The organism is Gilliamella sp. B2824, from assembly GCF_026536245.1.
Classification (GTDB): Bacteria; Pseudomonadota; Gammaproteobacteria; order Enterobacterales; family Orbaceae; genus Gilliamella.
In genome coordinates, this window is the sequence record NZ_JAFNON010000001.1 from 57,672 (window position 1) to 429,284 (window position 371,613).

The 371,613-nt window shown below is 35.5% G+C and carries 324 protein-coding genes, 7 tRNA genes, 3 other RNA genes, 5 pseudogenes and 2 riboswitches; of the genes and pseudogenes, 181 read left to right on the plus strand and 158 right to left on the minus strand.

The window, feature by feature from the left end:
- Positions 1–217: 217 nt before the first annotated feature.
- The gene (locus J3U56_RS00250; RefSeq protein ID WP_065633677.1) at positions 218–955 is read left to right on the plus strand and encodes a carbonic anhydrase; all 738 of its coding nucleotides are present in this window, start codon (positions 218–220) and stop codon (positions 953–955) included.
- 122 nt (positions 956–1,077) lie between these two features.
- On the opposite strand, the gene J3U56_RS00255 is transcribed toward J3U56_RS00250, so the two are convergent.
- The 6 genes from J3U56_RS00255 to J3U56_RS12050 all read right to left on the minus strand — a co-directional run bounded on the left by J3U56_RS00255 (position 1,078) and on the right by J3U56_RS12050 (position 9,017).
- Positions 1,078–1,623: a hypothetical protein gene (locus J3U56_RS00255; RefSeq protein WP_267366282.1), complete on the minus strand. Its 546-nt coding sequence runs from the start codon at positions 1,621–1,623 to the stop codon at positions 1,078–1,080.
- A 912-nt stretch (positions 1,624–2,535) separates the two neighbouring features.
- Positions 2,536–4,389, minus strand: a complete 1,854-nt coding sequence (locus J3U56_RS00260) for an Eco57I restriction-modification methylase domain-containing protein (RefSeq protein ID WP_267366284.1) — start codon at positions 4,387–4,389, stop codon at positions 2,536–2,538.
- 73 nt (positions 4,390–4,462) lie between these two features.
- A complete protein-coding gene (locus J3U56_RS00265) occupies positions 4,463–5,077 on the minus strand; it encodes an HNH endonuclease (protein WP_267366286.1) in 615 nt (204 codons plus the stop codon).
- Positions 5,046–5,726, minus strand: a complete 681-nt coding sequence (locus J3U56_RS00270) for a hypothetical protein (protein WP_267366288.1) — start codon at positions 5,724–5,726, stop codon at positions 5,046–5,048. Before J3U56_RS00270 ends, J3U56_RS00265 begins: the two co-directional genes overlap by 32 nt.
- A complete protein-coding gene (locus tag J3U56_RS00275) occupies positions 5,726–8,311 on the minus strand; it encodes an ATP-binding protein (protein WP_267366290.1) in 2,586 nt (861 codons plus the stop codon). The genes J3U56_RS00270 and J3U56_RS00275 overlap by 1 nt, the downstream gene beginning before the upstream one ends.
- 439 nt (positions 8,312–8,750) lie before the next feature.
- Positions 8,751–9,017 carry a helix-turn-helix domain-containing protein gene (locus J3U56_RS12050; protein WP_324101428.1) on the minus strand — a complete coding sequence of 89 codons (267 nt, stop codon included), beginning with the start codon at positions 9,015–9,017 and terminating at the stop codon, positions 8,751–8,753.
- Positions 9,018–9,191: 174 nt separating this feature from the next.
- Between J3U56_RS12050 and J3U56_RS00285 the strand changes: the two genes are divergently transcribed.
- Genes J3U56_RS00285 through J3U56_RS00300 form a run of 4 tightly spaced genes read left to right on the plus strand, consistent with a single transcriptional unit; the run spans position 9,192 to position 10,407 of the window.
- Positions 9,192–9,479: a helix-turn-helix domain-containing protein gene (locus J3U56_RS00285; RefSeq protein WP_065563680.1), complete on the plus strand. Its 288-nt coding sequence runs from the start codon at positions 9,192–9,194 to the stop codon at positions 9,477–9,479.
- Positions 9,480–9,484: 5 nt separating this feature from the next.
- Positions 9,485–9,712 (plus strand): helix-turn-helix domain-containing protein, encoded by a 228-nt coding sequence (locus J3U56_RS00290; RefSeq protein ID WP_267333778.1) that lies wholly within the window; start codon positions 9,485–9,487, stop codon positions 9,710–9,712.
- A gap of 1 nt (position 9,713) precedes the next feature.
- Positions 9,714–10,145, plus strand: coding sequence for a hypothetical protein (locus J3U56_RS00295; RefSeq protein ID WP_267366292.1), 432 nt, complete (start codon positions 9,714–9,716; stop codon positions 10,143–10,145).
- Complete coding sequence (locus J3U56_RS00300) at positions 10,111–10,407, plus strand: hypothetical protein (protein ID WP_267348394.1); 297 nt, start codon at positions 10,111–10,113, stop codon at positions 10,405–10,407. The genes J3U56_RS00295 and J3U56_RS00300 overlap by 35 nt, the downstream gene beginning before the upstream one ends.
- A gap of 171 nt (positions 10,408–10,578) precedes the next feature.
- Here J3U56_RS00300 and J3U56_RS00305 read toward each other — a convergent pair whose 3' ends face one another.
- The 4 genes and pseudogenes from J3U56_RS00305 to J3U56_RS00330 all read right to left on the minus strand — a co-directional run bounded on the left by J3U56_RS00305 (position 10,579) and on the right by J3U56_RS00330 (position 14,864).
- Positions 10,579–11,295 (minus strand): hypothetical protein, encoded by a 717-nt coding sequence (locus tag J3U56_RS00305; protein ID WP_267366294.1) that lies wholly within the window; start codon positions 11,293–11,295, stop codon positions 10,579–10,581.
- A gap of 771 nt (positions 11,296–12,066) precedes the next feature.
- Positions 12,067–13,301 (minus strand): annotated as a pseudogene (locus tag J3U56_RS12090) (integrase domain-containing protein).
- A gap of 153 nt (positions 13,302–13,454) precedes the next feature.
- Positions 13,455–13,819, minus strand: a transfer-messenger RNA (tmRNA) gene (gene ssrA / locus J3U56_RS00325).
- A 64-nt stretch (positions 13,820–13,883) separates the two neighbouring features.
- A complete protein-coding gene (locus tag J3U56_RS00330) occupies positions 13,884–14,864 on the minus strand; it encodes a 2-hydroxyacid dehydrogenase (protein ID WP_267348386.1) in 981 nt (326 codons plus the stop codon).
- Between the two features lie 857 nt (positions 14,865–15,721).
- Here J3U56_RS00330 and J3U56_RS00335 point away from each other — a divergent pair.
- Positions 15,722–16,618 carry a DMT family transporter gene (locus J3U56_RS00335; protein ID WP_267333774.1) on the plus strand — a complete coding sequence of 299 codons (897 nt, stop codon included), beginning with the start codon at positions 15,722–15,724 and terminating at the stop codon, positions 16,616–16,618.
- A gap of 51 nt (positions 16,619–16,669) precedes the next feature.
- Here J3U56_RS00335 and J3U56_RS00340 read toward each other — a convergent pair whose 3' ends face one another.
- Both J3U56_RS00340 and mprF read right to left on the minus strand, forming a co-directional pair.
- Positions 16,670–17,941, minus strand: coding sequence for a virulence factor family protein (locus J3U56_RS00340; protein ID WP_267366298.1), 1,272 nt, complete (start codon positions 17,939–17,941; stop codon positions 16,670–16,672).
- A gap of 1 nt (position 17,942) precedes the next feature.
- Complete coding sequence (mprF, locus tag J3U56_RS00345) at positions 17,943–20,591, minus strand: bifunctional lysylphosphatidylglycerol flippase/synthetase MprF (protein ID WP_416380227.1); 2,649 nt, start codon at positions 20,589–20,591, stop codon at positions 17,943–17,945.
- Between the two features lie 311 nt (positions 20,592–20,902).
- On the opposite strand from mprF, the gene J3U56_RS00350 reads away from it, so the two are divergent.
- From J3U56_RS00350 to J3U56_RS00365, 4 genes are all read left to right on the plus strand, one after another.
- The gene (locus J3U56_RS00350; protein WP_267348380.1) at positions 20,903–22,405 is read left to right on the plus strand and encodes a hypothetical protein; all 1,503 of its coding nucleotides are present in this window, start codon (positions 20,903–20,905) and stop codon (positions 22,403–22,405) included.
- A gap of 61 nt (positions 22,406–22,466) precedes the next feature.
- Entirely contained in the window at positions 22,467–23,864 is a 1,398-nt protein-coding gene (locus J3U56_RS00355; protein ID WP_267366302.1) for a hypothetical protein, read from the plus strand.
- A 22-nt stretch (positions 23,865–23,886) separates the two neighbouring features.
- On the plus strand, positions 23,887–24,558 hold the full coding sequence (locus tag J3U56_RS00360) for an HD domain-containing protein (protein WP_267366304.1): 672 nt from the start codon (positions 23,887–23,889) through the stop codon (positions 24,556–24,558).
- A 45-nt stretch (positions 24,559–24,603) separates the two neighbouring features.
- Positions 24,604–25,446, plus strand: coding sequence for an aldo/keto reductase (locus J3U56_RS00365; protein WP_267366306.1), 843 nt, complete (start codon positions 24,604–24,606; stop codon positions 25,444–25,446).
- 41 nt (positions 25,447–25,487) lie between these two features.
- Here the strand turns inward: J3U56_RS00365 and J3U56_RS00370 are convergent, their stop codons facing one another.
- The 7 genes from J3U56_RS00370 to J3U56_RS00400 form a co-directional block, all read right to left on the minus strand.
- A complete protein-coding gene (locus J3U56_RS00370; protein ID WP_065633117.1) occupies positions 25,488–26,411 on the minus strand; it encodes an AEC family transporter in 924 nt (307 codons plus the stop codon).
- 24 nt (positions 26,412–26,435) lie between these two features.
- Positions 26,436–29,090, minus strand: a complete 2,655-nt coding sequence (gene glnD / locus J3U56_RS00375) for a bifunctional uridylyltransferase/uridylyl-removing protein GlnD (protein ID WP_267366308.1) — start codon at positions 29,088–29,090, stop codon at positions 26,436–26,438.
- A 166-nt stretch (positions 29,091–29,256) separates the two neighbouring features.
- Positions 29,257–30,387 (minus strand): class Ia ribonucleoside-diphosphate reductase subunit beta, encoded by a 1,131-nt coding sequence (gene nrdB, locus J3U56_RS00380; RefSeq protein ID WP_416379594.1) that lies wholly within the window; start codon positions 30,385–30,387, stop codon positions 29,257–29,259.
- Between the two features lie 144 nt (positions 30,388–30,531).
- On the minus strand, positions 30,532–32,817 hold the full coding sequence (nrdA, locus tag J3U56_RS00385; RefSeq protein ID WP_267343665.1) for a class 1a ribonucleoside-diphosphate reductase subunit alpha: 2,286 nt from the start codon (positions 32,815–32,817) through the stop codon (positions 30,532–30,534).
- Between the two features lie 290 nt (positions 32,818–33,107).
- On the minus strand, positions 33,108–34,529 hold the full coding sequence (locus tag J3U56_RS00390; protein WP_267366310.1) for a hypothetical protein: 1,422 nt from the start codon (positions 34,527–34,529) through the stop codon (positions 33,108–33,110).
- A 356-nt stretch (positions 34,530–34,885) separates the two neighbouring features.
- Positions 34,886–36,280: a hypothetical protein gene (locus J3U56_RS00395; RefSeq protein WP_267366312.1), complete on the minus strand. Its 1,395-nt coding sequence runs from the start codon at positions 36,278–36,280 to the stop codon at positions 34,886–34,888.
- A gap of 212 nt (positions 36,281–36,492) precedes the next feature.
- Positions 36,493–37,833 (minus strand): replication-associated recombination protein A, encoded by a 1,341-nt coding sequence (locus tag J3U56_RS00400; RefSeq protein WP_267333761.1) that lies wholly within the window; start codon positions 37,831–37,833, stop codon positions 36,493–36,495.
- Between the two features lie 173 nt (positions 37,834–38,006).
- Here J3U56_RS00400 and lolA point away from each other — a divergent pair, with 173 nt between their 5' ends.
- Positions 38,007–38,600 (plus strand): outer membrane lipoprotein chaperone LolA, encoded by a 594-nt coding sequence (gene lolA, locus J3U56_RS00405; protein WP_065633124.1) that lies wholly within the window; start codon positions 38,007–38,009, stop codon positions 38,598–38,600.
- 118 nt (positions 38,601–38,718) lie between these two features.
- On the opposite strand, the gene exuR is transcribed toward lolA, so the two are convergent.
- Positions 38,719–39,498 (minus strand): transcriptional regulator ExuR, encoded by a 780-nt coding sequence (gene exuR / locus J3U56_RS00410; RefSeq protein WP_267333760.1) that lies wholly within the window; start codon positions 39,496–39,498, stop codon positions 38,719–38,721.
- A 668-nt stretch (positions 39,499–40,166) separates the two neighbouring features.
- Between exuR and uxaC (J3U56_RS00415) the strand changes: the two genes are divergently transcribed.
- From uxaC (J3U56_RS00415) to J3U56_RS00450, 8 genes are all read left to right on the plus strand, one after another.
- Entirely contained in the window at positions 40,167–41,579 is a 1,413-nt protein-coding gene (gene uxaC, locus J3U56_RS00415; RefSeq protein WP_267366314.1) for a glucuronate isomerase, read from the plus strand.
- 48 nt (positions 41,580–41,627) lie between these two features.
- Positions 41,628–43,091, plus strand: a complete 1,464-nt coding sequence (locus J3U56_RS00420) for a tagaturonate reductase (protein WP_267366316.1) — start codon at positions 41,628–41,630, stop codon at positions 43,089–43,091.
- A gap of 16 nt (positions 43,092–43,107) precedes the next feature.
- Positions 43,108–44,604 (plus strand): altronate dehydratase family protein, encoded by a 1,497-nt coding sequence (locus J3U56_RS00425; RefSeq protein WP_267343724.1) that lies wholly within the window; start codon positions 43,108–43,110, stop codon positions 44,602–44,604.
- 96 nt (positions 44,605–44,700) lie between these two features.
- Complete coding sequence (locus J3U56_RS00430; protein WP_267366318.1) at positions 44,701–46,215, plus strand: MFS transporter; 1,515 nt, start codon at positions 44,701–44,703, stop codon at positions 46,213–46,215.
- A gap of 122 nt (positions 46,216–46,337) precedes the next feature.
- Entirely contained in the window at positions 46,338–47,660 is a 1,323-nt protein-coding gene (locus J3U56_RS00435) for a glycoside hydrolase family 28 protein (RefSeq protein ID WP_267343659.1), read from the plus strand.
- 780 nt (positions 47,661–48,440) lie between these two features.
- Positions 48,441–49,676 carry an oligosaccharide MFS transporter gene (locus J3U56_RS00440; RefSeq protein ID WP_267333755.1) on the plus strand — a complete coding sequence of 412 codons (1,236 nt, stop codon included), beginning with the start codon at positions 48,441–48,443 and terminating at the stop codon, positions 49,674–49,676.
- A 75-nt stretch (positions 49,677–49,751) separates the two neighbouring features.
- Positions 49,752–50,870: a glycoside hydrolase family 172 protein gene (locus J3U56_RS00445; protein ID WP_267333754.1), complete on the plus strand. Its 1,119-nt coding sequence runs from the start codon at positions 49,752–49,754 to the stop codon at positions 50,868–50,870.
- Positions 50,871–50,888: 18 nt separating this feature from the next.
- A complete protein-coding gene (locus J3U56_RS00450) occupies positions 50,889–51,887 on the plus strand; it encodes a substrate-binding domain-containing protein (RefSeq protein ID WP_267333753.1) in 999 nt (332 codons plus the stop codon).
- 28 nt (positions 51,888–51,915) lie between these two features.
- On the opposite strand, the gene smpB is transcribed toward J3U56_RS00450, so the two are convergent.
- A complete protein-coding gene (smpB, locus tag J3U56_RS00455) occupies positions 51,916–52,398 on the minus strand; it encodes an SsrA-binding protein SmpB (protein WP_065798905.1) in 483 nt (160 codons plus the stop codon).
- Positions 52,399–52,431: 33 nt separating this feature from the next.
- Here smpB and J3U56_RS00460 point away from each other — a divergent pair, with 33 nt between their 5' ends.
- The 5 genes from J3U56_RS00460 to J3U56_RS00480 are packed head-to-tail and all read left to right on the plus strand — an operon-like array spanning position 52,432 to position 54,350.
- On the plus strand, positions 52,432–52,893 hold the full coding sequence (locus J3U56_RS00460) for a type II toxin-antitoxin system RatA family toxin (protein ID WP_267343654.1): 462 nt from the start codon (positions 52,432–52,434) through the stop codon (positions 52,891–52,893).
- 1 nt (position 52,894) lies between these two features.
- Positions 52,895–53,167, plus strand: coding sequence for an RnfH family protein (locus tag J3U56_RS00465; RefSeq protein WP_267366320.1), 273 nt, complete (start codon positions 52,895–52,897; stop codon positions 53,165–53,167).
- Between the two features lie 24 nt (positions 53,168–53,191).
- Entirely contained in the window at positions 53,192–53,626 is a 435-nt protein-coding gene (gene zur / locus J3U56_RS00470) for a zinc uptake transcriptional repressor Zur (protein ID WP_065633135.1), read from the plus strand.
- Positions 53,614–53,970: an EamA family transporter gene (locus J3U56_RS00475; RefSeq protein ID WP_267333750.1), complete on the plus strand. Its 357-nt coding sequence runs from the start codon at positions 53,614–53,616 to the stop codon at positions 53,968–53,970. The genes zur and J3U56_RS00475 overlap by 13 nt, the downstream gene beginning before the upstream one ends.
- The gene (locus J3U56_RS00480) at positions 53,970–54,350 is read left to right on the plus strand and encodes a DMT family transporter (protein ID WP_267343652.1); all 381 of its coding nucleotides are present in this window, start codon (positions 53,970–53,972) and stop codon (positions 54,348–54,350) included. Before J3U56_RS00475 ends, J3U56_RS00480 begins: the two co-directional genes overlap by 1 nt.
- Positions 54,351–54,540: 190 nt before the next feature.
- Here J3U56_RS00480 and J3U56_RS00485 read toward each other — a convergent pair whose 3' ends face one another.
- The 4 genes from J3U56_RS00485 to J3U56_RS00500 form a co-directional block, all read right to left on the minus strand.
- A complete protein-coding gene (locus J3U56_RS00485) occupies positions 54,541–54,756 on the minus strand; it encodes a DUF4177 domain-containing protein (protein WP_065633138.1) in 216 nt (71 codons plus the stop codon).
- Between the two features lie 205 nt (positions 54,757–54,961).
- Positions 54,962–55,366, minus strand: a complete 405-nt coding sequence (mutT, locus tag J3U56_RS00490) for an 8-oxo-dGTP diphosphatase MutT (protein WP_065633139.1) — start codon at positions 55,364–55,366, stop codon at positions 54,962–54,964.
- A gap of 117 nt (positions 55,367–55,483) precedes the next feature.
- A complete protein-coding gene (gene secA, locus J3U56_RS00495) occupies positions 55,484–58,207 on the minus strand; it encodes a preprotein translocase subunit SecA (RefSeq protein WP_267343651.1) in 2,724 nt (907 codons plus the stop codon).
- Positions 58,208–58,288: 81 nt separating this feature from the next.
- A complete protein-coding gene (locus J3U56_RS00500) occupies positions 58,289–58,633 on the minus strand; it encodes a hypothetical protein (RefSeq protein WP_267366322.1) in 345 nt (114 codons plus the stop codon).
- A gap of 205 nt (positions 58,634–58,838) precedes the next feature.
- Here J3U56_RS00500 and J3U56_RS00505 point away from each other — a divergent pair, with 205 nt between their 5' ends.
- The 3 genes from J3U56_RS00505 to J3U56_RS00515 are packed head-to-tail and all read left to right on the plus strand — an operon-like array spanning position 58,839 to position 59,266.
- On the plus strand, positions 58,839–58,973 hold the full coding sequence (locus tag J3U56_RS00505) for a hypothetical protein (RefSeq protein WP_267343649.1): 135 nt from the start codon (positions 58,839–58,841) through the stop codon (positions 58,971–58,973).
- 3 nt (positions 58,974–58,976) lie between these two features.
- On the plus strand, positions 58,977–59,123 hold the full coding sequence (locus J3U56_RS00510; protein ID WP_267343648.1) for a hypothetical protein: 147 nt from the start codon (positions 58,977–58,979) through the stop codon (positions 59,121–59,123).
- Positions 59,117–59,266, plus strand: a complete 150-nt coding sequence (locus J3U56_RS00515) for a hypothetical protein (RefSeq protein WP_267343647.1) — start codon at positions 59,117–59,119, stop codon at positions 59,264–59,266. The genes J3U56_RS00510 and J3U56_RS00515 overlap by 7 nt, the downstream gene beginning before the upstream one ends.
- Positions 59,267–59,458: 192 nt before the next feature.
- Here J3U56_RS00515 and J3U56_RS00520 read toward each other — a convergent pair whose 3' ends face one another.
- Both J3U56_RS00520 and J3U56_RS00525 read right to left on the minus strand, forming a co-directional pair.
- Positions 59,459–61,006: a multicopper oxidase family protein gene (locus tag J3U56_RS00520; protein ID WP_267333744.1), complete on the minus strand. Its 1,548-nt coding sequence runs from the start codon at positions 61,004–61,006 to the stop codon at positions 59,459–59,461.
- Positions 61,007–61,142: 136 nt separating this feature from the next.
- Positions 61,143–61,517: a hypothetical protein gene (locus J3U56_RS00525; protein WP_267348359.1), complete on the minus strand. Its 375-nt coding sequence runs from the start codon at positions 61,515–61,517 to the stop codon at positions 61,143–61,145.
- Between the two features lie 257 nt (positions 61,518–61,774).
- Between J3U56_RS00525 and J3U56_RS00530 the strand changes: the two genes are divergently transcribed.
- Positions 61,775–62,839 carry an MJ1255/VC2487 family glycosyltransferase gene (locus J3U56_RS00530; RefSeq protein WP_267343645.1) on the plus strand — a complete coding sequence of 355 codons (1,065 nt, stop codon included), beginning with the start codon at positions 61,775–61,777 and terminating at the stop codon, positions 62,837–62,839.
- Between the two features lie 14 nt (positions 62,840–62,853).
- Positions 62,854–63,351, plus strand: coding sequence for a type 3 dihydrofolate reductase (folA, locus tag J3U56_RS00535; RefSeq protein WP_416379588.1), 498 nt, complete (start codon positions 62,854–62,856; stop codon positions 63,349–63,351).
- Between the two features lie 50 nt (positions 63,352–63,401).
- Here folA and relA read toward each other — a convergent pair whose 3' ends face one another.
- From relA to trmB, 11 genes are all read right to left on the minus strand, one after another.
- A complete protein-coding gene (gene relA, locus J3U56_RS00540; protein WP_267333741.1) occupies positions 63,402–65,645 on the minus strand; it encodes a GTP diphosphokinase in 2,244 nt (747 codons plus the stop codon).
- Between the two features lie 10 nt (positions 65,646–65,655).
- Complete coding sequence (gene rlmD / locus J3U56_RS00545; RefSeq protein WP_267333740.1) at positions 65,656–66,984, minus strand: 23S rRNA (uracil(1939)-C(5))-methyltransferase RlmD; 1,329 nt, start codon at positions 66,982–66,984, stop codon at positions 65,656–65,658.
- Between the two features lie 15 nt (positions 66,985–66,999).
- Positions 67,000–67,488 carry a pantetheine-phosphate adenylyltransferase gene (gene coaD / locus J3U56_RS00550; protein WP_267333739.1) on the minus strand — a complete coding sequence of 163 codons (489 nt, stop codon included), beginning with the start codon at positions 67,486–67,488 and terminating at the stop codon, positions 67,000–67,002.
- 238 nt (positions 67,489–67,726) lie between these two features.
- On the minus strand, positions 67,727–68,725 hold the full coding sequence (gene galM, locus J3U56_RS00555; RefSeq protein ID WP_267333738.1) for a galactose-1-epimerase: 999 nt from the start codon (positions 68,723–68,725) through the stop codon (positions 67,727–67,729).
- On the minus strand, positions 68,716–69,873 hold the full coding sequence (gene galK / locus J3U56_RS00560) for a galactokinase (RefSeq protein ID WP_267333737.1): 1,158 nt from the start codon (positions 69,871–69,873) through the stop codon (positions 68,716–68,718). The genes galM and galK overlap by 10 nt, the downstream gene beginning before the upstream one ends.
- Positions 69,874–70,923: a galactose-1-phosphate uridylyltransferase gene (galT, locus tag J3U56_RS00565; RefSeq protein ID WP_267333736.1), complete on the minus strand. Its 1,050-nt coding sequence runs from the start codon at positions 70,921–70,923 to the stop codon at positions 69,874–69,876.
- 44 nt (positions 70,924–70,967) lie between these two features.
- A complete protein-coding gene (gene galE / locus J3U56_RS00570; RefSeq protein ID WP_267366323.1) occupies positions 70,968–71,984 on the minus strand; it encodes a UDP-glucose 4-epimerase GalE in 1,017 nt (338 codons plus the stop codon).
- Between the two features lie 9 nt (positions 71,985–71,993).
- Positions 71,994–73,301, minus strand: coding sequence for an MFS transporter (locus tag J3U56_RS00575; protein WP_267366325.1), 1,308 nt, complete (start codon positions 73,299–73,301; stop codon positions 71,994–71,996).
- Positions 73,302–74,006: 705 nt separating this feature from the next.
- Positions 74,007–75,158, minus strand: a complete 1,152-nt coding sequence (locus J3U56_RS00580; RefSeq protein WP_267366326.1) for a histidine-type phosphatase — start codon at positions 75,156–75,158, stop codon at positions 74,007–74,009.
- Entirely contained in the window at positions 75,155–75,880 is a 726-nt protein-coding gene (gene nfsA, locus J3U56_RS00585) for an oxygen-insensitive NADPH nitroreductase (protein ID WP_267343638.1), read from the minus strand. The genes J3U56_RS00580 and nfsA overlap by 4 nt, the downstream gene beginning before the upstream one ends.
- Before the next feature lie 18 nt (positions 75,881–75,898).
- Positions 75,899–76,603: a tRNA (guanosine(46)-N7)-methyltransferase TrmB gene (trmB, locus tag J3U56_RS00590; RefSeq protein WP_267346715.1), complete on the minus strand. Its 705-nt coding sequence runs from the start codon at positions 76,601–76,603 to the stop codon at positions 75,899–75,901.
- A 266-nt stretch (positions 76,604–76,869) separates the two neighbouring features.
- Here trmB and J3U56_RS00595 point away from each other — a divergent pair, with 266 nt between their 5' ends.
- Positions 76,870–77,817, plus strand: coding sequence for a ribose-phosphate pyrophosphokinase (locus J3U56_RS00595; RefSeq protein WP_065634720.1), 948 nt, complete (start codon positions 76,870–76,872; stop codon positions 77,815–77,817).
- Between the two features lie 78 nt (positions 77,818–77,895).
- Complete coding sequence (gene pth, locus J3U56_RS00600; RefSeq protein WP_065634721.1) at positions 77,896–78,480, plus strand: aminoacyl-tRNA hydrolase; 585 nt, start codon at positions 77,896–77,898, stop codon at positions 78,478–78,480.
- 89 nt (positions 78,481–78,569) lie between these two features.
- On the opposite strand, the gene J3U56_RS00605 is transcribed toward pth, so the two are convergent.
- Positions 78,570–79,001, minus strand: coding sequence for a DUF3597 domain-containing protein (locus J3U56_RS00605; protein WP_267366327.1), 432 nt, complete (start codon positions 78,999–79,001; stop codon positions 78,570–78,572).
- A gap of 426 nt (positions 79,002–79,427) precedes the next feature.
- Here J3U56_RS00605 and J3U56_RS00610 point away from each other — a divergent pair, with 426 nt between their 5' ends.
- Positions 79,428–80,699: an MFS transporter gene (locus J3U56_RS00610; protein ID WP_267333729.1), complete on the plus strand. Its 1,272-nt coding sequence runs from the start codon at positions 79,428–79,430 to the stop codon at positions 80,697–80,699.
- Between the two features lie 158 nt (positions 80,700–80,857).
- Here the strand turns inward: J3U56_RS00610 and uxuA are convergent, their stop codons facing one another.
- Both uxuA and J3U56_RS00620 read right to left on the minus strand, forming a co-directional pair.
- Entirely contained in the window at positions 80,858–82,039 is a 1,182-nt protein-coding gene (uxuA, locus tag J3U56_RS00615; RefSeq protein ID WP_267348344.1) for a mannonate dehydratase, read from the minus strand.
- Positions 82,040–82,117: 78 nt separating this feature from the next.
- Positions 82,118–82,879 carry a GntR family transcriptional regulator gene (locus J3U56_RS00620; protein WP_267333727.1) on the minus strand — a complete coding sequence of 254 codons (762 nt, stop codon included), beginning with the start codon at positions 82,877–82,879 and terminating at the stop codon, positions 82,118–82,120.
- A gap of 275 nt (positions 82,880–83,154) precedes the next feature.
- On the opposite strand from J3U56_RS00620, the gene J3U56_RS00625 reads away from it, so the two are divergent.
- From J3U56_RS00625 to rpmE, 8 genes are all read left to right on the plus strand, one after another.
- On the plus strand, positions 83,155–84,624 hold the full coding sequence (locus tag J3U56_RS00625) for a mannitol dehydrogenase family protein (RefSeq protein ID WP_267366328.1): 1,470 nt from the start codon (positions 83,155–83,157) through the stop codon (positions 84,622–84,624).
- Positions 84,625–84,640: 16 nt separating this feature from the next.
- Complete coding sequence (gene uxaC / locus J3U56_RS00630; RefSeq protein WP_267366329.1) at positions 84,641–86,059, plus strand: glucuronate isomerase; 1,419 nt, start codon at positions 84,641–84,643, stop codon at positions 86,057–86,059.
- A gap of 96 nt (positions 86,060–86,155) precedes the next feature.
- The gene (locus J3U56_RS00635) at positions 86,156–88,531 is read left to right on the plus strand and encodes a glycoside hydrolase family 31 protein (protein WP_267366331.1); all 2,376 of its coding nucleotides are present in this window, start codon (positions 86,156–86,158) and stop codon (positions 88,529–88,531) included.
- 392 nt (positions 88,532–88,923) lie between these two features.
- On the plus strand, positions 88,924–89,385 hold the full coding sequence (locus J3U56_RS00640) for a DUF721 domain-containing protein (RefSeq protein WP_267343635.1): 462 nt from the start codon (positions 88,924–88,926) through the stop codon (positions 89,383–89,385).
- A 58-nt stretch (positions 89,386–89,443) separates the two neighbouring features.
- On the plus strand, positions 89,444–89,848 hold the full coding sequence (locus tag J3U56_RS00645) for a YhcB family protein (RefSeq protein ID WP_267333722.1): 405 nt from the start codon (positions 89,444–89,446) through the stop codon (positions 89,846–89,848).
- An 80-nt stretch (positions 89,849–89,928) separates the two neighbouring features.
- On the plus strand, positions 89,929–91,305 hold the full coding sequence (locus tag J3U56_RS00650; RefSeq protein ID WP_323849430.1) for a Do family serine endopeptidase: 1,377 nt from the start codon (positions 89,929–89,931) through the stop codon (positions 91,303–91,305).
- Positions 91,306–91,419: 114 nt separating this feature from the next.
- A complete protein-coding gene (degS, locus tag J3U56_RS00655; protein ID WP_267333721.1) occupies positions 91,420–92,472 on the plus strand; it encodes an outer membrane-stress sensor serine endopeptidase DegS in 1,053 nt (350 codons plus the stop codon).
- A 137-nt stretch (positions 92,473–92,609) separates the two neighbouring features.
- Positions 92,610–92,825 carry a 50S ribosomal protein L31 gene (gene rpmE / locus J3U56_RS00660; protein WP_065634733.1) on the plus strand — a complete coding sequence of 72 codons (216 nt, stop codon included), beginning with the start codon at positions 92,610–92,612 and terminating at the stop codon, positions 92,823–92,825.
- 73 nt (positions 92,826–92,898) lie between these two features.
- Here rpmE and metJ read toward each other — a convergent pair whose 3' ends face one another.
- Positions 92,899–93,216, minus strand: coding sequence for a met regulon transcriptional regulator MetJ (metJ, locus tag J3U56_RS00665; protein ID WP_267333720.1), 318 nt, complete (start codon positions 93,214–93,216; stop codon positions 92,899–92,901).
- Between the two features lie 172 nt (positions 93,217–93,388).
- Here metJ and metB point away from each other — a divergent pair, with 172 nt between their 5' ends.
- A complete protein-coding gene (gene metB / locus J3U56_RS00670; protein WP_267348337.1) occupies positions 93,389–94,555 on the plus strand; it encodes a cystathionine gamma-synthase in 1,167 nt (388 codons plus the stop codon).
- An 84-nt stretch (positions 94,556–94,639) separates the two neighbouring features.
- On the opposite strand, the gene citX is transcribed toward metB, so the two are convergent.
- The 7 genes and pseudogenes from citX to J3U56_RS00705 form a co-directional block, all read right to left on the minus strand.
- Positions 94,640–95,194: a citrate lyase holo-[acyl-carrier protein] synthase gene (gene citX, locus J3U56_RS00675; RefSeq protein ID WP_267366333.1), complete on the minus strand. Its 555-nt coding sequence runs from the start codon at positions 95,192–95,194 to the stop codon at positions 94,640–94,642.
- A 47-nt stretch (positions 95,195–95,241) separates the two neighbouring features.
- The gene (citF, locus tag J3U56_RS00680) at positions 95,242–96,771 is read right to left on the minus strand and encodes a citrate lyase subunit alpha (protein ID WP_267348336.1); all 1,530 of its coding nucleotides are present in this window, start codon (positions 96,769–96,771) and stop codon (positions 95,242–95,244) included.
- A gap of 12 nt (positions 96,772–96,783) precedes the next feature.
- Complete coding sequence (citE, locus tag J3U56_RS00685; RefSeq protein ID WP_267343632.1) at positions 96,784–97,671, minus strand: citrate (pro-3S)-lyase subunit beta; 888 nt, start codon at positions 97,669–97,671, stop codon at positions 96,784–96,786.
- Positions 97,668–97,958, minus strand: a complete 291-nt coding sequence (gene citD, locus J3U56_RS00690) for a citrate lyase acyl carrier protein (protein WP_065634739.1) — start codon at positions 97,956–97,958, stop codon at positions 97,668–97,670. Before citD ends, citE begins: the two co-directional genes overlap by 4 nt.
- Before the next feature lie 21 nt (positions 97,959–97,979).
- Positions 97,980–99,014, minus strand: a complete 1,035-nt coding sequence (gene citC, locus J3U56_RS00695; RefSeq protein ID WP_267333715.1) for a [citrate (pro-3S)-lyase] ligase — start codon at positions 99,012–99,014, stop codon at positions 97,980–97,982.
- A 4-nt stretch (positions 99,015–99,018) separates the two neighbouring features.
- On the minus strand, positions 99,019–99,864 hold the full coding sequence (locus tag J3U56_RS00700; protein WP_267333714.1) for a fumarylacetoacetate hydrolase family protein: 846 nt from the start codon (positions 99,862–99,864) through the stop codon (positions 99,019–99,021).
- 95 nt (positions 99,865–99,959) lie between these two features.
- Positions 99,960–101,249, minus strand: a pseudogene (locus J3U56_RS00705) (2-hydroxycarboxylate transporter family protein); the annotation flags it as partial.
- Between the two features lie 282 nt (positions 101,250–101,531).
- Between J3U56_RS00705 and J3U56_RS00710 the strand changes: the two are divergent.
- The 7 genes from J3U56_RS00710 to J3U56_RS00740 all read left to right on the plus strand — a co-directional run bounded on the left by J3U56_RS00710 (position 101,532) and on the right by J3U56_RS00740 (position 107,804).
- Positions 101,532–103,124 (plus strand): ATP-binding protein, encoded by a 1,593-nt coding sequence (locus tag J3U56_RS00710; RefSeq protein ID WP_267333713.1) that lies wholly within the window; start codon positions 101,532–101,534, stop codon positions 103,122–103,124.
- A 10-nt stretch (positions 103,125–103,134) separates the two neighbouring features.
- Positions 103,135–103,836 (plus strand): response regulator, encoded by a 702-nt coding sequence (locus tag J3U56_RS00715; RefSeq protein ID WP_065634742.1) that lies wholly within the window; start codon positions 103,135–103,137, stop codon positions 103,834–103,836.
- 168 nt (positions 103,837–104,004) lie between these two features.
- Entirely contained in the window at positions 104,005–104,976 is a 972-nt protein-coding gene (locus J3U56_RS00720; protein ID WP_065634743.1) for a glutathione S-transferase family protein, read from the plus strand.
- A gap of 21 nt (positions 104,977–104,997) precedes the next feature.
- Positions 104,998–105,738, plus strand: a complete 741-nt coding sequence (locus J3U56_RS00725) for an amino acid ABC transporter permease (protein ID WP_267333712.1) — start codon at positions 104,998–105,000, stop codon at positions 105,736–105,738.
- The gene (locus J3U56_RS00730) at positions 105,735–106,493 is read left to right on the plus strand and encodes an amino acid ABC transporter ATP-binding protein (RefSeq protein WP_267333711.1); all 759 of its coding nucleotides are present in this window, start codon (positions 105,735–105,737) and stop codon (positions 106,491–106,493) included. Before J3U56_RS00725 ends, J3U56_RS00730 begins: the two co-directional genes overlap by 4 nt.
- An 18-nt stretch (positions 106,494–106,511) precedes the next feature.
- A complete protein-coding gene (locus J3U56_RS00735; RefSeq protein WP_267343629.1) occupies positions 106,512–106,937 on the plus strand; it encodes a GNAT family N-acetyltransferase in 426 nt (141 codons plus the stop codon).
- Positions 106,938–106,982: 45 nt separating this feature from the next.
- Complete coding sequence (locus tag J3U56_RS00740) at positions 106,983–107,804, plus strand: transporter substrate-binding domain-containing protein (protein WP_267366335.1); 822 nt, start codon at positions 106,983–106,985, stop codon at positions 107,802–107,804.
- Positions 107,805–107,935: 131 nt separating this feature from the next.
- Here J3U56_RS00740 and J3U56_RS00745 read toward each other — a convergent pair whose 3' ends face one another.
- Positions 107,936–108,316: an AraC family transcriptional regulator gene (locus J3U56_RS00745; protein WP_267366337.1), complete on the minus strand. Its 381-nt coding sequence runs from the start codon at positions 108,314–108,316 to the stop codon at positions 107,936–107,938.
- A gap of 306 nt (positions 108,317–108,622) precedes the next feature.
- On the opposite strand from J3U56_RS00745, the gene J3U56_RS00750 reads away from it, so the two are divergent.
- Complete coding sequence (locus J3U56_RS00750) at positions 108,623–109,480, plus strand: RNA ligase family protein (RefSeq protein ID WP_267366339.1); 858 nt, start codon at positions 108,623–108,625, stop codon at positions 109,478–109,480.
- A gap of 3 nt (positions 109,481–109,483) precedes the next feature.
- On the plus strand, positions 109,484–110,626 hold the full coding sequence (locus J3U56_RS00755) for an AAA family ATPase (RefSeq protein WP_267333706.1): 1,143 nt from the start codon (positions 109,484–109,486) through the stop codon (positions 110,624–110,626).
- A gap of 72 nt (positions 110,627–110,698) precedes the next feature.
- Here J3U56_RS00755 and J3U56_RS00760 read toward each other — a convergent pair whose 3' ends face one another.
- Both J3U56_RS00760 and J3U56_RS00765 read right to left on the minus strand, forming a co-directional pair.
- Positions 110,699–112,096, minus strand: a complete 1,398-nt coding sequence (locus J3U56_RS00760) for a glycoside hydrolase family 1 protein (RefSeq protein ID WP_267366341.1) — start codon at positions 112,094–112,096, stop codon at positions 110,699–110,701.
- Positions 112,097–112,106: 10 nt separating this feature from the next.
- Positions 112,107–113,969 carry a beta-glucoside-specific PTS transporter subunit IIABC gene (locus J3U56_RS00765; RefSeq protein WP_267333704.1) on the minus strand — a complete coding sequence of 621 codons (1,863 nt, stop codon included), beginning with the start codon at positions 113,967–113,969 and terminating at the stop codon, positions 112,107–112,109.
- A gap of 258 nt (positions 113,970–114,227) precedes the next feature.
- Between J3U56_RS00765 and J3U56_RS00770 the strand changes: the two genes are divergently transcribed.
- Positions 114,228–115,391 (plus strand): MFS transporter, encoded by a 1,164-nt coding sequence (locus J3U56_RS00770; protein WP_267366343.1) that lies wholly within the window; start codon positions 114,228–114,230, stop codon positions 115,389–115,391.
- 159 nt (positions 115,392–115,550) lie between these two features.
- Here the strand turns inward: J3U56_RS00770 and citG are convergent, their stop codons facing one another.
- From citG to J3U56_RS00855, 16 genes and pseudogenes are all read right to left on the minus strand, one after another.
- The gene (gene citG, locus J3U56_RS00775; RefSeq protein WP_267366345.1) at positions 115,551–116,438 is read right to left on the minus strand and encodes a triphosphoribosyl-dephospho-CoA synthase CitG; all 888 of its coding nucleotides are present in this window, start codon (positions 116,436–116,438) and stop codon (positions 115,551–115,553) included.
- A gap of 208 nt (positions 116,439–116,646) precedes the next feature.
- A pseudogene (locus tag J3U56_RS12095) lies at positions 116,647–119,586 on the minus strand (DNA translocase FtsK 4TM domain-containing protein); the annotation flags it as partial.
- Between the two features lie 136 nt (positions 119,587–119,722).
- Positions 119,723–120,259 (minus strand): gamma carbonic anhydrase family protein, encoded by a 537-nt coding sequence (locus J3U56_RS00790; protein ID WP_267333701.1) that lies wholly within the window; start codon positions 120,257–120,259, stop codon positions 119,723–119,725.
- A gap of 2 nt (positions 120,260–120,261) precedes the next feature.
- Positions 120,262–121,560 (minus strand): Bcr/CflA family multidrug efflux MFS transporter, encoded by a 1,299-nt coding sequence (locus tag J3U56_RS00795; RefSeq protein WP_416379725.1) that lies wholly within the window; start codon positions 121,558–121,560, stop codon positions 120,262–120,264.
- A gap of 93 nt (positions 121,561–121,653) precedes the next feature.
- On the minus strand, positions 121,654–122,343 hold the full coding sequence (gene rsuA, locus J3U56_RS00800) for a 16S rRNA pseudouridine(516) synthase RsuA (RefSeq protein WP_267366347.1): 690 nt from the start codon (positions 122,341–122,343) through the stop codon (positions 121,654–121,656).
- Between the two features lie 23 nt (positions 122,344–122,366).
- The gene (locus tag J3U56_RS00805) at positions 122,367–123,116 is read right to left on the minus strand and encodes a class I SAM-dependent methyltransferase (protein WP_416379633.1); all 750 of its coding nucleotides are present in this window, start codon (positions 123,114–123,116) and stop codon (positions 122,367–122,369) included.
- The gene (prlC, locus tag J3U56_RS00810) at positions 123,082–125,109 is read right to left on the minus strand and encodes an oligopeptidase A (RefSeq protein WP_267366349.1); all 2,028 of its coding nucleotides are present in this window, start codon (positions 125,107–125,109) and stop codon (positions 123,082–123,084) included. Before prlC ends, J3U56_RS00805 begins: the two co-directional genes overlap by 35 nt.
- Positions 125,110–125,203: 94 nt before the next feature.
- Complete coding sequence (locus J3U56_RS00815; protein WP_065634759.1) at positions 125,204–125,461, minus strand: BolA family protein; 258 nt, start codon at positions 125,459–125,461, stop codon at positions 125,204–125,206.
- An 85-nt stretch (positions 125,462–125,546) separates the two neighbouring features.
- Positions 125,547–125,822, minus strand: coding sequence for an STAS domain-containing protein (locus J3U56_RS00820; RefSeq protein ID WP_267333696.1), 276 nt, complete (start codon positions 125,820–125,822; stop codon positions 125,547–125,549).
- Positions 125,823–125,825: 3 nt separating this feature from the next.
- Entirely contained in the window at positions 125,826–126,470 is a 645-nt protein-coding gene (mlaC, locus tag J3U56_RS00825) for a phospholipid-binding protein MlaC (protein WP_267333695.1), read from the minus strand.
- A gap of 2 nt (positions 126,471–126,472) precedes the next feature.
- Positions 126,473–127,063: an outer membrane lipid asymmetry maintenance protein MlaD gene (gene mlaD, locus J3U56_RS00830; RefSeq protein ID WP_267333694.1), complete on the minus strand. Its 591-nt coding sequence runs from the start codon at positions 127,061–127,063 to the stop codon at positions 126,473–126,475.
- A gap of 11 nt (positions 127,064–127,074) precedes the next feature.
- Positions 127,075–127,854 (minus strand): lipid asymmetry maintenance ABC transporter permease subunit MlaE, encoded by a 780-nt coding sequence (gene mlaE / locus J3U56_RS00835; protein WP_267366351.1) that lies wholly within the window; start codon positions 127,852–127,854, stop codon positions 127,075–127,077.
- Entirely contained in the window at positions 127,854–128,669 is an 816-nt protein-coding gene (gene mlaF, locus J3U56_RS00840; RefSeq protein ID WP_267333692.1) for a phospholipid ABC transporter ATP-binding protein MlaF, read from the minus strand. The genes mlaE and mlaF overlap by 1 nt, the downstream gene beginning before the upstream one ends.
- Positions 128,670–128,949: 280 nt before the next feature.
- Positions 128,950–129,648 (minus strand): methionine ABC transporter permease, encoded by a 699-nt coding sequence (locus J3U56_RS00845; protein WP_267348319.1) that lies wholly within the window; start codon positions 129,646–129,648, stop codon positions 128,950–128,952.
- The gene (locus J3U56_RS00850) at positions 129,649–130,692 is read right to left on the minus strand and encodes a methionine ABC transporter ATP-binding protein (RefSeq protein ID WP_267333690.1); all 1,044 of its coding nucleotides are present in this window, start codon (positions 130,690–130,692) and stop codon (positions 129,649–129,651) included. It lies immediately after the preceding gene.
- Complete coding sequence (locus tag J3U56_RS00855) at positions 130,692–131,843, minus strand: amidohydrolase (protein WP_267366353.1); 1,152 nt, start codon at positions 131,841–131,843, stop codon at positions 130,692–130,694. Before J3U56_RS00855 ends, J3U56_RS00850 begins: the two co-directional genes overlap by 1 nt.
- A gap of 179 nt (positions 131,844–132,022) precedes the next feature.
- On the opposite strand from J3U56_RS00855, the gene J3U56_RS00860 reads away from it, so the two are divergent.
- Positions 132,023–132,865, plus strand: a complete 843-nt coding sequence (locus J3U56_RS00860; protein ID WP_267333688.1) for a MetQ/NlpA family ABC transporter substrate-binding protein — start codon at positions 132,023–132,025, stop codon at positions 132,863–132,865.
- 42 nt (positions 132,866–132,907) lie between these two features.
- Here the strand turns inward: J3U56_RS00860 and J3U56_RS00865 are convergent, their stop codons facing one another.
- The gene (locus tag J3U56_RS00865) at positions 132,908–133,237 is read right to left on the minus strand and encodes a rhodanese-like domain-containing protein (RefSeq protein ID WP_416379593.1); all 330 of its coding nucleotides are present in this window, start codon (positions 133,235–133,237) and stop codon (positions 132,908–132,910) included.
- Positions 133,238–133,360: 123 nt separating this feature from the next.
- Positions 133,361–135,994: an aminopeptidase N gene (pepN, locus tag J3U56_RS00870; RefSeq protein WP_267366355.1), complete on the minus strand. Its 2,634-nt coding sequence runs from the start codon at positions 135,992–135,994 to the stop codon at positions 133,361–133,363.
- Positions 135,995–136,152: 158 nt separating this feature from the next.
- Here pepN and pncB point away from each other — a divergent pair, with 158 nt between their 5' ends.
- The 6 genes from pncB to mdtH all read left to right on the plus strand — a co-directional run bounded on the left by pncB (position 136,153) and on the right by mdtH (position 143,641).
- Positions 136,153–137,346, plus strand: coding sequence for a nicotinate phosphoribosyltransferase (pncB, locus tag J3U56_RS00875; RefSeq protein WP_267333685.1), 1,194 nt, complete (start codon positions 136,153–136,155; stop codon positions 137,344–137,346).
- 171 nt (positions 137,347–137,517) lie between these two features.
- A complete protein-coding gene (gene asnS / locus J3U56_RS00880) occupies positions 137,518–138,918 on the plus strand; it encodes an asparagine--tRNA ligase (protein WP_416380245.1) in 1,401 nt (466 codons plus the stop codon).
- A 292-nt stretch (positions 138,919–139,210) separates the two neighbouring features.
- Complete coding sequence (locus J3U56_RS00885; protein ID WP_267366359.1) at positions 139,211–140,383, plus strand: porin; 1,173 nt, start codon at positions 139,211–139,213, stop codon at positions 140,381–140,383.
- Positions 140,384–140,691: 308 nt separating this feature from the next.
- The gene (locus J3U56_RS00890) at positions 140,692–141,837 is read left to right on the plus strand and encodes a porin (protein ID WP_267366361.1); all 1,146 of its coding nucleotides are present in this window, start codon (positions 140,692–140,694) and stop codon (positions 141,835–141,837) included.
- Between the two features lie 133 nt (positions 141,838–141,970).
- Complete coding sequence (locus tag J3U56_RS00895; protein WP_416379727.1) at positions 141,971–142,429, plus strand: methylglyoxal synthase; 459 nt, start codon at positions 141,971–141,973, stop codon at positions 142,427–142,429.
- Positions 142,430–143,641, plus strand: a complete 1,212-nt coding sequence (mdtH, locus tag J3U56_RS00900; RefSeq protein ID WP_416380233.1) for a multidrug efflux MFS transporter MdtH — start codon at positions 142,430–142,432, stop codon at positions 143,639–143,641.
- Here mdtH and J3U56_RS00905 read toward each other — a convergent pair.
- Together J3U56_RS00905 and lpcA are read right to left on the minus strand one after the other, a co-directional pair.
- Positions 143,619–144,398 (minus strand): class II glutamine amidotransferase, encoded by a 780-nt coding sequence (locus J3U56_RS00905; protein ID WP_065634773.1) that lies wholly within the window; start codon positions 144,396–144,398, stop codon positions 143,619–143,621. The two genes, mdtH and J3U56_RS00905, sit on opposite strands and share 23 nt — an antisense overlap.
- 1 nt (position 144,399) lies before the next feature.
- The gene (lpcA, locus tag J3U56_RS00910; RefSeq protein WP_267333680.1) at positions 144,400–144,975 is read right to left on the minus strand and encodes a D-sedoheptulose 7-phosphate isomerase; all 576 of its coding nucleotides are present in this window, start codon (positions 144,973–144,975) and stop codon (positions 144,400–144,402) included.
- Positions 144,976–145,344: 369 nt separating this feature from the next.
- On the opposite strand from lpcA, the gene ribE reads away from it, so the two are divergent.
- From ribE to gorA, 13 genes and pseudogenes are all read left to right on the plus strand, one after another.
- Positions 145,345–145,815: a 6,7-dimethyl-8-ribityllumazine synthase gene (gene ribE, locus J3U56_RS00915; protein ID WP_416380236.1), complete on the plus strand. Its 471-nt coding sequence runs from the start codon at positions 145,345–145,347 to the stop codon at positions 145,813–145,815.
- Between the two features lie 4 nt (positions 145,816–145,819).
- Positions 145,820–146,239 carry a transcription antitermination factor NusB gene (gene nusB, locus J3U56_RS00920; protein WP_267333679.1) on the plus strand — a complete coding sequence of 140 codons (420 nt, stop codon included), beginning with the start codon at positions 145,820–145,822 and terminating at the stop codon, positions 146,237–146,239.
- Positions 146,240–146,259: 20 nt separating this feature from the next.
- Positions 146,260–147,330: a TrmH family RNA methyltransferase gene (locus J3U56_RS00925; protein ID WP_267366365.1), complete on the plus strand. Its 1,071-nt coding sequence runs from the start codon at positions 146,260–146,262 to the stop codon at positions 147,328–147,330.
- A 148-nt stretch (positions 147,331–147,478) separates the two neighbouring features.
- Positions 147,479–148,414, plus strand: a complete 936-nt coding sequence (nadR, locus tag J3U56_RS00930) for a multifunctional transcriptional regulator/nicotinamide-nucleotide adenylyltransferase/ribosylnicotinamide kinase NadR (RefSeq protein WP_267343607.1) — start codon at positions 147,479–147,481, stop codon at positions 148,412–148,414.
- Positions 148,415–148,476: 62 nt separating this feature from the next.
- On the plus strand, positions 148,477–149,253 hold the full coding sequence (gene ubiE / locus J3U56_RS00935) for a bifunctional demethylmenaquinone methyltransferase/2-methoxy-6-polyprenyl-1,4-benzoquinol methylase UbiE (RefSeq protein ID WP_065634779.1): 777 nt from the start codon (positions 148,477–148,479) through the stop codon (positions 149,251–149,253).
- Positions 149,254–149,273: 20 nt separating this feature from the next.
- Positions 149,274–150,782 (plus strand): annotated as a pseudogene (gene ubiB / locus J3U56_RS00940) (ubiquinone biosynthesis regulatory protein kinase UbiB); the annotation flags it as partial.
- Positions 150,783–150,884: 102 nt separating this feature from the next.
- A complete protein-coding gene (gene tatA / locus J3U56_RS00945) occupies positions 150,885–151,100 on the plus strand; it encodes a twin-arginine translocase TatA/TatE family subunit (protein WP_416379585.1) in 216 nt (71 codons plus the stop codon).
- Between the two features lie 3 nt (positions 151,101–151,103).
- Positions 151,104–151,397 (plus strand): annotated as a pseudogene (gene tatB / locus J3U56_RS00950) (Sec-independent protein translocase protein TatB); the annotation flags it as partial.
- Between the two features lie 44 nt (positions 151,398–151,441).
- Positions 151,442–152,212, plus strand: coding sequence for a twin-arginine translocase subunit TatC (tatC, locus tag J3U56_RS00955; RefSeq protein ID WP_267333674.1), 771 nt, complete (start codon positions 151,442–151,444; stop codon positions 152,210–152,212).
- 46 nt (positions 152,213–152,258) lie between these two features.
- A complete protein-coding gene (gene hldE / locus J3U56_RS00960) occupies positions 152,259–153,683 on the plus strand; it encodes a bifunctional D-glycero-beta-D-manno-heptose-7-phosphate kinase/D-glycero-beta-D-manno-heptose 1-phosphate adenylyltransferase HldE (RefSeq protein WP_267333673.1) in 1,425 nt (474 codons plus the stop codon).
- A gap of 115 nt (positions 153,684–153,798) precedes the next feature.
- Complete coding sequence (locus J3U56_RS00965; RefSeq protein ID WP_267366371.1) at positions 153,799–154,290, plus strand: hypothetical protein; 492 nt, start codon at positions 153,799–153,801, stop codon at positions 154,288–154,290.
- Positions 154,280–154,765 (plus strand): hypothetical protein, encoded by a 486-nt coding sequence (locus tag J3U56_RS00970; protein ID WP_267333671.1) that lies wholly within the window; start codon positions 154,280–154,282, stop codon positions 154,763–154,765. The genes J3U56_RS00965 and J3U56_RS00970 overlap by 11 nt, the downstream gene beginning before the upstream one ends.
- A gap of 252 nt (positions 154,766–155,017) precedes the next feature.
- Entirely contained in the window at positions 155,018–156,370 is a 1,353-nt protein-coding gene (gene gorA / locus J3U56_RS00975) for a glutathione-disulfide reductase (protein WP_267333670.1), read from the plus strand.
- Positions 156,371–156,443: 73 nt separating this feature from the next.
- On the opposite strand, the gene J3U56_RS00980 is transcribed toward gorA, so the two are convergent.
- A complete protein-coding gene (locus J3U56_RS00980) occupies positions 156,444–157,793 on the minus strand; it encodes an MFS transporter (RefSeq protein WP_267366373.1) in 1,350 nt (449 codons plus the stop codon).
- A gap of 201 nt (positions 157,794–157,994) precedes the next feature.
- Here J3U56_RS00980 and J3U56_RS00985 point away from each other — a divergent pair, with 201 nt between their 5' ends.
- From J3U56_RS00985 to J3U56_RS01015, 7 genes are all read left to right on the plus strand, one after another.
- The gene (locus tag J3U56_RS00985; protein ID WP_267363940.1) at positions 157,995–158,615 is read left to right on the plus strand and encodes a DNA-3-methyladenine glycosylase I; all 621 of its coding nucleotides are present in this window, start codon (positions 157,995–157,997) and stop codon (positions 158,613–158,615) included.
- Positions 158,609–159,205 (plus strand): YdcF family protein, encoded by a 597-nt coding sequence (locus tag J3U56_RS00990; protein WP_267366375.1) that lies wholly within the window; start codon positions 158,609–158,611, stop codon positions 159,203–159,205. The genes J3U56_RS00985 and J3U56_RS00990 overlap by 7 nt, the downstream gene beginning before the upstream one ends.
- Before the next feature lie 174 nt (positions 159,206–159,379).
- Positions 159,380–160,741, plus strand: coding sequence for a tRNA uridine-5-carboxymethylaminomethyl(34) synthesis GTPase MnmE (gene mnmE / locus J3U56_RS00995; protein ID WP_065634810.1), 1,362 nt, complete (start codon positions 159,380–159,382; stop codon positions 160,739–160,741).
- 303 nt (positions 160,742–161,044) lie between these two features.
- Positions 161,045–161,371, plus strand: coding sequence for a hypothetical protein (locus J3U56_RS01000; RefSeq protein WP_267348292.1), 327 nt, complete (start codon positions 161,045–161,047; stop codon positions 161,369–161,371).
- A gap of 258 nt (positions 161,372–161,629) precedes the next feature.
- Entirely contained in the window at positions 161,630–161,833 is a 204-nt protein-coding gene (locus tag J3U56_RS01005; protein WP_267333664.1) for a heavy-metal-associated domain-containing protein, read from the plus strand.
- Positions 161,834–162,151: 318 nt separating this feature from the next.
- Positions 162,152–162,655, plus strand: a complete 504-nt coding sequence (locus tag J3U56_RS01010; protein ID WP_267333663.1) for an STY0301 family protein — start codon at positions 162,152–162,154, stop codon at positions 162,653–162,655.
- A gap of 123 nt (positions 162,656–162,778) precedes the next feature.
- Positions 162,779–163,285, plus strand: coding sequence for an STY0301 family protein (locus tag J3U56_RS01015; protein ID WP_267333662.1), 507 nt, complete (start codon positions 162,779–162,781; stop codon positions 163,283–163,285).
- A 119-nt stretch (positions 163,286–163,404) separates the two neighbouring features.
- On the opposite strand, the gene thiD is transcribed toward J3U56_RS01015, so the two are convergent.
- From thiD to J3U56_RS01080, 13 genes are all read right to left on the minus strand, one after another.
- Positions 163,405–164,199: a bifunctional hydroxymethylpyrimidine kinase/phosphomethylpyrimidine kinase gene (gene thiD / locus J3U56_RS01020; RefSeq protein ID WP_267333661.1), complete on the minus strand. Its 795-nt coding sequence runs from the start codon at positions 164,197–164,199 to the stop codon at positions 163,405–163,407.
- Positions 164,200–164,210: 11 nt separating this feature from the next.
- Positions 164,211–164,852: a thiamine phosphate synthase gene (gene thiE / locus J3U56_RS01025; protein ID WP_267333660.1), complete on the minus strand. Its 642-nt coding sequence runs from the start codon at positions 164,850–164,852 to the stop codon at positions 164,211–164,213.
- Between the two features lie 9 nt (positions 164,853–164,861).
- Positions 164,862–165,650, minus strand: a complete 789-nt coding sequence (thiM, locus tag J3U56_RS01030; protein WP_267333659.1) for a hydroxyethylthiazole kinase — start codon at positions 165,648–165,650, stop codon at positions 164,862–164,864.
- Between the two features lie 60 nt (positions 165,651–165,710).
- Positions 165,711–165,813, minus strand: a riboswitch (TPP riboswitch).
- Between the two features lie 39 nt (positions 165,814–165,852).
- Entirely contained in the window at positions 165,853–167,256 is a 1,404-nt protein-coding gene (gene trkA, locus J3U56_RS01035; RefSeq protein ID WP_255307739.1) for a Trk system potassium transporter TrkA, read from the minus strand.
- A 76-nt stretch (positions 167,257–167,332) separates the two neighbouring features.
- Positions 167,333–168,328: a tryptophan--tRNA ligase gene (trpS, locus tag J3U56_RS01040; RefSeq protein ID WP_267343597.1), complete on the minus strand. Its 996-nt coding sequence runs from the start codon at positions 168,326–168,328 to the stop codon at positions 167,333–167,335.
- A 39-nt stretch (positions 168,329–168,367) separates the two neighbouring features.
- On the minus strand, positions 168,368–169,063 hold the full coding sequence (locus tag J3U56_RS01045; RefSeq protein WP_267343596.1) for a phosphoglycolate phosphatase: 696 nt from the start codon (positions 169,061–169,063) through the stop codon (positions 168,368–168,370).
- Positions 169,056–169,733 (minus strand): ribulose-phosphate 3-epimerase, encoded by a 678-nt coding sequence (gene rpe, locus J3U56_RS01050; RefSeq protein WP_267343595.1) that lies wholly within the window; start codon positions 169,731–169,733, stop codon positions 169,056–169,058. The genes J3U56_RS01045 and rpe overlap by 8 nt, the downstream gene beginning before the upstream one ends.
- A 37-nt stretch (positions 169,734–169,770) precedes the next feature.
- A complete protein-coding gene (locus J3U56_RS01055; RefSeq protein ID WP_267366378.1) occupies positions 169,771–170,592 on the minus strand; it encodes a Dam family site-specific DNA-(adenine-N6)-methyltransferase in 822 nt (273 codons plus the stop codon).
- A 48-nt stretch (positions 170,593–170,640) separates the two neighbouring features.
- Positions 170,641–171,489 (minus strand): SPOR domain-containing protein, encoded by an 849-nt coding sequence (locus J3U56_RS01060; protein ID WP_267366380.1) that lies wholly within the window; start codon positions 171,487–171,489, stop codon positions 170,641–170,643.
- Positions 171,490–171,557: 68 nt separating this feature from the next.
- Positions 171,558–172,079 carry a shikimate kinase AroK gene (gene aroK / locus J3U56_RS01065; RefSeq protein ID WP_065634798.1) on the minus strand — a complete coding sequence of 174 codons (522 nt, stop codon included), beginning with the start codon at positions 172,077–172,079 and terminating at the stop codon, positions 171,558–171,560.
- 186 nt (positions 172,080–172,265) lie between these two features.
- Positions 172,266–173,228: an arabinose-5-phosphate isomerase GutQ gene (gutQ, locus tag J3U56_RS01070; protein WP_267333653.1), complete on the minus strand. Its 963-nt coding sequence runs from the start codon at positions 173,226–173,228 to the stop codon at positions 172,266–172,268.
- Positions 173,229–173,415: 187 nt separating this feature from the next.
- On the minus strand, positions 173,416–174,039 hold the full coding sequence (locus J3U56_RS01075) for a LysE family transporter (protein ID WP_267343593.1): 624 nt from the start codon (positions 174,037–174,039) through the stop codon (positions 173,416–173,418).
- Between the two features lie 8 nt (positions 174,040–174,047).
- The gene (locus J3U56_RS01080; RefSeq protein WP_267366382.1) at positions 174,048–175,490 is read right to left on the minus strand and encodes an LTA synthase family protein; all 1,443 of its coding nucleotides are present in this window, start codon (positions 175,488–175,490) and stop codon (positions 174,048–174,050) included.
- Positions 175,491–176,456: 966 nt separating this feature from the next.
- On the opposite strand from J3U56_RS01080, the gene J3U56_RS01085 reads away from it, so the two are divergent.
- From J3U56_RS01085 to glyA, 3 genes are all read left to right on the plus strand, one after another.
- The gene (locus J3U56_RS01085) at positions 176,457–177,809 is read left to right on the plus strand and encodes a hypothetical protein (protein ID WP_267366384.1); all 1,353 of its coding nucleotides are present in this window, start codon (positions 176,457–176,459) and stop codon (positions 177,807–177,809) included.
- A gap of 292 nt (positions 177,810–178,101) precedes the next feature.
- Positions 178,102–178,665, plus strand: a complete 564-nt coding sequence (locus tag J3U56_RS01090) for a hypothetical protein (protein WP_267366386.1) — start codon at positions 178,102–178,104, stop codon at positions 178,663–178,665.
- 442 nt (positions 178,666–179,107) lie between these two features.
- Positions 179,108–180,364: a serine hydroxymethyltransferase gene (gene glyA / locus J3U56_RS01095; RefSeq protein WP_267333259.1), complete on the plus strand. Its 1,257-nt coding sequence runs from the start codon at positions 179,108–179,110 to the stop codon at positions 180,362–180,364.
- A 69-nt stretch (positions 180,365–180,433) separates the two neighbouring features.
- Here glyA and J3U56_RS01100 read toward each other — a convergent pair whose 3' ends face one another.
- Entirely contained in the window at positions 180,434–182,602 is a 2,169-nt protein-coding gene (locus J3U56_RS01100; protein ID WP_267366388.1) for a phage holin family protein, read from the minus strand.
- Between the two features lie 198 nt (positions 182,603–182,800).
- On the opposite strand from J3U56_RS01100, the gene J3U56_RS01105 reads away from it, so the two are divergent.
- Positions 182,801–184,726, plus strand: coding sequence for an ABC transporter ATP-binding protein (locus J3U56_RS01105; RefSeq protein ID WP_267366390.1), 1,926 nt, complete (start codon positions 182,801–182,803; stop codon positions 184,724–184,726).
- Positions 184,727–184,741: 15 nt separating this feature from the next.
- Here J3U56_RS01105 and J3U56_RS01110 read toward each other — a convergent pair whose 3' ends face one another.
- Both J3U56_RS01110 and tpx read right to left on the minus strand, forming a co-directional pair.
- Positions 184,742–185,920: a sugar transporter gene (locus J3U56_RS01110; protein WP_416380246.1), complete on the minus strand. Its 1,179-nt coding sequence runs from the start codon at positions 185,918–185,920 to the stop codon at positions 184,742–184,744.
- Positions 185,921–186,060: 140 nt separating this feature from the next.
- Positions 186,061–186,576, minus strand: a complete 516-nt coding sequence (tpx, locus tag J3U56_RS01115) for a thiol peroxidase (protein WP_267333263.1) — start codon at positions 186,574–186,576, stop codon at positions 186,061–186,063.
- 264 nt (positions 186,577–186,840) lie between these two features.
- Between tpx and J3U56_RS01120 the strand changes: the two genes are divergently transcribed.
- Together J3U56_RS01120 and J3U56_RS01125 are read left to right on the plus strand one after the other, a co-directional pair.
- Positions 186,841–187,194, plus strand: a complete 354-nt coding sequence (locus J3U56_RS01120; RefSeq protein ID WP_267333264.1) for a DMT family protein — start codon at positions 186,841–186,843, stop codon at positions 187,192–187,194.
- 233 nt (positions 187,195–187,427) lie between these two features.
- On the plus strand, positions 187,428–188,174 hold the full coding sequence (locus J3U56_RS01125) for an acid phosphatase (RefSeq protein WP_267343587.1): 747 nt from the start codon (positions 187,428–187,430) through the stop codon (positions 188,172–188,174).
- An 88-nt stretch (positions 188,175–188,262) separates the two neighbouring features.
- Here the strand turns inward: J3U56_RS01125 and apbC are convergent, their stop codons facing one another.
- Positions 188,263–189,330, minus strand: coding sequence for an iron-sulfur cluster carrier protein ApbC (gene apbC / locus J3U56_RS01130; RefSeq protein ID WP_267333266.1), 1,068 nt, complete (start codon positions 189,328–189,330; stop codon positions 188,263–188,265).
- 257 nt (positions 189,331–189,587) lie between these two features.
- Here apbC and metG point away from each other — a divergent pair, with 257 nt between their 5' ends.
- On the plus strand, positions 189,588–191,615 hold the full coding sequence (gene metG, locus J3U56_RS01135; RefSeq protein ID WP_267366394.1) for a methionine--tRNA ligase: 2,028 nt from the start codon (positions 189,588–189,590) through the stop codon (positions 191,613–191,615).
- 106 nt (positions 191,616–191,721) lie between these two features.
- Here metG and J3U56_RS01140 read toward each other — a convergent pair whose 3' ends face one another.
- Together J3U56_RS01140 and J3U56_RS01145 are read right to left on the minus strand one after the other, a co-directional pair.
- Positions 191,722–192,297, minus strand: coding sequence for a YcdB/YcdC domain-containing protein (locus J3U56_RS01140; protein ID WP_267366396.1), 576 nt, complete (start codon positions 192,295–192,297; stop codon positions 191,722–191,724).
- A gap of 96 nt (positions 192,298–192,393) precedes the next feature.
- The gene (locus J3U56_RS01145) at positions 192,394–193,557 is read right to left on the minus strand and encodes an MFS transporter (protein WP_267366398.1); all 1,164 of its coding nucleotides are present in this window, start codon (positions 193,555–193,557) and stop codon (positions 192,394–192,396) included.
- A gap of 147 nt (positions 193,558–193,704) precedes the next feature.
- Here J3U56_RS01145 and J3U56_RS01150 point away from each other — a divergent pair, with 147 nt between their 5' ends.
- The gene (locus J3U56_RS01150; RefSeq protein ID WP_267333270.1) at positions 193,705–194,007 is read left to right on the plus strand and encodes a MerR family transcriptional regulator; all 303 of its coding nucleotides are present in this window, start codon (positions 193,705–193,707) and stop codon (positions 194,005–194,007) included.
- Between the two features lie 140 nt (positions 194,008–194,147).
- Here J3U56_RS01150 and J3U56_RS01155 read toward each other — a convergent pair whose 3' ends face one another.
- Positions 194,148–194,927 carry an SDR family NAD(P)-dependent oxidoreductase gene (locus tag J3U56_RS01155; RefSeq protein WP_416379571.1) on the minus strand — a complete coding sequence of 260 codons (780 nt, stop codon included), beginning with the start codon at positions 194,925–194,927 and terminating at the stop codon, positions 194,148–194,150.
- 123 nt (positions 194,928–195,050) lie between these two features.
- Entirely contained in the window at positions 195,051–195,713 is a 663-nt protein-coding gene (locus J3U56_RS01160; protein ID WP_267333272.1) for an NADPH-dependent F420 reductase, read from the minus strand.
- Positions 195,714–195,816: 103 nt separating this feature from the next.
- Between J3U56_RS01160 and J3U56_RS01165 the strand changes: the two genes are divergently transcribed.
- Positions 195,817–196,707, plus strand: a complete 891-nt coding sequence (locus tag J3U56_RS01165) for a LysR family transcriptional regulator (RefSeq protein WP_267333273.1) — start codon at positions 195,817–195,819, stop codon at positions 196,705–196,707.
- 147 nt (positions 196,708–196,854) lie between these two features.
- On the opposite strand, the gene tolC is transcribed toward J3U56_RS01165, so the two are convergent.
- Positions 196,855–198,210, minus strand: a complete 1,356-nt coding sequence (gene tolC / locus J3U56_RS01170) for an outer membrane channel protein TolC (protein WP_267333274.1) — start codon at positions 198,208–198,210, stop codon at positions 196,855–196,857.
- 139 nt (positions 198,211–198,349) lie between these two features.
- Between tolC and nudF the strand changes: the two genes are divergently transcribed.
- Both nudF and cpdA read left to right on the plus strand, forming a co-directional pair.
- Positions 198,350–198,979 carry an ADP-ribose diphosphatase gene (nudF, locus tag J3U56_RS01175; protein WP_267333275.1) on the plus strand — a complete coding sequence of 210 codons (630 nt, stop codon included), beginning with the start codon at positions 198,350–198,352 and terminating at the stop codon, positions 198,977–198,979.
- Between the two features lie 168 nt (positions 198,980–199,147).
- Positions 199,148–199,978: a 3',5'-cyclic-AMP phosphodiesterase gene (cpdA, locus tag J3U56_RS01180; RefSeq protein WP_267333276.1), complete on the plus strand. Its 831-nt coding sequence runs from the start codon at positions 199,148–199,150 to the stop codon at positions 199,976–199,978.
- A 23-nt stretch (positions 199,979–200,001) separates the two neighbouring features.
- Here cpdA and cls read toward each other — a convergent pair whose 3' ends face one another.
- The 5 genes from cls to fldA form a co-directional block, all read right to left on the minus strand.
- On the minus strand, positions 200,002–201,465 hold the full coding sequence (gene cls, locus J3U56_RS01185; RefSeq protein ID WP_267366400.1) for a cardiolipin synthase: 1,464 nt from the start codon (positions 201,463–201,465) through the stop codon (positions 200,002–200,004).
- A gap of 5 nt (positions 201,466–201,470) precedes the next feature.
- Positions 201,471–201,929 carry an acyl-CoA thioester hydrolase YciA gene (gene yciA, locus J3U56_RS01190; protein ID WP_065634304.1) on the minus strand — a complete coding sequence of 153 codons (459 nt, stop codon included), beginning with the start codon at positions 201,927–201,929 and terminating at the stop codon, positions 201,471–201,473.
- Between the two features lie 24 nt (positions 201,930–201,953).
- Complete coding sequence (locus J3U56_RS01195; protein WP_267333278.1) at positions 201,954–202,496, minus strand: inner membrane-spanning protein YciB; 543 nt, start codon at positions 202,494–202,496, stop codon at positions 201,954–201,956.
- Positions 202,497–202,568: 72 nt separating this feature from the next.
- Complete coding sequence (fur, locus tag J3U56_RS01200) at positions 202,569–203,027, minus strand: ferric iron uptake transcriptional regulator (protein ID WP_267333279.1); 459 nt, start codon at positions 203,025–203,027, stop codon at positions 202,569–202,571.
- Positions 203,028–203,105: 78 nt separating this feature from the next.
- The gene (gene fldA, locus J3U56_RS01205; RefSeq protein ID WP_267333280.1) at positions 203,106–203,618 is read right to left on the minus strand and encodes a flavodoxin FldA; all 513 of its coding nucleotides are present in this window, start codon (positions 203,616–203,618) and stop codon (positions 203,106–203,108) included.
- A gap of 178 nt (positions 203,619–203,796) precedes the next feature.
- Here fldA and sucC point away from each other — a divergent pair, with 178 nt between their 5' ends.
- The 11 genes from sucC to hslU all read left to right on the plus strand — a co-directional run bounded on the left by sucC (position 203,797) and on the right by hslU (position 213,764).
- The gene (sucC, locus tag J3U56_RS01210; RefSeq protein WP_267366402.1) at positions 203,797–204,966 is read left to right on the plus strand and encodes an ADP-forming succinate--CoA ligase subunit beta; all 1,170 of its coding nucleotides are present in this window, start codon (positions 203,797–203,799) and stop codon (positions 204,964–204,966) included.
- Positions 204,967–204,991: 25 nt separating this feature from the next.
- Positions 204,992–205,876, plus strand: a complete 885-nt coding sequence (sucD, locus tag J3U56_RS01215) for a succinate--CoA ligase subunit alpha (RefSeq protein WP_267366404.1) — start codon at positions 204,992–204,994, stop codon at positions 205,874–205,876.
- Between the two features lie 98 nt (positions 205,877–205,974).
- Positions 205,975–207,546, plus strand: a complete 1,572-nt coding sequence (locus J3U56_RS01220; protein WP_267366406.1) for a cytochrome ubiquinol oxidase subunit I — start codon at positions 205,975–205,977, stop codon at positions 207,544–207,546.
- Positions 207,547–207,565: 19 nt separating this feature from the next.
- Positions 207,566–208,702, plus strand: a complete 1,137-nt coding sequence (cydB, locus tag J3U56_RS01225; RefSeq protein ID WP_267333283.1) for a cytochrome d ubiquinol oxidase subunit II — start codon at positions 207,566–207,568, stop codon at positions 208,700–208,702.
- A gap of 9 nt (positions 208,703–208,711) precedes the next feature.
- Positions 208,712–208,822 carry a cytochrome bd oxidase small subunit, CydX/CbdX family gene (locus J3U56_RS01230; RefSeq protein WP_141671549.1) on the plus strand — a complete coding sequence of 37 codons (111 nt, stop codon included), beginning with the start codon at positions 208,712–208,714 and terminating at the stop codon, positions 208,820–208,822.
- 185 nt (positions 208,823–209,007) lie between these two features.
- Entirely contained in the window at positions 209,008–209,403 is a 396-nt protein-coding gene (gene ybgC / locus J3U56_RS01235) for a tol-pal system-associated acyl-CoA thioesterase (protein ID WP_267333285.1), read from the plus strand.
- Complete coding sequence (tolQ, locus tag J3U56_RS01240; RefSeq protein ID WP_267333286.1) at positions 209,404–210,084, plus strand: protein TolQ; 681 nt, start codon at positions 209,404–209,406, stop codon at positions 210,082–210,084.
- A 6-nt stretch (positions 210,085–210,090) separates the two neighbouring features.
- Positions 210,091–210,510: a colicin uptake protein TolR gene (tolR, locus tag J3U56_RS01245; protein ID WP_065634314.1), complete on the plus strand. Its 420-nt coding sequence runs from the start codon at positions 210,091–210,093 to the stop codon at positions 210,508–210,510.
- 32 nt (positions 210,511–210,542) lie between these two features.
- Positions 210,543–211,742, plus strand: a complete 1,200-nt coding sequence (gene tolA / locus J3U56_RS01250) for a cell envelope integrity protein TolA (RefSeq protein WP_267366408.1) — start codon at positions 210,543–210,545, stop codon at positions 211,740–211,742.
- Positions 211,743–211,881: 139 nt separating this feature from the next.
- A complete protein-coding gene (hslV, locus tag J3U56_RS01255; RefSeq protein WP_065556332.1) occupies positions 211,882–212,409 on the plus strand; it encodes an ATP-dependent protease subunit HslV in 528 nt (175 codons plus the stop codon).
- A 26-nt stretch (positions 212,410–212,435) separates the two neighbouring features.
- The gene (hslU, locus tag J3U56_RS01260) at positions 212,436–213,764 is read left to right on the plus strand and encodes an HslU--HslV peptidase ATPase subunit (RefSeq protein WP_267333288.1); all 1,329 of its coding nucleotides are present in this window, start codon (positions 212,436–212,438) and stop codon (positions 213,762–213,764) included.
- A gap of 72 nt (positions 213,765–213,836) precedes the next feature.
- On the opposite strand, the gene asmA is transcribed toward hslU, so the two are convergent.
- From asmA to mltA, 3 genes are all read right to left on the minus strand, one after another.
- Complete coding sequence (asmA, locus tag J3U56_RS01265) at positions 213,837–215,726, minus strand: outer membrane assembly protein AsmA (protein ID WP_267343578.1); 1,890 nt, start codon at positions 215,724–215,726, stop codon at positions 213,837–213,839.
- Positions 215,727–215,762: 36 nt separating this feature from the next.
- A complete protein-coding gene (dcd, locus tag J3U56_RS01270) occupies positions 215,763–216,344 on the minus strand; it encodes a dCTP deaminase (RefSeq protein ID WP_065634318.1) in 582 nt (193 codons plus the stop codon).
- A 70-nt stretch (positions 216,345–216,414) separates the two neighbouring features.
- Positions 216,415–217,503, minus strand: coding sequence for a murein transglycosylase A (mltA, locus tag J3U56_RS01275; protein ID WP_267343576.1), 1,089 nt, complete (start codon positions 217,501–217,503; stop codon positions 216,415–216,417).
- A 199-nt stretch (positions 217,504–217,702) separates the two neighbouring features.
- Between mltA and cycA the strand changes: the two genes are divergently transcribed.
- Positions 217,703–219,076, plus strand: a complete 1,374-nt coding sequence (gene cycA / locus J3U56_RS01280; protein WP_267333291.1) for a D-serine/D-alanine/glycine transporter — start codon at positions 217,703–217,705, stop codon at positions 219,074–219,076.
- A 38-nt stretch (positions 219,077–219,114) separates the two neighbouring features.
- Here cycA and J3U56_RS01285 read toward each other — a convergent pair whose 3' ends face one another.
- Positions 219,115–220,149 carry a TerC/Alx family metal homeostasis membrane protein gene (locus J3U56_RS01285; protein ID WP_267343575.1) on the minus strand — a complete coding sequence of 345 codons (1,035 nt, stop codon included), beginning with the start codon at positions 220,147–220,149 and terminating at the stop codon, positions 219,115–219,117.
- A gap of 175 nt (positions 220,150–220,324) precedes the next feature.
- On the opposite strand from J3U56_RS01285, the gene dacB reads away from it, so the two are divergent.
- The gene (gene dacB, locus J3U56_RS01290) at positions 220,325–221,758 is read left to right on the plus strand and encodes a serine-type D-Ala-D-Ala carboxypeptidase (protein ID WP_267333293.1); all 1,434 of its coding nucleotides are present in this window, start codon (positions 220,325–220,327) and stop codon (positions 221,756–221,758) included.
- Between the two features lie 60 nt (positions 221,759–221,818).
- Here the strand turns inward: dacB and J3U56_RS01295 are convergent, their stop codons facing one another.
- Positions 221,819–223,654 (minus strand): ABC transporter ATP-binding protein, encoded by a 1,836-nt coding sequence (locus tag J3U56_RS01295; RefSeq protein ID WP_267343574.1) that lies wholly within the window; start codon positions 223,652–223,654, stop codon positions 221,819–221,821.
- Positions 223,655–223,908: 254 nt separating this feature from the next.
- Complete coding sequence (locus J3U56_RS01300) at positions 223,909–224,595, minus strand: LexA family transcriptional regulator (protein WP_065634324.1); 687 nt, start codon at positions 224,593–224,595, stop codon at positions 223,909–223,911.
- A gap of 647 nt (positions 224,596–225,242) precedes the next feature.
- Between J3U56_RS01300 and J3U56_RS01305 the strand changes: the two genes are divergently transcribed.
- Positions 225,243–225,419 (plus strand): Sec-independent protein translocase subunit TatA, encoded by a 177-nt coding sequence (locus tag J3U56_RS01305; protein WP_065634325.1) that lies wholly within the window; start codon positions 225,243–225,245, stop codon positions 225,417–225,419.
- Positions 225,420–225,433: 14 nt separating this feature from the next.
- Positions 225,434–226,618, plus strand: coding sequence for an FAD-dependent oxidoreductase (locus J3U56_RS01310; RefSeq protein WP_267343573.1), 1,185 nt, complete (start codon positions 225,434–225,436; stop codon positions 226,616–226,618).
- Between the two features lie 63 nt (positions 226,619–226,681).
- On the opposite strand, the gene J3U56_RS01315 is transcribed toward J3U56_RS01310, so the two are convergent.
- The 5 genes from J3U56_RS01315 to raiA form a co-directional block, all read right to left on the minus strand.
- On the minus strand, positions 226,682–227,722 hold the full coding sequence (locus J3U56_RS01315; RefSeq protein ID WP_267343572.1) for an NADH:flavin oxidoreductase/NADH oxidase: 1,041 nt from the start codon (positions 227,720–227,722) through the stop codon (positions 226,682–226,684).
- A gap of 526 nt (positions 227,723–228,248) precedes the next feature.
- On the minus strand, positions 228,249–229,436 hold the full coding sequence (locus J3U56_RS01320; protein WP_267343571.1) for an MFS transporter: 1,188 nt from the start codon (positions 229,434–229,436) through the stop codon (positions 228,249–228,251).
- 69 nt (positions 229,437–229,505) lie between these two features.
- On the minus strand, positions 229,506–230,549 hold the full coding sequence (mutY, locus tag J3U56_RS01325) for an A/G-specific adenine glycosylase (RefSeq protein ID WP_267343570.1): 1,044 nt from the start codon (positions 230,547–230,549) through the stop codon (positions 229,506–229,508).
- A 3-nt stretch (positions 230,550–230,552) separates the two neighbouring features.
- Positions 230,553–231,704 carry a bifunctional chorismate mutase/prephenate dehydratase gene (pheA, locus tag J3U56_RS01330; protein ID WP_267348757.1) on the minus strand — a complete coding sequence of 384 codons (1,152 nt, stop codon included), beginning with the start codon at positions 231,702–231,704 and terminating at the stop codon, positions 230,553–230,555.
- 102 nt (positions 231,705–231,806) lie between these two features.
- Positions 231,807–232,136: a ribosome-associated translation inhibitor RaiA gene (gene raiA, locus J3U56_RS01335; RefSeq protein WP_267333300.1), complete on the minus strand. Its 330-nt coding sequence runs from the start codon at positions 232,134–232,136 to the stop codon at positions 231,807–231,809.
- 255 nt (positions 232,137–232,391) lie between these two features.
- On the opposite strand from raiA, the gene trmJ reads away from it, so the two are divergent.
- Positions 232,392–233,117 carry a tRNA (cytosine(32)/uridine(32)-2'-O)-methyltransferase TrmJ gene (trmJ, locus tag J3U56_RS01340; protein ID WP_416379641.1) on the plus strand — a complete coding sequence of 242 codons (726 nt, stop codon included), beginning with the start codon at positions 232,392–232,394 and terminating at the stop codon, positions 233,115–233,117.
- Between the two features lie 55 nt (positions 233,118–233,172).
- Here the strand turns inward: trmJ and cysS are convergent, their stop codons facing one another.
- The 5 genes from cysS to mog all read right to left on the minus strand — a co-directional run bounded on the left by cysS (position 233,173) and on the right by mog (position 238,354).
- Positions 233,173–234,567: a cysteine--tRNA ligase gene (gene cysS / locus J3U56_RS01345; RefSeq protein ID WP_267333302.1), complete on the minus strand. Its 1,395-nt coding sequence runs from the start codon at positions 234,565–234,567 to the stop codon at positions 233,173–233,175.
- A gap of 234 nt (positions 234,568–234,801) precedes the next feature.
- Entirely contained in the window at positions 234,802–235,044 is a 243-nt protein-coding gene (locus J3U56_RS01350) for a GlsB/YeaQ/YmgE family stress response membrane protein (RefSeq protein ID WP_065634334.1), read from the minus strand.
- A gap of 350 nt (positions 235,045–235,394) precedes the next feature.
- Entirely contained in the window at positions 235,395–236,756 is a 1,362-nt protein-coding gene (gene lysC, locus J3U56_RS01355) for a lysine-sensitive aspartokinase 3 (RefSeq protein WP_267333303.1), read from the minus strand.
- An 81-nt stretch (positions 236,757–236,837) separates the two neighbouring features.
- A riboswitch (Lysine riboswitch) is annotated at positions 236,838–237,012 on the minus strand.
- Between the two features lie 103 nt (positions 237,013–237,115).
- Positions 237,116–237,574: a transcriptional regulator ArgR gene (argR, locus tag J3U56_RS01360; protein WP_267343567.1), complete on the minus strand. Its 459-nt coding sequence runs from the start codon at positions 237,572–237,574 to the stop codon at positions 237,116–237,118.
- Positions 237,575–237,775: 201 nt separating this feature from the next.
- The gene (mog, locus tag J3U56_RS01365) at positions 237,776–238,354 is read right to left on the minus strand and encodes a molybdopterin adenylyltransferase (protein ID WP_267343566.1); all 579 of its coding nucleotides are present in this window, start codon (positions 238,352–238,354) and stop codon (positions 237,776–237,778) included.
- A 206-nt stretch (positions 238,355–238,560) separates the two neighbouring features.
- On the opposite strand from mog, the gene J3U56_RS01370 reads away from it, so the two are divergent.
- Both J3U56_RS01370 and J3U56_RS01375 read left to right on the plus strand, forming a co-directional pair.
- Positions 238,561–239,487, plus strand: a complete 927-nt coding sequence (locus tag J3U56_RS01370) for an ABC transporter ATP-binding protein (RefSeq protein WP_267333305.1) — start codon at positions 238,561–238,563, stop codon at positions 239,485–239,487.
- A gap of 11 nt (positions 239,488–239,498) precedes the next feature.
- On the plus strand, positions 239,499–240,269 hold the full coding sequence (locus J3U56_RS01375) for an ABC transporter permease (protein ID WP_267333306.1): 771 nt from the start codon (positions 239,499–239,501) through the stop codon (positions 240,267–240,269).
- A 51-nt stretch (positions 240,270–240,320) separates the two neighbouring features.
- Here J3U56_RS01375 and J3U56_RS01380 read toward each other — a convergent pair whose 3' ends face one another.
- The 3 genes from J3U56_RS01380 to accB all read right to left on the minus strand — a co-directional run bounded on the left by J3U56_RS01380 (position 240,321) and on the right by accB (position 242,869).
- Positions 240,321–240,959, minus strand: a complete 639-nt coding sequence (locus J3U56_RS01380) for a bifunctional 4-hydroxy-2-oxoglutarate aldolase/2-dehydro-3-deoxy-phosphogluconate aldolase (protein ID WP_065798822.1) — start codon at positions 240,957–240,959, stop codon at positions 240,321–240,323.
- A 69-nt stretch (positions 240,960–241,028) separates the two neighbouring features.
- The gene (accC, locus tag J3U56_RS01385; protein WP_267333308.1) at positions 241,029–242,375 is read right to left on the minus strand and encodes an acetyl-CoA carboxylase biotin carboxylase subunit; all 1,347 of its coding nucleotides are present in this window, start codon (positions 242,373–242,375) and stop codon (positions 241,029–241,031) included.
- Between the two features lie 29 nt (positions 242,376–242,404).
- On the minus strand, positions 242,405–242,869 hold the full coding sequence (gene accB / locus J3U56_RS01390) for an acetyl-CoA carboxylase biotin carboxyl carrier protein (RefSeq protein WP_267333309.1): 465 nt from the start codon (positions 242,867–242,869) through the stop codon (positions 242,405–242,407).
- A 368-nt stretch (positions 242,870–243,237) separates the two neighbouring features.
- Between accB and J3U56_RS01395 the strand changes: the two genes are divergently transcribed.
- From J3U56_RS01395 to J3U56_RS01420, 6 genes are all read left to right on the plus strand, one after another.
- Positions 243,238–244,284, plus strand: coding sequence for a rod shape-determining protein (locus J3U56_RS01395; protein ID WP_065634343.1), 1,047 nt, complete (start codon positions 243,238–243,240; stop codon positions 244,282–244,284).
- 138 nt (positions 244,285–244,422) lie between these two features.
- Complete coding sequence (gene mreC / locus J3U56_RS01400; RefSeq protein WP_267333310.1) at positions 244,423–245,265, plus strand: rod shape-determining protein MreC; 843 nt, start codon at positions 244,423–244,425, stop codon at positions 245,263–245,265.
- Positions 245,252–245,737, plus strand: a complete 486-nt coding sequence (gene mreD, locus J3U56_RS01405; protein WP_065634345.1) for a rod shape-determining protein MreD — start codon at positions 245,252–245,254, stop codon at positions 245,735–245,737. Before mreC ends, mreD begins: the two co-directional genes overlap by 14 nt.
- 14 nt (positions 245,738–245,751) lie before the next feature.
- Entirely contained in the window at positions 245,752–247,227 is a 1,476-nt protein-coding gene (gene rng, locus J3U56_RS01410) for a ribonuclease G (protein WP_267333311.1), read from the plus strand.
- Positions 247,228–247,375: 148 nt separating this feature from the next.
- The gene (gene tldD, locus J3U56_RS01415) at positions 247,376–248,830 is read left to right on the plus strand and encodes a metalloprotease TldD (protein WP_267333312.1); all 1,455 of its coding nucleotides are present in this window, start codon (positions 247,376–247,378) and stop codon (positions 248,828–248,830) included.
- Positions 248,831–248,861: 31 nt separating this feature from the next.
- The gene (locus J3U56_RS01420; protein WP_267343565.1) at positions 248,862–249,548 is read left to right on the plus strand and encodes a DedA family protein; all 687 of its coding nucleotides are present in this window, start codon (positions 248,862–248,864) and stop codon (positions 249,546–249,548) included.
- Between the two features lies 1 nt (position 249,549).
- Here J3U56_RS01420 and rnpB read toward each other — a convergent pair.
- The 3 genes from rnpB to J3U56_RS01435 all read right to left on the minus strand — a co-directional run bounded on the left by rnpB (position 249,550) and on the right by J3U56_RS01435 (position 250,989).
- Positions 249,550–249,941: RNase P RNA component class A (rnpB, locus tag J3U56_RS01425), an RNA gene on the minus strand.
- Between the two features lie 206 nt (positions 249,942–250,147).
- Entirely contained in the window at positions 250,148–250,510 is a 363-nt protein-coding gene (gene bamE / locus J3U56_RS01430) for an outer membrane protein assembly factor BamE domain-containing protein (protein ID WP_267343564.1), read from the minus strand.
- A gap of 215 nt (positions 250,511–250,725) precedes the next feature.
- Entirely contained in the window at positions 250,726–250,989 is a 264-nt protein-coding gene (locus tag J3U56_RS01435; RefSeq protein ID WP_065634350.1) for a helix-turn-helix domain-containing protein, read from the minus strand.
- Positions 250,990–251,166: 177 nt separating this feature from the next.
- Here J3U56_RS01435 and J3U56_RS01440 point away from each other — a divergent pair, with 177 nt between their 5' ends.
- The 14 genes from J3U56_RS01440 to J3U56_RS01500 all read left to right on the plus strand — a co-directional run bounded on the left by J3U56_RS01440 (position 251,167) and on the right by J3U56_RS01500 (position 266,552).
- Positions 251,167–251,523: a DNA-binding protein gene (locus tag J3U56_RS01440; RefSeq protein WP_065634351.1), complete on the plus strand. Its 357-nt coding sequence runs from the start codon at positions 251,167–251,169 to the stop codon at positions 251,521–251,523.
- A 69-nt stretch (positions 251,524–251,592) separates the two neighbouring features.
- The gene (gene proQ, locus J3U56_RS01445; protein WP_267366411.1) at positions 251,593–252,129 is read left to right on the plus strand and encodes an RNA chaperone ProQ; all 537 of its coding nucleotides are present in this window, start codon (positions 251,593–251,595) and stop codon (positions 252,127–252,129) included.
- 9 nt (positions 252,130–252,138) lie between these two features.
- Positions 252,139–254,211, plus strand: coding sequence for a carboxy terminal-processing peptidase (gene prc / locus J3U56_RS01450; protein ID WP_267333316.1), 2,073 nt, complete (start codon positions 252,139–252,141; stop codon positions 254,209–254,211).
- 34 nt (positions 254,212–254,245) lie between these two features.
- Positions 254,246–254,335: a YnhF family membrane protein gene (locus J3U56_RS12100; RefSeq protein ID WP_416379566.1), complete on the plus strand. Its 90-nt coding sequence runs from the start codon at positions 254,246–254,248 to the stop codon at positions 254,333–254,335.
- A 70-nt stretch (positions 254,336–254,405) separates the two neighbouring features.
- A tRNA-Ser gene (locus J3U56_RS01455) sits at positions 254,406–254,493 on the plus strand.
- Positions 254,494–254,647: 154 nt separating this feature from the next.
- A complete protein-coding gene (gene prmB, locus J3U56_RS01460) occupies positions 254,648–255,541 on the plus strand; it encodes a 50S ribosomal protein L3 N(5)-glutamine methyltransferase (RefSeq protein WP_267366413.1) in 894 nt (297 codons plus the stop codon).
- A 29-nt stretch (positions 255,542–255,570) separates the two neighbouring features.
- A complete protein-coding gene (gene aroC, locus J3U56_RS01465; protein WP_267366415.1) occupies positions 255,571–256,644 on the plus strand; it encodes a chorismate synthase in 1,074 nt (357 codons plus the stop codon).
- A complete protein-coding gene (locus J3U56_RS01470) occupies positions 256,641–257,393 on the plus strand; it encodes a TSUP family transporter (RefSeq protein WP_267366417.1) in 753 nt (250 codons plus the stop codon). The genes aroC and J3U56_RS01470 overlap by 4 nt, the downstream gene beginning before the upstream one ends.
- 1,367 nt (positions 257,394–258,760) lie before the next feature.
- Positions 258,761–259,498: an MBL fold metallo-hydrolase gene (locus J3U56_RS01475; RefSeq protein ID WP_267333320.1), complete on the plus strand. Its 738-nt coding sequence runs from the start codon at positions 258,761–258,763 to the stop codon at positions 259,496–259,498.
- A gap of 326 nt (positions 259,499–259,824) precedes the next feature.
- The gene (locus tag J3U56_RS01480; protein ID WP_267333321.1) at positions 259,825–260,748 is read left to right on the plus strand and encodes a LysR family transcriptional regulator; all 924 of its coding nucleotides are present in this window, start codon (positions 259,825–259,827) and stop codon (positions 260,746–260,748) included.
- Positions 260,749–260,897: 149 nt separating this feature from the next.
- Positions 260,898–261,167: a 30S ribosomal protein S15 gene (gene rpsO / locus J3U56_RS01485; RefSeq protein WP_065634359.1), complete on the plus strand. Its 270-nt coding sequence runs from the start codon at positions 260,898–260,900 to the stop codon at positions 261,165–261,167.
- A 275-nt stretch (positions 261,168–261,442) separates the two neighbouring features.
- Entirely contained in the window at positions 261,443–263,557 is a 2,115-nt protein-coding gene (gene pnp / locus J3U56_RS01490; protein WP_416379567.1) for a polyribonucleotide nucleotidyltransferase, read from the plus strand.
- A gap of 23 nt (positions 263,558–263,580) precedes the next feature.
- Positions 263,581–264,438, plus strand: coding sequence for a lipoprotein NlpI (nlpI, locus tag J3U56_RS01495; protein ID WP_267333322.1), 858 nt, complete (start codon positions 263,581–263,583; stop codon positions 264,436–264,438).
- Between the two features lie 344 nt (positions 264,439–264,782).
- Positions 264,783–266,552, plus strand: a complete 1,770-nt coding sequence (locus tag J3U56_RS01500; protein WP_267366419.1) for a DEAD/DEAH family ATP-dependent RNA helicase — start codon at positions 264,783–264,785, stop codon at positions 266,550–266,552.
- A gap of 39 nt (positions 266,553–266,591) precedes the next feature.
- On the opposite strand, the gene J3U56_RS01505 is transcribed toward J3U56_RS01500, so the two are convergent.
- A complete protein-coding gene (locus J3U56_RS01505) occupies positions 266,592–267,986 on the minus strand; it encodes an MFS transporter (RefSeq protein ID WP_267343560.1) in 1,395 nt (464 codons plus the stop codon).
- 247 nt (positions 267,987–268,233) lie between these two features.
- Between J3U56_RS01505 and J3U56_RS01510 the strand changes: the two genes are divergently transcribed.
- From J3U56_RS01510 to recB, 3 genes are read left to right on the plus strand one after another with little or no spacing between them, the layout of a single operon-like run.
- Complete coding sequence (locus tag J3U56_RS01510; protein ID WP_267333325.1) at positions 268,234–268,530, plus strand: YfcZ/YiiS family protein; 297 nt, start codon at positions 268,234–268,236, stop codon at positions 268,528–268,530.
- Between the two features lie 24 nt (positions 268,531–268,554).
- Positions 268,555–268,998 carry a phosphohistidine phosphatase SixA gene (gene sixA / locus J3U56_RS01515; protein WP_267343559.1) on the plus strand — a complete coding sequence of 148 codons (444 nt, stop codon included), beginning with the start codon at positions 268,555–268,557 and terminating at the stop codon, positions 268,996–268,998.
- Positions 268,977–272,447, plus strand: coding sequence for an exodeoxyribonuclease V subunit beta (gene recB, locus J3U56_RS01520; protein ID WP_267366421.1), 3,471 nt, complete (start codon positions 268,977–268,979; stop codon positions 272,445–272,447). Before sixA ends, recB begins: the two co-directional genes overlap by 22 nt.
- A 148-nt stretch (positions 272,448–272,595) precedes the next feature.
- Here the strand turns inward: recB and J3U56_RS01525 are convergent, their stop codons facing one another.
- Positions 272,596–275,679: a beta-galactosidase gene (locus J3U56_RS01525; protein WP_267366423.1), complete on the minus strand. Its 3,084-nt coding sequence runs from the start codon at positions 275,677–275,679 to the stop codon at positions 272,596–272,598.
- Between the two features lie 436 nt (positions 275,680–276,115).
- Here J3U56_RS01525 and J3U56_RS01530 point away from each other — a divergent pair, with 436 nt between their 5' ends.
- Positions 276,116–277,855, plus strand: a complete 1,740-nt coding sequence (locus tag J3U56_RS01530) for a carbohydrate porin (RefSeq protein ID WP_267366425.1) — start codon at positions 276,116–276,118, stop codon at positions 277,853–277,855.
- 154 nt (positions 277,856–278,009) lie between these two features.
- On the opposite strand, the gene J3U56_RS01535 is transcribed toward J3U56_RS01530, so the two are convergent.
- Positions 278,010–279,014, minus strand: a complete 1,005-nt coding sequence (locus tag J3U56_RS01535) for a substrate-binding domain-containing protein (protein ID WP_267343555.1) — start codon at positions 279,012–279,014, stop codon at positions 278,010–278,012.
- A gap of 331 nt (positions 279,015–279,345) precedes the next feature.
- The gene (locus J3U56_RS01540; RefSeq protein ID WP_267366427.1) at positions 279,346–281,463 is read right to left on the minus strand and encodes an alpha-galactosidase; all 2,118 of its coding nucleotides are present in this window, start codon (positions 281,461–281,463) and stop codon (positions 279,346–279,348) included.
- A gap of 227 nt (positions 281,464–281,690) precedes the next feature.
- On the opposite strand from J3U56_RS01540, the gene J3U56_RS01545 reads away from it, so the two are divergent.
- The 7 genes from J3U56_RS01545 (at position 281,691) to J3U56_RS01575 (ending at position 284,075) form a co-directional block, all read left to right on the plus strand.
- On the plus strand, positions 281,691–282,302 hold the full coding sequence (locus J3U56_RS01545; protein ID WP_267348741.1) for a TIGR04211 family SH3 domain-containing protein: 612 nt from the start codon (positions 281,691–281,693) through the stop codon (positions 282,300–282,302).
- Positions 282,303–283,400, plus strand: coding sequence for a multifunctional CCA tRNA nucleotidyl transferase/2'3'-cyclic phosphodiesterase/2'nucleotidase/phosphatase (locus J3U56_RS01550; protein ID WP_267366428.1), 1,098 nt, complete (start codon positions 282,303–282,305; stop codon positions 283,398–283,400).
- A gap of 117 nt (positions 283,401–283,517) precedes the next feature.
- Positions 283,518–283,594 (plus strand) — tRNA-Met (locus tag J3U56_RS01555).
- Between the two features lie 37 nt (positions 283,595–283,631).
- A tRNA-Leu gene (locus tag J3U56_RS01560) sits at positions 283,632–283,716 on the plus strand.
- 26 nt (positions 283,717–283,742) lie between these two features.
- Positions 283,743–283,817, plus strand: a tRNA-Gln gene (locus J3U56_RS01565).
- Between the two features lie 77 nt (positions 283,818–283,894).
- Positions 283,895–283,979 (plus strand) — tRNA-Leu (locus tag J3U56_RS01570).
- Positions 283,980–284,000: 21 nt separating this feature from the next.
- A tRNA-Gln gene (locus J3U56_RS01575) sits at positions 284,001–284,075 on the plus strand.
- A 430-nt stretch (positions 284,076–284,505) separates the two neighbouring features.
- Here J3U56_RS01575 and J3U56_RS01580 read toward each other — a convergent pair.
- The 3 genes from J3U56_RS01580 to J3U56_RS01590 form a co-directional block, all read right to left on the minus strand.
- On the minus strand, positions 284,506–284,697 hold the full coding sequence (locus J3U56_RS01580; protein WP_267333334.1) for a hypothetical protein: 192 nt from the start codon (positions 284,695–284,697) through the stop codon (positions 284,506–284,508).
- Between the two features lie 1,570 nt (positions 284,698–286,267).
- The gene (locus J3U56_RS01585; RefSeq protein WP_267343551.1) at positions 286,268–287,068 is read right to left on the minus strand and encodes a YdgH/BhsA/McbA-like domain containing protein; all 801 of its coding nucleotides are present in this window, start codon (positions 287,066–287,068) and stop codon (positions 286,268–286,270) included.
- Positions 287,069–287,420: 352 nt separating this feature from the next.
- Positions 287,421–287,981 carry an NUDIX hydrolase gene (locus tag J3U56_RS01590; RefSeq protein ID WP_267366430.1) on the minus strand — a complete coding sequence of 187 codons (561 nt, stop codon included), beginning with the start codon at positions 287,979–287,981 and terminating at the stop codon, positions 287,421–287,423.
- A 146-nt stretch (positions 287,982–288,127) separates the two neighbouring features.
- Here J3U56_RS01590 and J3U56_RS01595 point away from each other — a divergent pair, with 146 nt between their 5' ends.
- The 8 genes from J3U56_RS01595 (at position 288,128) to era (ending at position 297,559) form a co-directional block, all read left to right on the plus strand.
- Entirely contained in the window at positions 288,128–290,620 is a 2,493-nt protein-coding gene (locus J3U56_RS01595; RefSeq protein WP_267366432.1) for a class I adenylate cyclase, read from the plus strand.
- A gap of 207 nt (positions 290,621–290,827) precedes the next feature.
- Positions 290,828–291,403: an RNA polymerase sigma factor RpoE gene (gene rpoE, locus J3U56_RS01600; RefSeq protein WP_267343548.1), complete on the plus strand. Its 576-nt coding sequence runs from the start codon at positions 290,828–290,830 to the stop codon at positions 291,401–291,403.
- Positions 291,404–291,445: 42 nt separating this feature from the next.
- Positions 291,446–292,006 carry an RseA family anti-sigma factor gene (locus tag J3U56_RS01605; protein WP_267333340.1) on the plus strand — a complete coding sequence of 187 codons (561 nt, stop codon included), beginning with the start codon at positions 291,446–291,448 and terminating at the stop codon, positions 292,004–292,006.
- A gap of 54 nt (positions 292,007–292,060) precedes the next feature.
- Entirely contained in the window at positions 292,061–292,996 is a 936-nt protein-coding gene (locus J3U56_RS01610; RefSeq protein WP_267333341.1) for a MucB/RseB C-terminal domain-containing protein, read from the plus strand.
- A 156-nt stretch (positions 292,997–293,152) separates the two neighbouring features.
- On the plus strand, positions 293,153–294,949 hold the full coding sequence (gene lepA / locus J3U56_RS01615; protein ID WP_065633325.1) for a translation elongation factor 4: 1,797 nt from the start codon (positions 293,153–293,155) through the stop codon (positions 294,947–294,949).
- A 20-nt stretch (positions 294,950–294,969) separates the two neighbouring features.
- Positions 294,970–295,971 carry a signal peptidase I gene (gene lepB / locus J3U56_RS01620; RefSeq protein ID WP_267366434.1) on the plus strand — a complete coding sequence of 334 codons (1,002 nt, stop codon included), beginning with the start codon at positions 294,970–294,972 and terminating at the stop codon, positions 295,969–295,971.
- Positions 295,972–295,979: 8 nt separating this feature from the next.
- Positions 295,980–296,657 (plus strand): ribonuclease III, encoded by a 678-nt coding sequence (rnc, locus tag J3U56_RS01625; RefSeq protein ID WP_416379573.1) that lies wholly within the window; start codon positions 295,980–295,982, stop codon positions 296,655–296,657.
- The gene (gene era / locus J3U56_RS01630; protein WP_065633327.1) at positions 296,654–297,559 is read left to right on the plus strand and encodes a GTPase Era; all 906 of its coding nucleotides are present in this window, start codon (positions 296,654–296,656) and stop codon (positions 297,557–297,559) included. Before rnc ends, era begins: the two co-directional genes overlap by 4 nt.
- 70 nt (positions 297,560–297,629) lie before the next feature.
- Here era and idnR read toward each other — a convergent pair whose 3' ends face one another.
- From idnR to idnO, 3 genes are all read right to left on the minus strand, one after another.
- The gene (gene idnR / locus J3U56_RS01635; RefSeq protein ID WP_267366436.1) at positions 297,630–298,622 is read right to left on the minus strand and encodes a DNA-binding transcriptional regulator IdnR; all 993 of its coding nucleotides are present in this window, start codon (positions 298,620–298,622) and stop codon (positions 297,630–297,632) included.
- Between the two features lie 143 nt (positions 298,623–298,765).
- Positions 298,766–300,016 carry an MFS transporter gene (locus tag J3U56_RS01640; protein WP_267366438.1) on the minus strand — a complete coding sequence of 417 codons (1,251 nt, stop codon included), beginning with the start codon at positions 300,014–300,016 and terminating at the stop codon, positions 298,766–298,768.
- Positions 300,017–300,136: 120 nt separating this feature from the next.
- Positions 300,137–300,901, minus strand: coding sequence for a gluconate 5-dehydrogenase (gene idnO / locus J3U56_RS01645; protein ID WP_267333346.1), 765 nt, complete (start codon positions 300,899–300,901; stop codon positions 300,137–300,139).
- Between the two features lie 249 nt (positions 300,902–301,150).
- Here idnO and purH point away from each other — a divergent pair, with 249 nt between their 5' ends.
- The 5 genes from purH (at position 301,151) to J3U56_RS01670 (ending at position 308,165) form a co-directional block, all read left to right on the plus strand.
- Entirely contained in the window at positions 301,151–302,743 is a 1,593-nt protein-coding gene (purH, locus tag J3U56_RS01650) for a bifunctional phosphoribosylaminoimidazolecarboxamide formyltransferase/IMP cyclohydrolase (RefSeq protein WP_267343544.1), read from the plus strand.
- A 112-nt stretch (positions 302,744–302,855) separates the two neighbouring features.
- On the plus strand, positions 302,856–304,148 hold the full coding sequence (gene purD / locus J3U56_RS01655) for a phosphoribosylamine--glycine ligase (RefSeq protein WP_267366440.1): 1,293 nt from the start codon (positions 302,856–302,858) through the stop codon (positions 304,146–304,148).
- A gap of 242 nt (positions 304,149–304,390) precedes the next feature.
- Entirely contained in the window at positions 304,391–306,781 is a 2,391-nt protein-coding gene (gene rnr, locus J3U56_RS01660) for a ribonuclease R (RefSeq protein ID WP_267343543.1), read from the plus strand.
- Positions 306,782–307,537, plus strand: a complete 756-nt coding sequence (gene rlmB, locus J3U56_RS01665) for a 23S rRNA (guanosine(2251)-2'-O)-methyltransferase RlmB (RefSeq protein ID WP_267366442.1) — start codon at positions 306,782–306,784, stop codon at positions 307,535–307,537.
- A gap of 4 nt (positions 307,538–307,541) precedes the next feature.
- Complete coding sequence (locus J3U56_RS01670) at positions 307,542–308,165, plus strand: hypothetical protein (RefSeq protein ID WP_267366444.1); 624 nt, start codon at positions 307,542–307,544, stop codon at positions 308,163–308,165.
- A 124-nt stretch (positions 308,166–308,289) separates the two neighbouring features.
- Here J3U56_RS01670 and J3U56_RS01675 read toward each other — a convergent pair whose 3' ends face one another.
- The 14 genes from J3U56_RS01675 to J3U56_RS01740 all read right to left on the minus strand — a co-directional run bounded on the left by J3U56_RS01675 (position 308,290) and on the right by J3U56_RS01740 (position 323,775).
- Positions 308,290–309,750, minus strand: a complete 1,461-nt coding sequence (locus J3U56_RS01675; protein ID WP_267333352.1) for a catalase — start codon at positions 309,748–309,750, stop codon at positions 308,290–308,292.
- Between the two features lie 234 nt (positions 309,751–309,984).
- A complete protein-coding gene (locus J3U56_RS01680) occupies positions 309,985–310,530 on the minus strand; it encodes a 5-formyltetrahydrofolate cyclo-ligase (protein ID WP_267343541.1) in 546 nt (181 codons plus the stop codon).
- A gap of 31 nt (positions 310,531–310,561) precedes the next feature.
- Positions 310,562–310,742: non-coding RNA, 6S RNA (gene ssrS, locus J3U56_RS01685), on the minus strand.
- Positions 310,743–310,807: 65 nt separating this feature from the next.
- The gene (gene zapA, locus J3U56_RS01690) at positions 310,808–311,092 is read right to left on the minus strand and encodes a cell division protein ZapA (protein WP_267333354.1); all 285 of its coding nucleotides are present in this window, start codon (positions 311,090–311,092) and stop codon (positions 310,808–310,810) included.
- Between the two features lie 7 nt (positions 311,093–311,099).
- Entirely contained in the window at positions 311,100–312,962 is a 1,863-nt protein-coding gene (dxs, locus tag J3U56_RS01695; RefSeq protein WP_416379631.1) for a 1-deoxy-D-xylulose-5-phosphate synthase, read from the minus strand.
- 14 nt (positions 312,963–312,976) lie between these two features.
- Positions 312,977–313,849, minus strand: a complete 873-nt coding sequence (gene ispA / locus J3U56_RS01700; protein ID WP_267333356.1) for a (2E,6E)-farnesyl diphosphate synthase — start codon at positions 313,847–313,849, stop codon at positions 312,977–312,979.
- A complete protein-coding gene (gene xseB / locus J3U56_RS01705) occupies positions 313,839–314,084 on the minus strand; it encodes an exodeoxyribonuclease VII small subunit (protein ID WP_267333357.1) in 246 nt (81 codons plus the stop codon). The genes ispA and xseB overlap by 11 nt, the downstream gene beginning before the upstream one ends.
- A gap of 151 nt (positions 314,085–314,235) precedes the next feature.
- A complete protein-coding gene (rmuC, locus tag J3U56_RS01710; protein WP_416379640.1) occupies positions 314,236–315,543 on the minus strand; it encodes a DNA recombination protein RmuC in 1,308 nt (435 codons plus the stop codon).
- Between the two features lie 45 nt (positions 315,544–315,588).
- Entirely contained in the window at positions 315,589–316,563 is a 975-nt protein-coding gene (gene epmA, locus J3U56_RS01715) for an elongation factor P--(R)-beta-lysine ligase (protein ID WP_267366446.1), read from the minus strand.
- 67 nt (positions 316,564–316,630) lie between these two features.
- Positions 316,631–318,988 carry a glucans biosynthesis glucosyltransferase MdoH gene (gene mdoH / locus J3U56_RS01720; protein ID WP_267366448.1) on the minus strand — a complete coding sequence of 786 codons (2,358 nt, stop codon included), beginning with the start codon at positions 318,986–318,988 and terminating at the stop codon, positions 316,631–316,633.
- 23 nt (positions 318,989–319,011) lie between these two features.
- Complete coding sequence (locus tag J3U56_RS01725) at positions 319,012–320,523, minus strand: glucan biosynthesis protein G (protein ID WP_416380247.1); 1,512 nt, start codon at positions 320,521–320,523, stop codon at positions 319,012–319,014.
- Between the two features lie 69 nt (positions 320,524–320,592).
- Positions 320,593–321,258, minus strand: a complete 666-nt coding sequence (locus J3U56_RS01730; RefSeq protein ID WP_267366452.1) for a hypothetical protein — start codon at positions 321,256–321,258, stop codon at positions 320,593–320,595.
- A gap of 149 nt (positions 321,259–321,407) precedes the next feature.
- Positions 321,408–321,644: a YecH family metal-binding protein gene (locus tag J3U56_RS01735; RefSeq protein WP_267333363.1), complete on the minus strand. Its 237-nt coding sequence runs from the start codon at positions 321,642–321,644 to the stop codon at positions 321,408–321,410.
- A 190-nt stretch (positions 321,645–321,834) separates the two neighbouring features.
- Positions 321,835–323,775: an exoribonuclease II gene (locus J3U56_RS01740; protein WP_267366454.1), complete on the minus strand. Its 1,941-nt coding sequence runs from the start codon at positions 323,773–323,775 to the stop codon at positions 321,835–321,837.
- A 136-nt stretch (positions 323,776–323,911) separates the two neighbouring features.
- Here J3U56_RS01740 and J3U56_RS01745 point away from each other — a divergent pair, with 136 nt between their 5' ends.
- Positions 323,912–324,655, plus strand: coding sequence for an alpha/beta fold hydrolase (locus tag J3U56_RS01745; protein WP_267343534.1), 744 nt, complete (start codon positions 323,912–323,914; stop codon positions 324,653–324,655).
- 25 nt (positions 324,656–324,680) lie between these two features.
- Here J3U56_RS01745 and J3U56_RS01750 read toward each other — a convergent pair whose 3' ends face one another.
- The 4 genes from J3U56_RS01750 to J3U56_RS01765 are packed head-to-tail and all read right to left on the minus strand — an operon-like array spanning position 324,681 to position 326,460.
- Complete coding sequence (locus J3U56_RS01750; protein ID WP_267348720.1) at positions 324,681–325,016, minus strand: type IV pilus modification PilV family protein; 336 nt, start codon at positions 325,014–325,016, stop codon at positions 324,681–324,683.
- Positions 325,009–325,443 carry a DUF2509 family protein gene (locus J3U56_RS01755; protein ID WP_267366456.1) on the minus strand — a complete coding sequence of 145 codons (435 nt, stop codon included), beginning with the start codon at positions 325,441–325,443 and terminating at the stop codon, positions 325,009–325,011. Before J3U56_RS01755 ends, J3U56_RS01750 begins: the two co-directional genes overlap by 8 nt.
- Complete coding sequence (locus tag J3U56_RS01760; protein WP_267366458.1) at positions 325,412–325,990, minus strand: prepilin peptidase-dependent protein; 579 nt, start codon at positions 325,988–325,990, stop codon at positions 325,412–325,414. The genes J3U56_RS01755 and J3U56_RS01760 overlap by 32 nt, the downstream gene beginning before the upstream one ends.
- A complete protein-coding gene (locus tag J3U56_RS01765; RefSeq protein ID WP_267343530.1) occupies positions 325,984–326,460 on the minus strand; it encodes a prepilin-type N-terminal cleavage/methylation domain-containing protein in 477 nt (158 codons plus the stop codon). Before J3U56_RS01765 ends, J3U56_RS01760 begins: the two co-directional genes overlap by 7 nt.
- 223 nt (positions 326,461–326,683) lie before the next feature.
- Between J3U56_RS01765 and dapD the strand changes: the two genes are divergently transcribed.
- From dapD to yqfB, 8 genes are all read left to right on the plus strand, one after another.
- The gene (gene dapD / locus J3U56_RS01770; RefSeq protein ID WP_065563367.1) at positions 326,684–327,508 is read left to right on the plus strand and encodes a 2,3,4,5-tetrahydropyridine-2,6-dicarboxylate N-succinyltransferase; all 825 of its coding nucleotides are present in this window, start codon (positions 326,684–326,686) and stop codon (positions 327,506–327,508) included.
- 119 nt (positions 327,509–327,627) lie between these two features.
- On the plus strand, positions 327,628–328,119 hold the full coding sequence (locus tag J3U56_RS01775) for a YajQ family cyclic di-GMP-binding protein (protein WP_267333370.1): 492 nt from the start codon (positions 327,628–327,630) through the stop codon (positions 328,117–328,119).
- A 233-nt stretch (positions 328,120–328,352) separates the two neighbouring features.
- Positions 328,353–330,626 (plus strand): beta-glucosidase BglX, encoded by a 2,274-nt coding sequence (bglX, locus tag J3U56_RS01780; RefSeq protein ID WP_416380248.1) that lies wholly within the window; start codon positions 328,353–328,355, stop codon positions 330,624–330,626.
- A 55-nt stretch (positions 330,627–330,681) separates the two neighbouring features.
- Positions 330,682–332,382: a sensor histidine kinase gene (locus tag J3U56_RS01785; protein ID WP_267366462.1), complete on the plus strand. Its 1,701-nt coding sequence runs from the start codon at positions 330,682–330,684 to the stop codon at positions 332,380–332,382.
- Positions 332,376–333,095: a two-component system response regulator BtsR gene (gene btsR, locus J3U56_RS01790; protein ID WP_065798786.1), complete on the plus strand. Its 720-nt coding sequence runs from the start codon at positions 332,376–332,378 to the stop codon at positions 333,093–333,095. Before J3U56_RS01785 ends, btsR begins: the two co-directional genes overlap by 7 nt.
- A gap of 292 nt (positions 333,096–333,387) precedes the next feature.
- The gene (locus tag J3U56_RS01795; RefSeq protein ID WP_416380242.1) at positions 333,388–335,535 is read left to right on the plus strand and encodes a carbon starvation CstA family protein; all 2,148 of its coding nucleotides are present in this window, start codon (positions 333,388–333,390) and stop codon (positions 335,533–335,535) included.
- A gap of 222 nt (positions 335,536–335,757) precedes the next feature.
- Positions 335,758–337,425 carry a bifunctional metallophosphatase/5'-nucleotidase gene (locus J3U56_RS01800; protein WP_267333374.1) on the plus strand — a complete coding sequence of 556 codons (1,668 nt, stop codon included), beginning with the start codon at positions 335,758–335,760 and terminating at the stop codon, positions 337,423–337,425.
- Between the two features lie 29 nt (positions 337,426–337,454).
- Entirely contained in the window at positions 337,455–337,769 is a 315-nt protein-coding gene (gene yqfB / locus J3U56_RS01805) for a N(4)-acetylcytidine aminohydrolase (RefSeq protein WP_324101454.1), read from the plus strand.
- Between the two features lie 50 nt (positions 337,770–337,819).
- Here the strand turns inward: yqfB and J3U56_RS01810 are convergent, their stop codons facing one another.
- Entirely contained in the window at positions 337,820–338,284 is a 465-nt protein-coding gene (locus J3U56_RS01810) for an NfeD family protein (protein WP_267333376.1), read from the minus strand.
- Between the two features lie 120 nt (positions 338,285–338,404).
- The gene (locus tag J3U56_RS01815) at positions 338,405–339,313 is read right to left on the minus strand and encodes an SPFH domain-containing protein (RefSeq protein WP_267333377.1); all 909 of its coding nucleotides are present in this window, start codon (positions 339,311–339,313) and stop codon (positions 338,405–338,407) included.
- 320 nt (positions 339,314–339,633) lie between these two features.
- Here J3U56_RS01815 and J3U56_RS01820 point away from each other — a divergent pair, with 320 nt between their 5' ends.
- The 12 genes from J3U56_RS01820 to truB all read left to right on the plus strand — a co-directional run bounded on the left by J3U56_RS01820 (position 339,634) and on the right by truB (position 355,770).
- Complete coding sequence (locus J3U56_RS01820; protein WP_267366464.1) at positions 339,634–342,270, plus strand: hypothetical protein; 2,637 nt, start codon at positions 339,634–339,636, stop codon at positions 342,268–342,270.
- A 343-nt stretch (positions 342,271–342,613) separates the two neighbouring features.
- A complete protein-coding gene (locus tag J3U56_RS01825) occupies positions 342,614–344,176 on the plus strand; it encodes an anthranilate synthase component 1 (RefSeq protein ID WP_267366466.1) in 1,563 nt (520 codons plus the stop codon).
- Positions 344,176–345,807 (plus strand): bifunctional anthranilate synthase glutamate amidotransferase component TrpG/anthranilate phosphoribosyltransferase TrpD, encoded by a 1,632-nt coding sequence (gene trpD, locus J3U56_RS01830; RefSeq protein WP_267333381.1) that lies wholly within the window; start codon positions 344,176–344,178, stop codon positions 345,805–345,807. Before J3U56_RS01825 ends, trpD begins: the two co-directional genes overlap by 1 nt.
- Before the next feature lie 14 nt (positions 345,808–345,821).
- The gene (gene trpCF / locus J3U56_RS01835) at positions 345,822–347,204 is read left to right on the plus strand and encodes a bifunctional indole-3-glycerol-phosphate synthase TrpC/phosphoribosylanthranilate isomerase TrpF (RefSeq protein WP_324101456.1); all 1,383 of its coding nucleotides are present in this window, start codon (positions 345,822–345,824) and stop codon (positions 347,202–347,204) included.
- A gap of 21 nt (positions 347,205–347,225) precedes the next feature.
- Positions 347,226–348,419 (plus strand): tryptophan synthase subunit beta, encoded by a 1,194-nt coding sequence (trpB, locus tag J3U56_RS01840; RefSeq protein WP_267366468.1) that lies wholly within the window; start codon positions 347,226–347,228, stop codon positions 348,417–348,419.
- A complete protein-coding gene (gene trpA / locus J3U56_RS01845) occupies positions 348,416–349,222 on the plus strand; it encodes a tryptophan synthase subunit alpha (protein ID WP_267348702.1) in 807 nt (268 codons plus the stop codon). The genes trpB and trpA overlap by 4 nt, the downstream gene beginning before the upstream one ends.
- 207 nt (positions 349,223–349,429) lie before the next feature.
- A tRNA-Met gene (locus J3U56_RS01850) sits at positions 349,430–349,506 on the plus strand.
- Positions 349,507–349,697: 191 nt separating this feature from the next.
- A complete protein-coding gene (gene rimP / locus J3U56_RS01855) occupies positions 349,698–350,159 on the plus strand; it encodes a ribosome maturation factor RimP (RefSeq protein ID WP_065633366.1) in 462 nt (153 codons plus the stop codon).
- 16 nt (positions 350,160–350,175) lie between these two features.
- Complete coding sequence (nusA, locus tag J3U56_RS01860; RefSeq protein ID WP_065798778.1) at positions 350,176–351,651, plus strand: transcription termination factor NusA; 1,476 nt, start codon at positions 350,176–350,178, stop codon at positions 351,649–351,651.
- A 17-nt stretch (positions 351,652–351,668) separates the two neighbouring features.
- On the plus strand, positions 351,669–354,359 hold the full coding sequence (gene infB / locus J3U56_RS01865) for a translation initiation factor IF-2 (protein ID WP_267348700.1): 2,691 nt from the start codon (positions 351,669–351,671) through the stop codon (positions 354,357–354,359).
- 65 nt (positions 354,360–354,424) lie between these two features.
- Positions 354,425–354,802 (plus strand): 30S ribosome-binding factor RbfA, encoded by a 378-nt coding sequence (rbfA, locus tag J3U56_RS01870; protein WP_065798776.1) that lies wholly within the window; start codon positions 354,425–354,427, stop codon positions 354,800–354,802.
- 68 nt (positions 354,803–354,870) lie between these two features.
- On the plus strand, positions 354,871–355,770 hold the full coding sequence (gene truB, locus J3U56_RS01875; RefSeq protein ID WP_416380243.1) for a tRNA pseudouridine(55) synthase TruB: 900 nt from the start codon (positions 354,871–354,873) through the stop codon (positions 355,768–355,770).
- A 79-nt stretch (positions 355,771–355,849) separates the two neighbouring features.
- Here truB and J3U56_RS01880 read toward each other — a convergent pair whose 3' ends face one another.
- Complete coding sequence (locus tag J3U56_RS01880) at positions 355,850–356,896, minus strand: LacI family DNA-binding transcriptional regulator (RefSeq protein ID WP_267333385.1); 1,047 nt, start codon at positions 356,894–356,896, stop codon at positions 355,850–355,852.
- A 308-nt stretch (positions 356,897–357,204) separates the two neighbouring features.
- On the opposite strand from J3U56_RS01880, the gene J3U56_RS01885 reads away from it, so the two are divergent.
- From J3U56_RS01885 to dnaB, 9 genes are all read left to right on the plus strand, one after another.
- Positions 357,205–358,167: a putative type VI secretion system effector gene (locus tag J3U56_RS01885; RefSeq protein ID WP_267366472.1), complete on the plus strand. Its 963-nt coding sequence runs from the start codon at positions 357,205–357,207 to the stop codon at positions 358,165–358,167.
- A 63-nt stretch (positions 358,168–358,230) separates the two neighbouring features.
- On the plus strand, positions 358,231–359,193 hold the full coding sequence (locus tag J3U56_RS01890; RefSeq protein ID WP_267333387.1) for a putative type VI secretion system effector: 963 nt from the start codon (positions 358,231–358,233) through the stop codon (positions 359,191–359,193).
- 63 nt (positions 359,194–359,256) lie between these two features.
- Positions 359,257–360,219, plus strand: coding sequence for a putative type VI secretion system effector (locus J3U56_RS01895; RefSeq protein WP_267333388.1), 963 nt, complete (start codon positions 359,257–359,259; stop codon positions 360,217–360,219).
- Positions 360,220–360,282: 63 nt separating this feature from the next.
- On the plus strand, positions 360,283–361,245 hold the full coding sequence (locus J3U56_RS01900) for a putative type VI secretion system effector (protein WP_267366474.1): 963 nt from the start codon (positions 360,283–360,285) through the stop codon (positions 361,243–361,245).
- A gap of 63 nt (positions 361,246–361,308) precedes the next feature.
- A complete protein-coding gene (locus J3U56_RS01905; protein ID WP_267333390.1) occupies positions 361,309–362,271 on the plus strand; it encodes a putative type VI secretion system effector in 963 nt (320 codons plus the stop codon).
- A 63-nt stretch (positions 362,272–362,334) separates the two neighbouring features.
- A complete protein-coding gene (locus J3U56_RS01910) occupies positions 362,335–363,297 on the plus strand; it encodes a putative type VI secretion system effector (RefSeq protein ID WP_267366476.1) in 963 nt (320 codons plus the stop codon).
- A 429-nt stretch (positions 363,298–363,726) separates the two neighbouring features.
- Positions 363,727–364,749 (plus strand): aspartate-semialdehyde dehydrogenase, encoded by a 1,023-nt coding sequence (locus J3U56_RS01915; RefSeq protein ID WP_267366477.1) that lies wholly within the window; start codon positions 363,727–363,729, stop codon positions 364,747–364,749.
- Complete coding sequence (gene truA, locus J3U56_RS01920) at positions 364,736–365,527, plus strand: tRNA pseudouridine(38-40) synthase TruA (protein WP_267348955.1); 792 nt, start codon at positions 364,736–364,738, stop codon at positions 365,525–365,527. The genes J3U56_RS01915 and truA overlap by 14 nt, the downstream gene beginning before the upstream one ends.
- Before the next feature lie 47 nt (positions 365,528–365,574).
- Complete coding sequence (dnaB, locus tag J3U56_RS01925) at positions 365,575–366,999, plus strand: replicative DNA helicase (protein WP_267366479.1); 1,425 nt, start codon at positions 365,575–365,577, stop codon at positions 366,997–366,999.
- Positions 367,000–367,062: 63 nt separating this feature from the next.
- Here dnaB and J3U56_RS01930 read toward each other — a convergent pair whose 3' ends face one another.
- The 5 genes from J3U56_RS01930 to J3U56_RS01950 all read right to left on the minus strand — a co-directional run.
- Entirely contained in the window at positions 367,063–367,899 is an 837-nt protein-coding gene (locus J3U56_RS01930; RefSeq protein ID WP_267366481.1) for a metal ABC transporter permease, read from the minus strand.
- Positions 367,896–368,762 (minus strand): metal ABC transporter permease, encoded by an 867-nt coding sequence (locus J3U56_RS01935; protein WP_267333397.1) that lies wholly within the window; start codon positions 368,760–368,762, stop codon positions 367,896–367,898. The genes J3U56_RS01930 and J3U56_RS01935 overlap by 4 nt, the downstream gene beginning before the upstream one ends.
- Positions 368,763–369,659, minus strand: coding sequence for a manganese/iron ABC transporter ATP-binding protein (locus J3U56_RS01940; protein WP_267366483.1), 897 nt, complete (start codon positions 369,657–369,659; stop codon positions 368,763–368,765). It lies immediately after the preceding gene.
- Positions 369,659–370,582, minus strand: a complete 924-nt coding sequence (locus J3U56_RS01945) for a metal ABC transporter substrate-binding protein (RefSeq protein WP_267366485.1) — start codon at positions 370,580–370,582, stop codon at positions 369,659–369,661. The genes J3U56_RS01940 and J3U56_RS01945 overlap by 1 nt, the downstream gene beginning before the upstream one ends.
- Before the next feature lie 379 nt (positions 370,583–370,961).
- A partial coding sequence (locus J3U56_RS01950; RefSeq protein WP_267366487.1) for an autotransporter outer membrane beta-barrel domain-containing protein occupies positions 370,962–371,613 on the minus strand: 652 nt, incomplete at its 5' end.

The following is a 371,613-nucleotide window of genomic DNA, read 5'->3' on the forward strand; positions in this document are numbered from 1 at the left end:
TTTATTGATTCCCTGATAATGTTAAGTATGGCTATGATGAGCATGAACTTCATTCATGTTATGAAGATTGATGTCAAATTAACAACTTAATTTTTAAAAATGTCAAAGATTTTTTTTATAAAAAAACAAAAAAGTCTTAGTGGTATATTCTAGTAAGGCAATTTTTTGAGGCGTATAATTTGAGACCCGTTAATCAACGTTCTAGTGAAAAATCAAGATGAAACTTAACATAATCATGGCGGCTTTAATGGTAACGAGTTTATCATGTGCTGCTGCAGAACATTCTTCACATTGGGGGTATGAAGGTGAAGATAAACCTGAAAATTGGGGTAAACTATCACCAGAATTTTCAACTTGTGAAAATGGCAAAAACCAATCACCTATCAACATTGAACACGTGTTCAAAACTCATCATGATAAACTTAAACTGGTATTCAAACCAGGTAAGCAAGAAATTATCAATAATGGTCACACTATTCAAGTTAATGTTGGTGAAGGTAATACTTTACAAATCGATAACGAAGTTTTCACCCTACAACAATTCCACTTTCATGCGCCAAGTGAAAATGAAATTAAAGGCAAACAGTTCCCAATGGAAGCACATTTTGTCTATAAAAATAAGAATGGTGAGTTAGCTGTGGTTGCACTTATGTTTAATAAAGGAAAAACGAATCCAGAATTAGCAAAAGCCTGGCAACAAATACCAACCGAAGTTGAAGCGACGGCAACGCTTACTCAACCTGTTGATATAAAAGCTCTATTACCAAATAGGTTAGATTTTTATCGCTTTAGTGGTTCATTGACAACTCCTCCATGTACAGAAGGGGTAAGATGGATTGTGTTAGAACAAGAAAGCAGCGTATCGACTGAGCAAATCGAAAAATTCCACTCAATTATGCATCATGATAACAATCGACCAGTCCAACCATTAAATGGAAGGGTAATTGTTGATTAATGTCCAAATGGCTCTATCAAATGTATTTAGATAGAGCCTATTTTAACAAATTTTTTTTCGATTCTATTATAAATAAACTTGTTAATTTTTTTTCATAATCGAAATTTAAAATCAGAAATTACTTATAAATGCTTTGCAACCTCTCGGGCAACATCTAAAGCAATCTGATCCCAAGCATATTCTACCACAGAAGTCATATTTGCATCTTTTACACCACTATCATTTTGCTTGGTTGAAAACTCTTTAGTCCACGTTTTACCTGATAATTCAAATGTGAGATTTAAATATACACTAGCATTATCAATATTCGTCATGCCATAAGTGAATTTAGTTTTGGCATTATTAACAATTATTGTCAGTTTTTTCCCTCCAGAATTTATGTCAGCGTATGTACTAATTGCCTCTTCAATTCTAGTAGAAAGCCCTATACCGGTTGGGATTCGGGTACGACTACCACCACCAATAAATCCTGAAGAACCTTGTATGTCAATACGTGTAGTAAAACTATCAGGAACCCATACAATATTTAAGTTTTGTTTTTGAGGTAAATGGATTTCTGATTTTATTTGTTTTAATGATTGATAAGACAAACGATCATTAAATTGGAGATGAACACTACAACCAGATAAAATAAATCCAAGACAAGTTAATAAAATTATTTTTTTCATACCATTATCCTTAATAAAATTTTCAGTAATATTATGTAATTAGAACAATTAAATCAATAATTACTTACAATTCATAATTAGATAATTTTTCGGTTTATAAACTCGAAGGTAACAAGGATACTTCGATTTGAAATTAAACAAACCAAACATTTTAATTGTGTGAATTAATAGTCAATGATATTTAGTTAATCATTGATTATTAATAATAAAATCTAATCTAAGGCTTTATTGGATAACAATAGTGTTTTTTCTATTTAAATGTTTGAATAAGGGTAAGGTAGTATTATTCTCCAAATAAAACCATATTAATAACATAGATCTTTATCTCACAGAGGTATTTATAATGAATACTAAGCGCGTCAGCGAGTGATATATGCGGATAAATTTCTAATCCAAGAATAGTTCTTTTTCAAGAATCGGAACATTGATTCTGAATACGTTATAATTTTTATCCGAGGGTTTAATTAAAAGATTAATAATCATTATGATAGATTTATTATTTTTCATTATTAGCTTGAGTTTTCTTAATTAAGTATTTAGCAACAACGTTGCTGTTCTCCTTGAATATCTCTTTATGGCATACCTAACAATTCTTATACAAAAATACAATTTATATCAGATATGATGATTTGGTTAAACTTCTTTGGATTAATTTAGAAAAATTAGAAACAAAAAATAAATAATTCATTAATTTTTTCAATAAATTACGAACTTTAATAAGCTGGAGGGAGTTAAATTATTTTATACTAAATTGATTAATTGAATAAAAATAGTTTAATTTTTTGTAGACCAATTTAAGTGTTAGTTTGGGATGAATAAGCAAATATAAAAATATTCACTCAAGCATCTATAAAATTTATGAGTATAAATTCATTCAACATAATCCTAAAAATTATGACAACCTCTTCTCAGTCAAATTTTGATACCATATTTTTCTTCAATAAACAGATCCAATTTGTTTTGATCTTTCTCTTTTATAATAAAATCTATTTCTTGCTCAGTAAAATCATAAATACCAAAGTTGTTGATATAATTTCCATTCAATGAATAGTAATCTGAAGAATAAGGCTTACTGGTTGTTTTAATATAATACCAAAATAGTTTTGACTCAATTATACGTTTTATGAATAGTAATTCTCTTCTCGTATGACCTACTATTGCTATTCCATTATAGAATAGAAGATCTCTATCTGTTGAGATAATACCGCTTGGATTTTTATTAGACATTTTAGGTAGAAAGAGTTTATTACCTACAACATTAAGTGACTGTGTTCTACCAAATGCAAACCAATTTGCATATTTACCAACACCTTTATCTCGGAGAGCAAGAATATTTCGTTTTCCCCAAAGGTACTGGTAAGCTTCTGGATACTTTTCTTTGAATATATCTTCTTCGATTAATTTCGCACTAGAATTGGAATCTCTATTGTAGGGAAATATTACTTTCTCTTCTAAATCAGATAATGAGTATGAACTGCTTAATTTATTTGAATTAATAATGCTTTTACATATATCTTTTTCAACTTTATAGTATTTATCTTTTTTAAAATAATAATACCTTTCATCTTCCTTAACAGGCTTAAAGATATAAATATCATTCTTTAGTGTTGCTATGCCATGACTTGTTTTATATTTTTTGCCAAATGGTTGTCCAATTGCTTCAATCTTGGAGACGATATTGGTATCTTGTAAATTCCATCCTTTTTTAGAATCTAAAATAGCATATTTAATTTTGTTAAATTGTTTCTTTTTAAATAAACTATGGCTTTCGGATTTATAGTATTCCAAATATTTGGAATTTTTATTTATAATAAAACAAATACATGTATAGGTATTTCTTGAACGAAATACTTGTTCACAACCAAAGTCTATGATTTGAAAATTCAATTGTTTATTTTTGAAATAATCTCGTAAGGCTCGACCATTTAAACTCTTAAAAAAAGTATTCATAGTAATGTAACCTAATACACCGTTGGGAGATAAATTTTCGATAGCAATTTGAAAAAATGGGATATATAAATCAGAGTTTCCAGAAGCACTTACGGACCAATTTCTTAAAAATTTCTTTGTTTCTATATTTAGATTGCGAGCACAAACATAAGGAGGATTACCTAAAATAACATCAAAGCCTGAGAATTTAGGTAAAAATTTATCCCAGTTAAATAATAGAGCATCTCCTACAAATAAATTAAAATTAAACTCAGGTATATCTTCACTATTTATTAGTGCTAAAAGAGACAATAATAATTTTGTTCGTTGTATTGAGTATTCTTGTATATCTAATCCAAAAAGATTATTTTTAAAAATATCTTTATAAGATTGATTGGTCAGCGTTTTTAGCGTTTTAGCTGCATTGAATAAAAAGCCCCCACAGCCACAAGAGATATCTGCTATTTTTACAGAAGTAAAAGAGGTATCTTTCTGCTTTTTATCAATCACTTCATTAGTAATATAAGTTCGAATATTATCAGGGGTGTATACAGCTCCATTCACAATTCGGTCAGAAGGAGATATTACATATTCAAATAACTGAATTAGCTCTTCGAAATTAAAGTCATCTATTTCATTATTAATTAATTCAAGAAAGTCCTCGAGCAAGTTTTGATTTGTATCATTTTGCTCATTAATGAGGTAGGTTTGGATTAATTTATTGTGCTTGACTAATATACCATTTTTAACCATAAATGTTGAAATGATTAGTTTATCAACATCAGTTGGCTCAGTTATTTTTTTATTCTTTAAATAAGATACTATTTTCGTTTTCATAAAGCCACTATTGAAAAGAATAGATTTTATCAATGATTATTCAGGTTAGATAGATATAACAGAGATTTAATTCTTACTCTTTTAATAATCTCTGTTCAGTTTGATACTTGTCTCTCATTGATTCTAACTTTGAAATGATATCTTTGATTTCCCAAAAATATGGAGTATCACTATTGTCCATCTTGTCAAAAATAATTCTAAGTTTTTTCAAAATATCGTCAAAATACTCTACTAACCAAAAGATCTCATGACGTTTTAAGAAAAATTTCATTCTTGTATACATGTATTTTCCAACAGTAGAATCATTTGATATACATATTTTACCATAGTTATCTCTAAAAAAAGTTAGATCATAATCAGCAGAACATGGTTCAATATATCCAATTTGACCATTATTATAGATTAACGGATCATCACTACACCAATCATCATGTTTAGCACAATTACATACAGGGCAAGAATAAATCAAATTATTATATGTATATGATAATTCAGGGAATTTAGATTTTGGTGCAAAGTGATCTATATGAAACCCCTTTTGGTAACCGAAATACATGTGATGAACACCACAATACCCACAACAATTATAGAAGTCACTAGCAAGTTGTTCTTTATATTTTGTGTAATCTTTATACGTTTTTGTGGGAACCGTTCTCTTAGGTATCTTTTTTCTTATTGGGTATTTCATGATTATCTAATTTCTCAAGTAATTCCTGAACCTCATCAACTAAATTTTTTAGCTCTTGATTATGACTAATTGATTTTAATTGAGGAGGGGTTATTGTAAGTAATCCTAAATTAGCTTCAATAAACTCATCTGCCTGAATTAATAACGCTTCTTCCTTTAATGAAAGAGATGTTTTTGCACCTAATTCTTTTATTGTTTCATATGCAATAGTTTTTTGATTAATATATTTATCAATACTTGCTTTTATTATTTTAAAAAAATACTCCCAATTTTCGACAGATAACATATTTTTATCGTAAATTAAATGGACATCAGAAAAATCATCGACAGCTTCATCAGGATATGAAGTTAATAATATACATGGAAGATCTCTTTGTCTTTCTTGAATATAATTCAATAGGTTGGAGCCCAAAAAATCAACATCTGCATATTGATTTAGTCTATAGTCAACTACCAACATATTAAATTGTTTAGCTTTTATTTTCTCGTATAGGCTTTCAATAGTATCCCCTTTTTTAGGAATAAAATTCTTAAATTCTACAATTTGCCTATATTGCTTCATAAAATCGTGAAATATCTTTACATCACCAGGATTCTCATCAATATAAGCTATTTGATATTTATTATGTGAATCATCCACTCTATCCATTAATTATTATCCTTTTTCGCTGAATTAGGGAAAATCATACGAACACCAAATCCTTGTTTTTTATCCATTATGCTTATTTCTGCTTTATATTCTTCTAATGTTTTTTTTATTAACCACATTCCTAATCCGGTACCTATTTGTTTTCCATTCTTATCTCTTTTTGTAGAAAAAGCGGATTTAAAAATATCTTTTGCATCGGCAATATCCTCACTTAGTCCTGGGCCCTCATCAGAATATAGAACTACTAATCCTTCTGAGGATAAATCAACTTCAATAAGAATATTCCTACTAATATAATTTGGTCTATCAAAGGCTTCACAAGAGTTAATTATTAGGTTATTGAAAATACAATCAAAATCAATTTCAAATGCTCTAATAGAATAGCTATCTATTTTACTTATGATATTAAAATTTATATGTCTATCGTCTAATGTAAGAGACCAATTTTGTTTTAGAGCAAATAAATACTGTATCAAATCTATGGATTTACGTGTTCTTTTATCTTTTTTTATTGTTCTTAGAGTATATTGCAACCAGTTCCTCATTTTAGAATCTTCTTTTTCAATTAATTCTAAAAGATAATAAGGATTGTCAAAATCCTCATTTTCTTCAAAAGAAGTGGGGTCAATATATTGCTGTAAAATTTCCTCAATAAAACTGTACCTATTGCCCTTTAGTTTCATTTCAAGATTGCGTAGTTCATGAGCAAAAGATGCTATTGTTATACCGCTAGAAGCAAAAACTCTTAGAAGAGAATTTTCTTCTTTCATATCAGCGAGCTCTCTAATAGCATCATCTTTATCTGACTGCTCTTTTAATAAACTAAGTGATAAAAGCTCCGTTGTTGATTTATCGCTTTTCCCTGTTTCTTTTTGTTTTTCTTTAAATTCAAGGAAAATCTTATTTGCAGTATTATGAGCTCTCTGCTTTTCTTTGTTAGACAAATCTTCATCTTCTGGGAATTTTGCCATATCTTTTGAATATTTATCTAAAGCAGAATAAACAGAGCTCCTATCATCCTCAAATATTTTTATTATGGCTAAAATAATTTCTTTAAATTGATTGAAAACAATATTTTCTTGCAGCCCCTCTCGATTAGATTTATCTTCTAAAAAAGTATTGCTAATTCGCGATATATTGATAATTCCAGCTAAGTTTTTAGGGGACACTCTCCATTGACCTTTACGACTAACAGCAGCAGGGTTTAAAGCTACGCGGTTACCAAGACCTAACCAGTCCCAACTTGTACTATCTAATTCACCATAAGGCCTAACCCTAAAATAATCCCTAAATATTTTTATTCCACTATTATAATCTAGCCATTGTCCACGTTCAGCATAATCAAATTCTTTTTGAAAATACTTCTGACTATCTTTTTTAGAAGTTATCTTTTTTAGGAAATAAATGATGAATTTAAAGTCACCAATATTTGATAGTTTTATATCTTTATTTTCTGAGCTACCTGGAAGTAAACTTTCTAATTTTACTGAATATTCACTTTTCTCTTTTAGCCCTCCAGGAAAATAATTTTGAATACATTCTTGCGGAATTTTGTTTAATTGAAATTCATTACGTTCTATCTCAATCCAAACTTTTCCATTAGCTATCTCTGCCGAAAGCTTATAATCAAAGTTATCACATAATATAGGTAAAACTTGGCCATTTAATTTAGGATGAGTGAATCGGTTATTAAATAAAAAAAGTTGAAAAGAGTCATCTTCTGTTGGTGGTACAAGAGTTTCTAATCCTGTATAAATTTTCAATAAAGAAGACTCATCCCAGTCATCTCTCATGTAAGAAACTTTAATGATTGTACCATGACCAAATTCTGATTTTAATTTAAGAGGATTAGTTCGATTTGATAATACTTGCTCTAAAGCTTCAAATTGTTCTTCTGTAAAAATTTGATCTATTAAAAAAGCGAGATCAATATCTTTATGCTCAAGGGAAGCTTTTATTTCATTAATTGTTTTATTATTTTGCTCAAAAATTTCCCAATCAACAGTCCATTCTAAACCTGTTGAGTTCTTTTTCTTAGACCATAAATAACAAATTTCACCTAATCTATCTAAAGCAAATCGACCTATTCCTTTTGCTCCTGACTTTACTCTATTTTTAGAACTTAGATGGTTATGTACTTTGTCATCTGTACCAATTGTCATCCAATACTTTTTTATCGTATTAGCATTCATTCCATCGCCATTGTCGATAATGTAAACATTAGTTAATGAATTAAATAATTTATCTAAATACCGAGTTTTATCAGAAAGTTCTTTGTTTTCTAAGGACTCAATTTTTCGCTGGAAATTTTTATTATTTTCAATATAAAAATCATTTAACTCTATATTATATCTATTAAATTTTCTGTTTACTTTGATAAAATCCTTTTTGGATAGATAGTCAGGAGCGCTTTGATAAGGAATATCAAAATAAACAATACAAAAATCAGAGTCAGCATCATAGGTATTCTTAACTAACTCTATAATAGCACCTTCAGCTGAAGCAACGTTTTCTCTACCAATAAGCCTTGCTGTCCTTGCTGATACATTAAAACTCAATTCTTCTTTTTGTATTATGGTTGTCATATATTTCGCTTATTTAAATTACTAACAAGTATAAGGTTATCGGTATAAGTTACTTTATAAAAATAAAACCAATTGTCAACATTAAATATAGTCTATTTTATTATTCTTGTTCAAAGTAATAAATTAAAAACAAATGCTAATTCCTGCCTGCTAGCCATAAGCCCAGTTCAAATAGCTCCATAACATATTTTAAAATCAAAATATTGCCTACATTATTTAAACTCTTATAAAAGTTTAAATAATGATTAGTTGCTACACTATCCCAAATACACCTTTAATACCCTAATCCATTCATGTCCCAATTCCCAGCTAATAGTTTACCTTGCCCATTGATCTTTAATTTATTGCTTCAGCGTTAACGCTCCCCACGACAGCTCACCAGCTTTGGATGATCTCCAGCCTGTTAGTGTTTCATACCGTATTTTTGCATAAGCGTGCCTTAAGTCATGCATTTTATTGAACCTGACTTTTTAGTATTGTCCGTAATAGATATTAGATGGTTATATTCACATTTTTTAATTCGCAATACCCGAATTTTCTTTCTATAACGAGAGGGCCAAATTCGTTTAGCCTCTATACCTAATGCATTGGCAATAATCAGTTCGCCTTTTGTCCATGGGCGAACAAGTGCGTTAGAGAGCGTTGTTCCTTTCTTTTTCAAAGCTGCAATAATATCGGCAGAATGCCAGTCTTTTTTGCTATTCATAACACCACCTAAAATCATCAATTACATGAATTATTAATGTAAAACTTTAATTATGATTAAATTAAAATCAAAATTCAAGTTATACATGATTTATTAAAGCATTTCATTACGAAATTCAAATCGAAGAAGAGGATAATTATTAATCAAAACTATATAAGATGAGTAGCAATAATCATGATTGGTAAGCGATTAAAAATAGCTAGAATTAATGCAGATCTGACACAAACTGAACTTGGAGTGAAAGCAGGATTAGACGAAGAATCAGCAAGTTCCCGCATTAGTTCTTATGAAAATGAAGTTCATTCACCTGATTTTACTCTTGTAAAACGTCTCGCAAAAGTTCTTGATGTACCTAGCGCTTATTTTTATGCTGAAGACGATGAATTAGCCGATTTTATTATTCAATATAACAAGCTAAAAAAGCAAAAGCCTAATGCATTTGTGAGTTTAACGGCTTCATAATTGTGATGACATCAATTTATTTAGAACAATATCAGCTTGTTATTCATACACTGAAAGAAGCAAGAATTAAGCAAAACATAACCCAAGAAAAACTAGCACAAGCATTAAATCGGCCACAATCTTTTATTGCCAAGGTTGAAAGTGGAGAACGCCGTTTAGATGTTGTGGAGTTTGTGCATATTGCTCGATTACTTTCACTCAATCCTGAAGCTGTAATTAAAAAGATTAAATAAAATGGCAATTATATACGGGTACATATGCTCATCAGCCTGTGATGATGAAGCTTTAGATAACTTTAATCGCTCTGTTTTACAACATCTTCCTCTTTATGGAGCCTATATTTGTCGGGATATGTTTGCTACGTTGCCGTATAACAATAAAGCACTTAGTAAATATTCACATATTATTCTTTTTGCTGCTGAGTATAATGAGATGTACGTTATGCCAGATGATTGGCTAGAAGAGTTTGAAAACTTATTATCTCAGTTATGCTGGAGTCATGTTAATGTGATTGAAACTTATTCAAGTAACCGTTTTGTATGGCAAGCTAATAAATTTGATTTAGAACAAATAGTCGCCACAACTGAATGGCATAGAATTGTCTATGATTCTTATCATGAATTAAAGGAAATTGAGTTTCAATCAACTACCATCTATAATCGGTAGTTATTGTCAAATAAGACAAAATGCTGATATGTTAATTAAAATAGAAAGTTTTTATGGTGATTCATTGCTTTCTGGTAAAGTGTCTTCTATTGGGCAATTAAAATATCGAGTGATGACAGTAGTAGCCGATTGCGATATACAAGATTTTATATCTGTTTTTTGTGCTCGTTATAGCTATGATATTTATCCATATGATGAAAGTATTCAGGTAGATTATGTGGTGGATCTCGATATTTATAAGGTATATAAACCAATTTATTAAAATATGAGAGGTTTATATTATTTTTCTTATTGTTAGACCGAACGCCCCTAATAGATATTTGCGCCAGTTCGCTAGGGTTGCGAATGTTCGGGGATCAGCCTAGATGCAAATAATATTATAATATTCAGTTAGCTATATTATAGTACTGTGTTTATATACATAAAACTGGCTTTATATTATACTATTAAAAATTTTTAAGTGTTCTAAAACTGAATTATCTAGTTTTATATCTTCCATGATTTTTATATTTTCAATTCGATTATCCATCAAATAACTATATTCAATTAAAGCTCGTGACCTAAATATCTTATCGCTTAAACGTAATTTTTCAAATTCAACATAAGTGGAGCGTAATATATTCTCTCCTCGTTTTAAATTACCGATTTCATATTCTCCTGGTACATTATCTATCTTGATTTTTATATTTTGAGCCTCTCCTCCAATATTTTTGATACTAATATGTAACTCCACTAAACTTAACATATGTTCTTGGTCATAATGATAAGAGTAGGTCAAATCAGTTATTAGATTAGGTGAATTTAAAATATCTAGTTCTTTTTTATACAATAAAAACTGCTGTTTATTTACTTCAAGCATATGCTTATATTCTTCAACAGTATTTTTTAGTTCTTCTGCTTGAAGCTCTAAAGCTTTAGTATTTTGTTGTAATTCTTGTTTTTGGAGCATATAGCCCAGTATGAGCCAAAATAAAGCTACAGTCCCAAAACTACCCCCTAAAAAATCCCCCCAATCATTGAACTTCATTTCGTTTACATAATTAAACGCATCAGGACTATATAACCAAATACAACCTAAAATAACTGAAAACAATAAAGCGGTTATAACGATACTTACAATAATAATACTATCTTTCTCTTTTGTGTTCATTTTCTTATACTCCTATCAAGCTTCTGCATTATCGACTGTTCAACCGACATAATTAATCTAGTGTTTTGCATGCCATTAAAATAAAGATTTACCTTTTTCTTTTCTGTTTGTTTCATTCTTTTTTTATGAACTGACAAAATTTTAATTCTAATCAGTCTAGATGTAGTTATATTGATTAAAAGTATTATTTGTAAAAACACCTCATGCAATCAAAATAATTACATTGCTTCTAACGTGTCGAAAAACTCTTCAAGCCAAGTAGTGAGGGGGGTAGTAAATTTCTACAACTTTTTGTCTTCCAAACCGCATCCCCTCATTTTTATGCAAAACCGCGAATTGAAATAATTTTTTTACTATCAATGAATGTGCTGACTTTTTAGCAGATTGCAATTTTAATACCTCTAATAGTAACCATGATCAACCTTAAAATCACTTTTTTTTAACATCATGATTAATATATATTTTAATTTTAGCAAAAATAGAGGTTATAGAATTGTTTTTATATTTCAATTGGTTAATCATAGGATCAAGATTATATTTAAATGTGAACACATAAGTATATAATGTATTGATATATATTAATTAATTTTAAAAGGTGAATACCAGTGAACACTTTTAATAAAAACTTTAAAATATTGGAAGGTAAGTATAAAAAAACAGTTTAATAACTGGTATATGTTAAAGGTGATATTTGAAAAAGCACCCCTCACATCTGAGGAGTGGATCTGATTAATAATTGAAAGCGTAACCCAAATATGGAGCACGATATAGTTAATGATTAACTAACTTTAAATTGCGGTTACCTGATAGAGAGACATTTCCTTGGCTTGCTTGCTCTACAAAGTTACCCCACCAATCAAGCATAATGCGCCGTTGTTCTAGATAAGTAGCGCGGTTATAGGCTCGTCTTACGCTATTAGTATCGACGTCGGCAAGTGCCGCTCCAATAATATTAGGGTCAAAGCCTTGTTCATTTAATGCTGTACTTGCTAAAGCCCTTAATCCATGTGCGACTAACTTGTCTTTGTATCCCATTCGTTTTATTACCATGTTAGCGGTTTGGCTATTCATTGGGGTGCTATAGGTGGTTTCATACTTGGGAATATATGCTCTCTATACCCACTTATAGGCTTCATAATTGATAATATCGCCATAGCTTGTTTATTGAGCTTGATAGTATGTTCTCGTCTCATTTTCATTTTTTCAGCAGGAATAATCCATAAGCAATTATCAAAATCAATTTCCTGCCATTTAGCCCCTACTGCTTCATTTGGACGCGTCATAGTTAATAATTGCCATTCAATAACACAGCGCGTCTGTAATTCGATTCTAGCCATAGCAAGAGATTGCATAAATTCGGGTAAATCCTGTGCATTAATTGTTGGCATCTGCCCTTTTATGGCATTTTCAAAGGCATCTTTTATTTTTACTGCTGGGTTAGCATCAATTAAGCCTATATTTACTGCATAAAATATAATTTCATTAATACGCTGACAAAGTCTTTTGATTGTTTCTAACTTACCGTTAGCTCACAATGGCTCTATTGCTTTGATAAAGTCTTTTGCTTTTAATTTAAAAATGGATTTATCACCAATATAAGGAAATAAATGTAACTCTAATGAGTTCCAAGTTCCTTTTAAAGTTTTTTCACTTAGACCTTTACCACTTTTGACCTTAAACCACTCCGAAGCAATCTTCTTAAATGTACTGGTGATTTCTTCATGCTTACGCTGTTCTTCTTCTGCTTTATACTCTTGGGAATCTATGCCTTGCTTAATTAATTCTCGTGCTTGCTGTAGTGAAACTTCGGAATAACTACCAAAACTGATTAATGAACGGATTTTATTTATAGGAGGAAATAGTTAAACCGCCATATTTTAGAGCCGTTAGATTTAATTAAAAGATATAATCCGTTACCGTCAGATAAAAGAGTAATCCTTATTCTGTGGCTTGGCTGTTTTTATTTGAGTGTCCGTTAATGGAGAAGTTATACGATTTTTAGTTATATGTTATTCGTATAACTAATCATATAACTAAAAAATGTGGCTGTAAATGTATCTTACTGATGCTTACAGGGTAAGGAAATAGGCTTAAAGGCTTATTAATACTGGATTTGGTGTATTTTAGTGGGTTTAAAAGAATCTTACGAAATAGTGAATTGGTGGAGCTGGCGGGAGTTGAACCCGCGTCCGAAATCTCTACATCCTTGGTACTACATGCGTAGTTTGTCTTTAAATTTCGCCTACCTGCTGCGGACAAACACGCTACCGATAGACTAGCTTGATTAAGTTTAATGCTTCCGCCCCAAGCAAGGCTTCCACACGATCTCGTTTGGGTTTGACTCCTCTTTATCCCCGTCCTACGAGCGGAGGCTAGGGAGAGAAGGCTCTATGCAGGTTATTAAGCTGCTAGTGCGTAGTTTTCGTCGTTTGCGACTATTTTTTTGCGGTTTATTTACGAGGCCTACCGCACCTCGGCATGCACCTTGGGTTTCGCAAATCCCGTCGAATCCAGAATCAGCCCCAATTGTGAATTGTTAATGTAAACAATATCGGGGCATTATAGGTCAATTCAATAGGGAATACAAGTTAACCAACTTCGGGGTTTACCCAGTTTTCGGTTGGTTTTTCATCTTTTAATGCGGCAATAATATTATCGACTGCACATTTTGCCATTGCGTAGCGAGTTTCAACTGTTGCTGATCCTACATGTGGTGATAATAAAACATTATCAAGCTGCATGAGTGGTGAAGTTGTTGGTAGGGGTTCGACTTCAAATACATCAAGGCCAGCAGCTTTGATCGTTTTATTTTTTAATGCTTCAATTAATGCTTGCTCATCTACAATTGCTCCTCTCGCACCATTAATTAATATGGCTGATGGTTTCATTAAAGCTAATTTTTGTTTAGTAATGAGTCGTTTGGTTTGGTCGGTTAATGGCAGAATAATCACCACAAAATCTGCTTGGCTAAGCACGTCATCAAGTTCTAGGCGCTTAGCTTGATAAGCTTGTTCTACATCGGGATGGGCTGAGCGGTTATAGTAAATGACATTCATATCAAAGCCACAGTGTGCGCGTTTAGCAATCGCTTTACCAATTCGACCCATCCCTAAAATACCAATGGTTTTACCATAAATATCTGTGCCAAAATATTCAGGTGTAATGCTCTTGGTCCATTTTCCATCATGAATTAGATTGGATAACTCTACCGTTCGGCGTGCGGTCGCCATTAATAGTGTAAAAATAAGGTCAGCGGTGCTTTCGGTCAATACTTTCGGGGTATTCATTAATCGAACACCATGCTTTTTTAAAGCACTAAGATCATAGTTATCGTAACCAACCGAAATTGTTGCTGCTGCTTTTAATTTTGGCGTTTGGGTTAAAAATTCATCATCAATGCGTGTTGGCATATTAGAACCTATCATACCGTCGGCACTTGCTAATGCTTGAATAAAGGCTTTTGTATCGGTATTAGGATTACGTTCAAATAGCGTGAGATTAAAAGCTTGCTCTAATCTAGCTTGTTGATCAGCAGGAATTTTACTAAATAATACAACATTCTTTTTCATAAACTCTCCTTACGTGCTGCTTGAATTGTTTTAGCCAGTATATCGCTAGTCACTTTTATTGTGCAATTGATTGACTTAAAAAGTTAATTTGTAAAGAATTTTAATCTTAGAGATGTGTTTGAGCAAAAAATGGTTTTGCATTCACATTTTATTTTGAATAATAACCAAATGCAGCTTGATTAAAAAAAGGATGAGGTATAGTAATTATATCGAAATATTAATAAGTAACAGGCAAGCAAAGCCGTTAAATAGTTAATACAAGAATAAGTAATCGATAATCGTTCAAAAAATAGAATAAATGACATTAAGAATTTATATCACCAGCCACTATGAAAATAATCTGATTGATTTGCTACTGATCATAATAACGCTGTAAAGTTGTTGTTGATAAAAAAATAAGATTATTTGACTTATCTTTGTACTAACACAAAAAATTTTTTTAAAAAATTAAAATAATATTTATTATAAATCAATGAGATATGAATTTATTTCATAAAAAACTAAAATTATTTGAAATTAAATTGAACTTTTTGTTGTTTAGCTTGTCTATATCTACAGATTACATTTTTTCATTTTTTGCCCTCCACTCGAGTTTTCGGGTGGATTTTTTTTATCTGTTGTTTTTTGTCAAACGATCTTTTCAAATTTTAGCTTCTCATTGATTGTTACTATCAAATTACAGTAAAAAAATTGCGCTTCACTCGGTAGGAAGATAATATTCTCTATCGGCTATTGAAATGGTATTGTTTTTTCTGCTATCAAGTCCTGCCCACTAATACTTAATTATAAAGTGACCAAACTTAAGATAATCATGTACACTTTGATAGCTTTTTATTGATATAAGTAGAGAGATTTTTATGTTCGTTACCAAAAAAACACAAGGACACCTAATTGCCTTGATGACAATCTTTATTTGGGGAAGTACGTTTATTGCAACAAAAGTATTATTGGTCAATTTTAAACCCATTGAAATTTTGTTTTATCGATTTTGTCTTGGCTATGTCATGCTTTGGGTTTTAGCACCGCGTTTGTTAGTTTGGCAGGGTATTAAGCGAGAATTAATGTTTTTATGTGCTGGATTTTGCGGAGTAACATGTTACTTTCTATGTGAAAATATAGCGTTAACTTATACCAATGCCTCGAATGTTGGGGTTATCACGACCTTAGCTCCCGTATTTACAGCGTTTTTATCGATATTCTTTTTGAAAACAGAAAGGCCGCCTCGACGTTTTTATATTGGTTGTTTGTTTGCTATTTTTGGGGTTGCATTGATTAGCTTTAATGGTAAATATGTGCTTTCTCTTAATCCTTTAGGTGATATTCTTGCTGTTGCAGCTTGTTTATTTTGGGCTTGCTATTCTATTTTAACCAAAAAAAGCAGTAATTATGGTTACAATACCATTTTATTGACTAGGCGTTTTTTCTTTTATGGCTTACTACTGATGATACCGGCTTTATCTATTTTTGACTTTAAGTTTGGGTTAGAACGGTTTAGCCAAATGACTAATTTACTTAATATACTATTTTTGGGTGTTGGCGCATCAGCAATTTGTTTTGTATCTTGGAATTATGCAGTGAAATTAGTTGGCGCTGTTAAAATTAGTATTTATCTGTATTTATTGCCAATTTTGACCATTCTTGCTGCGGTTATGATTTTACATGAACCGTTTACTTTAATTGCTGCATTCGGCACCTTACTGACACTTATTGGTGTGTTATTGTCTGAAGGTAGAATAAAAATTAAAAAGCGATGACTTAACTCTATGAGTTATATTCAAAAGGGGCTATTGCCCCTTTATTGTTAATTATTGTACTCGCTTATCAATAGCATCCATAATGATTTGACCAAGATGTTCATAATTTTCATCAAAATGATGCCCACCAGGCAATTGAAATGCTTCACCTTTCATTTCAGGCTGTAGACAGCCGGTATCCTCTTTTTCTTCCTCTCCATAGATGCAAAATAGTTTATTGGCTGGAATCTGTGCAACTTCTGGTGCGGTTTTCATTTCGTCACCCGATTGCCCTAGCCATCCACTGACTTCAATTTCAAAATTAGCATCTTTTGAAAAAGCTATCATAACTAGCGCTTGGACACTTTTTTGATCTTGCGGTGATAGTCGGTTATAGAGTGCAGGTAAAATATCCCCACCAAAAGAGTAACCAGCTAAAACGAATTGAGTTGTTCCCCATTTGTCTCGATATTGTTGCATTAAATAGCTCAAATCTTTTGCGCTACGTTCAACTGAACGATGCTGCCAAAACAGTTTTAATGCATCGACGCCAACTACCGCATACCCATGCAAAGCCATATATTCAGCCGAAACTTTATCAAGATCACGCCAACCACCATCACCAGAATAATAAAGTGTAATGGTTTTAGGGTGGATCTCTTTGCTTCTGGCGGGTAATTCTATAACAGGTAATTGTTCATGCTCACCAAATAAAATAGATGATAAGTGTAAACTCAGTAGTTCAGTTGGCGAAGCTTGGTATTCACCGATTGACGTTGTAACATGAATATTTTTTTGTTCCCGAGGAAAAACAGCAACATCATCATCCGGTGGATTATTCCAAATGACTTGCCAACTACCATGGCTGGCTTGTGCCGGTAATGGTGCATCGCAATCTTTGTGATCTAAGGTAAATTCAATTGATAATGCTTTGGCGTCATCACTTTGTTGTTCTGTTAACCATCTATAAGCAAAGGCTGCACCTTCTTCCATGCCTGCGACAGCAAAATTCTTTTCTTTGAGAATTTTTTTAGCTTGTTTAAAACGTGCTTGCTGCTCACTACAACTGGCAGAGGGCTTTAATTCAAACTGGACAAGTTTAGCGCCCATTTTTTCTGACAAGTCTAACAATTGTTGTTCAGTAAAATGATTTTTGGGTGTAGCAACAATAATTGCGGCTGCTTCAGCTGAGCGTTTTGGGGCTGCTGATAGAATGGAATACTCATTATTGATTGTTACGGTCTTAACTGATGCACTTTCTTGATTTTTTATAAAATACCAGCTGAGTATAATCAGTATTAATAGCGTAATAAATAATAAAGCATAGCGTATAAATTTTTTCATATTAATTATTTTTATTCTTTTTTAAACCTGTAATACCACCAGAAATAAGCATAGTAGTATCAATTAAAGCAACTAATGGATCAAGCCCAGCGGGAACGGCCATATAACGCGGCTCCCAATGCGTTGCAAACTTTTCTTTAAAGCGACGTAAACCTTGAAAGTTATAAAAACGTCCACCTCGTCTAAACACGAGTGCACCTAGCCTTTGAATTAATGGGGCGCCGCGTCGCCTTTGCATGCCAGCCAAGGGTACCATACCTAGACTAAAGTACTTAAACCCTCTTTCTTGATAATGCAAAATTAAGCCCACCATTAAAAATTCCATCGTTAATTTGGGAATATCTTGTATGACCCGCATTAAATCGATACTGGCCGAATAGTGTTGATCGGTCTCGAGTAAATTAACAAAAGCAATGATGCGTCCTTGATATTCAATGACTGCTATCGTAAAATTATCCAGATATTGCTTAGAAAAAGACCCTAACGAAAATCTTTTTTCCTTTGAATGTTTATTTTTAAGCCAAGCATCCGAAACCGCTTTTAGTTCATCAAGCGGCGCTGTTCCTGGTGGATAAAATTTGAGTGATAGTCCATCACGTTGCCCTCGATTCCAAGTATAACGAAGATCTTTATAACCTTTTGATGTTAAATCAAAGATTTTTAAATTGACTAATGCTTCTTCACCAAGTTTTACTGTACGTAAACCAATATCCATATAAAAAGGTAAATTAGCTGCTTTGACTTGATAAAAAACAGGGCGAAGATGGTGTTCATCACACAGATCACGAAATGACCAAATTAAGTCAGCTCTATCAGCAATATCACCAATCGGGTCAAATAAGGCAACCATACTTCGGCCGCGTCTTGCATACATAATAAAGGCGGTTTGTTCTTGGTTGAACAGCAGTGATTTATCTCCACTCATCGCTAAGCCGCCTTCAGGCTGTTTTGAATTTAAAATGATTTGATAAGCTTTATTAAGTTGTTCTGTTTCTGGTTTAGTTAAAATTGGTAACGCTGGTCTGAATAACCAAATTAACATAATAGAACTTAACAAAATAAAACTGCCTAAGGCTGCACGTAATGCACGTGGTACTCGGCTATCTAATTCAAACTGCCACCATAGATCTTGGCTATAGGGGACATCTTGATAAATAAATAAAATAAGCCAAACAAAAAGCGCAATCAGACAAAAACAGATGGCAAAAGATTTGAAAGAAAAGGGGATAACACTAAGTCGGCTTTTTCGATAAAAAGCATGCCTAAAATTAATGAGTAATATTGCAATAACTAATAACGTTATGGCTTCTATCCAATGTAGGCCTCTTAACACCGAGCAGAGGCTACCAATCAAGAGTAAAACAACGGTAATTGCCCACGCTGAATAAAGACGTCGGCGTAAACCCATTGCAAGTAATAAACATAAAACGCCAATCAAACTCGCACTTAGATGAGCTATATTGATAATTTTATTCGGAATAAATTCATCAACAAAACGATGATTAAAACCAGGAATGATGCTAGAAAACATCATCACTACACCGGCAAAAAATACCGCAGCAGCCATGATAGAAGCCGCAATTCCCGTTTGCGTTTGCTTGACTTGTGATGAAGTTAAATAATGCTTTCCTTCATTGATTAACAGCAAAATCCCAGCAGGGATAAGCGGGATTAAAATATAAATAATACGATAAATGACTAATGCGACAGTTAAAGATGCTGCACCAATTTGAGATGAAAATGCAGCGAGCATAATTGCTTCAAATACGCCTACCCCTCCTGGTACATGACTTAATACACCAGCAACTAATGCTAAAATGTAAATCATAATAAAGGTAATAAAATTTGGATGAGAAGGTAATAGAAAGTAAAGAATAGCCCCTGCTAAGACAGCATCAAAGAAGGTAATAATAAATTGGCTTGAAGCCAAACGTAAGTTTGGTAAACGAATAGACCATCTTGCAATTTTAAATAAGCGAGTATCTTTATTAGGCCTGTCCGATAAACGATTGCAGTATAAGAAAATAAATAATCCAACATAAAAACAAAATAGCATGCTTGCTATCAATATCACGCCATTTTCAGATAAGTGCAAAGCAACCATAGCATTATGTGGATGAATTAATGCCGCCGCTGCTGCCAGTAATGGTAGCGTAAAGCCTAAAGAGAGTGTAACAAAAATCGACATTCTTGCCACATCAATCGTTGTTAGTCCATATTTGAAGTATAAACGACAACGAACTGCGCCTCCTGATAACGCCGATAAACCTATTGCATTACCAATAGCTGAAGCACAAATTCCACCTAAAACAATAATAGAAGGCTTTAGATTTACGCCTGCATAACGCGCGGCTGACCATTCATAGCAAATTAACATTAAATAGCTACCAATAGCTGATAAACAAGCAAATAAAATAGCTTGCGGTGAGAGTTGGTGAACGGCTAATTTTAAATCATCAAGATTAATTTCTTTTAATAGATGCCAGCAAACAATCAAAGCAATAAAAAAGATGGATAATCCAAATAATAAAGCTAGGAATTGGCGATAGCGAGTGAAGTATTCTATCAATTGCCAAGGCAAAACTTTACGCGCTGATATTTTCACGTGAGCAACTCCGATATTTGCTTTATAAATTTTTGATTTGCGCATTCTACCTTTCAAGTTTGTTGAAAACAATCATCCCAAAATAAAAAAAATATAAAAAAAACATTAATTATTACTGAGCAACTTGTTTAATTGATTATTTTTATTTAGTTGATATGAGTTTTTAACAAAAATCATTATGGGTTAATAAATATTACTTTTGGGATAATATGTATTGCTTTATAGTTAGTTTACTTTTAACCTTAGTTGCAAATTAGCTAAAGTAATTTAAGCGTTATCACTGATAGTTTATTCGTAAAAAGGCATTTAGTTGTTGTTTTGTTGTTATCAATAATTATTTAATAAGTTGTTTTATTATGAAAACAGAGATAGGTAATTTAAATAGACTTCGATCGCCAAGCTGGCAACGTTTTGCTAAAAAAAAATATTGTGGTTTGTTCATTCCTATCATTTTTTATTTATTGCGAACAATAAGGACTCGATTTTATTTAATTCGACTATCCATAGTGCTGTTTTTTTGGGGTTTATTCAGTTTTAATGTTTTTAGTGCATTACCCGTAGTTCAAGCTGTTAAGACTGTAAATACCATACAAGGTTCGGCTCCCTATCTTACTTTTGATGGTGGTAAAAGCCGTGCTTATACCACTTATGATTTATTCGTCATTACTTTACCTGACGGCAGAGAATTTAATTACTCAAATAACGTTTCCTCCACCACTAATCCGATTCAATTAACCGGTGCACCAACCAAAGTTAAAGATATTAAAACGATCATCCCTTACAATCAAACAGCAGATAGCTCAGATCAAAACAGGGATATCACTGCTCAACAAAGCATGACCGATGTGCTCAACTCTGGTCCTTATTGGTTTGATGTCGATGGTGATGGTGAAATAACGGCGACCGGTCATTTTCAATTGATTGTAAAAAATGCCAATAACCAAGTGCTTAGTTTGGATGATGAATTAAACGATTGTGAAGCGCCTTATAGCTTTAGGCTAATGCATGATGGGAGTGATGTCACCACTAAATATGGCGATCCTAACCATTTTTCATTGAACTACACTGATATGATTTACTACCTGAATCCGGCACCGGGTGCTTGCTCTTTATCGGCAAAACCCAATTTATTCGTCAGCGATACCCATAAAACTTGGTCAGGTTCGAATTATTCAGGACCGCAAGGCATGTGGGATGATGCCAAAGGATTCAGACAACAATCTTTTGATAATCCAGAATTGAACTTTCCAACTATGGCCGCTAATGGGCTATTGTTTACCATGGATTTAGCTGATTCAGCCAGTAATATGAGCTTTACTAAAATACCTGCCGATTCCGGCATTGACTTAGAGATTACCAGCAAAGGTAATCAAGCAAAAATCACTTTAACCGGTCCTGCTGACGGCGCCAGTTTGCAAGATGCAAGTAAAGCAGCAGTTGCCACCACCTTTATTCTTTATGCCGATAAGGCGAAAACCCAAAAGCTATATAGTTTTACCATTAAAAAATGGTTTATTGCTAAAAAAACTCGTCCGGAAAATTTTGATGAAGCAGCAAAACAGTATTGTCGTGATTTAGGTTATCAATTACCGACAGTATCACAATTGACCAATGCCAATTCAAAAGATTCTTCGAGTTATTGGGATGGTGGTTTGGCCGGGCAAGGCAATAATTATCAACGCCGTATTGGTGGTGGATTGTTTGCTGAGTGGGGCGAAATTCATCTAAATTCTTATCCGCAAGCTGACATTTACCCTAATGAAATTTACTTGACCAGCAATGATTTGCAAGTTTATTCAAATATGGGACAAATTCAAAAAAGGGGATATGGTAGTCTGGTTTGTATCAGTCCTAATTAACGTATTGCGTCAATTAGTGATGAAACCATATGTATTGTTTAAAATAACTCGGTTGATTGAAATGCGTGACTTAGCAGCGATAAAATCAAGTTTAGCTTTATTGATATCAAAAATGATAATAGCTTGTCTTGGCATTGTTTGTTACAGTGTGAATGCGGGTTTACCTTATGTTGAAGCGGTCGAAACAACAAATACTATACAAGGTTCGGCTCCTTATATCTCTTTCGATGGCGGCAAGACGCGCTCATTTTATACCGATAATCTTTTATCTATCACTTTACCTGATGGGCGAAAATTTACAAAAGCAACCAACACTTCATCAAAGCAAGCACCCATACAATTAAATGGGGAATCGATCAGCACCAAAGATTTTAAAACCTTAATTCCTGAAAACCAAACATCCGTTTCTTTAACTGAGGTGTTTGCGACTAACGGTTTTTGGTTTGATCAAGATGGTGATGGTGATATCACAGCAACAGGGGATCTTATGTTATCCATTCAAGATGCTAACGGTAAGTCTGTTGCTTTGGATAATGAGTTAACTGATTGTTATGCTCCTTATAGTTTTACGTTGAATCATATGAATGGCACATTATCTACTAAATATGGTCAGCCAAATACGGTTGCATTTGACGCAAATAGTACCACTTACTATTTTTCTCCGCCTAATGGTGCCTGTACTTATTCAGCGGAGCCAAATTTATCAGTCAATGACAGCAAAGGCAACAGTTGGGGCGGAACGGACTATTCAGGACCAGAAAATCAATGGGATGATGCTAAAGGTTTTAAACGGCAATCTTTAACGCATCCAGAATTAAATTTTCCAACTATGGGTGAGAATGGTTTGTTTTTTTATCTGAATTTATTTGATAGTTCAGCACCAGATATGAGCTTTGATAAAATACCCGCTGATTCAGCAATTAATTTAACCATCACTGGTAATGGTTCTAAAGCCAAAATTCAATTAACTGGACCGACAAGTAGCGCTGATGCAGCACAAGCAGCAAAAGCTGCTGTTGCTACGACCTTTATCTTATATAAAGATAAAGCTAAAACCAATAAAATTTATGCTTTCACTATACAAAAATGGTTTATTGTTCAGGCTGAAAATACCAGTATGCTTTTTGACCAAGCAAAACAATATTGTGATAATTTGAGTTATCAAATACCGACTTTACTGCAATTAACTAATGCAAATTATAATACAATTTGGACGGGGGGATTACCCGGGCTAGGTCGTCACTATCAACGCCGGATCGATGGAGGACTGTTTTCTCAATGGGGCGAGACAAACAACTATTATTATCCTGAAAGCCATTTTATTTCCGGCGCTGTTTATTGGAGCGCAAATAGCTTCCAAGAGGGCGGTAAAACTTATTATTTGCAAGTGCACTCTAACATAGGGATGATTGATTATTGGACAGATAAAGCTAAAGTTGCTTGTATTAGTCCTAATTAAGCAAAATAAAAAGGTTTAAATGATGAAAGATTCACCGCTAACTAAACATCAACAACGTGCTATGCAAGCCGTAAAAATTTTTGTAGAACAAAAGCTTGCCCATGATTTTTCAGGTCATGATATGGCACATATTGAACGCGTAGTTAAATTGGCACAAAAAATCTTACTCAATGAACCCTATGCTAATTATTTTATTGTTGTTTTAAGTGCTTATTTACATGATGTAATTGATGAAAAAGTAGTGTCTAATGTAGAATTAGCGGTTGATGAATTACGTGCTTTTTTAGCATTGCAGGATTTGACAGAACATGAAATTACCTCTATTTTTTCTATCATCGAAAATATGTCCTATCGGAAAAACCTGAGTGATAAAAAAACATTATCCCTCGAAGGTAAGATTGTACAAGATGCCGATCGACTTGATGCCATTGGCGCAATAGGAATAGGGCGTACATTCTATTATGGTGGTAATAAACATAACATCATGCATGATCCTACGATTTTGCCAAGAATGTCGATGACTGAAGAGAGTTATAAGCAGCCTAATACGGTAATTAATCATTTTTATGAGAAACTTCTTTTACTCAAAGGAATGATGAATACACAAACGGCAAAAAAGATCGCAAAGCAACGACATCAATTTTTAGTACAATTTATTAATCAGTTTGAAAAAGAGTGGAGTGGTGATGACTAACTGTACCGCTGTTTAATGTGTTAAATAGTATGGAAGGGGTTTGTGATGACAATAACTATCGATAATAAAATTACTTTAAGTAACAATATAGTAATGCCACAACTTGGTCTTGGTACTTTTAAATTAACTGAATTTGAACAAATATCTCAAGCAATTAAAACCGCTATTAAAGTAGGCTATCGTTCTTTTGATACCGCGCAACTTTACCAAAACGAAAAACAAATCGGTCAGGCGATTAAACAATGTGGTATCGATCGTAGTGAATTATTTATGACTTCAAAAGTGAGCAATGCCAATCAAGGTTACAAAAAAACGTTAGCAAGTTTTGAACAATCGCTAAAAGATTTACAACTTGATTATCTTGATCTGCTTTTAGTGCATTGGCCGCTTCATCATACTTTTTTTGAAACGTGGCGAGCAATTGAAAAGCTCTATGAAGAAAAACGTGTTCGAGCCATTGGTGTGTGTAATTTTCATATCTCACATTTAGAACTACTGGCTAGCCAAGCAAATATTCAGCCTATGATTAATCAAATAGAAATTCATCCCTACTTAACACAAATAGACTTAGTGCGCTACTTACGTAAGCAAAATATTGCAATTGAAGCATGGTCGCCACTTGCTCACAGTAAAATACTCAATGAACCGGTATTAGTTGCAATAGGCGATCGTTATAATAAGTCTTTATCACAAGTTGCCTTACGTTGGCACTTACAAAATGGTTATATTGTGATCCCAAAATCAGCGCATCCGGATCGAATTGCTGAAAATATTAATATTTTTGATTTTGAACTTACCTCTGACGAGATGAGAAAAATCAATTGCTTAAATCAAAAATTACGCACGGGACCTAATCCTGATGATGTGTATAACAATAATGGCTTTTAATTTATCCAGATATGCTCTTTTTAAAAGTAAAAAACTATTTGTTAAAAAGGTACGGGTGCGCCTACTAGCCATAATACAGTCGGTAATGTGATTAAACTTAATAATGTACTGACTAGGGTCGCACTCGAAACTAATTCAGGATGCGTATCAAACTGGACTGACATTAAAGTGGTATTAGCTGCACTTGGCATTGCGGCTAACACAATCAGTACTTGTTTATAAACCGGTGAAATAGGCATAAAGTAGACCAAACAACAAGCGACAAGTGGTGAAATAACCATACGGGTTAATAGCGAAAATGAGAGTTTAGGGTAATCGAGTTGCTTAATCCGAATTTTAGCTAATTGCATACCTAAAATTATCATAATAATCACAATTGATGAATCACCAATCATGCCAATGGATGTCATAATGGATTTTGATAAAGGAATGTGGCACAACTGGAAAATAATACCCAAAAAAGCACCATAAGCTACAGGCATGCGAATGACTTTATTGATGACATCTTTTTGACTGACAATATCGCTACGAGCACTGCCTTTTGCTGCATAGTAGATACCAACGGTACTCATCACAAATTGTTGCAATACCATCATAATAACGCCAAGATCGAAGCCTACTGTGCCAAAAAAAACCAGTAATACCGGTGTACCATAATTACCATTATTCATAAAGCAAGAACTCAGAATCATGGCGCAACGTTCTTTGACTGAATAACGCATGATCAACGACCAAATTGAGACAACACTAACTAATAAAAAACATAAGCCAAAAATATAGACAATATAAAATAGATAGTCTGTGGTTAGGGTGTGAGTATAAAACGTTTTGAATGATAAAAAAGGAGAAAGCACATAAAGCGACATTTTAGATAAATTTGCCACATCAAATTTTAGTGCTTTTTGTGCAATAAATCCTACAACAAAAATACAGAAGATTGGAAATAAAATAATAAAAAATTGCATAAACGATATCTTCAAATTGGTTAATTAATTCATCGAATCAATAGTATTTACTATCGAATTTCGTAATATATTACAAGTATTATCATCAAGAGCATTGTTGTGTTTATCTTTCAAAATAAATAAATCTTCAATATGCTCACCGATAGTTGCGATTTTTGCGCTACTTAATGATAACTCTAGTTTTGCAAATACTTCACCGACACAGGCAAGTAACCCCGGCCTATCTAATGCAATTAGCTCCATATAAGTCTGGCTTTCATTAAAGGCAGATAAAAAATTGACTTGTGTGGGCACTGAAAATGAACGCAATCGCTGCTTAGGCGGTTTTATTGTCACCCCTTTATAAACCGGTTGTTGTAAAGCTTTTTCAAGTGATTTTATAATACTGTAATGCCTGTCTGGTTGTAATGTTTGCCCATTTGGTTCTAATACAATAAATGTATCGAGGGCAAAACCTTTCTTATTGGTAATAATTAATGCATCATGAATGCTCAGGTTATGATTATTTAAAATATTGCAAACAGTGGCAAATAGGTAAGGTCTATCCGGTGAATAAATAATTATCTCGCTGCCACCGTGATACGGATCTGGGTTGATTGCTACAAATGTTTGAGTTAAATCATGCTGTAATAGCATTTGCGCATGCCAAACAATCTGTTCAGTTGTATAGCGCAGAAAATAGTCAACACGGTAATCTTGCCACAAATCTTTGATTTTTTGTTCATCGTAATGTTGTTTAAGCAAGGTTTCGAATGCTTCATGTTTGTGTTGGCGAGCAATACTTCGTTGTTCAGGGATATGATGAGCACCTGAGTCGAATGATCGTTTTGCGGTTAAATATAGTTCACGCATTAAACTTTGCTTCCAACTGTTCCAGAGTGTTTCGTTAGTTGCGCACACATCAGCAACGGTTAAACATAATAAATATTGTAAACGGCGCTCACTTTTAACAATTTGAATAAATTCATTAATAACGGCAGGATCTTGTAGATCACGACTTTGGGCTGTGACTGACATAAGTAAATGATAGCGAACTAGCCACACAATTAAGTCGGTATCTTTTGGATCAAGTTTATGTAGTTGGCAAAATTTTTCAACCAGTTTTGCCCCTATTTCAGAATGATCACCATGGTGACCTTTACCGATATCATGAAATAATCCAGTAATGACTAATAATTCAGGTTTTGATAGTTTGGCGAAAACGTTTGAACTGTTCGGGTGTTTTTCTTTACTGGCTTGAGTTTTAAAACTATCAAGTTCAAGTAGCAAGCGAATAGTATGTTCATCAACTGTATAGGCATGGAATAGATCAAATTGCATCATACCTGCAATGTGTTTCCAACCGGGAATATAGACCGTTAAAATACCATATTGATGCATCAGTAATATAGCCTTTTTAATTGCATCTGGGTGTTTAATTATTTTTAAAAATAATGATCTTGCTTTTTCATCTTCACATAGCAAAGTGGTTAACTGTCGCCGTGCTGAACGTAATTGCCTAATTGTGTTTGAGTATAGCCCTGTGATTTGGGGATTAAGCAAGATGGTGTAAAAAAGCTGTATAATCATGACAGGATCTTGTTTGAACAAATTATTGTCTTTTACATCAATCAAGTCATCTCTTGCCTGAAAATATTCATCAATACTATAGGTTTTACTTTGAGCATTAAGTTCAAGTATCGATTCATCAAACAGTTGTAATAACATTTGATTAAGTTCGGTAATATTATGTGCGACACGATAATAATCATGCATCATTTTTTCAACAGGTGTATTACCTTGACCTTGGTAGCCAAGCATATTAGCAATACTGAGCTGGCGATCAAACAGCAAGCGATTGTCATAACGATTAATCACGCTATGAAGAGCAAAACGCATACGCCAAAGGAACTTGCGACAGGTTTTAAACTCTTCAATATCTTCTGGCGTTAAATAATCAAAATCAGCTATTTTTTTTAAAAACTCACCACCAAAATGACGAATAGCAATCCATTGAATAATTTGCATATCGCGTAAACCGCCTGGGCTATTTTTTAAATCCGGTTCTAGATTATAGCTGGTACTATGATATTGCCGATGTCGTTCTTGTTGCTCTTTAACTTTAGCCTGATAGAAAGCCGCTGAAGGCCAAATTTTATGACTAAAAATCTGTTTTTGCAGCTCTTTTAATAATGAAGCGTTACCACATATTAATCTCGATTCAATTAAATTGGTCATAATGGTGATATCGTTTTTAGCTTCTTGCAAACAGGTTTTTAACGTTCTAACACTATGACCAATATCCAAATGTAAATCCCATAGCAAGCGAACTAAATCACCAATTCGTTTTTCAAGATCTTTTGTCAGTGATCTATCACTTAATATTAAAATATCGATATCCGATAAAGGATGAAGTTCCGCACGACCATATCCACCTACGGCAATTAAAGCTAGACGGTTTTGCTTAAACAGTGAAGACACTTGCTCGGGAATTTGGTAGTAATGCCAGAGTCTTTTGAGCAAATCATCAATAAATTGACTCCGTAAATGCACTAATATATCAATGTCAACATGTTGTTTAAATTGGCAAACAGACCAGTTTTGAAATTCTTCAAGTTGCTGTTTTATATAGTGAGTATTTATTTGCTCATCGTTAAAATTAAGCGGTGAGATAGGATAACAAAGATTTGCTTCAGCCATAGCGATTATATCAAATCAAAACAATGTAATGCTAATATCCTTACCCGATTTTAGATAACTGTCAAGCAACGGTTGATTGATATAATGATTGACATTGTTAATGTATAAAAAAAGGAACAAGCGCTCGTTCCTTTGGTGAATAGAAAATGCGGATTGACGCGTTTGATTATAATGAGAAATCACTTAAATCATCTTCATTAATTTCTGAGTCAATTTGTCCCACTAGGTAAGAACTCATTTCCGCTTCTTGTGGAGCAACTTGGACATTGTCAGACACTAACCAGTTATTTATCCAAGGAATCGGATTGGATTTAACTTCGTACGGTAATTTTAGGCCAACAGCTTGCATACGAATATTGGTAATATATTCAACATATTGGCATAAAATGTCTTTATTTAATCCAATCATGGATCCACCTTCAAATAGGTATTCGGCCCACTCTTTTTCTTGATTGGCAGCTTGCAAGAATAAATCATAACAATCTTGTTCGCACTCTTTAGCAATTTCTGCCATTTCGGGGTCATCTTCGCCGCTACGTAATGTATTTATCATGAATTGAGTACCGGTTAAGTGAAGCGCTTCATCACGTGCAATAAGTTTGATTATTTTTGCATTACCTTCCATCAATTCGCGTTCAGCAAAGGCAAATGAACACGCGAAGCTAACATAAAAACGAATGGCTTCAAGCGCATTAACACTCATTAAACATAAGTAGAGTCGTCTTTTGAGTTCGCGCAGATCGATGGTTATGGTTCGATCGTTAACGTTATGCTTGCCTTCACCCAATAAATTATAGTAGCTAGCATAGCTGATAAGATCATCATAATAACCAGCAATATCGCCTGCTCGTTTTTGAATTTCTTTATTGGTGACAATATCATCAAATACGACAGAGGGATCGTTAACAATATTACGAATAATGTGTGTGTATGAACGTGAATGTATCGTTTCAGAAAATGACCAAGTTTCAACCCAAGTTTCGAGTTCCGGAATAGAAATAAGAGGCAGTAAAGCAACGTTAGGGCTACGTCCTTGGATTGAATCGAGTAAAGTTTGATATTTCAAATTACTGATAAAAATATGCTTTTCGTGTTCAGGTAATGCTGCATAATCGATACGATCTTGTGAAATATCGACTTCCTCAGGACGCCAGAAGAAAGACAGTTGTTTTTCGATCAGTTTTTCAAACATTTCATATTTTTGCTGATCATAACGGGCAACGTTAACAGGTTGGCCGAGAAACATTGGCTCTTTAAGTTGGTCATTATGTACATGCGAAAAGGTACTGTAATTCATACTCATAAAAGAACTCCTAACGGGTTTTTGTTGCTTTTACCGCGACCTTTCGCGACTGCAAAAGACGAGGAAGAATTTTTAGAGAAAGGTTTAAGTTTCTCTAAAACTATTTTTTAGATATTACTGCGTAACATCGAATGTTGCTTAAATTTTGCAAGCTCCGCCTTCACAACCATCATCACTTGCTGTTAGCGCTATATCACCTTGAATATCTTCGGCACCATCACGTGTATTATGATAATAAAGTGTTTTTACCCCAAATTTATAGGCTGTCAATAAATCTGCTAATAGCTGTTTCATTGGAACTTTATCATTAGGGAATTTAGTCGGATCGTAATTAGTATTAGCTGAAATAGACTGATCAATAAATTTCTGCATGATACCAACTAAGTGTAAATAACCCGTATTATTTGGTATTTGCCAAAGTAATTCGTAAAAGTTTTTTAAGTCGTTATAATCCGGTACCACTTGCTTTAAAATGCCATCCTTTGACGCTTTAACACTAATATAGCCGCGAGGAGGTTCAATACCATTGGTGGCATTAGAAATTTGTGACGACGTTTCAGAGGGCATTAATGCTGATAATGTGGAGTTGCGTAATCCATAAGTTTTGATCGATTCTCGCAAGGATTCCCAGTCATAATGTAAGGGTTCTTTCGTAATGCTATCCAAATCTTTTTTATAGGTATCGATTGGCAAAATCCCTTGAGAATAAGTTGTTTCATTAAATAATGGGCATGCACCTTTTTCTTTGGCTAAATTATTAGATGCCTTAAGCAGATAGTATTGCATGGCTTCGAAAGTGCGATGAGTTAAATTATTGGCGCTGCCGTCGGAATATTTAACGCCATGTTTTGCTAAATAATAAGCATAATTGATGACACCAATACCTAATGTCCGACGGTTGATTGATGAATTTCGAGCGGCAGGTACAGGGTAATCTTGATAATCAAGCAGAGAATCAAGCGCGCGAACGGTAAGATCTGCTAATTCTTCAAAGTCATCGAGTGATTCTATTTTACCTAAATTAAATGCAGATAAAGTACAAAGTGCAATTTCACCCTGTTCATCATTAATATTATAAAGAGGCTTGGTTGGTAACGCGATTTCCATACATAAATTGGATTGATGCACGGGGGCAAGCTCAGGGTTAAATGGGCTGTGCGTATTACAATGATCGACATTTTGGATATAAATACGACCAGTAGATGCGCGTTCTTGCATCAAAAGTGAAAATAACTCGACAGCTTTCACGATACGTTTGCGAATATTTACATCTTGTTCATATTGCTGATAAAGAGACTCAAATTTATCTTGATCAGCAAAAAAAGCATCGTAGAGCCCAGGCACATCTGATGGGCTAAATAGTGTTATATTTTCATTTTTAATAAGGCGTTGATACATTAATTTATTAATTTGTACACCATAATCTAAATGACGAACCCGGTTTTCCTCAACTCCTCGGTTGTTACGTAATACAAGTAAACTTTCAACTTCTAGATGCCAAATTGGATAAAATACCGTAGCTGCACCGCCTCGTACGCCACCTTGGGAACAAGATTTAACCGCTGTTTGGAAATATTTATAAAATGGAATACAACCCGTATGGAATGCTTCACCACCGCGAATTGAACTACCTAATGCACGAATACGGCCCGCATTGACACCAATACCTGCTCGCTGAGAAACATATTTAACAATGGCACTTGCCGTTGCATTGATTGAATCTAAACTGTCATCACATTCAATTAAAACACAAGAACTAAATTGTCGCGTAGGAGTACGAACACCAGCCATAATTGGCGTTGGCAGTGAAATCTTGAACGTTGACACTGCATCATAAAAGCGTTTGATGTAATTTAGACGTGTATCTTTAGGGTAATTGGCAAAAAGACAAGCGGCAACTAAGATATATAAAAATTGTGCGCTTTCATATATTTCACCTGTTACACGATTTTGTACTAAGTATTTACCTTCGAGTTGTTTTACCGCTGCATAAGAAAAATTCATATCGCGCCAATGATCGATTATTTTATCCATTGCTTCGAACTCTTCTTGCGTATAATCTTCAAGTAAGTGTTTGTCGTAGCGTTTAGTGTCGACTAACTTTTTGACATGTTCATAAAGTGGCGGTGGTGTAAACTGATTATAAGCTTTCTTACGTAAATGAAAAATGGCTAAACGAGCGGCTAAATATTGATAGTCAGGGGTTTCTTGCGAAATAAGATCGGCAGCAGCCCTTATGATTGTTTCGTGAATATCGGACGTGCGAATGCCGTCATAGAATTGAATATGTGAGCGCAATTCAACTTGTGATACTGAAACATTTTCTAATCCTTCGGCTGCCCAAGTGATGACTTTGTGAATTTTATCTAGATTTATGGGTTCTTGTTTACCATTTCGTTTTGTTACGAGTATTGATTTATTCATTTTTTTATCCAGTTTATCCCGTATTTCAGTGGGAGTTATGATAATTGATATTTATCAAAATATACAATATATAGTACCTATTAATCATTTTATTACTATATGTAGTGTATTTATTAAGCGATAATTAAAATTTTTTAGTTAAAATCAACTATGATTATGTTCAAAAGGGTGGGGCAGTTAAAAAAATGAAATCAGCGAAAAAGGGAGGTGAGAGCATAAAAACATGCAATTATCGGAATGATAAGATCTACCTATGGATAAGTAGATCTAGTTTAAGGGTAAGTATACTTTTACCATTCTTGACCTGGAGGTATAGAAACACATACACCATTTTTATCTTCATTCTCGTTTGCACGGCAATGATATTTAGCATTATAAGTGTGCATATCACAAAATGTACCCGGTTGATGTGTTTGAGCATCAATGGCTTCTGGATCCCATACATACCAGCGACTAAAAATATTAGATTGATTTTTAGCCGGTCCATATGAACCCGGATATTTATCCTGACTAGGGTCGCCCCATTCACCAAATAAAGAACCAATTTCACGCGTATAGTCAGAAGAACCAGCCTTATTACCATAAGGCGCATTACTTAATTCTTTGGGTTCAGTTATGCGATAGTTACCTGGCTTATCTCTACATTCGGCAGCTACCGCTTCGGCAGTGTCTCTGACGCCAATGATATTGCCTTTGCTATCTAGAGCTTGTTTCCAAGCTTCATACCATTTTTTTATTTTGAATCCATATCTGATAGATTTATGAGTGTTTTTATTTTTCCCTTCTATGATAATTGTAAACCCATCAGAATCCATAGCTTCGACATATTGCCAAGCTTGTTTTGAATCTCTAGCTATTGGTGTATTTAAATATACCGTAACTGTATCACTATTATTGGTAATCGTTGCAAGTTCACTCCCTTGTTTTACCGACCAATCATAGTTATTAGCAAGCCCATTTTGGGCCAAAAGTAAGTCAAACTTAGCGCCATAAAATCCCGTAGTTGGAAAGTTTTTGTCTAAATCTGTATTTGATTGAATTAAAAAACCAAAATTTTTATTCCATTGGTTTTTAGCACTATTAGCGGCTGTAGATGGCGTTAGTTCTGGTTTTGCGTAACAAAATCCAGTATCTTCTAAAACAGTATACATTTTCGATGGTTGCGTAATAAAGGTCTCGTTAGGATATTCATTATCATCGGGTATACCAAATTTTGAGAAAAGAAGTAAGTCTGCTGTCAGTTTTACTTTATAAGGACTGTACATTCCTTTTTGTGATAAGGAACAAAAAGTATCTGTTGCTGTAGGTATAAATTCAACTAATTGATTTTTAGCATTGGTATAATACCAAGTCATAGTGATTTTATCTTTAGCACTTAAAAAATCGAGTTGATCCCCATCGTTATCATAATATTGGTTTTCGTTAGGTTGTTTTATTGGGGCTATTTTAAATTTATCTTTAAATGGATAACTTGTTTGCAGGGGAATAGTATCGACTTCGTTACCGTAGTAATTGAGATCATCAACAGTTAAACCGAAAAGCTCAAGATCATCGATATTATTTTCTATTTCGGTAGACAAAGATGGACGCATACCATGAATGATTTGCACTGTTTGTGACGTTAAATAAGCATAACCTATTGGTGAAAATTGTAATAACAGTAATAATTTACAAATTATTTTTGCTAGTTTTTTAACATTTAATTGATTCACTTTTATATCCCTTTCCATCACTAATTATCTTTACTTAAAATTAATTCATTGTTATTTATGATGTTATTTTTGTAATTTTATTAATAATGCTAATAAATTTTTATCATGTTCAATAAATCAGCCGGGATAATTATAATTCAAATAATAGGTTTAGTCGATCAATAAGATCTTAATGATCGTTAATTCCTTAAATTGACACGTTATTATTCAAAAATATGTTAAAAAATAGTTATATAATTAATAATTTAGTGTAATTAATAAAAAGCCCCACGACATAAAAATATGCTATTGGGGGGTATTGATATAAAAAGTTATTTGTTTAGCGGTAAAAAGAAAGGAGGGTCTTGATACGAATATCAATTTGTATCACTTTCAGCAACAGCTGTACATACCCCCGCTTTTCTATCTGTTTCAGCGGAACAGTGATATATGGCGTTGTAGGTATGTAAGTCACAATAAGCTTTTTTATTCGGGTCGTATAACCAAATTCTTTTGTATAACGTTGATTGCGTTGCCGCTGGGGCCCAAGAGTTTGGGTAAGCGGTTTGTGATGGATCGCCCCATTCACCAAGTAATGTCCCAATTTCTCGAGTAAACACGACTCTAGTACCAACGACATTAGATGTGGCATTACTGACTTCATCAGGGTAGCTGATACGATAATGTCCATTTAAAGTTTTACATGCTTTGGCTATATTCGGTGCGGTATCTATTGTCGCTTTCGGCATACCAATATTGGCTTTATTATAGCCTGAAAACCATTTAGTTAACGTAAACATATAGTTAAGGTTATAGTTTGTCGTCTTATTGTGACCTTGAATAAGCACTTTATAACCCGTACCTGATCCGATAACATATTGCCAAGCTTTACCTGTATCTTTAGCTTCATCAGTATCAAATGCAACGGTAATCTTATTTGAAGTTGGATTTACCTTCACAGTTGCAAGCTCACTACCTTGGATAATTTTCCAATCATAATTGCTGGCAAGTTCCTGTTGATTAAGTAACAAATCAAATTGAGCGCCATAAAAACCCGTTGTGGGAAAGTTTTTGTCAAATTCGCTAACGGACTGAGTCAAAAATCCATTTTTTTTATCCCATTGATTGGCAGCACTAGCGGTTGCTGCTGTAGGTAATAATACGGGTTTTGCATAACACACACCTGCTTCTTTCAATATTGAATAAGTTTTAGCAGGATGAGCAGAAATAAGTTCGTTGGGGTATTCGTTAGCATCGGGATCACCAAATTTTGAAAATAGAAGCAAATCAGCCGCTAATTTAACTTTATAGGGACCCACGATTTTACTCTGTGCTAATGAACAAAAAGTATCGGTCGTTTTGGGTGTGAATTGCACTAATTTATTTTGCGCATTGGTATAGTACCAAGTCATTGTAATATCATTAACAGCGCTTAAAAAATCTAGCTGATCACCATCTAGATCGACATATTGGTTGCTATCAGGTTGTTTAATATTTGCAACTTTAAATTTATTGATAAATGGGTAACTTGGCACCAGGGGTATGTTATCGACTTCTTCATTGCCATAATAATCTAATCCCTCAAAGTTTAAGCCAAATAGTGCTAAATCATCGATATGTTGTTCGATGTCTGAAGATAAAGATGGATGACTGCCATGAATGGTTTTAACTGTTTGTGCGATTAAAAATGCATAGGTTAGTGGGGGAAAGGGTAATAAAAGAACGAAAAAGAAAATTACTTTGAACTGCTGTTTATTCATTAAACTGGTCACTGCTATATTCCTTATATTACTTTTATTATATCTATTGCTGTAAAAATATATTGGTAAATCGAAAATAACGAGCGGCGCGGATTATATCTAAAGCAATAAAATTTGTCTATTAATAAATTGAAATTAATAAATAATACCTTTTTTATGGGGTGGATTTTAGGGTGCAAGGTAAGAATAGTTTGACTAAAAATAGCGAAACTCGATTAAAAAGATTATTTTTTTTGAGTTTTATAACGTTGATTTGGGCTAGCTTGATTTTGTGCATCTAACCAGGCAAGTTTATCAGCATAATTTTTTTCAGCACCACGTTCAGTAGGATAATAGTATTTGCTATTAGCCATTTCTGGTGGAAAATAATTTTCGCCAGCAGCAAAGGCATTGGGTTCGTCATGCGCATAACGATATTGTGCACCATAACCTAACTTTTTCATTAAATTCGTTGGCGCATTGCGTAGGTGTTCAGGAACGTCATAATCGGGTTTTGATGTTGCATCTTTCATCGCTTGGTTAAATGCAGAATAAACAGCATTACTTTTTGGTGCGCAAGCAAGGTAAACAATAGCTTGTGCAATTGCGCGTTCTCCTTCTGCCGGACCAACTCGCGTAAAACAATCCCACGCGGCGAGTGCCACTTGCATGGCTCTTGGATCGGCATTACCAACATCTTCCGAGGCAATAGCTAATAATCGACGAGCAACATAAAGCGGATCGCCACCGGCGGTAATAATTCTTGCATACCAATAAAGCGCTGCATCGGGTGATGAGCCTCGAATCGATTTATGCACGGCCGAAATAAGATCATAATAGCGATCACCTTGATTATCGAATCTGGCACTTCTTTCACCTATCACTTCTTTAAGTAATTCTGGCGTTAGTGCCTGACCATCAGACATATCGACTAATAATTCAAGTGTATTCAGTGCGCGCCTAGCATCGCCACCTACAAATTCGGCAATCTGTTTTTTAGTTTCGTCCGGTAAAATAATATTTCGATTACCATATCCACGCTCCGGATCGTCCATGGCTTGTTGTAAAATCAGCTCTATATCATTATTGGTCAAGGATTTTAGCAAATAAACTCTTGCTCTTGATAGTAATGCGGAATTTAATTCAAATGAAGGATTTTCTGTTGTTGCACCAATAAAAGTGACGGTGCCATTTTCCACATAAGGTAAAAAAGCATCTTGCTGGCTTTTATTAAAACGATGCACTTCATCGACAAATAAAATTGTACGAATCCCTGCTTGCTGATTAATTTTAGCGCGCTCAATCGCTTCTCGAATATCTTTAATACCTGACGTTACAGCAGATATTCTTTCAACTTTGGCATTGGCATGATGAGCAATAATTTCGGCTAATGTTGTCTTTCCCGTGCCTGGTGGACCCCACAATATCATGGAGTGTAAATTGCCTGCTTTGATAGCTTTAGGTAATGGTTTATCTTCGCCAAGTAACTGAGATTGCCCGATATACTCCGATAAATCCCGCGGGCGCATCCTAGCCGCTAACGGTTTAAATTCATCAGTGCTAAACTCAAAAGATAGGCTAGGCATAGTAAATATTTATCCAAATTTATAAAATTGGAGCTATTATATACTGCTTATTGGTTAAGTGAAAAATAAAAGAAAATATCTTTCTTAGCTAATTGAAAAACGTTAATATTTTAAAATAATTTTGATCTCACAATTAATTTAAATATTGCCAAATAAAAATAAAAGGATTAGGCATGAAAAAGATTTTAGTGTTAATAGGGTTGTTGGTTAGTGTATCGGCATGGGCAGGCGATAAAGAAGTACTGCAACAACGTTTAGACAAAATAGATGGCTTTTATGCGCGGTTTTCTCAAGATGTGAAAACCGCTGATAATCAAGTAGTACAACAAGGTAAAGGGGATTTGTGGGTAACAAGACCTTATTACTTTAATTGGACAATGAATGAACCAGATGAAACATCTATTATTTCAGATGGAAAAAATATGTGGGTCTATACGCCAGCGGTTCAGCAAGTAAGTGTGATGGATTTAAAAAAGGCTGTCGATAACCGATTAATGTTACTTATTACAGATAGCCATAATCCTATTTGGAATGCGTATAATGTCACACGAAAGCAAGACTCATTTACATTAAAACCAACAGATGGGACCAATCAAGACTTTGTTATCTCGGTGTTACCAACAGGCATGATTTCTAGTTTTACGATTATTGAAGAAGATGGACAGCGCAGTTTTTATGATTTGTCGCGTCAAACACTTGGCAAAGTTTCATTAGAAAAGTTTCAGTTTACTCCACCTGCTGGTGTCACCATTGATGACCAACGATAATTATCTAGAGTAATAAAACATAATAACAGATAACAAGCTGGCGAAAGGCACCCGCTTGTTACTATGTGTATTTGATTGAATTGACATTGATAATTATTTTGAACATTAATGAAGAAGATTATTCATAATCTTCTTCATTAATACTCACAACAGGATTATCGGAAAATAAATAGTGGTCACGTTTAGTTTCAAAATCCTCACTTGCTGCGTCAAATAGCATCTTTTTCGTGTTTTCTAAATGTTGCCACATAGCTAATTTAGCCGCTTTAGGATCGCGATTGATTAACGCTTCTAGAATTTTATCGTGCTCTTCCCACCAACTTTCAATGTCCTGTTGTTTGACATGTTCGTGAAGCTTTTTCCATAAAGGATTTAAAGTTCTTTGTTGCCATGCCTCTTGCACAATGGTTATCAGTGCCGTGTTACGCGTTATCATGGCAATTTGGGTATGGAATTTTAAATCCCAATTAGAATCACGATAATGATCTTCTTTTTTAGCATTATGCTGAATTTCTAATAAATTGACGATATCATCTTTGGTGATCTGTGTGGCAGCAAATTCTGCAATATTGCTTTCAATAAGTTGACGCGCTTGCAGTAATTCAAATGGTCCAGTTGTTGCAAAATTCAAACCAACTGGAGAGTCAATAATATTAGATTGCATACTGTTAGCTATAACATGAATACCTGACCCTTTTCGAGCATCAACAAACCCTTCAACTTCCAGCATTATAATGGCTTCTCTAACTACTGAACGGCTCACTTTTAGCTCTTCACAAATTAATCTTTCCGAAGGTAATTTGCTACCTACTGGGTAAATACCTTTAATTATGCGGTTTTTTAATTCGGTTGCGATAATTTGGTAAAGCCTTTGATATTCGTTTTGTTCTTGGGCCATGATGACTTTGATATAGCTCCTTAATTAATCATCGCCTTAAAATAACATCTAATTGCTTGGAGTTAAATAAGATTGTTTCATTTTTTTCACATAGAACACCAATCATCAATGTTGGCAGACAAATAAAAATCCTATCAGATATTTTTATGTTTAAATTATGTGATATATGTCAACTTTTTAAGTTATCAGACATGTTATTATGCCGCGCATTATTATATTGGGCGTGGTGAAAAGTATAAAACAATAACAATCTGCGTTGATATGTGATCACTTTAATAACGATAAGAATAATACTTGGTCATCTAACACGTAATTTGATAGCTGTTGGCATACCTGTTTTAAAAGCAGTGATGGATATGACAACGCAACACTATTGTTATGTTGTTGCTGTGTATTGGGCTTATTAAATCGTTATCCAACCGTGAACGGATTTACCAATATAGCAGTTTGGCTTCATGCTAGTACTATTTTTGCTTTAATTGTTGGTGAGCTAGCCAATAACATTGGCTTTATTAAGCCATTAGTTATTTTAAGTTAACTTTATTTTTTAGCCACTGTTGCAGTTTAGACAAATTTTAAAGGCATTATCAACAAATATAACGAATAAATTGATCTGATTACACACGATTTTATGTCATCAGATACTTAATTATTATTGGGAGAATAAAATGAGTTTTTTAACTGAAAATTTTTTACTAGATACCGAGTTTTCTCGTCAGCTTTATCATGACTATGCAGCTGATCAACCCATTTTTGACTATCACTGCCATTTACCACCGGAACAAATTGCAAAAGATTATCAGTTTAAAAACTTATATGACATCTGGCTTAAAGGTGATCATTACAAATGGCGCGCTATGCGTACTAATGGTGTTGCTGAAAAATTCTGTACAGGAACAGATGTCAGTGATTTCGAAAAATTCAAAGCATGGGCTGAAACTGTGCCCCATACTATTGGTAATCCTTTATATCATTGGACTCACTTAGAATTACGCCGACCATTTGGAATAGATAATATTTTATTGTCGCCATCAACGGCTGAAACTATTTGGAACAAATGCAATGTAATGCTCGAAACTAAAGCGTTTTCTGCACGTAGCATTATGAAAAAAATGAATGTCAAAATGGTAGGGACAACCGATGATCCTATTGATGATTTAATCCACCATAAAACCATTGCCCAAGATAGTTCATTTGATATTAAAGTTCTACCAAGTTGGCGCCCAGATAAAGCATTTAATATTGATTCAGAGTTTTTTGTAGCTTATATCGAAAAATTATCTGCTGTCGCTGATGTGGCTATTACTAATTTCCAACAACTTTGCCAAGCATTATCAAAACGTATGGATTATTTTGCTGCGCATGGATGCAAAGTTTCGGATCATGCATTAGATGTAGTTGTTTATGAAGAAGCGAGTGAAAAAGAGTTAGATGCCATCTTAGCTAAACGATTAACAGGTGCAATGTTAAGTGCCAAAGAAACAGCACAATTCAAAACTGCAGTCATAATCTTTTTAGGTAGTGAGTATAACAAACGTGAATGGGTGCAACAGTACCACATTGGTGCGTTACGGAATAACAACTCAAAAATGTTTAAGTTAATGGGGCCGGATGTCGGTTTTGATTCTATTAATGATTCACCTATAGCGCAACCGCTTTCTCGATTATTAGATGCGCAAGCTAAGCAAAATGCACTACCTAAAACAATACTCTATTGTTTAAACCCGTCTGATAACGAAATTGTAGGCACCATGATAGGTAATTTCCAAGGTGAAGGTGTTCGCGGCAAAATGCAATTTGGTTCAGGCTGGTGGTTCAATGATCAAAAAGACGGCATGATTCGCCAAATGACACAACTTGCTCAGCTCGGCTTATTAAGCCGTTTTGTGGGTATGTTAACCGATAGTCGTAGCTTCCTTTCGTATACTCGTCATGAATATTTTAGACGTATTTTATGCCGAATGGTGGGGCGTTGGGTAGAAGACGGTGAAGCACCACGCGACATCGAATTATTAGGTCAAATGGTTAAAAATATCAGTTTTGACAATGCGAAAAACTATTTTGGTATTGAACTAAGCTAAAAAGCATTAAGTCGTTGTAATTAGATTAATTAAAGAAGAGTTAGAGTAATGAAAACATTAAACAGAAATGATTTTCCGGGTGCAAAATATACGACACGTGTTGTTCAATTTGGCGAAGGTAATTTTTTACGTGCTTTTTTAGATTGGCAATTAGATATCTTAAATGAAAAAACAGATCTTGATGCGGGCGTAGTCATTGTTCGTCCACTAAATACTGATTTTCCACCCTCATTAAGTATTCAAGATGGCTTATACACCACATTGATTCGTGGCTTAAACGAAAAAAACGAAGCAGTAAAAGAGTTTAGAATGATTCGCTCAGTGAATAATGAGATAAATGTCTATACTCAATACGATGAATATCTTGAATTAGCAAAAGATCCCAATATCCAATTTATTTTTTCGAATACAACAGAAGCCGGCATTAGTTACGTTGAGGGGGATAAATTAACCGATCGCCCTGCGGCTAGCTATCCAGCTAAATTAACCGCTTTTTTATATGAAAGATTTACTCACTTTGCGGGCAGTAAAGCGAGGGGTTTAATTATTATTCCGTGTGAACTGATTGATTACAATGGTGATGCGCTTAAAAAACTTGTATTAAAGTATGCTAAACAATGGAACTTGTCTGACAAGTTTATTGCATGGATCGAAAATGACAATGTATTCTGTTCTACACTTGTCGATAGAATTGTACCGGGTTACCCAAAAGCACAAATTGCTGAGCTTGAAGCTGAACTAGGTTATAAAGACAATTTTATCGATTCTGCTGAATATTTCTATCTTTTTGTTATTCAAGGACCGCAATGGTTAGCTCAAAAATTATGCCTTGATAAATGCAATATGAATATCAAAATTGTGGATGATATTAAGCCGTATAAAGAGCGAAAAGTCGCTATTTTAAATGGTGCCCATACAGCTTTAGTGCCAGTTGCTTATCTATCAGGGATTGATACAGTTGGTGAAGCAATGAATGATCCGCAAATTTTAGCTTATATTAAAGAGACTATTTTTGATGAAATTATCCCTGTTTTAGATTTACCACATCAAGAATTAGTGGATTTTGCCCAGTCTGTGATTAGCCGTTTTAAAAACCCATTTATTGAACATCAATTAATGTCGATAGCTTTAAATAGCATAACTAAATTTAAAACGCGTATTCTTCCACAATTAATCGCTTATCAAAAAGACAAAGGTGTTTTACCAACCCATTTAGTTTTCGCATTTGCCGCACTTATGGCTTTTTATCGTGGGGTCAGAAACAACCAAACCTATCCATTACAAGATGATGCTACTTGGTTGGCGCGTTTTCACAACGGTTGGGCAAATGTAGCCGAAGGTAAACAAACTATAGATCAACTTGTACACACGATATTAAGCGATAAAGCCCATTGGGAACACGATTTATTAACTATTCCGCAATTAGCACAAACCATAACGCAATATTTAACGGTCATTACCCAGGATGGTATGCGTCAAGCAATTGAAAAATGCGTTGTGAGTAGCAAATAAAATGAGCGATGTAATGATTAAATTTATAAAAATAAATAATAAAGATAATGTTGCGGTGGCGTTATCTGATTTAGAAGCACATGACGAAAATGTTATTGTTGATGGTCATACCATTGATTTAAAACAACCAGTCAAACAAGGGCATAAATTTGCCCTTCAAGATATAGCACAAGGTGACAATATCATTAAATATGGTTTGCCGATAGGCCATGCAACTTGTGCAATTAAAGCCGGTGAGCATATTCATTCACACAATTTAAAAACTAATTTAAGTGATATTGATGATTATAAATATCATCCTCAGATAGCAAATAATGACTCTTTACATGCCATACCAGATAAAGAAATCAATATTTATCGTCGTAAAAATGGTGAGGTTGGTATTCGTAATGAATTATGGATTATCCCAACTGTAACTTGTATTAATGGTATTGCTCAGCAAATTGTTAAACAATTTTGTGCAGAATTAAATAATCAATTAGAAATTGATGGGATTACCGTTCTTGAACATCCTTATGGGTGTTCGCAACTCGGGCAAGACCATAAAAATACTAAAATTATTTTACAAGATTTAGTCAAACATCCTAATGCAGGTGCTGTACTGGTTATTGGATTAGGTTGTGAAAATAATCAGATTTCGGCGTTCAAAGCCGATTTGGGTGACTATGATGAGTCACGAGTACGGTTTCTTATTGCTCAGCAAGAAGAAGATGAAATCGAAGCCGCATTGGTTCATTTAAGAGAACTTTACACTGTCATGAAAAACGATAAGCGTGAAGCCGGTCGTTTGAGTGAATTAAAATTTGGGTTAGAGTGCGGTGGATCGGATGGTTTTTCAGGTATTACCGCAAACCCAATGTTAGGTCTTTTTTCTGATTATGTGATTGAACATGGTGGGACTAGTGTGCTCACTGAGGTGCCAGAAATGTTTGGTGCTGAAAATATTTTAATGTCGCATTGCATTGATGAATCGACTTTCGATAAAACAGTTCAGATGATTAATGATTTTAAACAATATTTTATTTCGAATAATCAACCTATCTACGAAAACCCTTCGCCAGGGAATAAAGCCGGTGGCATTACCACGTTAGAAGAAAAATCACTGGGTTGTACCCAAAAAGCAGGGGGCAGTAAAGTGATTGATGTGCTTAAGTATGGACAAATGTTAACTAAGCATGGTTTGAATTTACTCAGTGCTCCAGGGAACGATGCTGTTGCCACTGGGGCTTTATCCGCAGCTGGTTGTCACATGGTGTTATTTACCACTGGTCGAGGAACGCCTTATGGTGGCATTGTGCCAACCGTCAAAATTGCAACCAATACACAATTGGCAGAGAAGAAGGTGAATTGGATTGATTTTAATGCCGGAAAATTAATTCAAGGCATTTCAATGAAAACAGTGTTAACAGAATTTATTGATTACATAGTGCAGGTAGCTAATGGACAACAAACTTGTAATGAAAAAAATAATTTCAAAAATTTAGCCATCCTTAAAAGTGGCGTAACCCTCTAAGACTAAATTTTTATTCAAAAATAAATCATGTCGTTAAGTCCTTGCGGACTTAATGCTAGGGGCCCGTTTTTTTTATAAATTATATAGGTATCATTCATGACGAATAAAAAAGAGAGAAAAATCACATGGTTAGTAAGATTCTCGTATGGAAGTGGTAATTTAATTGGCAGTGGCGCTTTAGCAATTAGTGGGGCTTGGCTGCTTTATTTTTATACCACTTTTTGTGGCTTAAGTGTCGTTCAAGCAGCATTAATTTTTTCTATTGCAACTTACTTGGATGTCATTCTTAATCCATTAATGGGGTTTATTACTGACAACTTTTACCAAACAAAAATAGGACAACGTTTTGGGCGCCGCCGATTCTTTATTTTAATTGGCATACCTTTAATGCTCATCTATCCAATGTTATGGATTGATGGTATGGGGTTTTGGTATTACTTAATAACTTACATCTTATTTGAAATCATCTATACCAGCATTATGATCCCATTTAATACCTTACCAGTTGAAATGACATCTAACTTTTCACAGCGTACTTATTTGACTGGTTCAAAAGCAATGTTTGGTAAAGTAGCTAACTTTTTAGGTGCTGCCATACCTGGCATCTATTTTTACTATTATAGTAAAGATTCAGCAACGCCTTTCTTATTAACGGGGATCACTTACGCAGCGATTATGATCGTCGCGTTGATTTTACTGTATTGTAATAGTTGGGAAAAACCTAAAGAAGAAGTAAAAGATGAATCTGTACATAGCTTTTTTGAAGCTATTAAAAAGCTTATTATCGACATCTTATCAACATTTCATATTAAAACGTTTAGAACGCATTTAGGCATGTATCTATTTGGGTTTGGTGCTGAATGGTTATTTACCGCCGTATTTACCTATTTCATTGTGTTTAGTTTAGGTGAACCTCGCTCATTTGTCGCTTCAATGAACTCGTTAAGCAGTATTTGCCAGCTAGTTTCGACAGCCTTTTTTATGATGTATTGTGCTAAAAAAGGCTTTAAAAAACCGTTTATTATTGCATTACTCATTGTAATTTCATCGATGATTGGTTATGTCGGTATTTATTATCTTAACTTGCCAAATATCACTTGGATTGTTGTGGGTATTACCATTTGGTTTGGTCTAGGTACGGGGGGCGTATATTACATTCCCTGGAGTGTCTACGTATTTTTGGCTGATGTTGATGAAGTGGTAACTAATCGACGTCGTGAAGGGGTTTATGCTGGTGCAATGACTATGGCGGGTAAATTAGTTCGCGCTTCAATTGTATTTGTACTTGGTATTATTTTAAGTGCATATGGTTTTGAATCAAAATCTCATGTTCAGCCACAAAGTGCAATTGATGCTATTAATGGCATTATTTTATATGGTGTTGTTGGAATGGCACTTATTGGTGCTTTCTTCGCTTGGAGAATGAAGCTTGATCATGCAACGCATTCAATCATTATTAATGAAGTTGCTCGTATTCGCGAAGGGGGAAAAATGGCTGATGTTACGCCAGAAACTAAAAAAGTTGTTGAAGAATTATCAGGGATTGCTTATGAAAATTGCTTTGGCAATAACAACATTGGTTTTAAATCAAAAAATACCCAAGCAAAATAACATTCATTGAATAAATGGCTAGGATTAGCCAGTAATGCGAGTCCTGATTTTAGCCATATATCGTGAACTGTCCGCTACACGATTAGTGGATAGTTCACAAAGTAACACGTAAAGGATAAAAAATGACGACTGTTTCAGTTAAAGATTTTGGTGCAATTGGTGATGGTACTACAATAAATACCTTAGCTTTTGCAAAGTCGATACAACATATTGAACAACGAGGTGGAGGAACTTTAATTGTTCCAGTTGGCACCTATTTTACCGGAGCTATTAAACTTTGTAGTAATCTAACATTAGAGATTGAACAAGGTGCAACGTTATTGTTTTCCGATGATGCTAAAGATTATCCCGTGGTCAATTCACGTTGGGAAGGGGTAAAACAAGATGTATATATGCCATGTATATATGGTCATAATATTGAGAACGTAACAATCACCGGCGGTGGAAAAATCGATGGTAATGGCAAAAAATGGTGGCATACTTTTCGCAACGATCGCAGTAATCTTAAATACCCTAGACCTTATTTGATCGGATTTGATTTTTGCGAGCGTATCACGATTGAAAAACTATTTTTAACACAATCACCAAGTTGGACCGTTCACCCAATGGAGTCAAACAATGTGGTCGTTGATAATATTTCGATTCTTAATCCAGCTGATTCACCAAATACGGATGGTATCAATCCTGAATCTTGCCGTAATGTGAGAATTTCAAATTGTTATATTGATGTTGGTGATGATTGTATTGCAATTAAAGCAGGTACAGAAGAAACGGTTGATAAAAGCGCTTGTGAAAACATATTAATTACTAACTGTAATATGATTCATGGGCATGGTGCAGTGGTATTAGGGAGTGAAATGAGTGGGTGTATTCGTAATGTGACCATTACTAACTGCGTATTTCAAAAAACCGACCGTGGTGTTAGGTTTAAAACCCGTCGTGGTCGAGGTGGTACTATTTCGGATATCACCTTTAGTAATATCATTATGGACGAAGTATTATCGGCATTTGTGATGAACTATTATTACTATTGCGGCCCTAAAGGTAATGATCCCATCGTCTGGAATAAAGCAGCATTACCAGTTAATGAACAAACACCTGCATGTCATAATATTAGTTTTTCTAATATTATTGCTAAAAATGTACGTGCTTATGCTGGATTTTTATATGGTATACCTGAATCGCCAATAGCCAATATTTCGTTTGATAATATTCGAGTATCGATGCAAATTAATGCGCAAGCAGGTGAAGTTGACATGTTTAAAGATGTCAAACCCGAAGCGGGTAAGGGCTTTTTTATTGAAAATGCCGACACCATTTTATTTAACAATGTTATTGTTGATAATGTCATTAGCGAGCCACTCAGTATCAAAAACAGTACAGGTGTACATGTTAATCAATCATTTATTAAACAAGACGGTAAATTATTGCCGCTTAATGCTTAATGGTTTTTCATCAAAATAACCGCGAGAATGCGGTTATTTTTAATTATTTTTTATGTTATTACGGGTTTGAATCTGTCGATTTTATCAAACGTTTTATCACTATTTAGAGATATTATTGCTAACAATAGAACAAAAACAAATCTGGGTAATTTTATTAAAAGGCTGTTGTTTATTATCAATCTTAAATAAAAACAACATATAATGTTGATAAATATTGCAGAATGATGATGTTTATTGGCTACTCAGTCTTACCTTCAAACTAATCTTTTTTTGTGCAAACAATCAATGGCTAGGTTTAAGGTAAATATTGTACTTTTAAGGCTACTTCACTTGTCACTTGTTAGTGTTACCATTAAATAGACCTAGTCACTATTATTTATATCCATCAAAGCGAACTTTAAAGGCTGAGAATGCGTTATTTTTGTTTTAAATCCCTTACAACTATCACATCCCGAAAAAGCATGCTTAATCCTATTTTGTAAAATAGTTTTAGGTTATTTAACAATCCGTTGCAAATGACGAACTTTTATCAAAATGCGCAACGAAATCAATATACTAAAAATATGTCACGTTACTGGCTATATCGTTAGATTGTCATTGGCATAATATTTTTAGTGTTTCATTTGTCATCCTTTTAATTTTTATCTCTGATTTATTTCATTTTGTTTGTGGCAACAAAATAACTTTGATGTTGATCACATTTATCTAATAAACCTTTTAAAGCTAAATTTTTAGCTATTCATACTCAATTTCAGTTGTTCACTTTTTAAAGGATAAATTATGACAAATACCTTCTATCAAAAGCCAACTTATTGGTTCGCTTCATGTTATAGCTTTATGTACTATGCAGCAGGGAGTTTTGTTTTTTCTTTTTATGCAATATGGCTAAGTAAGGAGATTGGTTTAACGGCTAAACAAACCGGAATTATTTATTCGTTTAATTACTTTATCTCGTTAATTATTATGATTATTTATGGTGTTTATCAAGATAAATTAGTATTAAAAAAGCATTTAATTTGGTTTCAAAGCATCATTATTACTTGCGCTGCGCCCGCGTTAATTTATGTCTATGAACCGCTATTACGGCATAGTTTTTATATTGGTGTCGTTTTTGGTAGCTTCTTTTTAGGTTTTGGTTGGGTTGCTGGTATGGGGTTGATTGATTCCTATTGTGAAAAAATCAGCCGTGCTTTTGATTTTGAATTTGGACAATGCCGTACTTGGGGTTGTATTGCTTACGCTGTAGGAACATTTATTGCTGGCATCTTAATTAGTATTAATCCTCATCTTAATTTTTGGGCGGCATCAGTAGTGGGTGTTTGCTTTATGATATTAAATCTGAATTTTAAACCGGATTTAAGTAAATCATCGGCAGCAGTCTTTCAAAAGAAAGATAAGTTAAGTTTTAATGAGATTATTTCAGTGTTTGCGCTTAAAAAGTTTTGGATATTTGTGATTTATGTGCTTGGTACTTATAGCCTTTATAATATTTACGATCAACAGTTGTTTCCGGTTTACTTTACCCAGCAATTTACTGATGTGAATGATGGTTATCGGTTATACGGCATATTAAATTCATTCCAAGTATTTTTAGAAGCAGCCGTGATGTTTTGTGTGCCATTTGTGGTTAACCGTGTTGGTGCGAAAAATGCCCTTATTTTTGCCGCTTTTATTTCAGCATCTCGAATCTTTTTAACCGGTCATGTCGAGAGCATTGCCATTATTTCAGTGATTAAACTGATGCACTGTTTAGAAATTTCAACCATTTTAGTGTCAGTATTTAAATATATTGATAACAACTTTAATGCGCGCTTGTCGGCAACGGTATTTTTAATTGGTTATCAGGTCGCAGGCTCGGTTGGGGTGATATTGTTTTCTACCTATGTTGGGCAAGTTTATGATACTGCTGGCGCTGCAACCACCTTTAATAATTTAGGGCTAGTCGTGTTAGGTTTTATGATTTTTGCCATGCTTTTCTTAAGCCGTGACAAAAAGCTCAAATCATCAGAAAAGTAAGCTAGTTAAGATTCATAACACGTTTTTAATTCGGCTAAACAAATTACATTTAATAAAACATATTAAGGATTCAAAATGAATATATTCAATTCAGTTACGCAGTTTCACTTTGAACAAACCAGAACCATTTCGCCCGAAAATATGACAGGTGAAAAAGGCAAATCATGTATGAAGGCCAGTGCTTTAGGACCGAGTCGAAAAGGGCAAGGCTGTATCTCAATCCCTGCTGGTAAAAAGGTGACCATAGCCGAAATAACGGGTCCTGCTGAAATTCGTCATATGTGGTTTACTTTAACTGATAGAACACATCGCGGAAGCTTTGTACTCCGCGATGTGGTGATACGCATTTATTGGGATGATGAAGCCGTACCATCAGTTGAAAGCCCAATTGGTGACTTTTTCTGTAATGGTTTTGGTGCAAGATGTGACATCAACTCAATGCCAATTGTCGTTAATCCAACAGGTGGCTTTAATTGTTATTTTAGAATGCCATTTAATAAAAAAGCCCGCATTGAAATTGAAAATGAGCATGAGGCTGATTTGCAACATTTCTTTTTTACTGTGAACTATGCGTTAATGCCAAAACCATTTGAAGCGCCGCTTTATTTTCATGCGCAATGGCGCCGACAACGCATTACTCAATACGCCCAAGATTATGTCATTTTGGATAATGTGCAAGGACAGGGTTATTATGTAGGGACTTACTTAGCCTTAACGGCGCTAGAGCGTTATTGGTGGGGGGAAGGGGAGTTTAAATTCTATCTTGATGATGATAGCGACTATCCAACACAACATTCAACGGGTTCTGAAGACTATTTTGGTGGCGCTTGGGCATTTCATAATCGCGACAGCCAAGGACGCCCAAAAGCGAAGTGTTTTCAAACACTGTTTATGGGTTACCCTTATCAAACCAATCGTGATGCAACACGTGATTTTTTCCAGACAGGCGATGCAAACCCTGTACATGGCTTTGGCGATGATGGTTTGCCGATGCATGGTTTATATCGTTGGCATTTACCAGATCCGGTGGCATTTCACAAAAATATCAAGTTAGCCTTTCAACAGATTGGTAACGATGATATAAGATTGTATGAACGTTGTGATGATATCGCAAGTGTGGCTTATTGGTATCAAAATCCATCGGCAAATCACAATCCTGCGTTCCCTAATAAACAACAGCGAACTCCGCGCTAAAAATAAGGTAATGTGGTTATGGCGAGTAATAAATTAAAGATCAATGATATTGCTCGTTTGGCTGGCGTGTCGGCAACGACCGTCAGTCATATTTTTAATAAACGAGATAAAAAGTATCGAATTTCGCCCTTAACTCGGCAACGAGTATTAGCGATTGCTCAGCAATACAGTGATCAATCTCATATTCGTCAATATTTAGTTAAAGCGAATAGCACTAATACTATTGGTGTTATTGTGCCGGATATGTCTAATTCATTTTTTTCGATGTTTTTACATCATCTAGAAGCCTCGTTCAGACAAAAAAATATTCAACTCTTAATCACTTGTAGTCATTATAATCCCGAGGTCGAAATTAAAGTGGCGCAAAATTTGGTCGAACGCTGCGTTGATGCCATGATTGTTGTAACATCTTTAGATAGTGATGATTTTTATGTAAGCATTAACCAAAAGACTCCCGTTTTGTTTTTCGATCGTTATTTGAAAGATACCAAACTTCCTTTTATCACCAGTGAATCTGTAAAGTCAGTTGCCGATTTGATAATTCCTTATGCTAAGCAACTAAAAGAGTTTTATTTTATTGGGTGTGATATACAACTAACCTCGATTCATGCAAGACTTGAAGGATTCAAGCAAGGGCTCAAAACTGCGGGATTAAAGTTCAAACACGATTGGTTAGTCAGTGATGACTATTGTCAAAATAAAGGGTATCAGTTAATTAAAGGTGTTCATCAAAAATTAGGGCGGTTACCTAAGGCTATTTTTACGCCTTCCTGCAATTTATTGCAAGAGGTACTGAGTTATTTGGTCGAAATCAAAATAGATCCTAATCAAATTTGTTTATGCTCTTATGATTATAATATCTATCTTGACTACTGTTATTACCCAACAGATGCCATTGCACAAGATTTTCAAACCATGGCACATACTTGTGTTGAGGTAATCGATCGGCTGATTAACTTTAAAGAACTAAAACATCATGCCTTTTTTATTGAGCCGAAAATTATTCGCCACCGTTAGCCTAGCAATTTTTTTATGAACTAGACTATTAACGGTTGGCATTTTTCATAATTCGCGCTTTATCAACCTGCCATTGGCGTTCTTTAATGTCAGTACGTTTATCGTACTCTTTTTTACCTTTGGCTAAACCAATTTTTACTTTAGCCCAGGCATTTTTCCAATATAAAGATAGGGCAACAACGGTATAACCTTGACGGTTTATTTGACCGAACAGAGAGTTCAATTCACGCTGATTAAGCAGCAATTTACGTGTACGCATCGGATCGCATACTACATGCGATGATGCAACCGATAATGGCGTAATTGTTGCACCAAATAACCATGCTTCGCCATCTTTGAGTAAAACGTAACTATCACTAATGTTGGCTTTACCTGCGCGCAGGGATTTTACTTCCCAACCTTGTAGGGATAATCCCGCCTCAATTTCCTCTTCAATAAAGTACTCATGGCGTGCGCGTTTATTTAATGCAATCGTTGCCGAACCCGGCTTGTGTGATTTTTTCTTAGTCATAATGTGCGATATTATAGAGTTACGTGATACTATATGCCAATAATTTTATTTTTTTATTTTATTCTTATGGCACATGTTTTTCACGAAGTTATCGAGCCCTATTCAATTGAGCAAATGTTTGCGTTGGTTAATGATATTGCTCGTTATCCAGAATTTGTTCCTGATTGTATCGCAACTGGCATTATTAGCAAACAAGATAATAGGTTAACGGCTTTTATTGAGGTTGAAAAGTTAGGCTTCAAAAAATCTTTTACTACTGTCAATCAGATTAATGAGCCGCATTTAATTGAGATGAAGTTACTGCAAGGCCCTTTTAAACACCTGTCTGGTAAATGGCAATTTACGCCAGTGAATGATACTCACAGTAAAATTAGTTTTAGTTTAGATTTTGAGTTTAAAAATAAGCTACTTGATATTGCTTTTACCCCAGTGTTTAAAGAAGTTATGACTAACATGGTCAATGCATTTTCAACACGAGCAAGGCAGATTTATTAGTATGATAAATATTCAAGTTGTTTATGCTTTACCTAATAATGCAACCGTCATTGATTTAGACGTTGATGCACAAACTAATGTATTGCAAGCAATAACAAAATCCAATATCTTATCGCTATGTCAAATTGCATTAGATGAGCATCTAGTTGGTATTTACGGTAAGCGCTGTGATTTTGATACGTTAGTTAATGATGGTGATCGCATCGAAATTTATCGTCCATTAATTAATGATCCTAAAGAGATAAGACGAAAAAAAGCTGCACGTAATAAATAATAATCAAAAGTGAAGGGAAACCGAATGCACAATCTGCTAATTGAAAAGATTGAAATGTTATGCAAAAAACGCGGTATAAAACTGACAACACAGCGGCGTACCGTTTTACATATCATGTTAAAAGCAAATAAAGCGATGAGTGCATATGATTTGTTAGATCTGTTGAAAGTGAGTGAACCGCAAGCAAAACCACCGACAATTTATCGCGCACTTGAGTTTTTACTCGAACAAGGTTTTATTCACAAAGTTGAATCATCTAACAGTTACATAGTATGCCCGCATTTTCATGACCCCGAGCATATTTCAATTTTATTTATTTGTGATAAATGTAAACAAATTATAGAAAAGCATTCAGAAGATATTGAAACACAGCTCAAGCTATTAGCACTGCAAAGTCAGTTTTTAATAAAACATAGTGTGCTTGAAATACATGGAATTTGTCAGCCGTGTCAGCCTTAATTATTACACTTTGGTTAGTTAATCTATTTTGTGATACTGTTGGACAAATTGCATTTAAATATGCCGCCATAACGTCAAAACATCAACAAGGTTTACACTATTGGCAAAGATTGTTTGGTAATTTTTGGCTTTGGTTAGGTTTTGGTACCTATTTTGTTGGCTTTATTTTTTGGCTGGCGTTTTTAAGTGAAGTCCCTTTGTCGCAAGGTATTTTATTAGGATCGTTTAACATTATCACCGTTATGATTGCTGGACGAGTTTTATTTAAAGAGCATCTAACAGCCTTTCGTCTTATTGGTATATTTTTTATTACTTTTGGCGTTATTTTAGTAGGGCTCACCTAATGAAAAAATTTTATATCATTGGTTTTATTTTGTTATTATTTTTCGATACTTTTGGGCAAACCAGCTTTAAATTAACGGCATTAGCAGCACTCCCCTTTGAGGCTAATTTTCATTGGTTGATTCGTATTTTTAGTCATGGTTGGGCTTATTTAGTTATTTTAGGCTATACAGGTGCTTTTATGACATGGATGATATTATTAAAAAAAGCACCAGTTGGTCCGGCTTTTGCAGCTTCTCATTTACAAGTTGTAACGGTAATGCTTGTTTCGATCGTGGCTTTTAATGAGCAAATTACAACCACTCGTTTACTTGGCGCGTTATGTATTATTATTGGTATTGTTTTTTTGGCATTAGCCGAACAACGATTACAGTGTAAATAATCGATTTTGCTGTTTAATTTTAAAGGTCAAATGTAAATTATAAATAGTGAGTGATATTTTATCTTTAAATTGACCTGTAGTTTTGGACATCAACTGTCTTGAATCAAATAAAACTAAACTAACCAGTTTTAAGCTTAAGCTCAATTTCTATTGTTCATACAGTTTTTTAAACTGTATGAATATTGGTTATTTATATGCGATCTTTTTCCATCACAATTAGATAGGCTTCGCGTTTCCAAAGTAGAAATAAGCGTCTCATATCTTTTTCCATTGTCACCACACGCCAACCTTGTCTTGCATTTTGATTTAAAAAATCAGAGAATTTTTCAGCATTAGAATTCGCTGCACCAAAAAGTAAAGAGGATAAAGCACCTTCTTGGTAAATAACGACTTTATATTCTTTCATTGTATTCATTTCCTTTTTTTATATTTTAAAAATAGTGTCCTTATTGATAAGTAATATCAATAAGGACAGCAGTATATTATAAGTTATGCTTTGAAACAAAGTTAAAACAGCAATATTTGAGTTAATATTATGTTTTTTATGCGGATAGGGGAAGGTATACGCTTGAAAATCAAACGAATAAAAAGGTATTCTTAAAAAGAATATGCTAAATTTGTTTATCTAAATTTTTTAGCATTTCGATGATAGGTCGATTAGCATCGGGAAATTCATCCGCATTGAGATCTTCTTGATCAATCCAACGACTCGGTTGCCCTTCTTTGGCAAAAGGTACGCCATCCCACTCTTCAACTAAATAAGCATGGATAGTAATATCGCGATCATCGTAACTATGCTGGACTGTTTTTAAAAATTGTGCATGATGAATATGGATGTCGACTTCTTCAGCGATCTCGCGTTGTAAAGTTTGAAAAGGTGTTTCAGCAACTTCGACTTTTCCACCTGGAAACTCCCAAAAACCAGCAAGATGCGAGTCTTCACCTCGTTGAGTGATAAAGATTTGACAATCTTGTGAACGTATAATACCTACAGCAATTTCAGTATGTTTTTTCATAATCCTGTCTGTCTATCTATGAGTCAACTCGGGGAAAGTGATCCTTTCCCACTTTTTGAATGCCGAAAGTGATCGGCAATTTATTTGATAATATTTTGATGATACTAAATTTTTACCTTAGTGAACAGCACCATGACAGTGTTTATATTTTTTTCCTGAGCCACATGGACAAGGATCGTTACGCCCAACTTTCGCTTGCGCGCGGACTACTGGTTGCGTCGATGAGGTTTCAGGTTCATCTCCATCAATACTAGTAACAGATTCATGGCTCGTTTTCTGTTTTTCCATGAGCTTTTCCATTTCAGCTAAGCGTTGTCGTTCGGCTTCATCAACTTCCTCTTGTGACCGGATTTGAACACGACTCAGTACGCCAATAACATCATATTTTAACGATTCTAACATGCTTGCAAACATATTAAATGATTCACGCTTATACTCTTGTTTAGGATCTTTTTGCGCGTAACCACGTAAATGTATACCTTGGCGTAAATAATCCATTGCGGCTAAATGTTCTTTCCATAAAGTGTCAAGTGTCTGTAACATTACACTTTTTTCAAAGTGTCTAAATGCTTCAGAGCCAGCACTATTTTCTTTTTCAAGATAGGTCTCTTTTGCAATTTGTAAAATGCGTTCACGTAATGTTTCTTCATGCAGATTTGCTTCTTCATCTAACCATTTGGCAATCGGTAAATCTAAAGCAAAATCGGTTTTTAAAGCTGATTCTAGTCCAGGCACATCCCACATCTCTTCAATTGATTGAGGTGGAATATATTGATCGATTAACGCATTAAATACGTCATCACGAATAGAATCAATGGTATCTTTAATATCGCTATTATCGAGTAGTTCATTTCGTTGACGATAAATTGCTTTACGTTGATCGTTGGCAACATCATCAAATTCAAGTAGTTGTTTACGTATATCAAAGTTACGGCTTTCAACTTTCTTTTGCGCATTTGCAATAGCTTTAGTAACCCAAGGATGTTCAATGGCTTCGCCTTCTTTCATACCCAGTTTACGCATCATGTTACCAACACGCTCTGAAGCAAAAATTCGCATTAATGGGTCTTCAAGTGATAGATAAAAGCGTGAAGCACCAGGGTCACCTTGACGACCAGCACGACCTCGTAATTGGTTATCAATACGACGAGATTCGTGACGCTCTGTCCCTAAAATGTAAAGACCACCAAGTGCTATTACCTCTTCGTGCTTGGTTTGCCATGCTTGTTTAGCTTTTTCGATATCTTCAGGGGTTGGATTTTCAAGCTTAGCGACTTCATTTTGCCAGTTACCACCAAGCATAATGTCAGTACCACGGCCAGCCATATTGGTGGCAATTGTCACGGCACCTTTACTACCTGCTTCAGCTATAATCTCGGCCTCTTGTGCATGGAATTTAGCATTTAATACATTATGTTTGATACCCGCTTTTTTAAATGCTTGAGAGACAAGTTCTGATTTCTCGATGGAAGCTGTACCGACTAACACAGGCTGCCCACGTTTTACACATTCTTGTACATCAGAAACGATCGCATCGATTTTTTCTTTTTCGGTCATATAGACTAAATCGGATTGATCTTTACGGACCATTGGACGATTCGTTGGAATAACAATAGTATCGAGACCATAAATTTGATTAAATTCGAATGCTTCGGTATCCGCTGTTCCTGTCATCCCTGCTAATTTTTCATATAGTCGGAAATAGTTTTGGAAAGTGATAGATGCCAAAGTTTGGTTTTCATTTTGAATTTTAACATGTTCTTTGGCTTCTACCGCCTGATGTAATCCATCAGACCAACGGCGTCCATCCATGGTACGACCGGTATGTTCATCGACAATAATGATTTCGTTATCGCGAACAATATAATCCACATCTTTATGGAATAGGTGATGGGCTCGAAGCGCTGCATTGACATGGTGCATTAACACAATATTGCTTGGGGCATACAGTGACTCGTCACTTTTCATAATGCCTTGTTTAATTAGTAACTCTTCAACTTTAATTAAACCGCGTTCAGTAAGGTTGACTTGACGTGTTTTTTCGTCAATAGAAAAGTCACCATCACCTTGAAATTGATCAGAATCTTCTTTTTCTTGGCGAACTAAATACGGAATAATTTTATCGATACTGACATATCTATCAGAGCTGTCTTCGGCTTGTCCAGATATGATTAATGGTGTTCTTGCTTCATCAATCAAAATCGAGTCTACTTCGTCGACTAAGGCATAATGTAGTGGGCGTTGTACTCGCGATTCTTTTGTAAACACCATATTATCGCGAAGGTAATCAAAGCCATACTCGTTATTAGTGCCATAAGTGATGTCGGCGTTATAAGCATCGCGTTTCATTTGCGGTGGCATATTAGGGAGATTAATACCGACAGTTAGACCTAGAAATTCAAATAGTGGGCGATTGTTTTCAGCATCACGTTGGGCTAAGTAATCATTAACCGTGACGACATGAACCCCTTTGCCGGTTAACGCATTTAAATAGGCGGGTAAAGTTGCGGTTAAGGTTTTACCTTCACCAGTACGCATTTCAGCAATACAGCGTTCATTTAATACCATGCCCCCAATTAGCTGTACATCAAAATGACGCATTCCAAAAACGCGTTTACTCGCTTCACGAACGACCGCAAAAGCTTCTTCTAAAATATCATCTAATTTGGTGCCATCAGCAATTTTTTGTTTGAATTCTGCTGTTTTTGCTTTTAGCTCATCATCGGTTAATGCTTCCATTTGTGGTTCTAACGCATTGATTCTTTCTACGCGTTTGCGCATTGTTTTTAGTACGCGTTCATTACGGCTACCGAATACTTTGGTTAATAATTTTAATAGCATGATCTTCTCTTATTTTTTTAATAGGATTAATAAGGTTTTATATCTAAATAAGGCAACTTAATTTCAGTAAGTTATCGATTTTTAAACAGTAGCTTTAGGACCAGCTCTGATGCCGTTGTAGGGGGTTAATCGGATGACAATATTGGGACTGACATCATAATGATTTAATGAAATGGTTTGTTTATCATCATGTTGCTTTTGCACCAATAACAGTGATTGTATATGCGCTTTTATTGGCGTTTGATGATCTTGTACTATCGCTGTAATGACAATAATACCGACTTGAGAAACCGTTGGCTGAGCAGGTAATGCATTTTCTTGATATAGACCAAATCCAGCAGCAATCACACCTAATAATAAGTGCGATAAAGCAGTTTTGATAATAAAGCGTTTGTGGAGTTGTTTACAATAGCTAATCACAGTCATAGTGGCGACATTCTAGCATTTTTTCCCAAAATTAAAACAATTATTGCAGCCGTGTCATTAGCTATTCTTGATGTTAAATGAAAAATGGATAAATGTCTGCTGTCTTATTTTTACTTGGTTAGATGTTGCGGCAGTAAAATGCTTAAAATGAGTGATCGATAACATCCACTTGCCAATTTATACTAGCAAGAGGGTGGTGCAGCTTTTGAGCTTTTGTGCCGATTATGAGATTTTTACTGATTTATTGCCTATTGCTAACACGCTTATTTCATCACAAAACCAAATTGTTTTATTTGGCGGTGAACTGCGTGATAAAAGCTCATCAGTTTTTGGTGGTTGAGCCGTGTCAAAGATCAATGAAATTCAGGTAGATGCTTGTTGTTTAGATATTGATGGCTTAAGTAATTTAAGCGGTCCTTCTTGTTCATCTTCTTTTGATGCTTATGTTGATAAAGCGATCATTGCTCATTTGGATAAAAATATATGTTAAGTGATTACACTAAATTCAGTCGCAAAAGTTTATATAAAATTTGCGAATGGCAAGCGATTACCGCATTGATGACTAATGATATGGCTGATCCTTTGCTAGTTGCAAAATTAGAGAAGCAAACGCAAGTCATTTTAGGTGAGTAACCGTCAACGTTAATTAGTCTGTTATTTACTCGATATTGTCTATTTTGTTACCGTAATTGTTGAAACTATTTTTTCTATTTGAGGGGGATTATTTGCTATAGATTGTTGATTTATCTTAATCGAAATAAAATCCCCCTCTTAATCTTAAGAGTCTGTATTTAGACAATTAAGAAAAGAGGGAGAACAAATCGATTATTTCACCATCAATTGCCCCATCATACCCAATGTTTCATGTTCGATGATATGGCAATGATACATGCGTAATCCCGGCATGTTTTGTTGAATTTTCACAACAAGTGTTTCGTGCGGACGTAAATTGGTGGTATCTTTTAACGCAACAAATTCAGGTGTGGTTTTAGTACCATTTAATTCACGAGACTGCACAATAAATTGCGCACCATGTATATGGAAATTGTGATCCATATGTGAGTTGTTAACAATTGTCCACTCCTCAACATCGTGCAGTTTACTTTCTAAGTCAATTCGTGACATATCATGCCGTTTGCCATTAATTAAAAACAACATACCACCTCGAGGCTCACTTTTATCCATTACTTCGGTATATTCCAGTGATTTTTTAGCGACAGCTTCGCCTAAAGTTGGTACTTGTTTTAGATGAGTGGGTAAAACTACACTGGCCGTTTGAGTTAGCTGGAGTTGTGAAAGAATGATATTTTGCTCCGGCGGTACATTACCCATTTTGCCCCGATCGTATCCGATATTTTCCAAGTAAAGGCTGGCTGTTTTCTTCGGAACAATGACCACTTCAGCGCGTTCAGCTGGGGTAAGTAGTAGGGGGGTATTAAGTTGGTGAGGCGCAGCAATTAGGCCACCGTCAGTACCCACTAAATAAACATCACAATCGGGTACCGAAAGGTTTAAGTATCGACCTGAACACGCATTCCAGATTCTGACTCGGGTTGCACCTTCTACTTTTATATTTGGGCGGTAAGCGCCATTGATTAACACAAATTGTCCTTCTCGACCATTCATCCAGTCTGTCATCGAGTTTTCAGCAATTTCCCCTTTTTCTGTTAATTTTAAGTCGGAAAAGAACCAATGTTGCTCAGGTAGTGAAGCTAATGGATCGTTTTTACTGCGGACAATAAATGTACCGGCTAAACCACGGTAGACTTGTTCAGCAACGGTGTCGTGCCCATGGGGGTGATACCAATAGGTTCCAGCGGTGCCTTCAGGGATGGTAAATTCATAAATTCGACTACCGCCTGCTGGAATGGCATCTTGTGGATTACCGTCTTGATCTGACGGAATAAGCAAACCATGCCAGTGTACGGTTGTGGGTTGTGAAAGATCATTTTTCACTGTTATTTTGACCTGATCACCTTCAAATACTTCAATTTTTGGACCGGGAACCATGCCATTATATGCCCAAAATTCTGTCGTGATATCGGGTGTTAAAGCTATTTTTACTGGTTTTAAATGTAACGTTGCTTCAAAGACGCCAGCTTGGTTACTGGTATTTTTTAAATTGGTGAGCTCAGGTAAATTTTTACCCTGTTTCAGTGCTGAAGTCGATAACAGTTTTTGTGGCATTGTGTTATTCATATTCATATTCATGTTCATATGATCGTGCATATTCCCCTCCGTATTACAGTTATCAGAATTAACTTCACAAACGTTTTCAGACATTGATGCGTGATTCATTTTGGCGATAGCTTTAGTGGCAAACAATCCACCTAAGGCGGCGGTAAAACTGATGATAAAATTTCGACGTTTCATAATATTCCTTTAAAATATAGTTAGTTAAATAAAATAACCATTTATTCAAAACAATGTGATAAAAAGCCTCACATAAGGTGCTTTTTATTGCGTTATTGACTGTGAATTACTTACTTCTTGTGTTTGATAAATACTATTAAGCAATTTTTGGTGGTTTTAACTCAGGAATACTTTCTTTATATACAGGTATAAATGTTATTGGTCGGTACTGTTTACTTTTAATGGCATAATCAAAGGAAAAAAAATAGTTAGTAACAAGTGAGCTACATGTTGGGCAGTGGTTTAGTTGTTGATATTTGTTTGGAATTGATGAGTTGGGATTAGATTGAGTCGTATTATGGTGACGCTTGCTCTCTTTTAGGTTAAATGCCGTTTGATGTGCCAAGTTACAACGCGTAGAAGATTGGAAATAATTTTTAGACAAATGCCATGTAGAAACACTCAGCAAAAATACAAGTATTGCGGATAATGCAATAATAGTATAAGCCTTATTGTTGATTCTTAATGACATATTCTATCTCACTATTCATCTAACAAACTATTTGTTTATTCTACCGGAAAAAGGAGTAAATTTATACTTTTTTAAAATTGTTAACTTTATCTGATTTAATTCAAATTGTTTATTTAATTATTGATAAGTGACTGGTTAACGACTACTGCGTAAAATTATAGTCTAATTATTGGGTCTTTTGATATAAAATAAGAAAGATAAATGCTTACTGTTCTGTTATTATATTTACCTAACTTTAAATCGACAAATCATACGATATGAAAATTCTCTTTGGTGTTCAAGGAACAGGAAATGGCCACGTCAGTCGTTGTAGAACATTAGCCAATGCACTTAAAAAAGCAGGGGCTGATGTTGATTATATTTTCAGTGGACGTGATCCTAAAGACTATTTTGATATGCAAGTTTTTGGTAATTATAAAACCTATCGCGGTGTTTCGTTTGCGACGTTAAATGGTAAGATTAATTTTCGCAAAACCGTACAACGGATTCGCGCTTTTCGTTTAATTAAAGATGTGCGTGAACTCGATTTATCGACATATGATTGTGTTATCAGTGATTTTGAGCCAGTTAGTGCTTGGGCTGCGCATTATCAACATCGTGATTGTTTAGGGATTAGTAATCAGGCGGTGTGTCAATATCTTAAACCTAAAGAATATGGATTGATAGCCAATGTGATTATGAAGTATTATGCACCAGTGACTAAACCCATTGGGTTACATTGGTTTCATTTTGGACACAAATTGATACCGCCAATGATTGATTCATTTGAGGTTGCCTCAAGTGAAAATGGCAATATCGTTGTTTACTTACCATTTGAAGCATTAGATGAAATTACTGTGTTATTGCAGCAGTTTCCAAATTATCAATTTATCTGTTTCCATCCGGATATTAAACAAGTTGAACAGCACGGTAATATTCTTTTTCAACCACTTGGTCGAGATAGTTTTACGCATGCTTTAGTCAGTTGTTCCGGAATCATTGCAAATACTGGCTTTGCTTTAATTTCAGAAGCGTTAGTTTTGGGTAAAAAGATTTTAACTAAACCGGTATCGGGGCAATTTGAACAGATCTATAATGCTCAATGTTTACAAGCGTTAGATATGGCAACAGTGATGGAAAGTTTGAATAATATCAAACTTAAATATTGGCTTAGTTTGCCTTCTCCTAAACCAATCATCTATCCAGATGTCGCAACTGAGCTTGCTAATTGGATCGTTTCAGGGCAAAAAGAGCCATTACTTTCGTTAAGTGAACGGCTTTGGAGTCAAACGATATTTCCTGAAAATGTCAATCAGAAGATAAAATCCTTAGGATATGTGTAAGTAAAGGTATAAAAATGATTTTAAGCATTATTGTTGCTATGGCGAAAGATCGTGTCATTGGTCTTAACAATCAAATGCCGTGGCATTTACCGGCAGATTTGGCTTGGTTTAAGAAAAACACACTACATAAACCGGTTATTATGGGACGCAAGACTTATGAGTCTATTGGTCGTCCTTTACCCAATAGACATAATATTATTATCAGTCGACAAGCTCAGTTAGAACATAATTCTGATAATGTAAGTTGGGTAAAATCAATTGACGAAGCATTATCTATAGCTAAAGATCAGCTTGCCGATGAAGTCTTTATTATTGGTGGCGGTAATATTTATCAGCAAGTTTTACCTTTTATCGATCGGTTATATTTAACACATATTGATGCCTATTTAAAGGGTGATACCTATTTCCCCGATTATTTGGTTCGGCAATGGCAACAAGTTTATTGCCAAAATTGCTTTGCTGATGAAAAAAATCCTTATCATTATCAATTTGAGATTTTAGAAAAAGTTTAACTATCGCTAAATTGCCACAGCATTAATTGATGTGGCAATTAAATCAAGGGTTATCCTTGAAAGCGTTTTGCTTCAACAACATCGGGTAATTGCTTAATTTTATTTAGTACACGATTAAGTGAGTCGTGATCGAAAATTTGTAAATCCATGTCAATTGTCGCTAATTGCTGTTTAGTATCACTGCGACTTGATACACCTAATACGTTGACTTTTTCGTTAGCAACAATAGTGGTAATATCGCGTAATAAGCCACTTCTATCATTAGCTATAATTCTAACAATCATGGTATAGCTTGATTGGGTGTTTTCACTCCACGCTGCACTTGTTATGCGTTCCGGAGCATGATTTTTTAACTCTTGCAATTGTTCACAATCAGCTCGATGTATTGAAATGCCTCGACCTTGGGTGACAAAACCAACAATAGGATCACCTGGAATAGGGCGACAACAGTTAGCAATGGTATACATTAAGTTACCTACGCCTTCAATGATGATTTCACCACTTTTTGTTGTATTTTTGGTTTGAGCGGTCGATTTTTGCGAAATTTGCTTTAATACCGCTTCGTCTTCTTCTTCCGCTGTTGGCTTATTAAATTGCGCGTTAATAAAGTTCACTAGTTGGTTAATTCTGATGTCACCACTGCCAATACCCGCTAAAACTTCATCAAATGAATGGGCGTTATATTTTGCGATAAGAATTTTTTCAACGCTTTTGATACTAATATTCAGCGGTTCTAATTCGTTTTCAAGTATCTGTTGACCAGCCGCAATATTCTTATCACGATCTTGTTTTTTGAACCAAGCTTGAATTTTGGCACGTGCACGGCTACTATTGACAAAACCTGTATTAGGATTTAACCAATCACGACTTGGATTAGGTTGTTTTTGCGTAATGACTTCAACTTGATCGCCAATTTTTAACATATAAGTAAAGGGGACAATGCGCCCATTTACTTTGGCACCAATACATCTGTGGCCGACATCGCTATGAATATGATAAGCAAAATCAAGCGGTGTTGAACCCGCTGGCAAATCAACCACATCACCTTTAGGTGTAAATACATAAACCCTATCATCAAAAATTTGGCTTCTTACTGCTTCTTGGATTTCACCACTTTCTGACATCTCTTTTTGCCAAGTTAATAGTTGTCGTAACCAAGAGATGCGCTGATCATAAGCCGTCATCTTGTCAGTAGTGCCTTCTTTATACTTCCAATGTGCAGCAATACCGAGTTCAGCATCGTTATGCATTTGTTCGGTACGAATCTGAATTTCGATAGTTTTGTCTTGTGGGCCATAAACAACCGTATGAATAGATTGATAGCCATTGGGTTTGGGATTGGCTACGTAATCGTCAAATTCTTTAGCAATGTGTTTGTAATGACTATGTACAATACCCAGTGCGTTATAACAATCTTCAACGCGATCGCAAATAATTCGTACCGCTCGAATATCATACAGCTCTTCAAACTGTAAATGCTTACGCTCCATTTTTCGCCAAATGCTATAAATATGTTTTGGACGACCATAAACTTCGGCATGAATATGATCTTGATTCATTAAATCCTGTAAAGTTTTAACAAATTTATTGATATATAATTCTCGGTCTAATCGCTTTTCTTGTAGTTTGATTGCGATCATGCGGTATTGGTCAGGATATAAATACCGGAAGCAAAAATCCTCTAATTCCCATTTTAATTGCCCAATACCTAATCGGTTGGCCAGTGGGGCATAAATATTAAAGCACTCTTTAGCGGCAAGGACTTGCTCTTCTTTAGGGGCATTCATTAAATTGCGTAAGTAAGTGATACGCTCAGCGATTTTGATTACAACGCTACGAAAATCATTTACCATCGCCAGTAACATACGCCTGATACTATCGATTTGTTCTGTTGTCGCATTACCGTTACGAATTGCACGTAGTTGTCGCAAGTCTTTCATTCGGATGATGCTTGAAATAATATGGGTAATTTCGCGGTCAAAATCTTCTGGAATATCTTCACGACGGATAATCTTAGATTCTAAGAAAGGTAGCAATAACGCAGCACTTAAACTGTTAACATCCATACTTAAGGTTGATAAAATTTCAACCATTTCAATGGCACTTTTGAAACAATACAGCTGCTCAGGTGCGCCTGCACTATTTTCAAAACAGAAATCCCAGACATCTTTAAATTTTTCATAAGATTGCGGGTTAGTTAGTAACAGTTCTTGTTTGGCCCATTGTTCGACATCAAACTGAGCAAGAGAATAGTGTTCTTCGCTCTGTTGGTGGGCTCCTCTAATAGATACCATAATTATGATCCTACTTCGTTAACAGCAACATTGATTCAATGTGCTTGGTTTGTGGAAACATATCTAAAATTGCGACTTGAGCAATCTTGTATCCTTTAGCAATAAATTGTTTACAATCTCTGGCTAATGTAGCCGGATTGCACGAAATATAAACGATCTTTTTAGGTGATATTTTTACAATTTGGGCGGTAGTATTAAAAGCACCTGCTCTAGCGGGATCCAATAGAACTTTCTCAAATTGTAAATGATTCCATGTTGAAAATTGCTGCTCATCCTCTAAATTACTGGTTAAAAATTGGGTATCTGCACGTATTTCACTGCGATTTAATTTGGCATTGAATTGTGCTTTTTCAACCAGTGCTTTAACACCTTCGATGCCTGTGACCGATTTACTTAATGTTGCCATCGGCAATGAAAAATTACCCATTCCACAAAATAGATCTAAAACGTTGTCCGTCGGCTCTAATGTTAGCCACTCAAGTGCTTGGTTAATCATCTTTTGATTAATTTTACTGTTTACTTGAATAAAATCTAGAGGGCTAAAGGTTAATTTTAACTTATTGATTTGATAATAATGCTGGTTATCACCGGTAATATGAACAAGTTTATCGCCATGCAAATAGAGTGAAATGTTATGTTCTTGAGCAAATTGTCGTAATAATTTGGTATCTTGTTCATCCATCGGGCTAATATGTCTTAATACAACAATTACCCCACTATCTACCGAGATTAATTCAATATGACCTAGTGATTTTTTTTGTTTAATATTAGTTAAGCAGTGTTGTAATGGAATCAGTAAGTTATTTAACTTATCAACTAAAACAGGACAATGTTTAATATTAATTATTTGATTTGATTCTGCTTGTCTAAAACCAACAAAAAGTACACCTTTGATCAGGTTGATAGATAATCTGGCTCTTCTGCGATAAGCGTAAGGTTGATCGGCAATAATAATAGGGGCATCGTTAAGCACATTATCTAATGTTGCGCCACTCTCTTTTTTTAACAAATTAATTAATGCTTGATATTTAGCTTGTTGTTGCACGCGTGGTGATATGTGCTGTAAGTCACAGCCACCACATTTTTGATAATATTGGCATGGCGGTTTAAGGCGATCTTGGCTTTGGTTATGATATTTAATGACGGTTGCTTTGGCATAATTTTTTTTATCTTCCGTAAGTTGAATATCAACTGTTTCATTAGGTAGCGCAGATTTAACGAAAATTGTTTTGCCATTATGATTGGCTACCCCTTGACCGAAGGCATCTAACGTTGAGACTGTTACAGTCAATTTTTGCGGAATAAATTTCTTTTTAGGTGGAGTATAAAAATTAACCATATTAACTTACTTAAATTATGTCAAGCGCTTTAAAAGTTCCGTTTTAACGTGTAAAGGCACTAAGTTTGAAATATCACCACCATGAAAAGCAACATCTTTTACAATAGTTGATGAAATAAATCCCATTGCGATAGATGGCATTAAAAATATCGTATCTAAATCGGGTTTTAGTGCGCGGTTCATTTCGGCCAGTTGCCTTTCGTATTCAAAGTCATGCGTGGTTCTTACACCACGGACAACCACGGTCGCATTATGTTTTTGGGCAAAATCTGCCATTAAATTATCAAAGCCAATGACTTCAACATTAAGTAAATGCTCAATGGCGCTAGATGCTAAATTGACGCGTTCATCTAGTGTAAAAAGCGTTTTTTTATTAGGATTTTGTGCAACAGCAATAATTAAACGTGGAAATAATTGCGACGCTCGGGTAATAAGATCAATATGACCATTGGTGATCGGATCAAAAGTACCAGGAAAAATAGCGGTTAAAGTTTTACTTTTCATGTTCAGGTTATCCATTAGGACATATTAAAAATATCATACCTAATTTTATGCCAGATTGTTAGTTTAAGCTGGTAAAAACTTACTGTTTTTATTTTGGTGTATATGGTGCACCTTAATTTCTTATATTTAATGGTATACCAAAATTGGTGAAAAGAGTAAAGTTGCTTTTTCTTTAATTGGTGGGTTATGGGTAAAAATTAAGTATTACTGTCATGTACTTTAATCAAATAAGTCGTTTTTACGTTGTGATAAATTGATAGGTTATATGGTGATGATACACTTCATTGGGTTGCAAATAGCAGCTTGGTTGTGGCCATTGTGGGTGATGCGGGCTATCGGGTAAAAATTGTGCTTCTAATGCAATACCCGCAAAGTTGCTATATACATCATTATGACGATTAGGCGTATTTTGTAAAAAATTACCAGTGTAGACTTGTAATGCAGGTTTAGTGGTTTTGATATTCATTAAAACTTTTTTATCTGATGATATCAGCTGTGCAGCAATAGCTTTGCTTTTATCTAGTAAATAAGCATGATCATAACCGCCTGTCACTTGCCGTTCGGGACTTTCGAGCAGTCTATCAGACAATTGTTTTGCTTGCCGTAAATCCATGTCATATTGACCAACATCAGCTAAGTTATGATAAGGAATCCCCGCGCTATTAACCGGTAAATAGAAATTTGCATTAACTTTTAATGTATGTGCAAGGACACTGTTACTCAAATCACCATCAAGATTAAAATAAGCATGATTAGTTAAGTTTACTGGTGTTGTTTTGTTAGTTGTTGCCTGAAAATCGATAATGACTTCATTTTCATTAGTTAAATAATAGGTCACAATCACCTTCAGCTCACCGGGAAAGCCTTGATCACCATCAGCCGATATCAAGTTAAATATTACTTTTTGAGCTGATTGATATTCAATGTTCCAAATTTTTTTATCAAACCCACATTGTCCACCATGAAGTAGGTTTACCCCTTGGTTGGCGGTGAGTAAATAGTGTTGACCATTGACATCGATAGTTGCATTAGCAATGCGATTTGCATAACGTCCAATAGTCGCACCAAGATAAGCATCTTGGTGTTGATATTGGTTTAGTGATTGACAGCCCAGCAGTATTTCGCGATGCTTGCTTGCTACAGGTATTAAGCATGATAACCAAGTTGCCCCCCAATTAGAGACCTTAATGGTCATTCCTTGTTGGTTTGTTAATGTAATAATTTGTTTTATTGGCATAAAACGTGGGCTCCTTCACTAGGTTCACAAACATAAATTGTTTCTTTAATACCAAACTTTTTAGAATAATTGTCATTAACGATTGTTTTAACACTGTTTACTTTATCTTTTGCCACCAGTGCGACCACACAGCCGCCAAAGCCACCGCCAGTCATGCGAACGCCACCTTGTTCGCCAATTACATCATGAATAATTTCGACAAGATAATCGATAGCAGGAACCGTAATTTCAAAATCATCACGCATTGAATGATGACTTGCTGCCATTAATGCAGATAATAATTTATAATCTTTGGCTTCAAGTGCTTTTGACGCTTGAACAGTGCGTTCATTTTCGGTAATGACATGGCGTGCACGTTTAAATACTGTTGGATCTAAGGTGGTTTTAATTTTTTCAAGATCAGCTAACGATGCATCACGTAATGCCTTAACACCTAGTGCTTTTGCAGCCGCTTCGCATTGTTTACGACGAGTATTATATTCACTATCAACTAATCCCCGTTTAATATTAGAATTAATAATGACAACAGAAAAATCGTTGGGCATTTTCACTGCTTTGGTTGTCAGTGAACGACAATCAATTAATAGTGCATGTTGAGCTTGTCCTAGTGCCGAAATTAATTGATCCATAATGCCGCAATTACAACCGACAAATTGGTTTTCGGCTTCTTGGCCAATTAAGGCTAATTTTGTGCCATCAAAAGGTAACTGATAAAGGACTTGTAACATTTTACCGACGGCAACTTCAAGCGATGCTGACGAGCTTAAACCTGCACCTTGGGGGACATTGCCACTAATGACACAATCGACGCCATGGATAGCATTTGTATAGTTTTTAAGATGTTTTATTACACCTCGCACATAGTTAGCCCATTGGTAATCAGGATGTTTTTCAATGGACGAATCAAGAGAAAATTGGTCTTGTTGATTATCATAATCGACAGCAATAACACGTATAATATTATCTGAACGTTTGTGACAACTTATCACTGTTTGATAATTAATTGCGCAGGGTAAAACAAAACCATCATTGTAATCGGTGTGTTCACCAATTAAGTTTACGCGCCCTGGCGCTTGTATAAAGGTATCGGGTTGATAACCGAATTGGCTTTCAAATACTTGTGTAGTGCTATCAATTAATGCTTTCATTTACTTATCCTTTTGCTCTTTATAATGCACATCACTTACGTTGCGCAGTTTTTCGGCAGCTTGTTCGGGGGTTAAATCTCGTTGCACTTCGGCAAACATTTCGTAACCAACCATGAATTTTTTTACCGTCGCTGAACGCAACAAAGGTGGATAAAAATGTGCATGTAGTTGCCAATAATCATTGTTATCCCCCACAAATGGTGCGCCGTGCCAACCCATTGAATAAGGAAAAGAACAATGAAATAAATTATCGTAGCGACTTGTTAGTTTTTTGAGCGCAATAGCTAAATCTATTTGCTGGTCATTATTTAACTGAGTTAATTGCGCAATATGCGTTTTGGGTAATAATAGTGTTTCAAATGGCCACACGGCCCAAAAAGGGACAACGGCAAGCCAATGTGCTGTTTCTACCACAATTCGTTCACCCAACGTTAACTCTTTTTGCACATAATCGACTAATAAATTTTGGTGATATTTTTCAAAATAATGGTGCATATTTAGGTCTTCACGCGCAACTTCATTGGGGATAAAGCTATTGGCCCAAATTTGTCCATGTGGATGTGGGTTAGAGCAACCCATTGCCGCACCCTTGTTTTCAAATATTTGTACCCAAGGATAATGTTGGCTCAGTTCTTGTAATTGACTTATCCAAGTTTTAATCACGCCTTCAATAGCGGGTAAATTGAGTTCGGGAAGTGTTTTACTGTGATCGGGCGAAAAACAGATAACGCGGCTAGTACCTTTAGCACTTTGGATCTGGAATAACGGATCTTGGCTTTGTGGTGATTCTGGCGTATCTACCATTAATGCGGCAAAATCATTAGTAAAAACATAGGTTCCAGTATAGTTAGGATTAATATCACCCGTCACTCGCTTATTCCCAGGGCATAAAAAGCAGTTTGGATCGTAACAGGGTTTTTGTTCTTGATTTAATGTTTCTTGCTGGCCTTGCCAAGGTCGTTTGGCTCGATGTGGCGAGACAAGTACCCATTGATTAGTCAATGGGTTATAACGACGATGAGGGTGATCAACAGGATTAAAAATAGCCATTTTTGCCTCTTTTATCTTTCTTCTTATGATTGATGCTATATGGTTTAATCTGGATAGCCTTGTGGGTTATGTGATTGCCAATTCCACGAGTCTTTTACCATATCATCAAGTGTTAATTTGGTTTTCCAACCTAAAATTTGTTCTGCTTTTTTTGCGTCAGCCCAAAACGCGGGTAAATCACCTGCACGTTTAGGAGCAAAGTGCCAATTGAGTGGTTTACCAGAGGCTTTTTCAAAAGCTTTAATAACTTCTAAGACACTATAGCCAATACCTGAACCTAAATTATAAATATGTACACCTGCTTTATGTTGGTCAGCTTTAAGTGCAGCGATATGTCCATCAGCTAAATCGACCACGTGAATAAAGTCACGAACACAAGTGCCATCTTTTGTCGGGTAATTATTACCAAAAACAGCAAGTGACTCACGTTTTCCTACAGCAACTTGGGTGATATAAGGCATTAGGTTATTGGGAATACCGAGTGGATCTTCACCCATTAATCCGCTTGGATGTGCGCCAACAGGATTAAAGTAACGTAATAAAGTTAATGACCAGTCTGGTTCAGCAACAGCTAAATCCATCATACATTGTTCAACCATTAATTTACTTTTTCCATACGGGCTACTTGGTAAACCTTGTGGTAATGTCTCGACATAGGGAACTGGTGCGAGTTCACCGTATACGGTTGCTGACGAACTAAATATTAACTGTTTTACACCCGCAGCTCGCATTGCTTTCATTAACACAATACTGCCATAGACATTGTTTTCATAATATTCAAGCGGTTTGTATACCGATTCCCCCACGGCTTTTAGTCCAGCAAAATGGATAACTGCTTGAATATCAAGCTCAGCAAATATTTTTTCTAATAATTGTTGGTCACAGATATCACCATGATAAAAACTGACACTATGCCCAGTAATTTGTTTAATTCTATCTAATACCGAAGCTTTGCTGTTGAATAGGTTATCAATGACAATCGGTGTGTATCCTGATTGAATTAATTGTACACATGTATGACTTCCAATATACCCGCAACCACCTGTTACTAATATTTTCATGTTAAAACCTTAATTTAATGTTATATTTTTGTTGAGTTCTTGTTGATCTTTATTTTGTTCACTGTTTAGTCTTTTAAAGATATCCCAAGGACCGCGTCCAGATAAAGTGAATGACGAAATCAATGTAAAACTTAATGCGATTGCGCCAAGGACTAAATACGTGCCTTCGTAGCCAATTTTAACATACATTAGACCAGCAAAGGTGGACATAAACATAATAGAGAGTTGTTTTGCAAAACAAAATGCAATTAAATAAACTGTTGCTGATAATCGAATAGGAAAGTGTTTAGTAATATATTTAAATGCACCAACCAATAATAATGGCGCTTCGAACATATGTAATGTTTTTAAAATAACAACTTCAATTGCGTTAGTTGCAAATGCTGAACCGGTTATACGAATCGACATAATCGCTCCAGCTATTAATAAAGTATTTTTGCTACCGATCTTCATGACAATAATTGGTGCAAAAAACATAACAGTCGCATTTAAAAATTCCCCAAGCGTTGTGACATAACCAAACGCTTCACGGCCCACTTGTTCGCTTTTGAAAAATGAAGTGAAAAAGTTAGCAAATTGCTGATCAAACACATCATAAGTACAGGCAACACCGATAATATAAAGCATAAAATACCATGTTTTACTCATGCTAAGTAAGTTAAACGCAAGTTTTAAATTGAACGGTTCTGGTTTATTAAGTCCCATTTGTTCAACAACGTCGGTCGTTGTTGTTTTGGCTGGATCGGCTATTTTAACTAAAAACAATAAGATAATTGCAAAACCTGAACATAACCAGTAAACCGCATTGATATCTTTTGAAATCATAATACCAACAAATGAAGCACAAATTGCCCAACCAAAACAACCAAACATACGGCATCGACCAAATTCAAATCCACTTCGTCGACTGATTTTTTCAACCAAGGCTTCTATTGATGGTGAACCACAATTAAATGCCACACTCAGATAAAGTCCCCCAACTATAGCACCTAAAGTAACGTTAAATTGAAGTAGTGGTCCCAATACAAAAATAAAAAAGGGGCCAAATAGAACTAATAGTAATGTGATAATCCACAATAGATGTTTTTTTAATCCGAGTTTATCCGAGATTAACCCAAAGAAAGGTTGAAAAAGAAGCGCAAATAATGAAATAAATGAGAACACATATCCTGTTTCGGCTTGATCTAACCCATTCATTTTTAACCATACAGGAAAAAATGGCGAATAGGCCCCCATAATGAAAAAATAAAGGAAAAAGTAAAGCGTAAATACCCAGTAATTTTTATTATAAAGGGATGAGGTTATTTTTTGATTCATAATCAACTTCCTTTGCTAATCTTTCAATGAACACGTTATTTGCATATCGTTTACATTAAAAGCAAGTACAAAAAGCCATCTGTTTTTAAGGATAATATCATCTTATTTTTTCCAAAAAAGTGATCTAGATAACATTTTATGAAATCGATTACATTATTTTATAAATTAGTTACATTGCATCATTAAGTTTTTTTGAATGTTGTATTAATGCTAAATCTGAGTTTATACATGCTGTTATTTATAGAAAAATAGTGGCTATTTTCATTAAACTGAATTTTTTCAACTATGATAAAATTAGTTATGACTTAAAATTGTGCTTTTATGATATCGGTTACATTTTTAAAACAGGTTAATTAAGGTAAAGATCTTTATCAAGTCAAAAAAGGCGTTATTTTGAAAAATATAAGCCATAACGAGATCAAAATATAGATTAGTTATTGCTAGTTTTTAGGCATACCATTTTAGACATTTAATAAAAATTTTTGTTGGAAAATACAGATTATCTGTTGAGTGAGCTAATATAATATGCAATTTTCAATTAGTTTTGTTTGTGCATATATTTTTATTTTATTGCGTGATTTTATAAAGTTTATCAATAGAACAATTAACATAACTATAAACGTTAAAGTTAGCTATGGCTTGATAAAACTATTCCGCCAATTTTGTTGGCGGAATGGGCACTAAGGTTATTTATACTTTTTAGCATTAAACATGGATACGTTTTTCAAAATCGCTCCAATCATAAAACCCATCAGAGTTGAGTGATGCATTTTTGAGTTTTAGCTGAAAATGTTCAGGTGGATTATTGATATCGAGCGCTTGTCCTGTATAAAGTTGTTCAAAACTTTGATAAACATATTCAGCTTTAAAATAATGCTTGCCTGTTAGCGAGTGTTTGAAGCGTTGAAAAATTACTTTACCACCAATAGGAGTGGTTTCATATTGATGAGGTAGTTGATAATCTTCAAAATCTAAAGCGCCTAATAGTGATGCGATTGTACTATCATGGCCGACTAATAAATTGACCGTATATTGTTGCTGCATTAGATCATCAATCATATTGATCAATTTGGCTGCTGCGCGTGTAGCGAGTGTTTTGGTGTGGCAAATTAAGTTAATGTACTGATTACGAATCTGCACAATTTGTTGCCACTGCTCTAAGCTATCAATTTTACCCCATGCAATTTGATTTTTAGGGAACGCTGAATAATATTGCAATAAAAAAGAATCAACGACACTAATGCCAACAGCTAAGGCACCCAATAACGCTGGCTCTTCATTCTTTTTAAAATAGAGTTCTAATGGGATATCGGCTAATTCACACTGATATTGTTTGTATAGCTCAGATTGTTTGTAATCGAGTATATCAGACAAAATTTGATAAGCCGGCGCTAAGTTTTTAAAAATTGATTGAGCCTTATCTGCTTGCTCGATATCACGTAAAACGGCTTGCTTAAATTGTGCTGAATCTTCTTCTAAACTTGGATCGAAAATTGGATCCATTCTTTCAATAGGGTATTTATGATTGATAGTTATATCACAACCAGCGTAGGCGCCGGCTACAATGAACTGTGCTGTCGCAACGGTTCTTTGTAAGCTATTGGCATAGACAAACAAGTCATGACTATTATTGGTTATTTTGATGTTGTGTTTTTCTAACCATTGTGACAGGTAGTGACCAAAATAGACTTCTAATGCTCCTCCTCTGGTTGTTAGATAACCATAAGGATGGTCCCATTTGGGCCATTGATAGGGGGTAGCTTGATCAATAAATTCTAGGGTATTTTGTAAAGCTGTACGAATACCATGACGACTTAGTATAACAACTTTCTCCAATTGGTAATGCGAGTTACTCATTTTGTGATCCAACCTTGCTTGTGTAGATAATCTAAAATAAAACTTCGTTGCCCATTTATAATCGTTTCGGCAATTTTATCACTCCAACCACCTGTTTTTTGATGGGTACTACGGTGATTGTAATAATCATTCATTTGTGTATCGTATTGTGCCAATAGAGTTTTATCTATTGATTGATATTGATTTTCAAAAAATACCAAAGGCTTAGGAAGTCTTGGCTTTATTTCAGGGTGCTGGTCTGGATAGCCAATGCATAACCCAAAAAGAGGCAAAACATATTTAGGGATGGCTAATAATTCTGTAACGTTATCAATATTATTACGTAAGCCACCAATATAAACTATGCCTAAGCCTAAAGATTCAGCTGCAATCACTGCATTTTGTGCCATGATCGCAGTTTCAATGCAGCCAACTAAAAGTTGTTCTGCTCTTTCAAGGGGGATTGTTGGATCAATTTGAAAGTGTCGATTGAAATCAGCGCAAAATACCCAAAATTCGGGTGCTTGTTTAACATAGCACTGATCGCCTGTGTAGTGAGCAAGTTTTTCACGTTTGTCACTATCAGTAATACGAATTATCGTAGCGCATTGTAAAAAATTAGAACTTGAAGCCGATTGTGCAGCTGTAACAATTGTATCAATTTGCGCTTGAGTTAAGGGGGTGGATTTATAAGCACGAATTGAACGGTGCTGACAAATTAAATCAATTGTTTGGTTTTGCATAATGGCTCCTTTATATAACTATTTTTTTATGAATTGTAAGTCCCAAACCCCGTGCCCTAAATTTTGACCTCTTTTTTCAAACTTAGTAATTGGCCTATCTTCTGGTCTGGGAATATAATCACCCGTTGATGATAAATTCTTAAAACCTTCTGCTTGAGTTAATACTTCAAGCATATGTTCGGCATAATGTTGCCAATCGGTAGCAAGATGTAACATACCGCCAACCTTTAATTTTCTTTGTATTAATTGCACAAATTCAGGTTGAATAATTCTACGTTTATTATGTCTTGCTTTATGCCAAGGGTCGGGAAAATAAATTTGCACCTTATCAAGCGAGTGATCTGCTATCATATTATTCAAGACTTCAACGGCATCATGACACATGACTTTTAGGTTAGATAATTGGTTTTCTTCAATCGCCATCAAACAAGCACCCACTCCAGGTTTGTGCACTTCAATCCCCAGAAAATCTTTAGTCGGCGCATTTTTGGCCATTTCAACCAATGATGCCCCCATACCAAAACCAATTTCTAACACAAAGGGTTTGTTATTATTTGAACCTATAGTAACGTTTGGATTATAGTCAATACCAAATACAGGCCATAAATTCTCTAATGCTTGTTGCTGGCCTTTAGTTAAACGACCTTGTCGTAATACAAAACTTCGAATAGTTCGTTTTGATTTAATATTTTCATTGTTATTTATCATGGATTGTTCATTCATCACGTTATCTATTTTTGTGTTGCGGTTTGCCAAATTTGTTTACTCATTAAGGTTTATAATTAGAAAGTAGTTTAACTGATTTTTGATTCACTTCAAGAAAACATATTATTGATATGTTTTTCTATTTATTATTGTGATACATATAAAAATTTTTGAATAAATTTTTATAATGTGGTTGAGCATACTCTGTAAATGATTATATAATTATTACCCCGATTTAACCGATTACGTATAAGTAATCATTATAACATGCTTGAGGATTTCTCGTGCCTGATATGAAGCTTTTTGCTGGTAATGCTACACCGGAGCTGGCAAAACGTATAGCTAATCGTCTTTATACTTCTCTTGGTGATATTGTTGTTAGTCGTTTTAGCGATGGAGAAGTAAATGTACAAATTAACGAAAACGTCCGTGGTGAAGATGTTTTTATTATTCAATCAACTTGTGCGCCTACCAATGATAACCTAATGGAATTATTAGTCATGATCGATGCAATGCGTCGTGCATCTGCTGGTCGTATCACGGCGGTTATTCCTTATTTTGGTTATGCAAGGCAAGATCGTCGTGTACGTTCAGCGCGAGTGCCTATTACAGCTAAAGTTGTTGCTGACTTTTTATCAACAGTTGGTGTTGATAGGGTATTAACCGTTGATCTTCATGCAGAGCAAATTCAAGGTTTTTTTGATGTACCTGTGGATAACGTATTTGGTAGCCCGGTTATTTTAGAAGATATGTTACAACGCGAGTTTGAACGTCCGATTGTCGTATCGCCTGATATTGGTGGTGTGGTACGTGCTCGTGCGATTGCAAAACTTTTAAATGATACTGATATGGCTATTATCGACAAGCGTCGTCAACGTGCTAATGAAGCGGAAGTGATGAATATCATCGGTGATGTTGCTGATAGAGATTGTATTTTAGTTGATGATATGATTGATACAGCCGGTACACTTTGTAAAGCGGCGGATGCATTAAAAGCGCGTGGTGCTAAAAGCGTTTATGCTTATGCAACGCATCCAATCTTTTCAGGTAAAGCCGTCACCAATATTAAAAATTCTGCCATTGATGAAATAGTTGTTTGTGACACCATTCCGTTAACTGCTGAAGTAAAAGCATTAAAAAATGTACGTCAATTAACACTATCTGGAATGCTTGCTGAAGCTATTCGTCGTATTAGTAACGAAGAGTCAATTTCAGCGATGTTCCATCAATAATTTATTTTATTATTGAACGACAAGCCCCTTTATATTGGGGCTTTTTTCTAAAAAAAATCAGTAAATAATCCCAATATTATGACAACGATAAAACTTATTGTAGGACTTGCCAATCCTGGAAATGAATATGCCGCAACTCGCCATAATGCAGGTGCATGGTTTGTTGATCTTTTAGCTGAACGATATCATCAATCTTTAAAAAATGAAGCTAAATTTTTTGGCTATACAGCTAGAATAAACATTGGTGGTCATGACGTGAGATTATTAGTCCCTACTACGTTTATGAATTTAAGTGGTAAAGCGGTACAGGCACTAGCAACTTTTTATCAAATTAAACCAGAAGAAATTTTAGTCGCTCATGATGAACTGGATCTTAACCCAGGTATTGCTAAATTTAAATTTGGTGGTAGTCATGGCGGTCATAATGGTTTAAAAGATATTGCCAGCAAATTAGGTAATAATTTAAATTTTTATCGTCTCAGAATTGGTATTGGTCATCCGGGTGACAAAAATAAAGTTGTTGGTTATGTGTTAAATAAACCCTCTAAACCCGAACAAGAACTTATTGATAAGGCGATAGAAGAATCGGTACGATCGGTTGAGATTTTATTATCAGATGGTATTGAAAGTGCAATGAACCACTTACATGCTTTTAAAGGCTGAAAGAAAGGTTATTAAGCTTATTATAGTGGTAAGTCTTATTGGATGATAATCCACCTAGCATCAGGTGGATTGTGTTGAATCAAACAATCTTAAGAAAATAGATGGGTAACATCTCCCCCTTTTTCGGCGATTTTTTTCATTACTTCTTTGATTAACCACATATTCATCGATGCGGTATCATCGGTACTGCCTGGGTAGTTAAGTTCTTTTGCCAAATTTTTTCGTGCTTCTAAACTATTATCGATACCTAATAACTTCAATAAATCAACAATTGATGTTTTCCAATTAAGTTTTTCAGGATATTTGTTCGCTAAATTCTCTAAAATTGACATAACATCAGTCTGAGATACTTGTTTGGCTTGGTCTGAATTTTGTTGTGTTTCCGTTTGAATGCCAGAGGCGGCGTTTTTAGCAGCATCTGTCATACTATTTACTTTGTCTTTGACCGTATTGTTAACATTTGATGCTGCTGCTTGTGCGCTTGGAAATATTTTAGAAAAAATATTATTTAAGATACCCATATTACATCCTCCTATGTTTAAACTGCTTTAAAAAAACTGCTTAACGATATAGATGTAGATAATATCCTTTTCAGTATACCTGTTTGAAAGTAACGCTGTCAAAAAGATAAATATTTGCTGCTTTTATCTTTCAAAATTAGGCTACCAATTTTAGTCTCTATATCTATTTTTTAAAGCGATCTTTATTCAAACTTTGATGAGTTAATATATTGAATAACTTGTATAAGTTAGTTTTGTAACAAATAATTAATACTATTTTCTAAAATTATTTATTATACCAATTCTATATAAAATGTGATCACTGTCTCAATTTTGAACAAATCTGGCATACGATGTAATAAATTAGTTGTAATATTTGGTTTACCAATATGCAGTGTTACATAATTTTTTTATGTTAGAAATTTAAATTACAACTAGAGGTATATTATGAGTTCCATTTTTAAATCAGGAGGATATGTCCGTTGGGTAATGATCATTTTGTTTGCAACGGGTGTGATTCTTAATTATGTCGATCGTAACGCGCTAGGTATTATGGCTCAAGAAATTATACGTGATTTAAATATAACACCTAAAGAATACTCGTATATTACTGGCGCTTTTCAACTAGCTTATACCCTTTTTCAACCTATTGTAGGCTGGTTTATTGATGTAATTGGTTTACGAGTTGGTTTTGCGATAATGGTCATCATTTGGTCTATTATGTGTATACTTCATGCTGGTGCAGGCACTTGGTTTCAATTAGCGATTTTACGTTTTTTTATGGGCGGTGCTGAATCTGTTGTTGCACCAGCCAATGCTAAAGTTATTAGTTTATGGTTTCCTAAAAAGGAACGCGCTATTGCTAATGGTTGGAGTATGGTTGGTTTTTCATTAGGTGCCATGATTGCTCCTCCTCTTATTTATGCGATACACCAATTTGGTGGTTGGCAGTTAGCTTTCTTAATTCCAGGTTCTGTTGGGTTAATTTGGGCAGGAATATGGCTCTACTTTTTCAGCGAGCCGTCAAAAAGTCGGTCTATTAGTGAGGCGGAAAGAAAATATATCTTATCCGATCAAGATGACACAGAGAGCCAACAAAACAAAAACATCTGGCAAGCAATTAAAAAAGTGATTTTGCAAAAAAAATTCTATGGTATTGCTATTCCAGCTTTTTTAGCTGAACCAGCTTGGGCGGCAGTTAATTTTTGGGTTCCTTACTATTTATTAACTGAACGCGGTATGCAATTAAAAGAGATGGCAATGTTTGTTTGGATTCCTTTCCTTGCTGCCGATTTTGGTGGTTTATCCTCCGGTTATTTTTCGCGTATGCTCAATAAGCGTTTTAATTTGTCTCGTGTTAATGCAGCTTGTGTAACTTATCTTGGCGCTGCTTTTTTCATGTTATCCATGGCGTTTGCAAGTTTAACACAAAGCCCATATGCAGCCATTGCTTTAATTGCTATAGGTGCATGGGGACATCAGATGTTATCTGCCATGCTTACTATTCAAGTTATTGAAAACTTTGATGGTAAAGAAGTATCGACAGTAAATGGTTTGCGTGGTAGCTCGGCTTGGATTGCTAGTTTCTTATTTACAATTATTGTTGGTCAGTTTGTTGCAACAATTGGCTTTAAACCCTTTTTTATTACTATGGGCTTTTTAGATATTGTTGGGGCAATTGTTATGTGTTCACTGTTGTATCAGCGTAAGCAAAAGTAATTAAATACAGAAATCATTATATTCGTTATGCAATAAAGAAGTACATCCTAACATAAAACAAAAGGGCGGTTGACGCTCTTTTTTATTTTTTATGATTATCAATAATAATAAAAAAGCCCATTATATGGGCTTTATTTTTGATTGTGTTAACAGCGGGTCTATTCAAAAAATGCACGTTTAATCGCGTATTCTACACCGCGAATTTCGGCTAATCCTCTTAAACGACCAATGGCAGAATAACCCGGATTGGTTTTCTTTTTCAGATCATCTAACATTTGGTGTCCATGATCGGGACGAACGGGAATAGCACGTTTAATTCCTGCTTTTTTACGTCGCTGTTCTTCGCTAACCAGAGCTTTAATGACTGCGTACATGTCAACATCACCAGCAAGGTGATCTCCCTCATGGAAAGAGAGTGGATTATCTTCTCGGACTGTTGCCCGTAGATGAATAAAATGCACACGATCAGCAAATTTTTCAGCCATTTTGGCTAAATCGTTATCTTGACGAACTCCATAAGACCCAGTACAGAAACAAAAACCATTATGAATACTGTCAACTGTATCTTTAATCCATTGCATATCTTCGATAGTTGAAACAATGCGCGGTAACCCTAGAATAGGACGTGGTGGATCATCAGGATGTACGGTTAATACTACGCCGACTTCTTCAGCAACAGGTACAATGTTTTTCAGGAAATAGGCGTAATTTTCACGCAGTTTATTTTTGTCAATGCCATCATAAGTGGCAAGGTGGGCTCTAAACTGATCAAGAGAGTAACCTTCTTCTGCTCCTGGTAAACCCGCAATAATATTAGCAACAAGCTTGTCCTTATCTGCTTGTGTCATTTTTTCAAAATATGTTTTTGCGCTGTCAATATCTTCATTTGAATAATCGTTTTCTGCATTAGGTCTTTTTAAAAGATGAATATCAAATGCAGCGAAAGCAACTTGGTCAAAACGGAGTGCTTTAGAACCATCAGGTAATGTGTAAGCAAGATCGGTTCGAGTCCAGTCTAAAACAGGCATGAAGTTATAACAAACAGTATCAATACCACAGGCGGCTAAATTCCGAATTGATTGCTGATAATTGGCAATATGTTGCTCAACATTACCCGTGTGTGTTTTTATCTCTTCATGAATGGGAATACTTTCAACAACTGACCAAGTTAACCCTTTTTCTTCAATCATGTTTTTGCGTTTTTGAATCTCTTCAATCGGCCACACTTCACCATTAGGAATATGGTGCAAAGCGGTCACAATTCCTGTTGCCCCAGCTTGCCTAATGTCATCTAATGATACTGGATCGCTAGGACCAAACCAACGCATTGTTTGTTCCATCTAAATTCTCCTTAAATTTTTAGCTTATTTAATATTTCAATAGCTAAAAGATCGATAAATGACGTTGGTTTATATTGTTCATTGGTTAACAATGTTAACAGGAATAGAATCAAATAAATAACCATCAAAATTTGGATCTTCACTATCAGAAACGGTCATTAATGTTTGTTTAACATTTTCTAAATGTTGCCACATTGCATGGCGCGCAGCCATCGCATCTTTTATTTGCAAAGCTTGTAAAATTTTTTCATGGTCATCAAGCCATTTTTTTCGATAACTGTGATCAGTGATACGACTATGCAATTGATTCCACATTTTACTTGCTGAACGTCTTTGCCATAAATCCTGTAATAAACCCTCAAGAACTGAGTTTTTAGTCGCTTTGGCGATCGTGATATGAAACAATTCATCGTCACTATAATCATCAATTAACCCTTGCTCTAAAATTTGTCGTTCTCGTTCCAAGATTGATCTTAACTCAATGATATCGGATTTAACTATTTGTGACGCGGCAAAAGCGGCAATATTACTTTCAATTAGTTGTCTTGCCTGCAATAATTCAAATGGCCCAAAATCTTCTTCTTCGATTTTTTTATCTTTTTCGGATAAGATTTCATCTGGTAAACCAATTACATAAACTCCCGATCCTTTTTTAACTGTGACTAAATTTTCCAGCTCTAACATAATTAGTGCTTCACGTACTACTGTTCTACTTACACTAAATGCTTCGGCAATGTCTCGTTCAGGTGGTAGTCGGTCACCTAATTTGTAAGTTCCACTTTTTAATAATGATTTCAGCTCATTACCAATTTCTTGATATAGCCGATTAACAGTAAGCATTATCTATAAATCCCCATTCTTACTTTGATTTAGTGTAATTATACGCTAATTATTATCAGTACCAGAAGTTGTTTATAAAATAATGGGCGCTAATTTTATAATTGGAATACCAATTTTGGTGTTCATTATAAATATTTTGTTATCTTCGACTATAAAATAAACCAAAAAACGTGATTTTAATCACAAAAAATAAAAAATATAGGTGAAAAATTTATTAACAAGTGAAAATATGTTTAACCAATATTATTGGTAAACAATTATCTATGGTTGAAAAAATGTTAAATTTATTAGATGTTCCGTCATCAATTCAAAATAAACCTTCTTATAACAGAAATAACATGATCGCGCGTATTGTGCATTTAGGGTTTGGTGCTTTTCATCGCGCGCATCAAGCTTTATTTACCGATCGATTATTGAATCGAGGTAATAGTGACTGGGGGATTTGCGAAGTTAACATTGTGGGTGGTGAACAATTAATTGATGATATTCGCAAGCAAGATCATCTTTATACGGTTTTAGAAAAAGGCGCAACGACTAAAGAAGCATTTATTATTGGTAGTGTAAAAGAATCACTGTTAGCGACAAGTGATGGTATTGATACTATTTTGGAAAAAATGGCTGATCCTGTTGTTGAGATTGTATCATTAACAGTCACAGAGAAAGGCTATTGTATGTTACCCGGTGGTTCAGGTTTAGATTTGAATAACGCGCTGATTAAGGCTGATTTGGCTAATCCATCTAAGCCAATGTCGGCTCCGGGTGTGATTGTTGAAGCGCTTTATCGAAGAATGCAACGAGGATTAAGGTCATTTACAGCACTATCTTGTGACAATATTCCAGAAAATGGATTGGTATTGAAAAAAGCGATTTTAGGTTTAGCTAATGCTCGTGATACTCAGTTAGCTTTATGGATTGAAGCGAATACTACCTTTCCTTGTACAATGGTTGATCGCATTGTACCGGCTGCAACATCTGAAACGTTGATAGAAATTGAACATGCTTTAGGTGGCATGTATGATCCATGCGGTATTGCTTGTGAACCGTTTATCCAATGGGTGATTGAAGATAACTTTGTGACTAATCGACCTAATTGGGATGAAGTGGGTGCTGAATTTGTTGATGATGTCGTCCCATATGAAGAGATGAAACTCAGAATGTTAAACGGCAGCCACTCATTTTTAGCTTATTTAGGCTATTTAGCGGGTTATGAACATATTAACGATTGTATGAATGATAAAAACTATAAAAAAGCGACTTTATCATTAATGCTGCAACAGCAAGCTCCAACCTTAAATGTTCCATCAAATGTTAATTTACAACACTATGCTAATAAACTGATTGAAAGATTTAGTAATCCATCACTAAAACATAGAACATGGCAAATTGCTATGGATGGCACACAAAAACTACCACAACGTATGCTTGATTCAATTCGTTGGCATATTAGTCATCATTCTGATTTTTCATTACTGGCTTTAGGTGTAGCAGCTTGGATGCGTTATGTTGGGGGCGTCGATGATAATAATCAGGCTATTGATGTTCGCGATCCTATGTTAAATGAACTTACTCGGTTAGTTAAATCTAGTCCAGACGGCCTTGAAAGAGTTGATGCCTTGCTCAGTCTTAATGCAGTGTTTGGAACGGATTTACCGAAAAACGCACTATTTAAACAAAAAGTGAGTGAGCATTATCTTTCTTTGATGCATAAAGGTGCAAAACAAACAATCAACGATTTAATAATCTAATTTTGGATAAGACAGCATGAAAAGTTTTTTAGATGATAATTTTTTATTACAAACTGATGCAGCACAAAGGCTATATTTTGATTATGCTCAAGATCAACCTATCTATGACTATCACTGCCATCTTTCACCAAAAGAAATCGCGGAAAATAAAAATTTTCGTAATTTAGCAGAAATCTGGTTAGCTGGAGACCATTACAAATGGCGAGTACTACGCACTGCGGGTATTAATGAAAATCTAATCACAGGTAATGCTACTGATTATGATAAATATCTTACTTGGGCAAAAGTTGTGCCATTGACGCTAGGTAACCCAATTTATCATTGGACTCATTTAGAACTAAAACGCCCATTCGGTATAAAAAATATTCTTTTTAATGAAAACACAGCTGAAAAAATTTGGTTGCAAGCGAACGAACTGTTGGCGACAAAAGAATTTTCTACTCAAGGCATTTTAAAGCAAATGAAAGTCAAAGCAGTAGGCACAACTGATGATCCAATTGATTCTCTTGAGTATCATAAAAAAATTAGTTTGGATAATGCGTTTGAAACTAAAGTCCGCCCAAGTTGGCGACCTGATAAAGTGTTTAAAATTGAATTGTCTGGATTTACAGATTATATCGGTCAACTGGGTGTAGCTGCTGATATTGAAATTAATAGTTTTGAGAAACTTCTTTGTGCTTTGACAAAAAGGTTAGATCATTTTGAACAACATAATTGTCAAGCAGCTGATCATGGTATCGAAATATTGCGTTATGCCGACATTCCTCCTGAAAAACAGCTTGATCACATTCTAACAAAGCGTTTAATGAATCAATCTTTATCTGAAGTAGAAATAGCCCAATTTAGCACCGCTATTCTTGTGTGGTTAGGTAAGCAATATCATCAGCGTAACTGGGTTATGCAATTACATTTAGGCGCGTTACGAAATAATAATCAACGAATGTTTAAAATACTAGGGCCCGATGCTGGCTTTGATTCTATTGGTGATAGACCAATAGCTGAGCCTTTATCTTCGCTGCTTGGTTTATTAGATTTGACCGATCAATTACCTAAAACCATTTTGTATTGTTTAAACCCACGTGATAACGAAGTAATAGCTACTATGGTGGGCAATTTTCAAGGCTCGGATATGGCGGGTAAAATCCAATTTGGTTCGGGATGGTGGTTTAACGATCAAAAAGATGGCATGCAGCGCCAATTGATGCAGCTTTCTCAAATGGGATTATTAAGTCAATTTGTGGGAATGTTGACTGACTCTCGTAGTTTTTTATCTTTTACAAGGCATGAGTACTTTAGGCGAATTTTGTGCAATATGATCGGTAGTTGGATGGAAAATGGTGAAATCCCTGCGGATTTTAATTTGGTTGGGAATATGGTTAGGAATATCTGTTTCGATAATGCGCATCGTTATTTTCAAACTAAAATTCATCAATAATATGCCAATGTAACCCTATATGTAAAACTTTACGTGTTTGACTAACTGTGTTGTTGAATGTTTTAAATAAATTGATACCAATTAAGAGGTTGTCTGATGAAAACGTTAAAAAAATGGATATTTAAAAAAGAGCAAAGTAACTGTATTGAACTTTTAGTGGATGAAAAATACTGCTTTTGCTTATACGTGTTAGAAGAAAGAATGTTTCGTGTTCTAATTAAGCGACAGGATAGTTTATCATTAGACAAAACTTGGAGTATTGCGCCGAATGGTGATGTACCATTAGAGGGACGCGATAGGTTAAGTACTGAAGGTTTTTCACTGCCAACATATCAATTATCACATTCAGATAATCAAATAACAGTCAGCACACAACATTTACGTGTGACAATTAAGCAACCACTGTCGTTAAAGTGGGAGTTTAAGAACAAAAATCAACAATGGGAGCTTCTGGTTGAAGATAGAAGTACCAGTGCATATCTGATAAACCCGCATGGTGATGGTATTGCACATTACCAACGAAGGTATCAAGATGAACAATACTATGGTTTGGGTGATAAAGCGGGGGATCTTAATCGTGCAGGTCGTCGTTTTGAAATGCGTAATCTTGATGCCATGGGGTATAATGCTAAAAATACCGATCCGCTCTATAAGCATATTCCGTTTACCATTACGCATCGTAATCAAGTCAGTTTTGGACTGTTTTATGATAATTTAAGTAGTTGTTGGATCGATTTAGGGACAGAACATGACAATTATCATCTGCCATATCGTCGTTATCAGGCTGAAGCGGGCGACATCGATTTTTATGTCTTTTTAGGTCCTAAAATTATCGATGTGACGAAGTCTTTTATTAAACTGACAGGTAAAACTTTTTTTGGTCCTAAATGGAGTCTAGGGTATAGTGGTTCAACAATGTTTTATACCGATGCCCCTAACGCGCAAGAACAAATGCAAAACTTTATTGATTTGTGTGAAGAGCATGGTATTGCTTGTGATTCATTTCAACTCTCTTCGGGATATACATCGATTAATGGTAAACGATATGTGTTTAATTGGAACTATGATAAATTCCCCGATCCAAAAGCGTTTACGCAATCTTACCATGCTGCGGGTTTAAAAATTGCAGCCAATATTAAACCTTGTTTGTTACAAGATCATCCTAAATATAAAGAAGTGGCTGATAAAGGATTATTTATTAAAGATTCGGAAAGTGACGCACCTGAACGTTCAATGTTTTGGGATGATGAAGGCTCTCACTTAGATTTCACCAATCCACAAGCCTATAATTGGTGGAGACAAAACGTTACTGAGCAGCTTTTAGAGATGGGAATCGACTCGACATGGAATGATAATAATGAGTTTGAAGTGTGGGACGGTGAGGCTCGTTGTCATGGCTTTGGTCAGGAGATTGCGATAAAACATATTCGTCCAGTTATGCCTTTACTTATGTCTAGAGCTTCAATGGAAGCACAACAGAGCTATAACCCAACTATTCGTCCTTATTTAATTTCTCGTTCAGGTTGTGCAGGTATTCAACGCTATGTACAAACATGGTCGGGAGATAATCGTACCAGTTGGCAGACGCTTAAATACAATATACGTATGGGTTTAGGCATGAGTTTGTCTGGTCTTTATAATGTCGGGCATGATGTCGGTGGTTTTTCGGGTGATAAACCGGACGCAGAATTATTTGTACGTTGGGTACAAAACGGCATTATGCATCCGCGTTTTACCATTCATTCTTGGAATGATGATCATACAGTCAATGAACCGTGGATGTATCAAGAAGTTACGCCGATTATTCGCGATACAATTTGCCTTCGATATCAATTATTACCTTATTTTTATAATTTACTCTGGCAAGCCCATCAACATGATGAACCAATGTTAAGACCAACATTTTTAGATCATGAACATGATTTACAGACGTTTGTTGAAACTGATGATTTTATGATTGGTCAGGATTTATTAGTGGCAAGTATTGTTGAACCGGGACAACGTCAGCGAGTCGTTTATTTACCTGACAATCAAGTTGGCTGGTATTGTTACCATTCTCATCAGTGGTTTAGTGGTAAACAGTCAATCACTTTACCGGCACCATTAGAATCATTTCCATTGTTAGTTAAAGCAGGTTCGGTTATTCCTGTTTCAAAACGCCTAGCTTATGTGAATCATAAACTCGATGATTATCGAGAATTTAAAGTTTTCCCAGCGAAAGGTATTCATACCTCTCAAGGTTGTTTTTTTGAAGATGATGGTGAAAGCTATGCTTATCAAAATGGTGTTGGATTATGGATCAATTGGCAGTTAGTGTCGACTAATGATCGAATTGATCTTCGTTTGAAAGCAAATGGAAGTTATATTCCAGCTTGGCAAGAGCTGGTCATTACCTTACCAAAAGGAGAATTGCGTACACTTTATATTAACGATGAGCCAATAAATAAGGTTAATTTAAGTGCAATAAGCTAATGCACTTACTTACACTATGCTTTATAACAACACTTTTAAAGTGTATAAATAATTAACACTTAAATGTGAATTAAAACATAAATTTTCAATTTATTGGGGCTTTTATTAGGATTAATAACATTTGATTTTACTCTGTTGTATCAACGAGTTAATTTAACTGATGCAAGTGTATTATGATTCTGGAATATAAAAAATTCAGAACATAAATTTTAATCTTAATGAAAGTCACCTTATTTTGAAATTTATTTTCTATTATGTCTTAATGAAGATTTAAAAAACTGTAAATGTATTTTTATAGCAGGACATTTTTTATGAAATAAGGTAAATTATTTACTGTTGTATTTTATATACAATGTTAACGTGACATTAAGAAGCAAGGATAAACATAATAGATGCGTTATAACCAGCCACAAATATTACCGTCGATTTTGTCACAACAATCTTGGTTATCTGAGATAAAAGAAAGAACAGTTGCATTAGCTAAATTAGCGGATGTGATTAATGAGTTATTGCCTTCTCCATTACAACAGCATTATAGAATTGCGAATTATCGCCAAGGTGTGCTAATTTTAGAGGTGAGTTCAGCTAGTTGGTTAACTCGATTAAAATATGAGCAAAATCATTTGCTATCGGGTATACGTAAAAAAGTTTTACCGTCTTTATCTTCTATTCAATTTAAAATTAATCCCGACCTGTTAGTTGGGTCCTCAATAATGCGTGACAATGCATTGAAAAGTGCCAATGCAAGCCGCATATTAAGTACACAGAGTGCGACATACTTGTATAGTTTAGCGGAAAGTGCACCCGATAAATTAAAAAAACAATTGATTAAACTTGCTAACCATGCAAAATAAGTAAAACAATTGAACGATAATGTATATACTAGAACAAAATAAATACAAGGAGTGAAATATGGATAAACAGATGATGATTTATCTGGCGATTGGTGTAGTAATTGGTTTTATTATCGGGTTTATTTTAACTAATATGTTTAGTAAAAAAGGTCGTGAGTTTGCAAAAGTAAAACGTGAACTTGAACAGACACAAGAAGAGCTTAAAACACAAAAACAGACTATTGTTAAACACTTCTCACACAGTGCAGAAATATTAGATAATATGGCTAAAGAGTTCCGTCGCCTTTATCAACATATGGCTGAAAATTCAGGTAAATTCTCGTCTGATGACGATATCACAGCTATCGCTTTAGATATGAATAAAGATGCAGATATCAAAACAGAAATCACACTTGAAAAGCAACCTAAAGACTATTCTGATAACCCTTCTGGTTTATTTAAAACAGACGAAAATAAATCTTAACTAGCTCTAACTCTTTTCGCCAGTGTTATCTGGCGGAACATTAATGTAAAAAAATCAATTGTTAAAAACGAGAGTGTTTTATGATTAATAATTCTTTACCAAAACCAAAAAAATTATTTAGTGCAATTGCATTAACGTTAGGTATGGTCTTATCAGGGTTACCCAATGCCTATGCTACTCTCCCTGCCATTTCAACAGGAGATAACGCATCACAACCTAGTTTAGCGCCTATGTTAGAAACGGTATTACCTTCTGTCGTTAGTATTAAGGTAGAAGGAACAGCACAAATGCAAACTAATATTCCGGAAGAATTTAGACGATTTTTTGGTTACCCAGATAGCCAATCAAGATCCTTTACCGGTCAAGGATCGGGTGTGATTATTGATGCTGATAAAGGCTATATTGTCACCAATAATCATGTGATTGATAATGCCGATACCATTACAGTGGTATTGAATGATGGTCATGAATATAAAGCAAAATTAATAGGTAAAGATCCGCAAAGTGATATCGCGCTACTAAAGGTTGAAGATGCTAAAAAATTAACTGCCATTAAATTAGCCGATTCAGATAAAATGCGCGTAGGTGATTTTGTGGTCGCCATTGGTAACCCATTTGGAATTGGTCAAACTGTTACTTCTGGTATTATTTCAGCCTTAGCGCGTAGTGGGCTGAATATGAATGGTTTTGAAAACTTCATACAAACCGATGCTTCAATTAATCGTGGTAATTCAGGCGGTGCATTAGTGAATTTAAACGGTGAATTAGTTGGCATTAATACTGCAATTATTGCGCCTAGTGGTGGCAATGTGGGTATTGGTTTTGCAATTCCAAGTAATATGGTAAAAAACTTGACGTCTCAACTTATTGAATACGGTGAAGTTAAGCGTGGTGTACTTGGTATTAAAGGTAATGAGTTAACCTCGGATATCGCCAAAGCTTTCGATCTTGACGTGCAAAAAGGTGCCTTTGTAAGTGAAGTGATTGATGATTCCGCCGCTAAAGATGCGGGTATAAAATCGGGTGATGTCATTATATCAATGGATGGCAAACCAGTTGATAGTTTTGCCGAATTACGCGCTAAAATTGCCACTACTGGCGCTGGTCGAACCGTAAAATTAGGTTTGATTCGTGATGGTAAAGAGATGACAGTGGATGTTACACTAAAAAATAGTGATGAATCTTCAACTGAAGCGAAATCATTGCATCCTGCTCTTGAAGGTGCAACATTAAGCAATGGTGATATTAAAGGTAAAAAAGGTGTATTAATCGAAAGTATTGCTAAAAATTCGCCAGCATCACGATTAAGTTTACAAGAGGGCGACCTTATTACTGGCGTAAATAAAGAAAGAATCAATAATATTGCTGATTTACGTAAAATTATTGATAGTAAACCATCTGCTATTGCTTTAAATATTGTGCGTGGTGATAGCCAGCTTTATCTTATTTTACGCTAATTAATGCGTTAGCTACATGTCGCCGATAGCATTATCGGCGAAAACTAAAATTCTAACCTGCCATTAGATATGATAAAATCATCACTATTCATTCTTATCTAGATACCTCTGATAATGCTTAAAAAATTTTTATGGCCAATGTTGATTGGTGCGGTTTTAGCGATTGTATTATTAATTATCTTTCCATCCTTGCGCAATGGAACTCAGTCAAATTTTCCAAGATCGATTTTTAATAATGATCCCATGAGTTATTCCGATGCGGTAAAAGTTGCTGCACCAGCGGTAGTTAATATTTATAGTCGCTCTATTAATTCTCTGCCCAAACAACCTCAAGATAGTGCAATTACGCCATTGGGTTCGGGTGTGATCATGAGCGACCATGGCTATATTATTACCAATTATCATGTGGTGGATGGTGCAGAACAAATTATTGTCGCTTTACAAGATGGTCGAATATTTGAAGCTTTATCGGTTGGCACTGATAAACTTGTTGATATTGCGGTATTAAAGATTGACGCAAGTAATATTCCAACTATACCTATTAATCCTAATCGCGAGCCTAAAATAGGTGATGTGGTTCTCGCCATTGGTAATCCTTATAATATTGGGCAAACGATCACCCAAGGTATTATTAGTGCGACAGGTCGTGATGGATTAAGTCCTTATCGAAGACAAAACTTTATTCAAACCGATGCATCAATTAACCATGGTAATTCAGGGGGGGCCTTAGTTAATAGTAAAGGTGAATTAGTCGGTATTAATACCTTAACCTTTGCTAAAAATCTAGGTAATGAAGTGCCTGAAGGTATCGGTTTTGCTATTCCTACCGCTTTAGCTGTTAAAATTATGAATAAATTAATTCAAGACGGTAAAGTGATTCGGGGCTATATCGGTATTGATGGGTTAGAGTTTGCCCCGACTCAAAATCCGAGTGATCCACCGGTTGTATTAGGCATTTTGGTGACTAATGCGGAAGGGCCGTCATTACAAGCAGGTGTTCAAGCTAATGATATTTTGATTATGGTCGATAATAAACCGGTCAAATCCATTGTTGAAACAATGGATAGAATTGCAGAGTTGAAACCGGGCACAACAATCCCCATTATTGTATTACGTAATGGAGAAAGAGTTGAACTTCAAGTGACAATAGGTCAATTACCCGTTTAACTATTTTGTTACTTGATTATAGCCACTATAGGGCGTATAATTTGCGCCCTTATCATGTTTTTTTAACACTCGTATGGTGTTTAGATTTTGCTTTTAGCCATCTATATAGCGATACGAACAAACTTAAGAGGTTTATTATGAAAGAAGGTATCCATCCTCAATATACAGCCATTACAGCAACTTGTTCATGCGGTAATGTGATCAAAACACATTCAACTATTGGTCACGATATTCATCTTGACGTATGTGGTGAATGCCATCCATTCTACACTGGTAAACAACGTGATGTTGCAACTGGTGGACGTGTAGATAAATTCAAACAACGTTTTGCTATGGTTGGCGGCAAAAAATAAGATTGTAATGAATCATTATCAAAAAAGGCGCTTAATGCGCCTTTTTGTTTTTACTATGCTTTGGAATTTCATTTTATTCATCGATTAAGCTGGGATCAATGCCTAAATTACGCATTATTTTTTGAGCTTGCATTGGAATAACATCTTCACGATCTTTTTGTAAATCCTCATCACAAGGTAAAGGTTGACCAGTGTAGGCATGCAAAAAGGCTTCACATAATAATTCACTATTTGTGGCATGGCGTAAATTATTTACCTGTCGGCGAGTACGTTCATCAGTTAATATTTTTAGGACTTTTAACGGAATTGACACTGTAATTTTTTTTACTTGCTCACTTTTCTTACCATGCTCTGCATAAGGGCTTATATATTCGCCATTCCATTCCATCATTGTTCACCAGTATTACATTACAATTAATGTGGATAATTTTATCGTTTTTTTTTAATAACTGCAATCTACACATCGAGACAGTTAGACGTCTAGACATGTTGACGGCTTTATTTATTGTGCTATTCTTATACAAAAGGTATCTAATAATAAATAAACGTTTTAGGATGATATTATGGCTAGCCAATCAAGAAATTTAAGCCAAGGAACAATTGCTGTTCGTGGTGGATTAAATACTGATGATCAATATGGAAGTGTTGTTCCAGTGATTACACCTTCAACTTGTTACCGCTATCAAGAGTTCGCTACACCAAGACAATTTGATTACGCGCGTAAATCTAATCCAAGTCGGCGATTAGTAGAACAAACTGTTGCTAAGTTAGAGGGTGGGGCAGATGCAATTTTGACTAATTGTGGTATGTCAGCTATTCATTTGGTTAGTGTTGCATTATTAACCCCCAATGATTTAGTTGTGGCACCTCACGATTGTTACGGTGGCAGTTATCGTCTTTTTAATAGTTTGAGTGAGCGAGGTTATTTTAAAACTAAATTTGTCGATCAATCCGATCCTATTGCATTAAAACAAGCATTGAGTTTAGGGCCTAAATTAGTTTTAATTGAATCACCAAGTAATCCATTATTACGCGTGGTGGATATTCAAGACATTACTCGTCAAGCGCATCAAGCCGGTGCTATTGTTTTGGTTGATAATACTTTTATGACGCCTATTTTGCAAAAACCTTTAGAACTTGGTGCCGACATCGTCACCCATTCTTGTACTAAATTTTTAAATGGCCATTCTGATTTATTGGCAGGAATTTTGGTGTTTAAGGATCAACAACTTGCAACAGATGTGTTATGGTGGGCAAACAATATTGGTACCTTGACTTCATCATTTGATAGTTACCTGTTATTGCGTGGTTTACGTACTTTAGCTGCTCGAGTGAAATTACAACAAGATAATGCGCAAAAAGTAGTGGAATTCTTAGTTAATCATCCTAAAGTTGCAAAAGTTTATCATCCTTCTTTATCGAGTAACCTTGGACATGACATAGCCAAAAAACAACAAAAAGGCTTTGGTTCACTGTTAAGTTTTGAACTTGCAGGTCAAGCAGAGGTTATGCCAAAATTTTTAAAGGCACTCAATATTTTTACCTTAGCGCAATCATTAGGCGGTGTCGAAAGCTTAATTTGCCACCCTGCAACGATGACGCATTCTGGAATAAGTGCAGAAGCGCGTAAAACTGCTGGTATTTCAGACCAGTTATTGCGTATTTCAGTAGGGTTAGAAGAGGTAGATGATTTATTAGCTGATTTACAGCAAGCATTATCGGTTATTTAAACTATTTTTTAGATGATATGGGGATGATGACAAATTATTATTTTCATTATTCCCATTGCGATTAATAGCGCTAAGTTTGGTGACTTAACTCGCTAAATTAAAATAGTCATTCGTCATTTTTTCGATAGCAGCAAGCATGTCATCAACAGTATGTTTTCTGCTTCGACCACATACTTTAGCCATATCTTGACATACCAAACATTGTCTGGATTGATGTCCTAATTGCGTACGTGAAACACTTTGCTCAGTTTTCGCATCAATAACATCGATATCCCATAATCGACCTAATGGATGATTGTTTTCAATTTCGATACAAAGCTGTTTTAATTGATCACTTGAGCATTCGACTGAAATTATTGCTTCATAACCTGTTAACGCACAGAATTGCTCTTCATGTATAATTTGAAGCATATTTTTTGCTAATAAATGGTGAATAGCGGTTATCGCTTCTCTAAACAATACCTTAGTGCCAGTACTCTTTTTTATTGGACCAGGAATGACTAAACTAAGCGAAATAAGTGGAAAAGGGTAACACTTAATTGCGTTACGCTGATGCTCGACTCGTTGTTCTTTGGCCAATAACATCTGTTCAAGGTTAACTGGCGTACCATCATCGAATTTCAATAATATATTAGTCATAATTGAAAAGCATGACATCGTTAGATGTCATGCTATAAAGTGATAAATTAATCTTTAACTTGACGAACAACATCAATGACTGAACCATCACGGAAGTGAACAATACCCACAATTTTATCTTCAAATTCAATTGGTTTTGGTTCACCTGTTAATGAAACAGCACGTTGATATAGCTCTTCAATGGTCATGACCGGTAAATTTGCTGCTTTTAAACGTTCTGCTATTTCAGGACGAGCAGGATTAACCGCAATACCATGATCGGTTACAAGTACATCAACACTTTCACCTGGCGTTACAATAGTGGTGACTTTTTTAATGACTGTAGGAATACGGCTACGAATTAATGGTGCAACAATAATGGTTAAGTTTGCACCGGCTGCTGTATCACAGTGCCCACCTGATGCGCCACGCATCACGCCATCAGAACCCGTTAACACATTAACGTTGTAATCAAGGTCAATTTCTAGTGCACTCAGGATAACAATATCTAATTCATCAACACTTGCACCTTTAGATGCAGGGTTAGCATAGACATTTGTTGATACTTCAATATGATCTTTATTTCTACCTAAAGATTGACCGGCTGCGCCATCAAAGCTTTGTGTATCTAATAAACGTTTTACTAATCCTTTTTCATGCAAATCAACAATACTTGCTGTGATACCACCTAATGCAAATGATGCAGTGATATTTTTAGCACGCATACGATTTTCTAAAAAGCGCGTTGCCGCGGTTGAAGAAGCACCAGAACCGGTTTGGATAGAAAATCCATCTTTAAAATAACCTGAATACTCAATTACATCAGCTGCGTAACGTGCAATCATAAGTTCACGTGGATTGCTGGTAATACGTGCAGCCCCTACGCTAATTTTAGTTGGGTCACCAACCTCATCAACTTTCACAATATAGTCAACTTGATCTTGGCGAATAGATGCAGGATGGTTAGGATAACCAACGATGTCTTCAGTAAGTAATACCACTTTTTTAGCAAATTGGGCATCAACCATGGCATAACCTAGCGCACCACATTGTGATTTACCTGATACACCATTCGCATTGCCTTGCTCATCAGCAGTTGAAACAGCTAAAAATGCGATATCAATATTAATTTCACCACTTTGGATAAGTTTTACTCGTCCACCATGTGAATGAATATGGACAGGGTTTTGCATTAAACCATGTGAAATTGCATCAGCTAATTTACCACGTAAACCAGACGTATAAATTTTTGTGATTACGCCTGACTCGATATGTGGAATTAGTGCTGAGTTACAGCTTAACAATGAGCTTGAAGCTAAAGTTAAGTTTTTGATACCTAACTTACTAATCGTCTCGACAACTTTGTTAATAACCTTATCACCTTCACGAAATGCGTGATGGAAAGAGATGGTCATACCGTCACGTAATTCACATTTGTGTATTGCTTGTTCAATAGAATCACATAATTTTCGTGTATATTTAGACTCATCTTTTAAATAGGGAGTGGTTGTATTCGCGTCAATAAATGGCGTAATATTCTTGAGATCGGGATGCTGTTTAAGCAAATCATCAATTTTTTTGTTTATAGAAGTAGTCATTTTGTCATCCTATCAAAGTTCTTTACGTACACCGGAATATTTTGCTAACTCAATAACTTTTCTAGCGCGTTCAATAATCGGTGCATCAATCATTTTGCCATTTAGAGAAATAACGCCTAGGCCTTTTCTTTCTCCTTCTTCTGCTGCTTCAACCACTTTTTTAGCATTTTCAACATCAGCAGCTGTTGGCGCATATGCATTATGTAGTAATTCGATTTGTCTTGGATTAATCAGTGATTTACCGTTATAACCTAGTTTTTTAATTAGGCTAACTTCTTTTAAGAAACCTTCATCGTCATTAACATTGGAATAAACCACATCAAAGGCATCAATTTTTGCCACACGTGCTGCATGTAAAACTGCACAGCGAGCATAAAACAGTTCGGTACCATCACCACGCTCAGTTTGCATGTCAACTAAATAGTCAAATGCAGCTAGCGCAATACCGATTAAACGAGGAGAAGATTTAGCAATAGAAACAGCATTAACCACACCTTGTGCAGATTCGATTGCTGCCATTAACTTAGTACTACCCACTTCTCGACCACACTCTTTTTCGATTCGTTCAACGTGTGCTTCAAGTTCATGAATATCTTCTGCTGAGTTTGTCATTGGTAAACGAACCACTTCAACACCGGCACGTACCACAGCTTCAAGGTCTTTTAAACCAAATGGGGTATCTAACGCATTAATTCTTACAACCGTTTCGATACCATGTTCTTTATAAACAGGTAGTAATAATGTTTGTGCAACTAATAAGCGAGCCGAATCTTTTTCTTTAATTGAAACCGCATCTTCAAGGTCAAACATGATTGAATCTGGTTTATATACGAAAGATGTTGATAACATTGCTGCATTTGCGCCCGGAAGAAATAACATACTGCGACGTAATTTTTTCATAGTAATTTACTCCAATCTAAGTTTTCTTCTTCAGCGCCGCGTAATACTGCACATTGAATTCTTGCTTTAATCGCGCAATCTAGCGCACCTTTATCATCGATAATTATCATGCCATCGGTTACATTCAGATCACGTAATGTTTGATCGACAACTGCACGAATTTGATCGCCGAATTGTTTATTAACATCACTATTAATAACAATTTCTATCCCTGTATTTGGCATAACTTTGACTAACAAATCACTCGATTCGAGAGTCCCAGCCATGGCTTCTTTTTGTATTTTCATTTTTTTACCTTTTAAAATGTATTAAATTTTAAATTTATCCAAATTAGCTGAAAGATAGTCCCAAGTTGTTGTTGGAACTAACTGTTTTATTTGTTCATATTGCCCCGATGCTAATAATTTTCTAACTAATGATGCCGATATAATCGTATCGCCTTCGGTTTTTCGCTCAATTTCAACAACAGTAATTGGTGATGAATGGCTAACCGTATTATCCATAAGCCAATAGCGCATAGCTTCATTATAGGCTTTAGTCACTTCATCATTCGGTTCAGTTCCAACGAAGCGGTAGCTGATATTTAGCGCTGGGGCGATATAATTTCGAAAAATAAGCAGGTCGATTCCCATATAAGCGTAATTGATCTTCGCTTTATCTTTTAAAAAATAAGTAGGGAATGTTGCTCTTGAAATAATATAAGGTGAACTTGCATGGACTGTCACATTCTTGAACTGTTTGGTACCTTCTTGTACTAACTTTATTCGAGTTTCAAATGAAAATAATGAGGCATTTTCATTGACAACAAAAACATGCAACCAGTCACATTGATTTGCCGCATATTCGACAAGATATTGGTGACCTTTGGTAAAAGGGTTCGCATTCATCACAATGCTACCAATCTTTTTACCTTCTTGTTGTAGGCTACTAAGTTGTTTACAGTACTGTTGAATACCAACAGGGGTGTTTTCCATCAGCACAACAAGATTTGTTATTTCAACAATAGGATAAAAACCGCATCCCTTAAAAAAATCAATATTTTCAGGTTTTGTATATAAAAATAGATGAAAATAGCCTTGTTCGTTGGCATATTTTATAGTGTGATCCATTAAGGTTAAATTAAGCTGATTACCTCGATATTCTGGATCAATAGCAACACATTTGATGATGTCACGGTCCATACCTGCACAAGCAATAATTTTACTGTTAATTTTTGCTACTGTAAAAATGGTCACTTGAGAGTCTAAGTCAAGATCTGATAACGCGAGTAACTGTTTTATCGCTTGATAATCTTGTTCTGACTTCGAAATATCAATAACTTCATAATCAGCTAAATCATACATAATGTTACCTTTTTTCTGCAACAACAGTGTTAGTTAGACGTCCGATTTTAGTAATTTCTACTTCTATTTTATCACCATCTTGCATAAACACAGGTGGATGACGTTTTTTTCCTACCCCACCTGGTGATCCTGTTAGGATAACATCACCCGGCGATAAATGTGTAAAAGTACTGATATATGCAATTAATTCAGGTACAGTATGAACCAAATTAGAAATTGAGTCATGCTGCATTTGTTGACCATTTAGGTAAGTGGTCAGTGATAATACAGTCGGATCAGGAATTTCATCAGTGGTTGTTAAATTTGGACCAAATGCGCCAGTACTTGGCCAATTTTTACCAGCTGTAAACCAAGTATATTGCCAATCACGAATAGAACCATCCATGTAACAACTGTAACCTGCTACGTGTGATAAAGCATCTTCTTGCTTAATTCTAAAACCAAATTTACCAATAACAATGGCTAATTCACCTTCGTAATCTAACTCATTTGTAATAGCAGGTTTAATAATATTGGTTTTATGACCAGTTTGTGAATCAGGAAAACGAACAAATAATGTCGGCGCAGAACTGGTTTCATTAAATTCTGCTCGTTTTTCTGCATAATTCATTCCTACACATAGAATTTTGTTAGGATTTGGAATGACTGGTAAATACGTAATGTCTTGTTCATCAATGTCACATGGTGCGTCAAGAAAGGTTTTGGCAATAGATAATCCTTCTTTGTCTGCAAGTAATGATTTTAAGTCGACGTATTTATTGTCTAATTTTTTTCTTAAATCAATAATGCCATTTTCAGTGAGAAGACCAAAACTTGCTCGATCAGAGACAAGATAACTGACAAGCTTCATGAAAACTCCTTAAAAGCTGTTTATGTTGATTGTAAATACAAAATAAAAATGAACAACCTTAGTATAAACCAAGGTTGCTCTTAAATATGTTAAAACTATACTAAGAAATTGCCGAGAATGAGTAATGATACTGATACATTGATCGCACCACCGATACGGGTAGCAATTTGAGCAAATGGCATTAATTCCATACGTTCAGCGGCAGTTAAGATAGCAACGTCACCTGTTCCACCTTGACCGCTTTGACAACATGAGATTACTGCTGCATCAACTGGATACATGCCTAATTTTTTAGCTACAAAGAATCCAGTGGTAACTAAACTAACAACAGTACACACAATAACTGTCAAGTTTACTAATGTAAAGGCTGATACAATTTTATCCCAAGGTGTGATTGCGACACCTACAGCAAATAAGATTGGGTAGGTAACAGAGGTTTGGAAGAATTTGTAAACCACTTGTGAACCACTTAATACTTTTGGTGAAACACCTGATACTAATTTTACAAGAACTGCAGCAAATAACATACCAACTGGTGCAGGAATACCTGTTACTTTATGACCAATCATACCAACCATATAAAGAATAGCGGCTAATAATACACCTGAAGCAAAAGTTGTTACATCAATAACTGAATCAGCTTTAGTTGTTTTACTGCCAGCAATATCGTTTTCATCCGCTGGTAATAAACGACCATTACCGGTTAAATGTGGATACGCTTTACCAATACGGTTAAGAACACCACCACAAATAATACCTGTTAAACCACCTAACATAACAATTGGTAATACTCGGCCAAGCGCTTCACCTTGTTCCATACCTAAAATTGCAGCATAGCCAATTGAAAGTGGGATTGCACCTTCACCAACGCCACCTGCCATGATAGGTAATACTAAGAAGAAGAATGTTTCAAATGGTGTTAAACCAAGTAGATAACCTACACCTACACCAACAAGCATTCCGACAATTTCACCGCAAACCATTGGGCCAAAGATTTTTAAGAAACCTTGAATAAGGGTTTTCTTATCCATGTTCATGATACTACCAACGATGATACAACAAATGTATAAATAAAGAATGTGAGTATCTTTATAGAACTTCGTTGTCGCTTCAACAACCGGTTTAGGTAGAATGCCATAATAGACTAAAGCAGACGGAATAAAGGTTGCACAAATTGCCGCTGCACCCATTTTACCTACGATTGGCAAACGTTTACCAATTTCGCCACATAAAAAACCAAAAAAGGCACAAGTAACGACCATCACTACGATTTCACTTGGTAGTTTGCCTGTTACTAAAACTTCAGCGAAAATTAAGATACCCGCTATAATAAATAGCGGTAAAGGAATCACACCAATTTTATAATTATCCATAAGTTTCCACCATCCGTATGGCCAAAACTTTTGCGTGTTACATTCGCTTTGTATGTTATCTTTAACCGTTTCATTCTGCTTTTTTTCAACTGAATTGAAATCCACCATATTTTTTTTATCTCCAAAATATTTTTGCTTTGTTTGAATGGCGCATATAGTGACAAAATATTAATACTATTTTTGTGATATAAATCATAAATTGACAGTGGTTTTTATGGTTTTAAAGGCTCTATGTTTTTTAATCATGTGTTAAACTCACCATTAGCGATATTAAATAGACAATTAAGTATAAAAATGCGAAAACGTATTCATCTATCATTTACAACAAAATTATTTTTCTCTCTTTTAATTTTTTCATTAATTATTCTAGCTTTACTACAAAGCTATATATGGAATTTGACAGAAACCTCGCTGTATCGAAGTTTAGGCGAAAAAGCACAAATTCAAGCCAAGGAACTGGCTGTTATACCGAGTTTAATCAAGTATGTTGAAGAAAGAGATACTGATAAAATAGCACAATTGATTTCGGATATTTATGAACAAAGCGACGCAAGCTATATTGTAATTGGCGATGCTCAGGCCTATCGTTTATATCATACCGCAAATAGTGCATTAAATTCCCCTATGGTTGGTGGTGATAATCACGAAGTGTTAAGTGGTAATAGTAGTGTTACTATAAGCCAAGGCTCACTAGGTTTAGCCCTGCGCGGAAAAGCACCAATTATTGATAAGGGTAAAGTTATTGGTATTGTTTCGGTTGGTTATATGATTGATGACATTCATGTCTTACATGTTAATCAATTTATTCCGATTATTATTTTTTGTTCACTCCTATTTTTGGCATTGTTTATTTTTTCATTTTGCTTTTCTAAATCCATCAAAAAGCAGATGTTTAATTTAGAACCAAACGAAATTGCATTACTGGTTAAAAGTCAAAAATCGATTATGGAGTCAATTTTTGAAGGCATTATCGCAATTGATCTTAACTACAAAATAATCAATATCAATCAATCGGCAAGAAGTATGTTAAACTTTAATAATGATGATGATGATTTGCTTAATCATAATCTACGTGATTTTATTCAATCTAATGATTTTATTTATGGTAGCGATAATCAAAATCAAGATATCCATGATTATATTTGTTATTTTAACGAAACGAGTGTTATTGCTAATAGGATTAGAATTATTGTTGATGATAAAATACAAGGTTGGGTAATCACATTTCGTAACTTCAACGATATTAACGTATTAAGTATGCAATTGACCCAAGTTACCCAGTATGTTGATAATTTAAGGGCAATTAGGCATGAACACCTAAACTGGATGGCAACGTTATCTGGTTTAATTTATATGAAGCGTTATGATGAGGCACAGTCATTTATCGCTTTACATTCAGCTGATAATCAAAATAATTTAGATTTCATTACCCAGCATTTTAAAATAGCCGCTATTTGTGGATTATTAATTGGTAAATATTCAAAATCACATGAAATTGGTTTGAACTTAATATTTGACCCGGCGTGTCAATTAAATGCATTACCTGCTTCAATATCTGAAACTGAATTTATGTCTATATTGGGTAATCTGCTTGATAATGCATTTAATGCGTGTTTAAAAAACGATAATGGTGATAAATCCATTTATTTATATATAAGTGATGCTACAGACGAAATTGTCATTGAAGTAAGCGATCAAGGTTGTGGGGTAGAAGAAGAGCTTCGAGACTCTATCTTTGAACCGGGCGTTACTTCACAAGATAGTAAAGAACATGGTATTGGTTTACACCTTGTGTCAACCTACATAAAAAAGGCAAATGGTTATATTACATTTGGAGATAATCAGCCTTACGGAACAATTTTTTCCGTTTTTATACCAAAAAAATAGAGGTTAAAGTATGCAAGAAAATAAAGAAGATGCTATTAAAGTTCTCATTGTTGAAGATGAGCCTATTTTAGCTGAATTAAATGCTGATTTTATTCAGCGAGATACAAAAGTAAAAGTCGTTGGTATTGCTTCCAATTTAGAGGAAGCAAAAAAGATGGTAGAAAAGTTAAAACCCACTTTAATTTTATTAGATAACTATTTACCCGATGGTAAAGGGATTGAATTATTCGAATATATTATTAATAACAACTTAAATTGCTATGTTATTTTTATTACCGCAGCTAGCGATATGGATACTTGTAGTAAAGCCATTAGATATGGAGCATTCGATTATTTAATTAAACCGGTGTCTTATCAACGTTTAAAACACTCGTTAGCACGTTTTGAACTGTTCTTATATCGTCAAAGCTTACAAAAACATGTCAATCAGCGAAGAATTGATGAACTGTTCAACCTACAAACCAAAGATTTTGTTGATATTAATCGTCATTCAAAAGGGATAGAGGAAATTACCTTGCAAAAGGTTAAAGATCTTTTTATGCATACCGATACCCCTCAAACCGTTGATGAAATTGTTGAAAAAGCAAAAATCAGTAAAACTACAGCTAGACGCTATTTAGAGTACTGTGTTCAAACTAAAGTATTAACTGTCGAACTTAATCATGGAAAGATAGGCCGCCCTGAAAGATTGTACAAACGTTTAGGTAAATAGTTATTGTTGTTAGGTTAATTATTTGCTCAGACACCATCTTCTATATAATTGATAATTATATAAATATGCTTATTTGTTATTTTATCCATTAATTTTTTGATGTTAGATTGATTTTATCCAAGGGTTGGATTGTTTGAAATTAACGCATCAAAAAATAGGAGTAAGCATATGGCCATTGCGATAGGAAAAGTTGTTACTACCGAAAATAATGAAATTAACCAAGACGGTGCTTTTGTTCGTCAAACAAATCGTTTTGATACCCCATTTGGAAATAAACCGGGTATGTTACCGGTTGAGGCTGGTCGTTATCGTTTAATTTGGGCGGCGATTTGTCCTTGGGCACATCGGCAGATGATTGTTATCAAATTATTAGGTTTGGAAAATGTGATCAGTGTTGGCAAAGTTGCGCCAATTCGCACTGAGCATGGTTGGGAGTTTTCACTTGATCCTAATGGTGTTGACCCAGTGTTAGGCATCCGTTATTTACCAGAAATTTACGCTAAAACCGATCCTGAATATAATGGACGAGCAACAGTCCCGACCGTTGTCGATGTAAAAACCGGCAAAGTTGTCAACAACGACTATTTTAAATTAACCAACTATTGGGAAACCGCATTCAAACCTTTCCATAAAGCGGGTGCGCCTGATCTCTATCCGGAACATTTACGTACTGAAATTGATGAATTGAATGATGTGATTTTTCATGAAGTCAATAATGGTGTTTATAAAGCGGGATTTGCTCGCTCACAAAAAGCTTACGAACACGCTTATCATCTTGTTTTTAATCGATTAGATGAATTAGAAAAACGCCTAAGTAAGTCTCGATATCTTTTTGGTGATCACATTACCGATTCGGATATTCGCTTATACGTTACATTAGCGCGTTTTGATGTGGCTTATTATGCTGCTTTTAACACAAATCGTAATCGAATTATTGATTTTCCTAATTTATGGGCTTATGCCCGAGATCTTTATCAAATCCCCGCTTTTGGTGAAACAACCGATTTTGAGTCAATTAAAAAAGGGTACTTTTTAGGTAATAATGCCCACAATCCTTATGATATTTTGCCCTTAGGGCCTGATGTTAGTCATTGGCATACTCCTCATAACAGAGATAAACAATTTCGTACTCATCAATAATTGATTATTGGGATAATACGCATGCCAAATATATTAGATTTCGGATTGATATTTACTCAAATACCTACGTTACTGGCTTATTTGCCAGTCACGTTATTTATTACCTTTTTTTCAATGCTGCTTGGCGTAATGTTTGGGTTAGTGATTGCCATTGTTAAAATGAATAAAATTCCTGTTCTTTCGCAACTAGCATCGGTTTTTGTTTCATTTATTCGAGGAACGCCTTTACTTGTTCAGCTTTATTTAAGCTTTTATGGGATCCCAATTGTTCTGCGTTATATCAACTATTTTTATCATACTGATTTTAATATTAATAGTGTGCCTCCAATGCTATTTGTACTCATTGCCTTTTCTTTTAATGAAGCTGCTTATAACTCCGAGACTATACGAGCCGCGTTACAATCGGTCAGTAAAGGTCAAATTGAGGCGGCACAATCGTTAGGGATGAGTTATAGCCAATTGTTACGACGTATTGTTATTCCTGAAGCATTTATTGTGGCCTTACCAAATCTTGGTAATGCTTTTATCGGCTTGCTTAAAGGAACTTCGTTAGCCTTTGTCTGTTCAGTCACTGAAATGACAGGTCGCGGTAAAACCTTAGCAGGACACAGTTATCGTTATTTTGAGGTTTATATCTCTTTGGCACTTATTTATTGGGCTTTAACCATTATTATTGAATTAATCATTAAGTATATGGAAAACCGGTTAACGATTTCTGACAGTGTGAATACACCCAGTTATCGCCGAGGAAAATTATTATGATTAAGGTACAGAACTTAACGTTATCTTTTCAGGATAATCTTATTTTAGATCATCTTAATTTCGCCATAAAACCGCATGAAGTCGTTGCTATTATCGGCGCATCGGGAGCAGGTAAATCCACTTTACTACGCTGTTTAAATTTACTTGAAAAACCCCAGCAAGGTAACATCCAAATTGATAATTTTGGCTTGGATGTTAGCCGCATTAAACAACGTGATATTGTTCAGTTTCGCCAAAAGTCAGCTATGGTATTTCAACAATTTAATCTTTTTCATCAAAAAAATGCCTTAGAAAATGTGATGGAGGGTTTGATTATTGTAAAAAAATTGCCAAAGGAGAAAGCACGTAAAATTGCGCATGAAAAGCTTGTTCAAGTCGGACTTGAGGGGCGAATGTACCATTATCCAAAACAGCTATCTGGAGGGCAACAACAGCGAGTAGCGATTGCCAGAGCATTAGCGATGGACCCTAAAGTGTTACTGCTTGATGAACCCACTTCAGCGCTCGATCCTGAGTTAGTTGGCGAAGTATTATCGACCATCAAATTAGCCGCACAATCAGGGATTACGATGATCCTTGTTTCGCACGAAATGAGCTTTGTGCATGAAGTAGCTAGTCGAGTACTGTTTTTAGATAAAGGACAAATTATTGAAGATGGTTCACCTAAGCAGGTGTTTAATAATCCGACCCAACCACGAACCAAATCTTTTTTAGCAAGATATTTTAGTGCAATGCAAATGGATTATGAAATCTAATCAGTTTAAGAGGTATCAATGAGTATAAAGATTCAACAACATTGTGAAAATATTAATTGGCAAGATGTTGCCGATTTATTGGCTTTTTATGGACTTAGTTCGCTCGATGCAACAGCGCAAGAGCGAGTGTTTAAAAACAGTTATGGTGTGATTTTTTTGCTGGAACAAGATCGCGTTGTGGGCGTTGGTCGTACATTATCGGACGGTATTTGTCAGGCGGCAATTTATAACATTGCATTAGCTAAACACTTGCACGGGCAACAATATGGACGTTTAATTGTAGAAAAGCTCGTTGAGCAGGTACAGCATTGCAATATCATTCTTTATACTCATCCACAAACAGTAGAATTTTATAAAAACTTAGGGTTTGATTTAATGAAAACAGGTATGGCTCGATATCAGGCCGATCATCGAATTGAAATGAAAAATATGGGTTTTATTTAAGGTTAACTCAATAATGCTCATTTAAAATGAAAGGAGAATTACGGTATGAACTATAAAAAATGGTATGGTTTTGTCATCTTAGCCGCGTTGTTTTTGTCTGGTTGCGATAACCAAAATAAAGATTCACAATCCACAACAAAACAAAAAATTATTATTGGGACTTCAGGATCGCCAAACCCTTTTACAACGGTCGATGAAAAAGGGGAATTGGTGGGTTATGATATTGATGTGGTGAAAGCCATATTTAGCGAGTTACCTCAATATGAAATTAGTTTTGAAGTGACAGAATTCTCATCTGTTTTAGCTGGACTTGACTCTCAGCGTTATCAAGTTGGTGCCAATAATTATGCTATGAATGAAAAGCGCAAAGAAAAATATTTCTATTCCGATCCAATTTTTAAAAACCAGTATGTTATTGCTGTGGCTAAAAGTAACAATGACATTAATCGATTTTCTGATCTTCAAGGAAAATCAACTGAAGTCACACCAGGACTTAATTATGCGACAGCATTAGAAACCTACAATGAACAAAACCCCAATAATCCTGTTAAAATTGTTTATAGTGAAGCCGATTTACTACCTGTGTTGCAACATGTCGAGAGTGGTCAATACGACTTTCAATTAATAGATAACGTGATGCTATCGCAATATATCAATGAGCATAAACTCAATCTCAAAACGATAGAATTAAGTCAAGAAGATGGTGATCGTATTGGTTCTCCATTTAGTTATTTGTTAATTAGTAAAGGCGCAAGTGGTGAGCGATTAACTCAAGATATTAACCAAGGTATACAAAAAATTATCAATAATGGCAAACTAACGGCAATCAGCCAACACTATTTTGGTGCGGATTATTCACCTAAATAAGCTTTGTTCTGTTAGATAACCGAGTTTATTTATTACGCTAATGGCAAATACACATCGGTTATCATCTCTGATGCTGGAATAGTTAATCCTACATTTACGTAATGAAAAATCGGTGGATAACTGCCTATTTTCTATCTACTTTGTGGTAACCACTGTTCAAGTAAATAGATAATAGCTTGGTTATTATTTCGCGAACCAATATCACGAGCCTTGGCACAACGGAGCGCGGGAATAGTTTTACTGACAATGCCATAGGCATTTTTAGCAATAGGTTTGTCTATTGAAATAGCAAAATCGACGTGATGCTGTTCTAAAGGTGTGATAGCGGGATTGGTGTAATGGATACCATAACATCGGTATTTTTCGTTATCAAATAAGTTGTTCTCTTGTCGCCATTTAATGAGTTTATTGACAGTTTCATGTTCTAACAGTGGCGAACCATGATGTTCGATAACCGCTAAATTTGTTGCGGGAAATCGCACAATTTCAACATCCATAATAACCTCAGTCACGTTATCTTCGTATCCTACTTATAATCATACTGAAATTCTTCATTGTTACTAGCATTGATTATTAAATATTATAAATTGACTTGACAAGCTAGCGGCACAACCAGATAATGGCGCCGTTTTTTTAACCTAAACTTTTTATTATAGCGAGGTGGCAAAATGCCTGTAGTTAACACTTTATCTTAATGCCGGCACGGTATTTTCTATCATATTGTATTTTTGCTTTTACCTCTCAAAGCATTCTCGTTGCACTTCAATTTATAGATTTTTGCCTTGTCGGTTTTCCCTTATATTTTTGGAGAAAACATCATGACAATGGAATCTTATATTCAAAATTTAGAATTAATTAAATATCCAAGAACACCCCATTTACAGGGTTCACGCTTACAATTTGGTGATAGCACCGACGGACAGCGTGCTTATAACCAGTTACATAATTGCTATATTGTCGTTGAAGAAAAACTCGATGGCGCTAACTGTGCTATAAGCTTTTCGCAAAGTGGCGAACTGTTATTACAATCGCGCGGCCATTACTTAATGGGAGGTTCAAGAGAGCGTCAATTTAATCTATTAAAACACTGGGCTAGTGTACATGAACATTGGCTATTAGAGCGGTTAGAAGATCGTTATATCATGTATGGTGAATGGTTACATAAAAAACACACTATCTTTTATGATGCATTACCTCACTATTTTTGTGAATTTGATGTTTGGGATAGACAGCAACAATGTTTTTTATCGACCCAAAAGCGGCATCAGCTATTAGCTAATGGTCCGGTTTTATCGGTACCGGTGCTATTTGCTGGGCAAGCACCGACTAAATTAGCTGACTTATTAGCGTTAGTTAAACAGTCTTTAGCCAAAACTCAGCATTGGCAGGCTTGTTTTGAAAAAATAGTCACACGTGACAAGATTGATTTAGCCAAAGCGTGGCAGCAGTGTGACCGCTCGGATTTAATGGAAGGGCTGTATTTAAAAATCGAAAGCGAACATCACACAATCGATCGTTTAAAATGGGTGAGACAAGATTTTGTACAAGCTATTTTAGACGCTGGTCAACACCATTTAGAGCAGCCGTTTATTGCCAATCAACTTGCTGATAATGTCGATTTATACGCACCACAGTTAACCGTCAATTGGAATCAGCAAGTTGGCGTAGGGAGATAAATAATGGACTATTTACAATTACAACAGCAAGTGGCTAACAGTATTGCTAAAGATAATTTCGATGACTGGTTAACGTGTATTCCAGCATTAACTGCGCTTATTACCACACCACAAGACCCGTTGCATCATGGTGAAGGTAATGTTTGGATACATACACAAATGGTATTGCGCGCATTAATTGAACAAACTGAGTTTGCAAAAGCTACCGAGGAGCAACAATTTGTATCATTTATGACAGCGTTGTTACATGATATTGCTAAACCAGAAACCACCGTGATTGATGAGGTCACGGGTAAAATCAGTCAACCAAGACACTCCCAAAAGGGGGAAATTCGTAGCAGAGTATTGTTGTGGCAAATGGCCGTCCCTTTTGAACTACGTGAACAGATATGTCGTATTATCGCTGTTCATCAAGTTCCGTTTTTTGCGTTAAGTGATACGCATCAGCGCTATTCACCCCAATACCTTGTGCATCGTCTGTCATGGCAATTACCGGTTTGGATGCTTTGCCTGCAAGCGAAAGCGGATATGCTGGGGCGTATATGTGCTGATAAAGCTAGAACTTTGGATGAAGTGGAGTTATTTAAACAACTCGCGCTAGAAGAAGAGTGTCTGTATCAACCTCGCCAATTTGTTGATGATCATACGCGAGTACACTATTTTCGCGGCAGTAATGTCTTGCCTGATTATGCACTATATCCACAACAAGGATCAAAAGTGATATTGATGTCTGGTTTACCGGCTTCGGGCAAAAATAGTTGGGTGAGTAAGCATTATCCAACATGGCCGGTTGCTTCTTATGATGATGCGCGCAGTGAACTCAAATTAAAGCATGGCGAAAATGAAGGATTAGTGATTCAATTTGTATTAGCTAAGGTGAAACAATGGTTACGAGATAAGCAGCCTTTTATTTGGAATGCTACCCATTTGTCACAGGATATGCGGCAAAAAGCACTCGATTTACTCTATGCTTATCACGCCGAGGTTGAAATCGTTTATATAGAACAACCGGAACAAGAGTTATATCGGCGTAATTTAAAACGCGATACAAGCTTAGCGAATAAAAAAATTCAGCGCATGTTTAGTAAATGGCAAGTTCCCTTACCGACCGAAGCACATCAGGTTAGCTATGTGATAAATCAGTAATTAACACAATTTTCAGCAATAGAATGGGGCTTTATTTAGCCCCATATTTGTCAATTGATAGCTATGAAAGGGTTAAACTCCATTATCTTTAATCACTTTTTGATACCAATAGAAGCTATCTTTTTTGATACGATTTAGTGTTTTTAAGTCATGATCATCTCGATCAACATAAACAAAGCCATAACGTTTTTTAAATCCTTGATGAGAACTTAATAAATCAATGACTGACCATGGGCAATAACCAAATAACTCAACACCATCTTCAATCGCATCATGACAAGCTGAAATATGAGCTTTAATATAATCAATGCGATAATCATCATGCACTTTATTATCAGGTGTTAATTCGTCCGGTGTACCTAAGCCATTTTCAGTAATGATTAGGGGTAAGCGGTATTGTCGATAATATTCATTGAGGACTAAACGTAAACCCATTGGATCAATTTGTGCACCGTAAGTGCTTGCTGTTAAATTCGGGTTTTTTTCAATTTTAAAGTAACCATACAGATCAAAATCGATATCATTATGTTTAGTGCCAAATGGATGCTTTGCATCTTCCGGCAAATAGCTTGCGACTAATGTTCGATAGTAATTGACCGCAATAAAATCCGGTTTAGCTTGTTTTAAAATGTCGGCATCTTCCGGCTGGGTTTGTGGATAGATACCACAACGTTGTAAATAGTGTTTGTAATAACCTGGGTAATCACCGAAACAATACATTTCTAGGGCATAATTAGTTTTAAAATTATCATTCATTTTAGCTGCCCAAACATCCATTGGTTTGTTACTTGCAGGGTAGGTCATGGTGGATGATACCGCCGGTCCCACTTTGCTTCCCGCAATTAGCTCATGACAATCATTAGTTGCCATCGCATGCGCAACAAACATGTGGTAATCCATTTGTGCTCTCACTTTTTCAGTATCTGCTGGTGCGACTTTATACATGTTCATTCGTTCATTAACTCGAATCATCAAATTTTGTTCATTATTGATTTGCCAATGTTTTACCCGATCGCCAAATGCTTTATAGCAGACCTGAGCATAGCGTCTAAACGCATCGACACAACGGCGGTCTTGCCAACCATTATATTTATCAACTAATGCAAAAGGTAAATCAAAATGATAAAGGGTGATAAATGGAATGATATCGTTTTTGATTAATTCGTTTATTACTCGATTATAAAAATCGATCCCAGCTTGATTTATTTCACCATCGCCATCAGGAATAATACGTGCCCAAGATATGGAAAAACGATAAGTTTTTAAGCCCAACTCTTTAAACAACGCAATATCACTCTCTACATGGTGATAAAAATCACTGGCAACTTTGCTATCGGCTTGTACTGCTGAGCGTTGAAATGAATTATAATCAGCAACTGTCATTCCCTTGCCATCGGCATCCCATCCACCTTCAATTTGAAATGCAGAAGAGGATGCACCCCACCAAAAATCCTTAGCAAATGTTTTCATATTTTTACCTCTAAACTTGAATAAATAATAATTGGTCTTGATAACTAACGTCGATATCTTTGGTGTAATCGACATTTTTATATTGTTCTGAATTAACGACAATTATTGATGTTGTTAAATCATATTGTTGTTGTTTAATCTTATCGATGTCAAAGGATACAATTTTAGTCCCTTGTTTAATGTGTTGCCCCACTTCAACATAAGATTGAAAATAGTTGCCTTGCAGGTTTACCGTATCGATACCAATATGGATTAGTAACTCTAATCCATTATCTAATTTTAAACCTATGGCATGTAAAGTGGGATAAAGTACTGTAACTGTGCAATCTGCTGGCGCAATGACTTCACCGATTTCTGGATATATAGCGACACCTTTACCCATCGCGCCAGATGCAAACACTTCATCTTTAACTTCACTAAGTGCAATAACATGCCCTTTGATAGGCGAGGTAATAGTCTGATCGGAAAGTAATAAATCTGGGCTATGCGTTTGGTTTGATGTAGACATTTCCTCGCTTGGTAGATCTTGAAATCCAACAATCATCGTTAAAATGCATGAACCGAAAAAAGCAAAAGATATGCCAATTAAATAGCATAAAAATGCAGTTGTACCGGCTTCAGCGTAAACAGGAATGGTTAATACCCCTTGATTGGCAAAAGCAGTACCGTACGATCCTCCCCAGCCCATTAGCCCGCCAGCGATAGCGCCACAAATAACCGCACAAATCATCGGTTTTTTTAATCTTAAATTTGCACCATAAATTGCGGGTTCAGTAATCCCAAATAAAGCGGTAATGGTTGCCGATGCCGCAACTGTTTTTAAATTTTTATTTTTGGTTTTGAAAAATACACCTAATGCCGCGCCAGCTTGTGAAAAATTGGCGGCACCAGCAAAAGCGAGTAAGTTTTGCCGACCAGTTTGCGCTACGTCATTAATGCCGATTGGCACAATTGCCCGATGTGCACCAAAGATGACTAATATACACCAGATACCACCAATAAATGCCCCTAATAAAATAGGGCTAACACCCATAATGTAGTAATAGATCCAGTTTATAAATTCGCCAATGTAGATGCCAATAGGACCGAAAATTAGTAATGTAGCTGGTATCATAATCAGTAATGAAAAGGTTGGTACCATGATAATTTTCAATACTTCAGGGATGATAAATTCTAAAAATCTTTGTACGTAACTTAAAATGAATATGGCTAAAATAATTGGAATAACGCTAGAGGTGTAACTTGCTTTGGTTAATTCAATAGTAAACAGAGTGACTTCAGTTTTACTTGCCATTAAAGTGACAATTGATGGATAGCACAGCGTTGCCCCTATGATCATCGATATAAATTCGTGGGCTTTAAATACTTTTGCAGCGGTATAGCCAAGTATTATTGGCATAAAGTAGAAAACTGCATCTGATGCAGCATGTAAAATCGTATAGGTGTTGTAAGTTTTGATATCTGTTTGATAGTAATAATTACCAATCATAACAGCAATCGCTAAAATTCCTTTTAACATACCAGATGCGGCAATTGCCGGAATCACGGGCGTAAAAATAGCAGCAAAAGCGTTAAGAATTTTTACGCCAATTGATACTTTAGGTGGCGTTTGTTCGCTGGTCTCTAATTTTCCGAGTAATGGTATGATTTCTTGATAAATTTTGGTGACTTTATTTCCTAGTACCACTTGATATTGTCCACTGCTTTCTACAACCGAAATAACGCCCTCTGTTTGTAATAATTTTTCACGATTCGCTTTGTTGCTATCAACTAATTGAAATCTTAAACGAGTAAAGCAATGCGTTAAGCTAACAACATTAGCTTTACCGCCGACTAATTGTAAAATTTGTTGTGCAATACTTTGATAATCCATTATTTTCTCCATTACATTACCGAATGGTTACACACTGATAAAAACTAAAATCCGCCAAATAAGGTATAGGGAATATCGGTTATAAAAATTTATAGAAGATATTTTCTGCTAATTTGTAAAATTATTTTTATCGTTGTTTGACTTACTTCAAGCTAACATAGTTTAAAAATTTAGACAAGATGGATTTGTTTGTTGCTAAATATCTAATTTAGATATATTTTTACATAAAGTAATTATAAGAAATAAAATGTTGTTCCAATGAAAGTGGCAAAAAAAAGATCGTATTTGTTGTTGTGTATTGTGTTTTTTTTCTGGTATGCACAATATATTTATATTCCTTATCAAACCCCTTATTTAACTGCAATCCATATGACGACCAATTTTATTGGTATGGTGGTTAGCGCCTATGGTGTTTCACAGTTATTTTTACGCATACCGGTTGGGTTATTAGCCAATGTTAAAGAAAAGCATAAGATATTTATTGTATTAGGATCATTTTTAGCTGGATTTGCTTCAATTATTCGTCTTATACAGCCTACAGGTTGGGGATTTTTGATTGGTAATATTATTTCAGGATTTGCCAGCGCCATGTGGATATCATTTATGGTGTTGTTTATGGGGTTTTATCCTAAATCGAAAAAAAGTTATGCCACTAGTTTAATTATTATGGTAAATAATCTTGGTATTTTTTTAGCATTTTTATCAAGTACCTTGCTATTTGAATATTTCGGGATGCAATTTATCTGTTTACTTAGTTGTTTAAGCGGATTTATTGCTTTTATCTTAGCTATCAGACTGAAATACCCTGAAAAAATTCATCACAATTTTGAATATCATAATTTGCTTAACGTGTTTTTTGATCGCAAATTACTGTTTTTTTCTTTGTTGGCTTTGATTCAGCAGGGGATACAAATGTCGACAACCATGTCATTTACTAATCAGATATTAAGTGGATTAGGTGCAAGTTCAAGCTTAATTGGTTTATCTTCAATAATTTATATGTTGGCATCAGTCTTGTTTGGTAAAGTGGGGGCAAGTAACTTGGTTAATAAATTAAGTATATCTACTTGGATTATTCTGTCTTTTATGTTGCTGGCGTTATATTGCATTTTGATACCGCAGAGTTCATCACCTTATGCCATTTTATTACTACAAATTATTCCTGGAATGGGTACAGGAATATTATTTTCTTTTTTAACGTTTGAAGCAACATCTACTATTCCAGCTTATGCGCGATCGGCAGCGATGGGATTATTTCAAGCGATTTACGCATTGGGTATGACATTGTTTCCTGTTATTGTTGGATACGTAAGTTTACGATATTCAATGCGTATCGCTTATTTAATTTTAGCGATTATGGCTATCTTGGGGGCTGTTGTGTATGGGATTTATCATTTAAAAATAAATAAAAAACAGGATTGATGTTTTTTGTTACAGCCTTGATATATATGAATTTAAACAAAAGAGGTGAATGTTATCAGTTAAAGTAATATAACACCTGCTTGCATAGGGTTGAGTTAACCAAAGCCCATCAATGGTATTGATGTGATGAATCCATCTGATTATAGTTGTACAGATGAATTAGTACTGTGATAAGAACCAAGTAATGGCGATAAGATCAGCTGAGCCACCGGGACTTAAATTACGTTTTATCAACTCGTTATCAAGCTGATTTAATTTTTGTTGGCCATGAGTATGAATCACACCACCGTGTAAAATCAGTTTTTTAGCTTGTTGTTGGACAAAGGCTAATCCATCAAGTCCCCCTCTTGCAACCAAATTGGTATCTTGGTTAAATGCGAGCAGATATAATAAGGTTTGTAATAAGCAAGTTTCCTCATCGTAACCACTTTGCTGCATATTTTTTAAAATAGGTAATGAAATGTTTTTAACTGTTGCGTAACCTGACTCCGCTTCACCCCGTGCCCCAGGAAGATTATGCAGTTTATACAGCTTTTCGCCAATTGAATGAGATCGATTATGTTGTTTTAATTCCTTATTGACGATACCTTGGCATATTATTGATACTTGCTCGCAAATTGTTTGCATTTGACATGCTAAGCCGAGTTGTTCAAGTTTGCCTATAGCGCCAAGTAATAAACCGAAAGCAAATATACCACCTTTATGGGTATTGATTTGATTAGTTGCATTAAACATGGCTTGTTCACATTGCATGCCTAAGGGTCTAATACCGTCTAAAAAAACAGTGGGGTCTTGATGAGCCGATTGTTTACCATATTGATAAAACTGTTCAAACCAAGTTGAAATAGCTGAAATGCTTTGGATAAATGTTTGAAAATCCATATCACGGTGTGCGCCATTATTGTTCATATCAACTAGCCCAGGCTTAGGCGATAAGCAAATTTCCTTAATTAATGCCTTAATAGCTAGTTGCGCAGGTAAACTAAAGTTGTTAGGGTTGATGAGTTGCGATTCTAATAATGTCACTTGCTGTGAATATTTACTCATTATTGTCTAATACCTATCATACGGTTACTGTATTTTGGTTGTATTAACGAGATGCTTAGGGTGTGCTAAGTTGATCTCGTTTAATGTATTTTAAGTCTATTATCTAAAGCTCTGTAATAGGTGTTAACCATTTATACTCAAATCGGCGGATTGCACGCCTATTTCATCCACCTAATTATTTAGCAACTAGATGGATTTATTATCACGACTAAAAATCACCATGTGAATGTGGCACAATCACTTCTCGAGTACCATTATGACTTGGTGCACTAATAATACCTTCAATCTCCATTTGTTCAACTATCCGCGCTGCTCGGTTATAACCAATTCTAAATTTTCGTTGTACACTAGAGATAGAAGCCCTACGCGTTTCAACCACAAACTCTACAACTTGATCAAATAGCGGATCGAGATCTTCATCAATGTTGTCAGCATGACTGCTATCATTATCATCGGTTGATACCGTCACATTTTCAATATATTTTGGTTTGCCGCGAGCTTTCCAGTCTTGCACAACTGCATGAACTTCTTCATCACGTACAAAAGCGCCATGTACACGAATAGGAATCGAACTATTCGGCGCTAAATACAGCATGTCCCCCATGCCAAGTAGTGATTCGGCGCCCATTTGATCTAAAATAGTACGTGAATCAATTTTACTTGATACAGTAAAAGCAATACGGGTTGGAATATTGGCTTTAATCAATCCTGTGATAACATCAACCGATGGGCGCTGGGTGGCTAACACAAGGTGAATGCCCGCAGCTCTCGCTTTTTGAGCTAGGCGCGCAATTAATTCTTCCACTTTTTTACCAACAGCCATAATTAAATCGGCAAATTCATCGACCATAACCACAATGTAAGGCAATTTTTCCAATGTTGGCATGTTAAGATCCATGCTATCGGTAGGTTTCCACAGTGGATCAGGAATAGGTCTACCCATCTCTTGTGCTTGTTTTATTTTTTCATTATAGCCGGCAATGTTGCGGACACCTAAAGCTGACATTAATCGGTAACGTCTTTCCATTTCGTTTACACACCAATTAAGTGCGTTCGCCGCATCTTTCATGTCGGTAACCACTTGCGTTAATAAGTGCGGTATACCTTCATAGATAGAGAGTTCAAGCATTTTAGGGTCGATCATAATAAACCTGACATCTTCAGGTTGTGATTTGTATAAGATGCTTAAAATCATCGCATTAACCCCCACAGATTTACCAGAACCTGTGGTGCCTGCGACTAATAAATGGGGCATTTTAGCTAAATCTGCAACAACCGATTGCCCTGAAATATCTTTTCCTAATACGATAGTCAATGGTGATTGTGCATTGCGAAATTGTGGGCTGTCTAATACTTCTCTAAAGTAGACGGTCTGCCGGTTTTTATTAGGTAACTCGATACCGACATAAGGTTTACCCGGAATAACTTCAACAACTCGCACTGAAGGCATTGATAGTGAACGAGCAAGATCGCGATCGAGTGTTGAAATTCGCGCAGCTTTAATACCGGGAGCTAGTTCAATTTCAAAGCGGGTGATCACAGGTCCTGGCATATAATCAACAACTTTGGCTTTAACACGATAGTCGGCTAAACTTTTTTCAATCAGTTCAGACATTGCATTTAATGCAGCATGATCGACTTCAATTCGCGTTGTCGGCGGTGCAGTTAATAAATCCAATGACGGTAGTGGCGTTGTTGGTTTTGGTAGTGGTTTATCATCACGTCTTAATAATGGGTGAATTAAGCTATCGTTTTCATCATCAATGGTAATTGGGGTATTGTGACTTTGTTCAACCTCTGTATCGTCTAGATAGATGTCATCTATGACAGGATTTTCATTTTTTAACGATTCAAGATCGACATCTTCGGGGATGTGCCTTTCAATCTCGGGTGTAGGATGTTCAATCTGAGTTTCGGGTTCTTGATGTGTTACTTGCTCAACGTCTTGAGTCGATGATTCTGGCTCGTTCGATATAAATTGGTTTGAATCGATTGTATTGTTCGCTAAGGTAGATTCGTTATTATTTAACGTAAATAACGGTTTGCTAGGCGCATCTGAAATGGTGTATTTATTTTCATCAAAAGGCTGCACTTTTTCTGAGTCTGTTGTTGTTTGATTTGCTGTTGCTTGTGGATCATTGGCTAAATTTGATTGTGGCAACGTAGCATTAGTTTGATCTTGTGAGAGCGCTAACTTTCGTTCATTCATATTTTTTATAATCACTTCCATACGCGCTAAAATATCGTTTGGATCCAGATCTTTTTTAGGCTCATCATTAACTGGTGTGCGAGATAAATCAGGTTGATTGTTAGTCGTTTGCTCAAGTGACTGTAACAATTGCTCTGCGGTTTGGATTAATGCTTCATCATCCTTATTGAGTGTTATAGGATTGTTTTGTTCAAGCTGATTAGTGGCATCTACATGATTAATCACTTTTTCTTCATTGGCTGTTATAGATAAAGGTTGCTCTGTATCTAAATTGACTTTATTGCTCTCTAATGGAATAACAACAGGCTGCTCTTTTGTTTGCGTTGTTAGTGCAATGTCTTTATCCCGCTGTTTGGTAACAGTGTGAGTGCTTGCACTGGCTTTATGTGATGAAAATAACCAGGTAATCGGCGTTAAAAGCAGCATGACTAACGCCCCAAGTTTTTCCATCAGTAGTAACCATGATAATCCCGTTAATAGGGTTATACAGGCAAGGCTAACAATGAGTAATATAATCGATGCGGTAAAGCCATTCATTATAGGTAATAGGCTTTCGATAACAATTGAACCTAGGTATCCTCCAGCTTGGAATTGTTCTGCATCACGAATATTTAAGGTAAAAAAACCAGTACTGCTAAAGATAAACGCTAAAATACCAATGATTCTGAATGATAGACTAAAATAGTTAATAGGCGCATTAGCGTGACGATAAAAATAGATGACTAATTGCAAACTAAAAAATAGCGCAAAAAAAGGAACACTGTAAGCAATAAAGCCTAAAAATTGGAATAGTATATCCGATGCATATGCACCAATATAGCCGCAATAATTGCTGATAGGGGTATGCCAAGCAGTACGTGACCAGCCGGGATCTGATGCATTGTAAGAAAATAGTGATAAAAATAAGCAGGCAGATAACGCTATTATTATTAATAAAATGAATTGGCTAAATATCTGTCTTCTGGTTGTTTTTGGCTTTTTCAAGTACGTACCTAAAAACGATTGCAATTAAAATTGTTGGCATTTTATCATAAATTACTTTTGCTCACAGAGTGAATAAAATATAAAACGTAATTTATTGTGACTGTGAGCGATTAATTGCCATTAGATTTTTATTAAACCTTTGTCCATTTTTGACATAATTTTGGGCATTTTTAATATTTGCTGCAATTTCGGCTTCGGTAAGTTGCCGAATTATTTTCGCTGGTGATCCCATAATTAAGCAGCCTTCTTGATAAGGTAAACTATGAGTAACTAAAGAATTAGCACCAACCAGACAGTTTTTAGCAATTTTGGCATGATTTAAAATCGTACTTCCCATTCCGATTAAGACATTATCTTCAATTGTGCAGCTATGAAGAATCACATTATGGCCAATTGTAACATTTTCACCAACAATACACGGTATGTTAGTCTCGATATGCACAGTACAATTATCTTGAATGTTGCTGTTTTTGCCAATATGAATACTTGCAATATCACCTCGTAATACCGCGTTAAACCAGATGGATACCCCTTGCTCAAGCGTCACATTACCAATAATATCAGCCGATTTGGCAATAAAACAATCTGGGTGAATTTGTGGGCATAAATCATCTAATTGATAAATCATGGTTATTTCCTTTTAATATTTTTGACACTCAAAAATAAGCCAACCGCAAGAAAATTGCACAACACCATAGAACCAACCATTAACCACTCTGTGGTATTATCATTAATTGGTGTTACCGTTTTATGAATCGAGACTAGCATTGATAATGATATACCAATTGCTCCTGCTATGGCGAATCGAATGGTACCAGCTAGTGACGATGCTGTACCGGCAATATGCGGATAGAAGTCTAATACCACAGCCATACTATTACCACCAACTGTTGACATGCATCCAATGTAACCTGCAATACACACGACCAAATAGATAAATCCAAAATTAAATAATGTTCCAATCAAAAGTCCTATCGCCATGATAAATTGGATTAACAGCCCTAATTGCATCATTTTGATAGAACCAACAAGTTTAACAAAGCGGCTATTTAAGGTATTCATCATTACCATTACCACAATATTAAGTGCAAAATAGTAACCAAAATTGGTGGATGCAACGCCATGTAAGTTCATGTAAACAAAAGGCCCTAAACTTAAAAATGAAAATAATCCAGCACCAGCAAAAGCGCCTATTAGCATATAAGTTAAGGCTTGGCGATGTCGAAATAGTGTAATGAAATTACTTAATATTCGAATGATACTAAATTTATCACGCTTAGCTTTGGCAAGTGTTTCTGGAATATAACTTACCACCAGACCAAAGCAAATGATCGCCATTAGGCAAATGGTATAAAAGTTTGCTTGCCAATTGAACCAATATAAAATAAAACCACCAATGATTGGCGCTAATAATGGTGCTACGTTAGAGATTAACATCACAAAAGACATCATTTTTGAAAACTCATCACGGTCACGATAAATATCTTTCATTAAAGCATTAATCACTATTGTGGTTGCAGCAGCTGCAATCCCATGGAAAAAACGTGCAGTTATCAATTGATTAATATTGCCAGCAATAGCACAACCAAAGGCGGCAAAAACAAAAATAATCAGACCAATAATAAGAATATTTCGCCGGCCATAACTGTCTGTAAGTGGTCCAAATAAGAGTTGGCCAAAGGAAAACCCTAATAAATAACAGCTAATTGTAAGTTGAACGGTTGCATCAGCTACATTAAAGTCGTGAGCAATTGTTGGCATACTCGGTAAATACATATCAATGGATAAAGGCATTAACATAGATAGCAATCCAAGGATAAAGATCAGTGCTTTTTTAGAAATTTTAAATTCTACTTGAGTATTTGAGTTTTGCACGTTTGGGTTCCTATAAAGTTCTTCAACTAAAAGTGCATGATGATGTGGCAACATAATCGATAATACCGTTAATTATGACTTAACGGTATTTATTGACTTTAAGAGACAATCATTTATTCACTTTTATTGTTACGATAAAATTTGAAGCTAACTAAAAGAGTTGATTTCTTCTTCAGTAAGTGGACGGTATTCGCCCTCAGGAATATCTAGCATAATGGTGCCAATTTGTTTTCGATGTAACTGAACAACATGATTATTAACTGCGGCAAACATACGTTTAACTTGATGGTATCGACCTTCACTAATGGTTAGCTCTGCGTGATATGGGTCAATAATATTTAGTTTAGCCGGCTTTGTGAGTGACTTCTCACTTTTTAGTTGAATGCCTTTGGCAAATATATCGATGAGTTCGATGCTTAGGGGGTGTTCAACCGTGACTTGATAGACTTTTTCACAGTGATGTTTAGGTGAAGTAATACGATGTGACCACTTACCATCGTCTGTTAATAGTACTAAACCTGTTGTATCAAGATCTAATCTGCCGGCTGCGTGCAACTTTTCAGCCATTGGTTCGTCGATAAAATATAGAATTGTTGGATGATCGGGATCATCGGTTGAGCAAACATAACCTTGTGGTTTATTAAGCATAAAATAACGATGTTCGGTGACTGGCACAATTTCGACGCCATCGTACTCAACCACTTGTGCCGGTGATATTTGGTAGGCGCCTGATTTTATTATTTCGCCATCAACAGTCACTTTTTGTGCTCTAAGTTCTTTATTCACGATTGTTCTGCTTATACCTAAGTGATGAGCTAGAAATTTATCTAATCGCATAATCTGAGTAATCTTCCTCTGTTTTAAAAAGGTGTATAAATATCAAAACGGTGATTTTTAGTTTTAATTTCGGCTGTTGGTTTTTGCTCGGCTAAAAATGGCGCATAATCAGGTCGTTTAACGACTACGCGTTTTTTAGCTAATCGTCTAGCTGGCTCAAGTAAACTATCTGAATCTAAGTCACTACCCACTAACTGTTGAAAAATGCGCATCTCTTTTTTGACTAGTGCACTTTTTTGTCGATGTGGAAACATTGGATCGAGATACACCACATCGGGTTTTTCGTGCAATGACAATAGACCTGTTTGGCTTGAATTATAAAACATGTTTAACCGTTGCGGTAACCAATTGCCTATTATTGGATCTTGGTAACCTCGCTGTAAACCATCAGCTAATAATGCAGCCACAACGGGATGCCTTTCAAACATTGTGACATGACAACCGATTGCTGCTAATACGAATGCATCACGACCGAGTCCAGCTGTTGCGTCCACAACTGTTGGTAAATACTCACCTTTTACACCTACTGCTTTGGCAATGGCTTCACCACGCCCACCGCCAAATTGGCGGCGATGCGCCATTGCCCCTGATACAAAATCGACTTTTATCGCACCAAGTTTTGGCTCATCAGTTTTTTGTAATACGAGTTGATGGTTATCTGTTACTAATGCAAAGGGAATAGTTGGGTTTAAGGTTAACCACTGCTCAGCTAATAATTTTAGCTGAGCTAGGTTGGCGTTAGTGGATACCATAGTGACGAAGCAGAGCCTCAAGTTGGGGTTCACGTCCACGGAAATTTTTAAATAATGTCATGGGTTCATCACTGCCACCTTGTGACAAAATATTATCCAAAAAGGCATTACCCGTTTTAGCATTGAAAATGCCTTCTTCTTCGAAGCGTGAAAAGGCATCGGCTGATAACACTTCGGCCCATAAATAACTGTAATAACCAGCGGCATATCCGCCTGCAAAAATATGACTAAAAGCGTGAGGGAATCGTCCCCATTCAACTGTTGGTACGACAGCAACTTGTTTTCTAACCTCTGCCAGAGTGGTTAAGATATCAGGGTTTTTCTGGCTATGAAGTTTAAAATCAAATAAGCCAAACTCTAATTGACGTAAAATAAATAGAGCGGCTTGATAGTTTTTCGCATCGAGCATTTTTTCTAGCATTTCTGGTGGTAAAGGCTCACCGGTTTGATAATGTCCTGAAATGAAGGCTAATGCTTCAGGTTGCCAGCACCAGTTTTCTAAAAATTGACTCGGTAATTCAACCGCATCCCAAGCTACGCCATTAATACCTGCAACTGATGATACATCAATTTCGGTTAACATATGATGCAAGCCATGACCAAACTCATGGAATAGGGTGGTTACTTCGTCATGCGTAAATAACGCGGGTTTATCACCAATTGGTCGATTAAAGTTACAAGTTAAATAAGCAACGGGTTTTTGTATGTGACCATCGGCAAAACGCATGCGGCCGATACAATCATCCATCCATGCACCACCACGTTTATGTTCACGAGCATACAAATCAAGATAAAAACTGCCTTTTAGCTCGCCACTAGTATTATATAAATCATAAAATTTGACATCAGGGTACCATACTTCAACACCTTGTCGTTCTTTAGCGGTAATACCAAAAATACGATGGACAACTTCAAATAAGCCATTTATCACTCGTTGTTCAGGAAAATAAGGTCGGAGTTCTTCGTTATTAATGGTATAAAGGTATTGTTTTTGTTTTTCACTGTAATAGGCAATATCCCACGGTTTGATATCGCTGGCACCAAAAAATTCATAGGCATAGCGTTTCAACTCCGCTAATTCTTTTTCACCTTGTGGTTTGGCTTTATTAGCTAAATCAGTCAAGAACTCAGTAACTTGATGGACTGATTGCGCCATTTTAGTGGCTAAAGATTTGTCAGCATAAGTATCAAAGCCAAGTAATTTAGCGAGTTCATCTCTTAACGTTAAAATTTGCTCGATGATTTGTGTATTATCCCATTTACCCGCGTTCGGACCTTGATCTGAAGCCCGGGTATTATAAGCTTGATAGAGCTCAAAACGTAACTCACGGTTATCACAATAAGTCATAACAGGTTGGTAACTTGGAATATCTAAAGTAATTAGCCAGCCTTCTTGTCCTTTTGATTTGGCTTGTTCTTTTGCTGCAGCAAGCGCACTTTCAGGCATACCAGACAACTGTTTTTCATCTGTTATTAGTTTTGTCCAGCCCATCGTTGCATCTAATACGTTGTTGCTATATTGTGAGGATAATTCTGATAATTTGGCCACAATTTCACCATAACGTTTTTGTTTATCATCAGGCAAGCCTATTCCTGACAATTCAAAATCACGTAACGCGTTATCAATTACTTTTTTTTGTGCTTTGCAAAGCTTATTGTAATTGTCGCTTTGTTTTAGTTGTTTGTAAGCTTGATAGAGAGGTTTATGTTGTCCAACCCATGTGCTGTATTCTGATAATAATGGTAAACATGCTTCATAAGCTTTACGTAATTCAGGGCTATTTTTTACAGAATTAAGGTGGCTGACCGGTGACCAAACTCGCCCAAATTTTTCATCCATTTCATCAATAGGTTGAATTAAGTTGTCCCAAGTATATTCACTATTTTGTTTTAGCACTGTTTCAATTGTGTTGCGACAATTGTTTAAAGCTTGCTTTACAGCAGGTAGAACGTGCTCAGGCTTGATTTGAGAAAATAGCGGTAATGGAGCATTGGTTAATAATGGGTTGGTCATGTTTCGATACCTTTCTACAAAGATTTTATCTAATGAGTGAACATTATGTGCGGGTAAAAAAACGCAAGTCAAGTATTTTGTGTTAAGGAATAGTTTATAATCCCATTAATTTGCGTTCACGCTGCCATTCAGTTGGTGTATAGGTTTTGATAGATAATGCGTGGATACGATTGTCATTAATGAATTCGGCTAAAGGTGCATAAATCAATTGCTGTTTTTTGACTCGGCTCAAATCTGCAAATAGTTCACTGACTGCAATAACCTGAAAATGACTACCATCGTCAGTCATAACATATACATTGTCAAGGTTAAGGGAACTATTTAATTTGTCTATAATTTGTTGTTTGTCCATGATTGTAACTCAGTATGAATATTCTAACTTTATATTAAGTTGTTTAAGCTAATATTTATGTTTGGTAATAACACAACAATATGAATTAAGCCATAATAACTGGCTGTAAGTCATACAGTGCAATTAGAGTTTGTAATTGCGGATTAATGCCCATTAATTTGGTTTGATATTTAGTACAAAAATAAACTAATGTTGCTAGTCCAGAAGAGTCAACTCGAGTTAACTGAGCAACATCAATCGTTGTAACGCCATTTAAAATACTACGCTGAGTTGACCATATTTCATTAAGGGAGTGAGCATCTAGCTCACCCTTTAAATATAAGACATTGTGTTGTTTGTCTGCTTTAATTCGCGACATCATAGGCTAGCCTTTTGGTTTAGCGTTAGGATCAATATTACGATTTGAAAGATCAGTTAATTGTTTGGTTAATGCATCAATACCATCTTGACGTAATATAGTCGACCACTCATTTTGTTTAGTGGTAATCATACTCACACCTTCAGCAATTAAGTCGTATGCTTTCCATTCCCCTGTGACAGAATTTTTACGCCATTGAAAATCGATACGTAATGGTTGCTGGCTTTTATCGGGTTGGATTAATAATACACGAATTGAAACTAAAGTTTTACCCGTTAGATCTTTTGCTGCTTCGACTTGATAAGTTTGACCGTTATACATCGATAGTGCTTGGGCAAAAGCTTGAACTAAATAGTTTTCAAATGCATTGAAATAAGCGGTACGTTGCGCCTCAGAAGCACTCTTGTAGTAATTACCTAAAATTAATGCACCAGCATATTTAACTTGCACATAAGGTAATAAATCAGTTCTAACTATTTCCTTCAATTTATTGGGATTGGTTTTGATTGTAGCTGATTGAGATTTAATGGTATTAAAAATCTTATCGGCTGCAACTTGCATATCTTTGTATGGATCGTTATCAGCAAGCGCAAATGTGCTGAATGCTAATGCGAATACGAAAAAAATTACTTGTTTAAATCTGATTAACATAATTACTCCTTACTTTCATTGGTATCTGGTGTAGTTTGTTTTTTGTCCTTATCGGAAGAACCGCCAGCACTATAAAGGAATTGCCCAATTAAATCCTCTATGACCATAGCTGGTTTAGTATTGTTAATAACTAAACCTTCTTGAAAATAAGCAGGCTTATTATCTTTTGCTATTGGCGTACTACTTGCACTATCCGCATCTAATGCATCAAGTTCATGTTCCGTACTTTGATCAAGTCCAAAGTTAATATCAATAAATTGTTCGCCTAATAAACCAGAGGTTTTAATCGATAAAGAACTGGAACTTGGGATCTTGTTATATTGTGTATCAATATCCATGGTGACATAGGGTTTATACACATCGTTGTCTGATGATTGTAAGGTAATATTACTGACTCGACCAATGACAACACCCCCAATTTTTATTGGCGAGCGTACTTTTAATCCACCAATATTATCAAATACAGCATAAACACGATAAGTGTTATGACTGCTAAATGATGTGGGGTCAGTCACTCTAAAGCATAAAAATAGTACTGAAAGAATAACCAGCACCATAAATAATCCAACGGTAATTTCGACTTTACGACTCATGTTTAATGACCTCAATGACTAAACATTAATGCGGTTAGGATAAAATCTAACCCCAAAATAACTAATGATGAATAGACAACGGTGTTTGTTGTTGCCCGACTAATTCCTTCAGATGTTGGTACACAATCGTAACCATTAAATAGTGCAATCCAAGTACTGGCGATTGCAAAGGCGAAGCTTTTAATAAAACAATTGCCTAAATCATGCCACCAATCAACATTACTTTGAATGGAGGACCAAAAAAAGCCAGCGTCAATTCCTTTCCAGTCTACGCCAACTAAAACACCACCCAAAATGCCAACAGTGACAAAAATAGCCGTTAAAAAAGGCATACTAAAAAAACCCGCCCAAAAGCGTGGTGCAATGATTCGTCGTAGCGGGTCGATTGCCATCATTTCCATGCTTGATAACTGTTCTGTTGCTTTCATAAGACCTATTTCTGCTGTTAAGGCAGAACCCGCACGTCCAGCAAATAATAAGCCTGCAACGACTGGACCTAATTCTCTGAGTAGAGCAAGCGCAACCATCATTCCTAAACTTGCTTCAGCACCAAAGGTGGTTAAAATAAAGTAGCCTTGAAGAGCAAGTACCATACCAATAAACAGACCTGATACGATAATAATAGTCAGTGATTGTACACCGACAAAATAAAATTGTTTGATAAGTAAGGGGAATTGTTTACCAAATTGCGGTCGGCCAATCAGTGCGCCAAATAGCATCATTCCCGAACGCCCAACCATTGCAATGGTATTAATGGTTGCTTGTCCCAGTTTTGCCAGTAAATTCAACATTATTTTATACCTCTGCTTAGGTCTAATTTGTAATCATCAGCAGGATAATGAAATGGAACCGGACCATCAGCCAGTCCTTCCAGAAATTGTTTTACACGCAAATCATCATTGTCACGTAACTGCTGAGCAGTGCCACCTGCAATAATGTGTTGTTCTGCAACGATATAAGCATAATCAGCAATACTTAATACTTCATTCACATCGTGACTAACAACAATACAGGTTAATCCCAGTGATTGATTAATCTCAGCAATAAGTTTAACTATAACGCCCATAGATATGGGGTCTTGCCCTGCAAATGGCTCGTCAAACATAATAAGATCTGGATCAAGTGCTATTGCTCTGGCTAAAGCTGCTCGCCGTGCCATACCGCCAGATAATTCTGAAGGCATCATCTGCGCTGCACCGCGTAAACCAACGGACTGTAATTTCATTAGCACTAAATTGTGCAATATGGGTTCTGGTAGATTAAGGTGCTCACGAAGGGGGTAAGCCACATTATCAAAGACTGATAAATCAGTAAATAGTGCACCAGATTGGAATAACATACTCATGCGTTTACGGACTTCATACAGTCTGGAACGGGACATGCTGGGTATGTCTTCACCATCAAATAAAATTTTTCCCGCTTGAGGTTTGAGTTGACCACCAATTAGGCGAAGCAGTGTTGTTTTACCTATTCCAGACGGCCCCATAATGGCAGTTACTTTGCCTTTAGGCACATTTAAATTCATATTTTTGTAAATCGGCCGGCTACCTCGATAGAAAGACATATCGTGTATTTCGACCAAATTTTGTTGTAATGTGTTCGTCACATTGATTTCCTACACTACCATAATGAAAGTTGTGCTTATTTTACTTGATATTTGCGAATAATGAAATCTATTAAATAGATTAACCAATTATTGACGAATTTTAGTAGATAAGAATAACTAATTAAATTTTAATAGAAAAGTTTACACTAATTTAGTGGTTTATTGACAGGTAATCATTAAAATTCAATAGAGTAAACATTTTGTGAATAATTATAAATGAGGGCCGTAACCCTCATCTTTTGATTCTAAAGTCATTACTTGTGATAATTGGTTACGTTAGTTATTCATGCCTTGCTTTTCGTGCTAAATAATTACCAAGACTTTGTACGAGTTGCACAGTGATAATTAATATCACAACTGTAATAATGACAACAGTTGTATCAAAACGTTGATAACCATAGGATATGGCTAAATCTCCAATCCCGCCAGCCCCAACTGCACCAGCCATAGCCGTTGCGCTAATTAAGCCTATTGTTGCTGTCGTCAGGGTTAAAATTAAAGAGCTAAAAGCTTCGGGCAACATAAAGTGCCAAATAATTTGTAATGGTGTTGCTCCCATAGACTCAGCGGCTTCTATAATGCCACTATTGACTTCTAGCAGTGAGTTTTCGACTAATCGCGCAATATAAGGCGCGACGTATACTGTTAGGGGGACAATTGCTGCTGCTGTGCCGATCGAACTGCCTACAATGAGTTTAGTGAAAGGTAAGATCGCTACTAATAAAATAATAAACGGTAAAGAGCGTAGCAGATTAATTATTGGGTTGATGATTCGATATATTTTACGACTTTCTAATAATCCTGATGGTCGTGTGGTAACTAAACAGATACCAAGAGGAATCCCCAGTAACGAACCTAGTACCAAAGCAAAAAACACCATTATTAAGGTTTCGTACGACGCTTGAATAAATTGTTCAGCGGTTAGTGTAGTGGCAAAACAAGAACTTAAGTAATTGATAATATTATTTAAGGTTTCCATTTAATTCCTCTCCCATTGTTTAATCTCGGTGACTTGTACACCACACTGACGTAGATATAGTACTGATTCTTCAATATCATTGTTGTTGCCTTTTAATTGAACAAACATACTGCCGAGTACTGTTTTTTCAATTTCTGACATATGGGCAAACAAGATGTTGACGACTACTTTTTGCTTTAATATCAGCGAATTGATGACAGGCTCTGAGGCTGATCTTCCTAAAAATTCGAGTTTGAATAATTGGATATTATCTTTATCACCTTCTATTTCAATTAAGTTTTCAACAACACCAGTTGGGATCTGGTCATTAATCACAGAACTGACAAAGTTTTGAGTAGTATGATGCTTTGGATGACCAAATACGTCCAGTACATTACCATGCTCAATAATTTGGCCTTTTTCCATTACCGCGACTTTATGACAAATTTGCTCAATCACATGCATTTCATGAGTAATAAGTACTACAGTGATCTTATATTTTTCATTGATTTTTTTGATTAAATCTAAAATTGATTGTGTTGTTTGTGGATCAAGCGCTGAAGTCGCTTCATCACAAAGTAAAATATCAGGGTCATTCGCCAATGCACGGGCAATACCAATGCGCTGTTTTTGTCCACCAGAAAGTTCCTTAGGGTAGCTATTGGCTTTATCACTTAATCCCACAAATTCTAATAGCTCATAAACTTTTTGTTTTATTGTTTGCTTATCTTTTTTGATTAAAATTAATGGAATAGCGATATTTTCAAATACAGTTTTAGATTCCAGTAAATTAAAATGCTGAAAAATCATGCCAATTTTTTGTCTTACATGACGTAAGTCAGCATTTGATAGTTGATTTAGTTGTTGATCTTGGACAATAACATTTCCTGTTGTGGGTTTTTCAAGAAAGTTAATTAAGCGAACTAAGGTACTTTTTCCCGCTCCACTATAGCCAATAATGCCATAGATATCACCTTTATCAATGGTTAAATTAATATTGTGCAGCGCCTGAGTGGTGATGCCGTTTCGCTCATATTGCTTAGAGACATTTTCAAATTTAATCATTATTTAATACCTGTTAATTGGTGTTCTAATTCAATTAATGCTTGTTTAGCAAGTATATATAAATAATTTACAGCTGGCATTATCATGTCTATGTTGATTTCAAATTTTGGATGATGAAGCGCATAAGGGCTTTGTGAACCGAGATTAATAAAAGCCCCCGGTACTTGATGTAGATAGTGGGCAAAATCTTCGCCACCTAGTTGCGGTTTAAAATCGATTACTTCATAACCCATTTGCTTAGCGATTGACTGGGCAAATGCAACCCATTTGCCATCGTTAATGACAGAAGGTGGACCATCAAACCATCTTAATTCGGCTTTTGCGCCCATGGCAATCGCGATGTTTTCAATAATACTTTGTAGTTGTTGTTTTACTTTTGCCCTCACTTGTGGCGTTAAAGTTCGCACAGTGCCTTCCATTTCTACTGTTTCGGGGATGACATTCCAAGTGTTACCACCTTGAAATTTTGTGATGCTAACAATAACTGCATCAAGTCCACTTATTGTTCGGCTAGAGATTGTTTGCATGGCACTAACAATTTGTGCCCCTATCACAATGGGATCGATTCCCGATTCTGGTCTTGCTGCATGGGCTCCGACCCCTTTTATTGTGATTTCAATGCGATCAACATTGGCCGAAAAAGGGCCAGAACGTGATGCCATCTGATTGATAGTTAAATTGGGGTTATTATGGAGCCCCAATATTGCATCAACCCCTTTCAATGCACCAATATCTATAAATTGTAATGCGCCGCTAAAGTTTTCTTCTGCGGGTTGAAATAATAAGCGAATCGTACCTTTTAAGTCTTGTTCGTGTTGTTTAAGCAAGTAAGCTGCACCCATTAGAATCGACGTATGTACATCATGGCCACAAGCGTGCATGACATCGGGCGTTTGAGATTTATAATTGCAGGCTGTTTGTTCATTAATCGGTAATGCATCAATATCTGCACGTAATGCGAGCACTGGTGAGCCTGAGCCTATTTCTGCTATGACGCCTGTTTTTGCACCAAGCTCTAAAATTCGAATATGTGCCTTTTGTAAATAATACCTAATTGTTTTGGTCGTTTCATACTCTTGATTAGAAAGCTCAGGATGTTGATGTAATTTTCTAAAAAGCTGATGAATACTGTCTGCAATTGATTCACTCATGGTATATCCAACAAATAATTATAGATAGTATTAACGTAGCATAGCTTAATTTAGCAACCTAATAATCGTTTTTTATATCTTATTCCAAAAAGTTATAAGATAGAATAACTTGGAATAAATGAACTATTTTTTCTATGCTAGAGTAGGGTTAAGTTTATAGCTTATTGGGGATAGTTAATATGAAGCATCGTTTTACAAAATTGCATAAAAATATTTTGGTTTTATCGATATTAAGTTTTCTATTTTTACTAACAGCTTGTGATAATTCTTCAAAGCAAGCCAATAATCAAACTAAAAAAGAGATTAGTATGGGAGTATCACCAGGGCCTTATAATGAATTATTTAAAGACGCAGTGAAACCCATACTTGAGTCTGAAGGTTATAAGGTGAAATTAGTGAGCTTTCCACATTTACTTGAGTCAGATGTCGCTTTAAGTGAGGGCAGTATTGATTTGACCGTGGCACAGCACACCGCTTATATGAATGTGTTTAATACTCAGCGTAAGGCCAACTTGAAACCCGTTGTACATGTACCATCTGTACCCGCTGCGATATTTTCAAATAAATATAATTCGTTACAGCAAGTGTTTAAAGGCGCGAAAGTTGCTATTCCACAAGATGCATCTAATGCTGCCCGTTCGTATAATTTGCTTGAAAAAGCCGGTTGGATAAAGTTAAAACCGAATACCAATCCTATTATTGTAAGTAAAAATGATATCGAGCAAAATATTGCCGGCATTACTATTATTGAGATGGATTCGGCTAATATTCCTCGCGTGATGAATGATTTAGATTTTGCCGTTATTCCTGGTAGCATTGTTTACTCAGCGAATATTGATCCGAATAAAGCATTACTGTTAGAAACGATAATTCCAGATTTAGAAATTATGGTGGTCGTTAATGCAGGCAATGAAAATAGTCAATGGGCCCAAGATGTGAAACGTATTTATCAATCTCAACAGTTTAAAGATTATATGCAAGCGCACAACCAAAATGGTTATTGGGTGATGCCACAAGAGTAGTTTAATCGCTTATTTTAACAAGCTCAGTTTGTTACGAGCTTGTTAATATCTTGGCATGTTTTTGTCAACCATTAATGCCCAAGCATCTATACCTCCAGTCAAATTATAGAGATAATCAGTATCGAAGCCATTTTCAGCCAAATAATTTGCGACATTTAAACTTCTTACGCCATGATGACAATAAATTACAATATCAATTTCATCGGGGATTTTATCTAAATAAAGCGGGATCAGATTCATTGGAATGTGCATTGCATCCTCAATTTTGCAGAAATTGACTTCGCTAGGTTCGCGCACGTCAAGTAAAACCAGTTTGTGTTGTTGTTTTAGTTTTTGAGCAAGCTCAATAGCGGTGATGGATTTTATAGGTATCATATTAAAAACTCTAAAAAAATGTTGTGAACAAGTTTAAGCTAAATACTTTTTTTGAAAAAAACAGCGCTAATTATTACAAGTTATCATCCTATTAATGATTAATAGGATGATAATGATCATTTAAGCGGCTAATGCTTTACTGATTTTTTCATAAAGATCTTTAGATAGATGTTCTATTTTTAGTAATGCATTAAGCGCTTGTCGCATTTGCTCTTGTCGTTTTTCATCATAACGTTTTAAACGAATAAGTGGATCGATTAAACGTGCTGCAACTTGAGGATTTTTCTGATTTAATTCTGTCAAAATTTCGACTAAAAATTGATAACCACTGCCATCTTGTGCATGGAAGGCGACAGGATTGTTATTGACAAATGCACCGATTAAAGAGCGAATGCGATTTGGGTTAGTTAGCGAAAATGAACGGTGATTTAATAGTTTTTTCACCGTTGCTAGTACTTGCTTATCAGGGCTTGTGGCATTTAAAGCTAACCACTTATCCATCACGAGTCCATCTTGATGCCATTTATTATCAAAATCGATTAGTAGATCTTTTTGGCAATTAAGTTGAGCTTTAACAGCCGTTGTTAATGCAGCAAATGCATCAGTCATGTTATCTGCATGATAATATTGCTGGCTAACTAGATGTGTTACTTGTGACTTATCATCAGCGTAAGCAAGTAGTGTTAAACACGCATTTTTTAATGAGCGTTTTGCAATATCAGCATGAATAATTTGATATTGTGTTGTTTTATTATGTTGATAAACCGCCTGTAATTCATCATAAAGTTCATTTGCAAAACAGGTTAATAGAAAGTGGCGCACTTGATAAATGGCCATTGGATCAACAACAGCAAAAAGATTAGCTATTTCATTTTCTGAAGGTAAAGTTAATATTTGGGCGATAAGAGCAGGATCGGTTGATTCTGATAATAACACTGCTCTAAAAGCATCTAACACTGTTTGCGGTAAGGTTAGATCCTTTTTATGTTGGTAATTATCAACATTACTACGTATATATTTTGCTAAAAGCATCTGTGCGGCATCGTAGCGACTAAATGCATTGGTTGCATGTTGCATTAAGAAAATGAGTTCATCATTTTGATAATGATATGTTAATTTAACCGGCGCTGAAAAATCACGTAACAATGAAATAATCGGTTTTTCATCTATATGATCAAAAACAAATTGCTGTTTAGTCTGGGTAAGATTTAATACATGGTTAATCGATTTACCTTGTGATTGCAACGCAATGACATCACCATTGCGTCGATACAGTTCAATATCAACTGGGATATGTAACGCTTGTTTTTGCTGTTGATCTTGGGTTGCAGGTGTATGTTGCTCAATCGTTAAAGTATAGCGTTGACTTGTTTTATCATAACTATCAGTAACGATGAGCTCAGGGGTACCTGATTGACTATACCATAATTTAAATTGGGTTAAATCAATGCCTGAGGCATCTTGCATGGCTGCAACAAAATCATCGCAGGTAGCCGCACTGCCATCGTGACGTTTGAAATAGAGCTTCATGCCAGCTTGGAATTTTTCTTCACCTAATAGTGTATGCATCATACGAATAACTTCTGCCCCTTTTTCATAAACGGTAACAGTATAGAAATTATTCATTTCAATAACTTGTTCAGGACGAATAGGGTGAGACATAGGGCTTGCATCTTCAGCAAATTGTACTGTGCGCATAATTTTAACATCATTGATTCGCTTAACCGCTCTTGATCCCATATCAGAACTAAATTCTTGATCACGAAAAACTGTTAAACCTTCTTTCAAACTGAGTTGAAACCAATCCCGACAGGTAACACGGTTGCCTGTCCAATTATGAAAATATTCGTGACCAATAACGCCTTCAATTCCTAAGTAATCATCATCAGTGGCTGTTTCGGGTTTAGCTAGTACATATTTTGAATTGAAAATATTAAGCCCTTTGTTTTCCATTGCGCCCATGTTGAAAAAATCGACGGCAACAATCATAAAAATATCTAAGTCATATTCTAAGCCAAAACGGGTTTCGTCCCAGCGCATCGCATTTTTTAAGCTGGTCATGGCCCATTTTGCACGATCTAAATTACCTTTATCGACATAAATTTCTAGTTCAACGTTACGTTTTGATTGGGTGATAAAATGATCTTTTAAAATATCAAAATCACCTGCAACTAAGGCAAATAGATAAGCCGGTTTTGGAAACGGGTCTTGCCACTGTACCCAATGACGATCGTTGTCAAGTTCACCTTGAGCAATGCGATTACCATTAGAAAGTAAATAAGGATATTGTTTTTTATTGGCCGTAATTCGAGTTGAAAATCTGGCTAACACATCGGGTCTATCTAAATAGTAAGTAATGTGGCGAAATCCTTCAGCTTCACATTGTGTACAAAGTGCATCCCCTGAAACATATAGTCCTTCAAGCGCGGTATTATCAATTGGTCTGATTTCGTTAACAATGGTTAAAGTAAATTCAGATGGAACATTTTTAATGATTAATCCTGTTGTTGTGATTTGATAATCAGTCCAAGGTTGTTCATCAATATTTACTGAAACCAATTTAAGTTCTTCACCGTCTAAAATTAAATTGTCAGCGTGAAGATTTTTTTTGATAACATGACTACGGGCGATAACTGTGGTTATTTCTGCCGCTAAATCAAAATCAAGGTCGATGTCAGTAATTGTAAAGTCGGGTGTTTTATAATCTAAGCGATGTTTAGCTGTAGGTTGTAATTCAAGTGTTTGGCTATTCATTGTTATTAAGACCTTTTCGTATTTGCTTAATTTGTTAGCTGTATTGTTTTTATTATAGCTGATTAAAAATAATCTGACTTAGATAATTAAGCTATATCTTCATTATTATTCTGCTATAATCTTGAGAATTTGATTTAAATTATTAACAATAAGTTCACATGTTACCAGCTATAATTACATCAATTTTAGATACGGATGCTTATAAGTTGCATATGCAGCAAGCCGTTTTTCATCGTTACCCTGATGTTACTGTTGTTGCCGAGTTCCGTTGTCGAAGTGATGATTTATTAGGAAAATATGCTGATGAAATTAGGCATCAAGTTAAATTAATGGAATCGTTAGCACTTTCTGATGATGAGTTTACTTATTTGTCGGGCATCTCTTTTTTTAAAACTGATTATTTAAATTGGCTTAGAAATTGGCGTTTTGATAGCCATTTATTGACGATAAGTAATGAAGATGGGGTGTTAGTCATTCGCATTGAAGGAAAATGGTTAGATGTTATTTTGTGGGAAGTGCCGTTATTAGCTGTAATTAGTGAAATAGTACATAAAGATCGCTCACCAAATATTGGAGTACCGGAAGCATTAAACCGACTCAAGCAAAAATTGGCAAAGTTTGCAGATCAAACAGCCAATATTGATATGTCCGGTTTTAATTTAATGGATTTTGGTACCCGTCGGCGTTATTCCTTTGCTGTACAAGAAGCTGTTGTGAGTTATCTAAAATCACACTTTGATAACTTTCATAGTACTAGTAATTATTTATTGGCTTATCGTTTAGGATTAACACCGGTTGGCACTCAGGCTCATGAATGGTTTCAAGCTCATCAACGCTTAAGTTCAAACTTACAAGATTGCCAAAAAACAGCTTTGCAAGTGTGGTTAGACGAATACCCACAAGATTTAGGTGTTGCGTTAACCGATTGCATTACAATGGATGCCTTTTTACGGGATTTTGATTATTATTTTGCCTCTCATTATCAAGGACTTCGTCATGATTCTGGCGATCCCATCGAATGGGGCGAAAAAGCAATCAGCCATTATCAAGCACTAGGCATTGATCCTAAAACGAAACTATTAGTCTTTTCTGATAGTTTAAATTTTGATAAAGCGCTCAATATTTATAAACACTTTAATCATCGAGTACAACTATCGTTTGGTGTAGGTGGTTTTTTAGCGTGTGATATTCCATCAAACGATGTGAATACTAAAGCGTTAAATATTGTTCTAAAATTGACCGAATGTAATAACCAATCGGTTGCTAAGTTATCTGATAGTCCAGGTAAAACGATATCGCAAGATTTAGCTTTTATCGATGAGTTAAAGCGTACATTTAGTGTCAAACATTAATAGTAATTAATGCGTTAAATGTTATTAATATGACAAAATCAACATGAGTATTATGGATGATATTTGCTTAATATTGCTTGATTACACGATGACTGTAATTTCAAGGTAAATCATCCTGAGATACTTAAATATTATTTGATAAACTACTATAGAGATGGATAATTAAAAATGATTTCAGTTGCACCTATTGTTGATGTGTTACAAGGCAAGATAGCTGTTGGAAGCACTATTTCAGTTCAAGGTTGGGTTAGGACCCGACGTGATTCAAAAGCTGGTATTTCGTTCCTCGCTGTGTATGATGGTTCATGTTTTGACCCAATCCAAGCGGTAATTGAAAAAGATCTACCGAATTACGAACAAGATATTTTGCGTTTAACTGCGGGCTGCTCAGTCAAAGTCACAGGTACTGTTGTTGAATCTCCAGGGCAAGGTCAGCAATATGAATTGCAAGCAACACAAGTTGAAATTTATGGCTTTGTTGATGATCCAGAAACTTATCCTATGGCGGCTAAACGTCACTCAATTGAGTATTTACGTGAAGTTGCTCACTTAAGAGCTAGAACCAATATTGTTGGAGCGATTACACGCGTTCGTCATACACTTGCTCAAGCTATTCATCAGTTTTTTGATGAGCGAGGCTTTTTTTGGCTTTCTACACCAATCATTACCGCATCAGATACTGAAGGTGCGGGCGAAATGTTTCGAGTTTCGACACTGGATCTGTTAAATCTACCAAAAACTGACAAAGGTAACATTGATTTTGATAAAGATTTTTTTGGTAAAGAGGCTTTCTTAACGGTTTCAGGGCAGCTGAACGCTGAAACTTATGCTTGTGCCTTGTCTAAAGTTTACACTTTTGGTCCTACTTTTAGAGCAGAAAATTCAAATACAACCCGTCATTTAGCTGAGTTTTGGATGATGGAGCCAGAAGTTGCTTTTGCAGATCTTGATGATAACGCCAAACTTGCCGAAGATATGTTGAAGTATGTTTTCAAAACCGTACTTGAAAAACGTGCCGATGATATGCAATTTTTTGCCCAGCATATCGATAAAGATGCGATTCATCGTTTAGAAAGCTTTATCAACGCAGATTTTGCACAAGTTGACTATACTGATGCCATTACTATTTTACAAAATTGTGATGCTAAATTTGAAAATCCAGTAAGCTGGGGAATTGATTTAGCTTCTGAGCATGAACGCTATTTAGCTGAACAACACTTTAAAGCACCCGTGGTAGTTAAAAATTATCCAAAAGATATTAAAGCGTTTTATATGCGTATGAATGATGATGGTAAGACTGTTGCCGCTATGGACGTATTAGCACCTGGTATTGGTGAAATTATTGGTGGTTCACAACGTGAAGAACGCTTAGATATGTTAGATAAACGTATGGATGAAATGGGACTTAAAAAAGAAGATTATTGGTGGTATCGTGATTTGCGCCGCTATGGTACTGTGCCTCACTCAGGATTCGGTCTCGGTTTTGAGCGCTTAATTGTATATGTTACTGGTGTACAAAATGTGCGTGATGTTATTCCTTTTCCAAGAACACCACGCAATGCAAATTTTTAATATGATTAAATTGTAAACCATTCGCTTACTAGGTTTATTATAAAAACGATTTGTATAGATTTTATTGAAATAATGATTAAAAAATAATCAAACAGGTGTAATTTTAAGGTTAGACATCTTATTTACTAAAAAGTTCTCTTGATTTTAAGAAAAATTTATACATAATTTACGGTACTGTAAAAAGTAGATAAAAATAATAGAAGTACTATTGTTTTTGGATGAATGATTTTTGTACAAATGACACATGACTTAATGGATAGTGTCAATATTAAAATAACCGTGAGGGTAAAAAATGAAACGTAATCTATTAGCAATCGCAATTCCTGCACTTCTAGTTGCAGCTGGCGCAAATGCATCTATCGAAGTATGGAATAAAGATGGTAATAAAGTTGACTTTTATGGTCGTGTAAAAGCAGCTAACAATATCACTGATCGAGGTCAAAAGAATGAAGGTGATGATACTTCTGCTCGTTTAGGTATGTCTGGTCAAACTCAAATTACTGACAGCGTAACAGGTTATGGTCGTTGGGAATACCAAGCAAATGCAGGTAAAAATTCAGATAATGAAGTGCGTTATGCTTTTGCTGGTTTGAACTTTGGTGACTTTGGTTCATTCGATTATGGTCGTAATGACGGTGTGTTAAAAGCAATCACTGCTTATACTGACGTATTACCACAATTTGGTGGTGATGCTGCAAATAATAACTGGAATGTGCTTTCTAGCCGTACTAAAGCGGTTGCAACCTACCGTAACAATAATTTCTTTGGCTTAACTGATGATGTAAGTTTTGCATTACAATATGCTGATAACGGCGATAATTCTAATACATTAGATCGTTTTAAAAGTGATTTAGATAACGATGTATCAGTATCAAGAGAAGCTTATGGTGTAAACGCTCAATGGCGTATCTTTGATACTGGTTTAACTGCTGGTGCCGGTTATGCGCAATCTACTTCAAGTGATCATCGTCATAATACTTGGACTGCTGGTCTAAAATATGATAACTACAATTTATATTTAGCTGCTAACTATTTCCAAAGTAAATTAAAAAATCGTACCATCTCAGTTTTTGATGATCAAGGTGTAGAAGAAGGATCAGGTGTAAGCAATATAAAAATTAAAGGTATCGAGTTAGTTGCTCAGTATGGCTTTGATTTAGAAGTGGGTCGTTTAACACCTTCTTTAGCTTATGTACAACATAAGGGTAAAGTAGATTCATTCCATGATGAAGAAGATTATGATGTTCGTTACGGTTCAAAAAACTCACCTCTTGCTAAATATGTCTCTGTAGGCGCAACTTACGATTTAAATAAAAACTTTAGTGCGATTGTTGAATATAAATTCAACTTACTTGATCGCAAAGATATTGGTGCTGAGGAAAACACTAAAGTACAACGTGATCGTCATGCAAACAAACCAGGTACTAAAGATGTGTTAGGTGTTGGTTTAATTTACCAATTCTAATTTCTATTCTTAATATCTTATAAAAAGGCACTTAGGTGCCTTTTTTTATCATTATTGAAATTTATTTCATATCAAAACACATTTTATGCTTAAAAAATTTTATAGTAAGTATTAAAATTATCGTAAATTTTTAGAATTTATTAAATAAACATTGTTAAATATACTACGTGCATTATTTATTGGTCATTGTTGGTTAATATTAATATTGCATAAAACGTATAATTACTCTGGATTAGTAGTAATTTATGGGTCAAAAGCAAAGTATTTTGCCTTATTTAGTAATATAAAAATACCTACGAGGGTAAAAAATGAAACGTAATCTATTAGCTATTGCTATTCCTGCATTATTAGTTGCAGGTACTGCAAGCGCATCTATCGAAGTATGGAATAAAGACGGTAATAAAGTTGATTTTTATGGACGTGTTTATGCACTAAATTATATCACCGATCGTGATAATCAAACCGGTGAAGGTGATAAGACTACTGCACGTTTAGGTATGTCAGGTCAAACTCAAGTTACTGAGAACATTACCGGTTATGGTCGCTGGGAATACGAGGCGAAAACTGGTTCAAACGCTGAAAACGAAACTCGTTATGCTTATGCAGGTATGAACTTTGGTGATCTAGGTTCATTCGACTATGGTCGTAATGATGGTGTGTTAAAAACGTTAACTTCTTATACTGACGTATTACCTGAGTTTGGTGGTGATGCATCGGATAATGATCTTTATGCATTAAGTGCTCGTACTAAAGCGGTTGCAACTTATCGTAATAGTGATTTCTTTGGTTTAGTAAACGGTTTACGTTTTGCTGTTCAATATGCCGATAATGGTGATAACAGTTCAACAAGCTATTTTAATAAACATGATCGTGATGGTCACGACAGTGCCGAAGCTTGGGGTTCAGTAGTTGATTGGGATGTGTTAGATACAGGCCTATCTATTGGTGCTGGTTATGCGCAAACTGGTGGTCATAAAGATGCAAAAGCTTGGTCAGCTGGTGTGAAATATGATAATAACAACCTTTATTTGGCCGCATTATATATTCAAGGCAAACAGAAATATGGTTGGGATAATGCTTCAGCTACCCATAGTGCCGATGATTTAAAAACTAAAGGTTACGAAGTCGTCGCACAATATGGTATCGACTTTGATATTGGTCGCTTAACCCCATCTGTTGCTTACATTCAACATCGTGTACAAGATGCTTCAAGCTATTCAAGAAGTGGCGATGCAGGACTTAAAGGTAATGATTTAATTAAGTATGTTGATGTTGGTTTGACTTATGACTTCAACAAAAATCTACAAGCTATCCTTGATTATAAAATCAACTTGTTAGATAAAGATGACATTGGTGCTCGCCGTGCTTTATATGGTGATAGCCAATTTGGTGGATCACAAATTAAAGCAACGACTAAAGATACTGTAGCATTAGGTTTAATTTACCAATTCTAATTACCCGTAAATTTGGTTTTTAAAAGGCACTTAGGTGCCTTTTTTATTGTCTTAAATCTAAGCAAATAACGCTTGCACTTTAATACATACTCTGTTAAAAACTATCGAATAATCATCGATAGGGATAATAATGATGCTTTACACAACGCGTAAATTGGCTGCCAAAAAAAATATTGCTTTAGTTGCTCATGATCACTTAAAAAGTACTTTATTAAATTGGTGCAGAAAAAACCGAGCAGAACTTGCACATCATAATTTATGTGGTACCGGCACGACAGGGAATTTAATTAAAAAAGAGATAGGGTTAAATATTACTCCAATGTTAAGTGGTCCAATGGGTGGCGATCAACAAATTGGTGCATTAATTGCCGAAGGTAAAATTGATATACTCATCTTTTTTTGGGATCCACTTAATGCAGTACCGCATGACCCCGATGTTAAAGCATTATTGCGTTTATCAACGGTTTGGAATATACCAGTTGCGACGAATGAAGCAACAGCCAATGCATTGGTTCAATCAGCTATTTTTACCCAAGAGGTTGAAATTGAAATTCCTGATTACCAAAGATATTTAGCTGAAAGAGTAAAATAAGTGCCGGTGCCGTCGCAAATTCGTAAAACCGGTAAACAAATATTACTACTAGATAATTTATTTATTGTTCTAGGATTTTATGTTGTTTTTCCATTGGTTTCGACACACTTTGTTAGTCAAGTTGGTTGGAGTGCTTTGTTTGTCGGTTTTGCTTTAGGATTCAGACAATTTGTACAACAAGGATTTGGTATTATTGGTGGTGCTATTGCTGATCGCTTTGGTGCTAAACCGATGATTGTTTGTGGAATGTTTTTACGTTGCGTCGGGTTTATATCAATGGCTATTGCTAGTCAACCTTGGCTTTTATTACTATCTTGCTTACTTTCTGCTTTAGGTGGATTACTGTTTGATCCACCACGCATGGGACTGACCATCAAGTTTACCCGTCCACATGAACGCGGTAAATTTATTTCGCTGTTAATGATACAAGATAATGCTGGTGCAGTGATTGGTGCGCTTATTGGTGGTATTTTGATTGATTATGATTTTCATTTAGTTTGTTGGTGCGGCGCATTTATCTTTTTCTTATGTGGTCTTTTTAACCTCTTCTTTTTGCCTGCTTATCATATTGCTATTGGTAAAGCACCCATTGTTAATGGTATGAAAATGGTGCTTAAAGATAAAAAATTTACACGTTATGTCTTAACACTAACGGGTTATTATGTGCTTGGAGTACAAGTCATGTTGATGCTACCGCTAACTATTACCAATATTTCAGGAAGTTCAAGTTATGTGAAATGGATGTACGTGATTGAAGCAACTATCTCATTAATTCTGCTTTATCCTCTTGCCCGGTTTAGTGAAAAACATTTTAGATTAGATCAACGCCTTAAATTTGGATTACTTTTGATGTCGTTTGCCTTTATAATAATTGGATTTACATCCCAATTATCTATTTTGCTATCTCTTATAGCGCTTTTTTACCTTGGTGCAATTATTGCAGAGCCGGCTAGAGAAACTTTAGCAACCGTGTTAACTAATCCAAAAGCCAAAGGTAGTTACATGGGATTTAGCCGATTAGGGCTTGCTTTAGGCGGATTTATTGGTTATACCGGAGCAGGATGGCTTTATGAAATTGCAATCAAGATGGGTTTTCCGCATTTGCCGTGGATTATTTTAACGTTAATTGGATTATTAACGTTAGGTTATTTACAATATCTATTTAAAGATGAACTACCTTTCAATTTAGTCAAGATGAAAAAAATTGATTAATTTCACCATATTTAAATAGAATTGCTTCACCAGTGTTTAATTTATGCCAAGTTTCATTTGAAGTTAACGGCATAGTTGAAATAATAGTAACAATATCATTTGGTGTAGTATGCTTTTGAAAATCGATTTCAACATCTTCATCAATTAACTTTGCTTTGCCAAAAGGTGCTTTGCGCGTAATCCAATGTAAATTAGTTGAACAATAAGCAAAGACATATTGCCCATTAGAAAGCAGCATATTAAATATGCCAAGTTGATTCAGTTCAAGTGCACATTGTTGGATATAAGTAAAAAGCTCAATATCATCAGTCGGTTGTTTTGGATATTTTTTATGTAACTGATTAATTAAGTAACAAAAAGCATACTCACTGTCGGTTAATCCAACTGGTTGAAAAATTCCCATATCCAGCTTTTCGTAATCAGTTAATTGCCCATTGTGGGCAAAAGTCCAATTTTTACCCCACAATTCTCGGGTAAAGGGGTGTGTGTTTTCAAGCGCTACCCCCCCACGATTTGCTTGACGAATATGCGCGATAACAGCCTTAGATTTAATTGGGTATTGTTGTACCATTTTAGCGATAGGTGAATAGCTACAAGGCTCAGGATCCTTAAACGTTCGACAGCCTTTACCTTCATAAAAGGTAATACCCCAACCGTCTTTATGTGGTCCTTTATCTCCGCCACGTTTAATTAAACTCGTGAAGCTAAAACAAATATCAGTTGGCACGTTAGCGCTCATACCCAATAATTCACACATTTTAAGCCATCTCTTTTTCAATTAGCATAATTAAAATATGAATAACTTTGATATGGATTTCTTGTACACGATCAGCATAACCAAAATGTGGTACACGAATATCGACATCAGCCAGTCCGTTCATTTTACCGCCATCTTTACCGGTTAAGGTAATAATTTTCATCCCTTTTTGTTTAGCTACATCTATTGCTTTTAATACATTAGCTGAATTACCTGACGTTGAAATACCTAATAATACATCGCCTTTTTGTCCAACACCTTCAACATAACGTGAAAATATAGAATCAAATCCGAAATCATTGCCTACACAAGATATATGACTAACATCTGATATAGCTATTGCAGGATAAGCTGGACGATTATCACGGTAACGACCGGTTAACTCTTCAGCAAAATGCATAGCATCACAATGGGAACCACCATTGCCACATGATAAAACTTTACCACCTTGTTTAAATGCGTTAGCTATAAGCACAGCTGCTTGTTGGATTTTGTGAAGATTGCCATCATCCGAAACAAAATTTACCAATACATTTAGTGCTTGGTTGAGTTCATCACGAATAGCATCAATATACATCTAAATTACCTCATAAATGAAAAATCTTACTACCATTGTAGTGCGTTCAAAACTGCTTGCAAGGGATAATAAAAATAAAATGATAGATAGTGAAAAAAGTTGAAGTAAATTTAATTTATTAGCATAAAAATCAATCATAAAAAATTAACAAAATTGTTTAATTAAAATTTTTTTATATTACTCAAACTATTTAAGTTCTCATAAATAAAATCTTTGTATTTATTTTCCAATAAATTGTTAATCAAAACGAGGTTGTAGCGTTATTTGCTGATAGGATAAGCCTTCAAATCATGATATAATCAGCAAATATTTTCACCTACAATTAATCAAAGTGAAATTGCATTTATAATCGAACGATAAGGAATCACTATGCAAACAGTTAAAGGTAAAGTTGCTGCACCAAAAGCGAAAGTCGCTATAATTGTGGCACGTTTTAATCATTTTATTAATGAAAGTTTAGTAAACGGTGCTGTTGACGCGTTAACGCGTATTGGTCAAGTTGATGAAAAAAATATTACGGTTATTTGGGTACCGGGCGCCTATGAAATTCCGCTTACTACAAAAGTTGCTGCACAATCTAAAAAATATGATGCTATTGTGGCTTTGGGGACAGTAATTAGAGGAAGCACTGCACATTTTGATTTTGTTGCAGGCGAATCAAGCTCTGGCCTATTAAGTGCTAGTTTAGAATTTTCAATTCCAGTCGGTTTTGGCATTTTAACGACTGAAAGCATAGAACAAGCCGTTGAACGTGCTGGCACTAAAGCAGGTAATAAAGGTGCTGAAGCTGCATTAACTGCACTGGAAATGCTTAACGTTATCAAAACAATTAAGGAGTAATTTAGTGGCATTAGTTAATCCTCGTCGTCGAGCAAGAGAATGCGCCGTTCAAGCAATTTACTCTTGGCAAATATCTAGAAATGATCTTGCTGATGTTGAGACAAGTTTTATGACTGAACAAGATATGAAAGGTGTTGATACGAAATATTTTCGAGAGTTACTTCATGGTGTTGCTAAAAACACTACAGAGTTAGATGAAAAAATGGCACCTTATCTTACTGAGCGAACAGTAGATGAGCTTGGTCAAGTTGAGTTAGCCGTATTAAGAATTGCGCTTTATGAATTAACCAAACGTCACGATGTACCTTATAAGGTTGTTATTAATGAAGCTATCGATTTAACTAAAACTTTCGGAGCAGAAGATAGCCATAAATTTGTCAATGGTGTTTTAGATAAAATTGCGCCAACCATTCGTACACGATAACCAATTATTTTGAGATAAATATGAACGATAATACTGAAAAAAATAAACCAGCTATTTTTTACGCTACAACTAATGACCCTAAAAAGCATTCTCGAACTAATAAAGACAAAATTAGTGGGCATAAAGATAATCGCAAAGATAATTCTTTTCAGTTTAACGCTAAAAGAAGAGATAAGCGTAATAATGATCGAATTGAAACGTTCAAACCTAAAGCAGCTAAAACAGGTTTTGTCAAACAAAGTATTATTGTTGAAGTAAATAAATCTACGTACGATTTACAAGATGAAAACGAATCCCCTTGGCGCAAAAAAGTACGGGATAATGATCAAAGCCCTACATTTGGTTATGATGGCTACCGCCAACGTAAAGAAGAAACTTTAGTTTATAGTGAAAACAGTTGTAAATCGGTTTTTAAGCACCGCCGCGCGGCAATTGTAAAATTGTTCATTACGCAAGAAATGACTTATCAATTTAGGGATTTAATTAATTGGTTAGTTAAACAACGTTTAGGCTACGATATTGTTTCAAATGAGCAAATTGCCAAAATAACTCAAACTTCGCATCATGGTGGCGTTTGTTTGATCGTTAAAAAACGCGTTGCTATCACTATGTTTGACTATTTAGACAAATATCATGATAAACAGCAAGATTGTATTTTAGCGATTGATGATGTAAATAATCCCCATAATTTGGGTGGATTAATTCGTAGCGCTGCATTTTATAAAGTAAATGCTGTAATGCTACGACAAACTAATTTACTCGATAGTGGCGCAGCTATGCGGGTGGCAGAAGGTGGAATTGAAGCAGTTGAATCAATAAAAAGTGATGATTTTATTGTTTCACTTGATCAATTCAAACAGCATGGTTATCAAATTATTGTCTTATTACCTTGTCAGGTAAAATCAATTGCCTCAACAGAATTAGCAAAAGTTGAGTTTCATAAAAAAACGGTATTAGTCATATTCCAACAAATTAATATAAAATTAGTACAATGTGCTGATGTTGTGGTTCATTTGAAGGGGAATGATAACATGCCTTCACTTAATATCTCTGTTGCAACAGGTATTACTTTATCCTCAATGCAATATTAAAATATTTGATGTTATTGTTGACTATTTACTATGTTGAATAGTCAAAGTAAAAAAATGCTACAAAAACATTAAAATAGCATCAATTCATTAGACAATGTTAATATTTTCTGTACATTGTTAGCAGGATTTCAATGCGTTGGTAATAGTCATGGTATCTAAACATAAAGTTGGTTTGATTTTCGGTAAATTTTATCCTTTACATTGTGGTCATATCTATCTAATTGAAAAAGCGATGACACAAGTTGATGAACTCCATATCATGTTAGGCTGTGAGGCAAATCGTGATAAACAACTTTTTGCAAGCAGTCGCCTACCTAAACAACCACAAGTGTGTGATCGTTTTTCATGGTTACAAGAAACGTTTAAAGATCGCCATAATATTCATGTCCATATTTTAGACGAATCTAACATTGAATATTATCCAAATGGTTGGCAAGATTGGAGTGATCGGGTAAAACAGATTTTAACTGATCATAAAATAGAACCTACAGTGGTTTTTACCAGTGAACCACAAGATATTAAAAATCATGAATTATATTTTCATTGTCCAGCCGTGTTAGTCGATGCTAATCGCGATTTTATTAACATTAGTGCGACTCAAATTCGTGAAAATCCATATCAAAATTGGTCTTTTATTGCCAAAGCTGCAAAACCTTTTTTTGTCAAAAAAATAGCAATTATCGGACAGGGAAAATTCAATGAGCTCCCTTTACAATTAGCTAATATCTATAACACACAATATGTATCAAATGGGTATATTAATTACATTGAACGTGAAATATCAACCCCTTATAATCAGCGTTATTTGAGTGAAACTGATTATATCCGTATTGCAATGTTACATGTGGAGCGGTTATCAAAAGCGATCGAAACAAGTAATAAGGTGCTTTTTACTTCAATCGATTTCGAAACACTGTCCCAATACTATACGCAAATCTTTCAAAAAGAACATGAGGTTTTAAAAGGTTTGAAAGAAAGCTATCATTTTGATTTAGTTATTCATCAACAAGATCTTGATTCGTCCAACACGATGTTACAAAATTTTGAAGCTATTTCTAAAATGGTTGAGTCATTATTGATTTAGTTCATCACATTTACAGTGGCTTATGCTAAAATAAGTCAACTCGATGTGATAGGTAAATTTTTATGTCTCAATCCCCTGATAAACAAGATAATAAAGAACAAGAAAAAATTGATTTTGGTTATACACAAGTTTTAAAGCAAGAAAAAGTCAAACGAGTTGCAGAAGTATTTCATTCCGTTGCTGATAAATACGATGTAATGAATGATCTTATGTCATTTGGTATTCATCGTATCTGGAAGAAGGTTACCATTGAATATAGTAGCGTACGTAAGGGCCAAAAAGTATTGGATTTAGCAGGTGGGACAGGTGATCTAACAGCCAAATTTTCTCAACTCGTGGGGGATGATGGGCTAGTTGTATTGGCTGATATTAATGAATCCATGCTGAAAGTTGGTCGAGACAAGTTACGCGACAAAGGTTTATTCAAAAATATAGAATATGTACAAGCGAATGCAGAAGAACTGCCTTTTGCTGATAACTATTTTGATTGTATTACCATATCGTTTGGACTGCGTAATGTGACTGATAAACAAAAAGCATTGTGTTCGATGTGGCGGGTATTAAAACCAGGCGGTCGTTTACTTATTCTTGAGTTTTCTAAACCTCAATACAAAATTCTAAATAAAGCTTACGATTTGTATTCTTTCACGATGCTACCATTAATGGGTAAAGTTGTGGCAAACGATGCCGATAGTTATCGTTATCTAGCTGAATCTATTCGTATGCATCCTGACCAAAAAACATTAAAGAAAATGATGGAAGATGCCGGTTTTGTAGACGTTAAATATCACAATATGACAGGCGGCATTGTGGCTTTGCATACTGGTTTTAAATTTTAAGGCGACATGCGACAACGATTATGACATTTTTTCGACTTTATAAAATATTGGCAGTATTTCGTGCATATCGATTAGATGAATTATTGCCAAAACACCATTCAGTAAGATGGCCTAAATTTTTGTCAAAGTGTTTATTTTGGATCCGCCCCAAAGCAAAACACCAAGAAATAGGGGAAAGGCTACGTCAAGCTTTGCAAGAGTTAGGTCCAGTTTGGATTAAATTTGGACAGATGATTTCAACTAGGCGTGATGTATTACCTATACATATTGCAGATGCGCTGGCTAAATTACAAGATCAAGTCGACCCTTTTGATGGGAAAATTGCTAAACAACTAATTGAAAGCGCATTAGAACAACCTCTAGATTACTATTTTTCTAATTTTGATGAAAAACCGCTAGCATCCGCATCTATTGCTCAAGTGCATACAGCGATATTAAAGCGCAGCCAAGCTGAGATAATAATAAAAGTATTACGTCCAAATATTCTACCGGTAATTCGCTCCGATATTGACCTAATGTATTGGGCCGCTAATCAGTTGACTAAACGCGTTAAATCGGGTGAAAAATTACGCGCTTTAGAGATTGTACGCGATTACGAAAGTACCTTATTAAAAGAGTTAGATTTACAGCAAGAAGCTTATAATACAGCTAGATTACGTGATAATTTCATCAATAGTGATATTTTGTATATACCGTATGTCTACCAAGATCTATGTCGAAAAAACATATTAGTTGAAGAGCGAATTAGAGGTGTTCCAATAGCCGATATTGAACAACTCAAGCATAAAAAAGTTAATATGAAATTACTGGCTGAACGAGGTGTTCAAGCATTTTTTACCCAAGTGTTTCGTGATAATTTTTTTCATGCAGATATGCATCCCGGTAATATCTTTGTGGATATTACTGATGCACAAAATCCAAGATACATCGGCATTGATTGTGCTATTGTCGGCGTACTAAGTGAAGATGATCAACGTTATCTTGCTGAAAATTTTCTTGCTTTTTTTAATCGGGATTATCGAAAAATTGCTGAAACTTATATTGCTTCGGGTTGGGTGCCTGAAACAACTGACGCAACTGCTCTTGAAATGGCAATGCGTAATGTTTGCGAGCCTGCTTTTGCTAAACCATTGTCAGCGATCTCTTTTTCACAAATTTTACTACAATTATTTCAAGTAGCCCGTCAATTTAATATGGATATACAACCTCAATTAACTTTACTTGAAAAAACGTTATTTTACATAGAAGGATTAGGACGTCAGCTCTACCCCGAGCTTGATTTATGGCAAACCGCTAAACCATTTTTAGAAAAATGGTATGAAGATAAGTATAGCGCTAAAAAAATATTACAACAATTTTGGACAGCATTACCGCAATGGCGCTCAATTTTGCCTGACTTACCTGTAAAATTAAATGATAATGCGCGCATGACAAAGCAGTTGAACCAACAATTAATGCAAATCCAGCAACAGATAAAACAGAGTAAAAAGCGCGAATCTTATCTTTTGGGGTTCACGGTTGTTATCAGCCTATTATGTATAATGGCGCTGATCATTCATTAGCATGTTATTTTAAAATCGTATAAATTAAGTGTATAATTTGTTTACCTAAGCTTGTTGGAGAAAGTTATCATGATGCCAAGTTTACCCCAACTATTAATATTGATTGCTGTTGTTGTATTATTATTTGGAACTAAAAAATTACGTTCATTAGGATCGGATCTTGGTGCGTCTATCAAAGGCTTTAAAAAAGCGATGAATGACGATGATGACAAAAAAGATCGTAATGATTCACAACAAGTTGAAAATCTTGATTCTTCCGATAATAATACTAACAAAAAAGAGTAGCCTGTGTTTGATATTAGCTTTGGGCAATTACTATTAGTAATGATTCTTGGGCTGGTTGTATTAGGTCCCGAGCGCTTGCCTGTGGCAATTAAAACCGTTGCTAGCTGGATCCAAGTACTTCGTCGCATGTCAGCGACTGTACAATTAGAGTTAAATAAAGAACTTAAATTACAAGAGTTACAAGACAGTTTAAAAAAAGCTGAACAAAGTGGCTTAAAAACGCTCACTCCCGAGATTCAAGCTTCAATTGACGATTTAAAACGCGTTACCGAATCATTACAAAAAGAAATTGATTCAGCCGCTCACATTGATACTCAAACTCATTCTGATAAAGATAAATCATGACAGAAGACGCTACACAACCGTTAATTGGACATCTAATCGAGCTTCGGACTCGACTTTTACGCTGTATTATCTGTATTTTACTGGTATTAATTTGTTTACTCTATTTCTCAAATGATATCTATCATATTGTAGCTAATCCTTTAATTAGCCAATTACCGCAAGGCAGCAGTATGATTGCGACCGATATCGCAGCTCCTTTTTTTACCCCAATTAAACTCACCGCTATAGTCGCTATTTTTATTTCGATTCCCTATGTACTTTACCAAGTTTGGGGATTTATTGCTCCAGCCCTCTATCAGCATGAAAAACGTTTGGTTATGCCACTGATCGTATCAAGTACTGTACTTTTTTATATGGGGATCGCTTTTGCTTATTTTGTGGTGTTTCCATTAGCATTTTACTTTTTTATTCACACTGCACCAGTTGATGTTGCAATTAATACTGATATTACGAAGTATCTTGATTTTGTCATGACACTTTTTATCGTATTTGGTTTTGCTTTTGAAGTGCCTGTAGCTATTATATTGCTCTGTTGGACAGGTGTTACCACTCCAAAAAATTTAAGAAAAAAACGCCCATATATTATTGTTGGTGTATTTGCTGTCGCTATGTTTGTGACCCCACCTGATGTATTTTCACAAATTCTTTTAGCGATTCCTATCTGTTTATTGTTTGAAATTGGTACTTTTTTTGCGAGGTTTTATCGCCCAAGAACCGCAGATATTAAAGACAATGAAGATGATAGCGAATCAAATAAAACTGAATAAGTCGTTATATAAAATATAAATGATAAGTAAAGGATAATTATTGATAATGAAAACTTCATTACCTGATTTTAGTCAAGCCAATGTACTAGTTGTTGGTGATATCATGTTAGATCGCTATTGGTATGGTGGAACCAATCGTATATCGCCTGAAGCGCCTGTACCTGTGGTTAAAATTGATGCATTAGAAGAGCGGCCAGGTGGCGCTGCCAATGTAGCAATGAATATCACTTCATTAAGTGGCAATGTTCGTTTAATTGGCTTAACAGGAATTGATGAAGCTGCTAAAATTCTCGATGAAGAATTAAGCAAACATCATGTTCATTGTGATTTTGTTGCTGTTTCTACTCATCCAACCATAACTAAATTAAGAGTACTTTCGCGTAATCAACAATTAATTCGAATCGATTTTGAAGAAGGATTTGATAAAGTTGATGCTAGCCCAATTTTAGAGCGTATACAAACTGCATTAACTACACATAAAGTATTAGTTTTATCTGATTATGCAAAAGGCGCGTTATCGTCCGTACAAAAGATGATTGATCTTGCTAATCAGGCTAATGTTCCTATTTTGGTTGATCCTAAAGGAACTGACTTTGAGCGTTACCGCGGCGCAACGTTACTGACGCCAAATATGTCAGAATTTGAAGCAGTGGTAGGGCAGTGTGATAGTGAGCAAGAAATTGTCGAAAAAGGGCTTGCACTTATCAAAAAATATCAACTTAAAGCATTACTTGTTACGCGTAGTGAAAAAGGCATGACACTATTACAGTTAGATAAACCAACTTATCATTTACCGACACAAGCTAAAGAAGTCTTTGACGTTACTGGCGCGGGTGATACTGTGATAGCCACATTAGCCGCGGCTTTAGCATCAGGTCAATCACTCGAAGATAGCTGTTATTTAGCCAATGCAGCAGCGGGTGTGGTTGTAGGCAAATTAGGTACTTCTACAGTATCACAAGTTGAGCTTGAAAATGCTATTCGTGCTCGAAAAGATAATGGTTTTGGTGTCATGACGGAAGATGAGCTAAAAGAAGAAGTTAAAAAAGCGAGACAACGCGGTGAAAAAATTGTCATGACCAATGGTTGCTTTGATATTTTGCATGCTGGTCATGTTTCTTATCTAGCCAATGCTCGAAAATTGGGAGATCGATTAATTGTCGCTGTAAATAGCGATGCATCGGTAAAACAATTGAAAGGTGAATCAAGACCGATTAACCCACTTATGCAACGTATGATTGTTTTAGGTGCGCTTGATTCAGTTGATTGGGTGGTACCATTTGAAGAACAAACACCACAACGACTGATCGCTAATATATTACCTGATGTATTAGTTAAAGGTGGTGATTATAAACCGGAAGACATCGCCGGTGGCAAAGAGGTGATTGATGCTGGCGGCATTGTCAAAGTACTTAATTTTGAAGATGGTTGTTCAACGACAAATATTATTAACAAGATTAAAAGTCGTTAAATATGGTTCTTAACAATAAATTTACAAAATTAATTGTTTTATTTTACATAATCGATGTTATTGGTTATTATATGAACATGTGACTAATAAATTTAATTATACAAGAATTTATTCAATGAAAAAGAATCTCATTATTTTAACTCTATTATCAACTTCTTTAATAGGGTGTGGCTTTTCAACTAAGGGACCATCAGTAGATATAAAACCTGTTCCAAATAATATTAATTTAAATAATGTTTGTGTTTATCGAAGTGTTAATACTCTTAGTTCATATGATAAAGCAGGTCAAATTATTGCTAATAAGCTTAATGAATTGAAAATAAGTAACAAACTTACCACTAAAGATAAATTAACAGAATGTTCTTATACTTTAAGCTATGATATTAGAAGAGCAATCGAAATACCAACTTATCTATCCATCATGTACGTTCAACTTGATGATAATGAAGGATATTCGGTAGGTTCCATAAAATATAGTCATATTGTTGAGGGAGGCTTTTTAACACTTAGCTCATCAAGTTTTACTAATACAGACAAAAAAATAAATGAGTTATTAGATAGGTTTCTCAATATTCAATCAGATAAAGGGGTAGCGAATGAAAAGTAAACTAATCTTTTTATCTATTTTATTTTTGATTTCAGGCTGTAGTGTTTCAACATCAGATTACAAGTATATTGGAAAAGAAAATGATCCGAATTTAGAATTTTCGGCTGATTTCGGTGGTGGAACCATTCCACCAGTGCACTTCAGTCTAAATATTGACAATCCTGAAGATAATAAATGTAACGATTTTAATGAAATAGGATATTATTATCCAGAAAGCAGTATTTTTATTTTGGCTAAAATAAATCCTGAATTAAGCGCGAAGGTACCTGCTAATAAGTTTGTTTCCATAGCAAGCAATTATGATGTTGCAAATAGTGAATATTGTTACGCTGAAACTAAACAATTTATGGCAGAAGAAGGAAAAAACTATAAAATTAATTTCAAGATAGAAGGTGGATACTGTAATCTGGAAATTCTTGATAAAAAAACATCTCAGCCAGTTAAAGTTAAAGTTAAAGATAAATGTAGCAAATAATCAAGTTAATTAGCGACTTGATATTCAATCAAAATTAAATGAAGCGAGATATAACTATCTCCTTCATTGTTATTCCACTAAATTCATTCATATTTTCAATTTTGCCGGTTTTAATTTTATTATAACGATTAACCAACGATTAATGATTAATCGTTAATAACTATCATTAAATTTTAAATTTAATACTTTTTTTATTATCTCGTTTGTGCAAAGCTATAGCTAAATTAAGACAACGAGTATTAAGGATATTGAATGACGAAACATTATGATTATATTGCCATCGGTGGTGGTAGTGGCGGTATTGCGTCAGTTAACAGAGCGGCGTCATACGGAAAAAAATGCGCAATTATTGAAGCAAAATTATTAGGTGGTACTTGCGTTAATGTTGGTTGTGTACCTAAAAAGGTGATGTGGTATGGTGCGCAAATTGCCGAAGCAATAAAACATTATGGTCCAGATTATGGATTTGATACAACGATAAATCAATTTAATTGGGACAAATTAATCTCAAGTCGAAGCGCTTATATTGATCGTATTCATCAATCTTATGATAACGTGCTACGTAAAAATAAGGTGGATGTGATTCAAGGATATGCTAAATTTATTGATTCACATACGGTTGAAGTAAATGGTGAATGTTATAGCGCGGATCATATTTTAATTGCAGTTGGTGGTAAACCAACTATACCTAACATTCCTGGTGCGCAGTATGGTATTACTTCTGATGGCTTTTTTGCATTGAAAGCATTACCAAAGCGTGTTGCAGTTGTGGGTGCGGGTTATATAGCTTGTGAAATTGCCAGTGTATTACATTCATTAGGCGCACAAACTCATCAATTTATTCGTAAAGCGACACCATTACGTTCTTTTGATCCACTTATTGTTGAGACATTAATGGAGGTTATTAAGACAGAAGGCCAAACTTTGCATACGTTTGCTATTCCTCAGTCTGTTACTAAAAATAGTGATAATTCATTAACATTAACGTTAGAAAATGGCGAAAGTTATACTGTTGATTGTGTGATTTGGGCAATTGGTCGAGAACCAGCAACCAACGATCTAAACTTATCCGCAGCAGGGGTAAAAACTAATGATAATGGCTTTGTTATGGTCGACAAATATCAAAATACCAATGTTCCTGGTATTTATTCTGTTGGCGATGATACAGGTGCTATCGCTCTAACACCTGTTGCCGTTGCAGCTGGACGCCGCTTATCTGAACGATTATTTAATAATAAAGTGGATGAACATTTAGACTATACTAATATTCCAACAGTTGTATTTACTCATCCAGCAATAGGTACGGTTGGTTTAACTGAACCTGAAGCCATTGCACAATTTGGTGAGCAAAATGTAAAAGTATATACCTCAACTTTTACTGCAATGTATACTGCGGTTACAACGCATCGCCAACCATGTCGAATGAAGTTAGTGTGTGTTGGTAAAGACGAAAAAATTGTCGGAATTCATGGTATGGGTTATGGTATGGACGAAATGCTGCAAGGTTTTGCTGTGGCGCTTAAAATGGGTGCAACCAAAAAAGATTTTGATAATACTGTTGCTATTCATCCAACTGCGGCAGAAGAGTTTGTAACAATGCGATAATACTATTCAAATTTTAAAGTGACAACTTAAAGAAAAAGCAGATCTATTTGATCTGCTTTTTTTACTAAAATGATTACTGATCCGCTTCGTTTTGCCAGCCATTTTTAGCTAGAGGATAAAAACCAACAGCTACTGCAATTAGCGCAACAAATGAGATGTAAATTCCCGCACCTAAATAACTATATTCACCTAATAAATGGTCAGGACTTAATAAATAAATGGTCAACGTTGGTGTGATGGCACTAAATAATGCATATGCCAAATTGTAGGAAAACGATAAACCCGAATAACGAATAGCTGGTGGAAATGTTCTGGTACCAATAATTGGCGTCATGGCAATTGAACCAATAAATAGTCCAAATATCGCCCAAAGGCAGTACAGTTTTGCTAACGACATATCAGCAGTCAGTGAACTATAGAAAATGATACTGGCAATCGCAAGTCCGCCCCAGGTTATTACGACTGTTTTACTTGTTCCTAATTTATCATCAAGCCAACCAGAAATAACACAGCCTATTGTTAGTGTCAAAGCCGCAATACAGCCACCAATGCGCCAATCAAGATTGGCAAAGTGGTACATTCCACCAACAATTCGTCCTGGCGTGATTAATATTCCAACCATAATTGCAGTTGATAATGACCATGTTAACAGTGCAACAATGATACAAGCTGTTTTATGTTTTTTTAATACAGTAACAACAGGGATATTTTTTTCAATAGCTTTCCTTGCAGCTAATTCTTTAAAAATTGGTGTTTCTGAAAGAAATCGACGTAAATAAACTGAGATCACACCAAAAATACCGCCAATAATAAATGGAATTCGCCAAGCATAATCTAAAATATTTTCTTTGGTAAAATAAAGATCGATAATGATAGTGACAATAAAGCCAAGCATAATTCCACCCGTAATGCCTGATGTTAATGTGCCGACACCTAAACCATAGCGCTGTTTTGGCACATGTTCGGCAATAAACACCCATGCACCTGGCATTTCACCACCAATAGCTGCGCCTTGCAGCATACGCATCACTAATAGCAATAATGGTGCAAAAATGCCTATCATTTCATAAGTAGGTAAAACACCAATGATAAATGTCGGTAATGCCATCATTGCGACACTTAAAGTGAACATTTTTTTACGTCCTACTTTATCGCCAAAGTGCGCCATAATAATGCCACCAACAGGCCTTACCAAATAACCAGCAGCGAAGATACCCCATGCGAAAAGATCTAACGTCAATGGCGATAAAGTGTGGGGTAAAAAGAGTGGTTTGACAATGGTATCAATATATAGCGCATAGATAACAAAGTCATAAAATTCTAACGTTCCCCCTAAAGAGGATAAAACTAATGTTTTTAAATCCTTACTGTTTAATGGCCGGGCATTGGGTTGCCACTGCGCATTGATTTCAGATTGACTCATGAAAAGACCTTATAATTATTGTTAAATTAAGATAGATAATAAAAAAATATACTTTTTTTGATTAAAACTAAATATAAAGCGCTCATTTTGCCACAAAAAAATGTGTTTTTTTTTATCATAAAAAAATTTAATGGATGTTATAAAACCGACTATTTGATTTATAATTTACTATAGCTAAATTATGTATAATGTTTTTTTTAAATGAATATTAAAAAAATTCATTTATTAGGTAATAACTTGATGAAAAATAATGAAATAACACGTTGTAGTTGGGTTTCAAATGATTCGTTGTATATTGACTATCATGATAATGAGTGGGGTATTGCACAATACGATAGTCTTAAATTATTTGAAAAAATTTGTTTGGAAGGTCAGCAAGCAGGCTTATCTTGGATTACCGTACTAAAAAAACGTGATGAATATCGTCGCTGTTTTTTTAATTTTGATCCTAAAAAGATTATTCAATTAACAGCGCAAGATATCGATAAATTACTTACAAATAAGGGATTAATTCGAAATAAATTAAAACTTAATAGTATTATAAAAAATGCTAAAGCTTATCTTGCAATGCAAAATAATGGTGAAGATTTTTCACAATTTATTTGGTCATTTGTGGGTGGCAAACCAATCATTAATCATTTCAACGATATAAGCGAAGTTCCTATTACTACTGATATATCAGATAAAATGTCTAAAGCGTTAAAAAAAAGAGGCTTTAGTTTTGTTGGTTCGACGATCTGTTACGCTTTTATGCAATCGATGGGATTGGTTAATGACCATTTTCAATACTGTTATAAAAAAGGGTGTGAATCTAAATGCTAAAATTTATTAAATATGGTGTATTGGTTGTTTTAACATATTTCATTATTTGTAATATTGTTATTTATCTTTATGCACTTAAAAAACCTGAGAGTCACGCTGATGTGTTGATTGTCTTAGGCGCTCAAGTAGTTGGTAACCCAGCAGAAGCATCACCCAGTTTACAAGTTCGCTTAGATTCGGCAGTAAATTATTTAAACGATAATACCGAAACTAAAGTCATCGTTTGTGGTGGTAAAGGTCAAGATGAGTCAGCTACAGAAGCCAGTGTGATGGCTCGTTATTTGCTCAATAAAGGCATTGATTTATCAAGAATCTATATTGAAGATAAATCACTACGTACAGTGGAACAAATACATAATGTACTTAATATTTTACCACCAAGTAAAACCGTAATTGCGACTAACGATTTTCATCTATTACGCTCTATAATGTTAGCTAAACGATTTGGTATCGAAGATGTATCTGGTTTATCAAGTCATTTAAGTTATGACAACGTTGATAGATATTTAGCATTGATCCGAGAACCACTGGCATTACTTAATTCATGGCTCTTCGATCATCCCAACGCTCCAAGACAGTCACAACCATAAAAAAATGGTCATGCTGCATACTCCCAAACTAATTAATTTATCAATAATTTGTTGATGACCGAACAATGATTTTGCTAGTTTGCTAACGGTAAACACTCGACAAATACTGTATTTGCAATGTGTACATGGTATGATGAACACATTGCTTTTTAATTTTTTAGAAAAAAGAAAAATATGAAATCAGATACAATTGTTGCACAAGCAACACCGCCTGGTCGTGGTGGGGTTGGTATATTGCGTATTTCTGGCCCTAAAGCTCAAGAGGTTGCCAAAGCAGTTTTAGGCATTTTACCTAAGCCACGATATGCGCACTATCTACCTTTTTTAGCTTCTGACGGGACAACGTTAGATGAAGGCATTGCTTTATTCTTCCCCAATCCACATTCATTTACTGGTGAAGATGTACTTGAACTTCAAGGCCACGGTGGACCCGTTATTTTAGATCTACTGTTGAAACGTATTTTAGAAATTGCTGACGTGCGTATAGCAAGACCTGGTGAATTTTCCGAACGTGCTTTTATGAATGATAAATTGGATCTGGCACAAGCGGAAGCGATAGCCGATTTGATTGATGCCAGTTCTGAGCAAGCTGCAAAATCGGCAATTTCATCATTACAAGGGGTATTTTCACAAAAAGTTAATGCATTGGTTGAATCGTTAATTCATTTAAGGATTTTTACTGAAGCTGCCATCGATTTTCCCGAAGAAGAAATAGACTTTTTATCTGATGGCAAAATTGAAACTCAGCTTAATGAAGTGATTATTCGGTTAAATGAAGTCAGACAAGAGGCGAAGCAAGGTTCGTTATTACGTGATGGTATGAAAGTTGTCATAGCAGGGCGCCCCAATGCTGGTAAATCGAGCTTACTTAATGCATTAGCAGGGCGCGATGCGGCTATTGTTACTGATATCGCCGGCACTACCCGTGATGTGTTACGTGAACATATTCATATTGATGGCATGCCATTGCATATTATTGACACAGCAGGGCTACGTGAAGCCAGTGACGAAGTCGAACGTATTGGTATTGAACGGGCTTGGCAAGAAATAAACCAAGCTGATCGCGTACTATTTATGGTTGATAGTACTACAACAACCGAAACCAACCCAGAAAAATTATGGCCTGAGTTTATTGAACGTTTACCTAAGAATATACCGATGACAGTTATCCGTAATAAAGCTGATCTTACGGGTGAACAACTTGGTCTTAGTGAAGTAAATGGCTACTCACTGATTCAACTTTCTGCACGGACAGGTGAGGGTATTGAACTATTACGTGAACATCTTAAACAAGCCATGGGCTATACCAGTAGCACAGAAAGTGGATTTTTAGCCCGTCGTCGCCATTTACAGGCACTAGAAAAAGCCGCTGAACATTTAAATAACGGTAAGTACCAACTCACGACATTTCATGCAGGTGAACTATTAGCTGAAGAATTAAGGTTAGCACAAGAAGCTTTAAGTGAAATAACGGGTCAATTTACTTCGGATGATTTACTTGGACGGATATTTAGTTCGTTTTGTATTGGAAAATAACATAAATCGATAATTATTCTAATTATTGCCATAATTTTCACTGTATAAATTAAACTGGGCTGTATTTGAAATATAAGATTTAATGCTCAAAAGAGGTGAATATTATCAATATAACAAGGATAGTTTGTTGTATTAACATTAGATTCTAACTAGAAGAAACGTAATTATAATAACTTTGTATAGAATAGAAATAATCTAGTATGCGTGTAATGCGATTACTGTATAAGTTGGATGATTTATGAAAAACTATTTAGTCAAATTTTTCTTTTAATTATACTAATTTAATTAACTGGTTGTAGCCTTATGGACTATAAAAAAGTTATCCAATATGTAGAGCCAAGTGCTAATGAACCAAGGGCAAGGGTTATGCTTGTAGGGGATTATGATAGTTGGTATCATTTTAGTATTATCAATTTTGATGTAATAAAACCTAATTTTGGTTATCTATATACTGAAGGTAAAACAACAAATAGACCAAAAGTAAAAAATTTGGGAATGAACATAAAGGTGAAAGGCAAAAATAAAGCTAATCAAGTTTACTTACCTGCTGGTCAAATAATAAAAATTGGCGTTTATGGTCAACCGTCTGGTATGAACGTTACTCTTTTTGTATTCGTGGTAAAACTATGACTCTAGAGCAAAATATTGATTATGTTCTTTCCTTTGATAAAGTTACATTAAATAATAAAAAATATTGCCTTCTTTAGCTATACAAAGTTATTAATAAAACTCAGCTTGAACTTATTAAAAATTAGTTATATATAATGCTATATAGGTACAACCGAAAACAATTATTTAAAAGAATGGTTCTTTGTGTAACGTTTAAATGATGTTAATTGAATTTTTATTCAATAATAGATTTTATCAGATTGATTAGAGAGGTTTATCATGAAATTAATAGTCGATAATATGAGTTGTCAGCATTGTGTTAAAGCCATTACTAAGGCGATTAACGATATCGATCCCAAAGCTAAGGTGACGGTTGATTTAGCCAAACATGAAGTTGATATTGAGGGGGGTAGCATTTCGCAAGAAGCAGCAATTGCAGCAGTCAATGAAGCCGGTTATGAGTTTGTGGGTATTTCATATTAATTTTAATCAGTTTAATGGTAGATAACTATCCGGTGATTTTACTGTGTAGCATGTGGCAAAATATTAAGTCAAATTAAAAGGGGATTTTCGCTAAAATCCCTTTTTTGTTTTCTGCTATATTTTTGTTGACTATTCATGGTTGCAATGTATTTCACTTAAAGCAATCTCAATAAAACCCCACTCAAAATCATGATAATGATAGATGCAATTATCAATGATTAAATCTACTTGACTAAGTCGATATTTTCGCCATAATTGCCGTAAATATTCAATATTTCAAAATGTTATTTACCTGCAATGCTTAAAAGGATAATCAATATGCAAGGAAAAACGTTAAATGCGATCGTTACAATCATTGTTGGGTTTGCAATGGTTTTTACCGTCAATGCTTACCAAATTGATTGTCCAAAATCGATTGATGTTAAAGAAAAAGTTGAAAACATGTCAGACGGATGGGGGGCAGCTGATAGGGAAGAATTTTGGAATAGTGGTTTTGTGAAAAACATTTCACATAAATCTACCGGTGTAGGTGTTTTTTTGGGAGAGCCTTTAGTGGTACAAAAATCTGAGGATTATGTGCTGAATAACAAGAAAGGTTTTAAGAAATATCGCAATGAATGGGACGTAAGTTTACGACCTGAAGATACTGATCGTTATTATGCTTCATGTTTCTATTATAACAGTGAGGTTGTATTAGTAAAAAAAATTGATACATCGATGAAAAGCTGCTGGACTGACGTCTCTTTAGATGAGCTTGGTAATGAGATAAATAGTGAACACACACTTTATTGCAGTACCAATAAAAGGGGTGATAATCATTAATGTTATGTGGGATCGCTAGTCATTGCAATCCCCCTAGTTTAACACTCTATTTCATCATGATTTTCACTCAATTAGGCTAAAATAATTGATTATGTGCCTAAAAATTTTAAAAGGATGAACAATATGCAAGGAAAAACGTTAAATGCGATCGTTACAATCATTGTCGGGTTTGCAATGGTTTTTACCGTCAATGCTTACCAAATTGATTGCCCAAAATCGATCGATGTTCGAGAAAAAATGGTAAACATGCCAGAAGGTTGGGACCTGATTGGTAAGAGCAAATATGCTGATGCTTCTGATATCGATAAGACTATCCTTTCACAGGACTTTTGGGGTATTAATGTTTATCTAGACGATCCGGCGGCGATACAAAGACCCCATCAACGTTTGCTAAGTAAAAAGAATGGCGTTAAAAAATATCAGTTTATCTGGGAGGTTGAACAATTTAAACCTAATGAGAACTTTTATGTTCGTTGTGACTACTCTGGAAGTAGGGTTAAATTGGTGCAAAAAATTGACTCATCGATGAAAAGCTGTTGGATTTTTTATTCTGAGGATAAATACGGCAATAACGTATCTCATGAAAATACACTTTATTGCAGTACAAATAAAGCCGAAGATGTTAAATAATCCTATGTGGGATTGCAAAGCTTGGCAATCCCACACCCGTTCAACTCTCAAACTGTCATGATTTTCCCTAATAACGGGTAATCAAGCATCAAGTAATCCATTATTTTGCTCGCTAGCTTTTACCACCATTGATAAAAATGGTGGGTTGGACCAATTCCTTTGCCAATCGATAAATCATCGGCATGACTAATTGCACCTTGTAAGTAGTTCTTTGCTTGTTGAATGGCATCTGGCAAGCTGTGTTGCGGTAATAATGCGGTAATTGCAGCTGATAAAGTGCATCCTGTACCATGCGTATTTTTAGTTTGGATACGAGGCGATACCATTCTAATTGTTTGGTTTGGCGTAATTAAATAATCTGGGCTTTCTTGACTAAGTAAATGCCCACCTTTGATTAATACCGCTTTACAACCTAATTTTAGCAAGGCATGTCCTTGTGCCTGCATTTCGTCCTCATTTTGGGCTTCTTGACAATCGAGCAGGGCAGCCGCTTCTGGTAGATTCGGGGTGATAACGGTGGCTAATGGTAAGAGTAATTCACGGATTGCATTCACCGCATCAGATTTCAGTAGTGGATGACCGCCTTTAGCCACCATGACAGTATCAAGTACGATGTTGGCAATCGGATGTTTTTTTAAGAGATGATGAACCACTGTCACAATCTCTTTATTCATTAACATGCCCATTTTTACACTATCAATATTGATATCCTGATACAGAGTATTAAATTGGGCTTCTACAAATTCAGGCGAGACAGGTAAAACAGCATCGACGCCTTGCGTGCTTTGTGCGGTTAATGCGGTGATCACTGACATGCCATAAGCACCTAACGCCGAAAAGGTTTTCAAATCTGCTTGTATACCCGCGCCACCGCTAGGATCGGAGCCGGCAATGGTTAATGCAACTGTTGTCATTCTTTGATTTCCTATCTTGCTTGTTGAATTTTGGTCAGTAGCGATTGACTGGCATTAGCAATATCTGCTTGACCACAAATAGCGGATACTACTGCGACACCTTCAATACCAGTTTTTATGACCTCAGTGACATTGGATAAACCAATTCCGCCAATGGCAACCGCAGGACACTGTTTGAGTTTCACAAGTTCAGCTAATTGTGCAGTACCTATGGCGGAGGCCGCATCTTTTTTGGTTGAAGTTGGGAAGATTGGCCCAATACCCAAATAATCAACCAATTGCCATTCAACGGCATCAAGTTGTTGTTGATTACTAACAGAAAAGCCGAGCCATTTATTTGCACCGATTAATTGACGAGTAACGGCAACAGGTAGATCACGCTGTCCAATATGTACGCCGTCAGCGTCTATCGCTAATGCGATATCGACATGATCATTAATAAGTAGCGGTACTGGTGTGTCTTTTAAAAGGTGTTTGAGCTGCATAGCTGCATGATACCAATCTTTACCTGATAGTTCTTGTTCTGATCTTAATTGTACGGTAGTTACACCATTTTCGATGGCAATTTTGGTGGTATTAAGCATACCTTGAATACCGCCACACAATTGCGGATCGAGCACTAAATAGAGGGTTAAATCGAGTTGTTTTTTCATCTGCTTGCCCTATTTTGAACCATCAACAAAAAGTGAAAGCTGATCGATAAGCGACACAGCAAAACTGCCTAGTCCTTGCTGTTTATTGGCTCGCTCACCAGCTTTTTTCATCATATAACAAGCACTGGCTGTGGCAGCTAAACTATCAGCACCACAAGCAATAAACGCAGCAACCATCGCGGATAATGAACAACCTGTACCGGTAACAGACGTTAATGCAATATCTCCACCCGCAATGCGATAGGTGTTCTCGCCGTCAGTGATATAGTCAATATCGCCTGTCATGGCGACAATGGTTTGATAACGACGAGCCAATTGTTGAGCTGCCGTTAATGCAACCGTTGTCGAATCTTGGCTATCGGTACCTTTAGAAGAAGAATGTTCGCCATTTAGCGCTAAAATTTCAGAGGCATTACCCCGAATCGCTGTAGGTTGGTATTTTAATAATTGTTGAGCGATATCAGTGCGATAAGCTAAGGCAGGTCCAACGGCAACCGGATCAAGCACCCAGCGTGTTCGGCTTTGTTGGGCTTGTTCGGCAGCTAACAGCATACTTTCAGCAATATTGCTATGCAGTGTTCCAATATTAATTAATAAGCTATTGGCAATATCGACAAATGATTTCACTTCTTGTTTGGCAATAATCATCGCTGGCGATGCACCAATTGCCAGTAAGATATTGGCGGTAAAATTTTGCACGACCTCATTGGTGATGCAATGCACTAATGGGCGTTGCTGCTTAACAAGGTGAATAAATGGTGTGGCGTGCTCAGCCTGAAAGGTTTTTATCTCTGACATATTCTTTCCTTAACGATTAATACAACTTATAACAGGTTAGGAAGAATTTGCCAATCAGAAGGTTAACGGCTTAGACTTCCCTACGCTGGTATAATCCAGATCAGGTTCAACGGGTAAAATCTCAGTTTTTTGTATCAAACAAAAAACACCCCGAGTCAAAACAATTTGTGTATTATGAACTGAGTATCAGTTTTAAACAAGATTATTGTAATAATCTTTCAATATCGGTTATGGCTTTTCTATCAGGTAAAAAGATGATTAAGTGGTCATTATCTTCAATAGTTAAATCAGTATTAACAATAATCACATCTTCACCTCGTACTACTGCACCAATTGTTGCAGCTGAAGGTAATTTTAATCCATTGATATTTTTACCAACAAGTTTTGATGTATCACTATTGCCTTTCGCCACAACTTCAATAATTTCGGATTCCCCTTGTCTGAGTGAAACGACTTTGACGATACCCGTTTGTCTTACATGGCTTAAAAGCTCAGAGATTGTGGCATGCTGTGGTGAAATAGCAATATCAATCACACTATCATTGATCAATTCTAGGTAAGCTTGCCGTTGAATCAAAACAATCACTTTTTTAGCGCCCATTCGTTTAGCCAGCATTGATGACATAATGTTAGATTCATCATCACTGGTGACAGCGATAAAGAGATCGGTTAATTCTACCTGTTCTTGTGAGAGGAGTTCTTGGTCTGAAGATTCGCCATGTAATACGGTTGTATTGACCAACTGTTCAGCAATAAACTCAGCTCGTTGAGCATTACGTTCAATTAACTTTACTTGATAATCGTTTTCTAAGCGTTTGGCTAGAGCGACAGCAACACCGCCTCCGCCACTAATAATGATACGTTTATAGGGCTTTTCTAAGCGTTGTAATTCACTTGTTACGGCTTTTATGTTCACCGGAGGGGTAATAAAATAGACCATATCACCCGCTTCAATTAAGGTTGAACCGATTGGGCGAATAAAACGATTTTTTCGATATATCGCAACCACTCGAGCTTCTACATGCGGTAAATGCTCTTTTAGTTCAGATAATTCACTGCCCACTAATGCACCGCCATAATAAGCAGTGACTGCAACCAGACAGACACGATTATCATAAAAAGAGGCAAATTGTAAAGCGCCTGGATATTGTACTAACCGGCTGACATGATTAGTGATTAAATTTTCGGGTGCGATGATGTGGTCAATATTAATACAATCTTTGTTAAAGAAGGGATATTTTTCGTCGTTATATTCAGGTGCTCGAATACGGGCAACTTTTTGCGGTATTTTAAACATGACATGACCAATTTGACAGGCCATCATGTTAACTTCATCAGAATTGGTTACAGCAACAAGCATATCAGCGGATTCGGCACCGGCGCTTTCTAATACCTGAGGGTATGAAGATTTTCCTAAAATAACTTGTAAATCAAAGCGTTCTTGTAGTGATTGCAGTTTGTCATGATCTTCATCAACGACAGTAACATCGTTTTGTTTTTCGGTAACCAGATACTCAGCTAATGCACTGCCGGTTTGTCCTGCACCTAGAATAATAATCTTCATAACAGACCTATCATCGTTAAATGACTTTACTACGCTTGCCATCTTATGACAAGCGTACTTATGTCAATTAATATTGTTTAAGTTTACCCTTAATTCGTGCTATTTATTCGACTCGCTATTAAACAAAACCGATTACATCGTATACTTTTTTCAAGGTCGGCTCGGCTTTAGCGCGCGCTTTTTCAGCGCCTTCACGCATAATAGAAAATAGATAATTTTCATCGTTGCGATACTCATGATAACGGGCTTGTAATGTTGTTAACATATCGATCACTTGCGTTGCTACTTCCGTTTTCAAATGACCATACATCTTTCCTTCAAACTCTTTTTCAAGCTCTGCTACCGGTTTACCTGTAACGCCAGTTAAAATATCTAATAAATTAGAAACGCCGACTTTATTTTTTAAGTCATAGCGAACTACTGGTGGCTCGTCAGAATCGGTCATCGCACGTTTGATCTTTTTCTCCACATCTTTTGGATTTTCAAGTAGGCCGATCACGTTATTGCGGTTTTCATCAGATTTAGACATTTTTTTGGTTGGTTCTTGTAATGACATCACTCTTGCACCAACTTTAGCAATAAATGGCTCTGGTACAGTAAAAACATCACCATAAAGTGCATTAAATCGCATAGCAATATCACGTGTTAGCTCAAGGTGTTGTTTCTGATCATCGCCAACCGGTACTAAATTGGCTTGATATAGCAAAATATCAGCAGCCATAAGTACAGGATAATCAAATAGACCTGCGTTGATGTTTTCTGAATGACGTGATGATTTATCCTTAAATTGCGTCATGCGGCTAAGTTCACCAAAATAGGTATAGCAGTTTAACGCCCAGCCTAATTCTGCATGGGCAGGAACATGAGATTGTACAAATATAGTGCTCTTTTGTGGATCAATTCCGCATGCCAAATATAATGCCATTGTATCTAGCGTTGCTTTGCGTAATTTTTGTGGATCTTGTCTTACGGTTATCGCATGTTGATTGACAATACAGTAAATGCAGTCATATTCGTTTTGTAGCGCAACCCAATTTTTTAAAGCACCTAAATAGTTGCCAAGTGTTAGTTCTCCTGAAGGTTGTGCACCACTAAATACAATCGGTTTACTCATAATTTATTCCTAATTTATTTATGCTCTGTTTTTTGCTAATTATTTTTTTGCATCAGCTTTGGGATGAGGTAATAACGTTAATATATCTTTAAAATCATCAAATAAGAAATCGGGATCACTTGTTGCAATCGATATTCCATAATTATAACCATAGCTTAATGCTACAGTAGGGCAATGTGCATTTTTAGCTGCCATAATGTCATTTTGAGAATCACCCACAAATAATAATTGATCACTAAATAGACCAAAGGTCGCCATCACTTGATAAAGTCCAGCTGGATGAGGTTTTAATTTGATCACATCACCACCCCCTAAGACTAACGAAAAGTATTCTTTTATTCCTAAAGAAGTCAGTAAATCAGGCAAAAATTGTGCAGGTTTATTGGTGACTAAAGCAAGTGGATAGTGGTTGTCATGTAATGCTTTTAAGGTTTGTTTGACGTGTGGAAATAACTTAGTTTCTACATCCATAACCTTATCATAATGTCGATTAAAGAGTGCCTTGGCTTGTGAAAACATTTCATTGGAAGGTTGGACATTGATAGCTTTAAATATGCGTTCTAACATCACATCAATGCCATTACCTACAAAGTTTTTAACCTGTTCATTGGTTATCGTATTTAATTTTAAATCGGCAAGCATATGCTTGGCTGCAAGCGCAAGTCCAGGAACACTATCCACTAGTGTTCCATCCAGATCAAAGGCGATGGCTTGAATATCGTCGAGTTTAGGCATGATTCACTCCTGATAGCGCTTTACGCATTGCATCAATCACTGTTTTATAATCTGGTTGACTAAATATTGCTGAACCTGCAACAAACATATCTGCACCAGCTTTAGCAATTTCGGCAATGTTATCAACTTTTACACCACCATCAATTTCTAAACGAATATTTTGTTTAGATTGATTAATACGCTCTCTTACTTGTTGTAGTTTTTTCAATGTTGATGGAATAAATGATTGCCCACCAAAACCAGGATTTACGCCCATTACTAAAATAATATCGACTTTATCCATCACATAATCTAAGTAGTTTAAAGGTGTAGCAGGATTAAGCACAATACCCGCTGTGCAGCCATGATCTTTGATTAATTGTAAAGAACGATCTAAGTGGATAGTCGCTTCTGGATGAATAGAAATATTCGTTGCACCTGCTTTGGCAAATGAAATAATCAGCTCCTCAACAGGGGTAACCATTAAATGGACATCTATCGGTGCTGTTATACCAAAATCGCGCAGAGCCTTACAAAACATACTGCCCATGGTAAGATTGGGAACAAAGTGATTGTCCATTACATCAAAATGAACAACATCTGCTCCTGCATCAAGTACTTTTTGAGTATCCTCACCAAGCCGAGCAAAGTCAGCAGATAATATTGATGGGGCTATAATAAATTCTTTCATGATAAAACCTCTTGTGCTAAAAGCTCATCCCTGTCGTTTAAGATTTTTGATATAGTGCTAAAATCTCGTCAATTTTTTTTCGCCCTTCACCAGCACAGCTAATCGAACGACGCATTTCGGCCCGATAAAGATGACGTGCTTTTCTATATAAGCTTCTTGTATAAGAAGTATCATGATTAGATACAAGAACCGGAATATCATTTTGATAGGCGATATTTTCAGCAAGTTGCGATAACTTTTTATGTTCTTCAAAGCCAAAATTATTCGAATAATAGGCTGTAAAACCCGCCGAATCACCCGCTGAAAGGTAAGGAGGGTCACAATAAATTACGGAATTTTGTTTAGCTTTTTTCATTACTTCATAATAAGGAGCACAAATAAATTGGGCATTTTGAGCTTTTTTAGCAAAAAAATAGAGTTCTTTTTCTGGAAAATAGATAGTTTTGTAACGACCAAATGGTACATTAAAAAAACCACTATTATTATAACGGCATAAGCCGTTATAACCATGTCGATTTAAATAAACAAATAATAGTGAACGTATATATTGATCTTTACTATGATTAAATACATCACGCAGTTGATAAAAGGCATCAGACTGGTTGTTCTGATGAGTAAATAATAATTTAAGATCATTAATAAATTGATCTGGGCTGGATTTTAACAAGTTAAATAATGCAATCAGATCATGATTGATGTCAGCTAAAATATAGCTTTTATAATGTGTATTTAAAAATACTGATCCAGCACCAACAAAAGGTTCAATTAATTGATCGCCTTCAGGGAGATATCGCCTAATTGTGTCCACAAGCTCATATTTTCCTCCTGCCCATTTTAAAAAGGCTCGTTGCTTTTTCAACGGTTACTCCTAGTTTTTCTTTGTAGTCGGATAAATGAACGATATCCTTTAGTTGTTTGCAATTTTTTCTTTGTTAATAGCGGCTCCAGATTTAACCCATGGTTTATCTTTTTGGAGTGCTGCTGGTAAAGATTTCATCGCTTTATGAGCTTCATCTCTTGATGAATAATTGCCTTTGATTAAAATGAACCACGTACCATTTTTATGTTTAGTTTCATAAATATGATAATCAGTAATATTATTTTGTTTTACAAGTTTTCTTAGACCTTCAGCCGATTTAGAAGCACTAAGCTGAATTGTATAACGATCGTTTCCTATCTTGGCATTTTTAGCGGTATTGGATTTTTCGTCTTTTCTATTAGTTGATTTTCGATTATGACTATCTGTTTGGTGTGAAACATGGGTTCTACCGTTAATGTCATTAATTGTTGTCGTTCTATTTGTTGACGTAGTTATATCACGATTAACTGAAGGAGCAGTTGGCGTATATGTGTTCGCTAAGTCGCTACCTGTATCGCTAGGAATATCCAGTTGTTGTTGCGTATTTGTTTGATTTAACGCATTTTCAGTTGGTGTCTGGGTTGCAACACCAGCACTTTCTGTTGGCATTGCATTTGTCGCTGGACTGTTTAGTCCGTCAGTGACAGGCGTAGTATTGGCATCAGCTGAACTTACACTATTCACTTCAGGAGGCGTTACAAGCGTCGGCTCATTTTTACGTGAAGAAGATCGAAAGATAATTAAACTAAGTAATAACAGAATAATAACGATTGCCAAACCAAGAATAATTAATTTTTTTCTTGGAAAATCTTGTAAAAAACTTGGCAATGTCAACGAGGGCTTAGCGTCCTTACTAGGTTGTTCTGTTATATAACGGTCATCTCTATCTACACGCATACTTGCTCCTTAACCTATCCAAAAGGTTTAATGCTTTATGACTAACCATTATTATTTAAATAAATGGCTTAAATTTGCTCTATTTTTTCAATGATATAACCCGCAACACCTTTGGCACTTTGTTCATCTGTTTTAATAGTAATATCCGCAATTTCTTCATAAAGAGGTTCTCGTTCACCTGCTAATTCTTCATAAAGTTCTCTTGGAGTATTACCACCTTGTAATAATGGACGACGTTTGTCTTTTTGCGTCCTTGCCATTTGTTTTTCAATAGTTGTTTCTAAATAAACAACAATGCCACGTGCTGATAATCGATTACGGGTCTCTTTTGATAATACTGAACCACCGCCGGTAGCTAATACTACACCTTGTTTTTCAGTTAATTCATTAATAACTTTTTCTTCTCTGGCTCTGAATCCGTCTTCACCCTCTAAATCAAAAATCCATGCAATATCAGCACCAGTACGTTTTTCAATCTCTTGATCTGAGTCGAAAAATTCCATGCCCAACTGTTGTGCAATTTGTCGGCCTATAGTGCTTTTTCCAGCCCCCATTGGGCCAATTAGAAAGATATTTCGCTTTTCTGCCATTGTAGTTTCATCATCTATTAATTTTGGTTAAAATATACAACACAATGTTAATGTTCATGACTGATTGAATCATTTACTTCATTAACTGTGTAACTTTTCTTGGATCTCCGTCTAACGACAAAAATTTAGGTCGGTAATTATCTCAATAGATAGTACCTTTTTGCAATAAGTATTTGTAATAGTTTTCTAGCTTATTCCTGCTTGGTGTAAATCATGAATATTTAACGCACCGACTAATTCACCTTCGGTATTTACAACGGGTGCAGCTGTAATATTGTGGTCATTAAATGATTTTAAAGCCTCTACTGCTTTCCAATTTTCGGGAATTTGATATCCTGGGCTGGTCATCACGTCTGTAATGCTGTCTTGCAATGTTCCATTTTTGAGTAATAAACGGCGTAAATCCCCATCAGTAAATACGCCAACAATTTTATTATTATTTTTGCAGATTGCAACTAAACCCACGCCAGTTCGGCTTAATTCTAACATAGCATCCAATACGGTTGCCGTTTGTGGTACTTTTGGAATTGAATCGCCCTGTCGCATAACATCTTTAACATGATTAAGTAATTTAGCGCCTAAACTCCCCGCAGGATGAGAGCGTGCAAAATCTTCTTCTTTAAAACCTCGAGCACGCATAACCGCTATAGCAAGCGCATCGCCCATTAATAAGGTATTGGTCGAACTCGAAGTCGGTGCAAGTCCCATAGGGCAGGCCTCTTTTTCAATTGAAATATCAAGCACAGCCTGAGCAGATTTAGCTAATGGTGAGTCTAACCCACCTGTAATTGCAATAATAGGCACATTCATTGCTGTAAGAATAGGGATAATAAAATTAAATTCTTTTGCCCGACCAGAATAAGAAATTAAGATAACAACATCATTTTCGGTCACCATACCTAGATCACCATGTAGTGCTTCGGAAGGATGCATGAAAAAAGCTGGGCTACCAGTGCTGGCAAGTGAAGCCGCAATTTTTTTACCAATATGCCCAGATTTCCCAATACCTGACACAACAACTTTGCCTTTTGTTGTTAAAATCAGCTGACAAGCTTTAATAAAATCTTGTCCGAGTCGGTTCGGTAGTTTTTGAGCTTCGTAAAGTTCTAATTCAAGTAGCTCACGACCATATTGTAATAATTTGTCCATTTTCAACAAGCCTAACGCATTTAATATGAATAAAATGAAGTTATAATCGGTAATAACAACGTAAGATGATTATAAAAAGTCAGATTACTGATATTTTATCAATTAACGATTGAATATTCAAAAAAGAAAGGTATGACATTAAAGCATTTGTGGTATTTCAAGCCTTTAAACATCAATACATAATAATTTATAACCCAAAAGCCACTTTTATGCCCAATGTGATTAAAATTACCCCCAATAATTTATCGATAATTAATTGCATTTTAAAATAGTGTCGTTGAACTGCTTGTGTTTGAAAGATGAAAACCACAAAGGGCCACCATAATACGGCTTCTATCCAAATGATGAATGCAACTAGCAATTTGTCGGTGGTTGACGAGTTAGCATTTAATACTTGGGTAAAAATAGCTAGAAAAAATAACGTTGCTTTAGGATTAAGCAAGTTACACAACAACCCTTGTATAAACGCGGATTTAGCGGACATTTGTTTGTCAATTAATTGTTGACTGACATAAGTAGTATTGGTCTTTTTTGCAAGTAATGCTTTAATGCCAAGCCATAATAAGTAAGCGGCGCCCGCATAGCGTAATACATTATACAGTAATGGCGTAGCAGCAATCAGTACTGCCACACCGGCTACACAATAACTCATATGGATTAATATTGCAGTGATGACTCCCAAACACGTCAACAGGGCTATTTTTCGGCTATAAGTTAAGCTGTTTTTCAAAATCAAAAAAAAGTCAGGGCCAGGCGAAATCATGCCAAGACAACTGATGGTTGACACTAAAAGTACGGTATCAAGAGTCATAATTATGCCTAATTCAACAGTTGAGCAGCTTGATTTAAACTAGCAATGCCCGATTTATTTTGTTCAATATACTGTTTTTTATCTAAATTTGGTTGAGTTAAATAATCGGTTAAAAATTTAACATTGCTGTTAATTTGAGCGCCATTTAAAATGAGCCTTGGTAAATCAATCTGATAAATGGTTTGATCAGGTGTTTTTTGTAAATCAACTGTTTGTGCGTTTGTGAGTAAATAAAGCTTACGTTCTTTTTCTGAAAGATGTTTTATCGTTGGGGTTGCAGAGCCCATCATTAAATGATCGGGAAAGATATAAAACACGGTGTTTTCAAGTAGTCCTTGATCTTTTAACTGCTTAATAAACTGACCAACATTATAGTCTAACGAAGCAGCAACAAATGACATATTATCGTCTTTCGGTGCAATCACCGATCGCATTCGTTCGTCATAAAAACCATTTGGCGCATGCGTTGAAATGGTTGAAATAAATAGCGCGAAGGGTTTACCTGAGCTATGCAAACTCGTTACCTGTTTGTGGGCTATATCTAATATATCTTTATCATATAAACCAAAAGGCGCATTAGGATATTGGCCAGCATAGTTTTTCTCAGAAACGACTTGCATGCCTAACAGCTCGGCTATGTGTCCAATACCCGCAAATTCAGGGCCAGCCATAACATAGCGCGTTTCATAGCCTGCTTGTTTGAGTACGTCACCTAAGCTGACTAATTGTGTTTTATTTGCGCTGGCCAGCGGTGATGTCGAATATTCACCAATTAAAAATGGCATGCCAGTCATATAAGTATACATTGAAGCTGTTGTCCAACTGCTACCAGGGCTCATTGGCATATTCGCAAAGAAGGTATAGTCTTGCCGTAGTTGGCGTAAATGTGGCGTAATATCAGTAAAATCAAAAAAACCTTGTTCAAACGATTCTAAAGATAGAACAATAATATTTTTACCTTTTTCACTAGTGATTTGTTGCTTAGTTGGATAATTGTCCATGTTTAATGCGTGTAGTGCCTGCTCAAATGATCGTTTAGGTGCACAGGTCACTTGATAGATCTCGTATATTCGGCTAAATGGACCGTTTTGATAACTTAATGAGATAATTGCTATTACGCCAATTAATATTCGGATCGATAATCGACATTTATGTTGGCACAAATTAGCTAACTTTGTCAGCAAATATATCAATATAAAAAATACCGCAATCACAAGTACGGCTTGTAATTTAAAGATAAACAGCCCTTCAATAATATCATTAACATTTAAATTAACGTAAAACTGATAATCGATAAATCCACCACTAAAATAGATCGAGGTCAGTTCCATCACAATAAAAACGGTCATTAATACTATGATCAATAGTTGCCATTTTTTTTGTTTAAATAATGAAGCGAAAAGAATAGTTAGTAGCAAAAAAGGTAAAATAACAAGGGTAGATAAAGGCATAAAAACGTGTTACTCAGCAATTAACTTTGCCACAGTATATACGTATTCTTGAAAAAATAAAAAAGTAACCAAGGGTGGTATAACGAACATTATATTCTATTATTGTTGGCCACTCAGCATTGGCGGTTAAAGTTATTAAAAAAAATTAATAATCTCTTTTTTATTTTTTTGATATTAAATTAATAGGTTAATAAAAAAAACAACGATAATATGAAGAATTTCACTGTTTTGTTGCTATTGGTTTTTTTACTTACTTCTGTTATCAAAGATTCTGACTATTATGCGTGACCTATAAATTTGAGAAATATGTGGATGAAGATAACATTGTCTATTAGAGGTTAGATGTATCGAAAACTAAAATAACTTAACTTGTTTTTGAATAAATAAAAAAAGATTATATAAACACAGTTATCATTCTGTTATTTTCTGAAAATAAAATAAAGCTTATGAAGTGATTGCTACTGGTAAAGCATCTTTCCGATCTATACAGTTTAATTTAAGCAATAAGATCGATAACGATACGGTATGTATTCACTTTTTAAATAAACAACAAACCTACAAATTACTATCAGCCATCATTAAAGTAGACTTTACAATTATTAACTATTTTATCATTGATGAGTTTGATTGTTTTTTTTATACTCGGTCAGTCAATATTATGACTGGCATACAATATTTGTTCAAAATTTAGTATAAAAGAACAATGGATTATTTAAAAAGGATTAAAAATATGTTAAAATACAGTTGTTTACGGGCCAGCCAGCCACATATAGAATAATTCACTTTTTTAGCGCGTTCGTTAGCGTTATTATTCCAGCCATAAAATCCTCTTTATTATTTTATTTTTTCATTAATCAATTTGTTGGTCGGTTAAAATTAGCCGTTTTATCCAAATTAGACTTATTAAAATTATTTATAAAACGACGTTTATTGTTAGTGTTTTTGTTATGTCCGGTGCTGTTTAGTATGCCCGTTTATGGATTGAGTTCACAAACAGCAAAGTCGATTAATGGTAGTAGTCCGTATTTAAGTTTTGACAATGGTAAGAGTGCTTCATCGACAATACTACCGTTGTTATCAATCACCTTACCAAAAAATAAGGTGATTTCGGCATTGGAAGACAATTCAAGTGCGACAGATCCTATTATGATAGATAAGGTGTCATCGACATTTAGTGATATTGTGACAAATATGCCGTTTGCAAATTATCCATCAACGACCTTAGCCAATGTGGTCGTGACAAATAATTATTGGCACGATCCGGATGGTGATAAATTATTTACGATAACGGGTAATATGCAAATAAAGTGGGAAAATGCGGCAGGAGAAGATGTCACCAATTATGTCAAGTCAAATCCGAATAGTGAGTTAGACTCGTGTAAATCGCCTTATAAATTAACACTCAGTGCAGATGCAGGTTCGTTAGCAACAAATTATGGGATCCCTTCAATAGGAAGCTTTACGGGGGGCAGCCATAGTTATTATCTTTACCCAAGTACGCCTAAAGTATGTTATGTTAAACCAAGCCTTGCATATGGTCGTCATTTCAATGATGAGGGTCTAGGTGGAGAGATTGCCGGTCCACCTAATATTTGGAATCCAGACCATGGTTTTCTTGTTCAATCTATCACGCCCGAGTCATATGGCATTAACTTTCCGACTACGGGTGCTGACAATTTATATTTTGATCTTGATATAAGCGGGACAGGAGCATTAAATTGGCCTGTAGTAACACATGGGGGGATCACAGCCACAATGATTCCAAATAGTAGTGGTACCAGTGTGCGAGTGACACTGACTGGACCTGTTGCAAGTGAGGCTCAAAAGCAAGCACTTACCCCTGGTATTATTCCAAAACCGAACTTACCTGCAACATTTGAGTTAGTGGGTAAAGATAATCAAGGTAAAGAAGTAATAAAATATGGGTTTGTGTTAAAGCAGTGGTTTGTTAATAGGGGACAAAATAAAGTTAGGTACGATAACGCAGAAACTTGGTGTGATAGCATAGGTTATCAGCTTCCAACAGTAAAAGATCTTACTAACGCCAATTGTCCATTTCTAGATGATCCAACTTGTCAACCAGCTGTACCAACATCGGATTACTCACTTTATCAGCGTTACATTGGGGCAAGTTTTTTAGCTGAGTGGGGCAAAATGGGAAATTATCCAAATGCAGATTTTAATAATAGCGAAACACCTCTATACTGGACAAGAGATCTTGGACAAAGTGATATTTATTATCGTGTTTACTTCGACGATGGAGGTATCTTCCCTTTTGGTAAAAGTAGTTTTGTCTATTCAGTATGTGTAGCTCCTTAGCAATCATTTATGTCGAGCATGTGTTTTAGATTTTTAAAAATTTGGGTTTAAAAAAGCAATAAAATTTAGGATGATAACACCGTTTTTTTATAATGTCTGTTTAATGAACAATAGTGTTTTCATTGAAATAAGGCTTATGTTATGGCATACACATGTGCGTATTATTTAGTGAATAAATATATCAAGTAATTTTATGGATGGATGAATTTTTTACTAGCAGAATACAAAATGAGCATTACTGATTTGATTAAAATTCATAATCACTATTGATTAGATAAAGGTGAAATGTAGTATGGATATAATTGATAAATTAGAGAAAAGTAATAGTCGCACTAGTATTTATTTTTTCAAACAAGGAATATTTGCGCAGTTGTATGGCATGTCGCTTTATTTGGCTAGAATAGAGTTAAATCTTTTGGTGAAAGTATGCGGTGTTCGTCATAAAAAAAGTGGTGGCGATCTTATTCTACGAGGTGGATTACCGGTTTCAACCTTAGAAAAACATTTTGGTCGTAGATTAATTCATCATGATTATGGTTATGAAATAAAGTTAACACATGAAATAGAGGATTTAGCAGATTATAACAGTTGGTATCTAAAGCAAAAAAATTATCTACTAAAGAAAGAAGAAATCGAGCGAAATAATAAAACAGAGCTAGTAGAGGCTGAAAAAAACTTAGAAGTATCAGCTTTGAGCAGAGAGTTAGCAGCCAGCAGGCAGCTAACACTCAGCGAGCAAGAGTATTATTTTTTAATGAATTGGCGGCAGGATAAATATCCATCATCAATAGAATCGGGTTTTATCCGAGGTTTGAAGGAAAAAATTTTATCACAGGGGCGAAGCCGTCTGAGATAAAATTTTTAGTATAAAAAACATGCATTTTTATTTTTTCAAATAATCTAAAATCTCAACACACTTTTTTTGAGAGAAAGTTATTCACACAATAATGAAATAGCCGATATCAAATCGGCTAAGCATGAAAACAATCCGCTAGTTAATTAACGATTTCACTCAACCAATCACTATTTATTCACATTTTTACTTATTATTTTATCAACGAGTTAATACCTAAGCGAAACTGACCTATCAATTCCTTTAGTAAGTGAATAATTAAAACTGTAGAGCAAAATAGCAAATCTCTTTTTCAGCATTTTTCATATAAATATTACTTATAATGATTAAAAAAAGATTGAAATTGCTGGTTAATTAAGTAACGATAATCGAACACGATTTTTTTTGAACATATTAATACAACAATTAGCCGCAAGGTCAATGTGATTGACAACAAGGAGCCAACATGTTTAGTAAAGAAATGACAATTGCCGATTATGATAAGGATTTGTGGGATGCGATTAAAGGTGAAGAACAACGACAAGAAGATCATCTCGAACTTATCGCATCAGAAAATTACACCAGCCCACGTGTGATGCAGGCTCAAGGCTCTCAACTGACCAATAAATATGCGGAAGGTTATCCCGGTAAACGATATTATGGCGGTTGTGAATATGTTGATATTGTTGAGCAATTAGCCATAGATCGTGCTAAAGCATTATTTGGTGCCGATTATGCCAATGTACAGCCCCATTCTGGGTCACAAGCTAACTTTGCTGTTTATACCGCACTTTTACAGCCCGGCGATACTGTTTTAGGCATGAATTTATCTGAAGGCGGTCACTTGACGCACGGCGCACCTGTTAGTTTTTCAGGTAAACTTTATAATATTGTTGCCTACGGTGTTGATGCTACCGGTCATATCGATTATGAGCAACTAGCTAAAATCGCTAAAGAGTCGCAACCTAAAATGATTATTGGTGGTTTTTCAGCTTATTCAGGTATTGTTGATTGGAAACGTATGCGTGAAATAGCTGATAGCGTAGGGGCATACTTTTTTGTTGATATGGCCCATGTTGCAGGTTTAGTTGCCGCAGGTGTTTACCCAAATCCAGTGCCTTATGCGCACGTTGTAACAACAACGACACACAAAACGCTTGGCGGTCCACGTGGTGGATTAATTTTAGCTAAAAATGGTAGTGAAGATCTTTATAAAAAATTAAACTCATCGGTCTTTCCTGGTGCACAAGGTGGTCCTTTAATGCATGTTATTGCAGCAAAAGCAGTTGCACTGAAAGAAGCGATGGAGCCAGAATATAAAATTTATCAACAACAAGTCGTAAAAAATGCACAGGCGATGGTTGAAGTTATTTTAAAACGTGGTTACAAAGTAGTTTCTGGCGAAACTAAAAACCACCTATTTTTAATTGATTTGGTTGATAAAAATATCACAGGTAAAGAAGCGGATGCTGCTTTAGGTAGTGCAAATATTACAGTGAATAAAAATAGTGTTCCTAAAGATCCACAAAGTCCATTTGTTACCTCTGGTGTGCGTATTGGTACGCCGGCAATTACCCGACGTGGTTTTAAAGAAGCCGAATCACGGGAACTCGCGAATTGGATGTGTGATGTGCTCGATAATATTGATGATGAGCAAACAATTCAAGCAGTAAAAGAAAAAGTGTTAACTATTTGTAAGCGACTACCGGTTTATCAACATTAATTTTGAATGATATTCGCCGGCCGCTAAGTCGGCGAAATTAATCGTCATAAATATATTTTATTCATGTTTTTATTTTTCTGAAGTTGTTGTGGTATTTTTTTGAACTGAAGACTTTTCCGGTTCTAAATATTGATTGAAATACCCTTTATACCAAAGCCATCCTCCACTTATAGCTATGCCAAGTACAATGGCTAACCAAAACGCTATAGTTAATTTTTTATTTCTTCTTTTTAATGGATCGCGTAAATTTCGTTTAGCGTTTTCCGGTAGTTCTGCTTTGCTGGTAAGTAATCTTCCTAATAATAGATTGATTTTTACTTGCCCGTTAATTGCCCAGCCGGAAGCTTCAAGTAAAGGACCAAGTGTTCTACGCCTTAATTTTAACCAAGCTAAAACAACAGAAGGACCTGAAATAATTAAAAACAGACCGATAAAAACCAGTGGAAATTGCCACCAAGTAAGTGAAAAAATAGCTTGAAATAGTGTGGCTAGTGCAGTACCTATGGCACCGACAGCTAAGCCTATCGCAGCAAAAATTCCGACACTTTTACCAATATCAAATTTTGTTTCTGGCTGTTGGATGACTTTTTCACTGGATTTTTCGATATCAGCATCTTTGCTTGTTGCCCATTTGTTAATTTGTTCCGTAATTAAACGCCCTATACGTTGATAAGGTGCCCATATTGCTTGTTGAATACTAATCGGTTTAGTAATCATTTTAACTACATTAGCATCCCAGTCATTGCCATCGTTGTCGATAAATACACCATTACGCCCCTCTATTAATAGATCACCTTGGCCCGCTGTGATTGCTGCTGCAATAGTCTGTTTTTCGCCTAGTCTGGTACATTCACAATAAAGTAGACATAACTCGGAGTAATTGGCCATCGTTGAGTGTTTAGCTATATTTTCTACTGCAACACACAATGTGGCACAACGACCGTCAATATAAAGTTTTCCTAATTGAAATGCGGCTCTTTTTTCAAGTGAAAAGAAATCAGCAAATGAAGCAAAGTTAACTAATAAACGATAAAGGTGTTTTTGAAAAAGCACCAGTTTTTCTAACACTAATACATCTGATGCTGAAATTGGTGTTTTATTGTCTTGATCAATCATTTTTTCAAATTCAAGCAATAAATCATCTATCGTCGTACCATTGAAAAGTTGATTTGGTATATCCTCTATACTTTCCGTTGGGTTGGTTGTGACATTTAATTTCACCATTTCCGGTTTAGAATTAATCAATGTAGCGTAACCTTCTAAACTATGTTGTATCGCTTTCCACTCTGATTGACTGAGTTGATTTGGATTAGTCAATGAAGTTGCAACTAATGTTTTAAATCGGCTAATTTTATCTTTCCAAAGCGGATTAAGACCATTGACTAAGTCAAGCGTAAGGCTGTTATCAATTTTAGATAAAGGTAATTGAGCGAGTGCTTCATTTGATAACAGTCCATTTTGATTTGGCACAATATACTTCTCATCAACATTGAGTGATGATTGTGCTTGGGGCGCATATTGCGCCAGTTCAACACGTAAAAAATAATCATCAATTTTAGGTTTAAGTAATTGGATTAATTTCCATATTTCTGCACGATCTGCACCAAAAGGTGTTTGGGTATTACTAATATCTGTTTGCCATTGTTGCCATATCTTGATATTGCTTGCAAAAGCCTTAGCGATGTCGAGCGTTATACCATCTTGCCCACTCATATCTTTTTCTGCACCAACAGTTTTAATGGCAAATTCAATAAAAGATTGCATTTGAGTTGATAATTGAGCCGATGCAGGAAAAATCAAGTCGCCATTATAGAGTTTACTTGCATTTATTTTAAACGATTGTTGTACATCATCTTGAGTCAAAGACTCTGCTTGATTTTTGCCTAGATTGGTTAAGATACTACGAGCGGTTATTAATAATTTTTTACCTTGTTCGGTCGATGTGTTGATCTCTGATAAAGGTAAGGTTGGGCGGCTTGTTAAAATATTATCAAAAGATACTAGTTTGTCTTTTATCCAATTAATTGCATTTAGAATGTCTGGAATACGAATCCGCCCATCGTTATCATCATCTAATAAAGCAAGCGTTCTTTCGTCAAAATCTAACCCTGTTGTAGGGCAACTTAATGCCACCCATAATTTGGGATCTAATTGTGGTAAATCAATAATATCGTCAGCACTTTTAAAAACGACTTGATCTAATCCACCCACACGTTGAAATGTCCACATATGGCTCATCATAACCTCCATAATGAAATATCATTGATAGTGATAAATAGTAAAAATATCGCAGTATTTATTTTTTAAAAGAAGAGCATTGAATGCTCACCATAGTGAAGCCTTTAATTACAACTTTGAAAATTGAATTTAGTTGCCTATTACAACTTTGTGATAGAATAACGCTTTATTATTTAATATCCAAATAAAACCAAAAATATGTCATTAATTAACCTTACAAATGCTTATCTTTCATTTAGTGATGCGCCCCTGCTTGATCATATTGATCTGTCGATTGAAGCAAATGAACGAGTTTGTCTTGTTGGACGTAATGGGGCAGGTAAATCGACGTTACTTAAAGTCCTTAATAAAGAAGTGCCTTTAGATGAAGGGCAAATTATTTATGAAAATAATGTTATTGTTTCACGCCTTCAACAAGATCCTCCTCGAGATATTCAAGGTAATGTATTTGATTTTGTGGCAGAAGGATTAAAAGATCAGGCGCAATTATTACGAGATTATTATGATTTATCTCATCAAATTGAGCAAAATCCAACAGAAAGTAATTTAACTAAGTTGGCAAAAATTCAAGAGCAACTTGATCATCAAAATGGTTGGCAACTTGATAATCGTATTCGTAATGTGATTTCATCACTTTCTTTAGATGGTGATGCATTATTGTCATCATTGTCGGGCGGATGGTTACGTAAAGCCGCTTTAGCCAAAGCGTTAGTTTGTCAACCAACGGTTTTATTACTTGATGAGCCTACCAATCATTTGGATATTGAAACGATTAAATGGTTAGAAGAGTTTTTAAAAAGTTTTAATGGCAGTATTGTTTTTATTTCTCATGACCGATCTTTTATTCGACAAATGGCGACGCGTATTATTGATTTGGATCGCGGTAAGGTTGCATCATGGGGTTGTGATTATGATAGTTATTTAATTGGCAAAGAAGAAGCATTACGCGTTGAAGAACTACAAAATGCCGAATTTGATAAAAAATTAGCTCAAGAAGAGGTTTGGATTCGTCAAGGTATTAAAGCACGCCGCACACGTAACGAAGGCAGAGTACGCGCCTTAAAAGCAATGCGGCAAGAGCATCGCGAGCGTCGTCAAGTGATGGGCAGTGCTAAGATGCAAATCGAAGAAGCATTAAGATCAGGTAAAATTGTTTTTGAACTTGATGATGTCAGTTATCAAATTGAAAAGAAACAATTAATCAACGATTTTACCGTACAAGTCTTAAGAGGTGATAAGATCGCGTTAATTGGACCTAATGGAGTGGGTAAAACGACATTACTAAAATTAATGTTAGGTGATTTAGTCCCAACATCCGGTCATGTTCATTGTGGAACCAAGTTAGAAGTTGCGTACTTTGACCAGTATCGATTAGAACTCGATCCCGAAAAAACCGTAATGGATAATCTTGCTGAAGGTAAGCAAGAAGTGATGGTAAATGGGCGCTCAAGGCATGTTTTAGGTTATTTACAGGATTTTCTATTTCCACCCAAACGAGCACGTACACCAGTAAGAGCATTATCCGGTGGTGAGCGTAATCGTCTGTTATTAGCAAAACTCTTTTTAAAACCAAGTAATTTATTAGTACTTGATGAACCAACCAATGATCTTGATATTGAGACGTTAGAATTATTAGAAGAACTTGTTAATGATTATCAAGGAACGGTTTTACTTGTTAGCCACGACAGGCAATTTGTGGATAATGTTGTCACGCAATGCTGGTTTTTTGAAGATCATGGTCATATTGGTATTTATGCAGGTGGTTACAGTGATGCTTTACAACAACAGCAACAAGCCAATCCCGTTAAAGCACAAATACCCCTTAATCAGTCGAGTAAATCAACTAACAACGAAGCTAATATAGTTGTTGATAATAAAGATCAAACCACTAAAAAGAGAGTCAAACTGAGTTATAATGAGCAACGTGAATTGACCCAATTACCAATTAAGATTGAGCAACTAGAGGTGGCTATTAGTGATTTACAAACACAAATAGGTCATAGTGACTTTTTTAACCAACCTCATGACGTTACCAGCAAAATATTACAAGATTTGGCCGATAAAGAAGCTGAGTTAGAAACTGTATTTACACGCTGGGAACAACTTGAATCGTTAAGTCAATAAGCGCTTGTTTAGCGCTTATTTTGCTAATAACCAAATTCGTTTGGATAATAAGAAGAATAAAAGTAATGCAATAATAACAAAAATTGAGCCAACAAAGCCAATGTAATGGGTTGAGAGTACAACTAAAACTTGGCTACCGACAAAAGCGCCGCCACCAATTCCGATATTGTATATACCTGAATAGACCGATGTGGCAATATCTGCGGCATCAGGCGCAGCGTCAATCACTTTGCTTTGCATTACCATACCAATAATAGTTATCGAAAGCCCCCATAACATACTTTGCATAATGGCAGTATAAAGGCTTAAAGCACAAACATATAAAGACAATAAACAAATTATTAGCCCTATCATCGGTAAGACGAGAATTGCAATAGGGTATTTGTCAGCATAGCGAGCAAATAGTATGCTACCTATCATGCCTGAAAATCCAACAGCTAATAATATAATGACAATAACATGTTGACTAAAACCGCCCACTTTCATCATAAATGGTGTGATATACGTGTAAGCAGTAAAATGACCGGTGATAATTATCGCCGTCAATAAATAGATATTCAAAAGAACAGGGCGTTTTAACACTTTTGGAATGTCTTTTAGTGAAATGACATTTAAGCTCGGCACTTGAGGCAATAAGTAGAGTAATAACACCATAATTGAAAATGCAATGATACTGATGCATAAAAAGGTTGCTCGCCATCCCACGAGTTGTCCTATCATTGTACCAATTGGAATACCTAATACGGTAGCCATTGATGTACCCACAACAATAAAACTCATTGCTTGTGCCCGTTTGCCATTTGGCGCTAATCGAACTGCTAATGGCGTAGTGATAGCCCAAAAAACGGCATGCGCACAAGCAATACCAATTCTCGCCACCATTAAACTATAAAAATTCCAAGCAAAACCCGCTAAAATGTGACTACAAATAAACAAACAAAAAAGTCCTGCTAATAATTTTCGTCTTTCCATTTTTGAAGTCAATACTGTCAATGGCAAAGACAATAACGATACCGCCCAAGCATAAATGGTTAATAAAAGCCCAGCATGAGCAACATCCATCGAAAAACTTTCAGCAATGTTGGGTAGTAATCCAACGGGCACAAATTCAGTGGTGTTGAAAATGAATCCAGCAAAAGCCAGACAAAGTATCGACGACCAAATTCGAGACCGTTTATTGGCATTATTCATGATATAACTTTATTGAAGGGATAAATTGATTTTCAATAATTATAACTGAATATTGTTAGTTATTAAACGGATAGGTAGCATAAATCTTGCTTAGCTATGCCATCTATAATCTTTAGATGACATAGCTTTCATAATGGGTAAAATTAGTTTGTTAACGCTGTGACTGCGGCTAACACTTTATCGTAATTAGGTTCGTCCGACGTTTCTTTAACATATTCAACATAAGCGATTTTATCATGTTTATCAACGACAAACACAGCTCTTGTAAGTAATCGTTTTTCTTCAATAACAACACCATATTTTAAACCAAAATCCAGATCTTTGTGATCTGATGTCACTTTTACTGCATCAATTCCTTCGGCCGCGCAGTATCGATTTAATGCAAATGGCAGATCGACACTGACAGAGAATATTACGACATCTTTTAATTTTGCAGCTTCAACATTAAAACGGTGAACTTGCGCACTGCACACAGAAGTATCAATTGATGGCACTGAATTAATTATTCTAACCTTGCCTTTAAAATCGGATAATTTTATCGGCTCCATTTTACTATTTTCAACAGTAAAATCTGGTGCTGTATCACCAATTGTTATTTTTGGTCCTAGCAAAGTAACAGGCGTTCCTTTCATCGTGACTTCATTAACTCGTTTTTGCATAGCTGTCTCCTAATTTTTAGTGTCACATTAACTTAATAGTGGTAGAAATAAGATGGAAAGGTGAGGATAGAAAAACTCTCCTTACTATAAAGCTAGATTAAAAAATCATCAATAGTATGACAAGGTGAATAATGATGATTTACCCAATTAATAAAATTGCTAAAAACATTGTGATGTAAACGCAATGGTTATTTATCCATTTTGCAGCTTTATTAGGTGTAGGTATATAATGTTATTTCCCTTTCTACTACTTTATTGATTATTATGAGCCAACTTCTTATCACTGTGTGTTTACTTACTTTTAGTAATATTTTTATGACTTTTGCTTGGTATGGACATTTACGTTTTTTACATAATCAAGCTTGGATAGTTGCTGTTTTTATAAGTTGGGGTATTGCATTATTTGAATATTTATTACAAGTCCCTGCTAATCGAATTGGTTTTCAAGTCGCGACAGCGGGTCAGTTAAAAATTATTCAAGAAGTGATTAGTTTGTCTGTGTTTATTCCATTTTCAATTTACATTTTAAAAGAACCATTCAAAACGGATTATATTTGGGCCGGTTTATGTTTGCTTGGCGCTGTATTTTTTATGTTTCGAGATAAGATCTTGGCTTAATAGACTTTCACAACCTGAATCAATATGTGACACTTATCACATAATAAAAATCCGACTGTTTATTCCTAAAATAATTCAATTTAAGATTGGCTGACTGCGAAGTGGTCAATCTGATTAAATAGTGTTTTAACAACGTATTATCGAAATTTTTTATTACTTGAAGAAACTAACAAGGCAATTTGTTTCATAGACTATATTGATAGTGTAATGCCAAGTTTAGTAAGGAGATGTATATGAAACAACTTTTTGTCAAAAGTATTATTATTGGTTGTTTATTTTGTGCAAATACTTTTGCGGCAGGCGTTAAAGATGTCACTACCGATCCGCAAGATTTTTATCTTAAAGAAGATCAAGCACCTGATAGTCTATTATTGCTACCGCCTCCACCATCTTATAATAGTATTGATTTTTTGAGAGATAAAGCTCAATATGATTGGGGAAAATCTATGCGTAATACCGAGCGCGGTCATCAAGCCTATTTAGATGCCGATTCCAGTAAAGATAATGTTACTAAGCAGTTTTCGCCATCTTTTGGTCACGAAATATCAATCACAACAACTCCTGAGATTTATAAACTAATTACCACAATGAAAGAAGATGCGGGGGATCTCGCCACACGTTCAGCGAAAAACCATTATAACCGAGTCAGGCCCTTCTCTTTTTTTAACGAACCAACTTGTCGCCCTGAAGACGAAAAAACTTTATCCACTAATGGTTCATATCCGTCAGGTCACACCACAATGGGGTTTGCTATTTCGCTAGTGTTGGCTGAGATAAATCCTGAGCGTCAAAATGAAATTTTAAAACGTGGTTATGAGATTGGTGAAAGTCGGGTAATTTGTGGCTATCACTGGCAGAGTGATGTGGATGCCGCTAAAGTGATGGCAGCAGCAGTTGTCGCGCAATTACATACTAATCCTGCATTTAATCAGCAATTAGCTAAAGCTAAAACAGAATTTAGTCATTTAAAAAAACATTGATCTAAAATTTAACTTAGCGTTATTAAGTTGTGATGAATAATTCGCAATGAAATTGGCTTTTAATTATAAAAAGCCAATTAATTAACCCTTATACTGCTTTAAATGATATATCTGGCAAAATAGTTTCACCTTGCCAATAAAGTTCACTGGCAATTAAGCTGGCTATTTGACAATAAAGTTGTGTAAAGTCACTTTCAGGGTGACTAATTACAGTTGGTTTGCCAGAATCGAGATCTTGTCGTAACATTTTATGTAGGGGTATTTGGCCCAATAATTTAGTGTGATATTGCTCGGCTAAATGTTTAGCGCCACCTTCTCCAAAAATAGCTTCATGATGACCACAATTTTCACAGATGTGATAACTCATATTTTCAACAATTCCCAGCGTTGGAATGTTGACTTTATTGAACATGGTAATGCCTTTTTTAGCGTCAATTAAAGCAATATCTTGTGGCGTTGTAACAATAACCGCGGCTGTCACAGGAATACTTTGTGCAAGAGTTAATTGTATATCGCCAGTGCCTGGCGGCATATCGATAACTAAATAATCGAGTTCGGGCCAAAGTGTATCTTGTAAAATTTGTAGCAATGCTTTACTTGCCATTGGTCCTCGCCATACCATAGCACCATCAGCATCAACTAAATAACCAATAGAGTTACTCGCTAATCCATATGCCATAATAGGGCTCATATGTTTATTATCAGGGGTTAATGGTTGTTGTTTTTCTGTGCCTAACATTGTTGGAATAGAAGGACCATAGATATCAGCATCTAAAATGCCAACTTTAGCGCCTTGTGCTTGTAACGCAAGGGCAAGATTAATTGCTGTTGACGATTTACCAACTCCGCCTTTTCCTGAGCTAACAGCAATAATGTTTTTAATATTTTTAACTGCATGTTGGCTATTGGCACGTTTTAAAGTGGCTATGTTATAGTCAAGCTGCCAATTCACATGGTTAACATTATCTAACTTAAGTAACTCAGGCGTTAACTTAGCTTTTAACTCTTCAAAAGCAAGTCCCCAAGCAAATGGCATGGTTAAATGAATTGAAAGTGACTCATCAACATATTCACACCGCTTAACCGCACCAAGTGCAACTAAATTTTTTTGTAAAGTAGGATGGGTAAATGTTTCAAGAATCTGTTTTGCTTCCATGTTTTTTGACCTTAAATTTTGTGTACCAGATTTCTACTTATATTGTTTTAAATTATTAGTATTTCAAGTACGATGACAAACAGTTATCTAATCGATAAATTAAGTATTGCCATTTTATATGATTAATTATGCCTATTACACTTTGAATTCATGTTGAATTTGAGAGAAATGTTATTAAATTATGGCATAAATCTAGCGATAATCCCACGATTGATGTACTATTTCCGCCATTATGTAATAAAAGGTAATTAATCGACATGACAACAAAACGCAAAATATTGGTGACTTGTGCGCTTCCTTACGCAAATGGTTCAATTCACTTAGGGCATATGCTTGAGCATATTCAAGCTGATGTTTGGGTACGTTATCAACGTATGCGTGGTAATGAGATCTATTTTATTTGTGCTGACGATGCGCATGGTACGCCAATCATGCTTAAAGCTCAGCAATTAGGTATGACACCAGAGCAAATGATTACAGACGTTAACATCGAGCACCAACGAGATTTTGCTGGTTTTAATATTAGTTACGATAATTACCACTCAACGCATAGTCCTGAAAATCGTGAAATATCAGAGCAAATTTATAAAAAGCTAAAAGCTAATGGCTATATTAAAACTAAAGTTATTTCACAATTATTCGATCCCGAAAAACAGATGTTTTTACCTGATCGTTTTGTGAAAGGGACTTGCCCTCGTTGTAAATCACCAGACCAATATGGCGATAATTGCGAAGTTTGTGGTGCAACCTATAATCCGATTGATTTAATCAATCCGCAATCGGTGGTATCTGGTGCAACGCCGATTATGAAAGATTCTGAGCACTTCTTTTTTGACTTGCCTGCGTTTTCCGATATGTTACAAGCGTGGATTCGTTCAGGCACACTACAAGATCAAGTGGCTAATAAAATGCAGGAGTGGTTTGAAGCAGGATTACAACCATGGGACATTAGCCGTGATGCGCCTTATTTTGGCTTTGAAATTCCAGACGCACCAGGTAAATATTTTTATGTTTGGTTAGATGCGCCAATCGGTTATATGGGCTCTTTCCTCAATTACTGCAATAAACATAATAAACCGATTTTTGATGAGTTTTGGAACAAAGACTCAACAACTGAACTTTACCATTTTATCGGTAAAGATATTGTTTACTTCCATAGCTTGTTTTGGCCGGCAATGTTAGATGGTAGCGAACATCGTAAACCTTCCAATATTTTTGTGCATGGTTATGTGACAGTCGATGGCGCTAAAATGTCAAAATCACGCGGTACCTTTATCCAAGCAAGTACCTATTTAAAACATTTAGATCCTGACTGTTTGCGTTACTATTATGCCGCGAAATTATCACCACATATTGATGATATCGATTTAAACTTAGAAGATTTTGTTCAACGTGTAAATAGTGATTTAGTTAACAAAGTGGTGAATATTGCCTCGCGTTCGGCAGGCTTTATTAGTAAACGGTTTGACGGTAAATTATCTGATAATCTTGCTGAACCCGAACTTTATGCGTTATTTGTCGAAAAATCAATCGTGATTGCTGACTACTTTGAACAACGTGAATCAGGGAAAGCAATACGTGAAATCATGGCACTGGCTGATGAAGCCAATCGCTATATTGATGAAAAAGCGCCATGGGTAGTGGCTAAACAAGAGGGGCAGGAGCAAACTCTACAAGATATTTGCTCAATGGGTATTCATCTATTCCGTATTTTGATGACTTATTTAAAACCAATCGTGCCGTCATTAGCACAGCGCACCGAAGAATTTTTAGATAGCCAATTAGCGTGGGATTCGATTAATCAACCTTTAATTGGACACACTATTAACCGATTTAAAGCCCTATTTAACCGTATCGATATGGATAAAATTACTGCTATGATTGACGAAACAAAACAACAAGCTGCATTAGCGACACCAGCTAAAGAAAACGTCGCCGAACCTATTGCTGACACGATCAATTTTGATGATTTTGCCAAAGTGGATATGCGCGTTGCCTTAATTAAAAATGCAACTGTTGTTGACGGCTCTGATAAGTTATTGCAGTTAACACTTGATATTGGTGACGAAACTCGCAACGTATTTTCGGGCATTAAACAGTTCTATCCAGATCCAGCGGTTTTAGTTGGTAGATTAACCATTATGATCGCCAACTTGGCTCCACGTAAGATGCGCTTTGGTATTTCAGAAGGGATGGTACTATGTGCAAGTGGTAAAGACGATAGCGAAGGTGTTTACTTATTATCGCCAGATAGCGGAGCAAAACCGGGTATGCGAATTTCGTAACTGTTTATATTATTCACATCTTAACAAGTTAAACATTAAAGCTTGTTAAGATGTTTTTAAGTAGATATTTAAATGAAATTGCACCTCACTACGATGGTTAGTTGAATTATAAATTTTTACTTAACCAACTATCGTGCAACCATTTTTGTGTTTGGCGACCTGCACGAATAAAGTCCCATTCAACATCCCTTTCAAAAACCATTACTGTTTCGTCTGGTGCAATAATTGTCCAAAAGTAAAGACCTGTATTTAAATCACGGCATTTTACCTTCATACCTGTCAACGTCACTTTTTTTCCGTCAACAATGATTTGTTCATCATGCGTATCTATCCAATTATTGTTAAAGTTGTTTAATAAATCGGGTGCATAAGTTTCTAGAAATTTAAGTGTAATGGATAAGGCTTTATCTTTATCAACTTGCGCTTTAGATGATTGATATTTCGGCAATAATCTAACAAATCCTTCTAATTTCCCGGTATTATTATCCAATAAAAATGAGATATGCTGGTTATGAAGTTGCATGGTTTCTTGCGGTTCAAAACGATATAGTGTCACTGGTTGTTGATTGTGCATTACTTCAATAGTTAAAACTAACTTAAAATTAAGTTCATTATTATCTAATAGTTGTTGTAAATTGGGTGCAGCTTGGGTACTGATGTTTGTTAACTCTATTAAGGCCATCGTATTTTCCTTTGTTTGGTGCAATTGTTGAGCATAGCATGTTGAATAACAAAAACTTAATATTAGTATCAGTTTGATTAATCGTTCTATCATAAATCAATTCCTTATGATGAGGGTTAAATTGATGATGAGTTGGATTGCGCAGAGTAAAAGTAAAAGAGAAAGCGCGGTTATTAGTACAAAAGGGTTAATTAAAGACGGTAAAAATGCTCCAAGACTTACACCAATAAACAAAATACAAGTATATAGTGATGTTGCAATACCTCTATCTTTGATCTCTGATTGTGTTGCTACATATACAATCATAGAAGGAATAGCATAGGCAAGACCAATGATGAATATGAAATGAGAGAGATAGAGGATAATTAATGTGTTAATTTGATCATTTATAAAAAATGCCTGTATCAATAATGTTAATGCCATTACGCAAAGCGCTATTGCTAGCACATATGCGGGTTTGATCACTTTAAATAGATAACTTGCGGTTAAACTAAATAACATAGCAACAATGCCAATGCTTCTTAAAGTTGGAATATGGCTGATAAGCGAGTTACGATATAATACGGAATAAAGTGCAACAAAACCGAGTAAAACGAATAATGAGCAGAGATATACTGGAAACAATTTTTTATTGATCAGTATAGTTGGTAACTTAGACAATATTGTAATAAGCGTTGTACTTGGTACGGCCAGATTATTTTTTTCGCTTTTTAAGTGATAGACGTAAAAAATAGTGGCACCACTCGCATAAATACCGCCTAAAAACCACATTGCATAAAGCAGTGAGTTTGAAATCAATAACGACCCTAACCATTGCCCAATTGTTGCTGCAAGTAAAAATGCACAACTAATTATTGATATCGCTTTAGATTTTGAGCTGTCAGGTAGGTTAATCGAAATCCACGCTAAAGCAACAGGCGGAAACGAGGCGGCGCAAAAGCCCTGAGCTGAACGAGTAAGCAGTAGTAAATAGTAGTTTGCTAGCAGTGGTAAGATAAAACTAACGCAGGCAAGTAATAGCAGACCAATGATCAACGTGAGATCCTTGCCGATTTTGTCTGATAAACTTCCCCAGACAATCAGTCCGATAGCGTAGAAAATGCCAAAAAAGGTGGTTAATAATCCAATATTATCGGTACTTGCGTGAGTCACAAAAAGTAATAGATTGCTTGAGACAGGCATTAATATATAAAGTTGACTCACAACGGCCAGTGCAATAAGTGGAATGTAAAAGGTACCTATAATTAATTTATATTTCATGTTAAGCTCTAAATGTTCAATAATTGTAGTTAAAGTGCAATTATTGAATTATAGAGTCATTTTTATCTTAAATACAACATTATTTGTTGTTTAAAGATATTGTGCCTTATAATAAGTGCTTATTTTGATTATAAACAGGTTTTCGGCATGGGTGATAATTCATTAAAAAATACGTATGATGACTTTTTATCAACAGTGATTGTTGGTATTGGGGAAGTTTCTGAAATGACTAAAATTCCAGTGAGAAAATTACGTTATTGGGAAGAAAAAGGCATCATCAAAACAGTTGACCCACAATCTAAATCTCGCCAATTTGATTTAGCCAATATTAAAAAGATAATTCTTATTCAAGAATTGATTGATGATGGATATTCATTAGATGGCGCAGCGAAGAAAGTTGAAGAAAGGTTTGCTAAAATTGGCTCATTGATGAGTTTAATTCAGATGTAACAACAGGTTTTTTTAGACACTAGCTGTTAAGCTACCATTTATTTAAATTAGGTTTAAAAAAACTCAAAACGATAACAATGTTATGGTTTTGAGTTAGTTTTTATTCAAATATCATTCAATAGTAATATGGCATCATCTTACTATTTTTGATTTTCAGCTGGATTGCCTGAATAAGGGAATAGGCCATCTTTAAGTGAGAATGAAAAGTCTTTAGTGCTAATTTCACCAACGACTTTATCACTATCGTATAACGCTAACAAAAATTGTGCCATTTGTTCGGCTGAATGATATTTAGCAAAGCTTTTATTGTAGTCATAATCTGTGACATTGTTAGCTTTTTGTCCAAACTCTGTTTTGGTTGCCGCAGGCGCCAGCACTTTAGCTTGTAATGGCGCTTTAGCTTGTTTTAATTCGTGAGCTAAACCTTCAGTGAATGCACTAACATAAAATTTAGTTGCACAGTATGTGACCGCATTTGGTACTATTGTGTATCCGCCTCTTGATGAAAGATTAATTATTTGAGTATTTGCTTGATCTTGATATTTACGCACATACAGCGTTGATAGAATTGTTAATGCTTCGATATTTAAATGTAGCATTGATTCTATTTTATTTAAGTCCTGCTCTTTAACACTTCCATAATTGCCAAAACCTGCATTGTTAATCCAAGTCTCGATAAAATATTGATCAAGATCTTGAAAAAGTGAATGTACATTACTGGCTACTGATAAATCACATAATTTTATAATGACATCGACCGCTGGGTTGATCTCTGCAATTTTGTTTTTAAGATCAATTAATTGTTCTTCCCTTCTTGCAATAAGAATAAGGGATTTGTTGCGTTTAGCAAATTCAAGTGCTGTTGCATAACCTATACCAGAGCTCGCACCTGTTATAGCTGTGTATCTTTTATCTGTCATATTCATATTTTATTTCCATTAAAACGATTATTAAATTTAATTTGTCTAGTAATTAAATAAAACGGCTAATTGTCATTTTTTTAATATTAAAGCATTAGAGATAATTGAATTGTATTTCTTAATTTAAGATTTCCATGAATTATGTGGTAATTCATCTTCTTTGGTCGCTTTTGCTAAAGCTTCTTTTAATTGTTCACGATTAAGTGAAATGCAATAAGCTGGTTTAGCTCGTTCAAATCGCCAGCTTTCTGATAAATTGCCAACATCAATATAATCATAGCCAATTTGGTCAAGTAACTGACAAACTATCTGTTTGCTCGGCATATCATTACCAGCGACAGGCAGCGCTCTTCTGTTAACTTTATCATTTGGTTTCGCATCTTTAACGATATCTTTTGCAAGAATAGCATTGAATGCTTTGACTACTTTCGATTGATTAAGGTGTTGAGCGACAAGTTCGCTGGTTGTTATTTGATGATTATCCAATAACTCAAAATGACCATCCCTGTCAGGATAGTAGTTCATGGTATCAATAATAATTTTGTTACTTAGTAAATCTGTTGGTAACTGTTTATAGTTAGCAAATGGTATTGCAGTTACGATGATATCACTAAATTCTATGGCTTCTTGTTGACTGCCGATTTGACAACCTATCGCGCTTGCCACGCTGTAAAGTGTGTTTTTTCCTCTTGAGTTACTTAGCATAACTTGATACCCAGATTCTATAAATAATTTTGCACAAGCTTGACCAATAAAGCCAGCGCCAATAATCGATATTTTTTTCATTTTGTATTTCCATTAAATAAATAAAGTTGTTGTATTATCTTTATAAAATAATAGATAATAAATACGATAATAATTGATTTATTAACAACTAGGAGTTGATAATTTGGATTTATTAAAGTGCATGGAAGCGTTTGTTGTGACAGTAAAAACAGGATCTTTTGTTGCTACATCTGTTTCATTAAATACTTCACCTCAAATGGTCACTAAATATATTTCTTATCTAGAAAAATACATTGGTTTAAAGCTACTTAATCGAACAACACGTTCACAGCATTTAACTGAATTTGGCAAACAATATTATGAGCGGTGTTTGTTTATCCTTGATGAAGTTAAAGCAACAAAAAATCTTGCCCAGCAATTTAGTGAAGAGCCTAATGGTCGATTAAGAATCAGTGCGCCAGTCAGCTTTGGTCATTTCAATTTAATTCCAGTTATTAGCTGTTTTATGAAGCGTTATCCCAAGGTAAATATTGATCTTCAATTAAGTGATCGTTATGTTGATTTGGTTCAGGATGATTTTGATGCGGTGTTTCGTATTGGGGTATTAGATGATTCAAGCCTAATTGCTCGTAAACTCAAATCTTTTCAACTTATTTTTGCTGCTGCACCAAGTTATTTGGCTAAATATGGAATACCATCAGTGCCCAATGATATAAAAAAACACCAATGTTTGATTTATCAATATGTTAATCCAACAAGAAAAGATCATCTTTGGTCTTTTAAAGTTAATGGTCAAGTGATTAATCTTCCTATATCCGGAATGTTACAAAGTAATGATACCTTCGCCTTAGCACAAGCCGCCATTCAAGGATTGGGAGTAACGATGTTACCTGAGTCAATGCTAAGTGAAGCAATTAAACAACAAAAATTATTACCCATTCTACAGGAGTATTTACCACCACCTAGAGAAGTTCATCTACTTTATACAGCGGATAAACGCCAGCTGTTGAAATTAAAGATGTTTATTGAATTTATAGTAGATAAGATGGCTTAGCTTATTTGATGCTGTTTACTGTAAGCATATTGGTCAATATGCCTGAGTGTAAGTGAGATAATATAATAACTAGCTAAAGTATCGATAACTAAAAAGGCGACTCAGTCGCCTTTTTAGTTAATAGTTTAAATCCATTTAAACTACTATTTATTTAATTGTTACTGTTGTGCTTAACTCTTTTCCTAACATATTGTTAAGGTAAACTAAGTCATCAGCAGTTAATGTTCCAACTGCATACTTCAGCTGTAATAAACTCGTTAAATAAGTATATTTAGCATCAGATAAGTTGCGCTTAGAGCTATATAGCTGAGTTGTGGCATTTAATACATCAACAATAGTACGTGTTCCAACTTGATATCCCGATGTGGTTGCTTCTAATGAACTTTCCGCAGAGACAACCGCTTGTTGGTAAGCTTTGATTGCACTGATAGATGACGAAATATTGTTGTAAGAAGAACGAACTTGATTAATCACGCTACGATTGGTGCTTTCAAGTTTTTCACTAAAACTGACAAAGTTGTGTTGCGCTTGTTCAACTTGAGACATGGTTGCACCGCCCGAGAAGATTGGCATACTAACACTCACGCCAACATAGTTACTGCCTGAATAACTTTTACCATTACGGGCAGCAGGTGTGCCAGCAGAACTGTAATTACCATATCGGTCGGTTTTATTAAGATTTGTCGATGCATCAACACTTGCTGTTGGCATATAACCAGATTGTGCTAACTTGATTTGATCGCGTGCGATATCTTGATTTAATTTCATTGTTAATAAATTCAGATTTGATGTTTCTGATTGTTTTAACAAAGCACCGATTTGAGTTGGCATTTCAGTTTTGAACGTATTGGTATTAATACTTGCTAATTGGGAATAAAAACGACCGCTGACTTGCCGTAAATCTTCAATGGCGTTATTTAAATCATTTAATGCATTAACTTGTTGTGCAACGGTTAAATCATAATTAGCTTTGGCATTTTGTACATCTGTAATAGCCACTAAACCCACTTGATGTTGTTGCTGGGTTTGTTCTAATTGACGACCAATGGCTTTTTTCTGAGCTTCGATAAAGCTCAATGCATCAAGCGCTTTTAGCACATTAAAATAAGCAACTGAAGTATTTAAAATTAATGTTTGCCCTTGATATTGGTAAGTGATATCAGCAATACTTGCTTGTTTTTTTGTGATATCTAAATTTTTCCAATTAGCAAAATTGAATAGGCTTTGTGATAAAGTGACTTGATATAAATTACCACTTTTGCTTTTTTGTCCACTAGTATCACGACGACCATGTGTTACACCATAAGAAGCACTTAACCCAACTTGTGGTAATAAACTTGCTCGAGAGCCTGAAATTGCTGAATAAGCTTTGTCTTTATCGGCTAATGAACTTCGTAGATCTGGGTTCGTTTCTTTGGCTTGTTCATATACCTGAACCAAATTTTCAGCAAAAACTGCTTGGCTTAATGTTAAGCCGATTAGAAAAGTTAGCGTTTTTTTCATCAATTATCTCTTTAAGAAACATTAAAATATAATAGTACGTTGATTTAAGTGATTTTAACAGATAATTAGCATATAGTAAGCATAGTTTATGTAACATTCGCACTTTTTATTAAAATTTAGCTTAAAATTGAGAAACAATATGAAAATTATCAATAATCCTGTCCATTTTAACAAAAACGATGTGTTCAATCTAACCAAACGAGTTTTGTATAAAGGGTTTTTTTCATTACTTGAATATCGTTTTCAATACCGTAAATTCGATGGTTCAGTTAGTGAATTTGTCACTAGAGAAATTTTAGAACGTGGGCACGCTGTTGTGTTATTAGCTTATGATGCTAAACGTGATGAAGTGGTTTTAATTGAACAAATTCGTATCGCCGCTATTGAAACTCAAGATACTCCATGGATGTTAGAGCTGATTGCCGGCATGATGGATCATGAAAATGAATCTTGTGAAGATGTTGCAAGACGCGAAGCTATGGAAGAAGCAGGGATCAAAGTTGGTCGTTGTATGCCAATTACAAGTTATCTGGCTTCACCTGGTGGTCTAACTGAAAAATTGCATATTTTGGTTGGTGAGGTTGATTCAACGACAGCAAAAGGTGTTCATGGATTAGCTGAAGAAAACGAAGATATCAAAGTGCATGTAGTGAGCAGAGAACAAGCTTACCAATGGGTCGAAGACGGTTTAATTAATAATGCAGCTTCAATTATTGCCCTACAGTGGTTACAACTTAATCATCATCGATTAAAAAATGAGTGGATGTAATGAGTATTGCCGATCACATTTAATTATTTCTTCCATTAAAATGTGATCTATTTTACACTTTAATATAACGCTTGGATTTATAATAAAAATTATATCACTTGCTACACCCCTAGATTTTGCTATTTCCGTCATTAACTGTAATGTATTAATGAATAATTGAGGTGAATTTTGGAATCACTTTTACAGCTTCCAACACAAAATAAACAACACGCCAAAATATTACAAATTACCGATATGCATCTTTTTGCCGATGACAGCAGTGTATTACTTGGTGTAAATTCAAATGCAAGTTTTTTAGCAGTGTTAGATGAAATAAAAAGCGCCAAAAGAAAGTATGATTTAATTGTGGCAACTGGCGATTTTGTACAAGATGGATCCAAACATGCTTATCAACGTTTTGCAGAGCAAATTATAAGTTTAAAAACGCCTTGTGTGTGGTTAGCTGGCAATCATGATAACTATAGCTATATGCAGTCTGTTTTTGCCCATTATGATTTAGCTGATAATAAGGTGGTATTACTTGGCGATAAATGGATAATCATTCTTCTTAATAGCCAAGTTGAAGGGCAAGCTTACGGCTTTTTAAGCAATATAGAGCTTGAATTTTTACAACATACTTTAGCCAAATATCCAGATAAGAATGCATTAGTTTTTCTGCATCATCACCCTATATCCTCCAGTTGTCATTGGCTTGATCAACATATTTTAAAAAATAGTTGTCAATTGGAGCAAATTGTCCAAGGTCACCAACAAATAAAAGGGGTGGGATGGGGACATATTCATCAAGAGCAAGATCATTTATGGCATCACTGCTTAGCGTTTTCAACGCCATCAACTTGTGTTCAATTTAAACCAAATAGCTATGATTTTCAGTTAGCAGATAAAGATGCGCCAGGTTGGCGCGAAATTAAATTAAATGATAATGGTTCAATTGACACGTCTGTTTTTCGAATTTGTGATAATCGATTTGTACCGGATTTATCACAAAATGGCTATTAATTACTGTAATTAAATATCACCAATTACAGTAATGGAGCAAAAAAGTAAAAGAGCCGTTCAACGACGTGCTGCCAAATGGGTCGTTGTTTCCAAGTTTCGATATTAACTTCGTCTGATTGCGCTAAATATTTTTGTAAAAGGTTAGATAACGATTGGGCAAATTCAGCATCATCAATGACGGTGGTAATTTCAAAATTTAACCATAAACTGCGCATATCTAAATTTACAGTACCAACTAAGCTTAACTGGTTATCAATTAACACACTTTTTGTGTGCAATAAGTTATCATTAAACTGATATAGCTTTACACCACCATCGAGCAGTTCCGAAAAGAAAGCTCGGCTTGCCCATTTGACCATTAATGAATCATTCTTTTTAGGAACAATAATAATTACTTCAACCCCTCTTTGCGCAGCGGTACAAACTGCATGTAAAATATCATCGCTTGGTACTAAATAGGGTGTGGTGAAAATAATTTGCTCTTGTGCTGAATAAATAGCAGTGAGTAACACCTGATGGATCATGTTTTCCATATAACCAGGACCAGAAGCAATAAGTTGCATGATATGCTTTTTCTCTTCTGGTGGTTCTGCAAAGTCAGTAATTTGCGGTAAGGCTAAATCGGTACCGGTTTCTAATTCCCAATCACTAGCATAAATTGCACCCATTAAGGTGGTGACAGGTCCACGCATTCTTACCATAACATCGACCCATTCACCAACATGCTTATTTTGTTTAAAAAAGCGTGGATCGACGATATTCATACTACCTGTATATGAAATATAATTGTCAATAATAGCCACTTTACGATGTTGGCGCAGATCGAGCCGTCTAAACATAAAGCGCAATAAATTAACTTTAAGCGCTTCAACTATTATAATACCAGCTGCTCGCATTCTTTTGCTTGCGTTAGTTTTAAGAAAATGGCGACTACCTGCTGAATCAACCATTAACCGACATGTTACCCCTCTTTTGGTGGCCGAAATCAGTGCGCTTTCAACATCATCTGCTCGACCGCCTTCGTTCCAAATATAAAAAACCATTTCAATATTAGACGTGGCTTGATTAATGTCTTCAATGAGTTTATCAAATATGGTATTGGTGTCACTAAGCAGCTCGATATGGTTACCGTTTATACCATCCAGTCCGGTCTGGTGTTTACAAAGTTGGAAAATGGGTTTACTGACTTGGCTAACTTTGGTGGTAAAAATATCAGAAAATACACTAATTCGATTGATAAAATTAGCAATGATTGGCCGCATTTTTTGCGCACGTTTAACGCGTTGTTGACCTAAGTGTGCTTCACCAAGTGAAAAATAAAGAATAATCCCAACGATAGGTAAGATGTAAATGACCAACATCCAAGCAATGACATAAGTTGTTGGTCTACGCTTAAACACTATCCGTAAAGTTACTGCAACGATTATCAACCAATAAACGAAGAAGATTAATGAACTAATTAAGGCATGAAATGAAGTATATTGCATATTAGTTAACTATTGCTTAAGTTTAATTGACTAATGGGATCTTTGCTACAATCATAATGCTGAAAAATTTCAGGTAATGGCTTAGGATTGTTATGTTTATCAACTGATACATAAGTAAATACTGCGTCAGTAATACAAAAACGTTGAGGGGTGTCTGATGTGTCGAGTACTTTTTTTACCCAAACCTCAATGCCAATCGTGATTGAGGTTTTACCTGTTTTAATACAATGAGCATAACAACAGACAACATCGCCAACCATTGCCGGTTTATAAAATGTGATACTACTTGCATTGACTGTTACTACACGGTTTCTGGCGATCTCTTTTGATAAAATTCCGCCAGCTAGATCCATTTGTGACATAATCCAACCACCAAAAATATGGCCATGTGGGTTTGTGTCAGCAGGCATCGCAAGTGTTCTTAATACCAATTGTCCTTTAGGATTAGTTGTGTCTTGTTTCATGATGAAAGCCTTAGTTATAACATTTTACTCGGTACTAGCGTGTTTATTTAAATTTCGATAAATATAGATACCAGATATTAATGATAATAGTAAAGAGGCACCGGGTAAAATAAATACTTTGAAAATCCAAAAAAATTCATCAGGAGCATAATAAGTTGTGATTAAACTGATGACCCCACACGAAATGAAAAATATTATCCATAACAAATTTAGTCTGTTCCAGACAGCTAAGTTTAATTGTAACTCTTTACCAAGCATTTTCTGTAAAAGATTTTTTTTAAAAATAAATTGACTAATTAATAAAGCAGAAGCAAAGATAAAATTAATGATTGTCACTTTCCATTTAATGATATTGGGTTCACGAGTATATAATGTAAAACCACCAAAAATCATGATCATTAGGTAGGATAACAACTCTACTTTATCTATTTTTCGATAAATAACGAGAATAATAAGAAAAGCAATGGTTGCTGAGATCATGAGTGCTTGAACGCCAGCAAAAATATCATACATTGTTAAAAAGACAAAAAAGAAAATCAGTGGAATAAAATTCAAAAGTTGTTTCATGTAATTATTAACCTGATAGATGAGATACTTATTAAGAGTTAAATAAGAAAAAAAGCCTATTAATAATAGGCCTTATTTTTTGGTATGAAGTTCGGGATGTGCTTTACAATTTCCTGATTGGCAATGACCGTAAAGATACAAACTATGGAACGTTAACTTAACGCCATATTGTTCGGCAATTTCTTTTTGTCTGGTATTAATAATTTCATCACGAAATTCAAATACTTCGCCACAATCTAAACATATTAAATGATCATGGTGTTTTTGAGTTGATAGCTCAAAAACCGCTCGTCCACCTTCAAAATTATGACGTGTAACAATACCCGCATCATCAAATTGATTTAAAACACGGTAAACTGTGGCAAGTCCAATTTCTTCACCCATATCAAGTAACTTTTTATAAAGATCTTCGACTGTGATATGTTGACATGAAGGATCACGCAATAACTCTAAAATTTTTAATCTTGGTAAAGTAACTTTCAAACCTGCGCTTTTTAGTGCAGCGTTATTATCGTTATCATGATTTGTCATATTGCATTCCAGTTTAGTTAATTAATCAGTTATATTATAAGACTATGTACGGAAAATAAAATAAATCACTTTGATAGATTAAATATTCATTTCGCTTTTGACTTGATTTACCCACGTAGCGATGCGTTGTTCTGTCAATTCTGGTTGGCGATCTTCATCAATTGCTAATCCAATAAAATGGTTATCGTCAACTAAACTTTTAGATGCTTCAAAGTTGTATCCATCAGTTGACCAATGCCCAACAATTTTGGCACCTTTCGGTTCAATAATATCGCGTATAGTTCCCATTGCATCACAAAAATATTCGGCATAATCTTCTTGATCACCACAACCGAAAATAGCAACCGTTTTACCATTAAAATCAATTTGCTCTAGATTAGGAAAAAAATCATCCCAATCTGCTTGTGATTCACCATAATACCAAGTCGGAATGCCGAAAAAAAGATAATCATATTTTTCTATATGTTCTTTGGTGGTTTTAGCAATATCAAAAAGATCTGCTTGTTCACTTCCTAAAATAAGTTGGATTTGTTTAGCTACATTCTCTGTATTACCTGTATCACTACCAAAAAAAATACCGACGTTTGCCATATTTGTACCTTCACTGTTTTACAATATAAAAAATATTTTTTGAGTATATCATTGTCACCTGTTATCAGCAATAATTCTCAATTACCATCATCATACCATATTATTTGCTACACAATTGATTGATCTTGGATTAGAATTGTTGAAAATTTAATAATAACATAAGTTTTGGAATTTATTTATGAACCTGCACGAGTATCAATCAAAATATCTTTTTAAACAATATAATTTACCTGTTCCAGAAGGTTATGTTTGTAACTCAATTGATGAAGTACAAGATACCTTAGCTAAATTGGCGTCTCAAGCAGATATTCACGCTTGGGTGGCAAAGTGTCAGGTTCATGCTGGTGGTCGTGGTAAAGCAGGCGGCGTGATTTGTACACACGATTTTAATGAAATCAAACAGTTTGCAGAAAAGTGGCTGGGTAAGCATTTAGTGACTTATCAAACCACATCTAAAGGTCAACCGGTTAATCAAATTCTCATTGAAAAAGCGTCTAATATAGATAAAGAACTGTATTTAGGTGCAGTAATTGATAGAAGTTCTAAGCGCGTAGTTATTATGGCCTCTACAGAAGGTGGGGTGGATATTGAAAGTGTCGCTGAAAAATCACCCCATCTAATTCATAAAATTTCACTCGATCCTTTAACCGGACCTTGTGCGTATCAAGGTCGTGAACTTGCATTTAAATTGGGTTTATCCGGTAAACTAATTAATCAATTTGCTAAATTATTTGTCAATCTAGCTACACTTTTTTTAGAAAACGATGTGTCTTTAGCTGAAGTGAATCCTTTAGTGATTACCGATGCTCAAGAGCTGATTTGTTTAGATGCGAAAATTGTTATTGATGATAATGCGCTTTTTAGACATCCAAATTTAAATGTGCTAAGAGATACCACACAAGAAGATGAACGCGAATCAATTGCCGCCAAACAGGGAATTAGCTATGTATCTTTAGAAGGTAATATTGGCTGTATGGTTAATGGTGCTGGTCTTGCCATGGCTACGATGGATATTATCAAATTATATGGCGGTGAACCGGCTAACTTTTTAGATGTCGGTGGTGGCACGACTAAAGAGCGTGTATCTGAAGCATTCAAATTAATTTTATCTGATAAAAATGTTAAAGCAATTTTAGTCAATATCTTTGGTGGTATTGTTCGATGTGATTTAATTGCTGATGGAATTATTAGCGCAATAAAAGAAATAGGTCTTGCGGTTCCCGTTGTTGTCCGCCTTGAAGGTAATAATGCAGAGATTGCTCGAGATATATTAGCTGAAAGTCAGTTAAATATTATTACTGCAAAAAGTTTAATTGATGCTGCACAAAAAATAGTTGCTGTTGCATAATAAGAAAGAGTGGAGAACGGAAATTATGTCAATTTTAGTTAATAAAGATACCAAAGTTATTTGCCAAGGATTTACTGGCAGCCAAGGAACCTTTCATTCACAGCAAGCACTAGCCTATGGCACTAAATTAGTTGGTGGTGTAACACCAGGGAAAGGCGGAACTCAGCATTTAGGTTTACCCGTTTTTAATACCGTAAAAGAAGCAGTTGCAACTACGGGGGCGACTGCAAGTGTTATTTATGTACCAGCAGCATTTGGTAAAGATTCAATTTTAGAAGCAATTGATGCCGGCATTAAATTAATTGTCTGTATTACAGAAGGTATTCCAACCTTAGACATGTTAATAGTTAAAGAAAAACTAAAACTAAAACTAAAACAAACCGATACTGTCATGATTGGACCTAACTGCCCGGGAATTATTGTTCCTGATGAATGTAAAATAGGTATTATGCCGGGACACATTCATTTAGCCGGTAAAATAGGCATTGTTTCCCGTTCGGGTACTTTAACCTATGAAGCAGTTAAGCAAACTACCGACATAGGATTAGGTCAATCAGTTTGTGTCGGGATTGGTGGTGATCCTATTCCAGGTAGTGATTTTATTTCAATTTTAAAATTACTTGAGCAAGACCCTAAAACAGAAGCTATTGTTATGATTGGTGAGATTGGTGGTAGCGCAGAAGAGGAAGCCGCTGAGTATATTAAAAAACATGTCTCTAAACCTGTTATTGGTTATATTGCAGGGGTATCTGCACCATCAGGTAAACGTATGGGGCATGCTGGTGCAATTATTTCGGGTAATAAAGGCACTGCTGAAGAAAAAACCAGAACGCTACAAGCTGCCGGTATAACTGTTGTTAGTAGTTTGGCTGATATCGGTGATGTTGTAAAAAAACAATTTAATATGTAGTTTTTTGATATCCGTCAAATTATATTTTAAAATATTGATGTACAATATCGAACAATAACGATATTAATTTAGTGAGCATTTAGGAGTAGGGAGCAAATATGTTTGATATAGTTGAACTATCACGCCTCCAATTTGCACTTACTGCAATGTATCATTTCATCTTTGTACCATTAACGCTTGGTTTAGCGTTTTTGTTAGCAATTATGGAAACAGTATATGTTGTAAGTGGTAAGCAAGTTTGGAAAGATATGACCAAATTCTGGGGAAAACTCTTTGGTATTAATTTTGCCGTTGGTGTTGCCACAGGTTTGACAATGGAATTTCAGTTCGGCACGAACTGGTCATCTTACTCACACTATGTGGGGGATATTTTTGGTGCACCACTAGCTATTGAAGGTTTAATGGCATTTTTCCTAGAATCAACAATGGTTGGACTATTCTTTTTTGGTTGGGATAGATTAAGCCGAGGTAAGCACTTATTGGTTACTTGGTGCGTTGCTTTTGGTTCAAATCTTTCTGCATTGTGGATATTAGTGGCTAATGGTTGGATGCAATTCCCTGTTGGTTCTGAATTTAATCCTATCAATTCTAGAATGGAAATGGCGAACTTTTTTGAGTTAATTACCAATTCTGTTGCACAATATAAATTTGTTCATACTGTTGCAGCAGGTTATTTAACTGGTGCTATTTTTGTTTTAAGTATTAGTTCATACTATCTACTTAGAAAACGTGATGTTGCTTTTGCCAAACGTTCTTTTGCTGTGGCGGCAATGTTTGGTTTTATCATGTCGATTTTAGTTGCGTTTATGGGCGATGAAGCTGGTCACGAAATGACTACTGTTCAACCAACTAAACTCGCTGCGATTGAAGGTGAGTGGGAAACTCAACCTGCACCAGCATCATTTAATGTTATAGCTTTTCCTTCTCAAAAAAATAAAGAAAATTTATTCGCTATTGAGATTCCATATGTTATGGGCATTATGACAACACGTTCATTAGATACTCAAGTTATTGGTTTGAAAGACATCTTAAATACCAATGAAACTAAGATTCGTAATGGTGTTTTGGCCTATACAAACTTGGAAAAAATTCAAAAAGGTGATCAAGATCCTGCCGTATTAAAAGCTTTTGAAGATAATAAAGCTGATTTAGGTTATGGCTATTTGGTTAAACGCTTTACTGATCGTGATAATTTAACTATTCCTGAAGCAACAGAACAACATATTAAAGCTGCTGCTGAGGATTCTATTCCTACCGTTTGGCCGCTATTTTGGGCATTCCGTGGTATGGTTGGTCTAGGATTATTAATGATTCTTGGTACGGGTTTTGCTTTGTGGACCACTTATAAAAATAAAATTACAGAAAGACGCTGGTTACATCGTTTATTAATGTTGTTTTTACCATTCCCATGGCTTGCTTGTGAGTGTGGTTGGTTTGTTGCTGAATACGGTCGTCAACCTTGGGCTATTCAAGATATTTTACCAACAGGTGTAGCAAATTCGTCATTAACTCCAGGTGAAGTATTATTTACAATGATATTGATTTGTGGTCTTTATACCTTATTTTTAGTTGCTGAAATGTTTTTAATGTTTAAATTTGCACGTTTGGGACCGAGTTCTTTAGGTACAGGCAACTATCATTATGAAAAAACACAACCGGTAACAGAATAGGGCATAGGGAGTATACACAATGATTGATTACGAAATTGTACGCGTCATCTGGTGGGTGCTGATTAGCGTTGTTTTAATCGGTTTTGTTGTCACAGATGGATTCGATATGGGAGTAGGTATTTTACTACCATTTATCGGAAAAACTGATACAGAACGTCGTATTATGATAAATGCCATTGCCCCTCATTGGGATGGTAACCAAGTATGGTTAATTACTGGTGGAGCAGGTATATTTGCAGCTTGGCCAATGGCTTATGCTGCTTCATTTTCAGGTTTTTATATTGCGATGATATTAGTGTTATGTGCGCTATTTTTTAGACCAATTGGTTTTGATTATCGTAGTAAATTAGAAAATTCAAAATGGCGTAACTTATGGGATGGCGGTATCTTTGTTGGGAGTTTTGTTCCTGCATTGGTATTTGGCGTTGCATTTGGAAACTTACTAGAAGGTGTTCCGTTTAGATACGACAATACTTATCGTGTATTTTATGATGGTAACTTTTTCGGTTTGCTTAACCCATTTGCTCTATTAACAGGTGTCGTTAGTTTAATGTTAATAGTTGCTCATGGTGGAGCATGGTTGCAAATGAAAACCTCTGGTGAGCTTTATTTGCGCGCAAGGAAAGCAACTCAAGTGGCAAGTTTGATTTTAGTCATTGCTTTTGTTTTAGCTGGAGTTTGGGTAGCTTTTGGTATTCATGGATATGAAGTGACAAGTGTTATTGATCACAATGCTGCCTCTAATCCATTAGCGAAGACTGTATCGACCGATACATCATGGTTAACAAATTATATGAATTATCCAATTTTATGGTTAGTGCCTGTTTTAGGTGTCGTTTTGCCATTGTTAACTATTCTTTGTTCTGGTTTAAATAAAAACGCATTAGTTTTTATTTTATCGTCATTAACAATTGCTTGTGTATTATTTACTTATGCTATCGCAACATTCCCATTTATTATGCCATCAAGCATTATGCCAAATGCAAGTCTAACTATATGGGATGCAACATCAAGTCAATTAACACTTAATATTATGTTTGTAGTGGTATTAATCTTCTTACCAATAGTGCTTTTATATACTATCTGGTCATATATTAAAATGTTTGGACGACTTGATAAAAATCATATTGAAAATAATAAACATTCTCTTTATTAAGGAACAGATATGTATTATGTATTATGGTTTGTAGGCATTATTGCAGCTTGTATGTTATCTGCCGTTACTGGATTATGGGTAGAACATATTAGTAGTGATAAAGAGTCAAATAATCAGTAAGTTATTAGTATAGCGTTAATTAAAAAGGTGGCTTATCGTCACCTTTTTTTAATTTAAAAATTGTCACTATAATCGAATTAGTCACAAATGATAATTGTTTTCATTTAAGTAATTTTATATCATAGTGCGGCGAATTTTATATTTAGATATAATAACAACAAATTTTTTTTACGTGATATTTGAATATGAAACAATTTAATTGGAATGCAAGGGTTTATTATGAAGATACCGATGCAGGTGGAGTTGTCTATCATGCTCGGTATCTTGCTTTTTTCGAACGAGCTAGAACCGAAATGCTAAGACAACTCGATATTAGTCAACAAAAGTTATTACAAGAAGGTATTGCTTTTGTTGTAAAAAAGATGGATATTAGCTACCTCTTTCCAGCTCGTTTAGATGATATGCTGACAATTAGCAGTAGCATTGAGCAAGTTCGCAAGGCGTCTATTATCTTTAAACAGACTATTTTTAATCAAAACAAGCAAGCTATCAGTTCTGCTGATGTGATTATTGCGTGTGTAGATATGACTAAAATGAAGCCATGTGGGCTTCCTAAGTTATTAGTTTCGGAGTTTATATAAGTGGAAAATCTTAATATTATTGATTTGTTTTTACAAGCAGGTTTATTAGTACAATGTGTGATGATATTGTTACTGAGCTTTTCTGTTATGTCTTGGGCTATTATTTTTCAACGTAGTAAAATTTTAGGAAAAGCTAAAAAACAAGTTGATCAATTTGAAAATAGTTTTTGGGCATCTGATGAATTAAATGTTTTATTTGATAAAGCAAAATTCAATAAAGAAGATATCAGTGGTACAGAACATATTTTTTATTCGGGTTTTAAAGAGTTTTCTCGGCTATATCAAATTAATCCAAATATGTCAGAAGCGGCATTAGATGGTGCATCTCGCTCGATGCGATTAGCCATGAATCGTGAACTTGATAATTTAGAATTACATATTCCTTTTTTAGGAACGGTTGGTTCTATCAGTCCATATATTGGTTTATTTGGTACTGTTTGGGGAATTATGCACGCATTTATTTCATTAGGTGCAGTTAAACAAGCAACACTTCAAATGGTTGCACCTGGTATTGCAGAAGCATTGATTGCAACCGCTATAGGGCTATTTGCTGCTATTCCAGCAGTGTTGGCATATAATCGTTTATCATTAAGCGTCAGTAGAATAGAGCAAAGCTATTTAAACTTTATTGATGAATTTTCAGCTATTTTACAACGTCAAGCTGTTGCGGTTAGGAAGTAATTAATTATGAGCAGACGTTCACGTTATTCCACAAAATCTGAAATCAATATAGTTCCATTATTGGATGTACTATTGGTATTGGTATTGATTTTTATGGCAACTGCACCCATTATCAGTCAAAGTGTTGAAGTTGATTTACCTGAAGCGTCGGAATCAAAAACAGTTTCACCTTCAGATAATAAACCAATCATTATTGAAGTATCTGATGTTGGCGTTTACGCATTGATCATTGATCAAGATCGTCAATCAAATTTACCGCAAGAGCAAATTGTTGCCGAGGTTAAGCATCAAATTTCACTTAACGAAAAAGCTGTTTTTTTAGTTGGTGGTGCTAAAAATGTTCCTTACGAAGAAATTATAAAGGCGTTGAATTTATTACAATCTGCAGGCGTTAAATCTGTTGGATTGATGACTCAACCAATTTAATTAAACATAATAATACGTTAAAAATGTCAGCAATGTCTTATAAGCCAAATTCTAAATTAAGCGTACCAATTGTAATATCTATTTTATTGCATTTAATATTAATTATCATTCTTGGCTATAGAGCTATACAAGATGATAATGCTAACTATGGTAGTATTAATGGTCAATCTATCGATGCGATTATGGTTGATCCCTCGGTTATGACTGAACAATATCAAAGGCAATTACAAGCTCAAACCAGTCAACAAAAGGCGGATAAACAAAAACAACAACAATTAGAAAACCAGGCTAAAGAGTTACAAGAGAAGCAATTAGCTGAACAGCAACGGTTAAAAGATCTTGAAAAAGAGCGTTTAAAAATTGCTGAACAACAAAAACAGCAAGAGGCAGAAAAAGCCGCTGCTGAAAAGGCCGCAGCCGAGAAAGCTGCCGCTGAAAAGGCTGCAGCAGAAAAAGCCGCTGCTGATAAGGCCGCAGCCGAGAAAGCTGCCGCTGAAAAGGCTGCAGCAGAAAAAGCCGCTGCTGATAAGGCCGCAGCAGAAAAAGCTGCCGCTGAAAAGTCTGCAGCAGAAAAAGCCGCTGCAGAGAAGGCCGCCGCAGAAAAAGCTGCTGCTGAGAAGGCCGCTGCCGAGAAAGCTGCTGCTCAAAAGGCCGCCGCAGAAAAAGCTGCCGCTGAAAAGGCTGCAGCAGAAAAAGCTGCTGCTGAGAAGGCCGCAGCCGAGAAAGCCGCCGCTGAAAAGGCTGCGGCAGAGAAAGCCGCCGCTGAAAAGGCCGCAGCCGAGAAAGCTGCCGCAGAAAAAGCCGCAGCCGAGAAAGCCGCCGCCCAAAAAGCTGCGGCAGAGAAAGCTAAACAAGCTAAAAATGATAAAGCATTAAATGATCTGTTAGGTGGATTAACCTCATCAGGTGCGCCAAGTACTTCAAATGCTCAAGGAGCAACGGCTAGCCGTAAAGGTGTGTCGGATGGTGAATTAGACAAATATAAGTCATTAGTACAAAATGCAATAAGTAATAAATTTATTAATCCTCCTAATGTTTATAGTGGGCAACACTGTGTTTTGCAGATTCAAATTGCGCCCGATGGATTATTACTTAATGTCATTTCAAAAGGTGGGGATGATGCTTTATGCCGAGAAGCGCTTGCCGCTACCAAACTTGCGGTGATACCAAGACCTGCCAATAATCTGTATAATGAAGTAAAAAATATGACTCTTGAATTCCAACCAAAATAGCTTAATGTTCAAATTTTGATCTTCATAAAATAAATTTTCAACATCTTTCAGTCAAAGATGTTGAAAATGATTTAAACGTCCCAATATATTTTCTATTCATTCCAAATTTAGTTATTGTAAGTAAGAGAAGGAGCAGAATATGACAACAATAGTCAGTGTTCGCCGTGAAGGGCAAGTGGTTATTGGTGGTGATGGGCAAGTGACACTTGGTGAACGTATAATTATGAAAGGCAATGCCCGTAAAGTTCGTCGATTATATAATAACAAAGTAATTGCAGGATTTGCAGGCGGCACAGCTGATGCCTTTACGCTTTTTGAATTATTCGAACGAAAACTTGAAATGCATCAAGGTCATTTAACCAAGTCTGCAGTTGAGTTAGCGAAAGATTGGCGTACCGATAGGATGTTACGTAAATTAGAAGCATTGCTTGCTGTTGCCGATGAAAGTGCCTCATTAATTATTACTGGTACAGGTGATGTTATTCAACCAGAAGACGATTTGATTGCTATTGGTTCGGGAGGACCATATGCTCAAGCGGCAGCACGTGCGCTACTGGATAATACTTCATTATCTGCACATGATATTGTGCAAAAGTCATTATCAATAGCGGGAGATATTTGTGTATATACCAATAACTTCCAAACAATTGAAGAACTCAATTATTAATTAAACCGATTTAAGAGAAAATTATTATGTCTGAGATGACTCCTCGCGAAATAGTAAGCGAATTAAACCAACATATCATTGGTCAAGATAAAGCGAAACGTTCTGTTGCTATTGCATTGCGTAATCGTTGGCGTCGTATGCAGCTTGATGAAGCGTTACGCCATGAAGTAACACCCAAAAATATATTAATGATTGGACCAACAGGGGTAGGTAAAACCGAAATCGCCAGAAGATTAGCGAAATTAGCACGTGCTCCATTTATCAAAGTCGAAGCAACAAAATTTACAGAAGTCGGTTATGTTGGTAAAGAGGTTGACTCTATTATTCGAGATTTAACCGATTCCGCTGTCAAAATGATTCGTCAAGAAGCAATAGAAAAAAATCGCAATCGTGCACAAGAGTTAGCTGAAGAACGTATTTTAGATGTACTGGTCCCACCAGCGAAAGATGGATGGGGACAGGTTGAAAATAATAACGATTCAACAGCTAGACAAGCTTTTCGAAAAAAACTCCGTGAAGGTGCACTTGATGATAAAGAGATTGAAATTGAAGTAGCCGGCGTTAATATTGGTGTCGAAATCATGGCACCTCCGGGTATGGAAGAAATGACGAATCAATTACAATCGATGTTTCAAAATTTAGGTGGTCAAAAAACAAAACCACGTAAAATGAAAATTAAAGATGCATTTAAACAGTTAATTGAAGAAGAAGCTGCTAAACTTGTAAATCCTGAAGAACTTAAACATCAAGCCATTGAAGCTGTTGAACAAAATGGTATTGTGTTTATTGACGAAATTGATAAAGTTTGTAAGCGTGGTAATTCTTCTGGTCCTGATGTGTCTCGTGAAGGGGTGCAACGTGATTTATTACCTTTAGTTGAAGGATGCACGGTATCAACTAAGCATGGTTCAGTAAAAACTGATCATATTTTATTTATCGCTTCTGGTGCATTCCAAACAGCAAGCCCATCAGATTTAATACCGGAACTTCAAGGGCGTTTACCAATTCGAGTTGAATTACAAGCATTAACCAGTGAAGATTTTGAGCGTATTTTAACTGAGCCAAATGCATCACTCACTGTACAATATAAAGCACTTATGGCAACAGAAGGTGTGAATATTGATTTTACCACAGATGGGATACGTAAAATAGCGGAGTCTGCTTGGCAAGTAAATGAGCAAAATGAAAATATTGGTGCTCGTCGATTACATACCGTGCTTGAACGTTTAATGGAAGAAGTTTCGTTTGAAGCGAGTGAACTTAATGGGCAAACAGTTACAATTGATGCTAAGTATGTTGGTGAGCATTTAGATAAACTCGTTGCAGATGAAGATCTAAGCAAGTTTATTTTGTAGTTTTATTTTTAACTGGTAAACAAAAAAGGTGAGTATATTACTCACCTTTTTTATTATTCATTTGTCTTATTTTTATTTAGTTAGTAAACCTTCTAAAAGATCTACTGCTTTTTGTTTAGAATTTGATTTAGAGTCATCTTTTGAATTACGTCCTTCAAGTTTATTGCGTAATTTATCTAACTTGTCTTGCAACTTATCACTAAATAAATCCTTAATGACTTGTTCTAAATCAATTTGGTAATGAAGATTAGCAAATTGCCCATAAATATGTAACGGTATAGTTAGCTTTTGTAGTTTTGCAATGGTATCGTTTTTACCATTCCAGCCACCTAAAAGTTTAATGTTTAAATTCACATCTAAATCTTTTTGAGTCATACCAACTCTGCCTGAGCCAGAGGTGACATCGAGTGTTTGAGAATTGGCTCCTAACGTTGTTAGCTCTAAATTACCATTGCTTAAATAGCCATTAGCTGTGATATTAGAAAATTCAGTATAGTTTTTTTGATTTTCTGGATTAGATATATCTTTGGTATATTTTGCTGCTGCAGTTTGAATAATATTATTGATATTAATATTATTTAATCTGGCATTGGTCACATTGATTGCTACGTTACCCTTTATACTTTCTAAGAGTCGATTACCTATTAATGTATTCGCTTCTAAATCACCATTTGCATTAAATGATCCTTGCAAATCATTAGGTGTTTCTATTTGGGTAAAGAACGTATTAAGATCAACATTACTAATTTTAGGACTCAATTTAATTAGTGTATTTTTTTGCTTACCATTTGCGATACCTGTTGCCATTACATGGCCTTTAGCAAAGTCAAAATTGATATCATGAAAGGTGGCTACACCATCATTATTGACCATATTTACATTGATATTATTCAATATAATGTTATTAGCATCTAATTGTTTTAAATTGAGTTTAAGTTTAGCATTGAAGCTATTAAGAAAATTGAGTTCGTTCTCAATTTTTTCAATGTTTGATACCACAGGAGGTGTTTGTTGTATAGTGATATTGTCGTTTACTTTTTTATCATTGGTTAAAAATGTCGATAGGTTCAATTTATCCGAGCTAAGCTGCAGATCAATATCAGGTTTGTTGTCTAAATTAGCAGTAAATGCACCATTAAAATTGTTTTCATTGATTGAAAAAGATAAATTTTTACTACTTAATTGCATTGGATTCGTTTGTTGATAATTAAATAATCCATTGATATTGCCTTTTAGAGCTTTAAACGATGAGGTAATGCCTTTATAAGAATATTCAAATTTCTTCAAATCAATAATTGCGCTATTAGGATATTGGGTTAAATCTACATCAGCATTAGCAGCATAATAAAGATCTTGTTGATTACGATCAACATTGCCTTTTACATCAATTGTCATTTTTTTATCTGATTTTTGCTCGATCGCTAAGTTAATATTGCGAAAGTTAATCAAATCATCTTTGTGTTGAATGACAACAGTACTATCAGTGACTTCAAGTTTGTTTAATGTAAACGCCCAATTTGATGGTTTTGCAGCTTGTTTAGTTTGTGATATTTCACCGTTAGATGTGTTTGGCTTGTTAGCTTCTTTGTTGTCAAAAACCAATCCTTTACTTTCATCGGTAATATTAATAATAGCCGATTTTATAAATACATTTTTGACAGTCAATTTTTTAGAAAACAGTGGGAACAACTCCACATCTAAACGCATATTATCTGCTGTTAGAATGGGTTTTTTAGCATCTTGATCAGAAAGCTTAACCGAATCAGTTAATATACTGACTTGTGGCCAAATGTGCCAACGTAAATTTCCTTCGATAGTTAATTCATAGCCTGTTTTATCTTTGACGGTATCGGTTATAAATCCTCGAAAATTATTGGGGTCAACAAAAACGATTAATGAAACAATGCCGATTGAAATAATGAGGATTAAAATTAAAAGCGTAACCAATATTTTTTTGATCATATTAATGTTCCTTTAGAATATAAGCTACTAAGCGTGCTAGTCTTTATCAATACGACTGGCAACTGCACCTTGTTGATCTTTATATTTTGCATCTTTTCTGCTGTTGTAAGGTCTTGCTGCTTTCCCAGTTAATGTTTCAAAACTTAATGCGCCAATGGTCATTCCTGGTCTGAGCGCTAATGGGATTTTTCCCGAATTGTAAAATTCTAATACAATTTGTCCTTGCCAACCAGGATCGATACGGTGAGCGGTCACATGTACCATCAATCCTAATCTGGCCAGTGATGAGCGACCATCTAGCCAGCCAACTAAGTCGTCAGGAATAGTAACGGACTCTAACGTGACGGCTAAAGCTAACTCACCGGGATGAAGATAAAAAGCATCGCCTTCTGCAAGGACCATTTCTTCACTCATCACACGTTCAAGAACCGCTGATACTTGTTCTTTAGGACCACTCAAGTCTATATAAGGTGTAGTATGTTCCCGAAAGGTACGAAATTTATTACCCAATCTAACATCGACGGTTGCGCCATTGATACAATGAGTTGTTGGTTGCGGTGTAATTTTTAGTTTACCACTTTGTAAATACGCTTCGATATCTCGATCGCATAATCTCATGAGTTATCCTTAAATATACTGTTATTTGCTTATTCTAACAGGTTCTAACGATGCCGTCGATGTTGATAATTTAGGGTTTGATAACCCATGCACGACCATAATGATTATAGTATCCGGCTAATTTTCCTGGTTTATCACCGATTCCTAAATAAAGATCAAAATGTTGCCCTTTAATTGCGCCACCAACATCTAACGCTACCATCAACCGCGTTTCCCGACGACCTCGATATTGACCATCGTCATCAAGTAAGGGTACATCCACTAACACAACTGAACCAATTGGAATAAGTGATTTATCTGATGCCACCGATGCATTGGCAACCAGTGGTACCGCTGCTGCACCTTTTACCTCAGCATTAGGTTGAGGTTTAAAAAAAACAAATGAACGGTTTTGAATTAATAATGCTTTGACTTGTTTTTCACTTTTGTTTTTAGCCCAATCTTTAATGGCTTGAATTGACATTTTGTCTTTATCGATTTCGCCTTGTTCGACTAATAAGCGACCTATGCTTGAGTAACCATGACCATTTTTACCACCATAACAGAAGAAAACTAAAGGGGTACCATCTTCAAAATCAATATAAGCACTTCCTTGTACTTCCATAATAAAATTATCCATCAAGGAATTACTGTAAGCAATTTCAAGACCCTTTCCGGCTAGGGCTCCATTATAAATTTGTTCGCGATTCGGTAATCGTCCACTAGTTTTTGCAGGCATTTTATAAATAGGGTATTTGAACTCTGCATTTGGTTGGTGTCTTGCTTTGATGACAGGGGTGTAGTACCCCGTTAAATGGACATTACCATAACCATCTTGGCCTGCCATTTCATAACTATTTAGCCCCACTTTGTTAAATTCATCTGCCCCTAACGACCGGTTAATCCAGTTATCTATTGCTTTATAAATATGTTCATTTTTTCGATATAAAGATGGGGATGTAGATTTAATTTTGTTAACTTGAAGCACATAATCGGTAATATTGACTGGAATCCCCAGATCAGGATGACTAACATTGAGTGGCGAACTAAGTTTACCATCTTTGTACAGTTTTCCCTGTTTAAATTGACGTTTTGCATTACTTTGACAACCAGTTAAAACGGTTAGTACAAATAAAATGCACACAATATATATTCGATAATGGCGGTTATATTCTTTCATCTTAGTTAATCATTATAATACGTTATAAAATTATAGGTGGTTATGCTACACAATTCTATTATAAGAAACTACCACTAAATGTGATGTTGCCATAAAAAGTTTTCATAACAATTAAGCTTGCGGTTTGACGGCATAAACTTTATAGTCCTACACTACGGATAGTAGTGTGAAATTTTGAAACTTAAAGGTAATCAATGCGATGAGCGATACATCTCCAAACAGTGATCTTAAACGAAATCTTTCCAATCGACATATTCAACTAATCGCAATCAGTGGTGCTATTGGTACCGGCTTATTTATGGGGTCAGGTAAAACGATCAGTCTTGCAGGACCATCGATTATTTTTGTGTATATGATAATTGGCTTTATCTTATTTTTTGTTATGCGAGCCATGGGTGAAATCCTTTTGTCTAACTTAAAATATAAATCCTTTAGTGATTTTGCCAATGATCTGTTAGGCCCTTGGGCTGGGTTTTTTACAGGATGGACTTATTGGTTTTGCTGGGTAATCACTGGAATAGCTGATGTTGTTGCTATTGCTGGTTATGCGCAGCATTGGTTCCCTCAATTACATGCATGGATCCCAATGCTCTTGACGGTAATTGTGTTATTGACGTTGAATTTATTAACAGTGAAAATGTTTGGTGAAACCGAATTCTGGTTTTCAATGATTAAAATTGTTGCAATTTTAGCATTGATTGTTGTTGGACTTGTTTTGATTTTGACTGCTTTTCACTCAGAGCAGACCAATACTACCGCTTCTTTTGCCAATTTATGGAGTTATGGTGGGTTTTTCCCTCATGGTTCAATGGGCTTTTTTGCTGGTTTTCAAATTGCAATCTTTGCTTTTGTGGGTATTGAATTGGTGGGTACTACAGCCGCTGAAACTGTTGATCCAAATAAAAATCTACCTCGAGCAATTAATTCGGTACCCGCTCGTATTATTTTCTTTTACGTTTTTGCGTTAATTATTATTATGAGTGTCACACCTTGGATTTTAATTTCGCCAAATAAAAGCCCGTTTGTTGAGTTATTTACCTTAATTGGTTTACCCGCCGCCGCCAGTGTTATTAATTTTGTAGTTTTAACTTCAGCTGCATCTTCTGCCAATAGTGGAATTTACTCTACCAGCCGAATGTTATTTGGGTTAGCCAAAAAACAAGATGCTCCAGAACCTTTTGGGAAATTATCGCGCAGATCTGTCCCTGCCAATGGTTTACTGTTTTCATGTACCTGTTTATTTGGTGGTGTAGTTTTAATTTATTTAGTACCGGACGTAATGGCAGCTTTTACCATTGTTACTACCATTTCCGCTATTTTATTTATGTTTATTTGGTCGATGATTCTGGTTTCTTATATCGCTTATTATCGAAAAAAAGCGGATTTACATCAGCAATCTAAATTTAAAATGCCTGGTGGCGTTTTAATGTGTTATGTATGCTTGGCATTTTTTGCTTTCGTAATTGTATTATTGACGTTTGAGACAGATACCCGCCAAGCGCTTATAGCAACACCAATTTGGTTTGTTATTTTAGCGGTAAGTTATTGTGTTCGTGGTTTAAAAAGACAGTAAAATCTAATAGTTAGGCAGGTTTTTTTACCTGCCTAATATTATGAATTGCTTGCGGGTTTATTCTTTTTAGGCCAGATAAAACTGGCAATAATCCCTAAAGCTAATAGACCTAACACAATATATAAACTCATTGTTGGGGTTATGTCGATTCCGTATCCGAACAAATGGTTGCTAGCATTCAGAGCCAATTTGATAGCGATAAAAAATAATAAGCAAATAACAGCTTTACCTAAATGCACGAGATATTGTTGCATCGCTTCTAATACAAAGTACAGTGTTCTTAAACCTAAAATAGCAAATATCATTGCACTATAGACAATTAAAGGTTCTTGGCTCACCGCGATAACTGCTGGCACGGAATCAAAAGCAAACATGACATCACTCAGCTCAATAACGACAATACATAGGAAAAGCGGTGTTGCATATAACGCTTTGTGAGTATTGATATTGCTTAAATTTTTATTTTCTGGTTTAGTCAATTCATTTTGCACTTGTTTTCGTGACAAAAAAAAGTGATGACCAACCAGTTTGGGATAGGTTGGAAACAGACGGTTAGCAATTCGGTAAGCAATATGGTGTGAGTAATCTTTGATAGCTTGGTCATGATTTTGGTTTTTTAACATCATTACGCCACTGTAGGCAACGGCGACTGAGAAAACCAATTCCATCCAAGGACCTAGGGCTAATAATTCGGTACCAATGATGACAAAAATAGCCCGGAAAATAATCGCGCCTATCACGCCTAAGTAAAGTAATCGATGACGATAATTTTCAGGAATGCTGAACCACGAAAACAGTGCCATAATGACAAATAAATTATCGATTGAAAGCGCCTTTTCAAGCACATAACCTGTTAAAAATAAGCTTGCTATTTCAGCGCCGTGATGAATATATAAAAATAGCGCAAAACATAATGCAATAACAATCCAAAAAATAGACCAGGTTATAGCATTAGTTAAAGTAATAGGCTTATCATTATGATGAGCATATAAATCAATACTTATTGCTACAATTGCTAGTATAATAAAAACTAAAATTGTTTCTATAGGGAAACCTAATGAGTTGTGAATCATAGTGACATTACCTAATTTTCAGATTGATTTATGACGTAATGTAAGTATTGTTCTAAGTTATATCAAACATCTTCATAAAAATGATTGAGTATATATTGATAGCAAAACCAAAAAAAGATATATTTATCAAATTGTTTAAACTGTCTTTGTTTATTAAACTTTCGAGCAAACTTCCATGCTAAATTTTCGGCTATTTATCTTATTTATTATCGCAATTTTTTCCAGTCTACTCCAAGCACAATCTGTTGAACCTTATATTTCTACTCTACCCAAAGGCAGTGATATATCAATTTTAGTACAGACGGTTGAAAATAATCCTAAACTTTTAGCTAAATATAAAAGTGATCAATTCAAGCAACCGGCCAGTACACAAAAAGTGATTACTGCTTTAGCAGCCGAACTTGAGTTAGGCAGCGATTTTCGGTTTATTACACGAATGCAAACTAATGGCACAATAAGTAATAAACAATTAAATGGTGATTTAATTATCCAATTAAGTGGTGATCCAACGTTTTCGCGTGAAAAATTACGCAGTATGCTTATTGCTTTACGCCAAAAAGGGATTGAAAAGATTGCAGGTAATATAATTTTAGATACCTCGATTTTTACCAGTCATGATAAAGCACCAGGCTGGTCATGGAATAACTTAACGGCTTGCTATAGCGCACCTTCATCAGCCGCAACAATTGATGATAACTGTTTTTACGCAACAATTACACCGAATAAAGTTGGTGCTATTGCATCTGCATCTGTTGCCGCTAGCAATCCTGTGATAATTACCAGTGATGTTCGAACTGTTGCTGCAAACAGTAAAGATTTAAATGATAAATATTGCGAACTTGATGTGAGTTATTCAGATAAAAATCGATATTATTTGTCTGGGTGTATCTCAGCTAGTGCCGATAAAATGCCATTAAAGTTTGCTGTTGTTGATAGTATTGAATATTTTTCAACGATTTTAAAGAATGAACTAAAAGCACAAAAAATAAGTTATACCGGTGGCATAATAGAAAAAAACAAAAAAACTAACTCACAACTTACCTTGTTAACCGCAAGTCAGTCTGCTCCTTTGTCTGATTTATTAACTGTGATGTTGAAAAAGTCTAATAACTTGTATGCTGATGCTATATTTAGAACTCTGGGTGCTCACTATTTTAATATCTCAGGTACCTGGCGTAATGGAAGTGATGCGGTAAAACAAATTTTACGCAAAAAAGCAGGAATTAATTTAGAGAATCTTGTCATTGCGGATGGTTCAGGATTGTCGAGATTAAATTTAGTTAGTGCCGATAAATTAATGGAAGTATTACAATACATTGCAGCTAATAATGCACGCTTAGGAATTATTGAAAAACTGCCCATAGCTGGAATAGATGGCACTTTGCAATATCGTAAAAGTTTTAGCCAACCACCGTTTAAAGAGGCTATTATTGCGAAAACAGGTTATATACAAGGTAGTTATAATTTAGCTGGATTTATTCAAAAATCTGATGGTCATTATATTGCTTTTGTTCAGTTACTGTCAGGCTATCAAGCTGAAAGCCAAAATGAGCCTAAAAGTGCAATTATGAAATTTGAATCTGAATTTTATAAGAATTTTGTTAACTAATGTGAATTACAGGAAGATTATACGTGCGTGTATATTCTTCCTTTTTTAATCGATAATTCGCTAAAGGTTATCGCCCAAAAAGCCGCCACTTTGATGTTTCCAAAGTTGTGCATATAAGCCATTTTTATTTAATAGCTGTTGGTGTGTACCTTGCTCAATGATTTTACCTTGATCGAGCACGACTAATCTATCCATTGCTGCAATGGTCGATAAACGATGGGCTATCGCAATAACGGTTTTTCCTTCCATTAAGGTATATAAACTTTCTTGAATGGCTTGCTCTATTTCAGAATCAAGTGCACTTGTTGCCTCATCCAAAAGTAAAATAGGGGCATTTTTTAAAATGACTCTAGCAATTGCGATTCGTTGTCTTTGCCCTCCCGATAATTTTATACCTCGTTCGCCTACATAGGCGTTATAACCTGTTCTACCTTTAGCATCGACTAATGTTTGAATAAAGTCATCAGCATGGGCTTTTTTAGCCGCTATGATCATCTCTTGCTCACTGGCTTGATTATTACCATAAAGTAAATTTTCTTTTACTGAACGATGCAGTAGCGAGGTATCTTGGGTGACCATACCAATTTTGGCACGTAAACTTTCTTGGGTAACATTGGTAATATCTTGACCATCAATAATGATTTTACCACTCTGTAAATCGTAAAAACGTAACAGCAAGTTAATTAGTGTCGATTTACCAGCACCAGAACGACCGACTAATCCAATTTTTTCACCAGGATTGATGGTAAGATCTAAATTCTCGATTACCGCATTTAACCGTTTTTTATCATAATTAAAATCTATATGCTTAAATTCAATTTTACCTTGATTGACTTTAAGCTCAGTTGCATCGGGTTTATCTGTGACAGCTTGAGTGGCTGAAAATGTTTTTATTCCATCTTTAACAACACCAATGTTTTCAAATAAGGAGGCTATTTCCCACATGATCCAATGTGAAAAACCATTTAATCGTAGTGCAACTGCGGTTGTTGTGGCAATCGCACCCACTCCGACTAATTGTTGGCTCCATAGCCAGAGTGAAATCGCTGTCGTACTTAAAATCAGTGAAATAGAAAGCAAATGGTTTACAATTTCAAAACTGCTCACTAGGCGCATTTGTTTATTGACTGTAATTAAAAATTCATCCATGGACTCTTGGGCATATTTAGCTTCATTGCCAGCATGTGAAAAAAGTTTTACTGTCATAATATTGGTATAGGCATCTGTCACGCGTCCTGTCATGGTTGATCTGGCGTCTGCCTGCATACTCGCCACTTTACTTAAGCGTGGAATGAAATAGTACATAGCAATGCCAAAAAGGACACACCAGCCAAAAAAGGGTAATAAGAACCAAGGATCGAGTTGTCCAATAATTGCTGCCATGGTGATAAACGAGATAAGCACATAAACTAAAATATCTGCTACCAAAAAACAGGTATCTCGAACGGCAAGGGCTGTTTGCATGACTTTTGCTGATATTCTGCCTGCAAATTCGTCTTGAAAAAATCGCATACTTTGATTTAGGACTAAACGATGTAAATTCCAACGTATTCTCATCGGAAAATTACCAGCAAGTGACTGATGCTTAATAATGGTTTGTAAGCCAATAATCAACGTACTTGCTAAAATGATTAAGGTAAATAAAATTAAGGTACTTTTTTCTTGTTGCCAAAATTTACTTGGCTCAATGACAGCCAGCCAATCAACTACTTTACCTAAAGCCGCAAATAAGAAAGCTTCAAAAGCGCCACTTAAACCACTAAGTATAATGAGTGATAATATAAAGATGCGAATGCCTTTTGTGGATTGCCAAATAAATTTAAAAAAGTTTTTAGCGGTAGGTTGTGCGCCATCTTTAGGATAAGCTGACACCAATTTTTCAAAAAATCGATACATAATTGACCCAATAATTAGTAAGGTTAGCCATTGATTTTTTATCAATGATCAAAAGAAATATGCGGGTAATAGTTATAGATATAAATTATCTAAACACTAAATTGTTGTGTGATATTTTTAGATGAACATTATTTAGCTTTCTACCTGATGTAGGAAAATTATACCTATTAGTAAAATAACGAGGAAATTACAGGTTGTAGATTTCCTCGTGTTTAAATTATAGCCTGAACTAATTTGGATTGCTACTTATGGTATTAAAAAACATCTTTAATGATTTGTACTGCACGACCTACAATATTGTATTTTTCGAAATGAGCTTTAGGAACCTCAATAGTTGGATATTGGTTATTGTTACAAATTAAGATCCAACTGCCCAGTGTTAATCTTATTTTCCTAAGCAAGGTAAAATTTTCATATTCGATTAAATAAATGGCACCATCAATAAGTTCACTTTCTTGTGTGTTGATAATCACGCCATTATTATTTTCAATGTCTGGTGCCATTAGATCGCCTTTAGCCCAATAAATTATTAGTTTTCGGATATCGAGGCCTCGATGAGCAGCCCAACCCTCAACAATAGGATAATTCATCACTGGTGGGGTTTCACGAACATAACGCTGAGTTTGCGCTTCTTCTTTAGTGGGTAACTGTTTTTTATAAACAGGAATTCGATAAATATTTTCGTTATAAATACCATCATCTTCGTCTTTAGGATCGAAAACTTCTAATTTATAACCGGTAGCAAGCCAGTTGAAAGATACATTACATTTTTCCGCAATGACTTCTAAACGGGTAAGAGATGGATATGTTTTACCTGATAAGTAATCTCTGATAACAGTTTCTGACATATCACATTTTTTAGCAAAGGCAGAAACAGATAAACCTTGCATAGAGCTGTATAATCTATCTTTAAATGTTTTAACATTTTTATTTTTAATCATATTTATTTCTGTCTACTTTTTATTTTCATCCGTTTACTAATTATAAAACATATTTTTTTAGTTTTATATATATGATTATCAGAATAGTTTGTATTTAAAAATGTTTTTTCTTAATTTCGGTTAAATTATTCGTTTTATATTCTGATTTTTGTTTAATTTTACGTTTTAAAATTAGAGTTTTTAAAAAAATGATGATGTGTTTTTTTCTGTTTTAAAAAAGTTATTTTATACGAAAAATAAAGTATTTTTATAATTTAATATGTTTTTTTTAATAATTTTTGATTTAAGTTAAAATATTGAAAATGAAATAATTAAGTGGTTATTATATTGTATATTAATGATTTTATTTGTTTTATTTTTAATTTTGCTACCTTTCTTTAAATAAATACGAAAGCAAATAAAAACGTTGACTAAAACGAAAAAAAATGGATAATAAGCAGGGTAAGGATTTTTCATTGTTTTCTTTCCTTATATTCCTTATATTTCATGTTGGCCTGTATATTTATATACAGGTCTTTTTTTTATCCTAAAATAACTTGTTGTGAAATCCCTTAATAAAAAGCGTATAATTAAGCTAATACTTTAAGTGCTGTGTTGTTGTTTTGGATCAAGCATAGCAGTAATACTTTTTAAAAGAGGATTTTTATATGTCATTTAGCATTCCACACCTTTTAGTGTTTCTTGCTGTAGTCATTTTATTATTTGGCACAAAAAAACTACGTAATTTAGGGTCTGATTTAGGTTCAGCTTTAAAAGGGTTTAAAAAAGCGATGAATGATGATGACACTGAAGTCAAAAACGATAACAAACTTGATAATAAGTAGCGATATTTGTTGGTATGAATAAAAATTTTGATATTGCTATTGTTGGTGGTGGATTAGTTGGTTTAGCAACTGCTTGCGCACTTAGTCAACATGGTTTAAACATTGCGCTTGTCGATGCTAACATTCATCAGCATCAACAATTATTTCATAATGAGATAGGTATTCGAGCGTCTGCAATAAATAATGCTAGTCAGCGTTATTTTGCGCAAATTGGGATATGGGATGATTTATTAGCAAGTAAACGAGTACAAGATTTTTCTGAAATAGGTGTTTGGGAAAAAAATGGTCAAGCACATTTAGCTGCTCATGCCAAAGATTATGGTTATGCTAATCTTGGTTATATCATTGAAAATGATGTAATATCTCACTATCTTTATCAATACGCATTATCACGTACTAACATCACCATTTATCCTGATCAAGCAATTAATAGTGAGTTTAGCCAAGATTACGCTTGTCTAACATTATCTAATGAAACTGTATTATATGCTAAATTAGTCATTGGTGCTGATGGGGCACACTCTTGGATTCGAAAGCAAGAAAACATTTCTGTTTTTGAACGTAATTATATTCATCATGCTGTAATAACCACAGTTGAAACGCGTTACTCACATCAATCTTGTGCAAGACAGATTTTTTATCCAAATGGTATTGTCGCTTTTTTGCCGCTTTGGCAACAAAATAAAAGTTGTTTGGTTTGGTCAACCAAGCCTGATAATGCGGCAATGTTATCTTCAATGTCAGAATCAGATTTCTGCAATGAATTATTTCATTTAACGGGTGATAAAGTCGGTCAATGTCAGTTAATCAATCCAAGAATGGTTTTTCCGTTGAAAGCGCGTTTAGCAAGACAATTTATTAAACATCGTTTAGTGTTAATTGGTGATGCTGCTCATACCATTCACCCTTTAGCTGGGCAAGGTGTCAATCTTGGATTTCAAGATTCAGCATTATTGGTTACAACAATTAAAAAATTAATTGATCAACAAAAAGATTTTGGATTAGTTGATAATTTAAAATTGTTTCAATTTATGCGTCGAAAAGATACCTTAGTGATGTTAACCGCTATGCGAACCATACAAGATATGTTTAACGGTGATAGTCTTGTTAAAAAATTAATAAGAACAGTTGGTATGAATACTATCGATCATTGCTCCCCTATCAAAAAACAGTTAATTAAATATGCTATGCATATTTAAGTTAAATTTATGACTTCATTACCCTTAAGCATGGCTTGATGGATAATGAAGTATAAAACTGAGTTATTTAAACGCTGCAGCATAAGAGCTTGGTATAAATGGTGAGGATGGGATATGTAAAGCCCAATATGGATCGCGTAATAACCCTCGTCCAATGCCAATAAGATCAGCATCTTTAGTGCTTAATACATAATCAGCTACATATGGATCTTCGAGCATACCGACGGTGATAATCGGCAAATTTGTTATTTTGCGAATGCTTTGCGCTAAATAAACTTGATAGCCAGCATGAAATTCAGGGGTATGTGCTGGATCTAACTGTCCGTCCCCCCCTCCACTGACATCTAATACGTCAGCGCCAGCATCAGCAAAGCATTTGGCCAGTTTACGTCCGTACTCAACATCATAGCCGTCCTTTCCGTATTCTTGGGCTGAAAAACGCACTATTAAAGGCATATCCGATGGCATGACTGATTTGACGGCTTCGATAACTTGCTTAGCAAATAATAATTTATCTTGCCCGTATTCATCAGTTCGGTGATTACTTTTTGGTGAGCAAAATTGATGGATCAAATAGCCATGTGCCGCATGTATTTCAATCGCATCAAACCCAGCAGCAATTGCTCTTTGGGTTGATTGTTTGAATTTTTCAATGATCTCGATGATTTCATCTTTGGATAATTCCCGAGGTGTTTGGTATTGCCATTTTTCCATGGCTTCGTTAGCGCCATCATATTTAATTGGTGAGCACGACACGACATCAGATGTACCTAATGCTTTGCGTCCGGCATGGGCAATTTGGATGGCGATTTTGCCATTTTGTGCATGTACAGCATCAACAATTCGTTTGAATTGATCTTTTTGCTCATCATTCCATAAACCCAGACAATTTGGCGAGATTCGACCATTTGGCGCGATATTAGTCATTTCTACAATAATTAATCCAACACCGCCAACCGCACGCGACACATAGTGAACAAAGTGCCAATCATTAGGCACGCCATCCGTTGCTTGATATTGACACATTGGCGGCATCACAATACGATTTTTGAGTGTTAATTTTTTTACAGTAAATGGCGTATTAAGATATGAAATTTTTGCCATAAATGACTCCTTAAGTATTGAGTAATTGGACCATTAAACCGTTTTTAATTTAAAAATATTGATGGTAGCTTTATGATTATTAACTATTACTGAAAACATTTTAGCGATGATTACCACCATAATGGTTGCTTTAATTTATAGAACAACGATGTACTTATCAATATTAACTGCTATTTAGCATATTGTATTATAAATAATCTTATTCTAAGCAAGAAGAGGATTATTCCGTTTCTTCTTGTTATGTACAAGGGGTATTGTGTTAGTTTTTAGTCTATTTGATACTATCCATTTTTATTATTTTCAATTCGGATTAATTCTTGTGCCAGGAATTTTAATTAAGCTAATCTATAATAAAATCAGAAGTTAATTGTGATTATTTAATCGATCATCTTAAACAATCAACAATTCGGTTTGTTTAAGCAGAAGAAAAAATAAGATTATAAACAATGTGTTAAACTATATTAACTAAAGCTCAAATATTTTTATTAAAAAATAGGGTTGAGTTGTTTGTGATATCAATTTAAATTCAATGATTGTAATATTTTTTAGTATTGTAAATATACCAACTGACGATACCAAGTAACCCCAATAGCGTTCCGGTAATGGCTATCGATAGCCAACCATAGTGGCTAAATAAGTAGGTTGATGTAACCGAGCCCAGCATGCCTCCAATAAAATAGCAAACCATATAACCTGTGTTCATTCGACTGCGGGCATCGGGTCTAATTTGATAAATAGCACTCATATTAGAAACATGGGTAACTTGTACCGAAAAATCGAGCAATATTACGCCTAAAATTAGCGCTATGATTGAATACTGTGCTAGTGAAAGTGGTAGCCAAGATAGTAGTAATAAACATAAACCAATGGTTGTCGCTAGTGTGCCTTTACCTATATCAGATAATTTTCCGACAATCGGTGAGCCAAGAGCACCAGCCGCTCCCGCTAAACCAAACAGGCCAATAATAAAATCAGAATAATGGTAGGGCGCATCAGTCAATAAAAACGCAAGTGGCGTCCATAATAGTGAAAATAGGGCAAAAGAAATAATTGCCAGTAGCGAACGAATTCTCAATATTGGTTCTTGCTTATAGAGTGTGGCGATTGATAATAACAGTTTAAAGTAATTAATATTAATGGTATTGCGATAGGTAGGTAAACAAAAACCAAGTAACGCAGTGACAGTGACCATAATAGTTGCCGCAATCCAATAGACATAATGCCAGTCAGCATTTGACGAAATAGCCCCTGCAAAGGTTCGACCTAATAATATACCTAATAACATACCGCTCATTAATGTACCAACCACCTTTCCTCGATGCTCAGGTTTTGATAAGGTCGCAGCGAATGGAATTAATACCTGGGCGACAGTTGAAAAGAGTCCTGTCAAAGCGGTTCCTAGTATTAGCATCCATAAATTAATCGATAAAGCGCTAATAATAAGACCACATGTTGATAAGATCATTAAAATCAGTATCAATTTTTTACGTTCGAGTTTATCACCTAGCGGCGTAATAAATAATAAGCCGACAGCATAACTAAACTGTGCAGTCATAATGATCGCGCCAGAGTGTTCAACTGCAATGTTTAAATCATTGGTAATAGAGTGTAACAGAGGTTGTGCATAGTAATTACTGGCAATAGTAATACCTATTGCAAATGCCATTAAAAAGATTAACCACTTCGACAAAGCTTGATTTTGTGTATTGTTCATTAGCTATTTTAAATAAAAATAATCGGCAATTATATACAAAAAATATGGGTAGAAAAACTTGGCTTGATATTAAACGAATTGTTTTAGTAAGTTATAAATTGGTGTTGCCAAGCCAATTTTTGCATTCTCAGTTTTCAAATTATACCAATAACCATTGGTCTCATCTAAACACTTTTTATAATTAGTGATAATACACTTGATCGGTATAATATCTAAGTGAAAATGGCTAAAAGTGTGTCGAAACGAAATTAATTGTTCTGGCGGCGTGGTTTTAATTCCCCTTTGGATTAACCAATCTTCTAATGCTTGTTGATTTGCAAATTCGGGTAAGCAATATAAGCCTCCCCAAATTCCTGATGGCGGTCTTTTTTCTAACCATATTGCGTGTTGATATTCTAGTATCAAAAAATAAGCGGTTTTTTCAGGAAGCGTTGATTTAGGTTTTTTAGTTGGAAATTGTTGCCAACTTTCGGTTTTGTAAGCTATACACTCAACATTGAGTGGGCATAAGTTACACTTAGGTTTAGAACGCGTACAAACTGTCGCGCCTATATCCATCATCGCTTGATTAAATTTTGCGACATCGTGTTTTGGCGTAACTTGTTCACTCAACTGCCATAGCTTATTTTCGATAGTTTTGTTGCCTGGCCAGCCTTCTACGGCAAAATAACGAGTCAGTACTCGTTTAACATTACCATCTAAAATAGCAAAATGTTGATTTTGTGATAGTGATAAAATAGCACCGGCAGTAGAGCGTCCGACTCCTGGTAATGCAACAACATCATCAAAACGAGTCGGAAATATACCTTTAAATTTGTCATTGACAATTTGTGCGGCTTTATGCAAATTACGCGCACGAGCATAATAACCCAGTCCAGTCCAAAGGTGTAGAACATCGTCAATAGGCGCGTTGGCAAGATCAGAGATCTTAGGAAAATGCGCAATAAATCGCTTAAAGTAGGGAATAACTGTTGCAACTTGGGTTTGTTGCAACATAACTTCCGACAACCAGACATGATAAGGGCTTTTTTCTATTTGCCATGGTAGCGTCTTTCTACCAAACTGCTCATACCAGCGAATGACCGCTTGAGAAAAATGTTGCATCATTTTCATTAGTTAGACTATCGCCGCAACCGAGTCACTTGGGTAGCAACCTAATACTTTAGTATAGAGCGTTATGGATGCCAACTCTTTCAATGCTGTTTGCATTTCATCTGAATGGATGTTGCCTTGTAAATCGATGTAAAACATCTCTTCCCATGGGGTACCATGAATGGGTCGAGACTCAAGTTTAGTCATCACAATATTATGATTACGTAGCACTAACAGTGCATCAACTAACGCCCCTGCCTGTTGACCGGTTTTCATTAAAATTGTTGTTTTAGCTGGAATTTGATCTGATACGGCTATCGGTTCTCGCGCAAGTACAATAAAGCGAGTGATATTTTGCTTTTGGTTGGCAAAATTATGTTCAAGCATTTTAAGTCCATATAACTCTCCCCCATCTTTATTGCCTATTGCTGCAACATTAGGCTTATTTAATTTAGCAACGGTTTCCATTGCTGATGAGGTACTATCACAGTAAACAATTTTCCAATGCGGATAATTTTCTAGAAAATTACTACATTGTTGAAAAGGTTGTGGATGGCTGTAAATGGTATCAATTTTATCAAGCTCAGTATTTGGTATAGCAAGGATGCAGTGATCTATAGGTAATGACAGTTCTGCAATAATATGTAAATGTGTTTTTTGCAGTAGATCATAAACTTCATTTATTGATCCTGAACTCGAGTTTTCAATCGGTAGTATGCCATAATCCACCAAATTATGTTCAATTTGTTCAAAGACATCTTTAAACGTTGAGCAACTTGATTCAACCATCTGCTCTAAATTAGCACTAGCATAACGGCGAGCAGCGGAATGCGAATAGGAACCTTTGGGCCCCAAAAAAGCCACTTTTGCGCTAGTAACACAATTTTGGTTTAGATTCTCTTGTAAGATTTTTTGTTGCAGTAAAACTGAATCTTCAATAATGATTTGATATAAACGTCTGATCAGCAAGTCATCAAGGCTATGGTTTTTTCCTTGATTGATCAACGCTTTTACTAGTGATCGTTCACGCTCTAAATCACGTACAGGAATATTTGCTGCAATTTTAGTCTGAATAACTTTGGTTGAAAGTTCGCGTCGTTTAGCTATGAGTTCAAGAAGGTTTCGATCAATTTCGTTAATTTGGTCACGTAAAGGCAACAAAGGATTTACAGTCATATCTATTCATTATATAAAAAAAGTTAGTGATATTATAACAAGCAAAAAAATAAAGGCACTATCAAAGTGCCTTTTTCTTCTATTTCAATAAATAATTAATTACTATTCTTCTTCAATAACAGCGCTTTTTATACTATCAAATGCACGTCTAGATTCACTTTTGTGTTGAATTTTATTAAGTTGTTTTTCAAGTTTTTCAATCAAAGCATTGATTGCTGCATACATATCGCTATGTTTTGCCGAAGCAACTAAGGGGGAACCTTTAGTTGCAATAGTTGCATCAATTATAAATCCATCGGGTTCTTTAGATAAAATAAAATGAGGGTTGATTAACAGTGCTCTCCATTTATCTAGTTTCGAAAACTTATCTTCGAGATAGCTACGAATTGCTGGAGTAATGTCCATTTGCTTACTGGTAATACTTAAAGTCATAATTGACCTCCACTTTGTTTACTTACAAATTGAGCAAACACTACTGTGTGTTTATTTATCTACATTGGCAAATTATTTGTATTTCGTCAATAGGTTATTTGTACTCAAACAAATCTTTGTGATTATTGTCCAGAAAAATCCTATAGTTGTATTAAATCAAACCATAGTCAAACTGCATTTTGTAACATTTTTACTATATACTAATTGTTAATATGATCTAACAATAGTTTTATTTTTTACGAGGATGATGTGAACATTTTAGATAAAGTAAAAATTGTATTAGTCGAAACTTCTCATACCGGTAATATGGGATCAGCGGCTAGAGCAATGAAAACCATGGGGCTATCGAATCTTTGTTTAGTCAATCCGGTGATAAAACCCGATTCGCAATCTATTTCGTTAGCGGCTGGTGCTAGCGATATTATAAAAAACGCGCAAATTTTTACATCACTTGAGCAAGCGATAGCTGATTGCCGTTTAGTCATTGGTACGAGTGCTCGCCCACGTAGCTTGCAGTGGCCCAATTTAACGCCTAAAGAGTGTGGCGATAAAATAATTCAAGAAGCAACCGAGAATGCAGATGTGGCGTTAGTTTTCGGCCGTGAGCGTGTTGGATTGACCAATGACGAACTGCAAAAATGTCATTATCATGTTGGTATTCCTGCCAATCCCGATTACAGTTCATTAAATCTAGCAATGTCAGTGCAAGTGTTATGTTATGAGATTCGAATGTCACTATTAAATCGTCAAACAGTTTTAACCAGTCAATGTGATTCAGCTATTCAATTTCCAAAGGATGAAGATATTGAACGGTTTTATCAGCACTTAGAACAAACTTTATTACAAACAGGTTTTATTAATGCAAATCATCCTGGGCAAATCATGGGACGTTTACGGCGATTATATACGCGTGCGCGAATTGAGCAATCAGAGTTAAATATTTTGAGGGGAATTTTAACTTCCATTGATAAAAAGTTATAAGGCCTAAAGATACCTCATACGAGGATATGGGGTATCTTTAGATGAACTACATTATTTAGCTCTTTTTACGCCAAGTGGTTCCTGTGGCGCCATCTTCAAGCACAATATTCATAGCATTTAGCTTATCTCGGGCTTCGTCGGCTAAAGCCCAATTTTTAGTGGCACGAGCTTCATTACGTTGCTTAATTAACGATTCAATTAATTCAACATCTACTGCGTCTTGATTATCGCCTTGTAAAAATTTTATTGGATCTTGTTCTAACAAACCAAGAACTTTGGCTAAATAACGCAATTGAGCTGCTAATTGATTAGCTAATGTCATATCATTTTCAGCCTTAGCTTTATTAATTTCGCGAGCTAAATCAAATAAAGTTGAATAAGCTTCTGGCGTATTAAAATCATCATTCATGGCATCGCAAAATTGACGATAATATTGGCTATCTGTTGATAATGTATAAGGATAATTGCTATCAGTATCGCGTAAAGCTGTATATAATCGCTCTAAAGCCATTCTTGCTTGTTTTAAATTTTCTTCGCTATAGTTAAGCTGGCTACGATAGTGGCCAGAAAGTAGAAAATAACGTACAGTTTCAGGATCATAATGCTTTAATACATCGCGAATGGTAAAGAAGTTATTAAGTGATTTTGACATTTTTTCTTGGTCGATCATCACCATGCCTGAATGCATCCAGTAATTAACATACTGACCATTATGCGCGCAAGTTGATTGCGCAATCTCATTTTCATGGTGTGGGAACATCAAATCAGAACCGCCACCATGGATATCAAAATGATGACCTAATTGATAACTATTCATCGCTGAACATTCAATGTGCCAACCTGGGCGACCTTTACCCCAAGGTGAATCCCAACTAGGCTCGTTGGGTTTGGACATTTTCCAAAGTACAAAATCCATTGGGTTTCGTTTGACATCAACAACATCTACTCGAGCGCCAGCTTGTAATTGTTCAAGATTTTGACGTGATAAAATACCATAATTAGCATCACTTTCGACCGAGAACATAACATCACCATTATCAGCAATATAAGCATGATCTTTTTTAATCAGCTCTTGCACTAAATCGATGATTTGTGGCATATGATGAGTAGCGCGAGGTTCAACATCAGGACGTTTAATATTAAGTGCATCAAAATCGGCGTACATTTCTTTCAACATTCGTTCAGTTAGCTGATCACAGGTTTCACCATTTTCGAGTGCTCGTTTTATAATTTTATCATCAACGTCGGTAATGTTACGAACATAAGTTAAATCATAACCTAAAAAACGTAAATAACGGGTTACCACATCAAACGCGACAAAAGTACGACCATGACCAATATGGCAAAGATCATAAATGGTTACGCCGCAGACATATAATCCAACTTTATTGGCATGAATGGATTTAAAAATTTCTTTTTCACGGGTTAATGTATTGAATATTTTTAACATTATAATTTTTACGTTTAATTTAGTGAATGTTGTCAGGTAATATAACAAAAATCTAACTATCACGAAATTATTTATTACAATGTTTCTAATCAAAATAGTTCTGACTAACCGAATTACTATAGGTAGCTTTGATTACTTATGAGCACTTTATTTGTTGAGTAATGCGTTGAATGGCACTTAAAATAGCAAATCATCGGCGGGGTTAACCCGCCAATTTAGATCTAAACAGGGATATTATTTAAGTAAACGATAAATATAAATAAGTAATATTGCCCCTAATACTGAAATTAACAGACTATAGAAGTTAAAACCATTGACACTTCCTAAGCCGAAGAAAGTACTGATGTACCCGCCAACTAGCGCGCCTGCAATACCCAGAATAATTGTTTTAATGACACCCACTTTACCCAGTGGCATAAAAAACTTGGCAATCCAACCAGCAAGTAATCCTAAAATAATCCAACTTAATAGACCCATAATGATTTCCTTTGTTTGATTAAGTTTAAATGTATGATGACTATCAGCGTATAAAAAAATTAATAAATAATGTTTATAATTTAATTGATTGAACTTAACTTCTTATTAAGAATAAAAATATGTAGATAAAAGAAATAGCAAGTAGATATATTAGTAACAAATGATTAAATAAGTCGTGATATCGAAGTAAGATATTCATCTAATCATTTATGATATAGTTTACAATTATTTTTAGTTAGATACTAGGCTTTTTATACCGTTAATTTTATGAGCTAATTTATTGATGGGGTAAGTGAGAAACAGGTTAATAGAAACAGAGAAGGCTATTAACCTTCTCTTGCTAGTGGTATTTATTCAAATATTGTTTTATGTAAAATTTTTATGATGGATTCAGCATCGTGACTTCTAGCTAAAAGGCATAAATTATGTGTACTTGCACCATAACAACACAGTCTAATAATATAGTCATCTAACGCCCCAAAGACTTCTTTAGCTATCCCTTTGGTTGATGTTAATTGATTACCGATAATGGCAATAAGCGCTAGATCTTCTTCAACTTCTACATGACATAAACCAGAGAGCTCATCAAACAATTCTTTAGTTAATAAACTGCCACCGTTGGTGTTGGTGCCGGTAGTATCAATTGTTAAGGCAATACTCACTTCAGATGTTGTGACTAAATCAACCGAAATATTGTGTTTAGCCAATATAGTAAAGACATTAGCCAAAAAGCCTTGAGCATGTAACATATTTAAACTTGTTAATGTAACAAGGGTTTGTTTTCGACGCAGTGCTAATGCTCTAAAGGTCGGTACGGTTGATTGAATACTGTGAGTATTATAAACAATGGTTCCCCCATCTTGTGGCGCTTTACTTGAACCAACAAATACTGGAATATTACTTCGAACTGCTGGTACCAACGTTGCTGGGTGCAAAACTTTGGCACCAAAGGTTGCCATTTCAGCGGCTTCAGCGAATGATATTTCATCAATACGTTTAGCTGTTGGCGTAATCCGTGGATCAGTTGTATAAATGCCGGCAACATCTGTCCAAATATCAATTTGACTCGCATTTAATGCTTCACCAAGTAACGCTGCTGTATAATCACTTCCTCCTCGTCCTAATGTTGTTGTTTTACCGCTAGTTTCACTACCAATAAAACCTTGAGTGACAACCAACGCATTACCATTTAAGGATTTAAGATGAGCGCAACAAAGTTGTTTAATTTCGTCAATTTTAGGTTGAGCTTTACCAAAATTATCATCAGTGCGCATAACTTTGCGGACATCAAACCACATGGCATTTTTTTGTTTTTCTCGTAATATTTCGACAAATAATTTTGACGACATAATTTCGCCATGACTGACTAGTTCGTCGGTTAAAGCCGCTGATGTTGCAAGGCTGGCTGCTTCTGATAAAGAGGCAATATTTGCGATGATTTGATCTATTTCAGCTCTTAAGGTTTGGTTTTCGGGTAGATTTTCTAGGATGTTATATTGGATAGATTGGATTTTCGCAATGTGCTGTGCTCTAACTTCTGCATCACGGCCTTCGGCTAAAGCGACCAGTAAATTTGTAATTCCGGCTGATGCCGATAACACAACAACTTTGACGTTAGGGTTAGCAATAACAATGTTAGCGCTATTTACCATTGCTGAATAATCAGCAACACTAGTACCACCAAACTTGGCAATGACAAATGATGTTTCCATGGATTCCTCATATTAAAAATTTAATTTTTAACAGAGATAGAGCGAGGGTATGTGCTATTTACATTCTCGTTGAAAAAGTACAGACCGGGAAGCGCTCCACCTGCTTAGGTGACAACCCAAGGGATTCAGCCCTTGTAGTCGATCTGGTTAATTTCTGGAAGTTTAACCAAACCTCGGCATTACATCCCCTCAATTATTTATAACAAGTACCAGAACCTAAAATAATTTACCTGAGTAATGCGCCTCTTCTTTATATGTAACTTAAGTTACAATAGTGTCGCTATATAGAATTAACGATTCTGTCAAATCTGTCAATAGGTTAAGTACGAAATATTAATGCCGTAATGTTCAATCATTGATTATAATTCTTGTTCAAATAGTTGAATGATAGTTTGGTATAAATGTTTAACAGAACAAGATTTAGTCGGTGTACTAAAGATAGTGTCATCACCGGCTATTGATCCTAAAATGCCTTCTGACTTGCCTATGGAATCAAGCAATCTGGCAATAAGCTGAGCGGCGCCAGGGCTGGTACGAATCACAACCATCGAACTGTTATAATCAATATCTACAACTAAATTTTTTAAAGGGCTACTCGTTGTTGGAACGCTCATTTCAGCAGGTAGACAATAAACCATTTCTGATTTGGCATTACGAGTTCTAACTGCGCCAAATTTGGTTAACATTCTGGAAACTTTGGATTGGTTAATATTATCAAATCCTTGTTCTTGTAACGCTTGCACAATACTAACTTGAGAACTAAATTTTTCTTGCAGCAGCATTTCTTTAAACGTTTTAGTCAGATCGTCTTGTTTCATAATTTTCCTTAGGAATTCATTTATGACGGTTGTTCCATTGAATTAACGGTAATGTTTTTGTGCTGCTTTTATCTTAACAATATTCACATAAACTTATTGGTAAATATGTTGAAAACCGTTATATCAAAGGTTGTTTCAGCACCTCATATTCAATGAGTGTAATGCATATGGTTCATAATTATGCATAATATTTGCATAAAATCAATTATCTGATTTTATGCTGCTTTTGGGTCTAAACGATTTGACGATGTGTTCATGCGTTTCAATATAAGGCCCTTCAAGAAGATCTATACAATAAGGAACACTGGCAAAAATTCCATCAACTAGGCTATTGCCCTCACTATCTTTAACACCTTGTAGTGTTTCTTGAATAGATTTTGGTCTACCGGGCAGATTTAATATTAAACATTTTTTGCGAATAACGCCGACTTGCCTTGATAAAATCGCTGTTGGCACAAAATGCAAGCTAATTTGACGCATTTGTTCGCCAAAGCCCGGCATGATGCGATCGGCAATAGCTAACGTGGCATCCGGCGTGACATCCCTCAAAGCCGGACCGGTACCGCCAGTGGTTAAAACTAAGTGACAGTGAAAATTATCAACTAAGTCACATAATGTGCTTTCAATCAAAGGTTGTTCATCAGGAATAACGCGATTTTCGGTTTCAAACGGGGTTATCAGTGCGGTTTTGAGCCATAATAACAAAGCCGGTATTCCTTCATCTGCATAAATACCTTGCGATGCCCGATCTGATACTGAAACCAGTCCAATTTTAATCATATTTTTTATTCCTTCAAATTTAAAACTTACCTATCAAATCTTAGTATTTTAGCAACTTGCGTTAGATTTAGTGTCATTTGTTCTTTGTGATATCCTAAATAATACTAAAAAGACCTTTACAACTAAAGATTATATTGTCAATATTTCCCTTCTAATAAATGCAATAGCATAATGTAAATAATAATCTATTTATTTAGGATATTTTCATGTCATCAATACCTGCACTAGAGTTAATTGAGCTTAAAAAAATTTACAAAAATGGTGTGCAAGCGTTAAAAGGCATTAATTTGACAGTACAAGCCGGTGATTTTTATGCATTACTCGGTCCTAATGGTGCGGGTAAGTCAACCACGATAGGCATTATTAGCTCACTGGTCACTAAGACATCGGGCCAGGTTAAAATATTTGGTTATGACTTAGATAATGATATCGTTAATGCAAAAAGACAATTAGGGCTAGTCCCGCAAGAGTTTAATTTTAATCAATTTGAAGAAGTGCTACAAATAATAACTAACCAAGGTGGTTATTATGGATTGCCGCGTAAATTAGCTTTAGAGCGTGCTGAAAAATATTTACGGATTTTAGATTTGTGGGATAAACGCCATAGCCGCGCTTGTATGTTATCAGGCGGAATGAAAAGGCGGTTAATGATAGCTAGAGCATTAGTGCATGAACCTAAACTTTTAATTCTAGATGAACCCACCGCGGGCGTTGATATTGAATTAAGACGTTCAATGTGGGATTTTTTACGCGAGATTAATCGCCAAGGCATTACAATTATTTTGACTACTCACTACCTGGAAGAAGCGGAAATGCTATGTCGGCATATCGGTATTATTCAACATGGCCAATTAATTGCCAACTCTTCTATGCGTGATTTGCTCGCTAATAGTCAATCTGAAACCATTATTATTGATTATATTCCAACCAAGGAACCAATTACCTTAGAGGGTTATCAATTTTCAAATATTGAATCAGGCATGTTAGAGGTAAAAGTTAATAAACAGCTTGGTTTAAATCAATTATTTGAACAGCTTAATCAACAACAAATCAAGGTGATAAGTGTGCGAAATAAAGCAAATCGATTAGAAGAGTTATTTGTCGATCTTTTGCATCATAGTGAGCAGGGATAGGGGAACGTTAAATGAATCATTTATATTGGATTGCATTAAAAAGTATTTGGCGTAAAGAAGTCACTCGGTTTTTAAGAATATGGGTGCAAACTTTGATTCCGCCAGTTATTACAATGTCGCTTTATTTTATTATTTTTGGTAACTTAATTGGATCGCGTGTTGGTGATATGGGCGGATTTAATTATATGGCATTTATTGTGCCGGGACTTATTATGATGTCTGTCATTACTAACTCATATACTAATGTCTGCTCGTCATTTTTTAGTGCCAAATTTCAACGAAATATTGAAGAGTTATTAGTTGCCCCTGTGCCTACCCATATTTTAATTTGGGGATATGTTGGTGGGGGCGTTATGCGTGGGATTTTAACTGGTATATTAGTGACAATCGTATCGTTATTTTTTGTTCGCTATCAAGTTCATTCTTGGCTTTTTGTTGTATGTACGCTGCTGTTAACGTCAATTTTATTTTCACTTGCAGGACTATTAAATGCAGTGTACGCAAAAACCTTCGATGATATTAGTATTATCCCTACTTTTGTGTTAACTCCATTAACTTATCTTGGTGGCGTATTTTATTCAATTAGCATGCTACCTACTTTTTGGCAATGGGTATCGAAACTAAATCCTATTGTTTATATGATTAATGGTTTTCGCTATGGGTTTTTAGGGGTGACAGATGTATCATTGTGGATCACTTTTTCAATGCTAATTTTATTTGTAATAGCACTTTATATCATGGTATGGAATTTGATTGAAAAAGGAAAAGGATTACGTAGTTAGTTTGATCGTTTTTATCAATTAACCGCCGACAAATGTCGGCGTATTAGTATCTTATTGTGCACCAGCAACAGCTTGCTGTGCCATTTCAGTAATTTTAGCAAATTCACCTTTTGCTATTGCATCAGTTGGAATAAACCATGTTCCACCAACACAAAGTACATTATCAAGGGCTAAATAATCGCGGTAATTTTTTGGATTAACGCCACCGGTTGGACAAAACTTCATATATCCACAAGGGCCAGCAAAAGCTTTTAATGCCGCTACGCCGCCATTGATCTCAGCTGGGAAAAACTTCAATGCCGTTAACCCATACTCTTGAGCAGTTAGTAGTTCAGAAATGGTTGCAATACCTGGAATAACTGGAATTGGTCCCTCGACTGCGGCTTTTAAAATAGCGTCGGTAATACCGGGAGTTATGACGAACTCAACACCAGCATCAGTCACTTGTTTGAGTTGTTCAACAGTGGTCACAGTACCTGCACCAACGACCGCTTCGGGTACTTCTTTGATAATTTTCTTAATCGCATCAAGAGCACAAGCCGTTCTTAATGTAACCTCAAGCACTTTTACTCCACCTGCGATTAATGCTTTGGCTAGTGGTACCGCATCTTCTAAGCGCTCGATAACAATAACCGGTACAACCGGGCCGAGTGTTAAAATATCTTCAGCGCTTTTTTTCCAGTTTTTCATTTGCTTCACCAATTCTTTATCAATATTAAATATGACACTAATCGCTAATAACGTAGCGATTAGTGTTTACTACTCATAAATACCTAATTTTTTCTCTAAATAATGAATATTCGTACCACCTTTTAAGAAGCCTTTATCATTCATAATTTCGATATGCAAATCAATGTTGGTTTTTATCCCATCAATGACTAATTCAGCTAAGGCATTTTTCATACGTGCAATTGCAACCTCACGCGTTTCACCATAAGCAATTAATTTACCGATCATTGAGTCATAATAAGGTGGAACAGTGTAGCCAGCGTAAATATGAGACTCCCAACGAATACCAAAACCACCAGGCGCATGAAAACGGGTAATTTTACCTGGTGAAGGCATAAAGGTTTTTGGATCTTCAGCATTAATACGGCATTCAATGGCATGACCAGTAATATGAATATCACTCTGTTTTAATGATAGTGGCTGACCTGCTGCAATTGAAATTTGCTCTTTGATCAAATCTACACCCGTAACCATTTCGGTAACAGGATGTTCAACTTGAATACGGGTGTTCATTTCGATGAAATAGAATTCACCATTTTCAAATAAAAACTCAAATGTACCCGCACCACGATAACCGATTTCAATGCAGGCATTAACGCAACGTTCACCAATGAATTTACGCATTTTAGGTGTAATACCTACAGCTGGCGCTTCTTCAACAACTTTTTGATGACGTCTTTGCATTGAACAATCTCGTTCACCCAAGTAAACCGCGTTACCTTGACCATCAGATAGTACTTGTATTTCAATATGGCGTGGATTTTCAAGGAATTTTTCCATATAAACCATATCATTATTAAAAGCTGTTTTTGCTTCTAATTTTGTCATTTTAATCGATTGTTCAAGATCTTTTTCTTCTCTAACAATGCGCATACCACGACCACCGCCGCCACCTGATGCTTTAATAATGACAGGATAACCAATTTTTTTAGCAATTTGTTTATTGGTATTCATATCATTGCCTAATGGCCCATCAGACCCTGGCACACAAGGTACACCTGCTTTTTTCATGGCATGAATTGCCGACACTTTATCACCCATTAAACGAATGGTGTCAGCTTTAGGGCCTATAAAAATAAAGCCTGAACGCTCAACTTGTTCAGCAAAGTCCGCATTTTCTGACAAAAACCCATATCCAGGATGGATAGCTGCCGCACCCGTTACTTCAGCAGCAGAAATCAATGCTGGAATGTTAAGATAGCTTTTAGCAGAAGCTGCTGGACCAATGCAGACGGTTTCGTCTGCAAGTAAAACATGTTTTAAATCTTTATCTGCCGACGAGTGAACTGCAACAGTTTTAATACCAAGTTCTTTACAGGCTCTCAAGATACGTAAAGCGATTTCGCCACGATTAGCTATAAGAATTTTATCAAGCATATTCAATCTCTTAATTTTTTAAATGAATATTATTCAATGATGAATAGTGGCTGATCAAATTCAACTGGTTGACCGTTTTCAACTAAAATAGCTTTAATTGTGCCTGCTTTTTCTGATTCAATTTGGTTCATCATTTTCATCGCTTCAACAATACAAAGTACGTCACCAACATTTACAGTTTGACCCACTTCAACAAACGCTTTTGACTCTGGACTTGGTGTGCGATAAAAAGTGCCTACCATTGGCGATTTTATAGTCGTGCCAGTAGGCGTAATCGGATCAGCTTCAGTAACAACAACATCGGCTGCTGCACTAGGTGCAACGACAACTGGGGATGCTTGAGGAATTTGAATATTTTGTATTGGCGCAGAATAGTTTGTAGCTGGAACAGAACGACTAATTCGTACTGACTCTTCACCTTCAGAAATTTCAAGCTCTGAAATACCTGATTCTTCAACTAATTCAATTAATTTTTTAATTTTGCGTATATCCATGAATTACACCGTGTTTATTTGATATAAGTAACAATTATTTTAATGCATCCTTAATATCTTAAAAGAGATCTTTTAAGTCGATAATAAGGCAGTAACTCAACATTAACGCGGAAGCATACACTGTAAAACCGATTTTGTCATTATATATCTCCTTTACGATCTGTTGTTATACTATTTTCTAGGTATTATTTTATAATTGCGATACAATAGTAACACTTAATTATTATTGAAGCTGGTGGTGTTTTAAAAGCATCAAATAGTATATTATTTAGCCTAATATTGCTTTTAAAGTATATAATTTATACAATGCGTTGCTTCAAATACTCACTAACATTTAAACACGATTAATTCTAGGAAGAGTTTTCATTATGTTCAAAAAAGTTCGCGGCATGTTTTCAAATGATCTATCGATCGATTTAGGTACAGCTAATACTCTTATATATGTAAAAGGTCAAGGTATTGTACTAAACGAACCTTCAGTTGTTGCTATTCGCCAAGATCATCGTACTGGCACACCTAAAAGTGTTGCTGCTGTTGGGCATGCTGCGAAACAAATGTTAGGACGTACGCCTGGCAATATAGCAGCGATTAGACCAATGAAAGATGGCGTGATTGCAGACTTTTCTGTTACCGAAAAAATGTTACAGTATTTCATTCGCCAAGTGCATAGCCATAGTTTTTTAAGACCAAGCCCGCGTGTGCTTGTTTGTGTACCAGTTGGCGCAACGCAAGTTGAACGTCGTGCTATTCGTGAATCAGCCTTAGGCGCAGGTGCGCGTGAAGTCTATTTAATAGAAGAGCCAATGGCAGCAGCAATAGGTGCCGATTTACCGGTTTCTGCACCAACCGGTTCAATGGTGGTCGATATTGGTGGTGGTACGACTGAAGTTGCGGTTATTTCATTAAATGGTGTAGTTTATTCTGCATCTGCACGAATTGGCGGTGACCGCTTTGATGAAGCAATCATTAATTATGTTCGACGTAATTATGGTGCACTAATTGGTGAAGCAACTGCTGAACGTATTAAACATGTGATTGGTAGTGCTTATCCTGGTGATGAAGTGCTTGAAATTGAAGTTCGTGGTCGTAATCTTGCTGAAGGGGTGCCGCGTAGCTTTACATTAAATTCTAATGAGATTTTAGAAGCACTACAAGAGCCATTAAGTGGTATTGTAAGTGCGGTTAAAGTTGCCTTAGAGCAATGTCCACCAGAACTAGCGTCTGATATTTCAGAGCATGGTATGGTATTAACCGGTGGTGGTGCATTATTACGTAATATCGATAAACTATTGTCAGCTGAAACCGGTATTCATGTTGTTGTGGCTGAAGACCCACTAACATGCGTTGCGCGAGGTGGTGGCAAAGCATTAGATATGGTTGATATGCATGGTGGTGATCTATTTAGTGAAGAGTAAAAGTTCAAACAAGGTTAACTAACTCTTAATTAATGAAATGATTAGTAAATATACCTCTCATTTTTCCGCCGACATTGTCGGCGGAGTCATATCTTAAAATAATTAGATCTTGAGTCTATTACAGGTAAGTACTGAACAATGAAATTGCTTTTTTCTAAACGTTCGCCTCTTAGTGTACAATTATTTATGTCTTTGGCTATGTCGTTAGCTTTAATTGCATTAGATATAAATTATCGTCCTTTTAAAGAAGTTCGTTATTATTTAGATACGATTATTTCCCCTTTATATTACATTTCAAATGCTCCCCAAGCCACGCTTGATGGGTTTTATGAAATGTCAAAAACACGAGAAACATTAGAAACAGAAAATGCAAAACTGAATAATTTGTTGCTTGAAAAAAAAGCAGATTTATTATTACTTGATCATCTCAGACATGAAAATAATCGGTTAAGAGAATTACTGGGATCTCCGCTCAGACATGATGAACATAAAATGGCGGCACAAGTTTTATTAGCAGACACAGATCCGTATGTTTATCAAGTCGTTGTAAATAAAGGTCAAAATGATGGGGTTTATGTTGGTCAACCGGTAGTTGATGAAAAAGGGATTGTTGGGCAAATTTATCAAACCGCACAGACAACTAGCCGAGCGATTTTAGTGTGTGATTATCAACATGCCATTCCGGTACAAGTATTAAGAAACGATATATCAATGGTGGCGGTAGGGAATGGTTGTAGCAATGATCTAACGCTTGATTTTTTACCTAACAATGTTGATATTAAAGTTGGCGATGTACTTGTCACTTCAGGACTTGATGGTCGCTTTCCTGAGGGATATCCCGTGGCTGTGGTGAGTTCAGTTAAACTCGATATTAATGATTCAACGCCAATTATTTCGGCAACACCGACAGCGGATTTAAAACGATTACGTTATCTACTATTATTATGGGGAGATCAAGGAGTAAAACATGAGGGGTCATAATGGCATATTATTTATTTGGCTAACATTATTTATTGGATTATGTTTACAAATTATACCATGGCCACCAGCTTACAACATGTTCAAACCTCATTGGTTTATGTTAATTTTAGCCTATTGGTTAATTGCACAACCTTACCAAGTCGGTATTGGCACCGCTTTTTTATTTGGTCTAATGATAGATTTATGTTCGGGTACTTTTTTAGGTGTACACGCGTTTATTTATTCATTTATTGCTTATTTGCTTGTTTTTAAATATCAGTTACTTCGTAATTTAGCATTGTGGCAACAATCTTTTATAATAATTGCGGTTTCTGTTTGCTATAATGGATTAGTGTTTATATTTCAAGTTAGTATTTATCATATAATTTCGATGTCACCTTATATCTTATTATCAAGTTGTGTGGATGGCTTTTTATGGATATGGATATATCTACTCTTACGACGAATAGCACGGAACTTTGCAATTAATTAAAGGAAACGCTCTTTATGTCTGTTGAATTATTAATGAATGTGACACCGTCAGAAACTCGTGTAGCTTATATTGAAGATGGTGTTTTGCAAGAAATTCATGTCGATCGTGAATCACGTCGTGGTATTGTCGGTAATATATATAAAGGTAAAGTCATTCGAATTTTGCCAGGTATGCAAGCTGCATTTGTTGATATTGGTTTAGAAAAAGCGGCTTTTTTACACGCTTCAGATATTATGCCGCATACTGAATGCGTTTCTTATTCTGAGCAAGAACAATTTCAAGTTAAGGATATTTCTGAACTGGTTCGCCAGGGTCAAGACTTAATGGTACAAGTAGTCAAAGATCCCTTAGGTACAAAAGGGGCAAGACTCACAACTGATATTACCTTACCTTCGCGCTATTTGGTATTAATGCCGGGGCAAAATTCAGCGCATGTCGCCACTTCACAGCGTATTGAAAGTGAAACAGAGCGAGAAAGACTTAAACATATTGTAGAACAATATGTTACGCCAGAAGGTGGCTTTATTGTTCGCACAGCAGCTGAAGGTGCTAACGCACATGAACTTGAACAAGATGCTAATTTTCTAAAACGGTTGTGGAAAAAAATTCAAGAACGAATGGCTCGCCCGATTAGTAAAAATTTAGTGTATGGTGAACTTGAACTATCACAACGGGTATTGCGTGATTTTGTGGGTGATCCGATAGAGCGAATATTGGTCGATTCAAAGCAAACCTATGATCTACTTATTGAGTTCACTCAAGAATTTATGCCTGAAGTAACAAGTAAATTATCGCACTACCGTGGCAGTATTCCGATTTTCGATCTTTATGATACTGAAAACGAAATTCAACGGGCATTGGATCGCAAAGTTAAATTAAAATCGGGTGGTTATTTAATTATTGACCAAACTGAAGCCATGACAACCATTGATATCAATACAGGTGCTTTTGTTGGTCATCGTAATTTAGAAGAAACGATTTTTAATACTAATATTGAAGCAACTATTGCCATAGCTCGACAGTTACGCTTACGTAATTTAGGCGGAATTATTATCATTGATTTTATTGATATGCAAGAAGACTTGCACCGTGAGCGAGTATTGCAATCTTTACAAGATTTTTTATCGAAAGATAGGGCAAGAACAACAATTAATTCGTTTTCGGCATTGGGTTTGGTTGAGATGACACGCAAAAGGACGCGTGAAAGCATCGGTCACATTTTATGCGAGGAGTGTCCAGCATGTAAAGGCAGAGGTATGGTCAAGTCCGTTGAAACAGTTTGTAATGAAATTTTACGTGAAATTGTGCGTGTCTATAAAGCTCATCGTTCTGAATACTTTTTGGTTTATGCATCATCGGCTGTCGCGAATGCTTTAACTACAGATGAATCACATGCTCTAGCCGAAGTCGAAATATTTGTCGGTAAGCGAGTGGAAGTTAAAGTTGAACCGCTTTATATTCAAGAGCAGTATGATGTGGTATTGATGTGATAATTGCTATTTCATCACAATACTCCCGGTCATCATGCTTGTGTTTTATTATAACGATTTGAAATGTGTAATAATAACCCCATTATAAACAAAGATGAAAAACAATTAGCTAAATAACGAATGTGATAAAGTACAGATAAAGGAATTTATGATAATTACTCAAGTGAGTGAACGGTTACTCAATCCCAATAACCTAAGCCACCAAGACCTTTTGAATTTGCTTGATATATTAAGTTCAAGACAAATTGATTTTGGTGATTTATATTTTTTGTCTGGTTACTATGAAAGTTGGTCGCTTGAAGATCGAATTATTAAAAATGCTTCTTTTCATCGTGATCAGGGCGTAGGCGTTCGTGCAATCGTAGGTGAAAAAACTGGATTTGCTTATACAGATCAACTCTCTTTAAACCGTTTAGAGCAAAGTGCTTTAGCCGCTAATTCAATCACTAAACAACAAACCCCAATTGTTGTAACGCCGTTTAAACAAACAGAAGCTGTTGCTATTTACCCAGCTATTAATCCAATTAACTCTTTTTCACAAGAACAAAAAATAGCACTATTAAAGCAAATTGATGCATTAGCACGTTCAATCGATCCAAGAGTCATTGAAGTTTCCGCGAGTTTAATTGGTAGTTATGAAGATATTTTAATTGCAGCAACAGATGGATCGTTGTGCGCTGATGTTCGGCCGTTAGTGCGTTTATCTGTTTCAGTAATAGTTGAAAAAGATGGTAAACGAGAGCATGGCAGTAGTGGTGGTGGTGGGCGTTTTGGTTATGAATATTTTTTAACCACCAATCCTCAAACCGGTGAAAGTATTGCCGATAGCTATACTCGCGAAGCGGTAAGACTTGCGTTAGTATCGCTATCGGCAAAAGCTGCGCCAGCCGGCACAATGCCTGTTATTTTAGGTGCCGGTTGGCCTGGTGTGTTGCTACATGAAGCGGTAGGTCATGGTTTAGAAGGTGACTTTAATCGTAAAAATAGCTCCGTGTTTTCTGGTAAGATAGGCGAGCAGGTCACTTCAGAACTTTGTACGATTGTTGATGATGGTACCATCGAAAATCGACGTGGTTCACTTTCGATTGATGATGAAGGTACACCAACTCAAAAAACGGTTTTAATTGAGAATGGTGTTTTGAAAGGTTATATGTTTGATAAGCTAAATGCTAAGTTAATGGGATGCCATTCTACCGGTAATGGTCGCCGTGAAAATTATGCTTGCTTACCTATGCCAAGAATGACCAATACTTACATGCTAGCGGGTAATTCAACATTTGATGAAATCATTAGTAGTGTAGATTATGGGCTATACGCACCTAACTTTGCTGGCGGACAGGTTGATATTACATCCGGCAAATTTGTATTTTCTGCATCAGAAGCATACCTCATTGAAAAAGGCAAAATTACCCATCCAGTTAAAGGCGCGACATTAATAGGATCGGGCATTGAAACCATGCAACAAATTTCAATGGTAGGGAATGATTTATCACTCGATTCCGGTGTAGGTGTTTGCGGTAAAGCCGGGCAAAGCGTACCTGTCGGTGTTGGACAACCCACTTTAAAAGTGGATAATTTAACGGTTGGTGGTACTATAAATTAGTCATAACTAAATAAGTGAGATATAAAAATAGATGGAAACAATCATTACACTTTATCAAGCATTTGTTCATATGGATATTGCAACACTTTCAAATCCCAATGTGTTATGGATATTATATGGCATGCTGTTTGTCATTATCTTATTAGAAAACGGTGTGTTACCCGCGGCATTTCTACCCGGTGACAGTTTACTGTTTTTAACCGGTGTATTGATAAGTCTTGATGTTTTTCATTTTGGTCTTATAAATTTAATTTTGATTGCCGGCGCCGCTTTTGGCACATGGCTTGGTTATGCACAAGGACGTTGGTTGGGAAATACCAAAATTGTGCAAAATTGGATGGCGCATTTGCCAGAAAAATATCACCATAAATCAGAAGTACTATTCCATAAATATGGATTACAAGCTTTATTTATCGGTCGATTTATTGCTTTTGTTCGAACACTATTACCCATGATGGCTGGTTTATCAGGTTTACATAGCCGTAAATTTCACATCTACAATTGGGTTAGTGCAACATTATGGATATTTTTGATTGTCACATTAGGTTATCTATTTGGATTATCACCAATTTTTAAAACCTATGAAAAACAGATCATGTCTTTATTAATGTTAATACCGGTATTTTTATTGGTGCTAGGTTTAGTCTTTTCGATTTGGTTAGCAGTAAAACGTTGGTTAAATAATAAAAAACAAGCAAAGCAAGACGGCAAAAAATAAAAGTTGAAATTAACCGATAAGCCGGGTTCTGTCGTGGACAATCATTCCTCTAGGCTAATACTCACGCATTAGCTCAAGCAGTCTACCCGGATTCAACGCGGGCCGCGCCAATGAATCCCTATTTGACCTTGCTCCGAGTGGAGTTTACCGTGCCACAACTGTTACCAGTTGCGCGGTGTGCTCTTACCACACCCTTTCACCCTTACCTGATCTTATTTAAACAATAAGCCATCGGCGGTATACTCTCTGTTGCACTAGTCGTGAATGTTCGCTCTCGCCAACATCCCCCAGGCGTTACCTGGCACTCTGCCCTATGGAGCCCGGACTTTCCTCCCCTCTGTTTGTCTCCTTTAAAAAGGACTACAACAAAGCAGCGATTGTCTGGTTAATTTCGTCCATGAGTATAGCCTAATGCATAATTTTGTCCAGCTCTGTCTTGGACTTGATTAAATAAATGTTGAATGTTTAGGCATTTAAAAATGATTAACGAATAAACAGGCCTAATAACAAGGCGCTAATCAATAGGGGGTAGTCTGTGAACTATTTTAATTACTAGCACATCAAAAAGATGCGCTAGCTTTTGTATTAAGATAAATCAATTACCATTTTTTCTGTCTTTCATTTTCGTCGTAATTAAACCAAGTTACAACACCGTTTGAAATTAGCACATCAAGTGTTCCTTCAAGAATATTATATTGGGTTTCGCCAATGAGCATATGACTGGTAGAGCTTTTTTTAGTATATTTATACGTCCACTGGGTCTCGTTAGCATTAATGACCTTTCTACTCGTTGGTTCGCCAAATAATGAAATTATCTGTGATTCGGTGGTTGCACCTTCAACGATGTGACTGACTTTTTCTTTACTTAATGGTGTGCCTTGTTCGACAAAATTCTTTTGACTACAGCTTGAAAGGATAATAATTGAAAATAGTGCGATAATGAATTTACTTATATTTTTCATGGTATTGTTACCTGACAACTAACATAATTTTTGAAGTGTCAATAATAACACATGCTCGTCAACGTTCAAGATGAGCGCATTTTTTAATTTTGAAAAAATCAAATTATCATTAATCAAAGAAATTGGTCGATTTTATGTAAATATGGAAACTATATGTGTTTTACTGTTTCCATATTTTCCGCGTATTTGTTATTAATGTACAATAATTTTTATTTTTAGTCTTTATTTTGTCTTAGGACGCGTTTTATTGGTTGGTTTGTATTTGAATTAATATAACGACTAGGCCAGATCTCATGAGGTTGTAAATTGAGAGCTTGAGCTATAATAACTTCGCCTTTAGTCCAGGGTCTAACTAACGCATTACTCAATGTTGATGAACTCAAACCCGATTGTCGGGATAGATTTGCCAGGGTCGTTCCTTGTTTTTTTAAGGCGGCAATAATGTCTGCAGGGTGCCAATCACTAGACTTTATTTTCATTTTTTATTTCCTCTTAGTTTATAACCTTGTGCATCTATGTTATGCTTTGATGTTACTAAAACAAGTAAGTTTACAATTGAACTTTAGTTATTAATAATTATGTTTCTTAATTTATTGTATCAAAGTTTCTTTAATTTCTGTAATTTTTTCTTATTGTGCTAAAATAGGATAGTGAAAATGAAAGAATGGTTCTCGTCAAAAGAGCTATCAAGCATTGCAGGGATGCCATCAACGATACAAGGCGTCAATCGAAAAGCTAGAGCCGAAAAATGGACTTCACGAAAAAGAACGGGTGTTCGTGGTAAAGCGCTAGAGTATCATATTGCCAGTTTACCGTTAGTTGTCAAAAAAGCACTGTATGCAGAAGAAGAAAGTGCAAGCTACGTCGTATCACCTATCGAACCTTTTCAACTATGGATGATTGCATTTGAACAATTATCGGATGATGAAAAATCTATCGTTGCATCTTGGTTAATGCGTAATGGTATTAAAGATTTTATTACTTTTATTAATAAACAGAAAAAAGATAATTAGTGTTATTGTTTAAGCTGAGATATACTTTAACGCTAGTAAAATTCAATTTAGTTGCTAATGGAATTACCAATGGAAAGTCAGTTTCAATTAACAAATAGTAAAGAGATTATTGCATATTTAGTCGAACAATTTCCTAATTGTTTTACGCTTGAAGGCGAAGCTAAACCCCTCAAAATAGGGATATTTCAAGATATCCTTTCTCGTTTGAGCGAAAGTGAAGTTCTGAGTAAAACCAAACTTCGTGTTGCATTGCGTGCTTATACGATGAGTTGGCGTTATTTATATAGTATTAAAGCGGGTGCTAATCGAGTTGATTTAGATGGAAATCCTAATGATCTTATTAATGAAGAACAAGAACAATACGCCCAACAACAGTTAAAAGAAAGTAAACAAAAAGCCAAAGAAAGAGCGAAAGAAAAACGTAAAAATTCTCGCCCACCAGTCAAAAAACCGAAGGCTTTAAAAGTGGGTGACTTTGTTAAAGTATTATTAGGCAATAAACCATTAAGAGTTCAAATCATTAATATTGAAAAAGAACATATTAAGGTGAATGTCGGCTCTGGCATGGAATTAACTGTTAAACCTGAGCATATTATTACCAAATAGAGAATTTGCATGAATAAATTACTCAAAGTTGTTATCAAATTAAGCCTTGTTTTATGTATTGTTAGCCAAAGTACGCAGGCTAAGCAAGTTAATAACGAGCAAATACCTGTTCTTAAACAAGATGATATACACCAAGTTGTGGCGAGAAGAGTTACTAACTATTTTACTCAAGCACATTATCGTAATTTTGCTTTAGATGGTGCTTTTTCGGCTAAAATTTTTGATCGTTATTTCAAAATGCTTGATGGTAGCAAAGCAATATTTATTCAAAGTGATGTGGATAGTTTTCGAAATAGGCAAGATTCGCTTGGACAAGAATTATTAGATGGTAATTTGAAAACTGCATACGATATTTATAATCTCGCCTTACAAAAGCGTTATGATCGTTATAAGTATGCTCTTGAGGTTTTGAAGCGCCCAATGGACTTCACCAATAATGACGAAATTGATTTTAAACGTGAAGATATTGCTTGGCCAACTTCTGAAAAAGAACTCGATGCCTATTGGGATAAACGTGTTAAATATGACGAGCTCAGTTTGTCTTTATCTGGTAAAAATGAAGCACAAATTCGTGAAGCACTAACCAAACGATATAATCGTGTTATAAAAACCATTTTACAATCCAATAATGAAGATGCATTCAAAGTGTTTATGAATGCTTTTGCACGTGAAATTGATCCGCATACCAGTTATTTAGCACCGCGTTCAAAACGTGATTTTGATTCTGAAATGAGTTTATCGTTTGAAGGTATTGGCGCAACGCTCAGCCAACAAGATGATTATACTGTCATCATGTCTTTTGTCACTGGTGGGCCGGCTGAAAAAAGTAAGTTGCTAGCTGTTGGCGATAAAATTATCGGTGTTGGTCAAAAAAACTCAGCTATTGAAGATGTTATCGGTTGGCGTTTAGACGACATTGTCGATAAAATTCGTGGTCCAAAAGGTACAGTAGTTAGATTAGAAATTTTACCAGCAGGTAATAATAGTAAATCTAAAATTATTGAACTAACGCGAGATAAGATTCATTTTGAAGATCGTGAAGCCAAATTAAAAATTATCAATAATGAACGTGGAAAAGTGGGTGTTATTGAGATTCCAAGTTTTTATATGGGTTTAACAGATAAAGTCCACGATCTATTATTGCAAGCTAAAAATGAACAATTGCAAGGATTAGTTATTGATTTACGTGATAATGGCGGTGGTTCTTTAGCTGAAGTTATTACCCTAACGGGATTATTTATTGACAATGGACCAGTAGTACAAGTTCGCGATAATTTACAAAAAGTTGTCGTTTACGACGATAAAAATAAAGGTGCCGACTATGCAGGTCCTATTGTTGTAATGGTCAATCGATATAGCGCTTCGGCTTCTGAAATTTTCGCCGCAGCCATGCAAGATTATGGACGCGCTGTTATTGTTGGTGAAACAACTTATGGTAAAGGCACGGTACAAACTTCTCGTAATATTGCCTATCCTTCTGATTCAAGATTACATCCCAATTGGCCTGAACTTGGCGGTGTGCAATATACTGTACAAAAATTTTACCGTATAAACGGTGGCAGTACCCAACTAAAAGGGGTTGAGCCTGACATTGAAATGAGTAAAACTAAATATATGGACGAAACGGGCGAGCGGTTCTTAGATAATGCTATGCCATGGGATAAAATTCCTTCGTCTGAATATTTGACTGTTGCTAATGTTAAACCGCTTCTACCTGATTTAACGGCTAAGCATTTAACGCGAATAGCTAAAAATCCTGAATTTATCTATCTTGAACAAGATATCAGTGATTTTAATAACAAGAAGGATCGTCAGTACATTGTTTCGTTGAACAAAAAATCGCGTGAAGCAGAGCGAAAAACTTATGATGATCGTGATCTAAAAAGAATGAATGAACGCTTGGCTCGTGAAGGAAAACCAGCCATCGCTAAATTAGACGATTTACCTAAGGACTATAAAATACCCGATGCTTATTTAAATGAAGCGATTGAAATTCTATTAGATTTAGCGCCTAACTATCCAAAAATTGATGTTAGTCAACCCGTAAGTGGATTTATTTCATTAGATCAATCAATTAAATAAAGCTGGGTTCAACAAATAATTGGAGATAATAAACATGTGTACAAATTTGAAATTTGCTTTAGTAACTGTTGTCGCTATACTAGTTGTTTTAGCCGCATTTGGTACTATTGTTGTAATGAATTAAAAAGCTTGATTAATTAGCTTGTGATCATTATAGTATGCAACCTGCTTTAATTAGCGGGTTGAGAAATTTTGGTGAGGTGTCCGAGTGGTTGAAGGAGCACGCCTGGAAAGTGTGTATACGGCAACGTATCAAGGGTTCGAATCCCTTCCTCACCGCCATAAATTTTTATTATTTAGTCATTGAAGGATAAAAGCCGTCAGGTTTTAACTGTCAGGAGTGACTTTCAATGTTACTTTGACAATATGCATTCACGTTAACAAGACCGAAAGTGACGAGTAGAACCTTCCTCCTCCTAGAATATTTGGAGCCATTATGGAAAACTTACGCACTGTTCAGGACGTTATACGCTGGACAACCTCCCAATTTAGCCAGTCTGATATCTATTTAGGTCATGGAACTGATAACCCGATTGATGAAGCCAAGCAGCTTATTTTAACAACATTAGGTTTATCATTATTTATTCCGCCAGAATTTTATGCCAGCAGTCTTACTGAGTCTGAAAAACAACAGTTACTGGATCTGATTCAAAAACGCATTGAAGATCGGGTTCCAACGCCTTATTTAACCAATCAAGCTTGGTTTTGTGGTCACCAATTTTATGTTGATGAACGGGTGTTAATACCGCGTTCACCAATTGGTGAATTAATTGATAATCACTTTTCCAACTTGTTAACAACTGAGCCTAATTCAATATTAGATATGTGTACAGGTAGCGGTTGTATTGGTATTGCCTGTGCATATGCATTTCCTGATGCGCAAGTTGATATTTCTGACATATCATTAGAGGCGTTAGATGTTGCGCAAACGAATATTGAATTACATGAAATGCAATTTCAAGTAACGCCGATATTATCGGATTTATTCGATAATCTGCCGGTTAAAAAATATGATGTTATTGTCTCAAATCCTCCTTATGTTGATGACGAAGACATGCGTGATCTCCCTGATGAGTTTTTATATGAACCTAAATTGGCATTAGAAGCGGGCGTTGATGGCTTAGATCTTGTGAAAAGAATTTTACGTGATTCCGTCAATTATCTAACACCAAATGGTGTTTTAATATGTGAAGTAGGAAATAGTTGGATCAGTTTGCAAGAACAATATCCTGATATTCCATTCAATTGGATAACGTTTGAACATGGTGGACTTGGTGTATTTTCAATATCGTGTCAAACCTTAATAGAATTTCACCACTATTTTAAATAATGTGTTATTAATCATTGGAAATAAAATTTATGTCTGGAAACTCGATCGGTAAGTTATTTAAAGTCACCACTTTTGGCGAATCACATGGCATAGCATTAGGATGTGTTGTAGATGGTGTACCACCGGGACTTGCTTTAACTGAATCCGATATGCAGCACGATCTCGATCGTCGCCGTCCTGGTTCTTCTCGTTATACTACGCAGCGCCGCGAAGCAGATCAAGTTAAAATATTATCAGGTGTTTTTGATGGTGTCACAACCGGCACCAGTATCGGTTTGATGATTGAAAATACCGATCAACGTTCACAAGATTATAGCAAAATTAAAGATATCTTTCGCCCTAGTCATGCTGACTACACCTACCAAAAAAAATATGGCATACGTGATTACCGAGGTGGCGGTCGATCATCGGCGCGCGAAACAGCAATGCGTGTTGCGGCAGGCGCTATAGCTAAAAAATATTTAAACGAAAAACTCGGCATTACTATTCGTGGTTATTTAGCTCAAATGGGTGATATTGAATGTCAATTAAGAGATTGGCAACAAGTTGAACAAAATTCCTTTTTTTGTGCTGATGAAAGTAAACTTGAGCAGCTTGATGAATTATTAAGAAAATTAAAAAAAGACGGCGACTCAATTGGTGCTAAAGTCACTGTTGTCGCTGAAAATGTACCTGTTGGGCTTGGCGAACCGGTTTTTGATAAGTTAGATGCTGAATTGGCTCATGCATTAATGAGTATCAATGCAGTTAAAGGGGTCGAAATAGGTGATGGCTTTGCTGTTATTACTAAACGTGGTAGCGAAAATCGCGACGAGATTAGTCCAGAAGGTTTTTTATCCAACCACGCCGGTGGCATCTTAGGCGGTATCAGCTCAGGACAAACCATTTTAGCCAACATTGCCTTAAAACCTACACCAAGCATTGAAATTGCAGGTCGATCGATCAATGTACAAGGTGAAGCCGTTGAAGTATCGACGCATGGTCGGCATGATCCATGCGTGGGTATAAGAGCAGTTCCCATCGCTGAAGCAATGGTTGCTATTGTTTTAATGGATCACTACCTTCGTTATCGTGCTCAATGCAGTGATGTGAATCCGCTATGAATTACGAACTCCTTATTCTGCTGTTTGCCATAGCAGTTTTAGCGGGATTTATCGACTCAATTGCCGGTGGAGGAGGGTTACTTACCGTGCCGGCACTATTGGCAGTCGGTTTACCGCCGGCTAGTGCCTTAGCGACTAATAAGTTACAAAGTTGTGGTGGATCATTCTCGGCTAGTCTCTACTTTATTCGTGAGCGCATGGTCAACCTTAAAGAACAAAAAACCGCAATCATCTTTGCCTTCATCGGCTCCGCAGTTGGTACCGTTTCGGTTATGCATATCCAAGCCGATTTTCTAAGACTATTATTACCGGTATTAACGATCAGTGTTGGGTTATATTTCCTTCTCTCACCAACAATCGGAGAACAAGACCGTAAAAGCCGCCTGACCACCCTACAATTTGCTCTTATTCCAGCGTTAGCAATTGGTTTTTATGACGGCTTTTTTGGACCCGGTGCCGGTTCTTTCTATGCTCTAGCCTATATTACCCTTGCAGGGTTTAATCTGACAAAAGCAACCGCGCATACCAAAGTGCTTAACTTTACCTCAAATTTAGCGGGATTGTTATTTTTTATTATGGGCGGACAAGTGGTCTGGTCGATAGGTTTAGTCATGTTAGTTGGACAATTTATCGGCGCAAGATTAGGTGCTAAAATGGTCATTGCGAAAGGAAGAAAATTAATAAGACCAATGTTAATTATTGTTTCTACAGTTATGAGCATTAAGCTTATTTATGAGAATTTCTTCTGATGATTAGATTTTGGTTTTGATTGTTAGATAACCGTCATTGATGATAAATTTTGTTTTAATATATTTAGCTAATAAAGCGTGGAACACTAAAGATTCACAATTTTAATCGTAATAATATAGTTACATTTAAGCTAAACTAATAGAACGATTTTTACATTTTCAATACTTTTGCAGTAAACGATCTAAATATACTTAATGCACTGTTTCAATGTAATGGTAATAATATGCTGCCATGGTTATCGCCCCAAAGCTAACAAGAATATTTGACACACTTCCTTAACGTTACGATTTAAAGTATAGGTTCGTTTATCAACGATTGTTGTTACTGTTTTAAATAAAAAGTAATTGAGGTATTTTTAACATTATTAAATAAATTATCGAGCAGAGTAATTATCAATTATAATTTGATCGCATTAGATTTCAAACAGACTGTTTCAAGTCAATATCATTTAAACATTATCAATAATTACCTCACCGTTTTTACCCTTTTTTTTCGCTGAATTTAAAGATCAATAAAATCAAAGCATTACAAAACAGTTAAAAAAAAGGGTTTTTAAGTAATAAAACAATATTTACCTTTATGCCAAAGGCGATTATAGTATGCGTTGTTCTAGCTCAATACCGTGTAGGTAGTTTAGAAACTATTTCAGTACCCCTATTTTCAATACGTTGTGCTCAATACCGTATAGGTAGTTTAGAAAAGCATTGTAGATGTCGGCCGAAGTTTTCGGCGGCTCAATACCGTGTAGGTAGTTAAAGAAAGCAAAAATTTGGCGAGGTAGATTTTTACATTTTAATAGCCTAACCGCAGGAAGTCTTTAGTTAAAGCTATAAAATGCCTTAACGTATTTCATTAAAATAAATGAGTTAACTATGAAATTGTCATTATGTGCCTTTATTCCAACTTTATATCAACTATCACCAAGCTTGTTTCAGCTAATAACCACACATAAATAGATATTTTGATGTGCTTTAAGCAACACACAATTAATACATAGGCCTTTAACATTCGAGGCATATAGTCTTTTTTTGTATTCAGACAACTCAATCTTGTTAAACTCCATATAGCAAAATATCTGCTCAAAAATTCTGTTTAGACTGATTATTAAATACCTTTACCACAGCTTATTTTTACAATTTATAAAAACAAGAAAGATTAAGCTTTATTAACAATGAAGGTAAAATTTTTGTCTGTTTGTTAAGTATTGCTAAAATGTAGAAGGTATATGAATGATAAAAATCAACAGTTAATTGATTAACCATATGTTATATTGTCAGTAAGGGATAGTGATACATAGCGTGGTTCAATAATACCAATACAGGCTAATTAACTTACGGATATAAGTATCGAATAAGGTGAGCATAAAATGAAAATAATTGTACTTGCTATAAAATTTGAATATAACGGTATTGAGCAGATAATTAATCCTGTCATTATACAAGATGATAGTCATATGATCTTAATTGATGCGGGGTATCCTTGTCAGTTTGAGTTATTTGAAGCAGCAGCAAAAAAGAGTGATCTTGATTTAAATAAGTTATCTCATATTATCATTACGCATCATGATTTCGATCATATTGGTTCGTTAGCAGAATTTAAGAAAAGATTTCCTCATATTCAAATATTGTCATCAAGTATAGAAAAAGCCTATATAGAAAAGCATAAAAAACCATTGCGTTTAGAGCAAGCAGAAAAAAGATATCCTTTCTTGTCGGATAATGATAAGCAACAAGCACTGATTTTTCATAAAATATTAGAAAATATAGAAGGTGTTAAGGTAGATGATATTTTGCTCAACCATCAAGTTTTACCTATTGGTGAAGGGGTAGAGGTTATTTTTACGCCTGGGCATACCCAAGGTCACATATCGTTATATATCAAGGAAAATAAAACCCTGATAGCGGGTGATGCACTCGTTTTGGTTAATGATAAATTAGTTATACCTTTTCCAGAGTTTGCTTATGATTTGGCTCAAGCCCAAAGTTCTATAAAAAATCTGATGAATTATGATATTGATGAGATGATTTGTTATCATGGCGGCAGTTATAAAGGTAACTGGCAAGATAGACTGAATTTAGACAATGATTTAATCGAAAATCCATAAACACAAGCATAATGTTTACTATTGATACCGATATTCTTAATATAAAATACGCGGTGTTAGCTAATACTTTTTTAATTAAAAAGTGAATGATGAGTTGCAAAAGCCTGCTATGTGCATTATGTGGATGAAAAAATCAAAGGTAGGAAATTTATTGCGTGTTTTTCATTAGTTGGATAATGTTTAAAAAATGTTTTAGATAAAAATGGACTAATTATTATCTGATTTAATTTTTTTAAGTTTGTCTATCTTATAATCATTAATATCTGTTATATTCTTAATTATATCAAGGCAAATGATTTGCTGAAAAAACTTTATCAATTCACGTTATGAAATTACAACAATTACGCTATATTTTAGAAATAGCTCGATCAGGCTCCATCAATGAAGCGGCTAAAAATTTATATATTACCCAACCCAGCTTGTCGACAGCGGTTAAAGAGTTAGAGGCCGAATTTGGCATTGAAATTTTTGTACGCACTTCAAAGGGAGTATCTTTATCAACCGATGGTGTAGAGTTTTTGGGGTATGCCAAACAAGTATTGGATCAAGCTGAGTTATTAGAACAGCACTATGCTAAAAAGGCGCCCTCAAAGCAACTATGTAGCATTTCGACCCAGCACTATGCGTTTGCCGTGAATGCCTTTGTTAATTTAATCAAGAAGAATCATACTGACGAATATGAATTTACCTTACGTGAAACGCGAACTTACGACATTATTACCGATGTGGCTAATTTACGTAGTGAAGTGGGTATACTCTATTTAACTGATTTTAATCAAAAAGTCATATTGCGGTTACTTAAAGAGCATCGTTTAACATTTAATCCTTTGTTTGAAGCCGATCCACATGTGTTTATTAGTACCCATCATCCTTTAGCTGCGATGAAATCGTTAACCTTACATGATCTGGAAGATTATCCGTATTTATCATTTGAGCAAGGTGAATATAATTCGTTTTATTTTTCTGAAGAGATTTTAAGTACGGTCTATCATAAAAAAAGCATTCATGTGAGTGATAGGGCAACGTTATTTAATTTATTACATGGATTAAATGGTTACACAATTAGCACTGGGGTTTTAAGTACCGATTTGAATGGTTCTGATATTTTATCAATTCCACTGAGTGTTAATGAAAAAATATTAATCGGTTGGATTACCTCTCAAAAAGTGCAATTGAGTATGTCGGCACAAAACTATATAGAAGCACTAAAAAAACTGATACAAGAAGAATATGGTTTTAAGCTTAAGTAGCAGGCAATAATGACCATAATTCAAATTGCTATTTTAATAAATTTGAGTATAATTGCGCACAATTCATATAATGTTTATATGAATATCGAGGTATGTCTGAATTAGAGATCGGACATTCCATCATTAATATTAATTTTAAGAGGTTTATTATGTCTCTAACTGTAGAAGCGAAAGCGAAAATTGTTGCCGAATATGGTCGTGGTACTAATGACACAGGTTCAACTGAAGTTCAAGTTGCTCTTTTAACTGCACGTATTAATGACTTACAAGGTCATTTTTCAGCGCATAAAAAAGATCACCATAGCCGTCGTGGTTTATTACGTATGGTTTCTAGCCGTCGTAAATTATTAGATTATTTACGTCGTAAAGATATCGAACGTTACAACCAACTAATTCAAAAATTAGGCTTACGTCGCTAATAACTTATCTACTTGGAAAGAGGCTTAGGCCTCTTTTTCGTTGTGAAAAATTAGGACTCTGATATAATATCGAGCTCGGAAAAATAAAAGATTGTATCTCATGTTTCGCGCGACTAATGAGAGCTCTATAGTTTATAGATTTGTCATTAGTCGTGACAGTGAAATAATCTTTTGTTTGATATCCCCACACTGTTGAAGTGAGTAGCCTAATTCGTGTTATGTTACTTTTTGTTCAAATTCAAACTTCAACACACAAAATACAAGAGGAAATTGTTTTGTTTAATCCGACACATCAAAAATTTCAATATGGTCGTCATACCGTAACTTTAGAAACGGGTATAATGGCTCGACAAGCAACAGCTGCGGTAATGGTTAATATGGATGATACGGCTGTTTTTGTCACCGTTGTTGCTGATAAAAAAGTGAAAGAAGGTCAAGACTTTTTTCCTTTAACCGTAAATTATCAAGAACGTAGTTATGCAGCCGGTCGTATTCCTGGGGGCTTTTTTAAACGTGAAGGTCGTCCTAGCGAAGGCGAAACGTTAATTGCTCGTTTAATTGACCGACCACTTCGTCCACTATTTCCAGAAGGATTTGTTAACGAAATTCAAATTATCGCAACAGTTGTTTCTGTGAATCCTGACGTGAGTCCTGATTTAGTTGCGATGATTGGTGCTTCAGCTGCCCTTTGTTTATCTGGCGTACCGTTTCATGGTCCTATTGGCGCCGCTCGAGTTGGTTTTATTAATGATGAGTTTGTTCTTAATCCATCAGTTAAAGAACTAGCACATAGCCGTTTAGACTTAGTAGTAGCTGGGACAAAAAGTGCAGTATTAATGGTTGAGTCTGAGGCGGATCTGCTTTCAGAAGATCAGATGCTAGCAGCTGTGGTATTTGGCCATGATCAACAACAAGTTGTCATTGATAATATTAATGAATTTGTTGCTAAAGCAAATTGTGAAAAATGGGATTGGGTTGCGCCAGCTAAGAACGAAGCTTTATATAATGCTGTTGCCGAATTGGCTAAAGATCGTTTAGGTGAAGCTTATCGAATTACTGAAAAGCAAGCACGTTATGCACAAATTGATCTCATTAAAGACGATGTGTTAGCAACGTTAAAAGCACAAGATGAAGAACTCGATGAAAATCAAGTCATTAACATTATTGTTGAATTAGAAAGTCAAATTGTTCGCCAACGTGTTATTGCTGGTGAACCGCGCATTGATGGTCGTGAAAAAGATATGATCCGTGCGCTAGATATTCGTACTAATGTGTTACCAAGAACGCATGGTAGTGCATTGTTTACGCGTGGTGAAACGCAAGCACTGGTTACTGCAACACTAGGAACAGAGCGCGATGCACAAATTATTGATGAGCTAACAGGTGAGTATACAGAACGTTTCTTACTTCATTATAACTTCCCACCATATTCAGTTGGTGAAACAGGTATGGTCGGTTCACCAAAACGTCGTGAAATTGGTCATGGGCGCTTAGCTAAGCGTGGTGTTGCAGCTGTAATGCCAAGCAAAGAAGAGTTTCCATATACTGTGCGCGTAGTGTCTGAAATTACTGAATCTAATGGTTCATCTTCAATGGCTTCTGTGTGCGGTGCTTCACTTGCATTAATGGATGCTGGTGTGCCAATCAAATCTTCTGTTGCTGGTATTGCGATGGGACTTGTGAAAGAAGGCGATAATTTTGTTGTTCTATCTGATATTTTGGGTGATGAAGATCACCTTGGCGATATGGATTTTAAAGTAGCCGGTACACGTGAAGGTGTAAGTGCGCTGCAAATGGATATCAAAATTGAGGGTATTACTAAAGAAATTATGCAAATTGCCCTTAATCAAGCTAAAGGTGCACGTTTACATATCTTAGGTGTGATGGAGCAAGCAATTAATAAACCTCGTCAAGAGATCTCTGAATTTGCGCCTCGCATTTATACCATGAATGTCAATCCAGATAAAATTCGCGATATTATTGGTAAAGGTGGGGCAACGATTCGAGCCTTAACGGAAGAAACGGGTACTACGATTGAAATCACTGATGATGGTACAGTAAAAATTGCGGCATCTGATGGTAATAAAGCTAAAGATGCAATGAATCGTATCAATAATTTAGTTGCTGATGTTGAGTTGGGTAAAATTTATACCGGTAAAGTGACACGAATTGTTGATTTTGGTGCTTTTGTATCAATCATTGGTGGTAAAGAAGGTCTTGTGCATGTTTCTCAAATTGCTGATCATCGCGTTGAGAAAGTTTCTGATTACTTGAAAGTTGGACAAGAAGTGAATGTTAAAGTATTAGAAATAGATCGGCAGGGTAGAATTCGTTTAAGCATGAAAGATGCTGTTGAGCCTGCTGCTGATGTCGCACCAATTACTGAATAAAATGTCATTCACTAGGAGTTAAAATGAGACTATTCAACCTGAGAATTATCTGCTTTTTGCTAGCTGTTATTCTTTTATCAGGTTGTTCTAACTCTTTACCTGTACTGGCTGTTCCTGAGCAAGTTTCTTACGAGGATGAATTGAAAATTGCTCAGCTCAGTCAGCAGTTATCACAAAATGATATTGATACCATTACACGTATGCAGCTCATTTTTGAGCGAGGTATTGTCTACGATTCATTAGGTTTTAAAGCTTTTGCATACAGTGATTTTACACATTTGCTAAGCTTTAATCCTGAAATTCCAGATTTGTATAATTTTTTAGGTAATTATGCACTTCGCGATGGTGACTTCGATTCGGCTTTAGCATCGTTTAATACTACCTTAGAGCTTGATCCTGCTTATGCGTATGCCTACTTAAATCGTGCAATTACGTTGTACCGTACTGGGCATTATCAATCAGCAGATCGTGATGCGTTGCAATTTTATCAATATGATGTGAATGAACCCATTCGAATTTTGTGGCTTTATTTGATCGAAAAAGAAATCGATAATAAAGTTGCACAGCATGAGCTACAAAAACGTTATGATCTGCTTAATGATAAAACGATTTATAGTAGCGATATTGTTGCATTTTATTTAGGTAAAATTAATGAATCTAAATTGATGCAAAATCTTCAACAAGGTGTAGAAAGTAATCGGCAATTAGCTGAGCGCCTATGTGAAGCCTACTTTTACTTAGGTAAATATTATCAAAGTAAAGGTGATAATGAGCGTGCCAAAATGTTATTTAAATATGCTTTAGCTAATAATATTTATAACTTTGTTGAACATCAACAGGCACTCTACGAAATGAAGTTACTTGAAGAAAAAGAAAAGTAACAAGGGTCATGCCAGTTTAAAAGTGAAAATATTGTTATAGCGTAGTTCTGATTTGCCAATAATATACTCCTGAATTTTAATGATTTGATTATTTTGCTTTATCTATTTTATGATAAAACGCTAATCATCGTTAAATTTTGCTGAGTAATTATCGATAGTATTAATATTGGCAGTTAGTTATTGGGGTGAGTTGTAAATTTTCAATTTAGTGAGCTGGCATAAATTTATCTATTCTTGGTTTTATTAAATTAGCCATGGCACATTGCCGATATTAAGTTGTGCTTAATATTATTAACAGTGCAAATAACCTGTTTAGATATAATAAAATTTATAAGCGAGTTTACATGACAAAAGAAGTTTCTTTTATTGACCTTGGTTTATCCGAGGATATCCTTAATGCATTAAATGATCTTGGTTTTAGCAAACCATCACCGATTCAAGCTGAATGTATTCCTTTATTGTTAGCAGGTAACGATGTATTAGGAATGGCACAAACTGGCAGTGGTAAAACTGCTGCTTTTTCTATCCCATTTTTAATGAATATAGATGCTAATTTAAAAGTACCACAACTGTTGGTTTTAGCACCAACACGAGAGTTGGCTATTCAAGTTGCCGATGCATTTGCTGAATATGCAAAATATATGAAAGGCATAAAAGTTTTAGCATTATATGGTGGACAACGTTACGATGTACAATTACGCGCTTTAAAACAAGGTCCGCAAATTGTAGTCGGAACACCGGGGCGATTACTGGATCACTTAAACCGTAAAACATTAGATCTGTCTAATCTTAAAGGTTTAGTTCTTGATGAAGCTGACGAAATGTTAAGAATGGGCTTTATTGATGATGTTGAAAGTATCATGGCAACGATTCCTGAAAATCATCAAACAGCACTATTTTCAGCAACAATGCCAGCACCTATTCGTCGCATTACTAAACGGTTTATGCAAAACCCTAAAGAAGTGCAAATTAAAGGAACCAATCAAACCGCACCTGATATTGATCAGAGTTATTGGTTAGTCAGAGGTATGCGTAAAAACGAAGCAATTATTCGTTTTTTAGAAGCTGAAGATTTTGATGCTGCGATTATCTTTGTTAGAACCAAAAGCGCCACGTTAGATGTTGCCGACGTTCTTGAAAAACATGGTTATAGCTGCGCAGCATTAAATGGTGACATGACGCAGCAATTACGAGAGCAAACTCTTGATCGTTTACGTAATGGTCGATTAGATATTTTAATTGCAACCGATGTTGCAGCACGTGGTTTAGATGTTGAACGTATTAGCTTAGTCATCAACTATGATATTACACTTGATTCTGAATCTTATGTTCATCGAATAGGGCGAACCGGTCGCGCAGGTCGAGCTGGACGCGCGATTTTATTTGTCGATAGCCGTGAGCGCCGTTTGCTTAAAAACATTGAACAAACCATTAAAAAATCAATACCAGAAGTCGCATTACCTTCAAAAGAATTGATTGAAAAACGTCGTTTAGCAAAATTTACTGAGCAAGTACAAAAACAGTTAGAAAGTGCTGATCTTAATCAATATCAAGCACTCTTATCACAAATTCAAGCAAGCTGTGATACAGATTTAGAAACGATCGCTACTGCGATTTTAAAAATGGCTCAGGGCGAGCGCCCGTTAATATTACCACCAGATCCAGTGATAAAACCATCTCGTGATAGTCGCGATCGTGATAATCGCAGTGGTGAGCGCCGTTTGCGTGGTGATAATCGTGAAACACCAAAACGTCGAGAACGTCGTGATGTTGGCGATATGGACATGTATCGAATCGAGATTGGTAAAGAGAATGGTGTTGAAGTTCGACATATTGTTGGTGCCATTGCTAATGAAGCTGATATAAGTAGTCGTTATATTGGTAATATCAAACTTTACGAAACTTATTCAACTGTTGAATTACCTAAAGGTATGCCTCAAGACATTCTTAAACACTTCGAAAAGGTAAGAGTGCTTAATCAACCGATGAAAATGAGCTTAGTGAGTAATGCTTCATCTGATAATAGACGTGGTGGACGTAGAAGTAGTAAATCTGAGTCGAATGATAAAGGATTTTCGAAAAAACGAGGTCGCTCGTCAGCACCAAAATTTTAATTAATTTAACCTCTGCCTTAAGGCAGAGGCTTTTCTTCGTTATTTTATTCCTCGCACATTATCACCAGCATTTTTAGGTAGTGTAATAAAATCAATCATAGCAATGATTGTCAGCCCTGCAACCATCAATAAAGCAAATTGAAAGTCTTCAACACTTAACATTGTTTTATTATGATCATGGTAACAAGATGCAATAAATAAGAATAATGCCCCTAGTACAATGCCAAGAACATTATTAAGTTGCTGTGCTAAAGTAGATAAAATATTGGCACTTTGAACTTCACTTTTTTCGATTTCAGAAAAACCTAGTGTATTTAAGGTAGTAAATTGGATTGATCGTGCTCCTCCTGATAGAAAAAGAACGATAATCATAGTAATAATCGAGGTTTGTTCTGTAAAAAATGCACATAAAATAAAACTCGCTGATAACACTATTCCGTTAATAATCAGTATATTTCGAAAACCGAATCGTTCAATTAACGGTGTATTGATCAATTTAAAAAGAATATTACCAACAAATAGCACCAGCAATAAAGCACCTGCTGTTAATGGTGAGTATCCAAATCCAACTTGAAACATCAAAGGTAAAAGAAATGGGGCACTGCTTAAGGCGATTCGGATTAAGGATCCCCCAAAAAACATGGTTCTAAATGTACGTTTAGAAAACGCCTGTAAGCTAATCAGTGGATGTGTGCTGTGAGTTAAGTGATAACATGCCATTGTTAACATTATGCAGCCAAGTAAAACGATTGAAAGGCTTATTCCTATACTCTTTTGTGAATGTGAAATCATTTCAAGTCCATAAACAAAGAGCAATAAACCTGATCCACACAAAATAAAACCAATGCCATCAAATGCGCGTATTTGCGGTAGTTCTTTTGGTAGAAGTTTGAATGCATAAAAAAGGGCAATAAATCCAAGTGGAATATTTAAAACGAAAATCCAATGCCATGTTAGATATTGCGCGAAAAATCCACCAATCACAGGTCCCATGACCGGAGCGATTAATCCTGGCCAGACCAGTATTGATATAGTATTGACTAAATTTTGTTTTTCAGTCCGGCTAAGTACCACCGTGCGGCCAACAGGGACCATTAACGATCCTGCCAATCCTTGGCATAATCTTGCCAGCGTAAACATGGTTAGATTAGTTGAGAGTGCACAGAGTAAAGATGCTAACATAAACAAAACAATCGAGATTGAAAAAATTCGATGTGCAGTAAAACGATTAGCCAGCCAACCACTTGCAGGTAAACCTATGGTAAGGGCTAACATATAGGCACTAATTCCAACTGAGATATCTTGAGGATTAACTGAAAATGATTTTGCGATATTAGGAATAGCGGTAGTAATAACTGTCGCGTCTAAATTTTCCATAAAAAATGTTGCGGCGACTAAAATTGCCATTTTCTGGACGTTACTACGTTGTTGCATAAAAAACACCAATACAAATAAATACTGCAAATATTATATACTACAAAAAGAAAACGCTAAGACAATAATTATTTTTGAGAAATAACCGTGACTTACAAAGGTTATTTTTAAAAAACTTCTATTTTTGATTGATAAAAAACGTTTTTTTATGTCAGTTATTAGGTTGTTAAAAAAATGTTAGAACTTTGCCCTTAAGTTTGATTGAGAGTATACTATGTCAAAACCAAATGATTAATAGAGGTACAGGATGACAGATTCACTAAATAAATGTAAAGCAAATGAAACACCAGCATGTTGTTGTGTTGATGTTGGAACAATTATCGATAATGAGGATTGCACAGCAGAATACGAACACGTTTTTGCGTCAGAATCAGAAGCTCAAGCTAAATTAGTATCATTAACACAAGCTGCAAAAGATGCTGCAACTGAACCCTGTGAAATTAATAGCAGTATCGACAAAGTTGCAGATGGTTTTAAATTAACTGCTAAGTTTACTTTTTGTTGTGGCGCTGAGTGCTTAATTTTTCAATTAAAATTACGTTAATTGTCATTAATGAAAATTTGTATTATGAGACATGGTGAAGCAGGATTTTCTGCTTCATCTGATGCAAGTCGACCACTTACTGCTTATGGCATTGAACAAGCGAATCAAGCCGGTCAATGGCTTCAACAGCAACATTTTAAATTTGACTTAGGTTTAGTGAGTCCATATTTACGAGCAGAGCAAACGTTTGCTCAACTATCCTCTTATATTTCTATTTCAAAAGTAAAAACAGAAAAGCTTTTGGTTCCAGGTGGAAGTGCTGCTTCAATTGCTGATTTTTTAATGACCCTTATATCCCAAGATGTTAAGCAAGTGATTATAGTTTCACACCTTCCATTAGTCGGCTATTTAGTCAATGAGCTTTGCCCTCATATTTCGCCACCGATGTTTCCAACAGCTGCAATTGCATGTATTAACTACTCAATTGGCACCGCAGGAAATCTTGAATGGTTTCATCAAGCGGAGTAAAAAAACTTAATCTTTTTGATTTACCGTTAACCGGACGTACCTTAATTGAAGCCTCGGCCGGAACAGGTAAAACCTATTCACTTGCCTTTATCTATTTGCGATTGTTATTAGGCATAGGCAAAAACAGTTATCCCAACCCACTGAGTATTAATCAAATTTTAGTTGTCACCTTTACTAAAGCGGCAACGCAAGAGCTGCGTTCACGCATTAGAGCAACTATACAAGAACTAAGAACAGGATTACTGCAAGGTAACCATTCAGATCCGATATATCAACAATTGATTGAATTAATTGATGACCGTCAAGCTGCGATTCAAAAACTCACTGAAGCCCAACAATCAATGGATGATGCGGCTATTTATACCATCCATAGTTTTTGTCAGCGAATATTGACTAGTCATGCATTTGAATCGGGTGTACTTTTTGAACAAAAATTAATTACTGATGAGCAGCAATTACACTTACAAGTTACCCAAGATTTTTGGCGTCATTATTTTATTCCCTTAAATAAACCACTTGCTCAGATAGTTTTTGCAACTTGGCAAGATCCAGATGCCTTATTAGCAAGTATTAAACCTTATTTGAGTTTTGATTTTAGCCAAAACACAGATGACAATATCGATCTTGTGAATATTATTAATGATTTTTATCAGCGTAATTTTTACAAAATCGAAATGTTAAAACAGGCTTGGTTAGAATCAGTAAATGAATTAACCGATATCATTATTCTGTCAGGCGTCAGTAAACAATCTTATAGTAATCGTTATTTACCTAATTGGATTGCCAAAGTTTCGGCTTGGTGCCAAACACCGACAACGACGTTTAAGTTACCCGCTGAACTGGAAAAGTTTAGTCAAGCGGTATTAATTGAGAAAACCAAAACCGATAAGACGGCTCCACGACATTTAGTTTTTGAGCAAATAGCACAACTTTATACAAGCCAACTTGATTTACGCAACGAAATTTTGATGCATATTGTTAAAATTATACAAAAAGGCATTTATTATCAGAAGATTAAACGTGCCGAGATGAGTTTTAACGATCTAATTTGGCAACTTAATCGGGCCTTGCAGGCCAAAAATGGTCATCGATTAGCACAAAGTATTGCAAAAAAATATTGTGTTGCTTTAATCGATGAATTTCAAGATACCGATCCTGCACAATATCAAATATTTGATCGTATTTATAATAAGCAGCGACTAGATACAGGTTTATTGTTTATTGGTGATCCCAAACAAGCAATTTATAGCTTTCGTGGCGCTGATATATTTACGTATTTAAAAGCAAAACAGTCGGCAGGCGAAAATAATTTTACCATGTATGTTAATCACCGATCTTCTTCTGAAATGGTAAAGGCTGTAAATCAGTTATTCGCTAATCGTCAACATCCTTTTATTTTTGATCGCATTCCCTTTTTACCTATGGAGAGTGCAACAAGAAATAATCAAAAAACGTTGATAATCAATGATCAAGAGGCAAATGCTTTAACGGCTTATTTATTACCTGAAACTATAACAACTATTACAGATTATCAAGAACATATGGCGATTTGTTGTGCTAAAGAAATTGTTTCATGGTTAACGGATAGTTCAATATTCATCTGTGATAAAGATGGCAAACGCCCTGTGGCAACTAGCGATATTGCAATTTTAGTGCGCACCGGACAAGAGGCTGAAATAATTCAACAAAAACTGGCGATTTATGGGGTTAAAAGCGTTTATTTATCCAATCGAAATAGCGTCTTTTCGTCAACCGAAGCACAGGATGTGCTTTCTGTATTGCAAGCCGTACTCATGCCAGAAAATGAAGCAGCATTACGTTTAGCGCTAATGACTAGGTTATTAGGTCAAACCATGGCAGAACTTGAGCAATTGATTGATGATCAAGATCAGTGGGAAAATTTAGTAGAGGAATTTAAACAATATCAGATTATTTGGCAACACTATGGGGTATTAGTGATGTTACGTCGTTTGATGAAACGGCGACACTTAGCCGAAAATCTTTTAGCTTGCCAGAATGGCGAACGAATATTGACTAACTTCATGCATTTAGGGGAATTATTACAAGCCGCCGCGGATGAGTTAGATAGTTTACCGGCTTTAGTTCGTTGGTTGACTAAACAAATAGTCAATCCCGATTTGAATTTAGACAATCATGAACAACGTTTAGAAAGCGATGAAAATTTGGTCAAAATTATCACGATACATAAATCTAAAGGGTTAGAGTTTCCAATAGTTTGGTTGCCATTTGCGGCTAAATATCGCCCTGCTAATAGCCAATTTTATCACGATAAACATAATGATTATCAGCCAAGCTATGCGTGGTCGTTAACTGATGAAATTAAACAACAAATTGAAGATGAACATCTGGCAGAAGATTTACGATTGCTCTACGTGGCAATGACTCGCTCTGTTTATCATTGTAGTATTGGTTTAGCTTCTTTGAAAAAAAATCAATCAGCGATTAATTATCTTTTAAATGATGATTTAAAATCGATAGCCAAATTTTCAAATTTAATTGAGGTTGAATTACCTATAGTCGGTGAACAGTATATTTCACCAAAAACATCAAATAGCACCTTGTTTGCAAGTGTATTTAAGCGAAAGCTTTCGAGTTGTTGGCGTGTGACAAGTTATACTGAACTTCAAAAGCATAATGGTAGTTCAATATTGAATTATGCTATCTTCGATGATTGGGATGAATCTCAATCAGATAATCAAGCGCAACAGTTAGTGCAATTATATGATATTCATCATTTTCCAAAAGGAGCTTATGTTGGTACGCTTATGCATACAATGATGGAAAATGTTGCAGGGAATAATGTTGCTCAATTATGCGATGAAATGGTAAAAAAACTCAATTTAGACGCAATCTGGATCGATGTTGTAAGTGATTGGATGCAACAGGTGCTTAGCACAAAAATTAATCAGCAAGGGCTTACATTAGCGCAAATATTAAGTGGAAAATGTATTCACGAGCTTCAATTTTATTTACCTATTCGTCAAGCCGTGTCTAGCTTGCAATTGGACTCTTTGTGTAAACAATATGACCCTTTATCTAAACAATGCCCAGAATTAGATTTTGAAACAGTACAAGGTATGTTGAAAGGGTTTATTGATTTAGTGTTTGAATTTGAAGGTAAATATTATATTGTTGATTATAAATCGAACTGGTTAGGTGATTCTGCTGCTTATTATCAAAAGCCCGCATTAGAGCAGGTAATGTGTGAACATCGTTATGAATTACAATATCAACTCTATTGTTTAGCATTACATCGATTTTTAAAAAGTCGTTTAGTCAATTATCAATATCAAGACCATTTTGGTGGGGTGTATTATCTTTTCTTACGGGGTATGCCCGAATACGGGATTTTTTATTGCCAACCAGCAAAACAGTTCATAGAGCAACTTGATCAGTTATTTGACGGGGATAATAACTACAATATTTAATCTGTTAATCTTAGCACTTGATGGTTTGAGCTATTTTTGGGCGTTAAATTTTGCAGATTTTTTTGTTGGCATGTTGTTATCTAAACGAAATACAGAAGGTATCGACTACTACCTTCTGTATTAATTATTGGTAGGTAACCGTTTAATTTTATGAGCATTTAAAAACCAATTGATAACTGTAATACTTTTCGGTTAATAAAAATTCTTTATGGACATTAGGTGTCCAAGAATCATCGCCACCAATTCCCATATGAAATGCATCAATACTGACATAAGCGCTGTCTTGTGGTTGCAATAGATGTCGATGTGATGTTTCCATTAACTGTTTTGTACCATATTGATTAATATTAAATTTAAATTGATGACCCGTAACGGTTAATTGATTGAGTTGTAATTTTTTTACATCGCAACGTAAACCATTTTCACAAGGAAAAATATAAGGCGTGTAGAGTTGGGAAAAAGGTAAACACCAGTCACTAAAGATTGCCGATGTTTTACGATCTGGATAATTTTCGTGTGGACCTAATCCTAACCATTTTACCTGTTTTGGTACCTGTTTTAATTGAAATGTTAACCCTATACGTGCAGGTGGTGGCATATTATTCGCAATATTAACTTGTATAGATAAATTTAAATTACCTTCTTGATCGAAGTGGTGTTGCCATCTGCTTTGAATCACTTTTTGGTTGTCGACAAAATAACCATGTAAAACTTCGATGATAATTTTATTACTTGATTGGCTCACCTCAATGCCTAAGCATTGATGCGTTAAGTCGTAGTAACCAGCTGACTTCCATTTTTCAACCCAAGCATAAGGGTTATTGTCAAAACCACTACTAATACCAATATCATTATCAATTGGTGCACGAATAAATTGATCGGTAAAAGCTGAAGCTAATAACGATTTGTTTCCTTTAAACCATTGTTCTAATTGACCCGTTGTTTTATTCAATTGCCAACGTTGATTTTTATAATTTATGACATATTTATCCTGATTTTCGATTAACTTAAGCGAACTTTTATCTTGATTAAAAGTTAGCGATGGAATAAATGCGTTAGTCAATTTCCACTGTTCCCATGCGACTAGGTGCCCAGCGGCAGACCATGGCGTGGTTTTGCTTTGAATAATTTTGACTGATAAATGCAAATCTTCACAGTTAAAATCATTACCGACGTCATCACACAAAACCATTTTTATTGTGCTATTGGCTTTAATGTCCAGTTTGGTTTTGCTGTATTTTCGTTTTTTACCCTCGACTAATAACTCCCATTGTAAAACCTCATGATTGGTATGATAAAATAAATACTCGCTGGTTATCTCAATTACTAATGGTTTTTGACTTATTAGCTTAAATTGATAAGGTTGCTGTAATTTCTTAGCTTCGATTAAACTAGGATGAGCATTGCGGTCGGGGAACACTAATCCATCTAAGCAAAATTGTCTATCGTGATACGCTTCACCAAAATCCCCGCCATAGGCCCAATAACTTTCCCCCGTTTGAGTTTGACAGCGAATACCATGATCTGCCCATTCCCAAATAAATCCGCCTTGCAAACGAGGGTATTGCCTAAATGCTTGCCAATACTTATAAAATGCACCTAAACTATTACCCATGGCATGCGCATATTCACATAAAATAAGAGGCCTGTGTTCATCAGGCATTGAAATCCATTTTGTTATTGCCCATTTAGGTACTGTTGGATGCGGTTGATCTTGCTCAACACGTGCATACATTGGGCAAATGATATCGGTAGCAGCTGTATTCGCACCACCCCCTTCGTATTGTACAGGTCGCGTTGGATCATTGCTTTTAATCCAAGCATAAAGTGCATCGTGATTAGCACCATGACCAGATTCATTTCCTAATGACCAGATTATAATTGAGGGATGATTTCGATCACGTTGTACCATGCGCGTGACGCGTTCGCTATATGCTGCAAACCAACGAGGATCATCCGATAAACGGGACATAGGAAACATACCATGCGACTCAATATTGGCTTCATCCACTAAATACAGCCCATATTGGTCACAAAGTTCATACCATCTTGGATCATTAGGATAATGACTACATCTAACTGCATTAAAGTTGTGTTGTTTGATGAGTTTTATATCATGCAACATCGCTTGTTCAGTGACGGCATACCCCATATCTGGATAGAATTCATGTCGGTTTGTCCCTTTTATGAGTAGAGCTTTACCATTTAAGCAAAGCTGACCATGTTTGATTTCAACTGTCCGAAAACCGACATTGTAGGCTTCTGATTCTATCAACCCTGTTTGTTTATGGTATAAACTGATAACCACACGATAAAGATTCGGCGTTTCCGCGCTCCATAATTTGGGGCTGGTGACTGGTATATGGCAGTCTAAGCGATCGTGATATCCGCCTTTTTCGTCAACAGCATCAGTACCAATGCTTTGAGAATGCTTAGTTATTAATTTATTTTGTTGCCATAATTCAATATCAACATTGAATAAATCTTTGTTGTCATCAAGATTGACATCAATCTGTAGTGAAAGCGTGGCATTTTGATAAAGTGCATCAAGTTGGGTGTGAATTTTTATGTCTCGTAAATGTGATTTCGGTTTATTTAATAACCAGACTTGGCGAAAAATACCACTTAATCGCCACATATCTTGATCTTCAAGATAACTACCATCGCACCACTTTAATACTAATACCGCAATGCGATTTTCACCGGCCTTTAAAAAAGGTGTTAAATCAAATTCTGCCGCAATACGACTATCTTGAGAGTAGCCAACCCATTGACCATTACACCAAAGATGAAACGCTGAGCTGACACCATCGAATATAATTCTGGTATTTCCTTGCGCCAGCCATTGTTGAGTGATATTGACATAGCGAGAATAACAGCCTGTGGGATTTTGTTCCGGTACAAAAGGTGGATTATAAGGAAAAGGATAACGTATATTGGTATAAACCGGTTTATCATAACCCTGCAATTGCCAATTAGACGGAACAGGAATAGTTGTTTTGTCTAACTCTTTTTTTAACCATGATTCTGGTACTTGATTTGGGCTATTGTAATAGCTAAAAAACCAATCGCCATTTAGTGACATAATGGTGTCTGAATTCAGATTGTTTTTAGCGCTCTGTTTATCTCGCCAACTGTGAAATTTAGCATGTGTATCGAGTCTATTCATACTTAACACAGATAAGTTATTCCAATCATGGCAGTTAATTATTTCATTGAAAGAAGGGGTCATATACTCTCCATTTACTGTTCTGTTAACCACTATTTTTTATTGATCGTAGTTAATGACATGATCATTAATTGTTATAAATTATAAGTAATGCGTAATTTAAAACAGTGATCTAGATAACATTTATGTAACCGAATACATCTTTTTTCTAAATGGCTAGATTGGTTTATTTTTTTTATTTGTGATTTTCGATTACATCCCTTTTTGTATATAAATAGATAACTATTACTGTGATATAGGTCACAGCTTAGACATTTAATTTATTTATCACTATTTTTATTTGTTATATTAAAAAACGATAATTATTCTTCAAAGGATTGTTACCGCTGTGTAACGGGCAAAACCTAAAGAATAGCCATAAATAGCTATTCTTTAGGTTTTTTTTTGCCTCGAATTTACGAGGCTTCATTATGTTTTATAAAATAATGAGTAGGTAAATATGAAATATTTAACAAATAAGGTTGTAAAAGTCATAGCCAAACTAAAACAAATTGCGTTAATTACGATGTTAAGTTTATGCTATTTGCCAAATGTTATGGCTGCAACGTCAGAAGAGTTAGAAGCAAGGATAACAATTTTAGAACAGAAGTTACTAGAGATCAGTAAAGACTCAGCGGATTTAAAAAAGCAAGTTGTTGAGTCAAAAAAGCAAATTGCTCAATTAAATAATAATATTCAAAAACAACAAGTCGTTATTAACAATCGACAAAAACAATTAAAAAATCAGACAGCATCACTCACCAATTCTAAAAAATCGGCTAGTTCACCACAAATTCATGTCAATAATAGCGTAAGTGATAATCAAATTGTGTTAGTTAATGATGTTAAAACTTCTTCTGCATCAGGCGAAGATGGTTCTGCAAAAAAATCTTTTACTCTATCTGAATTTAAAGATTATATTAAAGATGAAATTGGATTTTCTTATAACGGTTATTTCCGTGGTGGATGGTCAACATCGAATAATGGTAAACCTAAAAACTATGCTGAAGGTGCGTTAGGTCGATTCGGTAATGAATATGGCGGTTGGTATGATCTTATTTTTAAACAAAAAGTTTATGATCAAGATGGGCGTAGAGTCGATGCTATTGTCATGATTGATGGGAATGTGGCAACCAATAAGGCAGCGGGTTTATTTAATACCCAAGATGATAATATTATGCAATTCTCTGATATTTATTTAGCTACTAAAGGATTTGTGCCTCGTTTCCCTGATGCAACATTATGGATTGGTAAGCACTCTTTACCTTACAACGAAATTCAGATGCTTGACTGGAAAACGCAAAAAACACCTGCTGGTGGTGGGGTAGGGATTGAAAATCTTGCCGTTGGTATTGGTGTACTTGATTTAGCTTTAGTTCGAGCTGATGTGAATGTAAAAAGTAAAAAAGCTGATGTGGTTGGTGTTGATGAAAATGGCAATCAGATTACCAGGCATAAAAAAGAGGACGTTGATCTTAATGAAATCGAATTACGTTATCATAACATTCCATTGTGGAAAGATGCGCTGTTTGGCATAAATGCACGTTATTCAGCACCGAATAAATCCAAAATTCAAGGCAATGTAGAAGTCAAAAATGCATGGCTTGGTAGTTTTGTATTACGTCAGAATGAATTTTTTGCTGGATTCAATCAGTTTACACTACAAGCAGCGACAAATTCGGTTGCTTCACAATTAGCCAACATCAATACTAATAATCCAGAGTTTGCAGCTAATGCTGATAATGATTATATTGGTGAACATACTGGTGGTAAAGCTTATCGCTTGGTTTCTGAAGGTGAAGCTTATTTAGCCGATAATGTTATTGTTGCCCATGCATTGGCACTAACTACGGGTAATGATGTTTATTCTTATGATCTCCATCGTGCTCATACCAATTTTTCTAGTTTTAAATCAGCGGTAAGACCTGCATATATATGGGATACCTATAACCAGAGTGGTGTTGAGCTTGGCTATTTTAGACAGAAAAATAAAGCTAATAATCAAACTTACGTTGAGGAAGGCTATAAAACAACGCTTTATCATTCTTTCAAAGTCGGACAAAGTATTTTATCTTCTAGACCTGATATTCGTTTTTATGTTTCATATATTGAATCATTGCAAAATGATATTAGTAAGTTTGATTTTAATGGTAAGCATCACCAAATTAGTTTTGGGGTACAAACAGAGGTTTGGTTTTAGCTAATATCTTTTAATCGAGAGGGATAATACAATACGATTATCTGAGCTAATAGTATGCATCAAAAATCATTAAGTAAGCTCAGATAAGTGGTGATTATCCTCTATTTTTGATAGTGTTGATAAACTAAGATGTTATTGGTCGTTAATAATCATGTTATTTGATCAAATTGACAGAATAACGTTTAGTTAGCGTAGGTATAAATATATTAACTAAATTAGCGGGTGGCGCTTCACCTTTAGCAAGTTTTAATGCTAATTCAGCCGCTTGTTCTGCCATCGTTTGTAATGGATAACGGATAGTTGTTAATTTAGGGTGCAAGTAGCGAGCAAGAAGTAAATCATCAAAACCTATAATAGAAATCTCGGTTGGAATTTTTATATCATTATCATATAACACTGACATTGCACCAGCGGCCATAGAGTCATTATAACAAGCTATAGCGGTAATTTGACGATTGCGTTCGAGTAATGTCATCATAGCTTGTTCGCCACCGACTTCGTTAGGTGAGGCAAAAGCTATAAGTTTTTCATCAAGCTCTATATTATATTCAGCTAAAGCATCTTTATAGCCTTGCAAACGGTCAGATGCATCTGAGATATCATGGTTTGAACATAAATAACCAATTTTAAGATGGCCATGTTGAATTAAATGCTTTACCGCTAAATAGGAACCATAACGATCGTCGAGTGCAATACACCGTTTTTCAAAGCCGCTCACTACGCGATTGATTAATACCATTCCTGGCACTTGCTGCATTAATTTTTTTAATATACTGTCGGGCAAAACCTTAGCATGAACAACTAATGATGAACAGCGATGTTCGATAAGTTGCGTTATTGCATTATATTCTTGATCATGTTGATGATAGCCATTTCCAATTAATAAAAAATTACCTGTTCGATGAGCTACTTTGTCAACGGTACTTACCATCTCACCAAAAAAAGGGTCGGAAACATCGGCAACAACAATGCCTATGGTATTTGAATTTTGTTGGGATAACGCGCGAGCATTGGCATCAGGATAGTAATTTAATTTTTCCATAGCTTTTTTTACAATTTCACGTGTATTTTCGCTAACATTGTTTGCATTATTAATAACACGAGATACTGTTGCCACTGAAACTTTGGCTAATCGTGCAACATCTTTTATTGTCGCCATAAAACTACCTTTTAATTGATTACTACTAATTATTTATATCCATATTTGATACTTTATGTTTGTCCATATAGAGTTTCGTAAGATTACCAATGATTCAAGCAAAAGGGCTCGCAGTTTGGGAGAAATCCTGTACTTAAAATCTTTAAGTGAATTCAGTATGTAATACTCTGAATATATGAGCCAACGCATTATAATACGAGAAAATTTTGCTTTTGCCAATTGCTCTCTGGTTTGTCGAATCGATTCAGTTTAAATATATTAATTAAGAGGGATTTGTGCTGTTGAAATCCCTCTTGAATTGCTAAAAAATCAAGCCTCTTTGCTAAACAATTTATACCGATGTGATCTTGATTAGCATTGCAGTTGCAGGATCTAGTACTGGTAGGGGTAAACCAATATTCATTAACCAATCGCCCGATAACGTTGTGCTTTTTACCATCCAATTAGGTAGGGCTTTCATGACATGTCCATTCACTTTAGGATCAATATTATTAGGCATGTCAAGAATCTCAATGTGATAATCTTTATCTGGTAATAAACCCGCTAAACGTAAATTACCACTCAAAGCATAAGTCGGTAAAATAAGTTGTGCAATTATAAAAGCGGCCTCGGTTTGGTCTTGGCTAACCACACCATAACTTTGCATGGCTTGATTATCATCAACATCTAACCGAATAAAATTGCCCGAATGGAGCAATGAACGTAATTGTTTATGTAATTTTATATAATTAGCAAATGATAGTTTTTCTTGTTGTGATTCTTTTACAGGATCGAGTTCTACCCCCATATGGCCAAATAGTGCAGTTAAACCACGTAAATTCATATCAATTTGCCTATATGTGGTATGACATAGCGCTCCACCAATATGGGCTCCTATTACTTCTGGTGGGAAAAAATAACTCATGCCGCGTTGAATTATTTGCCTATCTAAAGCATCGTTGGAATCCGATGCCCAAAAACGTTGAGTACGTTTTAATATTTCATAATCAATGCGACCACCGCCAGATGAGCAAGATTCAATTTCGACATTCGGGAATTTTTTTTGCAAAATATCAAGTAACCGATAAACAGCTTTAGTTTGGCCAACTATAGCCGGATGACCATTATGACCCGCTTGTACGATTTCTCTATTCATATCCCATTTTATGTAGTCTATGTCGTAACTTCCAAGTAACCAGGTTAATCTTTCGAGCAAATAGTCAAAAACATTTGGATTTTGTAAGTCTAGTACATATTGATGACGACCTTCAGGTTGTTGATAACCTTGAAGTTCTAATAGCCAGTCAGGATGGGCACGATATAGATTAGAGTTTTTGTTAATCATTTCAGGTTCAACCCAGATACCAAATTCCATACCAAGGTCTTTAACATGTTTAATGACTGGTTCTAAACCATTTGGATATTTGCGCTCATCAAGATACCAATCGCCCAAGCCTTGATAGTCATCATCGCGATGACCAAACCAGCCATCATCAATAATGAAACGTTCAACACCTATTTGAGCTGCTTGTGTTGCCATTTTCATAATATAATCGGGATTATGATCAAAAAAGATGCCTTCCCAAGTATTAAGATGAACAGGGCGTGGTTTATGAGCAGAAAACTTAATAATATTGGTTCGTAAGAATTGATGAAAGTGCTGACTCATTTTATTTAAACCTTGATCACTATAGGTTGCATATAACCATGGTGTACTTACTGTTTCTCCTTTAGCTAAAGATATTTCGCCCGCCAGGTAAAGTGCTTCGGCTTGAATAAAACGTTTTCCATTGCTTTTGACGGCTACCTGTATGCGGTGGTTTCCGCTCCAACCTAAATGGATACCCCATACTTCTCCTGTTTGTTCCTTAAAACCACTTGTACCGACAATCATGCCAGGAAAATATTCATGTGAAGTTCTTCCTCGGCGATTCTCTTGTAAGTATCCGCAATGTTCAATTTTAGTGCGATGTGGAAAAAATTCTTTAATCCAACGACCATTAAATGCCATTAATTCCTGCGCCCGTTCAGGTATAGGTAAGGATACTGACAAACGATTCACTTGATAAGGCTGCTCTGCTAAATTGGTTAGGCTATTTTGACATTGCAAAACACCACTTTCATCTAAAATGAGTTGGCTAGTTAAACGAAGCTTGGCAATATCATCTTCACTAATAATAGTAATATTGTTATTGTTTTTTTTGACTTCTTTAGTGATAAATACTGGAGACCAATCTTTGCCATTCCGATGTCCTTCAAGCCCGGGTGTACTAAAGTTACCTAACCCTTCTTCAGGACAAAGTGTGAATGGAACATCAATATCTAGGCGTGAATTAGGTATGGCAGGGTTAAGCATATCGATAGAATTGATATTTAAATTTTGTAATCGTTTTCCAAAATAACAGATTTCAGCATAAGGTTGCGTGCGTAAAATTATATCTAAGTTATTATTGCCAAGATGGTAATTCATGTTTTCTCCAAAATTGATTACTAAAACAATTCTTATACAGTAATGATAATTTAATTAGAAGGATATTATTAATTTTTTGTTTTGTGATTAAGATCTCATAAAATGTAATCGTTTTCATTTTTTGGGTTATTAACTTCATTCAAGTAAGATATATTATGAAATGATTATGCGAAAAATTCATTTTTTATGCTATTATGAACCAATGTTGGGTGAATAGATTAAATATCATGAAAAAACATAATATTATTGCTGTCGTTTCTTTTTTAAGTTGTGCTTTTAACGCTTATGGTGTAGATAAATATATCACCGATGATGTTGATGTTTACTTGCGTCGAGGTCCGGGGGCACAATATGCTTATTCAAATTCAGCAAAAGCGGGCGAAAAAGTCATTGAACTTGAAAAAAATAGCGATGGTAAATATACCAAAATTCAAGTCAATAATGGTAGTGTTGCATGGATTGAAACAAGTAAACTTAACGATCAACCGAGTTGCAAAGAGCGACTGCCTTCTCTCGAATCTGAACTTGCCCAGTACAAAAGTAAAGCTGATAATGCCGATCAGTCTCAACAAGATGTGGCTAATCAATATGTGCAAAAATTACAAGATGCAAACACTTTAATTGAGTCTTTACAAAATAAAAATACTGAGCTTGAAAACAAACTTAAGCAGCAAAATAGTCAACTTGAGTCAATGCTCAATCAAGTGGATGATAAACGCCGTGATCTGATTATCACTTGGTTCACCTATGGCGGACTCGTTGCTGGTGGAGGCTTAATTTTAGGTTTAATTTTACCATTAATTATGCCACGCCGTAGAAAAGATCGTTGGATGCGTTAAATGTCAAAGATCTATCTTGTCGGCGGCAGTGTTCGGGATAGATTATTAGGATTACCTGTAGTCGATCATGATTGGGTTGTTGTTGGTGCAACACCCGATCAGCTCCTTGCTTTAGGTTACCAACAAGTTGGTAAAGATTTTCCTGTATTTTTACATCCTACTACTAAAGAAGAATATGCACTAGCGCGTACTGAACGAAAGTCAGGTAACGGTTATACTGGTTTTATTTGTGATTTTGGGTCAAATATCACGTTAGAGCAAGATCTTATTCGTCGCGACTTAACAATTAATGCGATAGCGATGGATGAGCAAGGGCATATTGTCGATCCTTATAATGGTGTAAGTGATCTCCATAATAAAATACTACGTCATGTATCTTTGGCTTTTCGGGAAGATCCTTTAAGGATATTACGCATTGCTCGCTTTGCTGCTCGCTATCACCATTTGGGATTTAAAATAGCGCCAGAAACGTTAATTTTGATGAAAGAAATGGTTGATGCTGGCGAGGTGTTATATTTAACGCCTGAACGCATTTGGAAAGAGACAGAAAAAGCATTATCGACTCAGCATCCACACATTTATTTTCAAGTACTCAACCAATGTGGTGCGCTTGCTGTGTTATTTCCGCAATTAATATTGTCACAAAATGTTGTTGATGCGTTAGCTAGATCTGTTGAGTTAACTGCGCTATTAACGGTTCGTTTTGCAATATTATGTGCCCAGATGCCGACTAAGCGAAGTGTTGAATTGTTATGTCAAAAAATAAAATCACCTACAAGTTTTTTGAAGATAGCTGTTATGGTTCAGCAATATGGTAAAGTTGTTGAAGATATAAAGCAGTTGACGGCAGAGCAAATTATCCATTTACTAAATAGTATTGACGTTTGGCGTAATCCCCAACACCTTGAACAATTAATTATTGCAAGCCATGCTTATTGTAAACAAGAACCATTTTTGCAAGCTCAATACTTAAATGAAGCTTATAATGTTGCCAATAGTGTTAACGTGCAAAATATTATTGCAGATGGTTTTGTTGGTAAAGCTATTTATAATGAATTACAAAAAAGGCGAATTGAAGCGTTATTAAACTGGATTTGATTGCATCTTAATCAATCGTCATTTTTTTTCAAAATATCTAAAAAAAAGGGTTGACGATTTGGCTTAAGACAAGCATAATGCGCCTCGCAGTGTTGGTTATGACGTTGCGAATGAGATGGCTACGTAGCTCAGTTGGTTAGAGCACATCACTCATAATGATGGGGTCACAGGTTCGAATCCCGTCGTAGCCACCATTAAGGTTAAGTAATACTTTTACCGGAAGTATACAGTGCGGGTGTGGCGAAATTGGTAGACGCACCAGATTTAGGTTCTGGCGCCGCAAGGTGTGTGAGTTCAAGTCTCTCCACCCGCACCATTTTAATCTTAGTATCTATCCTTTATTGGGGTATAGCCAAGCGGTAAGGCAGCGGGTTTTGATCCCGCCACTCCCAGGTTCGAATCCTGGTACCCCAGCCATTCCAATCTGCATATTTTTGATATTTCACTCTTTTGTATTTTATTGTTAATCATATCGATTTCTAAATTATTCATATGCGGGTATGGCGGAATTGGTAGACGCGCTAGATTCAGGTTCTAGTTCCGAAAGGTGTGCGAGTTCAAATCTCACTACCCGTACCAGATATCATTTTCACACTATAGTGGGGTATAGCCAAGCGGTAAGGCAGCGGATTCTGATTCCGCCATTCCAAGGTTCGAATCCTTGTACCCCAGCCACTAAATTTTTATAAAACAATGAGTTAAACGTATATAATTGCATGGTTAATTATAGCAACTATAGCTTATGGCGGTAAAATGACGGTGGGCTTTCTTGGTCAGAAAAAAGACCGGAATAACCGGCCTTGTTTATTAGCTTTTAAAGAAAGTCAATTCCACACATTGAAGCCGCACGTAAAAAACGAATAATACCTTTATCGGGAATGCACGGCAATTTTCATACCATCTTTTTCCGCAACTAGCTTATGAATTGATTCATCTTTATTACAATATACCGCGATTAAAATACCGTTAAGAGCCATTCTTGAAATGTAATGTGAAAATTTAAATTTTTTTTAATTGTTTACCTTTTTACACCCCAGAATCTGCCGAGTTGTTTCTTAACTCTGGATATATAATATAATGGGGAGGTTATTAGTCAGCAATTATTTTAATTTTTTAATTTTTCTTTTAAAAGTTTTAGACCTTCAAATATTGCCGCTTTCTGGGTACCACAAATTGCCGCCAACTCTTTTAATAGTGAGCTCTCATCTTCTGTTAAATATGTACCAGCCAGTCGAGGACGCCCCGCATTCCTGTCTCTATATGCTTGCTCATTTTTGCGTTGTCTTTCTCTATTCATAATTTAACTCCGAATCTATATTGATATAGCAATCGTCCCCCACTTTTGATTGAAAGCGATATACATTAATTTTTTTACTATTACATGTCATTAGTAGCAAATGTTTATTATCAAAATCTTGATTGTATAATTGCCAAAATGCCATTTTTGCAACATCAAAATTAGTCGTATTTGTACGAGTGTGAAGGAGTATTTCACTGCCCCCTTTTCGTTGTTTTATCACATAAATTCTATATGTTTTTAAATTCTCAGGTGATGCCATCCTCTGCCCCTTAAATCATTGTATGTATCTGTTGTGCTACGATATTTGTGCCCCAGCAATACTTGTATATTAACTCCCTGATCTCGGTATAATCGTTCTGCTAGTGAGCGTATTTCAAAAAAATTGGCGGGTCATAGTCTTCCCAATATTTTGCGGGGAAAATTGTATCACATAATTTACACAAATTACGATTAAGCCGCCAGTATTGGACCGGCTTACCATTTACTTCGATAAAGCATTCATTGCCGCCACAATTCAAAATCGCATCTTCAATGCACATATTAACTACATTTAAAGTTAAATTCGGCGGTAACGCAATTTTTGCTCCGTGTTTGATCAATTTTTTTTCGCCATATGTAGTAGTCACATATTTACGCCCTTTCGTTTGATGAATAAATAAATGATTATTTCGAACAAAAAAATCTTTTTTATTATTCCCCAGCGCAAAGCGCAGTATGTGCGAATTGTCAGTTTAAGCCGAAAGTTAACTGTGTAACTTAATAAGTTGTAGTGAGCCTGGGCACCACTTTTATAAATTGGTAATAGCATCGTTAATATTGGGCTATAGAGCTTGATATTTAAATGTCTGGATTTTATTTTCTATCTTGTGTAATTCTTAAGAATGCTATTTATCGGCTAACTGTTGCAAGCTTGATTGGTTACTCGGTAAGGTTAATCAATAATAAATGGGTCATCCATTCAAGTTCATATGGTTGCCGGCAACAATTTTCTGTCGAATTAGAGTTTTTTCAAGCAAATTGCTGGAGTATCACTTGAATCAGTTACAGTGAAATTTCAATTATCAATTGTTTGTTAAGATCAGCGGTTGAATGAGGTACAAACAAAATTAACTGAGTTATTCTTTCGATTGAATTTTAATAATTGATAATATTGGTTCATTATCATAGTGTATCAAAATAAATAAAGTTTCTTTTATTATGGTTGAGTGCTGTATTGAATTAGCGTGGTTCAAGAGTGGCAAAAGTAGGGCATATCTCGTTAAATAAATGGTTTGTTTGGACATCTAAAGTTGAAGTGAAATTAAACAATACATAAATTAACTTATAAAGCGAACTGTATTGTCTTATCTTTAATTTAAAAAGCTAAATAAAGGATTGTGAAATAGGCTCAAATCAATTAAGTGTTTGGATTGTGTAATAAAGAGGGAATAAAATCTGTTAATAAAAAATAAGTTTTCGATTTGTTAGAATATAAAGATATTGATATTTTGATAGTTATTTTTATCATTAGATGTATTCCACATGCATAATTTATATAGCATGTGGAATACGTATAAACTATAACGTATTATTTATATAAGTTTACATATACAGTTTGTGAAGTGCCTTTTGTATTTGCAGATACTTCTTTCACATAATAGAAATGTGCACCATTAGCAATTGCTTGTTTTTGAGCAGCAGCACTGATTTCAGCTGTATTGTTGAATGAACCATGGAAACTAATAGTGTCATATGGTTTCATTTTTTTGAATGCATCGCTGCTGATTTCGTAAGCGTCTTCACCTTCAATTGCTTTAGTCACGATGAAATCTCTTGCTACAGCATCTTTTTTGTATAATGCAACATCAATATCTTGTGCTTGATTTTTTACATCAGCAGGTGCAATTGAATACACATAGAAAGCATATGCATTTTTTTCTGCTGCTAATTTACTTGCTGCATTCATAATATCTGAAGTGTTGTTGTAATTACCTTTAAATTTAATCACTTCAAATGGTAAGTAGTAAAGTGCTTTCGCACGAGGATAAACAACAACACCATTTTGAGTCACTTCTTCTTTTTTAACTGCAACAGGTTCTTTTGATTGATAAATATCAGCATAAACGATTGCTTGATCAGCTGAATCACTAGTTGTTGCACTTTCAATTGATTTAATATGATAATATTTAGCGCCTGCTTCATCAGCTGCACGAGAAATATCACTTGCCGCATTATCTGCTTGTAAATATTTACCTGTTACTGAGATTTCTTTAAGTGGGATTAAATTACTGCTTTCTTTAGCTGTTAGTGGTTCTGCTGCATACAAGCTTGCAACTGGTAGTGATAACAATAGTGCTAATGCAACAGATGATTTTTTAAAACGTTTCATGATAATTTCCTTCATTTTTATTTATTGAAATTAGAATTAAATTTAACGCTTTTTTTAATTTGTAAATTCATGGCATAACTTATAGAGCAAATGGAATATCACGTACTCTACGGTATAATGCCTTAATCTACTTATTACTAAATGCGTTTAGACATAAAGCTTTTTCACTGAATAATTATAAAATAGCTTTTTTCTTTCCTATATATGTATGAATTTTAAGATAATTCTCAAGATATTTATAGTGGAAAATAAAACTTCATAGCACTTTTTGCTAAAAATGCAACAAATTGCTAACAATAGTTAATTTAAAACGATACAACAACTTTTTGAATTACTTGGTTATTTTTGAAATTTAAACAACTACCTGAATTTGATGAATAAAGTTATTCAATATTTGAGCTGTTAATCCCCAAATAATATAATTATTATATTGGTAAAAGTAAACTAAATGTTCTGATCTTTTCTGCCATTTTTGAGGGCGATTAGGCAATAAATGAAAAGGAAAGTCTTTGCCAAGTTTATGGCCAACTTCAACGGTAGCTTGGCTAGGACTGTTGTTGATAAACCAATTAAGCGGTACGGTAAAAACTTCTTCAACTTCATCAGGATTAAGGATAAAGTTATCTATAGATTTGATTTCACCGACAAAAGGGTAAATAGTCATAGCAAAATTTGTGATAAATTTAGGTAATTGTCCTAAAATAGTTATTTGTGTGGGTAAAATACCTAATTCTTCGCAAGTTTCACGTTTGGCTGTATATTCTGGATTACTATCGTCTACCTCTACTCGCCCACCTGGAAAGCAAATATCACCAGGTTGCCATTTCAATGTTTTCGAGCGGACTTGAAACAGTAAATGCAATTGATTATTGACCTTAACAAGCGGTATTAAAACTGCTGCTTTTTGATTCATTTCGTTTGCTATCTTATCTGTTTTCAATAAGTTAGCTATCTGTTCTGTTGTGATCATAATATTTATTTAGTTTTGTTTTTAAATTTACGCTGTATTTACGTTATAATATGAACATGGTAGATTGAAGTTGTTTGTTAGTAGTACACGTGGTTCACCTTGATAATGTCATGCAATATTATATTAACAACATAAAAAAAGAACTTAAAGATCTTGCTTTACTAAAACATAAAAGAGCACTCGATGGTATGTCCTTAGAGTTCCAACGTGTTTTTACATTGTTGCCTGCGCTTTTTCATTTTCATCATCCGGCTTTGCCTGGCTATTTAAACGAAGATACCCCGATGGGCATTGCTTGTTATCAAGCTTCTGATGAAGTTTTTGCTCAGTTAAAAAATGAATTTAATTTTAATCTTCCACAAGCATTTAATAAGGCAGATATTTCCGCATTATATTCAATGGGCAGTACTTGCTCTATCGGCCAGTCAGTAACGTCAGATCTTGATATTTGGATTTGTATTGAAAATAATTTATCGGCAGTTAGAAAATCGTCATTACAAAAAAAATGCCGATTGATTGAACAATGGGCAAAAGAGCTTGGAATAAAATTAACATTATTTGTTGTTGATGTAGATCGTTTTATTAATCAACATCATGAATGTTTAATGGGCGAAAACTGTGGTTCTGCTCAACATATTTTATTATTGGAAGAGTTTTATCGATCAGCTAATTTACTTGCAGGCAAACTATTATTGTGGTTTGCTGTGCCCGCAAATTTAACCGTGAATAATACAACCTATCCTAGCTATGAAAAATGTATTGAAGCGTTAGTTGAACAAAAAATAATTGAACGTGATCAATGGATCGATTTTGGACCTTTAACTGGGCTATCGGCAGAAGAATATTTTGGCGCCAGCTTGTGGCAACTTTATAAAAGTATTGATTCACCTTTTAAAGCGGTATTAAAGACATTATTACTTGAAGCCTATTCGTGGATATATCCAGAAAACAAACCTATTGCTTATCAAATGCGCGATTTGATACAAACATTTAAAAGCGATGAAGGGTGTTATCTTGATTCTTACTATATGCTATTGCAACGAATCAGTAACTATCTAATTGAAATTAAAGATTTCTCGAGATTAAAATTAGTAAGAACGTGTTTTTACCTAAAAGTTAATGAAAAATTATCTATTGCAAATTCTACGCTATCGTGGCGTCGTAAAGTACTTGAAGATTTGGTAAAGCAATGGAAATGGGATAAATCATGTTTTGCTAAACTCGATACCAGCGATACTTGGAAAATAGAACAAGTTCGTGAAATACATGAAGTTTTACTGCAAACTATGATGACGGGGTATCGTAACTTACTTAATTTTGGTCGCCGTAATAATTTGGATTCTTTAATTAGTCCCCAAGACTTAGCAATATTAACACGTAAATTGTATGCTTCATTTGAAGTATTACCGGGTAAAATAACCACATTAAAGCTTAACATTTCTCATAATTTACAAGAAGAGGCGTTAACCTTTATTCATGTTAAAGAAGATAGAATAAATCGAGCTGGTTGGTATGTTTATAAACAAAAACCAATATTGGATCAAATTATTGGTCACCAATATTTAGAATATAGTAAGTATTTAGTTAAGCTGGTAAGTTGGTGTTACTTTAATCGTTTAATCTCAGACTCTACTGAATTTTATTATCACGATGGCGAGGATCGGGATAAAGCAAAAATAACCAAATTTATTGATGACCTAAAAGAATATTTTCCTATTGATGTGCCAGCAGCAACCGAAGAGCAATTGTATGGCCCATGTGAAATCCGACATTTAGCGATCATCTTGAATTTAGAAAATGATCCAACTACTCAATGTGAATTAGACCATGAAATTAATACTAATATATTAAATTATGGTAAAAAAGAGTTAAGTTTAGTGGGATCGGTTGATTTGCTTTATCGCAACTCATGGAATGAAATTCGCGTTTTGCACTTTAGTGGTACATTATGTGTCCTTGAAGCCATAAAAGCATTACTAAACCGAATGCATAAAGATGCGGATTTACCCAATTCAATGGAAATTTTTTGTTACAGTAAATATTTTAGTGTTGAAATTAAAAAACAGATTAAAAAATTAATGGATGACTGTGTCGAATTACGTTTGACTACCACTATCAATAATTCGACTCAAGTTAAACCATTAAGAATTGATGGAGCATCTTGGTATTTATTTTTTGAACGTTTAGGTGTTTCATTCCATCAATTTGAAAATGCTATCGACTTTTATGGTGCGGTATCGAATAACAAAGTTCAAGGTAGGCCTTTAAACATTTTAGATGAAACCAATGAACTCCCAAAAGAAATTGACAGTGTAGCTTATCAAGGCATCATACAATTCTTTTTTGAAGATACCCAAACAGGTTTTGATCTGTATATTTTAAATGAACATAATCAGATCGAGATCTATCGCAATTGTAATGGTAATAAAGAAAATATGGTCAAAGCAATCAACGATTTTTATGTTTTGTCTGATGATCGCTTTACTTTTACTACAAGCAGCTCTGTTAATTTTAATCTTCCGCAATTCTATCAAATTACCTACAGTGATAATGGGGATCGTGAGATCTTTTTATTAAATTAATCGATCTCAATTAAAAATTAATGTAAAAAAATTTGAGAAACACATTACGTTTTAGTATAAAAAAGAGTAAAAAAGTAATTTTAATAGGTAAATTTTTAAAATTTCTATTAAAATGTGGGAACTTTTTTTAAATTTAAGAATCTAACTGTTTGTAAGCGCAATTTTGGGCCACATAGCAGTTATTAACATAATGAGGAATGGCCTGTAATGGGGGAGAAAGTAACAGACCAAGTATTAGTTGATCGTGTATTAAACGGAGATAAAAATGCGTTCAATTTGCTTGTACTACGTTATCAAAATAAACTCGCTCATTTGGTTTCTCGCTATGTTTTAGCTTCAGAAATACCTGATGTTGTGCAAGAAACTTTTATTAAGGCTTATCGATCGTTAAGTCTATTTAAAGGTGAAAGTATATTTTATACGTGGTTGTATCGAATAGCAGTCAATACAGCAAAAAATTATTTAATTTCTCAAGGACGACGTCCTCCATCTTCAGATATCGATGCAAGTGAGGCTGAAGGATATGAAGGTGCAGATTCGTTAAGAGATTTGGACAATCCAGAAAGTTTAGTCCTGTCAAAAGAGGTTGAAAAAGTTGTATTTGACGCTATTGAAGCTTTGCCTGATGATTTAAGAACGGCTATTACTTTACGGGAAATAGACGGTTTAAGTTATGAGGAAATTGCTGAAATTATGGATACACCAGTTGGAACAGTGAGATCACGTATTTTTAGAGCGCGTGATATTATTGATGAAAAGATTAAACCATTAATAAATGGTTGAAATGAATTAATAATAAGCAGTGATAAATTTAAGGTATCTATTATGCAAATAGAACAAAAAGAGCAACTTTCATTACTCATGGATGACGAGTTAAACGACGATCACTTCATTGATGCTGTATCAAAAGATGAAAGTTTACAAGCATGTTGGCATCGTTATCACATTGTAAGATCTGCAATGCGTGGTGAATTGCACGATAGTTCATTGACGTTAGATATTTCAAATCAAGTCGCAAAAGCAATCGCTGCTGATAATTTATATTTACCTCTACCAAATCAACCTGATCAAAATAACGTTGATATTCCCAAAGCACAAAATCTTATTTGGCTTCGAATTAAAGATTGCTTAGGTAAAGTAAGTCAGGTTGGACTAGCAGCCTGTGTGACTTTAGCGATTATTGCAGGCGTTCAATATCACCAAGGGCAATCCGATGATTCCAACGGTTCGCCAGTCTTAAATACTGTACCCATTGGGGTAAATGTCGCGCCAGTTGGTGGTATACAACAGCACAATGATCAACAACTAATTGAAAAAAGACAGTATGATAAAATTCGACTGTTGGTCCAAGATTATGAATTGCAAAAAAGGCTCAATGCGTACTAATTTTATATGAATTTTTCATTTTATTTAACTAAGTGCAAAATCAAACAGAGTATAATGATTATTGTTACTCTGTTTTTTATGTTGTTTGCATTATCTGTTTTTGCTGCTGATACCGATAAAGCGGTAAATTTGTTAAATAAAATGAGCAAATCTGTCCAAACAAATAGTTATCAAATCCATTTCCTTTCACAAGATAAAGATCAGTATGTCACGACCTTTGAATATAGCCATTTAGGGGCTTTACAAAAAGAGGAGGTCAAAGCGCAATTGCTTTATCTTGAAGGTCCTGCAAAAGAGATTATTTTACACAATAATATTACCAGTTATTTTCAACCTGATAGTGCATCTTTTTCTATTACCAGCCCTCGTATAACCGAAGCCTTCCCTGATGTCATTTATAATGATTTTACTAAACTTACTGATGTATACGAATTTGTGAAGTTAGGTAAAACTAGAACGGCCAATCGCAGTGTACAGCTAATAAAAATGATAGCTAAAGATAAAGATCGCTATAGCTATATTATTTGGATAGATGACAAGAATTTTTTACCGATACGAATCGATTTACTTGATCAAGATGGTGAGATTATCAATCAATTCAAAGTAGTAGATATCGATGAAGACTTTGATCAGAAAAAAATGAAAGATTATATCGATAGCCGTACTTATCCTATCTTATTATCTATTGAAAAACAGAACAATATGTTAGATGCATGGCGATTAGCTTGGTTACCAAAAGGATTTAAAGAAGTTGCTGCTTATAATGTCAATTTTTACAATTCTGATATTGCAACCAAACTTTTTTCGGATGGCGTATTTTCGTTCACAGTAAATGTTTCTTCTGATTCATCAAATCAATCAAACCAGCTTATCCAACAAGGTGGACGTACAATTTTTTCAACAAATATTGGTAACAAAAATATTATTATTATTGGTAACTTGCCTAAAACTACCATTGAGCGAATTGCTCAAAATATTGTTGAGAAATAGCTGCAAACCTTTCGATAAGACTATGCTTAGTGGCTATTAATGTGTAGAATGTTGCTTTTCTATTTTCCGTGATTATCTAATTGCTCTATTATTTGTCAAAACCATTATTGGATAATCAACAGTATATAACTAAAATATAAACTATAATTTATTGATATGAATAAAAATATCCGCAATTTTTCAATTATTGCTCATATTGATCATGGTAAATCGACACTTTCAGATCGTATTATTCAAATTTGTGGTGGTCTTTCTGATCGCGAAATGGCAGCCCAAGTTCTGGATTCGATGGATCTTGAGCGTGAACGAGGTATCACAATTAAAGCACAAAGCGTGACATTAGATTATCATGCTAAAGATGGTCAAACCTATCAGCTTAATTTTATCGATACGCCTGGACATGTTGATTTTTCGTATGAGGTTTCTCGTTCGCTAGCCGCCTGCGAAGGTGCCTTATTGGTTGTCGATGCTGGTCAAGGGGTAGAAGCACAAACCCTTGCTAACTGTTATACCGCTTTAGACATGAACCTGGAAGTTGTCCCGGTACTGAATAAAATTGATTTGCCAGCAGCAGAACCAGAGCGCGTTGCTGCTGAAATTGAAGACATTGTTGGTATTGATGCAAGTAATGCTGTTCGATGTTCAGCCAAAACCGGAGTAGGTGTTGTTGATGTACTTGAACAATTAGTAAAAGATATTCCCCCTCCTGAAGGTGATTCTAATGCACCATTGCAAGCATTGATTATTGACTCATGGTTTGATAACTATTTAGGTGTCGTGTCGTTAATTCGGATTAAAAATGGCGAACTGCACAAAGGTGATAAAATCAAAGTAATGAGTACTGGCATGACATATAATGTCGATCGCCTTGGTATTTTTACACCAAAACAAGTTGATAAAGATTCGCTAAACTGTGGCGAGGTTGGCTGGGTTGTTTGTGCAATCAAAGATATTTTAGGTGCACCAGTTGGTGATACCTTAACCTCCGCCAGAGCTCCAGCGGATAAACCATTACCCGGGTTTAAAAAAGTAAAACCACAAGTTTATGCTGGTTTATTCCCGACAAGTTCTGACGATTACGAAGCATTTCGTGATGCACTCGGTAAATTAAGCTTAAATGATGCGTCATTATTTTATGAACCAGAAAATTCAGGAGCCTTAGGATTTGGTTTTCGTTGTGGTTTCCTTGGGTTATTACACATGGAAATCATTCAAGAACGATTAGAGCGCGAGTATAACCTTGATTTAATTACAACTGCACCAACTGTTGTTTATGAAGTTTTAACCACATCAAATGAAATTGTCTATGTTGATAGCCCAGCTAAGCTACCAGCGGTAAATAATATTCAAGAACTTCGTGAACCGATTGCTGAATGTAATATTTTAGTGCCGCAAACTTACTTAGGAAATGTTATTACCTTATGTGTAGAAAAACGTGGTGTACAAACTAATATGGTTTACCATGGTAATCAAGTTGCACTGACTTATGAAATCCCAATGACTGAAGTTGTATTAGATTTCTTTGATAAATTGAAATCAACTTCGCGTGGATATGCATCATTAGATTATAGTTTTAAACGTTTTCAGGTTGCTGATATGGTCAGACTAGATGTACTGATTAATGGTGAGCGAGTTGATGCGTTAGCTCTAATTACACATAAAGATAATGCACCTTATCGTGGGCGTGAATTAGTTGAAAAGATGAAAGATCTTATTCCTCGTCAGCAATTTGATATTGCTATTCAGGCAGCTATAGGTAATCATGTTATTGCTCGATCAACAGTCAAACAGTTACGCAAAAACGTATTAGCCAAATGTTATGGCGGTGATGTAAGCCGTAAGAAGAAACTTTTACAGAAGCAAAAAGAAGGTAAAAAACGCATGAAGCAGGTAGGTAACGTAGAACTACCGCAAGAAGCATTTTTAGCTATTTTGCATGTAGGAAAAGATTAATTAGTTGAAGAGGTAAAAAAATGGCTGGAATATTTGCCATCATATTAACGTTAGCAACATTTATAACTGGAATCTTTTGGTTTTTAGAAAAATTTAAATGGAAACCAGCAAGACAAAGAAAAGTTGAAGAAGTTCGCCAACAATGCAATGGTGAAGTTGATGGCAAAATACTTGCTGAAGTTGGAAAACCAAATGGCTGGATAGAGACGTTATCCTCATTTTTTCCAGTTTTATTTATTGTATTTGTGATTCGTTCATTTTTATTTGAACCTTTCCAAATACCGTCTGGTTCAATGATGCAAACTTTACTGGTCGGCGATTTTATTGCCGTCCAAAAGTACTCCTATGGACTTAGAGATCCCATCACAAATACAGTATTGATTCCAACTGGCCACCCAAAGCGAGGTGATGTAGCGGTATTTAAACATCCAAATGTTCCACAAATGGATTTAATTAAACGTGTTGTGGGGTTGCCTGGTGATAAAATTGTCTATTCAGTCAATGATAAAAAGATATTTATTTACCCTGCTTGTCAAATAAGTGATCTCAATTGTGTTGGACAAAAAGCTCAGCCGTTAGATTTACATTACACTGAACCCAAACCTAGTGATTGGAAAGAAGTGCACAGAGAAATGAAAGCCAACCCGAATTTTTATACGCTAGAACAATATGCAAAGCAAGATATTGTCAATTCACGATCTGTGGTATCGCTTGATATGAAAATACAACAAGAAACGTTGGGCGAGCAACCTCACGATATTTTAACCACTCAAGGTTCACAAGAAGATCCAAATTATTTTTACCATCAAGAAGGTCAACCTATTGCGACATGGGTTGTCCCACAAGGGCACTATTTTATGATGGGGGATAACCGTGATAACAGTGGTGATAGCCGTTACTTTGGTTTTGTACCCGAAGAAAACTTTGTTGGACGAGCAACCGCAATTTGGATTAGTTTTGAAAAACAACCTAATGAATGGCCTACCGGTATAAGATTCAGCCGTATTGGTGGTATACATTAATAACAATGATGATGAAAAAATTTAGTCAAATACAACAATCAATTGGTTACCAATTTAACGATTTATCTTTACTTGAATTAGCACTTACTCATCGTAGTGCTAATAAATTACATAATGAACGTTTAGAGTTTCTTGGTGATTCTATTTTAAGTTTTGTTATTGCCGATGAGCTTTATCACCGATTTATCAAACAAGACGAAGGTGATTTAAGTCAAATGCGAGCAAGCTTAGTCTGTGGTCAAACTTTAGCGGAAATTGGTAAAGACTTTAAGTTAGGTGATCATCTTATTTTAGGACAAGGTGAATTAAAAAGCGGTGGATTTCGTCGTGAATCCATCATTTCTGATGCTGTAGAAGCCATAATTGGTGCAATTTACTTAGATAGTGATATTGAAAATATACGTCAATTAATTTTAGCTTGGTACCAAACTCGCTTAACTGAAATTAAACCCGGCATTAAACAAAAAGATGCTAAAACGCGTTTGCAAGAATATTTACAAGGTATTCATCATGAAAGGCCATGTTATTTAATTCTTGAAGTGACTGGTGACAATCATGAACAAGAGTTTTTAATTCAGTGTAAAATTGAAAACGATGATAATCAATATTTAGGGCGCGGTTTAAGTCGCCGTAAGGCGGAACAATCCGCAGCACAACAAGCACTCAATCAATTAGGTATAAAATGACAGAAACGATAGCACATTGTGGTTTTGTTGCCATTGTTGGCCGACCAAATGTAGGTAAATCAACCTTATTAAATCAATTACTTGGCCAAAAAGTCTCAATTACTTCGCGTAAAGCTCAAACTACACGCCATCGAATTATTGGTATTGATACACAAGGCAATGATCAAGTTATTTACATTGATACGCCAGGACTACACATTGAAGAAAAACGCGCAATTAATCGCTTAATGAATCGCGCAGCGAGTAGCTCAATAGGTGATGTTGAACTAGTTATTTTTGTCGTTGAAGGTACGCATTGGAATGATGACGATGAGATGGTTGCTAACAAGTTGAAAGGATGTAAATGTCCGGTTTTACTTGTCATTAATAAAATTGACAATGTTATGGATAAAACGCAACTTTTACCCCATATTCAAGCAATCAGTCAAAAACTTGATTTTCTCGATGTGGTGCCTATTAGTGCTGAAAAAGGGGAAGGTATTGACATTATTAAAAGTATTGTCAAAAAACACCTACCCGAAGGTGAACACCATTTTCCTGAAGACTATATTACCGATCGTTCTCAACGATTTATGGCATCAGAAATTATTCGTGAAAAACTAATGCGATTTTTAGGTGATGAGTTACCTTACTCAGTTACTGTTGAAATTGAACAATTTAAAGTTGATGAACGCAACGGCATGTATCGTATCAATGGCTTAATTTTAGTGGAACGAGATGGCCAAAAGAAAATGGTTATTGGTAATAAGGGCGAAAAAATTAAAAAAATTGGTATTGAAGCGCGCAAAGATATGCAGTCCTTCTTTGATAACAAAGTTCATTTAGAGCTGTGGGTAAAAGTCAAAGCGGGTTGGGCTGATGATGAACGGGCTCTGCGAAGCTTAGGTTATAGTGATGATTAATTAACATCACTTCAAATTAAGTAATTAAACTATTTTTGTTGTTTGATTACTTAATTGATTTGACTGATTTTTATATTGTTTGTCCTTTTTCTATTTTATACGCTAAACACATACTGTTTTTGACTTGTTCTCCATCTAGCCTTTTTAATAAAAGCTCAATTGCAACTTTTCCAATTTCAAAACGGGGTGTGATAACCGTTGCTATTTTTTGTTGATTAGCGCGACCAATTTCTAAACCATGAAAGCCTGCAATAGCAATTTGTTCAGGTACTGCAATATTATATTTTTGGCATTCGAGTAACACGCCAATTGCCATATCATCATTAGTACAAAATATTCCATCAAGGTCGGGATATTGTTCGATAGCTTGGTTAAATAAGCTTTTACCTAAATTAATTGAGGATATTGCATCAGGAATAATCTGCTTTGCCATCAATCCTGATTGTTTCATGGCGCGTTGATAACCATTGTAGCGTTGGCTATCACGGGCACTTGCGATAGAATTAAAGTAGATAATATTTTTTTTGCCTGAAGCTAACATTTGCATTGTCATATCAAAGGCGGCTTGTTCGTTATCAAACCCAACTTGGATATCAAAAAATTGCTGAGTCACATCCATCAATTCAACAACAGGAATATTGGCCGTTTTTAAGTACTGCAAAGTTGTTTTAGTATGGTTTTTTTCCATTAATACCAAGGCATCAATATTATAGGATAGCAAATTGATAATTTTTTCTTCTTCGATTTTTTTATCATAATTATAATTGGTAATAATGGTTTGATAATGGTGCTTTGAGGTAACAGACTCAATTCCTGCTAACACTTCTAAAAATATGTGATTTTTAAATGAAGGAATAACAATACCAATACACCTACTGCGTGAGCCCAACATGATTTGCGGTGCAAGATTAGGAATGTAATTAATTTCTTTTAAAACTTTTGCTATTTTTTCTTTGTTTTTTTCAGAGACTTGTTCTGGATTTCTCAAATAGCGACTAATAGTCATTTTAGTCACGCCGGTCAAATCTGCGATATCTTGTAAACTAATGCGTTTATCTTTCATAACCCTTTATTTTTATAGGTAAACAAGCCAGTTGAATTTAGCCATTTTACCAGTAAAAATAAAAATAAAAAATAAATCCCATTATTGCTGTACTAAATAAGAAGATAATCGTTACTATTATCTTCCTATTTTTTAATGGATAACTACTGTTTAGGGGCTTTCACACTCGCCATTAATATTACTGATAAAATCAATGCAGCTCCCATAAAAACATATGAGGCTCCAGCACTGCCAGTTGCTGCGTTTATCACGCCAACAAGCCAAGCGCCAATAAATGCACCAAGTGCGCCGAAACTGTTAATTAAACCTATAGAAACCCCTGACACATTACTTGGTAATAATTCAGGGATTAATGCAAAAAAAGGACCATAAGGTGCGTACATACACCCAGCAGCAATTGATAATAATATAAAGCAGATCCAAAATTGATCACTTCCTAATATATAAGCGGTAAAAAAAGCGATCGTTGCAATTAATAATAAAGGCCAAACAAAAAGTTTTCGGTTTTGCAATTTATCTGAATAATAAGAGACAATTAACATCATTGTAATTGCAACAAGATATGGAATGGCTGAAAGCCAACCAACAGAGACAATATCGACATTACCGGCAGATTTAATAATTGATGGCATCCACATCATAAAACCGTAAACACCAATGCTCCATAGCGCGTGTACAGCACAAAGCTTAATGACATTTCCAGAACGTAAAGCCTCGCCATAATTGCGCATAGGTTTAATATTTTGTTGTTCTTTGTCCATCACCGCTTTAAAATCTGCTTTTTCTTGATCGGTTAACCAGTTTACTTGTGAAGGTTTATCTCGGACGACTATCCACCAAATTAGCGCCCAAAGGACGGCAGGAAGTCCTTCAATAATAAACATTTCACGCCAACCATAAAGATCGATTAAGTGAGCTGATACAATTGACATCCAAAGCACAGTAACCGGATTACCTAATATTAAAAACGTATTGGCTTTTGAACGCTCAGCTTTAGTAAACCAAGTACTAATGTAGATTAACATAGAAGGCATAACGGCAGCTTCAACAATACCTAAAACAAATCGGATGATCATTAAAGATGCAATATTAGTAACCATACCGGTTAATGCAGCACAACCTCCCCATAAAATTAGGCAAATAAAAATCAATTTTCGTACACTACGTTTAACTGCGTAAATTGATCCAGGGACTTGAAAGAAAAAATAACCTAAAAAAAAGAGGGCACCAATTAGTGATGAGGTACTTTTAGTAATACCAAGATCATTATTAATACCGGCGGCTGCGGCAAAACCATAATTGGCTCGATCTAAGTAAGCTAAACTATAGGTAATAAAAATAATAGGCATCAATCGCCACCAACGAGAGGGGGCTAGTTTATTAGTGATATTCATATTAGTTCTCGTGATTTAATAATAAAGAAAATTGTTCAGTCGGTAAGGAGATATCGAAACCAAATACACGCATTAAATTGATAAAAAAGTGATTTGATAACGATCTCACCGTAAAAAACATCACACCGCAGATAACATTCCGCCATCCACATAAAGAATATGTCCATTGACAAAGTTCGATGCTGCTGACGATAAAAATACCGCTGAACCAATAAGTTCTTCTGGTTTTCCCCAGCGGGCAGCAGGTGTTCGTTGACATAGCCATTTAGTGAATTCTGCATTTTCAACTAATGCTTTACACATTTCGGTATCAAAGTAGCCCGGACCAATACCATTAACTTGAATGTTGTAACGAGCAAGCTCAACACACATACCTTTAACCAGCATTTTTACCGCACCTTTCGATGCCGCATAAGGCGTAATTGTGTCGCGCCCTAATTCGCTTTGCATTGAACAAATATGAATAATTTTGCCTTGCTTGCGAGCAATCATGTGTTTGGCAACTTGCTGTGATACTAAAAACACCGCTTTTTGATTAACATTAATAATGGCGTCCCAATCCGCTTCAGGAAATTCTGTAAATGGATGACGCCGTTGAATACCCGCATTATTGATTAAGATATCGATTGGTCCGATGTTTTGTTCAATATCATCAATTGCTTGTTTAACTGAACTTGAGTTCGTCACATCAAAACCAATACCGACTGCATCAATACCTTGTTGGACTAATTGTGTTGCAGCATTTTTTGCTCTTTCATCGGTAATATCATTGATGATGATACTGGCACCATATTGTCCCAACCCTTTAGCTAATAAATTGCCAATACCTTGAGCCGAACCAGTAATTAAAGCGCGTTTGCCTTTTAAATCGAATAAAGATTGCATATTTTTCTCCCTTTCCATAATAATGTTATGCATAACAGTTACGCATAACATTATTACTAAAAATAAAAAAAATAAAGTGAGCAAAGCCGCAATTGACAGGAAAATCTCAGTTATGTGATCAAGTTCAAATATTATGGTTAAAAATTTTTGATGGCTTTTTAGAAACTTAATACTAAACATCTACCCTTGTTTTATATATAATAACCACTTCACTGACTTGGATGTAGAATATCAACTTCGGAGCCTTTCATGCAGCAGTATCGTCCTATCCGTCGCGCTTTATTAAGTGTTTCTGACAAAACCGGAATCATTGAATTTGCCAAATCATTATCAGCTAGAAAAATAGAACTCCTTTCCACTGGTGGTACCGCTAAATTGCTAATCGAAAATCAAATACCGGTAACGGAAGTATCTGACTATACGGGTTTTCCTGAAATGATGGATGGACGAGTTAAAACGTTACACCCAAAAATTCATGGCGGAATTTTAGGTCGACGTGGCATAGATGATCAAATAATGCAAAATCATCACATCGAACCTATCGATATGGTTGTGGTTAACTTATATCCTTTTGCTCAAACCGTGGCTAAAGCCGATTGTACCTTGCAAGATGCGGTTGAAAATATTGATATTGGTGGACCAACTATGGTGCGATCTGCTGCTAAAAATCACAAAGATGTGGCTATTGTTGTTGATTGTGGTGATTATGCGACAATTATTAATATGCTCGATAAACAGCAAAATTCACTGACTTTCGAATACCGGTTTAATTTGGCGATTAAAGCTTTTGAACATACCGCTAAATATGATGGCATGATTGCTAATTATTTTGGAAGACTGGTGCCACCTTATTATGGTGAAACCGATAAACCTTCTGGTGAATTTTCTCGAACACTCAATCTGCAATTTATTAAGAAACAAGACATGCGTTATGGCGAAAATGCTCATCAAAAAGCGGCTTTTTACATTGAAGAAGATATCCAAGAGTCTTCAATTGCAACCGCTAAACAACTACAAGGTAAAGCACTTTCGTATAACAATATTGCAGATACAGATGCAGCACTTGAATGTGTAAAATCATTTGCTGAACCAGCTTGTGTGATTGTAAAACACGCTAATCCTTGCGGTGTTGCGGTGAGTGATAATATTTTAACCGCGTATTTAAATGCATTTAAAACTGATCCGACGTCGGCATTTGGTGGCATTATCGCTTTTAATCGAACGTTAGATGCTAAAACAGCACAAACTATTGTTGATAAACAATTTGTTGAAGTCATTATTGCGCCATCAGTGACGCAAGAGGCGTTAGCGATTACACAAACTAAGAAAAATGTGCGTGTATTAGAATCCGGAAAATTATCAACATCATCGAAAGCCAGCTTAGATTTTAAACGAGTAAACGGTGGACTTTTGGTGCAAGAGCGTGATTTAGGCACAGTTGATGAAACTCAATTGACTGTAGTAACTAAACGAAAACCAACAGCTAAAGAACTTTCAGATGCACTATTTTGTTGGAAAGTGGCTAAATTTGTTAAATCAAATGCAATTGTTTATGCCAAGGATAATATGACAATTGGTATTGGTGCGGGGCAAATGAGTCGAGTATACTCAGCAAAAATTGCAGGAATTAAAGCGCAAGATGAAAACTTACAAGTTGCAGGTTCCGTTGTTGCCTCTGATGCTTTTTTCCCATTTCGAGATGGCGTTGATGCAGCCGCAGCGGTGGGCGTCACCTGTGTGATTCAGCCGGGTGGATCGATTCGTGACGACGAAGTCATACAGGCAGCAGATGAACATAATATTGCAATGATTTTTACCCATATGCGTCATTTTAGACACTAATAATTGAATAACAAGACAATACAATGTCACGAGAAAAGAGCGTGCTAAACTCAGTTTGCAAAAACTCAAATTTCACCTCGCTTTTTAGCTTAAAGTTTTTAAAGGATCTTTTATGAAAGTTTTAGTCATTGGTAATGGTGGGCGTGAACATGCTCTAGCTTGGAAAGTAGCACAATCACCATTAGTTTCAAAAGTCTTTGTTGCACCCGGCAATGCAGGCACTGCGCTTGAACCGAATTTAGAAAATATTAACATTAAAGCAACGGACGTTGGGGGATTGTTAAATTTTGCACAGCAAGAACACATCGATTTAACCATTGTCGGACCTGAAGCCCCATTAGTGATAGGTGTGGTAGATAGCTTTCAAAAAGCAGGTTTAAAAATTTTTGGTCCGACAAAATCTGCCGCACAATTAGAAGGATCTAAAGCATTTACTAAAGATTTTCTAGCCAGACATCATATACCTACTGCAGAGTATCAAAATTTTACCGAAGTTACTCCGGCCATTGAATATATTCGTCAAAAAGGCGCGCCAATTGTTATTAAAGCCGATGGACTTGCGGCAGGTAAAGGGGTGATTGTTGCAATGACAATAAAAGAAGCTGAAGATGCGGTGCGCGATATGCTAGCGGGAAATGCCTTTGGTGATGCCGGGCACCGAGTTGTCATTGAAGAGTTTTTAGAAGGTGAAGAGGCCAGCTTTATTGTCATGGTTGATGGTAAAAATGTTGAACCTATGGCAACGAGCCAAGATCATAAACGTGTTGGGGATGGTGATGTTGGTTTAAATACTGGTGGTATGGGCGCTTATTCGCCCGCCCCTGTTGTTACTGATGAAGTTTTCAGCCGAGTGATGGATCAAATTATTTACCCGACAATCAATGGTATGGCTGAGGAAGGTAATGTTTATGTTGGCTTTTTATATGCTGGGTTAATGATTGACAAAGAAGGCAACCCTAAAGTCATTGAATTTAATTGTCGATTTGGTGATCCTGAAACGCAACCTATTATGATGCGACTGCAATCTGATTTAGTGGAACTTTGCCTTGCAGCTGTCGAGGGTAAATTAGATACCGTCAAATCGAAATGGGATCCAAGACCAGCATTGGGGGTAGTATTAGCCGCCGGTGGTTATCCTGGTGAATATAATACCCAAGATGTCATTCTTGGTTTACCGACAGAATCAACTCAAGATTGTAAAATATTTCACGCTGGCACCAGTTTAGAAAAAGGACGAGTTTATACCAATGGTGGTCGAGTGCTTTGCGTAACAGCTTTAGGTAATACTGTGCTTGAAGCGCAGAAGCGCGCTTATGAACAAATTAAAGATATTTATTGGCATGGTTGTTTTTATCGTAAAGATATTGGTTATCGGGCAATTGAACGAGAAAAGCTTAACCAATAAATGACACTATACAATGATGGCGCTAATAACAGCGCCATATTTTTAATGTAGGCAAAATAAAAAAACATACTAAAAAAATCATAGTAATAACTTTAAAAAAATCAAATAAAATCAATAGAAACACTTCTATTTTTATTCAGTGAGGTAGGTAAAGATTATTCTTGCCTGATCAATAATGTTCATTTTAAGTTATACCACTCTATGTTATGCTAACAGCAATATTAGATCACCGGATATCCCTTATGATAAAAGATCCCTTCTTTGATCGAGAAGCAGAAAAATATGAATCTCCCATAGCGAGCCGCGAACTTATTTTAGATTATTTAACTAAAGAAGCCAAACCCGCAAGTTTAGAGAAAATTGCGCAGGCTGTTGCAATTAAAAACGAAGAGCAAAAAGTCGCGTTACATCGTCGTTTGCGCGCAATGGAGCGTGATGGACAAGTTGTCTTTACGCGCCGTAAATGCTACGCCTTGCCAGAAAAATTTGCGATGGTTAAAGGCAGTGTCATTGCGCATCGTGATGGGTTTGGTTTTTTGCGTGTAGAAGGTCAGCCTGAGGATTATTTTTTATCGCCGGATCAGATGAAAAAGGTACTGCAAGGTGATGTTATTTTAGCTCAACCTATGGGTAATCAATATCGTGGAAAAACAGAAGCGCGTGTTGTTCGTATTTTAGAACCTCGTAGTAACCAAATTGTCGGACGTTATTTTATTGAACAAGGTGTTGGGTTTGTAGTACCGGATGATAGCCGTTTAAACTTCGATATTTTAATTGCAGGCAAACCTAATCTCACTGTGCGTATGGGCGCAGTGGTGGTGGTTGAGTTGCAAAAACGCCCTGAACGCCGCCAAAAAGCAGTCGGTATTATTAAAGAGGTTCTTGGTGAAATCATGGGGACCAATCTGGCTATCGACATCGCACTACGTAATCATGAAATTCCTTATGAATTACCAAAACCTGTCGAAAAAGAAGTGAGCAAATTTAGCGATCACGTTCCTGAAAGTGCGAAAAAAGGTCGAAAAGACTTACGAGAGCTTCCTTTAGTGACTATCGATGGTGAAGATGCTCGTGATTTTGACGATGCGGTGTATTGTCAAAAAAATCGAGGTGGAGGCTATCGATTATGGGTCGCCATTGCAGATGTTAGTTACTATGTTCGTCCCGGTAAACCACTTGATAAAGAAGCGTGTTTACGTGGTACCTCGGTTTATTTTCCGTCACGTGTTGTGCCAATGTTACCTGAAGCGTTATCTAACGGACTTTGCTCACTTAATCCACAAGTTGATCGGTTATGTTTAGTTTGTGAAATGACGGTATCGAACAAAGGTCGATTAACAAGTTATCAATTTTATGAAGCGGTGATGAATTCGCATGCTCGGCTAACCTATACTAAAGTGGCTAAAATTTTAGAAGGTGATCGCGAGTTACAAGAACATTATCATGATTTAGTCCCTCATCTGGAAAATCTTTACGGGTTATATAATGTGCTCGATAATTCAAGAGTCTTACGTGGTGCGATAGGTTTTGAGTCAGAAGAGCCAAAATTTATTTTTAATGCCGATAAACGTATTGAAAGTATTGAGCTCGTGCAGCGCAATGTTGCCCATAAAATTATTGAAGAGTGCATGATTTTAGCTAATGTAGCAGCGGCCAAATTGGTTATTAAGGCAAACGTGCCTTCACTGTTTCGTGTCCATGATAAACCCGATGAAGATCGCATGAATAATTTGCGAAGTATTTTAAGCGAATTAGGCGTATCACTGGGTGGCGGAACCAATCCTAAATCTAAAGATATTGCCCAATTGATGTTAGCAATTGAAGAACGTCCTGATCATGAAATGCTACAAACGGTGATACTTCGTTCCATGAAGCAGGCTATCTATGATCCCGAAAATCGAGGTCATTTTGGCTTAGCATTAGATGAATATGCGCATTTTACTTCGCCAATTCGTCGCTATCCTGATTTATTATTGCACCGCACGATTAAATGGATTTTAGCCAATGAGCATGATAAAACCAGTAAAACTGGTGGGCACCGATATACTATGAATGAAATGCTCTATTTTGGCGAACATTGCTCCATGACTGAACGGCGAGCTGATGAAGCAGTACGCGATGTTGTTGATTGGCTTAAATGCGATTATATGCAAGATCATGTTGGTGAAGTATTTAATGGCACGATTTCAAGTGTGGTTAATTTTGGCTTTTTTGTTCGTTTAGATGATCTGTTTATTGATGGTTTGGTTCATGTATCCTCGCTAGAAAACGATTATTATATTTTTGATCCATCACGTAATCGTTTAATTGGTGAAAATACTCGTTACAGTTATCGTCTGGGCGATAAAGTTCAAGTTAAAGTCGATAATGTCAATCCAGAAGAGCGTAAAATTGATTTTTCATTGGTAGGCAGCAATAATAAACCAATGCGTCAAGGTAAAACAGCGAAGACTAAATCGAAACAAGAACAGAAAAAGCCAAAAATTGATCGACCTGTTAAGCGCAAAAGTACAAAATCCACCAGTAAAAATAGTGAAAAATCTCAAAGTAAAATTGAAAGTAAACCTAAAAATAAAAACAGTAAACGAGCAAAGTCAAAAACCAGTAATAAACGAAAAAAGAGTAGCAAATAGATGAGTGAAACAGTTTATGGCATTCATGCCATTGAAGCACTGCTTACCCGTGCGCCGGAAAGAATTATTGAAGTATTTATTATCAAAGGTCGAGAAGATAAACGCCTTATTTCACTGGTTCATCAGCTTGAACAGTTAGCTTTACCGGTGAAAATAACTAACCGTCAATGGCTTGATGAAAAATCTAAGAACGGTGTCCATCAAGGTATTTTAGCTATGGTAAAACCTTGTCGAAGTTATCAAGAAAACGATATTCCATTGTTGATGGAACAAGAATTGAATCCTGTTATATTGATTTTAGATGGTGTCACTGATCCGCATAATTTAGGCGCCTGTATACGAACGGCTGATGCTGCTGGCGTTAATTTTATTATTGTGCCTAAAGATCGCTCCGCTTCGCTAAACTCTACAGCACAAAAAGTTGCTTGTGGTGCGGCTGAAAGTGTGCCGGTGGTTAGGGTGACCAATTTAGCGCGTACAATGCGTATGTTGCAAGATGAATATCAAGTTTGGATTGTGGGTACTGCTGGTGAAGCAGATAAAACACTTTATCAAACCAATTTTTTTACTAAACCCACCTCTCTTGCTTTAGTCATGGGCGCAGAAGGAGAAGGCATGCGTCGATTGACGAAAGAACATTGTGACGAACTTGTGAGTATACCGATGGCAGGAATTGTCTCATCGCTAAATGTATCGGTCGCTACTGGCGTTTGTCTGTTCGAAATTGTTCGGCAAAAAGAACAATCACAAGGATGACAATATGTTAGGATTGTTAAAAAAACTCTTGCCCAAAAAACAGCAAAAATCGCTGTCTGAGCGGGATCTTAATGGACGTAACAGAGTTGGTTACCCAACTCTGCAAATTTCACATGAAATTGATAAGCTAGTTAAAACACAGTACCGTCGAATAAAACCGATTGTAAACATGTACAAAGATACGCTGTTTTTTAAATGGGGTCCAAGTGTTATCAATAAAGCGCTAACTGACGAGCAGATAGCAAGTTTATCGGGGCGTAATGTCCAAATGGTCTATTTGCTACTGTTTCGTGACATGCTAAGACACATTTCTGATTATGTGCAAATGAAAAATGTCGTAGAAAATTGGCCAGATATCTTCGCCCAGCAAGTCCTTGATAATTGTAAAATGCTGAGTGATGAAGATGATAATGATATTGCTAAAAAACAACAGCTATTTGCCAATACGCAGCGTTATACTATTGAGATTCCAATCGATGATAAACATTTAGACAATACCGACAAACCCGATTGGACAGTACCACTTGCCGAATTGATTATGGTTTCACCTGATATGATATATAAATGCCATCGACCATTAATGTCGATTATCTTAAAAAAATTAACTAAAAAAAATAAAGCTAAATAATTTTAATCAAGTTAATTCATTTTTTTATAGATATTTGTAACAACGTTTATTATTCAATAATGTTCATGTTATCTGAAAAATAAAAAAGCCGACGTTATTACGTCGGCTTTTCTTGTTTATGAAGTTAATCTTTGATTAAATTAACATCAATACCGAGACCTTTAGCGACACCTTGCCCATAATCGGGATGAACTTTGTAAAAATGTTTTAATTGACGAATTTGTATATTGCGATCAACATTTTTCATCGACCCAACAATATTATCAATTAATAACTGTTTTTGATCTGGTTTCATTAAATTGAATAATGCTCTTGGTTGTGAATAATAATCACCATCAACACGATGATCATGCTTATCCATTGTGCCTGCCGGGACATGCATAGGCGGGTAGGCATATTGTGGTTGCTCTTTAGGTGCACTATCAACGCTATTCGGTTCATAGTTCGGCGCATTATCTGGGCTGTGAAAACGCATTGCGCCATCACGCTGATAATTATGTACCGGACATTTTGGTGCATTTATAGGTAATTGTTGATAATTCGTACCAATTCGATAACGGTGAGCATCGGCATAAGCAAAAACTCGACCTTGTAACATTTTATCCGGAGATAAACCTATTCCTGGTACTATATTACTTGGTTCAAAAGCGGCTTGTTCGACTTCAGCAAAATAATTTTCAGGGTTTCGATTCAGTTCCATTACACCGACTTCGATTAATGGATACTGTTTTTGTGACCAAACTTTAGTCACATCAAAAGGGTTTTCTGGATGTTGATCGGCTTGTTCTTCAGTCATCACTTGCATATAAAGCCGCCATTTTGGATAGTCGCCATTTTCAATCGCCTTGAATAGATCTTCTTGAGCTGAATCAGGATTAGTTCCGTCCATTTCTGAGGCTTTTTTAGGATCAATATTTTTAATTCCTTGTTCAGTTCTGAAATGCCACTTCACCCAAGTTCTTACCCCATCTTTATTGATAAGGCTATAAGTATGACTACCATACCCATGCATATGGCGGTAACCATCAGGAATTCCTCTATCAGAAAATAAAATGGTCACTTGATGAAGTGATTCTGGTGATAAGGACCAAAAATCCCACATCATTTGCGGATCTTTTAGGTTTGTTTTGGGATCACGTTTTTGGGTATGAATAAAATCCGGGAATTTAATTGCATCACGAATAAAAAATACTGGTGTATTGTTGCCAACAATATCCCAGTTACCCTGATCTGTGTAAAATTTTACTGAAAAACCACGTGGATCGCGGGCTGTATCAGAAGAACCACGTTCACCGCCTACGGTTGAAAATCGCACAAAAACAGGTGTTTGTTTTCCAACATTAGCAAATATACTGGCAAATGAATATTTTGTTATATCATTTGTTACTGTAAAAGTACCGTGTGCTCCCGATCCTTTGGCGTGGACTCGACGCTCAGGAATATTTTCGCGATTGAATTGGGCTAGTTTTTCGATAAGTTGGTAATCATCGAGTAATACAGGGCCTCGAGGACCAGCAGTGCGAGAATTTTGATTATCGGCAATTGGTGCGCCGTTGTTGGTGGTTAATACTTTATTTTCTGACATTGCAATACTCCTTTTTAAATATTTATAACGTGCTTTCAAGAATATTTATCTCCATTTGGAATTAAATATTGGCTCAAAAGACAAAAGAATAGGGCGGTAGTGCATGATAAAAAGTTAACGCTAAATTATTATATAGCTAAATTTGGTTTTTATCATAGATAAATAAAATAAATTGATGTTTTTTTGGGTAATAATGCGAATGATTCGTATTTATCCTTTGGGCTTGGTTATCAGTTAAGCATAAATAATTTCTGGCAATCGAACATCCCAAGGTTGATTATTGATTTTTTCGACTTTTTGACAAGCAAAAGCGAGTCCAATAGGTTTAATATTGTATATTGGATAGTTTTCAAGTAGCCTATCATAATAGCCACCGCCCATTCCCATTCGGTATCCTCGTTCATCAAATGCAACCAATGGCGTAAAGATAATATCAAGTTTTTGATACGGTATGACAGTTGAAACGTTTAAAGCCGGTTGTAAAATACCAAACCGATTTTTTAATAAAGGCGTATTTGGGGTGTAGTGTAAAAACAATAAATGTGTTTTCACAAATGGATGAATAATGGGTAAATAAACAGATTTATTTTGTTGCCAGAGGTATTCGATTATTGGTAGCGTATCGATTTCTCCATCAAATGGTAGAAATATCGCTATATTTTGAGCTGAATTAACATCGGCATGATGGGTAATTTTATGATAAATATTTTGCTGGGCAACTTGGCGTTCATGGTGGGATAATTGCCGTCTTTTTTGACGGATAATCTGTCTAATGTTCATCAATTACCACTACAAAGTCAAAACAATGAAAGGCACTCCAAGATGTCGTTAGGGTCGTAACCCTTGAACCCAAGGTTCAAGGTGAACAGCATGTTCCAATTTTTAGGTTTCCTTATCAATAAGGCATACACACCAATTGAAAATCACACCGTTCTAAAGTAAAGAATATCGGCTCAGGGGACTAACCCATATCGCGAACATCTCAGAGATGGGTATAATATTACTAAAATTAACAAATGATACAAGATCGTTTTGATTAAATTTACAATTAAAACCATTAATTGTTGCCATTTAAAGCTGAATCAAGTAATTGTTGTAACATTTTTAATCTATCACTGAATTCATTACTTTTTTCTTTTTCTTTTGTTAGTTCGTAAGAAATATTCAGTGCTGCGGTCATAATGAGTTGTTCACTACTTATTTGTGATGACTTTTCACGTAAATTATTTAAGCGCGCATCTAAGTCTTTTGCGGCATTAGCGAGTGCGTCAACTTCATCAACCGGACAATTAAATTTTAAAGTACGTCCAAAAATTTGAATAGTGACAGCTTTAGTTTCCATATTTAACCTATTGTTTTATAAAATTATTAATTTTTTTGATAATATGTTCACAGTTTAAACCCAGTTCATTGCGAACCTCAGTTTGTGATCCTTGCGCAATAAACTTATCAGGTAACCCAATATTTAAAATATCACATTTTATTTTTTTCGATAATAAAAATTCACAGACGCCACTACCAGCTCCGCCTTTGATACTGTTTTCTTCAACGGTGACCAGTATATTATGTGTTTGGCTAATGTGCAAAAGGACTTTTTCATCCAATGGCTTTACAAAGCGCATATCTATGACTGTAGCATTAATTTGGTTGGCTGCCTGTAAAACTTCAGGCAGTAATGTGCCAAAATTGAGTAAAGCTATGTTTTGCCCTTCACGGCACAATTTTGACTGACCTAACGGTATTGTTTGTAACGGTTTTAATAAAGCACCAATACCTTCACCACGAGGATAACGCACAGCAGCAGGGCCATGATGTAAATAACCGGTATAGAGCATTTGCCGACATTCGTTTTCATCGCTTGGTGTCATAATAACAAAATTGGGTATACAGCGTAAAAAGCTTAGATCAAATGCACCTTGATGTGTTTCACCATCAGCGCCAACAATCCCAGCTCGATCAATAGCAAATAGTACGGGTAAATTTTGAATGGCAACATCATGAATAACTTGATCATAAGCGCGTTGTAAGAATGTTGAGTATATGGCAACTACAGGTTTAAAACCGCTAATTGCAAATCCTGTTGCCAGCGTGACAGCATGTTGTTCTGCAATGGCAACATCAAAAAACTGATCAGGGTATTGATCAGCAAATTTTGTCATGCCTGATCCTTCACCCATAGCTGGCGTTATTGCAACTAGCTGTTTATCATGCTTTGCCATTTCACATAACCAATCACCAAAGACTTGTGAATAAGTTGGGGCAACGTTGTTGGTTTTAGGCAAAGTGCCGTCAACTGGGTTAAATTTAGGGACGCCATGCCATAATGTTGGATCTTGTTCAGCTGGCGCATATCCTTTGCCTTTTTTGGTAATAATATGAAGTAGTTGTGGTCCTTTTAGTTGACGCACTTTTTGCAATGTGAGAACTAAATTTTCAACATCATGCCCATCAACGGGGCCTATATAATTAAAGCCAAGTTCTTCAAATAAAATAGCTGGCGTGACTAATCCTTTTAAATGTTCTTCCGTTTTTTTAAATAACTCTTTAAGTGGTGGAATATTGGCAAGTACTCGCTTACCACTTTCACGAAAAGAGGCATAAGCTTTACTTGATAAAATTTGGGTTAGATGTTGATTAAGCGCACCTGTATTTTCAGAAATTGACATGTCATTATCATTAACAATCACTAACATATCTGGCTTAATATGCCCGGCATGGTTCATGGCTTCAAACGCCATGCCTGCAGTTAATGCTCCATCACCAATAACTGCGGCAACTTTTTGCCCTGATTGTTTTTTTTGCTCGCTAATAGCTATTCCAAGCGCAACACTAATCGATGTAGATGAGTGACCGGTTGTTAATACGTCATATAGACTCTCCTCACGATGAGGAAATGGATGTAATCCATCTTTTTGTCGAATCGTGAGCATCTTATCACGGCGACCAGTTAAAATTTTATGTGGATAAGCTTGATGCCCAACATCCCATATAACCTTATCAAAGGGCGTATAATATACATAATGTAATGCAACAGTTAACTCAATAACACCTAATCCGGATGCAAGATGACCGCTCGATTTGCTAACGCTATCAAGTAAAAATTGTCTTAACTCGCGACAAATTTCGGGTAATTGAGACAAAGGATATCGTCTTAAATCTTCTGGCGAGTTGATGGTTTTTAGTAACGGATAATTATCCAAATTCATTGTCATCATTGAGCTATTGTTTAACTTTTACGATTAATAATAAAATCAGCCAGTTTTTGTAATGGTTGGCTATCATAAGGTATTTGGTTAAGACTATCGATAGCTTGGTCATACAACGTTTGGGTCATTTTTATTGCTGATTGTAGTCCAATTAAAGCGGGATACGTGCTCTTTTCTTGCGCGATATCTGAACCTTGAGGTTTGCCCATAATTGCTTGTTCACCGATTATATCTAAAATATCATCCTGAATTTGAAACGCTAACCCAATTGCTTGAGCATAACTGTCTAACATGGCATAGTAAGGTTTACTGTCTTCTCCACATGCCAACGCACCAAGTCGGACGGCTGCTTTGATTAGTGCACCAGTTTTATAATTGTGTATTTGTTGTAAATGCTCAAGTGTTACCGTTTGATGTTCAGCTTGTAAATCCAGTGACTGTCCAATGCACATGCCATTTAATCCGCTAGCTTTGGCTAATTCAGCAATCATTGAAATTTTAGTTTGGTCATTAATGTGTTGGCTTTCAGAGAGTATAGTGAATGCTAACGTTTGTAAGGCATCGCCGGCTAATATTGCCTGCGCTTGCCCAAATTTTATGTGACAAGTTGGTTTGCCTCGACGTAAATCATCATTATCCATAGCGGGTAAATCGTCATGGATTAACGAATAGGTATGTATTGCTTCAATGGCTGCCGCCGCATCATCAAGCTTAGCGAGTGAACAACTAAACATCTGTCCTGTTAAATAAACTAGAATAGGCCTAATTCGCTTACCCCCTGCTAACAAGCTATAACGCATTGCTTGTTGTAATTCGGAACAAGGAAACTGCGAAATGTAGGCTGCTAAAAACGAATTAATCCGTTCTTGTAATACATTAAGATTATTCATCATGATTAATTGAGAATTCAGACAACTGCGCATCACTATTTTCAGCTAATAATATCTGAATACGTTGCTCTGCTTGTTGTAATTGTTTTTGCCCCGTTCGGGCTAATTTAACCCCTTTTTCAAACTCATTTAATGCTTCATCTAATGGTAAATCACCATTTTCCAGTTGTGAAACAATCGCTTCAAGTTGCTTAAGTGTTTGTTCAAAACTTGGTTCTGTCACTGGTTTTTTTGCCATATGCGCTTCCTTTTTTGCGTAAATGAGTGTACACATAATTTCAATAAGGATAAATAAGGTTATTTTTATGCTGAAATATGTGTTTCCTCTGAAAATTTAATAACATAATAACTCATGGTATTTACAATTTAAGATTATTTGACAATAACAGTTAATCTTCGTTTTCACTATCTACTTCATCTTTCGATATTAAAGCTAGATCAGGATTGATCGGTTTTTTAACTTCGATGCCCATTTCACGAAAACGTTCAATTTGTCCAATTATATTACCACGTCCTTTGGATAGTTTATTTAACGAATTTTGATAAGTTTGCTGAGCTTTATCAAGGCAATTTCCTAAGTTTTCCATATCTTCAATAAAACCACGAACTTTATCATATAATTTACTTGCTTTGTCGGCAATTAATTCAGCATTGCGGTTTTGGTATTCATAGCGCCATAAGTTATGAATCGTACGTAAAGCAACTAATAATGTGGTTGGACTGACTATCATAATATTATTTTTTAAAGCATCGTTAATCAACGCAGGATCATGATCAATGGCCGATAAAAACGCTGGCTCAACAGGAATAAACATTAAAATATAATCTAACGAATTAATTCCATTAAGTTTATGGTAATCTTTTTGGCTTAGTTGTTTTAGGTGATTACGTACAGCGGCTAAATGTTCAGCCATTGATTTACTTTTAATCGTATCATCATCGCTATTGAAATAACGTTCATAAGCAACGAGTGTTACTTTCGAGTCAATGACCACATCTCCACCTTGTGGTAAGTGAACGATAACATCTGGTTGCAATCGCAGATTGTTTTCATTGGTCAAATTAACTTGTGTATCATATTCATAACCTTCTCTTAGCCCTGAATTATCAAGTATTTGACTTAAAATAAATTCGCCCCAATTACCTTGGGTTTTATTATTACCTTTCAAAGCGTTAGTTAGGTTGTTGGCCTCTTTTGTCATCTGCTCATTAAGTTGTTGCAAATTACGGATTTCATGCGTCAAGGTATGGCGTTCTTTTGCCTCTTGACCAAAGCTATCTTGTACCTGCTTTTTAAATCCTTCTAATTGCTCTTTTAGCGGAGAAAGTAAATAATCAAGGCTTTGCTTATTTTGTTGTTCTATTCTTTTACCACTTTGCTCAAAAATTCGATTAGCTAAATTCTCAAACTGAGTTGTTAGTCGCTGCTCACTTTGCTCAAGTATTGATTGCTTTTCATAAGCTGAGCTTTTCGTTTCTTCCAAACGGGTTTTTAGCTCAGTAATAGTTGCATTTTGTGTCACATATTGTAGACGATATTGATTGAGTTCATTTTCTAATTGTTGTAACTTTTCAGTCAAAGATTGACTTTCATGATTTTTTTGCGACAGTTGCAATTCAAATAATTGATTTATATTATTTATAGTGAGTTTAGATTTAATCACTACAATTAATAATATCAATGCTATCACAGTCATGATGATAGCAACCCATTGAGTTAAACCTAAAGTTCCGAGCATGGTTTAAGCCCTATCAAAAGTGAACGATATAACGTCATCTAAGGTCGTTGAATTGAGGGCTAACATGATTAAACGATCTAAGCCTATAGCAACACCTGCACAATCCGGTAAACCTGACTCCATGGCGGCAAGTAATTCAATATCGATATTTTGTTGAGGTAGATTTTGTTTAGAGCGATCTAAATTATTTTGCTCAAAACGTTGTTTTTGCTCTTGTGAATTAGTTAACTCTTTAAAACCATTGGCAAGCTCAACCCCTTTATAATAAAACTCGAAACGGCCAGCTACACGATGATCTTCACTACTAATTGCAGCTAATGCGGCTTGGGATGCGGGAAAGTGATACACCGCAATCGGTTTTTCAAGTCCAATATGAGGTTCTACACCAAAAGTGAATAAGCATTGTAATAGCCCATCTTTGTCATAATCATCAACATTAATACCAATATCAAGTTGGTTAATGGCTTTTACTAATGTCGCGTGATCGGCTTCTAGTGGATCAATATTTAAATGACGTTGAAACGCCTTTTGGTACGAGACTCGTTCAGCCGGTTCACAGTCTAAAATAGTTTGTAATAGGTCGTCGACTTCATTAATCATTTGCATCATATCATACTGTATACGATACCATTCGAGCATGGTAAACTCTGGATTATGAAAACGACCAACTTCTTCATGATTACGAAAGCATTTGCATATTTGAAAAATTGGACCACTACCAGCGGCAAGTAGACGTTTCATATGATATTCAGGGCTGGTGATTAAAGACATCTTTCGTCCAAGTTGTTCGTCAAATTCACCTGGTTTAAAAAATGTTGTAGAAAATGAACTTAAATGTACATCTGTAACAGCATATTGGCTCAATGTCGGCGTTTCGACTTCTAATATACAGCGATCAGCAAAAAATTGTCGTACTTGTGAAATAATTTTCGCGCGCTTAAGTAAATTATTGATAGATGAGGAAGGTTGCCAAGTCATAAAAAAATATCCATGGATTTTGATTAGTTACTAAAAAAAGAAAATAGGGCTAATGCCCTATTTTTTATTACTGGCGTTCATTTTGCCACAAAGTGAATAAATTGTCGTATTTTTCTTGCTGTTGCCAAATATGACGATGAAGTGCAGAAAGAATAATTGGGTCTTCTAAAATTGCTAATTGTTGTTCTTTATTGATTTTTGCTAAATCAACCTGTTCAAATTGTTCAATCAGTTCACTACGTTTTTGCTGATTTTTTACATTAGATAAATGGCGCGATGTGGATAATGCACAAGCTAATGCATTATACAAAGGATCAACTAATGCCATTATAAAACCATGTTCAACAATATTTGCTTCAGTTTTAACCAAATACTCACCTGTAAGTGTTACCGCTCTTGCTGGGTGCGTTTCTTCAGGGGTTAAAAACAAACCTGCTTTTTGCGCTTTGATACCAATACTTGATAAGCCCGATACCCTAATGACCAGTGGTGAAATGGTTAACGGGATAAGTATGGCGATATACCATAATGTAAATTGCGGATTTAACCAGATAATAATACATAACCAAACTATGCCTAATAATGAAAGTGGCCAACAAAAATAGAACGATTCCCCCCAAGTTAAGGTATCATCGTTTCTGGAAGGTGATTTCCATTGTACTTTACTCCCTAACCAGGCTTTTATTACAAATTTACTGTGAAAGATCATCCGTATCGGCGCTAAAATCATTGACCATATCATTTCAATAAATATAGATAGTGTCAATTTAAAGATTCCACCTACCTCTTTAGCGCCTGTTTTAGCAATAATAATGCCGTAACTGAAAAATTTTGGCGCAAATAATAATACCATAGTGGTAGATAATAGTTGGATTGCTAAATTTTCATCCCATTTGGGCCAGGTAGGATAAAATTGATTTGGCTGGAAAAAATATTGCTGATCTGACAAATTAAAAACTAATAGCAGTAATGTTGAGAAGATCAAAAATATTAACCATAACAAAGATGAGATATATGCCATACCACTGGTTAAAAACATAACACGGTGGGTTAGCGTAATACCACTTTTAAAAATTAAGCGTAAATTGATTAAATTTCCCATACACCAGCGATTATCTCGTTTAAGATCTTCAATCATATTTCCAGGTAACTCTTCATAGCTACCATTCATATTATAAGCAATCCAAACACCATAACCGGCACGGCGCATTAAGGTTGCTTCAACAAGATCATGCGATAAAATATGTATTGGTCCTTTGCGTTTTTGTAGTGGCGATAAAATACAGTGCTCAATAAATGGCTTTAAGCGAATCATCGCATTATGTCCCCAGTATTGGGCTTCACTGAGTTGCCAAAAGTGGGTTCCTGAACAGAAAATATCACTATAAATTTGATTAGCAAATTGCTGAATTCGTCCGTAAAGGGTTTTCATTCTGACTGATTTAGGCGGAGATTGTAAAATACCTGCTTTAGGCGTCATCTCCATCATTGCAATCATATTCAGTATGCAATCACCTGTCATAATGCTATCAGCATCAAGAATTAGCATATATTCATATAAATGTCCCCAACGTCGGCAAAAATCATCAATATTGCCACTTTTGCGCTTAACACGACGCTTACGATGGCGGTAAAAAACATTACAACCATTATTCTGTTTTTGGGCATTAAAATCAGCCCAAGCTTTTAGTTCATTGACATAAAGATCAGGATCATTGGTATCACTTAAAATATAGAAATCACAGCAAGCTGCGTTTCCGGTCTCCACCAATGATTGATAAGTTGCTTGTAACCCAGCAAACACACGTGCGACATCTTCATTACAAATTGGCATAACAAGGGCTGTGCGATGTTTGGCATCAATATGTGCTGCAGCATCTTTTGGGATTTCAATGGTATAACGATCTTTCCCCATAATAGCTAAAATAAGCCCCATAATACTGGTCCAAAATCCAATTGAGATCCAGGCAAATAAAATTGCAAACAGAGCGATAATAAACCATTGTATAATATAAGGAATGATACTATATATTGCCAATTCAGGATTGATTGCCCAGTTGGCCATAAAATTAATTTTTTGCCAGCTTTGATAGGGTAATAGTGTTGATAGATAGCTGGTACCAAAATAGGTTTGAACCACAATAAGCGCAAGCATGATTAATCGTCGTATAAGAGCTAAGATATTCAAGCCGGACTTCATTTTGGCGTGATAACGCTTATTCCATATTTGTGGTTGAATCGAGACCCGTTCAACTTCCGGGTAACTTGGTTGCTGCTTTCTTTCATCGATATAAGTTGAGGTATCACCAATTTGGTTTAGGCGATATTTTAAAAACTCACTATCATCTGAAGGAATATCATTGTTTTTTAAATTCTGGTGCCAGTTAGCTGCACCAGAAAGAGTTGAAAAGTAATTGTTTTTCATATTATTGGCTTATTATTATAATTTTATTGTCCAGGATATTGACCGCTCCATGTTTCAGATAAAACTTCATTCGTTTTTTCTGATGCTAATTGGATGCGGATATCCGTTGGTTTTTTATTATCTTCAACATTAAATCGAACCAGCACTCGCCAACCTTTAATAACCGGATTGTACTGGACATCACTACTGACAATAGAACCATTATTGATGCTTGATATGACTTTCACCGGAACTTGTTCTGATAGTTGAGGTCCTGCAAAATCAATAACATATGCATTAGACCCATCAAGCTTACGAATTAAGTTAGCCTGTTTAATATCACCGAGTGATAATCGCGTGCTAATTGCTCTTGCTATATTATCTGGATAACGTTGTTGTTCATCCAATGTATAATGTAGGCGATATTTAAAACTAAGACTGTCACCAGCTTTGTATTGTTTTTCTGGCACCCAATAAGAGACAATATTATCGTTGGTTTCGTCTGCGGTCGGGATTTCAACTAATTCAACTCGTCCTTTGTGCCAGTCGTCCAAAATTTCTGTCCAAACACTCGGACGTTGTTCATAGTGATCATCAAGATCTTGATAATCATCAAAACCTTTATCTCGCTGAATTAACCCAAATCCTTTAGGATTATCTAAACTATATGATGAGAAAGATAAACGTTTTGGATTATTGAGTGGTCGCCAAATCCATTCGTTATTATTTGACAAAATTGATAATCCATTTGAATCATGCATTGCAGGACGATAATTAAGTAATGGGGAAGGTTGATTTGGTCCATATAAATACATGCTGGTTAATGGTGCGACACCGAGTTTTTTCACGCCATCTCGGAAGAATACTTTAGCTTCAACGGTAATTGTTGTATCGACACTCGGTACCAAAGTAAGTTTATATGCACCAGCTACACGTGGAGAGTCAAGAAGTGCATAAATCACTAAATGTTTTTGATTAGGCAGCGGCCTTTCAATCCAAAACTCTTTGAATCGAGGAAACTCTTCACCAGACATTTCACCCGTATCGATGGCTAACCCTCTTGCTGAAAGTCCATAACGTTGATCTTTACCTACCGCTCTAAAATAACTACCACCCAGTGCAGTGAAAATTTCGTCATCTGTTTTAGTCGGATTATTAATTGGATAATGGACTTTAAATCCAGCAAAACCAAGATGTTTTGTGTCTAACTTATCGAGATTAATTTTGCTTAAATCGAAGTAACTTGGATCAAATTTAATCTCGTTAACTTGGTTATTAACAATTTCATTGATTTTTACAGGCGTATCAAAATACATACCTTCATGATAAAACTCAAGTTTAAAACGGCTTTTTCGATCACTCCAGTAAGCTTTTTGGTGATTAAATTGAATTTTCTGATAATCAGCGAATTGTAACGATGATAGTTCGTTTGGAATATTTTTAGTTGGTTGTACATAAGCTTGTTTTGATAAATTTTCAGCTTGCGTCACCACATCATTAAACGAAAAAGCCCATGAAGAAAAACTGATACAAGAAGCCGACACTACGCAAAGCATCTTGCCAGTGAATGTTTTACTAAACTGACTAATTGGTAATAAATTGTGCATAAAAAACTCGCGTTAGGATTATCTAAAAATATTTATATAATTAATAATGTTGTCTTTTGGATCGTCTAAACATTTTTCAAGAAACTCACTTTTCATTTCTTGCAAAATACTTGGATTTTCATCAATTAAGAAGTGTGAATAATTATCTTTGATGATTTTAGCATGTAATGATGACATATCTTCTTCTGACATTTTGAATAAAGGTTGGAAGTAGTTAGAAACTTTCTGATTGTCATTGGTATAAACAGCAGCAAGAAAATCTGCTGAGAGGTTACAATAATTTTTTATATTAGCAGGTGTTGCTTTTATTTTGCTCAATTCAATTTTATGTTCGGTCAGGTTTTCTTCAAGAACTTTCTTAATCTGTTGATTATATTTTAATTTGTAATATTCAGTCAGGTAAAAATTCAGCACGCAAGATGATTGATTTTCATCATTTTGGCAACTTAATATGCCGGTTTTTTTAATGTAATTATCGAAGTTTTTTGTGCCAATAAGTTGCTGTAATTGTGTTTTTGCATTAACAACATATGGATTGTTTAATTCGGTTTGTTGTTTGATTAATGTTAACTCATCTGTTTCAATCGGCTGTTCTATTTTTTTCACCGGTGCAGCCGATCTATGTACACAACTGGCGACAAGAATAGGAACAATTGCGCAGATTAAAATGTTACTAATTTTCATATTAAATTCCATGAATATATTTTAGAGTTGTAATTTGAGGGCTGGCTATTAGTCTTTGCCCGAAATTATATACTCATATTCTATTAAATACACTATACGATTAATTTAAATTTATAACAGTCTCAAAACACGTAAACATATTTTGAAACTTAATGATGACAAATCTTTGTTTCATTGACCGTAAATTCAACATCAGTAACGGGTTTAAATTTACCTTTTAATTTTAAAAAGCAGATAAGTTGTGTTGAATCCATATCAGTTTGAGAGCAAGTGTGAAATTTAGCATGTTTTCCAAACTGTTTTTCGATAGCTTCCTTTAGAGATGATTCTGTATAGCTATTGCCAGCCATCATATGTAAGACTTCATGCCCATGAATTGATAACATAGTACCCTCTGCATCTTGCCTATTTAATTATAATAATTATTTTAATGAGTGAAGAAAGATATCAGATATTATCAAGAAAAAAAAGAGGTTAAGCGTTAAAATATCATTAATTATTAGTCAGTATTCCCCTGATTGATTTCAGGGGAAAAATGAGAAATTAATACCGCTTATCATGATAAAAAAATGTGCATTAGTGACTATCCGCTAATTTCACTATAATCGATTGATTTTCTTTTTTAACTTGATGGATAACAACCGAAATAGTATCGGTTAGTTTATAGCAAATTTCGTCTTTAATTTTGATAACGCCTTCTTCCGGAAGGGAGCAAATTTGCTCACGTACAGGATGAATCATTGACAGCGGTAAAAATGCAAAAGCGCCAATATCCGTTAAGCGTACCCGAGCACCGCCGCGATTAATATCAATAATTTCAGCGGTAAAACAATGGCTAATTTTATCCGATAAATATTGTGCATAAAGATTTTCAGCCATATCACGCTCGGCGAGGCGTAATGTTTTACGCTTTTCACTCATTATTTTAAGTAGCTCTATGTTAGGTGACGTTAATGGAAGCTGGCGTAGGTAAGCTTTAATTAAACGATGGTTTATCATATCGCCATATTTTCGAATTGGCGAAGTCCATGTTGCATAAGCGTTAAATCCGAGTCCAAAATGTGGTCTTGGCTCAAGGGAAAAATCGGCAGGACTTTGAAATTTTCGCAGGCGCGAGGCTAAAAAGGTATCGTTATTGATGATACGGCGCAGCTGGATATACCCCTCAAACGATAATAAAGCATCTTTATCAAATTGCGTTAAGCCATGTTCATTTAAGATCTTTAAAATTTGCTCCATAAATTTAGGGTCAAAACCCGCATGGACGTTAAAAATACCAAAACCAATTTTGTCAGTTAAGTGCATGGTTAAAGCTTGATTGGCTATTATCATCACTTCTTCAACGATTTGGTTAGCAATACCGCGTGTTTCTTTAATAATTGATTTTACTTGTCGGTTCTCATCGAGTATAAAACGATAGTCGGTTATATCTTTAAATACCAAAGCATGACTTTGTCGCCACGCTGTTCTTAGTGTTGCTAGACTAGCTAACCAATTAAGTTGCTCCGGTATCGTTAAATTATCAGATGATAGTAAACTGCCGTTTTCTAAAAAATCAGAAACATTATGGTAACAAAGTTTTGCTTTCGATTCGATAAATGCAGGAATAAATGCAATTGCATTGTCATCAATATTACCATTAGCATCGATTTTTACTTCACATACCATAGCTGGCCTTTTTTGATTGGCTTTTAGTGAGCAAAGCTCATCAGCAAGCTCTTTTGGCAGCATTGGGATATTGAAATCAGGCAAGTACGTTGTAAAGCTTCTTTGTTTAGCGATATCATCAAGTTCACTATTTTCGCTTACATAAGCGGTAGGGTCGGCAATAGCTACTTTGAGTAAATAATTACCGTGTGCATCTTTTTCAATCGATATGGCATCATCCATATCTTCAGTATCTTCACTATCGATAGTAAAAAAATCGATATAGGTTAAATCTTGACGATCGGTTAGCTCATTTTCTGTTATTGCCAATGTGTTAGCTGTTGGCGCTTTATCATCTAAATTATAGCGGGCTAATGTTTTTAACCAAGGAAGGTATTTAGAGTTATCTTCAGCAATAAAATGGGTAACTTCGGCAAAAAAGCTGTTTTTATCTTCTTGTAGTGGATGGGCAATCAGTGTTGCAGTTACCCAATCACCTTCTTTGATTTTTTCGGTAACGTGTTTATTGACTTTACAGCGAATAACAAGATTTTCTGGCATATTTTCAGCATGGATAATCATTGCGTTATCTTGAAAACCAATTTTTCCGATGAATTTTTGTAACGCACTTTCTATTAATATTTCTGGATCAAAAGACTCTTTATCATTATTGGCGATGATGGTTCCTGATACTTTATCGCCATGACACACCGTTTTCATTTTAGCAACAGGAATAAAATAACTTGTTTTATTATCAACATCTAAAAACCCAAATCCTTTTTCGTGGGCTCTTACAACACCTTCAACGCGCGGTGTTTGTTGATGAAGTTCTTGTTTTAATTGGGCTAATAGTGGGTTATTTTGAAACATATGCCTTAACATTATTTGAAAAAATTAGTCTGGGATTTTATCATAGTTATTGCAATTTTTGTTATTGAATTAATTAATCATCTTAATGAAATTAGGCTTATAATAGTTAAGTTTTGATATGAAGGATTACGTAAAAATGAATTTACACTATAAATTACAAGGTGAAGGACAACCAATAATTTTTTTACACGGTGTGTTTGGCAGTTTGGATAATTCAAATATGTTAGCTAAGCACTTTGTATCTGATTATCAGACCATTCAAGTTGATTTGCGTAATCACGGCCAATCGCCATGGTCAAATGAGATGAATTTAAATGTTATGGCAGAAGATATTGCAGCGCTTTGTCATCATTTGCAATTAGATCAAATCATCTTAATTGGTCATTCAATGGGGGGCAAGGTTGCGTTGCGACTAACCCAAATTATTTCTGAAAAAATCAAAAAAATTGTCGCCCTTGATATTGCGCCAGTTAAATACCCGACTACGGATAATGCGCAGGTTTTAGAGTCGTTAAGTACTTGCCTTGCTGAAAATCTTACCGATAAAAAACAGATTATTGACCTTATGCAAAGTCAAGGACTATCAGATGGAACAATCCAATTTTTGCTCAAATCTTTTAAAAATGGACATTGGTTATTTAATGCTAATGTGATTGTGAGTCAATATAGTCATTTACGTGATTGGCAACCTATTTCTCCTTGGTATAAGCCAACGTTTTTCGTGCGCGGTAGCAATTCCAATTATGTAATGCAACAATATTATGAAGCAATATTGCGTCAATTTCCCAATGCTGTGATAGAAACAATTGAAGGAGCAGGGCACAATGTTCATGCAGAAAAAACTCAGCAAGTTTTGCAACTTTTAAAACAGTGGCTTTAAGATAACTTATCCATTGGCCAATACGCTACTCATTTATTATATGACAAAATAATCGTTGCTGATTAATTTGCTTGTTAGGCTTGGTTGTTATTGTGACCGATACGAGTTGGCACTGGCTTGTGTAAGGCTCACTGCGAATATTATATTGCCAATTGTTAGGTACAATGTGCCTCGCTATATTAGGGTAACTATCAAGTAATGAAAACGCAATTTGCTGTGCCTTTTGTTGATTTGAAAGATAATGATAAAAATAGGTTAATGTGTGTTGATAATTGCTAAAACTGATAATAACAATGGCAAATATCAAACAGGCTATCATCACTTCAATTATACTAAATCCTGTCATAGCATTGTTATTCACAATAAGCTCTCCTTTTTTCTGGGCAATAATCAAGCCAATGACCTTTTTGTACGATAAGTTTACCACCTTGATGATGCGCCAAACTATAAACAAATAAACCTTCTGATTCACCGCGTATCAGTACGTAGTTGTCGATTTGTAATAAAGAATTTTTGATACACACTTTCCATTGATATTTTGCTTCAAATAAGCATTGCCAATTATCTGTTGGTATTTGCCAACTTTGGGTTAGTGCCCAATTTAATGCGGAATTTGCTTGATTAAAACGGTGATAATATTGACTTTCTCTGGCGAGTGTTTTATGCCATGAGATCATTAATAAGTGAGCACTTGTTAATAATATAGCACCAATAATGGTTAAAATAATAACCATGATAATCGTACTAAAACCTTGTTCATGGTTGTTTTGATGGATAAAAATTTTCATTTCTCACTATTTTGCTTATTTGATATTTTACTTGTTGATGTTGTTTGAGTTCAGCTGCTAATACTATTTCGATACTATTAGCCTGTTGCTTCAGATGGAAGGTTGTCACTTTAATCTCAGCTGGATCGAATAATTTTTCCCACTTGGGTTCATTGCAAGCAGTCGCACCCGTTTTATATTCAATATTATTGTTGATAAAGCGATAGACAAAACTATCTGCGTTATTCATGGCTGAAGCATCATCGATCCAATCATGTCGGATTTGACTATCGTAACGAATAATAATGCAATTTTTTTCGTTAATAATGGCTAATGCAGTTTTATTTGGTTTACTCGGATCGTTAGCAATAAACCCTGCGCGCTTTATATCTTTGGCTATGCCAAATAGTGTTTGTTGAACAGTTTGTTGCAGATGAATGGCTCGATAATATTGTAAAGTTTGTGCTTGTATCTGAAAGTAATATTCTGTCACTGCAATAAAAATTAAACTTGAAAGTGTTATTGATAACAACATTTCAAGTAGTGAAAATCCTGATTGTTTTAACATGCGGGTAAACTTGGCAAATAACTGTTGATGCGACAAAATCGAATTCGCCCACGAAATGATATTAACACTCTGGTTGTACCAATTGTGTTGCTGAGTTCAAATGAGCCTGTTTGAGCCATATTCCGTCTTCCCCAAAATGTAATGATTTTTTGTTCGTTTAATAATTTAATGTCAACCGAATTGTTAGGTTTGATAAACTGTAATAGGCCAGTTTGACAACTTGTTGGCGGCTCACCGGATGTAATAGTTAAACACCAAGGGGATAAAAATAGATGAAGATTATAATTTTCATTTTCAGTATTAGCTTTAACTTGGACTTCATTTAAAAAATAGGCTAATTGGTGTGTTGTTGAGACTAATTCGTTACGGAGCTGTATCTCTTTCCATTGTTGCATGCCAATAGCGGCGCAAATTGCACTTATGCAAATAACAATCAATAATTCTAACAATGAAAATCCAAAATTTTGCATTTATCTTTTGTCTAGTAAACTTTTAATATGGATAAGTATAAAAAAGTTTGGTTTTGGTATTTTATGTGTGTGGGGTATTTGTGAACTTAATTCCAAATAAATGTTGTTTATTACTAAGAAAGCTAGTTTGATACGACAAACCGCTTAAAAAGCGTGACATATTATATTATACTGTGCATCTATTTAAATTTGCTAACGGACTTAAAGTTAAAGGAAACGAGAAATGCAACAATTACAAACTATTATTGAGGCAGCATTTGAACGTCGTGCTGAAATCACGCCTTCAAATGTTGATACAGTAACGCGTGATGCAATTAATCAATGTATCGCTCTATTAGACAGCGGTAAAATGCGTGTCGCGGAAAAGATTAATGGCGATTGGGTGACTCATCAATGGTTAAAAAAAGCAGTGTTGCTCTCTTTCCGTATTAATGAGAACCAACTTATTGATGGTGGCGCAACAAATTATTATGATAAAGTGCCATTAAAATTTGCTGATTATGATGAAGCACGCTTCCAACAAGAAGGCTTCCGTGTCGTTCCATCAGCAATTGCACGTAAAGGTGCGTATGTGGCTCGTAATACCGTATTAATGCCATCTTATGTAAATATTGGTGCTTATGTTGATGAAGGTACAATGGTTGACACTTGGGTAACTGTTGGTTCTTGTGCGCAAATTGGTAAAAATGTTCATTTATCAGGTGGTGTTGGTATCGGTGGTGTGTTAGAACCGTTGCAAGCAAATCCAACGATTATTGAAGATAACTGCTTTATTGGTGCACGTAGTGAAATCGTTGAAGGTGTGATTGTTGAAGAAGGCAGTGTGATCTCAATGGGTGTTTTCATCGGTCAAAGTACTAAAATTTATGATCGCGCAACAGGTGAAGTCCATTACGGCCGCGTGCCAGCCGGTTCAGTTGTGGTATCAGGTAACTTACCAACTAAAGATGGCAAATATAGCCTTTATTGTGCAGTAATTGTAAAAAAAGTCGATGCTAAAACGTTAGGTAAAGTAGGAATTAACGAATTACTTCGTACCATCGATTAATCGCAATCAATTACCATAAATTAATTGACTGTCTTTGCTTTTAATATAGGGACAGTCAATATATTCTCATAACATTCATCAAGTTAATTTTATTTTTAATTATTCGCAAAGGAGAATTTATGCCTTCTTTTGATATTGTTTCTGAAATTCAAATGCCAGAAGTGAAAAATGGTGTTGAAAACGCGACCCGTGAACTAACTACGCGTTGGGATTTTAAAAATGTGGAAGCCTCATTTGAGCTTAATGAAAAAAATGAAACGATCAAAGCGACCAGCCAATCTGACTTCCAAGTACAACAGCTATTGGATATTTTACGTGATAAGTTAGCCAAGCGTGGTATTGATGGTGGGGCACTCGAAATTCCGGAAGAGATGGAACATAGTGGAAAACTATACAGTATTACAGTAAAACTAAAACAAGGTATTGATAAAGAGTTAGCTAAAAAAATAGTTAAGTTGATTAAAGACAGTAAACTTAAAGTGCAAGCCCAAGTACAAGGGGAACAAGTTCGCGTTACGGGTAAATCACGTGATGATTTACAAGCAACGATGGCATTAGTTAAAAACGGAGAATTAGGGCAACCGTTTCAATTTACTAATTTTAGAGACTAATTAGTGTAATCTTCATGAACGTCGTCTGGCAATCACTCACGCTAAACGATTAGCCCGCATTTATTATGTAAAAAAGTTTGAGGTTAAATAATATTCACGTCAATTTTTTTATATAATAAATGCGATCTTGTTTTAAACATAAATGAAAACAATGTAAATAACGAGATTTTTATGCGCGAATAAGTTATGCTATCTTCATGTCTATCCTTTAAATTATAACAATATTTATCATGATGAAAAAATTAATAGTTGTTTTGGTTTTTTTTCTGTTTTCAGGCTCTTTGTTCGCACAAGATTCTAATAACGAAGAAAAAAAAGCTTTTATTGATAATTTATTATCAAAAATGACCATAAAAGAAAAAGTGGGTCAGTTAAGATTAATTAGTGTAGGTGGCGATCTCACTTTACCAAAAGTATTAGACCAAATCGAGGCTGGAGAGATTGGCGGTATTTTTAATACTGTTGTTGAGCCAGATTTGACAAATATGCAAGACCGCGCTTTAAAGTCCCCGAATAAAATTCCTCTATTTTTTGGATTTGATATTATTCATGGCCATCGTACGGTATTCCCAGTTAATTTAGGTGTTGCATCGAGTTGGGATCGTAATGTTATAGGTAAAGTTGCTGAAGTTTCTGCCGACGAAGCGACCTCAGATGGATTAAATATTACTTGGGCTCCAATGGTTGATATTACCCGAGATCCTAGATGGGGACGCGTTTCTGAAGGCTTTGGTGAAGATCCCTATTTAACATCTGAAGCAGGACGTATTTTTGTCGAAAAAATGCAAAAACAGTCTCTTGATGATAAAAAATCGTTAGTGACAACCGTTAAGCATTTTGCGCTATATGGTGCGGTCGAAGCGGGTCGCGAATATAACAGCACCGATATGAGTGAACGTAAAATGTTCCAAGAGTATCTTGTACCTTATAAAGCAGCCATTGATGCCGGTAGTCGTGCTGTAATGGTGTCTTTAGTCAGTGTTAACGGTATTCCAGCGACAGCTAATCATTGGCTACTGACTGAAGTATTACGTGACCAATGGCATTTTAATGGTGTGGTTGTAAGTGATCATGGTGCGATTCGTGAATTGATTAATCATGGTGTGGCAAGCGATGCTAAAGATGCTGTTCGCGTGGCGATAAAAGCAGGTATTGATATCAGTATGAATGATGAATATTTTCTTCAATTTTTACCTGAACTTGTTAATGAAGGTGTCCTCACAGAAGAGGATATTAACAAAGCTTGTCGACATGTATTAGAACTCAAATATGACATGGGGCTGTTTAATGACCCTCATCGTAATTTAGATCCTAAATTAGATATCGATACGATGTTTGCCGACAACCGTCTACATCGAGAAGAAGCCAGAGATGTAGCGCGTCGAAGTATTGTGTTGTTGAAAAATAAAAATAGCATTTTACCTTTAGCCAAAAACAAGAAAATAGCCGTGATTGGACCACTTGCCGATTCTAAGCGCGATATTTTAGGTAGTTGGTCAGGTGCCGGACGCGCTAATCTAGCTGTCACACCTTTAGAAGGAATCAAAAATGCAGTAAAAGATCCTAAAACAATTAGTTACGCATTTGGTGCTAATCTTTCCGATGATTCTAATTTATATAAATTTTTAAATTTATATGAAGAAACCACCAAATTTGATCCTCGTCCTGCTGATAAAATGATTGCCGAAGCAGTTGCTAAAGCTAAAAAAGCCGATGTTGTTGTGTTGTTTGTAGGGGAAGCTGAGGGAATGGCGCATGAGTCATCTAGTCGCACCGATCTTTCATTGCAAGCAAGCCAAAAACGGTTAATCAAAGCTTTAAAGGCAACAGGCAAACCTTTAGTTATAGCATTAATGAATGGTCGCCCATTAACTGTAAAAGAAGAGTATGAACAAGCTGATGCTATGCTCGAAACTTGGTTTTTAGGCACCGAAGGGGGCAATGCTATCGCTGATGTTTTATTCGGTGATTATAACCCATCGGCTAAATTACCAATGTCATTTCCTGATAATGTTGGGCAAATTCCCGTCTATTACAGTCATTTAAATACTGGTCGCCCTCATGGTACTGAAAATATGGGGAAATATACAACATCGTACTTTGATAGTCCTAATGAACCGCTATTCCCGTTTGGATTTGGTTTAAGTTATACCCATTTTACGATAGATTTTGCCTTATCAAGTACTGAGATGCCGCAAAATGGTGAAATTGTGGTGACTGCAAATGTTGAGAATATTGGCGAGAAAGAAGGTAGCCAAACGGTACAGTTTTACCTTCAAGATATCACAGCTTCGGTCAGTCGACCCGTTAAACAGTTGATAGGTTTTGAAAATATTACTTTAAAACCTCATGAAAAAGGTGAAGTGAAATTAGTAATCAAACCAGATATGCTAAAATTCTGGAATGACAAAATGCAATATGTTGCAGAACCAGGTAAATTCAATATCTACGTTGGCTCTGATTCGACAACGCAAGATAAACAGACCTTTACCTTATTAGATAAATAAATTAATTATATTAACCGTCGACATCTGTCGACGGTTTTATTTTGTGGTCAATATTATGTTTGAATTTGATCTTGTTTTACAACTTCTTCAACAAATGTGTATTTATCTAGTTATTGCTTATTTGCTAAGTAAAACACCTATTGTTATTCCATTAATGCAAGTAACTGTGCATCTACCTCATAAGTTAGTCTGTTATTGTATCTTTTCTCTATTTTGTATTATGGGCAGTTATTTTGGTTTACACATTGAAGACACAATAGCCAACACTCGAGCCATTGGTGCTATTTTAGGCGGTTTGCTTGGCGGCCCCATGGTCGGGCTATTAGTAGGGATAACTGGAGGAATTCATCGTTATACGTTAGGTGGAATTACCGCTGAAAGTTGTATGCTTTCGACTATTTTAACAGGATTGATTAGTGGTCTATTGCATTATGGCTTAATGAAAAAAGGTCGAGTTGATCTTATCTATAATCCGTTGTTAGTCGGGGTTTTAGGCTTATTAGTTGAATCGCTTGAAATGATAATGGTGTTACTAATTTCACGCCCTTTTGACGTGGTTTTACATGCAGTTAAAAGTATTGCTGTGCCAATGATCGTGGCTAATAGCATTGGCGCTGCTATGTTTATGCGAATTTTACTCGATAGGCGCGCTATTTTTGAACGATATACGTCAGCCTTTTCCGCAAAGGCACTTAAGATTGCCGCAAGTACCGAAGGTTTACTTCGTGATGGTTTTAATCAAAGTAATAGTACTAAAGTTGCACAAATTATTTATCAAGAGTTAGATATTGGTGCAGTTTCGATTACTGATAGAGAAAAGATCTTAGCATTTATTGGTGTTGGTGATGATCATCATCTACCCGGCACACCAATTACCTCTAATATTACTTTAGAAGCAATTGAACAAAATGATGTTAAATATCTTGATGGCGTTCATCAACCTTATCAATGTTCAATTAATAAATATTGCCGCTTAGGTTCAACGTTAGTTATTCCGCTGAGAGGTGAAAACAATACTGTTGTTGGTACAATTAAACTTTATGAAGCTAAAAATACATTATTTAGTTCGATCAATCGTACGCTTGGTGAAGGTATTGCCAGTTTACTGTCCGCACAAATTTTAGCTGGGCAAAATGAGCACTACAAACAATTATTATCTAAAACTGAGATTAAATTATTGCACGCTCAAGTTAATCCTCATTTTTTATTTAATGCGCTCAATACGCTATTGGCCGTTATTCGTCGAGATAAACAACAAGCATCACAATTAGTGCAGAATCTTTCGACTTTTTTTCGCAAAAATCTTAAGCGAACAGATGAAATTGTTACGCTGAAAGACGAAATTGAGCATGTTAATGCTTATTTACAAATTGAAAAAATGCGCTTTATGGAACAATTGACCGTCGAAATAGCTATTCCCCCACACTTAGAATCGGCTCAGTTACCGGCTTTTTCACTACAACCGATAGTGGAAAATGCGATTAAACATGGTACTTCGCAATTAATTGGTAAAGGAAAAGTGGCGATTTATGCCTATGAACAAAATCAAACATTAGTTTTAGAGGTTATGGATAACGCTGGTAACTACTGCGAAAATAAAAAAGACACAAAAGGATTAGGTCTAAATTTGGTTGATAAACGAATTAATATTCGTTATGGTGAGCAATACGGAATAAAAATAGAATGTGAACCTGATACTTATACTAAAGTAGTATTAACATTGCCTTTACAAAAGGAAAGCTGTATCCAATGTTAGATGTAATTATTGTAGATGATGAACTGCTTGCCCGTGAAAATTTACGTTGCTTGCTTGAAAGTGATCCTGAAATTAATATTGTTGCTGAATGTAATAATGCAATGGAAGCGATTCGTGAAATTCATCGTTTGCAACCTGATGTGGTTTTTTTAGATATTCAAATGCCGAAAATAAATGGTATTGAAATGTTATCTATGTTAGATCCTAAAACCATGCCACATATTGTGTTTTTAACTGCTTATAGTGAGTTTGCGGTCAAAGCCTTTGAAGAGCAAGCTTTTGATTACTTATTGAAACCTGTTGAATCAGAGCGCTTACATAAAACGCTAAATCGATTGCATCATCATTGTATTCCTTGTGATATTTGCCAATTAAAAGGAATCAAGCAGGATTTTGAGTATATTCCCTGTGTTGGGCATAATCGTATTTATCTGTTGAATATTGAGGATGTCTATTATGTGTCATCTAAAATTAGCGGCATTTATGTTTTTAACCAAACCAATCAAGAATACTTTACCGAATTAACCTTAAAAACTCTAGAAGATAAAACTCCATTGATCCGCTGTCATCGTCAATATTTGGTTAATTTAAAAAAGCTTAAAGAAATTCGTTTCAATGATACAAATGGCGTTGATATTATTTTAAATAATGATATTTCAGTTCCTGTTAGCCGTCGTTATTTAAAACAGCTCAAAGAGATGTTGGGATTATAGTTTTTTGTTGTAATTCGTCAAAACCACTCATCCGTTAAATTTAACCACTCATCTTTTCTATTTAACCTATAACTTAAATATCGATACCTCTGTATTCATTAAAAAATTACTATAGGCTTGGATGTAAAGGAACTTTTAGTCGTTATTTTAGGCTATAACAATACAGACAAGCTATTTTAATGAAATTAAAAATAATGGTTTTTTTAATATCAAAACATAGTAAGTCTATATCTGTTTTAAATGGTGTTAAATTTCGAACTAATTAAATTTAAAACCCATGAAGAGAGTTATTATGAATAATAAAGTCTTTAAGCATATTCCATGGCTGATCTTAGCCTTTATTGGTGCATGTTGTTTAGCCGTAATTGCATTACGGCGAGGTGAGCATGTCAGCGCACTATGGATTGTTGCTGCTGCTGTTTCAATTTATCTTGTCGCGTACCGATATTACAGTTTGTATATCGCCAAAAAGGTCATGCAATTAGACCCGACGCGTGCAACCCCTGCTGTCATTAATAATGATGGTTTAAACTTTGTACCGACTAATAAATATGTATTATTTGGTCACCATTTTGCTGCCATTGCCGGCGCAGGTCCATTGGTTGGGCCGGTACTTGCCGCTCAAGTAGGGTACTTACCAGGCACACTTTGGTTACTTGCAGGTGTCGTGTTTGCCGGTGCGGTACAAGACTTTATGGTTTTATTTTTATCTTCTAGACGTAATGGCTCATCTTTGGGCGAAATGATTAAAGAAGAGATGGGGGCGATTCCTGGCACCATAGCGCTATTTGGTTGCTTCCTTATCATGCTTATAATACTTGCGGTTTTAGCATTGATTGTGGTTAAAGCGCTAGCTGAAAGCCCTTGGGGGGTATTTACTGTTTGTTCAACAGTACCTATTGCCTTATTTATGGGTATTTATATGCGATTTTTAAGACCAGGACGGGTATTAGAAGTATCTGTTATTGGTATTGTGTTATTAGTGTTATCAATATGGTTTGGTGGCGTAATTGCGCATGATGCATATTGGGGACCAGCTTTAACTTTCAAAGCAACGACTATTACTTATGTATTAGTGGGCTATGCTTTAGTTTCAGCAATGTTACCTGTTTGGTTAATCCTAGCACCTCGTGATTATTTAGCAACATTTTTAAAAATCGGTGTAATTGTTGGTTTAGCTATTGGTATTATTATCTTAAATCCTGATTTAAAAATGCCAGATGTGACCCAATATGTTGATGGTACCGGTCCAGTTTGGAAAGGCTCACTTTTCCCATTCTTATTTATCACGATTGCTTGTGGTGCTGTTTCTGGCTTCCATGCATTAATTTCATCAGGTACAACGCCAAAATTACTTGCTAACGAAACGGATGCTCGCTTCATCGGTTATGGTGCAATGTTAATGGAGTCATTCGTTGCCATGATGGCATTAGTCGCTGCTTCAATTATTGAGCCAGGTCTTTATTTCGCTATGAATACTCCACCGGCAGCTTTAGGGATTACTATGCCTGATTTGCATAAATTAGGTACTGATCAAGCGCCAATGATAATGGAGCAACTTAAAGATGTGACAGCCCATGCTGCTGCAACGGTTAGTTCGTGGGGATTTGTCATTTCACCTGACGAAATTTTACAAACAGCCAAAGATATTGGTGAACCGTCAGTGCTTAATCGTGCCGGTGGTGCGCCAACGCTAGCGGTAGGTATTGCACACGTGTTCCATCAAATTATTCCTGGTGCCAATATGGGCTTTTGGTATCACTTTGGTATTTTATTTGAAGCGTTATTTATCTTAACTGCACTTGATGCTGGTACCCGTTCTGGTCGTTTTATGCTACAAGACCTTTTAGGTAACTTTGTCCCATTCTTGAAAAAAACCGATTCACTCATTGCCGGTTTTATTGGTACAGTGGGTTGTGTTGGTTTGTGGGGCTATTTACTCTATCAAGGCGTTGTTGATCCATTAGGTGGTGTTAAGAGCTTATGGCCATTATTCGGTATCTCAAATCAAATGTTAGCGGCTGTAGCGTTAGTGTTAGCAACGGTTGTGTTAATTAAAATGAAACGTGCTCAATATATTTGGGTGACAATTATTCCAGCAATATGGTTACTCATTTGTACAACATGGGCATTAGCATTGAAATTATTCAGTAATGATCCGCAATTAGAAGGTTTCTTCTATTTAGCCAATGAGTATAAACGTCGCATTGCTGAAGGTAGTGAATTAACCGCACAACAAATTGATAATATGCACCATATCGTTATTAACAATTATACTAATGCGGGTTTAAGTATTCTATTTTTAGTGGTTGTTTACAGTATTATTTTCTTTGGTATTAAAACTGCATTAAAAGTACGTAATAATAAACAAAGAACAGATAAAGAGACAGCTTATGTGCCAATTCCTGAAGGCGGTGTAAAAACTTCAATGTCACATTAAGTCTGTATTATTGATGACGTTACATTATCAAGTTGTCAAAAAATATTGATGGTTGTCTATCTCATACCCAATAATATTGTTATATTGTTGGGTATTTTTATATCATTTAATATTATCTTATTGCGAGTTGTGATTATAAATGAACGATGCTTTTAACGTATCAGTTATTTTATTTTCGTATAGGGAAGATCATTTGTTTGTCGAGTTTTAAAGGAGCTTAAAATGTTACTCAATAAAAGATTGTTATCATTATTCACCATTGTGGCTTTATCCAGTCCCTTGCCACTGTTGGCTAAACAGGTAAATGTCGCTATTTTAGCAACTTCCGATGTTCATGGACGAATGTTACCTTGGGATTATGGTACAGATAAGGCTGATTTATCCGGTTCTTACGCACAAATATCTACCTTTGTTAATCAGTTTCGTGAGCATCACCCTAATGTCATTTTGGTTGATGCGGGTGATATTATTCAAGATAACCAAATTGAACGTTTTCACGATGTGAAAAATCATCCAGCTATTGAGGCTCTTAATACTATGAAATATGACATTATGGTATTAGGTAATCATGAATTTAATTTTGGCATGCCAGTTGTTGATAAAATCGTTGCTGAATTTAAAGGTAAAACATTGGCAGCGAACATCTTTTATAAAGACTCAGGTAAAGCCTATTTACCCGCTACATCCATTATTGAAAAAGATGGCGTAAAAATTGGTTTTATTGGGGCAACGACACCATTTGTACCTGAATATGAAGATAAAACAGGTTATGTAAAACAAATGGAATTCACTATGCCAATTCCAGAAATACAAAAACAAGTTGAAAAGTTAAAACAACAACATGTTGATGCTATTGTTTTAGTTACCCATATGGGGGTGGATAATGAAAACAATAAACCAGGAACCGGCGTTGCTGATGTGGCTAACCAAGTGCCCGATATCGATGTGATTATAGCTGGGCACAATCATCAAAATATAAGTGAAAAAGTGATCAATAATGTTTTGATTACTGAACCACATCGTTATGGTACCGTGGTTTCGGTGGTTGATTTAACCTTTGATCTTGAAAAAAACAAAACCTCTTTAGTTAATAAAAAAGCTGAAACACAGCCAGTTAAATCGTATGCCGCCGATCCGGCAATTGAAAAAATCTATGCGCCTTATCATCAACAATTAAGGGAAATAGCCAATCAGGTTATTGGTGAAACCGATCGTGATTTGGTTCCCCAGCAAATGATTCATGGTATTCCTGCGATTTACCTTGAAGAAACAGGGCTAACTCATTTACTCAACGCTGTTCAATTATATTATAGCGGTGCGGATGTGACTTCTGTGTTGGTTGATAATAAAAAAGCAATACTAAATAAAGGCCCAATCACGCGTAAAGATATCGCCAATAATTATCAATATACCGCTGGTGAAACCAGTATATTCGAAGTCACCGGTCAAGATCTAAAAGACTATATGGAATGGTCGGCTGCTTATTTTGCACAAGTACAACCCGGCGATAAAAATTATCAATATGATCCGATTCGTGGCGCGTCAAAATATATGACTTACGATATGTTTGGTGGGGTCAAATATACTATTGATTTAACTCAACCGGTTGGTGAGCGAATTAAAAATTTAACATTGCTTAATGGTCAGGCTATCACTGCGGATATGAAGCTAAAATTAGGTATGAACGCTTATCGTTACGAAATGTTAGTCAAAAAAGGTGGGCCATTAGAAGGAAGACGTGTTGAACCAACTTGGGATTCACGAACCGCTTTTGGTGATGAACAAGGCACTATCCGTAATATGACGATAAAATATATTACAGACGTCAAAAAAGGTAAAATTACTGATGAATCTAACCATAACTGGCAAGTGATCGGCATCGAACCTTAACCGCTCGTTTAATAAAAAGGATGATCGTTGTGAAAAATGATATAACGTTTTACCAACGTTTTAAATCGGATATTTTGGCAGGTTTAAAAACTATTACTATTCGTGATAAAAGTGAATCACATTTTAAGGTTGGTGATACGTTGCGAGTGGGCGTTTTTGAAACGGATGCATATTTTTGTAGTATAAAAATTACTAATGTGACGCCTGTAACACTCAATCAATTGACTGAAGAACAGGCTAAGCAAGAAAATATGAGCCTAACTGAACTGAAAAAAGTCATTAGTGATATTTACCCTAACGAACAACAGTTTGTTATTATTGCTTTTCAACTATTATCAATCTAAAAAAAACGCGCCTTAGGCGCGTTTTTTTACTGGTAAAAAGCAAAATGTGACTAGTTTTTTATTGGTTGTACCGTTAAAACTAGACCATTAACCGCGATAACTTCAACAGCATGACCAACCGGTAAATTAATATTACATTGTGCTGGCCAAGTGCCGTCTTTGATTTTGACTCGGCCTGAGCCATTGATAATGGCGTCGGTAACAAGGGTTTTAATACCAATTAAATCTTGTTGTGGCTGATTAATTTCGTTGCTATTCGGTTTGCTTTGCCCAGACTTTTTAAGCCATAGCCACCATAAATATGCTGAAACCAAGGTAAATATAGCAAATAAAATCCATAGAACAGGCCAAGACAGAGGCAAAATCCAAGCAATAAGACCAACAACAATTGCAGCGATGCCGCTCCAAAGTGAGTAGCCACCAGTACCAAGCAATTCTGCAATTAATAATGTTCCCCCTAAAATAAAAAATACCCAATGAGGGGAATTATAAATAACGGTTAAAATATCAGTCATCGTTTAATTTACCTAATTACATAATTGAAATTGCAAAAGTATTTATTTAATTCCAAAATAACTTGTACTTAAAGTACCTTGGAAAATATATACAACCAGTTCGGAAACTACCTTGTGACATCATTTAGAGTTTTTAATGAGCTCCGCAATGCCACCAATACTGCCCATTAAACTTGATGCATCTAAAGGCATCATAATGACTTTACTGTTATCTGCCGATCCGATTTGTTGTAGCGCTTCAGTATATTTTTGTGCAACAAAGTAATTAACCGCATTAATATTACCTGCTGCAATTGCATCAGACACCATTTGTGTGGCTTTTGCTTCGGCTTCGGCCGCACGTTCACGGGCTTCGGCTTGTAAAAATGCAGCTTGTCGCTCACCTTCGGCCTTTAATATTTCGGACTGTTTTTCACCTTCTGAACGTAGTATTGCTGCCTGACGAACACCTTCAGCTTCCAGAATTTCCGCACGTTTATTACGTTCTGCTTTCATTTGTGCATTCATCGCGGCAATAAGTTCTGCCGGCGGGCGAACATCTCGAATTTCAATACGGGTGATTTTAATGCCCCAAGGGTTTGTTGCATCATCAACAATGCTAAGTAATTTTGAGTTGATATGATCACGTTGTGATAGCATTTCATCAAGTTCCATGCTGCCGAGTACCGTACGAATATTGGTCATCATTAAATTAATTACAGCACGTTCAAGTTGATTGACTTGATAAGCGGCTCTAGCTGCGTCTTGCACTTGAATAAAGCAAACGGCATCAATTTGTACGTTGGCATTATCTTTTGATATAACTTCTTGTGATGGAATATCAAGCACTTGTTCCATCATATTAATTTTACGACCAATCCCATCCATAAAAGGAATAATGATATTCAATCCCGGTTCAAGTGTGTGGGTGTATTTACCAAAACGCTCAATGGTGTATTGATAACCTTGCGGAACAATCGTAATACATTTTAAAACGGTGATTAGTGCGAGTAACACGATGATACCGATAAAAATATAAAATATAGGCATAGATTAATTTCTCTTAGTAATATGAATTTCGACGGTATAAGCATTCTAATGGCTATGAGATTTTTTGACCAGTTATTAATAAATAATCTTTATGTTATTTATTATTGATTTTATGAAGCTAATTTATTTTTAGTCATATTTTTGCTCTATCCCTTGTTAAATTTTTGGTGATTTTTTAACTTAACGCTAAACTGTGTCTATTAATTTAAACGACGCGCTAATATTAACCAACAAGAATCATTCCAGCCAAATACATACTGGCTGTCGTTTAATTGTTTACTACAATTAAATATGACAAGAAAAACAGAATAGGAATAATAATGGAAGAGCAAACAGTTGAACAAAATATTAAACAACAAACGATCGAGCAGAAAATTGCAGATTTAAAAAAAATCACCAAAAACGATGGCGATCAAGCATATTCAGAGGCTCAATTTGAGTTAGCCAAAATTTATTTTTTGGATAAAAAAAATAGTGAAGCCGCAATCAAACATTTATTAAAGGTTAAAAAGCTAGGTAATTCGACATTATATGCCGAAGCTCAGTTCAAATTAGCCCTGATATATCAAGATGAAAATAACATAGCGCAGGCAGAACACCATTATTTACAGGTACAAAGGGAGGATAATACCGATGCTTTTGCTAGGGCTCAATATTGTTTAGCACTTATTTACCAATTTAAAAAACAGGATATCGAGCGGGCAGAACACTATTATTTACAGGTAGAAAGGCAGGATAATGCCGATGTTTATGCCGAGGCACAATGTAATTTAGCGGATATTTACGAAGAAGAAAAACAGGATATCGAGCAGGCAGAATACCATTATTTACAGGTACAAAGGCAGGATAATGCCGATTCTTATGCTAGGGCACAATGTAATTTAGCGCTTATTTACGAAAAAGAAAAACAGGATATCGAGCAGGCAGAACGCCATTATTTACGGGTGAAAAGGCAGGATAATGCCGATGCTTATGCTAAGGCACAATTTAATTTAGCGCTTATTTACGAAGAAGAAAAACAGGATATCGAGCAGGCAGAATACCATTATTTACAGGTGAAAAAGCAGGATAATGCTGATGTTTATGCCGAGGCTCAATGGAATTTAGCACTTATTTACCAAGTTGAAAAACAGGATATTGAGCAGGCAGAACACTATTATTTACAGGTACAAAGGCAGGATAATGCCGATGCTTATGCTAAGGCACAATTTAATTTAGCGGGTATTTACCAAGAAGAAAAACAGGATATCGAGCAGGCAGAATACCATTATTTACAGGTGAAAAAGCAGGATAATGCTGATGTTTATGCTAAGGCACAATTTAATCTAGCGGGTATTTACCAATTTAAAAAACAGAATATCGAGCAGGCCGAACGCCATTATTTACGGGTGAAAAGGGAGGATAATGCCGAAGCTTATGCTAGGGCTCAATGGAATTTAGCCCTTATTAACCAATTTAAAAAACAGGATATCGAAAAGGCCGAACGCCATTATTTACGGGTGAAAAAGCAGGATAATGCCGATGTTTATGTTTGGGCTCAATGGAATTTAGGTCTTATCTATCAAACTGAAAAACAGCTTTATAACAAAGCCAGTCAATGTTTCTTACAATGTTATAAGAGCTCTGATCTTAAAATTTCAAATATGGCAAATATTTATTTAGGGGATAATATCTATTTTAATCAAACAAAAGGTAGTTTAAAAAAAGCAGAAGAATATTATCTGAATGTATCTTATTCCAATGATTTATTTATGCTTTATACTATTGCTCAAATCATGTTATCAGTCATTGATAATAATAATGAAGCTTCTACATTATTTGCCGATGCCAATAAACGCGAGCAATCCGTTACTCACTACATTTGTGATATCAGAACATTAGCACAAAATATTCAGAAGCAGTTACTGGTTACATTTAAATTAAATAAAAAGTTAAAAAGTCAAAACAAACAATATGAACGGCAGGTTGCGCATTATACCAGACCGGGCGTGTTATTTAGTCTTTTAAAAAATGAGACTAGCGATTTTCGTTTAAATGTGGTTGATTTTATGAACGATCCTACTGAAAATCAGATCCTGACTAATTGGCTCGATATTAAAACCGATAGGGATAGTGAAATAAAAAGCTTTTTAGCCAGTTTTTCATTTAATCATAATTCGTTAAATCAATTTCGTTTATATGGCAATGAAAACAATATTGTCGGCTCGAGTGTTAGTGTCGTATTTAATCAAAATTTTTTTGGCGACGATGTTGAACACAGCATCAATCCTGATGGTATTAATCATTTAAATAAATTCACATCAGTTAAAATACCAAAACAAGATTTTATTGATAATAAAACTGATGCTAATGAGAAGAACGAACCGTTAACACAATCCTCTTTTCATGATTTATCTTTGTTCCGTTGTTTGTATTTTGATCCAAATAATGAATATATTAGTCTTGCCAAACGTAATAAATTTTCTTTTTATCTGGAGCACCGAGAAAGTTCTGCAGCTGAGATTGAAGAAAAATGGAATGACTACCTAAAACAATTAGATGAAGAGCATAAAATTGAAACTATTAGAGAGATATTAAATCAAATAAAACAAAAAATAAAAGAATTAAAGGCGAACGAAAAGATAAAAAATCTTTCTATTCTCGATCAATTAATAACTTTAGCTGTCATGCCTATCTCGTGCTTAATTAAACATGCTGCATTTGAAGATGAAGATGAATGTCGAATGATTTATATCACAAATATTGCCGATGAAAAAATTCAAGCGCCGACAGATTATGTTCAAGCCAGCAGTTTATTTATTAATTACAAAACGGTGGAAGATTATATTGAGAAGATTTATTTAGGTCCGCAATGTGAAGCACATCATAAATTATGGATTACTAACCACTTTCGGATTTCGTCAAAACCAAGATCTAAGTTGGTTAAAGTGATTCAATCCGAAATGCCATTGCGCTAATTTTTACAAAGGATGCTTTATAACAAATAGCATCCTTTGGTTAAACTTGCTATTGATATACTAAAATAAATTTTATTTCTGCACACAAAATATTCACTTGACATTGCATCAATGAACTAGTTTAATAGTACAACATTCATTTTACATTAATAATAATCATGAAATCACAATACTGTTATTTGATTGCTTGCAAATTCGCTAATTTTGGTTGGTGGCGTATCACTTTGGGCGGGTGATTTGATAAAGCATTGTCTTTGTTTATAAAACCCGCTTAGCGCGGGTTTTTAGTTTTTCATAATTAAATGCATAGTTTAAATAAAAATTTAAAAATAGAGAGTCAACAATGAATAAGCCAACATTAACGCAGATAACCAAAACCATTGGTTATTATCAAGATCCGACTCAGGTATTTTATCAATTATGTCATGACAGGCCAGCTACATTGCTGCTTGAATCAGCCGAAATCGATAACAAGCAAGGCATAAAAAGTGTGATGATTGTGGATAGTGCGTTACGCATTTCGGCAATCGATCAGCTGGTGATATTTGAAGCCTTAACTTCAAATGGGCAAACGTTGTTACCTTTACTTGCCGATGCATTTTCAGCAAGTACTGTGAAAGTTGAAGTTGAAACGTCAAAGTTGACATTGGTGTTTCCTCAAGTTGATGCCATGCAAGATGAGGATTCTCGATTAAAATCGCTATCCGTTTTTGATGCGTTAAGAACGCTACTTAGTCTTGTGAATTATTCGAAACAAGCAAGCCATGATGCGATTTTTGTTGGCGGGTTATTTAGTTATGATTTGGTGGCTGGTTTTGAATATTTACCTAAACTCCCTACTGATATGCGCTGCCAAGATTTTTGTTTTTATTTAGCCGAAACGTTATTAGAAATTAATCATCAAAATCACGTTTCAATATTAAAAGCGACCGCTTTCACGGCTGATCCCAACGAAGTGGAACGTTTAGCCAAACGTATTGATGAGCTGCAAACTTTGTTAAACCAACCGATAAAGCCAATTCCTACTCAATCCCTTGCCAATATTACGGTTGATTGTAATAAAAGTGATGATGACTTTAATACCATAGTTAAAAAGATGCAAGATGCGATTCAACAAGGCGAAATATTTCAAGCAGTGCCATCTCGTCGTTTTACATTGCCTTGTCCTAAGCCTTTGTCTGCCTATCAACTTCTTAAAACTAATAACCCAAGCCCTTATATGTTTTATATGCAAGATAAGGATTTTGTGTTATTTGGTGCTTCACCAGAAAGCGCACTTAAATATAGTAAAGCCACCAATCAAGTTGAAATCTACCCTATTGCCGGAACGCGTCCTCGAGGCTTAACTGCTAATGGCGACATTGATTATGATTTAGATAGTCGTTTAGAGTTAGATATGCGTACCGACAAGAAAGAACTGGCAGAACATTTAATGTTAGTCGATTTAGCACGCAATGATTTAGCACGTATTTGTCAGCCGGGTACACGTTATACTAAAGATTTACTCAAAGTTGATCGCTACTCGTTTGTGATGCATTTGGTGTCTAAAGTCATTGGTCAATTACGTGAAGATTTAGATGCACTTCATGCTTATCAAGCGACCATGAATATGGGGACATTAACCGGTGCGCCCAAAATTCGTGCAATGCAATTGATTGCCGAATCAGAAAAAGTTAAACGGGGTAGCTATGGTGGGGCAGTAGGGTATTTTACTGCCAATGGTGACCTTGATACGTGTATTGTGATTCGTAGTGCTTATGTTGAAAACGGCATAGCGACTGTTCAAGCTGGCGGTGGCGTGGTTTTAGATTCTGAACCACAATTTGAATCCGACGAATCACGTAATAAAGCCCGCGCTGTGGTTAGAGCAATTATGGCAGCACATAATGTAGAAGGTGTATTCTAATGGCTAATATTTTATTTATTGATAATATTGATTCTTTTACTTATAACCTCGTCGATCAACTACGTAATAGCCAACATCATGTGACGATTTACCGTAATACGATCCCGGCTGATGTGATAGTTGAAAAACTCTCACAAATGCAAAATCCTATTTTGATGTTATCGCCAGGACCCGGCGCACCAAGTGAAGCAGGTTGTATGCCAGAATTACTTAAACGCCTAAAAGGTAAATTACCGATTATAGGTATCTGCCTTGGTCATCAGGCGATTGTTGAGTCTTATGGTGGAAGCATTGTACCGGCGGGTGATATTTTACATGGCAAAGCTTCACTTATTGAACACGATGAACAAGCCATGTTTAAAGGCTTACCTAATCCATTACCGGTCGCGCGGTATCATTCATTAAAAGGCGAAAATATTCCTAAAACTCTAACCATTAATGCCTTGTGTAACAATATTGTGATGGCGGTGCGTAATGATGAGGATCGGGTGTGTGGTTTTCAGTTTCATCCCGAATCAATTTTAACTATTCAAGGCGTAAAACTGCTTGAGCAAACCATTGAGTGGGCGCTTAATCCATCACAAAAAACAGCGCAACCAAAACAAGAAGCCATTATTGATAAGCAAGAGTATAATATTCAACCTATTCTCAATAAGTTATATTTAGGACAGGTATTAAGCCAACAAGAAAGTAAAATACTGTTCAACTTAATTATTCAAGGTAAAATCGAACCGACGGTATTGGCAACAGCAATAATTAGTATGAAAGTTCGCGGTGAAAAGCCAGATGAAATCGCAGGAGCCGCGCAAGCACTGCTTGAAAATGCCGATAGTTTTGCTATTCCAGATTATGCGTTTACCGACATTGTCGGAACAGGTGGTGATGGCACCAACAGTATTAATATTTCAACCGCCAGTGCCTTTGTGGCTGCTGCGTTAGGTTATAAGGTGGCTAAACATGGTAACCGTGGGGTGTCGAGTAAATCAGGTTCATCAGACGTGTTGTCTGCTTTAGGCATTAAATTAAATATGCCGGCCGAAGATTCGCGTAAGGCGTTGGATGAGCTTGGTGTATGTTTTTTATTTGCTCAGCAATATCATTCAGGTTTTCGTCATGCCGCGCCGGTTCGTCAGCAATTGAAGACTCGAACAATTTTTAATGTACTAGGGCCGCTCATTAATCCGTCTCGTCCTAAACGAATTTTATTAGGGGTATATCACCCAGATTTAATCAAACCGATTGCTGAAACGTTAACTATGTTAGGTTATACCCATGCCTATGTGGTACATGGTTCAGGAATGGATGAAGTTGCGATTCATGGTGAAACGCAAGTGGCTGAAGTGCATAATGGCAAAATTCGTTACTTTACGTTAACACCGCAAGATTTTGGCTTACAGCAATATACATTAAAAGATATTGAAGGTGGCACGCCAGAGATGAATCGTGATATGTTAATTGCGATTTTACAAGGACATGGCAAACCGGCTCATGAAGCAGCGATCGCCGCTAACGTTGCGATGTTAATGAGTTTGTTTGGTCAGTCCGATTTAAAACAAAATGCTAAACAAGCGATTGAAATGATGCGTAGTGGTAAAGCTTATCAACTATTACAGCAATTAGCGGCAAGATAACAGTGGAGAAAAATATGGCAATTGCAGCATTAACGGAAAATGTTGAAATGGCAACCGTATTGAAAAAAATCATCGAAGATAAACAAAGTTGGTTAGTCTCACAGCAAGCATCAAAACCGCTTGAAACATTTAAAATGGATGTGAAGCCTAGTGATCGTGATTTTTATCAATCATTGAATCAAACTAAAACAGCATTTATTTTAGAATGTAAAAAAGCCTCACCGTCAAAAGGGTTAATTCGGGATGATTTTGATCCTGCAACTATTGCCAAAGTGTATAAAGATTATGCTTCGGCTATTTCGGTGTTGACCGACGAAAAATACTTTCAAGGACGTTTTGAGTTTTTGCCTATCGTACGTAATGAGGTAACTCAGCCTGTTCTTTGCAAAGACTTTATTATTGATGAATATCAAATTTACTTAGCGCGTTATTATCAGGCCGATGCCATTTTATTAATGCTATCAGTCGTCAATGACGATGAGTATCGTCACTTAAGCCGTATCGCTCATCAACTCAATATGGGCATATTAACCGAAGCAAGCACGCAAGCCGAAGTGGAACGAGCAATTGCACTTGGTGCTAAAGTGATAGGCATTAATAATCGTAATTTGCGTGATTTGAGTGTCGATTTAAATCGCGTTAAAAATCTATCGAAAACGATTCCTGATGATCGCATTATTATCAGCGAATCGGGGATTTACACACATAATCAAGTTAAAGAATTAAGTCAGTTTGCTAAAGGTTTTTTAATTGGTAGCGCGCTGATGTCAGAACCTAATTTAACCTTAGCGATTCGTAAAGTCATGCTGGGTGAAAATAAAGTTTGTGGTTTAACTCGCGCTGAAGATGCGATAGCAGCTTACCAAGCCGGTGCGGTATATGGTGGATTAATATTTGCACCAAAATCACCTCGTTATATCTCGCCAATAAATGCCCGAATAGTCATTTCAGCTGCGCCGCTAAATTGGGTAGGTGTGTTTAAAAATGAAACGATAGATCAAATTTGTCAAATAGCTGAACAACTTTCACTTTATGCTGTTCAATTGCATGGTGATGAAGATAACCAATATATCCAATTATTACGTGAAAAATTACCTAAAAATTGTCAGATTTGGAAAGCATTAAGTATCAGCAATACCATCCCCGAACACAATAATCCGTTAGTCAGTCGTTATATATTTGATCATGGCGCCGGAGGAACGGGTAAAAGCTTTGATTGGTCACTACTAGCTGGGCAAGATTTAACTAATGTGATTTTAGCCGGCGGCATTAATCCGCAAAATATAAAAAATGCTTTAGCTACAAATGTGATTGGGGTGGATTTAAATTCTGGTGTCGAAATTTCGCCGGGTATTAAAGATAAACACAAAATTCAAGCTGTATTTGAACAAATTTAATTAATGTTAAAAGGAATAGTTATGTCAAAATTAAATCCTTATTTTGGTGAGTTTGGTGGGCAGTATGTCCCTCAAATATTGATGCCTGTGCTTGAGCAACTTGAGGATGCTTTTTTATCAGCGATTCATGATCCAAGTTTTCAAAAAGAGTTTAATGATTTATTAGTCAATTATGCCGGTCGACCTACTGCGCTTACTTTATGTAAAAACTTAACAGCAGGCACTAAAACTAAACTCTATTTAAAACGTGAAGATCTTGTACATGGCGGTGCGCACAAGACCAATCAAGTATTAGGGCAAGCGTTACTTGCCAAACGTATGGGAAAAACCGAAATTATTGCCGAAACCGGTGCAGGGCAGCATGGCGTTGCATCAGCACTGGCCTGTGCGTTACTTGGCTTAAAATGCCGTATTTATATGGGCGCAAAAGATGTTAAACGGCAAGCGCCTAATGTGTTTAGAATGCGTTTAATGGGGGCGACTGTGATTCCAGTTGAAACAGGTTCAGCTACTTTAAAAGATGCTTGTAACGAGGCACTGCGTGACTGGTCAGGAAGTTATGAAAAAGCTCACTATATGCTAGGTACCGCAGCAGGTCCACATCCTTTCCCGACTATTGTATGTGAATTTCAGCAGATGATTAGCCGCGAAGCCAAACAGCAAATATTAGAAAAAGAAGGACGTTTGCCTGATGCCGTGATTGCTTGTGTTGGCGGTGGATCTAATGCAATTGGGATGTTTGCGAATTTTATTGAAGAAAAATCAGTACGCTTAATTGGTGTTGAACCGGGTGGACACGGCATTGAAAGCGGTGAACATGGTGCATCATTAAAACATGGTAAATTGGGTATCTACTTTGGTATGAAATCGCCAATGATGCAAACTGATGAAGGGCAAATTGAAGAGTCGTATTCGATATCAGCGGGCCTTGATTTTCCATCTGTTGGACCTCAACATGCTTATTTAGATAGTATCGGCCGTGCGCAATATGTTTCGATTACCGATGATGAAGCGTTAGATGCCTTTAAAGCGTTGTCGCGTCATGAGGGTATTATTCCTGCGTTAGAATCATCGCATGCTTTAGCTTATGCACTAAAGATGATCAAAGAAAATCCTAATAAAGAACAGCTGTTGATTGTCAATCTATCGGGCCGCGGAGATAAAGATATCTTTACTGTTTATGATATTTTAAAAGCAAAAGGAGAAATTGAATGAACCGTTATCAAAAATTATTTGATAAATTAAATCAAGAAAAGCGGGGCGCATTTGTTCCTTTTGTTCCTGTTGGGGATCCTAATCCAGAACTCTCTTTACAAATAATACAAACTTTAATTGATGCTGGTGCGGATGCATTAGAGCTGGGTATTCCGTTTTCTGACCCTATGGCCGATGGACCAACCATTCAAAATGCGAATATTCGCGCTTTTAAAGGTGGTATTAGTGTTGAAAAATGTTTTGAAATATTAACTCAAATCAGAAGCTATCATACTGATATTCCTATTGGCTTACTCATCTATGCTAATTTAGTTTTTAAAAATGGTATTGATAACTTCTATGCGAAATGTGCAAAAGCAGGCGTAGATTCAGTATTAATTGCTGATTTACCGGTTGAGTATGCACAAGAATTTACCAAACATGCAGAAAAATATAAGATTGCGCCAATCTTTATTTGCCCACCAAATGCTGATGACGAAGTTATTAAAAAAATAGCTGAATTGGGTAAAGGTTACACCTATCTTGTGTCACGTGCTGGTGTAACCGGTACTGAAAATCGCGCCAATAAACCTTTAACGCATTTAATCCAAAAATTGACTCAGTACGGCGCGCCGCCAGCGATTCAAGGATTTGGTATCTCAGAACCCTCACAAGTGAGTGAAGCAATTAAATCAGGAGCAGCTGGTGCGATCGCCGGATCTGCGACAGTCAAAATTATCGAGAAAAATTTAGATGAACCTGAAAAAATGCTCAATGAAATGACCGAGTTTGTTAAAAAGATGAAATTAGCGACGTCTAAATAATTTTTTTCCGCTGAGAATTCAGCGGAATATTTTATTTTTTTATAGATTTGGTTATGCCATTTTGCTTACTTATTTTACATTTGTTTTGTAAAAAAGACTGAAATTTATTCTGTTAGATTAATCAATTACTTCAGCTATATTTGCTAAAATTAACATTATTACACGTTGCACTTTATTTAAAATAAGGTATAATCTTCAACCATCTATCGCGGGGTGGAGCAGCTTGGTAGCTCGTCGGGCTCATAACCCGAAGGTCGTTGGTTCAAATCCAGCCCCCGCAACCACTTAGATTTTCATTCATAAATCAATTTACCCTTTTTATTGCGTGAAAGTTCGAATCAAGTGGCTTCATTATAGTTAGTTTTAAATGTAGCCTCGCATGTCGAGGTTTTTTTTCGTGTTTTGATTTAAGCGTAAGTTTAAAAGGAATGTTGGGCTATATGCCCTTTTTTTATTTTTTGCAGTGGAGGTTTGTTTGGCTAATATAGAACAGCAATTGACGGATATCATACAAGAACCTGTGAATGCCCTTGGTTTTGAGTTAGTTGGCGTTGAATACATTCGTGGCCGTTACCCAGTGTTACGAGTTTATATAGATAGTGAAAACGGTATAACTGTTGATGATTGTGCTGATGTTAGCCGACAAATTAGCGCTGTGCTTGATGTGGAAGATCCTATCAAAGATGCTTATAACCTTGAAGTTTCATCACCAGGTATGGACAGGCCACTGTTTACGTTAGAACACTATCAACGTTTTGTTGGTGAAGAAGTCACAATTAGTCTGCGTATTCCTGTTGCTAATCGTCGCAAATGGAAAGGACAGATAAAATCCATTGATAATGAGATGATTACACTAACGGTGGATAATAACGATGAAGTGTTTGCTTTTAGCAATATTCAAAAAGCAAATATAGTACCTAATTTTAACCTTAAATAGAGTACGGGTGTAAAGGATGAATAAAGAAATTTTAGCTGTTGTTGAAGCAGTATCAAATGAAAAAGCACTAACGCGTGACAAAATTTTTGAAGCGTTAGAAACCGCATTAGCAACAGCCACTAAAAAGAAACATAATGTTGATATTGATGTTGTGGTAAAAATTGATCATAAAACTGGCGATTATGATACATTTCGCCGTTGGTTGGTGGTCAATGAAGTTACACAACCAACTAAAGAAATAACCCTAGAAGCAGCGCAATATGAAGATCCAACATTAAAAATTGGTGACTATGTTCAAGAACAAATTGAATCTGTTGCTTTTGACCGAATTACAACACAAACGGCGAAACAAGTTATTGTACAAAAAGTACGCGAAGCTGAGCGTGCAATGGTCATTGACATGTTTAGAAACCGAATTGGTGAAATCGTAACGGGTATCGTCAAAAAAACCAATCGCGATAGCGTGATTTTAGATTTAGGTAATAATGCCGATGCAATGATGTCACGTCATGATATGCTGCCACGCGAAAACTTCCGTATTGGCGATCGTGTACGCGGTATTTTATATTTGGTTGAACAAGACAATAAACCTGCGCAGTTATGCATTAGCCGGTCTAACCCAGAGATGATGGAAGAGCTATTCCGTATTGAAGTCCCTGAAATTGGTGAAGAGATGATCGACATTAAAGGTGTTGCTCGTGATCCGGGTTCTCGCGCTAAAATTGCTGTTAGCAGTAACGACCGTCGTATCGATCCAGTTGGTGCATGTGTTGGTATGCGAGGCGCTCGAGTCCAAGCTGTTTCGAATGAATTTGGTGGTGAACGTATTGATATCGTATTGTGGGATGATAATCCTGCACAGTACGTGATTAATGCCATGGCACCTGCTGATGTTGTGTCAATTGTTGTTGATGAAGATAAACATACAATGGATGTGGCTGTTAATGCTGATACTTTACCACAGGCTATTGGTCGAAATGGGCAAAATATCCGTTTAGCATCACAACTTACGGGTTGGACGTTAAATGTAATGAGTACCGAAGATTTACAAGAAAAACATCATGCCGAATCATTTGCTGCAATCAGTAACTTAATGAAGCATTTAGACATTGAAGAAGATCTGGCACAACTATTAGTTGAAGAAGGTTTTACTTCGCTAGAAGAACTTGCTTATGTACCGGTTGATGAATTACTTGAAATTGAAGAGCTTGATGAAGAACTGGTTGAAGCATTAAGAAATCGCGCAAAAGATGCTTTAACAACCTTAGCGCTTGCTCATAGTGGCGATAAAAGACCGGCGCAAGATTTATTAGATTTACCGGGTATGACACAAGAATTAGCCTACCAATTAGCCCAACATGACGTTATTACTTTGGAAGATTTAGCAGAACAAGGTACCGATGATCTCGTGGATATTGAAGGTTTAACAAGTAAACAAGCTGGCGATTTTATTATGGCTGCACGTAATATTTGTTGGTTTGCAAATGAATAATTGAGGGAAAGTAATACATGACCAAAGTATCAATCGAAACACTGGCTCAAGAGATAAATACTCCAGTGCAAACACTTTTGCAACAGTTTGCCGATGCTGGGATGAAAAAAACCGCGTCTGACACTGTTACACAAAAGGAAAAAGAAGCTTTGCTTGCGCATTTAAATCCTCAGCAAGGTCCAACAAAATTAACACTACAACGTAAAACTCATTCAACGTTGAATGTGTCAAGTGCGGGTGGCAAAAGCAAAGAAATTAAAGTCGAAGTCCGTAAAAAACGTACTTTTGTAAAACGCGATCCGGCTGAAATTGCTGCCGAGCAAGAAAAAGCACGTCTAGAAGCTGAAAAAGCTAAACAAGAAGCAGAATTAGCAGAATTACAAGCACGTAAAGAAGCTGAAGAGAAAGCGAAGTTAGCTGCAGAAGCTGCAGAGCAAGAAGCTAAAAAACGCGAAGAAGAGGCTAAAAAACGTGCTCAAGAAGAGAAAGCTAAACAGCAAGCCGCTAAACCTGTGCAAGAGCCGACAACGGATCCTAAAGTAAAAAAAGCACAAGAAGAAAAAGCGCGTTTAGAAGCAGAGGCCAACGAAATAAAACGTAAAGCTGAAGAAGAAAATCGTCGAAAATTAGAAGAAGACGCTAAACGTATGGCCGAAGAAGCTCGCAAACTAGCCGAGCAATATAGTGATACTGATGATAACGACAATAGTGAAGATGATGATTATCATGTCACCACATCTAAATATGCACGCGCTGCTGAAGATGATACCGACCGAGAAGTCGAAGGTGGTCGAGGCCGAGGTCGTGGCGGTAAACAAACTAAACAGAAAAAAGCTAGTAAATTATCTGAAGGTAAAGCTGAACGAGAAGAAGCCCGTGCAGTTACGCGTAGTGGTCACAAAAAGAAAGGTAAAAGTGCATTGCAACAAAGCTTTACTAAACCTGTTCAAGCCGTTAACCGTGATGTAGTCATTGGTGAAACGATAACTGTTGCTGAACTTGCTAATAAAATGGCTGTTAAAGGTTCTGAAGTTATCAAAACTATGATGAAGATGGGGGCGATGGCAACCATTAATCAGGTTATCGATCAGGAAACGGCACAACTTGTTGCCGAAGAAATGGGACACAAAGTGGTACTTCGTCGTGAAAACGAACTTGAAGAATCGCTCATGAGCGACCGTGATACCGGTGCTGAAAAAGTTGCTCGAGCGCCTGTCGTCACTATCATGGGGCATGTTGATCATGGTAAAACTTCATTACTTGACTACATCCGTAAAGCGAAAGTGGCATCGGGTGAAGCCGGTGGTATTACGCAGCACATCGGTGCCTACCATGTAAAAACACCAAATGGCGAAATCACCTTTTTAGATACACCAGGCCATGCTGCATTTACCTCAATGCGTGCGCGTGGTGCTAAAGCAACCGATATCGTGGTATTAGTTGTAGCGGCTGATGATGGTGTGATGCCACAAACTATTGAAGCTATTCAACATGCGAAAGCGGCAAATGTACCAATCGTTGTTGCAGTGAATAAAATCGACAAACCAGAAGCCGATCCTGAGCGCGTTAAAGGTGAACTGGCCCAATATGGCGTTATGTCAGAAGATTGGGGTGGTGATACTCAGTTTGTTCATGTTTCGGCTAAAGCAGGCACCGGCATCGACCAATTACTTGAAGCAATCTTATTACAAGCCGAAGTCCTTGAGCTTACTGCGTATGAATCTGGTATGGCGAGCGGAGTGGTAATTGAATCATTCTTAGATAAAGGTCGTGGTTCAGTTGCAACAGTGCTAGTTCAATCAGGTACTTTACGAAAAGGCGATATCGTTCTGTGTGGTTTTGAATATGGTCGTATTCGTGCAATGCGCAACGAATTAGGTAAAGAAGTTACCGAAGCGGGCCCTTCAATTCCGGTTGAAATTTTAGGTCTTTCTGGCGTACCGTCAGCAGGTGATGAAGCCACTGTTGTTCGTGATGAAAAGAAAGCGCGTGAAGTTGCGCTCTATCGACAAGGTAAATTCCGTGATGTGAAACTTGCGCGTCAACAAAAAGCGAAACTTGAAAACATGTTTACCAACATGACTGAGGGGGATGTATCTGAACTTAACATCGTGTTAAAAGCTGACGTTCAAGGTTCGGTTGAGGCGATCTGTGATTCATTGCTTAAACTTTCAACTGATGAAGTGAAAGTGAAAATTATTGGTTCAGGTGTTGGTGGAATTACCGAAACTGATGCTTCATTAGCAGCGGCTTCAAATGCGATAATTTTAGGCTTTAATGTTCGTGCTGATGCATCGGCACGTAAGGTTATTGAGTCTGAAAACTTAGATCTTCGTTACTATTCTGTTATTTATGACTTAATTGACGAAGTTAAACAAGCCATGAGCGGTATGCTTGCACCAGAATACAAACAAGAAATTATTGGTCTTGCTGAAGTGCGTGATGTATTTAAATCACCAAAATTTGGTGCGATTGCTGGTTGTATGGTGACAGAAGGTGTGGTCAAACGCCATAATCCAATTCGGGTACTTCGTGATAACGTTGTTATCTATGAAGGTGAACTTGAATCCCTACGACGCTTCAAAGATGATGTTAATGAAGTACGTAATGGTATGGAATGTGGTATTGGTGTACGTAACTACAATGATGTTCGTGTTGGTGACAGCATCGAAGTGTTCGAAACTATCGAAATCAAGCGTACCATTTAATCATTACCAAACATGTTATAAGCAAGGTTTAAGCCTTGCTTATTCATATTTTAAGGAAAATAGATATGGCAAAAACATTTAGCCGCTCATCACGAGTTGGGCATGAATTACAAAAAGAGATTGCGATCATCTTACAACGAGAAATCAAAGATCCACGATTAGGAATGGTCACTGTTTCTGGCGTAGATATTTCGCGCGATCTTTCCTATGCCAAAGTATTTGTAACTTTTCTTAATGATGATGATCCACAAGTTATTGAGCAGGGACTAACTGTGCTTAATGATGCAAAAGGATATATCCGAACCTTAATTGGTAAAGCGATGCGTTTACGCATTATTCCTGAAATCAAATTCTTTTATGATGAGTCACTGGTTAAAGGAATGCAAATGTCTAATTTAGTGTCTGATGTGATTAGACAAGACAATGAACGGCATAAAGATTAACTAAAAAGTTAAAATTATACTTAGCAAATAATTATTAAAAAAACTTAAACCTTGAATATAAAGCACCAATGATGAATACAAAAAAAATTCGCCGTGACATTCACGGCGTTTTATTGTTAGATAAACCGCAAGGTATGACTTCTAATGATGCACTTCAAAAAGTAAAAAGGCTGTTCAATGCAAAAAAAGCAGGGCACACAGGTGCACTCGATCCTTTAGCAACAGGCATGTTACCAATTTGTTTTGGTGAGGCGACCAAATTTTCGCAATACCTGTTAGATTCAGACAAACGCTATCGCGTGGTTGCCCAGTTAGGCGAACGAACTGATACTTCAGATGCAGATGGTCAAATTATTTGTTCTAAAGTTGTTAATATTTCTCAATCACAAATTGATGAAGCATTAACGCATTTTCGTGGCGATATTTTACAAGTACCGACCATGTTTTCAGCATTAAAATATCAAGGTAAACCCCTATATGAGTATGCCCGTCAAGGTATTGTGATTGAACGTGAAGCAAGGCCTATTACTGTCTACCAAAATCAATTTATTCAATTTAATCCAGATGATAACCAATTAACATTAGAAATACATTGCTCGAAGGGCACTTATATTCGAACCATTATTGATGATTTGGGTGAACTACTTGGCTGTGGCGCGCATGTTATTTATTTAAGACGTTTGCAAGTATCAAATTATCCGATTGATAAAATGATCAGCTTGGATGAATTACAACACATTACCGATAAACAAGCTTTACTTATGCCAGTGGATAGTCCTGTGCAAGATTATCCAAAAATTACTTTAACTCATATTCAAGGAAAAGACATATTGTTAGGCCGAAATATTGTACTTGATACATCAGTATCGAGCGAAACATTAGTTCGAATTTATCAAGATCAACAGTTTATCGGTATTGGTATACAAAAATTTAATCAACTATCACCAAAACGCCTGATATCAGTTTGATTATAGAACATCGTTGCCTAGATAATTTATGCTATTTATTGCTCGTAATATCGGGTAAAGTTAAAATGGATGTTAATCATTAATAAAAACGAGGTTCTGCTTCTATAATGTGATAGCTTTTAACGTTTTTTATAGCATTATCAATATGTTGACAAAGCAAATTAGCGGAATCTTGGCCCATTTTATACAATGGTTTATTTATTCGACTTAATTTATCTAATTCGTTATATTGCCTTGCACTTGCATGGCCCACATAGGTTATAGTAAGCGGACGAACTAGCTGAGCTTGACTTTCATGAGCTTGATGTAATGCACCTAAAACAACATGATAATCGGAAAGATGACATTGCAAATTATGATAATTCTTTTCTGGATAGCTCAAACTACTATTATCACCACAAATAATCGCTGAAGGTGGATTATTGCTATTGATTAGTTTTTTTACGGCAGCTCTGCCATGTTCATAACTAATGCAACGCTCAACAAGATAGTGAGGATTAAATTCTATATTTGCTCTGAGTAACGCTTGTTGATACCCTTGCAAAAAAAGTGTGGAACAAATTTTATTGTTATCATTCATCAAAATTGCGATTTTTTGATGTGCGTTTTCTAATAAATATTGCGTTATTTGGTAACCGATCATCAAATGATCAAAATAAACACAGGTAAAATTACGCGAAAAATGATTTATTAAAACAATTGGTGGCAATGCTTTTTTAAATTGTTCAAGCTCACTTAAGTAAGGTGCATCATTAATCACTAAAATTCCGGCAAAGGTGTTTTGGTTAATAAATTGAATTAAATGATGAATATCAGTTTTAGATTGGCATGGAAAGCGAAAATAAAATACTGTAAAACCTGCTTGTCTTAACGTCTGCTCCAGTCCATAGTTAATTAATGTATATGGTGTAAATTGATTATCCAAAACTAAAATGCGATTAGATTTATCAAAATGGCTATGAGGCTTTAAATTACAACTTATATCAATCTTTAACTCTTCAATCGCTCGGTAAACTTTAGATTGCGTTGTAACAGAGGTTAAATGAGGTTTTTTAAGCACCCTAGATACCGACGCAATCGATAAATTTGCCTGTTTGGCAATCACAGACAGTGTAGTTTTTTTCATAATAATTAAAGTAGTCTATTAAAATTATAATTACATTAATCAAGTTACTAAGTTCTGTAATTGATTTTGAGCGAATTTAGCGATCTGCCTTCCAAATAATTTTGACTATGTAGTAACTAAAGATTATTTTGTTAATTTAATATATACTATGTAGATAATCTGTTTTTCGGTTAGGAAAACTAGTTTGATTAAAGTAGTAAAAAGACCTGTTTTTTTAGCAATTCAACTAGATAAAAAATTAGTTTTATCATATTGTTATATTTCTGTGGAAGCATGAATATTTATAGCTATAAGGAATACGACCGAATATGTGCTATGCAAAATATGACGGCAAAGATATCACTTATAAAGATAAAGATCAGGTGTTAAAAAAAACAGGACTCAAAATAGAAGATCCAACATTGCCACCTAAAGACTTAGTAAAATTAACAGGCACACTATCTGATTTTAAAGGGCTTTTTTGTTATACCCCACTTGCAGATGGTGCTTACATAAGTGAAGCACAAAAAGAAAAACAAAAAATTAAATTACAGAAGCGGGCATTACTGGCTACGTTAAATGGCAATACAGCTTTAGGTTTAGCCGCATTGGGTCATGCTAATGGGGGGGATCGTAGTAACATGTTTCCTGCGCAATATATTACCGCAAAACTTAATAATGATATTACCCTTAAAGGTTGGCTGGGTTATTATAAATTTAATGAGGGTGATCAAGTTGAAGTAGTCGCTGAAAAACATGATGATTATTATGAAGTCTATGCCATGTTAAAACCTAGCGAGCAAATTATTTCACTTATTCCGTTATGTTTTGCAGGTCGCAATCAAGCCTTAAAAATGTATTTTTGGCCAATGTTTATTTTTTACATTGTGTTAACTTTATTGATGACTTACCTTATTTTAGGCTTTTCTTTTGAGAATCTTTTCATTGGTTTTACTGTTACTGGTTTTTTATTTGGATCGGGGTGCTTAATCGTAAATAAAAACTCTATCGCTACCCATATAAAACTTGCAGAAAGAATTTTTACCCTTTTGGGATGGAAAGACGTAAGTAATATTAATTTATTAAAAGTGAGCAGACAATACATTGCTAAATTGATTGCTCAAAATAAGTATTCTTTAGAACCTCGCAAAAATACAGATGCTTATTCAAGACCTACAAAAAATGGTGATGGATTTTATTTTTTTTATTACGATCCAGAAGTGCTTTGTAAGGAAGAAGGTAACCCTTTATCAGAGGATAATAAAAAGACACAACATGAAGATGGTCAATAATGGTTTAAAAATGAGTCGATTTTTTTTAGGGTGTTAAAATAGCAATAAGGAATAAGACCGAATATGTGCTATGCAAAATATGACGGCAAAGATATCACTTATAAAGATAAAGATCAGGTGTTAATAAAAACAGGACTCAAAATAGAAGATCCAACGTTGCCACCTAAAAATTTAGTAAAATTAACAGGTACATTATCTGATTTTAAGGGGATTTTTTGTTTTGCTCAAGTTGGTGATGGCGCTTATTTAAGTGAAGAACAAAAAGAAAAACAAAAAATTAAATTACAGAAGCGGGCATTACTGGCTACGTTAAATGGCAATACAGCTTTAGGTTTAGCCGCATTGGGACATGCTAATGGGGGTGATCGTAGTAACTTGTTTCCTGCGCAATATATTACCGCCAAACTTAATAATGAAATTACCCTTAAAGGTTGGCTGGGATTTTATAAATTTAATGATGGTGATCAAGTTGAAGTAATTGCTGAAAAACATGAGGATTATTATGAAGTCTATGCCATGTTAAAACCTAGTGAGCAAATTATTTCGATCATTCCTCCTTGTGTGGGCGGACGTAATCAGGCTTTAAAACATTATTTTTTCCCAACGCTTATATTTTATATTTTCTGTGGAGTATTGATGAACTATTTTTTCTTAGATTTTAGTTTGGAGAATATTTTCATAGGTTTCGGGACTTTAGGTATAATGTTTGGATTGGCTGTCTTAATTGTATGTAAAAATTGCATTGCAACCCATATTACTCTTGCTGAAAAAATTTTTAATTTATTAGGTTGGCAAGATGTCATTAATATTAATTTACCCAAAATAAGTAAACAATATATTGTTAAATTGATGGCTTTAGGTAAATATTCAAATGATTATAATAATAAAATAGATCCGTATTTTAGACCGCCTAAATCTGGTGTTGGTTGGAGTTTTTATTATTACGATCCAGAAATCCTTTGTAAGGAAGAAAGCAAACCTTTAGCAGAGGATAATAAAAAGACACAACATGAAGATGATCAATAATGATTTAAAAGTGAGTCGATTTTTTTTAGGGTGTTAAAATAGCAATAAGGAATAAGACCGAATATGTGCTATGCAAAATATGACGGCAAAGATATCACTTATAAAGATAAAGATCAGGTGTTAATAAAAACAGGACTCAAAATAGAAGATCCAACGTTGCCACCTAAAAATTTAGTAAAATTAACAGGTACATTATCTGATTTTAAGGGGATTTTTTGTTTTGCTCAACTTGGTGATGGCGCTTATTTAAGTGAAGAACAAAGAGAAAAACAGAAAGCCAAACTTCAAAAAGGTGCTTTACTTGCTACTTTGAATGGTAATACTGCAGCAGGGCTCGCGGCTTTGGGACATGCTGAAGGTGGTGATCGTAGTAACTTGTTTCCTGCGCAGTATATTACCGCCAAACTTAATAATGATATTACCCTTAAAGGTTGGCTGGGTTTTTATAAATTTAATGAGGGTGATCAAGTTGAAGTAGTCGCTGAAAAACATGATGATTATTATGAAGTGTATGCTATGTTAAAACCCAGTGAGCATATTATTTCAATAATTCCACTTTGTTTAGGTGGTCGAAAACAATTGTTTAAATACTTTAAATTACCTCTTTTTTTATTCTATGTGATTTTTACCGCAATTATTTTATATTTTTTCGGTAGTTTTAATTTAGACGATATTGTTAGTGCATACATCGGCTCCGGAATTCTTTTTGGTCCTGCTTACTTTTTATTATACAAAAAATCAATATCAACTTTTGCTTTACTTTCAGAACAAATTTTTACAGTTTTAGGGTGGCAAAATGTCGCTAATATAAACTTAATCTCCATAAGTAGACAATATGTTAAGAAATTAATAGCTAGTGGTAAATATTCATATGTGTACAACGATCTTATTGATCAATACATTAAACCAACTAAATCTGGTGAAGGACTTTATTTTTTTTATTACGATCCTGAAGTGCTTTGTAAGGAAGAAGGTAAACCTCTATCAGATAATAATAAAAAGACACAACATGAAGATGGTCAATAATGGTTTAAAAATGAGTCGGTTGTATTTAGGCTGTTGAAATAGTAATAAGGAATAGGACCGAATATGTGCTATGCAAAATATGACGGCAAAGATATCACTTATAAAGATAAAGATCATGTGTTAAAAAAAACAGGGCTTAAAATAGAAGATCCAACGTTGCCACCTAAAGACTTAGTAAAATTAACAGGCACACTATCTGATTTTAAAGGACTTTTTTGTTATGCTCCAGTTGGTGATGGCGCTTATTTAAGTGAAGAACAAAAAGAAAAACAAAAAATTAAATTACAGAAGCGGGCATTACTGGCTACGTTAAATGGCAATACAGCTTTAGGTTTAGCCGCATTGGGCCATGCTAATGGCGGTGACCGAAGTAATTATTTTCGAGCACAATACATTACTGCCAAACTTAATAATGAAATTACCCTTAAAGGTTGGCTGGGTTTTTATAAATTTAATGAGGGTGATCAAGTTGAAGTAATTGCTGAAAAACGTGATGATTATTACGAGGTTTATGCCATGTTAAAACCCAGCGAGCAAATTATTTCACTTATTCCATTATGTCATGCAGGTCGCAATCAAGCTTTAAAAATGTATTTTTGGCCAATGTTTATTTTTTACATTGTGTTAACTTTATTGATGACTTACCTTATTTTAGGCTTTTCTTTTGAGAATCTTTTCATTGGTTTTACTGTTACTGGTTTATTATTTGGATCGGCTTGTTTACTTGTAAACAAAAACTCAATCGCCACTCATATAAAACTTGCCGAAAGAATTTTTAAATTATTAGGTTGGAAAGATATTGCAAATATAAATTTAACTAAAATAAGTAAACAATATGTTGTTAAATTAACGATGCTAGGTAAATACTCAAGTGCATATAATTATAATACAGATCCATATATTAGACCGCCTAAATCAGGCGCAGGTTGGAGTTTTTATTATTACGATCCAGAAATCCTTTGTAAGGAAGAAAGCAAATCTTTAGCAGAGGATAATAAAAAGACACAACATGAAGATGATCAATAATGGTTTAAAAATGAGTCGGTTGTTTTTAGAGTGTTAAAATAGCAATAAGGAATAAGACCGAATATGTGCTACGCAAAATATGATGGCAAAGATATCACTTATAAAGATAAAGAACAGGTGTTAAAAAAAACAGGGCTTAAAATAGAAGATCCAACGTTGCCACCTAAAGACTTAATAAAATTAACAGGTACACTATCTGATTTTAAAGGACTTTTTTGTTATGCTCAACTTGGTGATGGCGCTTATTTAAGTGAAGCACAAAAAGAAAGACAGAAAGCCAAACTTCAAAAAGGTGCTTTACTTGCTACGTTAAATGGCAATACCGCAGCGGGACTTGCAGCATTGGGGCGTGCTAATGGTGGCGACCGCAGTAATTATTTTCGAGCACAATACATTACTGCCCAACTTAATAATAATATTACCCTCAAAGGTTGGCTGGGTTATTATAAATTTAATGAGGGTGATCAAGTTGAAGTGATAGCCGAGAAACGTGATGATTATTATGAAGTCTATGCCATGTTAAAACCCAGCGAGCAAATTATTTCTATTATCCCCCTCTGTTATGCTGGTCGCAATCAAGCTTTTAAAGCTTGGTTTTGGATAGTATTTATATGTTATATCATTTGTGTATTATTAATGAATTATTTTGTTTTAGACTTTTCTTTCGAAAATCTTTTAATCGGATTTAGTTCGCTTGGTTTACTCATCGGACCGGCTTCAGTAATTGTTAAGAGAAATTCAATTGCTACTCATATAAAACTTGCGGAAAGAATTTTCACTCTTTTAGGATGGAAAAATGTCAAAAATATTAATTTAATTACTGTAAGTAAACAATATATCGATAAATCAATTACTCAAGGGAAAGTTTTAACTGATTGGCAGCAAGATACAGATCCATATATAAAACCTTCCCTAAGTGGTAATGGGTGGTACTTTTTTTATTATGATCCTGAAGTGCTTTGTAAGGAAGAAGGTAACCCTTTATCAGAGGATAATAAAAAGACACAACATGAAGATGGTCAATAATGGTTTAAAAATGAGTCGGTGGTTTTTAGGGTGTTGAAATAGCAATAAGGAATAAGACCGAATATGTGCTATGCAAAATATGACGGCAAAGATATCACTTATAAAGATAAAGATCAGGTGTTAAAAAAAACAGGACTCAAAATAGAAGATCCAACATTGCCACCTAAAGACTTAATAAAATTAACAGGTACACTAACTGATTTTAAAGGGCTCTTTTGTTATGCTCCACTTGCTGATGGCGCTTATTTAAGTGAAGAACAAAGAGAAAAACAAAAAGCTAAATTACAAAGAGGCGCTTTACTTGCTACATTAAACGGTAATACCGCAGCAGGGCTCGCGGCTTTGGGTCATGCTAATGGCGGTGATCTTAGTAATTATGTTAAAGCACAATATATTACTGCCAAACTTGATAATGATATTACCCTTAAAGGTTGGCTGGGTTTTTATAAATTTAATAAGGGTGATCAAGTTGAAGTAATTGCTGAAAAACGTGATGATTATTACGAGGTTTATGCCATGTTGAAACCCAGTGAGCAAATTATTTCTCTTATCCCACCATGCTATGCTGGGCGTAACCAAGCTTTAAAAGTTTGTTTTTGGCCTGCGTTAATATTTTATATTTTTTGTGTATTATTAATGAATTATCTTGTTTTAGACTTTTCTTTGGAAAATCTTTTCATCGGTTTTAGTTCGCTTGGTTTACTAATTGGATCGGCTTGTTTAATCGTAAGAAAAAACTCTATAGCTACCCATATAAAGCTTGCAGAAAGAATTTTTACTCTTCTGAAATGGAAGAACGTTAATAATATTAATTTAGACAAAATAAGTAAAAACTATATAACCAAATTAATTGTTCAGGGAAAATATTTAACTGATTGGAATTTCGATGTTGATTGGTGTATTAGGCCATCTAAAGATGGCTGTGGATGGTTCTTTTTTTATTATGATCCTGAAGTGCTTTGTAAGGAAGAAGGTAACCCTTTATCCGAGGATAATAAAAAGACACAACATGAAGATGGTCAATAATGGTTTAAAAATGAGTCGGTTGTTTTTAGGGTGTTGAAAGAGTAATAAGGAAGAAGGACTAATATGCTCTATGCAAAAAATAGGGTAACAATTAATGATTTCCTATCAATTTTGAAAACATAAAAAGTTTTAACTTTTTTAAAAAGATATATGACGTTTACTAATAGGAGTTTTTCCGAATAATTTATAAAAATAAGGTAATAGTAATAAAAAAAATAATCAATTCTAAAATTCTATTATAGAATTAAAAACTATTAATTTTAATCAATGTTGGCGAATGATAATTACATTACCCTATAGTTTATATAGACTATTTGGTTAAACATAAATGGGTTAGAAATACTACATCATGTTTGTTATGATCTTTTGCGCTATCTTAGATAAGATAATGGTATAATAGCCTATACTTTTTTTAATTAGGTTTAAGATATGTCTGCATGGAATATTGCGATTGTTGGTGCGACAGGGCAAGTTGGTTCTGCATTAGTTGAATTGTTACAACAAGATAACTTAGCACAAGCTAATCGATTCGAAATTGAAAATCTTTATTTAGTTGGCAGTGATAATAGTGAAGGCGAAATTGTACGTTTTTCGGGTAAAAATTTAACGGTTGTTGATAGTAATCAAATGGATTGGGGACAATGCCATTTTGCTTTTTTTGTTGCGGGTGTTAAAACCAGTGAAACGTATGCGCAGATAGCAGCGCAATCGGGCTGCATTGTGATTGATGCAAGTGGTTATTTTGTCGATGAGGATCATATTCCTTTAGTCGTTCCTAAGGTAAATAATAATGTTTTAACTGAGTATCGTAATGAAAATATCATTGCTGTTGCTAGTGCAACAGTCTGCCAATTATTACGTTGTATTGCACCTTTGACAGATATTGAATTACTTACCAATTTGCATGTTACTAATTTTATTCCATCCTCTTTATATGGTAAATCAGGGGTTGATGAATTAGCGGGGCAGAGTGCTCGGTTGTTAAATGGAATGCCAGTTGAAAATGCCATATTTGATAATCAATTAGCCTTTAATTTGTTACCGATTTCTCATCAAACTGAGCATTTGACACTCAGCGAAAAATCACAAGTAAATCAAATTCGCAAAGTAATGAATAATTATCAATTGCCGGTATCAATTGAATCGATCATTGTTCCAGTTTTTTATGGGCTTGCGCAATCAGTCAATGTGTCAAGTAGTTTACCCATTGAATTAGATATGACACGTTTTAATGACTATGGCGTCGAAGTGCAAAATGATGATTTGCCTACCCCTGTTACCGAGGTCAATACTGAATCTGAAGATAAATTAACCATAAAATTAGCTAATCTAAGGCACAGCTATGGTAATTATGAGCAAATTCAATATTGGTCAGTTGCAGATAATATTCGTTATTTAGGCGCATTGATGCTGATAGAGACCCTAGAGATACTCATTAATGACTATCTGTAAAATTGCACTGGGTATTGAGTACGATGGTAGTGACTATTTTGGTTGGCAAAAGCAGCAGTCGCACGACTCTGTTCAAGAAAGGTTAGAAACGGCCTTATCGATTGTCGCTAATGAACCCATTACCGTTTTTTGCGCGGGCAGAACCGATGCCGGTGTGCATGCTACAGGGCAGGTGGTTCATTTTGAAACCCAAGCCCAACGTTCACACGGTGCCTGGACGATGGGGGTGAATTCGCATTTACCAACTAATATTGCTGTGCGGTGGTCACACTCAGTCGATGATAGTTTTCATGCACGATTTAGTGCAACGGCAAGGCGGTATCGTTATGTGATTTATAATCATCGTTATCGACCGGCAATTTTAGCTAAAGGTGTTTCTCATTATTATTTGCCATTGAATGAAACATTAATGCATCAAGCTGCGCAATATTTATTAGGTGAAAATGATTTTACATCATTTAGAGCGGCTCAGTGTCAGTCATTAACCCCTTGGCGTAATATTCATCATATTGAAGTGACAAGGCAAGCTGAATATATTATTGTGGATATCAAAGCGAATGCTTTTGTGCATCATATGGTACGTAATATTGTAGGCAGTTTAATCGAGGTCGGTGCAGGCAATCAGCAGCCACAATGGATTTTTGATTTGCTCAAAGCTAAAGATCGAACACTCGCTGCTGCAACAGCAAAACCGGAAGGGTTGTATTTGGTTCAAGTGGACTATCCATCGAAATATCAGATCCCCAATTCTTTTTTAGGTCCATTATTTTTACATTAAGCATAATTGCTTATAACTAATCCAATTTAACTAAAAAGATGAATGCAATGAATAGTGATGATATCAATTCCAGTAAAGATGATAAAAATAAAGAAACAAAAAAATCAAAACTGCATAATATCAAATTGCCACCACACTCTATTGAAGCAGAACAAGCCGTGCTTGGCAGTTTAATGCTTGATAATCAACGATGGGATGTTGTGGCTGAAATGATTACTGAGCGCGATTTTTATTCTCGTCATCATCAATTAATTTTTTCAGAAATGCATACTTTGGTCGGTAAAGGTACGCCGATTGATTTAATTACACTATCGGAAAGTTTAGAAAGTAAGGATATTCTTGCTGATGTTGGCGGATTTGCCTATTTGGCTGAACTTTCAAAAAATACCCCAAGTGCAATTAATGTCGTTGCTTACAGTGATATTATTCGTCAGCAAGCGATTTTACGTGAACTGATTAGCGCATCAAATGATATTGCTGATAACTGTTATGCAACTGAAGGGCGAGATAGTAGCGAAATTTTAGATCTAGCCGAAAGTAAAATATTCCAAATAGCGGAAAGCCGAACAAAACAGGGTGAAGGACCAAAGAGTATTACTGATGTGCTCGAGGCAACGGTTGCCAAAATTGAAGAGCTCTTTCAGCGTCCACACGACGGAGTGACAGGTGTTTCAACCGGATTTATTGATTTAGATAAGAAAACAGCTGGTTTACAACGTTCAGATCTTATTATTATTGCAGCAAGACCATCGATGGGTAAAACGACTTTTGCTATGAATTTGTGTGAAAATGCAGCAATGATGCAAGAAAAGCCTGTGCTGATTTTCAGTTTAGAAATGCCCTCAGAACAGATTATGATGCGTATGTTGGCATCGCTCTCTCGGGTTGATCAAACACGTATTCGAACAGGTCAGCTGAAAGATGATGATTGGGCCAGAATATCGAGTACGATGGGATTGCTTTTAGAGAAAAAAAATATCTATATTGATGATTCATCGGGACTTACCCCTATGGAATTACGCTCAAGAGCAAGACGTATTTATCGTGAACATAAAGGTTTGAGTATGATTATGGTCGACTATTTACAGCTTATGCGTGTTCCTAATATGTCTGAAAATCGAACTTTAGAAATCGCTGAAATTTCACGTTCTTTAAAAGCATTAGCGAAAGAATTACAGATTCCTGTTGTTGCTTTATCACAACTTAATCGTAGTTTGGAACAGCGAGCAGACAAAAGACCGGTTAACTCGGACTTACGTGAGTCAGGTTCCATTGAACAAGATGCCGATGTGATTATGTTTATCTATCGTGATGAAGTTTATAATGAGGCTTCAGAACATAAAGGTATTGCCGAAATTATTTTAGGTAAGCAACGTAATGGTCCTATTGGTAAAGTTAGATTAAAGTTCCAAGGCCAGTTTTCGCGCTTTGATAATTACGCCGATTCAAGTAAATATTTGGATGACGAGTAATTACTTTTATATTGCTAATATAGATGCGCAAATGGTTGATTTTAAACATTTGCGCAAGTTCAGTTAGTTTTGTGTTCTTTTATTAACGACATATCGATAAACCTGTGCTATAACAAAAATAATTGCTTGTAAAATAACAATGCAGGCACTGGTGGATGCGTCTGAATAGTAGCTAATCAATGTGCCTGTCAATGTTGAAAATACCGAAACGATAACAGCAATAATCAACATTAGATCAAAACGTTTAGTAAGTAAAAATGCAGTAATGCCAGGGGAAATTAACATGGCAATCACTAAAATCACCCCAGCAGCTTTGAGTGAACCGACTATGGTTAAAGCAAGCACACTGAGCAAACCATAATGTAATAAGCGAACGGGTAATCCGATCACTTGAGCCTGTATTGCATCAAAGCAATATAGCATAAGATCTCGACGTTTTATAATGATTAAAATTGAAACTGTGGCAGCAATTAAGATGATTTGTTTTAATTCATCGTAACTTGTCCCAAGCACACTGCCAAATAAAATATGATTTAGATGTTGTGATGTGTCGACTTTTGAAAAAAGCACTAAGCCAAAAGCAAACATGCCTGAAAAGACAATGCCCATTACCGTATCTTCTTTAATTCGGCTATGTTCTTTAATGTAGCCAGTTGCCACAGAGCAACATAAGCCAGAAACAAATGCACCAATGATAATTGGAATGCCTGCTAAATAAGCTAACACAATCCCAGGTAATACAGCATGCGAGATGGCATCGCCCATTAATGACCAACCTTTTAAAACCAAAAAGCAAGAAAGTAGTGCACAAACTATACCTGTTGCCATGGCGGCTAAAATAGCACGCTGGATAAGGGGCAAGGTTAATGGATAATAGATAAAATCCCATAATTCTGTCATACATTTGCCCCTTTCTTTAACTTTGATTGTTTTATTTTTCGCTTATTAGAAATTAAGCCTTGTCTAGGTGCAAATAAAAATGCAGTCATAAAAACTAAGGTTTGTAGTGTAACAATTACACCACCGGTTTCACCATTGAGAAAATAGCTAATCCAAGCACCTATTGCACTGGTTGATGCACCAATCACGACCGAAATAATTAATAGATGTGAAAAACGATTCGTTAATAGGTAAGCCGTTGCGCCAGGGGTGACGACCATTGCGATAACTAAAATTGCGCCCACCGTTTGCAAAGCGGCTACTGTGCAAGCACTTAAAATAGTGAAAAAAAGAATTTTTAATTGTAAGGGTTTTAAACCAATTGATCTGGCATGAGTTTCATCAAAGAAAACAACTAACAAATCTTTCCAAAACAACAGTAATAGTATAAATGACACTAAGATGATAATTTGTACTTGCCACATATCACTATCGTCAATGCCAAGAATATTACCAAAAATGATAGTTTGCACATTAACGGAAGTTGGATTGAGTGAAATAATTAACAGGCCGACAGCAAAAAAAGTAGAAAAGATAAAACCAATAATTGCATCTTCTTTTAATCGAGTAATGGTGCGCACAATAATAATGGCCAGTGCGGCAAGTAATCCTGTAAAAAAAGCGCCGACAGAATAGGGTAGCCCAAGCGCATAGGCACCGGCAACACCTGGTACTACTGAGTGGGAAAGTGCATCCCCCATTAGTGACCAGCCTTTTAGCATTAAAAAAGCCGATAAAAACGCACAGGCGGCCCCTACAATGCTACTTACCCAAATGGCTTTAAACATAAAGCTATAAGTAAAAGGTTCAAGTAGGAATTCCATTTATTGTTGTCCTTTTGGTTCATTACCTTGCTGTTCAACAAGTAAATTTTGATGAGGTGAATCATCCTTACCTTCACCATAAAAAATCGCTGCACGTTCGTCATCGGTTAGTATCGATACTTTACGCGGATCTTCGTCTTCATGTAATTGAGCACCAGATAGACTTAAATAACGTAATGCACCACCAAAGGTTGTCATTAAATTCTGAGGAGTAAATGTGGTTTTAGTTGGACCAAATGCCAGAACAGTTTGATTAATCAACACCACCTGATCACAAAATTCAGGCACACTGCCTAAATTATGGGTTGAAACTAAAATTAAATGCCCTTCTTTACGCAGCGCTTTAAGCAAATCAATGATTGCATTTTCTGTTTTAACATCAACACCGGTAAAGGGTTCATCTAATAGCAATACTTTTCCTTGCTGAGCCAATGCTCGAGCTAAAAAAACACGTTTTTTTTGCCCACCTGAAAGTTCACCGATCTGTCGATGTTTAAAATCAAGCATATTGGCGCGTTCAAGTGCAATATCAACTTGTTTTTTATCTTCCTGACTCGGAATACGAAAAAAAGACATATGCCCGTATCGTCCCATCATCACAACATCAGAAACTAAAACGGGGAAGTCCCAATCAACTTCTTCAGTCTGTGGAACATAAGCAATGATATTTTGCTTTAATGCCTGCCTTACTGGAATATTATTAAATGTTACGCGTCCTTGAGTTGGTTTGATTATTCCCATAATACTTTTAAACAAAGTCGATTTACCGCTTCCATTTACGCCAACAAGGGCACATATAGTGCCGCCATTGAGCTTAAAACTGGCATCATGAATTGCTGTATGACCATTATTATAAGTCACGGTAATATCATCAACATTTAGGCAAATTTGAGTCATTATTTTTCAAATCCTTTAGCTATTGTTTCAACAGTAACTTTTAATAAATCAATATATGTAGGTACAGGCCCATCTTTTGTTGATAAAGAATCGACGTATAAAACGCCTCCATATTTGGCACCGGTTTCCTTGCTTACTTGTTTTGCTGGTTTATCTGAAATGGTACTTTCGCTAAATAATACAGGAATGTTTTTTGCTTTGACTAAGTCGATAAGATTTTTAACTTGTTTTGGTGTTCCTTGTTGTTCTGCATTAATGGGCCATAAGTAAGCTTCTTTTAGATTATAATCTCGAGCTAGATAGCTAAAAGCCCCTTCACTGGTTACTAACCAACGTTGAGCATCAGGAATTTTAGTTAAACGTTCACGCAGTGGGGCATCAAGCGCTTTTATCTTGGCAATATAGTCAGCTGCATTTTGGTTATAAATATCAGCATGTTTAGGATCATATTTAACAAACGCTGCGCGAATATTTTCTATATAAGTTAAAGCAAGTGTCGGAGACATCCAAGCATGAGGATTTGGGTTACCTTTATAACTACCTTCTTGAATTGGCATCGGTTCAATCCCTTCAGTAACTACAACAGAGGGCACATCTTTAATATCTTCAAAAAAACGTTTAAACCATAATTCTAAGTTAAAACCATTCCATAATACTAAATCAGCAGAAAGGGCTTTAGTAATATCTTGTGGTGTCGGATCGTATTCGTGGATTTCGGCTCCCACTTTTGTAATCGATTCAACATCAGCGGCATCACCGGCGACGTTTTTAGCCATATCTTGGATCACGGTAAAAGTTGTCACGACTTTAAATTTTTTTTCGGCTGCTTGGGCTGAACAAAATAGTCCAGCAATTATAATTAACGATGACAGTATCGTCCTAAATACTGTTTTATTATTGTTATTGAATAAATTAAATTCCATTATCAGCTCCTGTTGTATAACATACTAGAAATCAATTAAATAGTAACAAAGTCGTGAGTTGTTATATCTGATATAATCATTAGAAATAGTTATCTTTTTTTACATAAATATTATTATTTAAATGTTAATGAGAATTATTATCATTTAAATAATAAATGTCAAATTATTTTTACTTAGCGGGAATAAATATTTCCCCATTTATCTATATGAATTCATTCTAAATAAAAACGTTGTAAAATAGCAGACTATGTTCTCTATTTGAGCAATAGATGATACGGTAAGAAACTTGCTGATTTATTGAGATAAAAATCACATTCATATGATTTAGAATGTGATTTTTAATTTTCATATTATAATGCGGCTTTATGGTCTGGTTAGATTAAAAAGAATAACGGTAACCACCATTTACTTGTAGTAAATTAAATCGATTACCCGTAGAGCTTTCAACATCAAGGTAAATAGTATGTGCTTTATTAACTTGAGCACTTACACCTATGCTGTTATTCCACCAGTTTCCTTCAAATGAATGGCTCTCTTTATTTCCATTTAGTTTGTAGTAAGTATCGCCATCAAATTCCCGAACAATGCCTGTTTTAGCATAAAGGTTAATGTTGCTATTTTCGGTATTGACTTGATAACCAAACAATGCAGAAGCACGACCAATTAATGAGTTATAGTTACCTAATTTGACGTTAAGCCCGTTGGTTGCATTAATTGATGTACCATTTTGGTGGCTATAAGCGATTTGCGTTTGTGGTTCAATATAAAAATCGTTGATTTGATATTTTTTACCTAGCTCTAATGATACGCCAAGTCCATTGGTATGACCGGTACCCTGAACGCGATTATCAGCAGTATCTTTCACTTTGAAATGATTTTTTTGACGTGCATATTTCGCTACACCATCTAGGTAAAAACCACTTTCATCTAAATACGTTGTATAAAGCCCTGTATTAAATGATCTTAAAGAGCCGTCGCCTTTACGGTAGTCAGGATCACCATAAGTTTGACCAACAAAAGCACCTATTACA

Excerpts from the sequence above, each read along its gene's own strand:
- J3U56_RS01765 (WP_267343530.1), bottom strand. The coding sequence starts at position 326,460 with ATGCAAAATTTTGGATTTTCATTGTTAGAATTATTGATTGTTATTTGC.
- J3U56_RS00700 (WP_267333714.1), bottom strand. The coding sequence starts at position 99,864 with ATGAAGCTTGTCAGTTATCTTGTCTCTGATCGAGCAAGTTTTGGTCTT.
- fur (WP_267333279.1), bottom strand. The coding sequence starts at position 203,027 with ATGACAAATCATGATAACGATAATAACGCTGCACTAAAAAGCGCAGGT.
- bglX (WP_416380248.1), top strand. The coding sequence starts at position 328,353 with ATGAAAAAATTAATAGTTGTTTTGGTTTTTTTTCTGTTTTCAGGCTCT.
- citF (WP_267348336.1), bottom strand. The coding sequence starts at position 96,771 with ATGACTACTTCTATAAACAAAAAAATTGATGATTTGCTTAAACAGCAT.
- J3U56_RS00460 (WP_267343654.1), top strand. The coding sequence starts at position 52,432 with ATGCCAATAATTTTATTTTTTTATTTTATTCTTATGGCACATGTTTTT.
- J3U56_RS00640 (WP_267343635.1), top strand. The coding sequence starts at position 88,924 with ATGCGTTATAACCAGCCACAAATATTACCGTCGATTTTGTCACAACAA.
- J3U56_RS00370 (WP_065633117.1), bottom strand. The coding sequence starts at position 26,411 with ATGCAATTTTTTATTATTTTATTTCCAATCTTCTGTATTTTTGTTGTA.
- mreC (WP_267333310.1), top strand. The coding sequence starts at position 244,423 with ATGAAATTGCTTTTTTCTAAACGTTCGCCTCTTAGTGTACAATTATTT.
- J3U56_RS00520 (WP_267333744.1), bottom strand. The coding sequence starts at position 61,006 with ATGAAACGTCGAAATTTTATCATCAGTTTTACCGCCGCCTTAGGTGGA.
- tolC (WP_267333274.1), bottom strand. The coding sequence starts at position 198,210 with ATGAAAAAAACGCTAACTTTTCTAATCGGCTTAACATTAAGCCAAGCA.
- J3U56_RS01380 (WP_065798822.1), bottom strand. The coding sequence starts at position 240,959 with ATGAAAAACTGGAAAAAAAGCGCTGAAGATATTTTAACACTCGGCCCG.
- citE (WP_267343632.1), bottom strand. The coding sequence starts at position 97,671 with ATGAAAAAATTACGTCGCAGTATGTTATTTCTTCCGGGCGCAAATGCA.
- gutQ (WP_267333653.1), bottom strand. The coding sequence starts at position 173,228 with ATGGACAAATTATTACAATATGGTCGTGAGCTACTTGAATTAGAACTT.
- bamE (WP_267343564.1), bottom strand. The coding sequence starts at position 250,510 with ATGAAAAATATAAGTAAATTCATTATCGCACTATTTTCAATTATTATC.
- degS (WP_267333721.1), top strand. The coding sequence starts at position 91,420 with ATGCTTAAAAAATTTTTATGGCCAATGTTGATTGGTGCGGTTTTAGCG.
- J3U56_RS00355 (WP_267366302.1), top strand. The coding sequence starts at position 22,467 with ATGCGTGACTTAGCAGCGATAAAATCAAGTTTAGCTTTATTGATATCA.
- J3U56_RS00610 (WP_267333729.1), top strand. The coding sequence starts at position 79,428 with ATGAGTTCCATTTTTAAATCAGGAGGATATGTCCGTTGGGTAATGATC.
- J3U56_RS00725 (WP_267333712.1), top strand. The coding sequence starts at position 104,998 with ATGCCAAATATATTAGATTTCGGATTGATATTTACTCAAATACCTACG.
- tldD (WP_267333312.1), top strand. The coding sequence starts at position 247,376 with ATGATAATTACTCAAGTGAGTGAACGGTTACTCAATCCCAATAACCTA.
- gorA (WP_267333670.1), top strand. The coding sequence starts at position 155,018 with ATGACGAAACATTATGATTATATTGCCATCGGTGGTGGTAGTGGCGGT.
- ybgC (WP_267333285.1), top strand. The coding sequence starts at position 209,008 with ATGAAACAATTTAATTGGAATGCAAGGGTTTATTATGAAGATACCGAT.
- J3U56_RS00435 (WP_267343659.1), top strand. The coding sequence starts at position 46,338 with ATGACGACTGTTTCAGTTAAAGATTTTGGTGCAATTGGTGATGGTACT.
- J3U56_RS00250 (WP_065633677.1), top strand. The coding sequence starts at position 218 with ATGAAACTTAACATAATCATGGCGGCTTTAATGGTAACGAGTTTATCA.
- nadR (WP_267343607.1), top strand. The coding sequence starts at position 147,479 with ATGGTATCTAAACATAAAGTTGGTTTGATTTTCGGTAAATTTTATCCT.
- mdoH (WP_267366448.1), bottom strand. The coding sequence starts at position 318,988 with ATGAAAAACAATTACTTTTCAACTCTTTCTGGTGCAGCTAACTGGCAC.
- J3U56_RS01815 (WP_267333377.1), bottom strand. The coding sequence starts at position 339,313 with ATGCCTATATTTTATATTTTTATCGGTATCATCGTGTTACTCGCACTA.
- coaD (WP_267333739.1), bottom strand. The coding sequence starts at position 67,488 with ATGAAAAGTAAAACTTTAACCGCTATTTTTCCTGGTACTTTTGATCCG.
- J3U56_RS01195 (WP_267333278.1), bottom strand. The coding sequence starts at position 202,496 with ATGAAACAACTTTTGAATTTTATTCCACTGATTTTCTTTTTTGTCTTT.
- J3U56_RS01100 (WP_267366388.1), bottom strand. The coding sequence starts at position 182,602 with ATGAGCCATATGTGGACATTTCAACGTGTGGGTGGATTAGATCAAGTC.
- dacB (WP_267333293.1), top strand. The coding sequence starts at position 220,325 with ATGCTAAATTTTCGGCTATTTATCTTATTTATTATCGCAATTTTTTCC.
- J3U56_RS01080 (WP_267366382.1), bottom strand. The coding sequence starts at position 175,490 with ATGCCTTTATCTACCCTTGTTATTTTACCTTTTTTGCTACTAACTATT.
- trkA (WP_255307739.1), bottom strand. The coding sequence starts at position 167,256 with ATGGCAAGCGTAGTAAAGTCATTTAACGATGATAGGTCTGTTATGAAG.
- J3U56_RS00925 (WP_267366365.1), top strand. The coding sequence starts at position 146,260 with ATGAACGATAATACTGAAAAAAATAAACCAGCTATTTTTTACGCTACA.
- nusA (WP_065798778.1), top strand. The coding sequence starts at position 350,176 with ATGAATAAAGAAATTTTAGCTGTTGTTGAAGCAGTATCAAATGAAAAA.
- dnaB (WP_267366479.1), top strand. The coding sequence starts at position 365,575 with ATGAATAGTGATGATATCAATTCCAGTAAAGATGATAAAAATAAAGAA.
- J3U56_RS01305 (WP_065634325.1), top strand. The coding sequence starts at position 225,243 with ATGTCATTTAGCATTCCACACCTTTTAGTGTTTCTTGCTGTAGTCATT.
- mltA (WP_267343576.1), bottom strand. The coding sequence starts at position 217,503 with ATGAAAGAATATAACCGCCATTATCGAATATATATTGTGTGCATTTTA.
- J3U56_RS00735 (WP_267343629.1), top strand. The coding sequence starts at position 106,512 with ATGAGTATAAAGATTCAACAACATTGTGAAAATATTAATTGGCAAGAT.
- raiA (WP_267333300.1), bottom strand. The coding sequence starts at position 232,136 with ATGACTTTAAGTATTACCAGTAAGCAAATGGACATTACTCCAGCAATT.
- mprF (WP_416380227.1), bottom strand. The coding sequence starts at position 20,591 with ATGCGCAAATCAAAAATTTATAAAGCAAATATCGGAGTTGCTCACGTG.
- J3U56_RS00850 (WP_267333690.1), bottom strand. The coding sequence starts at position 130,692 with ATGATTAAATTTGAAAATGTCTCTAAGCAATATGAGCGAAACGGCATC.
- J3U56_RS01510 (WP_267333325.1), top strand. The coding sequence starts at position 268,234 with ATGACAGATTCACTAAATAAATGTAAAGCAAATGAAACACCAGCATGT.
- J3U56_RS01075 (WP_267343593.1), bottom strand. The coding sequence starts at position 174,039 with ATGACTCTTGATACCGTACTTTTAGTGTCAACCATCAGTTGTCTTGGC.
- purD (WP_267366440.1), top strand. The coding sequence starts at position 302,856 with ATGAAAGTTTTAGTCATTGGTAATGGTGGGCGTGAACATGCTCTAGCT.
- truA (WP_267348955.1), top strand. The coding sequence starts at position 364,736 with ATGACTATCTGTAAAATTGCACTGGGTATTGAGTACGATGGTAGTGAC.
- J3U56_RS00885 (WP_267366359.1), top strand. The coding sequence starts at position 139,211 with ATGAAACGTAATCTATTAGCAATCGCAATTCCTGCACTTCTAGTTGCA.
- J3U56_RS01605 (WP_267333340.1), top strand. The coding sequence starts at position 291,446 with ATGCAAATAGAACAAAAAGAGCAACTTTCATTACTCATGGATGACGAG.
- lysC (WP_267333303.1), bottom strand. The coding sequence starts at position 236,756 with ATGGAAACATCATTTGTCATTGCCAAGTTTGGTGGTACTAGTGTTGCT.
- purH (WP_267343544.1), top strand. The coding sequence starts at position 301,151 with ATGCAGCAGTATCGTCCTATCCGTCGCGCTTTATTAAGTGTTTCTGAC.
- J3U56_RS01760 (WP_267366458.1), bottom strand. The coding sequence starts at position 325,990 with ATGTTAAAACAATCAGGATTTTCACTACTTGAAATGTTGTTATCAATA.
- J3U56_RS01945 (WP_267366485.1), bottom strand. The coding sequence starts at position 370,582 with ATGGAATTTAATTTATTCAATAACAATAATAAAACAGTATTTAGGACG.
- sucC (WP_267366402.1), top strand. The coding sequence starts at position 203,797 with ATGAACCTGCACGAGTATCAATCAAAATATCTTTTTAAACAATATAAT.
- mnmE (WP_065634810.1), top strand. The coding sequence starts at position 159,380 with ATGAAATCAGATACAATTGTTGCACAAGCAACACCGCCTGGTCGTGGT.
- J3U56_RS01915 (WP_267366477.1), top strand. The coding sequence starts at position 363,727 with ATGTCTGCATGGAATATTGCGATTGTTGGTGCGACAGGGCAAGTTGGT.
- nrdB (WP_416379594.1), bottom strand. The coding sequence starts at position 30,387 with ATGAATTACAGTACCTTTTCGCATGTACATAATGACCAACTTAAAGAG.
- metB (WP_267348337.1), top strand. The coding sequence starts at position 93,389 with ATGGCTAGCCAATCAAGAAATTTAAGCCAAGGAACAATTGCTGTTCGT.
- J3U56_RS01105 (WP_267366390.1), top strand. The coding sequence starts at position 182,801 with ATGTCATTAATTAACCTTACAAATGCTTATCTTTCATTTAGTGATGCG.
- J3U56_RS01220 (WP_267366406.1), top strand. The coding sequence starts at position 205,975 with ATGTTTGATATAGTTGAACTATCACGCCTCCAATTTGCACTTACTGCA.
- J3U56_RS00265 (WP_267366286.1), bottom strand. The coding sequence starts at position 5,077 with ATGAAATACCCAATAAGAAAAAAGATACCTAAGAGAACGGTTCCCACA.
- J3U56_RS00400 (WP_267333761.1), bottom strand. The coding sequence starts at position 37,833 with ATGCCTAGCCTATCTTTTGAGTTTAGCACTGATGAATTTAAACCGTTA.
- tatA (WP_416379585.1), top strand. The coding sequence starts at position 150,885 with ATGATGCCAAGTTTACCCCAACTATTAATATTGATTGCTGTTGTTGTA.
- prlC (WP_267366349.1), bottom strand. The coding sequence starts at position 125,109 with ATGACCAACCCATTATTAACCAATGCTCCATTACCGCTATTTTCTCAA.
- J3U56_RS01880 (WP_267333385.1), bottom strand. The coding sequence starts at position 356,896 with ATGAAAAAAACTACACTGTCTGTGATTGCCAAACAGGCAAATTTATCG.
- yciA (WP_065634304.1), bottom strand. The coding sequence starts at position 201,929 with ATGAAACAAGACACAACTAATCCTAAAGGACAATTGGTATTAAGAACA.
- J3U56_RS00530 (WP_267343645.1), top strand. The coding sequence starts at position 61,775 with ATGAAAATTCTCTTTGGTGTTCAAGGAACAGGAAATGGCCACGTCAGT.
- J3U56_RS00605 (WP_267366327.1), bottom strand. The coding sequence starts at position 79,001 with ATGGGTATCTTAAATAATATTTTTTCTAAAATATTTCCAAGCGCACAA.
- J3U56_RS00450 (WP_267333753.1), top strand. The coding sequence starts at position 50,889 with ATGGCGAGTAATAAATTAAAGATCAATGATATTGCTCGTTTGGCTGGC.
- J3U56_RS00330 (WP_267348386.1), bottom strand. The coding sequence starts at position 14,864 with ATGAAAAAGAATGTTGTATTATTTAGTAAAATTCCTGCTGATCAACAA.
- galT (WP_267333736.1), bottom strand. The coding sequence starts at position 70,923 with ATGGCTATTTTTAATCCTGTTGATCACCCTCATCGTCGTTATAACCCA.
- J3U56_RS00285 (WP_065563680.1), top strand. The coding sequence starts at position 9,192 with ATGATTGGTAAGCGATTAAAAATAGCTAGAATTAATGCAGATCTGACA.
- J3U56_RS01320 (WP_267343571.1), bottom strand. The coding sequence starts at position 229,436 with ATGAACAATACACAAAATCAAGCTTTGTCGAAGTGGTTAATCTTTTTA.
- accC (WP_267333308.1), bottom strand. The coding sequence starts at position 242,375 with ATGCTTGATAAAATTCTTATAGCTAATCGTGGCGAAATCGCTTTACGT.
- cysS (WP_267333302.1), bottom strand. The coding sequence starts at position 234,567 with ATGTTAAAAATATTCAATACATTAACCCGTGAAAAAGAAATTTTTAAA.
- mutT (WP_065633139.1), bottom strand. The coding sequence starts at position 55,366 with ATGAAAAAACATACTGAAATTGCTGTAGGTATTATACGTTCACAAGAT.
- metJ (WP_267333720.1), bottom strand. The coding sequence starts at position 93,216 with ATGATGGAATGGAATGGCGAATATATAAGCCCTTATGCAGAGCATGGT.
- lepB (WP_267366434.1), top strand. The coding sequence starts at position 294,970 with ATGGCTGGAATATTTGCCATCATATTAACGTTAGCAACATTTATAACT.
- hslV (WP_065556332.1), top strand. The coding sequence starts at position 211,882 with ATGACAACAATAGTCAGTGTTCGCCGTGAAGGGCAAGTGGTTATTGGT.
- zur (WP_065633135.1), top strand. The coding sequence starts at position 53,192 with ATGCACAATCTGCTAATTGAAAAGATTGAAATGTTATGCAAAAAACGC.
- J3U56_RS01890 (WP_267333387.1), top strand. The coding sequence starts at position 358,231 with ATGTGCTATGCAAAATATGACGGCAAAGATATCACTTATAAAGATAAA.
- J3U56_RS00445 (WP_267333754.1), top strand. The coding sequence starts at position 49,752 with ATGAATATATTCAATTCAGTTACGCAGTTTCACTTTGAACAAACCAGA.
- J3U56_RS01505 (WP_267343560.1), bottom strand. The coding sequence starts at position 267,986 with ATGCAACAACGTAGTAACGTCCAGAAAATGGCAATTTTAGTCGCCGCA.
- J3U56_RS01825 (WP_267366466.1), top strand. The coding sequence starts at position 342,614 with ATGAATAAGCCAACATTAACGCAGATAACCAAAACCATTGGTTATTAT.
- folA (WP_416379588.1), top strand. The coding sequence starts at position 62,854 with ATGATTTTAAGCATTATTGTTGCTATGGCGAAAGATCGTGTCATTGGT.
- J3U56_RS01735 (WP_267333363.1), bottom strand. The coding sequence starts at position 321,644 with ATGTTATCAATTCATGGGCATGAAGTCTTACATATGATGGCTGGCAAT.
- metG (WP_267366394.1), top strand. The coding sequence starts at position 189,588 with ATGACAACAAAACGCAAAATATTGGTGACTTGTGCGCTTCCTTACGCA.
- exuR (WP_267333760.1), bottom strand. The coding sequence starts at position 39,498 with ATGGCCCAAGAACAAAACGAATATCAAAGGCTTTACCAAATTATCGCA.
- J3U56_RS01125 (WP_267343587.1), top strand. The coding sequence starts at position 187,428 with ATGAAACAACTTTTTGTCAAAAGTATTATTATTGGTTGTTTATTTTGT.
- J3U56_RS01775 (WP_267333370.1), top strand. The coding sequence starts at position 327,628 with ATGCCTTCTTTTGATATTGTTTCTGAAATTCAAATGCCAGAAGTGAAA.
- J3U56_RS01015 (WP_267333662.1), top strand. The coding sequence starts at position 162,779 with ATGCAAGGAAAAACGTTAAATGCGATCGTTACAATCATTGTCGGGTTT.
- mlaC (WP_267333695.1), bottom strand. The coding sequence starts at position 126,470 with ATGTTAATCAGATTTAAACAAGTAATTTTTTTCGTATTCGCATTAGCA.
- xseB (WP_267333357.1), bottom strand. The coding sequence starts at position 314,084 with ATGGCAAAAAAACCAGTGACAGAACCAAGTTTTGAACAAACACTTAAG.
- J3U56_RS01910 (WP_267366476.1), top strand. The coding sequence starts at position 362,335 with ATGTGCTATGCAAAATATGACGGCAAAGATATCACTTATAAAGATAAA.
- J3U56_RS01285 (WP_267343575.1), bottom strand. The coding sequence starts at position 220,149 with ATGATTCACAACTCATTAGGTTTCCCTATAGAAACAATTTTAGTTTTT.
- J3U56_RS01310 (WP_267343573.1), top strand. The coding sequence starts at position 225,434 with ATGAATAAAAATTTTGATATTGCTATTGTTGGTGGTGGATTAGTTGGT.
- J3U56_RS01680 (WP_267343541.1), bottom strand. The coding sequence starts at position 310,530 with ATGAACATTAGACAGATTATCCGTCAAAAAAGACGGCAATTATCCCAC.
- trpS (WP_267343597.1), bottom strand. The coding sequence starts at position 168,328 with ATGAGTAAACCGATTGTATTTAGTGGTGCACAACCTTCAGGAGAACTA.
- J3U56_RS00515 (WP_267343647.1), top strand. The coding sequence starts at position 59,117 with ATGTTAAGTGATTACACTAAATTCAGTCGCAAAAGTTTATATAAAATT.
- uxaC (WP_267366329.1), top strand. The coding sequence starts at position 84,641 with ATGAAAAGTTTTTTAGATGATAATTTTTTATTACAAACTGATGCAGCA.
- J3U56_RS01395 (WP_065634343.1), top strand. The coding sequence starts at position 243,238 with ATGTTCAAAAAAGTTCGCGGCATGTTTTCAAATGATCTATCGATCGAT.
- trmB (WP_267346715.1), bottom strand. The coding sequence starts at position 76,603 with ATGAATGAACAATCCATGATAAATAACAATGAAAATATTAAATCAAAA.
- J3U56_RS01230 (WP_141671549.1), top strand. The coding sequence starts at position 208,712 with ATGTATTATGTATTATGGTTTGTAGGCATTATTGCAGCTTGTATGTTA.
- cycA (WP_267333291.1), top strand. The coding sequence starts at position 217,703 with ATGAGCGATACATCTCCAAACAGTGATCTTAAACGAAATCTTTCCAAT.
- tpx (WP_267333263.1), bottom strand. The coding sequence starts at position 186,576 with ATGCAAAAACGAGTTAATGAAGTCACGATGAAAGGAACGCCTGTTACT.
- pncB (WP_267333685.1), top strand. The coding sequence starts at position 136,153 with ATGTTACCAGCTATAATTACATCAATTTTAGATACGGATGCTTATAAG.
- mlaE (WP_267366351.1), bottom strand. The coding sequence starts at position 127,854 with ATGTTGAATTTACTGGCAAAACTGGGACAAGCAACCATTAATACCATT.
- J3U56_RS01440 (WP_065634351.1), top strand. The coding sequence starts at position 251,167 with ATGAAAGAATGGTTCTCGTCAAAAGAGCTATCAAGCATTGCAGGGATG.
- J3U56_RS01550 (WP_267366428.1), top strand. The coding sequence starts at position 282,303 with ATGTCAAAGATCTATCTTGTCGGCGGCAGTGTTCGGGATAGATTATTA.
- J3U56_RS00795 (WP_416379725.1), bottom strand. The coding sequence starts at position 121,560 with ATGTTGCCACATCATCATGCACTTTTAGTTGAAGAACTTTATAGGAAC.
- J3U56_RS00430 (WP_267366318.1), top strand. The coding sequence starts at position 44,701 with ATGACGAATAAAAAAGAGAGAAAAATCACATGGTTAGTAAGATTCTCG.
- J3U56_RS01155 (WP_416379571.1), bottom strand. The coding sequence starts at position 194,927 with ATGACAGATAAAAGATACACAGCTATAACAGGTGCGAGCTCTGGTATA.
- dapD (WP_065563367.1), top strand. The coding sequence starts at position 326,684 with ATGCAACAATTACAAACTATTATTGAGGCAGCATTTGAACGTCGTGCT.
- argR (WP_267343567.1), bottom strand. The coding sequence starts at position 237,574 with ATGAAACAAGACGATCTGACTAAAACGTTTAAAGAAATGCTGCTGCAA.
- J3U56_RS00260 (WP_267366284.1), bottom strand. The coding sequence starts at position 4,389 with ATGAAAACGAAAATAGTATCTTATTTAAAGAATAAAAAAATAACTGAG.
- fldA (WP_267333280.1), bottom strand. The coding sequence starts at position 203,618 with ATGGCAAACGTCGGTATTTTTTTTGGTAGTGATACAGGTAATACAGAG.
- J3U56_RS00360 (WP_267366304.1), top strand. The coding sequence starts at position 23,887 with ATGAAAGATTCACCGCTAACTAAACATCAACAACGTGCTATGCAAGCC.
- J3U56_RS01895 (WP_267333388.1), top strand. The coding sequence starts at position 359,257 with ATGTGCTATGCAAAATATGACGGCAAAGATATCACTTATAAAGATAAA.
- galM (WP_267333738.1), bottom strand. The coding sequence starts at position 68,725 with ATGCCAATAAAACAAATTATTACATTAACAAACCAACAAGGAATGACC.
- J3U56_RS00990 (WP_267366375.1), top strand. The coding sequence starts at position 158,609 with ATGCTAAAATTTATTAAATATGGTGTATTGGTTGTTTTAACATATTTC.
- J3U56_RS01475 (WP_267333320.1), top strand. The coding sequence starts at position 258,761 with ATGAAAATAATTGTACTTGCTATAAAATTTGAATATAACGGTATTGAG.
- J3U56_RS00720 (WP_065634743.1), top strand. The coding sequence starts at position 104,005 with ATGGCCATTGCGATAGGAAAAGTTGTTACTACCGAAAATAATGAAATT.
- J3U56_RS00420 (WP_267366316.1), top strand. The coding sequence starts at position 41,628 with ATGAAAACATTAAACAGAAATGATTTTCCGGGTGCAAAATATACGACA.
- accB (WP_267333309.1), bottom strand. The coding sequence starts at position 242,869 with ATGGATATACGCAAAATTAAAAAATTAATTGAATTAGTTGAAGAATCA.
- idnR (WP_267366436.1), bottom strand. The coding sequence starts at position 298,622 with ATGAAAGATAAACGCATTAGTTTACAAGATATCGCAGATTTGACCGGC.
- J3U56_RS00255 (WP_267366282.1), bottom strand. The coding sequence starts at position 1,623 with ATGAAAAAAATAATTTTATTAACTTGTCTTGGATTTATTTTATCTGGT.
- J3U56_RS01420 (WP_267343565.1), top strand. The coding sequence starts at position 248,862 with ATGGAAACAATCATTACACTTTATCAAGCATTTGTTCATATGGATATT.
- trpB (WP_267366468.1), top strand. The coding sequence starts at position 347,226 with ATGTCAAAATTAAATCCTTATTTTGGTGAGTTTGGTGGGCAGTATGTC.
- proQ (WP_267366411.1), top strand. The coding sequence starts at position 251,593 with ATGGAAAGTCAGTTTCAATTAACAAATAGTAAAGAGATTATTGCATAT.
- epmA (WP_267366446.1), bottom strand. The coding sequence starts at position 316,563 with ATGACTTGGCAACCTTCCTCATCTATCAATAATTTACTTAAGCGCGCG.
- J3U56_RS00290 (WP_267333778.1), top strand. The coding sequence starts at position 9,485 with ATGACATCAATTTATTTAGAACAATATCAGCTTGTTATTCATACACTG.
- J3U56_RS00760 (WP_267366341.1), bottom strand. The coding sequence starts at position 112,096 with ATGAAAACATTTGCTAAGGATTTTTGGTGGGGTGCATCCTCTTCTGCA.
- J3U56_RS01905 (WP_267333390.1), top strand. The coding sequence starts at position 361,309 with ATGTGCTACGCAAAATATGATGGCAAAGATATCACTTATAAAGATAAA.
- J3U56_RS00270 (WP_267366288.1), bottom strand. The coding sequence starts at position 5,726 with ATGGATAGAGTGGATGATTCACATAATAAATATCAAATAGCTTATATT.
- J3U56_RS01010 (WP_267333663.1), top strand. The coding sequence starts at position 162,152 with ATGCAAGGAAAAACGTTAAATGCGATCGTTACAATCATTGTTGGGTTT.
- citC (WP_267333715.1), bottom strand. The coding sequence starts at position 99,014 with ATGTATGATTTAGCTGATTATGAAGTTATTGATATTTCGAAGTCAGAA.
- lpcA (WP_267333680.1), bottom strand. The coding sequence starts at position 144,975 with ATGTATATTGATGCTATTCGTGATGAACTCAACCAAGCACTAAATGTA.
- tolR (WP_065634314.1), top strand. The coding sequence starts at position 210,091 with ATGAGCAGACGTTCACGTTATTCCACAAAATCTGAAATCAATATAGTT.
- sucD (WP_267366404.1), top strand. The coding sequence starts at position 204,992 with ATGTCAATTTTAGTTAATAAAGATACCAAAGTTATTTGCCAAGGATTT.
- J3U56_RS00650 (WP_323849430.1), top strand. The coding sequence starts at position 89,929 with ATGATTAATAATTCTTTACCAAAACCAAAAAAATTATTTAGTGCAATT.
- J3U56_RS00335 (WP_267333774.1), top strand. The coding sequence starts at position 15,722 with ATGTTCGTTACCAAAAAAACACAAGGACACCTAATTGCCTTGATGACA.
- secA (WP_267343651.1), bottom strand. The coding sequence starts at position 58,207 with ATGCTATTAAAATTATTAACCAAAGTATTCGGTAGCCGTAATGAACGC.
- J3U56_RS01160 (WP_267333272.1), bottom strand. The coding sequence starts at position 195,713 with ATGAAAAAAATATCGATTATTGGCGCTGGCTTTATTGGTCAAGCTTGT.
- J3U56_RS00275 (WP_267366290.1), bottom strand. The coding sequence starts at position 8,311 with ATGACAACCATAATACAAAAAGAAGAATTGAGTTTTAATGTATCAGCA.
- J3U56_RS00770 (WP_267366343.1), top strand. The coding sequence starts at position 114,228 with ATGAAAGTGGCAAAAAAAAGATCGTATTTGTTGTTGTGTATTGTGTTT.
- J3U56_RS01370 (WP_267333305.1), top strand. The coding sequence starts at position 238,561 with ATGTCATCAATACCTGCACTAGAGTTAATTGAGCTTAAAAAAATTTAC.
- J3U56_RS00525 (WP_267348359.1), bottom strand. The coding sequence starts at position 61,517 with ATGTCATTAAGAATCAACAATAAGGCTTATACTATTATTGCATTATCC.
- mlaD (WP_267333694.1), bottom strand. The coding sequence starts at position 127,063 with ATGAGTCGTAAAGTCGAAATTACCGTTGGATTATTTATGGTGCTGGTT.
- J3U56_RS00440 (WP_267333755.1), top strand. The coding sequence starts at position 48,441 with ATGACAAATACCTTCTATCAAAAGCCAACTTATTGGTTCGCTTCATGT.
- rpe (WP_267343595.1), bottom strand. The coding sequence starts at position 169,733 with ATGAAAGAATTTATTATAGCCCCATCAATATTATCTGCTGACTTTGCT.
- J3U56_RS01745 (WP_267343534.1), top strand. The coding sequence starts at position 323,912 with ATGAATTTACACTATAAATTACAAGGTGAAGGACAACCAATAATTTTT.
- J3U56_RS00340 (WP_267366298.1), bottom strand. The coding sequence starts at position 17,941 with ATGAAAAAATTTATACGCTATGCTTTATTATTTATTACGCTATTAATA.
- rlmB (WP_267366442.1), top strand. The coding sequence starts at position 306,782 with ATGAGTGAAACAGTTTATGGCATTCATGCCATTGAAGCACTGCTTACC.
- rnc (WP_416379573.1), top strand. The coding sequence starts at position 295,980 with ATGATGAAAAAATTTAGTCAAATACAACAATCAATTGGTTACCAATTT.
- J3U56_RS12050 (WP_324101428.1), bottom strand. The coding sequence starts at position 9,017 with ATGAATAGCAAAAAAGACTGGCATTCTGCCGATATTATTGCAGCTTTG.
- J3U56_RS00980 (WP_267366373.1), bottom strand. The coding sequence starts at position 157,793 with ATGAGTCAATCTGAAATCAATGCGCAGTGGCAACCCAATGCCCGGCCA.
- J3U56_RS00635 (WP_267366331.1), top strand. The coding sequence starts at position 86,156 with ATGAAAACGTTAAAAAAATGGATATTTAAAAAAGAGCAAAGTAACTGT.
- thiE (WP_267333660.1), bottom strand. The coding sequence starts at position 164,852 with ATGAAAAAACAACTCGATTTAACCCTCTATTTAGTGCTCGATCCGCAA.
- J3U56_RS00765 (WP_267333704.1), bottom strand. The coding sequence starts at position 113,969 with ATGGATTATCAAAGTATTGCACAACAAATTTTACAATTAGTCGGCGGT.
- J3U56_RS00790 (WP_267333701.1), bottom strand. The coding sequence starts at position 120,259 with ATGATTTATCAATTAGATGATTTATGCCCACAAATTCACCCAGATTGT.
- J3U56_RS01800 (WP_267333374.1), top strand. The coding sequence starts at position 335,758 with ATGTTACTCAATAAAAGATTGTTATCATTATTCACCATTGTGGCTTTA.
- J3U56_RS01530 (WP_267366425.1), top strand. The coding sequence starts at position 276,116 with ATGAAATATTTAACAAATAAGGTTGTAAAAGTCATAGCCAAACTAAAA.
- citX (WP_267366333.1), bottom strand. The coding sequence starts at position 95,194 with ATGACTAATATATTATTGAAATTCGATGATGGTACGCCAGTTAACCTT.
- rnr (WP_267343543.1), top strand. The coding sequence starts at position 304,391 with ATGATAAAAGATCCCTTCTTTGATCGAGAAGCAGAAAAATATGAATCT.
- rmuC (WP_416379640.1), bottom strand. The coding sequence starts at position 315,543 with ATGACTGTGATAGCATTGATATTATTAATTGTAGTGATTAAATCTAAA.
- J3U56_RS12100 (WP_416379566.1), top strand. The coding sequence starts at position 254,246 with ATGTGTACAAATTTGAAATTTGCTTTAGTAACTGTTGTCGCTATACTA.
- glnD (WP_267366308.1), bottom strand. The coding sequence starts at position 29,090 with ATGGCTGAAGCAAATCTTTGTTATCCTATCTCACCGCTTAATTTTAAC.
- J3U56_RS00860 (WP_267333688.1), top strand. The coding sequence starts at position 132,023 with ATGAAGCATCGTTTTACAAAATTGCATAAAAATATTTTGGTTTTATCG.
- trpA (WP_267348702.1), top strand. The coding sequence starts at position 348,416 with ATGAACCGTTATCAAAAATTATTTGATAAATTAAATCAAGAAAAGCGG.
- J3U56_RS01140 (WP_267366396.1), bottom strand. The coding sequence starts at position 192,297 with ATGGCCTTAATAGAGTTAACAAACATCAGTACCCAAGCTGCACCCAAT.
- citG (WP_267366345.1), bottom strand. The coding sequence starts at position 116,438 with ATGAGTAAATATTCACAGCAAGTGACATTATTAGAATCGCAACTCATC.
- cls (WP_267366400.1), bottom strand. The coding sequence starts at position 201,465 with ATGCAATATACTTCATTTCATGCCTTAATTAGTTCATTAATCTTCTTC.
- J3U56_RS00855 (WP_267366353.1), bottom strand. The coding sequence starts at position 131,843 with ATGAGTGAATCAATTGCAGACAGTATTCATCAGCTTTTTAGAAAATTA.
- J3U56_RS01940 (WP_267366483.1), bottom strand. The coding sequence starts at position 369,659 with ATGACTCAAATTTGCCTAAATGTTGATGATATTACCGTGACTTATAAT.
- J3U56_RS01785 (WP_267366462.1), top strand. The coding sequence starts at position 330,682 with ATGTTTGAATTTGATCTTGTTTTACAACTTCTTCAACAAATGTGTATT.
- idnO (WP_267333346.1), bottom strand. The coding sequence starts at position 300,901 with ATGCAATCTTTATTCGATTTAAAAGGCAAACGCGCTTTAATTACTGGT.
- J3U56_RS00755 (WP_267333706.1), top strand. The coding sequence starts at position 109,484 with ATGGACTATTTACAATTACAACAGCAAGTGGCTAACAGTATTGCTAAA.
- asmA (WP_267343578.1), bottom strand. The coding sequence starts at position 215,726 with ATGATCAAAAAAATATTGGTTACGCTTTTAATTTTAATCCTCATTATT.
- J3U56_RS01060 (WP_267366380.1), bottom strand. The coding sequence starts at position 171,489 with ATGCGTGTAGATAGAGATGACCGTTATATAACAGAACAACCTAGTAAG.
- recB (WP_267366421.1), top strand. The coding sequence starts at position 268,977 with ATGGTTTCATCAAGCGGAGTAAAAAAACTTAATCTTTTTGATTTACCG.
- tolA (WP_267366408.1), top strand. The coding sequence starts at position 210,543 with ATGTCTTATAAGCCAAATTCTAAATTAAGCGTACCAATTGTAATATCT.
- J3U56_RS00305 (WP_267366294.1), bottom strand. The coding sequence starts at position 11,295 with ATGAACACAAAAGAGAAAGATAGTATTATTATTGTAAGTATCGTTATA.
- rlmD (WP_267333740.1), bottom strand. The coding sequence starts at position 66,984 with ATGGTTAATTTTTATACTCCACCTAAAAAGAAATTTATTCCGCAAAAA.
- J3U56_RS01535 (WP_267343555.1), bottom strand. The coding sequence starts at position 279,014 with ATGGCGACAATAAAAGATGTTGCACGATTAGCCAAAGTTTCAGTGGCA.
- J3U56_RS01300 (WP_065634324.1), bottom strand. The coding sequence starts at position 224,595 with ATGATTAAAAATAAAAATGTTAAAACATTTAAAGATAGATTATACAGC.
- J3U56_RS01730 (WP_267366452.1), bottom strand. The coding sequence starts at position 321,258 with ATGAAAATTAGTAACATTTTAATCTGCGCAATTGTTCCTATTCTTGTC.
- zapA (WP_267333354.1), bottom strand. The coding sequence starts at position 311,092 with ATGGAAACTAAAGCTGTCACTATTCAAATTTTTGGACGTACTTTAAAA.
- trpD (WP_267333381.1), top strand. The coding sequence starts at position 344,176 with ATGGCTAATATTTTATTTATTGATAATATTGATTCTTTTACTTATAAC.
- galK (WP_267333737.1), bottom strand. The coding sequence starts at position 69,873 with ATGAAAGCATTAATTGATAGCACTACACAAGTATTTGAAAGCCAATTC.
- J3U56_RS01900 (WP_267366474.1), top strand. The coding sequence starts at position 360,283 with ATGTGCTATGCAAAATATGACGGCAAAGATATCACTTATAAAGATAAA.
- J3U56_RS00620 (WP_267333727.1), bottom strand. The coding sequence starts at position 82,879 with ATGCTTACTGTTAATCGGCTATATCAAGAAATTGGTAATGAGCTGAAA.
- aroK (WP_065634798.1), bottom strand. The coding sequence starts at position 172,079 with ATGGCAGAAAAGCGAAATATCTTTCTAATTGGCCCAATGGGGGCTGGA.
- J3U56_RS00730 (WP_267333711.1), top strand. The coding sequence starts at position 105,735 with ATGATTAAGGTACAGAACTTAACGTTATCTTTTCAGGATAATCTTATT.
- J3U56_RS01350 (WP_065634334.1), bottom strand. The coding sequence starts at position 235,044 with ATGGGTCTATTAAGTTGGATTATTTTAGGATTACTTGCTGGTTGGATT.
- thiM (WP_267333659.1), bottom strand. The coding sequence starts at position 165,650 with ATGTCAGAGATAAAAACCTTTCAGGCTGAGCACGCCACACCATTTATT.
- J3U56_RS01725 (WP_416380247.1), bottom strand. The coding sequence starts at position 320,523 with ATGCTTTGCGTAGTGTCGGCTTCTTGTATCAGTTTTTCTTCATGGGCT.
- J3U56_RS01675 (WP_267333352.1), bottom strand. The coding sequence starts at position 309,750 with ATGTCAGAAAATAAAGTATTAACCACCAACAACGGCGCACCAATTGCC.
- J3U56_RS01810 (WP_267333376.1), bottom strand. The coding sequence starts at position 338,284 with ATGACTGATATTTTAACCGTTATTTATAATTCCCCTCATTGGGTATTT.
- J3U56_RS01435 (WP_065634350.1), bottom strand. The coding sequence starts at position 250,989 with ATGAAAATAAAGTCTAGTGATTGGCACCCTGCAGACATTATTGCCGCC.
- J3U56_RS00895 (WP_416379727.1), top strand. The coding sequence starts at position 141,971 with ATGCTTTACACAACGCGTAAATTGGCTGCCAAAAAAAATATTGCTTTA.
- prc (WP_267333316.1), top strand. The coding sequence starts at position 252,139 with ATGAATAAATTACTCAAAGTTGTTATCAAATTAAGCCTTGTTTTATGT.
- J3U56_RS00890 (WP_267366361.1), top strand. The coding sequence starts at position 140,692 with ATGAAACGTAATCTATTAGCTATTGCTATTCCTGCATTATTAGTTGCA.
- dcd (WP_065634318.1), bottom strand. The coding sequence starts at position 216,344 with ATGAGATTATGCGATCGAGATATCGAAGCGTATTTACAAAGTGGTAAA.
- J3U56_RS01150 (WP_267333270.1), top strand. The coding sequence starts at position 193,705 with ATGGGTGATAATTCATTAAAAAATACGTATGATGACTTTTTATCAACA.
- J3U56_RS00575 (WP_267366325.1), bottom strand. The coding sequence starts at position 73,301 with ATGAATCAAAAAATAACCTCATCCCTTTATAATAAAAATTACTGGGTA.
- J3U56_RS01500 (WP_267366419.1), top strand. The coding sequence starts at position 264,783 with ATGACAAAAGAAGTTTCTTTTATTGACCTTGGTTTATCCGAGGATATC.
- ubiE (WP_065634779.1), top strand. The coding sequence starts at position 148,477 with ATGTCTCAATCCCCTGATAAACAAGATAATAAAGAACAAGAAAAAATT.
- J3U56_RS01930 (WP_267366481.1), bottom strand. The coding sequence starts at position 367,899 with ATGACAGAATTATGGGATTTTATCTATTATCCATTAACCTTGCCCCTT.
- J3U56_RS00480 (WP_267343652.1), top strand. The coding sequence starts at position 53,970 with ATGAAAAAATTTTATATCATTGGTTTTATTTTGTTATTATTTTTCGAT.
- rpmE (WP_065634733.1), top strand. The coding sequence starts at position 92,610 with ATGAAAGAAGGTATCCATCCTCAATATACAGCCATTACAGCAACTTGT.
- nfsA (WP_267343638.1), bottom strand. The coding sequence starts at position 75,880 with ATGCAAAACCAAACAATTGATTTAATTTGTCAGCACCGTTCAATTCGT.
- J3U56_RS01610 (WP_267333341.1), top strand. The coding sequence starts at position 292,061 with ATGATTATTGTTACTCTGTTTTTTATGTTGTTTGCATTATCTGTTTTT.
- relA (WP_267333741.1), bottom strand. The coding sequence starts at position 65,645 with ATGGTATCTATTAGAGGAGCCCACCAACAGAGCGAAGAACACTATTCT.
- J3U56_RS01670 (WP_267366444.1), top strand. The coding sequence starts at position 307,542 with ATGTTAGGATTGTTAAAAAAACTCTTGCCCAAAAAACAGCAAAAATCG.
- nrdA (WP_267343665.1), bottom strand. The coding sequence starts at position 32,817 with ATGAATAAATCAATACTCGTAACAAAACGAAATGGTAAACAAGAACCC.
- aroC (WP_267366415.1), top strand. The coding sequence starts at position 255,571 with ATGTCTGGAAACTCGATCGGTAAGTTATTTAAAGTCACCACTTTTGGC.
- pheA (WP_267348757.1), bottom strand. The coding sequence starts at position 231,704 with ATGACTGTAAATCCTTTGTTGCCTTTACGTGACCAAATTAACGAAATT.
- J3U56_RS01090 (WP_267366386.1), top strand. The coding sequence starts at position 178,102 with ATGGATATAATTGATAAATTAGAGAAAAGTAATAGTCGCACTAGTATT.
- era (WP_065633327.1), top strand. The coding sequence starts at position 296,654 with ATGACAGAAACGATAGCACATTGTGGTTTTGTTGCCATTGTTGGCCGA.
- btsR (WP_065798786.1), top strand. The coding sequence starts at position 332,376 with ATGTTAGATGTAATTATTGTAGATGATGAACTGCTTGCCCGTGAAAAT.
- J3U56_RS01525 (WP_267366423.1), bottom strand. The coding sequence starts at position 275,679 with ATGACCCCTTCTTTCAATGAAATAATTAACTGCCATGATTGGAATAAC.
- J3U56_RS00645 (WP_267333722.1), top strand. The coding sequence starts at position 89,444 with ATGGATAAACAGATGATGATTTATCTGGCGATTGGTGTAGTAATTGGT.
- J3U56_RS01120 (WP_267333264.1), top strand. The coding sequence starts at position 186,841 with ATGAGCCAACTTCTTATCACTGTGTGTTTACTTACTTTTAGTAATATT.
- J3U56_RS00580 (WP_267366326.1), bottom strand. The coding sequence starts at position 75,158 with ATGAGTAACTCGCATTACCAATTGGAGAAAGTTGTTATACTAAGTCGT.
- J3U56_RS00845 (WP_267348319.1), bottom strand. The coding sequence starts at position 129,648 with ATGGAAACCTTAAATAATATTATCAATTACTTAAGTTCTTGTTTTGCC.
- nlpI (WP_267333322.1), top strand. The coding sequence starts at position 263,581 with ATGAGACTATTCAACCTGAGAATTATCTGCTTTTTGCTAGCTGTTATT.
- apbC (WP_267333266.1), bottom strand. The coding sequence starts at position 189,330 with ATGGAAGCAAAACAGATTCTTGAAACATTTACCCATCCTACTTTACAA.
- J3U56_RS01145 (WP_267366398.1), bottom strand. The coding sequence starts at position 193,557 with ATGAAATATAAATTAATTATAGGTACCTTTTACATTCCACTTATTGCA.
- J3U56_RS00750 (WP_267366339.1), top strand. The coding sequence starts at position 108,623 with ATGACAATGGAATCTTATATTCAAAATTTAGAATTAATTAAATATCCA.
- J3U56_RS01045 (WP_267343596.1), bottom strand. The coding sequence starts at position 169,063 with ATGCCTAAACTCGACGATATTCAAGCCATCGCCTTTGATCTGGATGGA.
- J3U56_RS00465 (WP_267366320.1), top strand. The coding sequence starts at position 52,895 with ATGATAAATATTCAAGTTGTTTATGCTTTACCTAATAATGCAACCGTC.
- J3U56_RS00740 (WP_267366335.1), top strand. The coding sequence starts at position 106,983 with ATGAACTATAAAAAATGGTATGGTTTTGTCATCTTAGCCGCGTTGTTT.
- nudF (WP_267333275.1), top strand. The coding sequence starts at position 198,350 with ATGAAAATTATCAATAATCCTGTCCATTTTAACAAAAACGATGTGTTC.
- J3U56_RS00485 (WP_065633138.1), bottom strand. The coding sequence starts at position 54,756 with ATGAAAGAATATAAAGTCGTTATTTACCAAGAAGGTGCTTTATCCTCT.
- trpCF (WP_324101456.1), top strand. The coding sequence starts at position 345,822 with ATGGCAATTGCAGCATTAACGGAAAATGTTGAAATGGCAACCGTATTG.
- rpoE (WP_267343548.1), top strand. The coding sequence starts at position 290,828 with ATGGGGGAGAAAGTAACAGACCAAGTATTAGTTGATCGTGTATTAAAC.
- J3U56_RS01820 (WP_267366464.1), top strand. The coding sequence starts at position 339,634 with ATGGAAGAGCAAACAGTTGAACAAAATATTAAACAACAAACGATCGAG.
- rsuA (WP_267366347.1), bottom strand. The coding sequence starts at position 122,343 with ATGCGATTAGATAAATTTCTAGCTCATCACTTAGGTATAAGCAGAACA.
- ispA (WP_267333356.1), bottom strand. The coding sequence starts at position 313,849 with ATGATGAATAATCTTAATGTATTACAAGAACGGATTAATTCGTTTTTA.
- uxaC (WP_267366314.1), top strand. The coding sequence starts at position 40,167 with ATGAGTTTTTTAACTGAAAATTTTTTACTAGATACCGAGTTTTCTCGT.
- J3U56_RS00985 (WP_267363940.1), top strand. The coding sequence starts at position 157,995 with ATGAATATTAAAAAAATTCATTTATTAGGTAATAACTTGATGAAAAAT.
- infB (WP_267348700.1), top strand. The coding sequence starts at position 351,669 with ATGACCAAAGTATCAATCGAAACACTGGCTCAAGAGATAAATACTCCA.
- J3U56_RS01470 (WP_267366417.1), top strand. The coding sequence starts at position 256,641 with ATGAATTACGAACTCCTTATTCTGCTGTTTGCCATAGCAGTTTTAGCG.
- mutY (WP_267343570.1), bottom strand. The coding sequence starts at position 230,549 with ATGAAAATGATGCAACATTTTTCTCAAGCGGTCATTCGCTGGTATGAG.
- J3U56_RS01590 (WP_267366430.1), bottom strand. The coding sequence starts at position 287,981 with ATGAATCAAAAAGCAGCAGTTTTAATACCGCTTGTTAAGGTCAATAAT.
- J3U56_RS00715 (WP_065634742.1), top strand. The coding sequence starts at position 103,135 with ATGCAAGAAAATAAAGAAGATGCTATTAAAGTTCTCATTGTTGAAGAT.
- J3U56_RS01935 (WP_267333397.1), bottom strand. The coding sequence starts at position 368,762 with ATGGAATTCCTACTTGAACCTTTTACTTATAGCTTTATGTTTAAAGCC.
- uxuA (WP_267348344.1), bottom strand. The coding sequence starts at position 82,039 with ATGGAACAAACAATGCGTTGGTTTGGTCCTAGCGATCCAGTATCATTA.
- J3U56_RS01005 (WP_267333664.1), top strand. The coding sequence starts at position 161,630 with ATGAAATTAATAGTCGATAATATGAGTTGTCAGCATTGTGTTAAAGCC.
- cydB (WP_267333283.1), top strand. The coding sequence starts at position 207,566 with ATGATTGATTACGAAATTGTACGCGTCATCTGGTGGGTGCTGATTAGC.
- J3U56_RS00970 (WP_267333671.1), top strand. The coding sequence starts at position 154,280 with ATGAAAAGTAAACTAATCTTTTTATCTATTTTATTTTTGATTTCAGGC.
- J3U56_RS01085 (WP_267366384.1), top strand. The coding sequence starts at position 176,457 with ATGCCCGTTTATGGATTGAGTTCACAAACAGCAAAGTCGATTAATGGT.
- J3U56_RS01885 (WP_267366472.1), top strand. The coding sequence starts at position 357,205 with ATGTGCTATGCAAAATATGACGGCAAAGATATCACTTATAAAGATAAA.
- J3U56_RS00965 (WP_267366371.1), top strand. The coding sequence starts at position 153,799 with ATGAAAAAGAATCTCATTATTTTAACTCTATTATCAACTTCTTTAATA.
- J3U56_RS00820 (WP_267333696.1), bottom strand. The coding sequence starts at position 125,822 with ATGATGTCGCGAATTAAAGCAGACAAACAACACAATGTCTTATATTTA.
- lolA (WP_065633124.1), top strand. The coding sequence starts at position 38,007 with ATGAAAAAGATTTTAGTGTTAATAGGGTTGTTGGTTAGTGTATCGGCA.
- J3U56_RS01795 (WP_416380242.1), top strand. The coding sequence starts at position 333,388 with ATGAATAATAAAGTCTTTAAGCATATTCCATGGCTGATCTTAGCCTTT.
- J3U56_RS01480 (WP_267333321.1), top strand. The coding sequence starts at position 259,825 with ATGAAATTACAACAATTACGCTATATTTTAGAAATAGCTCGATCAGGC.
- J3U56_RS00500 (WP_267366322.1), bottom strand. The coding sequence starts at position 58,633 with ATGACTGTGATTAGCTATTGTAAACAACTCCACAAACGCTTTATTATC.
- J3U56_RS01540 (WP_267366427.1), bottom strand. The coding sequence starts at position 281,463 with ATGAATTACCATCTTGGCAATAATAACTTAGATATAATTTTACGCACG.
- J3U56_RS00710 (WP_267333713.1), top strand. The coding sequence starts at position 101,532 with ATGCGAAAACGTATTCATCTATCATTTACAACAAAATTATTTTTCTCT.
- prmB (WP_267366413.1), top strand. The coding sequence starts at position 254,648 with ATGGAAAACTTACGCACTGTTCAGGACGTTATACGCTGGACAACCTCC.
- J3U56_RS00295 (WP_267366292.1), top strand. The coding sequence starts at position 9,714 with ATGGCAATTATATACGGGTACATATGCTCATCAGCCTGTGATGATGAA.
- J3U56_RS00815 (WP_065634759.1), bottom strand. The coding sequence starts at position 125,461 with ATGGACAAACAACAAATTATAGACAAATTAAATAGTTCCCTTAACCTT.
- J3U56_RS01000 (WP_267348292.1), top strand. The coding sequence starts at position 161,045 with ATGGACTATAAAAAAGTTATCCAATATGTAGAGCCAAGTGCTAATGAA.
- J3U56_RS01740 (WP_267366454.1), bottom strand. The coding sequence starts at position 323,775 with ATGTTTCAAAATAACCCACTATTAGCCCAATTAAAACAAGAACTTCAT.
- J3U56_RS01315 (WP_267343572.1), bottom strand. The coding sequence starts at position 227,722 with ATGGCAAAAATTTCATATCTTAATACGCCATTTACTGTAAAAAAATTA.
- galE (WP_267366323.1), bottom strand. The coding sequence starts at position 71,984 with ATGAAAATATTAGTAACAGGTGGTTGCGGGTATATTGGAAGTCATACA.
- dxs (WP_416379631.1), bottom strand. The coding sequence starts at position 312,962 with ATGACAATGAATTTGGATAATTATCCGTTACTAAAAACCATCAACTCG.
- J3U56_RS00905 (WP_065634773.1), bottom strand. The coding sequence starts at position 144,398 with ATGTGTGAATTATTGGGTATGAGCGCTAACGTGCCAACTGATATTTGT.
- smpB (WP_065798905.1), bottom strand. The coding sequence starts at position 52,398 with ATGACTAAGAAAAAATCACACAAGCCGGGTTCGGCAACGATTGCATTA.
- hslU (WP_267333288.1), top strand. The coding sequence starts at position 212,436 with ATGTCTGAGATGACTCCTCGCGAAATAGTAAGCGAATTAAACCAACAT.
- rbfA (WP_065798776.1), top strand. The coding sequence starts at position 354,425 with ATGGCAAAAACATTTAGCCGCTCATCACGAGTTGGGCATGAATTACAA.
- pepN (WP_267366355.1), bottom strand. The coding sequence starts at position 135,994 with ATGAATAGCCAAACACTTGAATTACAACCTACAGCTAAACATCGCTTA.
- tatC (WP_267333674.1), top strand. The coding sequence starts at position 151,442 with ATGACAGAAGACGCTACACAACCGTTAATTGGACATCTAATCGAGCTT.
- citD (WP_065634739.1), bottom strand. The coding sequence starts at position 97,958 with ATGAAAATACAAAAAGAAGCCATGGCTGGGACTCTCGAATCGAGTGAT.
- mog (WP_267343566.1), bottom strand. The coding sequence starts at position 238,354 with ATGATTAAAATTGGACTGGTTTCAGTATCAGATCGGGCATCGCAAGGT.
- J3U56_RS01585 (WP_267343551.1), bottom strand. The coding sequence starts at position 287,068 with ATGAAACGTTTTAAAAAATCATCTGTTGCATTAGCACTATTGTTATCA.
- J3U56_RS00365 (WP_267366306.1), top strand. The coding sequence starts at position 24,604 with ATGACAATAACTATCGATAATAAAATTACTTTAAGTAACAATATAGTA.
- truB (WP_416380243.1), top strand. The coding sequence starts at position 354,871 with ATGATGAATACAAAAAAAATTCGCCGTGACATTCACGGCGTTTTATTG.
- J3U56_RS01545 (WP_267348741.1), top strand. The coding sequence starts at position 281,691 with ATGAAAAAACATAATATTATTGCTGTCGTTTCTTTTTTAAGTTGTGCT.
- rng (WP_267333311.1), top strand. The coding sequence starts at position 245,752 with ATGTCTGTTGAATTATTAATGAATGTGACACCGTCAGAAACTCGTGTA.
- J3U56_RS00625 (WP_267366328.1), top strand. The coding sequence starts at position 83,155 with ATGTTAAATTTATTAGATGTTCCGTCATCAATTCAAAATAAACCTTCT.
- pth (WP_065634721.1), top strand. The coding sequence starts at position 77,896 with ATGACAACGATAAAACTTATTGTAGGACTTGCCAATCCTGGAAATGAA.
- J3U56_RS01375 (WP_267333306.1), top strand. The coding sequence starts at position 239,499 with ATGAATCATTTATATTGGATTGCATTAAAAAGTATTTGGCGTAAAGAA.
- J3U56_RS00350 (WP_267348380.1), top strand. The coding sequence starts at position 20,903 with ATGAAAACAGAGATAGGTAATTTAAATAGACTTCGATCGCCAAGCTGG.
- mreD (WP_065634345.1), top strand. The coding sequence starts at position 245,252 with ATGAGGGGTCATAATGGCATATTATTTATTTGGCTAACATTATTTATT.
- J3U56_RS01755 (WP_267366456.1), bottom strand. The coding sequence starts at position 325,443 with ATGAAAATTTTTATCCATCAAAACAACCATGAACAAGGTTTTAGTACG.
- rpsO (WP_065634359.1), top strand. The coding sequence starts at position 260,898 with ATGTCTCTAACTGTAGAAGCGAAAGCGAAAATTGTTGCCGAATATGGT.
- hldE (WP_267333673.1), top strand. The coding sequence starts at position 152,259 with ATGAAAACTTCATTACCTGATTTTAGTCAAGCCAATGTACTAGTTGTT.
- J3U56_RS01580 (WP_267333334.1), bottom strand. The coding sequence starts at position 284,697 with ATGAATAGAGAAAGACAACGCAAAAATGAGCAAGCATATAGAGACAGG.
- glyA (WP_267333259.1), top strand. The coding sequence starts at position 179,108 with ATGTTTAGTAAAGAAATGACAATTGCCGATTATGATAAGGATTTGTGG.
- thiD (WP_267333661.1), bottom strand. The coding sequence starts at position 164,199 with ATGACAACAGTTGCATTAACCATTGCCGGCTCCGATCCTAGCGGTGGC.
- J3U56_RS01295 (WP_267343574.1), bottom strand. The coding sequence starts at position 223,654 with ATGTATCGATTTTTTGAAAAATTGGTGTCAGCTTATCCTAAAGATGGC.
- ribE (WP_416380236.1), top strand. The coding sequence starts at position 145,345 with ATGCAAACAGTTAAAGGTAAAGTTGCTGCACCAAAAGCGAAAGTCGCT.
- J3U56_RS01640 (WP_267366438.1), bottom strand. The coding sequence starts at position 300,016 with ATGAATATCACTAATAAACTAGCCCCCTCTCGTTGGTGGCGATTGATG.
- sixA (WP_267343559.1), top strand. The coding sequence starts at position 268,555 with ATGAGACATGGTGAAGCAGGATTTTCTGCTTCATCTGATGCAAGTCGA.
- lepA (WP_065633325.1), top strand. The coding sequence starts at position 293,153 with ATGAATAAAAATATCCGCAATTTTTCAATTATTGCTCATATTGATCAT.